The sequence below is a fragment of the Pseudomonas sp. PDM02 genome (assembly GCF_014852285.1).
Classification (GTDB): Bacteria; Pseudomonadota; Gammaproteobacteria; order Pseudomonadales; family Pseudomonadaceae; genus Aquipseudomonas; species Aquipseudomonas migulae.
Map to the genome: position 1 here is coordinate 1 of NZ_JACVBL010000007.1, position 355,744 is coordinate 355,744.

General features: G+C 59.9%; 314 protein-coding genes, 12 tRNA genes, 1 pseudogene and 1 riboswitch. Of the genes and pseudogenes, 128 read left to right on the top strand and 199 right to left on the bottom strand.

The window, feature by feature from the left end:
* Nucleotides 1-410: 410 nt before the first annotated feature.
* On the top strand, nt 411-1,298 hold the full coding sequence (gene rhtA, locus IB245_RS13455) for a threonine/homoserine exporter RhtA (protein WP_192227821.1): 888 nt from the start codon (nt 411-413) through the stop codon (nt 1,296-1,298).
* A gap of 169 nt (nt 1,299-1,467) precedes the next feature.
* Nucleotides 1,468-1,749: a hypothetical protein gene (locus IB245_RS13460; protein WP_008032597.1), complete on the top strand. Its 282-nt coding sequence runs from the start codon at nt 1,468-1,470 to the stop codon at nt 1,747-1,749.
* Nucleotides 1,750-1,758: 9 nt separating this feature from the next.
* On the opposite strand, the gene IB245_RS13465 is transcribed toward IB245_RS13460, so the two are convergent.
* Complete coding sequence (locus IB245_RS13465; protein WP_008032598.1) at nt 1,759-2,319, bottom strand: TetR/AcrR family transcriptional regulator; 561 nt, start codon at nt 2,317-2,319, stop codon at nt 1,759-1,761.
* A 92-nt stretch (nt 2,320-2,411) separates the two neighbouring features.
* On the opposite strand from IB245_RS13465, the gene IB245_RS13470 reads away from it, so the two are divergent.
* The gene (locus IB245_RS13470) at nt 2,412-3,140 is read left to right on the top strand and encodes an SDR family oxidoreductase (RefSeq protein WP_192227822.1); all 729 of its coding nucleotides are present in this window, start codon (nt 2,412-2,414) and stop codon (nt 3,138-3,140) included.
* Nucleotides 3,141-3,176: 36 nt separating this feature from the next.
* Nucleotides 3,177-3,767: a 2-hydroxychromene-2-carboxylate isomerase gene (locus tag IB245_RS13475; RefSeq protein WP_192227823.1), complete on the top strand. Its 591-nt coding sequence runs from the start codon at nt 3,177-3,179 to the stop codon at nt 3,765-3,767.
* Here the strand turns inward: IB245_RS13475 and IB245_RS13480 are convergent.
* Nucleotides 3,764-4,762, bottom strand: coding sequence for a zinc-dependent alcohol dehydrogenase family protein (locus tag IB245_RS13480; RefSeq protein WP_192227824.1), 999 nt, complete (start codon nt 4,760-4,762; stop codon nt 3,764-3,766). The two genes, IB245_RS13475 and IB245_RS13480, sit on opposite strands and share 4 nt — an antisense overlap.
* 104 nt (nt 4,763-4,866) lie before the next feature.
* On the opposite strand from IB245_RS13480, the gene IB245_RS13485 reads away from it, so the two are divergent.
* Nucleotides 4,867-5,787: a LysR family transcriptional regulator gene (locus IB245_RS13485; protein ID WP_192227825.1), complete on the top strand. Its 921-nt coding sequence runs from the start codon at nt 4,867-4,869 to the stop codon at nt 5,785-5,787.
* On the opposite strand, the gene IB245_RS13490 is transcribed toward IB245_RS13485, so the two are convergent.
* From IB245_RS13490 to IB245_RS13505, 4 genes are all read right to left on the bottom strand, one after another.
* Nucleotides 5,780-7,588 (bottom strand): aminopeptidase P family protein, encoded by a 1,809-nt coding sequence (locus tag IB245_RS13490; RefSeq protein ID WP_192227826.1) that lies wholly within the window; start codon nt 7,586-7,588, stop codon nt 5,780-5,782. The genes IB245_RS13485 and IB245_RS13490 overlap by 8 nt on opposite strands.
* A 64-nt stretch (nt 7,589-7,652) precedes the next feature.
* Nucleotides 7,653-8,810, bottom strand: coding sequence for a cysteine desulfurase family protein (locus IB245_RS13495; RefSeq protein WP_192227827.1), 1,158 nt, complete (start codon nt 8,808-8,810; stop codon nt 7,653-7,655).
* A gap of 161 nt (nt 8,811-8,971) precedes the next feature.
* Complete coding sequence (locus tag IB245_RS13500) at nt 8,972-9,586, bottom strand: LysE family translocator (RefSeq protein WP_008032608.1); 615 nt, start codon at nt 9,584-9,586, stop codon at nt 8,972-8,974.
* Between the two features lie 98 nt (nt 9,587-9,684).
* Nucleotides 9,685-9,954: a hypothetical protein gene (locus IB245_RS13505; RefSeq protein ID WP_008032610.1), complete on the bottom strand. Its 270-nt coding sequence runs from the start codon at nt 9,952-9,954 to the stop codon at nt 9,685-9,687.
* 489 nt (nt 9,955-10,443) lie between these two features.
* Here IB245_RS13505 and msuE point away from each other — a divergent pair, with 489 nt between their 5' ends.
* From msuE to IB245_RS13525, 4 genes are all read left to right on the top strand, one after another.
* Entirely contained in the window at nt 10,444-11,007 is a 564-nt protein-coding gene (msuE, locus tag IB245_RS13510; protein WP_008032612.1) for an FMN reductase, read from the top strand.
* A 10-nt stretch (nt 11,008-11,017) separates the two neighbouring features.
* Nucleotides 11,018-12,163 (top strand): FMNH2-dependent alkanesulfonate monooxygenase, encoded by a 1,146-nt coding sequence (gene ssuD / locus IB245_RS13515; protein ID WP_008032614.1) that lies wholly within the window; start codon nt 11,018-11,020, stop codon nt 12,161-12,163.
* 169 nt (nt 12,164-12,332) lie between these two features.
* On the top strand, nt 12,333-13,520 hold the full coding sequence (locus tag IB245_RS13520; RefSeq protein WP_032829030.1) for an acyl-CoA dehydrogenase family protein: 1,188 nt from the start codon (nt 12,333-12,335) through the stop codon (nt 13,518-13,520).
* Nucleotides 13,521-13,541: 21 nt separating this feature from the next.
* Nucleotides 13,542-14,645: a sigma-54 interaction domain-containing protein gene (locus IB245_RS13525; RefSeq protein ID WP_008032617.1), complete on the top strand. Its 1,104-nt coding sequence runs from the start codon at nt 13,542-13,544 to the stop codon at nt 14,643-14,645.
* On the opposite strand, the gene IB245_RS13530 is transcribed toward IB245_RS13525, so the two are convergent.
* Nucleotides 14,642-15,007 (bottom strand): antibiotic biosynthesis monooxygenase, encoded by a 366-nt coding sequence (locus tag IB245_RS13530; protein ID WP_192227828.1) that lies wholly within the window; start codon nt 15,005-15,007, stop codon nt 14,642-14,644. The two genes, IB245_RS13525 and IB245_RS13530, sit on opposite strands and share 4 nt — an antisense overlap.
* Before the next feature lie 95 nt (nt 15,008-15,102).
* Between IB245_RS13530 and soxR the strand changes: the two genes are divergently transcribed.
* Nucleotides 15,103-15,570: a redox-sensitive transcriptional activator SoxR gene (gene soxR, locus IB245_RS13535; protein ID WP_192227829.1), complete on the top strand. Its 468-nt coding sequence runs from the start codon at nt 15,103-15,105 to the stop codon at nt 15,568-15,570.
* A 100-nt stretch (nt 15,571-15,670) separates the two neighbouring features.
* Here the strand turns inward: soxR and IB245_RS13540 are convergent, their stop codons facing one another.
* The 3 genes from IB245_RS13540 to IB245_RS13550 all read right to left on the bottom strand — a co-directional run bounded on the left by IB245_RS13540 (nt 15,671) and on the right by IB245_RS13550 (nt 18,399).
* Nucleotides 15,671-16,441 (bottom strand): MetQ/NlpA family ABC transporter substrate-binding protein, encoded by a 771-nt coding sequence (locus tag IB245_RS13540; RefSeq protein ID WP_192227830.1) that lies wholly within the window; start codon nt 16,439-16,441, stop codon nt 15,671-15,673.
* 75 nt (nt 16,442-16,516) lie between these two features.
* Complete coding sequence (locus IB245_RS13545; protein ID WP_008032624.1) at nt 16,517-17,182, bottom strand: methionine ABC transporter permease; 666 nt, start codon at nt 17,180-17,182, stop codon at nt 16,517-16,519.
* A 2-nt stretch (nt 17,183-17,184) separates the two neighbouring features.
* Nucleotides 17,185-18,399 carry an SfnB family sulfur acquisition oxidoreductase gene (locus IB245_RS13550; protein ID WP_192227831.1) on the bottom strand — a complete coding sequence of 405 codons (1,215 nt, stop codon included), beginning with the start codon at nt 18,397-18,399 and terminating at the stop codon, nt 17,185-17,187.
* Between the two features lie 267 nt (nt 18,400-18,666).
* Here IB245_RS13550 and IB245_RS13555 point away from each other — a divergent pair, with 267 nt between their 5' ends.
* From IB245_RS13555 to IB245_RS13570, 4 genes are all read left to right on the top strand, one after another.
* Nucleotides 18,667-19,125, top strand: coding sequence for a VOC family protein (locus IB245_RS13555; RefSeq protein ID WP_192227832.1), 459 nt, complete (start codon nt 18,667-18,669; stop codon nt 19,123-19,125).
* 200 nt (nt 19,126-19,325) lie between these two features.
* Entirely contained in the window at nt 19,326-20,201 is an 876-nt protein-coding gene (locus IB245_RS13560; protein ID WP_192227833.1) for an alpha/beta fold hydrolase, read from the top strand.
* A gap of 97 nt (nt 20,202-20,298) precedes the next feature.
* Complete coding sequence (gene dctA, locus IB245_RS13565) at nt 20,299-21,606, top strand: C4-dicarboxylate transporter DctA (protein ID WP_192227834.1); 1,308 nt, start codon at nt 20,299-20,301, stop codon at nt 21,604-21,606.
* A gap of 21 nt (nt 21,607-21,627) precedes the next feature.
* Nucleotides 21,628-22,578 (top strand): LysR substrate-binding domain-containing protein, encoded by a 951-nt coding sequence (locus IB245_RS13570; RefSeq protein WP_192227835.1) that lies wholly within the window; start codon nt 21,628-21,630, stop codon nt 22,576-22,578.
* Between the two features lie 95 nt (nt 22,579-22,673).
* Here the strand turns inward: IB245_RS13570 and leuD are convergent, their stop codons facing one another.
* Together leuD and leuC are read right to left on the bottom strand one after the other, a co-directional pair.
* Complete coding sequence (gene leuD, locus IB245_RS13575; protein ID WP_192227836.1) at nt 22,674-23,285, bottom strand: 3-isopropylmalate dehydratase small subunit; 612 nt, start codon at nt 23,283-23,285, stop codon at nt 22,674-22,676.
* A complete protein-coding gene (gene leuC / locus IB245_RS13580; RefSeq protein ID WP_192227837.1) occupies nt 23,282-24,703 on the bottom strand; it encodes a 3-isopropylmalate dehydratase large subunit in 1,422 nt (473 codons plus the stop codon). The genes leuD and leuC overlap by 4 nt, the downstream gene beginning before the upstream one ends.
* A gap of 412 nt (nt 24,704-25,115) precedes the next feature.
* Between leuC and IB245_RS13585 the strand changes: the two genes are divergently transcribed.
* From IB245_RS13585 to IB245_RS13620, 8 genes are read left to right on the top strand one after another with little or no spacing between them, the layout of a single operon-like run.
* Nucleotides 25,116-26,318 (top strand): PepSY-associated TM helix domain-containing protein, encoded by a 1,203-nt coding sequence (locus IB245_RS13585; RefSeq protein ID WP_008043032.1) that lies wholly within the window; start codon nt 25,116-25,118, stop codon nt 26,316-26,318.
* Nucleotides 26,315-26,857: a hypothetical protein gene (locus tag IB245_RS13590; protein ID WP_008032641.1), complete on the top strand. Its 543-nt coding sequence runs from the start codon at nt 26,315-26,317 to the stop codon at nt 26,855-26,857. The genes IB245_RS13585 and IB245_RS13590 overlap by 4 nt, the downstream gene beginning before the upstream one ends.
* A complete protein-coding gene (locus IB245_RS13595) occupies nt 26,854-27,183 on the top strand; it encodes a hypothetical protein (protein ID WP_008032642.1) in 330 nt (109 codons plus the stop codon). Before IB245_RS13590 ends, IB245_RS13595 begins: the two co-directional genes overlap by 4 nt.
* The gene (locus IB245_RS13600; RefSeq protein WP_192227838.1) at nt 27,180-27,752 is read left to right on the top strand and encodes a DUF6162 family protein; all 573 of its coding nucleotides are present in this window, start codon (nt 27,180-27,182) and stop codon (nt 27,750-27,752) included. Before IB245_RS13595 ends, IB245_RS13600 begins: the two co-directional genes overlap by 4 nt.
* A 35-nt stretch (nt 27,753-27,787) precedes the next feature.
* The gene (locus IB245_RS13605) at nt 27,788-28,714 is read left to right on the top strand and encodes a metal ABC transporter substrate-binding protein (RefSeq protein ID WP_192227839.1); all 927 of its coding nucleotides are present in this window, start codon (nt 27,788-27,790) and stop codon (nt 28,712-28,714) included.
* Nucleotides 28,711-29,547 (top strand): metal ABC transporter ATP-binding protein, encoded by an 837-nt coding sequence (locus IB245_RS13610; RefSeq protein WP_225609887.1) that lies wholly within the window; start codon nt 28,711-28,713, stop codon nt 29,545-29,547. Before IB245_RS13605 ends, IB245_RS13610 begins: the two co-directional genes overlap by 4 nt.
* Nucleotides 29,547-30,446, top strand: a complete 900-nt coding sequence (locus IB245_RS13615) for a metal ABC transporter permease (RefSeq protein WP_003226663.1) — start codon at nt 29,547-29,549, stop codon at nt 30,444-30,446. The genes IB245_RS13610 and IB245_RS13615 overlap by 1 nt, the downstream gene beginning before the upstream one ends.
* Nucleotides 30,447-31,349 carry a metal ABC transporter substrate-binding protein gene (locus IB245_RS13620; protein ID WP_008032651.1) on the top strand — a complete coding sequence of 301 codons (903 nt, stop codon included), beginning with the start codon at nt 30,447-30,449 and terminating at the stop codon, nt 31,347-31,349.
* A 1,014-nt stretch (nt 31,350-32,363) separates the two neighbouring features.
* Here IB245_RS13620 and IB245_RS13625 read toward each other — a convergent pair.
* The 5 genes from IB245_RS13625 to IB245_RS13645 all read right to left on the bottom strand — a co-directional run bounded on the left by IB245_RS13625 (nt 32,364) and on the right by IB245_RS13645 (nt 36,851).
* Nucleotides 32,364-32,591 carry an MbtH family protein gene (locus IB245_RS13625; RefSeq protein ID WP_008033724.1) on the bottom strand — a complete coding sequence of 76 codons (228 nt, stop codon included), beginning with the start codon at nt 32,589-32,591 and terminating at the stop codon, nt 32,364-32,366.
* An 82-nt stretch (nt 32,592-32,673) separates the two neighbouring features.
* On the bottom strand, nt 32,674-34,086 hold the full coding sequence (locus tag IB245_RS13630) for an aspartate aminotransferase family protein (protein WP_192227840.1): 1,413 nt from the start codon (nt 34,084-34,086) through the stop codon (nt 32,674-32,676).
* A gap of 77 nt (nt 34,087-34,163) precedes the next feature.
* On the bottom strand, nt 34,164-34,649 hold the full coding sequence (locus tag IB245_RS13635; RefSeq protein WP_192227841.1) for a GNAT family N-acetyltransferase: 486 nt from the start codon (nt 34,647-34,649) through the stop codon (nt 34,164-34,166).
* Between the two features lie 196 nt (nt 34,650-34,845).
* The gene (locus tag IB245_RS13640; protein ID WP_192227842.1) at nt 34,846-36,171 is read right to left on the bottom strand and encodes an ATP-binding protein; all 1,326 of its coding nucleotides are present in this window, start codon (nt 36,169-36,171) and stop codon (nt 34,846-34,848) included.
* Nucleotides 36,168-36,851, bottom strand: coding sequence for a response regulator (locus IB245_RS13645; protein ID WP_008033711.1), 684 nt, complete (start codon nt 36,849-36,851; stop codon nt 36,168-36,170). The genes IB245_RS13640 and IB245_RS13645 overlap by 4 nt, the downstream gene beginning before the upstream one ends.
* A gap of 155 nt (nt 36,852-37,006) precedes the next feature.
* Here IB245_RS13645 and dsbD point away from each other — a divergent pair, with 155 nt between their 5' ends.
* Genes dsbD through dsbG form a run of 3 tightly spaced genes read left to right on the top strand, consistent with a single transcriptional unit; the run spans nt 37,007 to nt 40,355 of the window.
* Complete coding sequence (gene dsbD, locus IB245_RS13650; RefSeq protein ID WP_192227843.1) at nt 37,007-38,743, top strand: protein-disulfide reductase DsbD; 1,737 nt, start codon at nt 37,007-37,009, stop codon at nt 38,741-38,743.
* On the top strand, nt 38,743-39,609 hold the full coding sequence (locus tag IB245_RS13655; protein ID WP_192227844.1) for a TlpA disulfide reductase family protein: 867 nt from the start codon (nt 38,743-38,745) through the stop codon (nt 39,607-39,609). Before dsbD ends, IB245_RS13655 begins: the two co-directional genes overlap by 1 nt.
* Nucleotides 39,585-40,355: a thiol:disulfide interchange protein DsbG gene (dsbG, locus tag IB245_RS13660; RefSeq protein WP_008033705.1), complete on the top strand. Its 771-nt coding sequence runs from the start codon at nt 39,585-39,587 to the stop codon at nt 40,353-40,355. The genes IB245_RS13655 and dsbG overlap by 25 nt, the downstream gene beginning before the upstream one ends.
* A gap of 96 nt (nt 40,356-40,451) precedes the next feature.
* Here dsbG and IB245_RS13665 read toward each other — a convergent pair whose 3' ends face one another.
* Both IB245_RS13665 and IB245_RS13670 read right to left on the bottom strand, forming a co-directional pair.
* Nucleotides 40,452-41,264 carry an alpha/beta fold hydrolase gene (locus tag IB245_RS13665; RefSeq protein WP_192227845.1) on the bottom strand — a complete coding sequence of 271 codons (813 nt, stop codon included), beginning with the start codon at nt 41,262-41,264 and terminating at the stop codon, nt 40,452-40,454.
* 182 nt (nt 41,265-41,446) lie between these two features.
* Entirely contained in the window at nt 41,447-54,445 is a 12,999-nt protein-coding gene (locus tag IB245_RS13670) for a non-ribosomal peptide synthetase (RefSeq protein WP_192227846.1), read from the bottom strand.
* Between the two features lie 372 nt (nt 54,446-54,817).
* Here IB245_RS13670 and IB245_RS13675 point away from each other — a divergent pair, with 372 nt between their 5' ends.
* Nucleotides 54,818-55,366 (top strand): RNA polymerase factor sigma-70, encoded by a 549-nt coding sequence (locus tag IB245_RS13675; protein WP_008030278.1) that lies wholly within the window; start codon nt 54,818-54,820, stop codon nt 55,364-55,366.
* Nucleotides 55,367-55,491: 125 nt separating this feature from the next.
* On the opposite strand, the gene IB245_RS13680 is transcribed toward IB245_RS13675, so the two are convergent.
* From IB245_RS13680 to IB245_RS13695, 4 genes are all read right to left on the bottom strand, one after another.
* Complete coding sequence (locus IB245_RS13680; protein WP_192227847.1) at nt 55,492-56,496, bottom strand: GNAT family N-acetyltransferase; 1,005 nt, start codon at nt 56,494-56,496, stop codon at nt 55,492-55,494.
* Nucleotides 56,497-56,575: 79 nt separating this feature from the next.
* Nucleotides 56,576-57,424, bottom strand: coding sequence for a sugar-binding protein (locus tag IB245_RS13685; protein WP_192227848.1), 849 nt, complete (start codon nt 57,422-57,424; stop codon nt 56,576-56,578).
* Nucleotides 57,425-57,600: 176 nt separating this feature from the next.
* On the bottom strand, nt 57,601-58,395 hold the full coding sequence (locus IB245_RS13690) for a substrate-binding periplasmic protein (RefSeq protein ID WP_192227849.1): 795 nt from the start codon (nt 58,393-58,395) through the stop codon (nt 57,601-57,603).
* A gap of 93 nt (nt 58,396-58,488) precedes the next feature.
* Nucleotides 58,489-59,115, bottom strand: a complete 627-nt coding sequence (locus IB245_RS13695) for a TetR/AcrR family transcriptional regulator (RefSeq protein ID WP_008030281.1) — start codon at nt 59,113-59,115, stop codon at nt 58,489-58,491.
* Nucleotides 59,116-59,290: 175 nt separating this feature from the next.
* Between IB245_RS13695 and IB245_RS13700 the strand changes: the two genes are divergently transcribed.
* From IB245_RS13700 to IB245_RS13735, 8 genes are all read left to right on the top strand, one after another.
* Nucleotides 59,291-61,081, top strand: a complete 1,791-nt coding sequence (locus IB245_RS13700) for an acyclic terpene utilization AtuA family protein (RefSeq protein ID WP_192227850.1) — start codon at nt 59,291-59,293, stop codon at nt 61,079-61,081.
* A 12-nt stretch (nt 61,082-61,093) separates the two neighbouring features.
* Nucleotides 61,094-61,963: an SDR family oxidoreductase gene (locus IB245_RS13705; protein WP_008030284.1), complete on the top strand. Its 870-nt coding sequence runs from the start codon at nt 61,094-61,096 to the stop codon at nt 61,961-61,963.
* Nucleotides 61,964-61,966: 3 nt separating this feature from the next.
* Entirely contained in the window at nt 61,967-63,583 is a 1,617-nt protein-coding gene (atuC, locus tag IB245_RS13710) for a geranyl-CoA carboxylase subunit beta (protein ID WP_192227851.1), read from the top strand.
* A gap of 24 nt (nt 63,584-63,607) precedes the next feature.
* A complete protein-coding gene (atuD, locus tag IB245_RS13715) occupies nt 63,608-64,765 on the top strand; it encodes a citronellyl-CoA dehydrogenase (RefSeq protein WP_192227852.1) in 1,158 nt (385 codons plus the stop codon).
* Nucleotides 64,762-65,559 (top strand): enoyl-CoA hydratase/isomerase family protein, encoded by a 798-nt coding sequence (locus IB245_RS13720; protein WP_192227853.1) that lies wholly within the window; start codon nt 64,762-64,764, stop codon nt 65,557-65,559. Before atuD ends, IB245_RS13720 begins: the two co-directional genes overlap by 4 nt.
* A 112-nt stretch (nt 65,560-65,671) precedes the next feature.
* Complete coding sequence (locus tag IB245_RS13725; protein ID WP_192227854.1) at nt 65,672-67,633, top strand: acetyl/propionyl/methylcrotonyl-CoA carboxylase subunit alpha; 1,962 nt, start codon at nt 65,672-65,674, stop codon at nt 67,631-67,633.
* A 71-nt stretch (nt 67,634-67,704) separates the two neighbouring features.
* A complete protein-coding gene (locus tag IB245_RS13730; RefSeq protein WP_008030291.1) occupies nt 67,705-68,247 on the top strand; it encodes an exonuclease domain-containing protein in 543 nt (180 codons plus the stop codon).
* A gap of 69 nt (nt 68,248-68,316) precedes the next feature.
* Nucleotides 68,317-68,601, top strand: coding sequence for a pyrimidine/purine nucleoside phosphorylase (locus tag IB245_RS13735; protein ID WP_008030293.1), 285 nt, complete (start codon nt 68,317-68,319; stop codon nt 68,599-68,601).
* 70 nt (nt 68,602-68,671) lie between these two features.
* On the opposite strand, the gene IB245_RS13740 is transcribed toward IB245_RS13735, so the two are convergent.
* A complete protein-coding gene (locus IB245_RS13740; RefSeq protein WP_192227855.1) occupies nt 68,672-69,478 on the bottom strand; it encodes an MOSC domain-containing protein in 807 nt (268 codons plus the stop codon).
* A gap of 204 nt (nt 69,479-69,682) precedes the next feature.
* Nucleotides 69,683-70,618 (bottom strand): chemotaxis protein CheV, encoded by a 936-nt coding sequence (locus IB245_RS13745; RefSeq protein WP_008044401.1) that lies wholly within the window; start codon nt 70,616-70,618, stop codon nt 69,683-69,685.
* A 463-nt stretch (nt 70,619-71,081) separates the two neighbouring features.
* On the opposite strand from IB245_RS13745, the gene IB245_RS13750 reads away from it, so the two are divergent.
* From IB245_RS13750 to IB245_RS13760, 3 genes are all read left to right on the top strand, one after another.
* The gene (locus IB245_RS13750; protein ID WP_008030299.1) at nt 71,082-71,552 is read left to right on the top strand and encodes a hypothetical protein; all 471 of its coding nucleotides are present in this window, start codon (nt 71,082-71,084) and stop codon (nt 71,550-71,552) included.
* A 345-nt stretch (nt 71,553-71,897) separates the two neighbouring features.
* Nucleotides 71,898-72,791 carry a sensor histidine kinase gene (locus IB245_RS13755; RefSeq protein ID WP_192227965.1) on the top strand — a complete coding sequence of 298 codons (894 nt, stop codon included), beginning with the start codon at nt 71,898-71,900 and terminating at the stop codon, nt 72,789-72,791.
* Nucleotides 72,788-73,447, top strand: coding sequence for a response regulator transcription factor (locus IB245_RS13760; protein WP_032828800.1), 660 nt, complete (start codon nt 72,788-72,790; stop codon nt 73,445-73,447). Before IB245_RS13755 ends, IB245_RS13760 begins: the two co-directional genes overlap by 4 nt.
* On the opposite strand, the gene yegS is transcribed toward IB245_RS13760, so the two are convergent.
* A complete protein-coding gene (gene yegS, locus IB245_RS13765; RefSeq protein WP_192227966.1) occupies nt 73,431-74,348 on the bottom strand; it encodes a lipid kinase YegS in 918 nt (305 codons plus the stop codon). The genes IB245_RS13760 and yegS overlap by 17 nt on opposite strands.
* Before the next feature lie 228 nt (nt 74,349-74,576).
* Between yegS and IB245_RS13770 the strand changes: the two genes are divergently transcribed.
* Entirely contained in the window at nt 74,577-74,885 is a 309-nt protein-coding gene (locus IB245_RS13770; protein ID WP_192227856.1) for a hypothetical protein, read from the top strand.
* Between the two features lie 66 nt (nt 74,886-74,951).
* Here IB245_RS13770 and glp read toward each other — a convergent pair whose 3' ends face one another.
* Together glp and moaB are read right to left on the bottom strand one after the other, a co-directional pair.
* Entirely contained in the window at nt 74,952-76,139 is a 1,188-nt protein-coding gene (glp, locus tag IB245_RS13775; RefSeq protein WP_192227857.1) for a gephyrin-like molybdotransferase Glp, read from the bottom strand.
* A 22-nt stretch (nt 76,140-76,161) separates the two neighbouring features.
* Nucleotides 76,162-76,701 carry a molybdenum cofactor biosynthesis protein B gene (gene moaB, locus IB245_RS13780; protein WP_008030315.1) on the bottom strand — a complete coding sequence of 180 codons (540 nt, stop codon included), beginning with the start codon at nt 76,699-76,701 and terminating at the stop codon, nt 76,162-76,164.
* A gap of 81 nt (nt 76,702-76,782) precedes the next feature.
* On the opposite strand from moaB, the gene mobA reads away from it, so the two are divergent.
* Both mobA and IB245_RS13790 read left to right on the top strand, forming a co-directional pair.
* Nucleotides 76,783-77,385, top strand: coding sequence for a molybdenum cofactor guanylyltransferase MobA (mobA, locus tag IB245_RS13785; protein ID WP_192227858.1), 603 nt, complete (start codon nt 76,783-76,785; stop codon nt 77,383-77,385).
* A 76-nt stretch (nt 77,386-77,461) separates the two neighbouring features.
* Nucleotides 77,462-77,683 carry a YgdI/YgdR family lipoprotein gene (locus IB245_RS13790; RefSeq protein ID WP_008030318.1) on the top strand — a complete coding sequence of 74 codons (222 nt, stop codon included), beginning with the start codon at nt 77,462-77,464 and terminating at the stop codon, nt 77,681-77,683.
* A gap of 70 nt (nt 77,684-77,753) precedes the next feature.
* Here IB245_RS13790 and IB245_RS13795 read toward each other — a convergent pair whose 3' ends face one another.
* The 3 genes from IB245_RS13795 to IB245_RS13805 all read right to left on the bottom strand — a co-directional run bounded on the left by IB245_RS13795 (nt 77,754) and on the right by IB245_RS13805 (nt 79,438).
* Nucleotides 77,754-78,644: a pseudouridine synthase gene (locus IB245_RS13795; protein ID WP_032828803.1), complete on the bottom strand. Its 891-nt coding sequence runs from the start codon at nt 78,642-78,644 to the stop codon at nt 77,754-77,756.
* Nucleotides 78,645-78,715: 71 nt separating this feature from the next.
* Nucleotides 78,716-79,036, bottom strand: a complete 321-nt coding sequence (locus IB245_RS13800; RefSeq protein ID WP_192227859.1) for a transcriptional regulator — start codon at nt 79,034-79,036, stop codon at nt 78,716-78,718.
* 165 nt (nt 79,037-79,201) lie between these two features.
* Nucleotides 79,202-79,438, bottom strand: coding sequence for a glutaredoxin family protein (locus IB245_RS13805; protein WP_192227860.1), 237 nt, complete (start codon nt 79,436-79,438; stop codon nt 79,202-79,204).
* 210 nt (nt 79,439-79,648) lie between these two features.
* Between IB245_RS13805 and IB245_RS13810 the strand changes: the two genes are divergently transcribed.
* Nucleotides 79,649-81,361, top strand: a complete 1,713-nt coding sequence (locus IB245_RS13810; protein WP_192227861.1) for a cation:proton antiporter — start codon at nt 79,649-79,651, stop codon at nt 81,359-81,361.
* 1 nt (nt 81,362) lies between these two features.
* Here the strand turns inward: IB245_RS13810 and IB245_RS13815 are convergent, their stop codons facing one another.
* Entirely contained in the window at nt 81,363-82,571 is a 1,209-nt protein-coding gene (locus IB245_RS13815; protein ID WP_192227862.1) for an ammonium transporter, read from the bottom strand.
* A 305-nt stretch (nt 82,572-82,876) separates the two neighbouring features.
* Between IB245_RS13815 and IB245_RS13820 the strand changes: the two genes are divergently transcribed.
* The 9 genes from IB245_RS13820 to IB245_RS13860 all read left to right on the top strand — a co-directional run bounded on the left by IB245_RS13820 (nt 82,877) and on the right by IB245_RS13860 (nt 94,353).
* Complete coding sequence (locus tag IB245_RS13820) at nt 82,877-83,191, top strand: DUF883 family protein (protein ID WP_008030332.1); 315 nt, start codon at nt 82,877-82,879, stop codon at nt 83,189-83,191.
* 2 nt (nt 83,192-83,193) lie between these two features.
* Entirely contained in the window at nt 83,194-83,583 is a 390-nt protein-coding gene (locus IB245_RS13825; RefSeq protein ID WP_192227863.1) for a phage holin family protein, read from the top strand.
* On the top strand, nt 83,580-83,921 hold the full coding sequence (locus IB245_RS13830) for a hypothetical protein (protein ID WP_008044376.1): 342 nt from the start codon (nt 83,580-83,582) through the stop codon (nt 83,919-83,921). Before IB245_RS13825 ends, IB245_RS13830 begins: the two co-directional genes overlap by 4 nt.
* Before the next feature lie 124 nt (nt 83,922-84,045).
* A complete protein-coding gene (locus tag IB245_RS13835; RefSeq protein ID WP_192227864.1) occupies nt 84,046-85,209 on the top strand; it encodes an EAL domain-containing protein in 1,164 nt (387 codons plus the stop codon).
* 69 nt (nt 85,210-85,278) lie between these two features.
* Nucleotides 85,279-86,607 carry a deoxyguanosinetriphosphate triphosphohydrolase gene (locus IB245_RS13840; protein ID WP_192227865.1) on the top strand — a complete coding sequence of 443 codons (1,329 nt, stop codon included), beginning with the start codon at nt 85,279-85,281 and terminating at the stop codon, nt 86,605-86,607.
* A 175-nt stretch (nt 86,608-86,782) separates the two neighbouring features.
* Nucleotides 86,783-87,175: a response regulator gene (locus tag IB245_RS13845; RefSeq protein WP_192227866.1), complete on the top strand. Its 393-nt coding sequence runs from the start codon at nt 86,783-86,785 to the stop codon at nt 87,173-87,175.
* 250 nt (nt 87,176-87,425) lie between these two features.
* A complete protein-coding gene (locus IB245_RS13850) occupies nt 87,426-88,052 on the top strand; it encodes a response regulator transcription factor (protein WP_008030344.1) in 627 nt (208 codons plus the stop codon).
* Between the two features lie 8 nt (nt 88,053-88,060).
* Complete coding sequence (locus tag IB245_RS13855; RefSeq protein WP_192227867.1) at nt 88,061-91,360, top strand: transporter substrate-binding domain-containing protein; 3,300 nt, start codon at nt 88,061-88,063, stop codon at nt 91,358-91,360.
* A gap of 50 nt (nt 91,361-91,410) precedes the next feature.
* Entirely contained in the window at nt 91,411-94,353 is a 2,943-nt protein-coding gene (locus IB245_RS13860; RefSeq protein ID WP_192227868.1) for an HD domain-containing phosphohydrolase, read from the top strand.
* Here IB245_RS13860 and IB245_RS13865 read toward each other — a convergent pair whose 3' ends face one another.
* Together IB245_RS13865 and IB245_RS13870 are read right to left on the bottom strand one after the other, a co-directional pair.
* Nucleotides 94,354-94,836: a GAF domain-containing protein gene (locus IB245_RS13865; protein ID WP_008030351.1), complete on the bottom strand. Its 483-nt coding sequence runs from the start codon at nt 94,834-94,836 to the stop codon at nt 94,354-94,356.
* Nucleotides 94,833-95,723, bottom strand: coding sequence for an ATP-binding protein (locus IB245_RS13870; protein ID WP_008030353.1), 891 nt, complete (start codon nt 95,721-95,723; stop codon nt 94,833-94,835). Before IB245_RS13870 ends, IB245_RS13865 begins: the two co-directional genes overlap by 4 nt.
* A gap of 165 nt (nt 95,724-95,888) precedes the next feature.
* On the opposite strand from IB245_RS13870, the gene IB245_RS13875 reads away from it, so the two are divergent.
* Nucleotides 95,889-98,210, top strand: coding sequence for a response regulator (locus IB245_RS13875; RefSeq protein WP_318652969.1), 2,322 nt, complete (start codon nt 95,889-95,891; stop codon nt 98,208-98,210).
* On the opposite strand, the gene IB245_RS13880 is transcribed toward IB245_RS13875, so the two are convergent.
* The 3 genes from IB245_RS13880 to msrB form a co-directional block, all read right to left on the bottom strand.
* Entirely contained in the window at nt 98,194-98,655 is a 462-nt protein-coding gene (locus IB245_RS13880) for a MarR family winged helix-turn-helix transcriptional regulator (RefSeq protein WP_008030355.1), read from the bottom strand. The two genes, IB245_RS13875 and IB245_RS13880, sit on opposite strands and share 17 nt — an antisense overlap.
* The gene (locus tag IB245_RS13885) at nt 98,652-99,137 is read right to left on the bottom strand and encodes a glutathione peroxidase (protein WP_008030357.1); all 486 of its coding nucleotides are present in this window, start codon (nt 99,135-99,137) and stop codon (nt 98,652-98,654) included. The genes IB245_RS13880 and IB245_RS13885 overlap by 4 nt, the downstream gene beginning before the upstream one ends.
* 198 nt (nt 99,138-99,335) lie before the next feature.
* On the bottom strand, nt 99,336-99,731 hold the full coding sequence (msrB, locus tag IB245_RS13890) for a peptide-methionine (R)-S-oxide reductase MsrB (protein WP_192227870.1): 396 nt from the start codon (nt 99,729-99,731) through the stop codon (nt 99,336-99,338).
* Nucleotides 99,732-99,957: 226 nt separating this feature from the next.
* Here msrB and IB245_RS13895 point away from each other — a divergent pair, with 226 nt between their 5' ends.
* Nucleotides 99,958-101,169 carry a pyridoxal phosphate-dependent aminotransferase gene (locus IB245_RS13895; protein WP_008030363.1) on the top strand — a complete coding sequence of 404 codons (1,212 nt, stop codon included), beginning with the start codon at nt 99,958-99,960 and terminating at the stop codon, nt 101,167-101,169.
* 318 nt (nt 101,170-101,487) lie between these two features.
* Nucleotides 101,488-102,375: a protease HtpX gene (gene htpX, locus IB245_RS13900; protein ID WP_008044359.1), complete on the top strand. Its 888-nt coding sequence runs from the start codon at nt 101,488-101,490 to the stop codon at nt 102,373-102,375.
* A gap of 198 nt (nt 102,376-102,573) precedes the next feature.
* Here htpX and IB245_RS13905 read toward each other — a convergent pair whose 3' ends face one another.
* A complete protein-coding gene (locus IB245_RS13905) occupies nt 102,574-103,230 on the bottom strand; it encodes a thiopurine S-methyltransferase (RefSeq protein WP_008044357.1) in 657 nt (218 codons plus the stop codon).
* A gap of 102 nt (nt 103,231-103,332) precedes the next feature.
* Between IB245_RS13905 and IB245_RS13910 the strand changes: the two genes are divergently transcribed.
* Nucleotides 103,333-104,100 carry a DODA-type extradiol aromatic ring-opening family dioxygenase gene (locus IB245_RS13910; protein WP_008044355.1) on the top strand — a complete coding sequence of 256 codons (768 nt, stop codon included), beginning with the start codon at nt 103,333-103,335 and terminating at the stop codon, nt 104,098-104,100.
* Nucleotides 104,101-104,129: 29 nt separating this feature from the next.
* Here IB245_RS13910 and IB245_RS13915 read toward each other — a convergent pair whose 3' ends face one another.
* Nucleotides 104,130-104,843, bottom strand: coding sequence for a UTRA domain-containing protein (locus IB245_RS13915; protein ID WP_008030372.1), 714 nt, complete (start codon nt 104,841-104,843; stop codon nt 104,130-104,132).
* Nucleotides 104,844-105,192: 349 nt separating this feature from the next.
* Between IB245_RS13915 and IB245_RS13920 the strand changes: the two genes are divergently transcribed.
* The 6 genes from IB245_RS13920 to IB245_RS13945 all read left to right on the top strand — a co-directional run bounded on the left by IB245_RS13920 (nt 105,193) and on the right by IB245_RS13945 (nt 110,508).
* The gene (locus tag IB245_RS13920) at nt 105,193-106,257 is read left to right on the top strand and encodes an ABC transporter substrate-binding protein (RefSeq protein WP_192227871.1); all 1,065 of its coding nucleotides are present in this window, start codon (nt 105,193-105,195) and stop codon (nt 106,255-106,257) included.
* Nucleotides 106,258-106,398: 141 nt separating this feature from the next.
* A complete protein-coding gene (locus IB245_RS13925) occupies nt 106,399-107,205 on the top strand; it encodes an alkaline phosphatase family protein (RefSeq protein WP_192227872.1) in 807 nt (268 codons plus the stop codon).
* A 5-nt stretch (nt 107,206-107,210) separates the two neighbouring features.
* Nucleotides 107,211-108,047, top strand: coding sequence for an ABC transporter permease (locus IB245_RS13930; RefSeq protein WP_162130714.1), 837 nt, complete (start codon nt 107,211-107,213; stop codon nt 108,045-108,047).
* Nucleotides 108,034-108,834 carry an ABC transporter permease gene (locus IB245_RS13935; protein WP_192227873.1) on the top strand — a complete coding sequence of 267 codons (801 nt, stop codon included), beginning with the start codon at nt 108,034-108,036 and terminating at the stop codon, nt 108,832-108,834. The genes IB245_RS13930 and IB245_RS13935 overlap by 14 nt, the downstream gene beginning before the upstream one ends.
* Nucleotides 108,831-109,820: an ABC transporter ATP-binding protein gene (locus tag IB245_RS13940; RefSeq protein WP_008040902.1), complete on the top strand. Its 990-nt coding sequence runs from the start codon at nt 108,831-108,833 to the stop codon at nt 109,818-109,820. The genes IB245_RS13935 and IB245_RS13940 overlap by 4 nt, the downstream gene beginning before the upstream one ends.
* Nucleotides 109,821-109,854: 34 nt before the next feature.
* Nucleotides 109,855-110,508: an HAD family hydrolase gene (locus tag IB245_RS13945; RefSeq protein ID WP_008040903.1), complete on the top strand. Its 654-nt coding sequence runs from the start codon at nt 109,855-109,857 to the stop codon at nt 110,506-110,508.
* Between the two features lie 110 nt (nt 110,509-110,618).
* Here the strand turns inward: IB245_RS13945 and IB245_RS13950 are convergent, their stop codons facing one another.
* Nucleotides 110,619-111,581, bottom strand: a complete 963-nt coding sequence (locus IB245_RS13950; RefSeq protein ID WP_192227874.1) for a zinc-binding dehydrogenase — start codon at nt 111,579-111,581, stop codon at nt 110,619-110,621.
* A gap of 138 nt (nt 111,582-111,719) precedes the next feature.
* On the opposite strand from IB245_RS13950, the gene IB245_RS13955 reads away from it, so the two are divergent.
* Together IB245_RS13955 and IB245_RS13960 are read left to right on the top strand one after the other, a co-directional pair.
* Complete coding sequence (locus IB245_RS13955; protein ID WP_192227967.1) at nt 111,720-113,801, top strand: carboxy terminal-processing peptidase; 2,082 nt, start codon at nt 111,720-111,722, stop codon at nt 113,799-113,801.
* 132 nt (nt 113,802-113,933) lie between these two features.
* On the top strand, nt 113,934-115,724 hold the full coding sequence (locus IB245_RS13960; protein WP_192227875.1) for a bifunctional diguanylate cyclase/phosphodiesterase: 1,791 nt from the start codon (nt 113,934-113,936) through the stop codon (nt 115,722-115,724).
* Between the two features lie 109 nt (nt 115,725-115,833).
* Here IB245_RS13960 and IB245_RS13965 read toward each other — a convergent pair whose 3' ends face one another.
* The 5 genes from IB245_RS13965 to IB245_RS13985 form a co-directional block, all read right to left on the bottom strand.
* Nucleotides 115,834-116,244, bottom strand: a complete 411-nt coding sequence (locus tag IB245_RS13965; protein WP_192227876.1) for a sel1 repeat family protein — start codon at nt 116,242-116,244, stop codon at nt 115,834-115,836.
* Nucleotides 116,245-116,616 (bottom strand): hypothetical protein, encoded by a 372-nt coding sequence (locus IB245_RS13970; RefSeq protein ID WP_003223109.1) that lies wholly within the window; start codon nt 116,614-116,616, stop codon nt 116,245-116,247.
* Nucleotides 116,613-116,954, bottom strand: a complete 342-nt coding sequence (locus IB245_RS13975; protein ID WP_192227877.1) for a helix-turn-helix domain-containing protein — start codon at nt 116,952-116,954, stop codon at nt 116,613-116,615. The genes IB245_RS13970 and IB245_RS13975 overlap by 4 nt, the downstream gene beginning before the upstream one ends.
* 113 nt (nt 116,955-117,067) lie before the next feature.
* Complete coding sequence (locus IB245_RS13980; protein WP_192227878.1) at nt 117,068-117,523, bottom strand: YkvA family protein; 456 nt, start codon at nt 117,521-117,523, stop codon at nt 117,068-117,070.
* A gap of 293 nt (nt 117,524-117,816) precedes the next feature.
* On the bottom strand, nt 117,817-118,533 hold the full coding sequence (locus IB245_RS13985; RefSeq protein ID WP_008040911.1) for an FKBP-type peptidyl-prolyl cis-trans isomerase: 717 nt from the start codon (nt 118,531-118,533) through the stop codon (nt 117,817-117,819).
* Between the two features lie 269 nt (nt 118,534-118,802).
* Between IB245_RS13985 and IB245_RS13990 the strand changes: the two genes are divergently transcribed.
* Nucleotides 118,803-120,611: a di-heme-cytochrome C peroxidase gene (locus tag IB245_RS13990; RefSeq protein ID WP_008030403.1), complete on the top strand. Its 1,809-nt coding sequence runs from the start codon at nt 118,803-118,805 to the stop codon at nt 120,609-120,611.
* Complete coding sequence (locus tag IB245_RS13995; RefSeq protein WP_192227879.1) at nt 120,608-121,777, top strand: catalase family protein; 1,170 nt, start codon at nt 120,608-120,610, stop codon at nt 121,775-121,777. Before IB245_RS13990 ends, IB245_RS13995 begins: the two co-directional genes overlap by 4 nt.
* 143 nt (nt 121,778-121,920) lie before the next feature.
* Here IB245_RS13995 and IB245_RS14000 read toward each other — a convergent pair.
* The 4 genes from IB245_RS14000 to IB245_RS14015 form a co-directional block, all read right to left on the bottom strand.
* A tRNA-Asp gene (locus IB245_RS14000) sits at nt 121,921-121,997 on the bottom strand.
* 19 nt (nt 121,998-122,016) lie between these two features.
* A tRNA-Val gene (locus tag IB245_RS14005) sits at nt 122,017-122,092 on the bottom strand.
* Nucleotides 122,093-122,280: 188 nt separating this feature from the next.
* Nucleotides 122,281-122,357 (bottom strand) — tRNA-Asp (locus tag IB245_RS14010).
* A gap of 19 nt (nt 122,358-122,376) precedes the next feature.
* Nucleotides 122,377-122,452, bottom strand: a tRNA-Val gene (locus IB245_RS14015).
* Nucleotides 122,453-122,612: 160 nt separating this feature from the next.
* Here IB245_RS14015 and rdgC point away from each other — a divergent pair.
* From rdgC to sugE, 3 genes are all read left to right on the top strand, one after another.
* On the top strand, nt 122,613-123,533 hold the full coding sequence (rdgC, locus tag IB245_RS14020; protein ID WP_008035659.1) for a recombination-associated protein RdgC: 921 nt from the start codon (nt 122,613-122,615) through the stop codon (nt 123,531-123,533).
* A 145-nt stretch (nt 123,534-123,678) separates the two neighbouring features.
* On the top strand, nt 123,679-124,644 hold the full coding sequence (locus tag IB245_RS14025; protein ID WP_008035661.1) for a bile acid:sodium symporter family protein: 966 nt from the start codon (nt 123,679-123,681) through the stop codon (nt 124,642-124,644).
* A gap of 119 nt (nt 124,645-124,763) precedes the next feature.
* Nucleotides 124,764-125,078, top strand: a complete 315-nt coding sequence (gene sugE / locus IB245_RS14030; RefSeq protein ID WP_008035664.1) for a quaternary ammonium compound efflux SMR transporter SugE — start codon at nt 124,764-124,766, stop codon at nt 125,076-125,078.
* Between the two features lie 78 nt (nt 125,079-125,156).
* Here sugE and IB245_RS14035 read toward each other — a convergent pair whose 3' ends face one another.
* Together IB245_RS14035 and IB245_RS14040 are read right to left on the bottom strand one after the other, a co-directional pair.
* Complete coding sequence (locus IB245_RS14035; protein WP_225609890.1) at nt 125,157-125,918, bottom strand: TenA family transcriptional regulator; 762 nt, start codon at nt 125,916-125,918, stop codon at nt 125,157-125,159.
* A 78-nt stretch (nt 125,919-125,996) separates the two neighbouring features.
* Nucleotides 125,997-128,456, bottom strand: a complete 2,460-nt coding sequence (locus IB245_RS14040) for an EAL domain-containing protein (protein WP_192227881.1) — start codon at nt 128,454-128,456, stop codon at nt 125,997-125,999.
* 290 nt (nt 128,457-128,746) lie between these two features.
* Here IB245_RS14040 and IB245_RS14045 point away from each other — a divergent pair, with 290 nt between their 5' ends.
* The gene (locus IB245_RS14045) at nt 128,747-133,405 is read left to right on the top strand and encodes a deaminase domain-containing protein (RefSeq protein WP_192227882.1); all 4,659 of its coding nucleotides are present in this window, start codon (nt 128,747-128,749) and stop codon (nt 133,403-133,405) included.
* 14 nt (nt 133,406-133,419) lie between these two features.
* On the opposite strand, the gene IB245_RS14050 is transcribed toward IB245_RS14045, so the two are convergent.
* The 5 genes from IB245_RS14050 to IB245_RS14070 form a co-directional block, all read right to left on the bottom strand.
* A complete protein-coding gene (locus tag IB245_RS14050) occupies nt 133,420-135,237 on the bottom strand; it encodes an ABC transporter ATP-binding protein (protein ID WP_008040921.1) in 1,818 nt (605 codons plus the stop codon).
* Nucleotides 135,230-135,868: a DsbA family protein gene (locus IB245_RS14055; protein WP_008035678.1), complete on the bottom strand. Its 639-nt coding sequence runs from the start codon at nt 135,866-135,868 to the stop codon at nt 135,230-135,232. Before IB245_RS14055 ends, IB245_RS14050 begins: the two co-directional genes overlap by 8 nt.
* A gap of 3 nt (nt 135,869-135,871) precedes the next feature.
* The gene (locus tag IB245_RS14060; RefSeq protein WP_008035679.1) at nt 135,872-136,813 is read right to left on the bottom strand and encodes a rhodanese-related sulfurtransferase; all 942 of its coding nucleotides are present in this window, start codon (nt 136,811-136,813) and stop codon (nt 135,872-135,874) included.
* 184 nt (nt 136,814-136,997) lie between these two features.
* Nucleotides 136,998-137,294, bottom strand: coding sequence for a BolA family protein (locus IB245_RS14065; protein WP_008035680.1), 297 nt, complete (start codon nt 137,292-137,294; stop codon nt 136,998-137,000).
* 12 nt (nt 137,295-137,306) lie between these two features.
* On the bottom strand, nt 137,307-137,837 hold the full coding sequence (locus tag IB245_RS14070; protein ID WP_008035681.1) for a DUF2059 domain-containing protein: 531 nt from the start codon (nt 137,835-137,837) through the stop codon (nt 137,307-137,309).
* Nucleotides 137,838-138,029: 192 nt separating this feature from the next.
* Between IB245_RS14070 and IB245_RS14075 the strand changes: the two genes are divergently transcribed.
* On the top strand, nt 138,030-139,424 hold the full coding sequence (locus IB245_RS14075) for a class II fumarate hydratase (protein WP_032829261.1): 1,395 nt from the start codon (nt 138,030-138,032) through the stop codon (nt 139,422-139,424).
* Nucleotides 139,425-139,554: 130 nt separating this feature from the next.
* Here IB245_RS14075 and IB245_RS14080 read toward each other — a convergent pair whose 3' ends face one another.
* The gene (locus tag IB245_RS14080) at nt 139,555-140,514 is read right to left on the bottom strand and encodes a DMT family transporter (RefSeq protein ID WP_008035685.1); all 960 of its coding nucleotides are present in this window, start codon (nt 140,512-140,514) and stop codon (nt 139,555-139,557) included.
* 209 nt (nt 140,515-140,723) lie between these two features.
* Between IB245_RS14080 and IB245_RS14085 the strand changes: the two genes are divergently transcribed.
* A complete protein-coding gene (locus IB245_RS14085; protein ID WP_192227883.1) occupies nt 140,724-140,918 on the top strand; it encodes a DUF6316 family protein in 195 nt (64 codons plus the stop codon).
* A gap of 53 nt (nt 140,919-140,971) precedes the next feature.
* On the opposite strand, the gene IB245_RS14090 is transcribed toward IB245_RS14085, so the two are convergent.
* Nucleotides 140,972-142,156 carry a thiolase family protein gene (locus IB245_RS14090; RefSeq protein ID WP_192227884.1) on the bottom strand — a complete coding sequence of 395 codons (1,185 nt, stop codon included), beginning with the start codon at nt 142,154-142,156 and terminating at the stop codon, nt 140,972-140,974.
* Nucleotides 142,157-142,257: 101 nt separating this feature from the next.
* Complete coding sequence (gene pap / locus IB245_RS14095; RefSeq protein WP_192227885.1) at nt 142,258-143,781, bottom strand: polyphosphate:AMP phosphotransferase; 1,524 nt, start codon at nt 143,779-143,781, stop codon at nt 142,258-142,260.
* Between the two features lie 160 nt (nt 143,782-143,941).
* On the opposite strand from pap, the gene mnmC reads away from it, so the two are divergent.
* The 5 genes from mnmC (at nt 143,942) to IB245_RS14120 (ending at nt 151,408) form a co-directional block, all read left to right on the top strand.
* Complete coding sequence (gene mnmC, locus IB245_RS14100) at nt 143,942-145,921, top strand: bifunctional tRNA (5-methylaminomethyl-2-thiouridine)(34)-methyltransferase MnmD/FAD-dependent 5-carboxymethylaminomethyl-2-thiouridine(34) oxidoreductase MnmC (protein ID WP_192227886.1); 1,980 nt, start codon at nt 143,942-143,944, stop codon at nt 145,919-145,921.
* A 176-nt stretch (nt 145,922-146,097) separates the two neighbouring features.
* On the top strand, nt 146,098-147,870 hold the full coding sequence (locus IB245_RS14105; protein WP_192227887.1) for an N-acetylglutaminylglutamine amidotransferase: 1,773 nt from the start codon (nt 146,098-146,100) through the stop codon (nt 147,868-147,870).
* A gap of 3 nt (nt 147,871-147,873) precedes the next feature.
* Nucleotides 147,874-149,622 (top strand): N-acetylglutaminylglutamine synthetase, encoded by a 1,749-nt coding sequence (gene ngg, locus IB245_RS14110; RefSeq protein ID WP_192227888.1) that lies wholly within the window; start codon nt 147,874-147,876, stop codon nt 149,620-149,622.
* A gap of 158 nt (nt 149,623-149,780) precedes the next feature.
* On the top strand, nt 149,781-150,971 hold the full coding sequence (locus tag IB245_RS14115) for an osmoprotectant NAGGN system M42 family peptidase (RefSeq protein ID WP_192227889.1): 1,191 nt from the start codon (nt 149,781-149,783) through the stop codon (nt 150,969-150,971).
* A 209-nt stretch (nt 150,972-151,180) separates the two neighbouring features.
* Nucleotides 151,181-151,408 carry a YheU family protein gene (locus IB245_RS14120; protein ID WP_003199186.1) on the top strand — a complete coding sequence of 76 codons (228 nt, stop codon included), beginning with the start codon at nt 151,181-151,183 and terminating at the stop codon, nt 151,406-151,408.
* 5 nt (nt 151,409-151,413) lie between these two features.
* Here IB245_RS14120 and csrA (IB245_RS14125) read toward each other — a convergent pair whose 3' ends face one another.
* From csrA (IB245_RS14125) to IB245_RS14135, 3 genes are all read right to left on the bottom strand, one after another.
* A complete protein-coding gene (gene csrA / locus IB245_RS14125; RefSeq protein ID WP_008034548.1) occupies nt 151,414-151,599 on the bottom strand; it encodes a carbon storage regulator CsrA in 186 nt (61 codons plus the stop codon).
* A gap of 142 nt (nt 151,600-151,741) precedes the next feature.
* On the bottom strand, nt 151,742-152,074 hold the full coding sequence (locus IB245_RS14130; protein WP_008034549.1) for a YnfA family protein: 333 nt from the start codon (nt 152,072-152,074) through the stop codon (nt 151,742-151,744).
* 64 nt (nt 152,075-152,138) lie between these two features.
* Complete coding sequence (locus tag IB245_RS14135) at nt 152,139-152,954, bottom strand: SDR family oxidoreductase (protein ID WP_192227890.1); 816 nt, start codon at nt 152,952-152,954, stop codon at nt 152,139-152,141.
* Nucleotides 152,955-153,232: 278 nt separating this feature from the next.
* Between IB245_RS14135 and IB245_RS14140 the strand changes: the two genes are divergently transcribed.
* The gene (locus IB245_RS14140; protein ID WP_174602692.1) at nt 153,233-153,391 is read left to right on the top strand and encodes a DUF3309 family protein; all 159 of its coding nucleotides are present in this window, start codon (nt 153,233-153,235) and stop codon (nt 153,389-153,391) included.
* 59 nt (nt 153,392-153,450) lie between these two features.
* Here IB245_RS14140 and IB245_RS14145 read toward each other — a convergent pair whose 3' ends face one another.
* The 10 genes from IB245_RS14145 to IB245_RS14190 form a co-directional block, all read right to left on the bottom strand.
* A complete protein-coding gene (locus IB245_RS14145; protein WP_192227891.1) occupies nt 153,451-155,544 on the bottom strand; it encodes an LTA synthase family protein in 2,094 nt (697 codons plus the stop codon).
* Between the two features lie 1,706 nt (nt 155,545-157,250).
* Entirely contained in the window at nt 157,251-157,856 is a 606-nt protein-coding gene (locus IB245_RS14150) for an START domain-containing protein (protein WP_008040859.1), read from the bottom strand.
* A gap of 40 nt (nt 157,857-157,896) precedes the next feature.
* Nucleotides 157,897-158,151, bottom strand: coding sequence for a YkgJ family cysteine cluster protein (locus IB245_RS14155; RefSeq protein WP_008032889.1), 255 nt, complete (start codon nt 158,149-158,151; stop codon nt 157,897-157,899).
* 165 nt (nt 158,152-158,316) lie between these two features.
* Nucleotides 158,317-158,790, bottom strand: coding sequence for a translation initiation factor 2 (locus IB245_RS14160; RefSeq protein ID WP_192227892.1), 474 nt, complete (start codon nt 158,788-158,790; stop codon nt 158,317-158,319).
* A gap of 95 nt (nt 158,791-158,885) precedes the next feature.
* Nucleotides 158,886-160,325: a PLP-dependent aminotransferase family protein gene (locus tag IB245_RS14165; RefSeq protein WP_008040862.1), complete on the bottom strand. Its 1,440-nt coding sequence runs from the start codon at nt 160,323-160,325 to the stop codon at nt 158,886-158,888.
* 328 nt (nt 160,326-160,653) lie between these two features.
* Nucleotides 160,654-161,466 carry an OmpA family protein gene (locus IB245_RS14170; protein WP_008040863.1) on the bottom strand — a complete coding sequence of 271 codons (813 nt, stop codon included), beginning with the start codon at nt 161,464-161,466 and terminating at the stop codon, nt 160,654-160,656.
* Nucleotides 161,463-161,819: a DUF4398 domain-containing protein gene (locus tag IB245_RS14175; protein WP_008040864.1), complete on the bottom strand. Its 357-nt coding sequence runs from the start codon at nt 161,817-161,819 to the stop codon at nt 161,463-161,465. Before IB245_RS14175 ends, IB245_RS14170 begins: the two co-directional genes overlap by 4 nt.
* A 9-nt stretch (nt 161,820-161,828) precedes the next feature.
* Nucleotides 161,829-162,665 carry a substrate-binding periplasmic protein gene (locus tag IB245_RS14180; protein WP_192227893.1) on the bottom strand — a complete coding sequence of 279 codons (837 nt, stop codon included), beginning with the start codon at nt 162,663-162,665 and terminating at the stop codon, nt 161,829-161,831.
* A gap of 180 nt (nt 162,666-162,845) precedes the next feature.
* The gene (locus IB245_RS14185) at nt 162,846-163,775 is read right to left on the bottom strand and encodes an electron transfer flavoprotein subunit alpha/FixB family protein (RefSeq protein ID WP_008040866.1); all 930 of its coding nucleotides are present in this window, start codon (nt 163,773-163,775) and stop codon (nt 162,846-162,848) included.
* Nucleotides 163,776-164,525, bottom strand: coding sequence for an electron transfer flavoprotein subunit beta/FixA family protein (locus IB245_RS14190; RefSeq protein WP_007942046.1), 750 nt, complete (start codon nt 164,523-164,525; stop codon nt 163,776-163,778).
* A gap of 547 nt (nt 164,526-165,072) precedes the next feature.
* Here IB245_RS14190 and IB245_RS14195 point away from each other — a divergent pair.
* Nucleotides 165,073-166,737 (top strand): electron transfer flavoprotein-ubiquinone oxidoreductase, encoded by a 1,665-nt coding sequence (locus IB245_RS14195; RefSeq protein WP_032829072.1) that lies wholly within the window; start codon nt 165,073-165,075, stop codon nt 166,735-166,737.
* 175 nt (nt 166,738-166,912) lie between these two features.
* Here IB245_RS14195 and IB245_RS14200 read toward each other — a convergent pair whose 3' ends face one another.
* On the bottom strand, nt 166,913-167,803 hold the full coding sequence (locus IB245_RS14200) for an AraC family transcriptional regulator (RefSeq protein WP_192227894.1): 891 nt from the start codon (nt 167,801-167,803) through the stop codon (nt 166,913-166,915).
* 190 nt (nt 167,804-167,993) lie between these two features.
* On the opposite strand from IB245_RS14200, the gene IB245_RS14205 reads away from it, so the two are divergent.
* Nucleotides 167,994-169,046 carry an NAD(P)-dependent alcohol dehydrogenase gene (locus IB245_RS14205; RefSeq protein ID WP_008032874.1) on the top strand — a complete coding sequence of 351 codons (1,053 nt, stop codon included), beginning with the start codon at nt 167,994-167,996 and terminating at the stop codon, nt 169,044-169,046.
* Between the two features lie 11 nt (nt 169,047-169,057).
* On the opposite strand, the gene IB245_RS14210 is transcribed toward IB245_RS14205, so the two are convergent.
* The 6 genes from IB245_RS14210 to IB245_RS14235 all read right to left on the bottom strand — a co-directional run bounded on the left by IB245_RS14210 (nt 169,058) and on the right by IB245_RS14235 (nt 174,890).
* On the bottom strand, nt 169,058-169,861 hold the full coding sequence (locus tag IB245_RS14210) for an IclR family transcriptional regulator (protein ID WP_008032872.1): 804 nt from the start codon (nt 169,859-169,861) through the stop codon (nt 169,058-169,060).
* Nucleotides 169,862-169,921: 60 nt separating this feature from the next.
* Complete coding sequence (locus tag IB245_RS14215; protein WP_008032871.1) at nt 169,922-171,232, bottom strand: MFS transporter; 1,311 nt, start codon at nt 171,230-171,232, stop codon at nt 169,922-169,924.
* Nucleotides 171,233-171,405: 173 nt separating this feature from the next.
* Entirely contained in the window at nt 171,406-172,554 is a 1,149-nt protein-coding gene (gene dgoD, locus IB245_RS14220) for a galactonate dehydratase (RefSeq protein WP_007903915.1), read from the bottom strand.
* Nucleotides 172,555-172,601: 47 nt separating this feature from the next.
* On the bottom strand, nt 172,602-173,222 hold the full coding sequence (locus tag IB245_RS14225; protein ID WP_008032870.1) for a 2-dehydro-3-deoxy-6-phosphogalactonate aldolase: 621 nt from the start codon (nt 173,220-173,222) through the stop codon (nt 172,602-172,604).
* A gap of 19 nt (nt 173,223-173,241) precedes the next feature.
* Nucleotides 173,242-174,234 (bottom strand): 2-dehydro-3-deoxygalactonokinase, encoded by a 993-nt coding sequence (locus tag IB245_RS14230; RefSeq protein WP_192227895.1) that lies wholly within the window; start codon nt 174,232-174,234, stop codon nt 173,242-173,244.
* A gap of 173 nt (nt 174,235-174,407) precedes the next feature.
* Nucleotides 174,408-174,890, bottom strand: coding sequence for a GNAT family N-acetyltransferase (locus IB245_RS14235; protein WP_008034765.1), 483 nt, complete (start codon nt 174,888-174,890; stop codon nt 174,408-174,410).
* 133 nt (nt 174,891-175,023) lie between these two features.
* On the opposite strand from IB245_RS14235, the gene IB245_RS14240 reads away from it, so the two are divergent.
* Both IB245_RS14240 and IB245_RS14245 read left to right on the top strand, forming a co-directional pair.
* Nucleotides 175,024-175,677 (top strand): HD domain-containing protein, encoded by a 654-nt coding sequence (locus IB245_RS14240; RefSeq protein WP_192227896.1) that lies wholly within the window; start codon nt 175,024-175,026, stop codon nt 175,675-175,677.
* Nucleotides 175,678-175,789: 112 nt separating this feature from the next.
* Nucleotides 175,790-176,992 (top strand): MFS transporter, encoded by a 1,203-nt coding sequence (locus IB245_RS14245; RefSeq protein ID WP_192227897.1) that lies wholly within the window; start codon nt 175,790-175,792, stop codon nt 176,990-176,992.
* Nucleotides 176,993-177,177: 185 nt separating this feature from the next.
* On the opposite strand, the gene IB245_RS14250 is transcribed toward IB245_RS14245, so the two are convergent.
* From IB245_RS14250 to IB245_RS14380, 27 genes are all read right to left on the bottom strand, one after another.
* Nucleotides 177,178-178,107, bottom strand: a complete 930-nt coding sequence (locus IB245_RS14250) for a PfkB family carbohydrate kinase (protein ID WP_192227898.1) — start codon at nt 178,105-178,107, stop codon at nt 177,178-177,180.
* A complete protein-coding gene (locus IB245_RS14255) occupies nt 178,100-179,566 on the bottom strand; it encodes a purine-cytosine permease family protein (protein ID WP_008031640.1) in 1,467 nt (488 codons plus the stop codon). The genes IB245_RS14250 and IB245_RS14255 overlap by 8 nt, the downstream gene beginning before the upstream one ends.
* Nucleotides 179,567-179,787: 221 nt before the next feature.
* Complete coding sequence (locus IB245_RS14260) at nt 179,788-180,786, bottom strand: ADP-ribosylglycohydrolase family protein (RefSeq protein ID WP_192227899.1); 999 nt, start codon at nt 180,784-180,786, stop codon at nt 179,788-179,790.
* Nucleotides 180,783-181,496 carry a GntR family transcriptional regulator gene (locus tag IB245_RS14265; RefSeq protein ID WP_032828923.1) on the bottom strand — a complete coding sequence of 238 codons (714 nt, stop codon included), beginning with the start codon at nt 181,494-181,496 and terminating at the stop codon, nt 180,783-180,785. The genes IB245_RS14260 and IB245_RS14265 overlap by 4 nt, the downstream gene beginning before the upstream one ends.
* 211 nt (nt 181,497-181,707) lie before the next feature.
* Entirely contained in the window at nt 181,708-182,676 is a 969-nt protein-coding gene (araH, locus tag IB245_RS14270; RefSeq protein ID WP_032828927.1) for an L-arabinose ABC transporter permease AraH, read from the bottom strand.
* Between the two features lie 12 nt (nt 182,677-182,688).
* A complete protein-coding gene (gene araG / locus IB245_RS14275; RefSeq protein WP_192227900.1) occupies nt 182,689-184,233 on the bottom strand; it encodes an L-arabinose ABC transporter ATP-binding protein AraG in 1,545 nt (514 codons plus the stop codon).
* A 65-nt stretch (nt 184,234-184,298) separates the two neighbouring features.
* A complete protein-coding gene (locus IB245_RS14280) occupies nt 184,299-185,303 on the bottom strand; it encodes a substrate-binding domain-containing protein (RefSeq protein ID WP_008031628.1) in 1,005 nt (334 codons plus the stop codon).
* Between the two features lie 125 nt (nt 185,304-185,428).
* Entirely contained in the window at nt 185,429-186,247 is an 819-nt protein-coding gene (locus IB245_RS14285) for an SDR family oxidoreductase (RefSeq protein ID WP_192227901.1), read from the bottom strand.
* A gap of 199 nt (nt 186,248-186,446) precedes the next feature.
* Nucleotides 186,447-187,322 (bottom strand): SMP-30/gluconolactonase/LRE family protein, encoded by an 876-nt coding sequence (locus tag IB245_RS14290; RefSeq protein ID WP_192227902.1) that lies wholly within the window; start codon nt 187,320-187,322, stop codon nt 186,447-186,449.
* 137 nt (nt 187,323-187,459) lie between these two features.
* Nucleotides 187,460-188,176 carry a FadR/GntR family transcriptional regulator gene (locus IB245_RS14295; RefSeq protein WP_008031621.1) on the bottom strand — a complete coding sequence of 239 codons (717 nt, stop codon included), beginning with the start codon at nt 188,174-188,176 and terminating at the stop codon, nt 187,460-187,462.
* Nucleotides 188,177-188,376: 200 nt separating this feature from the next.
* Nucleotides 188,377-188,937 carry a DUF1285 domain-containing protein gene (locus IB245_RS14300; protein WP_192227903.1) on the bottom strand — a complete coding sequence of 187 codons (561 nt, stop codon included), beginning with the start codon at nt 188,935-188,937 and terminating at the stop codon, nt 188,377-188,379.
* A 16-nt stretch (nt 188,938-188,953) separates the two neighbouring features.
* Nucleotides 188,954-189,562, bottom strand: a complete 609-nt coding sequence (locus IB245_RS14305) for a DUF4823 domain-containing protein (protein ID WP_008040882.1) — start codon at nt 189,560-189,562, stop codon at nt 188,954-188,956.
* A 192-nt stretch (nt 189,563-189,754) separates the two neighbouring features.
* Nucleotides 189,755-190,723 carry a GTP 3',8-cyclase MoaA gene (locus tag IB245_RS14310; protein ID WP_150631722.1) on the bottom strand — a complete coding sequence of 323 codons (969 nt, stop codon included), beginning with the start codon at nt 190,721-190,723 and terminating at the stop codon, nt 189,755-189,757.
* Between the two features lie 138 nt (nt 190,724-190,861).
* On the bottom strand, nt 190,862-191,500 hold the full coding sequence (locus IB245_RS14315; RefSeq protein ID WP_008031613.1) for a TetR/AcrR family transcriptional regulator: 639 nt from the start codon (nt 191,498-191,500) through the stop codon (nt 190,862-190,864).
* 342 nt (nt 191,501-191,842) lie between these two features.
* Complete coding sequence (locus IB245_RS14320) at nt 191,843-192,628, bottom strand: TatD family hydrolase (protein ID WP_008040884.1); 786 nt, start codon at nt 192,626-192,628, stop codon at nt 191,843-191,845.
* Between the two features lie 15 nt (nt 192,629-192,643).
* The gene (locus IB245_RS14325; RefSeq protein WP_192227904.1) at nt 192,644-193,000 is read right to left on the bottom strand and encodes a PilZ domain-containing protein; all 357 of its coding nucleotides are present in this window, start codon (nt 192,998-193,000) and stop codon (nt 192,644-192,646) included.
* A gap of 42 nt (nt 193,001-193,042) precedes the next feature.
* Entirely contained in the window at nt 193,043-194,029 is a 987-nt protein-coding gene (locus IB245_RS14330) for a DNA polymerase III subunit delta' (RefSeq protein ID WP_008031605.1), read from the bottom strand.
* A complete protein-coding gene (gene tmk, locus IB245_RS14335) occupies nt 194,022-194,654 on the bottom strand; it encodes a dTMP kinase (protein WP_008040886.1) in 633 nt (210 codons plus the stop codon). Before tmk ends, IB245_RS14330 begins: the two co-directional genes overlap by 8 nt.
* Nucleotides 194,655-194,673: 19 nt before the next feature.
* Complete coding sequence (mltG, locus tag IB245_RS14340; protein ID WP_192227905.1) at nt 194,674-195,894, bottom strand: endolytic transglycosylase MltG; 1,221 nt, start codon at nt 195,892-195,894, stop codon at nt 194,674-194,676.
* A gap of 3 nt (nt 195,895-195,897) precedes the next feature.
* Entirely contained in the window at nt 195,898-196,713 is an 816-nt protein-coding gene (gene pabC, locus IB245_RS14345) for an aminodeoxychorismate lyase (RefSeq protein ID WP_192227906.1), read from the bottom strand.
* Nucleotides 196,713-197,957, bottom strand: coding sequence for a beta-ketoacyl-ACP synthase II (gene fabF, locus IB245_RS14350; RefSeq protein WP_008031595.1), 1,245 nt, complete (start codon nt 197,955-197,957; stop codon nt 196,713-196,715). Before fabF ends, pabC begins: the two co-directional genes overlap by 1 nt.
* 108 nt (nt 197,958-198,065) lie before the next feature.
* A complete protein-coding gene (gene acpP, locus IB245_RS14355) occupies nt 198,066-198,302 on the bottom strand; it encodes an acyl carrier protein (protein WP_003175607.1) in 237 nt (78 codons plus the stop codon).
* 191 nt (nt 198,303-198,493) lie between these two features.
* Complete coding sequence (gene fabG, locus IB245_RS14360) at nt 198,494-199,237, bottom strand: 3-oxoacyl-ACP reductase FabG (RefSeq protein ID WP_008040890.1); 744 nt, start codon at nt 199,235-199,237, stop codon at nt 198,494-198,496.
* Nucleotides 199,238-199,253: 16 nt separating this feature from the next.
* Nucleotides 199,254-200,192, bottom strand: coding sequence for an ACP S-malonyltransferase (fabD, locus tag IB245_RS14365; RefSeq protein ID WP_192227907.1), 939 nt, complete (start codon nt 200,190-200,192; stop codon nt 199,254-199,256).
* Nucleotides 200,193-200,317: 125 nt separating this feature from the next.
* A complete protein-coding gene (plsX, locus tag IB245_RS14370) occupies nt 200,318-201,328 on the bottom strand; it encodes a phosphate acyltransferase PlsX (protein ID WP_081500214.1) in 1,011 nt (336 codons plus the stop codon).
* Nucleotides 201,329-201,332: 4 nt separating this feature from the next.
* On the bottom strand, nt 201,333-201,515 hold the full coding sequence (gene rpmF, locus IB245_RS14375; protein WP_003179396.1) for a 50S ribosomal protein L32: 183 nt from the start codon (nt 201,513-201,515) through the stop codon (nt 201,333-201,335).
* A gap of 13 nt (nt 201,516-201,528) precedes the next feature.
* Nucleotides 201,529-202,056 (bottom strand): YceD family protein, encoded by a 528-nt coding sequence (locus IB245_RS14380; RefSeq protein ID WP_008031588.1) that lies wholly within the window; start codon nt 202,054-202,056, stop codon nt 201,529-201,531.
* Nucleotides 202,057-202,161: 105 nt separating this feature from the next.
* Between IB245_RS14380 and IB245_RS14385 the strand changes: the two genes are divergently transcribed.
* Nucleotides 202,162-202,740, top strand: coding sequence for a Maf family protein (locus IB245_RS14385; protein ID WP_008040893.1), 579 nt, complete (start codon nt 202,162-202,164; stop codon nt 202,738-202,740).
* 119 nt (nt 202,741-202,859) lie between these two features.
* Here IB245_RS14385 and sppA read toward each other — a convergent pair whose 3' ends face one another.
* The 3 genes from sppA to rluC are packed head-to-tail and all read right to left on the bottom strand — an operon-like array spanning nt 202,860 to nt 205,486.
* The gene (sppA, locus tag IB245_RS14390; protein ID WP_008031583.1) at nt 202,860-203,849 is read right to left on the bottom strand and encodes a signal peptide peptidase SppA; all 990 of its coding nucleotides are present in this window, start codon (nt 203,847-203,849) and stop codon (nt 202,860-202,862) included.
* 25 nt (nt 203,850-203,874) lie between these two features.
* Nucleotides 203,875-204,537 (bottom strand): HAD-IA family hydrolase, encoded by a 663-nt coding sequence (locus IB245_RS14395; RefSeq protein WP_192227908.1) that lies wholly within the window; start codon nt 204,535-204,537, stop codon nt 203,875-203,877.
* Nucleotides 204,524-205,486, bottom strand: a complete 963-nt coding sequence (rluC, locus tag IB245_RS14400; RefSeq protein ID WP_192227909.1) for a 23S rRNA pseudouridine(955/2504/2580) synthase RluC — start codon at nt 205,484-205,486, stop codon at nt 204,524-204,526. The genes IB245_RS14395 and rluC overlap by 14 nt, the downstream gene beginning before the upstream one ends.
* Before the next feature lie 701 nt (nt 205,487-206,187).
* Between rluC and rne the strand changes: the two genes are divergently transcribed.
* Nucleotides 206,188-209,412: a ribonuclease E gene (gene rne / locus IB245_RS14405; RefSeq protein WP_192227910.1), complete on the top strand. Its 3,225-nt coding sequence runs from the start codon at nt 206,188-206,190 to the stop codon at nt 209,410-209,412.
* Between the two features lie 164 nt (nt 209,413-209,576).
* On the opposite strand, the gene IB245_RS14410 is transcribed toward rne, so the two are convergent.
* The 12 genes from IB245_RS14410 to IB245_RS14465 form a co-directional block, all read right to left on the bottom strand.
* On the bottom strand, nt 209,577-210,167 hold the full coding sequence (locus tag IB245_RS14410; protein WP_192227911.1) for an NTP transferase domain-containing protein: 591 nt from the start codon (nt 210,165-210,167) through the stop codon (nt 209,577-209,579).
* On the bottom strand, nt 210,164-211,147 hold the full coding sequence (locus IB245_RS14415; protein WP_192227912.1) for an XdhC family protein: 984 nt from the start codon (nt 211,145-211,147) through the stop codon (nt 210,164-210,166). The genes IB245_RS14410 and IB245_RS14415 overlap by 4 nt, the downstream gene beginning before the upstream one ends.
* On the bottom strand, nt 211,147-213,468 hold the full coding sequence (locus IB245_RS14420; protein WP_192227913.1) for a xanthine dehydrogenase family protein molybdopterin-binding subunit: 2,322 nt from the start codon (nt 213,466-213,468) through the stop codon (nt 211,147-211,149). Before IB245_RS14420 ends, IB245_RS14415 begins: the two co-directional genes overlap by 1 nt.
* On the bottom strand, nt 213,465-213,935 hold the full coding sequence (locus tag IB245_RS14425) for a (2Fe-2S)-binding protein (RefSeq protein ID WP_008031566.1): 471 nt from the start codon (nt 213,933-213,935) through the stop codon (nt 213,465-213,467). The genes IB245_RS14420 and IB245_RS14425 overlap by 4 nt, the downstream gene beginning before the upstream one ends.
* Before the next feature lie 247 nt (nt 213,936-214,182).
* Nucleotides 214,183-215,202: a UDP-N-acetylmuramate dehydrogenase gene (murB, locus tag IB245_RS14430; RefSeq protein WP_192227914.1), complete on the bottom strand. Its 1,020-nt coding sequence runs from the start codon at nt 215,200-215,202 to the stop codon at nt 214,183-214,185.
* A complete protein-coding gene (locus IB245_RS14435; protein WP_192227915.1) occupies nt 215,199-215,669 on the bottom strand; it encodes a low molecular weight protein-tyrosine-phosphatase in 471 nt (156 codons plus the stop codon). Before IB245_RS14435 ends, murB begins: the two co-directional genes overlap by 4 nt.
* Entirely contained in the window at nt 215,669-216,433 is a 765-nt protein-coding gene (kdsB, locus tag IB245_RS14440) for a 3-deoxy-manno-octulosonate cytidylyltransferase (RefSeq protein ID WP_008045101.1), read from the bottom strand. The genes IB245_RS14435 and kdsB overlap by 1 nt, the downstream gene beginning before the upstream one ends.
* Nucleotides 216,430-216,615, bottom strand: a complete 186-nt coding sequence (locus IB245_RS14445; protein ID WP_007945752.1) for a Trm112 family protein — start codon at nt 216,613-216,615, stop codon at nt 216,430-216,432. The genes kdsB and IB245_RS14445 overlap by 4 nt, the downstream gene beginning before the upstream one ends.
* Nucleotides 216,616-216,639: 24 nt before the next feature.
* Complete coding sequence (gene lpxK / locus IB245_RS14450; protein WP_192227916.1) at nt 216,640-217,650, bottom strand: tetraacyldisaccharide 4'-kinase; 1,011 nt, start codon at nt 217,648-217,650, stop codon at nt 216,640-216,642.
* Nucleotides 217,650-218,081, bottom strand: coding sequence for an ExbD/TolR family protein (locus tag IB245_RS14455; RefSeq protein ID WP_008031559.1), 432 nt, complete (start codon nt 218,079-218,081; stop codon nt 217,650-217,652). The genes lpxK and IB245_RS14455 overlap by 1 nt, the downstream gene beginning before the upstream one ends.
* Nucleotides 218,078-218,716, bottom strand: a complete 639-nt coding sequence (locus IB245_RS14460; protein WP_008045105.1) for a MotA/TolQ/ExbB proton channel family protein — start codon at nt 218,714-218,716, stop codon at nt 218,078-218,080. The genes IB245_RS14455 and IB245_RS14460 overlap by 4 nt, the downstream gene beginning before the upstream one ends.
* Before the next feature lie 98 nt (nt 218,717-218,814).
* Nucleotides 218,815-221,037 carry a DNA internalization-related competence protein ComEC/Rec2 gene (locus IB245_RS14465; protein ID WP_192227917.1) on the bottom strand — a complete coding sequence of 741 codons (2,223 nt, stop codon included), beginning with the start codon at nt 221,035-221,037 and terminating at the stop codon, nt 218,815-218,817.
* A 135-nt stretch (nt 221,038-221,172) separates the two neighbouring features.
* Here IB245_RS14465 and IB245_RS14470 point away from each other — a divergent pair, with 135 nt between their 5' ends.
* Nucleotides 221,173-221,691 carry a DUF2062 domain-containing protein gene (locus tag IB245_RS14470; RefSeq protein ID WP_008031552.1) on the top strand — a complete coding sequence of 173 codons (519 nt, stop codon included), beginning with the start codon at nt 221,173-221,175 and terminating at the stop codon, nt 221,689-221,691.
* A 947-nt stretch (nt 221,692-222,638) separates the two neighbouring features.
* Here the strand turns inward: IB245_RS14470 and IB245_RS14475 are convergent.
* The 4 genes from IB245_RS14475 to IB245_RS14490 all read right to left on the bottom strand — a co-directional run bounded on the left by IB245_RS14475 (nt 222,639) and on the right by IB245_RS14490 (nt 225,807).
* Nucleotides 222,639-223,418 carry an ABC transporter permease gene (locus tag IB245_RS14475; RefSeq protein WP_008032943.1) on the bottom strand — a complete coding sequence of 260 codons (780 nt, stop codon included), beginning with the start codon at nt 223,416-223,418 and terminating at the stop codon, nt 222,639-222,641.
* Nucleotides 223,415-224,347 carry an ABC transporter ATP-binding protein gene (locus IB245_RS14480; RefSeq protein WP_008032944.1) on the bottom strand — a complete coding sequence of 311 codons (933 nt, stop codon included), beginning with the start codon at nt 224,345-224,347 and terminating at the stop codon, nt 223,415-223,417. The genes IB245_RS14475 and IB245_RS14480 overlap by 4 nt, the downstream gene beginning before the upstream one ends.
* A gap of 133 nt (nt 224,348-224,480) precedes the next feature.
* Nucleotides 224,481-225,104, bottom strand: a complete 624-nt coding sequence (locus IB245_RS14485; RefSeq protein ID WP_192227918.1) for a glutathione S-transferase family protein — start codon at nt 225,102-225,104, stop codon at nt 224,481-224,483.
* A gap of 43 nt (nt 225,105-225,147) precedes the next feature.
* Nucleotides 225,148-225,807: a transglutaminase-like domain-containing protein gene (locus tag IB245_RS14490; RefSeq protein ID WP_192227919.1), complete on the bottom strand. Its 660-nt coding sequence runs from the start codon at nt 225,805-225,807 to the stop codon at nt 225,148-225,150.
* 249 nt (nt 225,808-226,056) lie between these two features.
* On the opposite strand from IB245_RS14490, the gene IB245_RS14495 reads away from it, so the two are divergent.
* Nucleotides 226,057-228,504 carry an acyl-CoA dehydrogenase gene (locus IB245_RS14495; protein WP_192227920.1) on the top strand — a complete coding sequence of 816 codons (2,448 nt, stop codon included), beginning with the start codon at nt 226,057-226,059 and terminating at the stop codon, nt 228,502-228,504.
* Nucleotides 228,505-228,578: 74 nt separating this feature from the next.
* Complete coding sequence (locus tag IB245_RS14500) at nt 228,579-228,986, top strand: PA2817 family protein (protein WP_008032949.1); 408 nt, start codon at nt 228,579-228,581, stop codon at nt 228,984-228,986.
* Nucleotides 228,987-229,167: 181 nt separating this feature from the next.
* Here the strand turns inward: IB245_RS14500 and IB245_RS14505 are convergent, their stop codons facing one another.
* Entirely contained in the window at nt 229,168-230,166 is a 999-nt protein-coding gene (locus IB245_RS14505) for a LysR family transcriptional regulator (protein WP_192227921.1), read from the bottom strand.
* Between the two features lie 91 nt (nt 230,167-230,257).
* On the opposite strand from IB245_RS14505, the gene IB245_RS14510 reads away from it, so the two are divergent.
* The 3 genes from IB245_RS14510 to IB245_RS14520 all read left to right on the top strand — a co-directional run bounded on the left by IB245_RS14510 (nt 230,258) and on the right by IB245_RS14520 (nt 232,389).
* A complete protein-coding gene (locus tag IB245_RS14510) occupies nt 230,258-230,884 on the top strand; it encodes an alanyl-tRNA editing protein (protein WP_192227922.1) in 627 nt (208 codons plus the stop codon).
* Nucleotides 230,885-230,975: 91 nt separating this feature from the next.
* Entirely contained in the window at nt 230,976-231,746 is a 771-nt protein-coding gene (locus IB245_RS14515) for a 2OG-Fe(II) oxygenase (RefSeq protein WP_008032955.1), read from the top strand.
* A gap of 1 nt (nt 231,747) precedes the next feature.
* Nucleotides 231,748-232,389: a LysE family translocator gene (locus IB245_RS14520; protein ID WP_008032957.1), complete on the top strand. Its 642-nt coding sequence runs from the start codon at nt 231,748-231,750 to the stop codon at nt 232,387-232,389.
* Between the two features lie 114 nt (nt 232,390-232,503).
* On the opposite strand, the gene IB245_RS14525 is transcribed toward IB245_RS14520, so the two are convergent.
* The 4 genes from IB245_RS14525 to IB245_RS14540 form a co-directional block, all read right to left on the bottom strand.
* Nucleotides 232,504-232,579 (bottom strand) — tRNA-Gly (locus tag IB245_RS14525).
* A 3-nt stretch (nt 232,580-232,582) separates the two neighbouring features.
* Nucleotides 232,583-232,658 (bottom strand) — tRNA-Glu (locus tag IB245_RS14530).
* Nucleotides 232,659-232,762: 104 nt separating this feature from the next.
* Nucleotides 232,763-232,838, bottom strand: a tRNA-Gly gene (locus IB245_RS14535).
* Between the two features lie 4 nt (nt 232,839-232,842).
* Nucleotides 232,843-232,918: transfer RNA gene (locus IB245_RS14540), tRNA-Glu, on the bottom strand.
* Nucleotides 232,919-233,311: 393 nt separating this feature from the next.
* Here IB245_RS14540 and IB245_RS14545 point away from each other — a divergent pair.
* Entirely contained in the window at nt 233,312-234,070 is a 759-nt protein-coding gene (locus tag IB245_RS14545; protein WP_032832315.1) for a hypothetical protein, read from the top strand.
* An 808-nt stretch (nt 234,071-234,878) separates the two neighbouring features.
* Here IB245_RS14545 and IB245_RS29370 read toward each other — a convergent pair.
* From IB245_RS29370 to IB245_RS14560, 4 genes and pseudogenes are all read right to left on the bottom strand, one after another.
* Nucleotides 234,879-235,760 (bottom strand): methyl-accepting chemotaxis protein, encoded by an 882-nt coding sequence (locus IB245_RS29370; protein WP_411737737.1) that lies wholly within the window; start codon nt 235,758-235,760, stop codon nt 234,879-234,881.
* Nucleotides 235,740-236,843: pseudogene (locus tag IB245_RS29375) on the bottom strand (HAMP domain-containing protein); the annotation flags it as partial. The pseudogene IB245_RS29375 and the gene IB245_RS29370, both read right to left, overlap by 21 nt.
* Nucleotides 236,844-236,951: 108 nt before the next feature.
* Nucleotides 236,952-238,334, bottom strand: coding sequence for a PLP-dependent aminotransferase family protein (locus tag IB245_RS14555; protein ID WP_192227924.1), 1,383 nt, complete (start codon nt 238,332-238,334; stop codon nt 236,952-236,954).
* A gap of 182 nt (nt 238,335-238,516) precedes the next feature.
* Nucleotides 238,517-239,278, bottom strand: a complete 762-nt coding sequence (locus IB245_RS14560) for an SDR family oxidoreductase (protein ID WP_008041586.1) — start codon at nt 239,276-239,278, stop codon at nt 238,517-238,519.
* Between the two features lie 236 nt (nt 239,279-239,514).
* On the opposite strand from IB245_RS14560, the gene IB245_RS14565 reads away from it, so the two are divergent.
* The gene (locus IB245_RS14565) at nt 239,515-240,519 is read left to right on the top strand and encodes an NADP-dependent oxidoreductase (RefSeq protein ID WP_192227925.1); all 1,005 of its coding nucleotides are present in this window, start codon (nt 239,515-239,517) and stop codon (nt 240,517-240,519) included.
* Nucleotides 240,520-240,633: 114 nt separating this feature from the next.
* Here IB245_RS14565 and pyrF read toward each other — a convergent pair whose 3' ends face one another.
* Nucleotides 240,634-241,332: an orotidine-5'-phosphate decarboxylase gene (gene pyrF, locus IB245_RS14570; RefSeq protein ID WP_167362965.1), complete on the bottom strand. Its 699-nt coding sequence runs from the start codon at nt 241,330-241,332 to the stop codon at nt 240,634-240,636.
* Nucleotides 241,333-241,625: 293 nt separating this feature from the next.
* On the opposite strand from pyrF, the gene IB245_RS14575 reads away from it, so the two are divergent.
* The 3 genes from IB245_RS14575 (at nt 241,626) to xopAW (ending at nt 244,418) form a co-directional block, all read left to right on the top strand.
* Complete coding sequence (locus tag IB245_RS14575; RefSeq protein WP_008029291.1) at nt 241,626-242,384, top strand: response regulator; 759 nt, start codon at nt 241,626-241,628, stop codon at nt 242,382-242,384.
* Entirely contained in the window at nt 242,384-243,433 is a 1,050-nt protein-coding gene (locus tag IB245_RS14580) for a sensor histidine kinase (RefSeq protein ID WP_008041589.1), read from the top strand. Before IB245_RS14575 ends, IB245_RS14580 begins: the two co-directional genes overlap by 1 nt.
* 136 nt (nt 243,434-243,569) lie before the next feature.
* On the top strand, nt 243,570-244,418 hold the full coding sequence (gene xopAW, locus IB245_RS14585; protein ID WP_192227926.1) for a XopAW family type III secretion system calcium-binding effector: 849 nt from the start codon (nt 243,570-243,572) through the stop codon (nt 244,416-244,418).
* 126 nt (nt 244,419-244,544) lie between these two features.
* Here xopAW and IB245_RS14590 read toward each other — a convergent pair whose 3' ends face one another.
* The 5 genes from IB245_RS14590 to IB245_RS14610 form a co-directional block, all read right to left on the bottom strand.
* Complete coding sequence (locus IB245_RS14590; protein WP_008029297.1) at nt 244,545-245,600, bottom strand: AI-2E family transporter; 1,056 nt, start codon at nt 245,598-245,600, stop codon at nt 244,545-244,547.
* A gap of 71 nt (nt 245,601-245,671) precedes the next feature.
* Nucleotides 245,672-246,478, bottom strand: coding sequence for a DUF4892 domain-containing protein (locus IB245_RS14595; RefSeq protein WP_192227927.1), 807 nt, complete (start codon nt 246,476-246,478; stop codon nt 245,672-245,674).
* 8 nt (nt 246,479-246,486) lie between these two features.
* The gene (locus IB245_RS14600; protein ID WP_008029301.1) at nt 246,487-247,146 is read right to left on the bottom strand and encodes a glutathione S-transferase family protein; all 660 of its coding nucleotides are present in this window, start codon (nt 247,144-247,146) and stop codon (nt 246,487-246,489) included.
* A 50-nt stretch (nt 247,147-247,196) separates the two neighbouring features.
* Nucleotides 247,197-248,051, bottom strand: coding sequence for an alpha/beta hydrolase (locus IB245_RS14605; RefSeq protein ID WP_008029303.1), 855 nt, complete (start codon nt 248,049-248,051; stop codon nt 247,197-247,199).
* The gene (locus tag IB245_RS14610; protein WP_008029305.1) at nt 248,048-248,854 is read right to left on the bottom strand and encodes an alpha/beta fold hydrolase; all 807 of its coding nucleotides are present in this window, start codon (nt 248,852-248,854) and stop codon (nt 248,048-248,050) included. Before IB245_RS14610 ends, IB245_RS14605 begins: the two co-directional genes overlap by 4 nt.
* 206 nt (nt 248,855-249,060) lie before the next feature.
* Between IB245_RS14610 and IB245_RS14615 the strand changes: the two genes are divergently transcribed.
* A complete protein-coding gene (locus tag IB245_RS14615) occupies nt 249,061-252,003 on the top strand; it encodes an RHS repeat-associated core domain-containing protein (protein ID WP_192227928.1) in 2,943 nt (980 codons plus the stop codon).
* Between the two features lie 51 nt (nt 252,004-252,054).
* Here IB245_RS14615 and IB245_RS14620 read toward each other — a convergent pair whose 3' ends face one another.
* The 5 genes from IB245_RS14620 to IB245_RS14640 form a co-directional block, all read right to left on the bottom strand.
* Nucleotides 252,055-252,498 (bottom strand): hotdog fold thioesterase, encoded by a 444-nt coding sequence (locus IB245_RS14620; protein WP_192227929.1) that lies wholly within the window; start codon nt 252,496-252,498, stop codon nt 252,055-252,057.
* Nucleotides 252,499-252,530: 32 nt separating this feature from the next.
* A complete protein-coding gene (locus IB245_RS14625) occupies nt 252,531-254,198 on the bottom strand; it encodes an AMP-binding protein (protein WP_192227930.1) in 1,668 nt (555 codons plus the stop codon).
* A 212-nt stretch (nt 254,199-254,410) separates the two neighbouring features.
* On the bottom strand, nt 254,411-254,863 hold the full coding sequence (sixA, locus tag IB245_RS14630) for a phosphohistidine phosphatase SixA (protein WP_192227931.1): 453 nt from the start codon (nt 254,861-254,863) through the stop codon (nt 254,411-254,413).
* On the bottom strand, nt 254,860-255,207 hold the full coding sequence (locus IB245_RS14635; RefSeq protein WP_008029309.1) for a DUF4389 domain-containing protein: 348 nt from the start codon (nt 255,205-255,207) through the stop codon (nt 254,860-254,862). Before IB245_RS14635 ends, sixA begins: the two co-directional genes overlap by 4 nt.
* A gap of 33 nt (nt 255,208-255,240) precedes the next feature.
* Nucleotides 255,241-256,266, bottom strand: a complete 1,026-nt coding sequence (locus tag IB245_RS14640) for an NAD(P)H-dependent glycerol-3-phosphate dehydrogenase (RefSeq protein ID WP_192227932.1) — start codon at nt 256,264-256,266, stop codon at nt 255,241-255,243.
* 196 nt (nt 256,267-256,462) lie between these two features.
* On the opposite strand from IB245_RS14640, the gene IB245_RS14645 reads away from it, so the two are divergent.
* The 6 genes from IB245_RS14645 to IB245_RS14670 all read left to right on the top strand — a co-directional run bounded on the left by IB245_RS14645 (nt 256,463) and on the right by IB245_RS14670 (nt 263,981).
* Nucleotides 256,463-258,586: a TonB-dependent receptor plug domain-containing protein gene (locus tag IB245_RS14645; RefSeq protein WP_192227933.1), complete on the top strand. Its 2,124-nt coding sequence runs from the start codon at nt 256,463-256,465 to the stop codon at nt 258,584-258,586.
* Complete coding sequence (locus tag IB245_RS14650; RefSeq protein WP_192227934.1) at nt 258,587-259,519, top strand: ABC transporter substrate-binding protein; 933 nt, start codon at nt 258,587-258,589, stop codon at nt 259,517-259,519.
* The gene (locus IB245_RS14655) at nt 259,516-261,417 is read left to right on the top strand and encodes an ATP-binding protein (protein ID WP_192227935.1); all 1,902 of its coding nucleotides are present in this window, start codon (nt 259,516-259,518) and stop codon (nt 261,415-261,417) included. Before IB245_RS14650 ends, IB245_RS14655 begins: the two co-directional genes overlap by 4 nt.
* Nucleotides 261,418-261,664: 247 nt before the next feature.
* A complete protein-coding gene (gene fabA / locus IB245_RS14660; protein ID WP_003179264.1) occupies nt 261,665-262,180 on the top strand; it encodes a 3-hydroxyacyl-[acyl-carrier-protein] dehydratase FabA in 516 nt (171 codons plus the stop codon).
* A gap of 11 nt (nt 262,181-262,191) precedes the next feature.
* A complete protein-coding gene (fabB, locus tag IB245_RS14665) occupies nt 262,192-263,412 on the top strand; it encodes a beta-ketoacyl-ACP synthase I (protein WP_008029314.1) in 1,221 nt (406 codons plus the stop codon).
* Nucleotides 263,413-263,792: 380 nt separating this feature from the next.
* The gene (locus IB245_RS14670; RefSeq protein WP_192227936.1) at nt 263,793-263,981 is read left to right on the top strand and encodes a hypothetical protein; all 189 of its coding nucleotides are present in this window, start codon (nt 263,793-263,795) and stop codon (nt 263,979-263,981) included.
* 70 nt (nt 263,982-264,051) lie between these two features.
* On the opposite strand, the gene IB245_RS14675 is transcribed toward IB245_RS14670, so the two are convergent.
* The 8 genes from IB245_RS14675 to IB245_RS14710 form a co-directional block, all read right to left on the bottom strand.
* A complete protein-coding gene (locus IB245_RS14675; protein ID WP_008041629.1) occupies nt 264,052-264,594 on the bottom strand; it encodes a DUF2058 domain-containing protein in 543 nt (180 codons plus the stop codon).
* 28 nt (nt 264,595-264,622) lie between these two features.
* Nucleotides 264,623-265,456 (bottom strand): nucleoside triphosphate pyrophosphohydrolase, encoded by an 834-nt coding sequence (gene mazG / locus IB245_RS14680; RefSeq protein ID WP_032828758.1) that lies wholly within the window; start codon nt 265,454-265,456, stop codon nt 264,623-264,625.
* A gap of 124 nt (nt 265,457-265,580) precedes the next feature.
* Entirely contained in the window at nt 265,581-267,824 is a 2,244-nt protein-coding gene (relA, locus tag IB245_RS14685; RefSeq protein ID WP_008029318.1) for a GTP diphosphokinase, read from the bottom strand.
* Between the two features lie 122 nt (nt 267,825-267,946).
* On the bottom strand, nt 267,947-269,299 hold the full coding sequence (rlmD, locus tag IB245_RS14690) for a 23S rRNA (uracil(1939)-C(5))-methyltransferase RlmD (RefSeq protein WP_008029319.1): 1,353 nt from the start codon (nt 269,297-269,299) through the stop codon (nt 267,947-267,949).
* Entirely contained in the window at nt 269,299-270,201 is a 903-nt protein-coding gene (gene cysM, locus IB245_RS14695) for a cysteine synthase CysM (protein ID WP_008029320.1), read from the bottom strand. The genes rlmD and cysM overlap by 1 nt, the downstream gene beginning before the upstream one ends.
* Before the next feature lie 108 nt (nt 270,202-270,309).
* Nucleotides 270,310-271,332: a PDDEXK nuclease domain-containing protein gene (locus IB245_RS14700; protein ID WP_192227937.1), complete on the bottom strand. Its 1,023-nt coding sequence runs from the start codon at nt 271,330-271,332 to the stop codon at nt 270,310-270,312.
* Nucleotides 271,333-271,516: 184 nt separating this feature from the next.
* Nucleotides 271,517-272,923 carry a sensor histidine kinase gene (locus IB245_RS14705; RefSeq protein WP_192227938.1) on the bottom strand — a complete coding sequence of 469 codons (1,407 nt, stop codon included), beginning with the start codon at nt 272,921-272,923 and terminating at the stop codon, nt 271,517-271,519.
* Nucleotides 272,910-273,632, bottom strand: a complete 723-nt coding sequence (locus IB245_RS14710) for a response regulator transcription factor (RefSeq protein ID WP_008041637.1) — start codon at nt 273,630-273,632, stop codon at nt 272,910-272,912. The genes IB245_RS14705 and IB245_RS14710 overlap by 14 nt, the downstream gene beginning before the upstream one ends.
* A 214-nt stretch (nt 273,633-273,846) precedes the next feature.
* On the opposite strand from IB245_RS14710, the gene IB245_RS14715 reads away from it, so the two are divergent.
* Together IB245_RS14715 and IB245_RS14720 are read left to right on the top strand one after the other, a co-directional pair.
* A complete protein-coding gene (locus IB245_RS14715) occupies nt 273,847-276,600 on the top strand; it encodes a response regulator (protein ID WP_008029326.1) in 2,754 nt (917 codons plus the stop codon).
* A 201-nt stretch (nt 276,601-276,801) separates the two neighbouring features.
* A complete protein-coding gene (locus tag IB245_RS14720; protein WP_192227939.1) occupies nt 276,802-277,791 on the top strand; it encodes a 2-hydroxyacid dehydrogenase in 990 nt (329 codons plus the stop codon).
* 5 nt (nt 277,792-277,796) lie between these two features.
* On the opposite strand, the gene IB245_RS14725 is transcribed toward IB245_RS14720, so the two are convergent.
* Nucleotides 277,797-278,177: a hypothetical protein gene (locus tag IB245_RS14725; protein WP_192227940.1), complete on the bottom strand. Its 381-nt coding sequence runs from the start codon at nt 278,175-278,177 to the stop codon at nt 277,797-277,799.
* A gap of 134 nt (nt 278,178-278,311) precedes the next feature.
* On the opposite strand from IB245_RS14725, the gene IB245_RS14730 reads away from it, so the two are divergent.
* Nucleotides 278,312-278,746: a hypothetical protein gene (locus tag IB245_RS14730; RefSeq protein ID WP_008029332.1), complete on the top strand. Its 435-nt coding sequence runs from the start codon at nt 278,312-278,314 to the stop codon at nt 278,744-278,746.
* The gene (locus tag IB245_RS14735; protein WP_192227941.1) at nt 278,746-279,150 is read left to right on the top strand and encodes an META domain-containing protein; all 405 of its coding nucleotides are present in this window, start codon (nt 278,746-278,748) and stop codon (nt 279,148-279,150) included. Before IB245_RS14730 ends, IB245_RS14735 begins: the two co-directional genes overlap by 1 nt.
* Before the next feature lie 189 nt (nt 279,151-279,339).
* Here the strand turns inward: IB245_RS14735 and IB245_RS14740 are convergent, their stop codons facing one another.
* On the bottom strand, nt 279,340-279,807 hold the full coding sequence (locus IB245_RS14740; protein WP_192227942.1) for a TlpA disulfide reductase family protein: 468 nt from the start codon (nt 279,805-279,807) through the stop codon (nt 279,340-279,342).
* Between the two features lie 114 nt (nt 279,808-279,921).
* Here IB245_RS14740 and arsC point away from each other — a divergent pair, with 114 nt between their 5' ends.
* Genes arsC through IB245_RS14755 form a run of 3 tightly spaced genes read left to right on the top strand, consistent with a single transcriptional unit; the run spans nt 279,922 to nt 281,295 of the window.
* Complete coding sequence (gene arsC, locus IB245_RS14745) at nt 279,922-280,275, top strand: arsenate reductase (glutaredoxin) (RefSeq protein WP_008029340.1); 354 nt, start codon at nt 279,922-279,924, stop codon at nt 280,273-280,275.
* Complete coding sequence (wrbA, locus tag IB245_RS14750) at nt 280,272-280,868, top strand: NAD(P)H:quinone oxidoreductase (protein WP_008011647.1); 597 nt, start codon at nt 280,272-280,274, stop codon at nt 280,866-280,868. Before arsC ends, wrbA begins: the two co-directional genes overlap by 4 nt.
* 1 nt (nt 280,869) lies before the next feature.
* Nucleotides 280,870-281,295, top strand: a complete 426-nt coding sequence (locus tag IB245_RS14755; protein WP_192227943.1) for a DUF2069 domain-containing protein — start codon at nt 280,870-280,872, stop codon at nt 281,293-281,295.
* 102 nt (nt 281,296-281,397) lie between these two features.
* Here IB245_RS14755 and IB245_RS14760 read toward each other — a convergent pair whose 3' ends face one another.
* Nucleotides 281,398-282,072 (bottom strand): DNA-3-methyladenine glycosylase I, encoded by a 675-nt coding sequence (locus IB245_RS14760; protein ID WP_192227944.1) that lies wholly within the window; start codon nt 282,070-282,072, stop codon nt 281,398-281,400.
* 123 nt (nt 282,073-282,195) lie between these two features.
* Complete coding sequence (gene ttcA / locus IB245_RS14765) at nt 282,196-283,020, bottom strand: tRNA 2-thiocytidine(32) synthetase TtcA (protein ID WP_008029346.1); 825 nt, start codon at nt 283,018-283,020, stop codon at nt 282,196-282,198.
* Nucleotides 283,021-283,396: 376 nt separating this feature from the next.
* Between ttcA and IB245_RS14770 the strand changes: the two genes are divergently transcribed.
* Nucleotides 283,397-283,999, top strand: coding sequence for a Yip1 family protein (locus tag IB245_RS14770; protein ID WP_008029348.1), 603 nt, complete (start codon nt 283,397-283,399; stop codon nt 283,997-283,999).
* A 149-nt stretch (nt 284,000-284,148) separates the two neighbouring features.
* Nucleotides 284,149-284,643 (top strand): SprT family zinc-dependent metalloprotease, encoded by a 495-nt coding sequence (locus IB245_RS14775; protein WP_008029350.1) that lies wholly within the window; start codon nt 284,149-284,151, stop codon nt 284,641-284,643.
* Between the two features lie 112 nt (nt 284,644-284,755).
* Here the strand turns inward: IB245_RS14775 and IB245_RS14780 are convergent, their stop codons facing one another.
* A complete protein-coding gene (locus IB245_RS14780) occupies nt 284,756-285,937 on the bottom strand; it encodes a CaiB/BaiF CoA transferase family protein (RefSeq protein ID WP_192227945.1) in 1,182 nt (393 codons plus the stop codon).
* Nucleotides 285,938-286,082: 145 nt separating this feature from the next.
* Nucleotides 286,083-287,417: a dicarboxylate/amino acid:cation symporter gene (locus IB245_RS14785; RefSeq protein WP_008029353.1), complete on the bottom strand. Its 1,335-nt coding sequence runs from the start codon at nt 287,415-287,417 to the stop codon at nt 286,083-286,085.
* Nucleotides 287,418-287,755: 338 nt separating this feature from the next.
* Between IB245_RS14785 and IB245_RS14790 the strand changes: the two genes are divergently transcribed.
* Nucleotides 287,756-288,754 (top strand): AraC family transcriptional regulator, encoded by a 999-nt coding sequence (locus IB245_RS14790; protein ID WP_192227946.1) that lies wholly within the window; start codon nt 287,756-287,758, stop codon nt 288,752-288,754.
* A gap of 119 nt (nt 288,755-288,873) precedes the next feature.
* Here IB245_RS14790 and IB245_RS14795 read toward each other — a convergent pair whose 3' ends face one another.
* From IB245_RS14795 to IB245_RS14805, 3 genes are read right to left on the bottom strand one after another with little or no spacing between them, the layout of a single operon-like run.
* On the bottom strand, nt 288,874-290,220 hold the full coding sequence (locus IB245_RS14795; RefSeq protein ID WP_192227947.1) for an ATP-binding protein: 1,347 nt from the start codon (nt 290,218-290,220) through the stop codon (nt 288,874-288,876).
* Nucleotides 290,217-290,894 carry a response regulator gene (locus tag IB245_RS14800; RefSeq protein WP_008029360.1) on the bottom strand — a complete coding sequence of 226 codons (678 nt, stop codon included), beginning with the start codon at nt 290,892-290,894 and terminating at the stop codon, nt 290,217-290,219. The genes IB245_RS14795 and IB245_RS14800 overlap by 4 nt, the downstream gene beginning before the upstream one ends.
* A 48-nt stretch (nt 290,895-290,942) precedes the next feature.
* Entirely contained in the window at nt 290,943-291,248 is a 306-nt protein-coding gene (locus tag IB245_RS14805; protein WP_008029361.1) for a hypothetical protein, read from the bottom strand.
* A 144-nt stretch (nt 291,249-291,392) separates the two neighbouring features.
* On the opposite strand from IB245_RS14805, the gene IB245_RS14810 reads away from it, so the two are divergent.
* Together IB245_RS14810 and IB245_RS14815 are read left to right on the top strand one after the other, a co-directional pair.
* Nucleotides 291,393-292,184 (top strand): dienelactone hydrolase family protein, encoded by a 792-nt coding sequence (locus IB245_RS14810; protein WP_192227948.1) that lies wholly within the window; start codon nt 291,393-291,395, stop codon nt 292,182-292,184.
* Between the two features lie 152 nt (nt 292,185-292,336).
* Nucleotides 292,337-293,062 carry a 4'-phosphopantetheinyl transferase family protein gene (locus IB245_RS14815; RefSeq protein ID WP_202949196.1) on the top strand — a complete coding sequence of 242 codons (726 nt, stop codon included), beginning with the start codon at nt 292,337-292,339 and terminating at the stop codon, nt 293,060-293,062.
* Nucleotides 293,063-293,176: 114 nt separating this feature from the next.
* On the opposite strand, the gene IB245_RS14820 is transcribed toward IB245_RS14815, so the two are convergent.
* Nucleotides 293,177-294,787, bottom strand: a complete 1,611-nt coding sequence (locus IB245_RS14820; RefSeq protein ID WP_008041763.1) for an ATP-binding protein — start codon at nt 294,785-294,787, stop codon at nt 293,177-293,179.
* Complete coding sequence (locus IB245_RS14825; protein WP_008041764.1) at nt 294,784-295,506, bottom strand: response regulator; 723 nt, start codon at nt 295,504-295,506, stop codon at nt 294,784-294,786. Before IB245_RS14825 ends, IB245_RS14820 begins: the two co-directional genes overlap by 4 nt.
* A gap of 737 nt (nt 295,507-296,243) precedes the next feature.
* Here IB245_RS14825 and IB245_RS14830 point away from each other — a divergent pair.
* Nucleotides 296,244-299,138, top strand: coding sequence for a ribonucleoside-diphosphate reductase subunit alpha (locus IB245_RS14830; protein ID WP_008029373.1), 2,895 nt, complete (start codon nt 296,244-296,246; stop codon nt 299,136-299,138).
* A gap of 266 nt (nt 299,139-299,404) precedes the next feature.
* Here IB245_RS14830 and flgE read toward each other — a convergent pair whose 3' ends face one another.
* The 6 genes from flgE to IB245_RS14860 form a co-directional block, all read right to left on the bottom strand.
* Nucleotides 299,405-300,724: a flagellar hook protein FlgE gene (gene flgE / locus IB245_RS14835; RefSeq protein WP_192227949.1), complete on the bottom strand. Its 1,320-nt coding sequence runs from the start codon at nt 300,722-300,724 to the stop codon at nt 299,405-299,407.
* Nucleotides 300,725-300,755: 31 nt separating this feature from the next.
* Nucleotides 300,756-301,478, bottom strand: coding sequence for a flagellar hook assembly protein FlgD (flgD, locus tag IB245_RS14840; protein WP_008041766.1), 723 nt, complete (start codon nt 301,476-301,478; stop codon nt 300,756-300,758).
* A gap of 15 nt (nt 301,479-301,493) precedes the next feature.
* The gene (gene flgC, locus IB245_RS14845) at nt 301,494-301,937 is read right to left on the bottom strand and encodes a flagellar basal body rod protein FlgC (RefSeq protein ID WP_007937507.1); all 444 of its coding nucleotides are present in this window, start codon (nt 301,935-301,937) and stop codon (nt 301,494-301,496) included.
* A 3-nt stretch (nt 301,938-301,940) separates the two neighbouring features.
* Nucleotides 301,941-302,348 (bottom strand): flagellar basal body rod protein FlgB, encoded by a 408-nt coding sequence (gene flgB, locus IB245_RS14850; RefSeq protein ID WP_008041767.1) that lies wholly within the window; start codon nt 302,346-302,348, stop codon nt 301,941-301,943.
* A 1,163-nt stretch (nt 302,349-303,511) separates the two neighbouring features.
* The gene (gene cheR / locus IB245_RS14855) at nt 303,512-304,339 is read right to left on the bottom strand and encodes a protein-glutamate O-methyltransferase CheR (RefSeq protein ID WP_192227950.1); all 828 of its coding nucleotides are present in this window, start codon (nt 304,337-304,339) and stop codon (nt 303,512-303,514) included.
* A 46-nt stretch (nt 304,340-304,385) separates the two neighbouring features.
* A complete protein-coding gene (locus IB245_RS14860) occupies nt 304,386-305,318 on the bottom strand; it encodes a chemotaxis protein CheV (RefSeq protein ID WP_192227951.1) in 933 nt (310 codons plus the stop codon).
* Between the two features lie 81 nt (nt 305,319-305,399).
* Between IB245_RS14860 and flgA the strand changes: the two genes are divergently transcribed.
* The 4 genes from flgA (at nt 305,400) to IB245_RS14880 (ending at nt 308,010) form a co-directional block, all read left to right on the top strand.
* Nucleotides 305,400-306,161, top strand: a complete 762-nt coding sequence (gene flgA, locus IB245_RS14865) for a flagellar basal body P-ring formation chaperone FlgA (protein WP_192227952.1) — start codon at nt 305,400-305,402, stop codon at nt 306,159-306,161.
* 167 nt (nt 306,162-306,328) lie between these two features.
* On the top strand, nt 306,329-306,655 hold the full coding sequence (gene flgM, locus IB245_RS14870; RefSeq protein WP_008033053.1) for a flagellar biosynthesis anti-sigma factor FlgM: 327 nt from the start codon (nt 306,329-306,331) through the stop codon (nt 306,653-306,655).
* A 48-nt stretch (nt 306,656-306,703) separates the two neighbouring features.
* Nucleotides 306,704-307,171 (top strand): flagella synthesis protein FlgN, encoded by a 468-nt coding sequence (locus IB245_RS14875; RefSeq protein ID WP_008038443.1) that lies wholly within the window; start codon nt 306,704-306,706, stop codon nt 307,169-307,171.
* Nucleotides 307,172-307,263: 92 nt separating this feature from the next.
* The gene (locus IB245_RS14880) at nt 307,264-308,010 is read left to right on the top strand and encodes a flagellar brake protein (RefSeq protein WP_008038444.1); all 747 of its coding nucleotides are present in this window, start codon (nt 307,264-307,266) and stop codon (nt 308,008-308,010) included.
* A gap of 63 nt (nt 308,011-308,073) precedes the next feature.
* On the opposite strand, the gene IB245_RS14885 is transcribed toward IB245_RS14880, so the two are convergent.
* From IB245_RS14885 to IB245_RS14900, 4 genes are all read right to left on the bottom strand, one after another.
* Nucleotides 308,074-309,444 (bottom strand): MFS transporter, encoded by a 1,371-nt coding sequence (locus IB245_RS14885; protein WP_192227953.1) that lies wholly within the window; start codon nt 309,442-309,444, stop codon nt 308,074-308,076.
* A gap of 69 nt (nt 309,445-309,513) precedes the next feature.
* A complete protein-coding gene (locus IB245_RS14890; RefSeq protein ID WP_192227968.1) occupies nt 309,514-310,755 on the bottom strand; it encodes a glutamine synthetase family protein in 1,242 nt (413 codons plus the stop codon).
* A gap of 320 nt (nt 310,756-311,075) precedes the next feature.
* Nucleotides 311,076-311,768 carry a sensor histidine kinase gene (locus IB245_RS14895; protein ID WP_008038447.1) on the bottom strand — a complete coding sequence of 231 codons (693 nt, stop codon included), beginning with the start codon at nt 311,766-311,768 and terminating at the stop codon, nt 311,076-311,078.
* Entirely contained in the window at nt 311,765-313,369 is a 1,605-nt protein-coding gene (locus IB245_RS14900) for a tetratricopeptide repeat-containing response regulator (protein WP_192227954.1), read from the bottom strand. The genes IB245_RS14895 and IB245_RS14900 overlap by 4 nt, the downstream gene beginning before the upstream one ends.
* Nucleotides 313,370-313,612: 243 nt before the next feature.
* On the opposite strand from IB245_RS14900, the gene IB245_RS14905 reads away from it, so the two are divergent.
* Entirely contained in the window at nt 313,613-317,746 is a 4,134-nt protein-coding gene (locus tag IB245_RS14905) for a CheR family methyltransferase (RefSeq protein WP_192227955.1), read from the top strand.
* 7 nt (nt 317,747-317,753) lie between these two features.
* Here IB245_RS14905 and IB245_RS14910 read toward each other — a convergent pair whose 3' ends face one another.
* Nucleotides 317,754-318,293, bottom strand: coding sequence for a hypothetical protein (locus IB245_RS14910; protein ID WP_008038449.1), 540 nt, complete (start codon nt 318,291-318,293; stop codon nt 317,754-317,756).
* 148 nt (nt 318,294-318,441) lie between these two features.
* Nucleotides 318,442-318,518 (bottom strand) — tRNA-Arg (locus IB245_RS14915).
* A 292-nt stretch (nt 318,519-318,810) separates the two neighbouring features.
* Between IB245_RS14915 and IB245_RS14920 the strand changes: the two genes are divergently transcribed.
* Together IB245_RS14920 and IB245_RS14925 are read left to right on the top strand one after the other, a co-directional pair.
* Nucleotides 318,811-319,044: a hypothetical protein gene (locus IB245_RS14920; protein ID WP_192227956.1), complete on the top strand. Its 234-nt coding sequence runs from the start codon at nt 318,811-318,813 to the stop codon at nt 319,042-319,044.
* A gap of 21 nt (nt 319,045-319,065) precedes the next feature.
* Complete coding sequence (locus IB245_RS14925) at nt 319,066-319,245, top strand: PA3371 family protein (protein WP_008038451.1); 180 nt, start codon at nt 319,066-319,068, stop codon at nt 319,243-319,245.
* On the opposite strand, the gene phnN is transcribed toward IB245_RS14925, so the two are convergent.
* Nucleotides 319,220-319,792: a phosphonate metabolism protein/1,5-bisphosphokinase (PRPP-forming) PhnN gene (phnN, locus tag IB245_RS14930; RefSeq protein ID WP_192227957.1), complete on the bottom strand. Its 573-nt coding sequence runs from the start codon at nt 319,790-319,792 to the stop codon at nt 319,220-319,222. The two genes, IB245_RS14925 and phnN, sit on opposite strands and share 26 nt — an antisense overlap.
* A gap of 388 nt (nt 319,793-320,180) precedes the next feature.
* On the opposite strand from phnN, the gene IB245_RS14935 reads away from it, so the two are divergent.
* Nucleotides 320,181-320,507: an Arc family DNA-binding protein gene (locus IB245_RS14935; RefSeq protein WP_003178899.1), complete on the top strand. Its 327-nt coding sequence runs from the start codon at nt 320,181-320,183 to the stop codon at nt 320,505-320,507.
* Nucleotides 320,508-320,700: 193 nt separating this feature from the next.
* Here the strand turns inward: IB245_RS14935 and mgtE are convergent, their stop codons facing one another.
* Nucleotides 320,701-322,143 (bottom strand): magnesium transporter, encoded by a 1,443-nt coding sequence (gene mgtE / locus IB245_RS14940; RefSeq protein WP_008033095.1) that lies wholly within the window; start codon nt 322,141-322,143, stop codon nt 320,701-320,703.
* A 320-nt stretch (nt 322,144-322,463) separates the two neighbouring features.
* On the opposite strand from mgtE, the gene IB245_RS14945 reads away from it, so the two are divergent.
* Nucleotides 322,464-322,982, top strand: a complete 519-nt coding sequence (locus IB245_RS14945; protein WP_192227958.1) for a cell envelope protein SmpA — start codon at nt 322,464-322,466, stop codon at nt 322,980-322,982.
* Between the two features lie 19 nt (nt 322,983-323,001).
* Here the strand turns inward: IB245_RS14945 and IB245_RS14950 are convergent.
* From IB245_RS14950 to ltaE, 7 genes are all read right to left on the bottom strand, one after another.
* Nucleotides 323,002-323,078 (bottom strand) — tRNA-Arg (locus tag IB245_RS14950).
* A gap of 72 nt (nt 323,079-323,150) precedes the next feature.
* Nucleotides 323,151-323,227, bottom strand: a tRNA-Arg gene (locus IB245_RS14955).
* Nucleotides 323,228-323,335: 108 nt separating this feature from the next.
* Nucleotides 323,336-323,426, bottom strand: a tRNA-Ser gene (locus tag IB245_RS14960).
* A gap of 62 nt (nt 323,427-323,488) precedes the next feature.
* A complete protein-coding gene (csrA, locus tag IB245_RS14965; protein WP_002554426.1) occupies nt 323,489-323,677 on the bottom strand; it encodes a carbon storage regulator CsrA in 189 nt (62 codons plus the stop codon).
* A gap of 187 nt (nt 323,678-323,864) precedes the next feature.
* Nucleotides 323,865-325,106, bottom strand: a complete 1,242-nt coding sequence (locus tag IB245_RS14970; RefSeq protein WP_008033100.1) for an aspartate kinase — start codon at nt 325,104-325,106, stop codon at nt 323,865-323,867.
* Nucleotides 325,107-325,197: 91 nt separating this feature from the next.
* Nucleotides 325,198-327,816 (bottom strand): alanine--tRNA ligase, encoded by a 2,619-nt coding sequence (alaS, locus tag IB245_RS14975; RefSeq protein WP_192227959.1) that lies wholly within the window; start codon nt 327,814-327,816, stop codon nt 325,198-325,200.
* A 146-nt stretch (nt 327,817-327,962) separates the two neighbouring features.
* Complete coding sequence (gene ltaE / locus IB245_RS14980; protein WP_008033103.1) at nt 327,963-328,967, bottom strand: low-specificity L-threonine aldolase; 1,005 nt, start codon at nt 328,965-328,967, stop codon at nt 327,963-327,965.
* 197 nt (nt 328,968-329,164) lie between these two features.
* Nucleotides 329,165-329,336, top strand: a riboswitch (FMN riboswitch).
* A gap of 102 nt (nt 329,337-329,438) precedes the next feature.
* On the opposite strand from ltaE, the gene IB245_RS14985 reads away from it, so the two are divergent.
* Nucleotides 329,439-329,948 carry a 6,7-dimethyl-8-ribityllumazine synthase gene (locus IB245_RS14985; protein ID WP_192227960.1) on the top strand — a complete coding sequence of 170 codons (510 nt, stop codon included), beginning with the start codon at nt 329,439-329,441 and terminating at the stop codon, nt 329,946-329,948.
* A gap of 121 nt (nt 329,949-330,069) precedes the next feature.
* Here IB245_RS14985 and astE read toward each other — a convergent pair whose 3' ends face one another.
* The 7 genes from astE to IB245_RS15020 form a co-directional block, all read right to left on the bottom strand.
* Nucleotides 330,070-331,080 carry a succinylglutamate desuccinylase gene (astE, locus tag IB245_RS14990; RefSeq protein ID WP_008033106.1) on the bottom strand — a complete coding sequence of 337 codons (1,011 nt, stop codon included), beginning with the start codon at nt 331,078-331,080 and terminating at the stop codon, nt 330,070-330,072.
* A 12-nt stretch (nt 331,081-331,092) separates the two neighbouring features.
* On the bottom strand, nt 331,093-331,380 hold the full coding sequence (locus tag IB245_RS14995) for a hypothetical protein (protein ID WP_008033108.1): 288 nt from the start codon (nt 331,378-331,380) through the stop codon (nt 331,093-331,095).
* Between the two features lie 20 nt (nt 331,381-331,400).
* Nucleotides 331,401-332,747, bottom strand: a complete 1,347-nt coding sequence (astB, locus tag IB245_RS15000) for an N-succinylarginine dihydrolase (protein WP_008033110.1) — start codon at nt 332,745-332,747, stop codon at nt 331,401-331,403.
* Nucleotides 332,748-332,885: 138 nt separating this feature from the next.
* The gene (gene astD / locus IB245_RS15005; RefSeq protein WP_192227969.1) at nt 332,886-334,355 is read right to left on the bottom strand and encodes a succinylglutamate-semialdehyde dehydrogenase; all 1,470 of its coding nucleotides are present in this window, start codon (nt 334,353-334,355) and stop codon (nt 332,886-332,888) included.
* A complete protein-coding gene (gene astA, locus IB245_RS15010) occupies nt 334,352-335,377 on the bottom strand; it encodes an arginine N-succinyltransferase (protein WP_008033114.1) in 1,026 nt (341 codons plus the stop codon). Before astA ends, astD begins: the two co-directional genes overlap by 4 nt.
* 71 nt (nt 335,378-335,448) lie before the next feature.
* The gene (gene aruF / locus IB245_RS15015) at nt 335,449-336,468 is read right to left on the bottom strand and encodes an arginine/ornithine succinyltransferase subunit alpha (RefSeq protein WP_008033116.1); all 1,020 of its coding nucleotides are present in this window, start codon (nt 336,466-336,468) and stop codon (nt 335,449-335,451) included.
* Nucleotides 336,469-336,680: 212 nt separating this feature from the next.
* Complete coding sequence (locus IB245_RS15020) at nt 336,681-337,901, bottom strand: aspartate aminotransferase family protein (protein ID WP_008033117.1); 1,221 nt, start codon at nt 337,899-337,901, stop codon at nt 336,681-336,683.
* Between the two features lie 287 nt (nt 337,902-338,188).
* Between IB245_RS15020 and IB245_RS15025 the strand changes: the two genes are divergently transcribed.
* Nucleotides 338,189-342,904, top strand: coding sequence for a dermonecrotic toxin domain-containing protein (locus tag IB245_RS15025; RefSeq protein WP_192227961.1), 4,716 nt, complete (start codon nt 338,189-338,191; stop codon nt 342,902-342,904).
* 1 nt (nt 342,905) lies between these two features.
* On the opposite strand, the gene argR is transcribed toward IB245_RS15025, so the two are convergent.
* From argR to acs, 7 genes are all read right to left on the bottom strand, one after another.
* Nucleotides 342,906-343,886 carry a transcriptional regulator ArgR gene (argR, locus tag IB245_RS15030; RefSeq protein WP_008033121.1) on the bottom strand — a complete coding sequence of 327 codons (981 nt, stop codon included), beginning with the start codon at nt 343,884-343,886 and terminating at the stop codon, nt 342,906-342,908.
* A 241-nt stretch (nt 343,887-344,127) separates the two neighbouring features.
* Nucleotides 344,128-344,892, bottom strand: a complete 765-nt coding sequence (locus IB245_RS15035) for an ABC transporter ATP-binding protein (RefSeq protein ID WP_008034888.1) — start codon at nt 344,890-344,892, stop codon at nt 344,128-344,130.
* 27 nt (nt 344,893-344,919) lie between these two features.
* Entirely contained in the window at nt 344,920-346,032 is a 1,113-nt protein-coding gene (locus IB245_RS15040) for a M14 family metallopeptidase (RefSeq protein WP_192227962.1), read from the bottom strand.
* Nucleotide 346,033: 1 nt separating this feature from the next.
* Entirely contained in the window at nt 346,034-346,732 is a 699-nt protein-coding gene (locus tag IB245_RS15045; protein ID WP_008034884.1) for an ABC transporter permease, read from the bottom strand.
* The gene (locus IB245_RS15050) at nt 346,729-347,418 is read right to left on the bottom strand and encodes an ABC transporter permease (protein ID WP_007951063.1); all 690 of its coding nucleotides are present in this window, start codon (nt 347,416-347,418) and stop codon (nt 346,729-346,731) included. The genes IB245_RS15045 and IB245_RS15050 overlap by 4 nt, the downstream gene beginning before the upstream one ends.
* A gap of 90 nt (nt 347,419-347,508) precedes the next feature.
* Nucleotides 347,509-348,282: an ABC transporter substrate-binding protein gene (locus IB245_RS15055; protein ID WP_008034882.1), complete on the bottom strand. Its 774-nt coding sequence runs from the start codon at nt 348,280-348,282 to the stop codon at nt 347,509-347,511.
* 680 nt (nt 348,283-348,962) lie between these two features.
* On the bottom strand, nt 348,963-350,918 hold the full coding sequence (acs, locus tag IB245_RS15060; RefSeq protein WP_008034880.1) for an acetate--CoA ligase: 1,956 nt from the start codon (nt 350,916-350,918) through the stop codon (nt 348,963-348,965).
* A gap of 487 nt (nt 350,919-351,405) precedes the next feature.
* Here acs and IB245_RS15065 point away from each other — a divergent pair, with 487 nt between their 5' ends.
* The 4 genes from IB245_RS15065 to IB245_RS15080 all read left to right on the top strand — a co-directional run bounded on the left by IB245_RS15065 (nt 351,406) and on the right by IB245_RS15080 (nt 355,630).
* On the top strand, nt 351,406-351,669 hold the full coding sequence (locus IB245_RS15065) for a DUF2790 domain-containing protein (protein ID WP_008038474.1): 264 nt from the start codon (nt 351,406-351,408) through the stop codon (nt 351,667-351,669).
* Between the two features lie 237 nt (nt 351,670-351,906).
* A complete protein-coding gene (locus tag IB245_RS15070) occupies nt 351,907-352,221 on the top strand; it encodes a hypothetical protein (RefSeq protein ID WP_192227963.1) in 315 nt (104 codons plus the stop codon).
* 516 nt (nt 352,222-352,737) lie between these two features.
* Entirely contained in the window at nt 352,738-353,988 is a 1,251-nt protein-coding gene (locus IB245_RS15075) for a ribonucleotide-diphosphate reductase subunit beta (protein WP_008034875.1), read from the top strand.
* 640 nt (nt 353,989-354,628) lie between these two features.
* Complete coding sequence (locus IB245_RS15080) at nt 354,629-355,630, top strand: DEAD/DEAH box helicase (RefSeq protein ID WP_225609891.1); 1,002 nt, start codon at nt 354,629-354,631, stop codon at nt 355,628-355,630.
* The last annotated feature ends 114 nt before the right edge of the window (nt 355,631-355,744 follow it).

Genomic DNA, 355,744 nt, shown 5'->3' on the forward strand with positions numbered 1-355,744 from the left:
GCAACTTCAACCACTTGCGCTTCCGATCTCTCGTTAGCGGGAGGCGAATTCTACAGCGTTACTCGCTGCTGTCAACACCTCTTTTTCTCCGCTTTCGACCGAGAAGATCGAACCGTCAAAAGAGCCAAACAACACCGCTCTTTCAACTCCTTCTGGGCTTCGATGAGCTGAAGCAACTCGCTGTCGAAAACTGCGTAACTCATTGTTTACCAAGGAGTTTTCCGTTTCGACTGCGCCGGAAGTGCGGCGAATTATAGACTTCTAGAATCTGCCGTCAACCCCTAATTTAGCCTTTCTATCAGGATGCTCAAAATCACTGCTTATATATAGACGCGAACACCTTGAATGCGCAGTATATTGCCCAACACTAGAACAATACGTTCGTTTCCTGCCTTGGACGATGCCACGCAATGAATGACCACCCCCGCAGCCTTGCCTCGACCCTGTTCTCGGTTGGCCTGCTATTGATAGCCATGGCGTCGATCCAGTCCGGAGCCTCCCTGGCCAAAAGCATGTTCCCGGTTATCGGTGCGCAGGGGACAACGACCCTGCGGTTGATTTTCGCCAGCGTAATCATGCTGATACTGCTGCGCCCATGGCGTGCGAAGCTCACCGCGAAATCCTTGCGCACGGTCATTGTCTACGGGATGGCACTCGGCGGCATGAACTTCCTCTTCTATATGTCCCTACGCACAGTCCCATTGGGAATCGCGGTAGCGCTGGAGTTCACCGGGCCGCTGGCGGTTGCTATTTATGCCTCACGTCGCGCGATCGACTTTTTATGGATCGCACTGGCCGCCATCGGGTTACTGTTATTGATACCCACGGGAGCCACGACTACCGGTATTGATCTGGTCGGTGCGGGTTATGCCTTGGGGGCCGGAGTCTGCTGGGCGTTGTACATTCTATTCGGCCAGAAGGCCGGTGCAGACAATGGCGTACAGACTGCTGCACTGGGCGTCATGATTGCCGCACTGTTCGTAGCGCCTATCGGTATTGTGCATGCCGGCGCCGCGCTGCTGACGCCATCGCTGATCCCCATAGCGATCGGCGTCGCCCTGCTGTCCACTGCCCTGCCCTATACGCTGGAGATGGTCGCCCTGACCCGAATGCCAGCCCGCACCTTCGGCACGCTGATGAGTATTGAGCCCGCGGTCGGTGCCCTGTCAGGTCTGTTGTTCCTCCATGAATACCTCTCACTGTCACAGTGGATGGCTATCATCTGCATCATTCTGGCTTCCGTCGGCGCGACCATGACCATGGGCGGTGCCGCCAAACCTGCGGTTGCCGCGGATTAATACAGGATTTGACGAAGGTCTGGTATTTACCGCGCAATTAGGCCATGTTTAGGCCCGTAACCCAGTGTCAGACATGGATTTTTCACGATAGGGATATAAGAACGCTTCAAGCTAAAGCGAACACGGCCAGACCCGGGCGCAAAGATCCGGGGACGCTATAAGGACAGCAATGAAACGAATTTTGATACTGATCGCCATACTTGCAATTGCGGGCTGCGCGGCGACTTCGGAAACTCATACCAAACGTGGCAAGAAAGGATTGCATATCAACTGTTCCGGGCTGTCGTCATCCTGGGACAAGTGCTACACCAGCGCAGCCAACTCCTGTGCGCCCAAGGGATACAAGGTCATCGCGAAATCAGGGGATGGCGTGGAAGAACCTGGCGATTATCCGTTTGGTCTCAACCCGGCCGGCTATACCAGCCGCAGCATGATCGTCATCTGCAAATAGGCCGTCTCTTCAGGTCCGCGGGCCGGCGATCTGACGGCTGATCTCATCGTAACTGGACTTCAGTACCGTGCGCTGGATGTCAGGGGTGGCGAGCATTCGCGCCACAACCAACGCACCGATGCATTGCGACAGAATCGCCCATGCCAGGCTGTCGCTCTCCAGAATCCGCGCCCAACTCTCTTGTAGCCGACAAATCCAGTTCTCCGCCTGCTGCCGGACCAGCACGTCTGAACGGGCTATTTCGGCGCCCAATGCCGGCAAGGCGCAACCCGACTCCGGGTGTTCGACATGGGACATGCTCAAATAATGCTTCAGGCAACGCTCGAGCCTGTCACGGTCCTGATCCGCCCCCAATCGCTCCAGACTTTGAACCAGCTCACGCTCGACAATTGAAGCGAACAGCTCATCCTTCGACGAAAAGTGGCTGTAGAAAGCCCCACCACTCAAGCCGATCGCCTTCATCAAGGCGTCGACACCGACCGTTGCGAAACCCGACTTCTTCGCCGACAACGCACTGCTTTCCAGCAGCTTCTGTTTGGTTTCCAGTTTGTGATTGGCCGAGTAACGCATTGCCTTGCCCTCTGTATTGATCATCTTGACGCCTGCCGAATCGTAGCATAACGTTCGTTTAGTTAACGATCGTTTAGCAAAGAGAGCACCTCATGAATAATAAGAAGGTCGTACTGGTTGTCGGCGCCGGTGATGCTACTGGTGGAGCTATTGCCAAACGTTTTGCTGAAGAAGGATTTGTCGCCTGTGTCACCCGGCGCAGTGCGGACAAACTCCAGCCATTGGTGGACGCCATCAAGGCCGAGGGCGGTGAAGCCCATGGTTTTGCCTGTGATGCGCGCAAGGAAGAGGACGTGATTGCGCTGGTCGAGCAGATTGAAAGCCAGATCGGCCCTATCGAAGCGTTTGTGTTCAACATCGGCGCCAATGTGCCGTGCAGCATTCTCGAAGAAACCGCTCGCAAGTATTTCAAGATTTGGGAAATGGCTTGCTTCTCAGGCTTTCTCAATGCCCGTGAAGTGGCCAAGCGCATGGCCAAGCGTCAGCGGGGCACGATTCTGTTTACCGGCGCGACTGCCGGCCTGCGGGGTGCCGCCGGATTTGCAGCATTCGCCGGTGCCAAGCACGGCATTCGCGCACTGGCTCAAAGCATGGCCCGCGAACTGGGGCCGATGAATATTCACGTTGCCCACGTCGTCGTTGACGGCGCTATCGATACCGACTTTATCCGCGACACCTTTCCCGAGAAGTACGCCACCAAGGATCAGGATGGCATCCTCAATCCCGAACACATCGCCGAAAACTACTGGTACCTGCACAGTCAGCCCCGTGACGCCTGGACCTTCGAGCTGGACCTGCGCCCCTGGAGCGAACGCTGGTAAGCCCTCCCCAATAACAATAAACAGAGCGCATTGAACATGAGCAAAACCGTTGAGTTCTACTTCGACCTCGGCAGCCCTGCCACCTACCTGGCCTATACCCAACTGCCGAAAATCTGCGAGCAGACAGACAGCCAACTGGTCTACATCCCGATGCTGCTGGGCGGCGTTTTCAAAGCCACCGGCAACGCTTCCCCTGCGACCATTCCGGCCAAGGGCCTCTATATGTTTCAGGACCTGGACCGCTACGCCAAACGTTATGGCGTGCCACTGAAGTTCAATCCGCACTTTCCCATTAATACATTGATGCTGATGCGCGCCGTCACTGGCATGCAGTTACGCTATCCCGAACGCTTTCAGGCATTCATCGACTGCCTGTTTAAAGCGCTTTGGGTTGAAGGACGCAGCCTCGATGACCCGGCGACCGTCGCTTCAGTGTTGACGCAGAACGGCTTTGACCCCAACGAAGTGCTGGCCCTGACCGCCGATGAAGACGTCAAGGCAGCGCTCAAGGACAACACCGAGAAAGCGGTGCAACGCGGCGTGTTCGGCGCCCCCAGCATGTTCATCGATAACCAACTGTTCTTCGGCCAGGATCGACTGGACTTCGTCATTGAAGCCCTGCGTTAAATCTCGATGACCAACCGCCCCTGAGCCGCTCCGCAAACCAGCAGCTCATGGGCGGCCTCGGCGGTTTGCAGAGTGAACGCCCGAGGATCCATCAACGGCTTCAGCTTGCCCGCCTCGATCAAGCGAGCCGCCTCACGAAGAATCTCCCCGTGACGCTCGCGCCCCATGCCGGTGAGTAATGGCAATAATGTAAACACGCCGGAATAGGTTGCGCCACGAAACGAGAGCGGCGCCAAACTGTGCTGCCCCCAACCGAGGCAACTCAACACATGACCGTGATAAACCCGTACAGCCTTGAATGACGCATCCAGGGTCTCACCGCCCACCGTGTCGTAGACGATATCGAAGCCCTCCCCATCCGTGTGTTGCGCTACATATTCCTCGACCGAAGACTGGCGATAGTCGATAAACGTCGCACCAAAGCCTTCGATGATTGCCTGATGCCTGGCAGAACCAGTGGCAAACACCTGGGCACCGAAGGCGCGGGCTATTTGCACCGCCACATGCCCCACACCACCCGCACCACCATGAATCAGCACCTTCTGCCCCGCACGCACCCGCGCCCGGTCCACTAACCCTTCCCACGCCGTAATCAACACCAACGGCAACCCCGCCGCCTCACGCATACTCAAATTACCTGGCTTGCGCGCCAGCAGTCTGGCATCGATTGCTGCGTACTCCGCCAACGAACCCTGCGCCCCGCCAATTCCGGTGGCCATGGCATAAACCTCATCGCCCGGCAGCCATCCACTGACCCCCTCCCCCAATGCCTCGATGGTTCCCGCCATATCAATGCCCAACACAGCCGGCAATGACTGACGCGCGTGGGCGGCCTGGCCCGAACGGATTTTTCCGTCTAGTGGATTTACCCCGCTGGCTTTGATCCGGACCAATACCTGCCCTGCTTCCGGCACCGGCCGCTGAATGGAAGCCAAGCGTAGCGGCGCGTTGGCCGAGTCGACAATCAGAGCGCGCATTTCAAGTGAGTCAGTCATTTCGCATATTTCCGTCAGAGGTGGCTGTGGGATAAATCTTCGGCCAACCGACTCATGCTGATAAGACGCCAAATAGCTATAGTGACCATGCCTATCCGGCATCAATGAGAACTCCCGTGGACAAACTCAATGCAATGGCGATCTTCGTAAGGGTCGTCGAACGCGGCAGCTTTTCCGCCGTTGCCCGAGAGATGCAGACCAGCCAGCCCACCATCAGCAAAGTGCTCAAGGCGCTGGAGACCGGGCTGGGCGGAAAACTGATTGCACGCAGCACCCGCCAGCTTTCCCTGACGGATGAAGGCCAGCGGTACTACAACGAATGTCGACAAATCCTCGCAGCCGTCGATGCGGCCGAGCACAGTTTCCAGTCCGGCAAGGAGCGCATTGCCGGCCCACTGCGCATCGGCTCCTCGGTCAGCTTCGGGCGTTTGCAGATTGCTCCACGACTGGCGCAATTCCTTGAGCGCCATCCCGGCATAGAAATCGACCTGCAACTGAGTGATCAAAACCAGGACCTGGTCAGCGAAGGACTGGATGTCACCTTCAGAATCGGCGAACTGAATGACAGCGGCCTGATCGCCCGCCACATCGGCACCACCCACCGCGTAACTGTCGCAGCGCCGGCCTACCTCAAAAAACACGGCCAACCGCACACGCCGGCAGAACTGGGCGGGCACAACTGCCTGCAGTTCAATCTGTTGAACAGTCAGAATCTATGGGTTTTCGAGAAAAACAATCAACGCCACGAGGTGCGGATCAAGGGCAATGCGCAAAGCAACAACTCGGAGGCAATCCGCGAGATGGTGCTGGGGGGACTGGGGATTGCGTTGTCGCCGGTGTGGCTGTTCAGCGAAGACTTGAAAGCCGGGCGAGTGACCGCGATTTTGCAGGACTACACCGCGCAGTCACTGCCGATGCATGCCGTGTCCCCGGCGAATCGTCGCCAATCCGCCAGGGTCAAAGCCTTTGTCGACTACATGAGCCAGGCGCTGGAAACAGCGCCTGAACTCAAGCCGATCAGATAGCAGCGGTTCGAGTGTTCAGCCACTCAAGGGCTGCACCGTCGACCAGCGGGCTCAAGCGTTCGCGCACTTCGGCGTGATACGCGTTGAACCACTGTTTTTCGTCCTGAGTCAGCAACGACGGTTCCAGGCAGCGCGTGTCGATCGGGCACAAGGTCAGGGTTTCGAATTTCAGGAACTCACCGAATTCGCTCTTGCCCGCTTCACGGTTCAACACCAGGTTCTCGATCCGCACGCCCCAGCGACCCGGACGGTAGGTGCCCGGTTCGATGGAAGTGATCATGCCCGGCTGCATCGCGGTTTGCGGCGCAGCAGCAGCTTGATAGGCAATCACTTGCGGGCCTTCGTGAACGTTGAGGAAGTAGCCGACGCCGTGCCCGGTGCCGTGACCGTAATCAACGTTTTCCGCCCAGATCGGCGCACGGGCGATGGCGTCCAGCAACGGCGACAAAATGCCCCGAGGGAATTGCGCACGGGACAGCGCAATGACGCCTTTGAGCACACGTGTGCAATCGCGCTTCTGCTCATCGGTTGGCGTACCGACCGGCACCATCCGCGTGATGTCGGTGGTGCCGCCCAGGTATTGACCGCCCGAGTCGATCAGCAACAGACCGTCGCCCTCGATCACCGCGTGCTCTTCTTCGGTAGCGTGGTAATGCGGCATCGCCCCGTTGGCGTTGAACGCAGCAATGGTGTTGAAACTCAACGACACGTAATCCGGACGACGCGTGCGCGCGGCGGTCAGGTGTTCGTCGATGGTCAGTTCGGTGATGCGTTCGCGGCCCCACGCCGACTCCAGCCAGGCGAAGAATTCGCACAGCGCCGCGCCATCCTGCTCCATGGCCTGACGGATGTGCCCGGCATCGGCCAGGCTTTTCTGCGATTTGGCCAATGTCGTCGGGTTCAGGCCTTCGACCAGTTTCACGCCGCTGTTCAGGTTATCCAGCAAACCGGCGGTGACGCGTGCCGGATCGACTTGCAGGCTCGCGCCGCTCGGCACTGCGCGCAAGGCGTCGGCCACTTCGTTGTAATCGCGCAGAGTCACACCGTCCTTTTCGAGGATCGCGCGCAGCTCGGCGCTGACTTTGCTCAAGGCCACGAACAGGGTTGCCTGTTGTTGGCTGATCAAGGCGAAAGAGACAAACACCGGGTTGAACGACACATCGCCGCCACGCAGGTTGAACAGCCAGGCGATGTCGTCGAGGGTGGCAATGAAATGCCAGTCGGCGCCACGCTCTTTCAACACCTCGCGCAGTTTGGCGAGTTTTTCGCCACGGCTGACCGTCGCCTGAGGCGGCAGGTGCTGATAGATCGGCTCGTTCGGCAACGTCGGGCGATCGCTCCAGACTTCGCTCAACAGATCGATGTCGGTGCGCAGACGGGCGCCGCGCTCTTCGAGCTTGCTACCCAACGTGCGTGCCGAGGCCACGGCCATCACCGCACCGTCTACCGCGACGACGCCGCCTTCAGGGGTTTGCTCGGCCAGCCAGTCCAGCGGGCTGGGTTGACCCGGTTGCAGCTTGACCAGTTCGATGCCGCTGCCTTTGAGTTCCTTGGTCGCTTGCTCCCAATAACGGCTGTCGGCCCAGACGCCGGCAAAATCCGGCGTGACGATCAGCGTGCCCACCGAGCCATGAAAGCCCGACAGCCATTGCCGTCCTTGCCAGTAGCCCGGCAGGTATTCCGACAGGTGCGGATCGGCCGACGGCACCAGCAAGGCGTGAATGCCCTCCCGGCTCATCAGCTCGCGGGTGTGCGCCAGGCGCTCAGGCACCGATCCATTGATCGAAGGCTGCGTACTCATCATGTCTCCTGCTAATCACTTCATCATTATTGTTGAGTGCCGATCAACGTCGGCACTTAAGGCCTTATTGCCAGAATGCCGGGGCACTGGCGCAGGCCGCTTTAATCAGTTGTGCCGCCTGGTCGATGTCCTGCTCGGTAGTGAAACGCCCCAGGCTCAAGCGAATGGTGCGGCTCGCCGAGCGGGCGTCATGCCCCAGTGCCAGCAGCACATGGGACGGCGCATTGCTCGCGGAATTACAGGCCGAGGTCGCAGAAAACGCAATCGATGCACTCAACGCCGCGGAATTGAACTCGCCTTCACTGAAGGTCAGGCTCAAGGTGTGAGGGATGCGCTGGGTCGCGCTGCCATTGAGGCGCACGCCGGGAATGCCCGACAGGTGTTCGAGCAAGCGCTCGCGCAGGCGCGCAATCGTGGCTTTCTCTTCATCGAACAGTTGCGCGGCCAAGGCGAACGCCACGCCCATGGCGGCAATCTGGTGAGTCGCTAGGGTCCCGGAACGCAAGCCACCTTCATGGCCGCCCCCGTGAATCTGCGCCTGCAAACGCTGTTGTGCGCGAGGCCCGACATACAGCGCGCCGATGCCTTTGGGACCGTAGATCTTGTGCGCCGAAAACGACATCAGGTCCACCGGCAATCGCGCCAGGTCGATGGCCACTTTCCCCGCGCCCTGGGCCGCATCGACATGGAACAACGCCTCGCGGGCCCGCACGACCTCGCCGATGGCCGCGATATCATTGACCGTGCCCAACTCGTTGTTGACCAGCATCAGCGACACCAGAAAGGTGTCTTCGCGCATCGCTTCGCTGACCGCTTGCGGGGTGATCAGACCTTGCGCGTCGGGCACCAGATACGTCACGGCAACACCGGCTTCCTGCAATTGCCTTGCGGTATCGAGAATCGCCTTGTGTTCGATCTGGCTGGTGATGATGTGCCCGCCGGGCACCCCGCGAGCCTGGGCCACGCCCTTGAGGGCGAGGTTATTCGATTCGGTGGCGCCGGAGGTCCAGACGATCTGGTCGGCTTGCGCCCCCACCAGCCCGGCGACTTGCTGTCGCGCCTGCTCGACCGATTGCCGGGCCTGTTGGCCGAATGCATGGGAGCTGGACGCAGGATTGCCGAAGTTCCCGGCAAACCCCAGACACTCGACCATGACCTTGATGACCCGCTCGTCCACCGGCGTGGTGGCGGCGTAGTCGAAATACAACGGACGTTTATTCATAAAAGACTCGCAGAGCTTGTTCCGGGACCAGGTGCTGGCAACCCGTGCACCAGCAATACCTGATCGGATGCGTTAAGAAAGTACGACTTCACTTGAAAGTGCGTAGGAACGCTCCTGAAGTCGAGCTTAACAGGCATCGGGCAACCGGTTGAAGCAATGCGTCAGCTAAAGCTTTCCAGCATCAACGGATACAGCGAAACCACCAGCAACGCGGCCATGCCCCAATTGAACACGCGCAACCAGCGGCGGTCCTTGAGCACGTTGCGCAGCAGCGTGCCGCACGCGGCCCAGACGCCGACGCTCGGCAGGTTGATCAGGGCGAAAACCGCCGCAATCACGATGACGTTGGTGAAATAGCCCTGCATCGGCGTGTAGGTGCTGATGGCACCGATGGCCATGATCCAGGCCTTGGGGTTGACCCACTGGAATGCTGCCGCGCCGAGGTAGCTGATCGGTTTGCTTTCACCGTTCTCGCCGTCGGATACCGGCCCGGAATGCGCGATTTTCCACGCCAGGTACAACAAGTACGCCGCGCCAACGTAGCGCAGCACGGTGTAGAGCAACGGATAGCTTTGAAACACTGCGCCCAGTCCAAAACCCACCGCGACGACCAGGACGAAAAAGCCGCAGGTAATGCCAAGCATGTGAGGAATTGTACGGTTAAAGCCGAAGTTCACGCCCGATGCCAGCAACATCGTGTTGTTCGGGCCGGGTGTGATCGAGGTAACGAGAGCGAACAGGGCGAAACCCAGCAGCAGATCGAGCGAGAGCGTCATTGGTGGCAGTCCGTCAGGGTCATTCAGGTATTGACCCTATCGCACGCCTGCCGGGAAACCCATGGACAGTTGGGTGAAACTTCGAGCAGTACAGTCGCTCAGCTTGGGCGACCGTGCAGTTGAACAGTGCGCTCGGCGTTCATTTCGCCTTGTTTGTCGAAGCTGAAGGATTTCTGTGGCTGACCGAGCAATTCAGCTTTTTTCGCGTGGTATTCATCGAAAGACAAACCACGACGATTCAGCGATTCCAGTGCCAGTTCACGGGTTTCCTCGGCGGTGTAGGGCCGCAATTCCGGGGATACGTGGCTGGCACATCCGGCGAGAACGGAGACGGCGAGCAGCAGGAAAGTGGCGAGTAGAGGTTTCATGGTCTGGCGTCCTGGCATCTGGGTTCGGGGCAATGAACACAGGCTACTCGCGCCTTTGGATGGGCAGAAATCAACGCTCTCGATAGTGGGTATTGAAGCCGAATTACCCCATCTTGTAGGAGCCGGCTTGCCGGCGATGAGGACCTTGGACCTTGCGGTGTTTTTGCGGCCGCCATCGCCGGCAAGCCGGCTCCTACAAGGGACGTGCATATTTCTTAATGATCTATAAATATCTTGCAATGATCTTTTGAGGAATAACAAACAGCCTTTATAACAACCCCATCGCCTTACACAACTGTTGCCCACGCAACTGTTTGCCAGGCAACAGTCATTCAACAAACAGTCCTTAAAATCGAACAGCACGCAGTCATCAATGCGCTGCAAGCCACGTAAATCGTGGGCTCGAAGGATTGGTACAGCTCTTGCTCAAGCCCTGTGACTACTCACTACTCACTGCTCGCTGAGCAACTGTTTAAAAAGGAACTGATCATGTCGCGTCCATTGAAAGTCGTTGCCCTCTCCGGCGGTACCTGGCGTCCGTCCCGCACGTTGGTGCTGACCCAAGCGCTGTTGGCCGAACTGGCCGGGCAATTGCCGATCGAGAGCAAGCTGATCGAACTGGGCGACATCGCCCGGCCACTGGGCGCGGCCCTGTCGCGCCAGGAACTGAGCGCCGACATCGAAGCCGAGCTGCAAGCCATCGAAAACGCTGACCTGCTGATCGTCGCCGCGCCGGTTTATCGCGGCTCCTATCCGGGCTTGCTTAAACACCTCTTCGACCTGATCGACTTGAACGCGCTGATCAATACGCCGGTGCTGCTCGCCGCCACCGGTGGCAGCGAACGGCATGCGCTGGTGCTCGATCACCAGTTGCGCCCGCTGTTCAGTTTCTTCCAGGCGCTGACCTTGCCGATCGGCGTCTACGCCACCGAAGCCGATTTCGCCAATTACCAAATAACCAGTGAGCCCTTGAAGGCCCGCATTCGTCTTGCTGCAGAACGCGCCGCGCCGTTGTTCGGCGTGCACCCCAAAAATCTGCTGAAAATCGCTTAAGGATCTCTTCATGGATGTTTTCTGGTTTCTGCCGACCCACGGCGATGGCCATTACCTAGGCACCACCCAGGGCGCTCGCCCGGTGACGCTCAACTATCTGAAACAAGTCGCGCAGGCCGCCGACAGCCTCGGTTATCACGGCGTGCTGATTCCCACCGGGCGTTCCTGCGAGGATTCGTGGGTCATCGCTTCGGCGCTGGTGCCGTTGACCGAACGCCTGCGTTATCTGGTGGCGATTCGTCCGGGGATTATTTCGCCAACCGTCTCGGCGCGCATGGCCGCGACTTTGGATCGTCTGTCCAACGGCCGCTTGCTGATCAACGTGGTGACCGGTGGCGACCCGGACGAAAACCGTGGCGACGGGATCTTCCTCGATCACAGCGAGCGTTATGAAGTCACCGACGAATTCCTGCAGATCTGGCGTCGCGTGCTGCAAGGCGAAGCGGTGGACTTCGAAGGCAAACACCTGCAAGTGCAAAACGCCAAGGCCCTTTATCCGCCGGTGCAGAAACCCTATCCACCGTTGTACTTCGGTGGTTCCTCTGAAGCCGCCCATGAACTCGCCGCCGAGCAGGTCGATGTCTATCTGACCTGGGGCGAACCACCGGCCGCCGTCGCGGAAAAACTCGCTGATGTGCGTGAGCGCGCAGCACGCAACGGGCGCACGGTGAAGTTCGGGATTCGCTTGCACGTGATCGTTCGCGAGACGGCCGAAGAGGCGTGGAAAGCCGCCGACAAACTGATCGAACACATCAGCGACGAGACCATCGCCGCCGCGCAAAAGTCGTTCTCGCGCTTTGACTCCGAAGGCCAGCGGCGCATGGCGGCGTTGCATGACGGACGTCGCGACAACCTGGAAATCGCCCCCAACCTGTGGGCCGGTGTCGGCCTGGTACGCGGCGGTGCCGGCACGGCGCTGGTGGGTGACCCGCAGCAAGTGGCGGCGCGGATCAAGGAGTACGCGGACCTGGGGATCGAGAGCTTTATCTTCTCCGGTTATCCGCACCTTGAAGAGGCGTATCGCTTTGCCGAGCTGGTGTTCCCGCTGTTGCCTGAACCGTATGCGAGCCTGGCGGGGCGTGGCGTGACCAACCTCACCGGGCCGTTTGGCGAAATGATCGCCAATGATGTGCTGCCCGCCAAAGCCACGGCCTGACCCACCTACTACCTGTAGGAGCGAGCGGTGCGGCGGTCCGACTTGCCCGCGAAAGCGTCCGGACATTCAAAATGGATGTTGGCTGATACGACGCTTTCGCGGGCAAGTCGGACCGCCGCACCGCTCGCTCCTACAGGGAATCGGTGTTGAATTTATTGAGGAACCCCGCGTGACTGCCAAGCCGCTAAGCGCCCTGTTATCCCCCCTGCAAACCGCCCGCCAGTTGGCCGCCGAGTTTGCCTTGACCGCGGTCGAGCGCGACGAACGTGGCGGTACGCCGAAAGCCGAGCGTGACGCCCTGCGCCAAAGCGGTCTGCTCGCGTTGAGCATTCCCACCCAGTACGGCGGCCTCGGCGCCAGCTGGAGTGAAACCCTGACCATCGTGCGCGAGTTCGCCAAGGTCGACAGTTCGATTGCCCACGTCTTCGGTTTTCATCACCTGATGCTCGCCACCGTGCGCCTGTTCGCCCGACCCGAGCAGTGGCAGCCGTGGTTCGAACAGACCGCACGCAAGAACTGGTTCTGGGGCAATGCCCTCAACCCGCTGGACACCCGCACCGTAGTGAAAAAACTCGGTGGCTGGCGCGAGTTTTCCGGCAAGAAAAGTTTCTGCTCCGGCGCCAGCGATTCGGAAATGCTGATCGCCTCGGCAGTGGATGAAAGCGCCGGCGGCAAGCTGTTGATCGCGGCCATCCCCAGCGGCCGCAGCGGCATCACCCTGCACAACGACTGGAACAACATGGGCCAGCGCCAGACCGACAGCGGCAGCGCTTCGTTCGAACGGGTGCGGGTCGAAGAGTCGGAATTGCTGCTCGACCCGGGTCCGCTGAGCACACCGTTCGCCTGCCTGCGGCCATTGATCGCGCAGCTTACTTTTACGCACATGTTCCTCGGCATCGCCGAAGGTGCCTTCGAAGAAGCGCGGCAATACACCCTCACCGAAACCCGCCCGTGGCACAAATCCAGCGCTCAGGATGTGCGTCAGGACCCGTATGTGCTCGGCCATTACGGCGAATTCTGGGTTGCGCTCGAAGGCGTTCGCTTGCTGGTGGAACGCGCCGCCGACCTGCTCGACAAGGCCTGGGCGAAAGGCCCTAACCTCAGCGCCGAAGAACGTGGACACCTCGCCACCGCGATTGCCACGGCCAAGGTCGCCGCCACGCGCAACGGCCTCGAACTTTGTAGCCGGCTGTTCGAAGTGACCGGTGCGCGCTCGACTCACGCCTCGCTGCGGCTCGACCGCCACTGGCGCAACCTGCGCACGCAAACCCTGCACGACCCGGTGGATTACAAACTCCATGAACTGGGCGACTGGGCGTTGAACCAGTCCCTGCCGATTCCGACTTTCTATTCATAGCCTTCTCATGGAGCCTGCCCCATGCAACTGCTGACCTTACCGCCCTCGCCCGCCCTGGCCACGTCGATCCGCGCCACCGCGCAAGTATTCGAAGACCCGAAATCCCAGGCCTTGCTCGCGCATTTGCAGCAGGTCGCGCCAAGTGAAGCCAGCGTGCTGATCATCGGTGAAACCGGCACCGGCAAGGAGCTGGTGGCGCGGCATATCCACAACCTCAGCGCCCGGCGCAACCGCCCGTTTGTGGCCGTCAACTGCGGCGCGTTCTCCGAATCCCTGGTCGAGGCCGAGTTGTTCGGCCACGAAAAAGGTGCGTTCACCGGTGCCTTGAGCGCCAAGGCCGGCTGGTTCGAAGAGGCCGACGGCGGCACCTTGTTCCTCGATGAAATCGGTGATCTGCCGATGGCCATTCAGGTGAAGTTGCTGCGGGTGTTGCAGGAGCGCGAAGTGGTGCGCCTGGGCTCGCGCAAGAGCATTCCAATCAACGTGCGCGTACTGGCGGCAACCAACGTGCAACTGGAAAAAGCCATCAACGCCGGGCATTTCCGCGAGGACCTGTATTACCGCCTCGATGTGGTCAGCCTGGAACTGAGCCCGCTGCGTGATCGCCCCGGCGACATCCTGCCGCTGACCCGTCACTTCGTCGAAGCCTACAGTCAGCGCCTCGGCTACGGCACCATCACCATCAGCAAGGAAGCCGAACTGAAACTGCGCAGTTACAGTTGGCCGGGCAACATCCGCGAACTGGAAAACGTCATTCACCACACCTTGCTGATCTGCCGTAACGGTGTGATCGAGCGCGATGACCTGCGCCTGTCGAACATGCGCATCGAGCGTCAGGACGACTATCACAGCCAGCTCGACGATTCACCGGAAGCCTTGCTCGACCGCGCGTTTCAAAAGCTGTTCGAGGAGCAGGCCGGCGCGCTGCACGAGAAAGTCGAGGACGCCTTGCTGCGTGCGGCTTACCGTTTCAGCCATTACAACCAGGTGCACACCGCCGCGCTGCTGGGCTTGAGCCGCAACGTGACGCGCACGCGCCTGATCAAAATCGGTGAACTGGCGGTGAACAAGCGCCGCCCAACGGAGAACGTGCAGGGCGAGCGCTTGATGCAGCTGTCGATTTAGCTCACTAGATTGCAATGCAGCGCGTTGTCGTGGCTGCGTTCCAGGCTGTGCAACACCTGGAACGAGCCAAACGTCACGGTTTTCGCCTGATGGGCGCGGATCAGTTGCCAGAAATCCTGCTCGCCGCTTTCAAAACCCTGAAACGCAGCTTCCCCCGCCTCACGCGATTGCCATTGCAGGTAATTGAGCACCCGCCGGCCATCGTCGCTGGCCTGGATGCTCGCACTGAGAAAACCGCTGTAACGCTGGGCCAGGCGTTCGGTCTGTAACGACAGCGCCGACACCAGGGCGGCCTGTTGATGGGGTTCGATCTCGAATTCGATCAATTGGGTGAAGCTGCGATTTTTCTCTGGCGCTTGCATGAAGAGTCCCCACTGACGTGTAAGCCGGATCTTGCGATCCGAAGGCCTGCAGGGTAAAACCTCGAGTTAACTAGAGGTCAAGGGACATTTTTCACATGATCACCTCGCAACAACTGCATAAAGAGCTCACCGTCGGCCAGGTCGCCGCCCGCAGCGGCGTGGCGGTCACGGCGCTGCATTTTTATGAAGCCAGGGGTTTGATCAAAAGCACGCGCAATCAGGGCAACCAGCGACGTTATCCACGGGAAGTGTTGCGGCGGGTGGCGTTGATCAAAGTGGCGCAGCGCTTGGGGATTCCGCTGGCGGAGATTGGCGAGGCGTTGAAAACCCTGCCGGATAACCGCGCGCCGACGGCGGCGGACTGGAAGGTGTTGTCGGCGCAGTGGAGCCGGGAGCTGGATGAGCGAATCAATCAGCTGACCTTGCTGCGGGACACGCTCAATGGCTGTATTGGCTGTGGGTGTTTGTCGATGGAGGCGTGTCCGTTGCGTAATTTTGGTGATGTGTTGGGGGATCGGGGGCCGGGGGCGCAGCTGTTGGAATCGTCGGCAGATCCGGAATAGCGGTGCGGCCTTCGCGGGCAAGCCTCGCTCCTACAAAAGCACCGCCGTACCTGTAGGAGCGAGGCTTGCCCGCGAAGGCGTCCTCAAAAATGGCCGAAGATCAGAAGCCCGGCGCAATCTGCCCTTTGTAGCGGGTCAAGATGAACTGCCGCACTTCATCGGAATTCAACGCTTTGGCCAGTTTCTGCAAACCCGGGTCGTAGATGTTGTCCGGGCGGGCCACCAGGAATTCGATGTACAGGCTCTTGCCCTTCTCGACGATCAAAGCGCTGTTGGTGTCGATCCCCGCTTCCAGTGCGTAGTTGGCAAACACGAACGCCAGGTCCACCTGACTCACCGAACGCGCCAGCAACGCACCTTCCAGTTCACGAATCTTCAAATGCTTCGGGTTTTCGGCGATGTCGCGCTGAGTCGCCAGGGTGTTGCTCGGGTCCTTGAGTTTGATCAGCCCGGCCTCGTGCAGCAGCACCAGTGCGCGGCCAGTGTTCACCGGGTCGTTGGGGATGGAGACGGTGGCGCCATCCTTCAGTTCGGCGATGTTTTTGATTTTGGTCGAATAAGCCCCGAACGGTTCGATGTGCACACCGACCACCGGCACCAGATCGGTGTGACGGGTCTTGTTGTAGTCATCGAGAAACGGCCGGTACTGGTAATAGTTGGCGTCGAGGTTCTTCAGTGCAAGCTGCTGGTTGGGCTGGATGAAGTCAGTGAAGACCTTGATGTCCAGGTCCACGCCTTCCTTGGCCAGGGTGGGTTTGACGAACTCGAGGATCTCCGCGTGCGGCACCGGCGTGGCGCCGACGGTGAGTTTTTCGTTGGCGTGAACGCTCAACGACACAAGGGCAGCCAGAATGGCCAGGGTCTTTTTCATGTTGTGCTCCTAGGCAGATTGAGTGGCCGTCGTGGGGCGGACGTGAGGCCTGAGTTTTTTTGTTGAGTCGAATGTTTATCGTCGGCTGTAGCGCGCCACCAATCGGTCGCCGGTCATTTGCAGGGCCTGGACCAGGATCAGCAAAAGCACCACGGTGACCACCATCACGTCGGTCTGGAATCGCTGGTAGCCGTAGCGGATCGCCAGGTCGCCCAGGCCACCGCCGCCAATCACCCCGGCCATCGCCGTGTAATCCACCAGCACGATGGCGGTGACAGTGACCGCCGCCAGCAACCCGCCACGAGCCTCGGGCAACAAGGTGTGGCGGATGATTTGCCAGGTGGTGCCGCCCATGGCCTGGGTCGCTTCCACGACGCCGCGATCGACTTCGCGCAAGGCGGTTTCCACCAGCCGCGCGAAGAACGGCGTGCAGCCAACCACCAGCGGCGGAATGGTCCCCGGCACGCCCAGCGAAGTGCCGACCAGCAGCGTTGTCAGCGGAATCAACACAATCAGCAAAATGATGAACGGCAGCGAACGCAGCATGTTCACGATCACCGACAACACCCGATAAACGCCGATGGCTTCGTGCAACTGGCGCTTGCCGGTGAGGAACAGCACTACCCCCAGCGGCAACCCCAGCAGTACGGTGAAACCGAGGGCGGCACCGAGCATGCTCAAGGTGTCGAGACAGGCCTGGCCGATGTCGGCCCAGTAAATGTTCTTGAACCATTCGGCCATGATCAGGACCAGTCGTGGCGCGGCGGTTTAACGCCGTTGAGCAGCCAGTTGCCGACCACGTGGTATTTCCAGCGCACCGGGTCATGCAGGGTGTGCACCCGCGCATTGCGCCAGTGCCGGTCGAAGTTGTGCTTCTTCAGGGTCGAACGGGTGCCACCGAGTTCGAACAGTTTGTTGGTGGCTTCGATGGCGATTTCGGTGGTCAGCACTTTGGCTTTGGCCACCGCGAGGGACGCTCGGGCGACGTTGTCTTCATCGGGTGCCGGGCGCGCCGCATCCAGCGCCCAACCGGCACGTTCCAGCAAGGCTTCGGCAGCTTCCAGGCGAATCTCCAGGCCACCGACCTGAATGATGGTCAACGGATCTTCACTGGCTTTCTCCACACCCGCATCGATCCACGGCCGGGCGAATTGCTGCACGAACGCGATGGTGTCACGCAGCGCTGCGCGGGCGATGCCGGCGTCGATGGCGGCGGTGGTCAATTGCGCGAACGGGCCGGCCAGGGTCGGGCTTTCATAGGAGCGATACGTCGGGAACACGTTGAACGCCGGGACGTGCAGGTCCTCGGCCAGCACCGTGCCGCTGGAGGTGGTGCGCTGACCGATGCTGTCCCAGTCGTCGACGATCACCAGCCCTGGGGTGCCGCGTTCGACGAAGGACAACTGGCCCCTCTGCTCTTCATCCAGCGCCAGCACCGCCAGCCAGTGGGCGTAGAGCGAACCGGTGCAATAACCCTTGCGGCCGTTGATCACATGCCCGTCGCCATAACGGCGAACGGTCGCCTGAATGTCCTGCACGTTTTTGCCGCCGGTTTCCGACAGCGCATTGGCAAAGCGATGACCTTGCAGCGCCAGGCCGAAAAAATGTGCCTGCTGCTCGGGCGTGCCTTGCAGGCGGATATCTTCCAGCAGGCAATAGTGGTTTTGCGGGATCTGCCCCAGGGACGGATCGGCCGCCGAGATGATCGCGATGACCTGCGCCAGCACCGCGTAGGACACCTGCGCGCCACCAAACTCCTTTGGCACGCTGATGCCCCACAAGCCACTGTTGGAATACAGGTCGACGATTTCGGCGGGCACCTGGCGCGTACGGTCGCGCTCGGCGTCCTGCTCCAGCAAGACCGCGGCGACGCGCTCGGCCACACGCAAGGCTTCGGTTTCATCGGCGATCCGATGGGCGGCCGGCGGGTTGATCGGATAAACGGCAGATTCAGGCATACAAGTCTCTCGGCAACAGTGTTTACCGGAGGACATTGCAGCTTCTGTGCCTGACCGCCAGGGCCAGTGTTTTCGGGCAGTTTCGGGGGTTTTCAACGGCTATTCAGTGAGAAACCCGAGCATTCTGCTGCTTCACTGTTTATGGCCGAACAGTGGCGCTGCTGCTCGTCGGGCACTCGGATGCGTAAAAGGCGCTGGCCTATAGTTATCCGGTCGGAAACCGGCGAAGGACTACCTTCAATTCAACAATAGACAGGGAGAATCGTCATGAGCGTCAAACCCATTCCAGAGGGTTATCACAGCATCACCCCTTATCTGGGCATTCAAAAAGCGGCCGAAGCCATCGACTTCTACAAGAAAGCCTTCGGCGCGACCGAAGTCATGCGTCTGTCCATGCCCGACGGCAGCATCGGCCATGCCGAACTGCGCATCGGCGACTGCCCGATCATGCTCGGCACGCCGTGCGATCAGGGGCCGTTGAGCAATCCGGACAAGTCACCGTCCGTGGGCTTGCACCTGTATGTGAACGATGTGGACAAGTCCTACAAACAAGCGATTGCGGCGGGCGCCACGGTGGTGTCCGAGGTCAAGGATCAGTTTTACGGCGACCGTTCGGGGACGTTGAAAGATCCGTATGGGCATTTGTGGTTTCTGGCCACGCGCAAGGAAGATTTGACCCAGGCGCAGATTGAGCAGCGGGCCAAGGAGATGTTTCAGCAGGGTTGAGATTTTCAGTGCTTGATCCGGCCTCTTCGCGGGCAAGCCTCGCTCCTACAAAAGCACAACCGGACCTGTAGGAGCGAGGCTTGCCCGCGAAGGCGGCCTCCGAGACAACACACTTCATGAACAAGCGCACCACGCTTTGCGCCTTGCCGTAGTCGCCGAACAATTTCAGGATGCAGGCAACTACAACAAGGAGTCATCCCATGTTCGCCGGATTCCTCAAAGACCAGCGCCACGTCAACGGTGTGGACATTGCCTACCGCATCGGCGGCAGCGGGCCGGGCCTGCTGTTGCTGCACGGTCACCCGCAGACCCACGTCATCTGGCACAAGGTTGCCGAACAACTGGCCGCACACTTCACCGTAGTCGCCGCCGACCTGCGCGGTTACGGCGACAGCGGTAAACCGCTGGCCAACGACCACCACACCAACTACTCCAAACGGGAAATGGCCAAGGACAGCATCGAGCTGATGAAGTCCCTGGGCTTCGAGCAGTTCTCGGTGCTCGCACACGACCGTGGCGCCCGGGTTGCCCATCGCCTGGCGCTGGATCATCCGCAAGCCGTGCAACGCATGGTGTTGCTCGACATCGCACCGACGCTGTCGATGTACACGCAAACCAATGAAGCCTTTGCCCGCGCCTATTGGCACTGGTTCTTCCTGATCCGCCCCGCTCCGTTGCCGGAAACCCTGATCGAGGCCGATCCCGAATCCTATCTGCGCAGCGTGATGGGCAGTCGCAGTGCCGGGCTCAAACCGTTCACTGCCGAGGCCTTTGGCGAATACCTGCGCTGCCTGAAACAGCCGGGCACCGCACGCGGGATCTGCGAGGACTACCGGGCCAGCGCCAGCATCGACCTGGATCACGACCGCGCCGACATCGACGCCGGCCGTCATCTGAACTTGCCGCTGCTGGTGCTGTGGGGTGCCGAAGGCACGGTCGGCCGCTGCTTCGAACCGCTCAAGGAATGGCAACACGTGGCCACCGACGTGCGCGGCAAAGCGCTGCCCGCCGGCCATTACATCGCCGAAGAAGCCCCCGAGCTGCTGCTCGCCGAAGTCCTGGCTTTCCTGCGCTGACAGCCGCGCCGTACTGATCTGAATCCACTTTCCGCCGCAGGCCGTCACGGGCCTGCGCGGGATCGTCATGCCCAAAAACCGTCTCGAGATAATAAAAATGACCATCAAGAAACTGCTGGGAACCCTCTACGTGCAGGTGCTCATCGCCATCGCGCTGGGCATTGTGATCGGCCATTTCTGGCCGCAGATCGGCATCGACCTCAAGCCGTTGGGTGACGGTTTCATCAAGCTGATCAAGATGATCATCGGCCCGATCATCTTCTGCACGGTGGTTTCTGGAATCACCAGCATGCACGATGTGAAACAGGTCGGCCGGGTCGGTGGCAAGGCGCTGCTGTACTTCGAAATCGTCTCCAGCCTTGCGCTGTTGATCGGCCTGCTGGCGGCGCATGCGCTGCATCCGGGCGCGGGGTTCAACATTGATGTGAAGACGCTGGATTCGTCGGCGATTGCCGGTTTTGTCGGTCAGGCCGAACACGGCGAAGGCATCACCGGTTTTTTGCTGCACGTGATTCCGACGACTTTTTTTGATGCCTTCTCCAAGGGTGAAATCCTGCCCGTGCTGTTCGTCTCGGTGCTGTTCGGCATTGCGCTGGTGATGGTCGGTGAAAAGGGCCGGCCACTGGTGAACGTGATCAATCAGGCCAGCGAAGTGTTCTTCCGCATCGTCGGCATCATCAGCCGCGTCGCACCGATCGGGGCGTTTGGCGCGATTGCGTTCACCATCGGCAAGTACGGCCTCGGCTCGTTGCTGCCGCTGTTGAAGCTGATTGGCACGTTCTACCTGACCGCGCTGATTTTCATTGCGTGCGTGCTCGGCAGCATTGCCCGTTATGCCGGCTTCAGCATTTTCAAACTGCTGGCGTACATCAAGGCAGAACTGTTGATCGTACTGGGCACCAGCTCTTCGGAATCGGCGCTGCCGCAGTTGATCCAGAAACTCGAAAGCCTGGGCGCCTCCAAAGGCGTGGTGGGGATTGTCGTGCCGACCGGCTACACCTTCAACCTGGACGGCACCAACATTTACATGACGCTGGCGGTGCTGTTTTTGGCCCAGGCGACCAACATTGACTTGAGCCTGGAGCAGCAACTGACCTTGCTGGCCGTGGCGATGCTCACCTCCAAAGGCGCGGGCGCGGTGGTCGGTGCGGGGTTCGTGGCGCTGGCGGCGAGCCTGGCCGTAGTGCCGACCGTGCCGGTGGCGGCGATGGTGCTGATCCTCGGTGTCGACCGTTTCATGGCCGAATGCCGATCCCTGACCAACATCATCGGCAACGCCGTCGCAGCGCTGGTGGTGGCCGCCTGGGAAGGTGAACTGGACCGCAGCAAGATGGCGCCGATTGCCCTCAAACGCGGGCGCCACGCTCGGGCGGCAGCGGCGGCGGCCAAGCTTTCTGTCGAGTAAGTCGACGTTCACACCGATGCTATGCTGGCGGCTCATGCCGCCAGTGCCCGTTCTGTCATGACCACCAAGAAAGACACAGTGCCCCTGCCCGAAGACCTGCGTGTATTACTTACCGTCATTCGTAAAAGCGGTTTCGCCGCCGCAGCGGATGAACTGGGCCTGTCGCCCGCCTACGTCAGCAAACGTATCCAGATTCTCGAAACCACCCTCGGCACGCGCCTGCTGCACCGCACCAGCCGCCGCATCGCCCTGACCGAAGACGGTGAACGTGTGCAGCGCTGGGCGTTGCGGATTCTCGATGATTTCCAGCAACTGCACGACGAACTCTCCGACGCCCACGACAGCCCTCGCGGGCGTCTGCATTTGTGCAGCAGTTTCGGCTTCGGGCGCAATCACGTGGCGCCCGCCCTGTCACTGCTGGCCGAACGTTACCCGGACCTGGAGATTCGCCTCGACCTGTTTGATCGGGTGGTGGACATCGTCAGCGAAGGGTTCGACCTGGAGATCCGTGTCGGCGATGACATCCCCGGTCAGCACATCGGCCGGCGACTGGTGAGCAATCGGCGGGTGTTGTGCGCGGCGCCCGGTTATCTGCAACGCCACGGCACGCCGCAGACGCTGGGCGATCTGGAGCAGCATCATTGCCTGGTGATCAAGGAGCGCGACAACGCCTTCGGCATCTGGAACCTGGAGCACGACGGGGCCCAGGAGAGTGTGCGGGTCAGCGGACCGTTGTCGTCCAATAACGGCGAGATTGTCTTGCAGTGGGCACTGGATGGGCGCGGGGTGTTGTTGCGGTCACTGTGGGATGTGAAGCCGTTGCTGGAGCAAGGGCGATTGGTGCAGGTGCTGCCCGGATACACCCAGAGCGCCAACGTATGGGCGGTGTACCCGACGCGGCTGGCGTACTCGGGGAAGTTGCGCGCGTGTGTGGAGTTTTTGCAGGAGCATTTCAAAGGGTTGTCGGTTTGATTTGCGGTGTATGGGCGGGCCTCTTCGCGGGCAAGCCTCGCTCCTACAAAGTTCGCGCTGACCTGTAGGAGCGAGGCTTGCCCGCGAAAGCGATTTCAGCTCAGCCAGGGGTTGGCGGTCAGGTGTTGGTGTTCGAAGGCTTTGATTTGTTCGCTGCGCTGCAAGGTGCTGCCGATGGCGTCGAGGCCCAGCACCAGCGCGATTTTGCGCAGGGTGTCGATTTCGAAGGGGATGACCTCGCCTTGAAGACGAATCTGCTGCGTTTCCAGATCAACGCTGATCAGCGCCGTCTCTGGCTGGCTGACCACTTGCCCGAGACGCTGCAGCACGGGCTCATCCAGCGTAATCAGCAGCACCCCGTTACGCTGGCAGTTGTCGTAAAAAATCCCCGCAAAACTGCTGCCGATCAGCGCACGGATGCCCATCTGCTTTAATCCCCAGACCGCATGTTCACGGCTCGACCCGCAGCCGAAATTCGGCCCGACCACCATGAAACTCGCGCCCTGCCATGCCGGTTGATTGAGCACGAACGCAGGGTTGGGTTGGCCGTCAGGCAAAAAACGCAGATCAAAAAACAAACCCCGATCCAGCCCGGAACGGTCGATGCCCTTGAGAAACTGTTTGGGCATGATCACATCGGTGTCGATGTTGGCCGCCAGCATTGGCGCGGCTTTGCCGCTGACTTGAGTGAAGGGTTGCAGGCTCATGCGCGGGCTCCAAAATGACGGATGTCGGTCAAGCGGCCAGTGATCGCCGCCGCAGCGACCATCGCCGGGCTCATCAGGTGCGTACGGGCACCGGCGCCCTGGCGGCCTTCGAAATTGCGGTTGGTGCTGGAGGCGCAGCGGTCACCCGGCGCCAGCACGTCGTCGTTCATCGCCAGGCACATCGAGCACCCGGACTGGCGCCACTCGAAACCGGCATCGATAAAAATCGCCGCCAGGCCTTCGGCTTCGGCCTGATCGCGCACTTCGGTGGAGCCCGGCACGATCATCGCCCGCACGTGTTCGGCGACGCGTTTGCCGCGCACCACGCTGGCGGCGTCGCGCAAGTCTTCGATACGGGCGTTGGTGCAGGAGCCGATAAACGCGTGGCTGATGACGATGTCGCTCAGCGGCATGCCCGCTTCGAGGCCCATGTAAGTCAGGGCGCGGCGCATGTCCTGGCGCAGGATCAGGTCGCTGATGTCTTGCGGGTCCGGGACGCGGGCACCGATCGGCGAGGCCTGATCCGGGCTGGTGCCCCAGGTGACCATCGGCTCCAGCGCGCTGGCGTCCAGCGACACTTCACGGTCGAACAGTGCGTCGGCATCGCTGTGCAAGGCTCGCCATTTCTGCACCGCTTGCTCCCACAGCGCACCTTTGGGCGCGCGGGGTTTGTCCTTGAGGTAGGCGAACACTTTGTCGTCCGGCGCCATGAACGCACCTCGCGCGCCCGCTTCCACCGCCATGTTGCAGATGGTCATGCGCGCTTCGACGCTCAGTGCATCGATGGTCGAACCGCGAAACTCGATGGCGTAGCCCGTGGCTCCGGACGCGCCGATCCGGCCGATCAGCGCCATGATCACGTCCTTGGACGTCAGCCCCGGCGCCAGCTCACCGTCCACCGTCACGCGCAGGGTTTTCAAGCGTTTGTAGACCAGGGTCTGGGACGCCAGCAGGTGTTCGATCTCCGACGTGCCGATGCCGAAACCGAATGCGCCGAGGGCGCCATAGGTGGTGGTGTGGCTGTCGCCTGCGGCAATCACCATGCCCGGCAGGATGAACCCCTGCTCCGGGGCGATGACGTGCTCGATGCCCTGGCGTTTGTCGAGGATGTCGAGCAATTCGATGCCGAAGTCCCGGCAGTTTTCCGCCAGGTACGACACTTGCCGCGCACCGCCCGCGTCCGGCATCGCCGCAATGCGGTTGGGTGCCGTGGGGTTGACGTGATCGACCACCGCCAGCGCGGTGCCGGGGCGCCAGACCCCGCGCTTGGCGTCGCGCAAACCGCTGAAGGCTTGGGGGCTGGTGTATTCGTTGATGACCTGGCGGTCGATGTACAACAGGACGTGACCCTGGTCATCGAGGCGACACACCGTGTGGGAATCGATGTGTTTGTCATAAAGGGTTCTTGCTGAAGTCATGGGGATATTCGCTCAGGCTCGCGGGTTTCAGGCGTCTGCGCCCCATCTTAGGCAGTCGCCCGGCCCCATCAATGGCCGGAGAGTGATCCCTTGGAACATGGTTCGTGTTGGATCAAGGCACACGCCGCCCCACCTTGTGGGAGCGGGCTTGCTCGCGAAAGCGGTATGTCAGTCGGCTTTTCTTTATCTGAAAGACCGCTTTCGCGAGCAAGCCCGCTCCCACAGGGTTATGCGTTCATTCACAGGAATACGAAACATTTACTTTCATATCGAGGTTCGGGATTTCTGATTCTCATTCGTCTTATATAGATGCAGGCGGTTCGCGTAGGCAAAAGCCACGACCGCACTTTTCATGGACCCCACGCTGGGAAGCCCGCAGCAGAGGCCCTCTCATCGATACAAGACCTTAATCATGTCGAAGAAATCCCGCTCAAAACTCTGGTTTCTGGTCCACAGCTGGCTGGCCCTGCCCATCTGGTTTTTTGTGCTGATCGTCTGTGTGACCGGCACGCTGGCGGTGATCAGCCAGGAAATCGTCTGGCTGGCCAACCCGCAAATGCGCGCCAGCCAACCTTCCGATGATGCGCCGCTGTTGAGCTATGACCAGCTCATCGCCGCGATCAAGCAGGCAGAGCCGCAGATCCTGGTCGAGAGCATCAGCCGACCTGACGAAACGCATTTCGCCCTGGACGTGGAAGTGACCTACCCTGACGGCCGTTCGGTGGTGGTCTACGTCAACCCGTACAGCGGCGTGATCCAGGGCACAGCCCCGCAATTCAACTTCAGGGCCTTCACCCGCGCCTTGCACGGTTGGTGGCTGGTGCCGTTCACCAATGGCTACAGCTGGGGCTGGTATTTGGTGTCGTTTCTCAGTCTGCCGCTGCTGGCTTCGCTGATTACCGGGCTAGTGGTCTACAAGCGCTTCTGGAAAGGCTTTTTGCGACCGACCCTGCGCCTGCGTCACGGCGCGCGGATTTTCTGGGGCGACTTTCACCGCCTCAGCGGCATCTGGTCGATCTGGTTCATCGCGGTGATTTCCGTCACCAGCACCTGGTTCCTGATCGAAGCGTTCATGTTCGATAACCAGATCACGATTTCCACCGCCCCGGTGGCGCCAGTGGTCCCGCGTGAGAGCGTGCCCCTCACCGCCGACGGCTCGCCGGCACCGATGATCAGCCTGGAAACGGCAATCCGTGAAGCGAAGGCACGCATTCCCGGCCTCGAAGACAGCTTCATCAGCCTGCCCGCCAATGCCTACAGCTACCTCTCGGTGGGCGGCCGCAGCTGGTATCCGCTGATGTTCCAGACTGCCGAAATCAACCCGTACACCGGCGACGTCGCCGTCACCCGCCTGCTCTCGGACCGCTCGGGGCTGGAGCTGGTGACCGAATCGATGCGGCCGCTGCACACCGGCGATTTCGGCGGGCTCTGGATCAAGCTGATCTGGTTCTTCTTCGGCCTGCTCCTGAGCATGATGGTCCTCAGCGGCCTGCTGATCTGGACCAAGCGCACTGCGTTGGCCACCGCTAACGCCCTCAAGCGCAGCAACAAACGTCCTCGCGCTGCCGATGCCACTCATGTCACGAGCCACGACACCACGGAGGTCAGCCAATGAGCCTGTTCGCCGCCGAAAAACCGGGGTCCAGACTGAGCCGCTTCTGGCACAAATGGCGCTTCCACATCAACGTTTTGCTATTGCTGGTGCCGCTGGGTTTCATGCCCAAGTACTTTGCCGATGCCGCGCTGTTTCGCGGGGACACCGGCCTGGGCGAGCGGGAAATCGGTGAAGTTCAGGTCGGGCCGTGGAGCCTGCGCCTGGCGGAACTTCGCAACGAAGCACCGCGGCCCGATGGCCCGGCCGGTTACATGAAGAGTTTCAACGCGGCGCTGTGCGACAGCTGCCGCGAGCAGGTCAAGGCGACTTACCTGCGCATCGGCAAACCGCGCAGCCTGCGCGCCGCCGGGGTGATTTTCTTCGGCACGCCCTACCGCATGGGCGCCATGCTGCCGATCCCGGAAAAAACCAAGGCCGACGCCGAGCTGTGGATCACCATGGAAGGCTGGGACGGCGCCATGCATCAAGCGTCCATCCCGCTGAGCCAGGCATCCCCCGCCACCCTCGAGTGGCTGAACAAACAAGGAGGCAAACCATGAGCAACGCATTTCGCCCTCTCCACGCCGTGTTGCTGGTGCTGTGCGCCGGCTTCAGCGCCAGCGCCCTGGCCCACAACCCGATGTGCGAGTGCAAGGCCATCGACGCCGAGCAGATCCAGTGCACCGGCGGTTTCTCCGACGGCAGCGGCGCACCGGGCGTGACCCTGGATGTGATCGGCTACGACGAAACCATCCTGGTGCCGGGCAAGCTCGGTGCCGATTCCAAACTGACCTTCAAGAAGCCCAGCGCCGAATTTTATGTGCTGTTCGATGCCGGTCCCGGCCACGTCGTCGAGATCGACCAAGCGGACATCCAAGCCCCATGAGTACGCCAACGACACACGTCGTCCGCCCGGCCGGTGCCGGTCATGAAACCCTGTATGTGTTGCTGCTGTGCCTGATGATCCTGGCGGTCGCCGGTTCGGTGGTCGCCTGGCGCCACGAGTCCCAGGAAATCAGCACCGTCAGCAGCCATCAACTGGATGCCCGCCGCGACCTCAGCGCCTCCGAGCAAGGCATCTATGCCGACCTGCGGGTGACGCTGGACGAGATTCACCTGCTGCGCCAGGAACAGCAAACCCTGCCAACACCCGAAGCCCTGGCGGACGAAGGTTTTGCGCCGTTTGCCCAGGACGCCAGCTCCATCAGCCGTGGCGCGCATGCCTGGCAATTGCTCGACGCCAAGGCGTATTTCGGCCAGAGCCAGTCGTCCGCCGTGGCCGGTTCGTTTCTGATGCGCCTGACTGCCGACGAAGATGCGCCAGACATCTGGCTCAACCGTGGCGCCGACCTCAAAGCCCCGGCCGACCTCACGGACGCCGCGCTCGAAAGCGCCGGCTGGCAGCAGATCGTCGCGCAATTCGATGCCGGCGTGACCCGCCAGCACCGGCACTGAACCCTCGCCTTCACCCGAGAGAAGACCGCTTTCCCATGCCTATTTCATCTCAACGTTCATTCTTGCGGCCGCTGCTGATCGGCCTGCTTGCCTTGCTGCTGACGCCACTGGCCAGCGCCGATGAAGCCAAGCGCCTGCGCATCGGCATCACCCTGCACCCTTATTACAGCTACGTAGCCAACATCGTCGGCGACAAGGCCGAAGTGGTGCCGCTGATTCCGGCCGGCTTCAACCCGCATGCCTACGAGCCCCGCGCCGAAGACATCAAGCGCATCAGCGGGCTGGACGTGATCGTGCTCAACGGCGTCGGCCATGACGACTTCGCCGACCGCATGATCGCCGCCAGCGAAACGCCGAACGTGGCCGTGATCGAAGCCAACGAAAACGTACCGCTGCTGGCCGCCACCGGTGTTGCCGCGCGCGGTGCCGGCAAAGTCGTTAACCCGCACACTTTCCTGTCGATCAGCGCCTCCATTGCCCAGGTCAATAACATTGCCCGGGAACTCGGCAAGCTCGATCCGGCCAACGCCAAGACCTACACCCAAAACGCCCGCGCCTACGGCAAACGCCTGCGGCAGATGCGCGCCGACGCCCTGGCGAAACTGACCCAGGCGCCGAACGCCGAGCTGCGGGTGGCCACGGTTCATGCGGCTTACGATTACCTGCTGCGCGAGTTTGGCCTGGAAGTGACCGCCGTGGTCGAACCGGCCCACGGCATCGAACCGAGCCCGAGCCAGCTGAAAAAGACCATCGATCAACTGCGCGAACTGGACGTGAAGGTGATTTTCTCGGAGATGGATTTCCCGTCCACCTACGTCGACACCATCCAGCGTGAATCCGGGGTGAAGCTGTACCCGCTGTCGCACATTTCCTATGGCGAGTACACCGCCGACAAGTATGAAAAGGAAATGACCGGCAACCTCAACACCGTGGTCCGGGCGATTCAGGAGTCTGGGCAATGACCGCTAAAGAAACACTCAGTGAGTCCCCTGTGGGAGCGAGCCTGCTCGCGAAGGCGTCGGGTCAGCCGACATCATCGTTGAATGACACACCGCTATCGCCAGCAAGCCGGCTCCTACAGGGGGCGGGGCCGACGCTGGATTTTGCGGAGGTCAGTTTGACGCTGGGGCGCACGACGATCCTTGACCAGGTCACCTTCCAGGTTCAGCCCGGCAGCGTGCATGCGCTGGTCGGTCCCAACGGTGGCGGTAAGAGTTCGTTGATCAAGACCCTGCTCGGGCAGATGCCGCATCAGGGTCGCTTGAGCCTGCAATGGCCCGGCGAACCCGGCACCATCGGCTACGTGCCGCAAGCGCTGGAGTTTGATCGCGGCTTGCCGATGACCGTCGACGATTTCATGGCCGCCATGTGCCAGCGGCGCCCGGCGTTCCTCGGGTTGAGCAAGCATTACGCGGCAGCGATTGGCGAAGCGCTTGAGCGGGTCGGCATGCAGGACAAGCGCAAGCGGCGCATGGGCGCCTTGTCCGGAGGCGAGCGTCAGCGCGTGTTGCTTGCACAGGGACTGATCCCGGCGCCGCAATTACTGGTGCTCGATGAGCCGATGTCGGCCCTCGATGAGGCGGGCATTCAGGTGTTCGAACGGTTGCTCGGCGACTGGCGCCAGAGCGGGATCACCGTGCTGTGGATCGAGCATGATCTGGAAGCGGTCGGGCGTCTGGCGGATCGCGTCACCGGGCTCAATCGTCGGGTGCTGTTCGATGCCACGCCGAAACAGGCACTGACCCCGGAACGTTTGCTGACCCTGTTCTCGACCCATCCACGGAGCGCTGTCTGATGAGTTACGAAGCCTTTCGCTTGATGGTTCAGGGCTGGGCGTCTTCGGGTTATCTGCCTGAGGCGCTGGCCTATGGATTCGTGGTCAACGCGCTGCTTGCCGGTTTGCTGATCGGCCCTGTGCTGGGCGGCTTGGGCACGCTGGTGGTGGTCAAGCGCTTCGCGTTTTTCTCCGAAGCGGTGGGTCACGCGGCGCTGACTGGCGTGGCCATCGGCATTCTGCTCGGCGAACCCTACACCGGGCCCTATGGCAGCCTGTTCGGTTACTGCCTGCTGTTCGGGATATTGCTGAATTACCTGCGTAACCGTACGGGGCTGGCGCCAGATACCTTGATCGGCGTGTTCCTGTCGGTGTCGCTGGCACTGGGCGCGAGCCTGCTGTTGATTCTGGCGGGCAAGATCAACGTGCACATTCTGGAGAACGTGCTGTTCGGTTCGGTGCTGACCGTCAACGGAAATGACTTGCTGGTGCTGGCCATCGTCGGATCCCTGGTGATGGCGCTGGCCTTGCCGCTGTACAACCGCATCATGCTCGCCAGTTTCAACCCGCAACTGGCGGCGGTGCGCGGCGTGGCTGTGAAGACCCTGGATTACCTGTTCGTGATTCTGGTGACGCTGATCACCGTGGCGGCAGTGAAAGTCATCGGGGCGATTCTGGTCGGTGCGCTGTTGGTGATTCCGGCAGCGGCAGCGCGGTTGCTCAGCCAGTCGCTCAAAGGATTCTTCTGGTGCTCGGTACTGATCGCCACGGTCAGCACGCTGTGCGGGATTCTTGCGCCGATTGTGTTCGACCTGCCGATCCCGTCCGGCGCCGCGATCATTCTGGTGGCCGGTATCGCCTTCGCCCTCGCCGCCATTGCGCGCGGCGTCGTCCCCAGCCTGAAAGGGAACCTCGGATAAATGTCATTTTCTCTGCGTCAACTGACCCTGGCCGTCGCCCTGTGCGGGCTGGTCAATACCTCGTTTGCGGCGGACAGCGCCAAACCGTTGCATGTGCTGGCGTCCTTGCCGATCACTTATGGTCTGGGCGAAGTATTGCTCAAGGGCACCAACGTCAACCTTGAACGCGCGGCGCCGGCGAACCTGCCTGGCAGTCGTCAGACGGCTTACTTCACCGGGCGCGGCGCGCCGGCATTGGCCAAACTGGCGACTGACGCCGATGCGGTGATTGGTCTTCGTTCGTTGTGGGCGGATGATCCGCTGTACCCGATCGCCCGGCGCAGCAATATTCGCATCGTCGAAGTCGACGCCGCGCGCCCGGTGGACGGCGCCCTGCCCGGCATTGCCGTGCAGCCGGGCAACAAGGTCGATGGCTTGAACAGTCAGCCGTGGTTTTCCAGCAACAACATGGGGCGCATGGCGGATGTGATGGCGGCGGACCTGGTGCGCCTTGCTCCTGCTGCAAAGCCTGTGATCGAGGCCAACCTTGCGACACTGAAACAGCGCTTGCTCAAGTTCAGCGCCGACAGCGAAGCGCGGCTGGCCAGTGCTGACAATCTGAGCGTGATGAGCCTGAGCGATCACTTTGGTTACCTGATTGGCGGGCTCAATCTGGAACTGATCGGTCTCGATGCGCGGCCCGACGCCGAGTGGACACCGGAGGCGCTGAAGCAATTGGGCGCGACGCTCAAGGACAATGACGTGGCGGTGGTGTTGCATCATCGGCAGCCGTCGGACGCGGTGAAAGCGGTGATTGCCGAGGCCGGGAGTCGGTTGGTCGTTTTGAGTGTGGACGCGGCGGACCCGGTGGCTGAGCTGGAGGGGAATGTGGATTTGGTGATCAAGGGGTTGAGTGGGGCTTAGCGTCGGCTGGACCGCATGATCATTCTCTACGGTGGGTGTTACGCAAATCCCCTGTAGGAGCTGGCTTGCCAGCGATGGCGGCCTGATAGCCGACCATTTTCGTTCAGGTGTACATATCCATTGCTGCGGTAACGGCCACTATTGGTTTCGCTCTTACAGCGAGTCACTTGGAAGAGCCCCAAGTAACCAAGGGCTCTTGCCCCTTTCGTTCGGTGGCTCGCTAATGCTCGCCATGCCCTCGCTCCGGTCCTGCTCCGTGGGCCCGCCGCCATCGGCCATCCATGGCCGGGGGCGGCTAACCCGGCATCCATGCCGGGTTGCCCACTGCGCAGAACCTCCACTCGGCCTCTCGAGGGGGCGCTCAGATCAAAAGCGGAAGGCGAGCTAACGCTCGGCCTGATGAGTGGTGGAAATCAAAAGCGTATGGGATTCCCTGTAGGAGCCGGCTTGCTGGCGATTGCGGTGGGTCAGTCGAGAAATAAGTTGACTGACCCACCGCAATCGTCGGAACGCCGCCCGCAGCAAGCCGGCTCCTACAGGGGAATGCGTACGAACAAAGAAACAGGTCGGCTCGCAGGCCGCCTCGCTTTGGCTTTTGATTTTGCTTTGGCTTTTGATCTGCCCCGTCGGGAGGCCGAGTGGAGGTTCTGCGCAGTGGGCACCGCGGCAAGGATGCCGCGGTAGCCGCCCCCGGCCATGGATGGCCGATGGCGGCGGGCCCACGGAGCAGGACCGGAGCGAGGGAACCCTGAGCCTAGGCGAAGGGCCGTACGTCAGGGGCAAAGCCTTTTGGTTCCTTTTTGGCGTTTGAAAAAGGGACTCGCCGTAAGGGCGAAACCATTAGCGGCCGTTACCGCAGGAATGGATATGTACACCCTCAAAAAAGGCGCCTGATACACAGCCATCGCCAGCAAGCCGGCTCCTACAGGTTCCGCGCTCGACGCCACAACATGCAGACGCAAAAAAAGCCCGCTGACCTTCTCGGTCCAGCGGGCTTCTCTTTGCACGAAGACTTCAGTGAGCCACAGCCGCCTGCTCTTCCATCTTCTTGCGCAAACTCAGCGGACGCATATCGGTCCAGGTTTCTTCGATGTAAGCCAGGCATTCCTTTTTCAAGCCACTCTTGCCCACGGTGCGCCAACCCTCCGGCACGGCCTTGTAGTCGGGCCAGATCGAGTACTGCTCTTCGTGGTTGACCACGACCTGAAAGAGGATGTCCTCGCGGTCGAATACTGACGTCATGGTGTCTCTCCATCGCTGTAAGGGTGGGCTGCACTGCGTGCGCAGCCGTTATGTAGAAAGAACGTTGCGGGGCCCGGAAAATTTAGAGGCTGGCAGTGGCAGCAGCCATCGCCCGGCCAAAAATCTCCGCCACCCGATCGATTTCCGCTGCAGTAATCACCAGCGGCGGCAGGAAGCGCACCACACCGCCATGCCGACCACCCAGCTCAAGAATCAACCCACGCTTGAGGCATTCACGCTGCACCAGCGGCGCCAGTCGCGCGAAGATCGGTGGATGACCTTGCACATCCGGCACGCCGGTCGGGTCAACCAGCTCGACGCCAAGCATCAAGCCACGACCGCGAATATCGCCCAGTTGCGGGAAGTCCCGCTGAAGAATGCGCAAGTGTTCGCTCAAGCGCTCGCCCATGGCCGCAGCGTGTTCGCAAACCTTGTGTTCAGCCAGATAACGCATCACCGCAGAGCCCGCCGCCATGGCCATTTGATTGCCACGGAAGGTCCCGGCATGCGCGCCCGGCAACCAGGTGTCGAGCCAGTCGCGATACACCACCACCGCCAGCGGCAAGCTGCCGCCGATGGCCTTGGACATCACCACCACGTCCGGGATGATCCCCGCATGCTCGAAAGCAAACATCTTGCCGGTGCGGGCGAAACCGCTCTGGATTTCGTCGACGATCAACGCCACACCCGCCTTTTCGGTGATGCGACGCAGACCGCGCAACCAATCGAGATCAGCCGGGATCACCCCGCCCTCGCCCTGAACGGCCTCGACAATCACTGCCGCCGGCAATTGCACACCCGCCTCGGGATCGTTCAGCAGGTTTTCCAGGTAGTTCAGGTTGACCTGCACGCCTTGCGCGCCGCCGAGGCCGAACGGGCAACGGTAATCGTAGGGATACGGCATGAACTGCACGCCACTGCTGAGCAATGCGCCCAACGGTTTTTTCGGCCCCAGGCTGCCCATCAGGCTCAGCGCGCCCTGGCTCATGCCGTGATAACCGCCCTGGAACGACAGCACGGTGCTGCGACCGGTGGCGGTGCGCACCAGTTTCAGCGCGGCTTCCACGGCGTCGGTGCCGGTCGGGCCGCAGAACTGGATTTTTGCTTCCGCAGCCAGAGCCGGCGGCAGCAGACCAAACAGGTCCTGGACGAATTGATCCTTGACCGGGGTGGTCAGGTCGAGGGTGTGCAGCGGCAGTTCATCGGTCAGCACTTGCTGGATCGCTTCGATCACCACCGGATGGTTATGCCCCAGGGCCAGCGTTCCGGCGCCGGCCAGGCAGTCGATGAAGCTGCGGCCCTCGACGTCTTCGACATAAATGCCCTTTGCGCGCTTGAGTGCCAGGGGAATGCGTCGCGGGTAGCTGCGGGCATTCGACTCCTGCTGGCTCTGGCGCGCCAGCAATGGCGATTCGTTGAACTGATAAAGCGTTTCGGCCGGCGCCGGAGCGATCCGGGCCGACTGATCTTCCATAAGGCTGGTAGCGACTGACATCTCTCGACCCCTCAATAAGGTTTTCCTGTTCTGGAAACGCATCAGGGCGCCGAGGATTTAGACCCTTGCCCGGCTTTCTATGAAGGCGGGGTCAGGCCTTTGTGCATGGGGATGGCGCGAAGCCCGGCTACGGTGAAGGTTTCAGCACAGGGCTGATAACCCAGATGCCGGTAAAAGGCTTCGCTGGTCCGGGTGCTGTTGAGTCGTACCTGAGCCAGCCCGTTATCGATCAGCCAGCCTTCAAGGTCGCGCACCAGCGCTTGCCCGACGCCACGACGAAACCATTCCGGCTGCACGTAACAGAAAGCAAGCTTGCCGCTGATCGCCGCCATCGCGACGCCGACCGGTTTGTCCTGCAACAGGGCGATGTTCAGGTACAACCGTTGGTCGGTCAGCCACGGTTGAATGTGTTCGACGGTTTTGTTGTGGGTCCAGGTGGCGACGGTTTGCGGGTCGTTGCGATGGTCGAGCGCGCAGCCGACGCGGATGGAACGCTCGACGATCCGGCTGATGATCCCGGCGTCGGCGGGGGTTGCCTTGCAGATGTGTAGGGGGTTTTCCATGGCGCTGTAACCTCAATCCATTGAGAAAAAGCTGCCGGGGACGATAGCGCTGGTGGCCGTCGGAACGCCAATGGCGAGACGTTACATTTGATGTGCAACACAGCGACCTGTAGGAGCCGGCTTGCTGGCGATGCATACACCTCGGTGAGTCAGATGCAATCGCCAGCAAGCCGGCTCCTACAGGGGATTGTGCTGGTCAGATTTGTTGCAACGGCATCGTCAGCTCGACCCGCAAGCCATCCGGCCGGCTGTCGAAATGCAGCGTGCAGCCACAACGCTGAACAATCGCCTGGACAATCGCCAACCCCAGACCGCAGCCGGTGCTCTGTCCGTTGCGCCAGAAGCGTTGGGTCAGGTGTTGCATATCGTCCTCGGCAATGCCCGGTCCATGGTCGCGCACGACGAACTGCACGCGGTTGCCGGTGGTTACCAGGCTCAGTTCTACCGCACCGTCGTTCGGGGTATGGCGCAGCGCGTTGTCCAGCAGGTTGCGCAACGCCGCGATCGACAGCACCGCCGGCATTTGCACCGGCGCGAGGGAGAGCTTCGGTGGCAGCTTGAATTTGATCCGCTGACGATCACCGCTGGCGGCATCCTGAATCGCCAGTTTCGCCACTTGCTCGGCGCTGCATTGCACACCGTCGTCGAACGACAGACTGCCCTCGACCCTTGCCAGCAACAACAATTGCTCAAGCGTGCGGTGCAGACGGTCGGCGCCCTCTTCGGCCCGCGCCAGGGACTGATCCCGTGCCGCGCCATCGGTCATGCGCGCCACTTGCAGGTGGGTTTTGATGGCCGTCAGCGGGCTGCGCAGTTCGTGGGCCGCGTCGCCGGTCAATCGGCGTTCGCGCTCGATGGTCTTGCCGATGCGCTGGAACAGCTGGTTCTGAGTGTCCAGCAACGGTTGCAACTCACTGGGCAGCGGCTGAATCTGCAAGGGTTCCAGCGAGTCGGCGCTGCGTCGCATCAAGGCATCGCGCATGCGGTTCAGCGGCGCCAGGCCCTGGCCGATCCCCAGCCACAGCAGGCACAGGCAACCGAGCAACGCCACACCCACCGGCACCGAAGCGGCCAGCAGGATCGACATGTTGAGCGCTTCACGTTCGATTTGCCGATCCGCCGTGGTGATGCGCAGATCGCCACGGGCCAGGGTGAAACTGCGCCACGGTGCGCCGTCGATCATCTGATCGTGGAAGCCCATTTTCTCGGCTTGCAGTGTTTGTTGTGGATCGGTGTGGCTGCGGGCGAGGATTTCGCCGCGCAGCGAGCTGACCTGACACGCCATCCCGCCCGGAATATTCAGTTGTTCCGCACTGAAATGGGTGCCCTCGCCCTTGGTCGGCAACGGCGGCAGTTGCTCCATCAGGCCCGCGACCATGCGCGCCGATGCCACCAGCCGCTGGTCGAGGGAAAACATCATCTGGTTGCGCAGGTCGCTGAGCATCCAGGCCGCTGCCAGGGCCCAGATCAGCGCAAATGCGGCGCCGAGCGTCAGGCTCAGGCGCAAACGCAGGCTCATCACTTTTTCACTTCCTCTCCATCATCGGCCGGCCCCAGGCGATAGCCCAGGCCACGCACGGTCTCGACAATGCCATTACCCAGTTTGCGCCGCAGGTGATGGATATGCACGTTGAGGGCGTTGCTTTCCAGTTCGTCGTTGAACCCATAGACGCTGTCTTTCAACTGCTCCGTGGACAGCACCCGGCCACGGTTGTGCAGCAAGGCTTGCAACAGTGACTGTTCGCGACGGGAAAGATCCACCGGCTGACCGCCAAGCATGGTTTCGCGGCTGCTCGGGTCGTACGTCAAGCGGCCGTGTTCGATCAGGTTGACGCTACGCCCCGCCACCCGTCGCAACAACGTGTGCAGGCGTGCGGCGAGTTCGCGCAGGTCGAACGGCTTGAGCAGGTAATCGTCGGCCCCCGCTTGCAGGCCGTCGACGCGGTCGGTCACCGAATCCCGCGCGGTGAGGATCAGCACCGGAATCTCCAGGCCATGATGGCGCAACTGCTGCAATAGCTTGAGCCCGTCTTCATCCGGCAGACCGAGGTCGAGCACCATCACGTCGAACTCGGCGACCTTGAGCATGGCCCGGGCCTTCGAGGCAGTGTTGACGTGCTCCACCGTCAGGCCCTGGGCAGTGAGGCCGGCGACAATGCCGCTGGCGATCAGCTCATCGTCTTCGCAAACCAGTACGTGCATGGTGAGACCTGTTGAAAAAAAGGTGATTAGGCCGGCGGCCGATTAAGCGGACATTATGCCGCAAGTGCCTTTGTCACAAGGCCGTCACGGTTAATCATCGGTTAATCGCCGCCCCACATTGTGCACCTCACTTGCACAGGGACAAGGCTTACCCAATGCGTCGATTGTTTTTATTTTTTGCACTCTTGATCTCGGGTCTGGCCCAGGCAGGGACCAATCCGTTCGAAACCAAACCTGAATTCCTGCCAGTGGAAAAAGCGTTCGTCTTCACGTCCGAGCGCCTTGAGTCGGGTGAAACGCAACTCTATTGGCAGATCACCGACGGTTATTACCTTTATCAGAAACGCCTTAAGTTCGATGGGTTGCCCGCTGAGCTGCACCCTGTGTTACCTGAAGGCGAGTCTCACAGTGATGAATTCTTCGGTGAGCAGCCGGTTTATCGCCAGGGCCTGGAGCTGAAGATCCCGGCGGGCGCGACCGGCCAGATCAAGGTCGGCTTCCAGGGCTGCGCCGATGCCGGATTGTGTTATCCGCCGCAAACCCAGGTCGTGGATCTGGGCGGCAGTGTTGTCGCTTCGGCGGCCAATGAAGCGCCGGATCAAGCCCTGGCCAGCAGTCTGCAACAACGGGCGTTGGGTTGGAGCTTGTTAGTGTTCTTCGGTCTGGGCCTGCTGCTGGCCTTCACCCCTTGCTCATTGCCGATGCTGCCGATTCTGGCCGGTATGATCGTCGGCAGTGGCGCGACGCCCAAACGCGGATTTGCCTTGGCCACCAGCTATGTCGTGAGCATGGCGCTGGTGTATGCGGCGATGGGCGTTCTGGCGGCGCTGCTCGGTGCGAATTTGCAGGCACTGCTGCAAAACCCTTGGTTGCTGGGCAGTTTCGCCGCCGTGTTTGTGCTGCTGGCGTTGCCGATGTTCGGCTTCTTCGAGTTGCAACTGCCGGTCGCCGTGCGCGATCGACTGGAAAACGTCTCGCGCAATCAGCGCGGTGGCAGCCTGATTGGCGCTGGGGTGCTGGGCGCGCTGTCCGGCCTGCTGGTCGGTCCGTGCATGACCGCCCCGCTGGCCGGCGCCCTGCTCTATATCGCGCAAAGCGGCAATGCGCTGCACGGCGGGTTGATTCTGTTTGCCATGGGCATCGGTATCGGTGTGCCGCTGTTGTTGCTGGTGACCGTCGGCAACCGCTTCCTGCCCAAACCCGGGGCCTGGATGAACCTGCTCAAAGGCGTGTTCGGCTTCCTGTTCCTCGCCACCGCGTTGTTGATGTTGCGGCCGGTACTGGATGAATCGCTGTGGATCGGTCTGTGCGGTGCGTTGTTGCTGATTGCCGCCTACAGCGCCTGGAAACAGTCGCAAGGTTTCGGGCGGGTCGCGCATCTGTTCGGTGCCAGCTCATTGCTGCTCGGCCTGTGGGGCAGTCTGTTGATGATCGGTGCGGCGGGCGGCGGTGATGACCTGTTGAAACCGCTGCAGGTCTATAGCGCTGCCAATGCGGGCAATGTCGCCCGCCCGGTCGGCCACGAGGCTTTCACCACAATCAAGGACCCGGCCGCTCTGCAACGGGAGCTCGATGCCGCACAAGCTCAGGGCCAATGGGTGCTGCTGGACTACTACGCCGATTGGTGCGTGTCGTGCAAAGTCATGGAAAAACAGGTGTTCGGCCAACCCCGCGTGCTCGACGCCTTGAGCGATGTGCGCTTGCTACGGCTGGATGTGACCGCCGACAATGCCGCCAGCCGCGAACTGCTTGGCCGCTATAAAGTGCCGGGGCCACCGAGTTTTCTGTGGATCGGCGCCGATGGCATCGAACGTCGCAGCCAGCGCATCACCGGCGAGGTCGATGCCGACACCTTCCTGCAACGCTGGACCACCACCCGAGACGCCCGTTAATGCTGACTTTTACCCTCGGCACGTTTGCCATCGCGCTTAACCACCTGCTGCTGATCAGTGCCCTGGCGCTGGCGACGTTTGTCGGCTGGCGGGCGGCCAAGCGTGGCGGTGAAAATCCCGAGTCGGCGCTGTTCAGCCTGTTCCTGCTAGGCATGCTGGCGGCCCGAATCAGTTTCGTCGTGCTGTACTGGAAGCACTATCGCGACGATCCGTGGCAAGTCATCGACCTGCGCGACGGTGGTTTTCTCGCCTGGCCGGGTGTGATCGCGCTGCTGCTGGCCGCGGTGTATCGAGGCTGGCGTCAACCGGGTTTACGTCGCCCACTGGGCTTTGGCGTGGCCAGTGGCCTGGCTTTCTGGCTGCTCGCGACGTTTTCCCTGAGCATTTACGAACAAGGCACGCGCCTGCCGGACATCACCCTGCGCAATGCCGCCGGTGAAACGGTGCAACTGACGGATTACAAGGGCGGGCCGCTGGTGATCAATCTCTGGGCCACCTGGTGCCCGCCGTGTCGCCGGGAAATGCCGGTGCTGGAAAACGCTCAGCAACACCGCCCGGACCTGACCTTCCTGTTCGTCAATCAGGCGGAAAGCATGCAAAGCGTCAGTACCTTTCTGGAAACCCAGGGCCTGAGCCTGTCCAACGTACTGTTCGACGGCAGCGGTCGATTGGGTCAGGCCGTCGGTTCGATGGCATTGCCGACTACGCTGTTCTATAGCCCTGACGGTCGCTTGCTGGGCAGTCATCTGGGTGAACTGTCGGACGCCAGCCTGGCCCGCGCCCTGGAAAACTTTGACACCCCGAATCCGGCCACACCGTCCACTTCTTCAAGGAAACTGCCATGCCCCGCCTCCGCCACCTGCTGACGCTGACCCTGGGCGCCGCCCTGCTGCACCTGCCGTCGGTACAGGCTGCCGAAGAGTTGCCCGAAGCAATCAAGAAGATCGAAGCCAAGGGCGCGAAAATCGTCGGCCAGTTCGATGCGCCCGATGGCTTGCGCGGTTATGCCGCGCAGTACCAGAACCGTGGCATGGCGCTGTACCTGACGCCGGATGGCAAACATGTGTTGCTGGGCAATTTGTACGACGCCGACGGCAAAGACCTGAGCAGCGCGCCGTTGCAGAAACTGGTGTACGCGCCGATGGCCAAGGAAATCTGGGGCAAGATGGAAGCGAGCAACTGGATCGGTGACGGCAACAAGGATGCGCCACGCGTGGTGTACCTGTTCAGCGATCCGAACTGCCCTTACTGCAACGTGTTCTGGGAACAGGCACGGCCGTGGGTGAAGGCCGGCAAGGTGCAGTTGCGGCACATCATGGTCGGGATCATTCGTGAAGACAGCCCGGGCAAATCCGCGGCATTGCTGGCCGCCAAGGATCCGCAAAAAGCCCTGCAAGACCACGAAGGGGCTGGCAAGGCCAGTACGCTCAAGGCGCTGAAAGAAGTACCGCCGGCGATTCAGGCGAAACTGGCGGCGAACATGCAGTTGATGGAAGACCTGGAATTGCAGGCCACGCCGGCGATTTTCTACATGGACGACAAGGGCGAGCTGCAACAGCAGCAAGGCGCGCCGTCGCCGGACAAGCTGGTGAAGATTCTCGGGCCGAAGTGAATTCACCGGCCCCTTCGCGGGCAAGCCTCGCTCCTACAATAGATCGCGTGCTTCTGTAGGAGCGAGGCTTGCCCGCGAAGGCGTCAGCAAGACCGACTAATTTCTCCGGGCTAGAAACTCCAGCAACACCTCAGTCACAAACCGTGGATTCTCCAGATTGGAGATATGCCCCGCCTCCGGCACCAGCACATACGGACAACCGATCAACTCGGCCATTTCTATGGTTTCCGACGGTGGTCGCGGCTTGTCCTGATCACCACACATCACCAGCGTGGCCTCAGCCTCCAGCTCGCCCAGGCGCGGCAACACATCATCGCGCCCAAATGTGATCCGCCCCATCGGCACGATACTTTCGCGCAGACGCTCTGGCGGCAGCGCAGCCAGTTTTGCGCGGAAATCCTGATACAGCGCCGACTGCGGGTCGATGCCCGGACGGAAGAAAATCGGCACGACGATGTCGAGCAGTTGCAGTGCAATCACGCCGCTGTCTTCGATCTGTTTGAACAGCGAGAAATAGTATTGGCGGGTGGGTTCAGGTTCGATGCCGACGTAGGTGTCCATCAGCACCAGGCCGTTGATCCGCTGTGGAACCGACAGCGCCAGACGCACGCCCCACATGCCACCGACGGAAAGACCGACCAGCGTGACACGGTCGATGTGCAGATGATCGAGCAAGGCCAGCGCCTGCCGTGCAATGTCATCCAGTGATTGCGTGCCTTCGGGTAGCGAGCCTGACTCACCGTGGCCCCACAGGTCCAGGGCGATGACCCGGTATTGCTGCGACAGGGCGGCGATCTGCGGCGCCCACATCGCTTGGTCCCAGAGGTAGCTGCCGGCGAGTAGTACGGCGGGGCCGGTGCCTTGATCGATGTAGTGAAGGGGTTGTCCGTCAATCGTAACGAAGGGCATTGACTGTTTCCTTTGTGAAAACCGGAGCAGGGAGACTGTGCTGCTGTGGTTCCACAGTCAACCTTGTGGTGCTTTAAGAGGCCCCATCGCCAGCAGGCTGGCTCCCACATTTTGTTCTGCGAGCACAGTTCAAATGTGGGAGCCAGCCTGCTGGCGAATAGGCCCTTACAGACGCTAGAGAATTACAGGCCCTCCAACTCCGCCATCAAGTCATTCAACCGATCAACCTTGTCCTCGGTGATATCACTCGCCGCCAACCCGTCGATGTACTCAGCCAACTCCTCCACCGTGCTGCACTCGAACATCGCCCGCAGCGGCACGTCCCGTTGCAGGGCTTTCTGCACCCGCGACGCAATCTGCGTCGCCAGCAGCGAGTGCCCGCCCAACTCGAAGAAGTTGTCGCGCACACCGACCTTTTCGACCTTCAACACCTCGGCCCAGATACCCGCCAACGTCTGCTCCAGCTCATTGCGCGGCGCCTGATAATCCTGGCTCTGCAACTGGCCGAAATCCAGCGCCGGCAGTGCCTTGCGGTCCAGTTTGCCGTTGGCATTGAGCGGCATCCGCTCCAGCCACAACCAGTGCAGCGGCACCATGTATTCCGGCAGCTCGGCGCGCAGGCGTTGCTTGATACGTTCCAGGCGTTCAGTCGGATTAAGTGACGAATCAGTCGCGACCAAATAGCCGACCAGATGCTTGCCGTTCACGCCTTCCTGCACACCAACCGCCGCTTCGCGCACTTCCGGCTGCTCATGCAGACGCGCTTCGATTTCACCCAGTTCGATGCGGTAGCCGCGAATTTTCACCTGATGGTCGATGCGCCCAACGTACTCCAGCACGCCGTCACTGCGACGACGGGCAAGGTCGCCGGTGCGATACAAACGATCGCCCGGCGCGCCAAACGGATTCGGCACAAACACCTGCGCCGTACGCAGCGGATCGCTGACATAACCGCGCCCGACACCGGTGCCGGCCACGCACAGTTCGCCCACCGCACCCAACGGCACCAGGTCCAGCGCGCCATCGAGCAGGTACAAACGGTTGTTGTCGGTCGGCGTGCCAATCGGCAAGTAACTGCCGCGAGTCGACGCCATGTCGACACGGAAGAACGCCACGTCGTCCGAACATTCCGCTGGACCGTAAGCATTCACCAGCCCGATGTCCGGGTAGCGCAGCAACCATTGATGGGCGAGTTCCGGCGGCATCGCTTCACCGGTCGGCAGCATCCAGCGCAGGCCGTCGAGGCTCATGCGTTCCTGGGCGAGCATGCCCTGAATCAGCGACGGCACGCTTTCCAGCACGGTGATGCCCTGGGCCGATACATGCGCCAGCAAGCCTTGCGGATCGTGGGCGATGGTGTTCGGCACGATGTCCACCCGTGCACCGAACAACGGTGCGGCAAGGAACTGCCAGACCGAAATGTCGAAGCTTTGCGAAGCGGTCTGCGCGATCACATCGGCAGCGCTGAGGTTCAGGTACGGCAGCTTGCTCAATTGGTTGTTGAGCATACCGCGCTGCTCGACCATCACACCTTTGGGCAAGCCAGTCGAACCCGAGGTGTAGATCACGTAGGCAAGGTTGTCCGGGCCGCTGTAGATGCCCGGATTCGCCACCGAAACTTGGCTCGCCTGCACCTCTTCCCACACCAGCAACCGTGGCCGATTGGCGCAACCGAATTCCTCCAGCAACGCCACCGCCTGTTCGCGACAGGCCTGGGTGCAGACCAGCAACGGCGTGCGGCTCAGGTCGATGATCCGGCTCAGGCGCTGACTTGGCAGCCCCGGATCCAGCGGCAGATAACCCGCACCGGCCTTGAAGCTGCCGATGATCATTCCGAGCAGATCGAGGTTACGTTCGGCCAGCAACGCCACCGGCTGATCCAGCCCGACACCGGCCGCGATCAACGCATGGCCGAGACGGTTGCTGCGCTGGTTCAGTTCGGCGTAGCTGTGTTGCTGATCGAGGCAACTGGCGGCGATCCGTTGCGGATGCTGCGCAACCTGCGCTTCAAACAACGCAACGTAGCTCTGCTCCAACGGGTAATCGTGTTCGCTCTGGTTGCAGCCGTGGATCAGGAAATCCTGTTCCTCGGCACCCAGCAGCGGCAAGTCCGCCATGTCGCCATGGAAACCTTCGACCAGTGCCAGCAACAGGCGCTTGAACTCACCGAGCATCCGCTCAACGGTCGACTCATCGAAATAACGCTGGTCGTAAGACAGGTGCAAACCCAGGTCATCACCCGGATAGCACACCGCCGTCAGCGGGAAGTTGGTGTGGGTGCGGCCCGAATCCGAGGTCGCGTTGAGGCTCTGCGCACGGTCCAGTACCGAGACTTCCACCGGCGCGTTTTCAAACACGAACAGGCTGTCGAACAGCGGTTGGCCCTTCGGCAATTCGCTGTTTTCCTGAATGCTCACCAGCGGCAGGTATTCGTACTCGCGCAGTTGCATGTTGCTGTCGAGCAAGCCGCTCAGCCACCGGCGAACACTGCAACGCTGGTCGTCTTCCGGCATCTTCACCCGCAGCGCGATGCTGTTGATGAACAGCCCGACGGTGCGTTGCATCTCCGGCATTTCCACCGGGCGCCCGGCCACCGTGACGCCGAACAGCACGTCACGATCACCGCTCAAGCGCCGCAGCACCAGGGCCCACGCCGCTTGGGCAAAGGTGTTGATGGTCAACTGATGGGCCTGCGCCAGTTCACGCAGTTGCGCACCGTCGCGGGCATCGAGTCGGGTGTAGCGGTCGCCGACGATCATGCCGCCGCTGTCGCCGGCATGTTCACGCAGGAACGGCCGGTCGCTCGGGATCGGCGTGGTCCGTTCGAAGCCTTGCAGGTTGGTTTTCCACCACTGCCGCGCCTCGGCCAGGCTCTGGCGTTGCAGCCAGCCGATGTAGTCGCGGTAGCGCGGCGGCACAGCCAGTTGGGCTTCGCGACCTTCACCCAACGCGGTGTAGATTTCGAAGAAATCGTTCATCAGCAACGAGCGGCACCAGGCATCGATGAGGATGTGGTGGTTGCTCATCATGAACCAGTAGCGCGCTTCGCCAACCTTGATCAAACGCAGGTGGAACGGTGCCTGATTAAGCAGATCGAACCCGGCTTCACGCTCGCTTTTCAGCAACGCCTGCAACTTCGGTTCTTGCTCCGCCTCGGCGATTGCCGTCCAGTCGAGGGACTCGATCGGCGTGCTGCCCGGCTTGTGGATAACCTGCAGCATGTCTTCGCCAACGTTCCAGCAGAACGATGCACGCAAGGCTTCGTGACGGGCGATCACCGCTTGCCAGGCCTCGGCAAAACGTTGCGGATCGAGCGCGCTGTTGATGCGGTAGCGGTCCTGCATGTAATAGAGGCCGGTGCCCGGTTCGAGCAAGGTGTGCAGCAGCATGCCTTCCTGCATCGGGGTCAGCGGGTAGACGTCTTCGATGGCGGCGGCCGGAATCGGCAGTGCGTCGAGTTGCGGCTGGGTCAGCTTCGCCAGCGGGAAGTCCGACGGCGTCAGGCCGCCCGCCTCATCACGCAGGCAATGCACGATCAGGCTCTGCAATTCGCCGAGGTAGGCGTCCGCCAGTTCACTGATGGTTTGCGGATCGTGGCGCTCGGCGCTGAAGGTCCAGCGCAGCACCAATTCGCCGCCGTAGACCTGACTGTCAATGCTCAGCTCGTTGGGCAGCGGCGCTTTCGGATCGTGGGCGGCACCGACCGGCTCATCCAGTGGACGGAACAACGCGTCCGCGCCAAAGCTCTGGTCGAACTGGCCGAGGTAGTTGAAGGTGATCGGCGCCACCGGCAACGCGGTCATGGCTTCGCGGCACAGCTCGTCGGCAAGATAACGCAACACGCCATAGCCCAGACCCTTGTGCGGCACGCCGCGCAGTTGTTCCTTGATCGCCTTGATCGAGGCGCCCTGGCCGGCGGCTCCTTCGATGTTCTGCGGGGTCAGGCGCAGCGGGTAGGCGCTGGTGAACCAGCCAACGGTGCGGGTCAGGTCGATCTCGTCGAACAGCGCCTCGCGACCGTGGCCTTCAAGTTGGATCAGCGCCGATTCATTCCCGCTCCAGCGGCACAGTACGCGGGCCAATGCCGTCAGCAACAGGTCGTTGACCTGGGTGCGATAGGCGCTCGGTGCCTGTTGCAGCAACTGGCGAGTGAACTCGCTGTCGAGGCGTACGCTGACGGTTTGCGCATGACGATTCTGCCGGCCGCCCTCAGGGCGATCACACGGCAATCCGACGCTCGGTCCGGCCAGGTGCGACTGCCACCAGCTCAGCTCTTCACGCAGGGATTCGCTGCCGGCATATGCCTGCAAGCGGGCCGCCCAGTCCTTGAAGGCGCTGGTTTTCGCCGGCAGTTTCACCGACTGCCCAGCCGCCAGTTGGCGATACACCGTTTGCAGATCGTCCAGCAATACACGCCAGGAAACGCCGTCCACCACCAAGTGATGGATCGCGAAGAACAGCCGTTGCTGGCCCTCGGGACCATCGACCAGCAGCACCCGCATCAACGGCCCCTGTTCGAGGTCGAGGCTGCGCTGGGCATCGGCAAACAAAGCCGCGCATTTATCCATCGCCGACACCTGCACTTGCCACAACACGGGAGCGTCTCCCACCTTCTGGTGCGCCGCCGTCCATGCGCCGCTCGCCTCGGTGAAGCGCAGGCGCAAGGCGTCGTGCTGCTCGATCACCGCCAGCAGCGCTTGCTCCAGGCGATGAGGTTCCAGCGCAACGGTCGGCTCCAGCAACAACGCCTGGTTCCAGTGCTGACGCTCGGGCATGTCGGTGTCGAAGAACCAGTGCTGGATCGGGGTCAGACGCGATTCGCCGGTGAGCAAACCCTGCTCGGCTGTAACCTGCTCGGTGCGGCTGGCCACGGCGGCGAGTGTTTGAACAGTCTGGTGCTGGAACAGGTCACGCGGGCTGAAGTGAATGTCCTGCTGCCGCGCGCGGCTGACCACCTGGATCGACAGAATCGAGTCGCCACCCAGTTCGAAGAAGTTGTCGTTGAGGCCGACCTGCGCGACGTTCAGCACTTCGCACCAGATCTGCGCCAACGTCAGTTCCAGCTCGTTGCTTGGCGCCACATAGTCCTGACGATTCAGTTCCGGGTCCGGCGCCGGCAATGCACGACGGTCGAGTTTGCCGTTGGCAGTCAGCGGCATGCTCGCCAGCAGGATCAGGTGCGTCGGCACCATGTATTCCGGCAGTTGCGATTTCAGGTGAGCCTTGAGGGCTTCGCGCAGCTCGGCTTGTTGCGCTTCGTCCTGCTCAGCCACTTCGGTGACCAGATAGCCGACCAGTTGTTTACCGCTCGGGGCGTCCAGCGCCAGCACCACCGCTTCACGGATCGAATCATGGTCCAGCAGGCGGGTTTCGATCTCGCCCAGTTCGATGCGAAAACCGCGAATTTTCACTTGATGGTCGATGCGGCCGAGGTATTCCACCAGACCGTCGGCGCGCTGCCGCACCAGGTCGCCGGTGCGATAAATCCGCCAGCCATCGGCCACGAACGGGTTGGCCACGAAGCGTTCCGCCGTGATGCCCGGACGGTCGTGATAACCCTGGGCCAGACCGGCACCGCCAACGTACAACTCACCAGTCGCGCCTTGCGGCACCAGTGCCAGATCGGCATCGAGAATGTAGGCCACGCGAGCACCGATCACGCTGCCGATCGGCACACTGCCCAACCCTTCTTCAAGCTGCTGCGGTGCAAGACTGGCCAACGGCATGACCACCGTTTCGGTCGGGCCGTAGGCGTTGAAGAACAGGCTCGGTTTGAACGCTGCGCGAATGCGCTGCAAGTGCTCGCCGGTCAGGGCTTCGCCGCCGGTGATGCACATGCGCACCGGCAAGGTTTCGCCCTGAGTCGCCAGCCACTGCGCCAGTTGGCTGCCATAGCTTGGGGTGAAGCCGAGGATGTTGATGTTGTGGCGACGGATCAATCCGCAGATTTCTTCTGCGTCCCACTGCCCTTGAGCACGCAAGACCACTTGCGCACCGCTCAACAACGGCACCAGTAGACGCTCGGTCGCGGCGTCGAAGTTGATCGAATAGAAGTGCAGTTCGCAGTCGTCCGCACGCATGCCAAAGCGTTCGATTACCGCTTGGCAGTGCATGGCAATTTCACCGTGGGACACCACCACGCCTTTCGGCTTGCCGGTGGAACCGGAGGTGTAAATCAGGTACGCCTGATGCTGCGGCAGGCTGATGAAAGGCAGCTCGGTGGCCGGGTAGTTGGCCAATTCGGCAGCGTCATCTTCGAGGCACCAGCGACTTACGGTTGTCGGCAGATCACCCAGGGCTTGGAACATCGCCGCATCGCTGAGCAGCAAACCGATGCCGCTGTCTTCGATCATGTAATGCAGGCGATCGAGCGGGTATTCCGGATCGAGCGGCACATAAGCGCCACCCGCCTTGAGGATCGCCAGCAGGCCGATGACCATTTCCAGCGACCGCTCAAGTGCCAGACCGACGCGAACCTGCGGCCCGACACCCCGTTCGCGCAGCATCCAGGCCAGGCGATTGGCGCGGCTGTCGAGTTCGGCGTAGCTCAGGGTTTGCCCGGCGAACGTCAGCGCCGGCGCATCCTTGCGCACCAGCGCCTGTTCGCTGAACAGGTGATGAATGCACTGATCCAGTCGATGTTCACCCGGTTCGATGCCCAGGCTGTCGAGCAGTTTTTGCTGTTCCGTAGTTTCGAGCAACGGCAGTTCACTGAGGCGCTGTTGCGGATCGGCCAGCAACGCTTCCAGCAGATTGCGCCAGTGCCCGGCCATGCGCGAAATGCGCGGTTCATCGAACAGGTCGGTGCTGTAAGTCAGGCAGCAACCCAACCGATGATCGAGGTCGGTCACTTCCAGGTTGAGGTCGAATTTGGTCGCTCGCGCATCGTTCGCCAGGTACTCGACCGTCATGCCGGCCAGCGTGCGGCTCTGCTGGAATTCCCAGCGCTGCACGTTGCACATCACCTGGAACAGCGGGTTGTACGCAGCGCTGCGCGGAGGCTGCAACGCTTCAACCAAATGATCGAACGGCAGGTCCTGATGGGACTGGCCTTCGATCACGGTGTGGCGCACCTGCTCGAACAGTTCGCCAACGGACATCTGCCCGTCGAGCTGGCAACGCAGCACTTGGGTGTTGAGGAACGCACCGATCAGCCCTTCGCTTTCCGGGCGAATGCGGTTGGCCACCGGCGCGCCGATGCGCAGGTCGGTCTGGCCGCTGTAGCGGTAAAGCAGCACGGCCAGCGCGGCGGTCATGGTCATGAACAGGGTCAGGCCGTTTTGCGCGTTGAAGGCGCGGACCCGTGCCGCGAGATCATCGCTCAGGTCGAAACGGAACAGCTCGCCCTGATGGCTTTGCACCGCAGGACGCGGGCGGTCGGCGGGCAATTCCAGCAGCGGATGTTCGCGCCCCAGTTGCGCGGTCCAATAATCGAGCTGACGCTGGCGTTCGCCGGATTCCAGCCACTGACGCTGCCAGACGCTGTAATCCAGGTATTGCACCGGCAGCGGCGCCAGTGGCGATTCGCGGTCATCGACGAACGCTTCGTAAAGCGCACTGAGTTCCCGGGCGAAAATGTCCATCGCCCAGCCTTCGGTGACGATGTGGTGCAGGGTCAGCACCAGGTAATGTTCCTGCTCGGCGGCCTTGACCAGGCAGGCGCGCAGCAGCGGTCCGGTTTCCAGATCGAAGGGTTGATGCGCTTCGCTGTCGGCCAGTGCCTGCACCCGCTGTTCGCGCAAGTCGGCGTCCAGCGCGGAAAAATCCTTCCAGTCCATGCGCATCCCGGTTTCCGGGTGCACGCGCTGTTGCGCCACGCCGTCGATGCTCGGGAACGTGGTGCGCAAGGTTTCGTGACGCTTGATCAGCGCTTGCAACGCCGTCTCGAAGCGCCCGATGTCCAGCACCCCGCGCAACCGCGCCATGCCGCCGACGTTGTAGGCCGGGCTGTCCGGCTCCATCTGCCAGAGGAACCACATACGCTGCTGGGAATAGGACAGCGGCACCGGTTGGCTGCGGTCGACCTTTTCAATCGGCGGTTGTTTGTTGGTGTTGCCGCTGGCCTGAATCTGTTGAACCTGCCGGGAGAATGCCCCCAGCTCACTGTTTTCGAACAACGCGCGCAGCGGCAATTCGACGTCGCAGGCCTGACGGGTGCGGGAGATGATTTGCGTGGCCAGCAGCGAATGGCCGCCGAGGGCGAAGAAATCATCGCGCAGACCGATCTGCTTCAAGCCCAGCACTTCACGCCAGATCGCGGCGATCTGCTGCTCAAGTTCAGTGACCGGCTCGACGTGTTCGCGCACCTGCCATTGCGGTTCCGGCAAGGCACGACGGTCGAGTTTGCCGCTTGGGCTGAGGGGCATTTCGTCAAGGCGCATCAGCTGCGCCGGGACCATGTACTCCGGCAGCTCGGCCGCCAGCGCGGCTTTCAGGCGAGCGGTTTGAGTGTCTTCGGATTCACTGGTTTCGATGGCCGTGTAGTAACCGATCAACTGCCCGCCAGCGGCGGTTTCGCGCACCAACACCACGGCTTGCGCGACACCGTCCTGCGCCAGCAGACGTGCTTCGATTTCTTCCGGTTCGACGCGGAAGCCGCGCAGTTTGACCTGCTGATCGAGACGGCCGAGGTATTCGATCACGCCATCGGCGGTCCAACGTGCACGGTCGCCGGTGCGATACAGACGTGCGCCCTGCTCGCCCAACGGGTCAACGACAAAACGTTCGGCGGTCAGAGCCGGACGCCCCAGATACCCCCGGGCCAGGCCGATGCCGCTGATGCACAACTCACCAGGCACACCGGCCGGCACAGGGTTGAGCTCGCTGTCGAGCACCCGGCAGATCACGTTGCCCAACGGACGGCCAATCGGCGAGCGCTCGCCATCGGCCGTGCTGCAATGCCAATGAGTGACGTTGATCGCGGTTTCAGTCGGACCGTAACGGTTGTGCAGTTGCACGGCCGGCAGCTGCGCCAGCACGCGGTTGCGCAGCTCCACCGGCAAGGCTTCGCCGCCCGAGAACACACGACGCAGGCTGGTGCATTCGGCGGTGAGCGGCTCGTCGATGAACAACGAAAGCAGCGGCGGCACAAAGTGCAGCGTGGTCACCCCGTATTGCTGAACCAGTTGGGCAATGCGGTGCGGATCGCGGTGCTCACCGGGCCCGGCAATCAGCAAACGCGCCCCGGTGATCAGCGGCCAGAAGCATTCCCACACCGACACGTCAAAACTGATCGGCGCCTTTTGCATCAGCACGTCGGTGTCGTTCAGGCGATAAGTGTTCTGCATCCATTGCAGACGCTCGGCGAGCGCCGCGTGGGTGTTGCCGACGCCCTTCGGCTGGCCGGTGGAGCCAGAGGTGTAAATCACGTAAGCGAGGTTGTCGCCGTGCAGATGCAGGCCCGGCGCTTGGCTCGGCCAGTTCTCCAGGTGCAGTGCATCCATGGCAATCACGCTGACGCCATCGGTGGCCGGCAGCCGGTCGAGCAATTCGGTTTGGGTCAGCAGCAATTCGACGCCGCTGTCGCCGAGCATGTACGCCAGGCGCTCGGCCGGGTAATCCGGGTCCAGCGGCACGTAGGCACCACCGGCCTTGATGATCGCCAACAGGCCGATCAACAGTTGCGGCGAACGCTCGGCGGCGATGGCCACGCAAACGTCCGGGCCGACGCCTTTGTCGCGCAGGTAATGCGCAAGGCGGTTGGCCTGGGCGTGCAGTTCGGCGAAGCCCAGGCTGCCGCCGTCCCACATCAGCGCGTTGCGCTCCGGGGTCAGGCGTGCCTGTTCGTTCAGCAGTTCCGGCAGCCATTGGCTGGCCGGTGTGCACGGTGCGACGCTCCACGAGGCTTGCTGATCGTGCTCGCTTGCGGTCAACAGTTGCAGGTCGCCGACGGTGGTGGCCGGCTGCTCGCAAATGGCCCGCAGCAGGTTGCTGAAATGCTCGGCCAGACGCTCGATGGTAGTGGCGTCAAACAGCTCGCTGGCATAGTCGAACGACAGACTCAGGCGACCGTTACGGTCTTCCTCGCTGTGCAATTGCAAATCGAACTTGGCTTCGCGGCTGTGCCACGGCAGTTCTTCGGCGAGCAACCCGGGCAAGCGACGCAGTGCGCTCAGGTCCCGTTGCTGATGGTTGAACATGACCTGGAACAAGCCTTGTTCGCGAGCCTGCGGGAACGCTTCCAGCAGTTGCTCGAACGGCAGGTCCTGATGCGCCTGGGCGCCCAAGGCCGCCTGGCGGGTTTGCGCCAACAGTTCAACAAACGGCAACCGCGAATCCACCTCGGCACGCAGCACCTGAGTGTTGATGAAGAAGCCGATCAGGCCCTGGGTTTCCAGGCGCGGACGGTTGGCGTTCGGCACGCCGATGCGAATGTCGGTTTGGCCGCTGTAACGGTGCAACAGGCTCTGGAACGCCGCGAGCAACAGCATGAATGAGGTGGCGTCATGGGCCTGGGCAATCTGGCGAATCGCTTCGCTGAGGGGCGCAGCCAAACGCACGGTGTGGCGCGCGGCGCTGTGACGGTGTTGCGCCGAACGCGGGTGATCGGTGGCCAGGCTCAGGGTCGGATGTTCCTCGCCCAACTGCGTTTTCCAGTAGGCCAGTTGCCGCTCGCCCTCGCCTTGCGCCAGCCATTGACGCTGCCAGCTGCCGTAGTCGGCGTACTGGGTCGGCAATGGCGCGAGCGATGCCGTTTGCCCTTGGGACGCAGCGGCATACAGGCGCGAAAACTCGTCGATCAGCACGTTCAGCGACCAACCATCGGCGATGATGTGGTGCAGCGTCACCAGCAACTGGTGATCCTCGTCATCGAGGCGCACCAGCGTCACCCACAGCAGCGGACCTTTCTCCAGATCGAACTGAGTGCGCGCTTCATCCTCGCGGATTTGCTGCGCGCGAGCTTCACGCTCGGCGACGGGCAAATCGCTGATGTCGATCCGTTGCAGGTTGAATTCGCCAGCGGCAATGACCTGTTGCAGCGCCACGCCGTCACGCTCGAAGAAGCGCGTGCGCAGGGATTCGTGGCGCTCGATCAGTTGCTGGAAGCTGGCGCGCAGGGCGTCTTCATCCAGCTCGCCACGCAAACGCAAGGCGCCGGGAATGTTGTAGGCGCTGCTTTGCGGGTCGAGCTGCCAGGTAATCCACAAACGGTTTTGCGCAAGGGATTGCGGCATCGCTTCGCTGCGCGAGAGTGTGCTGATCGCGCCTTGGGCCAGGCCGCCGTCCTGTTGTTGCTGTGCGACCACAGCGGTAAATGCACCGAGGGTCGGCGCTTCGAACAACAGGCGCAGGTTCAGCTCCAGACCCAGCTCTTCACGCAAACGCGCAACTACCTGAGTGGCGGCAATGGAGTTGCCGCCGAGCAGGAAGAAGTGGTCATCGGCGCTGATCTGTTTCACCTGCAACTGCTCGGCCCAGATCTGGCCGATCAGGCTTTGCAGCTCGGAATCCGACTCGGTTTTTGTCTGGTTGTCAGGGGCCGCCGACGGGAACACCGCGTAGCTGTCGAGGCTGCCATCCGCCAGGCGATTGCGGCACGCCGAACGTTGCAGTTTGCCGCTGGAGGTTTTCGGCAATGCGCCCGGATTGAGCAACACCACCACGCTCGGTGCTTCCTGATACGCCTCGGCCACCGCCTGGCGGATGGCTTTGATCAGAGCCTCGGGCGGCAGGATTTTCTGCACGCTGCGGCTGATTTCCGCGGCGATGCCGATGCCTTCCTGACCGTCGATATTCACGGCGAACGCGGCGACGCGACCTTTGCGCACCACTTCCACTTCACGCTCGATGGTCTGCTCGATGTCCTGCGGGTACAGGTTGTGACCGCGAACGATCAGCATGTCTTTCAGGCGACCGGTGATGAACAGCTCGCCGTTGCGCATGAAACCCAGGTCGCCGGTGCGCAGCCAGGTTTTGCCGTCGTGTTGAACGAAGGTCTTGGCGCTGGCCTCGGGGTTGCGCCAGTAGCCATGGGCGATGCTCGGCCCGGTGGCCCAGACTTCGCCGACTGCGTTGTCGGCCAGTTCGGTCAGCGCCAATGGGTCGATAATCAGCACCGCGTGATCCGGCTGGCTGCTGCCGCAACTCATGATCGCGCTGCCTTCACCCGCTTCGGCACGGTTTTGCGCCAACGCCTGATCATCCACGCGCAGGTTGCCGATGCCTTGACCACGGGGTGTGCCGGCGACGAACAGCGTGGCCTCGGCCAAGCCGTAAGACGCCATGAAACTGTCCGGGGTGAAACCGCAAGTCGCGAACTTCTCGGCGAAACGGTCGAGGGTGTCGAGGCGAATCGGTTCGGAACCGGAATACGCCACGCGCCAGCCGCTGAGGTCGAGGCGTTCCAGCGCCGATTCACTGACACGTTCGCTGCACAGACGGTAGGCAAAATCCGGCCCACCGCTGATGGTGCCGCCGTACTCGCTGATCGCTTCGAGCCAGCGCAGCGGCCGACCGAGGAAGTACGCCGGCGACATCAACACGCACGGCACGCCGCTGAAAATCGGCTGCAACAGACCGCCAATCAAACCCATGTCGTGGTACAGCGGCAGCCAGCTGACGATCACGTCGTCAGGGTTCAGGTCGATGCCGAAACCGTGACGAATCAGCAACTCATTGGCGACCAGGTTGCCATGGCTGACTTGCACGCCTTTCGGCAGCGCGGTGGAGCCCGAGGTGTATTGCAGGAAGGCAATGTGGTCGCCTTCGAGATTCGGTTCAGTCCACTTCGCGGCCAGTGCACCGTCGAGGGTGTCGACGCACAGCAGCGGCGGCGCGCCTTCGATTTGCAGCAACGCATCACGCAGGCCGGCACTGGTCAGCAGCAGGCGCGGTTCGGCGGCGCTGATGATCGACAACAGGCGCTCCTGATGATGACGCTTGGCCGACTCCGGCGGATAAGCCGGCACCGCGATCACACCCGCATACAGGCAACCAAAAAACGCCGCGACGTAGTCCGGACCGCTGGGAAACAGCAGCACCGCGCGATCACCAAAGTCAGTTTCGGCCTGCAACGCGCCGGCAATGGTGCGCGCCCGCTGATCCAGTTCGCGATAACTGAGCACCACCGTCTGATCCGGGGTTTCGGCGAGAAAACGCAAGGCCACCCGATCCGGCGTCAGGGCCGCGCGGCGCTGAAGGGCTTGGACCAGTGTGCCAGGTATTTTGAACGCGTCGGTCATGAGGTTTCCTGCCTGAATTCGGCTTGCAAGTGGAATCGGTTTTCTGCTTTCACGCCCAATCAGGGGCATGCAGGACGCGGTCTTCGCCGACCACGCGAGGCATTGGGAATGCTGTTTTGGCCGGGGCTTGCGCCCGGAGCCATTCACCAATGAGAACGGATGACGTCTTGAAATAATTAGTCGGCAGGCTTGATCGCCAACGGGGGCTGAGTGCGGCAGCGTGTCGCAGTTCTCACTGCGAACCTTAGAGAAGGATTAGTTCTCTTTCTCAATTGACAATCATTATCATTCAGAATAATTTGTCGCTCGATGTGTAGGACGGCTCCGATATACCCGTCGTCCCACGACCCCATTTGCAGCAAGGTGATTTCCATGACGGAACAAGTATCCACAAGCAGGTGCGATTCACCGCTACTTCAGGCATTCGTGGACAATCGACTGATTCTGGTCAAGATTGCCGCCCGTATTACCGGCTGCCGATCCCGTGCCGAAGATGTGGTTCAGGATGCGTTCTTCCGCCTGCAATCGGCGCCGCAGATCACCTCCTCGATCAAGGCTCAGCTCAGTTACCTGTTCCAGATCGTGCGTAACCTGGCGATCGACCACTACCGCAAACAGGCGTTGGAGCAGAAGTATTCGGGGCCTGAAGAAGAAGGGCTGAACGTGGTGATTCAAGGCGCTTCGCCGGAAACCTCGCACATCAATTTTTCGACCCTGGAAAACATCGCCGACGCGCTGACGGAGCTGCCGAGCCGCACCCGTTACGCCTTCGAGATGTACCGCCTGCACGGCGTGCCGCAAAAGGACATCGCAAAGGAACTGGGTGTTTCGCCGACCCTGGTGAACTTCATGATTCGCGACGCGCTGGTGCATTGCCGCAAGGTGTCGGGCAGTCGCGCAGATACTTTCTCCCGCCGTTAAAAGCTTCGCGGGCAAGCCTCGCTCCTACAGGTGAGTGTCGTTTTGGCGAGCGACACGGACCTGTAGGAGCGAGGCTTGCCCGCGAAGGCGGACTCAAGACCGCTACGAATCTTGAACCCTACCCATCAAGCCAACCCACACCGCTCAAAAAACCGCTCCCGCCCCAACACCATCAACGCCGCACGCTTGTGCGGGAAGTCGAACTCCTTCTCGCAATGAAACCGCTGCCCCTGCATATACCCGATCATCTTCGCGTTGTCGGCTCGCGGCTCTGCAACCACCCGCTGGGTACGCGGATCATCGAGAAACAGATAATGCGTCAACGCCGATAACCAGCTCGCCACCTTGTGCGGACCGCGATGGTTTTCTTCGCCGACCAGCATGTGAATGCCACGGTCGTAATCATCGACATCGTAGAACGGCGCAATGCGGTCTTCCTTGGCCCAGTAGGCTTCGAAATAAGCAAACGGCTGATCATCGAAACAGCCGATCAACGTCACGGTGTGGAGGTCGGCGTCGAGTTTGCCCAGGTATTCGCGATGCTGTTCAAGGCTGCCCTCCTCCTGCCAGAAACTCGCCACCCGCGCACTGTTCTGCCAGCGATTGAAGCGCGCCAGGTCCAGGTCGATGTCCAGCGTACGCAGGGAAATCCACGCCCCCAGCCGCGCATCGAAACGTCGATAAACTTCACCGCGCGGTTTCACTGGGCGCAATGGATGACGCTTGCCAGCGCTGATCACCATTTGCTGCGGGTAGCTGCGGGTCAGCGACGTCCCCAGCCAAGGCTGCGGCAACTGCCAGAACAGTGTGCGCTCGCAGCGATACTGGCCGGCGAGTTCGGTCGCCACCAGCAAACCGCTGAGCAAGGCTTCGGCGGGAGCTTCATCGAGGTGCCAGGTCAGGCGCTGGCAAGCCGGGTCACGGGCAAACAGCCAATAACCGGCGGCCCACACGGCCTGAGTGTCGACGCGAGCCTCGACATGCACGTGCAACTCGGGCTCACGCGTCAGCCGCAAGGTAATCAGCGGTTGCGCGTCCAGGCTCAGGCTCAGGCGGTTTTCGGTTTCATCCGCGACAAGGCGGTTGCCTGTCGGCAAAGCCAGGGCAGTCAGGTCATTCAGATTGGGCATGGGGCGGGCTCACGATCATCGACAGTTCACTTAGGAACGTGAGCCAGGCTTGGAAATTTAGCGACGTCCACCGCAAATCTCAGAGTGACTTCAGCCAGATTTTGCTGATGATGTAATCATTCCCTACACCTCTTTCGGTATGACTGACGATCTTGAGGACCATTTGCGGCGAGTCCGCCGTAAACGAACCCTCCAGGCGGTTTACCGCTGATGTAACCTCAGTGGGTGGGACAATGACACCGGTATTGGATTCAAGTGAAAGCACTGGAATTGCGTACTTGTGTATCCAACGGCGCACGTCAACCCCGAAGGTATACATCTGCCCCTTCTCTAAAACATGGAAGCTCTTGCTTAGCAAAACGCCTGCAGATCGGTTGGTGGACGTATGGTTGAATAACCCATAGCGAACCCCAACCCCATCACCATCCGGCCCGACAATGAGATCACGAAGGTCAGCCGCAGCCTCTCCCCTCATCCAACCGTTCCAGTTATCTGTCCCGTCCGTCGCACTGAACGTTGTTACATCTTCGTAGCGCAACAGAACCTCAAGACTCAGCGGCGGAAACAAATCCGGGCAACTACATTCGCCGTCCTCCAGCTGCGCCTGAAAAACAAACGTAAGGTGACTGCGGTCAAGCAGGCCTTGAAAATGCTCCCAACTAATGTCTCGAGACCAACCTTTCACATATTCGTCTTCGGTTACAGGCTCCTTATCAACGATGAGCTGCATCATTGTCGAGCCATCCCGATTGTACCCGCAGACATGCAAAGTAGTCGGTTGGCCGACCTCAATAGACCACCAAGGCGCAACAGAAACAGTGCATCTGGATTCTTCATCGGACGTCGGTACAGTCAGACACTTGCCGACAGCCTGCACCACAAATGGAGTTGGAAGACGCGGAAGAGTATTCGATTCGTTATTTGACATGGCGGATGCCTTTTCGTAATGAGGCTTTCCCCCCATTAAAGGGTTCAGCACCGGAAAGTCATCTAACCGCAAGGCAATGAGATCGACTACTGTCACATTTGACAGTGTGATCCTCGAAAAAAGGAATCTACGACGAATGGGCGCCTGCTGCTTTCAAGGGGGTTGAAGCCTTATCGTCAATCCTGGGGAACCGGCACCACGGCGATCTTGTACGGGTCGAAGATCTTCAGCATCTGGCCGTTGTCCCGCAACCCTTGCAGCAACTTGCCGAAGGCAACGCCGCTGATGGGCGCTGTCGGACGGAGAATGGCGTAATGGTGATAGACCTGATCGATGCGTTCGGACACCAGCAGCTGATCAGCGACTTTATCGTTACGCAGCAGGTAATCGCTCAGGTAGGAGCGTGTCACCAGGGCAATGTCGGCGCGCCCGCGCAGCACCATCAGCAGGTTGCTGTCATGGGAATAGGTCAGCGTGGCGTTGTAGTTTTGCGCGAGGACCTTGGGGTCGGCATTGAAGTTGGCGAATTCGTAGTGATAGCCACTGAACAGCGCCAGACGCTTGCCGGCAAGATCGGCGAAATAGTTCTGCTGACGATTGGGAATCCGTTGCGCGACAAAAATCTCGGCATCTTCCAGACCCATGTCTACGCTGGTGTGGGGAATGTCCTTCCAGCCCCAGTTCGGGTTCTCGAAAATGGCCATGTCCACCCGGCTCTGCTTGAAGTCACCGAAGCGACGCGGAATGGATGTCGGCACGAGCACAAACTGGTAGTCGGTTTGCAGGGCATTAAGCGCCTCGACCAACTGCGGCAGCAGGCCAGTGTCGGCACCGGATTCCGGGCGTACGGTGTAGGGCGGAAAATGCGCGGCACCGACCCGCACCAGTTGCGCCGCCGGAGACGGTAATACCCAAAGCGCTGCAAGCGCCGCCAGAAAAAGCCGCGAGGCCGTCCGAATTGGCGAAGACATCAAAACAACCCACTCCCCAAAAAAGTACGCATCAATTCATTCAAGCTAGGCGGTTTCGGCCACTTAGCCAGTTTCCTGCGGTTCCGGGCAACACTATTGTTTTTCTTCGAGTACCAGAATCAACGCCTCATCGGCCAATTGATCGAGGTTCACGCTGCCATCCGGGCGATACCAGGTCGTGGTCCAGGACAGCGCACCGGTCAGAAAACGCCGGGTGATGAACACATCCCCGCGAATGAATCCCGCGTCCTTGGCCTCCCCCAGCACCTGCAGCCAGAGGTCTTCATAGATGTCGCGCAACGCCAACACCTTCGCTTGCCCGTCTTCGGACAGCGAACGCCATTCGTACACCAACACAGCCATGGCCTCGCCGCTGCCGCCCATGATCGACTGCAACTCACAGCGAATCAGCGCCAGTACCCGTTCGCGCACGTTTTCGGCTTCGGCGATCGCCGCACGCATCAACGCGGTGTTGTAGCGAATGGTTTCCTCCATCACTGCCCGCAGGATCTCGTCCTTGCTTTTGAAGTGATGAAAAATGCTGCCCGACTGAATGCCCACCGCGCCGGCCAGATCACGCACCGTGGTGCGCTCGTAGCCTTTGTTGCGGAACAGGTGAGCCGCCACTTGCAGCAGTTTGCCACGGGCGCTGTCAGGGTCGGTCAACTGGCCGTTGTCGACCAATTCGCGCATTACCCTCAGGGCTTTTTGCTCGTCCACCCGTTCTCTCCTACAGTCGTACTCACCGCTAAAACAGCGGGGTTGCGCGGGCAATTTAAGCTGACGAAGGCAACCAAGCAAGCGCTCGGGCAGAAGATATTTAAGTCGTTTACAAACCAAGCGCTTGCTTGGTAGTCTCGATACACGTCTGAGGGAGGTGGCTATGGAAAGGGCTGTGCCTGAAACTGTTCGCATCGGTTGCGCCAGCGCCTTCTGGGGCGACACCTCGACCGCCGCCGCGCAACTGGTGGAAGGCGGACGCCTGGATTACCTGGTGTTCGATTATCTGGCCGAGATCACGATGTCGATCATGGCCGGTGCGCGGATGAAAGATCCCCAGGCCGGCTACGCCAGCGACTTCATCGAGGTGCTCAGCCCGCTGCTCACGCAGCTCGCCGCACAGAACATCCGCGTCATCAGCAACGCCGGCGGCGTCAACCCGCAGGCCTGCGCCGCTGCCCTGCAAGCGGCCTGCGACAAGGCCGGCGTGGCGCTGAAAATCGCCGTGTTGCTGGGTGATGACCTGCAACCGCAGTTCAAACACCTGAGCACCCGCGGCCTTCACGAAATGTTCAGCGGCGCGCCCTTGCCGCCGATGTGCGTCTCCACCAACGCCTACCTCGGTGCGCCCGGCATTGTCGAAGCCTTGCGCCTGGGCGCGGACATCGTCATTACCGGGCGCGTGGTCGACAGCGCCGTGGTCAGCGCTGCACTGGTGCATGAATTCGGCTGGTCCTGGCACGACTACGACAAACTCGCGCAAGCCGCACTCGCCGGTCACATCATCGAATGCGGCGCCCAGTGCACCGGCGGCAACTTCACCGATTGGCGCGACGTGCCCGACTACGAACACATCGGTTTCCCCATCGTCGAAGTCAGCGCCGACAGCCAGTTCATCGTCAGCAAACCCGAAGGCTCCGGCGGCCTGGTCACGCCACTCACAGTCGGCGAGCAGATGCTCTATGAAATCGGCGACCCGCAGGCCTATCTGCTGCCCGATGTGATCTGCGATTTCACCCAGGTCAAACTTCAGCAACAAGGCAAGAACGCAGTTCAGGTACACGGCGCCAAAGGCTTGCCGCCCACCGATCAGTACAAGGTCAGCGCGACGTATCCGGACGGTTTCCGCTGCACCGCCAGTTGCCTGATCGCCGGGATCGATGCGGTGGACAAGGCGCGGCGCGTCAGTGAAGCGATCATCAGCAAGACCTCGGAAATCTTCAGCCAGCGCGGTTGGGCGCCCTACAGCGAAGTCAATATTGAACTGCTCGGCAGCGAGGCCACGTACGGTCCCCATGGCCAGCGTCAGGACAGCCGCGAAGTGGTGATCAAACTCGCCGTGCGCCACCCGGACAAACAGGCGCTGATCGTGTTCTCCCGGGAAATCGCCCAGGCCGCCACCGGCATGGCGCCGGGGTTGACCGGCATCGTCGGCGGACGGCCGACGGTGTATCCGCTGATCCGGCTGTTCTCGTTCCTCATCGACAAATCCGCCTGCACGCTGGACATTGATCTCAATGGTCAGCGTCATCCGTGCGCCCTGCCCGCCCTCGACGCGCTCACCACCGCGGACCTGCCGGTGCCGTACGACCCACCGAAACCCACCGGTCGCGCCGATGCCAGCGTGGCGCTGATCAAGCTTGCGGTCGCACGCTCGGGTGACAAGGGCAATCACAGCAACATCGGCGTCATGGCGCGCGAGCCGGAGTACCTGCCGTGGATCGCCGAAGCCCTGACCCCGGAAGTGATGGTCGACTGGATGAGTCATGTGCTCGACCCGGTTCACGGGCGCGTCGAGCGCTGGTACCTGCCCGCGACCCACAGCCTGAATTTCTTGCTGGAAAACGCCCTTGGCGGCGGTGGCGTGGCCAGTCTGCGGATCGATCCGCAAGGCAAAGCCTTCGCCCAACAACTGCTGGACATCCAGATTCCGGTGCCGCAGCGCATCGCCGACCAGGTCAACTAGAGGACTGCCACCGTGGCCTACGATTCGATTTTCAAAGCTGATCTGTTTGCCGGCCAAAACATCATCGTCACCGGTGGCGGCAGCGGCATCGGTCGCTGCACCGCCCATGAACTGGCGGCCCTCGGCGCCCATGTGCTGTTGATCGGGCGCAATGCCGACAAACTGAAATCCGTGGTTGCCGAGATTACCGAGGATGGCGGCAAGGCCGATTGGCAGACCTGCGATATTCGCGACGAAGAAGCGGTCAAGCATCTGGTCAGCGAACTGATCCGCAAGCACGGTCCGATCCACGGACTGGTCAACAATGCCGGCGGCCAATTTCCCTCACCACTGGCCTCGATCAACCAGAAGGGTTTCGAAACCGTGATGCGCACCAACCTGGTGGGCGGTTTCCTGATGGCGCGCGAAGTCTTCAACCAGTCCATGAGCCAACACGGCGGCGCCATCGTCAACATGCTCGCCGACATGTGGAACGGCATGCCCGGCATGGGCCACTCGGGCGCGGCGCGCTCAGGCATGGACAACCTGACCAAGACCGCTGCGTTCGAATGGGGTTACGCCGGGGTGCGGGTCAATGCAGTGGCGCCGGGCTGGATCGCCTCCAGCGGCATGGACACTTACGAAGGTGCGTTCAAAGCGGTGATTCCGACCTTGCGCGAGCACGTGCCGCTGAAACGCATCGGCACCGAATCGGAAGTCAGCGCCGCGATCGTCTTCCTGCTCAGTCCGGCCGCAGCGTTTGTCAGTGGCAGCACCTTGCGTATCGACGGCGCCGCCAGCCTTGGCGGTCGGGCGTGGCCGATCCACAAGGCCAAGATCAGTGAGTCGTACAACGGGTTCCACCGCGCGTACTTGCCGGACGTGCTCAAGGACAAGGAATAAGTCATGCCGGTGATTCAGTCGCAAGTCGACCCGTTCAGCGACCAGTTTGCCCAGAACCATGCAGCGATGCTGGCCGGGATCGAGCAAGTCCGTCAGCTCGAACAGAACCTGCTGAACAAAGCGGCCGAAGCCAAACCCAGGTTCGACAAGCGCGGGCAATTGCTGCCCCGCGAACGCCTCAATCTTCTGCTCGACCCCGGTGCGCCGTTCCTCGAACTGGCGAGCCTGGCCGGCTACAAATTGCATGACGACAAGGACGGCAGCTCAGCCGGCGGCGGTTTGATCGCCGGGATCGGTTACGTGTCTGGCGTGCGGGTTCTGGTCGTGGCGAACAACAGCGCGATCAAGGGCGGGACGATTTCCCCCAGCGGTTTGAAAAAGTCCCTGCGCCTGCAACAGATCGCCATGGAGAACAAACTGCCGGTGATCACCCTCGCCGAAAGCGGCGGCGCCAACCTCAATTACGCAGCGGAAATTTTCGTCGAAGGCGCGCGCAGTTTTGCCAATCAGGCGCGGATGTCGGCCATGGGGTTGCCGCAGATCACCGTGGTCCACGGTTCGGCCACGGCGGGCGGCGCTTATCAGCCAGGGCTCTCGGATTACACGGTAGTGGTGCGTGGCAAAGCCAAACTGTTTCTCGCCGGCCCACCGTTACTGAAAGCCGCGACCGGAGAAGTGGCGACCGACGAAGAACTGGGCGGTGCCGAGATGCACGCGCAAACTGCCGGCACCGCTGAATACCTGGCCGAGAACGATGCCGATGGCGTGCGCCTGGTGCGCGAGATTGTCAGCCTGTTGTCATGGAACGAGCAGCTGCAATGGTTGCCCGAACGGCAGTGGAAAGAACCCCTCTACCCTATCGACGAGCTGCTGGGACTGATCCCGGACGATCCGAAAAAGCCCTACGACGTGCGCGAAATCATTGCGCGGATTGCCGACGGCTCGAACTTCCTTGAGTTCAAGGGTGAGTTCGATCAGCAAACCATTTGCGGCCATTTGCACATTCAGGGGCGCGCCTGCGGATTCATTGGCAATAACGGCCCGATCACCCCCAAAGGGGCGAGTAAAGCCGCGCAATTCATCCAGCTCTGCGATCAGAGCCAGACGCCGCTGCTGTTCTTTCACAACACCACCGGGTTCATGGTCGGCACCGAGTCGGAACAGCAAGGCGTGATCAAGCACGGCGCGAAGATGATTCAGGCGGTGGCCAACGCCCGCATACCGAAACTGACCATCGTCGTCGGCGGTTCCTATGGCGCCGGCAACTACGCCATGTGCGGTCGCGGCCTCGACCCGCGCTTCATCTTTGCCTGGCCCAACAGCCGCACGGCGGTGATGGGCGGCGCGCAGGCCGGCAAGGTGCTGCGCATCGTCACCGAAGCCAAACAACTCAAGGACGGCCTGGCGCCCGACCCGAAAATGCTCGACATGCTGGAGCAGGTCACCGCACAGAAACTCGACAGCCAGTCCACCGCGCTTTATGGCAGCGCCAGTCTGTGGGACGACGGGCTCATCGATCCGCGGGACACCCGGACCCTGCTCGGTTACTTGCTGGACATCTGTCATGAGGCCGATGTGCGGCCGCTGCAAACCAACAGTTTTGGCGTAGCCCGGTTCTGAACCGGCCAGAGGAGAACAATAAAAATGATCTTCACCCAGGAACACGAAGCACTGCGCCGCACCGTTCGCCAATTCGTCGAAAACGAGATCAACCCGAACGTCGAGGCATGGGAAAAGGCCGGGCGCTTTCCCATCCACGAAATCTTCCGCAAGGCCGGTGACCTGGGCCTGCTGGGAATTTCCAAACCGGAAAAATTCGGCGGCATGGGGCTCGATTACAGCTATTCGATTGTCGCCGCCGAGGAGTTCGGCACCATTCATTGCGGCGGCATTCCGATGTCCATCGGTGTGCAGACCGACATGTGCACTCCAGCGCTGGCGCGTTTCGGTTCCGATGAACTGCGTGAAGAGTTTCTGCGCCCTGCCATTACCGGCGAACAGGTCGGTTGCATCGGCGTTTCCGAAGTCGGCGCCGGCTCCGACGTGGCCGGGTTGAAAACCACCGCCCGCAAGGACGGCGACGACTACGTGATCAACGGCAGCAAGATGTGGATCACCAACTCGCCAAGCGCCGATTTCATTTGTCTGCTGGCCAACACCTCGGACGACAAACCGCACATCAACAAGTCGCTGATCATGGTGCCGATGAACACGCCGGGGATCAGCCTCAGTTCGCACCTGGACAAGCTCGGCATGCGCAGTTCGGAAACCGCCCAGGTGTTTTTCGACAACGTGCGCGTGCCGCAACGCAACCGCATCGGCCATGAAGGCGCGGGCTTCATGATGCAAATGCTGCAGTTTCAGGAAGAACGCCTGTTCGGCGCGGCGAACATGATCAAGGGCCTGGAATACTGCATCGACAGCACCATTGAGTATTGCAAGGAACGTAAAACCTTCGGCAATGCGCTGATCGACAATCAGGTCATCCACTTTCGCCTCGCCGAATTGCAAACCGAAATCGAATGCCTGCGGGCACTGGTCTATCAGGCCACCGAGCAGTACATCAAAGGTCAGGACGTCACGCGTCTGGCGTCGATGGCCAAACTCAAGGCCGGGCGACTGGGCCGCGAAGTCAGCGACAGTTGCCTGCAATATTGGGGCGGCATGGGCTTCATGTGGGACAACCCCGTGGCCCGCGCTTACCGCGATGTGCGGCTGGTGTCGATTGGCGGCGGCGCCGACGAAATCATGCTGGGGATCATCTGCAAACTCATGGGCATCCTGCCGGGGAAAAAGAAATGAGCACCCTGCCGGATTGCCAGACGTTATTGCTCGAACCGCATAACGGCGTGCTGCACATCACCCTCAACCGCCCGGAAAGCCGCAACGCCATGAACATGCTGATGGTCGCCGAACTGCGTGCGGTGCTGTTGGCCGTGCGCGATGACCGTGCGATTCGGGCCCTGGTGATCGGCGGTGCCGGTGGACATTTCTGTGCCGGTGGCGACATCAAGGACATGGCCAACGCCCGTGCTCAAGGCGCGAACGCCTACCGTGATCTGAACCGTGTGTTCGGCGCGCTGCTGCAAGAGGTGCAACACGCGCCGCAAGTGGTGATCACCGTGTTGCAAGGCGCAGTGCTTGGCGGTGGTTTGGGTCTGGCCTGCGTCAGCGATGTCGCCCTGGCGGATCATCAGGCGCAATTCGGGCTGCCGGAAACCAGCCTCGGCGTGCTGCCCGCGCAGATCGCGCCGTTTGTGGTCCAGCGCATCGGCTTGACTCAGGCCCGGCGCCTGGCGCTGACGGCGGCGCGGTTCGACGGCAACCAGGCGCGGCGCATGGGGCTGGTGCATTTTGTCGAGCATGACGCGCAAGCCTTGGCCGAGCGTCTCGGTGAAGTTCTGGCCCACGTGCTGTGCTGCGCGCCGGGGGCCAATGCGACGACCAAAAAACTGTTGCTGGCGAGTGCAGGGCAACCGTCGGATGCGTTGCTGGATGAAGCGGCCGAGTGGTTCAGCGAAGCGGTGATCGGAGCGGAAGGGGTCGAGGGCACGATGGCTTTTGTGCAAAAACGCAAACCGGGATGGGCGCCTTAAAAGCTTCGCGGGCAAGCCTCGCTCCTACAAGGTTTTTGGTGCCCCCTGTAGGAGCGAGGCTTGCCCGCGAAGAGGCCATCACTTCCACCGCAAATACGAAGGGAATATCCCAATGCCCGCCCTGAAAAAAATACTGATCGCCAACCGCGGTGAAATCGCCTGCCGCATCCAGCGCACGGCCCAATCCTTGGGCTACCGCACCGTCGCCGTGTTCAGCGACGCAGATGCGGATGCCTTGCACGTACAAATCGCCGACGAAGCCGTCAACATCGGCCCGGCCCCGGTCCAGCAGTCGTACCTGAACATCCCGGCCATCCTCGACGCCGCCCGCCGCACCGGTGCCGATTCGATCCACCCCGGCTACGGCTTCCTCTCGGAAAATGCCGAATTCGCCCGCGCCTGCCAGCATGCCGGCCTTACTTTCATCGGCCCCAGCCCCGAAGCCATCGAACTGATGGGCAGCAAACGCCTGTCGAAACTCGCCATGCTCGACGCCAGTGTGCCCTGCATCAAAGGCTATCAAGGCACCGGGCAGGACGACGCAACCCTGAGCCTCGAAGCCGAACGCATCGGCTTTCCGCTGATGATCAAGGCCAGTGCCGGCGGTGGCGGGCGCGGCATGCGCCTGGTACACGATGCAGGGGATTTGCTCGCACAGATTCGCACCGCGCGCTCCGAGGCATTGAACGGGTTTGGCAGCGACGAACTGATCCTCGAACAAGCGCTGATCGATCCGCGTCACGTTGAGGTTCAGCTGTTCGGCGACCAACACGGCAACCTAATCTACCTCGGCGAACGCGACTGTTCGATCCAGCGCCGCCATCAGAAAGTCATCGAAGAAGCGCCCTGCCCGGTCATGACCGCCGAACTGCGCCAGGCCATGGGTGAAGCGGCGCTCAAGGCCGGTCGCGCGGTGAACTATGTGGGCGCTGGCACTGTGGAGTTTCTGCTGGACGCGCACGGGCAGTTCTACTTTCTGGAAATGAACACGCGGTTGCAGGTGGAACACCCGGTGACTGAATTGATCACCGGCCTCGATCTGGTGGCCTGGCAGTTGCACGTCGCCGAAGGGCTACCGCTGCCATTGCGCCAGGAACAGGTGCAACTCAACGGCCACGCCATGGAAGTGCGGCTGTATGCCGAAGACCCGACCCAAGGGTTCCTCCCGCAGACCGGGCGCATCACCACCTGGGAACCGGCCTTGCAGAGTGGAGCGCGGATCGACCATGGGTTGATCGAAGGTCAACACGTCAGCCCGTTCTATGACCCGATGCTGGGCAAGATCATCGCCCACGGCGCTACCCGTGAAGAAGCCCGGCGCAAGTTGCTGCGCGCGGTGCAAGACAGTGTGCTGCTGGGCTTGCCGAGCAATCAGCGCTTGCTTGCCAGCCTGCTGGAACATCCATGCTTCATCAGTGGCGAGTTCAGCACCGGGTTCATCCCGACGCATTTCGCCGACCATCCTTGTTTGCATCCGCATAACCCGAGTGCTGAAGAACTGGCGATTGCGGCGGCGCTGTTTTATCAGGCTTCGGCGCAGGTTCATCCCGCCGCGCTGGCCGGCTGGCGCAACAACGCCAGTGTGCCGCTGCACTATCGCATCGGCCTGGAGGATCGGGACTGGCCGGTGCAATTGAACGCGGTACCGGGCGAACCGTACCGGATTGAAGTCGCCGCACAGGCCTTCGAACTGAACGTCATCCAGTGTGATGGACGCTGGGCCACCCTGGACATCAACGGCATCCGCCAGCGTCATGCCTATCGTCTGGAGGCCGGACAGCTCTGGCTGTTCACCCGCCCCGGCAGCCTGCGTCTGGAGGATCGCACGCAAGCGCTGGTCAGCGGCCAGGCCAGCGTCAGCTCCGGCACGCTCAAGGCGCCAATGGACGGCGCAATTGTCGACGTGCTGGTCGCACAAGGCAGCCCGGTCAGTAAAGGCCAACTGCTGGTGGTGCTGGAAGCAATGAAAATGGAGCATCCGCTCAAGTCCGGCATCGACGGCGTGCTCAAACGCTTGCAGGTCAAGGTCGGCGATCAGGTAAAAAATCGTCAGATTTTGTTGGAGGTCGAATAAGCCGCTAGGCGGATCCGTCGGGTTTGGCTACGCTCAAGCCCTATCAGGATGCGGATACCGGGAACCCTTCAATGCCTCACTGGCTGGTGATCGATCTGGAAGCCACCACCGACGAAGGTGGCTGGCCAGTTACGGAAATGGAAATCATCGAAATTGGCGCCACGCTGGTGGACCGCCAAGGGCGTGAGCAGGACCATTTCCAGCGCTTCGTGCGACCGCTGCGACGCCCCCTGCTCACGCCGTTTTGTCGCGAGCTGACTCGCATCACCCAGGCCAATATCGACAGCGCACAGGCGCTGACCGAGGTCTGGCCGGTCTTCGAGCGCTGGCTCGGCCAACATCATTCACGGCTGGAAGGCTGGGCCAGTTGGGGCGATTACGATCGCAGGCAACTGCTTCAGGAGTGGGAGCGCTTGCAACTCGACAGCCAACTGAGTCGCGTGCCGCACATGAACCTCAAACAACGCTTTGCCAAGGCCCGACGGCTGGAACGCCCGCTGGGGCTCAACGGCGCCCTGCAACTGGCCGGCATGCAGTTCACCGGCCAGCAGCACCGGGCACTGGAAGATGCGCGCAATACAGCGCGTCTGTTACCGCTGATTCTCCCGCTCTAGAGAGGTGACGGCGCCAAGGGCCTTGTGCATACTGGCCGGCCCTTTTTAGCCCTTTTCGAGGAATCGCCCATGTTTAAAGTCAACGAGTACTTCGACGGCACCGTCAAGTCGATCGCCTTTGGCACCGCTGAAGGTCCGGCGACCATTGGCGTCATGGCTCCGGGCGAATACGAATTCGGCACCAGCCAGCGTGAAATCATGCACGTGGTGACCGGCGCCCTGACCGTCAAACTGCCAGACAGCACCAACTGGGAAACCTTCGCCGCCGGCAGCCAGTTCAACGTGCCAGCCAACAGCAAATTCCAGCTGAAAGTGGCCGTCGACACCGCTTACCTGTGCGAATACCGCGGCTAAAACCCCGGGTTTTCACAGCGCAAAAAAATGCCCGTGTCCTTGGACACGGGCATTTTTCATTCAGGGTCGCTTATTCCAGGATCGTGACCGGCATGCCGACTTCGAGCTGGCCATTGCCGTCATTGACCAGATTCTGGCCAAACATCGCACCGTCTTCCTGGGCACGGTATTTCTGCAAGGTCGCGAGCGGTTCACGGTCATCGCTGCGTTCGCCGGTCTGCGGATCGATGGTGGTCAGAATGCAGCGCGAACACGGCTTGACCACACGAAACTCGACATCGCCGATACGGATACGCTTCCAGCCGTCCTCGGCATACGCCTCGCTGCCCTCGATCACCAGATTCGGTCGAAAACGCAGCATCTCCAACGAACGCCCGACCTTCTGCGACAGATCCTCAAGGGACGCCTGCCCGATCAGCAGCAACGGGAAGCCATCGGCGAAGGCCACCTGATCGTCGTCCTTGCCATAACCGGCCTGTGTGGTCCGAGCGCGATCAACCGGCACTTGCACCAGGCGAGTCGGCTTGCCAATGAATCTACTGACCCAGGCCCCCGCCTCGTCACCGGCATCAGGCACACGCAAGGTGTCGCGCCAGATAGTCACGCCACGCAACTCAGCGTCGTTGGCAGGCAAGGCAATATCGATCGGCGTGTGGCCGGGAGCGCTGAGGGTCAAACCGCCCTGGGCATTCCACAACGCCGACAGCTGACTCATCTGCGCCACCGCACGCTGGGTCAGGAAGCGCCCGCTGGCCTCGTCCACCAGCATCCAGCGTCGATCCCCGTCCAGCCCCAGTTTGTCGAGACTGACCTGTTGCAGGATCTCGCCCTTGCCGGATTTCAACGGATAACGATAAAGCGCACTCAGACGCAGCATGACCAGCTCCCTGGAGGACAAAAATGCCACCCTATACGAGCTTGCTCATTGAATCAAAGACTGTGAACTGAACACTGCATACCCTGTGGGAGCGGGCTTGCTCGCGAAGGCGGTGTGACAGTCGACATAAATGTTGAATGTTAAACCGCCTTCGCGAGCAAGCCCGCTCCCACAGGTAAGCAGAGTGCAGCCTTTACATCGTGATCAGGCAGGCACTTCGTCGAGCATCAGGCGCTGACGCACCACATCGACCAGTTTGTCCGGCTGGAATTTGGAGAGGAAGTTGTCACAGCCAACCTTCTTGACCATCGAGTCGTTGAAACTGCCGGACAACGAGGTGTGCAGAACCACGTAGAGGCCGCGCAGACGCGGATCGTTACGGATCTCGGTGGTCAGGCGATAGCCGTCCATTTCCGGCATCTCGGCGTCGGTAAAGATCATCAGCAATTTGTCGGTCATGTTCACGCCGGTATCCGCCCAGCCCTTGAGCATGTTCAGCGCTTTCAAGCCATCGCTGGCAATGTGCATCTTCACGCCCAACTGGCCGAGGGTGTCGCGCAACTGCGAGAGCGCCACGTTGGAGTCGTCCACCAGCAGCACTTCACGGCCACGGGCGCGCTCCAGTATTGGATCGTCGAGTTTGTCGCGGGATACCTTGGCGTTGTACGGAACGATTTCGGCGAGGACTTTTTCGACGTCGATAATCTCCACCAACTGATCATCGACCTTGCTGATGGCAGTCAGGTAATGCTGACGGCCGGCGCTGGTCGGCGGCGGCAGAATGGCTTCCCAGTTCATGTTGACGATGCGGTCCACACCGCCAACCAGGAAAGCCTGCACGGAGCGGTTATACTCGGTGACGATGATCGTGCTGGTAGGGCTCGGCACCAGCGGACGCATGCCGATGGCCTGGGACAGGTCGATCACCGGCAACGTCTGGCCACGCAGGTTGACCACGCCGCAGACAAACGGATGGCGCTGGGGCATCAGGGTCAGTTTCGGCAGTTGCAGCACTTCCTGCACTTTGAAAACGTTGATCGCGAACAATTGCCGCCCAGCCAGGCGGAACATGAGAATTTCCAGGCGATTCTCACCCACCAGTTGCGTGCGTTGGTCTACCGTGTCGAGAATGCCGGCCATCAATGACTCCTGGTACTTGTTCTGATGAATTCACTAAAGAGGGTTATCGGCTGTTTTTTCAGGACCTTGACCCCGATGCAAAATGCCATGCCCAGGCATTGATGTCACATTAACATCATGCTTTACTGGCGCCATCACTTCATCTGCTTCACTCCCTGCGGCGCGACCCTGTTTCGTCCATTAGGTTCCCGTGCGTAAGGGATTCCCCTAGTAACAATCAGGCCCAACCTGATATTCGCAATATCCAATAGCCATTAATGTGACGCCATTCTCATTGCATGAACGGAGTCAGGCTTTTGTGTGCGCTCGCAGGTCAGTGGCCATCCACCCTCTTGAACTCCTCCGCCTGCAGACAGCCCGGCTGGAGCGCGATCTCACGACGGCACGGCAACGCCATGGCGCAGATCATTCTCGCTGACACACACGACATTCCCTCATTTGACATGACGTTGTGGAGATAAGCATGCCGAACGACCGTAACGAGTGGGCCAAGCGGTTCCCGGAGTTTCTCGCCGAAGCTGAAACACTCCTGGCCAAATCCGAGGAGTGCCTGAGTCATTTGCAACTGATCAGCAATGACAAGGACGCCATCGAATGCATGCTCAGTACCCTGCTCAAGCTGGCCAACAAGGCCGATGCCCTCGCCCTGGTCGCCGTTTCGGAGTTTTCGCTGCACATTCATGGCCTGCTGAACCATGCCCAAAACCACGTCGACCTGCATGCTCAGGCGCTGGATGCGTTGAAAGACTGCTTCACATTGATGGCCTGGCAACTCGAACTGATCGATCAGACCACCGGCCAACTCAGCCTCGACGACAGTGAACAAACCTCATTGATCGAAGCCTTTGCCTACCAGGTCGGGCAAAACCAGTTTCAGCCACCGGTTAATTCCAAACCGTTCCGGCTCGTTTCCTTTACGGAACGGCAGGCTTAATTTCACCCGATAATAACGCCGTGGTTCGTATTCATATTGCCAAGATGTCACTCTGTAACTTGATCACGCTCATGTCGCAATTGAATATTTCATGCCTGTCAACGACAGCCCGATACAAGTAACTATTCCCTTCCTGCCGATAAACTTTTCCATTGTGGAACTATCGTCCAAAACCTTTATTTCCTGACTCTATAGACATATATACCGAACGCGACCAACGGTATGTTAAGTGGTATTATGCCGACCATTAGTTGACGTCAATTAATGGCAGAGTGACTCAGACAGAGACCCGTCAGTCCATTAGACCGGTCTGCCCGCAGCGAACATCCATTGGCTCCATCCGTTATGTACGCCAGCCTCAAGTCAATCACCATGTGGCCCCCCTCCCGAGTAAACGCGCGTCGGTTCACGCTTTTGTTGTGTACCTGCTCGGCGCTCGGCAGCCTGCTGATCTATGGCCTGTCCACACGCTTGCCGCTAAGTCTGCTGCTGCTCAATATTGCAGCGCTGACGTGCGTCTGGGTGCAGCATCGCCTGTCGCGCAAGTCGATAAAGTTCGAGCCTCAAGAGCTCGCCGACCGTTTATTGAAGGTTCAGGAGAACGAGCGCCACCGGCTCAGTCGTGAACTGCATGACGATATTGGCCAGTTATTGACCGCGGCAAAACTTCAAAGTGAATGGCTCAAACGCCGAATGCCCGAAGAACTGCAAGAGCAATGCGCGGTGCTCTGCGGCACGCTGGAAGAAACCCTGACCAAAGTGCGTGACGTATCGGCCATCCTCAACCCCAGACAGTTGACCAGCCTGGGGCTGGAAGCCAGTCTGCGTGCACATTTGCTCAAGACACTGGGCAATACGACGGTGAACTGGAGCCTGGAATGCCATTCACGCTTGACCGGCATCCCTGAAGAAATGGCGGTGGCCGCCTTTCGAATCACCCAGGAAGCGGTGACCAACATACTGCGCCACGCCGAGGCGAAAAATCTGTTGGTCCGCCTGCAACGCCAGCCTCAAGGCTTGACGCTGTTGATCAGCGACGACGGCCTGGGTTTCGCGCCTGCGACGGATCCGGGTCGTGAGGGGCAGCGCGGAATGGCCGGAATGTCGGAACGTATCGATCAACTGGGCGGTACATTGACCGTCACCAGCGAACCGGGCAAAGGTACTCAAATCGAAGCTCTCTTCCCCTGGGCGCCACGTGCGCTCGAACGGGCCAGTACGAATAAGGTTATGCGTTGACTTGTAACTTACTTCTGGTGGATGACCACTCGCTTATCAGGGCTGGCGTGCGCGCTCTGGTGCTGGATATTCCCGGCTACGCCGTCATCGGCGAGGCCAATGACGGCTCGCAGCTGCTCGAAATGGTCGAGCATCTGTCCCCGGACATCGTGCTGCTGGATATTTCCATGAAGGAAACCGGTGGCCTTGAAGCCTTGCAGCGCCTCAAGCGCGTACGCCCGCAAAGCAAGGTACTGATTCTGTCGATGCACACCGACCCGGCGCTCATCATGCAGGCACTGGAATCCGGTGCCCACGGTTACCTGCTCAAGGACACCACGGCCACCGAACTCGAACATGCCCTGGAAGCCCTGCGCAACAACGAACGCTACCTGAGCCCGGCCATCGCCCATACGGTCATCAACCAGGCGCTGACCCGCAACCAGAAACATCAGCCGGAACCCGCGGACTCGCACAACCTGACGGCACGTCAGCTGGAAATCCTGCGGCTGATTGTTCGCGGAAAATCCACCCGGGAAATCGCCAATGGCCTGGGTTTGAGTATCAAGACGGTCGAAACCCACCGCTCGCAAATCATGAAGCGCTTGCAGATTTACGACGTGGCAGGCCTGGTGCTGTTCGCCGTGCGCGAGCAGATCATCAGTCTGGACGATTGATCATTGCCGGAACGCTCAGCAGCGGCGAGTCCTCGGGCAAATGCACCCGCAGTGCTGCCGGGCGCGCCGAGAAACGCAAGCTGTCGCCTTCCAGTGGTTCACCATCGAGATTGATGTAAAGACCTTCCGAGACCTTGATCTCGACCCATGGCAGACGGGCGCGCACAAACATGCTGTCGATACCGAAGCCGTCGGAGAGCAAACTTTTCAACGTACCCACCACTTCCTGCGGTGCAGGCAGAATACTGATATCCAGCAGACCGTCATCCGCCAGCGCCTGTGGGCACAGCACGTGACCACCACCCGCCTGGCGGCCATTGCCGATGCCCAGTGCCAGCAGCTCGCCACTCCACTGAAAATCCGGGCCATGCAGCTCGCCATAGGCCGCATGCAACTCGCTGAAACGTGACAACCCCGTGAACAGGTAGGCCGCACCTCCGAGCACTTTCTTCAATTCCTCTGACGTGTTGGCCGTGACCTGACTGCCGAAGCCGCCCGTGGCCATATTCAGAAACACCTGCCCGCCGACCTCTCCCAGGTCGATGGCACACGGTTCAGTTTCCAGAAGATTCAAGGCTTGGGCGGGCTCCAGAGGCACACCGGCAGCGCGCGCGAAATCGTTGGCGGTTCCCAACGGCATCAGCACCAGGCTGGCCTGCGTCGACTGCGCAGCCATGGCCTCGGCAATATCACGCAACGTTCCGTCACCGCCCCCAGCGATGACCTGCCTGTAGCCTGCCGCAAGCGCCTCATCCACCAGGCGCCGTGCGTCGCCGGCCTCCCAGGTCAATCGAACAGCCAACTCCCAACCTTGTGCGCGTTTACCCTCGACCGCCGCACGAACCTCCTCGTTGAGCGCCTGCTTGCCATGCAGAATCAACAGTGCCTTGCGTTCGCTCATTGTGATCACCCCCATGTTTGCATTCCGTATGGGAGATGTTGACCGCGATGCGCACCATAAAAGTCGCAGGAAACCGAATTATTTCAAGGAGTCCGGGATTGAGGTCCTACAAGGCGGGATTTTTTCTTACAAAACCTGAGGAATCGGCTCAATTGACCCACCCGTTTGATTGGTACACCTTGGTGGCTGCGGTTTATCAGTCATCAGCAGGAATTACAGGGAAGTACCATGCAAAGCCATGACATCAGGTTACCGGGCATCCCGGTTGCACCACTCGCGGAAAGACGGGCCAAACAGCAAGCCGAATTCAATAAAAGTACAAAACCCACTGGAGAAGCCGAAATGGAACCTCGCGTCGTCGAACTGGAAACTCACCTCGAATACATCCGAAGAGACATGGATGAAGTCCGCAGTGACGTGAAGTCGATCAAACACCGGCTTGCCTATTCAGCCGGTGGCACAGCCGTGGTGCTCGGCCTTCTGGGCTGGATCGCCAACAGTCGTTTCGACCAGGTCGTGGCACTCGTCGCGCATTAAGCGTCAGCCATCAACGCAAAACCCGGTTCGATCAACCGGGTTTGCGTGACCAGCGTGAGACAGGTATCAGCCCAGAACTTCGCTCAGCGGGATGAAAGACACGCTGTCACCTTCGATTAGCGTGCGATCCTCCAGCACTTCAACCAGACCATCGGCCCAGGCTGCGCTGCGCAGTACACCTGAACTCTGATTTTTGTAGATGATCGCCCGGCCGTTTTCCAGACGTCCACGCAAGTACTCGCGTCGACTGCCGGCTTTGGACCAGTTAAACCCTGCCGGCACCTGAAATTTCAGCGGCTCAACCACTTTTACGCCTTGGCGGCGTAATAGATAGGGCCTTGCCAACAAGGCAAAGGTCACAAGGGTCGACGCCGGGTTACCGGGTAAACCAATGACCGGAACCCCACGGAAATGTCCGAAGGTCAGCGGTTTGCCCGGTTTGATAGCGAGTTTCCACAATGTCAGCTCGCCCTCCTCCCGTAAGGCAATGCCCAGAAAATCCGCCTCACCCACCGATACGCCACCGGTCGAGAGGATCAGATCGACGCTTGCCAAACTGGCAAGGCGGGCACGAGTGGTCTCGAGGTCATCTGGAAGAATACCGGCGTCGATCACCTCACAACCCAATCGCTGCAACCAGCTGCAGAGCAACACACGATTGCTGTTGTAGATCTGGCCAGGTCCCAGCGGCTTACCCGGTTCAACCAATTCATCACCGGTGGACAAAACGGCGACGCGAACTTTGCGAATAACCTCCAGCTCTGCGCATCCCAGTGAAGCAGCCAGGCCCTGCTCAATTGGCCCAAGCCGCGTGCCAGCTGGCAGAATCATTTCACCGACGGTAGTTTCCTGGCCTTGTGGCCGGATGTTTTGTCCTGGCGCCAGGGCTTCGGTGAAACGGACTCGTTCATCCGCCTGGATTTCGGCGTTTTCCTGCATCTCTACGCAGTCGGCCCCAGCAGGAACCGGCGCACCGGTGAAGATTCGCGCACAGGTGCCGGGCGTCAAAGGCGGCGGAGCGTTGCCTGCAAAAATCTTCTGGCTGACCACCAACGGCTCTCCCGCCCAGTCGGCCGCGCGCAACGCATAACCATCCATTGCACTGTTGGGCCACGGAGGAAGATCAAGCGTCGAGATCAGGTCATCGGCCAGAACACGACCCTCAAGCTGCGCCAGGGGCAGGCACTCACGCTCACGAATCGGCGTGGCTTCAGCCATTTCCAGCAAGCGCGCCAGTGCGACTTCGACAGCCATCAGGCTGCCTGTCTTGCCTGGCTTACCCACGGGATTCACAGGGCTGCGCCTGTTTCAGATGAGGCACGAAATTGCATGGGCGGTGCCGCGAATCCAGTTGCTCAGCGAGAATACCGTCCCAACCGGTTCGCACAGCGTTGGTCGAGCCGGGCAAGCAGCAGACCAGCGTGCCATTGGCCAAACCGGCCAAGGCGCGGGACTGAACAGTGGAGGAGCCAATATCCGCCACCGATATCTGCCGGAAAAGCTCGCCAAATCCATCGACCTGCTTGTCCAGCAGGCAGCTCACCGCTTCGGGCGTGCTGTCGCGCCCGGTGAATCCCGTACCACCCGTGATCAGGACAACCTGCACCACATCGTCGGCAATCCAGTTGGCGACTTGCGCGCGGATTTTGTAGAGGTCATCTTTGAGCAGAACCCGAGAGGCCAGGTTATGGCCAGCAGCGATCAAGCGGTCAACGAAGACCTGGCCTGACGTGTCGGTTTCCAGAGTACGGGTATCGCTGACAGTCAGCACCGCGATGTTGAGCGGTGCGAAAGGTACATCAGCCTTGGCTTTCATAGGCTCGTCCAGTTGTAGGAGAAACAGCCCGGTGTTATATCACAGCGCCTCCTTTTTTCGCCGCCCCCATGGAGACCTGCCATGACCTCGAATACACATTTGCCACCCTGTTCCATTCTGCTCCTGGCAGGGGGGCGCGGCCAACGCATGGGCGGCCAGGACAAAGGGCTGATCGAATGGCACGGCGCGCCACTGATCGCGCATTTGCATCGCAAGACCCGTCCGTTGAGCGATGACCTGATCATCTCCTGCAACAGGAACCTGGAAAAGTATGCGCCCTACGCCGACCAGTTGGTCCATGACGACGAAGGCGATTTCCCCGGTCCGCTGGCTGGCATGCGTGCAGGCCTGAAGGCCGCTCGTCATGCGTATCTGCTGGTATTGCCTTGTGACGTACCGCGCATCGATGCCGCGCTGCTCCACAGCATGCGCGAAACCGCCAGCCAGCATCCGGACAAACCGCTGATGCTGCGCCATGACGGACACTGGGAACCCTTGCTGTGCATCATTCCGGTTGCCCTGCGAGAAGCGTTCGAAAGTGCCTGGAATGACGGCGAACGCAGCCCGGGGCGCCTCATGCGCAAACTGGGCGCCACGGCGTTGCAATGCCCCGACAACGATCCTCGCCTGGCCAACCTCAATACACCGGAACTGTTAAGTGCCCACAACACTGTGTCAGACTGACACGAGAATGAACTTGCACGTGTCGCGAACGTCTCAAGCTCAGTTACCAAAAGAATTCATATTCGGAGACACACTCATGACTCAACGGACCCTCGCCGCTTTCATGCTCGCACTCGGCCTCGCTACCCTTGCCGGTTGCGCATCGCCTGCAGTGATCACCTTGAATGACGGTCGCGAAATCCAGGCTGTCGACTCGCCAAAATACGATAAGGAATCGGGTTTCTACGAATTTGAACAGTTGGACGGCAAACAAACCCGCGTCAACAAGGATCAAGTTCGTACCGTCAAAGAGCTGTAATCTTTGCGGCACCAACCGGATACAGAAAAGCCCGCTTTATGCGGGCTTTTTCGTGGCTGAAAAACAGCCATCACCATTGCAGGGTGATAGCGCTCTCGAAGTCTCTTTCCTCACCCGTGACCGGGTCCACAAACCGAAGCCCTTGTGCGAGCAACTTCAACGGATTGGCATAGTCGTCTTCGACATCCTTGAGCACTTGCGGATAGAACGGGTCATTGCAGATGCTGGCCCCCAAAGCCGTCATGTGCACCCGCAACTGATGCTTCTTGCCTGTCACCGGGTAAAGCGCATATCGCCAGAGATCGCCGTTCTTCTCCCTGACCTCGACGGCCGTCTCGGTATTGCTGGCGCCCGGCCCCTCTTGCATACGAAAGAAAGGCTCGCCATCAACGAGCCGACTCTTGTGGACCAAGGGAAAGGTCAGTTCCGGCAATGCCCTGGCAATAGCCTCGTAGCGCTTTTCGATCTGCCGCGTTGGAAACAACGACTGATACGCGGAACGGCTCTGAGGATTGGCTGAAAACAGCACCAGCCCCGCCGTATGCCGATCAATGCGATGCAACGGCACCAGGTGCGGGTTATCCAGCCGACGGATCAACCGTCGAAGCAGCGTCTGCTCGACATATTCACCCGCTGGCGTCACAGGCAGGAAATGCGGCTTGTCTGCCACCACCAGGTGCTCGTCCGCGTACAGAATCGACTCGACCACAGGGATCGGCTTTTCGTCCGGCACTTCCCGAAAGTAGTGAATCCGCAGGCCTTCCTTGTAAGGAAGATCAAGGGCGATTGGCGCACCGTGCCCGTCGAGTACGCGACCACGGGCGATTCGGTCCAGCCATTGCTCGCGACCGATGGCACTGAAGTGCTCGCACAGGCATTCAAGTACGGTCTGCCACGGGCCAGGTGGCAAGTAGAGCGTACTGGCCTGGCTGTGCGCAGCAGAAAAAGATGAAGTGGACATACGGAAGTTCTGACCCTCAATGCAGGGCGGCATTATCCAACAGAGGCCGGACCGAACCTAGCAGAGAATCCTCAGGCCGGAATCGACTGCGTGCGCGCCGCCGCTTCAGTGAACTCCTTGAGCCAGCGCAACACATCGACCGCCTCCCAGCGACCCGGATCGTAAAGTGCGTACAACAAGCCCTGATAGCCCACGACGTCCAGCTGCCGGTGATACCCCGCGCGCTGGAACAGTGCTTCGATTTCAGCGAAACAGGTATTGAAATGCAGCTTGTTGAACGGCGTTTTTCCTTCCGTGACCAGGCCATCCAGACGCAACTCGAGGACGGCCTCACGCACTACGTCCACCGACATCCGGTTCACGCTGTTTTTCAACTGTTCGACATTGACCAAGATTCATCCCTCTGACTTCCGGGATCGCCTGCCTGAATCCGCAATAAAGAGAACACGACTGGTGATCGGCATAACTGTATGCACATACAGTAACCGAATAACCTGCATTTCGCCAATGACCGAAACAGGAACAGCGACGGATGGGAATCGCGAAAAATGTCGAGGTCAGCGCAGGAACGCCACGACCTGCTCGGCACCGAATGGCCAGCCCAGTTCAGCGCCGGTATCGACTCGCCGTAACACCGGAATACGCAGGCTGTAGGCTTCGAACCATGATTCATCGTCAGCGATATCCACCAGTTCGACCAGCAGACCGCGCTCGACAAATTCCATCAGCATGGCTTCCGCCACTTCGCAGAGATGGCACCCAAGGGTGCCGAAAAGCTGACATTCAGGAGGCATGAGCACACAACCCGGTAAAGTGAGCGTTTATTCTAGGCCCGCTATAAGAAGCAGTCGAGCCAATGACTCAGGCGCCTTGGCAACGACGCATTTCCAAAGTTTTCGGCAACTCCCTGACTCAAATCACTCAAGCGCAATGTCACTTGCGCGATGCTCGCGGCTTTTTTTGCCTCTACGCTTGAGTAACTCGCACCTTGACCGGAGTTTTTTGTGTTCGCCAACCTGTTGATCATCCTCGCCTCCTCTCTGGTGGTGATTGCACTGTTCCAGCGCCTGCGCCTGCCACCGGTGCTGGGCTATCTGTGCGTGGGGTTGATGATCGGACCGACCGCGTTCAACTGGGTCAATGAAAGCGAGGAGTTGCCCGACCTCGCCGAGCTGGGCGTGGTGTTTCTGTTGTTCTCCCTCGGGCTGGAGTTTTCCCTGACGAAAATGCTCGCGTTGCGCCACGTGGTGTTTCGGCTGGGCGGCCTGCAAGTACTGGTCACCGCGACATTGCTTGGGGGGGTGCTGATGTTGCTCGGCATGTCGGTAACCCCTGCGCTGCTGCTCGGTGCCGGTCTGTCGCTGTCGTCCACCGCCATTGTCAGCAAGGAGCTGGGCAGTCTCGGCGAGATTTTCAGCAGCCACGGCCAGAACGCCATTGCGGTGCTGCTGTTCCAGGACGTCGTGGCGGTGTTGCTGCTGACCCTGGTGCCGGTGTTCGCCGGGAACAGCGATCAGGCCTGGTACTGGGCGTTACCTGTGACGCTCGGCAAGACCGTTGTGCTGTTCGTCGGGCTGTTGCTGACCAGTCGCTGGTTGCTGCCGCGGCTGTTCCATGAAGTGGCGGCGGCCCGCTCCGCCGAGCTGTTTGTGCTGCTGGCGCTGGTCATTGTGCTGCTGACCGCCTGGCTGACTCACCTGCTCGGTCTCTCCCCTGCCCTGGGGGCGTTTCTCGCCGGCATGCTGCTGGGGGAAAGTCATTACCGCCATCAAATCGAGGCCGATATCCGTCCGTTCCGCGACATTCTGCTCGGGGTGTTTTTCGTCAGCATCGGCATGTTGATCGACCTGCAGTTGTTTGCCAGCCACGGCCTGCTGATCCTCGGTCTGACCCTCGGTTTGCTGCTGATCAAAGGCTGCGTGGTCGCGCTGCTGGTCAAATGGCGCGGCAGCGATGTCGAAACCGCCTGGCGCAGCGGCCTGGCTTTGGCCCAGGGCGGCGAGTTCTGTTTTGCGCTGATGGCCCTGATGCAACAAAACAAAATGATGCCCGCCGACCTCGGCGGGCTGCTGCTGGCCGCGACATTCTGCTCGATGCTGCTGACGCCACTGTTGCTGCGTTCGGCGCCCCGCATCGCAACGCGTCTGCACCGCAAGCCCAACGAAGAAGCCAAGCTCGACGAAATAAGCGCGCTGAACGCCGGACTGCACAGCCATGTGGTGATCTGTGGCTATGGTCGCGTCGGTCAGTCGATCGGGCGAGCGCTGCGCAATGCGCTGCAGCCCTATATCGCGCTGGACACCGATCCGGTGCGTGTCCAGGAAGCCGCCGTGGGTGAAACCTGTGTGCACTATGGCGACTCACGACGCGGTGAACTGCTGCTCGCGGTAGGACTGGCGCGCGCCAGGCTGCTGGTGATTGCCGTGGACCAGGCCGATATCGCGTTACTGATTCTCCAGGAGGCGCGCCGATTAAACTCGACCGTTCCAATCCTGGTACGCACTCGGGACGACAGCCAACTGGCCGAGTTGAAAGCAGCCGGCGCCAGCGAAGTCGTGCCCGAATTGCTGGAGTCGAGCCTGATGCTCGCCTCCCACGCGTTGATCATGCTGGGTATACCCGCGCATCAGGTCCAAGAGCGAGCCGACCAGATACGGCATGACCGCTATCGCCTGCTGCACGGTTTTTATCCCGGTGCCGACGATGAAGAAACCTGACTCAGTCCTGGCTCACGGCGCCGATCTTGTGCACCGACAGGTCCGCGCCGTAATACTCTTCTTCCTGACTCAGGCGCAGGCCATGGAACGCCTTGATCACGCCATACACGGTGAAGCCGCCGGCCAGCGCCACGACCACCCCGAGGGAGGTTCCGATCAACTGACTGACCAGGCTCACCCCACCCAGGCCACCCAGTGCGCTCTGACCGAAAATGCCACAGGCGATCCCGCCCCAGACACCGCACAGACCGTGCAACGGCCAGACACCCAATACGTCATCGATGTGCCATTTGCCTTGCGCAGCGGTAAAGCACCAGACAAACAGCGCCCCGGCGATGGCGCCGGTCACCAGCGCGCCGACCGGGTGCATCAGATCGGAACCGGCGCAAATCGCCACCAGCCCGGCCAACGGGCCGTTATGCAGAAAGCCCGGGTCATTGCGCCCAACGATCAGCGCCGCCACGGTGCCGCCCACCATGGCCATCAGCGAGTTCACCGCGACCAACCCGCTAACGCCCTGCAAGGTTTGCGCGCTCATCACGTTAAAACCGAACCAGCCCACGATGAGAATCCACGAGCCCAGGGCCAGGAAAGGAATGCTCGACGGTGCGAACGCCACCAGGCGTCCCTCGCGATAGCGACCTTGCCTCGGCCCGAGCAACAACACCGCTGCCAGCGCCAGCCAGCCGCCCATGGCATGGACTACCACCGAACCGGCGAAATCATGGAAGCTGGCACCAAAGCGCGCGAGCAACCAGGCCTGCAAGCCAAAGTTGCCATTCCAGATCATGCCCTCGAAAAAGGGATAGATGAACGCCACGATCAACGCCGTCGCACACAACTGCGGAACGAACCGGGCGCGCTCGGCGATGCCGCCGGAAATGATTGCCGGTATGGCTGCGGCGAACGTCAGCAGAAAGAAAAACTTCACCAGGCCATAGCCATGATCGGCATTGATCACCGCCGCCGGTTGCATGAAGGTGACCCCGTAGGAAATCCAATAGCCTATAAAGAAGTAGGCAAGGGTCGAAATGGCGAAGTCGCTGAGGATCTTCGACAAGGCGTTAACCTGATTCTTCTGTCGAACCGTGCCGACTTCGAGAAAGGCAAAACCGGCGTGCATGGCCAAGACCATGACTGCACCGATCAGAATGAACAACGTGTTGGAGCTATGGACCAGACTGTCCACAGCGCTTTGCAGATTTTCCATGGAGTTGGCAGACCTGAAGGCTAAAAAAGCACCAAAGCAGTTCGCGCAGACAATTCATGCACCAAGTTGCAACTTCGCCGGATCAGTCCATTGATCCCGATGAGTCACTTTGGCGCACAAGGTTGGAACCTTTGCGCGAGGTTTCATTATTTGAGATAAGGTTTTGCTCGATTCTTGCCCAGCAACAGCGCAAACACGCGGGCTGACGCACCACGACATAGCAAAAGTTGTACCAGTCATTTGTACTGAACCTTCGCGCAAGGCTCATACTCGAACGCAACAGAAGCCACTTACGGAGATCACCAATGGCCAGCATCAAGGCAAAGACTGCTCAAGAAATCCTGATGAACGACTTCCAGACCCTGGTCAGCGACACCGAGCGGTTGCTGGAACACACCGCCACATTGGCCGGTGATCAGGCGGATGAGTTGCGCGAACAGATCCACGACAGCCTGCTGCGTGCACGCGAAACCTTGAAACTGACTGAAGACTCCCTGCGCGAACGCGGCAAGGCCGCCGTCACCGCCACTGAAGACTATGTTCAGGCCAACCCATGGCAATCGGTCGGGATCGCGGCCGGCGTGGGTTTCCTGATCGGTCTGCTGGCAACACGGCGCTGATTATGGCGATCGGTGAATCCGGCTCGTCCGCGACGGGCCCAAGCTCCTCATCGCGGCGCCTGGGTGCCGCTTTCCTTGGACTGCTGCACAGCCATGTCGAACTGTTCGGCATCGAATTGCAGGAACAAAAAGCCCGCACCGTCAGCCTGCTGCTGTTCGCAGGCCTGGCGCTGGTGTTTGCCTTGCTGTTGCTGGTGGGGTTGTCGACGCTGGTTTTGATCCTGTTTTGGGACACCTATCGCCTGCCCGCCATCATCGGGCTCTGCGTGTTCTACACCCTCGCGGCCATCTTCTGCGCGATGCGCTTGAGAGCAGCGATTTTCGATGAATCCTCGCCCTTCAATGGCACCCTGGAAGAACTGGCCAACGATCGGGAGCGTCTGCTGCCATGAGCCTGCCTGAACTGCCTCACAACAGCTCGCGCACGGAAATGCGCAAGGCGCTGATCCGTCTGCGCATGGAAATGCATCGCCAGGAAATCCGTCACGAATCCGCGCAACTGCTGCAACCCTTGCAACGTGTGCGCGGGATGACGCAAAACCTGCAAGACGGCTTCGGCATCAAGCACGCCCCGCTCTGGGGCGTAGCGGCCGTGACCCTGCTGGGCTTTTTGACCGGCAAGGGCGCCAAGAGCGGTGGCGTCAGCAGCCTGACTCGACTGGTTCGGCTAGGCACCACGCTGGGGCCGCTGATCAAGCTGATCCTGCAAGGCAACTCGCCCAAACACTGAAGCCACTAGCTGGCTGCATTCTTGCAACATCACCGGGATGAACCTCTTTATCGAGGGGTTCAAACCTGCACGCCTACCCGGCATCAGGTTCAATCCAAAAACAAGACCTTACTAAGGAGGCCTCGTGATCGACGGGCAACCGCTCGCCTGCTTTCAGCCGTTCATCGATACCGCCACCGGCCGTATCGCCGGCGTCGAAGCACTGGGCCGACTGCGTCAGGCCGACGGTCAATTGGCCTCGGTGGGTCCACTGTTCGCCGACCCGAGAACACCCGCCATCGCCCTGCGTCGCCTGGACCGCCAGATCCGCGATAACGCCCTGAGCCGTTTGCATGAAGCGCCCCCGGAGTGGTTTCTCAGCCTGAACATGTCACCGCGCTGGATCAGTCGCTTGCGTGCAGACCAGGCACTGCCGAGCCTCAAGCAATTGAGCCGGCACGGCGTCGACCCGCAGCGAATTGTGTTCGAGATCACTGAACTGGGCGGTGACATTCAGCGTCTGGCCGACGTGGTGGCGCGATACCGACACGCCGGCGCGCGAATCGCCATCGATGATTTCGGTGCCGGTTACTCACAGCTTGATCGCGTGCTGGCCCTGCAACCGGACATTCTCAAGCTCGACATGCGACTGTTCCAGGCCGCGGCGTTGGGCGGCCCCAGCAGCGACGTGGTCAAGGCCCTGGCGCAAATGGCGGAGAAAACCGGGTGCTGGATCATTGCCGAAGGGGTGGAAACCGAGGCTCAACTGAATTTTGCCCTGGAGTGCGGATCGCGCTATGTGCAGGGTTTTCTGTTTGCCCGCGCGCAAGCAGACTTCTTCGCCACAGACGCCTTCGTCAAGCGCTTTGCCCAGCTGCGTCAGCGCTATGTACAGCAGAAACTGGCTGAGCGCGGTCGCCTGATGATCATGCGCCAGCAACTTTGCGAGCTGATGGCGATTCTGCAAGCCTGGGCCCAGGCCAGCGCGCCGCTCAGCGCATTGCCACAATTGGACGCCTTTCCCTGGCTCTTGCGTTTCTATCAATGCGACCGCCACGGCACTCAACTGACGCCCAACCTCGAATGGCGTAACAGCGGCTGGGAAGCCGACGATCGCTACCTGGGCCATAACTGGTCATGGCGTCCGTACTTTTATCATTTGCTGGCGGAGGGTTGGGATGAGCGCCGACTGACGCTTTCCAACACTTACCGCGACGCCACCAGCAACCAGTACTGCCTCACCGCCGGGCAATTTTTCGCCAACGGCGAGCGACTGCTGCTCATCGACATCGACGCTGCGGGGCTGTAGTTCCGCTTGCAGGTCCTGACGCGAACCGGGAAGCTTAAGGCATCAGTCACCTGACGGAGAGAATCAGCCTTGGATTGGCAAACCCTGCTTACCCGCGAACGCCTCGGAAAGCCGCTGCACAGCCCGGAAGAACTCGGCCGCAGCCCTTTCCACAAAGACCACGACCGCATCATTTTCTCGGGAGCGTTTCGCCGCCTCGGACGCAAGACCCAGGTGCATCCGGTCACCAGCAACGATCACATCCACACGCGCCTGACCCACTCGCTGGAAGTCAGTTGCGTCGGCCGCTCGCTGGGCATGCGTGTCGGTGAAACCATCCGCAGCGCCCTGCCCGACTGGTGCGAACCCAGTGACCTGGGCATGGTGGTGCAATCCGCTTGCCTGGCCCACGACATCGGCAACCCGCCCTTCGGCCACTCCGGCGAAGACGCGATCCGTCACTGGTTCCAACAGGCCGCCGGCCGCGGCTGGCTGGATGCAATGAGCGAAGCCGAACGCAATGACTTCCTCAACTTCGAAGGCAACGCCCAAGGTTTCCGGGTGCTCACCCAACTTGAGTACCATCAGTTCGATGGCGGTACCCGGCTGACCTACGCCACGCTGGGCACTTACCTGAAATACCCATGGACGGCCATGCACGCCGATTCGCTGGGTTACAAAAAGCACAAATTCGGCTGCTATCAAAGTGAACTGCCGCTGCTGGAGCAGATCGCCCATAAACTCGGCCTGCCGCAGCTCGAAGATCAGCGCTGGGCCCGCCATCCGCTGGTCTATCTGATGGAGGCCGCCGATGACATCTGCTACGCGCTGATCGATCTGGAAGACGGTCTGGAAATGGAGTTGCTGGAGTACGCTGAAGTCGAGTCCCTGTTGCTGGACCTGGTCGGCGACGATCTGCCGGAAACCTATCGCCTGCTCGGCCCGCGTGATTCGCGCCGACGCAAACTGGCGATTCTGCGCGGCAAAGCCATCGAACACCTGACCAACGCCGCCGCCCGCGCTTTTGTCGAGCAACAGGATGCATTGCTGGCCGGTACACTGCCCGGTGATCTGGTGGAGCACATGCACGGTCCGGCCAAGCGTTGCGTACTGAATGCCAAGGACATGGCGCGCAAGAAAATCTTTCAGGACAAGCGCAAGACCCTGCACGAAATCGGTGCCTATACCACGCTGGAAATCCTGCTCAACGCCTTCTGCGGCGCAGCCCTGGAACAGCACAACGGGCGGGCGCCTTCGTTCAAGAGCCGTCGCATCCTCGATTTGCTGGGTAACAACGCGCCAGACCCTCACGGGCCATTGCACACGTCGTTCCTGCGCATGATTGACTTCATCGCCGGCATGACCGACAGCTATGCCAGCGAAATGGCCCTGGAGATGACCGGTCGTTCGAGCCACTGACGAGAGCAGGTTGATCAGCCATTACGCCGCCTGAAATGGCTGATCAGCCTCCCAACGCCCAAGTGCACTCAACGCTCGCTGAATCGCCCTACACCTCACGTCGAGCAAGCTGATCGATAACTCGGAATACTCGCGAAATAATCACGCGTCCCAGAGACGAAGCGTGAGTAACTCCATGTTCAAAGACGACCTGCGCATCCTGCTGGTGGAAGATCATCCCTTTCAACTCAGGGCAACTCAGTACCTGCTTGAAAGTTACGGTTTCACTCAACTGACCACCACCGACAGTGCCAAAGGCGCGTTGCAGCAAATGTTCAGGGCTGTGCAACCGTTCGATATTCTATTGTGCGATCAGTGTTTGCCCGACCTTCCGGGACTTGATCTTGTCCGGTTCGCCAGTCAGCGAGGAATGATCAGGCAGGCCATACTGTTAAGCAGTCTGAGTTGTACAGAACTTGATGACATTGAGAAAACAGCCCACGAGCACGGGCTACCCTTACTTGGTTATTTGATCAAGCCCTTGAAACAATCCGAATTCAGAAACTTATTGACCTTGGCCTCACTATAAAAACAGCACAACTGCGATAACTATTTATCAACACACAACTTGAAAACAACAAACAAAAACTTCCAACAGGCAGGTTGATCACACGCAACTTCCAGCCATCTTCATTAAAAACCTAGTTGATTCGTAGCCCCTTTCCTATTCGTTTGTAGGATTTTTCCTATATTGCTGCTTGTGGTCCGTCAGTTCATGCGTCCCCTCAACTATCTGAGCTAAGGTGCGCGCTTTATTAGAGCTCGTATGGGATTTGATTATGAACTCCGTTTTTATTGTCGACGATCACCCCGTCATCCGTCTTGCCGTCCGAATGTTGCTGGAGCACGAAGGCTACAAAGTCGTCGGCGAAACCGACAATGGGGTCGATGCCATGCAGATGGTTCGCGAATGCATGCCCGACCTGGTCATTCTCGATATCAGTATTCCGAAACTGGATGGCCTCGAAGTTCTCGCCCGCTTCAACGCAATGAGTACCCCCCTTAAAACACTGGTATTAACTGCACAGTGCCCGACACTTTTCGGTATTCGCTGCATGCAGTCCGGTGCTTCAGGTTATGTATGCAAACAGGAAGACCTGAGTGAACTGGTAAGTGCTATCAAAGCAGTATTGTCCGGTTACAACTACTTCCCGAGCCAGGCCCTGAACCCTGTTCGCGGCGATGAGGTGCGCTGTGCAGAACTGGAACTGTTCAAGTCAGTCAACGACCGAGAGCTGATGGTGTTGCAACTTTTTGCCCAGGGCCGCACCAACAAGGAAATTGCCAAAGGCATGTTTCTCAGCAACAAGACTGTGAGCACCTACAAAAAAAGACTCATGCAAAAACTCAGAGCCAAATCCCTGGTTGAACTCATCGAGATGGCAAAACGTAACGCATTGGTGTGAGACACAGGATGCCCAGTCGCATAAAGGATTATCTGCTACTCATGGCCGCCGTATGCCTGACCTCTTCGGTGCTTGCCGCACAGCCAGCCAGCGAGCACTACAACCTGCTCAGTCGCTCAACGGCCGGACACCTGGACGTCCAACTGGATCAAGCACAACAACAATGGATCAGCGGTAAACGGCAACTGATTCTCGGCACGTCAGCGCCGGACTACCCACCTTTCGACCTGACCGTCAGCGGCCAGGATTACGAAGGTTTCACCGCCGATTACGCGGGCCTCCTCGGCAAGGCCATCGGTTTGCCGATCAAGGTGCAGCGCTTCGCGTCCCGAGGGGCTGCGATCAAGGCGCTCGAAAAAGGCGAGGTCGATCTGCTCGGCACCGCCAATGGCTTCGAGGCTCACAACGCCGATATCGTGCTTTCAACCCCCTACGCCGTGGACCAGCCGGTTCTGGTGACACGGGAAGGAGAAACCCGATCCCTGACCGACGGCCTCGCCGGTCTGCGGTTGAGCATGGTGTATCACTATTTGCCGCTGGAGGAAGTCCGGGCCCTGTATCCCAAAGCCGTTATCACGTCTTATCCGTCCTATCAGAATGCAATTAATGCCGTGGCTTTCGACCAGGCTGACGTCTTCCTCGGCGACACCATCTCGACCCACTACATGATCAACAAGGGTTACCTGAACAATATCCGCATGGCCAACTTCGGCAAACACGAGGCCCACGGATTCAGTTTTGCCGTGCACAAAGACAACCCGGAACTGCTCGCAATCATCAACGCGATGCTCATGGCCATCCCCGCCAGCGAACGGGAAAACATTGCCGAACGCTGGAGTGCCGGCAGCGACATCCTGCTCACCGACCAGAAACTGCAGCTCACCCACCTCGAAGAACGCTGGCTCGCGCAACATCCGGTGGTGCGCGTGGTGGTCAATGAAGCCTATGCACCGCTGACGTTTTTCGACAGCGATGGCAACTTTCGCGGCGTTACCGCAGACCTGCTCGAACTGATCAGATTGCGTACCGGCCTGCGCTTCGACATCCGACGCAGCCGAAGCGATGACGAGATGATCAAACAGATCAAAGACCATCAGGCCGACGTGATCGCTGCCCTGCTCCCCAGCGATGAACGTGAAACGATCCTGAACTTCACCCGTCCCTATCTGCAAAACTCCTTTGTGTTGCTGACGCGCAAAGCCGCCGACAGCCCGACCAACCTTGAGCAACTGCAAGGCAAGCGCCTGACTATCGCCCAAGGCAACCCACTGGTGGATTACCTGCGCCGCGAGTTCCCGCGAATCAAGCTGATAGAGACGCCAGACACGTTCAGCGCGGTTGAGTTGCTCGCCGAAGGCAAAGCGGAAGGTGCGGTGAACTCTCTGGTGATCGCCAACTACTTCATGTCATCGCGTCTCTTTGAACACACGCTTCAGATCAGTACCAGCATCGGCACCCGCCAGGCCGCGTTCTCGCTGGCGACCGGGCAAGACGCCAAAGAACTCAACGCCATCCTCAACAAGGCGCTGCTGAGCATCGCGCCGGAAGAGCTTGGCATCATCAACAGCCGCTGGCGTGGCTATTCGGCTTCATCGCAAAGTACCTGGCGCAACTACCAGCGATTGTTCTATCAGATCGTTATCGGTGCCGGCGTACTGCTGCTGATTTCCGCTGCCTGGAACGCTTACATGCGTCGTCAGATCAAACAACGTCAGGCGGCTGAGCGTGCGTTGAACGATCAATTGCGTGAACGGCGGCAACTGTTCGACGAGCTGCGCTGCGCGAAAGATCGCGCCGATGAAGCCAACCGGGCCAAAAGCACGTTCCTGGCGACCATGAGCCATGAGATCCGCACCCCGATGAATGCCGTCATCGGCATGCTCGAACTGACGCTGAGACGGATCGATCGCAACCATCCGGATCGCCCGGCCATCGACGTGGCGTACAACTCAGCGAAGGACCTGCTGGCACTGATCGGGGACATTCTCGACATCGCCCGCATCGAATCCGGGCGCTTGAGCCTGAGCCCGCAACACGTCAATCCGCTTGAAATCATCGGCTCGGTTGCAAGGATCTTCGATGGGCTGGCCCGCCAGAAAAACCTCGATCTGCGACTTGAGTTCAACCCGGCCAACCCGCCCGTCGGTGTCCTGCTGGACCCAATGCGTTTCAAGCAGGTGCTGTCGAATCTGGTCAGCAACGCCATTAAATTCACCGAGCAAGGCGAGGTCAGAATCACCGTTGAGTTGCTCCCGGGCACCGAGCCCGGGCACATCCGGATGCTGTTGCTGGTTGAGGACAGCGGCATCGGTATCAGCGAACAGGATCAGCAACGCCTGTTCGAACCTTTCGCCCAGGCCAATGACCAAGGGCAGGCCGGCAGAGGCGGCGCCGGGTTGGGTCTGGTGATCAGCCGAAGCCTGTGCGAAATGATGGGCGGCAGCCTGCATTTGAGCAGCCAGCCGGGGGTAGGCACGCAGGTTCAGGTTTCGCTGCACCTGGCCACAGTGCCCGTCGAACAGGTGCCGAAAGCTGCCGAAGTGCCCATCCACACGACGACGCCCTTGAACGTTCTGGTGGTCGACGATCACCCGGCCAATCGCTTGCTGATGTGTCAGCAACTGGAGTTTTTGGGGCATCGATTCAGCGTCGCAGAGGACGGCGAAGCTGGACTGGAAGCGTGGAAAAACGGGCTGTTCGACCTGGTGATTGTCGATTCCAACATGCCGGTCATGAACGGATACGAGCTGACCCGCGCCATTCGCCGCCATGAACAGCATTCGAAACGACCGCCCTGCACCGTGCTCGGCTTCACCGCCAACGCACAGCCCGAAGAGTTACTGCGCTGCAAACAAGCCGGGATGGACGACTGCCTGTTCAAGCCACTGACGCTGACCGCGTTGAGCGAATGGGTGGCCGGCATCAAACCGCCCGTTCGCGATCCCGCCTTCAGCCTGCAAGGTCTGCACCTGTTGACCGGTGGCAATCCCGTGATGGACAGGCGATTGTTGACCGAGCTGCAGAGCAGTAACCGCCAGGACCTGCTAGCGCTGCGGGCATTATCCCGGTCAAAAGACCCGCGGGCTTTTCTCGACATCGCCCACAAAATCAAGGGCGCCGCGCGCATTGTCCAGGCCACCCGTTTGATGGACAGCTGCGAGGCGCTTGAGCAGGTCTGCCTTGGCGTCTTCCATCAAGAAGAAGTGGCGCAATGCTGCAAAGCCATGGAGCGCGCCATGCTTGAACTGGAACAGGCATTGCAGCAACAAATTGGGCAAAACGACAAAAGCAGAATGACGGAGCCTTAACTATGCTTGGGCGCTGAGCAGTGTGTTAAACATCATGGAGAGACCCCGCAATGACCAGCCCACTGCGCCCGGATCAACGACGGTTTCCCCTGCACGTCCATATCAGCGTGATGTTCACCTTCCTGTTGTTGCTGACTGGCGTGGTGCTGGGCATTTTCAACTATGGGCAAACCACGCAAATCATTCTGTCCAGCAGTGAGAAGCTCTTCGAGCGCATCGAGCAAGATGTCCGCCTGGACCTGCACGCCACCTATGAGCCCATTCGCCATCTGTTGAGCCTGTTGGTGTTCAACCCGGCGGCGCAAGCACCTGACCTGGAGCAGCGCCTGGCATTACTCAAACCCTTCAGCCAGTCGCTCAAGGACAATCCTGACCTGGCCTCGCTGTATCTGGGTTACGACAACGGTGATTTCTTCATGGTTCGCCCCTTGCGAACCGCCACCCTGAAAGCGCTGCTCAAGGCCCCGGACAAAGCGGTTTATCAAGTCTGGAGCATCGAGCAAAACCGCGGCCCGGTGCATTCCCAGTCATTGTTTTTCGATCAGGACCTGAACCTCCTCAGCCGTCACGACAACCCCGACGACACCTACGATCCGCGCACCCGCGCCTGGTACTCCAGCGCTCGCGGCGACAGCGATCAGATCACCACCGAGCCCTACCTCTTTTTCTCCACCCGCAATATCGGCACCACCCTCGCCCGGCGCAGCGGCGAGCACGCCATCATGGGCGCCGACCTGACCCTGGCGGAACTGTCCGCGACGCTGGCCAAGCACGTTGTAACCCCCAATACCGAAATCGTGCTGTTCGATGCCCAGGGCAATGCCATCGCATACCCCGACAGCAACAAACTGATCGTCGACGATCAGACCGCACGCTTGAGCAAGGCTGCCGACCTGAGTCCCGGCCTCGGCGCATTGCTGAACAACCCGCCAACAGGCAATCGGCTGAGGGCCGCCGGCCGGCAGTGGATCGTTGCCCGCAGCAGCATGCAGGAAGGTGGTCCGCAGGGGCTGCAACTGGCGCTGCTGGTGCCGGAAGACGAATTGCTCGCCGATGCGTACCGCATGCGTTGGCAGGGCGCGCTGATTACGCTGGCCACGTTGCTTTTGTGCCTGCCCTTGGGCTGGTTGACCTCCAGAATTCTGGTCACCCCCCTGCGCGCTCTGGTGCAGGAAGCCGATGCGATTCGCAGTTTCAATTTCAAATTTCCGGCCTCCCGTCGCTCTCCGGTACTCGAAGTCGACCAACTGAGCGTGTCGATGGCGCGCATGAAAGACACCCTGGCGAGTTTTTTCCGGATCACCGACAGCCTGAGCGCCGAGACCCGGTTTGCCCCCTTGCTGGAAAGGGTGTTGTTCGAAACCGTGAAAATCGGACAGGCCCAGGCGGGCCTGATCTATCTGCGGGAAAATGACGGCGATCGCATGACACCTCATGGCCTGGTCATCAACGACATTTCACAGGCATTGCCCTCATTCGACATTCGCAGCCATGAACTCCAGGACCCACAGAGCCCTGCCTGGCTACAGCAGCTGTCGCATGCCGACAACGTGGTCACCAGTCTCGGTTTCGAACAGGTGGGGGATTTGCAGAAAGTGTTGCTGACGATGGAATGCCCGCGGGTGCATCTGATCGGTATCCGCCTGCACAATCGCCATAACGAAACCGTGGGCCTGCTGGTCCTGTTGCTGGCGGACAGCGGCGATCAAAGTGATCTGGAAAAGCTTCGTCCGGACCGTATCGCGTTCCTTCAGGCGGTGTCCGGCGCGGCCGCCGTGAGTATCGAAAGTCAGCGCCTGCAAGCCAAACAAAAACAGCTGCTGGACGCGTTCATTCAACTGCTGGCCGGTGCCATCGACGCGAAAAGCCCTTACACCGGCGGCCATTGTCAGCGAGTGCCGGCGCTGACGTTGATGCTCGCCCAGGCTGCCGCGGCGAGTCAGGACCCGGCCTTCAGCAGTTATCAACCGACCGAGGACGAGTGGGAGGCGCTGCACATCGCCGCCTGGCTACATGACTGCGGCAAGGTCACCACGCCGGAGTACGTGGTCGATAAAGCCACCAAGCTGGAAACACTGAACGACCGCATCCACGAAATCCGCACCCGCTTCGAAGTGCTCAAGCGCGATGCCTGGATCAGCTACTGGCAAGCCATTGCTCAGGGCGGTGACGAGCAGCACCTGGCGGAACTGCGCGATGCCACTCTGGCGGCGCTGGACGATGATTTCGCGTTTGTTGCCCGCTGCAATCTGGGCGGCGAGGCGATGGCCGAGTCCGATTTGCAACGCCTGCGCAACCTGGCCCAGCGCACCTGGACCCGAACCCTTGATGACCGGTTGGGCGTTTCCTGGGAAGAGAACCGGCGTCAGGCGCGAACATCGGCGCCGACCCTGCCGGTCAGCGAGCCGCTGCTGGCGGACAAACCGGAGCACCTGTTCGAACGCGCCGAAGGCGAGCTGATGCCGGAAGACAATCCCTGGGGGTTCAAACTCGATGTGCCCCGCTACAAGTACAACCGGGGCGAGCTCTACAACCTGAGCATCGCCCGAGGCACGTTGACGCGCGAGGAGCGTTACATCATCAATCACCACATGGTGCAGACGATCCTGATGCTCAACCACCTGCCCTTCCCCGGCCACCTCAACAACGTCGCGGAAATCGCCGGCGGCCACCACGAAAAAATGGACGGCACCGGTTATCCAAAACAGTTGAAGCGCGAGGAAATGAGCCTGCCGGCGCGGATGATGGCGATTGCCGATATTTTCGAAGCGCTGACCGCCGCCGATCGTCCCTACAAGAAAGCCAAGCCGTTGAGCGAAGCACTGGGCATCATGGCCACCATGTGCCGTGACGCCCACATCGACCCGGAGCTGTTCAGGCTGTTCATCAACGCCGAAATCTACCGGCAATACGCCGAGCGATTTCTCGATCCGCAACAGATCGATGCCGTAGACCCGCCAGGCCTGCTGGCCAAGGCAGGCTTGAGGGCGTGATCAGCAGTCGGTCAGGCGCAGGAAGATGGCCGCCAGTTTTTCAATCCCGGCTTGATCGTGTTCGGTGAAGCGCGCCAGTTTCGGGCTGTCGAGGTCCAGCACGCCGATCAGGCGGCCGTCCTTGACCAGCGGCACAACCAGTTCGCTGTTCGATGCGCTGTCGCAGGCGATGTGCCCGGGAAAGGCGTGCACGTCTTCGACCAACTGAGTCTGCAACGTCGCCGCCGCTGTCCCGCACACGCCACGACCGAACGGGATGCGCACGCAAGCGATCTGCCCCTGGAACGGACCCAGCACCAGCTCTTCATTGCGATTGAGGTAGAAACCGGCCCAGTTCAAGTCGTCGAGCTGGTTGTACAGGAACGCGGAAAACTGTGCGGCGTTGGCGATAAAATCACGCTCGTCCGCCAACAAGGATTCCAGTTGTGCGTGCAGCATGCCGTAGCCTTCAAGGCCTTGGCCGCTTTGTTGTAAATCGATCATGCCTTGTGCTCCAACAGCTTCAGCCCGACCCAATAGCGGGCAAATTGATAGGCGCAACGTCCGTTGCGATTGCCTCGGCCGGTGGCCCAGCGCACCGCGAGGATGTCCAGTTCTTCGTCACGCTGCCACTTCAGGCCGGCCTTGTCGGCCAACTGACCGATCCAGTGCTCGACCACATTGAGGAAGTGTTCCTGCGTAAACGGATAGAACGACAGCCACAGGCCGAAACGGTCCGACAGCGCGATCTTGTCTTCCACAGCCTCGCTGGGGTGCAATTCGCCGTCGACCCTTTTCCAGTTTTCGTTATCGCTTTCCTTTTCCGGCACCAGGTGGCGACGGTTGGAAGTGGCGTACAGCAAAACGTTGTCCGGCGCCTGTTCGAGAGAGCCGTCGAGCACGCTCTTGAGCACGCGATAATCGCCCTCGCCCGCCTCGAACGACAGGTCATCGCAGAACAGCACGAAACGTTGGGGCAGTTTGGCGATTTGCTCGACCACACGCGGCAAGTCGGCCAAGTGATCGCGTTCGATCTCGATCAGTCGCAGACCGGTCTTGGCGTGTTCGGCCAGCAGCGCGCGCACCAGCGACGATTTACCGGTGCCACGCGAGCCCCAGAGCAACGCGTGGTTGGCTGGCATGCCGTCGAGGAATTGTTGAGTGTTTCGACCCAGTTGCTCTACTTGGCGGTCAACACCGATCAGGTCGGACAGCCGCGTATCGAGGCTGACCTGCAGCGGCAGCAGAAAACCGCTGCGCCCTTCCCGCTGCCAGCGTGCGGCCAGGCAATGCGTCCAGTCGATGGCTTGCCGAGGTGCGGGCAAGAGCGGTTCGATACGGGCCAGAACGGCATCGGCGCGTTCAAGAAAAGCATTCAATCGGGAATCCACGTCTTCTCCTCGGGCACGTTCACAGTAATGATGGCGCTACAGCGACGAAATACAGCATTCACAGACGTGTTCATCCCGTGCACAAGGGCTCGCGAGAACATCGGTATCCATGCATGATCGACTATGCTTGAGCAGCGAAGGGAAACGGAAGTGGTTCGACACCCCATGGATATCAAGTTCACCAACCGGCTGTCCTACAAGCAAGCCCGGCTTACCGTGCTGGTCGGTTTCATTCTGGGTACGCTGCTCAGCCTGCTGCAAATAGGCATCGATTATGCCAGTGAAGACGCCTCCATCAACCGTGAAATAGTGTCTTTGCTGGAAATCAGCCATAACCCCGCTTCGCGCATTGCCTACAACATCGACGCCGAACTCGCCCAGGAACTGACCCTGGGCCTGCTGCGTTCACCGGCGATCATCGCTGCGCAACTGACCGACAACAACGGCTCGGTGCTCGCCAGTGTCAAGCGCCCGCCATCGCAGAGCAGCTATCGGGTGATCAGCGACTTTCTGTTCGGTGCCAACCGAGCGTTCGAAGACCGGCTGTATCTGGATCACTTGCCCAACGAATCCCTCGGCACCTTGCGCCTGGAAGTCGACACCTATTCTTTCGGCAACCGCTTCCTGCGTCGGGCCGAAGTGACCCTGCTCAACGGCTTTGCCCGCAGCCTGATCCTGACCGGCATCCTGCTGGCGCTGTTCTATGTGATGCTGACCAAACCGCTGGTGCGGGTTATCCGCGAACTCAGCAGCCGCGATCCGCGCAGTGTCGAACCGACCTGGCTGGAGTATCCGAGCGGGCATAAAAACGATGAGATCGGCGTGCTGGTCAAGGTTGCCAACCAGCAATTCGAGAACATTGCCACTGAAATCCAGCAGCGGCGCAACGCTGAAAACCGTTTGACCGATTACCTCGGGCAACTGGAAAACATCGTGTCGGCGCGCACCGCCGAACTCAAGGCGATCAACAGCCGGCTCAGCCAGTCCAACCAGGAACTGGAAGTCGCGCGCAGCACCGCCCTGGACATGGCCGAGGCACGCTCGGTTTTTCTCGCCAACATGAGCCACGAGATCCGTACGCCCCTCAATGGCTTGCTGGGGATGATCGCGCTGTCCCTCGACGGCCCGCTCAATGCCGAGCAACAGCAACAACTGTCTATCGCCCATGACTCGGGCAAAGTGCTGGTGGAGTTGCTCAACGATATTCTCGACCTGTCGAAATTCGACGCCGGTCAGCTTGAACTCGAACACATTCCGTTCGACCTCGGTTCGCTGATCGAGGACACCGCCAACCTGCTGTCGCAAAACGCGGCGCCAAGCGTCGAACTGACGTGCCTGATCGAACCGACATTCCCGGCGCTGGTGCTCGGTGACCCGACCCGGGTCCGGCAGATCGTCAGCAACCTGTTGTCCAACGCCCTCAAATTCACCCGTTTCGGCCGGGTCGATGTGCGCCTGTCGACGTACGAAGACGGCGTCAGAATCGAAGTCTGCGACACTGGCATCGGCATCGCCCAGGACGCTCAGGTCAAGATTTTCCAGCCATTCACCCAGGCCGGCGCCGGCATTACCCGACAGTTTGGCGGCACCGGGCTGGGGCTGGCGCTGACTTACAACCTCTGCGAAGCCATGCAGGGGCGCCTCACCATCAGCTCGGAAGCCGGTTTCGGCAGCCAGTTCTGCGCCGACCTGCCGCTGCCGAGCCACACCCGCGCCTTCGCCCCGGCCACGCTGCACGGCAAGGTGATCGCGATCACCACCGGCAGCAGCGGCCTGGCGGAACTGTTGAAGAGTCTGTTGCCGGGTTGGGGGCTCGACTATCAGCAGCGTTCGATCGATGACGCGATGATTGGTCTGAAGTCCGACGTGGTCATCACCGATTGCCCGGAATGCCTGTTTCGCCTGCGCCCCACCTGTACCGCACCGATTCTGCTGGTGACCGCTTACGGCAGTTTCATGCCCAGCGAACAGGCCAGCGCCCTGGCGCCGTTACAACAACAGGCCCGTCCTCTGGCGCGCAATGCGCTGTACCAGACACTGCGGCGAGTGTTGCAGCCGGAAATCAACACCATCAACGATGCGCGACTGGAGGCGCTCACTCCCCAGCGCCGCGGACGGGTGCTGCTGGTGGAGGATAATCCGGTCAATCAATTGGTGGCCAAGGGCATGCTCGGCAAACTCGGCTGCGAGGTGATTGTCGCCGCTCACGGCGGCGAGGCTCTGGATCAACTGGAGCAAAGCGAATTCGATCTGGTGCTGATGGACTGCAACATGCCGGTGATGGACGGCTACGAAGCCAGTCGGCAAATCCGTCGCAGCGGTCGCTGGCCGCAATTGCCCATCGTCGCCCTGACCGCCAACGCCATGTCCGAAGAACGCGAACGCTGCCGTGCGGCGGGCATGAGCGATTACCTGGCCAAACCTTTCCGCCGGGAAGAACTGGCCGCCCTGCTGGACCTGTGGATGCCCGCTACGACAGTGCCTTGATTTGTCCCAACAAGTGGTCAAGGCCCTCGCGCAGATCATTCAAGCGATCCAGATCGACACCGCTGTCACACAACAGTCGGGCTTTGAGCGGCCCGACCTGATCGCGCAACGCCTTGCCCGTGGGCGACAGGCTCAGGTGCACTTCACGCTCATCCCGCGCTGAACGCTGACGCTGCACCAGTTGCAGTTGTTCAAGTCGCTTGAGCAGCGGCGTCAACGTGCCGGAATCCAGCGCCAGGCGCTCGCCCAACGCCTTGACCGTCGGCTGCTCCGGCGCCGCCTCCTGCCATTCCCACAAAACCAGCATCGCCAGGTATTGCGGGTACGTCAGGCCGAGCTGATCGAGCATCGGCTTGTAAGCGCGGATCACCGCCCGGGAAGCGGCGTACAGCTTGAAGCAGAGCTGGCTGTCGAGCTTCAGGGAATCGACGGACAAGGTATTCATTTGAGCAGGGCTTCGATCTCGCGGCTGAGGTCTTGCGGCTTGGTCGCGGGAGCGAAGCGCTTGACCAGTTGGCCGTCCTTGCCGATCAGGAATTTGGTGAAGTTCCACTTGATGCCCTGAGAACCCAGAACACCCGGTGCGCGTTTTTTCAGCTGCACGAACAGCGGGTGGGCGTCGGCACCGTTAACGTCGATCTTTTTGAACAGCGGAAAGCTGACACCGAAGTTCAGTTCACAGAACTCGGAAATCGCGCCTTCATTGCCCGGCTCCTGCTTGCCGAACTGGTTGCACGGGAAACCGAGCACCACCAGCCCTTGATCCTTGTAGGTCTGCCACAGTTCTTCCAGCCCTTTGTATTGCGGCGTGAAGCCACATTTGCTCGCGGTGTTGACCACCAGCACCGCTTTGCCGGCGTAATCCGCCAGGGTCTTTTTCTCACCCTTGATGGTGGTGCAAGGGATGCTCAGCAGGTTGTCGCTCATGATTCGGACTCTCGAATGAAAGAAGATGAGGTAAACATAGCGAGCAATTGAATTGTGTGCAATTTAATTAATCGATCCTGGGAGCACATCCGAACTGTAGGAGCCGGCTTGCTGGCGATGGCGACCTTGATTCATGCATCGCCGATGCGGACGCCTTCGCCGGCAAGCCTGGCTCCTACGGGTATTTCGGTGAACCGTTTACGAACGTGGAACGAGATCCAGGCACACAGAGTTGATGCAATACCGCAGGCCGGTCGGCGGCGGGCCATCCGGGAACACATGCCCCAGGTGCGCATCGCATTTGGCGCAGACCACTTCGGTACGGATCATGCCGTGGCTGACATTACGGATTTCAGTCATGGCGCTGTCGCCGATCGGCGCATAGAAACTCGGCCAGCCGCAGCCAGAGTCAAATTTGGTTTTTGAGTCGAACAGCGGCTCATTGCAGCAGATGCAGTGGTAAACACCGTCGGTTTTGGTGCCGTTGTACTTGCCGGAAAACGGCCGTTCGGTGCCCTTGAGGCGGCAAACGTTGTACTGCTCCGGATCGAGCATGGCCTTCCATTCTTCCAGGGTTTTTTCCAACTTTTCCATCATCACACCTCAGCAGCTGAAAAAGCCCGATCTGTACCTTTTCCACGGATCGGGCGGCACGTATGATTGCGCCTCGTCAAACGCCAGTCTGGCAGCCAGACCACGCGCATTCAAACGGATTTATGGGTGCTGCCTCTCAAGGCGCCAGGCCTGTGTGAATACGCAGGATTCCCAGTACGGTAGTTCATACACCGCCTGGATCGTTCATTTTCGGGAACACATCGCCATGCAGGTCAGCAAATCGAACAAGCTCGCCAACGTCTGCTACGACATTCGCGGCCCAGTGCTCAAGCACGCCAAACGCCTGGAAGAGGAAGGCCATCGCATCCTCAAGCTGAACATCGGCAACCCGGCGCCTTTTGGTTTCGAAGCGCCGGATGAAATCCTCCAGGACGTGATCCGCAACCTGCCGACCGCCCAGGGCTACAGCGATTCCAAAGGCCTGTTCAGCGCGCGTAAAGCCGTCATGCAGTACTACCAACAGAAGCAGGTAGAAGGCGTCGGCATTGAAGACATTTACCTGGGCAACGGCGTTTCCGAGCTGATCGTGATGTCGATGCAAGCGCTGCTCAACAACGGCGACGAAGTGTTGGTGCCGGCTCCGGACTACCCGCTGTGGACCGCCGCCGTGAGCCTGTCGGGCGGCAACCCGGTGCATTACCTGTGCGACGAGCAGGCCAACTGGTGGCCCGACCTGGCCGACATCAAGGCCAAGATCACCCCGAACACCAAGGCCCTGGTGATCATCAACCCGAACAACCCGACCGGTGCGGTGTATTCGAAGGAAGTCCTGCTGGGCATGCTGGAACTGGCCCGTCAGCACAACCTGGTGGTGTTTTCCGACGAGATCTACGACAAGATTCTGTACGACGATGCCGTGCACATTTGCACCGCGTCTCTGGCCCCGGACCTGCTGTGCCTGACCTTCAACGGCCTGTCCAAGTCCTATCGCGTGGCCGGTTTCCGTTCTGGCTGGATTGCTATCTCCGGTCCGAAACATCACGCGCAAAGCTACATTGAAGGCATCGACATGCTGGCGAACATGCGCCTGTGTGCCAACGTTCCGAGTCAGCACGCGATCCAGACCGCCCTCGGGGGTTATCAGAGCATCAACGATCTGGTCCTGCCGCAAGGTCGCCTGCTGGAACAACGCAACCGTACCTGGGAATTGCTCAACGACATTCCCGGTGTCAGCTGCGTCAAGCCGATGGGCGCGCTGTATGCGTTCCCGCGCATCGACCCGAAAGTCTGCCCGATCCACAACGACGAAAAATTCGTGCTCGACCTGCTGCTGTCGGAAAAGCTGCTGGTGGTTCAAGGCACCGCTTTCAACTGGCCATGGCCGGACCACTTCCGCGTCGTGACCCTGCCGCGTGTCGACGACCTGGACATGGCCATCGGACGAATCGGCAACTTCCTCAAATCCTATCGCCAGTAATCGGACTGGCCGCGTGCGACTTTTCCACGAAAGTCGCACGAGGATTAATTCAGCAACATATCTTTAAGCCTCGCCGTACATCCCCACTGCAATCACTGCCCGGTAGCAAGCTTTGTGACCGCGTCCAACAATCACGGGGCTCGCAACGCGAATCGGCTGACAAACACTTCCCCTGCCCACGTCGGAAATGCCCTGCAAGCGACTAGACTGTTGCTGTAGGACACAGTTTGAAATAGTCACCCGGTTGAATAGCCCGTTGCAGCACCTTATATACCCCGCAGTACGCTACATCTTTAGCAAAAGGAGATTTCTACAACCATGATGCGCATCCTGCTGTTTTTGGCCACTAACCTGGCGGTCGTGCTGATTGCCAGCATCACCCTGAGCCTTTTCGGCTTCAACGGGTTCATGGCGGCCAATGGGGTTGATCTCAACCTCAATCAGCTGCTGATTTTCTGTGCGGTCTTTGGTTTCGCCGGCTCCCTGTTCTCGCTGTTCATCTCCAAGTGGATGGCGAAGATGAGCACCAGCACCCAAATCATCACCCAGCCGCGCACACGTCACGAGCAATGGCTGCTGCAAACGGTCGAGCAACTGTCTCGCGAAGCCGGGATCAAGATGCCGGAAGTCGGGATTTTCCCGGCCTACGAGGCGAACGCGTTCGCCACTGGCTGGAACAAGAACGATGCACTGGTCGCGGTCAGCCAGGGCTTGCTCGAGCGATTCTCGCCGGATGAAGTGAAAGCCGTTCTGGCCCACGAAATCGGTCACGTGGCCAATGGCGACATGGTCACCCTGGCGCTGATCCAGGGCGTGGTGAACACCTTCGTCATGTTCTTCGCGCGGATCATCGGCAACTTTGTCGACAAGGTGATCTTCAAGAACGAAGAAGGCCAGGGCATCGCCTACTACATCGCGACCATCGTCGCCGAACTGGTGCTGGGCATTCTGGCCAGCTCCATCGTCATGTGGTTCTCGCGCAAACGCGAGTTCCGTGCCGACGAAGCCGGTGCACGCCTGGCGGGCACCAACGCGATGATTGGCGCACTGCAACGCCTGCGTGCGGAACAAGGGCTGCCGGTGCACATGCCTGACACCCTGAACGCTTTCGGCATCAACGGTGGCATCAAACAGGGGTTCGCCCGCATGTTCATGAGCCACCCGCCGCTGGAAGAGCGTATCGACGCATTGCGTCGTCGGGGCTGACAGGCTCGGCACTAAAAGAAAAGGCCCGCAGTGATGCGGGCCTTTTTTTGTCTGCTTGATTAATGCGGTGTTCATCAGGACCTCTTCGCGGGCAAGCCTCGCTCCTACAGGATTTGTGTCGTTCACATAATCGGCGAATTACACAAAACCTGTAGGAGCGAGGCTTGCCCGCGAAGAGGCTGGTAGAAGCAACATCAATTACCGGGCAGAAACCCGATAAACCCGCTCCTCAAGCCGCGTCACGCCGCTTTCGACGAATTTCCAGCTCTCACCCAGAACGTCCTGATCCTCCAGAATCTTCAACGACCACACAGCCCCGAACAACCGCTGCACTTCATCATCAAGCACGGCAAACGGCGGTCCGTCTTTTTGCGTCTGGTCGTAATCCAGCGTGATCAAAAGCCCCAACGCGTCCTTTGGCAGAATCCGGTTCAAATGAGCCGCGTATTGCTCGCGCATGGCCGGCGGCAGAGCAATCAGTGCCGCCCGGTCGTACAGGCCGGCGCAATCGGCAACATCGCCGGCCGTCAACTCGAAGAAATCACCACACCACAACTCGATCGAGCCTGCTCGATAGACCTTGAAGGGCCCCTGCTCAGTGACGTTCGGGTCAAAGTGATGTTCGCTGAAGAAATCTTCGACAGCCTTTTCCGACAGCTCAATTCCCAGGACTTCATGACCCTGGTGCGCCAGCCACAATAAATCCAGACTTTTCCCACACAACGGCACCAGTACGCGCGCCCCCTCCTCCAGCCCCAATTGCGGCCAGAAACGTTGCAGATAAGGGTTCACCTGCGGCAGATGGAAGCCGATCTGATTCGACTGCCATCGCTTGTGCCAAAACTCCGGCTGCATAAATATCTCCGAAAATTCGATCAAAACACCCTAAAACTTATATTAGATTTAGATCAATGATCTGACTGAAGATGGGCCCATCTTACTCTCAGGAGCTCCTTCATGTTCCCCAGCCTTTACATCTCTCATGGCTCACCCATGCTGGCACTGGAACCCGGTGCCAGTGGGCCGGCCCTCGCGCGCCTGGCTGCCGAATTGCCGAAACCCCGGGCCATCGTGATTGTTTCCGCGCATTGGGAAAGCAATGAATTGCTGGTCAGCGGCAATCCACAGCCTGAAACCTGGCATGACTTCGGCGGCTTTCCCAAGGCGTTGTTCGAGGTGCAATACCCGGCACCCGGCGATCCACAACTGGCCGCTGAGGTTGTCGAGTTGCTGAAACGCAGTGACCTGCCCGCCCGCATCGACAGCAAACGGCCCTTCGACCATGGCGTCTGGGTGCCGTTGTCGTTGATGTACCCGCAGGCGGATGTCCCGGTGGTGCAAGTCTCGCTGCCCACACGCGGCGGTCCTGCGCTGCAAACCCGCGTTGGCCATGCCCTGAGCAGCCTGCGCGAACACGGCGTGCTGTTGATCGGTTCGGGCAGCATCACCCACAACCTGCGCGAACTGGACTGGCACGCCGGACCGGAAAGCGTAGAACCGTGGGCGAAGGTGTTTCGCGACTGGATGATCGAGAAACTTGAGGCCAACGACGAAGCCGCGTTACACGACTATCGCCAGCAAGCACCGAACGCCGTGCGCAACCACCCGAGCGATGAACATTTGTTGCCGTTGTACTTTGCCCGCAGTGCCGGCGGAGCATTCAGCGTCAGCCACCAGGGTTTCACCATGGGCGCGCTGGGCATGGACATTTACCGCTTCGGGTAATGAAAAACCGAGACCTGCGGCGGCCAGGCTCAGACCACATCAACACCGACATGGATCGCATCGTGCCGCCAGAACTCCAGGTCACAATCGATCAAGCGTTCGTGTTGGTCGTAATTGACCCGGGCGATGCGCAATCCCGGACTCCCGACCGACACCCGTAACGCCGCCGCCGCATCCACCGACAACGCCGTCGGTACGATCTCGAAGCGCACCCGCCCGTAATGCAAATCGTAATGCCGCGCGTACAGCTCGGTGATCGACTGATTCAGATCAAACTCCAGAATCCCCGGGAAATACTGCGGATTGAGGTAGTGCTCCACGTACAACACCAGCCGCTCATCAATTCGCCGCGCGCGGCAAATCTGAATCACGCTCGACAACGCCGGCAACTGCAACCAGGCACAGACCGCCGCCGACGCAGGCTGCAAGCGTGCCGAAATCACCTCGGTAGATGGCACCCGCCCTTGAGCGCTGACCATCGCGTGAAAGTGGCTGCGCTGCATCAGGTTGTAAGCCAGGCGCGGTGGCGACACGAACCAGCCCCGGCGTTCTTCGCGATAAATCTGCCCTTGAGCCTCCAGCTGCAACAACGCTTCGCGCACGGTAATGCGTGTCGTGCCGAACAACTCACTGAGCTTGCGCTCTGCCGGTAACTTGCTGCCAGGCGCCAACAGGCCGTGGTCGAGCTGTTCCTGAAGAACCTGCCCGATGGCTGTCACCGCTTTGGTTGTCTCAATGCGCATCAACGTTACCTATCTGGACTAGACCAGCACTGTTTCGGAGCAGAACCGTCATTTGAAACGACTCCGTCAACTTTCAGCAAGCCTAGGCACTGCACATGACTGACAGATGACAAAGGCGCTGAACGGTGCAGTCAAACGTGTGCAATTTAACGGCCAAGTCCTTTCATATCAGTTCTTTAGCCATGGTCTACGCTTACTCGCAAGCCTGAGCGTTGATCTGAAGAAAATGCAGACGGACCGCTGGTCGACATCAAAATGTCATCAGGGGCGCCTAGATTGGCTCAGGTATTGCTGACCTAGACCAACACAACCGCAATCGCAGCGTTGAAAACGCCCAAAGGAGCTTCGGATGAAAAAGCTTTTCCTGGCATCACTGTTAGGTTCGACCATTGCCATGTGCACCGCCGCCATGGCGGCTGATGATTTGAAAACCCTCGAAGCCGCTGCGAAAGCGGAAGGTGCGGTCAACAGCGTCGGCATGCCCGATGACTGGGCCAACTGGAAAGGCACCTGGGAAGACCTGGCCAAGATCTACGGCCTGAAACACATCGACACCGACATGAGCTCGGCGCAGGAAATCGCCAAGTTCGCCGCTGAAAAAGACAACGCCACGGCCGACATCGGCGACGTCGGTGCAGCGTTCGGCCCTATCGCGGTCAAGCAAGGCGTGGTCCAGCCGTACAAGCCGAGCACCTGGGATCAGGTGCCTGCCTGGGCGAAGGATAAGGACGGCAACTGGGCACTGGCCTACACCGGCACCATCGCGTTCATCGTCAACAAAAAGCTGCTGCACGGTTCGGAAGCGCCGACCAAATGGGCTGACCTTAAAACCGGTAAATACAAAGTATCCATCGGTGACGTGAGCACCGCTGCTCAGGCCGCCAACGGCGTTCTGGCGGCGGCCCTTGCCAACGGCGGCGACGAGAAAAACCTTCAGCCTGCCCTGGCGCTGTTCGCTGACATTGCGAAACAAGGCCGCCTGTCCATGGCCAACCCGACGATTGCCACCATGGAAAAGGGTGAAATCGAGGTCGGCGTGGTCTGGGACTTCAACGGTCTGAGCTACAAGGCCAAGATGGCCAATCCGGATGACTACGTGGTGTTGATCCCCTCCGATGGTTCGGTGATTTCCGGTTACACCACCATCATCAACAAATACGCCAAGAACCCGAACGCCGCCAAACTGGCTCGTGAATACATCTTCAGCGATGCCGGTCAGATCAACCTGGCCAAGGGTAACGCCCGTCCGATCCGTGCCGAGCACCTGACCCTGCCAGCCGAAGTCCAGGCCAAACTGCTGCCGAACGAGCAGTACAAAAAGGTCACGCCGATCAAAGACGCGGATGCGTGGGAAAAAACTTCCAAGGCTCTGCCGCAGAAGTGGAACGAAGAAGTCATCGTCGAGATGAAGTAATGCTTCATTTGTAGGAGCGAGGCTTGCCCGCGAAGAGGGACTTTAATTCAACAGTTATGTTGACTGAAAGTACGCTTTCGCGAGCAAGCTTCGCTCCTACAGGTTTCTACGATATTTCCAGTCTCCCGGAGTCCCGCCCCTATGAAGCACAACGTCATCCTTGTCGTGCTCGACGGCCTCAATTACGAGGTTGCGCGCCACGCCATGGGGCACCTGCAGGCTTACGTCGGCGCAGGACGCGCGGCACTCTACAAACTGGAGTGCGAACTGCCGGCCCTGTCCCGTCCGCTGTATGAATGCATCCTGACCGGCGTCACGCCGATCGATAGCGGCATCGTTCACAACAACGTTTCGCGCCTGTCCAACCAACGCAGCATTTATCACTACGCCAGCGAAGCGGGCCTGAAAACCGCTGCCGCGGCTTATCACTGGGTCAGTGAGTTGTACAACCGCTCGCCGTTCGTGGCCGCCCGGGACCGTCACACCGACGCCCCCGAATTGCCAATCCAGCACGGGCACTTCTACTGGAACGATCACTACCCGGACTCGCACCTGTTCGCCGACGCAGAACACCTGCGCCTGCGTCACGCACCGAATTTTCTCCTGGTGCACCCCATGAACATCGACGACGCCGGGCACAAGCACGGCCTCGACACCGCGCAATACCGCAACAGCGCCCGCTCGGCGGACATTATTCTCGCCGACTACCTGCAAGGCTGGCTCGACGCCGGTTACCAGGTGCTGGTGACCGCCGACCACGGCATGAACAACGACCGCTCCCACAACGGCCTGCTGCCGGAAGAGCGCGAAGTGCCACTGTTCGTGCTCGGTGACGCCTTCAGCTTCAACGCCGGCGCCGAACCGAAACAGACAGACATCTGCGGCACCGTCTGCGAACTGCTGGGCGTGGCCCACGACAAACCAGTGTGCCGGGAGCTGCTCAAGTGAATGCCATGACTCGCGGAAAATGGCTGGCGGCCTTGTGCCTCGTGCCCTTCGCACTGTTTTTTATAGTGTTCGAGATCGCCCCGCTCATCTGGGTGATGATCAACAGCCTGCAATCGGAAGAGTTCGGCTGGGGCCTGGCCAATTTCACCAAGATCTTCAATTCGAAGTTCTATCTGCAGGCGATCCAGTACAGCCTCGAGATCAGTTTCTGGTCCAGCGTGTTCGGGATCATCATCGCAGTGCTCGGCGCTTACTCCCTGCGTCGTGTCGACTCGAAGCTGCGTAACTTCGTCAACGCCTTCGCCAACATGACCAGCAACTTTGCCGGCGTGCCTTTGGCCTTCGCGTTCATCATCCTGCTGGGTTTCAACGGCAGCATCACCATCATGCTCAAGCAGGCCGGGATCATTCAGGATTTCAACCTGTACTCGAAAACCGGGCTGATCATTCTCTACACGTATTTCCAGATCCCCCTCGGTGTGCTGCTGCTCTACCCGGCCTTCGACGCCCTGCGCGAAGACTGGCGTGAATCTGCCGCGCTGCTGGGTGCCAACGGCTGGCAGTTCTGGCGACACATCGGTTTGCCGGTGCTGACGCCGGCACTGCTCGGCACCTTCGTGATCCTGCTGGCCAACGCCCTCGGCGCCTACGCCACGGTTTACGCACTGACCACCGGCAACTTCAACGTGCTGCCGATCCGCATTGCGGCGATGGTCTCCGGTGACATTTCCCTGGACCCGAACCTCGCCAGTGCGCTGGCCGTTGTGCTGGTGGCGTTGATGACCCTGGTCACCATCGTGCATCAGCTGCTGTTGAAGAGGAGCTACCATGTCTCGCGCTGAATTGGGCCCCGTCGGTATCTATCACCGCGTCGTGGTTTACCTGCTGTTTGCCATTCTGTTGCTGCCACTGGTTGGCACGCTGATCTACTCGATTGCCAGCAGTTGGTCGGCGACCATTCTGCCCAGCGGCTTCACCGTCAAATGGTATGTGCAGCTGTGGAGCGATCCGCGATTCCTGAGTGCTTTTGGCCAATCGCTGCTGGTCTGCGTCGGTGCGCTGATCCTGTCGGTGGTACTGATCCTGCCACTGCTGTTCGTGGTGCATTACCACTTCCCGAAACTCGATGCGCTGATGAACATCCTCATCCTGCTGCCCTTCGCAGTGCCGCCGGTGGTGTCGTCGGTGGGGCTGTTGCAGCTTTACGGTTCGGGGCCGTTCGCGATGGTCGGCACGCCATGGATTCTGATCGGCTGCTACTTCACCGTGGCGCTGCCGTTCATGTACCGCGCGATCACCAACAACCTGCAAGCGATCAACCTGCGCGACCTGATGGACTCCGCCCAACTGCTTGGTGCCAGCACTTTTCAGGCGGCATTCCTGGTGGTGCTGCCGAACCTGCGCAAAGGTCTGATGGTCGCGTTGCTGCTGTCGTTCTCGTTCCTGTTCGGTGAGTTCGTGTTCGCCAACATCCTCGTCGGCACCCGCTACGAAACCCTGCAGGTCTACCTCAACAACATGCGTAACAGCAGCGGCCACTTCACCAGTGCGCTGGTGATTTCCTACTTCTTCTTCGTACTGGTTCTGACCTGGGCGGCCAATATCTTGAACAAGGACAAAAGCGAATGAGCTATGTCAGCGTCCAACATCTGCAGAAAAACTATGCGGGCACCAACATATTCAGCGACATCAACTGCGAAATCCAGAAGGGCGAATTCGTCACCCTGCTCGGCCCGTCCGGTTGCGGCAAATCCACGCTGCTGCGCTGCATCGCCGGGCTGACCTCGGTGGATGGCGGCAAGATCTTGCTCGATGGTGTCGACATCGTGCCGCTGAGCCCGCAGAAACGCGGGATCGGCATGGTGTTTCAAAGCTATGCGCTGTTCCCGAACATGACCGTGGAGCAAAACGTCGCCTTTGGTTTGCGCATGCAGAAGGTCAATAGCGACGACAGCCAAAAGCGCGTTGCCGAAGTGCTGAAACTGGTGGAACTCAACGATTTCGCCGCCCGTTATCCGCACCAACTGTCCGGCGGTCAATGCCAGCGCGTTGCCCTCGCCCGCTCATTGGTGACCCGTCCACGCCTGTTGCTGCTGGACGAACCGCTGTCGGCCCTTGATGCGCGGATTCGCAAGCATTTGCGCGAACAGATCCGTCAGATCCAGCGCGAGCTCGGCCTGACCACGATCTTCGTCACACACGATCAGGAAGAAGCGCTGACCATGTCTGACCGAATTTTCCTGATGAATCAGGGAAAGATCGTACAGAGCGGCGACGCCGAAACCCTCTACACCGCGCCGGTGGATGTGTTCGCTGCCGGCTTTATCGGCAACTACAACCTGCTCGACGCCGACAACGCTTCGAAATTGCTGCAACGACCGATTACGCATCGCATCGCGATTCGCCCGGAAGCCATCGAACTGAGCCTGAACGGCGAACTTGACGCACAAGTGCGCAGCCACAGCCTGCTGGGCAACGTGATTCGCTACCGGATCGAGGCCCGGGGCGTGGAATTGGTGGTGGATGTGCTCAACCGCTCGGCGGCCGATCTGCATCCCGATGGTCAGCGTCTGGCGCTTTCCATCGATCCGACGGCCCTGTGTGAGGTAGCCTGATGACTTTGCTGATGTTGAAGAGAGAACTGCACTGATGGCCCTGGCAATTTTTGATCTGGACGAAACCCTGATCCACGGCGACTGCGCCACCCTCTGGAGCGAACAGATGGGCCGGCTGGGCTGGGTCGATCCCGAGTCGTTCATGCGTCAGAACAACGAACTGATGGACGCTTACAGCCACGGCAAGTTGCGCATGGAGGAGTACATGGCCTTCAGCCTCGAACCGATGATCGGGCGCACACCCGAAGAGGTCGACCACTTGGTCGGGCCGTGGGTGGAAGACTTCATCGAGCCGATCATCTTCAGCGACGCAACCAAAGCCATCGCCGCCCATCGCAAGGCCGGTGACCGGATACTGGTGATTTCGGCGTCGGGTACGCACCTGGTCAGGCCGATTGCCGACCGTTTGGGCATCGACGAGATTCTGGGCATCGAGCTGGAAGTGTTGCATGGGGTCTATAGCGGCAACACCGTCGGTACGCTGACCTACCGCGAAGGCAAGATCACCCGTTTACTGGAATGGCTGGATGCGGAGGAGGAAAACCTGGAGGGCGCGAGTTTCTATTCCGACTCACGTAACGATTTGCCGCTGTTGCTTAAGGTAGATTTCCCACACGTGGTGAACCCTGATCCGGTATTGCTCGAGCACGCCGAAAAAGCCGGCTGGCCGATCCACCTCTGGAAATAACCAAGCCCCTGTAGGAGCAAGGCTTGCCCGCGAAGGCAGCGACACGGTCTGTCAGATACACCGCGTCGCTGCCTTCGCGGGCAAGCCTCGCTCCTACAGGTTCGTTGTTGTCAGGTCAGGCTTTCGTCGATCACCAACACCAACTTCCCCGCCACCTTGTTCGTCGCCAACTCGGCAAATGCCGCTTCGGCATCCTTGATCGGGAAGGTCTTCGCCAACTGCGGGCTCAATCGCCCTTCGGCAAACAACGGCCAGACATGCTGGCGTAAATCACTGAACAAATCCGCCTTGAACTGATCGTCACGGCTGCGCAAGGTCGAACCCAGCAACTGCACGCGTTTGGCCAGCACCTGCGCCAGATCCAGTTTTGCCTCACGGCCGCCCATCAGTCCAATCAACACCCAACGGCCATCAAGAGCCAGCAGCTTGAGGTTCAGCGCGGCGTAGTTGCCGCCGACCGGATCAAGAATCACATCGAACGGCCCCAGGTCGATCAAGCTGTCCAGATCGTCGGTGCGCACCACGCCACCCTGTGCACCCAGCGCTTCGCAATAGGCCAGACGCTCGGCAGAACCGACGCTGACCCAGCACGGGTTGCCAAACGCCTTGCACAGCTGAATGGCAGCTGAACCGATTCCACTTGCTCCGGCGTGAAGAAGAACTTTCTCACCCGGTTTGAGCGCAGCCAATTGAAACAAATTCAGCCAGACGGTCGCATAGACTTCGGGCAGCGCTGCCGCCTCGGCCAGGGACAATCCTTCGGGGACCGGCAGCACATGCCGTCCGTCGACAACCACCTCTTCGGCCATCCCGCCCCCGGCCAGCAAGGCGCAGACCCGATCACCGACCTGCCAGGACGAGCCCGGGCCGACCTCACTGATCACCCCGGAACACTCAAGACCCAGTACCTGACTGGCCCCCGGCGGTGGCGGATAAAGGCCCGCCTTCTGTAACAAATCGGCGCGATTGAGGCCCGCTGCCGCCACGCGAATGCGAACTTGCCCTACATCGCATGTAGGACCGGGCTCTTCAACCCACTCCACTTGACCGTCAACGCCTTGCAATGCTTTCACAGTGCCTCCATAGTGAGTCTGGACTGAGCCCGAAGCTGTAGCGCCGGGCTTTTTGCATTATGCGACCGGCCCTTGTGGTACCGGCGACTTCAAAGACGGCCTAATATGCGTTATCAATTGTCCCCGCGTCGAATCAGCATGAAGCATCTGTTCCCCAGCACCGCCCTCGCCCTATTTATTGGTATCGGCCTGATGCCGATGTCGAGCAATACGTTCGCAGCCAATAGCTGGGACAAGCTTCAGCCAGATCGTGACGAAGTGATCGCCAGTCTGAATGTCGTCGAGTTGCTCAAGCGTCACCACTACAGCAAGCCGCCGCTCGATGACGCGCGCTCCGTGATCATCTACGACAGCTACCTCAAGCTGCTGGATCCGTCGCGCAGCTACTTCATGGCCAGCGACATTGCCGAATTCGACAAGTGGAAAACCCAGTTCGACGACTTCCTCAAGAGCGGCGACCTCAACGCCGGGTTCACCATCTACAAGCGCTACCTGGACCGCGTAAAAGCGCGTCTGGACTTTGCCCTTGCGGAGCTGAACAAGGGCGTCGACAAGATCGACTTCACCGCCAAGGAAACCTTGCTGATCGATCGCAAGGACGCGCCTTGGCTCAAATCCACCGCAGAGCTCGACGACCTGTGGCGCAAACGCGTCAAGGACGAAGTGCTGCGGATGAAGATTGCTGGCAAAGAGCCCAAGCAGATTCAGGAAACGCTGACCAAGCGTTACAAGAATCAGCTCTCGCGCCTGGACCAGACCCGTCCGGAAGACATCTTCCAGACGTACATCAACACCTTCGCCATGTCCTACGACCCGCACACCAACTATCTGTCGCCGGATAACGCGGAGAACTTCGACATCAACATGAGCCTGTCCCTCGAAGGCATCGGCGCTGTGTTGCAGAGCGACAACGACCAGGTGAAAGTCGTGCGTCTGGTGCCGGCTGGCCCTGCCGACAAGACCAAGCAGGTCGCACCGGCCGACAAGATCATCGGCGTTGCCCAGGGCAACAAAGAGATGGTCGATGTGGTCGGCTGGCGCCTCGATGAAGTGGTCAAGCTGATCCGTGGTCCGAAAGGTACCGTGGTGCGCCTGGAAGTCATCCCGGCCAGCAATGCGCCGAACGACCAGACCTCCAAGATCGTGCCGATCACCCGCGAAGCGGTGAAGCTTGAAGACCAGGCGGTGAAAAAGTCGGTCCTCAACCTGAAGCAGGATGGCAAGGACTACAAACTCGGCGTCATCGAGATTCCGGCCTTCTACCTCGACTTCAAGGCTTTCCGTGCCGGCGATCCGGACTACAAGAGCACCACTCGCGACGTCAAGAAACTGCTGACCGAGTTGCAGAAAGAGAAAGTCGACGGCGTGGTCATCGACCTGCGCAACAACGGCGGCGGCTCCTTGCAGGAAGCCACCGAGCTGACCAGCCTGTTCATCGACAAAGGCCCGACCGTGCTCGTGCGTAACGCCGATGGCCGGGTCGATGTACTCGAAGATGAAAACCCGGGCGCCTTCTACAAAGGCCCGATGGCGTTGCTGGTCAACCGCCTGTCCGCCTCGGCTTCGGAGATTTTCGCCGGCGCCATGCAGGACTACCACCGCGCACTGATCATTGGCGGCCAGACCTTCGGCAAAGGCACCGTGCAGACCATTCAGCCGCTGAACCATGGCGAACTGAAACTGACCCTGGCCAAGTTCTACCGGGTTTCTGGCCAGAGCACCCAGCATCAGGGCGTACTGCCGGACATCGATTACCCGTCGATCATCGACACCAAGGAAATCGGCGAGAGCGCCCTGCCGGAAGCCATGCCGTGGGACACCATCCGCGCGGCCATCAAGCCTGCGGTCGACCCGTTCAAGCCATACATTTCGCAGCTCAAATCCGAGCATGACGTACGTTCGGCCAAAGACGCGGAGTTCGTGTTCATCCGCGACAAACTGGCCCTGGCGCAGAAGTTGATGTCGGAAAAAACCGTCAGCCTCAATGAAGCCGAGCGTCGTGCCCAACACGCGGATATCGAAGCCAAGCAGCTTGCGATGGAAAACATCCGTCGCAAGGCCAAGGGCGAAGAGCCGCTCAAAGAGCTGAAGAAAGAAGACGAAGATGTCGCTGCGGCCGAGCCGGACAAGGTCAAACCAGAAGACGATGCCTACCTGAGCGAAACGGGTCGGATTCTGCTGGACTACCTGAAACTCAACACCGCGGTTGCCAAACACTAAGTTGTTACAAGCACGATGATGGCAATTTAATGCTGACGCCCCCTTAGCGTCATCAAACAGTCATCATTCTGTCGTGAAATACGGGACTGAGAGCTTTGGCTCTCAGTCCTTTTTTTTTCGCCAGAGACCGCCATGACCACTACCGAACAGCTGAGTGCGTTGAGTTCAATATTGACTCAAAGCGGTTTGCACAGCCTGTTCCAGCCAATCATTTCGCTCTCTGAACGACAGATCATCGGTTACGAAGCCCTCAGCCGTGGCCCCTCCAACAGCCCGCTGCACTCGCCCATCGCCTTGTTTGCCGTCGCCCGCCAGGCCGGTCGTTTGAACGAGCTGGAAATTGCCTGCCGCGAGAGCGCTTGCCGGCGCTTTAATGAGCAGCAACTGCCGGGCAAACTCTTTCTCAACGTGTCGCCGGAATCGCTGCTCGAAGCGGCTCACCAACCGGGTCGGACCCTGCAACTGCTGCAGGATTTCGGCATACCGCCCAGCCAGGTGGTCATCGAACTGACGGAACAGACGCCGACCGACGATTTCCAGCTGCTGCAGAACGCGCTGCATCACTATCGGGCGATGGGCTTTTCCATTGCGCTGGATGATTTGGGTGCCGGTTATTCGAGCCTGCGACTGTGGTCCGAGCTGCGGCCGGACTATGTGAAGATCGATCGGCACTTCATCGACGGCATCCATCAGGATGCGCTCAAGCGTGAATTTGTCGGCTCCATCATGCAAATCGCCAAGGCTTCTCGGGCACAAGTGATTGCTGAAGGTATCGAGCTGCCGGAGGAGCTCGCGGTGTTGACCGATATGGGCGTCGATCTGGTCCAGGGTTATTTGCTCTGCCGCCCTCAAGAACACCCGCCAAGGGAAGCGCGAAACCTGATGCCCAAACAGGACAGCTCTGCGGTGGCACTGAACGACGAAGGCAGTGACCTCAGTGCTCTTTTGATCGATCAGCCAGCGGTCGCGCGGGGTACGCCGACTGCCACGGTGCTGGAAGCCTTCCGCCGCCAGGCCAACCTGAACTCACTGGCGGTGCTCGATGAGCAAGGCCACCCCTGCGGCATCGTCCATCGGCATTCGCTGTCGGACGCCCTGCTCAAACCCTTTGCCACCGACCTCTTTGCCCGCAAGCCCATCAGCCGGTTGATGAACGACGACTTTCTCGCCGTCGAGATGAGCCAGTCGCTGCAACAAGTCAGCCGCCTGATCACCAGCCGCGCCCGGCAGCGCATCGAGGAAGACTTCATCATCACCCTCAACGGCGGCTACCTGGGACTGGGTCGGGTCATCGACGTACTGAAGCTGATTACTGAACTGAAGATCCAGCAAGCCCGTTACGCCAACCCGCTGACCCTGCTGCCGGGCAACGTGCCAATCCAGCAATGCCTGACGCGCCTGCTGCAACAACAAAGGGAATCAGTGATCTGCTACGTGGACATCGACAGTTTCAAACCCTTCAACGACATCTACGGCTACGGTCGCGGGGACGAAGTCCTGCTGTGCCTGGCGCAATGTCTGAATGATCGCGTCGACCCGTCCCGCGACTTTGTTGGCCATATCGGCGGCGATGATTTCCTGCTGGTGCTCGGGCCGGAAGACTGGCGCAAACGTTTGAATCAGCTGCTCGATGATTTCCAGAGCCAATGCCGGCGCTTCTACCGCAGCGAACACCTGGAAGCCGGCTGCTTCATCGCCCCGAATCGCCAGGGCGTGCGCCAGGAATTTCCGTTGTTATCGCTGTCGATCGGCGTGGTGCATTTGCATCCACAGGCCTGTGGACAACTCGATGCGAGCCAGTTGGCGGAGATGGCGTCGCAGGCTAAACACCACGCGAAGAATGTGCCGGGGTATAGCGTGCATGTGATTGATAGTCTGACGGTGCCCAAGCGTGAGGATGAATTGCTGGTTGGGCAGCGGTGATTGGGCTGATGCCTTCGCGGGCAAGCCTCGCTCCTACGGGATGTGTGTCGTTATTAACGTTCACATCCCGTAGGAGCGAGGCTTGCCCGCGAAGGCGTCTGATCAGACACTAATTATCCAAAGGACCGCGAGCAGCCAACTCTTTCAATTTGATCTCAGCCAACGGATGTCCGGCCTTGGCAGCCATCGCCCAAAACCGGGCAGCCTCATCCGGATCCGGTGCCTTGCTCGCCGTCCCGGCCAGACTGATCACCCCCACCTGATACGCCGCCTTGCCATCTCCCGCCAACGCCGCCAGGCGCAGCAAGCGGACACCTTCCTCACGAGCCCCAAGGCCCACGCCGCGAAAGGCCAGAATGTGGCCATAGAAGCTTTGAGCGTCGACATCGCCCAGGTTCGCCATGCGTGCAAGCTGGCCTTCAAGCCAACTCCAGCCGCGTGGCTGACCCACAAACCACGACCAGTGAAACAACCGGCGAGCCAGCCAGTAACCGGCCCGCGCCTTGAGCTTGAAAAACACTCAGGCTTCCGCCGATTCGGGGTACTCGTATTCGAACACTCGCACCACTTCCGAGGCATGCCACGAGGCGGCGGCGACACCATCGGACGGTCCGGAGAAACGTCCCAGGCGCTCGACGCATTCGAAGAAACCGGTGCGCGGCAGGCGACTGGCGCCCTGGCTGATTACCAACGAGCTGCGCAGCGGCTGCTCGGCCTTGGCGTCCAGTGCGGCCAGGTGTTCAAGGGCTGCGGTCAAGGTTTGCATGGCTGGCGTCGGCAATTGCAGGCGCTCAAGCAACGCGCGGTAGGTCAGCAAATGACGCTGGCGGCGCGCCTGATCCAGCTCGCCCAGCAATCCGTCCCAATGTTGACGACTGATGCGTACGCTCACGATTCTTCCCTCCACCCTGGCACCGTCAATTCCCAGGCCAGGCTGCGGCGAATTGCAGCGTCGGGTTGACGCTCGCCACTTTCGATCAAGGCCAGATAGGACGGGCTGATGCCTACCGTGCGGGCCAGCGCCTCAATGGCGATGCCCTTCCCTTCGCGCAAACTGCGTAGTTGATCCAGACCCGGAAGAATCTGGTCTGGCGTGGCCGCGCGCTGCACAGGGGCCTCGCGCGCCGGTTGTTGATCGATGCCTGCTGCTTTGAGTAGAGCCTGATACTGAGCCCACGGAACAACCGCATACTCGGGCTCGCCTTCGCGTGTGATTATCTGAATATCCATGACTTCCCCGTAGGACAACGACACTTAGCGAGTCGGCGCTTTTCCTTAGAAGTGTAATCCTAACAGCGGCCAAGGTCGCGGGGGTATGAATATAGGGATGATCCTGAATCGACTCAGGTTTTTTTCGGGCCCTGCAGTTGAAGTTGTTCCAGGGTATCGGGCAAGCGCTCGACCACCGCGAGTTTCTCTGGCACCTGGCGATTGCGCCAGGCGCGGAAGGCGTTGAGCTCGTCGTCGAGAACCTTCATCAGCCAGGCGAGCACGGCGATGTCATCGAACATGCCGAACACCGGAATGAAATCCGGAATCGCATCCACCGGGCTCAGGAAATACATCAAGCCTGCCACCACCGAGATCAGCGCTTTAGGGCTGATGGCCCGGTATTCACCTCGCCAGTAAGCCAGGCACAACGCCTGCAACAAACGCAGGTCGTCTTTGAGCTTGCCCAAACGGTTGCCCTGGCTGGCACCTTTGCTGGCTACCGCGAACAATAACGTCGGCAAACGCCCACGAGCGAGCAGACGTCCGGCCAGTGGCAGGAAACGAGCGAAATTCCAGGGTGCTTTCATCATTCCTCCCGCTGAAATGTTATCCACACAAATTGTGGATAACCTTGTGAACAGAGCTGCATTTCACGGCTGAAAGCCCCGTTTCATAAGGGCTCAACTCAGATCGGGCGTTTTTTACTCACATAAAAAAACCCAAGATTTCATTGACTTGGCGCTCCGCCGCGGCTAGCGCAGGCGCTCTCAATGGCTATGACTCCAGCCTGAAACATCCGTTCGCTTTGTTTACCCTTGCCGGACGCCAGATGCAACAACGCCCCGCATAAGCGAGGCGTTGTTGTCAGGACAAACGCTAATTACTTGGCAGCGTCGTCTTGTTTTGCCGGATCCTTGATCGCCAGCAGTTCCAGGTCGAATACCAGCACCGAGTTGGCTGGAATCGCCGGGCTTGGGCTTTGGGCGCCGTAAGCCAGCTCGCTAGGGATGAACAGTTTGTACTTCTCGCCAACGTGCATCAGCTGCAGGCCTTCGACCCAACCCGGAATCACGCCGCTGACCGGCAGATCGATCGGGCTGCCACGCTCGACGGAGCTGTCGAACACGGTGCCGTTGGTCAGGGTGCCGGTGTAGTGAACAGTCACCACGTCGGTCGGCTTAGGCTGTGCGCCATCAGCTTTCTTGACCACTTCGTACTGCAGGCCCGAAGCCGTGGTGGTGACACCGGCTTTCTTGGCGTTGTCTTCGAGGAATTTCTTGCCGGCGGCTGCCGACTCTTCACTCATTTTGGCCATACGTTCTTCAGCACGCTTCTGCAGTGCTGCGAAGGCTTCGACCAACTCGTCATCCTTCAATTTCTGTTCTTTCTTGCCGATGGCATCTTCAATGCCCTGGGCAACGGCTTTGGAGTCCAGATCATCCATGCCTTCCTGAGCCAGGCTCTTGCCCATGTTCAGGCCAATCCCGTAGGAAGCTTTTTGCGCCGGGGTTTTCAGCTCTACGCTGGTCTGCGAGTCGCAACCCGCAAGTACCAGGCTAACCAGGGCCACCGCCGCCGCCAACCGATGCTGTTTCATGCTATTTCCTTGTTCATGCGCCTAAAGGGCAATCGAGTAAAGCCGCGAGCTTATCAGGCGGCCACGACCAATGGCTACCGGCATGAGAGCAGGAAATTTCTGATAAGTTCAGGTGTTTTAACGCATTTCCGGAATCGGATGATGAAGCTTCTGTCATCTTCGCCCCACAGGGACGACTGCTTCGTCCCACAACAACTGAAGTAATGGCCACTTGCCCCACGATTGCAGGTGAGGCATAAGAGAGCGACAACTCGACAAGGATGTTTAACTTGCGCCTCTTTTATCGCTTTCTGATTCTGATCGTTGCACTGCTGGGCCTCGCCCTCGCCGTGATTCTGTATTACGTCGCCAACCCGAAACTGCCGAACTGGTCGCCAGCACAACAAGTGCATTACCTGGAGCAGTGGAGCGCGGCCGACCGCCAGACCTACTACTTCACGCCCCAGGGCACTCAGGTCAAAGGCTTGCGCTACGAGTGGTTCAACGCGCTCGAGCTGCCCTTTTCGCAACAGCGATTCGCCAGTCCGGAGTACCTTGCGCGCTTCGGTTTCCTGGTCGATCCCGGCCAGAAAGCCACGCCGAACAACCCCGGCAACCTGCCCGTGGGTTTCGCCCGCCATCAAAACCCCGGCAGCCAGGAACAGTTTCTGGACATCACCTGCGCCGCCTGCCACACCGGCGAATTGCGCTTCAACGGTCAGGCCATCCGCATCGATGGCGGTTCGGCGCAACACGTCTTGCCGTCCAGCGTTCCGACACTGCGCGGTGGCAGTTTCGGACAAGCTCTGGTCGCCAGTCTGACGTCGACTTACTACAACCCGTGGAAATTCGAACGTTTCGCTCGCAACGTGCTGGGCCAGGAATACGACGCCCGGCATCAACAGCTGCGCAAAGACTTCAAAACCTCTCTCGATACGTTCTTGAAAGTAGCCTGGAACGACACCCATCGAGGGCTCTACCCGACCGAGGAAGGCCCTGGCCGCACCGACGCGTTCGGGCGCATTGCCAACGCCAGTTTCGGCGACGCGATCTCACCGGCCAACTACCGGGTGGCCAATGCGCCGGTCGACTACCCGCAACTGTGGGACATGTGGACATTCGACTGGGTGCAGTGGAACGGTTCGGCGCAGCAGCCGATGGCCCGCAACATCGGCGAGGCGTTGGGCGTAGGCGCCACGCTGAATTTCTTCGACAGCAACGGGCAGCCACTCAAGGGCGACTACCGATATCCGTCCAGCGTGCGGGTGCGCGATTTGCACCTGATCGAAGAAACCCTGCAACGACTCAAACCGCCTGCCTGGCCGGAAGAGCTGCTGGGCGCTGTCGACAAGCCTTTGGCCGCCAAAGGTCGCGCACTGTTCACTGAGAACTGCGCCGGTTGCCACGTTCCGCGGACGATCCAGGAAGGCGAGCGCTGGGTGCAGCAGTTGCACATGCTGCCCGTCGACGTCATCGGCACTGATCCGACAGCGGCGAGCAACATCGCCAACCACCGTTTCGACCTGACCGCGCTGCAATGGGACCCGACCGAACTGGCACAGATGGACGTGAAGCTGCACCCGACACCCGAGGAGCCGCTGGACCTGAGCCAGCTTTCGGTGGCCAAGGGACTGGCCTACGTCACAGCGTTCGTCGAGGACCGGGCTTACCGAGAGGCCAAGGTCACAGCCGCAGAAAAGCCTCGGCTCGATGGCTTCGGCCTGCCGATCGGCGTTCGTGAAAAAGTCGCCTACAAGGCTCGGCCGCTGTCAGGCGTCTGGGCGACCGCACCGTTTCTGCACAACGGCTCGGTGCCGAGCATTTACCAATTGCTCTCGCCTCAGGACGAACGCGCGGCCACCTTCTATAAAGGCACGTTCGAGTACGACCCGAAACACCTGGGCTATCGCACCGAAGCCTTCACCAATGCATTCCTGTTCGACACGCGCATTACCGGCAACCACAACAGCGGCCATGAATTCCGCGCCGGTAAACGCGGCAACGGGGTGATTGGCCGACTGCTGCAACCCGAGGAACGCTTTGCGCTGCTGGAGTACCTGAAAGTGCTGGGCGGCCCGCTGGAGGCGCAATTGCCATGATCATGACCACCTTCAAGAAAGATTTGCCGATGTTTGCCCGGTTCTGGTTGTGGCTGGGTCGCCTGCTCGGCAAAACCCTGCTGGTTTTGCTGGGCATCGGCTTGCTTGGCTGGGCGCTGGCCACTGCCTGGTTTGCCTGGCAGCACCGTGGACCGGTCTCGGCACTGGAGCAGATTCCGGATGGCGAAGCCGCCATGACCCAGGACGTGATCCAGACCGCCGTGCGGATTGTCGATCAACACCGTGAAAGCACCCGCTATCTGCGTGATGCCCATGCCAAGGCCCATGGCTGCGTAAAGGCCGAGGTGCAGGTGTTGCCGGATCTGGCGACAGAGTTGCGTCAAGGTGTGTTCAGTGAGCCGGGCAAGACCTGGCAAGCGACGATGCGCCTGTCCAACGGCAATGCCTACCCGCAATTCGACAGCATCCGCGATGCGCGGGGCATGGCGATCAAACTGCTCGATGTGCCAGGCAAGCAACTGCTCAGCGATCAACAGCGGCGCGGCGAACAGGACTTTGTGATGTTCAGCCATCCGAACTTCTTTGTCAGCGATGTCGCCGAATATCGTCAGAATGTCGCCGCCCAGGCGGACGGCAAGAAGGTGATGGCGTTCTTTCCGGGCTGGGACCCGCGCACCTGGCAGATTCGTCATCTGTTTATTGCCTTGGCGACGCTTTCTCCGCCACCACCGAGCCCGACTCAGACGACATACTTTTCGGTTTCGCCCTACAAATTCGGCGAGGCCAATGCCAAGTTTCGGGTCATGCCCGACCCAACGAACTGCCCGACCTATGCCCTGCCCGCACAAAACCAGAAGTTGCCGAACTTTCTGCGCAATGCGCTGAACCAGCAACTGTCGACCGATCGGGTGCCTGCCTGTTTTGTCCTGCAGATCCAGCGGCAGGATGCAGGCAAGTACATGCCGATCGAGGACACCAGCGTTGAATGGAAGGAAAGTGACGCGCCTTTCCAGACGGTGGCGCGGATCAACGTGCCCGCGCAGGACTTCGACACGCCAGCATTGAACCTGCAATGCGACAACCAGTCGTTCAATCCATGGTTTGGTGTTGAGGCCCATCGTCCGATTGGCGGCATCAACCGCTTGCGCAAAGCTGTCTACGAGGCGGTCAGCGATTACCGACACAGCCGAAACGCCGAGCAGTAAGCAGGCACAAACGAAAAAAGCGACCCGAAGGTCGCTTTTTTAATGGAAGTCGGCATAAAGCCAAACCCCAGACAGCAAAAAGCCCGCTTAAAGCGGGCTTTTTCTGTGGTGACCTGGCGTTCAGTGTTCCAGGTTACCGAATATGGCGCAGCGGACGGGACTCGAACCCGCGACCCCCGGCGTGACAGGCCGGTATTCTAACCGACTGAACTACCGCTGCGCGTAGCGTTGAAAGTAAATGGTGGGTGATGACGGGATCGAACCGCCGACATTCTGCTTGTAAGGCAGACGCTCTCCCAGCTGAGCTAATCACCCTTTACCTTCGTTGCGGGGCGCATTGTGCCACAGATTTTCATAACATGTTGATTTAATTGATAAATAATTCAAAAAAATCTGAAAACCGGTGAAACGACGCATCCAGCAGGAACTTCAGGCAGAAAAAAACCCGCGTTAGCGGGCTTTTCCGTGGTGACCTGGCGTTCAGCGTTCCAGGTTACCGAATATGGCGCAGCGGACGGGACTCGAACCCGCGACCCCCGGCGTGACAGGCCGGTATTCTAACCGACTGAACTACCGCTGCGCGTAACACTTGAAGCGAATGGTGGGTGATGACGGGATCGAACCGCCGACATTCTGCTTGTAAGGCAGACGCTCTCCCAGCTGAGCTAATCACCCTTCACTTTCGGTGTGGCGCGCATTCTACGGAGCGACCTCACCTCTGGCAAGCACTTTTTTAAATAATTTTTTCAGGCCTTCCAAAGGCTTAGAGAAGGGTTGGCCTATGGCGCCACGAAGAGAATAATGCCCCACTTTGTATAAAGGAGAGACTCGCCCCATGTGGTTCAAAAACCTGCTTATCTATCGCCTGACCCAAGATCTGCCTTTTGATGCCGAGGCGTTGGAAACTGCACTGGCCACCAAACTGGCGCGTTCATGTGCAAGCCAGGAGTTGACCACCTACGGTTTCGTCGCGCCTTTCGGCAAGGGCGAAGATGCACCACTGGTGCACGTCAGCGGCGACTTCCTGCTGATCTCCGCCCGTAAGGAAGAACGCATCCTGCCGGGCAGCGTCGTGCGTGACGCCGTTAAGGAAAAGGTCGAAGAGATCGAAGCCGAACAAATGCGCAAGGTCTACAAAAAGGAACGCGATCAGATCAAGGATGAAATCATCCAGGCCTTCCTGCCGCGTGCCTTTATCCGTCGTTCGTCGACCTTCGCGGCCATTGCACCGAAGCAAGGCCTGATTCTGGTCAACTCGGCCAGCCCGAAACGTGCCGAAGACCTGCTGTCGACCCTGCGTGAAGTCATCGGCACCCTGCCGGTACGTCCGCTGACCGTGAAAATGTCCCCGACCGCCACCATGACTGAATGGGTCACCACCCAGAAAGCCGCGGATGACTTCTTTGTGCTGGACGAGTGCGAGCTGCGCGACACCCACGAAGACGGCGGCATCGTGCGCTGCAAGCGTCAAGACCTGACCAGCGAAGAAATCCAGTTGCACCTGAGCACCGGCAAAGTGGTCACTCAGCTGTCGCTGGCCTGGCAGGACAAACTATCCTTCGTCCTCGACGACAAGATGGTGGTCAAGCGCCTGAAGTTCGAAGACCTGCTGCAGGATCAGGCGGAACAGGACGGCGGCGAAGAAGCCCTCGGCCAGTTGGACGCCAGTTTCACCCTGATGATGCTGACGTTCGGCGACTTCCTCCCGGCGCTGGTTGAAGCGTTGGGCGGTGAAGAGACGCCGCAGGGAATCTAAAGCCTGGTGATTTTCCACTGTGGGAGCGGGCTTGCTCGCGAAAGCGGTTTTACATCCAACACATGTGTTGGTTGAAACACCGCTTTCGCGAGCAAGCCCGCTCCCACATTTGTTTTGCAGTGCTACTTAAAATAAGGATCAGGCCATGCGTGCACTGGCTGCATTGAGTCGCTTTGTCGGCAACACCTTCGCTTACTGGGTTCTGATTTTCGCCGTCGTGGCTTTCCTGCAACCGGCATGGTTCCTCGGCCTGAAAGGCGCGATCGTGCCGCTCCTGGGCCTGGTGATGTTCGGCATGGGCCTGACCCTCAAGCTCGAAGACTTCGCCGAAGTCGCTCGCCATCCGTGGCGTGTGGCGCTGGGCGTGGTTGCACATTTCGTGATCATGCCCGGTGTGGCGTGGTTGCTCTGCCAGGTGTTCCATCTGCCGCCGGAAATCGCCGTGGGTGTCATCCTGGTCGGTTGCTGCCCAAGCGGCACCTCATCAAACGTCATGACCTGGCTGGCCCGTGGCGACCTGGCGCTGTCGGTGGCCATCGCCGCCGTCACCACCCTCCTCGCTCCACTGCTGACGCCCGCGCTGATCTGGCTGCTCGCCTCGGCCTGGTTGCCGGTGTCCTTCATGGAGTTGTTCTGGTCGATCCTGCAAGTGGTGCTGCTGCCGATCGTGCTCGGCGTGGTCGCTCAGCGCGTGCTCGGGGATCGGGTTCGCCACGCGGTGGACGTATTGCCGCTGGTTTCCGTTGTCAGCATCGTGATCATCGTCACGGCTGTCGTCGCGGCCAGCCAGGCGAAGATCGCCGAGTCCGGCCTGCTGATCATGGCCGTGGTGATGCTGCACAACAGCTTCGGCTATCTGCTGGGGTACTTCACCGGACGGCTGTTCAAGTTGCCACTGGCCCAGCGTAAATCCCTGGCGCTGGAGGTCGGCATGCAAAACTCCGGTTTGGGCGCCGCGCTGGCCAGTGCACACTTCTCGCCGCTGGCGGCGGTGCCGAGCGCGTTGTTCAGTGTGTGGCACAACATTTCCGGGGCGCTGCTCTCGACGTATTTCCGCCGGATGAGCGAGAAAGAAGATCGGGAAACCGCGGCTCGGCAAGTGACTGAGTAAGCGGAAAACTTGATCCCCGGGTTAATGATGGGCACCATACTGCGCAACGCGAGGACGACCTCGCGGCTCGATCGAGTTATTAATCTGGGGACGACCCCGTCAATCGATGGAGGTCTCTCATGTCCTGGATCATTCTGTTTTTCGCCGGCCTGTTCGAAGTGGGCTGGGCTGTCGGCCTGAAATACACCGACGGTTTCAGCCGCCCCCTCCCTACTGCGTTGACGATTGCCGCGATGGCCATCAGCCTTGGCCTGCTTGGGCTGGCGATGAAGGAATTGCCCCTGGGCACTGCCTATGCGATCTGGACCGGCGTGGGTGCCGTCGGCACGGTCATCGCCGGGATCATCCTGTTTGGTGAATCGATGGCGCTGTTCAGGCTGGCCAGCGTGACCTTGATCATTGCCGGGCTGATCGGACTGAAAGTCAGCGCCTGACGGCTTGCGGCCAATACGACAAAGCCCGCCCCTCTATCGATAGAAGGCGCGGGCTTTTTCAATGGTGAGTCCAACCGATCAGCTTTCGGCCAATGCCATGCGCCCACGCGCGACCGGAGCCCTTTCCGAATGCTCAAGCTGGATGCACCGCTCCAGGAACAAGTACATGTAGTCGTAGCTTTTGCACACGGCCTCGCGCAATTGGGCCTGCAGTGACTTGCTCGGGTTCAGCCCCGCCAGCGTGCAGATGATTTCCAGCGCTTCCCACGGATGGGCGTCATCGTACTGGGCATGCATCTTCAGCCACTTCATCGCTCGCTTGCGATCCTCTTCGGGGAACGATGCCGCGTAGACGCCATTGGAACAGACCAGCGCCGACCACTCGCCGGTCGCGCCTTCAATGGCGTAGTTGGTGGCGGCAATGGCGACGATCAACGAGTCCGCCGAACTGGTGTGCCAGCACCAATGACTCAAGGCGTGAAGTTCAGGGGCCACCTTTTGCGCCTGCAGTTCTTCCAGGCTGACACCGTGAGCACGGCTCCAGTGCACCCAGTAATCGGCATGGTTCAATTCCACACGAATGTTGCGCATCAACCATCGTCGCGCCATGTCCTCGCCGGGATGGCGGGCAAAACGGGTCTTGGTGAGGTTCTGTGCCATATATAACGCGAATTGCTCAACCACGGGCCAACCACCAATAAGGTAGTTGCGCATGGTCTTTGCGCTGAGTTTGTTATCTCGCATGCGCCTGTACAATTCGTGTTCGACAACCCGGCGTTTACTCTCGCTGCAGTCCTGGATCAGTTGCTGAGCCCAGGCGGGATAACTTGCAGCTTCCATGAGGGGTCCGGTTCTGTTGAATGTATCGATCACTGTCGGGTTCCTTTTGATTGTGATTGTAAGGATCAGCAAGAGATTTCAACGGAACGTGCCAGGCGCCTTGAACAACAACGGCTGAGGCCTGGCAGGACGACTTTGTAAACTATCGCAGGTAAACAAATGCGGGCGCTCAATCACATACCCTTGAGCGTAATCCACCCCGATTTCCAGCAATGCCTGTTCAATCTGGGGTGTTTCAACAAACTCGGCAATCGTACGCTTACCCATTACATGGCCGATGTGATTGATCACTTCGACCATGGCGCGGTTAATCGGGTCGTCCAGCATATCCTTTACGAAACTCCCGTCGATCTTCAGGAAGTCTACAGGCAAATGTTTCAAGTAGGCGAATGAGGACATACCGGCGCAAAAGTCATCCAACGAAAAGTGGCAACCTAAGCCTTTGAGTTCATTAATAAATCTAATTGCACTTCCAAGATTGGAAATAGCACTGGTTTCAGTAATTTCAAAACAAATCATTTCAGGCGGTATGGAATAAGTAATGAACTGTTGACGCAGGAAGTCCAGGAACGCCTCATCTCCTATAGTTGTGCCTGACAGATTAATCGCACACATCGCCAACGGCCCTTTGTGTTTCTCCGATATACATTGGGCAATGATCTTGAAAACATTCTGTACAACCCAACGATCAAGCGAAGTCATCAGTCCATAACGTTCCGCCGCCGGAATAAAACTGTCGGGCAATATCATGCGTCCGGCTTCGTCATGCAGGCGCAACAGGATTTCGATATGCCCGCCGCCTGTTTCGACATGACCCAGGGCTGCGATTTCCTGGGCATACAGACAAAAGCGGTCCTCTTCCAGCGCCATGTGCAAGCGCTGCACCCAAGCCATTTCGCCAAAGCGCAGGGACAGTTCCGAGTCATCGGCGTGATAGACCTGAACCCGGTTGCGGCCCTTTTCCTTGGCCATGTAACAGGCCATATCGGCGGCGCGCAGCGATGTTTCGAGGGTGGTCGGGTGCTGATTGATGTGTACCAGGCCGATGCTCACGGTGGTCACGAACGGCCGGCCTTTCCAGACGAAGTGCAGGTTCTGCACGGTCTGGCGCAGGCCCTCGGCGATTTTCTCCGCGGCTTCCGGTGCGCAACTCTCCAGCAGGATGCCGAATTCGTCGCCGCCCAGGCGGGCCAGGGTATCGCCTTCGCGCAAGCCCGATTGCAGCAACGCGCAGATGTGCCGCAACAACTCGTCCCCCGCCGCGTGGCCGCACGTGTCGTTGACCAGCTTGAACTGGTCCAGATCGAGGAACATCAAGGCATGACGCCCCGGATGTCGCGTCAGGTTGTGCAGCACCTGTTCCAGGCGATATTCGAATTCGCGGCGATTGGCCAGCCCGGTCAGGGCGTCATGGGTCGCCTGCCAGGACAAATTGGCAATGTATTGCCGCTCCTGGGTCATGTCGTGCAACACCAGCACGGTGCCGCTGACCTTGCCGGCATTGCGGATCGGCGCACCGACCAGCGTGACCGAAACAGTGCTGCCATCCAGCCGTTGAATCAATTTGGAATGCTCGCTGCCACCGCTGAGCTGACCGCTCAGGATGTGCTCGATCAGCGTAAAGCCGTCGGCCTGGGCATTCTCGTCCAGCAGATTGAACAGCGCGGCCAGGGGCAAGCCTGTCGCCTGCTCGGCCTTCCAGTGCGTCAACGCCTCGGCAGCCGGGTTCATGTAGGCAATCGCGCCGTCGACATTGGTGGTGATCACGGCATCGCCAATCGATTGCAGGGTGATCTGCGCGCGCTCCTTCTCCAACTGCAAGGCGTCGGCGAACGCATGGCGCTGCTTGAGCAATTTGTGCGTGCGCATCAGGGCCAGGACAATCAAGCCCAGGGCGGTGGCGAGGTTCGTCAACAGCAGCAGGCGCAGAATCACCCGCGAGCCTTCACCCAGGGCATCGCTGAAGGCCTTCGCCGCCGGCGTCACTTCATCGTTGATCGCAAAAATCTGATCTTTCCAGCGCTGGATATCGCCATTGGTGGCCTGACGGGAGGTGATGCGCTGATGCATTTCCCGAGCAACATCACCCAGGCGCAGCAGATACGCATCCCCTACCGTCCAGAGGTCGATGGCTTTCTCAAGGTAAGAGAAGTGACGGAAATTGAGGTACAGCCAGATCAGGCTGGAGACGTCATCCGGATGGTTGCCCCCCTTGAGGATCGCCTGGCGTGCCGCTTCGATGTTCGGCGGCTGATGGTCCAGCGCCACACGTAACTCGTGGCCCCCTTGAGGCACGGCGATGGCGTTCTGGTATTTGAGGAATATCGTCTCGTCGCGACTGTCCGCGTAGAGATTCAGGTAATAGATGGCGTCTTTCTGGCCCTTGGACCAGAGACTTTCGCCGGCAACATAGCCGCGCACCGCCGACAGAACATACAGGCTGAAACCGCCCAACAGCGCCTGAAATAGCACGACAGCGATAAATGGCCAGACAATGCCCAGCAACCGTGGCGTTCCGAGAGTCCGCGTTTGATTCATGAGGTCCCTTGTTTTAGCACTGCCAGATCATCATCCAACGTGATCGCTACAGCTAGACTAGGGTGCGTTCTCGATCCCGGCAAGCGAGAAGCCCTTTCTATGGGCAAGTGCCGGTAAATAACGGTTTTCAGTGAGAGGCGGACACACCTCGCGACACAGTTCCTGGAGAAAAGCCGCCATCACCTAACTATGTACCGCTCTCTCCTGTTTGTTTTCGCTTGAAATCGGCCAACGACGCCATCGCACCAGAGCGATGCGCAGATCAACCGATAATCAAGAGAAGCAATTACATGCAATCGAACACTTCAAACCCACCGTCACCCTCCGAGGCTGAGTTACATGCAGGCCAACTGGAGGATTACGAACTTCTGCTCGCGGCCTTGCGCGAAACACCGGTAAACATTCTATGGCCCGTCTTGCCACTAAAACCTTATTCACCACTCACCAAGGTGAGCGCAGATGGATTAAAAGCGTTGTGGCAAGTGCTGCGCGATCGGGATTACATCGATATGTGCACAAAACTTGAAATAAAGCACGGCGATCTGTCCGTTGCGTTCAAGGAGGGCAAGTATGTCTATCAGGCCTGGAAGAACACAGGACATAAAGTCACGCTGGAGTTGACCGAGCACGCCAAATGGCAGCCGCTGAAACTGCGGATTGAGCGGGCAGCAGCATTACTGGGCGGAGTGTTGAATTCAAACCGCACCATTGGCTTAGAAAGAATGTGCGTCTTTTACGGTATTGCATTGACGTCGAGAGACCCGCAAATAGTTCAGGTCACGATAAAGGTCGTTCAGGACAGGATCGCCAGCCATCGTTTGAGACTGGAGGACGAGTTTGAAGCCCTTGATCTGAAGTCCCCTCCCACAGAAAAGGACCTGGAAACGTTCGCGACTATCCAACAAGCATTTCCTGGCACTCCAGTCGATACGCAGTTACTCCATAGCGGCCAGGTCCGCGGCGAAATAGTCGATGCGGTTAATCAATTTCTGCCGGAGAGCGTTACTTCACCGCTGGCGTACCTTGCCAAGGACGTTCTTTCTACTGCAACGATTGAACAAGTGCGCGCGACGCCGAGTGTATACCTCGAAAAAATCCTGCAGAGCGCGGAGGCTCAAAAACTAGGAAACACCTTACTGACGACAATGGATTGGTACGGAGGAAAAACCGGTGAAGAGACTTCGCCTTACATCCGTACCAGACTGATAGCCAATGCGCTGCAGTATTGGCTTTGTGCACAGACCCTGGATTCCAGCGATTTGATCGCCGGGTACAACTGGCGAAGTCGTTCGAACTGGGGAAAGAGCTACCAGGCAATCCGCGAGGCATTTGAATCCCATTTACTCACGTCAAAACTGGCATCGTCGGACAAAGAGGCCGTAGTCATTTCGCGATTGTTTTTGTCCCGGTTCCCCTTTGAGTTTCGTGTCCGGGACATTCCGGCAGATCTCGCTTACCGGAGCACGGTTGTCTGGGTCAACTTCCTCAACGGAGTCAATTTCGTCAAATCCGTCTCCCCCGAATTGCTGGACAGACTGAGCTTCCAGCAGTTGGTCAACTTGCCCATGTACCGAGCCGAAGTGGCAACCACGGAAGAATTGAACCTCCTCAGTTTCACCAGACTGCTTCCGACCCTGGATTGGGCTGTCACCCAAGGTTTCGTTTCGCAAAAAGACCTCAAGGACTACACACAAGCCGACATCGAACGAGCCTGCTCCGAACTGGAAAAACACTCGAACGAGGTCAATCAAGCGGTTATCCGAATCAATGAAGAGCCACCCAAACGGCTGGCCATCGCCAAGGCTGAAATCCAGACGCTGTTCGGAAACGAAGCGTTCAATACCGACGGGCGCAAACTGGCCAGGCATGACGAGTTGGCTTCGATCGGCTTTCGCGATCCACCGCCACTCAGGGGTAAGGAATACAAGTACTACTCGTTCACCGATGTCTTGGCGTCCGGCATGTTCGACGATCAGAAAATATGGTTTGTGACTGAAGCCGACGGCGAGACCTTAAGTACACAATGGGTCAGGATGGACAAGGACCGGTACTTAATAGCCGATCGGCCTTGGCCGGCTCCCGGCCCTAGCTTAGAAGGCCGTCAAAAAGTCCTGCCTCCGTTTACCAAAATCCCCGATATCCCTGCGCTGTTTGACGACGCCTTCAAGCGGCATCTGGAAAAGATCACAACGGCCTACCAGACATTGATCAGAACGCTGTTAACTTCACTTCCGCATGCCGACCGCCTGGCGCTGGAGATGGGTGAAGTCAAGATTTACAGCCTGCGCAAAGAAACCCGCAAAGTCGCCGCCAAAGACGAAACGCCCGACATTACGTTGCCGCTCAGAGCGCGCAACGGCGTGATACTGCAAGCGACCCAAACAAATGAGCCCACCGGGGACGAAGCCGCCGTTTCCGTCAGCACTTTTTACGAGCTTCTCCCGAAAGCCGGGGTGATACGTCGCCTCGAAAATTTTGATGCGACGTTGTTGATTCCCCGGATCGGGGCGATGGCAACCACCTCCAATGGGGCCTATGTCGATGTTATCCGCGACCGGCATTTACCCTTCGACTGGGACGCACATTCGACCGGTACCCTGCCCAAGGCAACAGCCTTCTGCGAAGCCATCATCGATCAGCTGCCGCCGACTATCAGCGCAAGTTCAGGGGTTACAGAGCAGCATCGACGTGCCCCATTGACCCTGTCGTCCAGCCGTTCACTGGCGATCAGCCGACACATTGCGACCGAACTACCGTTTGTTGACCCGCAAGAGTTGCGCACGTTTGCGAAGGGGCAGACCAAGTTTGAACTTGAGGAAGCTCAACGTAAAAAGATATTCACGATCGCAAAGATGTTTGTACCGTTCTGGGGTCCTGTCGAAGACTTGATGTCAGGTGACAAGAACCGCATCGCGCTGGGGATAGTCGGCCTGTTTTTTGACGTGATTTCGTTCGCGATCCCCATCGGAAAATTCGCCACGGGTTCGGTACGACTGATCAGCACCGCAGGCCGGCTGGCCACACGCACAACGCTTCCATCATTTACAACGCTGACAAAAACGTTGCTGGTATCGACGTTGAGAGCATTGAACCCGCTTGAGATTATTCCGGCGCTGCTCAAAATCCTGGGTAAATCGGTGCGATACATTTATAAAACTGTCACGTTCGAATTTAACGAACTCGTGGGGAAAATCCGCTACTACGAGTACGTGCGCAGCTTGCCTCAGTTGAGTGATGCCGGACGCTGGAAGCCTGCAACGCTGGGAGATCAGCTAGCCAGCATCAAAGGCATAGATGATGTGCCAATTCGCAACATCGGCGCCTCTGGCAAGACCGACTTGCGCCTGGTCGATCCATTGTCCTCCAAGCCCTATGGCCCGTCGTTGACCACCCGCGCCAGTGACTTCTCGCCCGGGCAATCGCACTACAGCACCCTGGAAAGCCGCAACCAACAATCAGTTGTGGAGCTAGCCAAGACTCGCCACGTACGCGAAGTGCTTGAAGTGGACGGCCGAACCACGCTGTTCATCGATGACGTACCGTACCGGCTGGAGGGTGACACGCTACGCCGCGCTGACTTGATTGACACGAGTGATTCGCTGAAGGCGATACCTTGCCGGCCACGTCGCGCACCGGGAGCAGACGTGTGCACGACCCGCTATGTGACACGAGCCCCGGCCCCGACACCCGCGGTTGGCACCTTCGATGAAACCAAAGGATGGGCCACCTGGTTTGGCGACAGCATTTACACACCTGGCACTGCGGGCGCCCCCCTGACAAAGGCTTCGCTGGCCACTCACACAACACTCGACGCGACGATGGAGTTCCGCAAAGGCATTTACGGGCGTGTCAGAGTCAACGTGACCGAAAAAGGTGTGACCGATACCTTCCACTCCGGTGCCATCATCGTGGACTCCGTAGACGGTTCGAAACGGTATGTTTTCACACGTCTTGATGCGGGGGATTTTTACGTTGCCGAACTGGCAAAAGGGCAAAGCCTGCGTAACGCACTGACTTTCAAGCAAGCGTCAACCTTGCCCGCCGAACTGCGGCACGAGTTGATGGTGGTGTACACCGGTTCGTTGAATGCCAACAACATGGCGAGGATTTACGGTGTGACTCTCGTTGAGCGCGCCATCAGAGCGATGGACAAGATCGCCATACCTATCGGCGGCCACACCAATCCGCCCAATACACTCAAGTTGATCAAGGTCGATACCAGCCCCGGCGAGGCCGTGCTGTTCGATCACTCGACCAGAATGATCGTCAGGCACTCCACCGATGGCGCAACGACCTGGTCGGCGTCCAGGTATGCTCCGGAAAGTGTCCGTGAAACGACAGCGAAAGTATTCAATGCACTGTTTCAGAGACCCGCCATCACCCTGGAACCGGCGGTTCTGGGTGGGCCCAGGGCGTTGAAAATCGATGGCGCCATGCTGGAATTACAGCAACGCATCAGCAACATTCATAAGAGTGAATTGGGCAAGCTGCGCAATGTTGCATTCGCGGAAATCAAGACAAGACAGGGCATTCGGGAGGTTTATGTCAGCGTTTCCGGCAGACAGGGTGACACCGCTTACCTGCCATTGTTTGAGAGAAACAGAGGCTCGAGAGAGGTGATCGACGAAGGTACGAGTTACTTCAACATCGATCACGGTGCCAACTTCCCGCAGACATCGCTGAACGTCTCCGCTTCTGGCAAGTTGCGAGCGATTCCGCACACGATCAAAGACATCGAGAAATACACCCCCGAACTCACCCAACGCCCTACTTCACTGGACACCGAGAGCAAACTCATCAGCGTCATACGCCAGAAATATCCTGACCCTCAGGAGCTTGAGTCCATCACCATCGCCACCACCCTGCCCCCCTGCGACTCGTGCTCAGTCGTCATGAAGCAATTCGGTTATGACGGCAATCCCGAGGCGTTGAACGTGATCTGGGGTTAACCGCGAGGCACTGATCAGTGCTGCTGCAAATGCCCGTACAGCTTGGCGTACAAACCACCCTCGGCAATCAGTTGCTGATGGTCGCCATCCTCGGCAATTTGCCCGCCGTCGAATACCAGCACCCGGTCGGCCTGTTTAACGGCGGACAACCGGTGCGCAATGATCAGCGTGGTGCGGTGGCTCAGGAACCGCGCCAGTGCCTGGTGCAGGTTGTATTCGGTGGCGGCATCCAGCGCTGAAGTGGCCTCGTCGAGGATCACCACTTTCGGTTCGGCCAGCACCATCCGTGCAATTGCCAGGCGTTGGCGCTGACCGCCGGACAAGCGCACGCCGGAACGTCCGACGATACTGTCCAGGCCGTTGGGCAATTCCCGAACCGTGTTGTGCAGCTGCGCAATTTCCAGTGCCTGCCAGCAGGCTTCGTCACTGCGCTCACGGCCCATGGTCAGGTTGGCGCGGATGGTGTCGTTGAACAGCGCCGGATGCTGCAGGACCACCGCTACGTTTTCACGCACCGTTTCCAGGCCGATGTCCTGCTGGGTCGAACCGCCGAAGCGGATGGTTCCGGCCAAGGGCGTGTAAAGGCCCAGCAGCAATTGCACCAACGTACTTTTGCCGCCGCCACTGGCACCGACAATCGCTACTTTTTCACCGGGAGCGATGGACAGGTTCATCTGGTTCAACACCAGTTCGTCGCCGTAACCGAAACTCAATCCCTGGACTTCGATACCCACGGTTTCGCGACCGTTGAACGGGTCGACCCCGCCCGGGTACTCAGGCTCATCGGCCCTTGCCAACAACTCATTGATTCGCGACAGCGCACCACCGGCGGCGTAATAGGCGTATTGCAGATTCAGCAGCTGTTCCACCGGACCGATCATGAACCACAAGTAACTGAACACCGCGAGCATCTGGCCGATGGACAGGTCGGAAAACAATACGGTGAGCATCGCCGCGGCGCGGAAAATATCGATGCCGAACTGGAACAGCAAACCGCTGGCCCGGTTCGAGGCATCGGTTTTCCACTGGGAGTTCACCGCGTAATCGCGCACCTCCCGCGCACGTTGGCCGAGACGCCCGAGGAAAAAGCCCTGACGATTGCCGGCACGCACTTCCTGGATGGCATCGAGGGTTTCGGTCAACGCTTGAGTGAAGCGCGAGGTGCTGTCGTTCTCGAGTTTTTTCAGGTGCTTGACCCGCTTGCCCAGCAGCACCGTGGCATAGATCACCAGCGGGTTGAACAGCATGATCAGCAGCGCCAGCTTCCAGTGCATCCAGATCAGGATGCTCGCGGTGCCGATCAGGGTCAGCATGGCCACGAGGAACCGGCTGAGGGTTTCGCCGACGAATTTGTCCACCGTGTCCAGGTCAGTAACCAGGTGCGTGGTTACCGTGCCGCTGCCCAGGCTTTCGTATTCGCCCAGCGAGATGCGCTTGAGGCGCTCGATCAGCCGCAGGCGGATGCGGTACACGATGTCTTTGGCCAGTGCCGCGAACAACTTGGCCTGCACCACGTTGAACAACAAGGCACCGCAGCGCAGCAACAAGGTCACCAGCAGCATCAGGCCGATGTACCCCGCCGCTTTCTGCCAGCCTTCGGGCAGTGCGTGGTTCATGACTTTCAGCGCGGCGTCGCCATGGCCCAGCAGCACTTCGTCCACCAGCAAGGGCAAGAGCAAAGGAATCGGCACGCTGCACAACGTCGCCAGCACGGCCACGCCGTTGGCGATCCACAGGGATTTCTTGTGATGCAGGGCCAGGCGGCGGATTTCCGCCCAGCTCAGACGGTCGACACGTGCAGCGGTGGGGGCGTCGTCGGGCAGATCATGCACAGGCAGCGCGCTCCAGCCAGCGGCCGAGCAGCGGTGACAATACGCTGAGAGGCTGATAGCCATTGGTCAACAACGCCAATTGACCATCACGCTCTGCCAGCAAGGTGGGGAAACCGGCGATGCCGAGGTCCTGCACCCAAGTGAAATCGGCCGCAGTCGCGGCATGTTGATCGGCGCGGTCGAACGCGGCTGCGAACTCGATGCGCGGCAAACCGGCTTGCTCCGCCAGTTCCACCAGCACACTGGCGTGGGTGACATCGCGCCCTTCTGCGTAAAACGCATGCTGGATCAGACCAAGCAGTTTCCACGCGCAATCCGGCGCCAGGCTGCGCGCCGTCACCAACGCCCGACAGGCCGGCTCGGTGTCGTACACAAAACCGTCGGGCAATGCGCCTTCGATCTTGAACGGTTGACCGGTGGCCTCGGTGACCGCCTGCCAATGTTCAAGAATGTAGCGCCGGGTGGTCGGCTCCAGCGCCGAACCACTGCCGGTGCGCAAACCGCCCACAATCAAATGCACGTCCACACCCGCCGCCTGCGCCTGCTCGACCAACGCATTGGCCACCGGCGCAAAGCCCCAGCACCAGGAACACATCGGGTCCATCACATAGAGCAGGCGGCGTGCAGACATGGTTCAAGCCTCGGAAGGGGTTTGCTTGTAGTTGTAGCCGATCGGGTGCGGCATGTTGCGAGCCTTGGCCAGTTCGATCTGCTTCTGCCGATCGATGGCACTGCGACGGGTCTTCTCGCTCAGCTTATCCCAGCAATGCGGGCAGCTGATGCCGGCCACATAGTGCTCGGACGCGCGGTCTTCAACACTAACCGGTGTACGACAGGCGTGACATTGATCGTAGTCACCTTCACTGAGGTCATGACGAACGGTCACGCGGTTATCGAACACGAAGCAGTCGCCCTGCCATTTGGTTTCTTCCTGCGGCACCTCTTCGAGGTACTTCAGAATGCCGCCCTTGAGGTGGTAGACCTCATCGAAACCCTGGCTGAGCATGTAACTCGAAGCCTTTTCACAACGAATGCCGCCGGTGCAGAACATCGCGACTTTCTTGTGCACGGCCGGGTCGAAGTTGGCTTTGATGTAGTCGGGGAATTCGCGAAAACTGGTGGTTTTCGGATCGATGGCGCCTTCGAAGGTGCCGATCGAGACTTCGTAATCGTTGCGGGTGTCGATCAACAGTACTTCCGGATCGCTGATCAGCGCGTTCCAGTTTTCTGGATCAACGTAGGTGCCGACCTTTTTGTTCGGGTCCACGCCTTCGACGCCGAGGGTGACGATTTCTTTCTTGAGTTTGACTTTGGTGCGATAGAACGGCTGATCGTCGCAGTACGACTCTTTGTGGTCGATGTCGTCCATGCGCGGGTCGTTCTTGAGCCAGGCCATCAGCCCGTCGATGCCTTCACGGCTGCCGGACACGGTGCCGTTGATGCCTTCTTCGGCGATCAGCAGTGTGCCTTTGATGCCGTTGTCGACCATGGCCTGCAGCAGCGGCTCGCGCAGGTCGACGTAGTTTTCCAGGGTGACGAACTTATACAGTGCCGCCACGACAATCTGTTGTGTCATGGGTGATTCTCCAGGTGGCTACCCTCGTAAGGGGTGAACCGGATGCGAAAAAAAACGCGCCGGGTAAGCGGCGCGTTGCGGATTCTAGCAAAAATAAACGCTCCTCTGTAGGAGCCGGCTTGCCGGCGATGGCAATCTCGAGGACGCCATCGCCGGCGAGCCGGCTCCTACAAGGGGCGGGACATCAATGCGAGCCGCCAGCACAGGTCGGCGAGGCCGGAGCCGTGTCGATCTGTGCCCATTCCTCAGGCGTGTAGGTATGCAGCGCCAACGCATGGAACTCGCCCATCAGCTCGCCGAGCGTGCCGTAGACTTTCTGGTGACGCTTGACGCGGTTGAGCCCTTCGAACTGCTGGCTGACTACCACGGCCTTGTAATGGGTCTGCAACCCACGACTGTGCATATGGCTTTCATCCAGCACTTGCAGGTGCTCGGGCTGTAACAGCCCCAGCGTCGATTCGATGCGTTGTTGCATGGTCATACCGAACTCCGCTTAAGGCTTTTTCTTGGCAGCAGGTGCAGCGGCGTTAGCCTTAGGGTCCAGCTCGTTGGTCATGTCAGCCAACAGCTTGTTGACCACTGGCACGGCGCTTTCGAGCTTGGCCTGGGTCATCTGGGCCGATTGCTGGGTCAGCTGCGGCATTTTTTCCAGGACTTTCTTGCCCAGTGGCGACTGGTAGAACGCGACCAGGTCTTTCAGCTCGGATTCGCTGAAGTTGGAGGTGTACAGCTTGACCATGTCCGGCTTCAGCTTGTTCCAGCCAATGGCTTGGTCCAGGGCGGCGTTGGCTTTGGCCTGGTAGGTTTCCAGCAAGGCTTTTTTCGATTCAGGGGCTTTGGTCTGTTCAAAGCGCTGAGCGAACATTTGCTGCACTTGCATGTACACCGGAGTGCCCAATTTGTCAGCGTGCGCCAGGGTCAGGAAAGCTTCGGCACTGGCGTTGTGGCTGGCGGTATCGGCAAAAACAGGGCCGCTGGCGCAAACCAGTGCAACCGCGGTACAGATGGCACGAAGACGAGTCATCGAGTTTCCTTTTCTAGCAGGCGAGGTAAAACCCCAAGGGCGTCCATTCTGCGCCTAAAAAAGTGTGTCGCTCAACCCCAAGCCTTGTCGTGCCTGAATTAGAGGGGTTGAATGGTCAAAATACTGACCGATGGAACCACGGCCGGCGATCACGGCCTAAACTGCGCTATCAGACTGACAGGAGTGTGCATGATGAGCCGTATCGAAACCGACAGCCTTGGCCAGGTGGAAGTGCCGGATGAGGCCTACTGGGGCGCTCAGACGCAACGCTCGCTGATTAACTTCGCCATCGGCAACGAGCGCATGCCGCTGGCGGTGCTGCATGGGCTGGCGCTGATCAAGAAAGCCGCGGCGCGGGTCAATGACCGCAACGGCGACCTGCCCGCCGACATTGCCCGGCTGATCGAACAGGCCGCCGACGAAGTGCTCGACGGCAAACACGACGACCAGTTCCCGCTGGTGGTCTGGCAGACCGGCAGCGGCACCCAGAGCAACATGAACGTCAACGAAGTGATCGCCGGGCGCGCCAACGAACTGGCCGGCAACCCGCGCGGCGGCAAGGTGCCGGTGCACCCCAACGATCACGTCAACCGCTCGCAGAGCTCCAACGACTGCTTCCCCACCGCGATGCACATCGCCGCCGCGCAGGCGGTGCAGAACCATTTGCTGCCGGCGATCAGCGAACTGTCGGGCGGTCTGGCCGAGCTGTCCGCGCGACACATGAAGCTGGTGAAGACCGGCCGCACCCACATGATGGATGCGACGCCGATCACCTTCGGCCAGGAACTCTCGGCGTACATCGCACAACTGGATTACGCCGAACGAGCGATCCGCAGCGCCCTGCCCGATGTGTGTGAACTGGCCCAGGGTGGCACCGCCGTCGGCACCGGGCTGAATTCGCCGCACGGTTTTGGCGAAGCGATTGCCTCCGAGCTGGCTGCGCTCTCCGGCCTGCCGTTTGTCACTGCACCGAACAAATTCGCCGCATTGGCAGGGCATGAACCGCTGACCACGCTGTCCGGCGCGCTGAAAACCCTCGCCGTGACCCTGATGAAAATCGCCAACGACCTGCGCTTGCTGGGTTCCGGGCCACGTGCCGGTTTCGCCGAAGTGAAATTGCCGGCCAACGAACCCGGCAGTTCGATCATGCCCGGCAAGGTCAACCCGACTCAGTGCGAAGCCCTGTCGATGCTCGCATGCCAGGTGTTGGGCAACGACGTGGCCATCGGCTTCGCCGCGAGTCAGGGGCATCTGCAACTGAACGTGTTCAAACCGGTGATCATCCACAACCTGCTGCAATCGATCCGCTTGCTGGGCGATGGCTGCAGCAACTTCCAGCAGCATTGCATCGCCGGCCTGGAACCGGATGCCGAGAAAATGGCCGAGCATCTGGAGCGTGGGTTGATGCTGGTGACGGCGCTGAACCCGCATATCGGTTACGACAAGTCGGCGGAAATTGCCAAGAAGGCCTATGCCGAAGGGCTGACGTTGCGGGAGGCGGCGTTGCAGTTGGGGTATCTGACCGATGAACAGTTTGATGCGTGGGTGCGGCCGGAGAATATGCTGGAGGCTGGGGCCAAGGGTTAAATTTTTCAGCGCCTGACAGTCCGTCATCGCGAGCAAGCTTGCTCCTACAAGTTATGTGTCGGTCGCAGATTTTGTGATCGACACAAACCTTGTAGGAGCGAGGCTTGCCCGCGAAGAACGATAACGCGGTCTAACTGGCCGCCATCCGAACCTTCCGCGCCTTGAGCCCCGCAATCAACGAAGGCCCCAACGCCACCAGCGCCGACCCCAGCACCACCAGCACCGCCCCGCCATACCCCAGGCCATTGATCGTTTCGGCATGCACATACTCCGGCCATAACCAGGCCGCCATGGCCACCGCCGCGAACGTCACCAACGGCGTGATCGCCAGCGTTGCACTCACCCGCGAGGCTTCCCAGTGCGCCAGCGCTTCGGCAAATGCGCCATACGCAATCAGGGTGTTCATGCAGCAAGCCAGCAACAGCCAGCCTTGCAACGGATTCAGCTGCAGCGCTTCCAGCGGGTGCACCCACGGGGTCAGCAACAACCCGCAGAACAGGTAAATCACCATCATCACCTGCAACGAATTCCACACCGTCAGCAACTGCTTCTGCCCCAGGGCATAGAACGTCCAGACCGTGGACGCCAACAACACCAGCAGCACACCCGCCGTGTAGTCGCTCAGCGAGGTGAACAACTCAACCAGACGCTGGTTGAAAAACAGTCCGAAACCAATCAGCAACACCAGCAGGCCAATCCCCTGCCCCACGCTGAAGCGTTCCTTGAACACAAACAGGCTGGCGATCAGCAACATGATCGGGCCCATCTGCACCACCAATTGCGCCGTGCCAGGGCTGAGCAGATTCAAGCCCATCAAGTACAGGATGTAGTTGCCCACCAGACCGAGCACCGCCATCACCACCAGCCAGCCACCGCGCGGGCCGAGCACTTTGCGGCTCGGCAGGCGTCGGGTCGCTGCCAGGTAAATGAACAGGCAGCCGCCGGACACCATCAGGCGAAACCAGGTCACCGTGACCGGGTCCATCACCAGCAGCACTTGCTTGAGCTTGATCGGCAGGATTCCCCACAAAAACGCAGTCAACAAGGCCAGGAACAAACCATAAACCCAGCGACCCGATGAAATGTGCATGCGTACCTCAAAGCCAGATGGCAAGAGCCGTCATTCTAGGCTCAGCGGTGCCTGGTACACAGGGACAGTTGGCTGCCGGACGCAAATGAAACTGTGCGGGTCGCAGCAATAAATTGGCGATGTGCCGCTGATCGGCTGGCCAGGCGTTGCAAGTGGTTCATGCATAAGCTCATTGGATCCGCCAACAGCCCCCCCTTCAGGAGACCGCCATGTACGGCATGCGCGCCCAGGACAACGCCCCCGCCGTGCACTTTCGCAGTGACCGGATGTGTCGGGTGAATGGAGAGTTGTATTTCAGTACCCGGGAAAACACCCTGGAGGGGCCGTTTGAAAACCCGGAGGCGGCTGCGCGGGAGATTGAGGCTTACATCGCGCGGATGCAGCTTTTGAGCGCCCGTCGATAGACCGAAGCGGTGCCTTCGCGATCCGACTTGCCCGCGAAGGCGATCTGACTGACTTAACGCACCGCTTCAAACAACCCGGTCGCGCCCATCCCGCCACCCACGCACATGGTGACGATGCCGTAGCGCAAATTACGTCGCTGCAATTCCCGCACAAGATGCCCGACCTGACGCGACCCGGTCATGCCGAACGGGTGACCGATGGAAATCGAGCCGCCATTGACGTTGTACTTCTCGTTATCGATCCCCAGCCGGTTGCGGCTGTACAGGCATTGCGAGGCGAACGCTTCGTTGAGTTCCCACAGGTCAATGTCGGCCACCTGCAAACCCTTGGCCTTGAGCAGCTTCGGCACCGAAAACACCGGGCCGATGCCCATTTCATCCGGCTCGCAACCCGCCACGGTGAAACCACGGAAGAACGCCTTCGGCTTCAACCCCAGTTCCAGCGCTTTTTCCAGGCTCATCACCAGGGTCATGGACGCACCGTCGGACAGCTGCGACGAGTTGCCCGCCGTCACCGAACCGTCTTCGGCAAACACCGGCTTCAACCCCGCCAGACTTTCCAGGGTGGTGTCCGGACGGTTGCAGTCGTCGCGGTCAACGACGCCATCGAGGATCTGCACCTGCCCGGTGGCCTTGTCTTCAACGCGATACTTCACCGCCATTGGCACGATTTCGTCGTCGAACAACCCGGCGGCCTGCGCCTGAGCCGTGCGCTGCTGACTTTGCAGCGCGTACAGGTCCTGTTCTTCGCGGCTGACGTTGTAACGACGCGCAACGATTTCGGCGGTCTGGCCCATGGGGAAGTAGATGCCCGGCACCTGTTCTTTCAGCAGCGGGTTGATCAGGTTGTCGGTGTTGACGCTTTTCATGGTCAGGCTGATGGATTCGACACCACCGGCGACGATGATGTCGCTGCAGCCCGAAGCGATCTGGTTGGCAGCGATGGCAATCGCCTGCAAGCCCGATGAGCAGAAACGGTTGAGGGTCATGCCGGCGGTGCCGGTGCCCAGGCGCGACAGCACCGCGACGTTGCGACCGATGTTGTAGCCCTGGGCGCCTTCGTTGGAGCCGGCGCCGACGATGCAATCCTCGACGCTGGCCGGGTCGATGCCCGAGCGCGCCAGCAGTGCATTGACGCAGTGGGCCGCCATGTCGTCCGGACGGGTCTGGTTGAACTTGCCGCGAAAGGACTTGGCCAGGCCGGTCCGCACGCTGTCGACGATCACCACTTCACGCATGGCATACCTCATTATTGTTGTCGGTTGAGAGTGGATCGAGCATAAGTCCAGCCGTGACCGGTCGCGACAATCATTCACCCCGCGTATGCGTCACCATCGGTTCAAGTCTTGGGCTTTTTCAGTTTCTTTTCATGCTTGTCGGACTTTTCGAACGCCGCTTCCAGCGCCTGGTTGAGCGTGCGCAAAACCTTGACCCGGGCCCAGCGCTTGTCGTTGGCTTCCACCAGCGTCCAGGGGGAAATTTCGGTGCTGGTACGGTCGACCATGTCGCCGACCGCGGCGCGATAGGCCTCCCACTTATCCCGGTTGCGCCAGTCGTCTTCGGTGATTTTGAAGCGCTTGAAAGGGATCTGTTCGCGCTCTTCGAAGCGCTCCAGTTGTGTCTGTTTGTCGATGGCCAGCCAGAACTTGACCACGATCACTCCGGCATCGGCGATCTGCTCTTCGAAGTCGTTGATTTCACCGTAGGCGCGCAGCCAGTCGGCCGGGCTGCAAAAGCCTTCGATACGCTCCACCAGTACCCGGCCATACCAGGAACGGTCGAACACGGTGAATTTGGCCCGCGCCGGAATATGTCGCCAGAAACGCCACAAGTACGGATGCGCCCGCTCCTCTTCGGTGGGCGCAGCAATCGGCACGATGCTGTATTGCCGAGGATCGAGCGCGGCGGCCACCCGGCGGATCGCCCCGCCCTTGCCGGCCGCGTCGTTGCCTTCGAACACGGCGATCAAGGCGTGCCGGCGCATGCGTTTGTCACGCATCAAGCCGGAAAAACGCGCCTGTTCGGTGATCAGTTGCTCTTCGTAGTCTTCCTTTTCCAGGCGTTGGTTCAGGTCGAGGCTGTCGAGCAGGTTCACCAGATCGACACTGCTGGCCAATGGCGCGGCGCTGACTTTATCCGGGTGAATCTTCGGTCTTTTCAACGCGCCTTGCAGGCCTTCAAGCAGAATCTTGCCGACCGCCAGGCTCCGATAGCGCGGGTCCATCCCGGCGATCACATGCCACGGCGCATAGTCGCGGCTGGTGCGGCGCAGAATGCGTTCGCCATACTTGACGAACTTGTCGTAAGTCTCCGATTGCTGCCAGTCCAGCGGGCTGATGCGCCAACTGTGCAGCGGGTCGTCGGCCAGGGCCTTGAGGCGGTCCTTCATTTGCTTCTTGGAAAGGTGGAACCAGAACTTGAAGATCAGCGCGCCTTCGTCGCACAACATCTTTTCCAGGCGTTCGGCACCGTTGATGCTCTGATCGAACCGGGGTTCCTTGATCACGCCATGAACCCGGGCCTGCAACATCTGGCTGTACCAGTTACCAAAGAAGATGCCCATGCGGCCCTTGGCCGGAAGCATCCGCCAGTAGCGCCAGGCCGGTGGTCGCGCCAGTTCTTCGTCGGTCTGCTGATCGAACGTACGGACCTCGATCAGGCGCGGGTCCATCCACTCGTTGAGCAGCTTCACGGTCTCGCCCTTGCCGGCACCTTCGATGCCGTTGATCAAAATGATCACCGGAAAGCGTTTTTGCTGCTGAAGTTCGAACTGCGCCTCGAGCAACGCTTCACGCAGCGCCGGCACTTCGGCTTCATAGGTTTCTTTGTCGATGACGTGACCGATTTCAGCAGATTCGAACATGGGGCGGCTCCTTCCAGGATTGAACAAGACTAGCGGATTGACCTCTCCTGCGTGGGAGAAATCCCATTTTCACTGCCTGGCCCGATCCGGACGTTGCCATGGATCAAGCAGCGACTCGGCGATCGGCTAGAATGGTCGCCTTGCCGTTGCCGAGCCTGCCATGAAACCTGTACTGCCCCACGCCCAGCTCGACTGGGACGACCAAGGTCTCCCGCGCTCGCGGGTGTTCGATGATGTGTATTTTTCCAACCTGTCCGGGCTGGACGAAACCCGTTACGTCTTCCTCGAACAGAACGCGTTGCGTGAGCGTTTCGCGGCATTGCCGGTGGACGGGAAACTGGTGATTGGCGAGACAGGTTTTGGTACCGGGTTGAATTTCCTGTGCGCCTGGCAGTTGTTCGAGCAGCACGCGGTGGCCGGTGCGCGGTTGCATTTTGTCAGTGTCGAAAAGTACCCGCTGAGCCTGCCCGACCTGCAGCGGGCGCTGGCCTTGTGGCCGGAACTCAAGCCGTTTGCCGATCAACTGTTGGCGCAATACGTGGCGATCCATCAAGGTTTCCAGCGCCTGATCCTGGACCACGGACGCATCACCCTGACGCTGCTGATCGGCGATGTGCTGGAACAGTTGCCACAGCTGGACGCGCAGATCGATGCCTGGTTTCTCGACGGTTTCGCCCCGGCGAAAAACCCCGACATGTGGACCGCCGAACTGTTTGTCGAGCTGGCCCGACTCGCGGCACCCGGCTCGACGATCAGCACCTTCACCAGCACCGGTTGGGTACGTCGTCTGTTGAATGCCGCAGGCTTCAAGATGAAACGCACGCCCGGCATCGGCCACAAATGGGAAATCCTGCGCGGGGTGTTTCTCGGCTGGCCGGAGGAAGTCACGAAGCCCGTCATGGTAAAACCGTGGTTTGCGCGTCCGGCCCCCCTGACCGGCGAACGTCGGGCCCTGGTGATTGGCGCCGGCCTCGCCGGTTGCGCGACAGCCGCCAGCCTCGCGGCGCGGGGTTGGCAAGTCAGTCTGCTGGAGCGTCACGGGGCACTGGCGCAGGAAGCCTCGGGCAATCCTCAAGGGGTTTTGTACCTCAAGCTTTCCGCCCATGGCACCGCGTTGTCGCAATTGATCGTCAGCGGCTTCGGCCACACCCGCCGCTTGCTTGAGCAGTTGCATCGAGGTCTCGACTGGGACGATTGCGGCGTACTGCAACTGGCCTTCAATGCCAAGGAAGCGGAGCGTCAGGCGCAATTGGCCGCAGCGTTTCCCGAGGACTTGCTGCACACGCTCGATCAAGCGCAGGCCGAAATCCGCGCCGGCATCGCGCTGCAATCGGGCGGCCTGTTCTACCCCGAAGGCGGCTGGGTGCACCCGCCCGCCCTGTGCCAATGGCAAGCGGCGCACCCGAACATACAGATCCTGCCCCATCACGATGTGCTGGAGTTGCGCCGAGCGCACGGACACTGGCAAGCCCTGGATGGCGAAACCGTGCTGGCCGATGCCCCGGTGGTGGTACTGGCCGGGGCTGCCGAGATCAAGCGTTTTAGTTATAGCAGCGAGCTGCCGCTCAAACGCATTCGTGGGCAAATCACTCGCCTGCCACAGACGACTGAAAGCCAGGCACTGGGCACCGTCGTCTGCGCCGAAGGTTATGTCGCGCCAGCTCGTTTGGGTGAACACACCCTGGGCGCCAGTTTCGATTTCAACTCCGATGACCTGACCCCGACCGCCGCCGAACATGCAGGCAATCTGCAAATGCTCGAAGAAATCTCGGTAGACCTGGTCGCTCGGCTCGGCGCAAATGCATTGCAACCTGAAGCACTTGAAGGCCGCGCAGCGTTTCGCTGCACCAGCCCGGATTACTTGCCGATTGTCGGCCCACTGGCCGACGGCCAGGCGTTCGCCGACGCCTACAGCGCTTTGAGCAAGGATGCCCGGCAAACCCCGGACATCCCTTGCCCATGGCTGGACGGTTTGTATGTCAACAGCGGCCACGGTTCCCGAGGATTGATCACCGCACCGTTGTCTGGCGAATTGCTCGCCGCGTGGCTGGATAACGAACCGCTGCCATTACCAAGAGCCGTGGCCGAGGCGTGTCATCCGAACCGCTTCGCCTTGCGCCGATTGATTCGAGGCAAATGAGGCACCTGGCTACCGGGCATACAAGGTTTTGTACTTAAAGCCTTGGCACGCACCCAGCACCTTTATTACTTATCGATCTAAAACTCCCACGATCCCACCGGGTCAGTTTCTGAGTACCCGCCCCTTGGGCGCGGTATCGATTGACCCTCCCCAACGGAAAAACCGGTAAGGAATTTATGTGCGGATTAGCTGGCGAGTTACGCTTTGATCATCAACCTGCAGACCTTGCAGCCGTTGAACGAATCACCCATCACCTGGCGCCTCGCGGCCCTGACGCGTGGGGCTTTCACAGCCAGGGGCCGATTGCCCTTGGTCATCGTCGCCTGAAAATCATGGACCTGTCGGACGGCTCGGCGCAGCCGATGGTCGACCCTCAACTGGGCCTGTCCTTGGCCTTCAACGGCGCGATCTACAACTTCCCCGAACTGCGTACCGAACTTGAATCCCTCGGTTACGCCTTCTATTCCGGCGGCGACACCGAAGTGCTGCTCAAGGGCTACCACGCCTGGGGCGAAGCGCTGCTGCCCAAGCTCAACGGCATGTTTGCCTTCGCTATCTGGGAGCGTGACGCCAAGCGCCTGTTCATCGCCCGTGACCGTCTCGGCGTGAAGCCGCTGTACCTGTCGCGCACCGGCCAGCGCCTGCGCTTTGCTTCTGCGCTGCCGGCGTTGCTCAAGGGCGGCGATATCAATCCGGTCCTCGATCCGGTGGCGCTCAATCATTATCTGAACTTCCACGCGGTGGTCCCGGCGCCGCGCACCTTGCTGGCCGGCATCGAAAAGCTGCCGCCCGCCACCTGGATGCGCATCGAAGCAGACGGCACAACCGAGCAGAAAACCTGGTGGGCCCTGCCCTACGGCCCACACGAGGATGAGAAAAATCTGACCCTCGAAGACTGGCGCGACCGCGTACTCGACAGTACCCGCGATGCGGTGGCGATTCGTCAACGGGCAGCGGTGGACGTCGGCGTGTTGCTGTCGGGCGGCGTCGATTCGAGCATGCTCGTCGGGCTGTTGCGGGAGGTCGGCGTGGAAAACCTGTCGACCTTCTCCATCGGTTTCCAGGATGCCGGCGGCGAGCGCGGTGACGAGTTCCAGTATTCGGATCTGATCGCCAGGCATTACGGCACCCAACATCATCAACTGCGCATCGACGAAAAAGAGATCATCGAGCAACTGCCCGCCGCCTTCCGCGCGATGAGCGAGCCGATGGTCAGCCATGACTGCATCGCGTTCTATTTGTTGTCCCGCGAAGTGGCCAAGCATTGCAAAGTGGTGCAAAGCGGCCAGGGGGCGGACGAGTTGTTCGCCGGTTATCACTGGTATCCGCAGGTCGATGGCGCAGCCGATCCCTACGCGGCGTATCGCGAAGCGTTTTTCGACCGCAGTTACGACGACTACGCTGCCACCGTTCAGCCGAAATGGCTGACCGCGAATGACGCCGCCGGCGACTTCGTGAAGGAACATTTCGCACAGCCCGGTGCCGATGCGGCGGTGGACAAAGCCTTGCGTCTGGACAGCACGGTGATGCTGGTGGATGACCCGGTCAAACGCGTCGACAACATGACCATGGCCTGGGGTCTGGAAGCGCGCACGCCGTTTCTCGACTATCGCCTGGTGGAATTGTCAGCCCGGGTGCCGAGCAAATTCAAACTGCCGGACGGCGGCAAGCAAGTGCTGAAAGAAGCGGCGCGACTGGTGATTCCGAGCGAAGTCATCGACCGTAAAAAGGGTTACTTCCCGGTGCCGGGTCTCAAGCATTTGCAGGGCGACACGCTGAACTGGGTGCGCGAATTGCTGCTGGACCCGAGCCAGGATCGTGGCCTGTTCAACCCGGCGATGCTCGACCGTTTGCTGACCGATCCACAAGGCCAGTTGACCCCGTTGCGCGGCTCGAAGCTGTGGCAATTGGCGGCGCTGAACCTGTGGCTCAGTGAACAAGGAATCTGATCGATGAAACCTCACGCCACGGCGTACAGCCAACGCTTGTTGCGCGGTCAGGCGCCCTCCTACGAACGCTTGCAGGCGCGTCTGGCTGAAGACGGCAGTGAACTCGGTACCGCGCCGATTGCCGTGCATTGCGGCTGGGGCCGGTTGCTGATCGGCCATACGTTCCCCGACCCGGCGAGCCTCGCCCAAGAGTTGCTCAATGAGCAACCGGGCGAACGGGATATCGCCCTCTATGTCGCCGCTCCCCAGCAAGTGCTGGGGCTGGAGCCGGCCCAGTTGTTTCTCGATCCGTCGGACACCTTGCGCTTGTGGTTCAGCGATTACCGGCAGGCGACCCGTGTGTTTCGCGGCTTTCGCATTCGTCGTGCGCAAGGCGATGCCGACTGGCAGGCGATCAATCAGTTGTATCAGGCGCGTGGCATGTTGCCGATCGACGCCCGTCTGCTGACCCCGCGTCATCTGGGCGGCCCGGTGTACTGGCTGGCCGAGGACGAGGACAGCGGCGCGGTCATCGGCAGTGTCATGGGCCTCAATCATCACAAGGCGTTCAACGATCCGGAAAACGGCAGCAGCCTCTGGTGCCTGGCGGTCGATCCGCACTGTTCGCGGCCCGGCGTCGGTGAAGTGCTGGTACGGCATTTGATCGAACACTTCATGAGCCGTGGGCTGAGTTACCTGGACCTGTCCGTGCTGCACGACAATCGCCAGGCGAAAAGTCTTTATGCCAAGCTCGGTTTTCGCAACCTGTCGACCTTTGCAATCAAGCGCAAGAACGGCATTAACCAACCGTTGTTTCTCGGCCCCGGTCCTGAGGCCGAGTTCAACCCCTACGCGCGGATCATCGTCGAGGAAGCCCATCGTCGTGGCATCGATGTGCAGGTCGATGATGCCGAGACCGGGATGTTTACCCTCAGCCACGGCGGACGGCGGGTACGTTGCCGCGAGTCGCTGAGTGACCTGACCAGCGCCATCAGCATGAGCCTGTGCCAGGACAAAAGCCTGACGCACAAAGTGTTGAAGGCGGCCGGTCTGAATCTGCCGAGCCAGCAACTGGCCGGCAACGCAGATGACAACCTGGCGTTTCTCGACGAACACGAGCGTGTGGTGGTCAAGCCGCTGGATGGCGAACAGGGTCAAGGGGTGGCGGTGGATCTGCGGACCATCGAAGACGTCCAGCAAGCCATCGAATCAGCCCGTCAGTTCGACAGCCGCGTGCTGTTGGAAAGCTTTCACGAAGGCCTCGACCTGCGGATTCTGGTGATCGGATTTGAGGTGGTGGCGGCGGCGATTCGCCGACCGGCCGAAGTGGTGGGCGACGGGCAGCATTCCATCGGTGCGCTGATTGACGCCCAGAGTCGGCGTCGGCAAGCGGCTACCAGCGGTGAAAGCAAAATCCCGCTGGACCACGAGACCGAACGCACGTTGCAGGCAGCGGGTTACGACTACAGCAGCATTCTGCCGGCGGGTGAACACTTGTTCGTACGGCGTACGGCGAATCTTCATACCGGCGGTGTGCTTGAAGATGTCACGGCGATCCTGCATCCCACGCTGGTGGAGGCCGCCGTGCGCGCGGCGCGGGCGCTGGATATTCCGATGGTCGGGCTCGACCTGATGGTGCCGGCGGCGGATCAGGCGCAATACGTGTTTATCGAAGCCAATGAACGCGCCGGCCTGGCCAACCATGAGCCGCAGCCGACGGCCGAGCGGTTTGTGGATCTGTTGTTTCCGCATAGTCAGCCGGCGGTCTCTTAGTGATGTGGTGCCTTAACCGGCCCCTTCGCGGGCAAGCCTCGCTCCTACAGGAATGGGTGCTTTTGTAGGAGCGAGGCTTGCCCGCGAAGACGGCCTCACAGACACCGCAAATTACCCTCATCGAAACCATCGATGCTCTTTACTCATCAGGAGTTTCCATGACCCATAAAATCCCCGAACCCGACCTCAACTACCTGCAAAAAGTCCTCCTGGAAATGCTCGCCATTCCGAGCCCGACCGGTTTCACCGACACCATCGTGCGTTACGTCGCCGAGCGGCTCGAAGAGCTGGGCATTCCTTTCGAGATGACTCGCCGCGGCACCATCCGCGCCACGCTCAAAGGCAAGAAAAACAGCCCCGACCGCGCCGTTTCCGCCCACCTCGACACCATCGGCGCCGCCGTTCGCGCAGTGAAAGACAACGGTCGCCTGACTCTGGCGCCAGTCGGCTGCTGGTCCAGCCGTTTCGCCGAAGGCAGCCGCGTCAGCCTGTTTACCGACAACGGCGTGATCCGTGGCAGCGTGTTGCCGTTGATGGCGTCCGGGCATGCGTTCAACACGGCGGTGGACGAGATGCCGATCAGCTGGGATCACATCGAACTGCGCCTCGACGCGTACTGCGCGACCCGCGCCGATTGCGATTCCCTGGGGATCAGCGTCGGCGATTTCGTCGCGTTCGACCCGTTGCCGGAATTCACCGAAAGCGGCCACATCAGCGCCCGTCACCTCGACGACAAGGCCGGCGTTGCCGCGCTGCTGGCGGCACTTAAAGCGATCGTCGACAGTGGTGAAGAGCTGATGATCGACTGCCATCCGCTGTTCACCATCACCGAGGAAACCGGCAGCGGTGCAGCGGCGGCGTTACCGTGGGACGTCAGCGAATTCGTCGGCATCGACATCGCACCGGTCGCGCCCGGCCAGCACTCCAGCGAACATGCGGTCAGCGTGGCGATGCAGGATTCCGGCGGGCCTTATGACTATCACTTGTCGCGGCACCTGCTGCGACTGGCCAGCGACAACGAGTTGCCGGTGCGCCGCGACCTGTTTCGCTACTACTTCAGCGATGCACATTCGGCGGTCACCGCCGGCCATGACATTCGCACCGCCCTGCTCGCTTTCGGATGCGACGCGACTCACGGCTACGAACGCACCCACATCGACAGCCTCGCGGCGCTCAGTCGCCTGCTCGGCGCCTACATCCTCAGCCCGCCGGTGTTCGCCAGCGATGCGCAACCGGCCAAGGGTTCGCTGGACCGGTTCAGTCATCAGATCGAACATGACACGCAGATGGAAAGCGATACTCGGGTGCCTTCGGTGGATAGCCTGGTGGGGCAGCGGTCGGATAGCTGATCCGGAATTTTCATTGCCTGGGCTGACATCTTCGCGGGCAAGCCTCGCTCCTACAGACTTTGCGTCGATCCGAAGTAATGTGATCAACGCGAAACCTGTAGGAGCGAGGCTTGCCCGCGAAGGCGTCAGCCCAGGCAACACATCGGGCCCAGACTAGCCGCCACCCATCATTCGCCGTAGCATCGCGCCATTGTTTAGCCGAGGTGCCTATGCTGATTCCCCACGACCAACTTGAAGTCGACACCCTGACCCGCCTGATCGAGGATTTCGTGACCCGTGACGGCACCGACAACGGCGATGACACGCCGCTGGAAACCCGCGTATTGCGTGTTCGCCAGGCCCTGACCAAAGGTCAGGCGCTGATTGTCTTCGACCCGGAAAGCGAGCAATGCCAGTTGATGCTCAAGCACGACGTGCCCAAGCATCTGTTCGACTGACGCCTTCATCGCCCTTTGGTTTTTGCCAGTTTGACCTGGATGCGCTTGTAGACTTCGGCACGGTGCACATTGACGCTTTGCGGCGCGTCGACGCCGAAGCGCACCGTGTTGCCGTTGACGGCGACAATACGCACCGAAATGTCGTCACCGATGGAAATCATTTCGCCCACAACGCGGCTGAGTACAAGCATGGCATTCGTCCTTCAGGGTTATCGAACCCTGAAGATGCCCGGCACGCAGCGGGCCTTCAATGCGACGAGGGCAAAACAGTCCCGCCCTACAGCGCCAGGCGAACACCTCTTAAGGAAACGTCTTACAAACTATGGCTTTGCTTCAGGCAGCGGAAAAACGCGGGCCAAACAGGATGACGCTTGCGCCGATCACACACAGCGCCACGCCGATCCAGTCAGAGCCGAGCGGGCGAATCCGTTCGACCACTGCCAGCCAGCCAATCGACGCAATGATGTAGATGCCACCGTAGGCGGCATAAGCCCGCCCCGCGTAGCTCGCCTCGACACGGGTCAGCAGCAGCGCGAACAAGGTCAGGCTGAGCAGCGCCGGCACCACCCACCAGACGCTTTTGCCTTGGCGCAACCACATCCAGAAGGCAAAGCAGCCGGCGATTTCGAACAGCGCGGCGAGAAAAAACCACAGGTAATTGAGCATGCGAACGTCTCGCGAGGATGACCGATGGCGGCCACCCTAACGGCGACGTTGTGCGCGGGCAAGTTCAGCCTGCGGTCTGTTTGGCCTTGGCGCGCATTTTATCGGCCATGAGGGTCATTTCGTCGTAGAGCAGTTGCGGGTTCTCCTGCTTCAGCGCCCAGGCCATACGGCCCTGTTCGTGGGGCAGGATCATGAATTCGCCGGCGGCGACGTGCTGATAGATGTAGTCGGCAATGTCGGCCGCACTAATCGGCGAACTTTCCAGCAACTTGCCAACCTGCGCTTTCATGGCGGGTGTCGGACCACGGAAAGAGTCCAGCAGGTTGGTCTGGAAGAACGACGGGCACACCACATGCACGCCAACTTCCTGATGCGCCAGTTCGATCAGCAGGCTTTCGGACAACGCCACCACACCGGCCTTGGCCACGTTGTAGTTACTCATCGCCGGGCCTTGCATCAGGGCGGCCATCGACGCGATGTTGATGATCTTGCCTTTGCTTTTTTCCAGCAGCGGCAAGAACGCCTTGCAACCCTTGACCACGCCCATCAGGTTGATCGCGATCTGCCAGTCCCAGTCTTCCAGGGACAGTTCGCTGAAGAACCCGCCCGAGGCGACACCGGCATTGTTGACGATGACATCGATGCCGCCGAGCTTGACTTCACAGGCTTGGGCGAACGCAGTCAGCTGACTGTAATCGCGCACGTCGCAACGCTGGATAAAGCCATCGCCGCCGGCTTCACGAACCAGTTTCAGGGTTTCCTGCAGACCGGGTTCGCTGACATCCGACAAAGCCAGTTGCCAGCCTTCACGTGCCCAGCGCAGCGCGATTTCGCGACCCAGGCCCGAGCCCGCGCCAGTGATCATCATGCGATTTTGCATAGCAAACAGCCTTGTTGTTCCGGGGAAGATGCGTCGAGTGTAGCGAAGGACCTTGCGCGACCCACGCTCCATCAGATTGCTGAATGGCGCGAGCAAACCGTGAGCGCGCCTGTATCAACCAGGCCCCTGAAAACGAAATAAGCCTTTCTTCGAAAAACATTAAAAAAACTTGGAATTTTCTTTCAAGTGCACCAGTCGGAATTTACAAGCAGCTCGGGTTTATTGCAGTCCAGCTGACAATTAACACCAGGCAATTTCAGAACACTTCCGACAAGGAAATAGACATGGGCACAATACTAATCATTATTCTGATCCTCCTGCTGGTAGGTGGTCTGCCGGTCTTCCCTCATTCCAGAAGTTGGGGTTATGGCCCGTCGGGTATCATCGGCGTGGTGTTGGTGGTGCTGTTGATTTTGCTGTTACTCGGCAAGATATAAAGATCTGACAGGCAAAAAAAAGAGGCCCTTGAAGGGCCTCTTTTTTATTGCGTCAACGCTTAGTCCGGCTTGCCGTCAACGACACCGGCGGTGTTGTCGATCAGGCTCTTGGTCGCCGTTTGCAGGAACGCTTCGAGCTTGAGTTTCAGCTCGGCAGTGCGAGGTGCATTCGGTACGATCTCGGCGTGAGGTGTCGCGCCCAGTTCGTACTGATACATCTTCGGCTCCATTTCCTTTTCTTTCGGCAAGACCAGAATCTGATCCGCCGTGATAATGGCCGTGGTCTGTTCGCTGCCCGACGGTTTGATCACGCCAAAACCGGTGTCGCCTTCCGGCAGGTCGAGCAGGTCACGCCCCCAGCACTGATGACGCACTTCGCCACCGATGCGACCCATTATGGTCGGTACGATGTCGATTTGAGTGCCTACCGTGTGGTCGAGTTTGCCGAATTTTTCCTGGATGCCCGGTGCGATCATCAGCATCGGCACGTTGAAACGACCCAGGTCCATTTCGGTGATCTGGCGCTCGTTGCCGAAACCGTGGTCACCGACGATGACAAACAGGGTTTCCTTGAAGTAAGGCTCCTTGCGGGCCTTTTCAAAGAACTGACCGAGCGCCCAGTCCGCGTAACGCATGGCGGTCAAATGCTCGTTCAGGCTGCCACGATCGGTCACGCGCTCGACCGGCAATGGCGTCGGCAAGGCGTATGGCGTGTGGTTGGACAGGGTCTGCAGCAAGGCATAGAACGGCTTGCCGTTTTCCCGTGCCTTGAGCTCGACCAGACCACGGTCGAACATGTCCTGGTCGGACACACCCCAGGTCGGATCGGAGAACACCGGGTTGACGAAGTCGTTACGACCAATGAAGTTGGTCATGCCCTGGCTGCTGAAGAAACCCGACTGGTTATCCCAGGCGAAGTCGCCGTTGTAGACGTACACGTCGTCATAGTCGCGGGCGCTGAGCAATTGTGGGAGGCCGGACAGTTTGTGACTACCTTCCGGGGTCTGCATCAGGTATTCGAAACCCGGCAGGTTCGGGAAGCAGGCCATGGTGGCGAACATACCCTGGTGGGTGTGGGTGCCGTTGGAGAAGAAGCGGTCAAACAGCAGGCCTTCCTTCGACAGCTTGTCGAGGTACGGCGTGATGTTGCCCGGTGCACCGAGGGCGCCGACCGAGTGACCGGCCATGCTTTCCATCAGGATCACGACGACGTTCTTGATCGGCAGGGTCTTGTCGGCCGGCGGCGTGTAATCGCGACGCACCGCTGCGGTCTCGGCATCTACCAGTTTGTCGTTCGGCATCACCAGCATGTCACGCACGATTTGCTGAGCTTGCGGCTGCGGCAGCGTGGCTTTCCAGATGTTGTCGCGATCTTCGGACATCCGGCTCTTGGCCGCCGCGACCAGCGACAATGTGCCGTTGAGGCCCAGCTGGTTGGCGAAGTTGGAGTCGGTGGTGTAGACGTCACCCCAACGCAGTGGCGGGCCTTGGCGCAGAGTGCCGCGAGCCGCGACCACGCAGACCAGCAGGCACACCACGAACACGACAATGCGCGCGTACCACGGGGCGATCTGGCGCGTGCCGATGCTGCCGCCGCTGAATGGACCGCGAGGACGGGTCGCGCGGTCGGCGCCCTTGAACGCCAGGGTCAGGATCAACGTGCCCACGGCCCAGGCCAGCAGGTAGCGAACCACCGGAAATCCGTACCAAAGCATGCTCATTACGGTTTTCGGGTCTTCCTTCACGTACTGGAAGACCAGGCCGTTGAGGCGCTGGTGGAACTCGCGGTAGAAGTCCATTTCCATCAGGCCGAGGAACAGCGCGATGCTCGAAGCGATGGTCAGCCAGAAACGGAAGAACCCGCGGGCCGCCATGGCCCGGGCGCTGAACAGCGCCAGCAACAGCGGAATGCTGAGGTAGACCACCAGGCGCAGGTCGAAGCGCAGGCCGTTGGCGAACGCTTCGAAGAAGGTCGAGGCCGGGGTGTCGAGGATCATCTCGCGGTTGTAGACCAGCAGCGCGACGCGCAGCAGGCTGAACATGACCATCATGACCAGGGCACACAGCAGCGTGTAGGCCAGATGCGATTTGACGGTCGGTTGCAGCAGGCGACTAGAAGCTCGCTGCTGACTCAGGGCGTCCGGGATTGCCATGTCGTTTTAGGACCCATTGGAAGTTGAAGTTTCAAAATTACAGCTGCGCCCTGCCCTCTGTTGGCCAGTTCTCGGCCCCGGGGTTTGCGCGGTGCGCAAATGTTGCACGATCAACCGCGGCATTGCTATTGATTACTGATCTGCACGGCTGGCGCGGGCGAATTGTCTTGGAGGCTTTGTGAAAATTTTGTGTAGTGCATATTCGGAAACACAATAAAGTCTTTCAGAGTCCATAAGTTGGGTGTGGGCATATCCGTTTCTGCGGTCACGGCGGCTTATGGTTTCGCTTTTACAGCGAGTCACTTTGGAAAAGCCCCAAAGTAACCAAAGGGCTCTTGCCCCTTTCGTTCGGTGCCTCGCTGTGGCTCGGCATGCCCTCGCTCCGGTCCTGCTCCGTGGGCACGCCGCCATCGGCCATCCCTGGCCGGGGGCGGCTAACCCGGCATCCATGCCGGGTTACCCACTGCGCAGAACCTCCACTCGGCCTCTCGAGGGGGCGACTACCGCCACAGCCGCCGAGGCGGCCTGAAAGCCGACCTGGCTCCTCAGTCGTGTGCACTCTCCCGCACTGTGGTGGCTGCACTAGTCTTGGATGTTTGCACATTCCCCCTGTAGGAGCCGGCTTGCTGGCGATAGCGGTGGGTCAGTCACCTGTTTATTGACTGGACGGACGCCATCGCCAGCAAGCCGGCTCCTACAGGGGAAATGCATAGGTGTCTGGATGAATACGATCAACTGTGGGAGCCGGCTTGCTGGCGATAGCAGTGGATCAGTCACCTGTTTATTGACTGGACGGACGCCATCGCCAGCAAGCCGGCTCCTACAGGGGAAATGCATAGGTGTCTGGATGAATACGATCAACTGTGGGAGCCGGCTTGCTGGCGATAGCAGTGGATCAGTCACCTGTTTATTGATTGAACGGACGCCATCGCCAGCAAGCTGGCTCCTACAGGGGAAATGCATAGTTGTCTGGATGAATACGATCAACTGTAGGAGCCGGCTCGCCGGCGATAGCAGTGGATCAGTCACCTGTTTATTGATTGAACGGACGCCATCGCCAGCAAGCTGGCTCCTACAGGGGAAATGCATAGGTGTCTGGATGAATACGATCAACTGTAGGAGCCGGCTTGCTGGCGATAGCAGTGGATCAGTCACCTGTTTATTGATTGAACGGACGCCATCGCCAGCAAGCTGGCTCCTACAGGGGAAATGCATAGGTGTCTGGATGAATACGAGCAACTGTAGGAGCCGGCTTGGCGGCGATAGCGGTGGGTCAGTCAACCTGTTTATTGAATGGACGGACGCCATCGCCAGCAAGCCGGCTCCTACAGGGAATCGCGTACGCTTTTGATTTCCACCACTCATCAGGTCGAGCGTTAGCTCGCCTTCCGCTTTTGATCTGAGCGCCCCCTCGAGAGGCCGAGCGCAGGTTCTGCGCAGTGGGCAACCCGGCATGGATGCCGGGTTAGCCGCCCCCGGCCATGGATGGCCGATGGCGGCGGGCCCACGGAGCAGGACCGGAGCGAGGCACCGAACGAAAGGGGCAAGAGCGCTTTGGTTACTTTCGCGCTTTTCGAAAGTGACTCGCCGTAAGGGCGAAACCATAAGCCGCCATGACCGCAGCAACGGATATACACACCAATCAAACAAACCCGCAAAAAAAGCCCCGATCAAATCAGGGCTTTTTATAGAAAGAAACGAAGCGATTACTTCTCGGCACGCTCTTTCAGGGCTTTCAAGGTATTGAACGGCGCATCAACCACAAACTTGTTGGCAATCATCGAAGGCACGCTACCACCCGGCTCAGTGTGAACCTGATAGGTCACTTCAATCTGGTCACCCTTGGGCACGAACTTCCAGAACCCATCAACCTTGGCAACCCGCACAAAACCCTTTTCTTCAGGAATGTACTTCGGCACGCCCTCAAGCTTACGGGTCAGACTGCCATCGGCGCCTACGGTAGTCGTGATATGCAGCACCGAATCACGCGCGGTCACCGGCCATGGGGTATTGAACTGGGTGTAGGTCCAGCTCTGATCGCCTTCATGCTTGAGCAGCTTCTGCTGCTTGCATTCGTGAATCCACGAGCAGGCGCCCGCCACGTCTTCCTGGAGTGCGCGCAATTTGGCCATGGTGGTTTTCATCAGGGTAACGCCCTGATAAGCCTTGTAGTCAGAGCCGGCCACTTCACTCAAGGACACCTTGATGCCGTCTTCATTCTTGGCCACTTTCCAGTCTTCGGCCTGTGCGGTGGCAGTCGCCAGCAAAACCGTCAAACCACACAGCACAGCCATACGATGCAGCGAACCCATAATCTTATTCCTTATTGTTGAAGTTCCGTTCGTTGACACATCACGCCGCCGTCATCTGCTCCCACCAGCCCAGCAATCTGATCGCTTCGTCACTGCTGTTTCCGCAAACTTCGACGTCGGCTTCAAACGCCGAACACACGGCCGGACGTTCCGGTTGGCCGAAAATACTGCACAGGTTTTCGGCAGAGAGTTGAACGCAACGTTCTCCAGCGGCTTTGCCATTGGGCATACCGGGAATCGGAGAACTGATGGAAGGGGCAATGCAACAGGCGCCACAGCCTTCACGGCATTTCATGACGACGAGCTCCTCGCGACGGGTGATGTGTTAAAGGACGGGGCACAGAGTAACCGCTAAAACAGTTGTTTTAAATTACCTGTCGCCGGGTTTTTACGCTCAAACCAGCGTGACTGACCAGTCTCCGACAAAGCGTCTGGCCTGCGGGTCACGCCGAGGAAGGATTTACTGCTTGAACTCCAATTCCAGCGCCGCGCCCTCGACTTCCCGACGCTCTTCGTTACGCAGTTGCAACTTCATTTCGTTGCTGATCAGTCGTCCGTTGAGCTGGAACGGAGAGCTGCCAGCCTTCTCACCGAACATTTGCGGCAACACGGCGTCGTGCCGGGGCAACGGAACTGTACCGACCGGCTTAAACTCTTCGGCCATTTCCTCAGGCAAGCTCAAATCCAGGTCAGCCGAAGGCAGTTTGGTTTTCACCACTTCACTGGCCGGTTTCGATTTGGAGGCAATGGGTGAACGTTTTTTCTGCGTAGCCGCTTTCTTTTTGACCGGTGTGGCTTTTTTTGCCGGTGCCGGTTTTTTCGATGTCGCGCTGGCGGCCGGTTTTTCCTGAGCGGGAGCCGCCAGGACGCCTTCCGAATTGAAGGTTATCAACAGGCAGATCGACAACCAGGCGGCAGGAAAAATCGGTTTCATGGATCCAACGGGGAACGGCGCTATCGGCAGAGGGCCATATGCTCGCTTGTTGGACGCGACATGACAAGCTCGGGCAGGAATTACCCGCCCGCCCGTCACATTCCGCCGGCCATCTCCTGGCAAAGCTGGGTAGCCAGCATGCCCAGAGTCATCAACGCACGCTCGGCTTCGCGATTCCAGGGAATGCCGCAGTTGAGCCGAATGCAGTGATTGAACTGCTCGGTGTTACTGAAAATCAGCCCTGGTGCGATGCTGATGCCTTGCTGCAATGCGCGCACATGAAGTTCTTGTGTATTGACCCGCCCCGGCAGACTCACCCACAGAATGAAGCCGCCGGTCGGCCGGGTCATCTGTGTGCCTTCCGGGAAATACTGCTGCACCGCAAGCTGGAAAGCGCTGAGATTCTTGCGGTACTCCTGACGGATGTAGCGCAAATGCCGGTCGTAACCGCCATTTTCCAGATACGCCGCGATCCCCATCTGCGTAACGCTGCAAGCCGAATGCGTGCTGAAGGTCTGCAAGCGCTGGATTTCCTGCTGGTACTTGCCGGCAATCATCCAGCCAATCCGCACACCCGGAGACAGGGTCTTGGAGAAGCTCGAACAGTAGATCACCCGATCCAGCCGGTCGTAGGCCTTGAGTGCCTTGGTGCGGCCCTGCTCGAACATCAGTTCGCCGTAGATATCGTCTTCGACCACCTGAATATCGAAATCCGAGGCCAGGCGCAGCAGTTGTTTCTGCCGCTCTTCGGGCATGGTGCCGCCCAGCGGATTGCTCAGGCGCGTGGTCAGTACCAGCGCTTTGATCGACCACTGATTCGCTGCCAGTTGTAAGGCTTCCAGGCTCATGCCGGTGGCCGGATCGCTGGGGATCTCGATGACTTTCAGGCCCAGCAGATCGGCCAGTTGCAGCAACCCGTAGTAGGTTGGCGACTCGGCGGCGATCAAGTCGCCCGGCCGGGTCAGCACGCGCAGGGACATCTGCAAGGCATCGACGCAGCCGTGGGTGATTACCACTTCCGACGGATCGACCACCACGCCGGCATCGCGCATGCGAATCGCCACTTGCCGTCGCAACGGTTCAAAACCGGGGCTGAACATGTAACTGAATGCCCGCGGGCTATGGAATCGGGTGACTTTGGCCAACTGCTGATGCAGCGCCCGCACTGGCAGGTAATCGACGCTCGGCACCGCCGCGCCCAAGGGAAACACGCCCTCGCGACGGGATTCGACCAACACTTGTTGAATGATGCTGCTGCGGGTGACCAGGCCGGGACGTTCGACCCGGGCGATGTCCGGTGTCGGCGCAGTCAGGGCCGGTGTCTGGTGCACGTAGTAACCCGACTGCGGCCGGGCACGGATCAGCCCCTGATCTTCGAGATTGGCATACGCCTGCAACACCGTCGCATGGCTGACATTGAGCTGCGAACTCATCTTGCGCACCGAAGGCACGCGCTCCCCCGGCTGATAGACCCCACGACGGATGTCTTCGGCCAGTTGTTGAGCAATACGTTGGTAGAGCAAGAGATTGGTCATGACGCAGCACTCGATTTCACGGGCATTTTATTCTTGTGTGAAACAATACCGGAACAGTTTAGAAGTGTACGGGGACAGTTGCCACAATAGTCGACGGTACAGTGCAGTGTCAGCAAAATCTGTACTGCTTTGCGAGGCAATTCGCAGACACAAAAAAACCCGGCGCTGTCTGGCAGCCCGGGTTTGTAGGAGCCGGCTTGCTGCGGGCGGCGTTCCGACGATGGCATCACTTCGGTTCGTCTGAAACACCGCGGTGATGCCATCGTCGGAACGCCGCCCGCAGCACGCCGGCTCCTACAGAGTATGTGGTTTCAATCGGAATCCGCTATTACCGGGCAGCGCCGAGCAGGCCTTTTTCGTCGGAGAACACAATTTCCACCCGACGGTTCTGCGCCCGGCCCCGTTCCGAGGCGTTCGCGTCTACCGGGTATTCGTCGCCATAACCTTCGACCTTAATGCGTTTTTCGTCGATGCCCAGGTCCGTCAACACGTCCGCCACCGATTGCGCACGGTCACGGGACAGTTTGAGGTTTTCCTGCTTGCCGCCGGTGCTGTCGGCGTAACCTTCGATGCGCACGACGCGCTTGGGATTGAGTTGCAGGAATTGCACGATCTTCAACACCACGCGGTTCGCCGAGTTTTTCAGCTCCGCTTCGCCGGTGTCGAACAGCACGTCGCCGAGGGTCATTACCAGGCCACGGTCAGTCTGGGTCGTGGCCAGCGCAACAATCTGCTCTTCAAGCCACTTGCCCTGCTGCTGCACGCTCAGCAATTTGGATTCGCGCAGGGCCAGTTGCAGGCGCTGACGCTCCAGTTCGAGCTTCGCCGCGCGCTCTTCATTGAGTACCTGATTGGTGTGTTCCCGAGCGATTTCGCTGTAGCGCCGGCTCAGGTAGGCGTAATGCAGCACGTCGGACCCGCTGCCCCAGTAGCTGGACAGTCGATCGGCACGGGCCAGGGATTCACCGGCACGGATCACGTCTTTCGGCGCGATTCGCAGCACGTTGGAATCTTCTTTCACCTTCTGAAAGTCGGCACCCGCTTCTTGCAACGCAGCTTCACTGTGCTGACCGGCGCAGCCATAGAGACTCGCACAGCCAACAAGGATCAAGCCGCCGATAGCTTTGGACGTGAGGTTCATTGTGCATCCCCCACTTGCTTGCGCAATCGAGTGATGCGGGTGTTGAGAAGATCCAGCTTCTCTTCACTTTTGAGCGTCAGGACCTTGGCTTCGGCCAGCCGCGCGTCAAGTTCGGCCTGTTCGGCGCGCATGCGTGCATGTTTGTAAGACTGATCGGCCATATCACCTTGGGCACGGGCGAATTTATCTTCGGCCAGTTTCATTTCAGGCACGTCGTCCGCGGTGGCCCCTACGGCTTTGGCTTGCACGAGCACCTGTTCGGTCAGGCGTATTTGTTCATTCGGCGCCGGATCGGCTGCACAACCCGCCAGAGCCAGAACGGCCAGGGCAGCGAAAAGAGGTCGAATACTCACTAAAAATCCCTACTGTTTTGGGGTACTGGCGGGGGGTTGCTGTGGCTGCTGTTGCTGCGCTTTCCAGCGCTCGATATTGCGTTGCAGCACGGCTTCCGTCAGTCCGGACGCGGGCAATTCTGTCATCTTTTTGGCCAACTGTCCGCGCAACCACGGATCGTTGCAGGCAGAGTTATGGGAAACCGCGAGGAACAGGCCGGGTTTGTCGACCGGCTGCGGGCGCGCGACGAGGTCATTGGCCATGCTCAGGGCCTGTGCGGCTGCCATGCCCGAATAGCGTCCGGCGAGGACAAATTCCACTTCCCCCAACAGCAATTTCTGAAGGGCCTGGGTCAGGTTGGGGGTGCGTACGAGGGTCAATTGCTGCTCGGCAAACGTACCGAATTCCGGGGTCATTCGAGACTTTTCCGACAACGCGCCGGGATGACCGTGAAGGTCCTGCGTCTGGTTGTAGACCAGTGGCGAGTCTTTTCGGGTCCAGACCAGGTAATCGTTTTCCAGCAACGGCGGATGGATGTAATCCAGGGTTTCCAGCTCACTGACCGTCAACGGCGCGTCGGCCAGCATGTCCATGCGCCCACTGCGCACTTCCTCCAGCGCCTGGGCGCGTTTGCCGGCATAGAGCATCTCGACCTTGATGCCCAACTGCCCTGCTATTTGTTGCAACAGGTCGGCACTGGCACCGATCAGGTGCTTGGGGTTTTGCGGGTCTTGCCACAGATACGGCGGCGCATCCGGGCTGCCGGTGACCACCAGTCGCTCACACTTGCCCGCTGCGATGGACAGCGTCGGCAACAGCGTCAGACCCAGCAGCAATGACCAACCGAACACTCGATGCAGATCCATACTCAAACCCCGTTATATCCCCTGTAGGAGCGAGCCTGCTCGCGATGGACGTTAACGATGACGCGCCCGCTCCGGATAACCGCGGTGCCTCCAAGTCCATCGCGAGCAGGCTCGCTCCTACAGAAGAGCAAAAAAAAGCCCGACCAAAAGGTCGGGCTCTTTATAGGTCAAGCGGCTGGATTAGACCAGCTTCTCGAACTCAGGGATGGCTTCGAACAGGTCCGCCACCAGGCCGTAATCGGCCACCTGGAAGATCGGCGCTTCTTCGTCCTTGTTGATCGCGACGATCACTTTGGAGTCTTTCATGCCGGCCAGGTGCTGGATCGCGCCGGAGATACCGACCGCGATGTACAGCTGTGGAGCAACGATCTTGCCGGTCTGACCGACCTGCATGTCGTTGGGTACGAAACCTGCGTCGACCGCGGCGCGGGAAGCACCGACGGCAGCGCCCAGCTTGTCGGCCAGGGCGTACAGGTGTTTGAAGTTGTCGCCGTTCTGCATGCCGCGACCGCCGGAAACGACGATTTTGGCAGCGGTCAGTTCCGGACGATCGGACTTGGCCAGTTCTTCACCGACGAAGCTCGAAGTGCCGGCGTTGTGCGCAGCAGCAACTGCTTCAACGGCAGCCGAACCGCCTTCGGCAGCAACCGGGTCGAAACCGGTGGCACGCACGGTGATCACCTTGACCGCTGCGTTCGACTGAACGGTAGCGATGGCGTTACCGGCGTAGATCGGGCGCTTGAAAGTGTCAGCGCTTTCAACCGAGATGATCTCGGAGATCTGGTCAACGTCCAGCTGAGCGGCAACGCGCGGCAGGATGTTTTTGCCGTTGGAAGTGGCGGCAGCCAGGATGTGGCTGTAGCCCTTGCCCAGCTCGGCAACCAGTGGCGCGACGTTTTCCGGCAGTTGGTGAGCGTAGGCGGCGTTATCGGCCACCAGCACTTTAGCCACGCCAGCCACTTTCGCAGCGGCTTCAGCCACGGCGCCAGCGCCCTGACCTGCAACCAGCACGTGGATGTCGCCGCCGATTTTGGCAGCAGCGGCCACGGTGTTCAGCGTGGCCGGGGCCAGCACTTTGTTGTCGTGTTCAGCAATAACCAAGATAGTCATTTAGATTACCTTCGCTTCGTTTTTCAGTTTCTCGACCAGTTCAGCCACCGACTTGACCTTGATACCCGCGCTGCGTGCAGCAGGCGCTTCGACTTTCACGGTCTTGTTGGTGGAGGCGGTGGAAACGCCCAAAGCATCCGGAGTCAGCACTTCGAGAGGCTTCTTCTTGGCTTTCATGATGTTTGGCAGGGACGCGTAGCGCGGCTCGTTCAAACGCAGGTCGGTGGTGACGATGGCCGGCAGTTTCAGGGAAACTGTCTGCGCGCCGCCGTCGATTTCGCGGGTCACGGCAACGCTGTCGCCGGACACTTCGACTTTGGACGCGAAGGTGCCCTGACCGTAGCCGCTCAATGCAGCGAGCATCTGGCCAGTCTGGTTGTTGTCGCTGTCGATGGCCTGTTTGCCGAGGATCACCAGCTGAGGCTGCTCCTTGTCGACAACGGCTTTGAGCAGCTTGGCAACGGCCAGGGAAGTCAGATCTTCAGCGGATTCGACGAGGATGGCGCGGTCGGCACCCAGAGCCAGCGCGGTGCGCAGTTGCTCTTGAGCGGTGGACGGGCCGATGGAGACGACGACGATTTCAGTCGCAACGCCTTTCTCTTTCAGGCGTACGGCTTCTTCCACTGCGATTTCGCAGAACGGGTTCATCGACATCTTCACGTTGGCGAGGTCGACGCCGGAATTGTCCGCCTTGACGCGAACCTTGACGTTGTAATCCACAACGCGTTTGACAGCTACAAGAACCTTCATGGATTCCTCGTTACTCTCCGGTGAAAAGAAAGTCGCCTAGGCGAACCTGGCGGTTGATGCTCATCGGGCGCAAGGGCACCTCTAAAAACGCCGGCATACGTGTCAAGTGACCATCGCTCATGACGTTGATGACCGTTCGTCAGTGGTGACCAACAAGTCATTAAATATCGTGGCGTGTAAACTGCGCGCCAACACTGCGCTGCACATCACCTTGTACTGCCATCGCCCTGTCTTTAGAGGTGCTCTTGAAACCAACAGTCAGCCTACGGCGAGCGCAAAACCGACCGTATCTTGACCGGAACGCCTATTCCGGTCAATACGGCAAAATGGCCAGTCATAAGCCGCGTGACTTTGATTTCTCTGGCTTTGAGCCGATTCAAACAAACGTTTGTATTGGACGCTAAGAGTGGTGTAGATATAATGCGCCACCCAAAGAGAAAGGTGGTTCATCGATTGTCCTCTTCCTGCCTTGTGCAGGAATTCATGGATGCGACACCAAACCTCCAATTAGAAAAAAAACTGTTGAGCCTTGAGTAGGAGATAACCTGTGGAACGCGAATACATGGAATTCGACGTGGTCATCGTCGGTGCCGGCCCCGCTGGTCTTTCCGCCGCCTGCCGCTTGAAGCAGAAGGCTGCTGAAGCCGGTAAGGAAATCAGCGTCTGCGTGGTCGAAAAAGGCTCCGAAGTGGGTGCTCACATCCTGTCCGGTGCCGTGTTCGAACCACGCGCCCTGAACGAACTGTTCCCGGACTGGAAAGAACTTGGCGCGCCGCTGAACACGCCGGTCACCCGCGACGACATCTTCGTTCTCAAGAACGCCGACAGCGCGCAGAAGATTCCCGACCTCTTTGTGCCCAAGACCATGCACAACGAAGGCAACTACATCATCTCCCTGGGCAACCTGTGCCGCTGGCTGGCTCAGCAGGCCGAGAACCTGGGCGTGGAAATCTACCCGGGCTTCGCCGCGCAGGAAGCACTGTTCGACGAGAACGGTGTGGTGCGCGGGATCATCACCGGTGATCTGGGCGTTGACCGCGAAGGCAACCCAAAAGAAGGCCTGTACACCCCAGGCATGGAATTGCGCGGCAAGTACACGCTGTTCGCCGAAGGCTGCCGTGGCCACATCGGCAAGCAGTTGATCAAGCGCTTCAACCTCGACAGCGAAGCCGACGCCCAGCACTACGGCATCGGCCTGAAAGAAATCTGGGAAATCGACCCGGCCAAACATCAGCCAGGCCTGGTGGTGCACACCGCCGGCTGGCCGCTGGACATCATGGGCACCGAGAACACCGGCGGCTCGTTCCTCTATCACCTGGAAAACAACCAGGTGGTGGTCGGCCTGATCGTGGATCTGTCCTACAGCAACACCTACCTGTCGCCGTTCGACGAGTTCCAGCGCCTCAAGCATCACCCGGTGCTCAAGCAGTACCTGGAAGGCGGCAAGCGCATCAGCTACGGCGCGCGCGCCATCTGCAAGGGCGGCCTGAACTCGCTGCCGAAAATGGTCTTCAAGGGCGGCGCGCTGATCGGTTGCGACCTCGGCACCCTGAACTTCGCCAAGATCAAAGGCAGCCACACCGCGATGAAGTCCGGCATGCTCGCCGCTGAATCCGTGGCCGAGGCGCTGTTCGCTGAAAAGGACGGCACCGAAGAACTGACCACTTACGTCGACGCGTTCAAGAAGAGCTGGCTCTACGACGAGTTGTTCGCCAGCCGCAACTTCGGCCCGGCGATCCACAAGTTCGGCGCCATCGTCGGCGGTGGTTTCAACTGGCTGGACCAGAACATCTTCGGCGGCAAACTGCCGTTCACCCTGCACGACACCAAGCCGGATTACGCTTGCCTGAAACTCGCGGCCGACTGCAAGAAGATCGACTACCCGAAACCGGATGGCAAAATCAGTTTCGACAAACTCAGCTCGGTGTTCATCTCCGGTACCAACCACGAAGAAGAACAGCCTTGCCACCTGAAGCTGGCCGACCTGAGCATCCCGATCGCCAAGAACCTGCCGATGTACGATGAACCTGCCCAGCGTTACTGCCCGGCCGGCGTGTATGAGGTGGTCACCAAGGAAGACGGCGAGAAGCGCTTCCAGATCAACGCCCAGAACTGCGTTCACTGCAAGACCTGCGACATCAAGGACCCTGCACAGAACATCACCTGGGTGGCACCGGAAGGTGCTGGCGGCCCGACTTACCCGAACATGTAAGTCGTACGCATGAACAACGAGGCTCCCTAAATGGGGGCCTTTTTGTTGCCCGCAATTCATAACCCACACAGTCCTTGTAGGAGCCGGCTTGCTGGCGATAGCGGTGCACCAGACAAAATAAATGTTCGCTGACACACCGCTATCGCCAGCAAGCCGGCTCCTACAGGGGGGGTTGTCAGGCAGCGCGCTCATCACCGGGATTACGCTCAAAGTAGCGCTTGTACTCCCGACTGAACTGCGACGTGCTCTGGTACCCGACCCGATGCGCCACCTGCGCCACGCCCAAGCCCTCCGCCACCAGCAACGTCTGCGCCTTGAGCAAGCGCAAACGCTTCAAATACTGCACCGGCGACAACAACGTGCTGCGCTTGAAATGCTCATGAAAGGTCGACGCACTCATGTTCGCGCAACTGGCCAGGGTCTCGACGTTCAAGGGTTCGGCGTAGTGCGCATGCAAATGGCTGATCGACGCCGCGACACGGGCGAACTGCCCCTGCTGTTCCACCAGCGCGCGCAACACATCCGCCTGCGGCCCGCGCAACGCGACGAACAACAACTCGCGCAGGTGTGACGGCCCCATGATCCGCGCCTCCAGAGGATCGTGCAGACAACGCAACAACCGCTCCACACAGCCGCGCATGCCGTCGTCGAGCACCACCGAGGTCATCGACTCCGGCGTCTGCGCCGCAATTTGCCGCCCCGGCGCCAGTCCCATCGCCAACACCAATTCACCCAGCAGCACCCGGTCAATCGCCACGGAAACCCCGAGCAGCGGCGCATTCGGCAAGGCAAAGGTTTCGCACTCGAACGGCACCGGCAACGCTTGAATCAAGTAATGCCCGGCGCCGTACTCCAGGGTTCGCGGCCCCAAATACGCCAGTTTGCTGCCCTGGGCGATGATCATCAGGCTCGGTTCATAAATATGCGGGCCACGGGCGACGTCACAACTTGCGCGCAGAACTTGCACACCGGGCAACCCGGTCTGGGTGAAACCGTCGCGGGTCGCCAGTGGCTCAATCAGCGAAACCAGCGTGGCATTGGCATCGAGATGACGGGTCAACAACATGGGAGCTCTTCACAAAATAATCACGGAAAAAGGGATGAAAGCATCATCGCAGGTCTGATTGCCCATTGGACCCAACGAACGCAGATGCCGGAGGAATAGGCATGACACCCGGAGGAATCGCCATGGCCGCGTAATGGTACGGCGCCCAGAATGCGCCGCCTCACCTGTCACTGCTTTTGCGAGGTCCACCATGTACACCGCCATCGGATACGCCGCCCAGTCGGCCACTACTCCCCTTGCCCCCGTGAAATTCGAACGCCGCAGCCCGCGTGCCGACGACGTGGCGATCGAGATTCTCTACTGCGGCGTCTGCCATTCCGACATCCATCAGGCGCGCAATGAGTGGGGTATTGCCGTTTACCCGCTGATGCCCGGCCATGAGATCGTAGGCAAAGTGACCGCCATCGGTGCGAATGTCACCCAACATAAAGTCGGCGATCTGGTCGGCGTCGGCTGCATGGTCGATTCCTGCCGCAGCTGCGAGGCTTGCCAGGCCAACCTCGAGCAATATTGCCTCGAAGGTCCGACCATGACCTACGCCACACCCGACCGGGTGGATGGCAGCAACACCATGGGCGGTTACTCCGACAGCATCGTGGTCAGCGAGCACTTCGTGGTGCGCATCCCGGAAAAACTTGACCTGGCCAGCGCCGCGCCGATCCTCTGCGCCGGCATCACCACCTACTCGCCGCTCAAGCACTACGGCGTGAAAGCGGGCGACAAGGTCGGGATTCTCGGCATGGGCGGCCTCGGCCACATGGGCATCAAGTTCGCCAAGGCTATGGGCGCGGAAGTGACGCTGTTCACCCGCTCGGCAAGCAAGGCGGAAGAAGGTCGTCGTCAGGGCGCGGACCATGTGATCGTGTCCACCGATGCCGAGCAGATGAAAGCCGCTGCCGGCCATTTCGACTTCCTGCTGGACACCATTCCGGTGCAGCACGACCTCAATCCCTACCTCGACACGCTGCGTTTCGACGGCGTGCACATTCTGGTGGGGTTGATTGAACCGATTGATCCACCGGTCCACGCGGCCAAATTGGTGTTGGGCCGCCGTGTACTGGCCGGCTCGCTGATCGGCGGCATCGCCGAAACCCAGGAAGTGCTGGATTTCTGCGCCGAGCACAACATCACCTGCGACATCGAAATGCTCGACATCCGCCAGATCAACGAGGCTTACGCCCGCATGATCGCCGGTGACGTGAAGTACCGCTTCGTCATCGACATGGCAACGCTGAAGGTCTAAACCTTAGCGGTTTATACCTTCAAGCCAAGTTCTGCCGAGAGCCGGGCCGTGACCCCTTTGATCAGGGGAATCAGCTCGGCCATTTTTTCCAGCGGCATGTACGGCACGGTGCTGGCGATGCTGATGCCGGCGACGATGCGCTTGCTCGCGTCACGAATCGGCGCCGCCACGCAGCGGATCGACGGTTCGTTGTCTTCCAGGTCGAAGGCGTAACCGCCCGCCACGTACTCAATCATGCGCTGCTGGAACTGCTCCCAGGATTGCTCCGGGTGCTGCGGCCAGAACTGATTTTTCCCACCCGCCGGCAGGCTGACTTCGTACAGCCGCTGCCATTCTTCCTGCGTGTCATCAAGCATCAGCGCCTTGCCGATCCCGGTACGCGCCAACGGCATGCGGTGGCCAACCCGCGAACGCATTTCCGGACCATTGCGCCCCGGATTCTTGTGCAGGTACAGCACCTCGTCGCCTTCACGAATCGCCAAGTGAATGGTGTCGCCGGTCAACGCCGACAACTCATCCAGATACGGACCGGCCAACGTGACCAGCGGCAATTCCTCACGCGCCTGAAAGCCCAGCTCGATCAGCTTCGGCCCCAGCAAATAACCGACTTGCGGCACCACGCGCAGATAACGCTCGTCCACCAGGCAACTGGCCAGACGATGGGTGGTGCTGCGCGTCGTGCCGATCAGCCGGGCGATTTCCTTGAGATCGCGGGCGCCACTGGCCACGGCTTGAACCACACCCAGCCCGCGAAGCAGGGTCTGAGTGCCGGTCGGCGCGGCGTCCTTGGCGATTTTTGGGGCGTCTTCCTGCATATCCAGCCTTTACCGTTGAGCGAGTGAACGGGCGGCATTATGGTCGCCCGACGGCTACGACTACAACTTGATACGCTCGACCTTCCCGACCAGCAGAATGTAGGAAAGCGCACCCAACAACGCGAGAACCGAGATGTAGGTGATCGCTGGAGCGAACGAATCACCGCTGGCGAGGAAACCGATGACAATCGGCGTGGCAATCGCCGACAGGTTGCCGATGAAGTTAAACACGCCACCGGTCAGCCCCAACAAGCGTGCCGGTGCCAGCGTTGAAACCAGTGACCAGGTGATCGAAGCCAGACCGTTACCGAAGAACGCCAAGGCGAGGAAGGCAATCACCAGCGGCGTCGACTCGACGAAATTGGCGCCGATGATCGAGGTGGAAATCAGCAAGCCGCCAATGATCGGCAACTTGCGGGCGAAACCCACCGTGTAGCCGCGACGGATCAGGAAGTCGGAGAAGAACCCGGAACAGAGTACGCCGACGAAAGCGGCGAGAAACGGCAACGATGCCAGCAGGCCGGACTTGATGAAATCCATGCCGCGGTACTTCACCAGGTAGGTCGGGAACCACGTCAGGAAAAACCACAACGTCGAGTTGAGGCAGAACTGGCCAAGGTAAATGCCCCACAACTTGCGCTTGGTCAGGACGATGCCGAGGTCGGTCCAGCTGAATTTGGCCTTGACCTTCGCTTGCTCGGCCTGAATATCCACCAGCCCGCCGCCTTCGCGGATCAGGTCGATTTCAGCGTCGTTGGCGCCTTTGAAATCCCGCGGTTCGCGATACACCGCGTACCAGATCACCGCCCAGAGAATGCCCACCGCACCGGTGCTGACGAACACCATGTGCCAGCCAAATTCATGCTGCAACCAGGCGAGTACCGGCGTCAGGAACGCCAACCCGACGAACTGGCCGGAGGTGTAGAAACCAATGGCCGTGGCGCGCTCACGCTCCGGGAACCAGGTGGTAACCACGCGGCTGTTGATCGGATACGCCGGGGCTTCCAGTGCACCGACCGCCATGCGCAAGACGAACAGCGCAATGAAGCTGGCGGCGAAACCGAGCATCACCGTGGCGATCGACCACAGCAGCAAGGCGAGGCTATAAAGGATGCGCGGCGGGACGCGATCCACCAGCCAGCCGCCGGGGATCTGCATGGCGGCGTAGGTCCAGCCGAACGCGGAGAAGATCAGTCCGACGTGGATCGGGTCGATGCCCAGGTCACTGGTCAGCGCCGGGGCGGCGATGGACAGGTTGCTGCGGTCCAGATAGTTGATCACTACGGTGATGAACAGCAGGACCATGATGAAAAAACGCTTGCGGCTGGGCGCCACCAACGACGCCTGCCCGGTGAGGGTTTGCGGTTGCATGGGGAATGCCTCTTCTTATGTTTATTGAGGTCGGTCTAAAGACTTGCACTGAACCCTGTAGGAGCCGGCTTGCTGGCGATAGGGGTGTGTCAGGCACCATCAATGTTGAATGATGTGCCGCTATCGCCAGCAAGCCGGCTCCTACAGGGGATTTGCGGTGGGTCGGCGATCACTCACCACTCGGCAAAACTGCCATCGGCATGGCGCCAGATCGGGTTGCGCCAGCGGTGGCCGACCGCCGCGCGTTCGATCACGTATTCCTCGTTGATCTCGATCCCCAGGCCCGGGCCGTTCGGAATTTTCACGAAGCCTTTGTCGTAATCGAACACTCGCGGATCCTTGACGTAATCCAGCAGGTCGTTGCTCTCGTTGTAGTGGATACCCAGGCTCTGTTCCTGGATGAACGCGTTGTAGCAAACCGCATCCAGTTGCAGACACGCCGCCAGTGCAATCGGCCCCAACGGGCAATGCAGCGCCAGCGCTACGTCGTAGGCTTCGGCCATGTTGGCGATCTTGCGAGTCTCGGTGATGCCACCGGCATGAGAAGCATCCGGCTGGATGATGTCGACGTAACCTTCGCTGAGCACGCGCTTGAAATCCCAACGCGAGAACAAGCGTTCACCGAGGGCAATCGGTGTGCTGGTCAGCGGTGCCAGCTCCTTCAGCGCTTCGTAGTTTTCGCTGAGCACCGGCTCTTCGATGAACATCAGTTTGTACGGATCGAGTTCCTTCATCAGCACCTTGGCCATGGGCTTGTGCACCCGGCCATGGAAGTCCACACCGATACCGACGTTCGGGCCGACCGCATCACGCACGGCGGCGACGTTGGCCAGGGCCAGGTCGACTTTCTCGAAGGAATCGAGGAATTGCAGCTCTTCGGTGCCGTTCATTTTCACGGCGGTGAAACCACGGCTGACCGCTTCTTTCGCGGCGCGCGCAGTGTCTGCCGGACGGTCACCGCCAATCCACGAATAGACACGAATCTTGTCGCGCACCTGACCACCGAGCAGGTCGCTGACCGACACACCCAAGGCCTTGCCCTTGATGTCCCACAACGCCTGGTCGATACCGGCCAGCGCACTCATGTGGATCGCACCGCCCCGGTAGAAGCCGCCGCGATACAGCACGGTCCAGATGTCTTCGATGTTGCGTGGGTCTTTGCCGATCAGGTAGTCGGACAATTCTTCAACGGCAGCCGCCACCGTGTGGGCACGGCCTTCGACCACGGGTTCGCCCCAACCGGTCACGCCCTCGTCGGTTTCCACTTTCAGGAAGCACCAGCGCGGCGGAACGATGAAGGTGGTCAGTTTGGTGATTTTCATCTCTTCTCTCTCTTATTAGATGCAGCGCGCTCGGCGCCAAAAAAGTCTTAACGCAGAGCGTTCCATGCAGCGACGTAGGCCTTGGCGTTGGACGCCACTTGCGCCGCAGTCATGCCCGGTTTGAACAACCCGGACCCGAGGCCGAAGCCCTTCACGCCCGCATCGATAAACACCTGCATGTTCTCCGGGGTGATCCCGCCCACCGGCGCCAGAATCGTCCCGGCGGGCAGCACCGCCAGCCAGGCTTTTACAACCGCCGGGCCCATTTGCTCGGCGGGGAACATCTTCAGCACGTCCGCGCCTTCCGCCAATGCAGCGAACGCTTCGGTCGGCGTCGCCACGCCAGGCGACAGAAACAACCCGGCGGCCTTCGCGGCACGCAGCACTTTGGGATCGCTGTGGGGCATGACGATGACCTGCCCGCCGGCGGCTTTCACTTGCTCGACCTGCTCCGGCGTCAGCACCGTGCCTGCGCCGATCAGGCAATCGGCAGGCAAGGTACTGCGCAGGATGCGGATACTTTCGTACGGCTCGGGGGAATTGAGCGGCACTTCGATGACGCGAAATCCGGCTGCGTAAAGGACTTCTCCGATAGCTGCCGCTTCCTGCGGGCGCAGGCCACGCAGGATTGCGATCAGACCGTTTTGCGCCAATGCTTGTTTGAGCATGTCAGACCTCCAGTCAGGTTTAACGGGATGGGTTTGGAGTGATCAGCCCGGCGGCGAGCGCCAGTTGCCACAACCCGCGTTCGGTGGCCTGTTCGGCCAGCGTCACTCGGGCAAAACCGCAGGCGTCGAGCGCCCGGCTGTAACGGGCACAGAGTTGGGAATTGCCGATGAGAATGATCGACGGCAGATGAACGCTGTTGCGCCGACGCCGCTGAACCGTGGCCAGCGCCGACAGCTCGTGGCCGATCAACAGGCCGGACAAATAATCCGGTTGCGCACTGCCGCTCAGTTCGCCGGTCAGCCCGAGGCTGCGCGCACTGAACAGCGTCGACAGCGGGCCGATTTCGCCGTCCGCCGACAGGGCCACTTGCACGCCACGGTCAAACGCGTCGCCATCGAAAGACCCACCGCGTTGCTGGGTGCGCCCCAGAATGCTGTGTTCGCTGAGCACCGCGAAGACTTCGCCGGTCATGAAGGTGTCGAAATGCACGATGCAGCCATCGGCCACTTCCACCCATTTCGAATGGCTGCCCGGCAGGCCGATCAACAGATCGCTGCCCGCCTCGCCCGCCAGGTTTTGCAGCACGCCGAGGACCTGGGTTTCTTCACCGCGCATCACGTTCGGCAGGCGCGAACGCTGAATCACGCCCGGCACGATGTGCACATCGACACCGCGAAGACTGCGAATGGTTTGTAGGGAAGTTCCGAGATTGGCAACGTTTGCCGGCGTGTCACGGTAGGCCGCTTCGCACCAGCCTTGCGCGCTGCCAACCATGCCGCAGGCAATCACCGGCAAACCGGGTTGCTCATCGAGCCAGTCACCGCAGGCCTCGTCAAAGGCCAGTTCAAAACCGTCGGTGCATGCCAGACCGTTAATGATTCGCGGCGTCCGGGGCAGCTGCATGATTCCCGATGACAGCGAACGCTGTTCGAGCACCTGGCCACCCGCGGCGAGTTTGTAAGCACGTAATGAGGTTGTCCCCCAATCGAGCGCGATCAATTGCGCCAGCATCGCTTCACCTGTTTTGTTTATTGGCAGTGAGTGAGCTGGACTATAAACCCTGACACGGTAAAATCTCAATATATAAATATACATCCCATATTTTGGGATCAAGCCAAAAAAAGATCGCAGCCCTCGGCAGCTCCCCTATTAGGAGCCGCCGAGGGCTGCGATCCTTTAAACGATCAATTGCCCGCAGCAAAATCCCTTAGCACCGCACCATCCATCCGATACCGCACCCACTCTTCCTGTGGCTGCGCACCCAAGGATTTATAGAACTCGATAGCCGGCTTGTTCCAGTCCAGCACGCTCCACTCAAAACGCCCGCAATCATTGGCGCAGGCAATTTTCGCCAAGTGGCGCAGCAGGGTTTTACCGGCACCGCCACCGCGCTGTTCGGGAGTGATGTAGAGGTCTTCGAGGTATAGGCAGTTGCTGCCGAGCCAGGTTGAATAGCTGAAGAAGAACACCGCAAAGCCGATCGGCAAACCGTCGCGCAGGCAGATCAGGCCGTGGGCGGTGGCGCCTTCGCTGAACAGGCTGCGCTCGATGTCGGCGACGCTGGCGATGACTTCGTGGCGGGCACGTTCGTAATCGGCCAGTTCAGTGATGAACGCGAGGATTTGCGGAGCATCGCTGGGGGTCGCCGGGCGGATTTCGATCGTCATGGACGTGCCTTCGTCAAAAGTGGAAAACGCCATACTAAGTCGGCGCGCAACGCTCGTCACACTGGAAATTCAAAGCTGATCTATGGAGGATGTGGAGCCGCTGCCCCAACCGTTTTCACTTAACAGGACGTTTATGACGACTGATGCTTTCGCGCCGCTGCCAATCCTCGCCGCCAGGTTGCTGCCCCACGCACTGGAACCCACGGAAGACGGCGCCCACGATGTGTCGCACCTGCAGCGGGTCTGGCACAACGTGCGCACTCTTCATGCCGAGGAAGGTGGCGATATTGAAGTGCTGCTGGCAGCGGTGCTTTTGCATGATTGCGTGTCGGTGGAGAAGAACTCGCCGTTGCGTTCGCAAGCATCGCGGCTGGCCGCCGAGAAGGCCTCTGCAGTGTTGACCGACATGCACTGGCCCAGCGCAAAAATCAGCGCCGTTGTACACGCCATCGAGGCCCACAGCTTTTCTGCCAACATCACTCCAAGTTCCCTGGAAGCGAAAATCATGCAGGACGCCGACCGTCTCGATTCCCTTGGCATGCTCGGCGTTGCGCGCACCTTTTACATCGCCGGTCGCATGGGCAGCGCGCTGTATGACCCACAAGACCCGGAAGCGAATGCGCGGGAATACGATGACAAGCGCTTTTGCCTCGATCATTTCCAGACCAAGCTGCTGCACTTGGCAGACGGCTTCCAGACCCTCACCGGGCAACGCCTGGCCCGCATCCGGCATGAACGTTTGAAAAATTTCATGGAGCTGTTCAAGGAAGAAATCGGCATCGGCTGAGTGCATTACTCCGCCCACCACTAACCCTGGAATCGATAACCTCAGACCTAACATCGGCGCCTTGCATGATAGATAGATGACACTCTCCGTTATCGGGTCAAGGAAGCGCGTCATGTCTACTGCTCCACCTCAGGTCTCCAGCAAACTGTTCGGCCTGTTTTGCCTCGCCAGTTATTTGCTGTCGCTGTCCTATGGCTCGACGTTTTTGCTGTCGCTGTTGATCGGCTCGCGCGGCGGTAATGAACACGATGCCGGCAGTGTGATTTCGGCGGCGATGCTCAGTACGTTTGCGGCGGTGATCGTTTCCGGGCACTTGTCCGACTGGCTTGGCGCGGCGCGTTCGATTGCGCTGTTCGGCGTGCTGCTGGTGGCGGCCAGCCTGGGTTTTGCACTGACGCCGGGCTTCGGCCATCTGCTGCTGTTTTTCGGCTTGCTGCTGGGTTTGGGCTGGGGCGTTTTCTATACGCTCGGGCCGATCATCGTCGCCAGCCTTGTGACGCCTGCCCAGCGGGCCAGATATTTCGCGCTGCTGTCGGGCAGCATGATGACCGGGATCGGCAGCGGCCCGTTGCTGGGCCGCGCAGCCAGTGCGCTGGGCTATCCCGTAACGGCGGCGTTTTACCTCGCGGCGCTGGCCAGCCTGATCGGCGTTTTACTGTTCTGGCGCCTGGACGCGCAGCTGAAAAAAGCGCCCTCGCCTACCGCTGCGGTCGCACGCATTTCCTGGCACGCAACCCGGCAGATTTTGTCGTCCCGCGCAGTGTTCCCGATCCTCATGGTCGGCCTCGGCGGCTGCGTGTTCGGCGGTCTGTCGAGTTTCCAAACCAGCTACGCGGCGTCTCGTTCGCTGGATTACTCGCTGTTCTTTTTCGGCTTCATGGGCGCGGCGATCAGCAGCCGGATGGTGATTGCCGGATTCGTGGTCAAGCGCGATCCGTTCCGCGCGTCTTGCCTGTTGTCGGGGCTGATGATGGTTTCGATTGTGATGTTCGGTTTTGTGGTCGACAGCGGCTTCAGCTACGTGCTCGCGGCGATAATGCTCGGGGTCGGTTACGGGCTGACGTATTCGGTGATCAATGGCCTGGCGGCGAATGAAGCGCCGCACGGCACCACCGCGCAAGCGTTGCTGCTGTTCAGCCTGTCGTACTTCATTGGTGTGTTCGGCTTTCCGTTGCTGGCCGGGAAGATCATCGTCGAACACGGGATGGCGACACTGTTGCTCACCGTTCTTGCCGTGGCGTTGTTGAACTGGCTGATCACCGTGGGCCGCCTGATCTGGCGCCGCTACACGGTCAAAACGTTGCAAGAGGCCTGAACCGTTCGTTGTTCATTAGTATCCATGAGCGTCGATAAAACCGATCAAGCTTGGTGCGGCTGGGGTTGAGGCGGCGCGCAAGCTGGACGTGTAAACGTTTGAGGACCCCTTCGCGGGCAAGCCTCGCTCCTACAAGGGATCGCGTAGTTCTTGTAGGAGCGAGGCTTGCCCGCGAAGACGTCAGATCAGGCGCCGAAACTCTCGCTGATCAACGCATCCACCTCATCCGCCCCAGGCGAAGTCGCCGGCCCCCACCGAGTCACCGCCAGCGCCGCAGCCGCATTCGCCCGCCGCGCCGCTTCACCCGCCGACAACCCTCGCGCCAACCCGGCCACAAACACCCCGGCATGGGCATCCCCGGCGCCGTTGCTGTCCACCGCCTCAACCTTGAAACCCGGCACGTGCTGACGCTCGCCATGCTGATGAATCCAGCACCCTTGCGGACCGTCGCGAACCACCATCAACACCTTCGACGGCAGATGATCGGCCAGTCGATCCAGCGCCTCGGCAATGTCCGACGCCCCGGTAAACCGCAGCGCCTCGACGCTGTTGCTGGTCCACACATCGATGCGCGGCAACAACGCCTGCATCAACGGCGCATCGGGTGATTCCACCAGCGGGCCCGGGTCAAATACGACATTGATCCCGGCGGGCAAATCCAACACCCAATCCACCAGCGCCTGAGCCTTGCCGACATGCAACAGGCTGTAGCCGCTGACGTAGACATAGTCGCCCGCCTGCGCCGCTACGCTGTTCAAATCCTCTGCGGACACTTCACCTTCGGCGCCGATGTAGGAAACAAAACTACGTTCAGCCGAGGCGTCCGTGATCGCTACGCACAACCCCGTATCTCGTTCAGCACTGTGAGCAATGCCGATGCGAATGCCTTCAGCCTTCATCGCCTCACGCGCCAGATCGCCGAAACGACCGCTGCCGTGACGGCCCAGGTAAACCACCGGCAAGCCATTACGCTGAGCGGCGGCCATCACATTGAACCCGCCACCGGCTTCGAAACTGGCGGATTGCGCCAGTACGTCGCCGCCGGCTTGAGGCAGTTTATCCACGGCCATGACCAGGTCGATGATGACCTGGCCGGTGTGCAACATTTTAGGCATGAGCATTCTCGAGCGACGCGGCGCGGCGATCCCTGGCCCCGCCGAGTACAAAATAAATCCCGCCGGCGACCAGGAACGTCACGATCCAGCCAAGGCCGTTATGCCCCAGCCACGAGTCGGAGAGGAACCCACGGAACCAGACGGTTTGTTCGGTGGTGCCAATGGTGGTGAAGCTGAAACCCAGCACGATCGCCAGGGCCCACGCACCGAAAGCACGCCACTCGACGCCGCCGCGATACCAGTAGGCGCTGCTCGGGCTGACGTCCAGCAGGTCTTTGGGGCTGTAGTAATGACGATGAATCAGGTCAACGACGAAGATCCCGACCCACGCCGTGATCGGCACGGCCAGCAGCGAAATGAAGGTGATGAACGGGCCGTAGAAACTGTCGGCGATCAGCATGAAGTAAATCGAACCGGCGAAAATCGCGACGATGTCGACCACCACGGCGTAGACGCGCTTGACCTTCAGGCCGAGGGTCAGCGTGGTCAAGCCGGCGGAATACACCGACAGGTTGTTCGACAGCAGCAAGCCGCCGAACGCGGTGATCAGGTACGGCACGGCCATCCAGGTCGGCAGCATGTCGCGGATCGCGATGATCGGGTCAGTGGCCGACGCCAGGTCGTTGTTGCCCACCGACAGCAGGCCGCCGAGGGTGATCAGCAACACCAGCGGGATCCCGGCACCAAACGCGGCGGAAGCCACCAGACGTGCCGCCTTGACACTGCGATGCTGATAACGCGACATGTCCGCACCGGCGTTGGCCCAACCGATCCCGGTGCCGGCGGCCATGGTGCCGACGCCGATGATCATTGCGCTAAGCGGTGCAGGCGTGGCGTTGAACACGGCGCTCCAGTCGATGGTGGCGCAGAGGAAACCGCCGACCAGAATGTTCAGCGCGCCGAACACATAAGTCGCCCACTTCTGAATCACCAGCAACGTCGCGTGACCGAGGCCGGACACCGACAAGGTCAGCAGCACGAAAATCGCGATGAAGATCAGGGTCAGCACCGGTGCGCTTTTGGCTTCCACCGGCGAGCCGAACAGGATCGAGCACAGCGACAGCAACACGAACGCGGCGGTGGTGGTGTTGACGGTTTCCCAACCCAGCCGCGACATCAGCGAAACCAGGGTCGGGCCGATGTTGCCACGTACGCCGAAGATCGCCCGCGACAGCGTCAGGCTCGGTGCGCGGCCACGGCGACCGGCGATGGAAATGATCCCGACCACCGCAAAGGAACCGGCAGCGCCGAGGATCGCGACGATGATCGCCTGCCAGATCGCCAACCCGCGAAACGCCACCAGCGTAGCGCCGAGCGGCAGGCCGAGGATGGAAATGTTAGCGGCGAACCAGACCCAGAACAGCTGCAGCGGATGCCCGTTGCATTCGGCTTCCGGCACCGGCTCGATGCCCCGGGTTTCCAGTTGCCCGGCGCTTTGCCCGGCGTTCGATGAACTCATGTGAAATGCTCCTGTTGCCTTTGTTGTGGTTATGGGCAATGACGGAAGACGAAAACAACATCCCGGCTGTCCTGGCCAAGTCAGTGCGATCCATTGCGGGTGAAATATTCAATATGCGGCGCGCCCTTCGCGAGCAAGCCCGCTCCCACAGGGATCGTGCAAACCTCACGGGACACGCTGTACCTGTGGGAGCGGGCTTGCTCGCGAAGAGGCCAGCCCAGTCAACGCAAAGCCAACAGACCCTGCACCAACGGCTCCAACTCCAACGAGTTAACGGCTTTGACCTTATCGATCATCGCCACCGGCCAACTCTCAAGCCCCAGGCAAGCCCCGAGCATGGCCCCCAGAATCGCCGCGATGGTGTCGGTGTCGCCCCCCAGACCTGCGGCCATGCACAGCGCGTCGAAGGCATTTATTTCACCGATGGCCACTTGCTGCGCCAAGGCAAACGAAACTACCACCGACTCCTGCGAAGCCACCGACGTGCCAATCACGTCGTACATCAAATCCGCCAGCATCGCCTTGTCGCTGTCGACGCTGATCGTCCGCGCCCAACTGATGCGCGAGGCAATGCGTCCGCCCGCGACCCAGTGACCGTGGCTTTCCGCTTGCTGGGCGATTTGCTGGCCGAGGTTCAATGCCTCGCCGAGGTCCATGCCGTTGATGCCGGCCGAGACCACCGCCGCCACCGCCGCCGCGCTGGAGATGCCCAGCGTGGTGTTGTGGGTGACCTGGCAGGCCTGCACCACGGCGTTGATGAAACGCTCGGGATCGCGGACATCCGCCGAAATGCCGACGGGTGTTATGCGCATCGCCGCGCCGTTGGTGGTGCCGTAGCGCCCCGCTTCTTCCGGCGAATGACCGGCGAGGATCATCTCGATCGCCCGTTTGGTCGACGGCCCGAGCAAATCCTGCGAGCCCTTGGCCTGCATCGCGGCTTCCCATTCGATCAGCCGTTGCGCCAATACCGACGGTTCGATCCTGCCCTTGCCGTCGATCAACAACTGACCGACCAGAATGGCCTGTTCGGTGTCGTCGGTGATCGAGCCTTTAGGCATGTTGGCCGCAATCGGTTGATTGGGGCCGGCGTCTTGCAGATCGGTGATTTCACCGAAACGCGCCTTGATGACGGCGCGGCTCAGCGATTGCGTCGGCATGCCCAGCGCATCGCCCAGGGCCAGTCCGTAAAACGCGCCCAGTGCACGATTGAGCGCGGTCATTGTGGGTTTCCAAATTGCAGGTGCAGGCGAAAGTGCACGGGATCGAGCAGGCTTTCGACCTGCTCCATGAAGCGGTTCTGCCGATCGTAGGTGGTGCGCAAGGCTTTGAGGAACACCGTGCCGACCGGACGACCGAGCAGCTCGGCGTCTTCGGCGTTCAAGGGTTCGGCGCCGATCCATTGATCGCCGCGCTCGCCGATGTAGCCGTACGCGGCCAGGGTGATGGTCAGGGAATTGTCGATCAGGCCGACACGCGGCAGGCTTTCCAGGCCTCCGGTGGCGGGCATCAATGAGCGTTCGAGGGAAACCAGCTTGCCGTCGGTGGAACGACGGCGGCGGTCGAGGGTGATGAATTGGTCAGTGCCGAAACGCGGCAGCAGGTCGGGGCGAGTCACCGCCTCGAGCCGCAGCACTTCGGTATTGATCAGCGCCCCGCTGTCGGCCAGCGCCTGCGCCCAACCGCTGCGCTGATCGAGCACCACCCCGTCGAACGTGACGATGGAACCGACACCACTTTGCGTCGCGATGTAGTTGCGCCGTTTCAATTCGGCCAGGGCTTCACGCAGCGTACCTCGGCTGACTTTGAATTCTTGAGCCAACTGATGCTCGCCCGGCAACTGAAAGCCGTCCTCCATGAGGCCGCTTTCAATGCGCCGGATGAGTTCGTCGACCACCCGTTGTTTCTTGTCAAATCGTACCTGTCTAATCATGTACAAATTGATACCCGAAACGACTTGTAACAGGCAAGACATATTTAGGGGGGGTGACGGAAGGAGGCAGTCGCGAGGTGAATCAGGTTCATCGCCTTCGCGGGCAAGCCTCGCTCCTACAGGTTAATGTCAGTCGCGTAATCCATGCACGACACATTACCTGTAGGAGCGAGGCTTGCCCGCGAAGGGGCCAGCACAGACAACAAAAATCTCAGCGTTGTTTCAGACGGTCGATAACCACAGCCAGTAGCAAGATCGAACCACGAATCACGTACTGATAAAACGTATCGATGTTCTTCAGGTTCATCGCATTCTCGATGATCGCCAGAATCAACACCCCGGCGATCACATGCCGGATCATGCCGATCCCGCCACTGAGCGAAACCCCGCCAAGCACACACGCCGAGATCACCGTCAGCTCGAAACCCTGCCCGATCATCGGCTGGCCGGAAGTCATCCGCGACGCCAGAATCACCCCGGCCAACGCCCCGATCACACCGTGCACGGCGAAGATGATGATCTTGGTCCGGTCAACGTTGACCCCGGCCAGCAACGCCGCTTCCTGGTTGCCGCCGATGGCCATGGTGTTGCGCCCGTAGGTGGTGTAATTCAGCAGCCAGCCGAAAAACAGGAAGCAGGCAATGGTGATCAGGATCGGCACCGGCACGCCAAACAACTGGCCGTTACCGAAGACGAAGAACGACTCCTGCGACACGCCCACCGCTTTGCCATTGGCAAAAATGTAGGCCAGACCGCGAACGATCTGCATGGTCGCCAACGTAGTGATCAATGCATTGACCCGCAGCTTGGCGATCACGATCCCGTTGATCAGCCCGACGATCAACCCCATGAACAGCGCCGCCACCACACCGAGAAAAACGCTGTCGGTGTCGCGCATCACCACCGCCGCGACCACGCCGGCACAGGCAATCACCGAGCCCACCGACAAGTCGAAATGCCCCGACGCCAGGCAATACAACATGGTGCACGCGGCTATCCCGGTGGTGGAAATCGCCAGGCCCAGACCGCGCATGTTCAGCGGCGAAAGGAAGTTGTCGATCAGCAAGGTGCAGAGCACAAAGATCCCGACGGCCGCGAGCAACATCACCCAGTCATCGAGAAAGCGCCGCAGGTCCAGAGGTTTGCGCTGGGTGGGCAGAGCGTTGTTTTGGGTTGTCATCATAGTCACCTCTCAGTTCGCCACGCCGTCAGCACGGTGGCGCGGCAAAGCCAGTTGCAGCAGGTTGGATTCGTTGGCCTCGTCACGGGACAGTTCGCCGCGCATCGCGCCTTCGCAGAGCACCAGGATGCGGTCGGAAATACCCATCACTTCCATCAGGTCGCTGGACACCACGATCACCGCGATGCCGCTTTCAGCCAGGTTATGGATGATCTGGTAAATCTCGGCCTTGGCGCCGATGTCGATGCCGCGAGTCGGTTCGTCGAGCAGCAGGACTTTCATCGGCATCGACAGCCAGCGGCCGAGAATCGCCTTCTGCTGATTGCCGCCGGACAGGTACATGATTTTCTGCTCCGCGCTGGGCGTCTTCACTTTCAGCGCCTTGATCTGCTTGTCGGCGTTGCCCTTCTCCCACAGGCCGCGCAACAGGCAACCGAAGGTGGAATGGGCGCCGCGCGCGCTGATGTTGATGTTCTCGGCGACGCTGGAGAGCGGCATGATGCCCTCCTTCTTGCGGTCCTCGGGACACAGCAGAATGCCGGCGGCAATCGCATCGCGGGGTGAACGCAGTTTCAGTTCATGCCCGCGCAATTCCAGGCGCCCGGCGGTGTTGCGCTCAAGGCCGCTGAGCATGCGGAACAGCTCGGTTCGCCCTGCCCCCACCAGACCAAACAGCCCGAGGATCTCGCCTTTGTGCGCATCGAAACTCACCGGCTCACGCAAGCCCGGCCCGAGCAGACCGTCGACCCTCAACGCCACCGCGCCACGCTGGCGCGGGCGGTAATCGTAGATGTCCTGAATGTCGCGCCCGACCATGCACGTGACCAATTGATCGTGGGTCAGCTCGCTCATGTCCTCGAAGGTGCGCACGTAGCGGCCGTCCTTGAACACTGTCACCGCGTTGCAGATGCGGAACACTTCTTCCATGCGATGGGAGACGTAGAGCACCACTTTGCCTTCGTCGCGCAGGCGCCCGATGATCGCCATCAAGCGATCGATCTCCCGCGCCGAGAGGCTGCTGGTCGGCTCGTCGAACGCGATCACATGCGCGCCCCGGGACAACGCCTTGGCGATTTCCACCAGTTGCCGTTGACCGAGGGACAGGCGCCCGACTTTCTCCTGCGGATCGATTTCATCGGCCAGGCCCTTGAGGCAGGCCAGTGCTTGTTGTCGCAGTGCGTTGCGATTGATCAGGCCGAAACTGGCAGGCAAATGACCGAGGAACAGGTTTTCCGCCACGGTCATTTCCGGCACCAGATGCAGTTCCTGATGGATCACCGCCACCTTGTTGCCGATGCTGTCGGCGGTGGACTTGAAGACCATCGTTCGCTCGCCGATCTGCAGGTCGCCGCTGTTCGGCGTGTAGGCGCCGCCGAGGATTTTCAGCAGGGTCGATTTGCCGGCGCCGTTCTCACCCATCAAGGCATGAACCTGACCCGGATGGGCGACGAAGCTGATGCCGTCCAGCGCCTTCACCCCGGGAAAGGTCTTGCCGATCCCGTTGAAGCGCAGGCTGCCGCCAACGCTGTCGTGTTGTGTCTGTACTTGCGCGTGCATAAAACACCTCATCACACAGATCAGGCAGCCCCGTCGCCAGGGCCGCCGATGAAATCAACCGCGCCTCAGTTCCAGAGGCCGATTTTTTCCAGTTCCTGCTTGAAGTTGTCGCGCGTGATCAGGGTCACGTCGTCCATCGCCGTGTACTTCGCCGGCTCTTTGCCGGTGGTGACCCACTCGAACATCATGCTGGCGGTGTTGTAACCCTCGATGTGCGGGCTTGGCAGCATCGAGCCGAAGAAGCCGCTGTTGGGCTTTTTCAGTTCGCCGATGGCGTCGGTGCCGTTGATGCCGATGCCGATCACGTTGGCCGCAGCAAAACCGGCGCTCTCGGTGGCGCGTACGCCGCCCAGCACGGTGTTGTCGTTCATGCCGCCGATGATCAGGTTCTTCGCCGCGCCCGGCAGTTTCACCAGCGCCGAGTTGGTGGCGTCCATGCTGCCCGGCACGTCGAGGGTTTTCAGGGCCGAGAACAGGATGTGGTCTTTTGGCATGCCGGCGTCTTCCAGCGCCTTGACCGAACCGTCGGTGCGCTTCTTGCCGGTGTCGAGTTCGTTGTAGGTGTTGATGACCGCGTAGGTGTCTTTCCAGTCCCAGTTGCGTTTTTTCGCTTCGGCGGCCATCGCCGCGCCCTGCTTCTGGCCGACTTCGAACGCCGCCATGCCGAGGTAGGGAACGTCTTCCATGAACTTGCCGCTGGCATCGACGAAGCGGTCATCCACGGCAATCACTTTCAAACCGTTGAGTTTGGCTTTGGCCATGATCGCCGGGCCGAGGGACACGTCCGGCGGGCAAATCACGAAGCCCTTGGCGCCGTTGGCAGCCAGGCTGTCGATGGCGGACAGGGTTTTCTCGCCGTCCGGCACGGCGATCTTGATGACCTTGAAGCCTTTCTCTTTGCCGGCCTTTTCGGCGAAGGCCCATTCGGTCTGGAACCAGGGCTCTTCCGCCTGCTTGACCAGAAAACCGATCTTCACTTCCTCGGCCGCCAGCAAGCTGCTGCTGAGGCTGACCGCGGTGACCGCCAAAGCGGCACAGCACAGGGAACGGATCCCACGACGACGATTCATAAGCTGACTCCTTGTTATTTTTTTTGAGCGTTATTTTTCAAAGCCGGTGCAAACGTTGTAGCAAATAGTCATATCGTATGATGATTGGATTTCAGGCGTAATTCCGCGCCTGAAACCCCGGTTATTCAGTCGTGGTACATCACCGAGCGCCCACCATCGATGGTGATGCACGAGGCGTTGATGAACGGCGCTTCATCGCTGGCCAGGAAGACTGCCGTCATCGCCACTTCAATCGGCTGGCCAATGCGCCGCGGCGGATGCAGATCGAAAGCGCGCTGACGTTCGGCCTGGGGGTCGGCAAAACCGTTCCAGTAATCGACGTTCAATTGGGTTTCGATGTAGCCCGGTGCAATGGCGTTGACGCGAATGCCTTTCGGCGCGTATTCGATGCCCAGTGCGCGGGTCAGGCCGAGCAAACCGTGCTTGGCCACCGGGTACGGGAAGCAGCCGGGAATGATGTGCGTGGAATGGGTCGAGGCGATGTTGATGATGCTGCCGATGCCCTGCTCGATCATCTGCGGCAGCACCGCCTTGCAGCCGAACCAGGCGCCATCGAGGTCGATGGCGAAGCAGCGGCGCCAGTCTTCTTCGGTCATTTCCAGCGGATCGCGGAACACGTTGACGCCGGCGCAGTTGACCAGCACGTCGATGCGGCCGTGCAACTCGACGGCCCTTTTTGCCATCGCGTGCAGGTCTTGTTGATTGGATACGTCAACCTTGATCGCCTGAACATCGAAGCCTTGGGCGCGCCAATGCGCTGCGACGCTTTCGACTTTCTCGCCCTGGATGTCGCTGATGATCAGCCTGGCTTGCTGGCAAGCGAAGGCCGCAACAATCGCCTCGCCGATGCCCTGAGCGGCGCCGGTCAGCAGCACGACCTTGTTTTTCAGGCGCTCGCCCTTCGGCGGCTCGGGCACTGGAGGTAGGGAGAGCGTTTCAGCCATGGATCAGCGCTCCCTTTCGCGGGCACGACAAAAACCGGGCATCTGTCGATGTCCGGCCAAAAAACGTGTTGGAAAATCGCTGCATCACTTCACCTGTTTTGTTTTTTTAAGTGTGAGTGCGTGTAACTGATTGGAGCCGACTATAAACCCGACTGCCAAATAATCTCAATATATAATTTTACATCCCATATTTTGGGATTTAATCGGCAAATCTCGTACAGGGCTTTCCTGGTATATCGACCCGAATCGACAACACCGCGCCGTCCAGCGGATGGTTGAGCGGGCTCGCAGCGCTGGTGATGTAGAGGGTTTTCAGGTCGGCGCCGCCGAAGACACAACTGGTCGGGCGACTGACTGGCAATTCGATGATGCGATCGACATACCCATCCGGTGTCAGCCGGATCAGGCAGCTGCCGTCCCAGCGCGCGTTCCAGATATAACCTCTGGCATCCATCGCCGAGCCGTCGGGGCCGCCACGTTGATGCGGGCCGAACCAGACCAGCGCGGGATCGAGGCCGCCGTCGGTGCGGATGAAATGCTGGTAGAGCGTGCCATCCAGGCTGTCGGCGAAATAAAGCGTGGTGGCGTCATCGCTCCACAACAACGTGTTGGGAATGCCCAAACCGCGCAGCAGCGGCGTGACCCGGGCATCGCGGTCGATACGAAACAAGCCGCCGGAACGCCGCACAACGGGCAGGTCTTCGCCATTTTCGCCGATGTTGTTTTGCATGGTGCCGAGCCAGAGTCGCCCCTGGGTATCGCAACGGGCTTCGTTGCCGCGATTGCCCGGCTGCGGGTCCGCGACGCAGAACAAGGTCAGCCGTGGCTCAAGGCCTGGTGAATCCAGATCGAGCCGATACACGCCACTGCTCAACGTCACCAGCGCATCGCCGCTTTCGCAGGGAATGAAAGCCGACACGTGCTCGGGCATCTGCCAGATCTGCACGTTGGCACCGATCAGGCGCAGCGCCTGTTTACCGGCGATATCCACCCAATAGAGGGCCTGCGTCGGCGCATCCCAGAACGGGCCTTCGCCGAGGCGTGCCCGGTGTCCGGTGACTGCGTTCCACTCCATGAAACCTCCTGCGTTGTTCTTGTTTGTAGGAGCGAGCTTGCTCGCGATGGACGTCAACGGTAACGCGTGTCCGCTGCATAAACGCGCTGCCTTGAAGTTTTTCGCGAGCAGGCTCGCTCCTACAGGGTTCTATGTTTTTAGCCGGCTTTTTTGTCGGCCATGACTTTCGGGTAGAAACGTTTGATGGCCAGGTCGGCGTTGTCGATCAGCGTCATGCAGGCCCACACACCGCGCGCCGCGTCGCGGGCGGCGATGGCGTCGGCCATGTCTTTGTGTATCGGCAGCGTGCGGCGCAGTTCGTCCGGATCGGCGGCGGAGACTTCAAAAGACACCGCCAGCAACGCGCCGAGGGCCGGGACCATTTGTTCGATGAATTGATTGTGGCTGGCCGCGAGGATGCACTCGTGGAAGAACTGGTCGGCGCGGTTGTAATCGATGCCGCTGTGCACCGCCCGCTCCAGCGCGTTATAGGCCTGAAGCACCGCCTGCACCTGCTCGACGGTCGCTCGCTCGCAGGCCCAGCGCACGGCCATCGGCTCGATGGTGCGGCGTAAATCGAGGAGGTCGTCGACGAAGTTTTCCGGCAGGCCGCTGCGGGACAGCCAGCCGACGACTTGCGGATCGAAGAGGTTCCAGCGCCGCACCGGCAATACCCGCGTGCCGACCTTCGGCCCGACTTCGAGCATGCCTTTGGCGACCAGGGTTTTGATGGCTTCGCGGATGACAGTGCGACTGACGCCGAGCTGCTCGCCCAGGTCAGCCTCAACCTTTAGGGTTTCGCCGGGTTTTACCTGGCCCGCCGCAATCCAGCAACCCAGCCAATCGACCGTCGATGCGTGAAAACTGCTGGACATGGGCACCTCGATGCAGGGACGGCACAATGCCGTTCGCGATGGTTGCCCACGCTAATCATCATACGATTGGGTGTCAATTTGATTTTGAAGCTGAGTAGCGAGATCGCGTTATCGTTCTTCGCGGGCAAGCCTCGCTCCTACAGGTGCCGGCGAACTCTGTAGGAGCGAGGCTTGCCCGCGAAGGCGTCAGCACTGACGACTCAAGGCTCGAGACCGATGGGGAAGAAGATGCCGCCACTCCATACACCAAGCCAACGCTGCCCATCGACTTCACGAGTCACCGCCAGCTCCACCAATTGGTAAAACACATTGCGATGAATCAGCGCTTCGAGATTGGTGCGCACATGCACGTAAGGCGCAGGCTCTTGTGTCACCGGATCAATCACCACGCGGATCGCATGGTCGGCACCGGCCTCGGCGGTTTCATCCACATGGGTGGTGAAGCGCAAGACCTGGGCTTCACCCTCGCCTTCAACATCCACGGCAATCGCCACGAACGGAGCATCGTCAACCTTGATGCCGACTTTCTCGACCGGGGTGATGAGGAAATAATCATCGCCGTCGCGGCGAATGATGGTGGAGAACAGTTTGACCATCGGCTTGCGCCCGATCGGCGTGCCCAGGTAATACCAGGTGCCGTCGCGGGCGATGCGCATGTCGATGTCGCCGCAGAAGTCGGGATTCCACAAGTGGACCGGTGGCAAGCCTTGGGTCTTGGGGATTTGCCCCAACAGGTCGTTGGCTTTTTGCGGGCCACTCATGGCGTTCTCCTTGGAATTACTGGTCGCTGAACCCCAGCAGGCTGCGCGCGTATTGCCGCAGCGGCGGGCCCATCAGGTCTTCAGGTTTTTTGTCGTAGAACGTCAGTAAACCGCCACGACTCTTGATACGTGCAGTATCAATCAAATACTGGGTGCTGGTCTCGATCAACATGATCTGAATCACGCCAGAGTCGATACCGAGACGATCCACGGCTTCCTGATCGAGCCATTCGTCCGTGTTGCCGATACGGTCGTCAGTCTTGGCGAAACGGGTGTAGAGCAGGTAATGCGCACCGACCGCACGGGCTTCGCCCATGGCCTGGTCGAGGCCTTCCGGCGTGCGTGCACGGCGGACCATCGGGAAGTATTCGATAAAACCGTCGAAGGCGACTTCGGCGATCACGTTAGGTCGCGGGTAGACCGCACTGCCCGGCGGCACAAAGGCGCCTTGGGCGATATAGACGAACGAATCCGGCTGAATGCGCAGGTTGTGCACGCGGCGGCTGTCGCTGTGGTCAAGCAGCCCCACGTCGCTCATGTGGTAGCGAGCTTCTTCAGCCATATCGCTGACATTCATGCAGCCACCAAGCGCCAAAACGGCCAGCAGCAAAACCAGGCTACGCATCCTACCCTCCAGAGGCCGGTGACGGAAAACCGGCGAATGGCCATGGGATGCAGCTTCCGCGCCAGCTCCAGAACGTCGTTGCCTGTTCGAACGCATTCGCGGGCAAGCCTCGCTCCTACAGGTTTATGTCGTTCACAAAATTGTGCCAACAACCATCCTGTAGGAGCGAGGCTTGCCCGCGAAGAGGCCGGTTCAGCCGCCGATGATTTTCATGACGGTCGCACCACCGGAAAATGCCACTTCCTGCTTGTCACCCAAGGCCTTCACCAAGAGTCGCTGCAAAGCCGGCAATGCCTGATGACGCGGTTTGTCCAGCAGATCGCCGACATAGTGACGATTGCTCGACGACAGGCAGCCATGCAGCCACCCGGTTGAAGACAGGCGAAGCCGCGAACAGGTTCGACAGAACGGAACACTTTCGTTGGCGATTACCCCGAAATAGCCCTGCCCCGGAATTTCATAGCGCACCGCCGTGGCGTCAACCGGCGCATCGGCCTGGAGATACTCATAGCGATCACCGATCAAGCTCAGCAGTTGCTGAAGGCTGACGAATTGTTGCAGGAATGCGTTGTTGTCGCTGGCCAGGTGGCCCATGCGCATCAGTTCGATGAAGCGCAACTCGTAACCGCGTTCCAGGCAATAATCGAGCAACGGCATCACCTGATCGAGGTTCTGCCCGCGCAACGGCACCATGTTGACCTTGATCTTCATGCCGGCGGCGCTGGCCTGGTCCATGCCATCGAGCACAGTCGCCAGATCGCCGCCGCGAGCAATGCTGCGGAATGCGCCGGCATCCAGGGTATCGAGGGAAACGTTGATGCGACGAATGCCGGCATCGACCAGCAGGGGCAGTTTTTTCGCCAGCAATTGACCATTGGTGGTCAGGCTGATGTCTTGCAGGCCCATCTGCCCGACAGCGGTCATGAAGGCTTCGAGTTTGGGGCTGACCAACGGCTCACCGCCGGTGATGCGCAGCCGTTCGATCCCCGCCGCCTCGATCAAGTAGGCAACGCCGCGTGCCATGGCCTCAGCCGACAGTTCATCCTGTGCAGCGACCAGCCGCTTGCCGTTAGGCACGCAGTAGGTACACGCGTAATTGCAGGCGGAGGTCAGGCTGATTCGCAGATTACGAAAACGCCTGCCTTGACGGTCAACGATCATGGTCACTCCGGCACAAGGAATTCGGACGACGTAAAACTTGACTCACAAATCAAGTTTTAGCAAGTCCCATGCCTGAGTATATTACTGAGGTACTGCGCCATATAGCGAAATCATGGCGCAATAAGGCAACTGAATGACTCAGCTACTCGGCGTGTCGGTGTCGCGCTTGCGCTTGTTGCCCATGCGCACGCCGATGTCCATCAGGAACTGGAAGAAGCCTTCCTGATCTTCCAGCACATTGCTCCAGAACGGCGAGTGATACAGCGCCACGGCGCCGTGCACCAGCGCCCAGGATGCGCAGTAATGGAAGTAAGGCGGCACGTCTTCAAGCTTGCCTTCGCTGATCCGGCCCTTGATCAGCAGGGTCAGGCGTTCGAAGTTCGAGGCGCGAATCTTGTGCAGCTCCTCGATCATCTCCGGCACCTGGTTGCCCTTGACCACCTTTTCTTCCAGGCGATCGAACAAGCGGTAACGTTGCGGATCGCGCATGCGGAATTCGAAGTAGGCCCGGGACAGCGCTTCCTTGTCCTTGTCGACATCGGCCGAATGCAACAGCTCGTTCAAATCGCGCTCGTAATCGAGCATCAGGCGCAGGTAGATCTCCGCCTTGGATTTGAAGTGCTTGTAGATTGTGCCTTTGCCGATACCGACGGCATCAGCAATCATCTCGACGGTGACACTGTCTTCACCTTGGTCGAGGAACAGCTTGAGCGCGGTATCGAGAATTTCTTGCTCACGGCGACGAAATTCACGGACCTTACGAGGTTCTTTATGCATAAGAAAAGGTCTGTCGGGGTCAAAATTCGAAGCCGCGTATTATGCCTAACTTGCGGCAAAATGCACGGATCATCCTTCCATATCTGTGTTTCTAGATGAATTCTGTCAGCACCAGCTTTTAATGAGAACTCTTCCGAAGCGCCTGTATTCCAAAATTGTTTAAAAACCTGGGCCGGTAAACTGGACTCAGCGCAATACTGATCAATACTTCAACTGTCGGCGGGGCATCTCCCCCAAGTGCCGCGTCGATATTGGTACCAACGGACCGCGTACCATTGTTTTACTCCTAATGGTCTTAACCCGGATTCACCCCCCAGAACCCGGGTTTTTTTTGCCTGCGATTTAACCTTTCACATGCGCCAGCGGGAACAGTCGCTTGAAGTTCTCGGTCGTCTGCGCGGCAAATCGCTCGTAGGATTCACCGCGTAGCATTGCCAGAAACTCTGCCACTTCCCGCACATATTGCGGCAGGTTCGGCTTGCCGCGATAAGGGATCGGCGCCAGGTACGGCGAGTCGGTTTCCACCAGCAATCGGTCGGCGGGCACTTTACTGGCCACGTCACGCAGCGCATCGGCGTTGCGGAAAGTGACGATGCCCGACAGGGAAATGTAGTAACCCATGTCCAGCGCCGCTTTGGCCATGTCCCAATCTTCGGTAAAGCAATGCAAAACGCCGGCCTGGGGCAACGCGGCCTCGCGCAGCAGGTTCAGCGTGTCCGCCCGGGCACCGCGCGTGTGAATGATCACCGGTTTGCCGGTCTGCTGCGCGGCTTGCAGGTGCAGGCGAAACGATTCCTGCTGCAACTCCGCCGCTTCAGGTTCGTAGTGGTAATCCAGGCCGGTTTCACCAATCGCGACCACACGCGGGTGGTTGAGCTCCTGCAGCAGCCAGTCCAGCGCTGGCGCAGCGCCCGGTTGCACGTCCAACGGGTGCACGCCGACCGAACAGTCGACATCGTCATAACGTTCGGCCAGGGCTTTGACGTCTGCGGCGTTGTCGACACTGACGCCGATACACAGAAAGTGCCCTACCCCGCGCTGGCGGGCCGCATCGAGTGCGGCATCCAGCGAGCCGTCATGGGCGGCGAGGTCAAGGCGATCAAGGTGACAATGGGAATCTACGAGCATAAAAAGGGCTGCAACTTACATCGTATGAGTGGGACGGTCGGACTTCAGGGCTCCGGCCAGGTGGGTTTCGATTCGACTGCGCGCGGTGTCGTCACCGTCGTTGAACTGCACGCCGACGCCGGCGGCCCGGTTGCCTTGCGCGCCTTTGGGGGTGATCCAGGCAACCTTGCCAGCGACCGGAATTTTCTCCGGCTCGTCCATCAGGTTCAGCAGCATGAATACCTCATCGCCCAACTTGTAGCTCTTGTTGGTCGGGATAAACAGGCCACCGTTCTTGATGAAGGGCATGTAGGCCGCGTAGAGCACGGAGCTGTCCTTGATGGTCAGGGACAAAATGCCGTTGCGCGGCCCCGGATTGACGGCTTCATTCATGCTGACCTCCGCTGCTGATGTTCAGAGGATAGGCCCAGTCGGTCACTTCTGGGTAGGCAATGACGCCCATTGCACCAGCAACGCTTCAAGCAACAGCACCCGATTGAGGTTGGCCTTGCTCATGACTTTCTGACGCTGGGCGAGGATCCAGTCCTGAATGTTCAGGACTTTGTCCTGAGCGCTTTTCTGCGCCAGATATTGAATCACCTTGCGCATATCGGCCAATCCCAGCCCGTCTTCATCCTGAGTCAGCTGATACCGCAGGATCAGGCTCGACCAGTCGCAGAACCAGTCAAACAGCAACAACAGCGGAATCGCGTTCCAGCCTTCGGCCAGTTGTGTCGGCGATTGCTGCTGCTTGAGCAACTTCTTCACACCGTCGACCACCAGCGCCCGCTGTTCGCGCACACCCTGGGCCTGCAAATTCACCGCCGCCAGCGGTGAGCCGGCGGCCAGGGTCAGCAGCTCGACGCGCTCTTCTTCCGAGCTGTCCGGTAACGCCTTGGCCAGCCACGCAAGGCTCATGGCCTCGCTTGGCAGTGGACAGGCTTGCTGCACGCAGCGGCTTTTGATGGTGGGCAACAGTCGACTGGTCTGGTGACTGACCAGTAACAGCACCGTATCGCCGGACGGCTCTTCAAGGCTTTTGAGCAAGGCGTTAGCGGCGTTGATGTTCATCGACTCGACCGGCTCGATCAACACTACTTTGCGCCCGCCCATCTGCGCGGTCTGGACCACGAAGCTGACCAGCTCGCGGACCTGATCGACCTTGATCGCCTTGTCGGCTTCTTCCGGTTCGAGGATGTAGTTGTCAGGGTGACTGCCGGCTTTGAGCAGCAGGCAGGATTTGCATTCACCGCAAGCGTCCTGTGCGGTCGGGCGCTGGCACAGCAGGCTGGCCATCAGGCGCTCGGCCAGCGCTCGCTTGCCGATCCCGGCCGGGCCGTGCAGCAGATAGGCGTGCGCATGTTGTTTGCGACCTGCCAACTGCTGCCAGAGGCTGTCCTGCCACGGATAGGCTTCAGCCACGGGTCAACTCCAGCAGACGCGGCAACAAGGCGTCCAGCGACTGTTGAACCTGCGCCAGCGGCTGGGCGGCGTCGACCAGCACATATCGCGCCGGGTCGGCTTTAGCGCGTTTGAGGAACGCACTGCGCACCGCATCGAAAAACGTCCGGCCTTCGAGCTCGAAGCGATCCAGACGACCGCGAGCGCTGGCGCGGGCCAGACCCACTTCCACGGGCAAATCGAAAATCAGCGTCAGGTCCGGGCGCAACTCGCCCTGAACGAAGCTTTCCAGCGTAGCGATGCGTTCCAGCGACAAACCGCGACCGCCGCCCTGATAGGCGTAGGTCGAGTCAGTAAAGCGATCGCACAACACCACCGCGCCACGGGCCAGCGCCGGGCGGATCACGCCGGCCAGATGCTGGGCGCGCGCGGCAAACACCAGCAACAGCTCGGTGTCGGGGTCCATGGCCTCCTCGACCGGCGCCAACAGCACCTCGCGGATCTTCTCGGCCAAAGGCGTGCCGCCCGGCTCGCGGGTCAGCACCACTTCGATACCGGCGGCGCGCAGGCGCTCGGCGAGGTATTCGCGATTGGTACTCTTGCCGGCGCCTTCGGGGCCTTCCAGGGTAATAAACAAGCCAGTCACAGGCAGTCCTTAGTCAGAATCATTGCGGGCTTTGCGGCGCGGTTGCATCCGATTCGGGCGCGGGTGCAGCAGCGGGCTCTTTAGCAGGTTCTTGAGTCGTTTCTTGAACCGGCTCTGGTGGCGTCACTGGTGCCAACGCCTCCGGGGCCGGGTCAGGCGAAGCCGCCGGGATCGGAGCCTGCTCATTCGTCGCCTCTGGCGCGGTGACCGGCGCCGGGCTGGAGCGGTAATCGGCGCGACGCTTGAGCTGAAATTCACGCACCGCGCTGTTGTGAGCATCCAGATCATCGGAGAACACGTGGCTGCCATCGCCGCGCGCGACAAAGTACAGACTGTTGCCGGCCACCGGGTTGAGTGCCGCATGGATCGCTTCGCGGCCGACCATCGCAATCGGTGTCGGCGGCAAGCCAGAGATCACGTAGGTATTGTAAGGGGTCGCTTCCTTGAGATGGGCGCGGGTCAACTTGCCGTTGTAGCGATCACCGAGGCCGTAGATCACGGTCGGATCGGTCTGCAACAGCATGCCCATTTCCATGCGCCGCACGAACACGCCAGCGATCTGTCCACGCTCTTGCGGTACGCCGGTTTCCTTTTCCACCAGCGAGGCCATGATCAGCGCCTGATAGGGTTCGGTGTATGGCACGTCAGCCGCGCGCTGCCCCCACTCCTTGGCAAGGACTTCGTCGAGGCGGTCGTAGGCTTTTTTCAGCAGCTCGACGTCCGTCATGCCACGCACGAAACGGTAGGTGTCCGGGAAGAATCGCCCTTCCGGGAAGATCCCGGCGTGACCGAGCTTGTCCATCACTTCGCTATCGCTCAAGCCGTTCAGCGTCTGCTCAAGTTTTTCATCCTTGGCCAGCGCGGCACGCACTTGATGGAAATTCCAGCCTTCGACCAGCGTCAGACTGTACTGCACCATTTCCCCGCGTTTCCACAGGTCGATCAGGTTTTCCACCGTCATGCCGGGCTGCATGCGGTACTCACCTTTGTGCAACGGTTGCCCGGCCAGGTTGAAGCGCCAGTACACACGCAACCAGAAAGCGTCCTTGATGACGCCATCGGCTTCGAGTCGATAGAAAGTGCGGGTGGGTGTCGTGCCTTTGGGCACTTCCAGGAGTTGTTCCTGGGTAATGTTCAGCGGCTGTTCCAGCGCCGAATGAATCTTCCAGGCCGAAGCGCCCAGACACAGCCCTGCCAGAACCAGTCCGGTTTCCAGCAGCAGCAAGAATTTACGTCTCACGTATCAAGCATCCAGTAGCGCGCGGGCAATGGTTTGGAGTTTACGGGTGAGCGGCCCAACCGGCCAGCTCAGAGCTGCATAGGCGCGCACCGGCCAAACGCCATACACGCTGTTGCAGATAAAGACCTCATCAGCCCATTGCAGCTGTTCGAGGGTGATGTCGGTGATTTGCGTGGGAATCCCCAGCGACTCGGCTTGAAACAATAATTCGGCGCGCATCACGCCGGCCACACCGCAGCGCTTGAGATCGGCAGTGATCAACACGCCATCGCGGACCAGGAACAGATTACTGAACACACCTTCGATCACCCGCCCGGCCTGATCGAGCATCAAGCCTTCGGCATGCTCGGTGTCTTGCCATTCGGAACGGGCGATGACTTGCTCAAGACGGTTCAGGTGTTTGAGCCCGGCGAGCAAGGGTTGTCTGGACAGTCGTGTGGCGCAAGGAAACAGGCGAACGCCCTGCTCCGCATGTACAGCAGGATAAGCGGCAGGCGGGTTGCCCTGAAGAATGCGTCGGGCCTGGGCCGCAGGGTCAGGCGCGTAACCGCGCAGGCTGTCGCCGCGGGTGAGGATGAGTTTGAGCACGCCCTCGCCCAGTGCTGCGGCGTAGGCCAGCAGCTCGCTGCGGATCAGCGCGTGATCGGCCGTGATCGCCAGGCGTGAACAGCCTTGCGCCAGGCGCGACAGATGCCGGTCCAGCAACAGCGGCTGCCCGCTCCGCACGGCAATGGTCTCGAACAGACCATCACCGTAAGCCAGGCCGCGATCCTTCAGCGACAGAGCGTCAGCCGGCTGACCGTCGACCCAGCTGTCCATCAGTCAGCGAACCGGCGGAACACCAGCGAGCCGTTGGTACCGCCAAACCCGAAGGAGTTGGACAGGACCACATCGATGTCCATGTTGCGCGCGGTGTGCGGCACGAAGTCCAGGTCGCAGCCTTCGTCCGGCTCGTCGAGGTTGATGGTCGGCGGTGCCACCTGGCTATTGATCGCCAGCACACTGAAGATTGCCTCGACTGCGCCCGCCGCACCCAACAGGTGACCGGTCATGGACTTGGTCGAGCTGACCGCCAGCTTGTAGGCGTGATCGCCGAACACCGACTTGATCGCGCAGGCCTCAGCAAGGTCGCCGGCCGAAGTCGACGTACCGTGGGCGTTGATGTACTGGACTTGATCGCTATTGATCTTCGCATCGCGCAGGGCGTTGGAAATGCAACGAGCAGCACCCGCACCGTCAGCCGGCGGCGACGTCATGTGGTAGGCATCGCCACTGGTGCCAAAGCCGATCAGCTCGGCGTAGATGGTCGCGCCGCGAGCCTTGGCGTGTTCCAGCTCTTCAAGCACCAGCGCACCGGCACCGTCGGACAGGACGAAGCCGTCACGGCCCTTGTCCCATGGACGGCTGGCGCGGGTCGGCTCGTCGTTGCGGGTCGACAGCGCGCGGGAGGCACCGAAGCCGCCCATGCCCAGACCGCAAGCGGCCATCTCGGCGCCGCCGGCAATCATCACGTCGGCTTCGTCGTACATGATGTTGCGGGCTGCCATGCCGATGCAGTGCGTACCGGTGGTGCACGCGGTGGCGATGGCGTAGTTAGGTCCCTGTGCACCCAGGTGGATCGACAGGAAACCGGAAATCATATTGATGATCGAGCCAGGCACGAAAAACGGAGAGATCCGTCGTGGGCCGGAATCATGCAGCGTGCGGCTGGTTTCTTCGATATTGGTCAGACCGCCAATACCCGAACCCATGGCCACGCCGATGCGCTCACGGTTGGCGTCGGTGACTTCAAGACCGGCGTTACGCACCGCCTGAAAACCTGCGGCCAGACCGTACTGAATGAACAGGTCGAGCTTGCGAGCTTCCTTGACCGACAGATATTCCTCGACATTGAAGCCCTTTACCGAGCCGCCAAAACGGGTGGAATAGGCAGAAAGGTCGGTGTGTTCGATCAGACCAATGCCACTACGGCCAGCCAGAATGCCCTGCCAACTGCTCGGCACATCCGTGCCCAGTGGCGACAACATACCCATACCGGTGACTACGACGCGTCTACGCGACACAGCACTCTCCTTTTTCAAATGACGACTTTGCATCAGGCCTAAAGAAAAAACCGCACGCCATGATGGCAGTGCGGTTTTTCCATGACAGCAAGCAACGATTACAAACTATTACGCCTGGTGGCTAGTAACGTAGTCGATTGCAGCTTGTACAGTAGTGATCTTCTCAGCTTCTTCGTCAGGGATTTCGGTCTCGAATTCCTCTTCCAGAGCCATCACCAGCTCAACGGTGTCAAGGGAGTCGGCACCCAGGTCTTCAACGAAGGAAGCAGTGTTGACCACTTCTTCTTCTTTAACGCCCAGTTGCTCAGCAACGATTTTCTTGACGCGCTCTTCGATGGTGCTCATACCTTGTTTTCACTCCTAATGGACAAATTCAGGCAGCTGGCCAGTGGGTAAGTGTATAGAAAGACTTTTCAGTTTTTCAACTGAAAGCTTCACTCCTCAAACCCCGTGACCCTCTGCCTATAAATAGATTGCAGCTTTATAACGGATTTTAGACAGCTCGTATGACATTTTTTTGAAGCAACCCGTCACATTTAACTCATGTACATCCCGCCGTTCACCGGGATTGTAGCCCCAGTAACGTAAGCCGCACCGTCGGATGCAAGAAAAGCGACCACAGACGCGATCTCTTGAGCTTGCCCCAGACGACCCAGCGGAATTTGCGCCTGCAAGACTTCACGCTGTGCCTCGGGCAGTTCGCGGGTCATATCGGTGTCGATGAACCCAGGGGCCACCGAGTTTACCGTAATCGAACGCGAACCGACTTCACGCGCCAGAGCACGGCTGAAACCTTCCAGACCTGCCTTGGCGGCAGCGTAGTTTACTTGGCCTGCGTTGCCCATGGCACCCACAACCGAGCCAATACTGATAATTCGTCCCCAACGGGCTTTGGTCATACCGCGCAGAACGCCCTTGGACAGGCGGAACAGACTGTTCAGGTTGGTATCGACGACGTCATGCCACTCGTCGTCTTTCATGCGCATCACCAGGTTATCGCGGGTGATGCCGGCATTGTTGACCAGGATCGCCGGCGCACCGAACTGCTCCTGGATGCTCGCCAGCACAGCGGCAACGGATTCGTCGCTGGTGACATTCAGTTCCAGGCCAGTGCCTTGAATACCGTTTTCTTTCAGGGTAGCGGCGATGCGCTCGGCACCCGAGGCGGATGTCGCGGTGCCAACAACAATGGCGCCCTGACGACCCAGTTCCAGGGCGATGGCCTGGCCGATACCGCGGCTCGCACCGGTGACCAGTGCAACTTTACCTTGCAGACTCATGCAAGCTTCTCCTGATTCAGGCCAACGCTGCACGGGCGGCAGCGAAGGCGTCTGGGGTATTGAGGTTGGATGTCGACACGCCTTCGGCGCAGCGTTTGTTCAAGCCGGCCAGCACTTTGCCGGGGCCGCATTCGACCAACTGGGTCGCGCCCTTGGCGGCCAGCGCCTGGACCGACTCAACCCAGCGCACAGGCTTGTAGAGCTGCTCAAGCAGATCGCGCTTGAGGGTTTCGAGATCGGCCGGCACGTTCGCGCTGACGTTTTGTACCACAGGAATCTGTGGTGCCTGCCAGTTGATCGCAGCGATCGACTCGGCGAAACGCTCGGCGGCTGGACGCATCAGCTCGCAATGGGACGGTACGCTGACCGGCAACGGCATGGCGCGCTTGGCACCACGAGCCTTGCAGCCTTCGATGGCGCGCTCGACCGCAGCCTTGGCACCGGCAATCACGACTTGACCCGGAGAGTTGAAATTGACCGCGCTGACCACTTCGCCTTGCGCCGCTTCGGCACAGGCTGCCAGTACGTCAGCATCGTCCAGACCGAGAATGGCAGCCATACCGCCCTGCCCGGCCGGAACGGCTTCTTGCATCAGCTGACCGCGACGCTCCACCAGTTTCACCGCGTCGCCCAGACTCAGGCTGCCCGCAGCGACCAGGGCGCTGTACTCGCCCAGGCTGTGACCGGCAACATAAGCCGGACGCGCACCACCTTCCGCCAGCCACAGACGCCACAAGGCGATCGAGGCGGTCAGAATGGCCGGCTGGGTTTTATCGGTTTGATTGAGTTGCTCTTCCGGCCCTTGCTGGGTCAGTGCCCACAGGTCGTAACCGAGCGCGTCGGATGCTTCTTTGAATGTTTCGAGGACCACCGGATGTTGCGCGCCCAACTCGGCCAGCATGCCGAGGGACTGCGAACCCTGTCCTGGAAAGACGAATGCGAGGGAAGCAGACATGTAACAAGCCCCTAATGATCTTGTCGTCGGAGAATTGACGTCCCGCTTGGGGGACGCAAGAAACTGACAGTTGGATGGCAAATTGAACTGAGCGGTCACATTTAAGCATTGTCCGACGAAAACGCCTAAAGCAACAAATCCTCCAGACGACCGTGAATGCGTTCCGGCAGGTTTTCCTGGATCTCGATCAAGGCCCGCTGAATCGCACTCTGGAAGCCCTGAACCCCTGCCGAACCGTGGCTTTTCACCACAATCCCCTGCAACCCGAGGAAGCTTGCGCCGTTATGCCGAGCAGGCGCCAGATCAGCCTGAAGACGCTTCATCAGCGGCAGCGCCAGGGCGCCCACCATTTTCGATGCGAGGTTTTTTTTGAAAAGCGCTTCAATTCGCCCGGCAATCATGGTCGCCAGACCTTCACTGGACTTGAGCAAAATATTGCCGACAAAACCGTCGCACACCACCACATCCGCCTCGCCACGGTACAAACCGTCACCTTCGACAAAACCGATGTAGTTGATGCCGCGAGCACTCTGCAACAAGGTTGCCGCCAGCTTGACCTGCTGATTGCCCTTGATGTCTTCGGTGCCGATGTTCAGCAATGCAACCCGTGGACGAACGATGCCCAGGGTTTGCGCCGCGACCGAACCCATCACCGCAAACTGCAGCAAATGCTCGGCGCTGCAATCGACGTTGGCCCCCAGGTCGAGTAACTGACAGTAGCCCTTCTGCGTCGGAATCGCCGCGACCATGGCCGGCCGGTCAATGCCCGGCAAGGTCTTGAGCACGAACCGTGACAAGGCCATCAGCGCGCCGGTATTGCCGGCGCTGACGCAGGCCTGAACCTTGCCATCACGCAACAACTCAAGCGCCACGCGCATCGACGAATCCGGCTTGCCACGCAAGGCCTGGGCAGGTTTTTCGTCCATGGTGATCACTTCGGATGCCGGGGTAATCGACAGGCGCGAGCGATCCACAGCCGATTGGCCAGCGATCAATTCTTCAAGAAGGGAGGGTTGACCGACAAGGGTCAGGTGCAGCGAGGGTGTAGCAATCAGACAAGCGAGGCTGGCCTGAACAATGCTGCGGGGACCGAAGTCCCCGCCCATTGCGTCAATCGCGATGACTTGAGCGGACAAGTGATTACTCGTCAGCGCCCTTGTCGATCACTTTACGGCCACGGTATACGCCTTCTGGCGATACGTGGTGACGCAGGTGAACTTCACCGGTGGTTTTTTCTACAGACAGGGTGCTAGCCTCGAGAGCGTCGTGCGAACGACGCATGTCACGGGCGGAGCGGGATTTTTTGTTCTGCTGAACAGCCATAATTGATTAACTCCTAAACGTTTGGGTCACGCTTTAACTGCGCCAATACACTGAACGGGTTGGACCGCGTTACCTCGTCCTCGCTCGGTTCGGGCTCATCGAGACCCGCCGGCTGCTGGCATTCTTCCGGATGATGAGCAGGCACAATGGGCAAGGCGAGCAGAAGCTCCTCCTCGATCAGTGACTGCAGATCCAAAGGATCTTCGCCCAGTTCCAGCACGTCATAACCTTTCGGCAACGACTGGGTATTCGCACCCTCCTTCACCACAGCATAACTGCATTCGCTGTGGATCGGCAGGGTGACCAGCTCAAGACAACGCTGGCAAACCATTTTGACTTCGGTGTCGATAAAGCTGTGGATTACCACAGACTTACGTTCATCTCGTTCAAAAACGAATTTAGCCTGCACCGTACCGACATTGTCGGAAAGCGGGTCGCAGAGTCTCTCCAAATCGGCCAGCAGCAGTTCACCTTGAAGGGTGGTGCCACGGTCAGCCAATTTGCGCGGGTCAACGTGAGGTGGAATCGGGTCATTCAACATAGGCGCAGCATTATAGGGATGCACCCAGCCATGTCAAAGGAAATTCAGCCCTGTCCGTCACCTGGAAGCCTCGCTAGAATTCGCGCCTGTCTTCTGGAGATGCGCATGCTGCCTTTATTACTCGCTTCAAGCTCAGTGTATCGCCGGGAATTGCTGGCCCGCTTGCAGCTGCCATTCACTTGCAGCTCGCCGGACATCGACGAAAGTCATCGGCCGAATGAGGCCGCCGTCGAACTGGTAAAGCGCCTCGCCGAAGAAAAAGCCCGGGCTCTTGCCGGCAGCCACCCCGCCCATCTGATTATCGGCTCTGACCAGGTTGCAGTGCTCGGCGAGCGCATTATCGGCAAACCCCACACCTTCGAAAAGGCTCGCGAGCAGTTGCTGGCCTCAAGCGGCGCGAGCGTAACCTTTCTGACCGGCCTGGCCCTGCTCAATAGCCAGACGGGACACTGCCAGGTCGACTGCGTGCCGTTCACCGTACACATGCGCACACTCGACACCGCACGCATCGAACGCTACCTGCGCGCCGAACAGCCCTACGATTGCGCTGGCAGCTTCAAGGCCGAAGGTTTGGGGGTGAGCCTGTTTCAACGCACCGAAGGCCCTGACGCCACCAGCCTGATCGGCCTTCCGCTGATTCGCCTGATCGACATGCTATTGGCTGAAGGGGTGCAAATCCCCTGACGACTGTCGAGTCCTTCACCGACCTTGAGGGCGCCATCGCCAGCAAGCCGGCTCCTACAGGATGTGAGCGCCAACAAAAAACCGGCCACTTGGGCCGGTTTTTTTATGTAGCCGGAAGATCAGCGCAGCGACGGACCCTGGAAGCCCATCCACATCGCCAACTGCTCAGCCACGCTGGCGCCCAGTTTCTTCGAGAAGCGATCGAACGGCGATTCCTGAACAGTGAAGTCCACCAGCTCTTTCTCGCCAATCACATCACGCGCCACCGAACTGGCATTTCCAAGACCATCGATCAACCCCAGCGGCAGCGCCTGCTCACCGGACCAGACCAACCCGGAGAACAACTCCGGATGCTCTTTGTCCTTGAGCCGGTCGCCACGACCCGTCTTGACGCTGTTGATGAACTGCTGGTGCGTCGTATCGAGCACGCCCTGCCAGAACCGAGTCTCCTCAGGCTTCTGCGGCTGGAACGGATCGAGGAACGACTTGTGCTCGCCCGACGTATAGGTCCGACGCTCAACACCCAGCTTCTCCATGGTGCCGACAAACCCGTAACCCGCCGCTGTCACACCAATGGAACCCACCAGGCTCGCCTTGTCGGCATAGATCTGATCCGCCGCACTGGCAATGTAATAAGCACCGGAAGCCCCCAGATCGGAGATTACCGCGTAAACCTTGGTGTCCGGGTTCAAGCCGCGCAACCGGCGAATCTCGTCATACACGTAGCCGGACTGCACCGGACTGCCGCCCGGACTGTTGATGCGCAGGATGACACCTTTGACCTTCTTATCTTCGAAGGCGGCACGCAGGCTACCGACGATGTTGTCAGCGCTGGCGGGCTCCTTGTCGGCGATCATGCCCGTCACTTCGATCAACGCAGTGTAATTAGCGCTGCGAGTGGCGGCTTTTTCCATGTCCATCAACGGCGTAAACAACACCAGTGCGCCAAACAGGTACACAAAGGTCAGCAACTTGAAGAAAATCCCCCAGCGACGCGACCGACGCTGCTCCTGCACGCTGGCGAGCAGGGTCTTTTCCAGCAGCTTCCAGCTTTTCTCGTCACCGCTCTCTGCGCTCGGCTTGGCGGGCGCCTTCCATTCGTCGGTCATGACCATCTACCCCGGCAAAAACGTATTAAGCCCGCTGACTCAGCCAGGCATGCAATTCTGAAAAACGATCAATAGCCAGCGCCGGTTCGAACAATTTCAGCGCTTCAATCGATTGCGCGCCGTAGCTGACCGCCACCGAATCCATGCCGGCATTGCGTGCCATCTGCAGGTCGAAGGACGAGTCGCCAACCATCAACGCTTGCTCCGGACGAACTTCGCAATGGGCGAGGATCTGCTCAAGCATCAGCGGATGGGGTTTGCTGGCGGTTTCGTCGGCGGCACGGGTGATGTCGAAATAATCTTCCCAGCCGTGCGACTTCAGCACCCGATCCAGTCCGCGACGCGCCTTGCCGGTGGCAACCGCTAAATGATAACCCTCGGCGCGGAACGCCTCCATCGACTCGACGACCCCTTCGAACAACGGCGAAGGCACGGCTTCAGAGGCGATGTAGTGGTCCGCATAATGCTCGCGAAACGCCACCAGTTCGGTATCGCTGATCTCGGGGTACAGCGTGCGAATCGCTTCCGGCAGGCCCAGGCCGATGATGCCTTTGACAGCAAAGTCATCGCGCAACTGAAAACCGGAACGCTCGGACGCAACGTGCATCGCCTCGACAATCCGACCAATGGAATCAGCCAGCGTGCCGTCCCAATCGAAAATCAGCAGCTTGTAATCAGAGGGGTGCACTCAGGCGCTCCACAGTCTTGGCCCACATCTCGTCGACAGGCGCCTGCAACTTCAGTTCGCCGCCATCCGGCAGCGGCACGGTCAGCATGTACGCATGCAGGAACAGGCGCTTGCCGCCCAGATCGCGGATTTCCTTGCTGAAATCGTCATCGCCGTACTTGGTGTCGCCGGCAATGCAATGCCCGGCGTGCAAGGTGTGAACGCGAATCTGGTGAGTCCGGCCAGTGATCGGCTTGGCCTCGATCAAGGTGGCAAAGTCGCCGAATCGACGCAGGACCTTGAACACGGTCACCGATTCCTTGCCCTCCTCCTCGTCGACCTCGACCATCCGCTCGCCGGAACGCAGATTGCTCTTGCCCAGCGATGCACGGACTTGCTTGATCGATGCCGCCCAGTTGCCGCGAACCAGCGCCATGTAGCGCTTGTCCACGCCATCACCGCGCAAGGCCGTGTGCAAGTGACGCAGCATGCTGCGTTTCTTGGCGATCATCAGCAGGCCGGAGGTGTCACGGTCAAGGCGGTGAACCAGCTCGAGCTCCTTGCAATCCGGACGCAACTGACGAAAGGCTTCGATCACGCCATAAGTCAGGCCGCTGCCGCCGTGAACCGCAATGCCGCAAGGCTTGTTGATCACGATCAGCGCTTTGTCTTCATAGATAATCGAGGCTTCGAGCCGTTGCAGCAGGCCTTGGGCCAGCGGCACGGGTTCGTCGCGTTCAGGCACGCGAACCGGCGGCACGCGCACGATATCGCCCGCCTGCAGCTTGTATTCGGGCTTGATCCGGCCTTTGTTCACTCGCACTTCGCCTTTACGCAAAATGCGGTAAATCAAGGTCTTGGGCACGCCTTTGAGCCGAGCGAGAAGGAAGTTATCAATACGTTGGCCGGCATATTCCGGCGAGACCTCAAGCAGTTGTACGCCTGGGGTCGAGGGGGCAGTAGTCGTCATGGCGCGGATGATATCAATTTTTTATGGAATTGAAGCACTTAATCATTACTGCTATAGTCGCGAACGCCGCCAAAAGCGGCCTGGACAGCGGACAAACGGTCAAAAACCGGCCCTGACCAATGCAATTCACCAGGACGCGAGGCCGTCCTACGGCGCTTTCGCTACGTAACGGTGGAGTTTGCAGGTGTAACGAGCGCAGGTGACATGAGGCCTGAATCACGCCGCAAAGCAGAGTTTTCACTCGCTACGCGAGCCCATATTCACGGCCAGTTCACAAAGTGCAGTCAGCTGCGAATGACCCCGAGCGAACGCTTCGGAAACAACGCCTAAATTAGCCATGATGCGTGACCTCCCCTTTCGGAGCTCACGGTAAATGCCAACCCGCTGCGGATTCTGCGCGCGGCAGCACCCGAATTATCAGGGATACGTGTAGGGTGGAGATGCACAACCGCTGGACTGTGTAGCAATAGGCTTTATCAAGACGCTTCATCTCGTCCACAGCCGCCGGTTGATTCCTCCTCCTGACTGAGTGCTTAAGTAGCCACAGCAAGCAGGACGCGTACGTCGCGACGAAGGCCCACATTGGCCGGACTTCGCTAGACACGGGAATGGCCAACCACTCCCGACGCACCTGACACCGACCATGAGAAGTCGTGTGTGCCGAACGCCGTTTCCGGCAGCCCGGAAACCGACGGTACTACATGAAAAGAATGCTGATTAACGCAACTCAACCCGAAGAGTTGCGTGTTGCACTGGTAGATGGCCAACGCCTCTACGACCTGGACATCGAATCCGGTGCACGCGAGCAGAAGAAGGCCAACATCTATAAAGGCCGGATTACTCGCATCGAACCAAGCCTTGAGGCTGCCTTTGTCGATTTCGGCTCCGAGCGCCACGGCTTCCTGCCCCTCAAAGAAATCTCCCGCGAATACTTCAAGAAAGCCCCTGAAGGCCGCGTCAACATCAAAGACGTCCTGAGCGAAGGCCAGGAAGTCATCGTTCAGGTCGAAAAAGAAGAACGTGGCAACAAGGGCGCAGCCCTGACCACCTTCATCAGCCTGGCCGGTCGTTACCTGGTTCTGATGCCGAACAACCCGCGTGCCGGCGGTATCTCCCGTCGCATCGAAGGTGAAGAGCGCAACGAACTGCGTGAAGCCCTGAACGGTCTGGTTGCACCGGCCGACATGGGTCTGATCGTGCGCACTGCCGGCCTGGGCCGCAGCAGCGAAGAAATGCAGTGGGACCTTGATTACCTGCTGCAACTCTGGACCGCCATCAAAGAAGCCTCGCTGGATCGCTCCGCGCCATTCCTGATCTACCAGGAAAGCAACGTGATCATCCGCGCCATCCGCGATTACCTGCGCCAGGACATCGGCGAAGTGCTGATCGACAGCGTTGAAGCCCAGGACGAAGCCCTGACCTTCATCCGCCAGGTGATGCCGCAGTACGCCAGCAAGATCAAGCTGTACGAAGACAGCGTTCCGCTGTTCAACCGTTTCCAGATCGAAAGCCAGATCGAGACCGCTTTCCAGCGCGTCGTCGAGCTGCCTTCCGGTGGTTCCATCGTTATCGATCCGACCGAAGCCCTGGTGTCCATCGACATCAACTCGGCGCGCGCCACCAAAGGCAGCGACATCGAAGAAACCGCCCTGCAGACCAACCTTGAAGCCGCCGAAGAAATCGCCCGTCAGTTGCGCCTGCGCGACATCGGCGGCCTGATCGTCATCGACTTCATCGACATGACCCCTGCCAAGAACCAGCGCGCCGTGGAAGAGAAAGTCCGCGAATGCCTGGAAGCCGACCGCGCTCGCGTGCAGGTTGGCCGCATCTCGCGCTTCGGCCTGCTGGAAATGTCCCGTCAGCGCCTGCGTCCATCGCTCGGCGAAAGCAGCGGCATCGTTTGCCCGCGTTGCAACGGCACCGGCATCATCCGTGATGTTGAATCGCTGTCGCTGGCGATCCTGCGACTGATCGAAGAAGAAGCCCTGAAAGACCGCACCGCCGAAGTTCGCGCACAAGTGCCAATTCCGGTCGCAGCCTTCCTGCTTAACGAAAAACGCAACTCGATCACCAAGATCGAACTGCGCACCCGTGCCCGCATCGTCATTCTGCCGAACGATCACCTCGAAACGCCGCACTTCGAAGTTCAGCGCCTGCGTGATGACAGCCCGGAAGCCAGCATCAACCAGTCCAGCTACGAAATCGCTGCTGCCGCTGCCGAAGTCGAAGAAGTCCAGCCAGCCGCTGCGACCCGCACCCTGGTTCGCCAGGAAGCCGCGGTCAAGACTGCGCCGGCCCGCGCCAACGCTCCGGTTCCGACCGAAGTCGTCGCCGCACCGGTTGCTGCACCGGCCGCCGCGCCAGAGCCAAGCCTGTTCAAAGGCCTGGTGAAGTCGCTGGTCAGCCTGTTCGCTACCAAAGAAGAGCCTGCTGCTCCGGTTGTGGTTGAAAAACCAGCGACCACCGAGCGCCCGGCCCGCAACGAAGAGCGTCGCAACGGTCGTCAGCAGAGCCGCAACCGTAACGGTCGCCGCGATGAAGAGCGCAAGCCTCGCGAGGAACGTGCACCGCGTGAAGAACGCGCACCACGTGAGCCACGCGAAGCCCGTGAAGAAACCCCGGCAGTCGCTCGTGAAGAACGCGCTCCACGTGAAGAGCGCGCACCACGCGCCCCTCGCGAAGAACGTGCACCGCGCGCGCCTCGTGAAGATCGCAAGCCACGTGGCGAGCGTGAAGAACGCGTTCGTGAACTGCGTGAACCGCTGGACGCCGCCGCTCCGGCTGCTGCTGCCGCTACCGCTACCGCTACTGCTGAAGAGCGTCCAGCTCGTCAGCCACGCGAAGAGCGTGCGCCACGTCCTCCGCGTGAAGAGCGTCAACCACGCGCCGAGCAAGCCGCTGCCGCCGTTGCTGAAGAAGAGCTGACTGGCAACGAAGAGCAACTGCAGGAAGACGGTCAGGAAGGCGCCGAAGGCGATCGTCCACGCCGCCGCTCCCGTGGCCAGCGTCGTCGCAGCAACCGTCGCGAGCGTCAACGCGATGCCAACGGCAACGTGATCGAAGGTTCGGAAGAATCCGAGTCCGCCGAAGGTAACGAAGGCGCCGAAGCACCAAGCGCTGCCGATCTGGCCGCTGGCCTGGCTGTTACCGCAGCCGTTGCCAGCACCGTGATCAGCGCTCCGGCCGAAGCACAGGCCAACGAGCAAGCCGAACGCGCCACTGCCGCCACACTGGAAACTGCTCCAGTCGAAGCGCCAGTCGTTGAAGCGACCACGCCTGTAGAAGTAACTGCCGCTCCAGAAGTCGAAGTGGCTCCGGTTCGTGAAGCACAGCCTGAAGTCGAAGCTGCCGCCGAGCCTGCCGTCGTTGTTGAAACGCCTGCCGTGGTTGCAGAGCCGGTTGTTGAAACCGTCGCTGAAACCGTGACCGAAACCGTTCGTGAAGTTCGCGAAGAGCAAACCGCTTTCAACTGGGTTGCCGAGCCGGTAGCGGTCGAAACGCCAGCACCAGTTGCTGAAGTTGCGGTTGTCGAGCCTGTTGTTGTGGCTGCCGAACCAGAAGTGGCTCCGGTTGTTGAAGCCCCTGTTGTCGCCGAAGTGGCTGCACCAGTGGTTGAAGCTGCCCCGGCCAGCGCCCTGACACCAAGTGGCCGCGCACCTAACGACCCGCGTGAAGTGCGTCGTCGCAAGCGTGAAGAAGAGCGCCTGCAGAAGGAAGCCGAACTGGCTGCCGCTGCTGCTCCGGTCGCTGTCGAAGTGGCACCGGTTGTTGCTGAAGTCGTCGAGGCTGCTCCTGCCCCGGCTGCTGAAGTGGCTGCCGAGCCAACTGACTCCGTGATCGACGAAGCTCCACGCTCCGTTCAGGAAGCGGTAGAGCAACACGAGCAAGCCCAGGAAAAAGAGCACGAGCCTAAACCTCTCGTCTGATTCCATCGGCTACTAAAAAGCCCCGCCTGGTAACCCAGGCGGGGCTTTTTTATGCCGGCGGTTCCACAGTTAGACCGCGTTATCGTTCTTCGCGGGCAAGCCTCGCTCCTACAGTGATCGGCGGAAAACCTGTAGGAGCGAGGCTTGCCCGCGAAAGCGGTGTATCAGGCGAAAACCAACGCCTCAGGCACATCCACATCCCACAACACCCCGGCATCCTCCACCGCCACCTCAACCACCCTTGCCGACGCAAACAACGGCTTGGCCCCGCGATCACCCGATAACGCCTTCAAACCCGGTCCAAACGTTCGCCCGAAACCAACCGGATGCCCGTATTCGCCATTGATCACCGGAACACTGATCCCATCTTCAGCAATCCCCGCCAACACCTGCTCAACCGTCGACGGCAGAATGAACGGCATATCCCCCAACACAATCAACCAGCCACCGAGCTGCGGGCACGCCGCCACCCCAGCCGCAATGCTGTCGCCCAAGCCGGTCGACTCGATCAGCACAATCTCGAAACCATACGCCTGAGCCATACGAGCCACTTGCGGGCGATCTTCGGTCGTCACCAGCACGCGTTTCGCCAGCGTGGCCGGCAAACTCACCAACACCTGCTCGATCACCGAACGAACGGCGCCATCGCGCCCCGTACAGTCCGCCAACAACTTGTCCCTGTCGGCCCCCGCCACCTGTCGAAACCGAGTGCCCTGCCCCGCCGCCAACACGATGACGCCGATTGGCCCGCTCATGCCTCCTCCTGCAACGGCTTCTTCTGTTTCAGCTCGACGCCGTTCTTGATCGCGACAATTTCCGCCAGCAGCGACAAGGCGATTTCCGCCGGGGAATGGCTGCCGATGTGCAGGCCGATCGGGCCGTGCAAGCGCTCGATGGCCTCTTGGGACAAGCCTAGCTGAGCGAGGTTTTCCCGGCGCTTCAGGCTGTTGACCCGCGAACCCAGCGCACCGACGTAAAACGCCCTGGAATCGAGCGCCGTCAGCAACGCCATGTCATCCAGGCGTGGATCGTGGGTCAGCGCGACGATGGCCGTACGTTCGTCGGTCTGGATGTTCAGCACCGCTTCGTCCGGCATACCGGATACGAAACGCCCGTGCTGTTCTTCCCAGCCGTAGACGAACTCGGTGCGTGGATCGCAGATCAGCACTTCGAAATCCAGCAGCCGCGCCATCTCGGCAACATAACGGGACAATTGCCCCGCGCCGATCAACAACAACCGCCAACGCGGACCGTAAATCGCGCGTAGCGTGGTGCCGTCAAAACTCAGCGCATCGTTCTTGGTCGCCGGCTGCAACGTTACTTCACCGCTCGCGATATCCAGCGAGCGCGCCGTGATTTCATGCGCCTCGCAACTCACCAGCAACCCGGCAACCCAAGCCGGGTCGCCGACTCGTTCCTCGGTCAGGCGCAACGTGCCGCCACACGGCAAACCAAACCGTGCGGCCTCCTCGCGAGTAACGCCGTAAGTGATCAACTGCACCGGCGGCCCATCAGCCGGAATCCGGCCATCGTGCAGCCGGGCGATCAAGTCATCCTCGACACAACCACCGGACACCGAACCGATCACCACTCCATCTTCGCGCAAGGCCAACATCGCGCCAGGTGCCCGGGGCGCGGTGCCCCAGGTCTGGACCACGCTGTACAACACCACTCGCTGACCGGCGCGGCGCCATTCCAGCACGCTGCGCAGGACATTCAGATCGACGCTGTCCATCAAGCCTCGGCCTTCTGCCAACCTTGCAATTGATAACGAACCGGCAAGTTGCGGATGCGTTTGCCGGTGGCGGCGAAAATCGCATTGCACAGCGCCGGCGCAATCGGCGGCACGCCAGGTTCACCGACACCGCCCAACGGCACCGCGCCCGGCGGCGTGACCAGATGCACGGCAACTTCCTTCGGCGCCAGGGACATGCGCGCCACTTCGTACATGTGGAAGTTGTCTTGCTGGACCTTGCCGTCCTTGAAACTGATCTCGCCCAGCACCGCGTTGCCCAGCCCCATCACACAAGCGCCTTCGAACTGCGAGCGAATTCGCTCGGGGTTGATCTGCGGGCCGCAATCCACCGCAATATCGGCCTTGTGCACGATCAACGTGCCGTCATCTTTGACTTCGACCTCGATCACCGCCGCCACGTAAGTGACGAAGCTGTAATGCACCGCCAGTCCCAGGCCTCTGCCCTTCGGCAACTCTCGGCCCCAACCCGCGGCTTTCGCGGCGGTTTCAAGGACGGTGCGCATGCGCCCGGTGTCGATCGGATAGCGTTCGGGCGACTCGCCGTAGTTCCACTCTTCACTCAACGTACGCGGATCGATCTGACGGTCCGGACCGAGCAATTTGATCTGGTACTTGAGCGGATCCTGTTTGGCCTTGTGCGCCAACTCATCGACAAAGCACTGGATCGCGAAGCCGTGAGGAATGTTCGACACCGAACGATACCAGCCGACCCGCGTATGAATCGCCGCTTCCGGGTTCTCCAGGCGCACGTTGGGGATCGCGTAAGCCATGTTGGTGAAGCCCATGCCCAGCTCGAAAGCGGCCTCATGGTTCATGCCCGGCGCGAACAGCGCGGTGATACTCGGCGCGACCGTGCGGTGCAACCAACCCGACGGCAAGCCGTCCTTGTTCAGGCTGGCCTTCAGGTATTCAGCGGAGACGGTGTGGAAATACGAACAATGGATGTCGTCTTCACGAGTCCATTGCACCCGCACCGCCTTACCGGGGAATTCCTTGGCGAGGATCGCCGCTTCGATGATGAAGTCCGGCTTGGACTTGCGGCCGAAACCGCCGCCGAGCAGGGTGACGTGGAAGGTGACGTTATCGAACGGAATGCCCAGGCGTTCGCCGATTCGTTCACGGGTGACCTGCGGCGCCTGGCTTGGCGCCCAAGCTTCGCACACGCCATCCTTGAAACGGGCGATGGCGACCATCGGTTCCATCGGCGCTTGCGTCAGGTGCGGCAGATAGTAAGAGGCTTCGAGGGTGCTGTCGGCGCCGCTCATGGCCTGGTCGATGTTGCCGGTATTGCGCACCACTTTGCCGGGTTTGAGCGACGCCGCTTCAATTTCCTTGCGATAGGCGATCGAGTCGTAGCTGGCGTTGGGGCCGTCGTCCCATTCGATTTTCAGTGCATCGCGGCCCTTGATCGCCGCCCAGGTATTGCTGGCCACCACCGCCACGCCGCCCAGCGGCTGAAACTCCGAGGGCAGCGGACGGCCTTCGATCTGGATGACTTTGACCACCCCGGGGACTTTCAGCGCCGCGCTGTCATCCACGGATTTGACCTTGCCGCCGTACACCGCCGGACGTGCAATTGCGGCGTAAAGCATGCCGTCAATATGCACGTCGGCACCGTAGATCGCGCGACCGTTGACGATGTCAGCACCGTCGATGGCCTTGGTGCCTTCCTTGCCGATGTAGCGGAATTCTGACGGATCCTTGAGCCGCAGGCTGTCACGCGCCGGCACCGCCAGCGCACCGGCAGCGACGGCGAGCGCGCCGTAACCCAGTTCACGACCGCTCGGTTTATGGATGACTTTGTGCAATTGCGCGTGGCACTCGCCGACCGGGACTTTCCACTGTTCGGCGGCCGCCTGTTCGAGCATGGTCCGCGCGGCTGCACCGCAGCGGCGCATCGGCTCGTACCAGTGGCGCATGCTGCGCGAACCGTCGGTGTCCTGGTTACCGAAGCGCACTTCATCGCCCGGCGCCTGTTGCACTTTCACCAGCGCCCAGTCGGCTTCAAGTTCATCGGCCACGACCATGGTCAGGCTGGTGCGTACGCCCTGGCCCATTTCCGAACGGTTGCAAACCACGGTCACCGTGCCATCCGCAGCGATGCTGACGTACACCTTCGGATCATCGATCCAGCCGTTGGGCATGCCGTCGGCACCGAATTTCTTTTCCTTCTCGGCTGCGAACGCGTCCTGCCAGCCCCAACTCGCGGCGACCACCAGCGCACTGGTGGCACCGACGCCTTTGAGGAAGCCGCGGCGGCTGAGGTTACTCAGGGCGAAATCATTCGGGAACTGGCTCATGCCTTGGCTTCCTTCAGGTGAGTGGATGCCTGGCGGATGGCGGTCTTGATGCGGTTGTAGGTGCCGCAACGGCAAATATTGCCGACCATCGCCTCTTCGATCTGTTCGTCGCTCGGGTTCGGGTTGGTCTTGAGCAGTGCGGTGGCGGACATGATCTGCCCGCCCTGGCAGTAACCGCACTGGGCGACGGCGGTGTCGAGCCAGGCTTGCTGCACGATTTGCCCGACCGGGTCGGCGTGCAGGTTGTCGATGGTGCTGACGTTCTGACCGACTACCGAGCCGATCGGCGTGATGCAACTGCGTGCCGGGGCGCCTTCGATGTGAATGGTGCAGGCGCCGCACAGGCCCATGCCGCAGCCGAACTTGGTACCGTTGTAACCGGCCACGTCGCGGATGGCCCAGAGCAGCGGCATGTCCTCGGTGACATCGAGTTGATGGTCTTGACCATTGAGTTTCAGGGTAATCATGGGCACGCCCGCATAGTGGTATGGGTTATGGGGTCGAGCAATCTGCCGCTGGGGGATTAGCGGTTGGCATCACGCAGATCGACTCAGGCTAATGAGGCTCTCTTATGCGGACGGAGATGTCTGCATCGGGCCCTTGATGGAGCAAATGCTTGCATCGTTAGGGGGCTAAGTTAACCCAGCATTAACAAAAAAGCCCTGCACAATCGAAGATGTGCAGGGCTTTGAGATCAGCCTTGAAAGCGTAGCCTCAATACTGATTGGGCTCCATTTCCAGATCGACATGGAAACGATCTGAAATGTCCTTTTGGATGCGCTGTGCCAGGTTCAGCAACTGCAGGCCAGTCGCGGCCCCGTAGTTGACCAGCACCAGCGCCTGCAACTTATGCACGCCTGCGTCGGCCTCGCGAAAACCTTTCCACCCTGCCCGCTCGATCAGCCAGCCCGCAGCCAGTTTCATCTGCCCGTCGGGTTGCGCGTAAGCCACCAGGTCCGGGTATTCGCCTTTGAGCCGAGTGACCAGTGCAGCCGACACCAAGGGATTTTTGAAGAAGCTGCCGGCGTTACCAAGCACCGCCGGGTCCGGAAGCTTTTCGTTGCGGATGCTGCAAATCGCCTGGCTGACGTCGGTGGCGGTCGGGTGATCGATGCCTTGCTCGGTCAGACGCTGACGCACCGGGCCGTACTCCAGATGCAAGTGCTCGGCACGGTCCAGGGCGAACCGAACCCGCAGGATCAACCAGCGCCCCGGTTCCTGTTTGAACAGGCTGTCGCGGTAAGCGAAGTTGCATTCGGCCAGCGTGAAGTCGCGCAGCTCGCCAGTCTGGCGATCCAGCGCGGTCAGGCCGGCGAACACGTCCTTGATCTCCACGCCATAGGCGCCAATGTTCTGCATCGGTGCCGCGCCGACGGTGCCGGGGATCAGGCTGAGGTTTTCCAGACCCGACAACCCCTGCGCCAGGGTGTGTTGCACGAACGGATGCCAAGGCTCGCCGGCTTCGGCTTCAATCACGACCTTGTTGCCGTCGTCGCTCAAAATGCGAATCCCGCGGGTGGCCATGCGCAGCACCAGCGACTGGATGTCGGCGGTCAGCAGCAGGTTGCTGCCACCACCGATCACCAGCAACGGCACGTCATGCTCCACCGCATAGGCCAGCGCCTCGCGCACGTCGGCATCGCTGTGAGCCTCGGCAAACAAGCGCGCCTGAACGTCCACGCCAAAGCTGTTGTAAGGCTTGAGCGAAACCTGTGGCTGAACCTGCAAACTCATAACCGGCCCTTCAATTCGATCACCAGTCGATCACAAGCGCTTTCGATCAAGTCGAGCACCTGCTCAAAGCCCTGGTTGCCATCGTAGTAAGGGTCCGGCACTTCATCGACTTGCGACTGGTAGCGACGCAGGAACAGGTCCAGTTCGGCCTTGGACTTGCCCTTGGCAGGTTGCAGCGCCATGAGGTCACTCAGGTTGCTGTTGTCCATCGCCAGGATCAGGTCGTACGTGGAAAAATCGGCGCGGGTCACTTGCTGGGCGCGCTGCATCGACAGGTCGTAACCGCGCAGCTTGGCCGCGGCCTGGCTGCGTTTGTCCGGAGCCCTGCCGACGTGCCAGTCACCGGTGCCGGCGGAGGCGACTTCGACTTGATCGGCCAGCCCCGCTTCGCGCAATTTGTGCCGCAGCACACCTTCGGCCGTGGGTGAACGGCAGATGTTGCCCAGGCAAACGAACAAAACCCGCATCAGGCCTCCAGCAGTCGACGAACGCGCTCGAGGTCTTCAGCCGTATCGACGCCGGTGGGCGGTGCGATCAGCGCGTCGGCGACGTGAATCCGCACGCCGTGCCACAGCGCACGCAGCTGTTCCAGGGATTCGGTGTTTTCCAGCCAGCACGGGCCCCAGCTGACGAAGTCATGCAGGAAACCGGCGCGGTAGGCATAGATGCCGATGTGGCGGCGATACGGCACGCCTTCCGGCAGCACGTCGCGACTTTTCGCGAACGCGTCCCGAGCCCATGGCAACGTCGCACGACTGAACGTCAGTGCCAGGCCATTGAGGTCGCTGACCACCTTGACCACGTTGGGGTTGAACAGGGTTTCGACATCTTCGATCGGCTCGGCCAGCGTGGCCATGCGCGCTTCGGTGTGGGCCGCGAGGTTGGCCGCGACCTGATCGATCACGCTTGGCGGGATCAGCGGTTCGTCACCCTGCACGTTGACCACAATCGCGTCGGACGCCAGACCGAGTTTTGCAGCGACTTCAGCCAAACGGTCCGTGCCGGAATTGTGGTCTTCGCGGGTCAGCACCACGTCGGCACCAAACGCAATGCACGCCTCGACAATGCGCGCATCGTCAGTGGCAACCACCACACGCTCGGCGCTGCTTTTGCACGCTTGTTCCCAGACGTGCTGGATCATCGGCTTGCCGGCGATCAGCAGCAGCGGTTTGCCCGGCAGGCGGGTCGAGGCGTAACGCGATGGAATGACGACGGTAAAGGCTGTGGTCATTTATCCAGACGCTCGTCGGTGGTCAGCGTGCGAGCTTCGGTTTCGAGCATCACCGGGATGCCGTCGCGAATCGGGTACGCCAGGCCGGCGCCCTTGCTGATCAGCTCGGTTTTGTCGGCGCTGAGCTTGAGCGGGCCTTTGCAGACCGGGCAAGCGAGGATGTCGAGCAATTTGGTGTCCATGAGCATTCCCTGGATATAAACGGTTTAAGGCAAAAGTCGAGCCGGCAACAGGCGCATCAACTGCGTATCGAACCAGGCCACGAAGGCCGGCGATGGCGCAGCATCGACCGCCAGGTACCACCAATCGGCGGCGGCGAAGGCACGGCACTTCACCGCGTCCTTTTCGGTCATCACCAACGGCAATGACGGTGTGAAATTCAAGGCCTGCACGCTGTACTCGGCGTGGTCGGCAAATGCATGCGGGACTGGCTGCCAGTGTAGCGTTTCAAGGGTCGTGAAGAAACGCTGCGGATTGCCGATCCCGGCCACGGCATGCAGCGCCTGGCCTGCTGGGAAGTGGTCGAGGGGACGGCGTTCGCCACTGTGCAGGTTGACCAGTTCCGTGGGTTGCAGCTGGAAGGCAAAACCGTTGTCGCGATCATCAGTAGCGCCGTTGAACAGCACCGCGTCAACGCTTTGCAGGCGTTCGACCGGTTCGCGCAACGGTCCCGCAGGCAGGCAGCGCTGGTTGCCCAGGCCTCGGGCGGCGTCAATCAACACCAGCTCAAGGTCGCGGGCCAAACGGTAATGTTGCATGCCGTCGTCGGAGAGAATCAGGTCCAGAGGTTCGCTCGCCAGCAGCGCTTTGACCGCACTGCTGCGGTCCGGGTCGATCATCAACGGAACGCCGGTACGCTGGACGATCAGCAGCGGTTCATCGCCGGCGATGTCGGCGCTTTGATCGGACTCGACGCGCCATGGCAGTTGCGGCGGTTTGGCGCCATAACCACGGCTGACCACGCCGACCCGCAAGCCGCTGCGCTGACAATGCTGGATCATCCACAGAATCAGCGGCGTCTTGCCGGTGCCGCCCACCGTGATGTTGCCGACGACGATCAGCGGCACCGGTGGCTGATAAATCTCGCCCTCACCCGCCAGAAAGCGTTTGCGCTTGTTCATGACCACGCGCCGGTACAGCCACTCCAGCGGCTGCAACAGCTTCAGGGCCGGATGACCCTGGTACCACGCGGCGAGCAAGCGATCGGACATGGCCATCAGGGCGCGGGCTGCGCCGCCTCGACAGTGGTCATGCGCAGGTGACTGAAGCCGAGTTTGCCGGCGGCGTCCATGGCGGTGATGACCGATTGATGCTGGGTCTTGCCATCCGCACTGATCGACAGCGGCAGGTTGGTGTCACCGTTGGATTCTTTTTGCAACGCGTCCATGAGCGCGGTCAGATCGTTCTTCTGCAAGACCTGATTGTTCACCGAGAACACGCCTTCGGCGCTGATGGCCACGTCCAGGTGTTTGACCTGTTGGTCTTCGGCAGGCGAACCGCTGACCGCTTCGGGCAGATCGACGCGCAACTGGGTTTCACGGGTGAAGGTAGTGGTCACGACGAAAAACAGCAGCAGGATAAACACCACGTCGATCAGCGACGCGAGGTTGATGTCGACCGTTTCCCGCGGTTTGCGGCGGAATTTCACGCTTTTTTGCCCTCGGTCAGGTCCACGTCACGATCACCCTGTACCACCTCGACCAGCTTGATCGCTTCCTGCTCCATGCCCACCACCAGCTCATCGATGCGGCGTTGCAGGAAACGGTGGAAAAATACCGCAGGGATACCGACCATCAGACCAGCAGCCGTGGTGATCAAGGCCTTCGAAATACCACCGGCCAACACGGCGGCATTGGTGCCCATGCCCGTCCCCATGAACGCGCTGAAAATATCGATCATGCCCAGCACGGTGCCGAGCAAACCCAGCAACGGCGCCATGGCGGCGATGGTGCCCAGCGCATTGATGTAGCGTTCGAGCTCATGAATCACCCGTGCGGCGGCTTCTTCGATGCACTCTTTCATGATCTCGCGACCATGTCTGGAGTTGGCCAGGCCCGCCGCCAGAATCTCGCCCAATGGCGAATTGGCGCGCAATTCCTTGAGTTTTTCTTTATTGAGTTGCTTGTCCTTGATCCACACCCAGACCTGCCCGAGCAAGTGTTCCGGGGTCACACGACTGGCGCGCAGGGTCCAGAGACGCTCGGCGACGATCGCCATGGCCGCGATGGAACTCAGAATGATCGGCAGCATCATCCAGCCGCCGGATTTGACCAATTCCCACACAGTGACAGTCCCCTCGAAAAAGTGCGCCACTCTAACATAGGGGGTCGATGCACCGAAGACCGTGATGTCGCATCCGGTCGGGCTTTCATAACTCGCGGTTATTGCGTGGAACGCCAGAAACGCCGTTCTTGACGCATCGTCCACGGGGGATGGAAGCGTCCGAGGTGCAGACGGATGGCGCCCTGCTCGGCGCTGTCATGGATTTCCATACCGCGTTTTTTATAACGGGCCATGACCGTGGGGTGCGGGTGACCGAACGAATTGCCGTTGCCGCGAGATATCAGCACGGCTTTGGGTTGCAACGCAGTGAGCAACGCCATCGACGACGAGCTGCGGCTACCGTGGTGCGGCGCCTGCAACCAATCGGTGGGCACTGCGAGCGGGCTGTCGAGCAGGGCACGCTCGGCGGCGCTGTCGATGTCTCCGGTCAGCAATAATCGCTCGCCATTGGCTTCGATTTGCAGCACGCAGGATTTTTGATTGCGGTCCGTGGCCGAAGGCCATTGCCAGAGCTGAAACCTCACGCCGTCCCAGGTCCATTGCTGGCCACTCTCGCAGGCATCGGCGTGCAATTCGGCAGGCAGCGCCAAGGGATCACCGCTGAGCACCAGCTTTATCGGCAAACCATTGGCAACCGCTCGCGCACCACCAGCGTGATCGGCGTCGGCATGGCTGATCAACATCAGGTCGAGTTCGTTCACGCCGAGTTTGCGCATCGCTGGCAGGACCACTCGCTCGCCTAGATCGAAGTCGCCGAAGCGTGGTCCGGTGTCATACAGCAGCGTGTGATGGCGAGTCCGCACCAGAATCGCCAACCCTTGGCCGACATCCAGTTGCCAGACTTCGGCGATGCCCTCGGGCAAAAGTGGCCGTGGTGAAAAAACCAGCAACAGCAACAACGGCCAACCCAACGGGCGCAGCGGTACACCGCGAGGCATTAACAGAAGAAACGCGCCGAGCATGCCCAGTGCCCATATCCACAATGGAATCGCCACGGGCACCCACGCGGGCAATTGACCGGCCATCAACCCAAGGCCCTTGAACAGCCAGTCGATCAGCCCACCCGCCAACCACAACAAGCCCTCGCCCACATACGGCAGCGGCAACAACAGGGTTCCCAGCAAAGCCGGTGGCAATACCAGCAAACTGATCCAGGGCACCGCCAGCAGATTGGCGACCGGCCCGCTGAGACTGATCGGCAATCCCAGAACCAACAGCAATGGGCCCAGGCCGATCGCGATCAGCCATTGAGCACGGGTCCAGGTTTGCCACCATCGCCACGGCCCCAAGCGACCGCCGAAGGTGAAGATCAACACCGCCACTGCGGCGAAGGACAGCCAGAAACCCGGTTGCAGGCTCGCCAGCGGGTCCAGTAACAAAACAGCGTTGAGCGCCAGCAACAGAGGCCACCAGGCGCCGAGGTGACGAAATCGCAGGCGCCACAACAGCACCAGGCCGATCATCACGCAGGCCCGCCGCACCGGCACTTCGAACCCCGCCAGCAGTCCGTAACCAAGGGCGGCGGCGAATGCCAGTGCGCAGGCCCATGGCAGCCACGGCAAGCGGTTCGGCCACACCCCATAACGAGCGAGTCCGGCAATCAGCAGGTAAACCACCCCCGCCAGCAAACCGATGTGCTGTCCGGAAATCACCAGCAAATGCACGGTGCCGGTATCTTGCAGCACCTGCCAATCCTCACGACTCAGCCCGGCACCATCCCCCAGCACCAGCGCAATCAACACCCCGGTTCGCCCCTGGGCATCCACGGTTTGCAATCGCTGGCGGATGCTGTCGCGCCAGGCCCATCGGGCCTCCCTGAGCCGCTCACCGTCCTTGATCGTTCCGGTAGCGCCGATGCGTTGTGCCAGCAGCCAGGCGTCGTAATCGAAGGCATGGGGATTGAGCAGCCCGGCAGGACGCTTCAACTTCACCGCGAGCCGCCAGTGTTCACCACTGTTGACCGGCGGTCCGTCATACCAGGCCAGGCGCATCCGTTGCGGCACCTTGGCCTGTCGCGACCGGACGTCTGTCAGTTCGAAGCGCACAACTCCGTCATTGTTCTGCGGCAAACCGGTCACCCGCCCTTCGACCCAACGGGTTTCGCCATCGAGATGCGCTGGCAAACGATCATCCAGCGCCCACTGCGCATTTGCGCCGGCCCAACTGAAGCCGAACAGAAAAAACGCCAATGGGTACGTGCGGAACGGCAGCGCCATCAAACCCGTTACGGGCAACACCAGCCATAACCAGACCGGCGGTAATACCGGCAAAAAACGCAGGGCCAGCAGACCCAACGCCAGCGCCATCATCCCTGTGCGCATACGCCCGTCCTTGAGAGTCCCCTCCTAGGCATAGCCGGCTCGCGGCACGTGCATCGTTATTAATTGTCACAAAGTCTGAATGGGCGGCTCATAGAATCCAGACATACTTGCCGCCTTAACCGACCGAGAAGCCCTATGCCCCGGCGCTTATTCAAACGTTACATGCCAGACCCGATCAGCATCAGGGAACACAAATCCTTACGCTTTCTCGGCACGCTGTTGCATGACCCGAACCTCTGGCACCTCAACCGTCACTCGGTCGCACGGGCGATGGCGGTGGGTTTGTTTGCGGCGTTCCTGCCGATTCCGTTGCAGATGCTGGTGGCGGCGGTTCTGGCCATTGTCGTACGCGGCAATATGCCGATTGCGGTCAGTCTGGTCTGGCTGACTAATCCGATCACCATGCCTGCGGTGTTTTTTTGTACGTACCAGACTGGGGCGTGGTTGATGGATGTTCCGGCTCGTCATCTGCCGGATGAGTTGACCTGGGAGTGGATCAGCGGGGAGCTGTCTACGCTGTGGCAGCCGTTTTTGCTGGGGTCGGTTGTGGTGGGGCTGGTGTTGGGGGCGCTCGCTTATTGCCTGGTGATGATGTATTGGCGGTGGTGGGTGAGTCGGCAGTGGGCTCGGCGCAAGAAGAAGCGGATGTTGTGAATGCGGTAGCTGGGCGGGATTGGATCGGGGGTTACATATCCATTACTGCGGTGACGGCGGCTATTGGTTTCGCCCTTACGGCGAGTCACTTGGAAGAGCCCCAAGTAACCAAGGGCTCTTGCCCCTTTCGTTCGGTGCCTCGCCTAGGCTCGGCATGCCCTCGCTCCGGTCCTGCTCCGTGGGCCCGCCGCCATCGGCCATCCATGGCCGGGGGCGGCTAACCCGGCATCCATGCCGGGTTGCCCACTGCGCAGAACCTCCACTCGGCCTCTCGAGGGGGCGCTCAGATCAAAAGCGGAAGGCGAGCTAACGCTCGGCCTGATGAGTGGTGAAAAGCGAAAGCAAACGCGATTCCCTGTAGGAGCGAGGCTTGCCCGCGAAAAGCGTCTGGACACCGCGTTCATTCAGAAAGCACGCGTTATCGTTGACGTCCATCGCCAGCAAGCTGGCTCCTACAAGGAAAATGCAGATGCGTTTGGATAAATACGATCTCCTGTAGGAGCCGGCTTGCTGGCGATAGCGGTGGGTCTGTCGACGCATTTATTGACTGAACGGACGCTATCGCCAGCAAGCCGGCTCCTACAGGGGTTTGTGTACATGTCGGGAATGAGTGAACGCAGCAGAGAAGGACAACGCGTACCCCCAAAGAGCCAGGTCGGCTTTCAGGCCGCCTCGGCGGTTGTGGCGGTGGTCGCCCCCTCGAGAGGCCGAGCGCAGGTTCTGCGCAGTGGGCAACCCGGCATGGATGCCGGGTTAGCCGCGCACGGCCAAGGATGGCCGATCGCGGCGGGCCCACGGAGCAGGACCGGAGAGAGGGCATGCCGAGCCTAGGCGAGGCACCGAACGAAAGGGGCAAGAGACCTTTGGTTACTTTGGGGCTCTTCCAAGTGACTCGCCGTAAGGGCGAAACCAATAGCCGCCATGACCACAACAACGGATATGTACGCTTAAGTACGCATCCCCCGCCCACTAACCAACAACCGCGCACACCCGATATACAACACCACCGTCGCCACCAGCATAAACGTAATCGCCACACTGATCCTGATGTCCGAAACCCCAAGAATCCCATAGCGAAACGCATTGACCATATGCAAAACAGGGTTCGCCAACGACACCGTCTGCCAAAACGGCGGCAACAACGAGATCGAGTAAAACACCCCGCCCAGATAGGTCAGCGGCGTCAGCACAAACGTCGGAATGATCGAGATGTCATCAAAGTTGCGCGCAAACACCGCGTTGATGAAACCCAGCAACGAGAAGATCGTCGCCGTCAGCACCACCACCAGAATGGTCACGCCCAGGTGATGCACCTGCAACTTGGTAAAGAACAGCGACAGCAACGTCACAATGAGCCCGACCATCAACCCGCGCAGCACGCCGCCCAGGGTGTAGCCGATCAGAATCGTGTGCGGCGACACCGGCGACACCATCAATTCCTCGATGGAACGCTGGAACTTGCTGCCGAAGAAACTCGACACCACGTTGCCGTAGGAGTTGGTGATCACCGACATCATGATCAGCCCCGGCACGATGTATTCCATATAGGTGAAACCACCCATGTCACCGATCTGCCGGCCGATCAGATTGCCGAAGATCACGAAGTACAAAACCATGGTGATCGCCGGCGGCAGCAGCGTCTGCGGCCAGATCCGGGTGAAGCGTTTGACCTCGCGATAAACGATGGTATTGAGCGCGACGAGATTGGGCTGCAGCTCGGAACTCATACCGCCACCTTCGACAGATTTTTCTCCACCAGGGACACGAACAACTCCTCGAGGCGATTGGTTTTGTTACGCAGGCTCAGCACTTCGATGTTCTGCTGCGCCAGTTGAGTGAACAGCGCGGTGATGCCCATGGACTTGTCGACCTGGACTTCAAGGGTATGGCCGTCGAGCAAACGGGTCGGGTAACCCAGCAACTGCGGTGCAACGCTCAGCATGTTTTTCGTGTCGAGCAGGAAGGTTTCCACATGCAGCTGGCCAAGCAGCTGTTTCATGCTGGTGTTCTCGACGATCGTGCCGTGGTCGATGATGCCGATGTTGCGGCACAACTGCTCAGCCTCTTCCAGATAGTGCGTGGTGAGGATGATGGTGATGCCTTTCTGGTTCAGCTCGGTGAGGAACGTCCACATCGAACGACGCAGCTCGATATCGACCCCCGCCGTCGGTTCGTCGAGAATCAGCAGACGCGGTTCGTGAACCAGCGCACGGGCGATCATCAAGCGACGCTTCATGCCACCGGACAGCGAACGCGACGGTACATCGCGCTTGTCCCACAAACCGAGTTGGGTCAGGTATTGCTCGGCGCGTTCCTTGGCAATTTTCGGCGGGATGCCGTAATAACCGGCCTGGGTCACGACGATGTCGAAGGTTTTTTCGAACTGGTTGAAGTTGAATTCCTGGGGCACCACGCCGATGGAGCGCTTGAGCTGCGCAGGATTCTTGTCCAGGTCGTTGCCGAAGATATTCACTGTGCCGCTGGTTTTGTTCACCAGGGTCGAGAGAATGCCGATGGTCGTGGATTTGCCGGCGCCGTTGGGGCCGAGCAAGGCGAAAAAGTCACCTTCGGCGACGTCCAGATCGATACCACTCAGGGCCTGGAAACCGTTGCCGTAGGTTTTGGTTAGCTGCCGGATGGACAGAGCGGAACTCATATCGGATTTACGCACCAAGAAGGGAAGAAAGGGATCAATAAGGGCGGGCGGCGAGCATTGCAACCGCGGCGCATGAGCGCAATGGTGCTTGTCGCCGCCACACAAGTACAGTCAAGTGTGTCGATAGTGAGTATTAAGTCAACGCGGTCATGACGGCTTTCTTGTACGCCGCACGCTGCTTCAGCCGTGCATACCAGGCTTCCAGATGTGGCTGCGGCGCACGCTCGATCGGCATCTCGAACCAGGCATAAATGAAGCTGCCGAGGGGAATGTCGCCCATGCCGATTTCATCGCCGGACAAGTACGGTTTGGCCGCCAGTGCCTGATCGGCCATTGCCAGCAAGCCATTGCACTCTTTGATTGCGGCGCTGATGGCGGGCCAGTCCTGCTGGTCTGCCGGTGTGCGCAAGACGCCCCAGAACACGGTGCGGAACGGCCCGGCAAAACTTGAAGTGGTCCAGTCCATCCATTTGTCGGCAGTGGCGCGGGCTTTCAGGTCCGAGGGATACCAGGCGGTGTCGTTGGCGTGGCGGGCCATCAGGTAACGCACGATGGCGTTGGATTCCCACAGCACGAAGCCGTCGTCTTCAATCACAGGAACGCGACCGTTGGGATTCATCGCACGATACTCGGGCGTATCGACTACGCCAAAGGCGCCGCCCGCATCGATGGCTTCATAGGCCAGGCCCAGTTCTTCGGCGGCCCACAAAGGTTTTCTGACATTCGACGAATTTTTCCGACCCCAGATCTTCAGCATGACCGCCTCTTGATAGATGAATGCGCAGGCAGCATACGCCGGATCAGCCGCGACTCAAATCGCTCTGCATGTCCCCCAACAGTGGCGGCAACTGTTCGCTGAACAAGTGCGGATAGCACTTTTCCAGGTGTTCGAAAAAGAACGCCTCCGGCACATCGGTGAACTGACCGTGATCGATCAGGTACTCCATCAGTTGCTCGCCGTCACGATTGAACGGGTGGAAAACGCTGTCGTTGATCCCGTCGAATTCCAGCGGCGCAACGTTGAACATTTCGCAGAGTTTCTGGTTGAACGCCGGCGTGGCTTTGACCCAGCGATCGTTCAGGTACAGCTCTGTATAACCATGCATGGCGAACACGTCACTCTTGAGCAATTCCAGCAAACGCGGGGTCGACAAGTGATTGCGCACATCCGCCAGGCCGATTCGCGCGGGAATCCCGCAATGCCGCGCCGCACCGGCGAGCAGCGTGGCCTTGGGCACGCAATAACTCTCACCGGTCGCCAGCGCATAACTGCCGCGCAAGGTGTCTGGATCGCGGCTGAACGTGTAAGGGTTGTAACGCACGGCCTCGCGCACTGCGTAATAGAGATTGATCGCCTGCTCGAGCGGGTCGCGGTTACTGCCGCGATGTTTTTCGGCGAACTCCACCACCGACGGGTGGTCACTATCGATGAAGCGGCCGGGACGCAGATACTCGTGCATGAGAACAATCTCCTGGGGAAGCCACGAGTCTAGCGACAGGTTCAGCACAGAGATAACGACGTTTCGGCCAAACATGGACGCTTTGCCGCCCGCCCGGCGAACGATTTGCCCGGCCCGATGCCAATCGGTCCTACAAAACTCATCGAAGGTTTCCCACGATTTCAATCACCTCGCTCTGACCACCCTGTTTTGCGGATGCCGTCTAAGCTCTGAAGGTTGGTTTTGCCCTGGTTTCACGGAGGATTAAATATGCTGCTGTTGTGGATACTGGTTCTGGTTGTCGGGATTGCGTATTTAGCCCACCGCCGTATCGCCCCCCTACCCGCCCTGTGCATCGTTGCCGTTTATGTGGTGGCGATGGGGGCCTTCAGTCGTGCGCCTGGCTGGCTGCTGCTGGTGCTCTGGGTATTGATCGCAGCGGTGGCGGCGCCCTTGTTGCTACCCGACCTGCGCCGCAAATACTTCAGCGCGCCGCTGTTCAACTGGTTCCAGAAAACCCTGCCGCCGATGTCGGAAACCGAACGCGACGCCATCGACGCCGGCACGGTGTGGTGGGACGGCGAACTGTTCAGTGGCCGCCCGGACTGGGACAAACTGCTGTCCTATCCCAAAGCTCAACTGACCGAAGAGGAACAAGCCTTCATCGATGGCCCGACCGATGAGCTGTGCGCGATGGTCACGGACTGGCAGATCGGCCAGGACATGGACCTGCCGGCCGAAGCCTGGACCCACATCAAGGAAAACGGTTTCTTCGCCCTGATCATTCCCAAGGAATACGGCGGCAAGGGTTTTTCTGCCTACGCCCACTCCCAGGTGGCCATGAAACTGGCGACCCGCAGCGGCGACCTCGCCTCCACTGTAATGGTCCCCAACTCCCTCGGCCCGGCTGAATTGTTGCTGCACTACGGCACCGACGAACAACGCAACCATTACCTGCCACGACTGGCGCGTGGCGATGACATCCCGTGCTTCGCCTTGACCGGACCATTGGCCGGCTCCGACGCCGGCTCGATGCCCGACACCGGGGTCATCTGCAAAGGTGAATGGGAAGGCAAGGAAACCCTCGGCCTGCGCCTGAACTGGGAAAAGCGCTACATCACCCTCGGCCCCGTCGCCACCCTCCTCGGCCTGGCCTTCAAGGCGTATGACCCGGATCACTTGCTGGGCGATGAAGTGGATCTGGGCATCAGCCTGGCGCTGGTCCCGACCGACACCGCCGGTGTCGAGATCGGCCGTCGTCATCTGCCATTGGGCGCCGCCTTCATGAACGGCCCGAACTCCGGCAAGGACGTGTTCATTCCGCTGGACTTTCTCATCGGCGGCCAGGACATGCTCGGCAAAGGCTGGATGATGCTGATGAACTGCCTGTCGGTCGGGCGCTCGATTTCGTTGCCTGCGGTCGGCACCGGCGCGGCGAAGTTCACCAGCCTGGTGACCGGTCAATACGCGCAGATTCGTGAACAGTTCAACGTACCGTTGTCGGCGTTTGAAGGTATTCAGGAAGCCATGGCGCGCATCGGCGGCAACGCCTGGATGATGGACGCGGCGCGGATGCTCACCGCCAACGCGGTGGACCTGGGCGAGAAACCGTCGGTGCTGTCGGCGATTCTCAAGTACCACCTTACCGAACGTGGTCGCGAGTGCATCAGCCACGCCATGGATGTGCATGGCGGCAAGGCGATCATCATGGGGCCGAACAATTACCTCGGGCGCAACTGGAATGGCGCGCCGATCTTCATCACCGTCGAGGGCGCGAACATTCTCTCGCGCAACTTGATGATCTTCGGCCAGGGGGCGATTCGCTGCCATCCATTCGTCCTGAAAGAAATGGCTCTCGCCGGGCGTGAAGACAAGGATCAGGCCCTCACCGAGTTCGATGGCCTGCTGCTCAAGCACATCGGTTTTGCCGTGAGCAACGCTGCCAGCACACTGGTGCTGAACCTTGGTTTCGGTCACTTCGAACATGCACCGGGAGACAAGCTCAGCCAGGGGTACTTCCGTGCGCTCAACCGTCAGGCGGCTGCGTTCGCCCTGCTCGCGGACTTGAGCATGATGTTGCTGGGCGGTGAACTGAAACGTCGCGAACGTCTGTCGGCACGCCTGGGGGATGTGCTCAGCAACCTGTACCTGGCCTCCGCCGCGCTCAAGCGTTACCACGATCTAGACTCACCGGAACACATGGCGCCGCTGTTTACCTGGGCCATGGAAGAAAGCCTTGGTCAGTCGGAACGCGCGCTGGATGAATTGCTGACCAACTTCCCGAACAAGGTTTTGGGCTGCCTGTTGCGGGTGATTGTGTTCCCGCTCGGTCGCCGTCATAAAGGGCCGTCGGACAAGCTCGGTGCAGAAGTGGCCGCGGTGATTGGCCGGGCCAAGGGCGATCCAACCCTGGAAGAACTGCTCGGCGGATGCTTCCGTCCGCAGTCGGCCGATGACGCCGTCGGTGCCCTGCAACACGCGTGCGACCTGTTGAACGCGGTGCAGCCGGTGCAGAAAAAACTCCACATGGCGCTCAAAAGCGGTCAGGTCAAACCGGTTGCCGGGGAAAACGTTATCGACGCCGCGCTGGAGGCTGGCGTGTTGCAGCCGGTGGAAGCGCACAACCTGCGCAATGCCGAAGTGGCGCGGCGCAAGGTGATCGATGTCGATGATTTCGACAAAGAAGAGTTGAAGCTGGCCGAAGGAAAGGTCCGCTGATCCTGCTTGCGATGTAAAAAAGGGCGCAGGAGCTTTATACTCCCGCGCCCGTTTTGCTCTTGAGGACTTATCTCGTGTCCAACATCGTTGCCGATCATCTCGTTTTGCTCGACCACCTGCGCAGTATCCTGGTCGCCGTGGGTGAGGCCGATCAGGTTCCCGAAGAAAGCCATGCCTTGTTCCTGGAGCGCTTCGACGAACTGCGTGCGTTGCTGCCGGTCGACCCGATCGAAAGCCAATACCTGGGCCAGGACATCCTGTGCCAGGTGATCACCCGTTACCCGCAAATCGCTCATCTGGTCCCGCGTGACCTGTTGTGGTATTTCGCCGGTGACTGCCTGCACTACATGCCCGATGATGAAATCGACTTGTATCAGGCGCTGGAAGAACGTCGCTTCGAAGCTGAACAGAACGACGAACCGTTCGACTGGAATCAGGAAAAGCAATTGCTGGCGATGTCGAACGACGACAGCAAGCACTGATCCCCGGTCAGAAATGCAAAAGGCCCGCATGGTTGAACATGCGGGCCTTTTTTTGTGGCATTGCGCAGTGATGTGGTGTCTGGGCGGACGCCTTCGCGGGCAAGCCTCGCTCCTACAGGTCCTGCACAAAAACCGTAGGAGCGAGCGGTGCGGCGATCCGACTTGCCCGCGAAGAGGCCCGTCAGAGCAACCCATCACTTTCGGGCAATTCGTACTCCGCCGCGACCTTTCCCAACACACCGGGTTTACCCGGCTTGCTCAACGTCGGCTCCTTCCCAAGACATTCCACCAGATAGTCGATCAACACCCGCAGCTTCGGCGGCATGTAACGCGTCGGCGAATGCAGCAACCAGGCCCCGCCGTGGTACGACGCCAGAAACGTCCAGTCCGGCAACACTTGCACAATCAAGCCCTGCTCCAGCGCATAACGCGCGGTGAAGTACGGCAGGCTGCCAATCCCGATGTGCTGCAACACCGCGCCCAGTCGCACACCGGTGTGATTGGCGGCATATCGCCCACGCACACCGACGGTGACGGCCTTGGTGCCTTTCTTGAATTTCCAGCGTGCATCACTCGGGGTCTCGCCCAGGTAGATGCAACTGTGGTTGAGCAAGTCATGGGGATGGGTCGGCGTGCCGTGCTCGGCCAAGTACTGCGGGGTAGCGCAGAGTAAATGGTCGATGGTCAGCAATTGCCGCCCGACCAGCCCGGCAGGCGGCCGATCAGTGATACGAATCGCCAGATCGACGTTGTCGTCGATCAAATCCACCTGACGGTCTTCAAGTAACAACTCCACATCCACTTTGGGATAACGCCGCAGAAATTCCGGCATATGCGGGTGAATCACGAATCGTCCTACGGCTTTGGGCACGCTGACTCGCACCAGACCTTCCGCTTCATGGGTGAACTGACCGCTGATTTCCATCACCGACTTGGCTGCGCTGACCATCTCCTGGCAACGCTTGAATACTTCCTCGCCACCGTCGCTCAGCCGCAGTTTGCGCGTAGTGCGTTGCAACAGGCGCGTGGCGAGTGCCTTCTCCAGACGCGAAATGCTGCGACTGACCGCCGACGGTGAAGAGCCCAGCTGACGCGCCGCTTCGGAGAAACTGCCGGTCTCGACAACCTTGACGAATATCGCCATTTCACCGAGCAACGGCAGAGGAAGATTTATGCTCACAGCGCAACAGTCCTTTGATGTTTGAACGGATTATCACGTAATTCCACGCTTCATATAATAAAAAACAAAATTTTTAATGAGGACATGGAATATGACGCTTCGCCTCTTTTTCCATAGTGATGACCTCAAGGCTAACGTGGAAGTCCTCGATTGCACGCCGCACGAGAACGAATTCGCCGTGGTGCTACGCGCCACACTGTTCCACCCTCAGGGCGGTGGACAACCCTTTGACACCGGCTGGATCGGCGAAAGCCAGGTACTGCGCGTGGCCCAGGACCCGGACCGGATCATCCATTTCGTCGACCGCCCCGTCCCTCTCGGCATGACCCAGATTCGCATCGATGAGCAACGTCGCCAGTTCAACGCACGGATGCATTCCGCCGGCCATCTGATCGGCCATTTCGTCCAGGCCATGGGCTGGATGCCGATCAAGGCGCATCACTGGCCGGGCGAGGGACGCGTGCAGTTCAAACCGGTGGATTGCGCGCAGGAGGTTGACGCCCGGACCATCGAGTCCGGCATAGAACAATGGATCGCCCACGACCTGCCGCGCCTGACATCGTTGCGCGAAGGCGCCCGGGAAATCGGTTTCGGTGAACTGCCCGCCTATGGCTGCGGCGGCACCCATGTACGTAGCCTGAAGGAATTGGGCACGGTCACGATCGCTTCCGTTTCGCAGAAGAAAGGAACGCTGTCAGTCCACTACAGCGTGGACTGAGCATTTGGACGATGCCGATTCCGGCATCGCCTGGCGCCGGGGGGCCTGCATTCGCGGGTTCCGTTGACTATCCGATAGATGGACCTGAACCATGATGCTTGACGTCGAGCGTCTCGATGAGACGTGCATAAAAAAACTGGCCAACGAAGAAGTCCTCGCCATCCGGGTCAAAAGTTTCCTGGCCCCGCCGCTGGCGATTCAGATCGGCGACAAGATTCTCGAGCCCGGTTTCGAAGGCTATATCAACGCACCGAGCATCGGTCGTATCGGCATGGCGTTTTATGAGGCTGAAAACCAGCCGCTGCTGATCGAAGACTATTTCGAACGCGCCACGCGCAACATCGCGGAACTGCGCAACCGTTGCGCGCCCTACTCGTCCCCGGTCGACACCCTGCGCTGCATGCTCGATGAGTCCTGGCCGGCAGGTGCGCATCTGGAAAACCTCTACGGCCGCAAGATGTATGTCGGCTTGTCCCGAGTGGTGAAACCCGGCGTGTGCTTTCTGGCCCACCACGACATCTTCGCCAAGGACGCTCCCGACAGTTACCAGGCCAGAAGTCTCGATGCGCAATTCGCCTGCAATGTTTACCTGAACATGCCCACCGAAGGCGGCGCGCTGCAGATGTGGGACCACGACATTTCTCCCGACCAGTTCGACGAAATGCGTGGCGACAGTTACGGCATCGATCCGGCGTTGCTCGGCACTCCGATCCTGGAGGTCCTTCCGCAACCTGGTGATTTCATCATGTTCAATTCGCGCTGCATGCACTCGGTGACACCGGGCGTGGCCGATCCGCGCCTGAGCCTTTCTTTCTTTGTCGGCTATCGCGGCAATGCTTCACCCCTTACTTTCTGGAGTTGAGATGCAGTTTTCGAATTACCTGGGCGAATTCCTGGCTCTGGCGACAATTCACTTTCTGGCCGTGGTCGCCCCCGGACCGGACTTTGCGGTCACCATCCGCCAGAGCGTGCGTTTCGGTCGGTGGGTAGGCATCTGTACGGCGCTGGGCATTGGCGCTGGCATTTCCGTGCACGTGCTTTACACCCTGCTTGGCGTCGGCGCGCTGATGCACACCACGCCCTGGCTGCTGACTGTGGCCAAGGTGATCGGCGGTGCCTACATTTTGTACCTGGGTGTGAGCCTGTTGCGCAGCAAGCCCAAATCCGCGCTGGAGGGTGATAAAGAAGCCGACGAGCCGGTCGTCGAACAAACACTGCTGAAGGCGTTCACCACCGGGTTTCTGACCAACGCGACCAATCCCAAGGCCACGCTGTTTTTCCTGGCGATCTTCACCACCCTCATCAGCGCCACGACCCCGCTGAACATTCAGGCGCTTTACGGCCTCTGGATGTGTTTCGTGAACGCACTGTGGTTTGTCATCGTTGCCCTGTTCTTCTCCAGCAGCCGGGTGCGCGTGCTGTTCATGCGCATGGGGCATTGGTTCGAACGCACCATGGGGGTGATTCTGATCCTGTTCGCCGGGCGCCTGATTCTGTCGATGTAAAAACCCGCCCACGCAAAAGGCCCGCTCAGTCTGACTGGCGGGCCTTTTTTTTGGCTTGGATATAAATTTTGCACAAACAAAAACGCCGCTCAATGAGCGGCGTTTTTGTGAAATTGGAGCGGGAAACGAGACTCGAACTCGCGACCCCGACCTTGGCAAGGTCGTGCTCTACCAACTGAGCTATTCCCGCAAATGGCGTCCCCTAGGGGACTCGAACCCCTGTTACCGCCGTGAAAGGGCGGTGTCCTAGGCCACTAGACGAAGGGGACACGCTGCCCGGAACACATGGTGTGTGTTTCGGTGCCCAGACCCGCATCCGAAGACTTGGTTCTGGTTTCACTCAGCCCTGCCCGAAAGCAACGCTGTTTAAAATTGGAGCGGGAAACGAGACTCGAACTCGCGACCCCGACCTTGGCAAGGTCGTGCTCTACCAACTGAGCTATTCCCGCATATTGGCGTCCCCTAGGGGACTCGAACCCCTGTTACCGCCGTGAAAGGGCGGTGTCCTAGGCCACTAGACGAAGGGGACACACGTACAACATTCACTCCCTACCGCGTTTCGCTGTGTGCTTTACGCTGTAAGTGGCGCGCATTCTATGGATGGATTGAGGGGTCGTCAACCCCCAGATATAAATTTATTTAAATCAATGACTTCGCCCTGCTTTAAGCAGCGAATACGGCTTTTTGCTCGCCCTGTGTTTGACGCCTATATTCTGACACCCGCCAAGACGTTATAGTCCACCCACGCAACAGATGATGGCAATGTGCACCAAGCACACTATTACTTATATAAGCAGGTTTGCGGTCGATACAGGCATAAGCCTGTTCGTTTCAACCCGTCGAGCGGCCCTATGCGCTCCCCTGCCAAGCCACTACACTCGCACGCGAATCCCATAAAGAGGTCTTACCGGTGACACCACTCATGATCACCCTGCTAGTCGTAGCCGGGATCGCACTATTGATCGCCATTGGGTACATGAACCATGTGGTGGAAAACAACAAACTGGAAAAGGCCCGCACCAAGGTTGAGCTCAACGACCGCCTGCGTCGCTGTGGCGAAATTACCGAAACGTTCCCTGGCCAGCTGATGACTCCGGCTCTCAAGCTGTTGTTGACTCGCCTGGAACTGAACGTCTGCCAGCGCCTGTTGAATCTGGAAAAATCCAGCGCCAACCTCAAGGTGCGGATCAGCGAACTGAACACCCTTGTCGCGCAGGGCGAATCGATCCCGGTCAACAACCCGCCGGCACCGATCCAGACCGAAGCCAAGGCCAAGGATGTACGCTTCCTGCTCGAGGCCCTGCACGGGCAGATCACCCGCGCGGCACAGGACGGTTTCCTGCCAACCAACGAAGCCAAACGCTGGATCCGCGAAGTTCGCCACATCCTGGTTCTGTTGCACATCGAATTCTTCAACAACCTCGGCCAGCACGCCCTGCAACAAAACCAGCCTGGCCAGGCTCGCCTGGCGTTCGAACGTGGTGTGCAATACCTGCGCAAACAACAGGAACCTCAGGTCTACGCCGAACAACTCGAATACCTGGAAAAGCTCCTGGCCCGTGCGAATGCACAAGTCATGGACAAAACTGCGCCGGCTGAAGGCGAAGTGAACCAATTGACCGAAGGCCTCAAAGACGTCGAGGCGGATGCGGACTGGAAGAAGAGAGTGATTTACGACTGATCACGCAAAGATGAAGAGCCACCGACAAGGTGGCTTTTTTTTGCGTTGGGTTTTAGCGGCGGGTACATCCGGGGAAGATTGGGCGGCTGTCAGGCCGTCATCGCTGGCAAGCCAGCTCCTACAAAGGGCGTGGTACATCCGCGAGAATCAGGGCGGTAGTCAGGCCGCCATCGCCAGCAAGCCGGCTCCTACAAGGGCGCGGTACATCCGCGAGAATCAGGTCGGTTGTCAGGCTGCCATCGCCGGCAAGCCGGCTCCTACAAAGGGCGTGGTATATCCGCGAGAATCAGGTCGGTTGTCAGGCCGTCATCGCCAGCAAGCCGGCTCCTACAAAGGGCGTGGTATATCCGCGAGAATCAGGTCGGTAGTCAGGCCACCATCGCCGGCAAGCCGACTCCTACAAGGGTCCTGTGTGCGCTTTTGATTTTCACCACTCATCAGGCCGAGCGTTAGCTCGCCTTGCGCTTTTGATTTTGATCTGCCCGCCCCTTCGGGAGGCTGAGTGGAGGTTCTGCGCAGTGGGCAACCCGGCATGGATGCCGGGTTAGCCGCCCCCGGCCATGGATGGCCGATGGCGGCGGGCCCACGGAGCAGGACCGGAGCGAAGGAACGCCGAGCCTTAGCGAGGGGCCGGACGCCGGGGCGAGACCTTTTGGTTCCTTTTGGGGCGTTTGCCAAAAGGGACTCGCCGTAAGGGCGAAACCTTGAGCGGCCGTTACACCAAGAATGGATATGTACACCAACAAGAGATAGGTCGGCTGTCAGGCCGCCATCGCCAGCAAGCCAGCTCCTACAAGGGCCATACCGATCAGAGCCGGAAATGCCCGACCATCCCCTTCAACTCAACCCCCAACTGCGCCAACTCGATACTCGACGCCGCATTCCCCTGCATCGCCAACGAAGACTGATCCGCACTCGCACGAATACTGGTCACACTGCGATTGATCTCCTCAGCCACAGAACTCTGCTCCTCGGCAGCCGCTGCAATCTGCTGGTTCATCTGCTGAATCAACGACACCGCCGCAGCAATACTGCCCAAGGCACTTTCGGTCTGAAGCGCATCACTGACCGCCAGTTTCACCAATTCGCCACTGCTCTGAATCTGATGCACCGACGACTGCGCCGCCGAACGCAAGGCGCTGACCAGACGCTCAATCTCCTCGGTCGATTGCTGAGTCCGCTTCGCCAGCGCCCGCACTTCATCGGCAACCACCGCAAACCCCCTGCCCTGCTCGCCGGCCCGTGCCGCCTCGATGGCCGCGTTCAGCGCCAACAAGTTGGTCTGCTCAGCCACACTCTTGATCACGCTGAGCACCGTGCCGATATTCTGGATCTCCGCACTCAGGCTCTCGATGCTGGAACTGGCCGAGGACGCCGAATCGGCCAGCTGTTCGATCCGCGCCATGCTCTGGCGCACCACCACCTGGCCACTTTCAACCTTGTCGTCCGCCGTCTGCGCAGCCTGGGCAGCTTCTTCCGCGTTACGTGCAACATCATGCACGGTGGCGGTCATCTGGTTCATTGCAGTTGCGACCTGCTCGGTTTCTTCTTTCTGACTGCTGACTTCAAGATTGGTCTGTTCGGTCACCGCCGACAGTGATTGCGCGGAACTGGCCAATTGCTCGATACCCGCCTGCAAACCGCTGACAATGCTGCTGAGCCCCGCGCCCATTTGCTGCATGGCCTGCATCAGTTGGCCGATCTCGTCCCGGCGGGTCACTTCAACCGTCGCACTCAAATCGCCCGCGGCAATCTGCTGAGCCACACGGATCACACTGCGCAACGGCCCCACGATCAATCGGGTAATCACCCACGCCGCGATCAGCCCGACCAGCAAGGCCAGGGCCGATGAACCGATAATCAGCAGCGAATTCTTTTTCAGCTCGGCCTGCATCGACTGGTCTTCGGCGACATAGGCCTGATCCACCCGCTCCACCACCTGCGCGGCGCGTTGATGCAGCTGTTCATAGACGGTTTTTTCCTGCGCCAGCAGGCCGGTGTACTCGGCAAGTTTTTCGCTGAAACCGCCAATGTGCCCAACCACCTCATTCAGGACCGTCTGGTAGCCCTCGTCCTTGACCGTGGTTTTCAACTGCTCGGCCTGAGCCAGCGCCTGGTCGGCCTGCTCGATCTTGCCCTGGCTGGCACTGTCATCGCCCTTGCGACTCTGGTCCAGACGCACGCGCGCCTCGTTCATGGCTTGCAACATCAGCCGCGACACCTGGCTGACCTGATTGGCCTGTTCGATGAACTGGCTGCCGTCCTTGCCCTCGGAGTCCTTCAAGGTATAAGCGCCATCGTCGGCGAGACCGGCCTGCAACACATCAAGGTTGTTGGCCACGCTGGACACCGACCAACTGGCCATTTCCAGCGCCAGGTCCTTGGCCTGACTCAGCGAGACAAATTCGTCAAACGCCTTGCGATAAGCTCCCAGCGATTGCTCGACGTCGTTCATCACCGGAACGTTGGCCGGTGATTGCGCCTTGAGCTGATTCGCCAGGACGACCAGGCCTTCAACGCCCTCGTGCAACGCAGTGACGATTTTCGGGTTGCCGTGCAAGGCGTATTCCTGCTCAAGCAACCGCACCTTGAGCAGGCCACTGTTGAGCGACGACATCTGTTTGAGCCCGTCGAAGCGCTGGCTGATGGTTTGCAGGGACCATACGCCGATGGCCGCCACCAGGGCTGTCAACAGCAGCACCAGCAGAAACCCGACACCCAGTTTTTTTGCCATACCGAGGTTGGCAAAACGTCCTTGCACGGCCGAAATCATTGCACTTAGTCCCCTGACATAGTCTGTTAACGCAGATTCGCAACGGGCCTGTGTCAACACAAGTCTCTGGCGTCGGAATAATGGCAAAAAGCTACGCCAACGTCGTTTTCAGAACGCTTGAGGTCGATTCAAAGCGGTGGCCTGAAAAAACGCCCGGGCTCGCGGATCACAGGCATAGGCCACATTGATACGCTGCCAGTCACCGGCTTCGCCGGCGGGACTGAAGGCTGTCGCGCAAGACAGCAGGACACCGTGGCGTCGAGCCTGAATCCGCAGGTGAGCGTAGTCGGACTTGCGCGATCGCGCCCAGATGAACAGGCCCCCGACGGGTTTGCCGAAGACCTCCCACTCGGCGTCTTCCAGCATCTGCAATGCGGCCTCTCGGTCACCGCTCAGACGCTGCCGCAGGCGCAGCACCAACTTGCGATAGGCACCGCTCGCCAACAGGCAGGCCAGCACCGACTCGCAAAACCCGGAAGTACCCAGGCTGCTGATCCTCTTGACCTCGGCCAGTCTCGATATGACATCCGCGCCAGCCACTACAAAGCCGACCCGCAACGAACTGCTGAGAATCTTGGAGTAGCTGCCGAGGTAAATCACGTTGTCATCGGTCTCCAGGGCAGCGAGCCGCACGCCCGGGCCACTGTGCAAGTCCGCGTAGACATCGTCTTCGATCACCAACACGCCATGGGTTTTCGCCAGTTGCAGGACCCGCTCCGCCACCGCCGGCGCCAAGCTGCTGCCCGTCGGGTTTTGATAGAAGCTGTTGATGAACAATGCCTGGGGCTTGTTCTCCCGCAGCAGTACCGTGAGCGCTTCGATGTCCGGCCCGCGCGGCGTGCGCGGCACCTCAAGCATGTTGACACCCCGCAGCCTGAGCAACTCGAACAGCAAGGAGTAACCGGGGCTTTCTACCACCACGCAATCACCTGGCTTGAGCAAGGTGCGCACGATCAGGTCAAGCCCCTGACTGGCGCCCGCGGTTGTCATGATTCGACTTTCTTCTGCGGCGATATCCAGCAGCCTCAGGCGCTTGAGGATTTGCTGACGCAACGCCCGCAAACCCAACGGCGTGCTGTAGTTGAACAGCGCAGCCATGTCCGTGCGACTGACCTCACGGATCGCGTAGCTCAGGTCGTCGGTTTCACGCCAGCTTTCGGGAAGCCCGCCACTCCCCAGCGGCAGCTCACCCTCCCTGCTGCGTGAATTGACCTCTGTACCTTCTGACCACGGCGAGTCCGCAGCGACCAACGCCGGGGTTGCGACGACGAACCCCGCGCCATGACGTGGCGCCAGCATGCCTTGGGCCACCAGCCGCTCACAGGCCTCAACGACGCTGGTCTGACTGAGCAAGTTGACCCGTGCGATTTGCCGCGCAGAAGGCAAACGCGTCCCCGCCTCTATTTCGCTATGACGCAGCCAGCAAGCCAGCGCGTCGACGATTTGCTGTACGACCGGCACCATTGCCTGTCGATCGATTCTCAATTCCATGAGCAAGCAAACTCCTGTTTGTTTCGCGGAAAACAGTTAATCACAGCAACGCGGGATGGGCTGTGCGACAACGCCGCCAAAACTCACGGATCTAACCATTTGAAACACATTGCCCGAGCCATTCCCCAGGCAAAAAAAAACCCGCACACGTGGCGGGTTTTCTTGCGGTGCATGGCCCGGCTTCAGAACGCCGTGACGCCACCGTCCACCGCCAGCGAATGACCGGTGGTGAACGCGGCACCGTCGCTGCACAGGTACAGCACGGCACTGGCGATTTCTTCGACCTTGCCGATGCGACCCACCGGGTGCATGGCGCTGGCGAACTCGCCCTTCTTCGGATCCGCTTCATAGGCGCGGCGGAACATGTCGGTGTCGATCACCGCCGGGCATACCGCGTTCACGCGAATCTTTTTCTTGGCGTATTCGATTGCCGCCGATTTGGTCAGGCCGATCACCGCGTGCTTCGACGCCGCATAGATGCTCATCTTCGGCGCGGCACCGAGGCCTGCCACCGAAGCCGTGTTGACGATCGCACCACCGCCCTGAGCCAGCAACAACGGCAGCTGATACTTCATGCACAGCCAGACGCCTTTGACGTTGACGCCCATGATCGCGTCGAATTCGTCGACCGTGCCTTCGGCCAGTTTGCCTTTCTCGATTTCAATGCCCGCGTTATTGAAGGCGTAGTCGAGACGGCCGTAGGTATTCACCACTTCGTCCATCAGATTTTTTACATCGCTTTCCAGGGTGACGTTGCAACGCACGAAGGTCGCTTCGCCGCCCGCCGTACGAATCAGCGCCACGGTGCCTTCACCGCCTGCGGTGTCCATGTCGGCCACCACCACCTTCAACCCTTCGGCGGCGAACGCTTGGGCGGTCGCGCGGCCGATACCATTGGCGGCGCCCGTGACTACAGCGACCTGGCCGGAAAACGTCATGCTCATTGTGATGCCCTCGAAGTGAAGAATGTGCAGGTTAGCGTGCGACCAGTCTAGCCACAGGCACGACCCACGCGGCAGCACTATCAGAAGCCCGGTTGAGTGACCATGAGTTGCAGTGATAAAACCACCAGACCGACTATCACTGCACTGGATCGATGTGCATTCGCCGCATCAGCCAAACTTGCGGGGTCGTCCATGAAGGTCTATCAACAAGGCTTCATTCATCTTGAGTGCCTGTCATGACTACCCAGACCAATCGCCAGTTCCTGCTCGCCAAACGTCCGGTGGGCGCGGCGACCCGCGAGACATTTACCTATCAGCAAGTCCCGGTCGGCGAACCGGCCACGGGTCAGATCCTGGTCAAAAACGAATACCTGTCCCTGGACCCGGCCATGCGTGGCTGGATGAACGAGGGCAAGTCCTACATCCCGCCAGTCGGTATCGGCGAAGTCATGCGCGCACTGGGCGTAGGCAAAGTCGTGGCGTCCAGCCATCCGGGGTTTGCGGTCGGGGACTACGTCAACGGCGCCCTGGGTGTGCAGGATTACTTCCTCGGCGAGCCGCGCGGCTTCTATAAAGTCGATCCGAAACTGGCACCGCTGCCACGTTACTTGTCCGCGCTGGGCATGACCGGGATGACGGCCTACTTCGCCCTGCTCGATGTCGGCGCACCGAAGGAAGGTGACACCGTGGTGCTGTCGGGTGCTGCGGGTGCGGTGGGCAGCATTGCCGGGCAGATCGCCAAGATCAAAGGCTGCCGCGTGATCGGCATCGCGGGCGGCGCGGACAAGTGCAAGTTCCTGATCGATGAACTGGGCTTTGACGGTGCCATCGATTACAAGAGCGAAGACGTCGTCGCCGGCCTCAAGCGCGAATGCCCGAAAGGTGTGGACGTGTATTTCGATAACGTCGGCGGCGATATTCTCGACGCCGTGCTGAGCCGTCTCAACCTGAAGGCACGGGTGGTGATTTGCGGCGCCATCAGCCAGTACAACAACAAGGAAGCAGTCAAAGGGCCGGCCAACTATTTGTCGCTGCTGGTTAACCGCGCACGCATGGAAGGCTTTGTGGTGATGGACTACGCCGCACAGTTCGCCGCGGCCGGCCAGGAAATGGCCGGGTGGATGGCCAAGGGGCAGCTCAAGAGCAAGGAAGATATTGTCGAAGGGCTGGAGACGTTCCCGGAGACGCTGATGAAGTTATTCAGCGGTGAGAATTTCGGCAAGTTGGTGTTGAAGGTATAAAAAGCTTCGCGGGCAAGCCTCGCTCCTACAGGTATCACGTCGTGCACGTACTTCGCGAACGACACTGACCTGTAGGAGCGAGGCTTGCCCGCGAATGGTTTTAGCAGGCGCCGCTTAAGCGATTTCGGCTACTACGTCAGCCAACGCCTTGGCCGGATCCGCCGCCTGGCTGATCGGACGGCCGATCACCAGGTAATCGGAACCGGCATCCAGCGCCTGGCGCGGCGTCAGAATGCGGCGCTGATCGTCCTGGGCGCTGCCCGCCGGACGAATCCCCGGGGTCACCAGTTGCAACGACGGGTGAGCCGATTTCAAGGCCTGGGCTTCCAGCGCCGAGCACACCAGACCGTCCATCCCGGCTTTTTCCGCCAGCGCAGCCAGGCGCAACACTTGTTCCTGCGGTTCGATATCCAGACCGATGCCGGCCAGATCTTCACGCTCCATGCTGGTCAGCACGGTCACGCCAATCAGCAGCGGTTTCGGGCCGGTACGCTGATCGAGCACTTCACGGCAAGCCGCCATCATGCGCAGACCACCGGAGCAGTGAACGTTGACCATCCACACGCCCATTTCCGCCGCGGCTTTTACCGCCATGGCGGTGGTGTTCGGGATGTCGTGGAACTTGAGGTCCAGGAACACTTCGAAACCCTTGTCGCGCAAGGTGCCGACGATTTCCGACGCGCAGCTGGTGAACAGTTCCTTGCCGACTTTGACCCGGCACAGTTTCGGGTCCAACTGGTCGGCCAGCTTCAGTGCGGCGTCACGGGTGGGGAAATCCAGGGCGACGATGATAGGAGTCTGGCAGACGGACATGTGCGGGCTCTCAGGCAGGACGAAATCGGCGCGCATTGTAGCGGAACCAGCGCGGCTGCGGGACCCGATGATCGGTAAATCGTCGTCGGCGCTCAGCCAAGCCTAGCCCTTTCACCGATTGTGTCGAGACCGATACACTCACGACACGCCCACAACACCCTTCCCCGCTACCCTCGGCAGCCGCAACACGTCCTTACAGCACTTCCCGCCTCCGGGCCGGACGCCTATGCTGAAGCCACAACCTCGCAGCCCATCTTTGTGGTTGGCAGCCTACCTGGCAGATGAACGCACGCATGCACAACACCCACGCACCTGTGAACGACGATCAAAAAGCGCCCGGCGACGACAAACGCTGGAGCATTCGCGCCCTGATCGTCGACGATGACGTCCCGATCCGCGAACTGATGATCGACTACCTGGCCCGCTTCAACATCCACGCCAGCGGCGTCACCGATGGCGCGGCCATGCGCCTGGCGCTGCAAGCGGAGCATTTCGACGTGGTGGTGCTCGACCTGATGCTGCCCGGCGAAGACGGACTGTCGCTGTGCCGCTGGTTGCGCGCCGAATCGGACATTCCGATCCTGATGCTCACCGCGCGTTGCGAACCCACCGACCGGATCATCGGCCTGGAACTGGGCGCCGACGATTACATGGCCAAACCGTTCGAACCACGGGAGCTGGTCGCACGGATTCAGACCATTCTGCGTCGGGTGCGCGACGACCGCACCGAACAACGTGCGAATATTCGCTTCGATAACTGGCGCCTGAACAGCGTGCTGCGCCAGTTGATCGCGGCGGATGGCCTGGTGGTGCCGCTGTCCAACGCCGAGTTCCGCTTGCTCTGGGTGTTCATCGAACGTCCGCGCCGGGTGCTCAGCCGTGAACAATTGCTGGATGCGGCGCGCGGTCGTTCGATAGAAGCCTTTGATCGCAGCATCGACCTGCTGGTCTCGCGTCTGCGCCAGAAACTCGGGGACGACCCGAAAGCCCCACAGTTGATCAAAACCGTTCGCGGCGAGGGTTACCTGTTCGACGCACGAGACATCGGCTGATGCGTGCGCGCTTCGATACGCTGTTCGGTCGCCTGTTTGGCGTGCTGCTGGTGGCGATCATCCTGGCGCATCTGCTGGCGTTTGCCTGGTTTCATCATTACGGCCCACCTCCGCCGCCGCCCCCGCCCGAGTTCGCCCAAGGCTTCGACGGACCGCGCCCGCCGCCGGACCCGCGTTTCGAAAACCGGCCACCACGGCCATGGTTCGGCGGGCCGCTGGTGCCACTTACCTTCCAGCTGATTTCGCTGATCATCGCCGCCTGGTACGGCGCCAAACTGTTGAGTCGGCCGATCCAGCGCCTGAGCGACGCCGCCGAGCGCCTGAGCGAGAACCTCGACAGCCCGCCGCTGGATGAGTCCGGCCCACGGGAGGCCCGGCAAGCGGCCTACACCTTCAACCTGATGCAAAAACGCATCATCGAACAGATGCAGCAGCGTTCGCGGATGCTCGGCGCGGTGTCCCACGACCTGCGCACGCCGCTGTCACGCCTCAAGCTGCGGCTGGAACAGATCGACGACGACAAGCTGCAAGGCCAGATGCGCCAGGATCTGGACGACATGATCAGCATGCTCGACGCCACCCTCACCTATCTGCACGAGCAGCGCACCAGTGAGGCACCGCAGTGGATGGACGTGCAGGCGCTGGTCGAATCCTTGAGTGAAAACGCCCAGGACCAGGGCTCCGATGTCCAGGCCAGCGGCCATTGCGCACCACTGCAGGTTCAACCGATGGCCCTGCGTTCATGCATCAACAATCTGCTGGATAACGCGCTGCGTTATGCCGGGCAGGCGCAGGTCGTGCTTGAGGACAATCGCGAGCACCTGGTGATCCGGGTCATCGACCATGGGCCGGGGATTGCGGCAGATAAACGTGAAGCGGTGTTTGAACCGTTCTTCCGCCTGGAAGGTTCGCGCAATCGCAACTCCGGCGGTGTCGGTCTGGGCATGACCATTGCGCGTGAAGCGGCTGAACGATTGGGTGGGCAATTGAATCTGGAAGAAACTCCCGGTGGCGGTTTGACCGCCGTTATCTGGTTGCCCCGCACCTGAGCCCCACAGGTTCTGAGCCTGACCCAAGACCTGTGTGTACCAATCGGTACAAACCCCATATACCTACGACAACTTGCTCCTTGAGGCTGCATAAGCCGGTGCACCCACCGGTTTTCCATTCCAGGGAGTGAGCCCAATGATCGGTAGCGTCAGCAACTACACGAGCTATACCAGCACCAGCAGCACCACAACCAGCAATGCTCGCAGCCAGCAATTCCAGAAAGAACTGCTCGCCAGGCTCGACACCAACAGCGACGGTTCGGTGGATCAGGACGAGCTCACCAGCGCTCTGTCACAGAAAACCGAGGACGGCCTGCTGGTCAGCCTGAGCAAGAACTTCGCCGATCTGGACAGTGACGACAGTGGCAGCCTGAGCAGCGAAGAAATGGCTGCGATGGCACCACCGCCACCACCACCGCGTGATCAGGCACCCAACACCGAACTGGCCGACGCGCTGATCAGCGCACTGGACACCGACAGTGACGGCGCCATCAGCAGCGATGAGCTGAGCAGCGGCCTGACCAACGCCGGCAGCAGTGCCGACAGCACAGAGATTTTTTCGGCGCTGGATAAAAACGAAGACGGCGTCGTCAGCAAGGACGAACTCGCCGCCAGCCTCGCCCCGCCGCCGCCACCTCCGCAACAGGTGTCCAGTGACGAATTGTTCAGCCAACTCGACGCGGACAGCGATGGCAGTGTCAGCGCCGGCGAATTGAGCAGTGCGTTGCAGGCCAGCAGCACTTCAACCACCAGCAGCGACACCAGCGCCGCGTTGCTCAAGGTGCTGGACAGCGACAGCAGTGGCGGCGTCAGCAGCGATGAATTGGAAGCCGCGCTGCAGGCCGGTCGCGAGAAAAACAGCAACAGCGCCACCGATCAGGCGAACGTGACTGAAGCGTTGAATAAAATGATCGCCAACCTGAGCAAGCAGTACTCGCTCGACAAGGTGGCGACGGTAGGCAAGTACCTGAACGTTACAAGCTAAGGCAAAGGCTTCGCGGGCAAGCCTCGCTCCTACAGGTATTGTGTCGTTCGGGGCATTTGTGAGCGACACAATACCTGTAGGAGCGAGGCTTGCCCGCGAAGGGGTCATTCGCCTCAACACAAAAACTCACGGTCGGCGATCTTCCACCCGCGCCTGACTCTTGCTCCAGTCGGTCAACAGGCTGTACGCCACGGCCAGCAACGTCGGCCCGATAAACAGGCCGATGAACCCGAACGCAATCAACCCGCCAAACACGCCCAACAGCACGATCACCAACGGCAAATTGCCGCCACGACTGATCAGGTAAGGCTTGAGCACGTTGTCGACGCCACTGATGATGAACGTCCCCCACATTCCAAGGAACACCGCCATCCCGTATTCGCCCTTCCAGGCGAGCCACGCCGTGGCCGGAATCCACACCAGCGGTGGCCCCATGGGAATCAGGCTCAGCAAGAAGGTGACAATGCCCAGTACCAGCGCCCCCGGCACCCCGGCAATCAGGAAGCCGATCAGCGCCAGCACCGCTTGCGCCGCCGCAGTCCCGATCACGCCGTTCACCACCCGTTGCACCGTACCCGCCACCAGTTCGATGTAATAACCGGCGCGGTCACCGATCAACCGTTGCAGCAGCCCATGGACAAACGCCGCCAAACGCGGCCCGTCCCGGTAGAAAAAGAACACGAACACAATGCTGAGTGTCAGCTCGAGAATGCCGCCGCCAATCTGTGCGCTGCGCGCCAGCAACCAGTTGCCGACCTGCCCCAGGTAAGGTTTGAGCGACACCATCATCGCCGCGCCCTGCTGATCGATGCTGTTCCAGATCACCACCAGACGCGCACCCACCAAAGGAATACTGCCCAGCCATGTCGGCGCCTCGGGCAGGCCATCCATCTGCACGTCCTTGATGAACGCCGTGGCATCACGTACATGGTCCGCGAGGTTGAAACCCAGCCACACCAGCGGCACCGCCACCAGCAACATCCAGCCGAGGGTCAGCAATGCCGCCGCCAGGGATTCTCGCCCATTGAGCCAACGGGTCAGCAAGCGCATCAGCGGCCAACTGGCGAACGCAAGCACTGCGCCCCAGAACATGGCCGACCAGAACGGCGCCATCACCCAGAAGCTCGCACCAAACAGCACCAGCAGCAGGATCTGCACCAACAGTCGATCGTTATTGATCATCCACGTCTCGAAAAAAGTCAGTCAGCCAATAAGAGTAGGCGAACGCGGCAAGCACGTCCGCCTGCCACAGCTTATCGCAACAGTTCGATGTGCAGGCCAGAGCCTTCGACGCTGCCGGTTTCCATCCTGGCCGTACGCACCCCCTGGCCGATCAGGGCCTGGCGCCAGGCTTCGGCCTTCGGCCCGGACACACTGACCCGTAACGTGGTGTCCAGGTTCAGTCCACGGGAGATCAGACGCAGCCAGGTATCGTCAGGGTCGCCGGTCAGCTTGGGGAAATCGAGCTCGCCGGTGCTCTTGAGCTCTCGAAGCAAGGTGGCGGAAGTCGGCAGCAAATCACCCAGCGGTGCTGCGGCGTCGAACTGCTCGACGTGCAAATAGGCTTTGCGATTGCCGCGAGTGATGCTGTAGAGCGCCACCAGGGTGTTGTCCCGCGGCGCCGCCAGACGCAACAACAGGTAGGCCTGCTGATCGTCGGCCCCATAGAGCTTGGCATTGCCGAAGACCTCATTGGCCCACAGGCTGCTCTCGCCGCAATCGCGGGCCTGGCACCAGAACAGCAACTGGGCGTCCTGCTTCTGCAAGGCTTCGCGAGCGGCAGTGAAGGCTTCGGTGGAGGAATGCTCCGCAGGCAGCTCGTAGGTCACCGAGGTGGTTTGGCCGCGGGCGCTGACCTGACCGTCGAAGCGCAACTGCCCGCTGATCTTGCGGATCGAACCCAGCGGGTAGATCCGTTCGAGTTCAGCCGTGGGGCGAAAGTCGACGATCTGCGAGTCGGCCAGGCGCGGCACGATCGGCAGGTCCTGACTGCCCGGCACATCGGCGGCAAACAGCGAAGGACTGAAACAACACAGCATTAGCAGACTGAGTGATCGCATGGACAGGCTCATCGGATCAGCATGGCCTGGGCACCCTTGACGACACTGGCGTCGTCGATGCGCTCGGGCACCAGCAAACCGCGCTGCACCGCCGGACGCGCCGCCATCGTCGCCATCCAGCGTTGCAAGGCCGACAAGCCGTCCACTGCCACACCGGACCACTCGTGACCACGGACCCACGGATAGGTCGCGATGTCGGCAATGCTGTATTCGTCCGCCAGAAACTCTACGTCTTGCAGGCGCGTGTCGAGCACTTCATACAGGCGTCGGGTTTCATGCTGATAACGGTCGATGGCGCCCTGGAGCTTTTCCGGAAAGTAACGGAAAAACACGTTGGCCTGGCCCTGCATCGGACCGATTCCACCCATCTGGAACATCAGCCACTGCAACACCACCGAGCGCCCCTTCGGGTCCTTGGGCAACAGCTTGCCGCTCAGTTCTGCCAGATAAATCAGGATGGCGCCGGATTCGAACACGGCAAAATCGCCGTTGGCACGGTCGACAATCGCCGGGATCCGGCCATTGGGGTTGATCTTGAGGAAGTCCGCGGACTTCTGTTCCTTTTTGTCGAAACTCAGGGCGTGCACCGTGTAGGGCAGGCCGAGTTCCTCGAGCACGATAGAGACCTTGTGGCCATTCGGGGTCGCAGCGGTGTAGAGATCTATCATGGTTGTCTCCCATTTCAACCCGCCCAGCCTCGACAGTTGCCCGGCGCAAGTCAAGGAACGGCGAAGAACCGATTGAAACAGTCTGCGACAAGGTCGGCACCGGACTCGTCATTCAGGTGCAAATGATGACCGCCAGGCAGCTGTTCACGGCTAAAGGGTAGACGCTCCAGCAACTCGGGATGTTTGGCGAGCATGCCGTCGGCCGCGACGACCAGCAGCGCAGGACAACTGACGCGCTGGACGAAGGCCATGGCTTGTTCGGTGGTCAGACGCAGCGGCGATGGCAGCGTCAGACGGCTATCGGTGCGCCAGGTGTAACCGCCCGGCACTGGCATCAAGCCGCGTTGCGCCAGCAGTTCGGCGGCCTCGCGACTGACCGCCACCAGGCCTTTCATACGCGCTTCGATGGCGCGATCCAGGGTGTTGTAGACCGGTTTGCTTTTCTCCCGCAGGTCCAGTTGCGCTTGCAGGGCCATGCCCATGCGCTCGGCAGCATTTTCGCCTTTGTCTGTAGGAGGAATGATGCCGTCGATCAAGGCCAGGTGCGTAACCCGCTCCGGCAGCGACCCGGCGATGATCAACGAAGCGATCGCCCCCATGGAGTGCCCCATCAGCGCAAAACGCTTCAAGCCCAGCTGTTCGGCGACTTGCAGCACGTCATGGGCGTAGTCCCACATCGCGTAGCCGGCACCCGTCGGGCGATGCCCGGAATGACCGTGACCGGCCATGTCCAGCGCAATGATGCGCAGCCCTTTGAGCTTCGGCGCCAACCGGGCAAAGCTGTTAGCGTTGTCCAGCCAGCCGTGCAAGGCAATCACCGGCAAACCGTCTTCGGGGCCGAACAGGTGCGCCGCCAGCTCAATGTGCGGCAGGCTCAGGCGGACTTCTTCGACGGCATGGTTCATGCGCAATCCTGCTGATGACGAGCGTCCCAGCGGCTGAACAGGTTTTTCAGCAGCGTGGCGGTGTCCTGGGGACGTTCGAGGGGAAACATGTGGCCGCCAGGCATGGTCAGGGATTCGCCCAACGGCATGCGCCCGACAGAATTGGCGTGATGACGCATCACCACGCGGCTTTTGTGCCCTCGCACCACCGCCAGCGGCACTTTCAGTTGCCGTGCGCGACCGGGACTGGTGTGGGGCACGCCCCGGTAGATGCTGATTTCCGTGGCGGGGTCGAAACGCAGACGCAGTTTGTCGCCGACCTGATGCAGGCCGTGCTGCAGGTAAGCGTCGAAACACTCAGGGTCGAAACCGCGGAACAGCGTTTTACCGGCGAAATAACGGCGGGCACTCTCGATATCGGCGAACTCTTCGCGACGCCCCAATGTGCGGCCGGCCGGGGTCAGGCGGTCGATAAAACCGAAACGCTTGGCCGCGAGGATCACCCATTGATCGGCGCGGGTCAGCACCGGTGAATCGAGCATCACCACGCCGCGATACAGCTCGGGACAACGCAATGCCGCATGCAGGTGCAGCACGCCGCCGAAGGAATGGCCGACGCCCCACACCGGTTCCGCCTGTTGCTTGAGGTGATGAATCAGCTCGTCGACCAGGTTGTGCCAGTTGTCATCCGCCGGGAAACGCGGGTCATGGGCGTGCTGCTCCAGATGCGTCACCTGATACTCGGGCGCCAGCGCCGCGAACAACTTGCCGTAGGTCCCGGAGGGGAACCCATTGGCGTGGGCGAAAAATATCTGCTGCGACATACCGGTCGTTCCATCAAACGAAAAACAGAACCCGATTGTCCGCAAGCCCACCGGGAACCGCAATGACCGTAACTGCCAGGAATGATGACAGTCGTGCCGTGGCTATGAGCGGCACGTTGGGGCGGACCTGTTATTTATGACAGTTGACAGTCAATCCTCATGACGCGGATAAGAGCACTGTCGCCAAGCCTCAGGCAATGCCTGTCATGACCCACGCCAACACGCCCACTATTGCAGTGATCGACTCCCGCGGTCTGGGTGTGCGTGCCGTGGCGTATCACCGCCGCGACAATTCTGCAGTCGAAAGCTGCATCACCCAGCAGGTCCACGATGTTGCCGGGCGTGCCGTGCTGAGCCGCGATCCACGGTTGTTTCGTTTACATCAGGCAGGCCAGAGCGCCGCCAATCAAATCAGCGTGTTCAGCCTGTCGGGCGCCCTGTTGTTGTCCGAAAACAGTGATGCCGGCTGGCGCCTGGGCTTGCTCGGCGAGGACGGACAAGGCGTCGAAGGATGGGATCAGAAGCTCACCCATAGCCGCCTGCACTACGACGGGCAGCGCCGGCCAATCGCTTCATTCGAGAGCGCCCACGGTGAAGCGCAACGCTGCATCGCAAGGTTTGCCTACGCGGCTGCCAGCGCCGATGAAAGCCTTAACCGGTGTGGCCAACTGATTCGCCAGGACGACACCGCAGGCACTTTGCGCTACCTCTCGTTCGGCATTGGCGGCACACCGCTGCAACACAGCCGTACTTTTGTCGAAGATCCGCATTGGTCCGTGGATTGGCCCGCGACGGAAAGCGAACGCGATGGTTTTCTGGAGGATGATCCAGCGATCACCCGCCTTCACTGCAACGCCGTGGGCGACCCCATCAGGCAGACCGACGCAAAAGGCAATACTCAAGCGTTCATTCAGACCCGTGCAGCCGAGCTGAAAGAAGTTCGCCTGACACTGGCTGGACAGACCGAGGAAAAAACCCTGGTCAGTGACATCCAGTACAACGCTTTCGGTCAAGTCGAGCGGCAACGTGCAGGGAATGGCGTTGTTTCGTGTGCGACTTTTCGCCCTGAAGACGGGCGCCTGGAACATCTGAAGGCTTACGTGCCAGATCAACCTGCGATCCAGGACCTGACTTACGAGTACGACGCCACAGGCAATATCACTGGCCTGACCGACACTGCCGACCCGACTCGCTATCACCGCAATCAGCGGATCGAACACACCCATCGCTACCGTTATGACAGCCTTTACCGACTGATAGCCGCCACCGGCCGACAGCTTCGCAATGCCGGCGGCGGGCCGCAGTTACCGGCGTTCCAATCTGCGCCCGACCCCGGGCAACTGGAAAATTACACGCGTATTTACACCTACGATGCCGCCGGCAACCTGGAGGTCATGCAGCATCAGGCCGACAGTGCCAGCCGCACCGAACATACAGCCATCGCCGCTTCCAGCAATCGCAGCCTGCCTCAAAAGACCAATGGCGAGTTACCCGACGACAACGACATTGCCGCCGGTTACGACCTGAACGGCAACCGCATGACCCTCCAACCGGGACAAGACTTGCTGTGGAACCTGCGCAATCAATTGCGCCAGGTCGATCGAGTGGTGCGCGAGGACGAGCCCGATGACACCGAGATTTACCTCTATGACGGCAGCGGCCAACGCCTGCGAAAGATCCGTCAGACCTACACCGGCACGTTGACCCGCACCCACGAAACCCGCTACCTGCCGGGTGTGGAAATTCGCTCGTCTGCTGACGAAATCCTCCATGTCATCACGGTGGAGGCCGGGCGCGGCAAAGTGCAGGTACTTCATTGGGAGAAAAAACCAGCGTCAGACATTCCCCAGGACCAGCATCGCTACAGCTTCACCGATCATCTGAAGTCCAGCACCATCGAACTGGATGAAGCTGCGAGATTGATCACGTGGGAAAGCTACTACCCGTACGGTGGAACCTGCTGGTGGGCGGGGCGCAGCAAGCTGGAAGCCAGTTACAAAACCATTCGTTATTCGGGGCAGGAGCGGGATGCCACGGGTTTGTATTACTACGGGTTTCGCTACTACATGCCTTGGTGTCAGCGGTGGCTGAGTGCGGATCCAGCGGGAGTGTCAGCCGGGTTGAACCTGTATGCCATGGTCAGTGGTAATCCGATACGTCACGTCGATATGCAAGGTTTGGTAGAAGTAGACCCCAACCGTCTAAGCGCAGCGTCGGCGGCCGGCATGCACAGATTTGCAGCTGCGGCTGCCAGTTTTACGGTGCAATTGGCAGTGCGCTATGCGCTCGAACTGATTGAACCGAACCACGACTACAACCTGACCTTACATATGCTCGCTTCATTTCTGGAAGGAGCCGCGGCCGGCTACACGGGCTACGGACTGACAAAAAGCGCTGGTGCACATGACGGTGTCGCCTCCATGGTTGCCGTGACAGCAGCTATAGGTTTCACAATTCCTGTATGGAGGAGTGAACAAGGGCTTCCACCTCCAGGTACGGATCCGGAACTCCATCGTGACGCGATCGGGCGCATCGCATCCGTTATCGGTGGATTGACTTACCAATTGACAATGGACGCGTTCACGGCGGGCCCCGAGATCACATTCAACGCCTGCGCCAGCTTCTCTGACAAATTCAAAACAGCTGCAAAGGCATCGATTGGATATGCGGGCATTCGAGCTGGCATCGGCGCACTCAACTCCTTTTTGCCCGCGCCGATCAGCGGAATTCTGAACCCGGTGGGAGAATACGCGGACGGGTTTCTGGAGACCTACATGAAGCCCTACCCTTCAGAAACAACCGATTACTCCGAAAATACCAAAGCAGCCCTGCCAAGCAGTTGGAAGAGCACCTTTCAAGGTGCAGTAACACGTTCGATAGGGGGATCCATCAACCGTATGTTGGGCGGGCTCATATCCTCTGATATGTCTTCCGTGGCACGGGGAGCGCTCGGTAACGCAATAGGATTTTTCACTGAGTTCCGCGCTCTGGCCACGAATCAGATGAAGAAAGGATTCATCAAGGACTCTCTATCCCCGGATTCCGACCTTGAGAATCAGCGATTAAGACGAAACTGCGCCACAGCACCTTCGGGTCGCGGATATTGGGAAGGGAGCTTGCATCTGGATCGGTTGTTTCGTGAAGCTTGATATGAAGCGGACCGGCGCGCGCCCTGTGTCATCAGTCCGCCGTCCATGTCTTCACTGCCTTGGCGGTGCTTCCCCCAACGGCACCACCGCCATGGTCAACCGCGACACACAACTGGCCTTGCCCTCATCGCTGGTCAACCGAATGTCCCAGACATGGGTCGTGCGCCCGATGTGAATCGGTTTAGCCACCGCCGTCACACGTCCGCTGCGCAGCCCCCGCAAATGGTTGGCGTTGATCTCAAGGCCCACGCAGTAAAACCTGCTGGCATCGATGCACAGATAACTGGCCATGGAGCCGACTGTTTCAGCCAACACCACCGAAGCACCGCCGTGCAGCAAACCATAAGGCTGGTGAGTGCGATGATCGATGACCATGCTCGCGGTCAGGGACTCTTCGTCGAAGGCTTCGAAGCGGATATCCAGCACTTCGCCGATGGTGTTTTTCTGGATCGCGTTCAACTGCTCGATGTTGGGAGTGGTACGCCACAAACTCATTGCACACATCCTTTGTTGGTTTTATTCGTGACTCAATCCTGCCACAGCACCGCTTCGCTATGCTCGCTCCATTCTTCGAACCGGGGGCCGTAAGCCGCTTCGATCACGTTGCGCTTGATCTTCAGGGTTGGCGTCAGGAAGCCGTTTTCCACGGCCCAGCTGTCTTTGACGACAACGAGCCGGCGCAGGCGCTCATGTTTGTCGAGGGCGCCGTTGACCTCTTCGAGAAGTTTTTCCAGGCTTGAATGCAGGCCGGCACGCGCGGTTCCGCCGGCGTCCTGCTGCCCGACTGCCGAGAGCACGCACAACCCCAGCGGCGCGCTCAACCCATCGCCGACCACGCACACTTGCTCGATGCGTGAATGCACCGCCAAACGGTTTTCGATCGGCGCCGGTGCCACGTACTTGCCTTTGCTGGTCTTGAAGATTTCCTTCAGGCGGCCGGTCAGGCGCAGGTTGCCTTCGGCGTCCTGTTCGCCCTTGTCACCGGTGCGCAGGAAGCCGTCCTCGGTGATGGTGTCGGCGGTTTTTTCCGGTTCCTTGAAATACCCGAGCATGGTTGCGCCACTGCGCACCAAGACCTCGCCCGATTCGGCGATCCGCACTTCAACGTCGGGGCAAGGCTTGCCGATCCAGCCCGGTTTGTTGTCGCCGGGCCGGCCGATGTGGGAATAACCGCAGCTTTCGGTCATGCCGTAGACCTCCAGCACGTCCAGCCCGAGTTTGCGGTACCACAGCAACAACGTCTGCGGCACCGGCGCGGCGCCGGACAACGCGACGCGCAAGGCGTCCAGCCCCAGCCCGGCGAGCACTTTGTGCCCTACCCGTTTGCCGATGAAGGGCAGCCCGAGCAGGAAGTCGAGGCGTTTTGCCGGGATCTTGCCGTACACGCCCATCTGGAATTTGGTCCAGATGCGTGGCACGCCGAACAGCGCAGTCGGCCGCGCACGCTGCAAATCAGTCAGGAAGGTGTCGAGGCTCTCGGCAAAGAACACGGTTTGCCCGGTGTAGATAGACGCCAGTTCGACGAACATGCGTTCGGCGACGTGGCACAACGGCAGGTAAGACAGCAATCGATCCGACTCATTGAGGCCGAACAACTGCGTGCCACGGGTGGTGGCGAACCCCAGATTGCCGAAGCTGTGCATCACGCCTTTGGGCATGCCGGTGGTGCCGGAGGTGTAAATGATGGTCGCCAGTTGGTCAGCGGCAGGTTTGGGGTCGTCCTGGATCGGTGAGCAGGCTTGCAGGTCGGCCCAACTGAAATCGAAGGTACCCGGCGGGTGCAACGGCAGGCTGATGGTCGGCAAGTCGGGATTGACCCCGCGGGACATGCCGGGCCAGTCGTCGAGTTTGCCGATGAACGCCAGCGCCGCTTCGGAGTGTTCGAGTACTTGCGCGACGGATTCGGCAGTGAGGTTCGGGTACAACGGCACCGACACATGCCCGGCCATCCAGATCGCCAGGTCGGCGATGATCCAGTGGGCGCAGTTTTTCGAGATCAGGGCGATGTGGCTGCCTTGCGGCAGTTCACGGGCGCGCAGCCAGTGCGCGGCGCAGCGAGCCTGATGGCCGACGTCTTCCCAGGTCAGGGTCTCGACCTGGCCACCACCCGTAGGCTGGACCAGAAAGCGCTGACGGGGATGACGGGATTCGCGCTCGTAGAAGACGTCCAGCGGCAAACGAAAAGCAGCAGACATGCGACTCGCTCCTTTATTTTTGGTCTGGAGCAAGCGTAGTCAACCAAGCGATTGCTTGGTTGACTATTTCATTACAAAAAATCAGTACTGCAGCCGAACACTGTAGGAGCGAGCGGTGCGGCGGTCCGACTTGCCCGCGAAGGGGCCCTTGAAGGCGCTAAAAGCTTCGCGGGCAAGCCACGCTCCTACAAAAGCAAAAGCAGCAAAAAGTGTTATGGGTGCTTGAGGCTGTTGAGCGTCATCGAGCCAATCAACAACTCGCTATGCTCAAGTTCGGCCAGGCCGGCGGTGCTGACTTTTTCCGGTGGATAGCCGGCGCCATGTTGCAGGTAGCTCAACAAGTTGCCCACCAGCGGGTTGTGACTGACCAAAAGGACGTCACTCACCGACACCAACTGCTCGGCCACTTTATCCGGGTCGGTTTCCGGGGTCAGCCAGTCGACTGTACGAATTTCCGGCTCGAAGCCCAGAGCCTCACGGACCAGTTGCGCAGTTTCCTGAGCTCGCAGGTAAGGGCTGGCATAGATCGCGGTGACGGGCTGCCCCATCAACCGTGCAGCGCTGCGCAGCACTTCTTCACGACCGTGGGCAGTCAATGTCCGTTCGGAGTCCGGACGCGAGCCGTAAGGCTCGGCTTCCCCATGACGCAATACCCAGAGTTTCATAGCTTGGGTTCCTCATCTCGGGCCGGATGCGGCGCAGGCGCCACGACGTGTGGCGCTTCACCTTCCGGTGTACGCGGCGTCGGCCAGTCAGCGAACGGCCAGGGTTTCTGGTCGCTGTGAAACGTGCCGAAACGACCGATCTGCGCCAGGAATTGGCTCAGGCTGTCGCCGAAATTCATCAGGCTGGCGCTCGGGGCGCCATAGATCAAACGATAGACCAGTTGCACCAGCACCACGGCGCCGAGGATGAACTGCGCCACCTGCCAGACCAGCAGGAAGACGATCATCCACAACACCCGCAGCAGGATGGATTCGTATTGGGCTTCTGTTTTCGGATCGTTCATGTCTCGCTCTCCTGCTCCTTATGAGGAGCGTGATCAGTTAAAACCACTGGTGGAAATAAAGTCGACGTCGGTTTTCGGTTCGCCACGCATCAGCAGTTCAATGACCTGATTCAGCGTGCGCCCTTCGAACAGGATCGCGTGCAGCCCGGCGACCAGCGGCATGTAGACGCCGACTTCCTGAGCCTTGGCCTTGAGCACTTTCAGGGTGTTCACGCCTTCGGCGACTTCGCCCAGGCGTGTCACCGCGTCTTCCAGGCTCAAGCCCTGGCCGAGGGCGAAGCCAACCTGGTAGTTACGGCTTTTCGGCGACGAACAGGTGACGATCAAGTCGCCTACCCCGGCCAGTCCCAGGAACGTCATGGGGTTGGCGCCCTGATTCACCGCAAAGCGGGTCATTTCCGCCAGCGCCCGGGTGATCAGCATGCTCTTGGTGTTTTCGCCCATGCCCAGCGCCACCGCCATGCCGGCGATGATCGCGTAGACGTTTTTCAGCGCCCCGCCCAACTCCACGCCGAAACGGTCGGCGCTGGCGTACACACGAAAGGTGCGCCCGTGCAGCGCTTCCTGGACCCGTTGGCAGAGTTCTTCGTCTTCGCTGGCGACTACCGTGGCGGTCAGCGCGTGCTCGGCGATTTCACGGGCCAGGTTCGGGCCGGACAGCACGCCGATGCGCGCTTGCGGGGCGATTTCTTCGAGGATCTCGCTCATCAGTTTAAAGGTGTGGGCTTCGATGCCTTTGGTCAGGCTCACCAGCAACTTGCCGCTCAAGCGTTCGGCGTGCGGAACCAGCACCGCGCGCAGCGCGCTGGAAGGCAGCGCGACAAAACACAGATCGCAGGCGTCCAGCGTGGCTTGCAGGTCGGTGACCGCTTCCACTCCCGGCAGAATCTTGATGCCCTTGAGGTAACGCGGATTCTCGCGATTGACCCGAATGGCCTCGGCCTGCTCGGGGTCACGCATCCACTGCCGGACCTGATGCCCGTTCTCGGCCAGCAGATTAGCCACGGCGGTACCAAAACTTCCGCCTCCCAGGACCGCAATTGGGCGCTGTTCAGTCATATGCAATCCGTTAATCCATACCAATGGCGATGTCGGCATTATACGGAGCGGCCCAGTGGCGGCCAGCCCCCGCGTCAATTACCGGCACTTGTAGAAAGAAGACGGATAAATCCGAGGAAAATGCCGACATCGTGACTGAAAAAGTCGACCCGCTCGGTTAACATGCGCGCCCATTAATCGCTATCAAGGATGTGTTGTGTCGTTTGGCCCCGCTGCACCTCGCTCTCCGCTGGTCCTGGCGCTGATATTCAGCCCGCCATTGCTGGCCGACGACCTGTTTCTCGACAACGAGCCGGTGCCGCAAGTGCTGACGGCTACGCGTCTTAAACAGTCGCCGGCGGCGGTTCCGGGAAGCATGACGGTGATCGACAGCGAACTGATCAACGCCAGTGGCGCCCGTGACATCAGTGAATTGCTGCGGCTGGTGCCGGGGATGATGGTCGGCAACATCAGCGGCAATCAGGCGGCGGTGAACTATCACGGCACCAACGCCAGCGAAGCGCGGCGCATGCAGGTGCTGATCGACGGGCGCTCGGTATACCGCGCCGGCCTGGCCACGGTCGACTGGAGCGACATTCCGGTGGCCATGGAAGACATCGAGCGCATCGAGGTTTTCCGCGGCCCGAACACGGTCAGCTATGGCGCCAATGCGTTGATGGCAGTGGTCAACATCATCACCCGCAACCCGGCCGACAGCCATGGTACGCGGGTCAAAGTCACCCGTGGCCAGCGCGGCATCGATGACTTTTACGCCAGTCAGGGCGTGGGTTGGGACGGTGGTGACATGCGCCTGTCGCTGTCCGGCCAGCAGGACGACGGCTTTGACTCGGACCGCCGCGGCGCCGATTACCGCGACAGCCGCCGCTTGAACCGCTTCAACCTCGCCGTCAGCCAGGCGCTCAACGAACAGCAAAGCCTCGATTGGCAATTGAATGCCAAGGACGGCAGCAACCAGCGGCCTTATACCTACCGCCCGGTGTTTTCGGGGATTACCGCCGCCGGGAACAATTCCGACGTTGTGGCCAAGGACTATGCCGGTTCCCTGCGCTGGAACCTCGATGTTAATCCTGATCACAGCCTTTATATCCAGGGCTCGGCCCAGCACTGGGATCGCCAGCAGACCTGGCGCGCCTGCGACGCCGAGGTTTCGTTCAGCCCTGAACTGACCGAGCTCTGGCAGCTCAATCCGAATTACACCGAGCGCCTGGCGCGCAATATCGAGCGTTACGTCGGCCTCGGCGCACCGTCCGGCACGCCGACAGAAAAAGCCTTGGCCAGTAAAGTGCTGGACCAGTGGCGCAACGGCGCCCGCCAAACCTTGTGCGGCGACATCGACCAGAGCACCCGCGAGACGCGCTACGACCTCGAACTGCAAGACACCCTCAGCCTGTCCGACAGTCTGCGACTGGTCAGCGGCCTGAACTATCGTTACGACCGGGCAGATTCCGAGACCTACTTCAATGGCACGCTCGACGACACGACATGGCGCGCGTTCGGCCAGCTCGAGTGGCGCGCCAGCGAACACTGGCTGTTACAGGGCGGTGCAATGTTCGAAGACACGCAATTGATCGGCAGCTCGCTGACGCCGCGCGTGGCGGTCAACTATCTGATCAATCCGCGCCACGGCTTGCGTGCGGTGTATTCGGAAGCCATCCGCTCGCCGGACATGTTCGAGAACAACGTCAACTGGAGTTACCGGGTGACCAACCTGCAACCCGCTGCCTACGGCCAGAACAGCGCCCGCTATTTCGTCAAGACCCGCGGTCCCGGCAATCTCGACCAGGAACACATGCGCTCGCGGGAACTGGGCTACAACGGTTACTTCGCCGAGTGGAGGCTGGCGGTGGACGTGAAGGTGTTTCACGACGAAATCACTGGCATGATCAGCGAGCCGCTACGCAACAATCAGTACATCGCCAGCAACGCCAACAGCTCGCGCTTCACCGGTACGGAAACCCAGCTCGACTGGCGCCTGAGCAGTGCCGATCGCTTGCGCCTGACCTACGCCTACGTCGATGCCGAGGCGAGCAACCCGCTGGATGCGCAACAGACCGCGCGCAACAGCGGCTCCGCCGGTTGGCTGCGCGATTGGGGCCACGGCTGGAACAGCGCGCTCTTCTACTATGGTGACGACGCGCTCAACGGCTATCGCTTTGAACGGGTCGACACGCGCATCGCCAAGCGCGTTGGCCTAGGCAAGGCCAGCCTGGAACTGGCCGGCGTCCTCCAACAGCGCCTGGACAATCAACCCACGACGTTCATCGACAACCGCTATGACGAGCGGCGAGTGCTCTACTTCAGCGCGGAGCTGGCGTTCTAAATGTTGCGCTCTCTATCACGGATGATGCCAAACCCTGGCCGCCTGCTGGCCGGGTTGTGCCTGGTGTTTGCCGGGTGGCTGGGTAGCCTTTCGGTCAACGCTGCCGAGATTCTGCTGGCCGGCGCCGACGACAGCGCGGGCATGCAGTCTTTCGCCAAGGCCCTGAGCGACCTGCGCCCGGCTGACAACGTTCGCTTTCAGCCACTGGCCAATCTGCCGACACCGGACAAATTGCCCGCCGGCACCCGGTTGATCCTGCTGGATCTGCCGAGCCTCGACTGGCGCCTGCAAGACGCCCGAGGCCCGGCGACGCTGGTGCTGCGCATCAGCCGCCTGCAAGCCCGCCAACGCCTGGGGGCAACTGTGCCGGCGCATTTGAGCCTGTTGTGGAGCGATCCACCGCTGGATCGGCAATTACGCCTGACCCGAATCCTGTTGCCTCAGGTCAAACGGGTCGGGGTGCTTTACGACAGCCACAGCGAATTTCTCCTGGGCGAACTGCGCGAGATCGCCAAGCCCCTGGGTTTCGAAATCGTCACCGAGCGCTGGGACAATACCCATGACAGCCGACCGTTGCAGACGCTGCTGAAAAACAGTGACGTGCTGCTGGGCCTCGACGATCCCGACCTGTACAACCCCAAAACCGCGAAAAACCTGCTGCTCAGCAGCTACACACGGCAAACCGCACTGATCGGCCCCAACGCCGGGTTCGTCAAGGCCGGAAGCCTGACCAGCACCTACAGCGACCAGAGCGACTGGCTGGCGATTCTCGACGATCTGCTCGACCGGCCACCGGCCACGTGGCCGCGCACGCACTACGCCAATCGCTTCAAAGTATTGAGTAACCCACAAGTGGCTCGTTCGTTAGGCATTGAACAGATTAATGAAGCGTTGGTCGCAACACAGCTGGCCGAAGGAGAACGCCGCCCATGACTTTCCGTCGTCGTTGGGACATCAACACGCGAACCCAGATCATCAGCCTCGGCCCTGCCCTGCTGCTGACCTTGCTGCTGATCAGTTTCTTCACCTTCGTGCGGATCCAGGACCTGCGTCAGGAGCTCAATCACACCGGCCAACTGATCGCCAACCAACTGGCGCCGGCCGCCGAGTACGGGGTGATTTCCGGCAACAACGAAGTGCTTGAAAGTTTGCTCAAGGCCACCCTGGCCACGCCCAATGTGCGCTTTCTGGAAGTCCAGGACAGCGCCAACCGGATTCTGGTATACGTCGAGCACCCCTCGGAAACCTACACCCGCTCGCAACAGGTCGAAGTGTTCCAGGCGCCGGTGCGCTTGCAACGCATCGCACTGCACAATGATTTCTTCCAGGGCGGCAAAGTCACTGGCGCCGCCCCCGCCGAGGATTATCTGGGGCGGGTGATCGTCGGTCTGTCGAATGACGCCTTCAGCAAGCGCCAACAGGAAATCCTCTTCAAGGCCGGTGTCCTCGCGCTGTTCGCCCTGCTGTTCACTTTCCTGATTGCCCGGCGCCTGGCCGGCAGCCTGTCGCAGCCGATCCGCGACATCGGCAACGCGGTCAAGGCGATCCAGAGCGGCGACTACAAAACGCCATTGCCGATTGTCGACGACACCGAACTTGGCGCGCTGTCGCAGCACATCAACAACCTCGCCAGCGGTCTGGAACAGGCCAGCCGCGAACAGCATCAGGCCATGGCGCAGTTGATCCAGACGCGCGAAGAGGCGGAAAAAGCCAACAACGCCAAATCGGACTTCCTGGCGATGATGAGCCATGAATTGCGCACACCGATGAATGGCGTGCTCGGCATGCTGCAACTGCTGGAAACCACCGACATGACCGCGGAGCAGGTCGAGTACGCGGCGCTGGCCTCGGAGTCCACCGAACACTTGCTCAAAGTCATCAACGACATTCTCGACTTCTCGCGCATTGAACGTTCGGAGCTGGAACTGGAGCACATCCCGTTCAACCTCGCGGACCTGATCGGCAGTTGCGCCCAGTCGTTCTCGCACAGCGCGATGCAGCGCGGGCTCGACCTGGCGTTGCTGATTCCCGAGGACATGCGTGACTTGCAGGTGCAGGGCGACCCGACGCGGATTCGGCAAATCCTGGTGAACCTGGTGGGCAACGCGCTGAAGTTCACCGAAAAGGGACGCGTCAGCATCGAGCCGCAGTGGCAGTCGCTGGATCACGAGTTGTTGTGGTTCACCTGCACCGTGCGCGACAGCGGGATTGGTATCTCGGCCGAAAGCCTGGAATTGATGTTCAACGCGTTCCAGCAGGCCGACAGTTCTATTTCAAGGCGTTACGGCGGCACCGGGCTGGGGCTGCCGATTGCTCGCACCCTGGCAGAACGCATGGGCGGAACCTTGCGCGCCCAGAGCGAGGAAGGTCGCGGCTCGGTGTTCACCCTGGAAATCCCGCTGGCGCTGTATAAACAGAAGCTGCCGGTATTGACACCGCGTACACCGACCGGCAGCGGTGACGGTGAAGGACGCAATGTGCTGTTGGTCGAGGACAACCCGGTCAACCAGACCGTTATCGAAGCAATGTTGCGCAGTCTGGGCTTTACTGTCAGCGTCGCCACCGATGGCGCTCAAGCGGTGCGAAGTGCCGAAAGTCTGATTTTCGAAGCGATTCTGATGGACTGCCGACTGCCGATCATTGACGGCTACGAGGCCACCCGCCAGATCCGCCAATTACCCGGCTGCACTGACCTGCCGATCATCGCGCTGACCGCCAACGCCTTGCAGGGCGACCGCGAAGCCTGTTTATCGGCGGGAATGAACGATTACCTGGCCAAGCCCTTCAAACGCACTGATCTGCAGCAGATTCTGCAACGATGGGTGCAGTAGTGCAGGCCTTTCGACCATCTGCGACTGGCGTGAAAGGCGAAAGTGCGGCAGTCTTAGGCACCCGAACAGGCCCGAAAAGGGGCTTGAATAATAATTTCAGTGCACAAGTGTACATTCATGTCCTTGGTGCTGTGACTTTCACCACAACGCAATAGTCTATGAGTAGGCTGCCGATTCGAGGCATGAACGCTTCGATCGGTCGGGAAGATTTGCCCCACCTGCCGCATGGGACTATTGAGGAGCTCGCATGACCAAACAAAACGCCTTTACTCGGGAAGACCTGCTGCGCTGCAGTCGCGGTGAGCTGTTCGGCCCAGGTAACGCGCAACTGCCCGCCCCGAACATGCTGATGGTGGATCGCATCACCCTGATCAGCGAAGAAGGCGGCAAGTACGGCAAAGGTGAATTGGTCGCCGAGCTGGATATCACTCCGGATCTGTGGTTTTTCGCCTGTCACTTCGAAGGTGACCCGGTGATGCCAGGCTGCCTGGGCCTCGACGCCATGTGGCAACTGGTCGGTTTCTTCCTCGGCTGGCAAGGCCTGCCGGGCCGTGGCCGCGCCCTGGGTTCGGGCGAAGTGAAGTTCTTTGGTCAGGTTCTGCCGACCGCGAAGAAAGTGACCTATAACATTCATATCAAGCGCGTCCTCAAAGGCAAACTGAACCTGGCCATCGCCGATGGTTCGGTGACTGTCGACGGTCGCGAGATCTACACCGCCGAAGGCCTTCGGGTCGGCGTTTTCACCTCCACTGACAACTTCTAAGGGTTATCCGCATGCGCCGCGTCGTTATCACTGGTCTGGGCATCGTTTCGTGCCTGGGCAATGACAAAGAGACCGTCTCCGCTAACCTGCGTGCAAGCCGCCCTGGCATCCGGTTCAACCCGGAATATGCCGAAATGGGTCTGCGTAGCCAGGTTTCCGGCTCCATCGACCTTCCCCTCGAAGAACTGATCGATCGCAAGATCTATCGCTTCGTCGGCCACGCGGCGGCTTACGCCTATCTGGCCATGAAAGACGCCATCGCTGACTCCGGTCTGACCGATGAGCAAGTCTCCAACCCGCGTACCGGCCTGATCGCCGGTTCCGGTGGCGCCTCCACGCTGAACCAGATGGAAGCGCTGGACATCCTGCGCGAGAAAGGCGTGAAGCGCGTTGGTCCATACCGTGTGACGCGGACCATGGGCAGCACCGTTTCCGCCTGCCTGGCCACACCGTTCCAGATCAAGGGTGTGAACTACTCGATCTCCTCCGCCTGCGCCACCAGTGCTCACTGCATTGGTACTGCGGTCGAGCAGATCCAGTTGGGCAAGCAGGACATCGTATTTGCCGGTGGCGGTGAAGAAGAACATTGGAGCCAGTCGTTCCTGTTCGACGCCATGGGCGCCCTGTCCACCCAGTACAACGAAACCCCGGAGAAGGCCTCCCGCGCCTACGACGCCAAGCGTGACGGTTTCGTCATCGCCGGCGGTGGCGGCATGGTGGTGGTCGAGGAGCTGGAACACGCTCTGGCTCGCGGCGCGAAAATCTACGCGGAAATCGTTGGCTACGGCGCAACCTCCGACGGCTACGACATGGTTGCCCCAAGCGGTGAAGGCGCCATCCGTTGCATGCAGATGGCCATGTCCACCGTTGACGCACCTATCGACTACCTGAACACCCACGGTACCTCGACTCCGGTCGGCGACACCAAGGAAATGGAAGGCGTGCGTGCGGTATTCGGCGACAAGGCTCCGGCCATCAGCTCTACCAAGAGCCTGTCCGGTCACTCCCTGGGCGCCGCTGGCGTTCACGAAGCGATCTACTGCCTGCTGATGATGGAAGGCAACTTCATGGCGGGTTCCGCCAACATCGACGAGCTGGACCCAGCGGTGGCAGACATGCCGATCCTGACCAAGACTCGCGAAGACGTCGCCTTCAACACCGTGATGAGCAACAGCTTCGGCTTCGGTGGTACCAACGCTACTTTGGTACTGAAGCGCTGGCAGGGTAAGTAATTCCCCGCCGCTACGCTGCACACAAAAACGCCCCGACTGGTTCGGGGCGTTTTTTTATGCCTAAAGAATGTGCACAGCAATGCTTTTTGTAGGAGCCAGGCTTGCCGGCGAAGGCGCACTCAAGGACGCCTTCGCCGGCAAGCCTGGCTCCTACAGGCGCCGTGTTCTACCAGCGATATATTCACGACGAACATGAAGCTTTTGTCATGAAACTCAAAGCCCTGCGACCGAATGTCGCGTATTACGCGGGCTGCAGCACTTTTACAGAATTGGCAAGAGTGCGTTACCAAACACAATCATTTACTTAGCAAGCTAACCAAACATATAACTGAGTCCTGCACACGCCTTGCTGCAGATATCACAGAGATTGGAGCTAGCAGATGACTGTAAAAGTAACTGAACGCGACGATTCACATAAATCCCACGAGGGCGTAGCCGCCGGCATCCGGATCTGGGACGTGCACCAACAAGGCATGTTGGCTGGGATGTTCCACTCCGAAACCGACGCCCACAGCTACAAGGCCGAACTGGAAACACTGGAGCAACAACGAGAGCTCCGATCCGCATAAGCAACGACAGCATTGAAAACGACAAACCCCGCCATGAGCGGGGTTTGTCGTTGTAGCAGTCGTTAACCGCTTACCACATCAGATCATCAGGAATCTGATAGGCCGCGTACGGATCGTCTTCAGCCGCCGCTTCTTCGGTCTGCACGTTCAGCTGCACGATGCGCTGCGGATCGCGTTCCTGGATCTTCAGGGCCGCCTCACGCGGGATCACTTCGTAGCCGCCGGCATGGTGCACGATCGCCAGCGAGCCGTTGCTGAGCTTGTTGCGCATCAGCGCGTTGACCGACAGGCGCTTGACCTTCTTGTCGTCAACGAAGTTGTAGTAGTCCTCGGTGGTCAGCTTCGGCAGGCGCGAGACTTCGATCAATTGCTTGACCTGCGCGGCACGGGCCTTGGCCTCGGCTTTCTCTTGCTGCTGACGGTTCAGCTCCTGGTCACGCTTGACCTTCTCGGCCAGTGCTTCCTGCGCCAGACGCTGCTGGGTGTCGTCCTGTTCGATCTGACCTTTATGGACCAGACGCTGCTGCTTCTGCTTCTCTTTGCCGACCTGTTTGGCCTGCTTTTGGTTGACCAGCCCTGCCTTTAGCAACTGGTCGCGAAGGGAAATGCTCATGGTGCTTATTTCTCACTTAGGCCACTGCTCAACCGCAGCTGGGCAAATTCTTTTCCTGACGTTTGGCTTCGCCCCACAAGGCGTCCAACTCTTCGAGGGTGCAATCTTCTATGGGACGGTGGGTGTCGCGCAATGCCTGTTCGATAAAACGGAAGCGTCTTTCGAATTTGCTGTTGGCACCGCGCAAGGCGGTTTCCGGATCGACCTTTAAATGACGCGCCAGATTGACCACGGAAAACAGCAGGTCACCGACTTCATCGGCAATCGCTGCCGAGTCGTTGTCGGCCATGGCTTCGAGCACTTCATCGAGCTCTTCGCGGACTTTATCCAGCACCGGCAACGCATCCGGCCAGTCGAAACCGACCTGCCCTGCGCGCTTTTGCAACTTGGCCGAACGGGATAACGCCGGCAACGCGGCGGGCACGTCGTCGAGCAAGGACAGTTGTTGCGGCGCCGCAGATTTCTCGGCGCGCTCTTCAGCCTTGATTTCTTCCCAGCGCTGCTTGACCTGCTCTTCACTCAGACGCGGAACATCCAGCGGCGCGTACAGATCGCCGGTGGGGAACACGTGGGGATGACGACGGATCAACTTGCGGGTGATGCTGTCGATGACGCCGGCGAATTCGAAGCGCCCTTCTTCCCGGGCCAGTTGGCTGTAATAAACCACCTGGAACAGCAAATCGCCCAGCTCGCCTTGCAAGTGATCGAAGTCACCGCGCTCGATGGCATCGGCGACTTCGTAGGCTTCCTCAAGGGTGTGCGGGACGATGGTCGCGTAGGTTTGCTTGATGTCCCACGGGCAGCCGAACTGCGGGTCGCGCAGACGGCTCATCAGGTGCAGCAAATCTTCAAGTGAATACATCTTTTATTAATCTCTACGCTCTGTAGGAGCGAGGCTTGCCCGCGAAAGCTGCATGTCTGACACACCGTTTTCGCGGGCAAGCCTCGCTCCTACAGATATCACCATCAATTTCCGTGAAGGTTTCTCACGGCGTACGGTTACGCCGGGTTTCGATGATGTTCGGCAACTGGGATATCCGCCCCAGCAACCGCCCAAGCGCATCCAGCCCCGGAATCTCGATGGTCAGGGACATCAACGCGGTGTTGTCCTCTTTGTTCGAGCGGGTGTTGACCGCCAGCACGTTGATCCGCTCGTTGAGCAACACTTGCGAGACATCACGCAGCAAACCGGAACGGTCGTAGGCACGGATGATGATGTCCACCGGATAGGTGAGCACCGGCACCGGCCCCCAGCTGACCTGGATGATCCGCTCAGGCTCGCGCCCGGCCAGTTGCAGCACCGAGGCGCAGTCCTGACGGTGAATGCTCACGCCACGGCCCTGGGTGATGTAACCGACGATGGCATCGCCCGGCAACGGCTGGCAGCAGCCCGCCATTTGCGTCATCAGGTTGCCGACGCCCTGGATCTGAATGTCGCCGCGCTTGCCCGGTTTGTAGCCGGTGGCCTTGCGCGGAATCAGTTCCAGCTGCTCGTTGCCGCGTTCCGGCTCGACCAGTTGCTGTGCGAGGTTCACCAGTTGCGCCAGGCGCAAATCGCCTGCGCCCAACGCGGCGAACATGTCCTCGGCAGTCTTCATGTTGGCCTTGTCGGCCAGCTTGTCGAAATCCACCGCCGGCAAGCCAAGGCGACTGAGTTCGCGTTCGAGCAGGGTTTTACCGGCCGCGACGTTCTGATCGCGCGCCTGCAATTTGAACCAGTGAACGATCTTCGCCCGCGCCCGCGAGGTGGTGATGTAACCCAGGTTCGGGTTCAGCCAGTCGCGGCTCGGGGTGCCGTGCTTGCTGGTGATGATCTCGACTTGCTCACCGGTTTGCAGGCTGTAGTTGAGCGGTACGATGCGCCCGTTGATCTTCGCGCCACGGCAGTTGTGACCGATTTCGGTGTGCACGCGGTAAGCGAAGTCCAGCGGCGTCGCGCCTTTCGGCAAGTCGATGGCGTGACCGTCGGGGGTGAAGATGTACACCCGGTCCGGCTCGATATCGACCCGCAGCTGTTCCGCCAGGCCGCCGATGTCGCCCAACTCTTCGTGCCACTCGAGCACCTGACGCAGCCAGGAGATTTTCTCTTCGTAGTGGTTGGAGCCGGACTTGACGTCGGTGCCCTTGTAGCGCCAGTGCGCGCAAACGCCCAGCTCGGCCTCTTCGTGCATGGAATGGGTGCGGATCTGCACTTCCAGCACCTTGCCCTCAGGCCCGATCACCGCCGTGTGCAACGAGCGGTAGCCGTTCTCTTTCGGGTTGGCGATGTAGTCGTCGAATTCTTTCGGGATGTGCCGCCACAAGGTGTGGACGATGCCGAGCGCGGTGTAGCAATCGCGCATTTCCGGCACCAGCACGCGAACGGCGCGAACGTCGTAGATCTGGCTGAACTCCAGACCCTTGCGTTGCATTTTGCGCCAGATCGAATAGATGTGTTTGGCCCGGCCGCTGATGTCGGCATCGACGCCGGTGGCCTGCAATTCGACTTTCAGCTGGTTCATCACATCGGCGATGAAACGCTCGCGATCCAGGCGCCGCTCGTGCAGCAACTTGGCGATCTGCTTGTACTGATCGGGCTCGAGGTAGCGGAAGGACAAGTCCTCCAGTTCCCACTTGATGTGACCGATGCCGAGACGGTGGGCGAGCGGCGCGTAGATGTCGAAGACTTCCCGGGCGACGCGGTTGCGCTTCTCGTCGTCGGCGGTTTTCACCGCTCGGATCGCGCAGGTGCGTTCGGCCAGTTTGATCAGCGCGACACGCACGTCGTCGACCATGGCCACGAGCATCTTGCGCAGGTTTTCCACCTGACCCTGAGTGCCCATCACCATGGATTTACGCGGGCTCAGGCTGTCGCTGATCGCCGCCATGCGTTGCACGCCGTCGATGAGTTTGGCCACCACGGGACCAAAGCGCTGGCTGACCGCCGGCAACTGGATCTGGCCTTCGCGCACGCCTCGGTACAGGACCGCGGCGACCAGCGAATCCTGATCGAGCTTGAGATCGGCGAGGATCTCGGCAATTTCAAGGCCGGTGCGGAAACTGGAGTTTCCCTCGGACCACAAATTCTTCGCCGCATTGGCTTGTTGTTCTGCCTCGCGAGCGTACTCGCAGGCTTCTTTCAAGGCTTCGCGATCCAGTGCCAGATCGACACTGACCGCATGATCGAGCCAAGCCTCGAGATTGATACTGCCGTCGGTGTTGATCGGCTGGTGTGCTCTCACCTGTACCATCTTGCTTACCTTCCCTACGACGCAGATTCAATGCGTCAAATCGCTGACCTTCGCTGCCCATGAGCCCACGTCGGGCTGGTACGCGGCTGCACGGGCGGGCCAGTCGGACCAGACGAGCCTTCCTAACTCGCTTCAAATAACGCCATGGCTTCGACATGCGCCGTCTGAGGAAACATATCGAGAATCCCGGCACGTTTTAACCGGTAGCCCTGCTTGATCAATTCCACTGTGTCGCGCGCCAGCGTTGCCGGATTGCATGACACATACACCAACCGCTCGGCACCCATCGACTTGAGCTTGCGCACCACCTCGAAAGCACCGTCACGGGGTGGGTCCAAGAGTACCGCACAAAAGCCTTCGCGCGCCCATTCGGCATCGGTCAAAGGCTGGGATAAATCGGCCTGAAAAAACTTCGCATTATGAAGATTGTTGCTAGCGGCGTTCGCGGCTGCCCGCTCGACCATCGCCTGCACACCTTCGACTGCCACCACTTCGCGAACCGCCTTGGCCAGCGGCAAGGCAAAGTTACCCAACCCACAGAATAGATCGAGAACGCGCTCATCCGCTGTCGGCTTCAACCAGTCCAGCGCCTGGGCAACCATCGCTTCGTTGACCGCCGCGTTGACCTGAATGAAGTCTCCCGGCCGGTACGCCAGGTCCAAATCCCACTGTTCAAGGCGATAGCCCAAAGACTGATCGGCTTGAACCGGTTGTGGCTCGCCCTCTCCATGCAGCCACAATTGAGCTTCATGAAACGAGCAGAAATCCTTGAGGATCGTCAGATCGGATTCGGACAACGGCGCCATGTGCCGCAGCAAAACCGCCAACGACGAACCACTGAACAATTCCACATGCCCCAGCGCCTGAGGCTTGCTCAAGCGGCGGAGCATTTCCGGCAAGCGGGTCATGATCGGCTGCAAGGGCTGTACCAGCACCGGGCATTCGTTGATCGCAACGATGTCCTGACTGCCAGCGGCGCGGAAACCGACTTCAAGCTTTTTCGCTTTCATGTCCCAGCGCACCGCTACACGGGCGCGACGGCGGTAAGCGAATTCCGGACCGCTTAACGGCGCGGCCCATTCTTCGGGCTCGACACCGGCGACCTTCGACAATTGCTCGGCGAGCATGCGCTGTTTCAGGGCAAGTTGTTCGGTGTGCGGCAGATGTTGCACGCTGCAACCGCCACAGCGACCGGCATGCGGACACGGTGCCGGGCGACGCAGTTCGCTGGCCTGGAACACACGCTCGGTGCGCGCCTCGACTACTTTGCCGTGGGCGCCCAACACGCGCGCCTCGACCTCTTCACCGGCCAATGCGCCGATGACGAACCAGGTGCGACCTTCGAAAAACGCGATACCGCGACCGTCATTCGCCAGGCGCTCTATAGTCAGGCGCTGCTTTTTGCCGGTCGGAATTTGCGGGGCCTTGCTGCCGCCGGTGGGCTGGAAGCGCAGGCCTCTCTCGTGCTTGGCCATCAGTTGGGCGCGTCGAAAATGCCGGTCGACAAGTAACGGTCGCCACGGTCGCAGATGATCGCGACGATCACCGCGTTTTCAACTTCTTTGGACAGGCGCAGCATCGCTGCCACGGCACCGCCCGAGGACACGCCGCAGAAGATGCCTTCTTCGCGAGCCAGACGACGGGTCACGTCCTCGGCTTCGCTTTGCGCCATGTCGACGATGCGGTCCACGCGATCGGCCTGGTAGATCTTCGGCAGGTATTCCTGCGGCCAGCGACGGATGCCCGGGATCGCCGAGCCTTCCATCGGTTGCAGGCCGATGATCTGCACGTTGTCGTTCTGCTCTTTCAAGTAGCGCGACACGCCCATGATGGTGCCCGTGGTGCCCATCGAACTGACGAAATGGGTGATGGTGCCCTCGGTCTGACGCCAGATTTCCGGGCCGGTGGTGGTGTAGTGCGCTTCCGGGTTATCTCCGTTGGCGAACTGGTCCAGCACCTTGCCACGGCCTTCGGCTTCCATTCGCTGAGCGAGGTCGCGTGCGCCTTCCATGCCTTCTTCCTGGGTCACCAGGATCAGCTCGGCGCCATACGCCGTCATCGCGGCTTTGCGCTCGGCGCTGGAGTTGTCCGGCATGATCAGGATCATCTTGTAACCCTTGATCGCGGCGGCCATGGCCAGGGCGATCCCGGTGTTGCCCGAGGTCGCTTCGATCAGTGTATCGCCGACGTGGATCTGCCCACGCAACTCGGCGCGGGTAATCATCGACAGCGCCGGCCGGTCCTTGACCGAACCCGCCGGGTTGTTCCCTTCGAGCTTGAGCAAAAGGGTATTGCTGGTGGCGCCGGGCAGGCGCTGCAAACGGACCAGCGGAGTGTTGCCGACGCAATCGGCGATGGTTGGGTACTGCAAGGTCATGGCGTATTCGCAATCCAGACTGCGGGGGCGCCTATCATACCGGCAAACGTTGGAAGGCCATATCACGCAAAGTGCGGTGCTTATGGCTTATGGGAATAAGGGACTGATTCAGCCTTCTTTCGCCTGCGCAGCATTCAAGGCATAGAACTCATGCAGCTTGGCCTGAAGCAATTGTTTGTCCGGTAGCTGAACCTGGTACTCGGCAATCAGCGCTGGCGACAGACTGCGATTAAGGGCGTACTCGACCACTTCACCTTCCTTGCTGGCACAAAGCAATACCCCAATGGCAGGGTTTTCGTGGGGCTTGCGCTCACCACGATCCAGCGCTTCCAGATAGAAATTCAGCTTGCCCAGGTACTCCGGTTCGAAACGACCGACCTTTAGTTCAATGGCCACCAGACAGTTGAGCCCACGGTGGAAGAACAACAGGTCCAGGGCGAAATCCCGGCCGCCAACTTGCAGCGGGTATTCGGAACCGACAAAGCAGAAATCGCGGCCAAGCTCGATCAGAAACTCCTTGAGGCGTGCCAGTAAACCCTGATGCAGATCGGTTTCGGCGTGGGTGCCGGGCAGGTCGAGAAACTCGATCATGTAAGCGTCGCGGAATATCTCAAGTGCCGAGGGGTGAGTTTGTTTCAGCGCGGCGGAGGCTTTTGCCGGTTGGGTGATACTGCGTTCGAACAGTGCAGCCTTTAACTGGCGTTCCAGCTCGCGCTTCGACCACTTTTCCTGAACGGCCATACGCAGATAAAACTCGCGCTCTTCCGGGTGTTTGCTTTGGCTTAGGACGATCATGTTATGGGTCCAGGGTAATTGTCTCACCAGTGGTGAGACAATTGCGTTGCCCCGATAAGTCTCGTAGAACTGGCGCATACGGAACAGATTTGGCCGGGTAAAACCACGCAACCCGGGTTGCGTCCGGGCCAGATGCTCAGCCAACTGACTGATCACGGCATCACCCCATTCAGCCAGTTCCAGCTTGCGACTGATATAACCACCAACCTGCCAGTACAACTCGATCAGCTGGGTATTCACCGTCTGTATCGCCTGTTGCCTGGCACCGTGAATCAGTGCAAGCACTTCATTGAAACGGTCGTCGGTTGTGTTGCCGGGAACGTGGATTGCAGTCATGTCTGATTCCTTGAACATGAGTTAAAGCGTGAGCTTAAACCGTCAAAGATGCTTGAAATGACCGGTGATACCCTTTGGGAAATGTCGTACACAATCTCGGGAACGCTCCGGCAAAATCAGAGCGGTGGTGGATGGGAGGGCCTCTTCGCGAGCAGGCTCGCTCCCACAGGGAATCAGGGGGGGATCACACCATTTGCGGTCGGCACACATCCACTGTGGGAGCGAGCCTGCTCGCGATGGCGTCATCAGCCACCAACCGCATGTTCAGCCGCAACCCTGCCCCAGTGTTCTCAGCCCAAAGCCGTCCGCCCTGGCGCTGTACCGCATTCCTTGCAATGCTCAGCCCCAACCCGAACCCGCCATTCCCCGGCCGCGAACCATCGAGTCGAGTGAACGGCGAGAAGATCCGCTCAAGATCCTCTTCAGCCACCCCGCCCCCTTCATCCTCCAGCCACAGATGCCAGTAACCGCCTTCACGCCGTCCATCCAGACGCACGATGCCGCCCTTCGGTGAATGGCGAATGGCATTGCGCAAGATGTTTTCCAGGGCCTGGGCCAAGGTGTTGAGATTGCCGCGCACCCAGCAGGATGAATCCACCGCGCACTGCAATTGGTCGGCGGGGCAGCAACTTTCATAGCAGGCGTTGTCCGTGAGCATTTCCCACAGTGCCTGAATCTGGATCGCCTCGTCGGGCAAGGGCGTGCGCTCGGTGTCGAGCCAGGCCAGTTGCAGCGTGTCTTCGACCAACCGTTGCATGCCATCGACTTCGCGGCCAATGCGTTCGCGCAGTTGCACCAGACTTTGCTCACCCTCGCTCGCCACGCGCAAACGGCTCAAGGGTGTGCGCAATTCGTGGGACAGGTCGCGCAGCAGTTGTTGTTGCAGGGCCACCGTGCTTTGCAGGCGCTCGGACATGTGATCGAACGCGCGGCCCAGCTCACCCAGTTCATCGCAGCGATTGGTCGTGCGGCTCGACAGGCGCACGCCCAACTGGTCGGCGCGCCACGCATTGGCCTGCTCGCGCAGTTGATTGAGGGGCACGACCAGCAATCGATACAGCCCGACGCACAACAGCAAGGTGAACAGTCCGGGAATCACGCCATTGGTGATGACGCGCCAGAACACCCGGTAGCGCCCCGGCTTGAACCGCTGGGGCAGTTCGATCACCAGGCTGCCGACGGATGAGTCGCCGGGAAACGGTACGCGCAGCCACGGCAGGCGTTTTTTGTGAATGGGCCAGTCCAGGCCACGCAGAAAAGTCAGGCGCTGGATTTCCTGGTCCGTCAGCGATTGGCTGCTCAACGACTGCAAATCGCCGCCAATCACACCCACCCAGCCCTTTTCACGCTGTCGCATATCCTGCAGCCAGGCATCGACACCTGCGCTCTGCCCCTGCTCCCATGCCTGTTCGGCTTCGGCAGCAAAGCGCGTCAGAGTGCCTCGGGCTTCGTCCGACAGGAACTGGTTGCGCTGTTCCATGTAGCGGCCCCAGGACCAGCTCAGCCAGATCATCAGCAGACAGAACGCCACCAGCAGACAGGCGAGTTTCCAGAACAGCGAATGCCTGCCCGGCAGGTCAGACCACTTCATGGTCAGCACTCAGGACATAGCCCTTGCCCCACACCGTGCGCACTTCCCGCTCGGTGTAGCCGATGGCCTTGAGCTTGCGACGGATCTGGCTGATGTGCATGTCGAGGCTGCGGTCGTGAGCCGCGTAACCCCGTTGCAACACGTGCTGATAAAGGAAGGCTTTGCTCAGCACCTCATCGCCGTTGCGATGGAGGGTGTCCAGCAACCGGTACTCGCTGCGGGTCAGGCCGGCGGCGTGTTCGCCATAGAACACCTCGAAGCATTCATCGTCGAAACGCAGGCTGTCCGCCACCAAGGCAACCGGCGCCACGGCCGGGCGACGATCCAGTGCGACGCGCCGCAGGATCGCTTCGATGCGCACGCGCAACTCGGCCATGCTGAAGGGCTTGGGCAAATAATCATCGGCGCCGAGGCGGAAACCGCTGATGCGATCGGCTTCGGCGCCCAGTGCCGACATCAGCACCACCGGTGTGGAATGGCTCTGGCGCAATTGGGTCAGCACGTTCAATCCGTTCATGCCCGGCAGCAGAATGTCCATCAGCACCACATCGAAGGCTTGCTCACGGGCAATCGCCAGGCCTTCCTGGCCGTTTTGGCACCAGGTCACCTGGAAACCGCTACGACCCAGTTGCTCGTGCACATAAGCACCGAGCACCAGGTCGTCTTCGATGGAGAGGATTCGGGGATGGCCAACAGAGATGGGAGTCATGAGTATCTGCAAATAATTCTCAGTTGATGATTATTCAAGATTGCCTCGCCGGGGGCAACCCAAGGTTTGCCAGCCACGCAAAAGCGCTGGACTGCCCGACGAATGACGTCATCAATTTTACGAGGATTGCCCGCAAGCAAATCGCTACACTGCGCAAGTGGCGTGTACCGGATGTACGCGCAGGTTCTTAAATGGCTGGATGCAGGAGAGAGGCGTGCTCAAGAAACTGGGAATAAAAGGCCGCGTGCTGTTGCTGACCTTGCTGCCAACCAGCCTGATGGCCTTGGTGCTGGGCGGCTATTTCACCTGGATGCAGCAATCCGACCTGCAAACCCAACTCATGCAGCGTGGCGAAATGATCGCCGAACAGCTCGCGCCCCTTGTCGCGCCGGCCATGAGCCACAAGGACACCGAACTGCTGGAACGCATCGCCACCCAAGCGCTGGAAACGCCCGATGTGCGCGCGGTGACGCTCCTCGCCCCGGACCGCTCGTCGCTGGCGCATGCTGGCCCGACCATGCTCAATCCGGCGCCGCTGGGCAATGGCTCGCAAATGCTGCGCCGCAGCGGCAACGATGCGACGCGTTACCTGCTGCCGGTGTTCGGCAAGCACCGCAACCTGGCCGGTGACCTGATACCCGAGGAATCTGACCGCTTGCTGGGTTGGGTCGAACTCGAACTGTCCCACAACGGCATGTTGCTGCGCGGTTATCGCAGCCTGTTCGCCAGCCTGCTGTTGATCGGCGCGGGCCTCGCCGGTGCGGCGCTGCTGGCATTGCGCATGGGCCGTACGATCAATCGGCCGCTGAGCCAGATCAAGCAAGCGGTGGCGCAGCTCAAGGACGGTCACCTGGAAACCCGCCTGCCGCCGCTCGGCAGTCAGGAGCTCGATGAACTGGCGTCCGGCATCAACCGCATGGCCGGCACCCTGCAGAACGCCCAGGAAGAATTGCAGCACAGCATCGATCAGGCCACCGAAGACGTGCGCCAGAACCTGGAAACCATCGAAATCCAGAACATCGAGCTGGACCTGGCGCGCAAGGAGGCCCTGGAAGCGAGCCGGATCAAATCCGAATTCCTCGCCAACATGAGCCATGAAATCCGCACGCCGCTCAATGGCATTCTCGGTTTCACCCACTTACTGCAAAAAAGCGAACTGACCCCACGTCAGCTCGACTACCTGGGCACCATCGAAAAATCCGCCGACAGCCTGCTGGGGATCATCAACGAGATCCTCGACTTCTCGAAAATCGAGGCCGGCAAACTGGTGCTTGACCACATTCCGTTCAACCTGCGCGATTTGCTCCAGGACACCCTGACCATCCTCGCCCCGGCCGCCCACGCCAAACAACTGGAACTGGTGAGCCTGGTCTATCGCGACACGCCGCTGTCGCTGGTCGGCGATCCGCTGCGCCTGAAGCAGATCCTCACCAACCTCGTAAGCAACGCGATCAAGTTCACCCGCGAAGGCACCATCGTTGCCCGCGCCATGCTCGAAGACGAGCATGAAGACAGCGTGCAACTGCGCATCAGCATTCAGGACACCGGCATCGGCCTGTCGAACGAGGACGTACGCGCCCTGTTCCAGGCCTTCAGCCAGGCCGACAACTCGCTGTCCCGGCAACCCGGCGGCACCGGCCTGGGGCTGGTGATTTCCAAGCGCCTGATCGAACAGATGGGCGGCGAGATCGGCGTCGACAGCACGCCGGGCGAAGGCTCGGAATTCTGGATCAGCCTGAGCCTGCCGAAAACCCGCGACGACGCCGAAGACCTGCCCGCTCCGCCGTTGCTCGGACGCCGCGTCGCCGTGCTGGAGAACCACGAACTGGCCCGTCAGGCGTTGCAGCATCAACTGGAAGACTGTGGCCTGGAAGTCACCCCGTTCAATACCCTGGAAAGCCTGACCAATGGCGTGACCGGCGCGCACCAGACCGATCTGGCGATCGACCTCGCCGTGCTTGGCATCACCAGCAATGACATGCCGCCGGAGCGCCTCAACCAGCATATCTGGGACCTCGAGCACCTCGGCTGCAAAGTGCTGGTGCTGTGCCCGACCACCGAACAGACGCTGTTCCACCTCTCGGTGCCGAACCCGCACAGCCAGCTCCAGGCCAAACCGGCCTGCACGCGCAAGTTGCGCCGGGCCTTGTCCGATCTGGTCAATCCGCGCCAGCAACGTAGCGATCCCGGTGAGCCGGTGTCCAGCCGCGCGCCGAAGGTGCTCTGCGTCGACGACAACCCGGCCAATCTGTTGCTGGTGCAAACCCTGCTCGAAGACCTTGGCGCCAAGGTGCTTGCAGTGGAAAGCGGCTATGCCGCCGTCAAAGCGGTGCAGACCGAGACCTTCGACCTGGTGTTGATGGACGTGCAGATGCCTGGCATGGACGGGCGTCAGAGCACCGAAACCATTCGCCAGTGGGAAAGCGAACGGCATTGCACGCCGCTGCCGATCGTGGCCCTCACCGCTCACGCGATGGCCAACGAAAAACGCGCGCTGCTGCAAAGTGGCATGGATGATTACCTGACCAAACCGATCAGCGAGCGGCAATTGGCTCAGGTGGTGTTGAAGTGGACCGGCCTGGCATTGCGCAATCAGGGGCCCGAGCGTTCCAGTGACAGTCACGGCGGCAGCCACGAGCTGCAAGTGCTGGATCACGAAGAAGGGTTGCGGCTGGCGGCGGGCAAGGCGGATCTGGCGGCGGACATGCTGGCGATGTTGCTGGCATCGCTGGAAGCCGACCGCGAAGCCATCCGCTTCGCCCGGGAAACCAACGATCACAACGCGTTGATCGAACGCGTGCACCGCCTGCACGGCGCCACCCGTTATTGCGGCGTGCCGCAGCTGCGCGCTGCCTGCCAGCGCAGCGAAACCCTGCTCAAGCAACAGGACCCGAAGGCTCCGGGCGCATTGGAAGACCTCGACCGGGCCATCAATCGCCTCGCGGCGCATGCCCGTATCAATGCTTGATGCAACGCAATCCGTTTGATTGCCACGGGCGTAAGCTCACCGCAATCCCTTGTAGGAGCATGGCTTGCCAGCGAAGGGGCCCTCAAACCCTTCTTCATTCTGGAGGGCGCCTTCGCTGGCAAGCCATGCTCTTACAGGGTATCCGGCAGGCCTGAAGTTTTCGGCGACAGGCATACAGCGTGTTTTTTCCAGGAGGACGCCATGCGCACCATTCTTTTCAGCAGCCAGACCTACGACCGCGACAGTTTTCTCGGCGCCGACCTCCCTGCCGGCATCGAGCTGCACTTTCAATCGGCGCGACTCAGCCTCGACACGGCAGCGCTGGCGGAACATCACGAAGTGGTCTGCGCCTTTATCAATGACGACCTCAGCGCCCCAGTGCTCGAACGCCTTGCGGCGGGCGGCACACGCCTGATTGCCCTGCGTTCGGCCGGCTACAACCATGTCGACCTGGCGGTGGCGAAGCGCCTGGGGTTGTCGATTGTGCGGGTTCCGGCCTACTCGCCCCACGCGGTGGCCGAACACGCGGTGGCGCTGATCCTGGCGCTCAACCGTCGTTTGCACCGTGCCTACAACCGCACCCGCGAAGGGGATTTCAGCCTCCACGGGCTGACGGGGTTCGACCTGGTGGGCAAAACGGTCGGCGTGGTCGGCACCGGGCAAATCGGCGCGACCTTCGCGAAAATCATGAACGGTTTCGGCTGCCGGCTACTGGCCTATGATCCTTACCCCAATCCACAGGTCGAAGCCCTCGGCGCACGTTATTTGAATTTGCCCGAGCTGTTGGCCGAGTCGCAGATCATCAGCCTGCACTGCCCGCTCAACGAGCAGAGCAAACACCTGATCAACCGCGAGTCACTGGCGCACATGCAAGCAGGCGCCATGTTGATCAATACCGGTCGCGGCGGTCTGGTGGACACACCGGCGCTGATCGACGCGCTGAAAGACGGCCAACTCGGTTATCTGGGGCTGGATGTGTATGAAGAAGAGGCGCAGCTGTTCTTCGAGGACCGTTCCGACCTGCCGCTGCAGGACGATGTGCTGGCGCGCCTGCTGACCTTCCCGAACGTGATCGTCACCGCGCATCAGGCCTTCCTGACCCGTGAAGCCCTGGGTGCAATTGCCGCGACGACGTTGCAGAACATTGCAGCCTGGGCGGCAGGCACGCCGCAAAATCAGGTCGAGGGCTGAGCGGATCAGATCTTGGACAACAGGATCATCAAGGCCAGCCAGCCAAAACCGAGCAAGCGTTGGCCTGTTGAATGCCCGGGACGCAGCAGGAACCAGACAAAAAACGGTGGCAGAAAGAAAATCATCAGTTTCAGCCACAGCTCCACCGGACGCGAACCGTTGAGCGTCGGAGCAGGAACCGCAGCCTCGACGCCGGCTTTGCGTTTACGCCCGAACGCGGCCGGCGAAACCTTGGCCACGCTCTCGTCTTGCGGTAAACGTCCGAAAGACAGTGGCGCCTTCGACGTTGCCGCTTGCGCCTCTCGTGTCGGCGCACCGCAATGAACACAAGCAGGCGCCGTTGAACTGATGCGTTGCTTGCACTCAAAACATTCGATTAACGCCATGTCCGTTCCTTAGAAATGCAAAAGCGGCAGTTTGCCATGAGTCGGCAGGTCATTTGAACCTGATCGAAGGTCATCTGCTTGCGCAATGCTGCGTGCAGGCCCGTGCTAGCATACCGCGCATATTTGGAGGACCCATGGTCGAACACGATTTCCGCTATAACCTGATGAACCCGCAACACACCCTCACCGAATGCCGCGCCCTCGTGCCGGGGCGTTATCAAGTCACCGGCAACGGCGGCTCGATTCGCAACAATGACGTGCTGGTCGTGACCCTCAAAGGCGCCAAGGACTTGTCCATGCGCCTGACCGTCGAAACGGTTCGCCATTTGATCAACCCGCCTGGTCAATGGGTCGCGGTGGCCAGTGGTCCGGTGTTCGGTGAACTGGCGATCCACACCTGGAAAGTCAACTGCGACAGCTGCGCCAAAGAGCTGAGCTTCGAGTTCGCGGTCGACGCCAAACTGGGTAACAAGGCTGAAAAGCCTGCCGCCACCGCGCGGATCGCCGAGTTGGGCTGGACCGCCGTCGGTGAGAAGCACCTGTGCCCGAAATGCCAGGAGCCTGCGTGATGAAACGCCTTGCTCTGACCGCAATGGTCGGCGCCAGCCTGCTGGGCTGTGCCGCCGAGCCGGTAAAATTGCAGCAGAACCGCAGCTACATTCTGGAATGGATCGGCGAACGCCCGCTGATGGATTACAGCCACCTGACCGTCACCCTCGGCGAAGATGGCCGGGCCTATGGCAACGGCGGCTGCAACCACTGGTTCGCACCGTATACGCTCGAAGACGACAAGCTGAGTTTCGGCAAGGTCGGCAGCACGCGCAAACTGTGCGCGCCGGCGTTGATGGAACAGGAAAAGCGCTTCCTCCAGGCCCTGGAAAACGTGCAGCGCTGGGATGTTTCGCCGATCGACCAGATGCGCTTCTGGCCGGCCGAAGGCAAGCCGCTGCGTTGGTGGCTTGAAGAAGGCTAAGCCTTGCCGGCGACAACGGCGGGCCAATCACCATTGATGTCGCCTGATACGATTTCCCCTGTAGGAGCCGGCTTGCTGCGGGCGGCGTTCCGACGATAGCGGTGTGTCAGGCGACATAAATGCTGACTGATTCACCGTCATCGTCGGAACGCCGCCCGCAGCAAGCCGGCTCCTACAGGTCCGTGTGAATCAGTTCGTTGCTTTTAACGCCTCAAGCTTCGCCATCAGCCCCGCCGCTGTCTGCTCACCCATCAACTGTTCCCGCACCTTGCCCTTGTTATCGATGATGTACGTCACCGGCAACGCCTCGCTGCGCGGCAGTTCAAACAACTCTGCCGGATCCGAAGCCAATACGGTGAACCTGATCCCCAGTTTCTCGCTGGCGCTTTTCAGCTCTTCGCCCTGCACGTTGTCGAAGTTGACCCCGAACACACCGATCTTCTTGTCCTTCAACTGCTCGGCCAGCCCGTTCAATTCCGGGATCTCGGTTCGGCACGGGCCGCACCATTCGGCCCAGTAATTAAGCACCAGCCATTGTTTGTCCAGACGTTCGGCGGCGACTTTTTGGCCGTTCTGATCGATGCCATAGTCATTGCCGCAGCCCCCCAACATCAGCGCACCGATGATCGCCAATGCCGCTGCCAATCGCCTTGTCATGTCGTGATCCTTGTTCAAAATTGAATGCGCCTGCGACCCATCGCCTCCCAAGGTTCTGGATTACGCGCTGCACAGTTAGAATAGCCGTCACCTTACGCAAGATGCGACCCGCACATGACCGATCTGACGCTTTATCACAACCCGCGCTGCTCGAAATCCCGCGGTGCGCTCGAACTGCTCGAAGCCCGTGGCCTGACGCCGACCGTGGTGCGCTACCTCGAGACCCCGCTGGACGCCGCGCAATTGCAGAGCCTGCTGAAAAAGCTCGGCCTCGGCGCCCGGCAATTGCTGCGCACCGGTGAGGACGAGTACAAGACCCTCAACCTCGCCGACGCGAGCCTGAGCGAGGCGCAATTGATCGCCGCCATCGCTGCGCACCCGAAACTGATGGAGCGACCGATTCTCGAAGTCGGCGACAAAGCCGTCATCGGCCGTCCGCCGGAGAACGTGCTGGAGTTGCTGCCGTGAGCGCGCCGTACATTCTGGTTCTGTATTACAGCCGTAGCGGCTCGACCAATGAAATGGCGCGGCAGATCGCCCGCGGTGTCGAGCAGTCCGGGATGGAAGCGCGCCTGCGCACCGTGCCGGCGATTTCCACCGAGTGCGAAGCGGTGTCGCCGGACATTCCGGACGAAGGCGCGCTGTACGCCAGCCTCGACGACCTGAAGAACTGCGCAGGCCTGGCCCTCGGCAGCCCGACGCGTTTCGGCAACATGGCCGCACCGCTCAAATACTTCCTCGACGGCACCAGCAACTTGTGGCTGACCGGCGCCCTTGTCGGCAAACCGGCCGGGGTGTTCACCTCCACCGCGAGCCTGCACGGCGGTCAGGAAACCACGCTGCTGTCGATGATGTTGCCGCTGCTGCACCACGGCATGCTGATCACCGGCCTGCCTTACAGCGAATCCGCGTTGCTGGAAACCCGTGGCGGCGGCACGCCTTATGGCGCCAGTCATCACGCCGGCGCCGATGGCAAAAGCGGCTTGAATGAACATGAAGTGGCGCTGTGCCGGGCCTTGGGTCTGCGCCTGGCAAAGACCGCACAAAAGTTGGTGAGCTGAAATGGCGAAAAAGCCGAAGATCCTGCCTTCCATTGAATGGCTCGAACCGCGGGTTCGGGCGATGCGCGTCATCAGTCTGCTGTGCTACTTCGGTCTGGTGGGATTGCTCTGCGCTTATTACCTGGTGGTCGCCGACCTGCATGGCGCGCGGCCGTGGGTGATTCTGCTGATCGAACTGGTGCCGCTGCTGTTGCTGGTGCCGGGGATGATCGTCGGCAGCGCGCGCGGGCATTCGTGGATGTGTTTTGTGGTGAACCTGTATTTCATCAAGGGCGCACTGGCGGCGTATGACCCGAACCGGCAGCTGTTCGGTTTGCTGGAGATGGGCGCGAGCCTGGCGGTGTTCTGCTCGGCGCTGTTGTATGTGCGGTGGCGGTTTCAGTTGAATCGCAAACTGGCGGGTGAAGGCGAAATCTCCGTCGCCTGACAGATTGCAATCGCTAGCAGGCTAGCTCCCACAGGGGATTTGTGTACGCCACAGATCCAATGTGGGAGCCAGCCTGCTGGCGATTGGCCGGGCGACTCGGTGTCAATGATTGGCGGTGTACGCCAGCATCATCGAGATCTGGCTCATCGGCCGACCGCCGCTTTCTTCATGCCACTGGTTGAACACGCCCTGCACCGTGGCCAGGTCCCGCAGGCTGGTTGGCACTTTATCGACGATTTTCTGCGCATTCAGCGCCGCCACCACGTCATAACTCGGCACGAAGGTGTCCTTGCCGACCATGCGCAAAAATCTCGGTGCCGACAAGCCACCCAATTGATGACCGTGCTTTTTCAGGTAGGTCCACAAGCCGACGATATCGGTCACCGGCCAATCGGCGATCAACTCGCCAAAGCTGCCTTTCTCATGGGCCACGTCCAGCACGAACTGCGCATTGCGTGGCACGCTCTTGAGTTTGCCCAGGTGGCGGATGATCCGCGCGTCCTGCATCAGGCGTTCAAGGTGTTCGGCGCTCATCAGCACGACTTTTTCCGGGTCGAACTTGAAGAACACTTCTTCGAAGGCAGGCCACTTGGCGTCCACCAGGCTGTGCTTGAGCCCGGCGCGGAACACACGCAGCGCCATGGTCGAGAGGTAGCGATCGTCGCTGATATCGCGCAATTGCGCCGCAGTCTTCGGAACGGGCAGATGGGCTTCCAGTTCGGCTGCGAAACCGAAGCGGTTCAGACAGTATTCGTGCAGCCACTTGTAATCGCGCATGCCCTCTCCTGAGGAGTCAGTGAGTAGACCAATGTGGGAGCCAGCCTGCTGGCGATAGCGGTGGGTCAGTCAACGTCTGACTTACCGCTATCGCCAGCAGGCTGGCTCCCACAGTGATGGTGTTTAGAGGTTTACTACGTTAACGAACCGCGACATGGCGGTTTCGTCGATCCGCAGGTTGGTGAAGTCGAACAGGTTGCGGTCCGCCAATTGCGACGGGATCACGTTCTGCAAGCTGCGGAAAATGCTTTCGGTGCGGCCCGGCGTCTTGCGCTCCCACTCCTGCAGCATTTCCTTGACCACCTGACGCTGCAGGTTTTCCTGGGAGCCGCAGAGGTTGCACGGGATGATCGGGAATTGCTTGAGGTCCGAGTAGGCCTGAATGTCTTTTTCGTTGCAGTAGGCCAACGGGCGGATCACCACGTTGCGGCCGTCGTCGGCGCGCAGCTTCGGCGGCATGGCCTTGAGCGAGCCGTTGAAGAACATATTGAGAAAGAACGTTTCGACGATGTCGTCGCGGTGGTGACCGAGGGCCATTTTGGTCGCGCCGATTTCGTCGGCAAAGGTGTAGAGCGTGCCGCGACGCAGGCGCGAGCACAGCGAGCAGGTGGTCTTGCCTTCCGGAATCAGCTCCTTGACCACCGAATACGTGTCTTTCTCGACGATGTGGTATTCGATACCCAGGGTTTTGAGGTACGCCGGCAGCACGTCCTCAGGGAAACCCGGCTGTTTCTGGTCCATGTTCACGGCCACGATCTCGAACTTGATCGGCGCGACCTTCTGCAAATGCATCAGCACATCGAGCATGGTGTAGCTGTCCTTGCCGCCGGACAGGCAGACCATGACCTTGTCGCCGTCTTCAATCATGTTGAAATCGGCGACAGCCTCACCGGCCTGACGGCGAAGGCGCTTTTGCAGTTTGTTCTGGTTGACCGTGAGAGTGCCCATGACGCGAGATCCGTGAGGTGTGACGAAAGGCCGGCATTTTACGCAAAAACCCCTCGGTGGCGAAGAGCCCCCTATCTCCTGTAGGAGCGAGCCTGCTCGCGATGGCGGTGTGTCAGTCCAAACAGTCATGCCTGATACACCGCCATCGCCGGCAAGCCGGTCTCGCTCCCACAGGGATAACGTTGACAGTGCCAGTGGCGATTAACAGGGGGATTTACAGCGCGATTTGCTCTAACGCCCTACAACCTGCGGGGTTAAGACCTTTCTATACTGCGTCATAAGGTCGCACACATATCCAGACCTTTACTTACTTGGCCACTTTGGCCTGTAGGCGCTCCACTGGGGGGCGACGGTAAAAACAAGAGGAGTGACTGGCATGATCCATCACGTAGTGGGGCTCTTCACCCACCCCGACCAGGAATGGAAAGAAATCCGTGGCGACCAAGAGGAAAGCATCAGCCACATGTACCTGACCCACACGCTGATTCTGGCGGCGATCCCCGCCGTGTCGGCGTTTATCGGCACCACGCAGGTCGGCTGGGTAATTGGCAGCCGGGCACCGGTGATGCTGACGCAGGAAAGCGCGCTATGGATGACGATCATGTCGTACGTGGCGATGCTCGGCGGCGTTGCCGTAATGGGCGCGTTCATCCACTGGATGGCCCGCACCTATGACGCCAACCCGAGTCTGGCACGTTGCGTTGCGTTTGCGACCTACACCGCGACCCCGCTGTTCATAGGCGGCCTCGCGGCACTGTACCCACACATGTGGCTAGGGATGATCGTCGGGACGGCGGCCATCTGCTACACGGTGTACCTGCTGTATGTGGGGCTTCCAACTTTCATGAACATTCCATCTGACGAGGGATTTCTGTTTTCAAGTTCGGTGCTCGCCGTCGGTTTAGTCGTACTGGTGGCGATCATGGCGTTCACTGTCATTGTCTGGGGACTCGGCGTGGGGCCGGTCTACACGAACTAGTTACGCCCGCCACCCAAAATCAAGATCTGCCAATACAGGCCGCCGCAAGGCGGCCTTTCAATGTGGAGGGTAACGACCATTCGGCGCCCTGGCGATTCGCAAGGCCCGAGCGTTGCGGCATACTCGACGTCTCTGGAGATCCATCAAGCATGCCCGAGCAACTCAATACCCGCGTCGAAGACTGTTACCAACAAGCCGAATCCTTTTTCAAACGAACCTTCAAACGCCCCGTGGTGAGCCTCAAGCTGCGCGGGCAAAAAGCCGGTGTCGCGCATCTGCACGAGAACCTGCTGCGCTTCAATCCGCAGCTGTACCGCGAAAACACGGAAGACTTCCTCAAGCAGACCGTGGCCCATGAAGTCGCCCACCTGATCGCTCATCAGCTGTTTGGCGATCGCATCCAGCCCCACGGCGAAGAGTGGCAACTGATCATGCGTGGCGTGTACGAACTGCCGCCCAATCGCTGCCATACCTACGACGTCAAGCGCCGCAGCGTGACGCGCTATATCTACAAATGCCCGTGCGCCGACAGTGATTTCCCGTTTTCGGCGCAGCGCCATAGCCTGGTGCGGCAGGGGCGGCGGTATTTGTGTCGGCGGTGTCGGAGCACGTTGGTGTTCAGTGGGGAGATGCGGGTCGAGTAAGCTGGATTTGTGGTGTTTTGGCGGGCCCCTTCGCGGGCAAGCCTCGCTCCTACAGAAGCATCGAAATCACCTGTAGGAGCGAGGCTTGCCCGCGAAGAGGCCGCGTCAGACGCTAGAGAATCACCTTGGCACGCCGCAATTCGGCAATCCGCTCAGCACCAAACCCCAACTCCCCCAACACCTGATCCGTATGTTCACCCAGCGCCGCACCGATATGCCGAGGCTCGGGCAAGCCATCCGAGAACTTCAACGGACACGCCATCTGCGCCTGGCTCGTGCCATCCCCTCGCGGCACATCGGTCACCAATTCCCGCGCCTGCAACTGCGGATGCCGAATCGCCTCACCCAAGGTCAGCACCGGCTCGACGCACGCATCGAGCTCGGCAAACAGTGCGCACAATTCGGCAAAGTCGTGTTTCTCGAATTCAGTCTGCAGCGCGTCCTTTAGCTTCTTTTGCTGGGCAGGCTGAGGTGACAGGCCCAACGCCGCCAATTCCTCCAGCCCCAGCGCCGTGCACAGTTGCTTCATGAACGGCGGCTCCAGGCTGCCCACCGATAACCAGCGCCCATCCCGCGAACGGTAATAGTCGTAGAAGCTGCCGCCGTTGAGCATCTGGTCTTCCCGGCCCGGCTCCTCGCCGCAGGCCAGGTACCCGGCCCCGGCCATGGCGTTCAGGCTGAATGCGCAGTCGGTCATGCTCACATCCAGATGCTGCCCCAACCCGCTTTGTTGCCGGGCGATCACCGCCGCCAGCAGGCCGATGACGCCGTGCAACGAACCGCCGGCGACATCCGCCACTTGCACGCCCAAGGGCAGCGGGCCGTTGTCGGCGCGGCCGGTGTAGCTCGCCAGCCCCGCCAACGCCAGGTAATTGATGTCGTGGCCGGCGCGATCCTTGTAGGGGCCGGTTTGCCCGTATCCAGTGATCGACACATAGATCAGCTTTGGGTTGATGGCTTTCAACGCTTCATACCCCAGGCCCAATCGTTCCATGACACCGGGGCGGAATTGCTCCAGGACGATGTCGTAGTCATGCAACAGCTGCTTGATCACCGCCAGCGCCTCGGGCTGCTTGAGGTCCAGCGCCAGGCTGCGCTTGTTGCGATTGAGGTACGCGTGGCTGGCCGACACGCCTTGGTCATGGGGCGGCAGCACGCGCAACAGGTCCATGCGGGTCGGCGATTCGATGCGCAAGACCTCGGCGCCCATGTCAGCCAATAACAGCGAGGCGAACGGCCCCGGCAACAGTGTCGAGAAATCCAGAACCTTGAGTGATGCCAATGGGCCGGGCATGAGCGATCTCCGTATTCGATGCCTCCAGCCTAGGCAGCCAATCGCGTTGCAGCAATCACCTGATGTGTCAGCAACTGTGACCGTTACGCTCAAATTCCAGGCATGAAAAAACCCGCCGAAGCGGGTTTTTTCATGACAACGCGTGTTACTTGACGTTGCTTGGGGTTGGGCCTTCGGCCACACCCAGGTCGTCTACTTCACGTTCATCGGAGATACCGCGACCGCCGGAAGCCAGCTCGACTTGCAGCTTGTCTTCGTCCAGCTCTTTCACCCACTTGGCCACGACCAGGGTCGCAACGGCATTACCAACGAGGTTGGTCAGCGCACGGGCTTCGGACATGAAGCGGTCGATACCGAGGATCAGCGCCAGGCCGGCTACTGGCAGAGTACCCACGGCCGACAGGGTGGCTGCCAGCACGATGAAACCACTACCGGTCACACCTGCCGCACCTTTGGAGGACAACAGCAGCACCAGCAGCAAGGTGATCTGGTGAGTGAGGTCCATCGGCGTATCAGTCGCCTGAGCGATAAACACAGCCGCCATGGTCAGGTAGATCGAAGTACCGTCGAGGTTGAAGGAGTAACCAGTCGGGATCACCAGACCCACTACCGATTTATCCGCACCCAGGCGTTCCATTTTGATCAGCATGCGTGGCAGAGCCGATTCCGACGAGGAAGTGCCCAGTACGATCAGCAGTTCTTCACGGATGTAGCGGATCAGCTTGAGTACGCTGAAACCATGCGCGCGGCAGATGGCGCCCAATACCAGAACCACAAACAGGATGCAGGTGATGTAGAAGCAGATCATCAGCTGACCGAGCTGTACCAGCGAGCCAACACCGTAAGCACCAATGGTGAAGGCCATGGCACCGAAGGCACCGACTGGGGCGAGCTTCATGATCATGTTGATGATGTTGAACATCACGTGAGCGAAGCGATCGATAAAGTCCAGGACCGGCTTGCCGTACGCACCCAGGCGATGCAGGGCGAAACCGAAGATCACCGAGAACATCAGAACTTGCAGGATATCGCCGTTGGCGAAAGCGCCGACGATGGTGTTCGGGATCACATTGAGGATAAAGGCGACGATGCTCTGGTCTTTACCGGCCGAGATGAAGCCAGCAATTTTGCTGGTGTCCAGAGTCGTTACGTCGATGTGCATGCCGGCGCCCGGTTGCACGACGTTGACCACGACCAGACCGATCAGCAAGGCAATAGTGGAAACGATTTCGAAGTACAGCAGCGCATAACCGCCGGTCTTGCCGACCGATTTCATGTTCTGCATGCCGGCGATACCGCTGACGACCGTACAGAAGATGATTGGCGCGATGACCATTTTGATCAGTTTGATGAACCCGTCACCCAGCGGCTTGAGGGCCACACCGGTCTGCGGGTAGAAGTGACCAAGCAGGATGCCGATGGCGATGGCAACGATCACCTGGAAATACAGGGATTTGTACAGTGGCTGACGAGTCGTCATTGCAAAGTTCCTCAAGAGTGCGCGCTAACAACATCCATCTGTTGCCCACGACACCTGAATTGCGAACCCTCCTGCACTGGAGGGATTTGTTTTTTCGAGCTGCACGACGGCAGGCATCTGCTCGTTGTATCGCAAGCGGCGTGCCACTTTTGCAAAACCCGCTGCGAGCCTTTTGACATCAGGGGTTACAGGTTCAACGTGCCTTGGGTGCGCTATAAAACAGTGGCGGATTTCCGCCCATCCGCCAAACCTCGTCCTGCAATTTGGCGGATATCCGCCTTGTCCATTGCCTGACCCGACGACTACCATCCGTCGTTCAATAGACGGACCTGCCTTCTATGCGCGAACGTACCATCGCCAGCCATTTCGCCCGCGCCGCCCTCGGTGGCGCGCGTCGGCTGGGTCATGACTGTTCAAACCTGCTGCAACAACTCGGCATCAGCCCCGAGCTGCTGGAAGAACCGCGTGCGCGCATTGCGCCTGAGCAGTTCACCCGTTTGATCCAGGGATTGTGGCTGGCACTCGACGACGAGTACCTGGGCTTCGGGCCGGTGCCGAGTAAAATCGGCAGTTTCGCGATGATGTGCCATGCGGTGATTCACTGCCGCAATCTCGATAAGGCACTGCATCGCGGCTTGTTGTTTTATAGCCTGTTCCCCGGCGGCCCGCGCCTGACCCTGACCCGCGAAAACGAAATGATCCGCCTGAGCCTGGACGATTCGCAGTTTCAGGACCCGGACCATTTCCTCACCGAGAGCCAGTTGATGGTCTGGCATCGCCTTGGCAGTTGGCTGATCGGCCAGCGCATCCGCCTGGAACAAGCGACGTTCAGCTACCCGAGGCCCGAGCACGGCGCCGAATACGAGTTGCTGTTCCCCTGCCCGATGGAGTTTTCAGCGGCGCAGAGCAGCCTGCTGTTCCACAGTCGCTACCTGAACATGCCGTTGCTGCAGGACGAGCGGACCCTCAAGCATTTCCTCGAACACTCCCCCGCCGACCTGTTGTCGCGCCCGGATGACGGCGACAGCCTGAGCAGCCAGTTGCGCCGCTTGCTCAGCCGCGACAGTGCGCGCTGGCCGGACCTGGAAGCGGTGGCCGCGCACCTGCACATCAGCCCGCAGACGCTACGCCGGCATTTGCGCGAAGAGGGTTCGAGTTTTCAGGAGTTGAAGGATCAGTTGCGCCGGGACATTGCGATTTATCACTTAGGGCGCGCGGACCTGTCGTTGCAACAGATTGCCGAGCAGCTGGGGTTTTCCGAGCCTTCGGCGTTTCATCGGGCGTTCAAGAAATGGACCGGGCTTACACCCGGAGCCTACCGCGCGCAGGAGAATTGATTGTTGCGGTGACTTCACCGGCCCCTTCGCGGGCAAGCCTCGCTCCTACAGGAAAGCGCATTCCTGTAGGAGCGAGGCTTGCCCGCGAAGGGGCCCGTAAAAACGCTGAAGAACTCAGGTCAAACCACCGGAAAATGAATCCGGAACGCCGCGCCGCCCATCGGCGAATCGCCCAGGGTCAGCTTCGCGTTGTAACTCTCGATGATGTCCTTGACCACCGCCAACCCGATCCCCTGCCCCGGGTGCTGACGGTCCAGCCGTTCGCCGCGCTGCAGAATCCGCGCACGCTGATCCGGCGGCACACCCGGCCCGTCGTCCTCGACGCACAATTCGACCCCGCTCAAGGTCTCGCGCACGCTGATGCGCACTTCGCCCAGGCACAGGCGATAGGCGTTTTCCAGCAGGTTGCCCATCATTTCCAGCAAGGCGCCCTGCTCGATCGGCACGTAGCATTGCTCCGGCAGATCGAAGGCCACCCGCACGCGTTTGTCGCGGTAGACCTTGTCCAGCGTGTCGCAGAGGCTTTGCAGCACCGGACGCAACCGCACCTGATGGCGCACCAGGCCGCTTTTGCGCAGGCTGGCGCGCTGCAACTGATAGCTGATCTGCTGGCTCATGCGCTCGATCTGGGTTTGCAGCACCCAGGCCTGATCGCGATCCGCCGGGCGTTGCGCCATGTCTTCGCTGACGCCTTGCAGCACGGTCAACGGGGTTTTCAGGCTGTGCGCCAGGTCGCCGAGAGAATCGCGATAGCGGCTGCGCTGTTCGCGCTCGCTGTGCAGCAAGCGGTTGAGCGAGCCGGTCAGGCGCAGCAATTCACGCGGGTGCTGTTCGCTGAGGCTTTCGCGGGTGCCGCTTTCGATTTCGTCGAGCTCCTGACTGAGTCGGCGCAACGCCTGCAAGCCCCAGGTCAGACCGATCCACAGCAACGCCAGCAGCACCAACAAAGCGGCGCCGAAACCCAGATAGAGATTTTCCCGCAGGCCTTCGAGTGTGTCTTCGTACTCGCGCACCGGTTGCAGCGCGACAATGCTGAACGCCGCGCTTTTGCCGCCGAGCAGTTTGACTTCGACGTCATAGACGAAGAATTCCTGGCCGTTGGCTTCGCTGATCCTCGCAAACTCGTTACCGCGCCCGTCGTAACGCGGTTTGTAGTTGATGTCCTCTTCCTGAGTACCCTTCGAGCGCCAGACCAGGTGACCTTCACGGTCATAGATGTAGCCGAGCAAACGGCTGTCGGTGAGGTTGAAACGCTCGTCCGGCAACTGCGCCGGCATCTGCAAGTGGTTGCCTTCGACCCGGGCGGCGGAAATCAGCGTGGTGACGTCCGACGCCAGGCGCTGCTCGATGGAATCCTGCAGCGCCAGGCTGAACGCGCCCTGCATCGCCGGCAGCAACGCCAGCATGAACAACACCACCAGGATCGTGGCGGCGAGCATCAAACGGACACGAAGCGAACGAATCAAGTGCAGCGCTCATTGAACAGGTAGCCGAGGCCCCGCACGGTGTCGATCGGCTTGAAGCCGGCCGGGCCTTCGAGTTTGCGGCGCAAGCGGCCGACCAGCACTTCGATCACGTTCGGGTCGCGCTCGTCGTCATCCGGGTAGAGCTGCTCCATCAAGCGGTCCTTGGCCACCACTTGCTGGTGATGGCGCATCAGGTATTCGAGGATCCGGTACTCGTAGGCAGTCAGCGCCAGCGGTTGTTCATCGAGGGACGCCTGCTTGCGATTGAGGTCGAGCAGCAGCGGCCCGGCGACGATGGTCGACTGAGTGAAACCGCTGGAGCGACGCAGCAAGGCATTCAGGCGCGCATCCAGCTCTTCGAACTGGAACGGCTTGACCACGTAATCGTCGGCGCCGGCAGCGAGGCCTTCGACTTTGTCCTGCCAGTTGCCGCGCGCGGTGAGGATCAGGATCGGGAAGGTCTTGCCCCGCGAACGCAGCTGACGGATCAGGTCGAGCCCGCCCATACCGGGCAGGCCGAGGTCGATCACCGCCAGGTCATGGTTGAATTGCTCGGTCTGGTACAGCGCCTCCTCGGCGTTGGCCACGGACTCGACCACGTGGCCACTGTCCGTCAGGCGGGTTTGCAGGTGATGGCGCAACAGCGCTTCATCTTCGACGACCAGCAATTTCATAACGCTCTCCCGGGCAATTCAACCTCTCCAGAGGTGCAACGGCGTATTTCAAGACAGATCATAGCGGCCCATGAGGTTCTCCTGACGGAGTTTAATGCCATTGTGAAAGACCGACACGTTCGCGTAAGCAGCGCAGTAATCGGCCTGTGGGTTCGGGCGGCCCAACTGCGCGCCCCAGGCACTGTCATGACTGACCACGCCGTTCGTGCCGATGCTGTGCAGGGTGAGGGACTTTTTGGGTCGCTCGCCGGTCTTCCCAAGAGCAAGGCTGGCGACATTATCGTCGGAAGCGAACGCCGCGGTGCTCGCGCTCAAAACGGTGAATGCCAGCAGCAGGTTTTTAAAGCCAGTCATAGGAAAATGTCCTCATGCGCAGATGCTTTGGGTACGGCGCTACATTACGCACCGGCCCCTGAACTCCCCCTGAACGCACTCTGAACCCGAGCTGAACCAGATCGACTAGGCTGTGTTGACGACTTTTTTCCAGGAGATCCGACCATGCGTATATTCCTTGCCCTGTTCTTGCTGGCCGTGAGCGGGCTCAGCCAGGCGGCCATCAAGACCCAGGAAATCCCCTATCAAAGCCCCGACGGCACCAAGCTGATCGGGTATTACGCTTACGACGACGCAGTTAAAGGCCCCCGCCCTGGCGTTGTGGTGGTTCACGAGTGGTGGGGGCTCAATGACTACGCCAAGCGCCGCGCCCGTGACCTCGCCGGTCTGGGCTACAGCGCCCTGGCCATCGACATGTATGGCGACGGCAAAAACACCGAACACCCCAAGGACGCCATGGCGTTCATGCAAGCGGCGATCAAGGACAGCGCCGCTGCCAGTGCGCGGTTTCAGGCCGGGCTGGATCTGTTGAAGAAACAGCCGCAAACCAATCCGGATAAAATCGCCGCGATTGGTTACTGCTTTGGCGGCAGCGTGGTGCTGAACGCGGCACGTCAGGGCTTGCCGCTGGCGGGCGTGGTGAGTTTCCACGGGGCGCTGGCGACCAAAGCGCCTGCAACACCGGGCAGCGTGAAGGCGAAAATCCTCGTGGAGCATGGCGCGCTGGACAGCATGGTGACGTCGGAAAACGTTGCGGCGTTCAAGGCGGAGATGGACAAGGCCGGGGCCGATTATCAATTCGTCAACCTTGAGGGCGCCAAGCATGGGTTCAGCAATCCGGATGCGGATCGCTTGAGCCATGGCGATCATGGCGGGCCGGATATTGGTTACAACAAGGCGGCGGATGAGAAATCCTGGGCGGATATGCAGGCGTTTTTCAAAAAGATTTTTAGCTAGGCAGGTAAACCGCGGTGCGGCGTTCGCGGGCAAGCCTCGCTCCTACAGGTTAGCGTTGTTCCCTGTAGGAGCGAGGCTTGCCCGCGAAGAACGATAACGCGGTCTGACGTCAGGGCTACCCAGCATCAAGGCAACCCGGCAAAATGCCCGACATGAATCCCGTCCCCGCCCTGCCCGCCTGCTGCACCCCACTCGATGCCCATTGGCCGCTGCCGTTCGTATTGCCCGATACGGTGCTGCTGAGCACGCACTTCAACACCTCGCAACTGGCCGCCGATGACTTTCAGCGCAGCGCCATCGAGCCGCCCGCGACCATCCAGCGTTCGGTGGCCAAGCGTCAGGCCGAGTTTCTCGCCGGCCGGGTTTGCGCTCGCGCCGCATTGCAGCGGCTGGAAGGGCTGAATTTTACCCCGGCCATTGGCGAAGACCGGGCGCCGGTCTGGCCCGCGCACATCTGCGGCTCGATCACCCACAGCACCGGCCGCGCTGCGGCGATTGTCGCGCAGAAAACCCACTGGCGCGGCTTGGGGATGGACCTGGAAAACCTGCTCAACCCTGAACGGGCCGAGCGCCTGGCCGGGGAAATTCTCACCCCGCCGGAGTTACAACGCATGGCGGCAGGCCATCGCGATCAACTGGCGCTGCTGGTGACGCTGACGTTTTCGGTGAAGGAGAGTCTGTTCAAGGCGCTGTATCCGATTGTTCAGCAGCGCTTCTACTTCGAGCATGCCGAGGTGCTGGAGTGGTCCGAAGCGGGTGAGGTGCGGTTGCGATTGTTGACGGACCTGTCCAGTGAATGGCGCCATGGCACCGAGCTGGATGCGCAGTTCGGGGTGAAGGATGGGCAGTTGTTGAGTCTGGTCAGTATCAAGGCCTGAAGATTTTTGGTGTCGGACAGGGCCTCTTCGCGGGCAAGCCTCGCTCCTACAGGGAATGCGATCCTGTAGGAGCGAGGCTTGCCCGCGAAGGCGATTTCCGGGACAACAAAAATCTCAACGCTTCTCCTGATTGCGCGGCCAACTCAAACTGAAACACGCCCCGCCCAGGCTCTTGCTCTTGCTGATCAACGCTCGCCCGTCATGCCAGTGGATGATCCGCCGCACGATCGACAACCCCAATCCATGCCCGCCCGAAGCACGGGTTCGGCTGTCATCGAGACGCAAAAACGGCGTAAATATTTTCTCCCACGCGGATTCCGGTACACCCGGCCCGTCATCCTCGATGTCCACCCGACAACGCTGTTGCCCGACCTGATAGCTGACGGTCACCCGCGATGAGGCATGGCGCATGGCGTTGCTCACCAGGTTCTGGATCGCCCGGTGCAGGTAACGGGGTTCGGCCTCGACCCAGGCATCGTCGCAATCGGCGGCCGAGAGGCACAAACCGCGCTGCACCGTGACGTCGGCGCGCAAGGGCGCCAACTCTTCAATCACTTGATTGACCAACGCATCCAGGTCGATCCGCTGGAAATTCAGCGCGGGCGAACCCTGTTCCAGCCGCGCGTAAGTGAGCATCTCGTCCACCAGCCGATCAAGGTCTTCAATGTCGTGATCCATGCCCTCACGGTACTTCTCAAGCGCCTGCGGCGTGGTGGCCGAACCGATCATCTCCAGGCCGAAACGCAGCCGCGCCACCGGCGTGCGCAATTCGTGGGACACCGCGCGTACCAGCTCACGCTGGATCGCCAGCAACTGCTGCAAGTGCTCGGCCATGCCGTTGAACGCCGAGGCCAGGCGCCCCACCGAGTCGGCGCCGCGCGCCGGCACGCGGGTTTCCAGGCTGCCTTTGGCAATGCGCGTGGCGGCCGCTTCGAGCCCGCGCAAACGGCGCTCCAGTTGCCGCACCAAGAGATAGACGATCAACCCGATCAGGCTCAAGCCCAGCGCCGCGATCAGCACCAGCCACTCCGGCGGGTAAGGATTCATCTGATACAACGGACCGATTTCCAGCACCCACGGCGTGCCGACCATGCCGGCAAACACCCGGATCGAATCGCCGCCCTTGCCCAGCGCCATTACCGTATCGCCTTCGGCCACCCGACGGCTCTGGTCTTCGTCCATGTCCGCTTCGCCGACCGTGACCAGCCGCAAGTCGAAACCAAACCCCTTGTCTTCTTTCAACTGCGCCAGTCGCTTGGGCTGCTCGGCCACCGGCACGCGCACCAGCTCATCGGCGAGCAGGTAAATAGTCGCGCGGGCCAGTTGCTCGCTGATCTGCTGCACCTCCCCCGTGAGCACCAACTGCTCCTTGTCGCTGATCAGTCGATAGACCTTCGCCGCATGCGGACCGGTCTGCTCCACCAGTGCCTGACCGCGCAGCACGCGGGTGCGCTGAGTCAGGTCGAGATCAGTTTGGGCGAAGGTCTTCAGCGCCAACGGAATCCCGAGCAGGCGTTCCCACACCAGCAAGGCGCGGTGACGCTGGGTTTCGTTCATCGGTTGCAGGTTGTCGGCCATCAGCGAAAACGTGCCATGGGCCAGGCGCTCGCGGTACTGCTCGCTGCGCACCTGGTTGAGCATGTGCAAGGCCAGCACGCCGAGCACCGCCACCAGAATCAGCGCCGCGCACATGCCGCCATAGATGCGCAGGAAGATCGAGTTCACAGCGACGGATCTACGCAGGCTTCCGGCACGAACAGGTAGCCTTTGCTGCGGATGGTTTTGATCAGGCGCGGATGATCCGGGTCATCGCCGATCTTCGGCCGGATGCGCGAGATGCGCACGTCGATGGAGCGGTCCTGGCCGTCATAGCCGATGCCGCGCAGTGCGGTGAAAATCTCTTCACGAGAGAGGATGCGCCCGGCATTGGCCACCAACAGCCACAACAGGTCGAACTCGGCGCTGGTCAGCTCGATGCCGTTGTCATGCAGCCAGGCTTCACGCAAGGCGTTGTCCACCACCAGCGGGCCGAATTGCAGGCGCCGTTGTTTTTCCGGGACGGGTTCAGGCGCTTCACTGCGCCGCAACAAGGCCTGGATGCGGGCCAGCAGCAGGCGTGGGCGAACCGGTTTGCAGACGTAGTCGTCGGCGCCCAGGTCGAGGCCGAGGATCTGATCGGTGTCGTCGGTACGCGCGGTGAGCATCAGGATCGGCCCGTCGTACTTGTCGCGGACCTTGCGGCAAATACTCAGGCCGTCTTCGCCCGGCAGCATCAGGTCGAGGATCACCAGGTCCGGTTTTTCCTTGATGATGCGCGCGGCCGCCAGGGCGCCGTTGCCTTCGATCGACACACGCAGGCCATTGGCCTCCAGGTATTCGCGGGTCAGTTCGGCCAGACGCTGGTCGTCTTCCACTATCAATACCTGCCAGGCTTCTTGCTCCACGGTGACCTCTGCTTGCCAACAACACTAATAAGGAAGGATCCGCCCGTCTTTTTGTAATGATTGGGGAGGATAAGAATGCGTAACCATCGGCCGATTGTATAAACGTCGCCCGCCAAGAACACAAGCCGGCAAATGCGTTCGGACAACCCGGTTTTTTGTGATAGGGTTCGCGCCCTTAAAAATCCGAATGACTGTTTTCAATCGCTGAAAATCAGTGAAAAACAGTCCGCTCCAGCTAGGTCGCGGCCTACACGCTCGTTCCACCTTTCACACACAATTTACGCACAGGTTTATCCACAGGTAGTACGTTGCAACACCCTCCGAAACGCATTATCTTGTACCCCGGCGCGAAAAAAACCCTACATGTAGGGTTTTACGCCAAAAACCAAACACAAACCGGACACCGATTTCAAGCGCTTTTATTGCCTCTTTCCGGTTGAACCAAACGTATTTTCGAAAGACCAAACCGCGCGTGCGGATGGCTACTGTTTTTGAGCCGGAAACGGCGTTAACGGTACGGGTGTTGCAGTCGATTACTGTCACCCAAAAGGATCCTGGTGTCAGGCTCAAGGCCTGGGACCAAAGACTTCGGCATGGAAGCGGCGCCCCAACAGCCCCCTTCCTGATCTGTCCCGAAGTTGGTATGCCCGGCCCAGCCGGTTGTAGTGCTTCAGGACGGAACGGTGGGCACCGTGATGGTGCCCAAACAAACATAGAGAATGTGGAGACAACCCCCCATGCAAACCGACACAACTCGCGAGAACCCGCAGGGCACTTTGCCGCAGGCCGCTGATTCGACTTCGGATCTGTCCGCCACCGCGCCTGGCCAACTGCGCGTGATCAAGCGTAACGGCACTGTCGTTCCTTACACCGATGACAAGATCACCGTCGCGATCACCAAAGCGTTTCTCGCAGTTGAAGGCGGCACCGCTGCCGCTTCGTCGCGAATCCATGACACCGTGGCCCGCCTGACCGAACAAGTCACCGCGACCTTCAAGCGTCGCATGCCGTCGGGCGGCACCATCCACATCGAAGAAATCCAGGACCAGGTCGAACTGGCCCTGATGCGTGCCGGTGAGCAGAAAGTGGCTCGCGACTACGTGATCTACCGCGACGGTCGTTCGAAACAACGCGCTGCCCACGCTCCGGCAGAAGAAGCGGTCAACGCTCACCCGTCGATCCGCATCACCCGCGCCGACGGCACTTTTGCACCGCTGGACATGGGTCGCCTGAACACCATCGTCACCGAAGCGTGCGAAGGCCTGGAAGAAGTCGACGGCGACCTGATCCAGCGCGAAACCCTGAAAAACCTGTACGACGGCGTGGCCCTGACCGACGTCAACACCGCTCTGGTGATGACCGCTCGTACCCTGGTCGAGCGTGAGCCGAACTACTCGTTCGTGACCGCCCGCCTGCTGATGGACACCCTGCGTGCCGAAGGCCTGAGCTTCCTGAACGTTGCCGAAAGCGCGACCCACCACGAAATGGTCGACCTGTACGCCAAGGCATTGCCTGCGTACATCGCCAAGGGTATCGAATTCGAATTGCTGAACCCGGTCCTGGCCACCTTCGACCTGGAAAAACTCGGCAAGGCGATCAACCACGAGCGCGATCAGCAGTTCACCTACCTGGGCCTGCAAACCCTGTACGACCGTTACTTCATCCACAAGGACGGTATCCGCTTCGAACTGCCGCAAATCTTCTTCATGCGCGTGGCCATGGGCCTGGCGATCGAAGAGAAGCAGAAAGAAGATCGTGCGATCGAGTTCTACAACCTGTTGTCGTCCTTCGACTACATGTCGTCGACTCCGACCCTGTTCAACGCCGGTACCCTGCGTCCACAGCTGTCCAGCTGCTACCTGACCACCGTGCCGGATGACCTGTCGGGCATCTACCACGCGATCCACGACAACGCCATGTTGTCGAAATTCGCCGGTGGCCTGGGCAACGACTGGACCCCGGTTCGTGCACTCGGTTCGTACATCAAGGGCACCAACGGCAAATCCCAGGGCGTGGTTCCGTTCCTGAAAGTCGTCAACGACACCGCCGTTGCCGTTAACCAGGGTGGCAAGCGCAAAGGCGCTGTCTGTGCCTACCTGGAAACCTGGCACATGGACATCGAGGAGTTCATCGAACTCCGCAAGAACACCGGTGATGATCGTCGTCGTACCCACGACATGAACACCGCCAACTGGATCCCTGACCTGTTCATGAAGCGCGTCTTCGATGACGGCAAGTGGACCCTGTTCTCGCCATCCGAAGTACCGGACCTGCACGACCTGACCGGCAAGGCTTTCGAAGAGCGTTACGAGTACTACGAAGCCCTGACCGAGTACCCGGGCAAGGTCAAGCTGTTCAAGACCATCCAGGCCAAAGACCTGTGGCGCAAAATGCTGTCCATGCTGTTTGAAACCGGCCACCCATGGCTGACCTTCAAAGACCCGTGCAACCTGCGCAGCCCGCAGCAGCACGTTGGCGTGGTCCACAGCTCGAACCTGTGCACCGAGATCACCTTGAACACCAACAAGGACGAGATCGCCGTTTGCAACCTGGGCTCGATCAACCTGCCGAACCACATCGTCAACGGCAAGCTGGACACCGCCAAGCTGGAACGCACCGTGAACACCGCTGTTCGCATGCTCGATAACGTTATCGACATCAACTACTACTCGGTGCCACAAGCGAAGAACTCCAACTTCAAGCACCGTCCGGTCGGTCTGGGCATCATGGGCTTCCAGGACGCTTTGTACCTGCAGCACATTCCTTACGGTTCCGACGCTGCCGTCGAGTTCGCCGACAAGTCGATGGAAGCGGTCAGCTACTACGCGATCCAGGCGTCCTGCGACCTGGCCGACGAGCGCGGCGCGTACGAGACGTTCCAGGGTTCGCTGTGGTCCAAAGGCATCCTGCCGCTGGATTCGCAACAGATCCTGATCGAGCAGCGCGGCCAGAAGTACATCGACGTTGACCTGAACGAATCCCTGGACTGGGCACCGGTTCGCGCCCGTGTACAGAAAGGCATTCGTAACTCCAACATCATGGCCATCGCACCGACCGCGACCATCGCCAACATCACTGGCGTCTCGCAGTCGATCGAACCGACCTACCAGAACCTCTACGTGAAATCGAACCTGTCGGGCGAATTCACCGTGATCAACCCGTACCTGGTTCGCGACCTGAAGGCTCGCGGTCTGTGGGACTCGGTCATGATCAACGACCTGAAGTACTACGACGGTTCGGTGCAGCAGATCGAGCGCATCCCGCAAGAACTCAAAGAGCTCTACGCGACTGCCTTCGAAGTGGACACCAAGTGGATCGTCGACGCGGCAAGCCGTCGTCAGAAGTGGATCGACCAGGCTCAGTCGCTGAACCTGTACATCGCTGGCGCCTCGGGCAAGAAGCTGGACGTGACCTACCGCATGGCCTGGTACCGTGGTCTGAAAACTACTTACTACCTCCGTGCCCTGGCCGCGACCAGCACCGAGAAGTCGACCATCAACACCGGCAAGCTGAACGCTGTTTCCAGCGGCGGCAACCATGGTGAAGATTCGGTCCTGGCAGCTCCTGCCGGTCCTGCTCCAGTGCCGAAGGCTTGCGCCATCGACGAGCCGGATTGCGAAGCTTGCCAATAAGCTGAGCCGGTAGGCGCCGCGAGGCGCTTACTCGACAACCCCCGATCGGTCCTCTGGATTGGTCGGGGGTTTTCTTTTGCCCATGGAAATGTGGTGACTGGTGTGACGCCTTCGCGGGCAAGCCTCGCTCCTACAAGGTTTTGTGAACGACAAAGAGCTTTGTAGGAGCGAGGCTTGCCCGCGAAGAGGCCCTCCCTGACAACACAAAATCCCGGCCATAAAAAAGCCCCTCTTGCGAGGGGCTTTTTATGCAGCGCTATCCAGCATCAGGTCATCTGAATGATGGTCTGCATGATGGTGCTTTGAGTCGAGATGGTCTTGGCGTTCGCCTGGTAGTTGCTCTGCGCCTTGATCAGGTCGACCAGTTCGCTGGTCAGGTTGACGTTGGACTCTTCCAGGGAGTTGGAGTGGATCTCGCCCAAGGTGCCGGTGTTCGGCGCATCGTAGCCCGGGATACCCGACGCGTAGGTTTCTTTCCAGCTGGTGCCGCCTACTGGCTGCAGACCTTGCTCGTTGGTGAAGCTGGCGAGCGAGATCTGGCCGATGGCCTTGGTCTGGCTGTTGCTGAAGTTGGCCAGCATGATACCGCTACCATCGATGGTCAGGTTGGTGATCTGGCCGGTGGCGTAGCCGTTCTGCGTAGGAATCGAACGTGCGGTGTCAGCATTGTATTGCGAGGTTTTGGCCATGGAGACCGTAACGACGCCGGAAGTAGCGCCGTTCGCTGTCCACACGCCATTTTTCACGTCACCGGGAATCCAGCCGGTGACCCTCAGGTCAGGGCTCACGATCGGCGCCGGAACGGCCGGAGTGGTAACCGAAACCAGATTGCCCGAGGTATCGAACACCATGGTCGAAGCGACCGGCAGGTTCAACGGAACCGCGGTAGGACTAGGGTCGGTGCCATTCGGGTTGCGACCATCAATCAGGGTGTAGGTTTTCCAGGTGTTCGCCCCAGTCTTGACCATGTATTGGTCCATGACGTGCTTGTTACCCTGAGTGTCATAAATCGGGGTACTGAACTGTTTGGTGAAGGTGGCTTCTTTGGTCGAATCAAACGGGGTGGCAACCTGATCGATAACCGGTGCGGTGGAGTTCAGGTTGATCGTCGACGACACCGTGGAGGTGTTTTTTGGCGCCAGGTTCGAAGTATCGATACGCAGGTCGGTCAACACGCCGTTGATGATCTTGCCGTTGGCGTCCACGCCGTAACCTTGCAGACGCGAAGTGCCGTCGGTGTTGGTGACGTAACCGTCCTTGTCGACCTTGAACGTACCGGCACGGGTGTAGGACAGCGAGCCGTTGTCGTTCAGCACGAAGAAGCCGGAACCGTTGATGCCCATGTCCAGCACGTTGCCGGTGTTGTTGACGTCGCCCTGGGTGAACTGCTGGGAAACGTTGGCCAGGCGCACGCCGTTACCAATGGTTTTGCTACCGGAACCCAGCTTGGTGGCCGAGTAAACGTCCGAGAATTCCGCACGGGACGATTTGAAACCGGTGGTCGCGACGTTGGCGATGTTGTTGCCGGTCACGTCCAGTTGTTTGTTGGCTGCATAGAGACCGCTAAGGCCGATATTGAAAGACATATTCCACTCCTTTGTGCCGTGTTAGTCGGCTCTACATACCAATTGTTTGTACTTTGGACAGGGCGATGCTGCCCCCACCGGCGAGATTGAGCATCAACTCACCACCGGTCTGGCTGATGGTCACGCTGCTGACAGTCGCCGGCAGGTACGTCACCAGCGAAGTCGCCTTGCCGTCGTAAGTTGCGGTGGCGCCGAAGGTGTACGTACCCGCCTTGGCCACTTCGCCTGCATCGTTCTTGCCGTCCCAGATGAAACTGGCGCTGCCGGCTTTTTGGCTGCCCAGGTCGATGGTGCGGATGACCTTGCCATCGGCGTCGGTAATCTTCACTTTCACCGGGTCCACTGAGGCCGGAACCGCGACGGTCCCGTTGAAGCTCTTGGAGGTATCGACCACGGCCTTCTCGCTCGGCGCGATGACCGAACGCCCGACCAGCGACGAAGCCTGCAGGGCCTGGGACGAGTTGTAATTGCTGGCCAGGCCACTCACGGTGGTGTTGAGCGTGGTGATGCCTTCCAGGCTGCTGAACTGCGCCAGCTGGGCAACGAACTCGCCGTTGTCCTGCGGCTCCAGCGGGTTCTGGTTCTTCAGCTGTGTCACCAGCAACTGCAGGAACGCGTCCTTGCCCAGGGCCTTTTTGCCGGTGGCGCTGTTCGTGGCGGACGCCAGGCCGTCGGCACTGGTGTTGGTCTTGATCGAAGAGTTGGCCAGGATGTCTTTGAGGCTAATGCCGCTAGTGGTATCGGTAACACTCATCTGAGTCGCCCCTTATCACTGACCGAGGGTCAGGACCTTCTGCATCATGGTTTTGGCGGTGTTCATCATTTCGGCGTTGGTCTGGAACGAACGGCTCGCGGAAATCATGTCGGCCATTTCTTCAACCACGTTGACGTTCGGGTAGTAGACGTAGCCCTTGGCGTCGGCCGCCGGGTGGTTCGGCTCATAGCGCGCTTCAAGATTGCTCTGGTCTTCGACCACGCCCAGCACTTGCACGCCCTGACCGGCCGCGTCCTGGTTCTGGAACAACGAATCGCTGCCGCCGCTCTGCCCGCCCTGGAACATGGTGGCGAACACTGGATGACGTGCGCGATAGGTCTGGTCGATGCTCGACGAGACGGTCTCGGCGTTGGCGATGTTCGAGGCCACGGTGTTCAAGCGCGTGGTTTGCGCACTCATGCCGCTACCGGCAATGTTGAAAACACTGGATAGAGACATGACTTACTCTCCGCGAATGGCTGACATCAGCCCTTTGAATTTGCTGTTGAGCAAGGTGAAGCTGGCCTGGAAGTTGATCGCGTTTTCCGCGTAGTTCGACTGTTCCAGCTGGGCGTCCACGGTGTTCTGGTCAATCGACGGTTGCATCGGCGTGCGATACAGCAGCGACTCGTCGCCATTGCCCATGCCTTCGGCTTCGATATGACGGTTGTTGGTCATGTTCAAGGCGAATGTGCCGCTCTTGGTTTTCTCGTTCTGCTCGGCGAGCACTTTCGAGAAGTCCAGATCCCGAGCCTTGTAGTTCGGGGTGTCGGCGTTGGCGATGTTGTTGGCCAGGACTTCGGCACGCTGGGCGCGGAAGCCCAGGGCTTGTTCGTGGATACCGAGCGCTTTATCGAAGCTGATGCTCATGTCGGGAAACCTTCGGGTGACCTGATTTTTCGTACGATGGATATAGCAAGCGGCGTGCCAATTCAAAAAAGCCCGTAAACCGGGGCTTTGCGGGCAGGGGCAAGGCGGCAATGCCAGAAAAGCGGCAACGGGTTTCCGCCGTCTGCCGCTTTTCTGCCGCTTTCGGTTTTGGCCCGGGTTGTGTGTATCCGTTTTTGCGGTAACGGCCACTTATGGTTTCGCCCTTACGGCGAGTCACTTTGGAAAAGCCCCAAAGTAACCAAAGGGCTTTTGCCCCTTTCGTTCGGTGCCTCGCCTAGGCTCGGCATACCCTCGCTCCGGTCCTGCTCCGTGGGCCCGCCGCCATCGGCCATCCCTGGCCGGGGGCGGCTAACCCGGCATCCATGCCGGGTTGCCCACTACGCAGAACCTCCACTCGGCCTCTCGAGGGGGCGACTACCGCCACAGCCGCCGAGGCGGCCTGAAAGCCGACCTGGCTCTGCAGTTGTCCGCGTTGTTCTTCTCTACTGCATTCACTCATTCCGAACATGTACACCAATCCCCTGTAGGAGCCGGCTTGCTGGCGATGGGCGCCAACGATAACGCGGGCTGTCTGAATGAACGCGTTGTCCAGACGCTTTTCGCCAGCAAGCCGGCTCCTACAAGGGATTGGGTTCACACGATTCAAAATTGTAGGAGCTGGCTTGCCAGCGATGGACGTCAACGATAACGCGGGCTGTCTGAATGAACGCGTTGTCCAGACGTTTTTCGCCGGCAAGCCGGCTCCTACAGGGAATCGCGTTTGCTTTTGCTTCTCACCACTCATCAGGCCGAGCGTTAGCTCGCCTTCCGCTTTTGATCTGAGCGCCCCCTCGAGAGGCCGAGTGGAGGTTCTGCGCAGTGGGCAACCCGGCATGGATGCCGGGTTAGCCGCCCCCGGCCATGGATGGCCGATGGCGGCGGGCCCACGGAGCAGGACCGGAGCGAGGGCATGCCGAGCCACAGCGAGGCACCGAACGAAAGGGGCAAGAGCCCTTGGTTACTTGGGGCTTTTCCAAGTGACTCGCCGTAAGGGCGAAACCAATAGCCGCCATAACCCCAGAAACGGATATACACACCAACACAGCAGACAAAAAAAAACGGGAGCCCAAAGGACTCCCGTTTTTCAAACCACCACCAACCCATCACTTAGCCTGGTAAATGATCCCCGGGCTGCACTGGACCATCTGGTAATGATCCGGCAACCCGTTCAGCGCTTCGGACGCGCCAAGGAACAGATAACCGCCAGGCTTCAACGTGCTGTGGATGCGCAACAGGATGTCTTTCTTCACCTCGGCGGAGAAATAGATCAGCACGTTGCGGCAGAACACGATGTCGAACTTGCCGAGGCTCGCGTAGCTGTCCAGCAGGTTGAACGAGCGAAACTCCACCCGACTCTTGATCGGCGCCTTGATGGCCCAGCGCCCCGGCCCTTTCGGGTCGAAATAGCGTTGAAGACGCTCGGGCGACAACCCGCGGCCGATGGCCAGGCTGTCGTACTCGCCAGTCTTGCAGTTGGTCAGCATGGTGCCGGACAGGTCAGTGGCAACGATCTGCACACCCATCTTCAACTGGCCCATATTGACCCGTTCGAACTCGTCGATCGACATCGACAGCGAATACGGTTCCTGACCCGACGAGCAGGCCGCCGACCAGATTCGCAAGCGTTGCCCCGGAGCTGCCTTGATCGCTTCAGGCAGTACCTTGTTCTTCAAGACTTCAAACGGATAGGTGTCACGAAACCACAGGGTTTCGTTGGTCGTCATGGCATCGACCACCAACTCGCGCAAACCGCTGCGCGGCTGGGTCTGGATGCGCTGAACCAGCTCACCCAGGGACTTGATGCCTTGCTGTTCCATCAGTTTGTTGAGACGGCTCGAGACCAGGTACTGCTTGTTTTCACCGAGCAAAATGCCACAGGCTTTTTCCAGGAAGACCCGGAACTGTTCGAAATCCAAATTACCCGTAGACAAAGATGCCGCCTCTTAAATCGTGTTAATCACCAGGGGCAAAAGGCCCCTAGCTGATGTCTGCTGCTTTGATCCGGTCAACTACCCGGGATGCCAGGTCATCAGGACGGAATTTGGCCAGGAAGTCATCGGCACCGACTTTCTTGACCATCGCCTGATTGAACACACCCGACAACGAAGTATGCAGGATGATATGAAGCTTTTGCATGCGAGGGTCGTTGCGGATCTCGGCCGTCAGGGTGTACCCGTCCATCTCCGGCATCTCGATGTCGGAGATCATCATCAGGAACTCTTCTTCCGGCTTCTTACCCTCGTCGGCCAGTTTGCGCAGGTATTCCAGCGCTTGCCGTCCGTCGTTCAACGCCACCACTTCGACACCGACCGTTTGCAGGCAACGCGTGACCTGCTTGCGCGCCACCGACGAGTCATCGACCGTCAGCACCCGCAGCGACAGCGCCTTGTGCTGTGTTTCGACATCGACCACGCCGACCGAAATCGCTTCCGGTGTCGGCGCCACTTCCGCCAGGATCTTCTCGACGTCGATGATTTCGACTAACTGATTGTCGACCCGAGTCACAGCCGTCAGGTAATGATCGCGTCCGGTGCCCTTGGGAGGCGGATGAATCTCCTCCCAGTTCATGTTGACGATGCGTTCCACCGAGCGCACCAGGAAACCCTGGGTCTTGGTGTTGTACTCCGTGATGATCACGAAAGGATTGCTTTGATCTTTTAGCGCCCCGGAACCGGTCGCCATTGCCAGATCAAGGATCGGAATGGTCGCCCCCCGGATATTTGCCACACCGCACACGACAGGACTGGATTTGGGCATCAGGGTCAGCTTGGGGCATTGCAGCACCTCGCGAACCTTGAACACGTTGATCCCGTACAGCTGCTGGCCGTCGAGACGGAACAACAACAGCTCCAGGCGATTCTGCCCTACCAGTTGCGTGCGCTGGTTTACCGAATCCATTACACCAGCCATGCCCAGACTCCTACACCAACGCTAAGTGTGTTGCGACGCACATTCATCACTAAACGGCACGGCGCTTGCTTTTTAACTTTTATGAACACAGAACCGACATTTTTCCGACGCCTGACATCACCTATCCGCAGATTGCTCTGTGCAGTGTCGGCCGTTTGCCTGTTCAACGCTGGCAGCCCTGCCTTTGCTGACGCAGTTACCTTGCCTGACATGCTTATCGGCGTCACCCAGGGCTTTCTTGAATTCACCGTAGAAGACTATCTGGCTACCAGTCAAACGGAAGGTCGCTACGAAATCCAGGTCAACCAGCTCGACCAGCGACTGCGCATGCCCATGTGCGACAAGGAATTGACAGCCAGCCTCGAGAGTCCGGCCAAGCCGCTGGGCCGGGTCACGGTCAAGGTTCGCTGCGAGGGGGCATCACCCTGGACAGTCTTCGTACCCGCTCAAGTCCGCCTGTTTCGCGACGTTGTGACCGTCACCCGCCCCCTGCGTCGCGCAGGGATTGTCGAGCCCGATGACGTGACGCTGCGCGAGCGTGACATCAGCCTGATCGGCCAGGGCTACTTCACATCCGTAGACCAGGCGATCGGCCAGCGACTTACCCGACCAATGGTCACCGACCAGGTGATTACCCTGGTTCATCTCGAACAGGCGGAAGTCATTACCAAAGGCGATCAGGTGGTGATTACCGCCCGCAGTGGTACGCTCAGCGTGCGAATGCCCGGCGAGGCCCTGTCCAACGGCGGCATGGCCGAGCAGATACGGGTGAAAAACCTCAATTCCAAACGGGTCATCAAGGCGCAGGTTACCGCGCCAGGTCAGGTGGAAGTGTCCATGTAGGATTCTCTGTTCGTGAAGATGTGGCGTTGCCCGAGGCTGTTCCCTAAACTGTGCCGCATGCAGGAGAAGTGCTGGCGCATGCGGGCCCATTTGATAAATGGGTCTAAAGTTTTCACAGGGAGAGCCGAAAACATGGCAAGCGTCCAAATACTCAGAGGTTTTTTACCATGGTCATCGATTTCAGCCGTTTGAACAGCTCCTCGCCACTTACGGGCAGTACACGTACCAGCGTTGCCAAGGAAACTGCCGATGCCGGCAAATCCGCGCCGCTGAATACCCCGGCCGAACAGGCCACTGCCATCAAAAGCGGGGAATCGGTACACCTCAGCAATGAGGCTCAACAGTTGCAACAGGTCACTGACAAGCTGCGCGATCAGCCTGCCGTCGACAACGCCCGTGTGGCCGAGTTGAAAGCAGCGATTGCCGATGGCAGCTATAAAGTCGACAGCAGCCGTGTAGCCAGCAAACTGCTCAACTTCGAAGCCCAGCGCTAGGCTACGGCCCGCGCCAGGCTTTTGGACGCTTAAAACCCAAGGCCAGCCATGCAAGACACTAATTTACTGCAACTGATCACCGACGACTTTGCTCCAGCGCAACACTTGCTTGAGTTACTGCAAACCGAGTCCCTCGCCTTGCACGGTCGGGACATGCCACTGCTCGAAGAGATTCTGGCGCAGAAACAGGCATTGATCATTCTGCTTGAACAGCATGGCCGCAAGCGCAGCGAAATCCTCGCCAGCCTCAACCTGCCGACCAATCGCAACGGCCTGGAGCAACTCGCCAGCCATTCGAGCATTGGCGAGCAGTTGCTGGCCCAGAGCGATGTGCTGACCGATCTACTGGCTCAATGCCAGGCGGCGAACGCCAATAATGGCCAGTCCATCCTGGTCCAGCAGGCCGCCACGGCCAATCAGCTGAAAATCCTGACCGGCGGTGAACCGCCAGCGCTTTATGACGCCCGCGGATCAACCGCCAAGCTTGCGAAGCCGCGCCCGCTCAGTCAGGCTTGAGCCCGCAAATGACCGCGCCCTATCAAGACTCGCAACATGCTGGCAATATACTGGCCAGCCGTAGTCATATTTTGTCTGGAGATTGATGAACCGTGTCCAATGCCTTAACCGCGGAAGATGCCCCGCAGCCACCCAAGGTGCTTACCACACCGTTGGAAATCTCCGGCAACCTGCGCCAACTGCAAGAAAGCCATGACCCGCTGATCATCACGTTCCATGAGCGCACCCAGCGCTTCCAGAGCTATCTGGTGGACGTGGACCGCGAGCGCGGCACCATCGCGCTCGACGAAATGATCCCGCGTGACGGTGAGCGCTTCATGCTGGCCGGCGAACCGTTCAAGGTCGAAGGCTTTCACGAAGGCGTGCGCATTGCCTGGGAAAGCAACGGTCAACTGACCATCGACGAGTCCGGTGACAGCCGCTGCTATCGTGGACCGCTGCCGGATGAAGTGGTTTATCACCAGCGCCGCAATGCCTTCCGCGCGGCCTTGAAACTGGCCCAACTGGTCAACGTCGATCTGGACGGTGAAAAGCTCAAGGCGCCAATCAGCGGCAAGCTGTTGGACATCTCCGCCACCGGCTGCAAGTTGCGCTTTGAAGGCGACATCACCGGCAGCCTGCAATTGGGTCAGGTCTACGACCGCTTCGCCGCCGCCCTGCCCTTTGGCAAAATGACGGCACCGGTCGAACTGCGTTACCTGCATTTCGAAGAAAGAATCTCCACCACCTTCGCCGGCATCCGCTTTCACAACATGAGCGGCCTGGTGCAGCGTCAGGTCGAGCGTTTCGTCTATCAGCTTCAGCGCGAAGCACGACGTTTCGACAAAGACGACCTGTAATTCAAACGCCAATAAAAAACGGGCAGTCCCTTGCGGTGACTGCCCGTTTTTTTATGCACGGGTTTAAGGCCTGGCTTCGGTGAAGCTTTGCTCGCGGCCCGTATCAGGGTCCTCCGGAGGTGGAGTGGTGGGTGTCTCGACCTCCGACTCAGGAGCTGGATCAGGATTGGCCGGGGTCTGCATCTGGTCCTGCACCACTTGCTCATCGACACGCGGATCAAGGCAAGCCACCAGCGGCGAACTCGACATGCTGTCCGGCATGGCGACGTGATGCAGCGGCGCATCGTCCACCTGATGCAGGTTGGTCACCGCTTTCGGGCGGATCCGCCACACCAGCACCAACGCAAAGAAACTGAAGAAGGCGTAGAGCATCTGGCTGCCGAACATCTTCATCAGTACCCCGGCGACCAACGGCCCGATACTCGCGCCGACACCGTAGGTCACCAGCAACATCGCCGTCAGTGACACCCGCCGATCAGCCTCGACGTGGTCATTGGAAAACGCGACCGCCAGCGGGTACAGGCAAAATTTCACCAGCGAGCAGATAAAACCGGTGATGAACAACACCTCCAGCGGCACCTGTTTCATGATCGCCAGCGGCAACGCGGCGAGGGCCAGTACCAGCGCAAAACAGCGGATCAACAGCGCCCGGTCATAACGGTCGGACAACCAGCCCAACGGCCACTGCACCAACAGGCCGGCAAAAATGCAGCTACCCATGAACAGACCGACCTGCTCCGTGGACAACCCTTGCTGCGAGGCATACAGCGGCGCCAGACCGTAGAACGAGCCGATGATCAGCCCCGCCCCCAGCACCGTACTCAACGACTGCGGCACGCGCTTGATAAAGAAGCGCGGCTCCATCGGCGCCGGATGCAGCGGCGCCGGGTGAATCCGCCGCGTCAGGGCCACCGGCACCAGGCACAGGGCAAAGCACAGGGCGACCAGCATCAGAAGCTCCAGACCGAGGCCCGGGTGCATGACCAGAATCAGCTGCCCCAGCACCAGGCCAAGATAAGAAGCGATCATGTAACCGCTGAACACCGTGCCGCGCTGCGAGGCTTCGGCCTGCTCATTGAGCCAGCTTTCGATGACCATGTACTGGCACATCATGCCGAGACCGACGATGACCCGCAGGAATATCCATGCCGGCAGCCAGTCCACCAGACCATGGCCCAGCACCGCCGCGCCGACAATCCCGGCGCAGGCCGAATAAGCCCGGATATGCCCGACCCGGGCAATCAACCGGTGACCGATCTTGCCCCCCAGCACGAGGCCGAAATAGTTGGCCGCCATCAACGCACCGACCCACAGGCTGTCGACATGGTCGGCCGCCAGGCGCAAGCCCAGGTAAGTACTCAGCAAGCCGGAGCCGATCAACATCATCAGCGAGGCGAAATACAGCGCTCGAAAGGGTTTCCAGATTTGGCGCATCGGCGTTCCGAGCGGCTCCTTGCGGTAAGAAACGGGCTATCCGAAAGATAGCCCGAAGACGAAGGTTCGTCAGGCCTGGGCGGCTAAAACACGGCGCTCCCAGGGCGTAATTTCATCAAAGAAGCTGGTCAACTCCATGGTCTTCGAAGCGACGTAGCCTTCGATGAACTCCTTGCCGAACAGTTCCTTCGCCAATTGGCTACGTTTCAGACGCTCGAGCGCGGCATGCAAGGTACACGGCAACGAAAGATTATCCGGCACCTCGAATTCGCCCTGGATCGCTTCACTCGGCTCCAACCTGTTTTCAATGCCATACAACCCTGCCGCCAGGCTCGCTGCAATCGCCAGATACGGGTTGGCATCAGCACCCGGCAGGCGATTTTCCACCCGACGCGCCACCGGCGAGCTGGCCGGGATGCGCAAACCGGCTGCCCGATTGTCGTGGGACCAGCAGGCATTATTCGGTGATGCGAACGGATGGCACAAGCGCTGATAGGAGTTAACGTTCGGTGCAAATAATGCCGTGAAATCCGCCATGCCGGCCTGCTGGCCACCGATGAAGTGACGGAAGGTCGCCGTCGGCTCACCGGCCTCGTCGCTGAAGACGTTACGCCCGGTGGCGATCTCGACGATGCTCTGGTGAATATGCATCGAGCTGCCCGGCGTATGCGCCAGTGGCTTGGCCATGCAGACCACCGTCAGCCCATGCTTGAGCGCGACTTCTTTAAGCAGATGCTTGAACAGCAATGTCTGGTCGGCCAGCAACAAGGGATCACCGTGCAGCAGGTTGATCTCGAACTGACTGACGCCCATCTCGTGCATGAACGTATCGCGCGGCAAACCGAGGGCCGCCATGCACTCATAGACTTCACTGAAAAACGGCCGCAAGCCGTTATTGGAACTGACACTGAACGCCGAATGACCGTCCTCGCGCCGCCCGTCCAGGCCCACCGGCGGCTGGAACGGTTGCGTCGGGTCGGTGTTGGGCGCAAAGACGAAAAACTCAAGCTCGGTGGCCACCACCGGCGCCAGCCCAAGGGCCGCGTAACGGGCGATAACTGCTTTGAGCTGACCACGAGTCGACAGAGGGGAGCTTTCGCCGGTCAGTTCGTCCGCATCGCAAATGGCCAAGGCACGCGGCTGTTTGCTCCAGGGCAAGCGATGGATCTGCGCAGGGTCGGGCACCAGCGCCAGGTCGCCGTCATCGCTGCCGTAAAAACGCGCTGGCGGATATCCGCCCATGATGCATTGCAGCAGCACACCCCGCGCCATCTGCAAACGCCGCCCCTCGTGAAAGCCTTCGGCCGTCATGACCTTGCCACGGGGCACGCCGTTCAAATCCGGCGTAACACATTCAATCTCATCAATGCCCGTCAATCGCTGCGCGAGTGAGCGCTGGCCACCGGTTGTCATGACGCAATCCTTTGTAGTTGTGCAAGCCGCGAACGGCGACCGTACAAAATAGGCTCCGCGTGTTCGGAATATCAAGCAGCGACGTACAAATGACTCAACATCACCGCAATCCTTGTAGGAGCCGGCTTGCTGGCGATAGCGGTGGGTCAGTCAATATGTTTATCGTCTGAACGGACGCCATCGCCAGCAAGCCGGCTCCTACAAGGGATTGCGGGTATTCAGGGGAGATAGAGGCTGAACACTCCACCGCCCAACGGGCCGCCGTTGCTGATTTCTGTGCGCCCACCGATGCCGTTGCGCTGATGCAACGCGGCAATCCGTCCGGCGAAATACAGGCCCAGGCCGGTGCTGCCGCTGCTGTGGTTGATGCCCTGCACGTAATCGGCCTGACGCTCGATCATCTCGGCCGGATAACCCTCGCCATCGTCGTTGATGGTCAACACCAGTTGCCCGGCCTCGTCGCTCACCGTGATCAACAATGCGTGACGGGCGTAACGGATGGCGTTGTTGATGCTGTTGGCCAGCACCGACGCAATCAGCTCACGGTCGAAAAAACCCAGCGGGCTCAGCGGGTCCACTTCATAGGTCGCCATGATGCCCCGACTGGCGAACACGTCCTGATGGCAGGCCAGTTGCGCTTCGATGAAGTCATCCAGTTCGTGGTAAGCCGGCTGCAACGGCATCTGGTTGACGCCGAGTTTGTACAGCCCCAGCAACTGCACCAGCATGCCGTTGAGGTGGGCGAACTCGAACTCGATCACGCCCTGCTCCGGGGTGTGCCGCTCCGGGTCGGGCAAGCGCGCCAGCCATTGGCTGTGGGCCTGCATCAGCATCGCCAGAGAGTTCTTCATGTCGTGCACGGTGGAAGCAATCACCGTGGAGAAATCCAGTGCCGGGTTGTCTTGGTTCATCCGCTGAACGCCTTGATTTTCAGTTTCTGATAACGCGCATATCGCGCATCGGTGTCGGGCATCAGGCCGACCGTTTTCAGGCAGGCGCGACATTCTTCAAGCTCCGCCGATGGCGCGCTGGTGTCGGTGCCATGCAGCAGCGATTGCGCCATGTTCAACGCAATACTGATGTTCTTCGGTTGCAACGCCAGGGCTTTGCGGAACACCGCCCGCGCTTCCACCAGGTTGCCGGTCTTGTACACCCGCACGCCTTGACGGTTGAGTTCCGCCGCATCGTTGCCGGAGTTGAGGATGCTCGGGTCGTCGGTCAGCTTGGCGATACCCTGCATCACTGTCGGATCGTCGCCGTAGATTTCTGCGCAGTTTTTCAGCATCGACTTACCGGCGTCAGCCTGCCCAAGCATTTGCAGTTGCTTGGCCACCAACAGCGCAGCTTCGGCACTCATGAATTGCTCCATGCCATCGAGGCGCAGCATCGCTTGCTCGGTGAGCTTTTCTGCGGTTTCGGCGTCGTTGAGCAACAGGCTGGTGGCCTTCATCAGCCGCGCACGAATCTGCAGGCCCGGGTCGGAAGGGTTTTCCTTGGCCACGGCACTCAGCGTGGTGTTGATTTCCAGCCGGGTCCGGGTGTCCAGGCCCTTTTCGCTGCCCTTGCTGATCAACGCATGGGCGAGGCCGAGGTTGCTTTCGGCGTCCTTGAAACGTGACTGGGCACCTTGGCTGACGGCCTGACGGTAAGCTTTGGACGCGGTATCGAAATCTTCGTTGGTCATCGCCAGCTTACCCAGCAGCGCTTGCCGGCGTACGGCCAGCGGCGACAAACGAATCGCCTCCTCCAACACCTGTTGCGCAGCCTTGGTGTCGCCCTCGGCGACCAGCACATCGGCCATGCCGTCATAGAGCGCAGGCATCATCGGGAACACTTTCAACGCTTTTTCGTAGACGCCCTTGGCCTGGCTGACCTGACCCCGCTTGAACAGCAACTGGCCCAGCCCGGCAAACGCCCACGGCAAAGGCCGGTCGGCAATGATGCTGTCGTAGAGTCGCTCCAGCGCTTCGTTCTGATTCAAGTCGCGCAAGGCATCGGCGCGGTAGCGCAAACACAGCGGCGAGTAGCGGATGTCCTGCTTGCACAAGGCGATGCAGGCGTTGAGCACTTCAACCGGTTTACCGCGATCGAGTGCCTGCAGGATCGGCTTGAGCAAGGTCTTGCGCTGCTCCAGACGCTCCAGGCGCTGGGCCAGGCCGGAACGGTTGAAGGGTTTGGTCAGGTAAGCATCGGGCTCGTGCTCCAGGGCGCTGAGCACCATCGCCTGGCTGGTCTCGGCGGTGACCATGACAAACACGGCTTCGTGGCTGATCAGCTTCTCGACCATCAGGTCTTCGAGAACCTGCTGACCGTTCTTCTTGCCATCGCCGAGGTGGAAATCCTGCAGGATGAAATCGTAGGACTTCTGCGAACACATGCGCAGCGCCTGCTCGCCAGTGTCGGCGGTGTCCACGTCCTTGACGCCCAGCTCACGCAGCATGGACCTGACGGAACTGCGGAAATCCGAGAAATCATCGACGATCAAAAAACGCTTTTGGTGATACGACAGCATCGAAGATTTCCAGGCAATTTTAAGAAGAAGATCATGACTGTCCGGGTTATCGGCCAGCAGGGCCATTCACTTGAAGAATTGGAATGCATTTGCGCCGCTGGAGTCCAAATTTTAAAGGGCCGCGAATGCGGGCTAAATATTTGAAGGCGTTATTGAAAAACGGGATTATCCTGATTTATTGCAACGCGTCTGCTACCCCTCTTTCAGACCCAGACGCTCCCGTCGTCGGCACAGGCAAAAGTTATGACCACCACTCCCAATCGCTCAGCGAATTCCAATGAGCGAAAGACCCTGATCCCCAGTACCCTGGATTTTCCGGTGGTGGGAATTGGCGCGTCGGCGGGTGGGCTGCAAGCCATCAAGCTGTTCTTCGAAAACATGCCGCAGGACAACGGCATGGCGTTCGTGATCATTCTTCACCTCTCCCCCGATCACCAGAGCATTGCCGACAGGATCGTCCAGGAATCGACCGCGATGCCGGTTCTGCAAGTCACTGAAAGGGTGTCCATCGAGAAAAACCATGTGTACGTCATTTCACCGGCACAACGCCTGTCGATGAACGATGGTTTTCTTGAGGTCAGTACCAGCGATACACGGGAATCCCGGCACGCCTCGATCGATCTGTTCTTCCGCGACCTGGCCGATGTCCATCAGGAACGAGCGTTCTGCCTGGTGCTGTCGGGCACCGGTTCCGACGGTGCCGTCGGTCTTTCGCGCATCAAGGAACAGGGCGGCGTCACACTGGCGCAGGCACCGGAAGACGCCGAGTTCGACGGCATGCCCCGCGCCGCCATCGATACCCGCATGGTTGACCTGGTTCTGCCGGTCGTTGAAATGCCGCAAAAACTGCTGGAGCTGTGGCGTAACTCTCAGGAAATCAGCTTGCCCATTGCCAACGACCCCGAACCGCAGACCATTGTCGCCATCTCCGAACGCGAAGCGCTGGTGGCGGAGCAAATGCTGCACGACATTCTGATCCAGTTGCGTACCGGCACCGGCCATGATTTCAAACACTACAAACGCGCCACCGTGTTGCGCCGGATCGAACGGCGGATGCAGGTCACGTCTCAACCAGATCTGGCGTCCTATTTCCATTACCTGCAAAACAATCCCGAAGAAACCAAGGCCCTGCTCGGCGACATGCTGATCGGTGTGACCAACTTCTTCCGCGATCGCGAGGCCTTCGAAGCGCTGGAGCGCGATGTCGTGCCGCAACTGGTCAGTGCCGCCGTGTCAGCGCAACCCGAGAAAGAAGAAATTCGCGTCTGGTCCGCGGGTTGTTCCACCGGCGAAGAAGCCTACAGCCTGGCGATGTTGCTCAGCGATCAGTTGCAACTGGACGCCAGTGCGGCATCGCTGCAACTGTTTGCCACTGACATTGACGAGCGCGCCATCAGCGTCGGCCGGGCCGGGCTGTACCCGCAAGCCATCGTCACCGACGTGCCGCCCACGCGACTGCGGCATTACTTCCTCAAGGAAGATGACCATTACCGGATTCGCAAGGAAATCCGCGAAAAAGTCCTGTTCGCCAAACACAGCCTGCTGTCCGATCCGCCGTTCTCGCAGATCGACCTGATCGTGTGCCGCAACCTGCTGATCTATCTCGATCGCGAAGTGCAGCGTGAAATCCTGCAAATGTTCCACTTTGCCCTGCGCCCCGGCGGGTTCCTGTTTCTCGGCTCCTCCGAGAGCGCGGACGCGTGCCACGAACTGTTCGCCCCGGTGGACAAACGCAACCGGATCTTCCGCGCCAAGACCGGTACGGCCAACAGCCGTCGCACGCCGACCATGCCGCGTGGAGGCTACGTGCGGACCAACATTTCCCAGCAGCCGACGCACAGCGGTGTGCAGCGCAAAACCTCTTTCGCCGACATCCATCAACGCGCCCTCGAACAGTCGGCGCCACCGAGCGTGATCGTCGATGCCAACGCCGATATTCTGCACATGAGTGAAAGTGCCGGGCGTTTCCTGCGGCACGTCGGTGGTGAGATGTCGCGCAATTTACTGACGTTGATCCTTCCAGAGCTGCGCCTGGAACTGCGCACCACGTTGTTCCAGGTTCAGCAGAGCAGTCTGTCGGTCAAATCCCGCGAGGTGTCGATCAAGCGTGATGAGCGGCGTTATCTGATCGATCTGGTCGCTCATCCCTACAAGGATGAAGGCTCGGACAGCGAGTACGTGCTGGTGATTTTCGAGGAGGTCGAAGTCGATCCTTCAGAACTGGCGGCGACCACCGTGCTGCAGAACGAAAACCAGGTGCTGTCCAACCTCGAACGCGAACTGCAACGCACCAAGCTGCATTTGCAGGACACCATCGAACAATCGGAAGTCTCCAGCGAAGAGCTCAAGGCCTCCAACGAAGAAATGCAGGCGATCAACGAAGAACTGCGCTCGGCCACCGAAGAGCTGGAGACCAGTAAAGAAGAGCTGCAATCCATCAACGAAGAGTTGCTGACGGTCAATTTCGAGCTGAAAACCAAGGTCGAAGAAACCGACAAGATCAACGACTACCTGACCAACCTGATCGCCTCCACCGACATCGCCACGGTATTTGTCGACCGCAGCATGCGCATCAAGTGGTTCACCCCGCGTGCCACCGACATTTTCAGCATGCTGCCGGTGGACACCGGGCGCTCCCTGCTCGACATCACCCATCGCCTGCATTACGACAACCTGGCCGGTGATGCGGCGCTGGTGTTCGAATCGCTGAACATGATCGAGCGTGAAGTCAGCAGCACCGACAACCGCTGGTACATCGCCCGCCTGCTGCCCTACCGCTCCAGCGAAGACCACATCGACGGCACCGTGCTGACCTTCATCGACATCACCAAGCGTCGGGCGGCCGAAGAAGAGCTGCGCCTGGGCGAGGAGCGCATGCGCCTGGTCGCTGAAAGCACCCGCGACTACGCGATCATCACGCTCGATGAACAAGGGGTGATCACCACTTGGAACAAAGGCGCGGAGTTGATCTTCGGCTACAGCAAGGCCGAGGCCGAAGGCGCCTACTATGACTTCATTTTCTCTGCCGAGGACCGCGCGGCGGGCGTGCCGGAAAACGAGCTGCTGACGGTGCGCAACCACGGCCGCAGCGACGATGAACGCTGGCATTTGCGCAAGGATGGCAGCCGCTTCTTTTGCAGCGGCGAAGTGACTCTGCTCAGCGGCGATAACCTGCAGGGCTACGTGAAAATTGCCCGTGACCTGACCGGCCATAAACGCCAGCACGAAGAACAGAGCCAGGAACTGGCCGAGACTCGTAACACCAACAACCTCAAGGACGAGTTCTTTGCGGTCATGTCCCACGAACTCAAGCATCCGCTGAACCTGATCCAGCTAAACGCAGAATTGCTGCGGCGCTTGCCGGTGACCAAGTCGCTGGCACCGGCGGCCAGGGCGGTGAACACCATCTGCGACGCGGTTACCAGCCAGGCGCGGATCATCGACGATCTGCTGGATGTCGCCCGGGTCCGCACCGGCAAGCTCAAGCTGCAAACGGTCGCCGTCGACCTCGCCAGTGTGCTGCGCGATGTCCACACTGTCGTGCTCAATGACCAGCATGACGTCACGGTCGAACTGCTGGTGCCGTCCGATGCGTTGATGGTCCAGGCCGACCCGACTCGGCTGGAGCAAATCATCTGGAACCTGGTGAACAATGCACTGAAATTCACCCCGACCAAGGGGCGTGTGCAATTGATCGCCAGCCAGGCCGGGGACATGGCGCGGCTCGACATCAAGGACAATGGCGTCGGCATTGCCCCGGAAAACCTCGATCACGTGTTCGACCTGTTCGGCCAGGCTGAAAAACAACATGCCACCCATAACCGTGAAGGGCTCGGGATTGGTTTGTCGCTGGTCCGTCAGTTGACCGAGGCGCAACGCGGTGCAGTCGAGGTGAGTTCTGCCGGTGTAGGCACAGGCTGCACGTTCACCGTCTATCTGCCATTGGCCAAAACCGCCGGCGAAGCGCAAGCCGCTGCCCAGACCGAAGAGGCCTGCGGCAGACTGAGCGGACTGACGATTCTGTTGGTGGACGATTCCGCGGACGTGCTGGAAACCCTGAAAATGCTGCTGGAGATGGAAGATGCGCAAGTGATTGCCTTTGACCGCCCGGTGGCGGCGCTGGACGCGGCGAAAAGCACCCGATTCGACCTGATCATTTCCGACCTCGGCATGCCGGTCATGAATGGCCACGAGTTGATGAGCGCACTGCGTGAGTTGCCGCTCGCGAAGGATGTACCGGCCATCGCCCTGACCGGCTACGGGGCGCACAGCGACATTCAGAAATCACGACAGTCGGGCTTTGACCAGCATGTTGGCAAACCGGTGTCCTACGATGATCTGATCCAGACCATCGAGACGCTGCGCAACCAGCGCTGAAGCGCGCTCAGTTCAGATAGTCGCGCTGCACGCAGGCGCGCCGATCGATCGCCTGCCTGAGCCGCTCCTTGTGATCAGCCCAGACCATAGGGTCAACCTTGGTGGAACGCATCAAGACGAGCATGGCCTCCTTGGCGTCCAGGTACTCTGACCAGGCATCGGCAGACCTGAGCTTCAAGCGTTCACGCTCGGTCATCTCCATCCGGCGCAACGCGACGACCGACTCATCGGTAATCACCGGACTCAACGTCAGTTGCACCCGGTGCGGCGCGACGAACTCCTGAGTGTCCGCCACAATCTCCCTCGCCCGCTGGGTACCCCACTTCAATGCGGCGCAGTAATGCTCACCAGCCTTGAGGTCATGATGCTCCTCGCAAATCGGCCAGCCATCAGCGCCGTAGACACCTACAAAAATCTGGGTAACCCCTTCAACACTGATCCGCGCATGCACCTCGATTTGCACGCCGCTGCCCAGCACTTCTTCGTGGGTGTGCAGAGGCAATCGTGTGTTGGTCCACAACCAGAATTGGGCGCCCCTGCGTCGCATCGATTTCGCTCCCTGTGTGGTCTTTGGAGTAAGGCACAGCAATGCGCGTCTATCAAATGTTGGTCGTCAGGTGATCGCACACGAAAAAGCCCCGCCGGATGCGAGATCCTGGCGGGGCTTTTTTGACAGCCACAGGGCTGGAAATTGATGGTGTCCCAGGGCAGGTTCGAACTGCCAACCTTCCCCTTAGGAGGGGGATGCTCTATCCAATTGAGCTACTGAGACACAAGTCGCCCGCGAGAAATGCGATGCGATGGACGGCGTGCATGTTAACGGGCGGGTCTGATTTTGTCATGTCGTCCGTAGGCTTTTTAAGTGTAGGCAGACGCCCCTCTACAGCACGGGATTTGTTAACCGTGCAAATTGCATCACCGCAAAAAGCCATCATTGCAAATTGCAATGAGAGCACCTTGCACGATTATCTTAATTCTTTGTTTTTAAAGGATTTAATAGCCGTTAGACTCTTGGCACGTCGGCTGCTTCAGCTGTTCTCAAAGAACAACGGAGGTCAGCCCTCATGAACCGCGCCCTTTTACTCTCGAACGCGATCGCTCTGGCGGTTTTTTTGGGTTTTCATTTTGCCCCGCAGAGTGGTGCCGAACCGGTTGCCCAACGAATGCCTCATTACCTCCAGGTACAGAAGGCACCTCAATTGGCAGTGCTGGGTAATCAGCAGGGTTTTGTCGGTCAAGAAGTGAGTCAGGAAAATGTCCTGCTGCCAGCGCAGTCTTCAGAACGCCTGGTATTTTGAACAACCCATCAGGAGCACAGCATGTCCAAATCAGCCGCAGGATTTTTCGTCCTCGCCCTGCTCAGCGGCATTCTTCATTTATCACTGGTAGAGGACGCAGTCGTCACTCTGCCGTTGATTGCCTGCGGCGTTTTCAGTGCTTTGTTTGTGCTGGCGCTGGTCGCTGGCCGCAAGATCAAGTTTGATCCGGTGTTGCGCTGACTTGTAGCAGCTTCAACAGGTCGGCCACTGTGTCCGATAGTTCGCCTGAATTGTCGAGCCGGTGGATTAGCTTCTCACCGACTGAGGCGTCAGCCGTGAACAGTTCATTTCTGCGCAATCTCGCCTCAATCTCCGCCAGACTTTCACGCCCCCGCCGCAGCAAGCGCTCTCGCAGCACGTCCTCCTTGACCGTCAACAGAATCGGCACCAGCGCCGGATAGCGGCGTAGCGCCTGGGCCAAATGCCCGCGGGAGCCGTTGATCAGGACATCCCGGCCCTCCTTGAGCCATTGATCGATCACGACAGGAATACCGTAATCCAGGCCATTGGCATGCCAACACAGCGCGAAGTCGCCCTCTTCTTTGCGGCGCGCGAACTCTTCACGGGAAACACCGATGGCATCCTCGCCCACGGATTCGGCTGAACGCGTAATGACCCGACGCACCACTTCGCAGTTGATTGCCTGCAAAGGCTCGCGAGCAGCCTCGATGAGACTGTCCTTGCCGGATCCGGAAGGCCCCATCAGGTAAATCAGTCTGCCATCCATCCTGAATTAGCCCCCCATGTCATGGTTGCCACTAGTAAATCGGCCAATTGCCACTATTCTGTACGAAGTAAGGAATCGTGATCGAAATCCGCACAGCATGCACCTTCAGGTGTCCCAGGACATCTCCTGTCGTGCAATAGGACGCGGCCAGCGATACGGATGTGGGTAGTCTTTTCAAACCAGTCCGCATTTCTGATAATTGGTGCTGGCATAACGCCTTTATCCAGTTCAATATTTGTCACAGAATTGACGCCAATGATCTGGCTTCTTTGAGGCATGATGCGAGCCTCTATCAATTCAGGTTGAACATTTGGCCAGAGTCCTTGTCCTATCAGACATCGCGCGGCCAATCCCGAGAACCGCTCCCCTGAACTAACCGGTTAAATATATGCGCCCATTGAAACAGGCAATTTATTCCAGCCGTACGGCTGACAAGTTCGTCGTACGTCTGCCAGACGGAATGCGTGAACGCATTGCCGAGGTGGCTCGCAATCATCATCGCAGCATGAACTCCGAAATCATTGCGCGCCTTGAGCAGAGTCTCATTCAGGAAGGCGCACTGGGTGAAGAGTTGAGCATGCGACTGGACAGCCCGGAGCTGTCACTGCACGAACGCGAACTGCTGCAGCGCTTCCGCCAACTCTCCCACCGTCAGCAGAACGCACTCGTTTCGCTGATTGCCCACGACGCCGAAATGGCCGCAGACGCCTCCTGATTCATCCGAACGCTCAAGCCAGCTTAATCGCTGGCTTTTTTTTGCCTGAAATTCAGGCACAAAAAAACCCGCCGATTGGCGGGTTAATTGCTCTCGTAGGAGCCAGGCTTGCCGGCGAAGGCGGCCCTGAGATCGCCTTCGCCGGCAAGCCTGGCTCCTACGAGCTGATTTGCGGGCTTCAGGCAGATGGTAATCAGAGCAGGAAGATGGTCGCCAGCCCTAGGAAGATGAAGAAACCACCACTGTCGGTCATGGCCGTAATCATCACGCTGGCGCCCATCGCCGGATCGCGCCCCATCTTCGCCAGTGTCATGGGGATCAACACCCCCATCAACGCCGCGAGCAACAGGTTAAGCGTCATGGCGGCGGTCATCACCACGCCGAGGGACCAACTGCCGTAAAGCAGGTAGGCCACCGCACCAATCACCCCACCCCAGACCAAACCGTTGATCAAACCGACGGCCAGCTCCTTGCGCATCAGACGCGAGGTATTGCCGGTACTCACCTGGTCCAGCGCCATGGCGCGAACGATCATGGTGATGGTCTGGTTACCCGAGTTGCCACCGATGCCCGCCACGATCGGCATCAATGCCGCGAGCGCCACCAGCTTCTCGATCGAACCTTCGAACAATCCGATCACGCGAGAGGCAATAAAGGCGGTAATCAGGTTGATTGCCAGCCAGGCCCAGCGGTTGCGCAGGGATTTCCAGACTGACGCGAAAATATCTTCCTCTTCACGCAGACCCGCCATGTTGAGAACTTCGTTTTCGCTCTCTTCACGAATCAGGTCGACCATTTCATCGATGGTCAGACGGCCGATCAGCTTGCCGTTCTTGTCGACCACCGGGGCCGAGATCAAGTCGTAACGTTCGAACGCTTGTGCAGCATCGTAGGCGTCTTCGTCCGGGTGAAAACTCACCGGGTCGCTAGCCATCACTTCCGAAACCTGTTTTTCCGGGTCGTTGACCAGCAAACGCTTGATCGGCAGCACGCCCTTGAGCACGCCGTCGTAATCGACCACGAACAGTTTGTCGGTGTGACCCGGTAGCTCCTTGAGCCGACGCAGGTAGCGCAAAACCACCTCGAGACTGACGTCCTCACGGATCGTCACCATCTCGAAGTCCATCAACGCACCGACCTGCTCCTCGTCATAGGACAATGCGGAGCGAACGCGCTCACGCTGTTGACCGTCGAGGGTTTCCATCAGCTCGTGGACGACGTCTCGCGGCAGCTCGGAGGCCAGGTCAGCCAGTTCGTCGGCATCCATGTCCTTGGCCGCCGCCAGGAGCTCGTGATCGTCCATGTCGGCGATCAGGGTTTCACGTACCGAGTCGGACACTTCGAGCAGGATGTCGCCGTCGCGGTCAGCCTTGACCAATTGCCAGAGCGTCAGACGATCGTCCAGCGGCAAGGCTTCAAGGATGTAGGCAACGTCGGCGGAGTGCAGGTCATCGAGCTTGCGTTGCAGCTCGACGAGGTTTTGCCGGTGAACCAGGTTTTCAACCCGGTCGTGATGCGGACCTTCCTGGCGATGAGTCAGGTCTTCGACCACCCGCTGACGCTGCAACAGCTCAATCACTTGAGCGAGGCGGTCCTGCAGGCTTTCTTGCGTTTTCTTTACTTCAACTTCGGACATAGGCGAACTCCACTCCCAGCAGCGGGGCACGCCGGAAGGATCAATCAGTCAATTCATGATTGGAAAAGCGGTTTACTGAATTACTACTGGGTAAGTCCATGGAGGTATTCCACAAGCCCCGGCGGGGCTGACGGGCGCAATGATACACCGCCCAACGGTTTTAAATGTTAAAAAATCGCGGCTGAAACAAGCGCTTGCGAGACAAACCTGAGCGCCGTCCTGATCCGTGAAAATGCGACGACTCATTCTGAAAAGAAAACACACCAGCGCTGAAAAATGTAGCGGCTACCCTTGAGTCAGACCGTCATGGAGGACGTTTGATGCCATTGAATGCCTGTTATTTTCTGCTGATCGCCCTGCTCTGCCTGCCGCCCGTGGCACTTGCCTCAACCGTTCACCGCTGCGAGGCAGCAAACGGCCGCATCACCTTCACCACGCTGAGTTGTACGACCGGGGAAAGCCTTTCGCTCCAGGAAGTGCGCACGTTTACCCCCGGCAGCACGGTGTCGCTGATGCCGGAAGCGGACTTTCGTGAAACATCACGTATGAATATCAAAAGGAGGGAGCTAACGGTCGTCGGCCAGACAGAAGACAACTGTGGAAACCAGATCGATGCCAGGGAACGCAGGGAAGCAATCATCAATCAACGGATTGTCGCCGGCATGACCCGGCAAGACGTCGAAAGCGCCCTCGGCAAGCCAGACAAGATCAGTATTCGGAATTCGGCCACGAGCTACCGATACGACACCAAGCGAGGTCGTAGCGCACACGTCGAATTCGATGAGAGAGGTTGTACCAGAGGAAAAGCCAAATCCCAGACGGCAAAAAGCCCGCGTTAAACGCGGGCTTTTTGTTGTTTGGTGCACTCGACAGGATTCGAACCTGTGACCGCTCGGTTCGTAGCCGAGTACTCTATCCAGCTGAGCTACGAGTGCAATTTGTGTTTTTAGACCAGATCACAACTGGTTGAAACAGAGTAGCTCACATCACTGCAAACAACTCTTAAATGGTGCACTCGACAGGATTCGAACCTGTGACCGCTCGGTTCGTAGCCGAGTACTCTATCCAGCTGAGCTACGAGTGCATTTGTTGCCGCGCATTATAGGCCGTCGAATCTTTTTGTAAAGCGCTTTTTTCTAGTAATTTCAACAACTTACCGAAGAAGCCAGATTACAACGTACTACGCAAATAATGGCGGAGAACGGGGGATTCGAACCCCCGACACCCTTTTGAGGTGTACTCCCTTAGCAGGGGAGCGCCTTCGGCCACTCGGCCAGCTCTCCGCAACACGGGGCGTATATTAACCAGCTTCTTCCCCGTTTGCAAACATAAAAAACGATAAAAATTAATGGCTTGGTTCTTCGTCCTTCTCTTTCTTTATACGCAGGTAAATTTCCTCACGGTGGACCGCAACCTCTTTCGGGGCGTTGACACCGATACGCACTTGATTTCCTTTAACGCCGAGCACGGTCACGGTGATTTCTCCATCACCAATAATCAGGCTTTCTGCGCACCGACGAGTCAGAATCAGCATACCTTTCTCCTCACGCATTTCATTTCAGGGACAACAGTCTGCAAAAAAAAGGCACTCGACCTACAACCTGAAAGATCGCAGCCCTACATGCCTGAGTATTGACCAGCGCGGGCAAAAGAACAGCTTCGGGCCGCACCATTCAAAAAAACAAAAGGGCGCGGTCAGACCGCGCCCTTCGGCAAACGCATCACTCGCCCGTTCGGGCCGGCGCGTCCAGTTCGAAAGCCGTGTGCAGGGCGCGCACAGCCAGTTCCAGGTACTTCTCTTCGATCACCACGGAAACCTTGATTTCCGAAGTCGAGATCATCTGGATGTTGATGCTTTCTTTCGCCAGGGATTCGAACATGCGGCTGGCCACACCTGCGTGGGAGCGCATGCCGACACCGACGATCGAGACCTTGGCGATCTTGATGTCGCCAACGACTTCACGGGCACCGATCTCGCGAGCGGTGTTTTCCAGCACGGTTTGCGCGGCCTGGAAGTCGTTGCGGTGTACGGTGAAGGTGAAGTCGGTGGTGTTATCGTGCGCAACGTTCTGCACGATCATGTCGACTTCGATGTTCGCGGCGCTGATCGGGCCGAGAATCTTGAATGCAACGCCCGGGGTGTCTGGCACGCCACGGATGGTCAGCTTGGCTTCATCGCGGTTGAAAGCGATGCCGGAAATGATCGGCTGTTCCATGGTTTCCTCTTCATCAATAGTAATGAGGGTGCCCGGACCCTCCTTGAAGCTGTGCAGTACGCGCAGCGGAACGTTGTACTTGCCGGCGAATTCCACCGCACGGATCTGCAACACCTTGGAACCGAGGCTGGCCATTTCCAGCATCTCTTCGAAGGTAATCTTGTCCAGGCGCTGGGCCACGGACACCACACGCGGGTCGGTGGTGTAGACGCCGTCGACGTCGGTGTAGATCTGGCATTCGTCAGCCTTCAAGGCTGCCGCCAGCGCCACGCCGGTGGTGTCGGAACCGCCACGACCTAGGGTGGTGATGTTGCCGTGCTCGTCGACGCCCTGGAAACCGGCGACAACCACCACACGACCTGCTTTCAGATCACCGCGAATCTTCTGGTCATCAATCTGCAAGATACGCGCTTTATTGTGCGCGCTATCCGTCAGAATCCGTACCTGGTTGCCGGTGTAGGACACCGCTGGCACGCCGCGCTTGATCAGCGCCATGGCCAACAGGGCAATCGTCACCTGCTCACCGGTGGAGACGATCACATCCAGCTCACGCGGAACCGGCTGGCCGTCGCCACTGATTTGCTTGGCCAGATCGATCAGACGGTTGGTTTCGCCGCTCATTGCAGACAGCACAACCACCAGGTCATCGCCGGCATCGCGGAATTTCTTAACCTTGTCGGCGACCTGCTCGATTCTCTCGACAGTGCCGACCGAGGTGCCTCCAAATTTCTGTACGATCAAAGCCATTTCAAAGCCGCCTCTGCCCATGAAGGGCGCCCAAATAATCACTCAAACAGCGTTCCGGCCCACCACTAGACTGTGGGCCGGACACACTGCCTTATAAACCCTGCTCTACAAATGGAACAGTCAGGGCCAATGCCGCATCCAGTGCGCCAGCGTCAGTACCACCGCCCTGCGCCATGTCTGGACGACCACCGCCCTTCCCGCCCACTGCCGCAGCGGCTTGCTTCATCAAATCACCGGCTTTGAGTTGGCCAGTCAGGTCTTTGGTTACGCCTGCAACCAGAACGACCTTTTCCTCATGGACACTGCCGAGCAGGATCACTGCGCGGCCGAGTTTGTTTTTCAGTTGATCGACCAGCGCCAGCAGCGCCTTGCCGTCCTGACCGTCCAGACGCACGGCCAGTACTTTCACGCCTTTGACGTCCAGGGCGGAAGCCGACAGATCGTCGCCCGCCGCGCTGGCAGCCTTGGCCTGCAACTGCTCGAGTTGCTTCTCCAGCAGACGGTTGCGCTCCAGCACAGCCGACAGCTTGTCGATCAGGTTGTCGCGGCTGCCCTTGACCAGGTTGGCCGCTTCCTTGAGTTGTTCTTCGGCAGCGTTCAAGTATGCCAGCGCCGCAGCGCCGGTGACCGCTTCGATACGACGCACACCGGAAGCCACACCGCCTTCGCTGATGATTTTCAGCAGGCCGATGTCGCCGGTACGGTTGGCGTGGATCCCGCCGCACAGTTCGACGGAGAAATCGCCGCCCATGCTCAGTACGCGCACGTTGTCGCCATACTTCTCGCCAAACAGCGCCATGGCGCCTTTTTGCTTGGCGGTTTCGATATCGGTTTCTTCGGTTTCAACAGCCGTGTTCTTGCGAATCTCGGCGTTGACGATGTCTTCCAGCGCCTTCAGTTGCTCAGGCTTGATGGCTTCGAAGTGGCTGAAGTCAAAGCGCAGGCGCTGACTGTCGACCAACGAACCTTTCTGCTGAACGTGATCGCCCAGCACCTGACGCAATGCCGCGTGCAGCAAGTGAGTGGCCGAGTGGTTCAGCGATGTCGCGTGGCGCACGTCGGCTTCGACGTGGGTCTCGACCGGCGATCCGATAGTCAGGCTGCCCAATGCCTGCACACCGTGGTGCAGGAACGCGCCACCGGTCTTGGTGGTGTCGCGCACGTCGAAACGGCCGATGTTCGATTGCAGGTAACCGCAGTCGCCAACCTGACCGCCGGATTCAGCGTAGAACGGGGTCTGATCGAGAACGATCACGCCCTCTTCGCCTTCACTCAAGACGTCGACGGACTTGCCTTCTTTATAGATAGCGACAATTTTCGCCGAACCACTGGTGGCCTTGTAGCCGGTGAATTCGGTGGCGACGTCAACCTTGACCAGCGTGTTGTAGTCCAGACCGAACGAACTGGCGGAACGGGCACGGACGCGCTGGGCTTCCATTTCGCGTTCGAAGCCGGCTTCGTCGACGGTCAGGTTGCGCTCGCGAGCGATGTCCGCGGTCAGGTCCATCGGGAAACCGTAGGTGTCGTAGAGTTTGAACACCACGTCGCCCGGCACCACGGTGCCTTTGAGTTCCAGCAGATCCTGCTCGAGAATCTTCAGGCCGTGCTCCAGGGTCTTGGAGAACTGCTCTTCTTCGGCCTTGAGCACGCGCTCGATGTTGGCTTGTTGCTGCTTGAGTTCCGGGAACGCTTCGCCCATCTCTGCAACCAGCGCCGCGACGATCTTGTAGAAGAAGCTGCCGGTCGCGCCCAGCTTGTTACCGTGACGGCACGCACGACGAATGATCCGGCGCAGCACGTAGCCGCGACCTTCGTTGGACGGCAGCACGCCGTCGGCAATCAGGAAACCGCACGAACGGATATGGTCGGACACAACCTTCAGCGAAGACTGATCGTCATTGGTGCAGCCAATGGCCTTGGCCGATGCGCTCAGCAGGTTCTTGAACAGGTCGATTTCATAGTTGGAATGAACGTGCTGCATCACCGCACTGATCCGCTCCAGGCCCATGCCGGTGTCGACCGACGGTGCTGGCAGCGGATGCAACACGCCATCGGCGGTGCGGTTGAACTGCATGAACACGTTGTTCCAGATCTCGATGTAACGGTCGCCGTCTTCTTCCGGCGAGCCCGGTGGGCCGCCCCAGATGTCGGCGCCGTGATCGTAGAAAATCTCGGTGCAAGGACCGCACGGGCCGGTATCGCCCATGGTCCAGAAGTTGTCGGAGGCGTAAGGCGCGCCTTTGTTGTCGCCGATGCGGATCATGCGCTCGACCGGCACACCGATCTGCTGGGTCCAGATGTCATAGGCTTCGTCATCCGAGGCGTAGACCGTTACCCAGAGTTTTTCCTTGGGCAGCTTCAGGACGCCGGTCAGGAAGGTCCAGGCGTAGGTGATTGCGTCGTGCTTGAAATAGTCACCGAAGCTGAAGTTACCCAGCATTTCGAAGAAGGTGTGGTGACGAGCGGTATAACCGACGTTTTCCAGGTCACTGTTCTTGCCACCGGCACGCACGCATTTCTGGCTGCTGGTCGCACGGGTGTACGCACGTTTTTCCTGGCCCAGGAAACAGTCCTTGAACTGGTTCATCCCCGCGTTAGTGAACAGCAGGGTTGGGTCGTTGCCCGGAATCAAAGAGCTGGAGGCTACACGAGTGTGGCCTTGCTCTTCGAAGAAGCGAAGGAAGGCTTCACGGATTTCTGCGCTTTTCATTAGGTTCTTCCACGGAGGCTGCGGCCAAAGGCCTGTGCGAAACGTCAACAGACGAAGCGACGGCAAAGGGCCGCATTATATCGGCCCAGCGCGCGGGGTACAGCGTGTTTATACGATAGAAACGGTCAATTGGACGGCTAACGCTGTCAGTTGCGCGAAAACTCGACGAATGTCGCGACGACTTGCTCGATTTGCGCGCGGCTCACGTCCATGTGCGTGACCATTCTAAGACGACCGGCGGCGCTGAGTTTGATCCCGCGCTCGGCGGCAAACGCCTTGATCGCCTCGGCCTTGTCGCCCATCTGCACATAAACCATGTTGGTTTGCACCGGTTCGACTTCGTAACCGGCTTTTCGCAGTCCGTCCGCGAGGAATTGCGCGTTGGCATGATCGTCGGCCAGACGCTGGACGTTGTTATCCAGTGCGTACAGCCCCGCTGCCGCCAGAATCCCGGCCTGACGCATGCCGCCGCCGACCATCTTGCGCAGACGGCGCGCCTTGCCGATCAACTCGACCGAGCCGCACAACACCGAACCGATCGGCGCGCCCAGCCCCTTGGACAGGCAGACCGACACCGAATCGAAATGCTGGGTGATTTCCCGGGCATCAACCCCCAGTTTGACTGCCGCGTTGTACAGGCGAGCGCCGTCGAGGTGCAGTTGCAACCCATGTTCGCGAGTGAAACTGCGCGCCCGGGCCAGATACTCCAGCGGCAGCACCTTGCCCTGCATGGTGTTTTCCAGCGCCAGCAAGCGCGTGCGGGCGAAATGGAAATCGTCCGGTTTGATCGCGGCAGCCACCTGAGCCAGGTCCAGCGAGCCGTCGGCCTGCACTTCCAGCGGTTGCGGCTGGATCGAACCGAGCACCGCCGCGCCGCCACCTTCGTACTTATACGTGTGCGCCTGCTGGCCAACGATGTATTCGTCACCGCGCTCGCAGTGCGCCATCAGGCCCAGCAGGTTGCTCATGGTGCCGGTCGGCACGAACAGCGCCGCGGCAAAGCCCAGGCGTTTCGCCAACTCGGCTTCCAGACGATTGACCGTCGGATCTTCACCGTAGACGTCGTCACCGGTGGCCGCGTTGGCCATCGCGTCGAGCATCCCTGGAGTCGGCTGAGTGACGGTGTCGCTGCGAAGATCGATAACGCTCATGAATCTGGCCTCGGTAAGCAGGGGAAAATCCCTTTCGGAATGGAGTTACTGCGGTCATGTCGACGAATAATCAACCCTTGGGCGAGGAAAAGACGCAGCAAGTGAGCGAAAAAGTCGATAGCAATCATCAGATAGCAGCAATGCACGGCTGAGAAATATGTGTTAAAAACGCTGCGCCGCCAGACAATCTGTCGGCAAAACGTTCTCAGGGCGGGGTGCAACTCCCCACCGGCGGTAATTGCGCGCAATGCGCATAGCCCGCGAGCGCTTGGCGACAGGCACGGCTTCGGCGGTGTTTGACGGCAAGGTCAGCAGACCCGGTGTGATCCCGGGGCCGACGGTCATAGTCCGGATGAAGAGAGAACGGGATTGGCGCCAAAGGGCCGTCCGCAGGCATTCGTGCGAGCGTGCGTACCCTTAAATCCCATTCGATTCATATGCCCTGTTTTATACATAAACAGGAGTCAGAACATGCAACCCACCGCAATCGACAGCAAAAGCAAACACCATCAGGGCGAGCGCGTAGCGTTCATCCAGGCCTGCTGGCACAAGGAAATCGTCGATCAGAGCCGTAAGGGCTTCGTCGCAGAAATGATTGCTCAGGGTTATCACGAATCCGACATCGACTTCTTCGAAGTCGGCGGCGCCTTTGAAATGCCCCTGCACGCCAAGTTGCTGGCCAAGACCGGCCGTTATGCCGGTATTGTCGCGGCAGCCCTGGTGGTGGACGGCGGGATCTACCGTCACGAATTCGTCGCCCAGTCTGTGGTCAGCGGCCTGATGCAGGTTCAATTGGAAACCGAAGTGCCGGTGTTCTCGGTGTCCCTGACCCCGCACCACTTCCATGCCGGTGAAGAGCATCAGAAGTTCTTCTTCGAGCATTTCGTGCACAAAGGCCAGGAAGCGGCGAAGACGTGTGCGGATACGCTGAGCAAGATTCGGGCGTTGCGTCGCAGCGAGCCACGTGCAGTAGCCGTCTAAACACCGCTCCCCCTGTAGGAGCGAGGCTTGCCCGCGAAAGCGATTTAACATTCAACATCATCGCTGAATCTGGAATCGCTTTCGCGGGCAAGCCTCGCTCCTACAGAGTCAGCGTCGTCAGTCAGGCAAGGTTTTCGTCGGTGGTCGGCACGATCAGGATGCCGGCGCGCAGGCCGTTCTTGACCTTGGGGTTCGGGAAGATAATCCGCGCGCCCTCTTCTTCGATGATCCAGCGCGTCTGGGCGATGTCTTCGGCCAGCAGATAACCCACTTCCAGTTCCGAAAAATTCTCGATGTCCGCCGGCAGGTTCAAGCGGAAGCTATCGCTGTGCTTGATGATTTCCCGTGCCACGCTGAACAACTGCAACCCATTCAGCGCCTCTTCGGTCAGTTCCGGCTCTGTGCCTTCGATGATCTGTTTAAGGCGGGTTTCAAGCAGGGAGACGTTGACCCCGTCGTTCTGCCCGAACGGCCGCGCCTTGCCCAACTCCAGGGTGAAAGACTCGGCACCCAGCTTGTCGTAGGTGTAGGAACTGAAAACGATGGACGGCTTGTTTTGCAGCAACACCGCTTCCATGCCGGCGGCGCGCAGGCGAGCCAGTTCCTGACGTGAATGCTGGCGATCTTCCTTCCATGGATACAACGCAAACTGCTCGATCTTCGAGCCTCTAATCGCGGTGTGCAGGTCGTAATGCAGACGATCGCGATCCGGAAGGCTGAAGAAACTGGCCGCAAGCCGCTCCAGTTCACAGGCGCGCAGGGCTTCGGAGCCGCTGGTTTGTTCGTGACGGCCGTTGAACAGCCGATTGACGTCCTGCTCGATAAAGCGCTCGCCCTTGCGAATCGCTTCCGGGTTGCCGAACAGGAACAGAATACGTGCGCGCGGCTTCAAGTCGCCGCGAGCGATGTCATGCAACAGGCGATCGAGCAACTCGATCGGCGCTGTTTCGTTGCCATGGATCCCGGCTGACAGCAGCAGGTCCAGGCCATTGTCGCGAGCCTCAGGTGGCCGGACTTCCAGCGCACCTTCGCTCAACCAGCGCATGCGCACGCCTTCGACAGTCAGTTGAGTCTTCTCCGCCGGTTCGCGGCCGGCGAGGGTCAGTTCAAGCAGTTTGCCGAGGGCGAGCATAGAGCGGTTTCCTTAGTGGTCGTGGGCGCAATCCGGGCCGTGCACGTGGTCTTCGTCGCCGACTTCAGCCGGTTCCATTTCCAGTTGCAGACTTACCAGATTAGTCGCCAATGGGCGCAGCAGCAGGTTGGCGTATTCAGCGTCACCTTCTTCGACGTCCACGCCGATCAGCAATTGGCCGCGGCCATCGTGCTGAATCCACAGCTCTTTGCCTTGCCAAATGACAGCGACGCGGGTGCAGGAAGTTTCCAGTTGCGTGCCGTCGGTGTCTTCAAGGATCAGCTGCAGGGTATCGCTCATGTGTTTTACGCTCTCGACGTTCAATTGATCTGGAATGGATAAACCGCGCCCAGTTTAAGGATTTGCGTCAGTTCATCCAGTGCCGTCCGGCACTCAAGCAGCAATTGCGGGTCCGCAAGGTCGGTTTCGGCCATGCGGTCGCGGTAGTGCTTTTCGACCCATTCGGTCAGCGTGCCGTACAACGGTGCCGTCATGATAACCCCTGGGTTGACGGCCGCCAGTTCGGTTTCATTCAGTGCCACGCGTAAACGCAGGCACGCCGGGCCACCGCCGTTCTGCATGCTTTGCTTCAGATCGAAGACTTTGACTTCGCGGATAAGGCCGCCAGAACTGGTCAGGCTTTGCAGGTACTGCCAGACGCGCTCGTTGCCACGGCACTCTTCCGGCACGATCAACAGCATCGAGCCATCAGGACGCGACAGCAACTGGCTGTTGAACAGGTAGGAACGCACCGCGTCTTCCACGGTAACCGCCGAACGGGGTACGCACACCGACTGGAATTTGCCGCCGACCTTGGCGAGTTTGCTTTGCAGTTCGGCCAGCATCTGTTCGGTGTCGAGGAACGCGTCCTCGTGATAGAACAGCACCTCGCCGTTACCCACCGCGATCACGTCGTTGTGGAACACGCCCTGATCGATCACCGCAGGATTCTGCTGGGCGTAGACCACACCGTCATCGCTCAAACCGTGCAGACGAGCAACGGCTTGCGAGGCTTCGAGGGTCTGGCGCGCCGGGTACTTCTGCGGTGCCGGGTAGCGGTTATCGAACGCGCTGCGACCGAACACAAAGAACTCGACGCCGGCTTCACCGTATTCACGGCAGAAACGCGTGTGGTTGGCGGCGCCTTCGTCACCGAATTGCGCCACGGCCGGCAACGCCGCGTGGTGAGCGAAGTGCTTCTGATCAGCGAACATTGCACCCAGTACACGACTTGTGGTCGGGTGCTCGATGCTGCGGTGGTATTTGCAGTTGAGGTTGGCGGCGGTGAAATGCACGCGACCGTCTGCGGTGTCGGCGCTCGGGCTGACCGTGGCGGCGTTGGCCACCCACATGCTCGACGCCGAGCAACTGGCGACCAGCAACGGCATCGCGTCTTTCGCCGCTTGCTCGATCACTTGCGCGTCGGTGCCGCTGAAGCCCAGGCGACGCAGGGCGGCGACATCAGGACGCTCTTGCGGGGCCAGAACGCCTTGTTGAAAGCCCATTTCCATCAGCGCTTTCATTTTCGCCAGGCCTTGCAGCGCGGCTTCCTTCGGGTTCGAAGACTGCTGGCTGTTGCTCTGGGACGCGACGTTGCCGTAGGACAGGCCGCCGTAGTTATGGGTCGGCCCCACTAGACCGTCAAAATTGACTTCATAGGATTTCATCAGCGAGGCTCCACGAGAATCTGTTTTTATAGGCTTCAGTTACTGTTCAGTACGACCGCGTTGCGGCCTTCGCGGGCAAGCCTCGCTCCTACAGGTTCAATGGGATCCGTAGGAGCGAGGCTTGCCCGCGAATGGGCGCTACGCCATCTTCACGCCAGGCGTAAGGGCCGCTGGCAACGTCAGGCTCGGCGTTTCCAGCGAGGCCACCGGGTACGCGCAGTAATCTGCCGCGTAGTAGGCGCTGGCGCGGTGGTTGCCCGAGGCGCCGACGCCGCCGAACGGTGCGCTGCTCGCAGCACCGGTCAGCTGTTTGTTCCAGTTGACGATACCGGCACGGCTTTCCAGCCAGAACTGCTGATAACGCGCTTCGGAATCCGACAGCAAACCGGCCGCCAGGCCATAGTCGGTGTCGTTGGCTTCAGCGATCGCCGCTTCAAAATCAGCGTAGCGGATCACTTGCAGCAACGGGCCGAACAGCTCTTCGTCAGGACGATCGGCAACGGCGGTCACGTCCAGAATACCTGGGGTCAGCAACGCGGCTTGTGCCTCAGGCTGAGTCATTTCCAGCAACGCCACGGCGCCATTGGCCAGCAGATGTTCCTGCGCATCCATCAGCGCTTTTGCCGCACCGAGGGAAATCACCGAGCCCATGAACGGCGCTGGCTGCTGATCGAACGCACCGACTTCAATCGTCGAGCTGACCGCCACCAGACGCGCCAGCAACGTGTCGCCCCAGGCGCCCTGCGGCACCAGCAAGCGGCGGGCACAGGTGCAACGTTGACCGGCAGAAATGAAAGCGGACTGAATGATGGTGTACACCGCCGCATCCAGATCAGCGACCTCATCGACCACCAACGGGTTATTACCCCCCATCTCCAGCGCGAGGATCTTGTCTGGACGACCGGCGAACTGCTGGTGCAGGTGATTGCCGGTACGGCTCGAACCGGTGAAGAACAGACCGTCGATACCCGGGTTCGCCGCCAGGGCGATACCGGTTTCGCGAGCGCCTTGCAGCAGGTTCAACACGCCGGCTGGCAGGCCGGCTTCGATCCAGCACTTGACCGTCAGTTCGGCGACTTTCGGGGTCAGCTCGCTCGGCTTGAACAGCACGCTGTTACCGGCCAGCAGCGCCGGCACGATGTGACCGTTGGGCAAGTGCCCAGGGAAGTTGTAAGGACCGAACACCGCGACCACGCCGTGTGGCTTGTGGCGCAATACGGCGGTGGCGTCGCCCAGCGGGCCGCTCTTCTCGCCGGTGCGTTCGCGGTAGCTCTGCACCGAAATCGCAATCTTGTTGACCATGCTGGTCACTTCAGTCGCCGCTTCCCACAGCGGTTTACCGGTTTCTTCACCGATGCAACGCGCCAGTTCGTCAGCGTTGTTTTTCAGCGCGCCAGCAAAGGCTTCCAGCACCGAGATACGTTCTTCCAAAGTACGGCGAGCCCAACCCGGAAACGCCTGACGCGCGGCTTGCACGGCGGACTCAACCTGAGCGGCGGTAGCGCCCTCGCCGGCCCACAGCACTTGCTGGGTCACCGGGTTCAGCGACTGGAAGGCTTCACCCTGACCGGCCAGCCATTCACCTGCGATGTATAGCGAATTCATTATTTCGACTCCCGAGCAGCAGACAACGGAACGGCGCGCACTTGATCGCCGGCGTTGAGTTGAAGACGTTTGGCGGTCAGCGGATCGACCACCAGCGTACCGGCGGCAAGACGTGCGGGTGCGGCAGTGATCCGGCAGTCTTCGCGCTTGCGGTTGTGAATGATGAATGGCGTGGCGTCGTCACCCGGCGTGCCAACGGCCAACACCAGCGCCTGACTGTCTCGCACGGCGCGGATCTTGCCGGTTTCGCATTCGATGGCCGGGCCGGCGTCGAAAATGTCGACGTAGCCCTGGTAGCTGAAACCTTCGCTCTTGAGCATGGCCAGCGCCGGCTCGGTGTCCGGGTGAACCTGACCGATCACGTTACGTGCATCCGGCGACAGGAAGCAGGTGTACAGCGGGAATTTCGGCATCAGTTCGGCGATGAACGCCTTGTTGCCCACGCCGGTCAGGTAATCGGCCTGGCTGAATTCCATTTTGAAGAAGTGTCGACCCAGGCTTTCCCAGAACGGCGAACGCCCTGCTTCGTCGGAGACACCGCGCATTTCGGCAATGATCTTGTTGCCGAACAGTTGCGGGAACTCGGCGATGAACAGCATTCGCGCCTTGGACAGCATGCGGCCGTTGAGGCCGGTGCGGAAATCGGCGTGCAGGAACAACGAGCACAATTCCGAGTTGCCGGTCAGGTCGTTGGCCAGAAACAACGTCGGGATTTCGCGGTAGATGTTCAGCTCTTGCGAAGCGCTGACCGTCAGGCCGACCCGGAAGTTGTACCAGGGCTCACGCAGGCCGACGGCGCCGGCAATGGCGGAAATGCCCACCACACGAGCGTTGTCGTCTTCGAGGACGAACAGATAGTCCGCATCGCCGCGCCCGGCCTCGCCGCGAAAGGTCTTCTCGGCCCAGCCGACCCGATGGGCCAGACGCTCTTCGTTGGCCGGCAAGGTGGTCAGGCCGGTGCCGGTGCTACGGGCCAGGTCGATCAGAGCGGGTAAATCGCTGCTGCGTACGGGACGAACGATCATGCTATCTCCTCAAACGGGCCGCTTGCGCCACCCGCGAAACACTTGCTGCTTTCTAGGTTGAAAAGCAGGCGTTAAACCGCCACCAGGCGCACGCTTGCACCTTCACCGACGCCCAGGGCTTCGGCCGCTTCCAGATCCAGGGTCACGGGTTTGCCCGGCGCGTAATCGAGCTCGAGCAACACGGCGCGGTAATCCTGCAACTGCGCATTGGCCACCAGGTACTGACGCCCTGCGCCTTTGACCGGCTCGCCGATTTTCACCGGCACGACACGGCTCTGGGCGATCGAACGGATCCCCGAAACACGCGCATGCAACGTCGGGCCGCCGTCGAAAATGTCGATGTAGTGATCGGTCTCGAAGCCTTCGCGCATCAGGATGTCGAAAGTGATCTGCGCCCGTGGGTGCACCTGGCCCATCGCTTCTTGCGCGGAGTCCGGCAGCAACGGCACGTAGATCGGGTAATGCGGCATCAGCTCGGCGAGGAACGTGCGGCTCTTCAGACCGCACAGACGCTCGGCTTCGGCGTAGTTGAGGTCGAAGAAGTTGCGACCGATGGCGTCCCAGAACGGCGAGTCGCCATTTTCATCGCTGTAACCGACGATCTCGGTCACCACGGAATCGGCAAAGCGCTCCGGATGGCTGGCCACGAACAGCAAGCGGCCACGGGAGTTGAGCTCGGCCCACGGCGAACCCACCAACTCGCGCTGCACGTAGAAACTGGTCAGCAAGCTGTTGCCAGTCAGGTCGTGGCACTGGGAGAGCACGTGAATCTTGTTATGAATCTTCAGCTCGCGGGAGGCGTGCACGAAGGTTTCATTGCGGAAGCTGTAGAACGGCTCGGAATAACCGGCCGAGGCAACGATGGCCGAGCAACCGGCCAGTTTGCCGGTGGCGGTGTCTTCGAGGACGAAGAAATAGCTCTCTTCACCGTTGAAGCTGACTTCGGCAGCGAACGAGGCTTCGCTCGCGGCGATCTTGTCGCTCAGGCGTTCAACGTCATCCGGCAAGGAAGTGACACCAATCGGGCTGTCCGCAGCCAGACGCTGTACCTCGCCCAGATCAGCCATTTGCGCGGGGCGCATCACCAGCATGGTGTCACTCCTTTCTCTAAACTCTTTGAGGAAAATAAACCGGCCCGGCCTTTTGAAGACTTGGGTAGGAGCGAAGCTTGCTCGCGAAGGTGTGTCAGTCGACATCACTGTGACTGACACACCTTCGCGAGCAAGCTTCGCTCCTACAGAAAAGCGGGGCCGGCATCAAAATTGGGTTCGACGCCTGAAATCATCAGGCGTCGAAGGGTCTATCAGGCTTGCGTCAGTTTTGCTGCAGCGCGCTCGAAACGATCCAGGCCGGCATCGATATCGGCGTCTTCAACCACCAGGCTTGGCGCAAAACGCACCACGTCCGGGCCGGCTTGCAGGACCATCAGGCCTTCGCGCTCGGCGGCGTTGAAAATGTCCTTCGCCTTGCCTTTCCAGGCCTCGCTCAGCACGCAACCGATCAACAGGCCCATGCCACGAACCTTGGTGAACAGGCCGTATTTCTCGCCGATCTGCTCCAGGCGAGCCTTGAACTTGTCGTGCTTGGCGTTGACGCCGGCCAGCACTTCAGGGGTGTTGATCACGTCGATCACCGCTTCGGCGACGGCGCACGCCAGCGGGTTACCGCCGTAGGTAGTGCCGTGGGTGCCGACGACCAGGTGTTTGGCCAGGTCTTCGGTGGTCAGCATGGCTGCGATCGGGAAACCGCCGCCCAGGCTCTTCGCGCTGGTCAGGATGTCCGGGATCACGCCGTAATGCTGGTAGGCAAACAGATGGCCAGTACGGCCCATGCCGGTCTGCACTTCGTCGAAAATCAGCAGCGCGTTGTGCGCGGTGCACAGGTCACGGGCGCCTTGCAGGTATTCGAGTTCGGCCGGGATAACACCGCTCTCGCCCTGGATCGGCTCCAGGACCACAGCGCAGGTCTTGTCGGAAATGGCGGCTTTCAGCGCGGCCAGATCGTTGTACGGCACATGGGTGATGCCGGTGATTTTCGGACCGAAACCGTCGGAATACTTCGACTGGCCACCGACGTTCACGGTGAACAGGGTACGGCCGTGGAAGCTGTTGAGAGCGGCGATGATTTCGTACTTCTCGCTGCCAAACCGATCATGGCCGACACGACGGGCCAGCTTGAAAGCGGCCTCGTTGGCTTCGGCGCCGGAGTTGCAGAAGAACGCACGCTCGGCAAAGGTTGCGTCGATCAGCTTGTGCGCCAGACGCAGGGCAGGCTCGTTGGTGAACACGTTGGACACGTGCCACAGCTTGTTCGCCTGCTCGGTCAAGGCACCGACCAGCGCCGGGTGCGCATGGCCCAATACGTTAACGGCAATCCCGCCGGCGAAGTCGATCAGCTCGCGGCCAGACTGGTCCCATACGCGGGAACCGGCGCCACGCACAGGAATGAAGGCGGCAGGCGCATAGTTGGGAACCATTACCTGGTCGAAATCGGCGCGTTCTACCGCAGCGTGCTCAACGGACATCGGAGTCTCCTGAAGAGGAACACTCGCCGGAAACTGGCGAGCGATGGGGGGATTGTAAGGACAGTTTTCAGCCCGGCCTTGCCGCCAAGCGACAACTTCTTATAGCGCAAACCCCGGTTTCAGCCGGGTTTACGGCAATGCGACATATAGCGTCGCAAAGGCGCAGTTTAAACCGGCGGCACAGGTTATAGGCAGGCTTGTCGAACGGTGCGGTAAATATGTACCGCACACCGTGCTTCATCGTTTGTTTTCCTTGGGTTCCATCCAAACGCTAACGGACTAGCGCCATGATTCAGCATGACCCCGAGCTTACGGCTCAGCCAGACGCGCATTTCCAGCATGCGTTCCACAATCTGCCCGACTGGCTATTAACAGCATCGCCCGCTACGCGCACTGCGCTGAAAAGCGCGCGGCTGGACCTCCCTGAATGGCACGCCCAGGCAACCCGCCAGCAGCACCAATCATTGAAAGCGGCCAGCACGCACTATCTGGCCCAGCGTAACCACCTGGAATCCATGCTGGATAAACTGCAGAACGCCCGGGACTTTGCCGAACCGCTTCTGCGTGACGCATTGAAAACCCGGTACGGCCTGGAACTGGACGTCAAGACGACCTTCCTGCGCCTGTACATCCCGCAGACCGTTCCGTGGTTCCCGATCAAGACCGGTGCCGCGCGCACCTGGACGGTCTCGCTGCTCGACGCCGCCCTGCACAACTTTCAGGATTCGGAAACCGAAGCGCAGGCTTACGAATCTGCCTCGACGTTCATCACCGAACCCTCGTCCACCGGGCAATTCGATACATTGCCGGCGATCAAGCGCCAACTCTCCATTCAGCACTTCACCCGGTTGTGCAGGGAGCTGGATATCGGCGGTCGATACGAGGCCCACCTCAAGGAAAACCTGGGGTTTACCAACCCGGTAGCCGCTGCCGTGTTGAAGTCGAGCGTGATCAAGACGCACAAGGCCGCCCTGCTATCAGCCCTGCACCTGGCCCAGGTCCGTGGCGATCTGCCGCTGGATGCCTGGCAATCGATTCTCGACATGATCGAGGGCCGCGAAAACGTGGGGCTGGACAACTGGCGACTGCACTGTCACGACCTGAGCCTGATGTCTTCATTGCTGACCGGCATCGTCATTTTCGCGCCGATACTTGAACTCACCTCCCAACGCTCGCGAATCATCGCCTACATCCCCGACGACCCGGAACACCCGCTCAAACAGTACCCCGACACCCTGGCTTTCATGACCGAGCTGACCCGCAAACTGCGCTCGCCTGCTTATCAGGCGTTCTTCAGCCGGTTCATCGATCATCAGGAACGAGGCCACTTTTTCGCCGACCTCAACAGTCGCCTCCACGCCGTGACCTGGCATGAACACCAGCGCGGCGATCCGCTGCCGAGCTGGCGCGACACCCCCATCGACAAGCCCAACCTGCAATTCTCGGTGAACCCGATCAGAAACGATCTGTGGACTCACCTCTATCAGCAGCAATTGAACAAACTGCTCAATGACGCACGCACCCTTGCGGTTTCTACCGCCAGCGCCGACCGAGCAGCGCGATGGGCGGCGTGGGACGCCTTCAGCAATGTCGCCAAAAAGATCCTTGAAGTGGCGTCGTTCGTGGCCCTGCCCTTTGTTCCGTTTCTGGGCGAATTGATGCTCGCCTACATGGCCTACCAAGTGCTCGACGACACGTTCGAAGGCATCATCGACTGGGCCGAAGGCCTGAAAACCGAAGCGTTCGGACACTTGATGACGATCGCCGAAACGGTAGTTGAACTCGGAACGTTCGCGGTGGGCGGTGTCATGGCGGCCGGGGCGTTCAACGGCCTCATGTCTCGCGAGGCGGTGACGCTGATTTCCCCGCTCAAACCCATCAAGACAGCCACAGGCAAAACCCGATACTGGAAACCGGATCTCGCGCCTTACGAACAGTCCGTTGATCTGCCGGACGCTGCCAACCCCGACCCTCTCGGTTTGTATCAGCATGAGGGCAAAACACTGGCGCGCGTTGAAGGCAAACTCTACTCGGTAAAACCGGACAGCAAGACTGGCCGCTTTCAGATTCAACACCCGCGCCGGGCCGACGCCTATCAGCCGGCTCTGCGACACAACAGCCATGGTGCCTGGCAAACCATGCTGGAGCGACCGCTGACGTGGGACCGGGAAACCGTGCTGCGCCGCCTCGGCCAGAGCGTCGAGTCGTTCAATACTGCCGAGCGCGAGCAACTCCTGCAGATCAGCGGCTTTCACGACAACGTGTTGCGCGAGATCCGTGTCGAGAATCAGCGCCCGCCTTCGCTGCTGACCGACACGATCAAGCGCTTCAGGATCGACCGAGACATTCAGGCGCTGGTCGAGCAGACCGGCAGTGACCATCCCGACCACTATCAGGCGCTGAACCAGCGCAGATCGCTGTTCCAGTCGCGCTACCGTGAACTTGAAAAAACCGCCGATCGCCACGTTCTGCTACTGCAAGGCGAAGTACAGGGACTGCCCACAGACATCGCACAAGAACTGGTGAGCAACGCAAGCGGCACCGAACTGAAGCAAATGCACAACGGCCGCTTGCCCCAGCGCCTCAAGGATGTAGCGCTGAAAGCCATGGACGCGGTGCGTGTCGCCAGAGCCTATGAAGGGTTTTATCTGCAGGGCATGGAAACGGCGGACACCCATCGCCTGGCCCTGCATAGCCTTGAATCACTGCCCGGCTGGCCTGCTCGCCTGCGCATCGAAGTCAGGGAGTTTTCCCACGAGGGGGCGTTGCGCGACAGCATCGGTCAGCCCGACGCCCCCATCCTCAAGACACTGATATACGTCGAGGACCACACGTATCGGGCCCATGAAAACACGTCTCTGCCGAGCGACTTTTATCAGGCCCTCCTGCAGGCACTGCCCGACGCTGAGCGCACGGCATTGGGTCTTTCCGCCGAAGACGGTCAGCTACTCAAACAACGCATTGCCGAGCATGCGCAGAACAAACCCGCATTGCGCACGCTGCTGGTGAAACATCCCAACCGAAAACCCTTTTATGACCCGGCGACCATGCGCCTGCCCGGTGGATCGGAGGGGTACAACCGAACAGGTCGCCCCACTCCCACACTGAATGACAGGGTTCGCGAGGTGTATCCAGGCCTGCCCCAGGATGAACTCCGCGCCGTCGTCGCCCGCCTGCAACGCCACCCCGATGGCGCTCGCGTGGAGCTTTCGCGCCTGAGCAATGAACTCGAACGGCTGCATGAAGACCTGGATACCTGGATAAAGGAAGCCCCCACCGTCCACCCCGAAACCAGACAGCCATTGAGCGAGCTGGAACAACAGGCCCAGCAGCACAACCGCCGGTTGCTGGCTCAGGAAATCCAGCAGAGCTGGCGTCGGCAAACACAACGGGATCTCGAATCGACAGAGCACAATGACCGCTATGTGCTGCGATTCGCCGAGCCGATTCTGGGTGCGTTGCCGGTACTGACGGCGGACTTCAGTCACGTATCGCTGGTCGCACTCGAAGGCAGTCACGCGGAGCAAGGTGTTCACGGTTTCCTGCAAAATTTCAGCGACCTTCGTCGCCTCGACTTGCGGCGCTTCTCCCTGACCACCCTGCCCGACGCCATCCCACGGATGACCAACCTCGACACATTGGTGCTGAACGAATGCGCGATCAGGATTGATGCCGACGCGTGGTCGAAACTGTCCTCATTGAACAAACTGGTGATGCTGGACCTGTTCCGTAATCCGATTGACGTGGCTCCCGATGTCGGCGCATTTACCGAACTCGTGCACCTGGACCTGAGCGCAACCGGTCTGACTGAAATCCCCGTCAGCGCTATCACGCACCCCAGACTCGATACGCTCATGCTGATCAATAACCGGATCACCGAGCTGCCTTCCGGGTTGTTCGACAGCGTGGTCTACGACAAGCGCGGCGTGCACCTGTCGGACAACCCGCTCGTCGACAGCGCTCGGCAACTCGTCAAGCTGCACTACCTCGAAACCTCATACGATCTGGGCGTCTATGCCCCCGAGGCGGATATCGAACGAGCCAGGGCGCTCTACCCGAACATGGAAGTCGAGCAGGCCAGCGATTTCGTCTACGAACTGCCCGGCACACTGGAAGAGGGCCGAACAGAGCTGACCCACCTGGAAGCAGAGCTGGCCCAATTGAGCAACGATCTGACGACATGGACAGCCGATCTACCGCCGCGCCACCCACTGACGGGAGACCCCTTCAGTGACATGCAACAGTTTGTCGAACACGCCAATCGCGATGAATTCAAAGAGGCAATGGAGCGCTGCTGGCGGCATGACGCCGAGCTGGATGATTTCAATGAGTCGCTTGAGCCGTCGTATGAACTCTCCATCCGCCCGGTCATCACCGGGGAACTGCCGACCCTCAGCGCTGACTTCAGCCATGTCTCGGCGCTGGAGCTGCACAGTGTCGATGGCGTGACGCGCATCGGGCGTTTTCTGGAATCCTTCCCGAACCTGAGAAGCCTGAGGCTGCGCGACTGCAACCTCGGTGACATTCCCGATGCGGTGTTCAAGATGGGGCGACTCAGGTCACTGTCGATTCCCAGCTGCCGCGTCGGCCTGTCCGTGCAGTCGGTCGGCGCATTGGCGGGAATGGAACAGCTCGAATACCTCGATCTGGGCCTCAACCCCTTGGGGCTGACACCCGACCTGAGTCAGATGCCGGACCTGGCGACCATTCTGCTCAACGACACCGGCATCACTGAGATACCCGATGGCCTGCTACAACTGGCGGAACTGGACTGGGCAGACTTGAGCGGCAACGCAATCACCAACGTACCCAGCGACCTGTTGGAGTTGCCCGTGGAAGTGGCGGAGAACATTACGCTGAGGGGCAATCCGTTTACGGAGGAAAGCCTGTTGCGGCTGATCAGTTACTTCGAACGCACACGTGCCGACTTTGGCGTGGAAGAAGTGATCAATCGAGGTGAAATGAACGTATCCACCTCTGAGGGTTCCGAGATCGACGAATAGATCAGCCGCGCTCGGACGGCACTGACGACAACTCGAACGGACTGCTGCTACGCCGCTGGTTGCGATCCTCCCGCGGCGTGGCGCCGAAGAAGTTGCGGTAGGCGCTGGAGAAATGTGGCCCCGAGGAGAAGCCGCACGACAGGCCGATCTGGATGATCGACTTGCTGGTTTGCATCAACATCTGCCGGGCCTTGTTCAGGCGCAGTTCCAGGTAGTACTGGCTCGGCACGCGGTTGAGGTATTGCTTGAAGATCCGCTCCAACTGCCGACGGGATACGCACACGTGCTGGGCGATTTCGTCGGTGGTCAGCGGCTCTTCGATGTTGGCTTCCATCAGCAACACCGCCTGGGTGAGCTTCGGATGGCTGGAACCGAGGCGGTTCTGCAGCGGAATGCGTTGGCGCTCGCCGCCTTCACGGATGCGCTCGACCACCAGCTCTTCGGATACGGCGCCAGCGAGTTCGGCGCCGTGATCACGGGCCAGCACCGCCAGCAACAGGTCGAGCACCGACAGGCCACCGCACGCCGTCAGGCGATCGCGATCCCAGTCGAACAGATGGCTGGTGGCGATGACTTTCGGGAAACGCTCGGCAAAATCGTCCTGCCAGCGCCAGTGCACGGCAGCACGATAACCGTCGAGCAAACCGAGTTGCGCCAACGGATAAACACCGGCGGACAAACCACCGATCACGCAACCGGCACGCACCAGTTGTTTCAGCGCACTGCTGAGCGCCGGCGCGAGGGTGGTCGGCGGCTCATCGGCGAGCAGGAACAGTTTCTGCAAGTTTTCAAGCTTGCCGGCCCAGGGTTCACCCGGCAATTGCCAGGCGCCTTCGGTCGACGGTTCGGCCTGCAGGAACGACAGTTCGTAGACCACGTCCGGATGCACACGCTGGGCAACACGCAAGGCCTCCTCAGCCAGCGCAAGCGTCAGTGCTTTAGTGCTGGGCCAAATCAGGAAACCAATTCGATGGGCAGTCATGGCGGGCAATCCGAAACGAAACAGTGATGAAGGCATGGGCCAATGCTAGCCCGTAAATGAACGCAAATCTCAAAACCGGTAACCATCCCCTGTAGGAGCCGGCTTGCTGGCGATGGCGGTATGTCTGTGCCAGATACTTAAACTGACCCACCGCGATCGCCAGCAAGCCGGCTCCTACAAATCGGGGCCGGCCTCTAAATTGCGAAGCATGCACTATCCCGGTGCACAACGGCAGTCTTGATTATTTCAGGCTGCCCGAGAGGAATTGTTGCAGACGTTCGGACTGTGGATTGACCAGCACTTCACGCGGGTTGCCGCTTTCTTCGACGACACCTTTGTGCAGGAACACCAGCTGGTTCGACACTTCACGGGCGAAGCCCATTTCGTGGGTCACCACCACCATGGTCCGGCCTTCCTGGGCCAGGGCCTGCATCACCTTCAGCACGTCGCCGACCAGTTCCGGGTCGAGGGCCGAGGTCGGTTCGTCGAACAGCATCACCTCAGGTTCCATCGCCAGCGCACGGGCAATCGCCACTCGCTGCTGCTCGCCACCGGACATGTGGCCAGGGTAAGCGTCTTTACGATGTGCCACGCCGACCTTGTTCAGGTAGTGCTCGGCTTTCTCGCGGGCTTCGGCCTTGGACATGCCGAGCACGTGGACCGGCGCTTCCATGATGTTTTCCATCGCGGTCATGTGCGACCACAGGTTAAAGTGCTGGAACACCATCGACAGACGCGAACGCATGCGTTGCAGCTGTTTCGGGTCAGCGGCTTTCAGCGCGCCGTCCTTGTTGGCAACCAGTTTCAGCTCTTCGTTGTTGAGCAGGATCTTGCCCGCGTGCGGCTGCTCCAGCAGGTTGATGCAGCGCAGGAAGGTACTTTTGCCGGAGCCACTGGAGCCGATGATGCTGATCACATCGCCAGCCGCCGCTTTCAGGGACACGCCCTTGAGCACTTCGTGACTGCCATAGCGTTTATGCAGGTCTTGGACTTCAAGTTTGTACATGCGGTCGGTTCTCACAAAAACAGTCAGTCAGTCGTTGAGCAAGCGCCCGTGACGCAGCGCTTCGCGCCCCGCCACCTTGGCCAGCCAGAAACCGGGTTGGGCATAACGCAGCCGTTCAATGGCAAACAGCACCCCGGACGTACCAGCACACACCGTGCTGACCCGATCCGATAACGGATCGATCACTTCAAAAATCTCGTCGCCGGCTTCGATCCACTCACCGGGTTTACGCAGAAAACTGATCACGCCCGGATGCGGCGCGAACAGCAATTCGGTGCCTTCGAACGGCATGCCTTCACACGCGTCCTGCGCAGGTTTCGGCCATTCGCCACTGATCAAGCCTTGCTCGGCGAGGAACGCGAGAATGCCTTCAGCGTAAGCCTCGGCGTCAGCGCGAGCGGTATCGGCCTGCCCCCCTAATTCAATAGTAGTCGCCAGGCACGCCAGTGGAATCTGCGCATCCGGGAACTGACGGGACAGACGCAACCATGGCAGCGAGCAGGCTTCGTCGAAGGAACTGCCGCCGGAATCTTCCGCCAGCAGGCCCACTTTCACATTCAGGTGCGCGGCGAGCGAACGCCACTGCGGCCAGTGTTGCGGCAACGCGTACATGTGCAGCGCGGCTTCGGCATCGCAGTGCAAATCGAGCACCACATCGGCAGTGCAGGCATGGCTGAGCAACACGCGCTGCATGCCTTGCAACTGGCTGCTCGCCTCCGGCAATGCCGCCAGGTGATCGCTCATGGCCTGACGGATCAAGCGGATGTTGGCGTGCGGATCGTCACCCAGATGGCCTTCGAGTTGGGCGGCCACTGGCGCGCTCAGCTCGACGAAATCGCGGTTGAAGTTCTTGCCGCTGCCCGCTTCGAAACGCCCTTGATGACTGCCTTGCAACAGCTGACCGAGGCCCAGCGGGTTGGCTACCGGCACCAGTTCGACCACACCGTTAAGCAAGCCTTGGGCTTCGAGTTCGGTCAGGCGCTTTTTCAGCTCCCAGGCCGTGCGCATGCCCGGCAATTCATCGGCGTGGAGGCTGGCCTGGATGTAGGCCTTGCGCTCGCCGCTACCGAAGCGGAACACCGAAATCTGGCGTTCGCTGCCCAGGTGGCTCCACGGCAATGGATGATCGATGCGTTCCATATCAGTGCTTCCGCGGGGCCAGGTAGCCCAGCCAGCGGCGCTCGGCCAGTTTGAACAGTTTCACCAGAATGAAGGTCAGGCACAGGTAGAACACACCCGCCGTGATGTACGCTTCGAACGGCAAGTAGAACTGAGCGTTTACCGTGCGTGCGGCACCGGTGATGTCGATCAGGGTCACGATGGACGCCAGACTGGTGGTCTGCAGCATCATGATCACTTCGTTGCTGTACTGCGGCAGCGCCCGGCGCAGGGCCGATGGCAACAGAATCCGCTTGTACATCTTGAAGCGCGACATGCCCATGGCCTTGGCTGCTTCGATCTCACCGTTCGGCGTAGCGCGCAGGCTGCCGGCGATGATTTCTGCGGTGTAGGCGCTGGTGTTGATCGCGAAAGCCAGGCACGCACAGAACGTCGCGCTGGACAGCCACGGCCACAGGAAGCTTTCCCGCACCGCCTGGAATTGCGCCAGACCGTAGTAGATCAAAAACAGCTGCACCAGCATCGGCGTGCCGCGGATCACGTAGGTGAAGAGCCAGGCAGTCATGTTGACGGCCGCGTTCTTCGAGACCCGCATCAGCCCCAGCGGCAAGGCCGCCAGCAGACCGAAAAACAGCGACAGCGCGAGCAATTTGAGGGTGGTCACCAGGCCGCCGAGGTACAGCGGCAGGGCCTCCCAAATGACGTTGTAGTCGAAGATCATAGATCAGCCGCCCTTACGCCTACCGAGTAGCGCTTCTCAAGGTGACGCAATGCCAGCAACGAGACACTGGTGATCACCAGGTACATCGCGGCCACTGCGAGGAAGAAGGTGAAAGGCTCGCGGGTGGCATCTGCCGCCTGCTTGGCCTTGAACATCATGTCTTGCAGACCCACCACCGAAATCAGCGCGGTGGCCTTGGTCAGTACCAGCCAGTTGTTGGTGAAGCCCGGAATCGCCAGGCGAATCATCTGCGGCACCAACACCCGGAAGAACACCTGAAAGCTGCTCATGCCGTACGCCATACCGGCTTCGGCCTGACCCTTCGGGATCGCCATGAACGCGCCACGGAAGGTTTCCGACAGGTACGCACCGAAGATGAAACCCAAAGTGCCGATACCGGCGGCCAACGGGTTCAGGTCGATGTAATCGTCATAACCGAGCATCGGTGCGACGCGGTTGAGCAGGTCCTGACCGCCGTAGAAAATCAGCAGGATCAGCACCAGATCGGGAATCCCGCGAATTACCGTGGAATACAGATCGCCCAGCCAGGCCAGCCAACGCACCGGCGACAGACGCAGCGCAACGCCGATCAGCCCCAGGACGATGGCCAGGGCCATGGACGACAAGGCGAGCTGAAGCGTCAGCCATGCGCCATCGAGGATGACAGCCCCGTAGCCTTTCAACATGATTCAGATCCTCGAAAGTTGGGATGAAAAAATGGCGCAAACCTCAGAGATCCTGCTGCTTGCGCCATTCGGACTTGTCGCCGGGACGTGTTACTTGCCGTAGATGTCGAAGTCGAAGTACTTGTCCTGGATCTGCTTGTACTTGCCGTTCTCGCGAATGGCAGTGATTGCGGTGTTGACCTTGTCTTTCAGCGCATCACCCTTGCGAACAGCAATACCCACGCCGTCGCCAAAGTATTTGACGTCGGTGAAGGCCGGGCCCACGAAAGCAAAACCTTTGCCGGCGTCGGTTTTCAGGAAACCGTCATTCAGCAGCGTAGCGTCTGCCACGGTGCCGTCGAGGCGACCGGCAGCGACGTCGAGGTAAATTTCGTTCTGCGAACCGTACGGCTTGACCTCGGCACCCAGCGGAGCCAGGACTTCGCGGGCGAAACGCTCGTGGATCGAACCACGCTGCACGCCGATGTTCTTGCCCTTCAGCTCGGTCAGGCCTTCGCTGACTTGAGTGCCGGCCTTCATGACCAGGCGAGCCGGGGTGTTGTAGTACTTGTTGGTGAAGTCCACGGACTTCTTGCGGTCTTCAGTGATCGACATGGACGACAGGATGGCGTCGATCTTGCGCACTTTGAGTGCAGGGATCAGACCGTCGAACTCTTGCTCGACCCAGACGCACTTGACCTTCATCTCTTCGCACAGTGCGTTGCCGATGTCGTAGTCGAAACCAACGATGCTGCCGTCCGGTGCTTTGGAAGCAAACGGAGGGTAAGCCGCTTCGATGCCAATTTTCAGAGGCTTTTCATCGGCGAAGGTTGGCAGGGACAGCACGGACAGTGCCAGGGCGCCAAGCAGCACGAGTTTCTTCATCTTGGGACTCCATCGGTAAAGGGCTAAAACGGCAGAGTGAGCAACAGCCCATTATGCGAATGAGTAAAACCGGAAAGCGGTTGCTGCGTCCTGGGAAACCGGCGTTGTTTTCAACGCGAGCAACGACGAGCGAGTGATCGGCATTCTAACGACAGGCCCGAAGCCGATATTTCTTCAATGCGACAACAAATTACAGAAGCACCGAGAAAGCCGTTTAGGCACGTTGACAGCCTTGCAATTTCATGCAAGAGCAAAAGACAGTGAACCGATCTATATTGCAAATTGTGGGCCTATTATTCGCAAAGCCTTCTAATCCGGCAAGCGCAGCGTGGGTTCTTATTTTTTTGCGGGGCTGAAATGCACGGATGCGGACTTATGGCGTTTCGCAATGCCCCGTATCGGCGCGGGCGGTTACACATTCAGTTACTTGAAGGGTCGTGGGTAACAGTGGGAAATGGACTACAGGGGAAGCCGATAATTATTGGGCGTTGTTTATGCGGTGTCTGACAGTCCGCCTTCGCGGGCAAGCCTCGCTCCTACAGGATTCAGGTACACCTCAACCCCTGTAGGAGCGAGGCTTGCCCGCGAAGAGGCCCGAACAGCCAACACAAAACCTTCAGGCAATAAAAAGCCCCACCAGACTCAACACCTGGCAGGGCTTCGATAACGCCAAACGCTACTTACGCAACATTCATCGTCTTGTGCGTATCAATCAAATGCTGCACCACACCCGGATCCGCCAGGGTCGAAATATCCCCCAACCCATCATATTCAGCGGTCGCAATCTTGCGCAGAATCCGGCGCATGATCTTGCCCGAACGAGTCTTCGGCAGCCCCGGCGCCCACTGGATCACATCCGGCGAAGCAATCGGGCCGATCTCTTTACGCACCCAGTTCTTCAGTTCCAGACGCAATTGCTCGCTCGTCTCTTCACCAGCGATCAACGTGACGTAGACATAAATGCCCTGCCCCTTGATGTCGTGCGGCACACCGACCACGGCGGCTTCAGCGACTTTCGGGTGCGCAACCATCGCGCTCTCGATCTCGGCGGTGCCCATGCGGTGGCCGGACACGTTGAGCACGTCGTCCACACGGCCGGTGATCCAGTAGTAACCGTCCTCGTCACGACGCGCACCGTCACCGGTGAAGTACATGCCGCGGAAGGTCTTGAAGTAGGTGTCGACGAAACGATCATGGTCGCCATACAGCGTGCGCGCCTGGCCTGGCCACGAATCGAGAATCACCAGGTTGCCCTCGGCGACGCCTTCGATGATGTTGCCCAGGTTGTCCACCAACGCCGGCACCACGCCGAAGAACGGACGGGCCGCCGAACCCGGTTTCAGCGCGTGAGCGCCTGGCAACGGGCTCATCATGTTGCCGCCGGTTTCGGTCTGCCACCAGGTATCAACGATCGGGCAACGGGATTGACCAACGTTCTTGTAGTACCAGTCCCACGCTTCCGGGTTGATCGGCTCACCGACCGAACCCAGCAGACGCAAGCTGCTGCCGTCAGCGCCTTCAACAGCAGCCTTGCCCGACGCCATCATCGCGCGGATCGCGGTCGGCGCGGTGTAGAGGATGTTGACCTTGTGCTTGTCGACGATCTTCGCCACCCGGGTGATGTCCGGGTAGTTCGGCACGCCTTCAAACAGCAACGTGGTCGCGCCGTTGGCCAGCGGGCCGTAGACGATGTAGCTGTGGCCGGTGACCCAGCCGACGTCGGCGGTGCACCAGTAGATTTCGCCCGGGCGGTAGTCGAACACGCGCTCATGGGTCATGGCCGCGTACAGCAAATAGCCGCCGGTGGTGTGCTGCACGCCCTTCGGCTTGCCGGTGGAACCGGAGGTGTAAAGGATGAACAGCGCTTCTTCGGCGCCCATCTCTTTCGGCGCGCAGACACTGCCCGCCACTTTCATCAGGTCTTCAAACCAGATGTCGCGATGCTGGTTCCACTTGATGTCGCCACCGGTGCGCTTGCACACGATGACTTTCTGGATGCTGCTGGTTTCCGGGTTGGTCAGCGCGTCGTCGACGTTGGACTTGAGCGGGATTTTCTTGCCGGCACGAATGCCTTCGTCAGCGGTGATCACCACTTTCGAGCGGCAGTCGATGATGCGACCGGCCAGGGCTTCCGGCGAGAAACCACCGAACACTACCGAGTGAATCGCGCCGATCCGGGTGCAGGCCAGCATGGCGACCACGGCTTCGGGGATCATCGGCATATAGATAGTCACCACGTCGCCGCGGTGCACATCCTGGCCGCGCAAGGCGTTGGCGAACTTGCAGACTTGTTCGTGCAGCTCGCGGTAGGTGATGTTGCGGCTTTCGGAAGGGTCATCCCCTTCCCAAATGATCGCGACTTGATCGCCGCGCTCGGCCAGATGACGGTCGAGGCAGTTGTAGGAAACGTTCAGGGTGCCGTCGGCGAACCATTTGATGTCGACATGGTGATCGTCGAAGGACGTCTGCTTCACCGTGGTGAAAGGCTTGATCCAGTCGAGGCGCTTGGCTTGCTCGCGCCAGAAACCGTCAGGGTTGACGACCGACTGCTGGTACATGGCTTTGTAGGTTGCCTCGTCGGTCAGCGTATTGGCCGCTACCTCGGGACGAACGGGATACAGAGAAGCCGCACTCATCTTTCTTACCTCGGTGGAATAGTTGTTTTTGTATGGCCCTGTTGTAGCCCGGGCCGGGCCTATAGAACCATTCGACGATGGTAGTAACAAGCCCCTACAAATTATCGTGATAAGCCCGAATTGCCTCCGCTAAACCCTGTAGGAGCCGGCTTGCCGGCGATGGTCGCCAACGATAACGCGCCAATCCTGACACCCTGTAGCGCTCTCAGGTTTATCGCCAGCAAGCTGGCTCCTACAAGGAATGAACGATTCCCCAACAACGTTATCCGGTGATTGTTACGAAATCTGTCAAAGGTGTTTATCAAAACCCCACCTATATGAATGCCACTCCCACGCCTAAAATCCACCTCGCCAACAAGGCAAACCCTGATTAACCAAGTTGCAGCCCCCACGAAGGCAGTTAATCAAAAACACCGGTAACCAAGTTCCACACGCAACCCCAAAAAGGTTGCGTGACCCCACTCGACCTCTAAAAGGTAAAACCGAAATGAAAGCTTTATTAGTTCTGGCCCTCTCCAGCCTGTGCGCAACCGCCATGGCAGACGAGGTCCCGACTGATGTCGCACAGCAACAACCGGCCATCGAGGAATACACTTACTCCACTCACCTCGATATCGCCAAAGTTGTCTCCATGAGTGAAATCCCCAATGTGTGCGAAGTTGTTCCCATGAAAATGGAATACGACGACTCCAAAGGCCAACGCCACATCCTGCGCTACAGCATCATGGGTAACGGCTGCTCCAACGGCTAAACACCCGCACTCCCCTAAACGGTTCGACCCAATGCCCGATCATCACACCGACCTGTAGGAGCCAGCTTGCTGGCGAAAGCAGTCGACGCAATGTTCTAGGCAGTCAAAGCGCCGAACCGTATAGATCGATTTATACGATAGCTTTCAGCATTTATTTGCGCTTTTTAATCGAATCTATCGGCGTAGTATGAATTCCACACCAAGGCACACAACGCCAACGAACCTGGAGCAACGACCATGAAAACCAAACTGATCCTCGCCCTGACCCTGTCTGTACTGGCCGCCAACACCTTCGCCGCCGACGGTTACGACCGCACAGGTTCTGCCACTTTCACCACCGAAGCCGCTGTCGCTTCTGACGGTTACGACCACACCGGCTCGGCCAAAGTCGCCGCCGATGGTGCCGATCACGTCGGTGCAGGCAAACTCGCTTCCGATGGCTTCGATCACACCGGCGCCGCCAAAGTCGCTGCCGATGGTGCCGACCATGTCGGTGCAGGCAAACTCGCCGCTGATGGCGCAGACCACGTCGGTGCCGCTCGCCTGAGCTGATCATCGAGCGTGACTGACAGCCCGACTTCGGTCGGGCTTAGTTGTGTCTGAGGCCAGCGAAAACCGACTCAAAACACAAGATGTAGTGAAAAACCCGATTTTTTGTCTATTTTTTGAACAAAAAAGTAGCACGTCAAAATTTAAGAAAAAAAATCTGCACCCGCGATCTCCAGCCAAAGCCCTGTAAACCCTCGCTCCGACCGAAAAACCCTCCTTCTCGACCGCTCCATGCGCGGATTCGCCCCACCACGGCTGCAAAAATTTCCCTATAATGCCGCCTTAAACGGGCCTGCAATATTCCCTTACAGGGAAGACAGCCAGTCCGAAGCCCAGGCCGACGTCGTCAACGACTGCAGCGCCATCAGCGGCTCTCGGAACCCCGTACAAAATTATGTTTATTTGCCTGCGTGTACCGCTGCAAAAAACGCTATCAAACGCGGCCAGACCGGTCGTGTGAAAAACCAACCAATCAGTTTTCACACGGGCATCTGGCCCTCACGCAGGAGACGACACGTCATGCTGAGCTGGGACGAATTCGACAAAGAAGACAGCGGCGAGACCGTGGTAAAAGGCGCCAACGCCGGCCACGCGACTGAAGCAAACATGGACCGCCTCGACACCGCCGGTGGTGTTGCCGCTCAAGAAGCTCGCGCTGTAACCGCGTCCGACTCCGCCGCCATCGCTCGCGCCAAGGCAGCCCTCGACAACCTCGACATCGCCGAAGGCCTCGCCGAACTCGAAGGCGCCTCCGCCCGTGTCGCCGTTGACGAAAAGCGCATGATCAACTGCCGCGCCGACCTCAACCAACTCGTACCGTTCAAGTACGACTGGGCCTGGCAAAAGTATCTGGACGGTTGCGCAAACCACTGGATGCCGCAAGAAGTCAACATGACCGCCGACATCGCCCTCTGGAAAGACCCGGAAGGCCTGACCGACGACGAGCGCCGCATCGTCATGCGCAACCTCGGCTTCTTCTCCACCGCCGACTCCCTGGTTGCCAACAACCTGGTCCTGGCCGTGTACCGCCTGATCACCAACCCGGAATGCCGCCAGTACATCCTGCGCCAGGCTTTCGAAGAAGCGATCCACACCCACGCCTACCAGTACTGCATCGAATCGCTGGCCATGGATGAAGGCGAAATCTTCAACATGTACCACGAGATCCCATCGGTCGCGAAAAAAGCCACCTGGGGCCTGAAGTACACCCGTTCGATCTCCGATCCGAAGTTCGAAACCGGCACCGTCGAAACCGACAAAGAGTTGCTGCGCAACCTGATCGCCTACTACTGCGTCCTGGAAGGCATCTTCTTCTACTGCGGCTTCACCCAGATCCTCTCCATGGGCCGCCGCAACAAAATGACCGGCGTCGCCGAGCAGTTCCAATACATCCTGCGCGACGAATCCATGCACCTGAACTTCGGCATCGACGTGATCAACCAGATCAAAATCGAAAACCCGCACTTGTGGGATGCCGAGATGAAGGAAGAGGCTTCGCAGATGATTCTGCAGGGGACTCAGCTCGAGATCGAATATGCGCGGGATACCATGCCTCGTGGCGTACTCGGCATGAACGCGGCGATGATGGAGGACTATCTGAAGTTCATCGCTAACCGTCGTTTGTCGCAGATTGGGTTGAAGGAAGAGTATCCGGGGACTACGAATCCGTTCCCTTGGATGAGCGAGATTATGGACTTGAAGAAAGAGAAGAATTTCTTTGAGACTCGCGTGATCGAATACCAAACCGGTGGTGCGCTTAGCTGGGATTGATTTCCGAGCTCGCTCAGAAGCACTAAACCTAGAAACCTTGTCACTAATCTTTGAACAAATGCACCAAAAAAGGGCTGCCAAATGGCGGCCGCGGGGTCGCATCAAAAGCTGACACCGTCTCAATCAAAGTCTGAAACGGACGAGCTTATGGGCGACCTGATGGAGCCTTATTGTGGGTTCATCGAGTGAAGTGCAAAGCACCTGCAAGCTGGTGATTGAAACCGTTTGTGTCAATTGGCACATTAAATGTCGCAAACGGGCGGGTTAATGTCGTCCACTAAAACAAACCCCGGCCTGAGTGTCGGGGTTTGTTTTGTGGCGAGTAAGCCCTGCCATGGCTGAGCATGGTGACTGTCTCGTCGAAACGAACTGCATTCTTGATTGGCTGAATGGCCGCTATGTGTCGGCAAAGTTAATTGCGCTTTCGGCTTAGACGATCAAAAACCCCTGGTGACCCTATCGCCGGGGCTTTCTCTTTAAATCTTATCCCCTGGCGCAGAGTGATAGCTTCTGATGGCTCATAGCCTTTAATGTGGCTTTTTGAGTGTGAAGAGAACACACCGCATGGCAGAGTAGCACTGTTAATATCTACATCTGTTCAGGATTTATCGCAGCGCCCACAGGGACGCCAGGGTTCAGCATGCTCAAGCTCGAAGACATCAAGAAGGACGCACAGGTTAAGGGTATCCAAGCAGACGAAATCGTCCGCGTAGTTACGGTTGAGCCTGTTGGCGACAATGCCATTACCGTTTACTTCAAAGACAGCCAGGGCCGATTGGGCGAGCAGATGTTGTTCCGCTCTGACGAAGTTCGTCTGGCGCTAGCTCAAGCGGGTCGACCTTGGTCATTTGATGCTCCAGGTCCTGATTTCAAACTTGGGTTGGAAGCTTACCGTATCAGTTTGGCCTATCTGTTCGATCCGATGATGGCGGTTCACACCTCCAATGTAGATCCACTACCACATCAAATATCTGCTGTTTATGAGTCGATGCTTCCGCGTCAACCTCTGCGCTTCGTTCTTGCCGACGATCCGGGCGCGGGCAAGACAATCATGGCTGGTTTGCTGATCCGAGAGTTACTGATGCGGTCGGATGCCAAACGCATTCTGGTCGTTTCTCCCGGTTCCCTGACCGATCAGTGGCAGGATGAACTTCTGGAGAAGTTTGGCGTTAGGTTCGAGATATTCAGTCGAGAGAAGCAGGAACAATGTGCGTCGGGTAACTACTTCGAAGAAACCAACCTGCTGATCGCACGTCTCGATCAGTTGTCACGCAGTGAAGAATTCCAGCAGAAGCTAAAGAACACTGAATGGGATCTGATCATCGTTGATGAGGCCCACAAGCTCTCGGCTAACTATTTCGGCAGCAAGGTCAACAAGACTAAGCGCTTTGAGCTAGGAGAACTGCTCGGCTCCATTACGCGGCATTTCTTATTGATGACGGCAACGCCGCACAACGGCAAGGAAGAAGATTTCCAGATTTGGCTGTCCCTGCTCGACGGTGATCGGTTCTACGGCAAATTCCGTGAAGGTGCACATAAGGTCGATGTGTCTGACATGATGCGTCGCATGGTCAAGGAGGAGCTGCTGAAGTTTGATGGTACCCCCCTCTTCCCCGAGCGTCGTGCCTATGTAGTGGTCTAATGAAACCGGACACCCATTTAGGCGAGAATGCTCGCCAGATCGAGGTGTCAGATGACCAAACAACGCCGCTCCTTTACTCCTGAATTCAAGCGCGAGGCTGCCGACCTTGTGCTC

What these genes read in the sequence shown, in the direction of transcription:
- IB245_RS14575 (WP_008029291.1), top strand. Translation starts at nt 241,626, where the DNA reads ATGCACAACACCCACGCACCTGTGAACGACGATCAAAAAGCGCCCGGC.
- argR (WP_008033121.1), bottom strand. Translation starts at nt 343,886, where the DNA reads ATGACTGCCCATCGAATTGGTTTCCTGATTTGGCCCAGCACTAAAGCA.
- IB245_RS14135 (WP_192227890.1), bottom strand. Translation starts at nt 152,954, where the DNA reads ATGCAAAATCGCATGATGATCACTGGCGCGGGCTCGGGCCTGGGTCGC.
- IB245_RS14935 (WP_003178899.1), top strand. Translation starts at nt 320,181, where the DNA reads ATGCGCCCATTGAAACAGGCAATTTATTCCAGCCGTACGGCTGACAAG.
- IB245_RS14485 (WP_192227918.1), bottom strand. Translation starts at nt 225,104, where the DNA reads ATGCTGAAGATCTGGGGTCGGAAAAATTCGTCGAATGTCAGAAAACCT.
- IB245_RS14635 (WP_008029309.1), bottom strand. Translation starts at nt 255,207, where the DNA reads ATGAACGATCCGAAAACAGAAGCCCAATACGAATCCATCCTGCTGCGG.
- acs (WP_008034880.1), bottom strand. Translation starts at nt 350,918, where the DNA reads ATGAGTGCGGCTTCTCTGTATCCCGTTCGTCCCGAGGTAGCGGCCAAT.
- IB245_RS13915 (WP_008030372.1), bottom strand. Translation starts at nt 104,843, where the DNA reads ATGCGCATTGAGACAACCAAAGCGGTGACAGCCATCGGGCAGGTTCTT.
- IB245_RS15080 (WP_225609891.1), top strand. Translation starts at nt 354,629, where the DNA reads ATGCTCAAGCTCGAAGACATCAAGAAGGACGCACAGGTTAAGGGTATC.
- IB245_RS13850 (WP_008030344.1), top strand. Translation starts at nt 87,426, where the DNA reads ATGAACTCCGTTTTTATTGTCGACGATCACCCCGTCATCCGTCTTGCC.
- IB245_RS13465 (WP_008032598.1), bottom strand. Translation starts at nt 2,319, where the DNA reads ATGCGTTACTCGGCCAATCACAAACTGGAAACCAAACAGAAGCTGCTG.
- IB245_RS14600 (WP_008029301.1), bottom strand. Translation starts at nt 247,146, where the DNA reads ATGATAGATCTCTACACCGCTGCGACCCCGAATGGCCACAAGGTCTCT.
- IB245_RS14900 (WP_192227954.1), bottom strand. Translation starts at nt 313,369, where the DNA reads ATGCTGTCGTATCACCAAAAGCGTTTTTTGATCGTCGATGATTTCTCG.
- IB245_RS13490 (WP_192227826.1), bottom strand. Translation starts at nt 7,588, where the DNA reads ATGAGTACGCAGCCTTCGATCAATGGATCGGTGCCTGAGCGCCTGGCG.
- IB245_RS13935 (WP_192227873.1), top strand. Translation starts at nt 108,034, where the DNA reads ATGTCTCGCGCTGAATTGGGCCCCGTCGGTATCTATCACCGCGTCGTG.
- IB245_RS15040 (WP_192227962.1), bottom strand. Translation starts at nt 346,032, where the DNA reads ATGGAACGCATCGATCATCCATTGCCGTGGAGCCACCTGGGCAGCGAA.
- dgoD (WP_007903915.1), bottom strand. Translation starts at nt 172,554, where the DNA reads ATGAAAATCACCAAACTGACCACCTTCATCGTTCCGCCGCGCTGGTGC.
- IB245_RS13605 (WP_192227839.1), top strand. Translation starts at nt 27,788, where the DNA reads ATGCCTATTTCATCTCAACGTTCATTCTTGCGGCCGCTGCTGATCGGC.
- IB245_RS13720 (WP_192227853.1), top strand. Translation starts at nt 64,762, where the DNA reads ATGAGCACCCTGCCGGATTGCCAGACGTTATTGCTCGAACCGCATAAC.
- IB245_RS14640 (WP_192227932.1), bottom strand. Translation starts at nt 256,266, where the DNA reads ATGACTGAACAGCGCCCAATTGCGGTCCTGGGAGGCGGAAGTTTTGGT.
- IB245_RS14810 (WP_192227948.1), top strand. Translation starts at nt 291,393, where the DNA reads ATGCGTATATTCCTTGCCCTGTTCTTGCTGGCCGTGAGCGGGCTCAGC.
- IB245_RS13940 (WP_008040902.1), top strand. Translation starts at nt 108,831, where the DNA reads ATGAGCTATGTCAGCGTCCAACATCTGCAGAAAAACTATGCGGGCACC.
- fabG (WP_008040890.1), bottom strand. Translation starts at nt 199,237, where the DNA reads ATGAGTCTGCAAGGTAAAGTTGCACTGGTCACCGGTGCGAGCCGCGGT.
- IB245_RS14190 (WP_007942046.1), bottom strand. Translation starts at nt 164,525, where the DNA reads ATGAAGGTTCTTGTAGCTGTCAAACGCGTTGTGGATTACAACGTCAAG.
- IB245_RS13875 (WP_318652969.1), top strand. Translation starts at nt 95,889, where the DNA reads ATGGATATCAAGTTCACCAACCGGCTGTCCTACAAGCAAGCCCGGCTT.
- mnmC (WP_192227886.1), top strand. Translation starts at nt 143,942, where the DNA reads ATGAAACCTGTACTGCCCCACGCCCAGCTCGACTGGGACGACCAAGGT.
- rne (WP_192227910.1), top strand. Translation starts at nt 206,188, where the DNA reads ATGAAAAGAATGCTGATTAACGCAACTCAACCCGAAGAGTTGCGTGTT.
- IB245_RS14425 (WP_008031566.1), bottom strand. Translation starts at nt 213,935, where the DNA reads ATGATTACCCTGAAACTCAATGGTCAAGACCATCAACTCGATGTCACC.
- IB245_RS14210 (WP_008032872.1), bottom strand. Translation starts at nt 169,861, where the DNA reads ATGCAGGAAGACGCCCCAAAAATCGCCAAGGACGCCGCGCCGACCGGC.
- IB245_RS14710 (WP_008041637.1), bottom strand. Translation starts at nt 273,632, where the DNA reads ATGACTCCCATCTCTGTTGGCCATCCCCGAATCCTCTCCATCGAAGAC.
- IB245_RS13865 (WP_008030351.1), bottom strand. Translation starts at nt 94,836, where the DNA reads ATGATCGATTTACAACAAAGCGGCCAAGGCCTTGAAGGCTACGGCATG.
- IB245_RS13500 (WP_008032608.1), bottom strand. Translation starts at nt 9,586, where the DNA reads ATGACGCTCTCGCTCGATCTGCTGCTGGGTTTCGCCCTGTTCGCTCTC.
- leuC (WP_192227837.1), bottom strand. Translation starts at nt 24,703, where the DNA reads ATGACTTCAGCAAGAACCCTTTATGACAAACACATCGATTCCCACACG.
- rluC (WP_192227909.1), bottom strand. Translation starts at nt 205,486, where the DNA reads ATGACGACTACTGCCCCCTCGACCCCAGGCGTACAACTGCTTGAGGTC.
- yegS (WP_192227966.1), bottom strand. Translation starts at nt 74,348, where the DNA reads ATGAGCGAACGCAAGGCACTGTTGATTCTGCATGGCAAGCAGGCGCTC.
- IB245_RS14675 (WP_008041629.1), bottom strand. Translation starts at nt 264,594, where the DNA reads ATGAGCATTTCCCTTCGCGACCAGTTGCTAAAGGCAGGGCTGGTCAAC.
- IB245_RS13620 (WP_008032651.1), top strand. Translation starts at nt 30,447, where the DNA reads ATGTCATTTTCTCTGCGTCAACTGACCCTGGCCGTCGCCCTGTGCGGG.
- IB245_RS13795 (WP_032828803.1), bottom strand. Translation starts at nt 78,644, where the DNA reads ATGTCCACTTCATCTTTTTCTGCTGCGCACAGCCAGGCCAGTACGCTC.
- IB245_RS14890 (WP_192227968.1), bottom strand. Translation starts at nt 310,755, where the DNA reads ATGACGGCCGAAGGCTTTCACGAGGGGCGGCGTTTGCAGATGGCGCGG.
- glp (WP_192227857.1), bottom strand. Translation starts at nt 76,139, where the DNA reads ATGGCTGTCGAAGTCGCACTGGCGCGCTTGCTGGAAATGGCTGAAGCC.
- IB245_RS14445 (WP_007945752.1), bottom strand. Translation starts at nt 216,615, where the DNA reads ATGGACACCAAATTGCTCGACATCCTCGCTTGCCCGGTCTGCAAAGGC.
- fabA (WP_003179264.1), top strand. Translation starts at nt 261,665, where the DNA reads ATGACCAAACAAAACGCCTTTACTCGGGAAGACCTGCTGCGCTGCAGT.
- IB245_RS13525 (WP_008032617.1), top strand. Translation starts at nt 13,542, where the DNA reads ATGCAACTGCTGACCTTACCGCCCTCGCCCGCCCTGGCCACGTCGATC.
- IB245_RS14285 (WP_192227901.1), bottom strand. Translation starts at nt 186,247, where the DNA reads ATGGCTGAAACGCTCTCCCTACCTCCAGTGCCCGAGCCGCCGAAGGGC.
- IB245_RS14090 (WP_192227884.1), bottom strand. Translation starts at nt 142,156, where the DNA reads ATGCGTGAAGTGGTGATCGTCGACAGCGTGCGGACCGGCCTGGCCAAG.
- IB245_RS14475 (WP_008032943.1), bottom strand. Translation starts at nt 223,418, where the DNA reads ATGAGTTCCGAGCTGCAGCCCAATCTCGTCGCGCTCAATACCATCGTT.
- IB245_RS14260 (WP_192227899.1), bottom strand. Translation starts at nt 180,786, where the DNA reads ATGACCGCGCTCAATCGTGCACTGGGCGCGTTTTACGGACTGGCCCTG.
- araG (WP_192227900.1), bottom strand. Translation starts at nt 184,233, where the DNA reads ATGCACGCGCAAGTACAGACACAACACGACAGCGTTGGCGGCAGCCTG.
- IB245_RS13820 (WP_008030332.1), top strand. Translation starts at nt 82,877, where the DNA reads ATGGCCAGCATCAAGGCAAAGACTGCTCAAGAAATCCTGATGAACGAC.
- IB245_RS13665 (WP_192227845.1), bottom strand. Translation starts at nt 41,264, where the DNA reads ATGCCCTTCGTTACGATTGACGGACAACCCCTTCACTACATCGATCAA.
- IB245_RS14735 (WP_192227941.1), top strand. Translation starts at nt 278,746, where the DNA reads ATGAAACGCCTTGCTCTGACCGCAATGGTCGGCGCCAGCCTGCTGGGC.
- IB245_RS14255 (WP_008031640.1), bottom strand. Translation starts at nt 179,566, where the DNA reads ATGAGTTCATCGAACGCCGGGCAAAGCGCCGGGCAACTGGAAACCCGG.
- mgtE (WP_008033095.1), bottom strand. Translation starts at nt 322,143, where the DNA reads ATGTCCGAAGTTGAAGTAAAGAAAACGCAAGAAAGCCTGCAGGACCGC.
- IB245_RS13920 (WP_192227871.1), top strand. Translation starts at nt 105,193, where the DNA reads ATGAAAAAGCTTTTCCTGGCATCACTGTTAGGTTCGACCATTGCCATG.
- IB245_RS13560 (WP_192227833.1), top strand. Translation starts at nt 19,326, where the DNA reads ATGTTCGCCGGATTCCTCAAAGACCAGCGCCACGTCAACGGTGTGGAC.
- IB245_RS13830 (WP_008044376.1), top strand. Translation starts at nt 83,580, where the DNA reads ATGAGCCTGCCTGAACTGCCTCACAACAGCTCGCGCACGGAAATGCGC.
- IB245_RS14230 (WP_192227895.1), bottom strand. Translation starts at nt 174,234, where the DNA reads ATGCTGGCGCAATTGATCGCGCTCGATTGGGGGACAACCTCATTACGT.
- ttcA (WP_008029346.1), bottom strand. Translation starts at nt 283,020, where the DNA reads ATGGGCACTCTCACGGTCAACCAGAACAAACTGCAAAAGCGCCTTCGC.
- IB245_RS14205 (WP_008032874.1), top strand. Translation starts at nt 167,994, where the DNA reads ATGTACACCGCCATCGGATACGCCGCCCAGTCGGCCACTACTCCCCTT.
- IB245_RS15035 (WP_008034888.1), bottom strand. Translation starts at nt 344,892, where the DNA reads ATGTACAAACTTGAAGTCCAAGACCTGCATAAACGCTATGGCAGTCAC.
- IB245_RS14595 (WP_192227927.1), bottom strand. Translation starts at nt 246,478, where the DNA reads ATGCGATCACTCAGTCTGCTAATGCTGTGTTGTTTCAGTCCTTCGCTG.
- IB245_RS14785 (WP_008029353.1), bottom strand. Translation starts at nt 287,417, where the DNA reads ATGACGACTCGTCAGCCACTGTACAAATCCCTGTATTTCCAGGTGATC.
- IB245_RS14510 (WP_192227922.1), top strand. Translation starts at nt 230,258, where the DNA reads ATGACGCTTCGCCTCTTTTTCCATAGTGATGACCTCAAGGCTAACGTG.
- IB245_RS13980 (WP_192227878.1), bottom strand. Translation starts at nt 117,523, where the DNA reads ATGAAAGCACCCTGGAATTTCGCTCGTTTCCTGCCACTGGCCGGACGT.
- IB245_RS14790 (WP_192227946.1), top strand. Translation starts at nt 287,756, where the DNA reads ATGCGCGAACGTACCATCGCCAGCCATTTCGCCCGCGCCGCCCTCGGT.
- IB245_RS13735 (WP_008030293.1), top strand. Translation starts at nt 68,317, where the DNA reads ATGTTTAAAGTCAACGAGTACTTCGACGGCACCGTCAAGTCGATCGCC.
- IB245_RS13975 (WP_192227877.1), bottom strand. Translation starts at nt 116,954, where the DNA reads ATGGATATTCAGATAATCACACGCGAAGGCGAGCCCGAGTATGCGGTT.
- IB245_RS13895 (WP_008030363.1), top strand. Translation starts at nt 99,958, where the DNA reads ATGCAGGTCAGCAAATCGAACAAGCTCGCCAACGTCTGCTACGACATT.
- IB245_RS14650 (WP_192227934.1), top strand. Translation starts at nt 258,587, where the DNA reads ATGTTGCGCTCTCTATCACGGATGATGCCAAACCCTGGCCGCCTGCTG.
- IB245_RS13680 (WP_192227847.1), bottom strand. Translation starts at nt 56,496, where the DNA reads ATGCCCAATCTGAATGACCTGACTGCCCTGGCTTTGCCGACAGGCAAC.
- IB245_RS13855 (WP_192227867.1), top strand. Translation starts at nt 88,061, where the DNA reads ATGCCCAGTCGCATAAAGGATTATCTGCTACTCATGGCCGCCGTATGC.
- IB245_RS14700 (WP_192227937.1), bottom strand. Translation starts at nt 271,332, where the DNA reads ATGACTGCAATCCACGTTCCCGGCAACACAACCGACGACCGTTTCAAT.
- IB245_RS14670 (WP_192227936.1), top strand. Translation starts at nt 263,793, where the DNA reads ATGACTGTAAAAGTAACTGAACGCGACGATTCACATAAATCCCACGAG.
- flgD (WP_008041766.1), bottom strand. Translation starts at nt 301,478, where the DNA reads ATGAGTGTTACCGATACCACTAGCGGCATTAGCCTCAAAGACATCCTG.
- IB245_RS13530 (WP_192227828.1), bottom strand. Translation starts at nt 15,007, where the DNA reads ATGCAAGCGCCAGAGAAAAATCGCAGCTTCACCCAATTGATCGAATTC.
- IB245_RS14730 (WP_008029332.1), top strand. Translation starts at nt 278,312, where the DNA reads ATGGTCGAACACGATTTCCGCTATAACCTGATGAACCCGCAACACACC.
- cysM (WP_008029320.1), bottom strand. Translation starts at nt 270,201, where the DNA reads ATGACCTTGCAGTACCCAACCATCGCCGATTGCGTCGGCAACACTCCG.
- IB245_RS14245 (WP_192227897.1), top strand. Translation starts at nt 175,790, where the DNA reads ATGTCTACTGCTCCACCTCAGGTCTCCAGCAAACTGTTCGGCCTGTTT.
- atuD (WP_192227852.1), top strand. Translation starts at nt 63,608, where the DNA reads ATGATCTTCACCCAGGAACACGAAGCACTGCGCCGCACCGTTCGCCAA.
- IB245_RS13740 (WP_192227855.1), bottom strand. Translation starts at nt 69,478, where the DNA reads ATGCTGCGTCTGAGTGCGCTTTATCGTTATCCGTTGAAATCCGGCAAG.
- IB245_RS13725 (WP_192227854.1), top strand. Translation starts at nt 65,672, where the DNA reads ATGCCCGCCCTGAAAAAAATACTGATCGCCAACCGCGGTGAAATCGCC.
- IB245_RS14705 (WP_192227938.1), bottom strand. Translation starts at nt 272,923, where the DNA reads ATGAAGTGGTCTGACCTGCCGGGCAGGCATTCGCTGTTCTGGAAACTC.
- ssuD (WP_008032614.1), top strand. Translation starts at nt 11,018, where the DNA reads ATGGATGTTTTCTGGTTTCTGCCGACCCACGGCGATGGCCATTACCTA.
- flgC (WP_007937507.1), bottom strand. Translation starts at nt 301,937, where the DNA reads ATGTCTCTATCCAGTGTTTTCAACATTGCCGGTAGCGGCATGAGTGCG.
- IB245_RS14480 (WP_008032944.1), bottom strand. Translation starts at nt 224,347, where the DNA reads ATGAGTTCCGCTCTGTCCATCCGGCAGCTAACCAAAACCTACGGCAAC.
- IB245_RS14830 (WP_008029373.1), top strand. Translation starts at nt 296,244, where the DNA reads ATGCAAACCGACACAACTCGCGAGAACCCGCAGGGCACTTTGCCGCAG.
- IB245_RS14925 (WP_008038451.1), top strand. Translation starts at nt 319,066, where the DNA reads ATGTCCAAATCAGCCGCAGGATTTTTCGTCCTCGCCCTGCTCAGCGGC.
- kdsB (WP_008045101.1), bottom strand. Translation starts at nt 216,433, where the DNA reads ATGACCACAGCCTTTACCGTCGTCATTCCATCGCGTTACGCCTCGACC.
- IB245_RS14295 (WP_008031621.1), bottom strand. Translation starts at nt 188,176, where the DNA reads ATGTCCAGCAGTTTTCACGCATCGACGGTCGATTGGCTGGGTTGCTGG.
- IB245_RS14920 (WP_192227956.1), top strand. Translation starts at nt 318,811, where the DNA reads ATGAACCGCGCCCTTTTACTCTCGAACGCGATCGCTCTGGCGGTTTTT.
- IB245_RS14520 (WP_008032957.1), top strand. Translation starts at nt 231,748, where the DNA reads ATGCAGTTTTCGAATTACCTGGGCGAATTCCTGGCTCTGGCGACAATT.
- IB245_RS14515 (WP_008032955.1), top strand. Translation starts at nt 230,976, where the DNA reads ATGATGCTTGACGTCGAGCGTCTCGATGAGACGTGCATAAAAAAACTG.
- msuE (WP_008032612.1), top strand. Translation starts at nt 10,444, where the DNA reads ATGTCGCGTCCATTGAAAGTCGTTGCCCTCTCCGGCGGTACCTGGCGT.
- IB245_RS14905 (WP_192227955.1), top strand. Translation starts at nt 313,613, where the DNA reads ATGACCACCACTCCCAATCGCTCAGCGAATTCCAATGAGCGAAAGACC.
- IB245_RS15045 (WP_008034884.1), bottom strand. Translation starts at nt 346,732, where the DNA reads ATGATCTTCGACTACAACGTCATTTGGGAGGCCCTGCCGCTGTACCTC.
- sppA (WP_008031583.1), bottom strand. Translation starts at nt 203,849, where the DNA reads ATGACCGACGAATGGAAGGCGCCCGCCAAGCCGAGCGCAGAGAGCGGT.
- astB (WP_008033110.1), bottom strand. Translation starts at nt 332,747, where the DNA reads ATGAAATCCTATGAAGTCAATTTTGACGGTCTAGTGGGGCCGACCCAT.
- arsC (WP_008029340.1), top strand. Translation starts at nt 279,922, where the DNA reads ATGACCGATCTGACGCTTTATCACAACCCGCGCTGCTCGAAATCCCGC.
- fabD (WP_192227907.1), bottom strand. Translation starts at nt 200,192, where the DNA reads ATGTCTGCTTCCCTCGCATTCGTCTTTCCAGGACAGGGTTCGCAGTCC.
- IB245_RS13635 (WP_192227841.1), bottom strand. Translation starts at nt 34,649, where the DNA reads ATGGAAAACCCCCTACACATCTGCAAGGCAACCCCCGCCGACGCCGGG.
- IB245_RS14075 (WP_032829261.1), top strand. Translation starts at nt 138,030, where the DNA reads ATGAGCCGTATCGAAACCGACAGCCTTGGCCAGGTGGAAGTGCCGGAT.
- IB245_RS14035 (WP_225609890.1), bottom strand. Translation starts at nt 125,918, where the DNA reads ATGGAAGCTGCAAGTTATCCCGCCTGGGCTCAGCAACTGATCCAGGAC.
- IB245_RS14160 (WP_192227892.1), bottom strand. Translation starts at nt 158,790, where the DNA reads ATGAAACCGATTTTTCCTGCCGCCTGGTTGTCGATCTGCCTGTTGATA.
- IB245_RS14080 (WP_008035685.1), bottom strand. Translation starts at nt 140,514, where the DNA reads ATGCACATTTCATCGGGTCGCTGGGTTTATGGTTTGTTCCTGGCCTTG.
- IB245_RS14805 (WP_008029361.1), bottom strand. Translation starts at nt 291,248, where the DNA reads ATGACTGGCTTTAAAAACCTGCTGCTGGCATTCACCGTTTTGAGCGCG.
- IB245_RS13985 (WP_008040911.1), bottom strand. Translation starts at nt 118,533, where the DNA reads ATGAAACAGCATCGGTTGGCGGCGGCGGTGGCCCTGGTTAGCCTGGTA.
- IB245_RS14200 (WP_192227894.1), bottom strand. Translation starts at nt 167,803, where the DNA reads ATGTTGTTGACCCGTCATCTCGATGCCAATGCCACGCTGGTTTCGCTG.
- IB245_RS15065 (WP_008038474.1), top strand. Translation starts at nt 351,406, where the DNA reads ATGAAAGCTTTATTAGTTCTGGCCCTCTCCAGCCTGTGCGCAACCGCC.
- IB245_RS13610 (WP_225609887.1), top strand. Translation starts at nt 28,711, where the DNA reads ATGACCGCTAAAGAAACACTCAGTGAGTCCCCTGTGGGAGCGAGCCTG.
- IB245_RS14945 (WP_192227958.1), top strand. Translation starts at nt 322,464, where the DNA reads ATGCCATTGAATGCCTGTTATTTTCTGCTGATCGCCCTGCTCTGCCTG.
- IB245_RS14310 (WP_150631722.1), bottom strand. Translation starts at nt 190,723, where the DNA reads ATGATCGTTGACCGTCAAGGCAGGCGTTTTCGTAATCTGCGAATCAGC.
- IB245_RS14815 (WP_202949196.1), top strand. Translation starts at nt 292,337, where the DNA reads ATGAATCCCGTCCCCGCCCTGCCCGCCTGCTGCACCCCACTCGATGCC.
- IB245_RS15025 (WP_192227961.1), top strand. Translation starts at nt 338,189, where the DNA reads ATGATTCAGCATGACCCCGAGCTTACGGCTCAGCCAGACGCGCATTTC.
- IB245_RS14150 (WP_008040859.1), bottom strand. Translation starts at nt 157,856, where the DNA reads ATGGGTTCGCTGCATCGTATGGCTGTGCTGTGTGGTTTGACGGTTTTG.
- IB245_RS14130 (WP_008034549.1), bottom strand. Translation starts at nt 152,074, where the DNA reads ATGCTCAATTACCTGTGGTTTTTTCTCGCCGCGCTGTTCGAAATCGCC.
- lpxK (WP_192227916.1), bottom strand. Translation starts at nt 217,650, where the DNA reads ATGGCCATGTCCGATCGCTTGCTCGCCGCGTGGTACCAGGGTCATCCG.
- xopAW (WP_192227926.1), top strand. Translation starts at nt 243,570, where the DNA reads ATGATCGGTAGCGTCAGCAACTACACGAGCTATACCAGCACCAGCAGC.
- IB245_RS14315 (WP_008031613.1), bottom strand. Translation starts at nt 191,500, where the DNA reads ATGCATAAAGAACCTCGTAAGGTCCGTGAATTTCGTCGCCGTGAGCAA.
- IB245_RS13540 (WP_192227830.1), bottom strand. Translation starts at nt 16,441, where the DNA reads ATGAAAAAGACCCTGGCCATTCTGGCTGCCCTTGTGTCGTTGAGCGTT.
- IB245_RS15075 (WP_008034875.1), top strand. Translation starts at nt 352,738, where the DNA reads ATGCTGAGCTGGGACGAATTCGACAAAGAAGACAGCGGCGAGACCGTG.
- IB245_RS13825 (WP_192227863.1), top strand. Translation starts at nt 83,194, where the DNA reads ATGGCGATCGGTGAATCCGGCTCGTCCGCGACGGGCCCAAGCTCCTCA.
- IB245_RS13630 (WP_192227840.1), bottom strand. Translation starts at nt 34,086, where the DNA reads ATGTCAGTCGCTACCAGCCTTATGGAAGATCAGTCGGCCCGGATCGCT.
- IB245_RS14860 (WP_192227951.1), bottom strand. Translation starts at nt 305,318, where the DNA reads ATGGCTGGTGTAATGGATTCGGTAAACCAGCGCACGCAACTGGTAGGG.
- IB245_RS14565 (WP_192227925.1), top strand. Translation starts at nt 239,515, where the DNA reads ATGACTACCCAGACCAATCGCCAGTTCCTGCTCGCCAAACGTCCGGTG.
- IB245_RS14410 (WP_192227911.1), bottom strand. Translation starts at nt 210,167, where the DNA reads ATGAGCGGGCCAATCGGCGTCATCGTGTTGGCGGCGGGGCAGGGCACT.
- IB245_RS13555 (WP_192227832.1), top strand. Translation starts at nt 18,667, where the DNA reads ATGAGCGTCAAACCCATTCCAGAGGGTTATCACAGCATCACCCCTTAT.
- msrB (WP_192227870.1), bottom strand. Translation starts at nt 99,731, where the DNA reads ATGGAAAAGTTGGAAAAAACCCTGGAAGAATGGAAGGCCATGCTCGAT.
- astA (WP_008033114.1), bottom strand. Translation starts at nt 335,377, where the DNA reads ATGATCGTTCGTCCCGTACGCAGCAGCGATTTACCCGCTCTGATCGAC.
- IB245_RS13475 (WP_192227823.1), top strand. Translation starts at nt 3,177, where the DNA reads ATGAGCAAAACCGTTGAGTTCTACTTCGACCTCGGCAGCCCTGCCACC.
- IB245_RS13885 (WP_008030357.1), bottom strand. Translation starts at nt 99,137, where the DNA reads ATGAGCGACAACCTGCTGAGCATCCCTTGCACCACCATCAAGGGTGAG.
- ltaE (WP_008033103.1), bottom strand. Translation starts at nt 328,967, where the DNA reads ATGAGCGTTATCGATCTTCGCAGCGACACCGTCACTCAGCCGACTCCA.
- mobA (WP_192227858.1), top strand. Translation starts at nt 76,783, where the DNA reads ATGACCTCGAATACACATTTGCCACCCTGTTCCATTCTGCTCCTGGCA.
- IB245_RS14895 (WP_008038447.1), bottom strand. Translation starts at nt 311,768, where the DNA reads ATGAACCAAGACAACCCGGCACTGGATTTCTCCACGGTGATTGCTTCC.
- IB245_RS14775 (WP_008029350.1), top strand. Translation starts at nt 284,149, where the DNA reads ATGCCCGAGCAACTCAATACCCGCGTCGAAGACTGTTACCAACAAGCC.
- IB245_RS14320 (WP_008040884.1), bottom strand. Translation starts at nt 192,628, where the DNA reads ATGCTCGTAGATTCCCATTGTCACCTTGATCGCCTTGACCTCGCCGCC.
- IB245_RS14760 (WP_192227944.1), bottom strand. Translation starts at nt 282,072, where the DNA reads ATGCGCGATTACAAGTGGCTGCACGAATACTGTCTGAACCGCTTCGGT.
- atuC (WP_192227851.1), top strand. Translation starts at nt 61,967, where the DNA reads ATGCCGGTGATTCAGTCGCAAGTCGACCCGTTCAGCGACCAGTTTGCC.
- IB245_RS14280 (WP_008031628.1), bottom strand. Translation starts at nt 185,303, where the DNA reads ATGAATCGTCGTCGTGGGATCCGTTCCCTGTGCTGTGCCGCTTTGGCG.
- IB245_RS13670 (WP_192227846.1), bottom strand. Translation starts at nt 54,445, where the DNA reads ATGACCGACGCGTTCAAAATACCTGGCACACTGGTCCAAGCCCTTCAG.
- IB245_RS14780 (WP_192227945.1), bottom strand. Translation starts at nt 285,937, where the DNA reads ATGCCCGGCCCATTGGCATCACTCAAGGTTCTGGATTTCTCGACACTG.
- fabB (WP_008029314.1), top strand. Translation starts at nt 262,192, where the DNA reads ATGCGCCGCGTCGTTATCACTGGTCTGGGCATCGTTTCGTGCCTGGGC.
- IB245_RS13590 (WP_008032641.1), top strand. Translation starts at nt 26,315, where the DNA reads ATGAGCCTGTTCGCCGCCGAAAAACCGGGGTCCAGACTGAGCCGCTTC.
- IB245_RS14325 (WP_192227904.1), bottom strand. Translation starts at nt 193,000, where the DNA reads ATGAATGAAGCCGTCAATCCGGGGCCGCGCAACGGCATTTTGTCCCTG.
- IB245_RS13645 (WP_008033711.1), bottom strand. Translation starts at nt 36,851, where the DNA reads ATGCACGTACTGGTTTGCGAAGACGATGAGCTGATCGCCAGCGGCATT.
- IB245_RS14755 (WP_192227943.1), top strand. Translation starts at nt 280,870, where the DNA reads ATGGCGAAAAAGCCGAAGATCCTGCCTTCCATTGAATGGCTCGAACCG.
- IB245_RS14290 (WP_192227902.1), bottom strand. Translation starts at nt 187,322, where the DNA reads ATGGAGTGGAACGCAGTCACCGGACACCGGGCACGCCTCGGCGAAGGC.
- dctA (WP_192227834.1), top strand. Translation starts at nt 20,299, where the DNA reads ATGACCATCAAGAAACTGCTGGGAACCCTCTACGTGCAGGTGCTCATC.
- IB245_RS13860 (WP_192227868.1), top strand. Translation starts at nt 91,411, where the DNA reads ATGACCAGCCCACTGCGCCCGGATCAACGACGGTTTCCCCTGCACGTC.
- IB245_RS14555 (WP_192227924.1), bottom strand. Translation starts at nt 238,334, where the DNA reads ATGGAATTGAGAATCGATCGACAGGCAATGGTGCCGGTCGTACAGCAA.
- IB245_RS14580 (WP_008041589.1), top strand. Translation starts at nt 242,384, where the DNA reads ATGCGTGCGCGCTTCGATACGCTGTTCGGTCGCCTGTTTGGCGTGCTG.
- IB245_RS14655 (WP_192227935.1), top strand. Translation starts at nt 259,516, where the DNA reads ATGACTTTCCGTCGTCGTTGGGACATCAACACGCGAACCCAGATCATC.
- dsbD (WP_192227843.1), top strand. Translation starts at nt 37,007, where the DNA reads ATGCGTCGATTGTTTTTATTTTTTGCACTCTTGATCTCGGGTCTGGCC.
- IB245_RS14420 (WP_192227913.1), bottom strand. Translation starts at nt 213,468, where the DNA reads ATGAGCCAGTTCCCGAATGATTTCGCCCTGAGTAACCTCAGCCGCCGC.
- IB245_RS13550 (WP_192227831.1), bottom strand. Translation starts at nt 18,399, where the DNA reads ATGCCTGAATCTGCCGTTTATCCGATCAACCCGCCGGCCGCCCATCGG.
- IB245_RS13495 (WP_192227827.1), bottom strand. Translation starts at nt 8,810, where the DNA reads ATGAATAAACGTCCGTTGTATTTCGACTACGCCGCCACCACGCCGGTG.
- IB245_RS14415 (WP_192227912.1), bottom strand. Translation starts at nt 211,147, where the DNA reads ATGGACAGCGTCGATCTGAATGTCCTGCGCAGCGTGCTGGAATGGCGC.
- phnN (WP_192227957.1), bottom strand. Translation starts at nt 319,792, where the DNA reads ATGGATGGCAGACTGATTTACCTGATGGGGCCTTCCGGATCCGGCAAG.
- IB245_RS14250 (WP_192227898.1), bottom strand. Translation starts at nt 178,107, where the DNA reads ATGCCTAAAATGTTGCACACCGGCCAGGTCATCATCGACCTGGTCATG.
- IB245_RS13805 (WP_192227860.1), bottom strand. Translation starts at nt 79,438, where the DNA reads ATGCCTCCTGAATGTCAGCTTTTCGGCACCCTTGGGTGCCATCTCTGC.
- pap (WP_192227885.1), bottom strand. Translation starts at nt 143,781, where the DNA reads ATGTTCGAATCTGCTGAAATCGGTCACGTCATCGACAAAGAAACCTAT.
- IB245_RS14620 (WP_192227929.1), bottom strand. Translation starts at nt 252,498, where the DNA reads ATGAGTTTGTGGCGTACCACTCCCAACATCGAGCAGTTGAACGCGATC.
- IB245_RS14875 (WP_008038443.1), top strand. Translation starts at nt 306,704, where the DNA reads ATGCAAGACACTAATTTACTGCAACTGATCACCGACGACTTTGCTCCA.
- IB245_RS14885 (WP_192227953.1), bottom strand. Translation starts at nt 309,444, where the DNA reads ATGCGCCAAATCTGGAAACCCTTTCGAGCGCTGTATTTCGCCTCGCTG.
- IB245_RS14085 (WP_192227883.1), top strand. Translation starts at nt 140,724, where the DNA reads ATGTACGGCATGCGCGCCCAGGACAACGCCCCCGCCGTGCACTTTCGC.
- IB245_RS14155 (WP_008032889.1), bottom strand. Translation starts at nt 158,151, where the DNA reads ATGAAATGCCGTGAAGGCTGTGGCGCCTGTTGCATTGCCCCTTCCATC.
- IB245_RS14045 (WP_192227882.1), top strand. Translation starts at nt 128,747, where the DNA reads ATGCAATCGAACACTTCAAACCCACCGTCACCCTCCGAGGCTGAGTTA.
- IB245_RS13485 (WP_192227825.1), top strand. Translation starts at nt 4,867, where the DNA reads ATGAGAACTCCCGTGGACAAACTCAATGCAATGGCGATCTTCGTAAGG.
- IB245_RS14165 (WP_008040862.1), bottom strand. Translation starts at nt 160,325, where the DNA reads ATGACCAATCTCTTGCTCTACCAACGTATTGCTCAACAACTGGCCGAA.
- IB245_RS14185 (WP_008040866.1), bottom strand. Translation starts at nt 163,775, where the DNA reads ATGACTATCTTGGTTATTGCTGAACACGACAACAAAGTGCTGGCCCCG.
- IB245_RS14215 (WP_008032871.1), bottom strand. Translation starts at nt 171,232, where the DNA reads ATGCAACCGCAAACCCTCACCGGGCAGGCGTCGTTGGTGGCGCCCAGC.
- IB245_RS13585 (WP_008043032.1), top strand. Translation starts at nt 25,116, where the DNA reads ATGTCGAAGAAATCCCGCTCAAAACTCTGGTTTCTGGTCCACAGCTGG.
- IB245_RS14610 (WP_008029305.1), bottom strand. Translation starts at nt 248,854, where the DNA reads ATGTCGCAGCAGATATTTTTCGCCCACGCCAATGGGTTCCCCTCCGGG.
- rdgC (WP_008035659.1), top strand. Translation starts at nt 122,613, where the DNA reads ATGTGGTTCAAAAACCTGCTTATCTATCGCCTGACCCAAGATCTGCCT.
- IB245_RS14495 (WP_192227920.1), top strand. Translation starts at nt 226,057, where the DNA reads ATGCTGCTGTTGTGGATACTGGTTCTGGTTGTCGGGATTGCGTATTTA.
- IB245_RS14970 (WP_008033100.1), bottom strand. Translation starts at nt 325,106, where the DNA reads ATGGCTTTGATCGTACAGAAATTTGGAGGCACCTCGGTCGGCACTGTC.
- IB245_RS13790 (WP_008030318.1), top strand. Translation starts at nt 77,462, where the DNA reads ATGACTCAACGGACCCTCGCCGCTTTCATGCTCGCACTCGGCCTCGCT.
- IB245_RS15070 (WP_192227963.1), top strand. Translation starts at nt 351,907, where the DNA reads ATGAAAACCAAACTGATCCTCGCCCTGACCCTGTCTGTACTGGCCGCC.
- IB245_RS13755 (WP_192227965.1), top strand. Translation starts at nt 71,898, where the DNA reads ATGTACGCCAGCCTCAAGTCAATCACCATGTGGCCCCCCTCCCGAGTA.
- IB245_RS14180 (WP_192227893.1), bottom strand. Translation starts at nt 162,665, where the DNA reads ATGGATCTGCATCGAGTGTTCGGTTGGTCATTGCTGCTGGGTCTGACG.
- IB245_RS13655 (WP_192227844.1), top strand. Translation starts at nt 38,743, where the DNA reads ATGCTGACTTTTACCCTCGGCACGTTTGCCATCGCGCTTAACCACCTG.
- IB245_RS15050 (WP_007951063.1), bottom strand. Translation starts at nt 347,418, where the DNA reads ATGTTGAAAGGCTACGGGGCTGTCATCCTCGATGGCGCATGGCTGACG.
- alaS (WP_192227959.1), bottom strand. Translation starts at nt 327,816, where the DNA reads ATGAAAAGCGCAGAAATCCGTGAAGCCTTCCTTCGCTTCTTCGAAGAG.
- IB245_RS13685 (WP_192227848.1), bottom strand. Translation starts at nt 57,424, where the DNA reads ATGTCAAATAACGAATCGAATACTCTTCCGCGTCTTCCAACTCCATTT.
- IB245_RS14615 (WP_192227928.1), top strand. Translation starts at nt 249,061, where the DNA reads ATGACCCACGCCAACACGCCCACTATTGCAGTGATCGACTCCCGCGGT.
- flgE (WP_192227949.1), bottom strand. Translation starts at nt 300,724, where the DNA reads ATGTCTTTCAATATCGGCCTTAGCGGTCTCTATGCAGCCAACAAACAA.
- IB245_RS14105 (WP_192227887.1), top strand. Translation starts at nt 146,098, where the DNA reads ATGTGCGGATTAGCTGGCGAGTTACGCTTTGATCATCAACCTGCAGAC.
- IB245_RS15055 (WP_008034882.1), bottom strand. Translation starts at nt 348,282, where the DNA reads ATGAAGAAACTCGTGCTGCTTGGCGCCCTGGCACTGTCCGTGCTGTCC.
- IB245_RS14625 (WP_192227930.1), bottom strand. Translation starts at nt 254,198, where the DNA reads ATGTCTGCTGCTTTTCGTTTGCCGCTGGACGTCTTCTACGAGCGCGAA.
- leuD (WP_192227836.1), bottom strand. Translation starts at nt 23,285, where the DNA reads ATGAGCCTGCAACCCTTCACTCAAGTCAGCGGCAAAGCCGCGCCAATG.
- aruF (WP_008033116.1), bottom strand. Translation starts at nt 336,468, where the DNA reads ATGCTGGTGATGCGCCCCGCGCAAATGGCTGATCTGGGCGAGGTACAG.
- IB245_RS14740 (WP_192227942.1), bottom strand. Translation starts at nt 279,807, where the DNA reads ATGACAAGGCGATTGGCAGCGGCATTGGCGATCATCGGTGCGCTGATG.
- IB245_RS13845 (WP_192227866.1), top strand. Translation starts at nt 86,783, where the DNA reads ATGTTCAAAGACGACCTGCGCATCCTGCTGGTGGAAGATCATCCCTTT.
- IB245_RS13600 (WP_192227838.1), top strand. Translation starts at nt 27,180, where the DNA reads ATGAGTACGCCAACGACACACGTCGTCCGCCCGGCCGGTGCCGGTCAT.
- mazG (WP_032828758.1), bottom strand. Translation starts at nt 265,456, where the DNA reads ATGTATTCACTTGAAGATTTGCTGCACCTGATGAGCCGTCTGCGCGAC.
- htpX (WP_008044359.1), top strand. Translation starts at nt 101,488, where the DNA reads ATGATGCGCATCCTGCTGTTTTTGGCCACTAACCTGGCGGTCGTGCTG.
- IB245_RS13945 (WP_008040903.1), top strand. Translation starts at nt 109,855, where the DNA reads ATGGCCCTGGCAATTTTTGATCTGGACGAAACCCTGATCCACGGCGAC.
- IB245_RS14465 (WP_192227917.1), bottom strand. Translation starts at nt 221,037, where the DNA reads ATGCGCACAGGGATGATGGCGCTGGCGTTGGGTCTGCTGGCCCTGCGT.
- IB245_RS14470 (WP_008031552.1), top strand. Translation starts at nt 221,173, where the DNA reads ATGCCCCGGCGCTTATTCAAACGTTACATGCCAGACCCGATCAGCATC.
- IB245_RS14265 (WP_032828923.1), bottom strand. Translation starts at nt 181,496, where the DNA reads ATGATTAGACAGGTACGATTTGACAAGAAACAACGGGTGGTCGACGAA.
- ngg (WP_192227888.1), top strand. Translation starts at nt 147,874, where the DNA reads ATGAAACCTCACGCCACGGCGTACAGCCAACGCTTGTTGCGCGGTCAG.
- rhtA (WP_192227821.1), top strand. Translation starts at nt 411, where the DNA reads ATGAATGACCACCCCCGCAGCCTTGCCTCGACCCTGTTCTCGGTTGGC.
- IB245_RS13905 (WP_008044357.1), bottom strand. Translation starts at nt 103,230, where the DNA reads ATGCAGCCGGAGTTTTGGCACAAGCGATGGCAGTCGAATCAGATCGGC.
- IB245_RS14385 (WP_008040893.1), top strand. Translation starts at nt 202,162, where the DNA reads ATGCTGCCTTTATTACTCGCTTCAAGCTCAGTGTATCGCCGGGAATTG.
- csrA (WP_002554426.1), bottom strand. Translation starts at nt 323,677, where the DNA reads ATGCTGATTCTGACTCGTCGGTGCGCAGAAAGCCTGATTATTGGTGAT.
- astE (WP_008033106.1), bottom strand. Translation starts at nt 331,080, where the DNA reads ATGCTCGCCCTCGGCAAACTGCTTGAACTGACCCTCGCCGGCCGCGAA.
- moaB (WP_008030315.1), bottom strand. Translation starts at nt 76,701, where the DNA reads ATGAAAGCCAAGGCTGATGTACCTTTCGCACCGCTCAACATCGCGGTG.
- IB245_RS14055 (WP_008035678.1), bottom strand. Translation starts at nt 135,868, where the DNA reads ATGTCTGCACGCCGCCTGCTCTATGTGATGGACCCGATGTGTTCCTGG.
- murB (WP_192227914.1), bottom strand. Translation starts at nt 215,202, where the DNA reads ATGAGTTTGCAGGTTCAGCCACAGGTTTCGCTCAAGCCTTACAACAGC.
- sugE (WP_008035664.1), top strand. Translation starts at nt 124,764, where the DNA reads ATGTCCTGGATCATTCTGTTTTTCGCCGGCCTGTTCGAAGTGGGCTGG.
- IB245_RS14545 (WP_032832315.1), top strand. Translation starts at nt 233,312, where the DNA reads ATGATCACCCTGCTAGTCGTAGCCGGGATCGCACTATTGATCGCCATT.
- IB245_RS13545 (WP_008032624.1), bottom strand. Translation starts at nt 17,182, where the DNA reads ATGGCCGAATGGTTCAAGAACATTTACTGGGCCGACATCGGCCAGGCC.
- soxR (WP_192227829.1), top strand. Translation starts at nt 15,103, where the DNA reads ATGATCACCTCGCAACAACTGCATAAAGAGCTCACCGTCGGCCAGGTC.
- IB245_RS13745 (WP_008044401.1), bottom strand. Translation starts at nt 70,618, where the DNA reads ATGGCCGGCATTCTCGACACGGTAGACCAACGCACGCAACTGGTGGGT.
- IB245_RS14240 (WP_192227896.1), top strand. Translation starts at nt 175,024, where the DNA reads ATGACGACTGATGCTTTCGCGCCGCTGCCAATCCTCGCCGCCAGGTTG.
- IB245_RS14605 (WP_008029303.1), bottom strand. Translation starts at nt 248,051, where the DNA reads ATGAACCATGCCGTCGAAGAAGTCCGCCTGAGCCTGCCGCACATTGAG.
- araH (WP_032828927.1), bottom strand. Translation starts at nt 182,676, where the DNA reads ATGACAACCCAAAACAACGCTCTGCCCACCCAGCGCAAACCTCTGGAC.
- IB245_RS14985 (WP_192227960.1), top strand. Translation starts at nt 329,439, where the DNA reads ATGCAACCCACCGCAATCGACAGCAAAAGCAAACACCATCAGGGCGAG.
- IB245_RS14145 (WP_192227891.1), bottom strand. Translation starts at nt 155,544, where the DNA reads ATGGCAATCCCGGACGCCCTGAGTCAGCAGCGAGCTTCTAGTCGCCTG.
- dsbG (WP_008033705.1), top strand. Translation starts at nt 39,585, where the DNA reads ATGCCCCGCCTCCGCCACCTGCTGACGCTGACCCTGGGCGCCGCCCTG.
- IB245_RS13960 (WP_192227875.1), top strand. Translation starts at nt 113,934, where the DNA reads ATGACCACTACCGAACAGCTGAGTGCGTTGAGTTCAATATTGACTCAA.
- pyrF (WP_167362965.1), bottom strand. Translation starts at nt 241,332, where the DNA reads ATGTCCGTCTGCCAGACTCCTATCATCGTCGCCCTGGATTTCCCCACC.
- IB245_RS13460 (WP_008032597.1), top strand. Translation starts at nt 1,468, where the DNA reads ATGAAACGAATTTTGATACTGATCGCCATACTTGCAATTGCGGGCTGC.
- IB245_RS13690 (WP_192227849.1), bottom strand. Translation starts at nt 58,395, where the DNA reads ATGTCTTCGCCAATTCGGACGGCCTCGCGGCTTTTTCTGGCGGCGCTT.
- relA (WP_008029318.1), bottom strand. Translation starts at nt 267,824, where the DNA reads ATGGTACAGGTGAGAGCACACCAGCCGATCAACACCGACGGCAGTATC.
- csrA (WP_008034548.1), bottom strand. Translation starts at nt 151,599, where the DNA reads ATGCTTGTACTCAGCCGCGTTGTGGGCGAAATGATTTCCATCGGTGAC.
- IB245_RS14040 (WP_192227881.1), bottom strand. Translation starts at nt 128,456, where the DNA reads ATGAATCAAACGCGGACTCTCGGAACGCCACGGTTGCTGGGCATTGTC.
- IB245_RS13730 (WP_008030291.1), top strand. Translation starts at nt 67,705, where the DNA reads ATGCCTCACTGGCTGGTGATCGATCTGGAAGCCACCACCGACGAAGGT.
- IB245_RS14060 (WP_008035679.1), bottom strand. Translation starts at nt 136,813, where the DNA reads ATGACACAACAGATTGTCGTGGCGGCACTGTATAAGTTCGTCACCCTG.
- rlmD (WP_008029319.1), bottom strand. Translation starts at nt 269,299, where the DNA reads ATGGCCAAGCACGAGAGAGGCCTGCGCTTCCAGCCCACCGGCGGCAGC.
- IB245_RS14435 (WP_192227915.1), bottom strand. Translation starts at nt 215,669, where the DNA reads ATGCGGGTTTTGTTCGTTTGCCTGGGCAACATCTGCCGTTCACCCACG.
- IB245_RS14590 (WP_008029297.1), bottom strand. Translation starts at nt 245,600, where the DNA reads ATGATCAATAACGATCGACTGTTGGTGCAGATCCTGCTGCTGGTGCTG.
- IB245_RS15020 (WP_008033117.1), bottom strand. Translation starts at nt 337,901, where the DNA reads ATGTCCGTTGAGCACGCTGCGGTAGAACGCGCCGATTTCGACCAGGTA.
- IB245_RS13750 (WP_008030299.1), top strand. Translation starts at nt 71,082, where the DNA reads ATGCCGAACGACCGTAACGAGTGGGCCAAGCGGTTCCCGGAGTTTCTC.
- IB245_RS13480 (WP_192227824.1), bottom strand. Translation starts at nt 4,762, where the DNA reads ATGACTGACTCACTTGAAATGCGCGCTCTGATTGTCGACTCGGCCAAC.
- IB245_RS29370 (WP_411737737.1), bottom strand. Translation starts at nt 235,760, where the DNA reads ATGCAGGCCATGCAGCAAATGGGCGCGGGGCTCAGCAGCATTGTCAGC.
- acpP (WP_003175607.1), bottom strand. Translation starts at nt 198,302, where the DNA reads ATGAGCACCATCGAAGAGCGCGTCAAGAAAATCGTTGCTGAGCAACTG.
- IB245_RS14225 (WP_008032870.1), bottom strand. Translation starts at nt 173,222, where the DNA reads ATGCTCAAACAAGCATTGGCGCAAAACGGTCTGATCGCAATCCTGCGT.
- IB245_RS14235 (WP_008034765.1), bottom strand. Translation starts at nt 174,890, where the DNA reads ATGACGATCGAAATCCGCCCGGCGACCCCCAGCGATGCTCCGCAAATC.
- IB245_RS14115 (WP_192227889.1), top strand. Translation starts at nt 149,781, where the DNA reads ATGACCCATAAAATCCCCGAACCCGACCTCAACTACCTGCAAAAAGTC.
- IB245_RS14305 (WP_008040882.1), bottom strand. Translation starts at nt 189,562, where the DNA reads ATGCGTAGCCTGGTTTTGCTGCTGGCCGTTTTGGCGCTTGGTGGCTGC.
- IB245_RS13595 (WP_008032642.1), top strand. Translation starts at nt 26,854, where the DNA reads ATGAGCAACGCATTTCGCCCTCTCCACGCCGTGTTGCTGGTGCTGTGC.
- flgM (WP_008033053.1), top strand. Translation starts at nt 306,329, where the DNA reads ATGGTCATCGATTTCAGCCGTTTGAACAGCTCCTCGCCACTTACGGGC.
- IB245_RS13615 (WP_003226663.1), top strand. Translation starts at nt 29,547, where the DNA reads ATGAGTTACGAAGCCTTTCGCTTGATGGTTCAGGGCTGGGCGTCTTCG.
- IB245_RS13815 (WP_192227862.1), bottom strand. Translation starts at nt 82,571, where the DNA reads ATGGAAAATCTGCAAAGCGCTGTGGACAGTCTGGTCCATAGCTCCAAC.
- sixA (WP_192227931.1), bottom strand. Translation starts at nt 254,863, where the DNA reads ATGAAACTCTGGGTATTGCGTCATGGGGAAGCCGAGCCTTACGGCTCG.
- IB245_RS14560 (WP_008041586.1), bottom strand. Translation starts at nt 239,278, where the DNA reads ATGAGCATGACGTTTTCCGGCCAGGTCGCTGTAGTCACGGGCGCCGCC.
- IB245_RS14380 (WP_008031588.1), bottom strand. Translation starts at nt 202,056, where the DNA reads ATGTTGAATGACCCGATTCCACCTCACGTTGACCCGCGCAAATTGGCT.
- IB245_RS14490 (WP_192227919.1), bottom strand. Translation starts at nt 225,807, where the DNA reads ATGCACGAGTATCTGCGTCCCGGCCGCTTCATCGATAGTGACCACCCG.
- IB245_RS14170 (WP_008040863.1), bottom strand. Translation starts at nt 161,466, where the DNA reads ATGAACCTCACGTCCAAAGCTATCGGCGGCTTGATCCTTGTTGGCTGT.
- IB245_RS14770 (WP_008029348.1), top strand. Translation starts at nt 283,397, where the DNA reads ATGATCCATCACGTAGTGGGGCTCTTCACCCACCCCGACCAGGAATGG.
- IB245_RS13625 (WP_008033724.1), bottom strand. Translation starts at nt 32,591, where the DNA reads ATGACGTCAGTATTCGACCGCGAGGACATCCTCTTTCAGGTCGTGGTC.
- IB245_RS13930 (WP_162130714.1), top strand. Translation starts at nt 107,211, where the DNA reads ATGACTCGCGGAAAATGGCTGGCGGCCTTGTGCCTCGTGCCCTTCGCA.
- IB245_RS14120 (WP_003199186.1), top strand. Translation starts at nt 151,181, where the DNA reads ATGCTGATTCCCCACGACCAACTTGAAGTCGACACCCTGACCCGCCTG.
- flgB (WP_008041767.1), bottom strand. Translation starts at nt 302,348, where the DNA reads ATGAGCATCAGCTTCGATAAAGCGCTCGGTATCCACGAACAAGCCCTG.
- IB245_RS13470 (WP_192227822.1), top strand. Translation starts at nt 2,412, where the DNA reads ATGAATAATAAGAAGGTCGTACTGGTTGTCGGCGCCGGTGATGCTACT.
- rpmF (WP_003179396.1), bottom strand. Translation starts at nt 201,515, where the DNA reads ATGGCTGTTCAGCAGAACAAAAAATCCCGCTCCGCCCGTGACATGCGT.
- IB245_RS14025 (WP_008035661.1), top strand. Translation starts at nt 123,679, where the DNA reads ATGCGTGCACTGGCTGCATTGAGTCGCTTTGTCGGCAACACCTTCGCT.
- IB245_RS14300 (WP_192227903.1), bottom strand. Translation starts at nt 188,937, where the DNA reads ATGAGTGGCCCGCAAAAAGCCAACGACCTGTTGGGGCAAATCCCCAAG.
- IB245_RS13505 (WP_008032610.1), bottom strand. Translation starts at nt 9,954, where the DNA reads ATGAAACCTCTACTCGCCACTTTCCTGCTGCTCGCCGTCTCCGTTCTC.
- IB245_RS13910 (WP_008044355.1), top strand. Translation starts at nt 103,333, where the DNA reads ATGTTCCCCAGCCTTTACATCTCTCATGGCTCACCCATGCTGGCACTG.
- IB245_RS14065 (WP_008035680.1), bottom strand. Translation starts at nt 137,294, where the DNA reads ATGACCATGCAACAACGCATCGAATCGACGCTGGGGCTGTTACAGCCC.
- IB245_RS14910 (WP_008038449.1), bottom strand. Translation starts at nt 318,293, where the DNA reads ATGCGACGCAGGGGCGCCCAATTCTGGTTGTGGACCAACACACGATTG.
- IB245_RS13675 (WP_008030278.1), top strand. Translation starts at nt 54,818, where the DNA reads ATGACGGAACAAGTATCCACAAGCAGGTGCGATTCACCGCTACTTCAG.
- IB245_RS14720 (WP_192227939.1), top strand. Translation starts at nt 276,802, where the DNA reads ATGCGCACCATTCTTTTCAGCAGCCAGACCTACGACCGCGACAGTTTT.
- IB245_RS13955 (WP_192227967.1), top strand. Translation starts at nt 111,720, where the DNA reads ATGAAGCATCTGTTCCCCAGCACCGCCCTCGCCCTATTTATTGGTATC.
- IB245_RS14725 (WP_192227940.1), bottom strand. Translation starts at nt 278,177, where the DNA reads ATGGCGTTAATCGAATGTTTTGAGTGCAAGCAACGCATCAGTTCAACG.
- IB245_RS13880 (WP_008030355.1), bottom strand. Translation starts at nt 98,655, where the DNA reads ATGAATACCTTGTCCGTCGATTCCCTGAAGCTCGACAGCCAGCTCTGC.
- IB245_RS14800 (WP_008029360.1), bottom strand. Translation starts at nt 290,894, where the DNA reads ATGAAATTGCTGGTCGTCGAAGATGAAGCGCTGTTGCGCCATCACCTG.
- flgA (WP_192227952.1), top strand. Translation starts at nt 305,400, where the DNA reads ATGAACACAGAACCGACATTTTTCCGACGCCTGACATCACCTATCCGC.
- pabC (WP_192227906.1), bottom strand. Translation starts at nt 196,713, where the DNA reads ATGGACAGCTGGGTCGACGGTCAGCCGGCTGACGCTCTGTCGCTGAAG.
- IB245_RS14070 (WP_008035681.1), bottom strand. Translation starts at nt 137,837, where the DNA reads ATGACTCGTCTTCGTGCCATCTGTACCGCGGTTGCACTGGTTTGCGCC.
- IB245_RS13925 (WP_192227872.1), top strand. Translation starts at nt 106,399, where the DNA reads ATGAAGCACAACGTCATCCTTGTCGTGCTCGACGGCCTCAATTACGAG.
- IB245_RS14995 (WP_008033108.1), bottom strand. Translation starts at nt 331,380, where the DNA reads ATGAGCGATACCCTGCAGCTGATCCTTGAAGACACCGACGGCACGCAA.
- IB245_RS13770 (WP_192227856.1), top strand. Translation starts at nt 74,577, where the DNA reads ATGCAAAGCCATGACATCAGGTTACCGGGCATCCCGGTTGCACCACTC.
- IB245_RS13995 (WP_192227879.1), top strand. Translation starts at nt 120,608, where the DNA reads ATGATCATGACCACCTTCAAGAAAGATTTGCCGATGTTTGCCCGGTTC.
- IB245_RS13570 (WP_192227835.1), top strand. Translation starts at nt 21,628, where the DNA reads ATGCTGGCGGCTCATGCCGCCAGTGCCCGTTCTGTCATGACCACCAAG.